The 390,071-nt window shown below is 45.6% G+C and carries 348 protein-coding genes, 7 pseudogenes and 2 riboswitches (1 of these 357 cut by a window edge); of the genes and pseudogenes, 181 read left to right on the top strand and 174 right to left on the bottom strand.

Going from position 1 to position 390,071, the window contains the following annotated elements; all coding sequences use genetic code 11:
• Positions 1-511: 511 nt before the first annotated feature.
• The gene (locus R7D93_RS04045) at positions 512-1,036 is read right to left on the bottom strand and encodes a DUF3087 domain-containing protein (RefSeq protein ID WP_213867998.1); all 525 of its coding nucleotides are present in this window, start codon (positions 1,034-1,036) and stop codon (positions 512-514) included.
• 158 nt (positions 1,037-1,194) lie between these two features.
• Here R7D93_RS04045 and trmY point away from each other — a divergent pair, with 158 nt between their 5' ends.
• A complete protein-coding gene (gene trmY, locus R7D93_RS04040; protein WP_017634347.1) occupies positions 1,195-1,794 on the top strand; it encodes a tRNA (pseudouridine(54)-N(1))-methyltransferase TrmY in 600 nt (199 codons plus the stop codon).
• Between the two features lie 78 nt (positions 1,795-1,872).
• Here trmY and R7D93_RS04035 read toward each other — a convergent pair whose 3' ends face one another.
• Complete coding sequence (locus tag R7D93_RS04035; RefSeq protein ID WP_206970523.1) at positions 1,873-3,216, bottom strand: TldD/PmbA family protein; 1,344 nt, start codon at positions 3,214-3,216, stop codon at positions 1,873-1,875.
• Positions 3,216-4,601: a TldD/PmbA family protein gene (locus tag R7D93_RS04030; protein ID WP_086047572.1), complete on the bottom strand. Its 1,386-nt coding sequence runs from the start codon at positions 4,599-4,601 to the stop codon at positions 3,216-3,218. Before R7D93_RS04030 ends, R7D93_RS04035 begins: the two co-directional genes overlap by 1 nt.
• Positions 4,602-4,912: 311 nt before the next feature.
• Positions 4,913-5,020, top strand: a riboswitch (TPP riboswitch).
• A 97-nt stretch (positions 5,021-5,117) separates the two neighbouring features.
• Between R7D93_RS04030 and thiD the strand changes: the two genes are divergently transcribed.
• From thiD to R7D93_RS03990, 8 genes and pseudogenes are all read left to right on the top strand, one after another.
• A complete protein-coding gene (gene thiD, locus R7D93_RS04025) occupies positions 5,118-5,975 on the top strand; it encodes a bifunctional hydroxymethylpyrimidine kinase/phosphomethylpyrimidine kinase (RefSeq protein ID WP_005383329.1) in 858 nt (285 codons plus the stop codon).
• Positions 5,965-6,720, top strand: coding sequence for an ABC transporter ATP-binding protein (locus R7D93_RS04020; protein WP_225495830.1), 756 nt, complete (start codon positions 5,965-5,967; stop codon positions 6,718-6,720). Before thiD ends, R7D93_RS04020 begins: the two co-directional genes overlap by 11 nt.
• A gap of 58 nt (positions 6,721-6,778) precedes the next feature.
• Positions 6,779-7,513, top strand: a pseudogene (locus tag R7D93_RS04015) (ABC transporter permease); the annotation flags it as partial.
• A 47-nt stretch (positions 7,514-7,560) separates the two neighbouring features.
• Entirely contained in the window at positions 7,561-8,511 is a 951-nt protein-coding gene (locus R7D93_RS04010; RefSeq protein ID WP_213867995.1) for an ABC transporter substrate-binding protein, read from the top strand.
• 54 nt (positions 8,512-8,565) lie between these two features.
• Entirely contained in the window at positions 8,566-9,234 is a 669-nt protein-coding gene (gene tenA, locus R7D93_RS04005; protein WP_213867994.1) for a thiaminase II, read from the top strand.
• A gap of 12 nt (positions 9,235-9,246) precedes the next feature.
• Positions 9,247-10,038, top strand: coding sequence for a hydroxyethylthiazole kinase (gene thiM, locus R7D93_RS04000; RefSeq protein ID WP_225495828.1), 792 nt, complete (start codon positions 9,247-9,249; stop codon positions 10,036-10,038).
• A 64-nt stretch (positions 10,039-10,102) separates the two neighbouring features.
• Positions 10,103-10,717, top strand: coding sequence for a thiamine phosphate synthase (thiE, locus tag R7D93_RS03995; RefSeq protein WP_213867366.1), 615 nt, complete (start codon positions 10,103-10,105; stop codon positions 10,715-10,717).
• A 188-nt stretch (positions 10,718-10,905) separates the two neighbouring features.
• The gene (locus tag R7D93_RS03990; RefSeq protein WP_213867367.1) at positions 10,906-11,631 is read left to right on the top strand and encodes a phosphatase PAP2 family protein; all 726 of its coding nucleotides are present in this window, start codon (positions 10,906-10,908) and stop codon (positions 11,629-11,631) included.
• A gap of 70 nt (positions 11,632-11,701) precedes the next feature.
• Here the strand turns inward: R7D93_RS03990 and R7D93_RS03985 are convergent, their stop codons facing one another.
• Both R7D93_RS03985 and R7D93_RS03980 read right to left on the bottom strand, forming a co-directional pair.
• Positions 11,702-14,149: a trimethylamine-N-oxide reductase 2 gene (locus tag R7D93_RS03985; protein WP_213867368.1), complete on the bottom strand. Its 2,448-nt coding sequence runs from the start codon at positions 14,147-14,149 to the stop codon at positions 11,702-11,704.
• Positions 14,150-14,171: 22 nt separating this feature from the next.
• Complete coding sequence (locus R7D93_RS03980; RefSeq protein WP_005374302.1) at positions 14,172-15,266, bottom strand: NapC/NirT family cytochrome c; 1,095 nt, start codon at positions 15,264-15,266, stop codon at positions 14,172-14,174.
• A gap of 270 nt (positions 15,267-15,536) precedes the next feature.
• Here R7D93_RS03980 and R7D93_RS03975 point away from each other — a divergent pair, with 270 nt between their 5' ends.
• From R7D93_RS03975 to R7D93_RS03955, 5 genes are all read left to right on the top strand, one after another.
• Positions 15,537-16,052, top strand: coding sequence for a GNAT family N-acetyltransferase (locus R7D93_RS03975; RefSeq protein ID WP_025768771.1), 516 nt, complete (start codon positions 15,537-15,539; stop codon positions 16,050-16,052).
• Between the two features lie 9 nt (positions 16,053-16,061).
• Positions 16,062-16,793 (top strand): glucose 1-dehydrogenase, encoded by a 732-nt coding sequence (locus R7D93_RS03970; RefSeq protein ID WP_213867369.1) that lies wholly within the window; start codon positions 16,062-16,064, stop codon positions 16,791-16,793.
• A gap of 1 nt (position 16,794) precedes the next feature.
• The gene (locus tag R7D93_RS03965; RefSeq protein WP_025768770.1) at positions 16,795-17,265 is read left to right on the top strand and encodes a GNAT family N-acetyltransferase; all 471 of its coding nucleotides are present in this window, start codon (positions 16,795-16,797) and stop codon (positions 17,263-17,265) included.
• A gap of 118 nt (positions 17,266-17,383) precedes the next feature.
• Complete coding sequence (locus tag R7D93_RS03960) at positions 17,384-17,851, top strand: HAD family hydrolase (RefSeq protein ID WP_005374312.1); 468 nt, start codon at positions 17,384-17,386, stop codon at positions 17,849-17,851.
• A gap of 33 nt (positions 17,852-17,884) precedes the next feature.
• Positions 17,885-18,412: a GNAT family N-acetyltransferase gene (locus R7D93_RS03955; RefSeq protein ID WP_064369517.1), complete on the top strand. Its 528-nt coding sequence runs from the start codon at positions 17,885-17,887 to the stop codon at positions 18,410-18,412.
• 37 nt (positions 18,413-18,449) lie between these two features.
• Here the strand turns inward: R7D93_RS03955 and R7D93_RS03950 are convergent, their stop codons facing one another.
• The 3 genes from R7D93_RS03950 to R7D93_RS03940 all read right to left on the bottom strand — a co-directional run bounded on the left by R7D93_RS03950 (position 18,450) and on the right by R7D93_RS03940 (position 20,447).
• The gene (locus R7D93_RS03950; protein WP_225495826.1) at positions 18,450-19,040 is read right to left on the bottom strand and encodes a type II secretion system protein; all 591 of its coding nucleotides are present in this window, start codon (positions 19,038-19,040) and stop codon (positions 18,450-18,452) included.
• Positions 19,041-19,193: 153 nt separating this feature from the next.
• The gene (locus R7D93_RS03945; RefSeq protein WP_005374318.1) at positions 19,194-19,481 is read right to left on the bottom strand and encodes a hypothetical protein; all 288 of its coding nucleotides are present in this window, start codon (positions 19,479-19,481) and stop codon (positions 19,194-19,196) included.
• 66 nt (positions 19,482-19,547) lie between these two features.
• Positions 19,548-20,447 carry a DMT family transporter gene (locus R7D93_RS03940; RefSeq protein ID WP_054865878.1) on the bottom strand — a complete coding sequence of 300 codons (900 nt, stop codon included), beginning with the start codon at positions 20,445-20,447 and terminating at the stop codon, positions 19,548-19,550.
• Between the two features lie 92 nt (positions 20,448-20,539).
• Between R7D93_RS03940 and R7D93_RS03935 the strand changes: the two genes are divergently transcribed.
• Positions 20,540-21,976 (top strand): PLP-dependent aminotransferase family protein, encoded by a 1,437-nt coding sequence (locus R7D93_RS03935; protein ID WP_005383306.1) that lies wholly within the window; start codon positions 20,540-20,542, stop codon positions 21,974-21,976.
• A gap of 95 nt (positions 21,977-22,071) precedes the next feature.
• Here R7D93_RS03935 and R7D93_RS03930 read toward each other — a convergent pair whose 3' ends face one another.
• The 3 genes from R7D93_RS03930 to R7D93_RS03920 all read right to left on the bottom strand — a co-directional run bounded on the left by R7D93_RS03930 (position 22,072) and on the right by R7D93_RS03920 (position 25,878).
• Entirely contained in the window at positions 22,072-23,208 is a 1,137-nt protein-coding gene (locus tag R7D93_RS03930) for a glycerate kinase (protein ID WP_213867370.1), read from the bottom strand.
• Positions 23,209-23,224: 16 nt separating this feature from the next.
• Positions 23,225-24,577, bottom strand: a complete 1,353-nt coding sequence (locus R7D93_RS03925) for a GntP family permease (protein ID WP_213867371.1) — start codon at positions 24,575-24,577, stop codon at positions 23,225-23,227.
• A 158-nt stretch (positions 24,578-24,735) separates the two neighbouring features.
• Positions 24,736-25,878 carry a sugar diacid recognition domain-containing protein gene (locus R7D93_RS03920; RefSeq protein ID WP_080259109.1) on the bottom strand — a complete coding sequence of 381 codons (1,143 nt, stop codon included), beginning with the start codon at positions 25,876-25,878 and terminating at the stop codon, positions 24,736-24,738.
• Between the two features lie 234 nt (positions 25,879-26,112).
• Here R7D93_RS03920 and R7D93_RS03915 point away from each other — a divergent pair, with 234 nt between their 5' ends.
• A complete protein-coding gene (locus tag R7D93_RS03915) occupies positions 26,113-26,286 on the top strand; it encodes a hypothetical protein (protein ID WP_005374332.1) in 174 nt (57 codons plus the stop codon).
• A gap of 70 nt (positions 26,287-26,356) precedes the next feature.
• Here R7D93_RS03915 and R7D93_RS03910 read toward each other — a convergent pair whose 3' ends face one another.
• On the bottom strand, positions 26,357-26,719 hold the full coding sequence (locus R7D93_RS03910) for a hypothetical protein (RefSeq protein ID WP_017634365.1): 363 nt from the start codon (positions 26,717-26,719) through the stop codon (positions 26,357-26,359).
• A 276-nt stretch (positions 26,720-26,995) separates the two neighbouring features.
• Here R7D93_RS03910 and R7D93_RS03905 point away from each other — a divergent pair, with 276 nt between their 5' ends.
• The 5 genes from R7D93_RS03905 to R7D93_RS03885 all read left to right on the top strand — a co-directional run bounded on the left by R7D93_RS03905 (position 26,996) and on the right by R7D93_RS03885 (position 31,028).
• A complete protein-coding gene (locus tag R7D93_RS03905; protein ID WP_213867372.1) occupies positions 26,996-28,843 on the top strand; it encodes a M3 family metallopeptidase in 1,848 nt (615 codons plus the stop codon).
• Between the two features lie 69 nt (positions 28,844-28,912).
• On the top strand, positions 28,913-29,449 hold the full coding sequence (locus R7D93_RS03900) for a DUF924 family protein (RefSeq protein WP_017821016.1): 537 nt from the start codon (positions 28,913-28,915) through the stop codon (positions 29,447-29,449).
• A 24-nt stretch (positions 29,450-29,473) separates the two neighbouring features.
• Positions 29,474-29,803, top strand: a complete 330-nt coding sequence (locus R7D93_RS03895; protein WP_017634368.1) for a DUF4144 domain-containing protein — start codon at positions 29,474-29,476, stop codon at positions 29,801-29,803.
• A 139-nt stretch (positions 29,804-29,942) separates the two neighbouring features.
• Positions 29,943-30,428, top strand: a complete 486-nt coding sequence (locus R7D93_RS03890) for a VOC family protein (RefSeq protein WP_005374344.1) — start codon at positions 29,943-29,945, stop codon at positions 30,426-30,428.
• A gap of 174 nt (positions 30,429-30,602) precedes the next feature.
• Positions 30,603-31,028, top strand: coding sequence for a VOC family protein (locus R7D93_RS03885; RefSeq protein ID WP_017634369.1), 426 nt, complete (start codon positions 30,603-30,605; stop codon positions 31,026-31,028).
• Positions 31,029-31,104: 76 nt separating this feature from the next.
• Here R7D93_RS03885 and R7D93_RS03880 read toward each other — a convergent pair whose 3' ends face one another.
• Positions 31,105-32,241 carry an MBL fold metallo-hydrolase gene (locus R7D93_RS03880; protein ID WP_213867380.1) on the bottom strand — a complete coding sequence of 379 codons (1,137 nt, stop codon included), beginning with the start codon at positions 32,239-32,241 and terminating at the stop codon, positions 31,105-31,107.
• A 181-nt stretch (positions 32,242-32,422) separates the two neighbouring features.
• Here R7D93_RS03880 and R7D93_RS03875 point away from each other — a divergent pair, with 181 nt between their 5' ends.
• Positions 32,423-32,668, top strand: a complete 246-nt coding sequence (locus R7D93_RS03875; RefSeq protein ID WP_005374351.1) for a Rho-binding antiterminator — start codon at positions 32,423-32,425, stop codon at positions 32,666-32,668.
• Between the two features lie 96 nt (positions 32,669-32,764).
• Here R7D93_RS03875 and R7D93_RS03870 read toward each other — a convergent pair whose 3' ends face one another.
• The 3 genes from R7D93_RS03870 to ompW form a co-directional block, all read right to left on the bottom strand.
• Positions 32,765-34,255 (bottom strand): MDR family MFS transporter, encoded by a 1,491-nt coding sequence (locus tag R7D93_RS03870; protein WP_005383288.1) that lies wholly within the window; start codon positions 34,253-34,255, stop codon positions 32,765-32,767.
• A complete protein-coding gene (locus R7D93_RS03865) occupies positions 34,252-35,277 on the bottom strand; it encodes an HlyD family secretion protein (RefSeq protein ID WP_054702114.1) in 1,026 nt (341 codons plus the stop codon). Before R7D93_RS03865 ends, R7D93_RS03870 begins: the two co-directional genes overlap by 4 nt.
• A 214-nt stretch (positions 35,278-35,491) precedes the next feature.
• Entirely contained in the window at positions 35,492-36,136 is a 645-nt protein-coding gene (ompW, locus tag R7D93_RS03860) for an outer membrane protein OmpW (RefSeq protein ID WP_064354457.1), read from the bottom strand.
• Positions 36,137-36,631: 495 nt separating this feature from the next.
• Between ompW and R7D93_RS03855 the strand changes: the two genes are divergently transcribed.
• Genes R7D93_RS03855 through R7D93_RS03845 form a run of 3 tightly spaced genes read left to right on the top strand, consistent with a single transcriptional unit; the run spans position 36,632 to position 38,262 of the window.
• Positions 36,632-37,282: a Qnr family pentapeptide repeat protein gene (locus R7D93_RS03855; RefSeq protein WP_005460782.1), complete on the top strand. Its 651-nt coding sequence runs from the start codon at positions 36,632-36,634 to the stop codon at positions 37,280-37,282.
• Between the two features lie 9 nt (positions 37,283-37,291).
• Positions 37,292-37,603: a cupin domain-containing protein gene (locus tag R7D93_RS03850; protein ID WP_025522087.1), complete on the top strand. Its 312-nt coding sequence runs from the start codon at positions 37,292-37,294 to the stop codon at positions 37,601-37,603.
• Positions 37,604-37,641: 38 nt separating this feature from the next.
• The gene (locus R7D93_RS03845; protein ID WP_033907205.1) at positions 37,642-38,262 is read left to right on the top strand and encodes an HAD-IB family hydrolase; all 621 of its coding nucleotides are present in this window, start codon (positions 37,642-37,644) and stop codon (positions 38,260-38,262) included.
• Between the two features lie 116 nt (positions 38,263-38,378).
• On the opposite strand, the gene R7D93_RS03840 is transcribed toward R7D93_RS03845, so the two are convergent.
• Together R7D93_RS03840 and R7D93_RS03835 are read right to left on the bottom strand one after the other, a co-directional pair.
• On the bottom strand, positions 38,379-39,557 hold the full coding sequence (locus R7D93_RS03840) for a lytic polysaccharide monooxygenase (protein WP_225495824.1): 1,179 nt from the start codon (positions 39,555-39,557) through the stop codon (positions 38,379-38,381).
• A gap of 214 nt (positions 39,558-39,771) precedes the next feature.
• Positions 39,772-40,212 carry an Lrp/AsnC family transcriptional regulator gene (locus R7D93_RS03835; RefSeq protein ID WP_031780811.1) on the bottom strand — a complete coding sequence of 147 codons (441 nt, stop codon included), beginning with the start codon at positions 40,210-40,212 and terminating at the stop codon, positions 39,772-39,774.
• Positions 40,213-40,326: 114 nt separating this feature from the next.
• On the opposite strand from R7D93_RS03835, the gene R7D93_RS03830 reads away from it, so the two are divergent.
• Both R7D93_RS03830 and R7D93_RS03825 read left to right on the top strand, forming a co-directional pair.
• The gene (locus R7D93_RS03830) at positions 40,327-40,911 is read left to right on the top strand and encodes a LysE family translocator (RefSeq protein ID WP_064369529.1); all 585 of its coding nucleotides are present in this window, start codon (positions 40,327-40,329) and stop codon (positions 40,909-40,911) included.
• A 178-nt stretch (positions 40,912-41,089) separates the two neighbouring features.
• On the top strand, positions 41,090-41,863 hold the full coding sequence (locus R7D93_RS03825; protein WP_045603380.1) for a siderophore-interacting protein: 774 nt from the start codon (positions 41,090-41,092) through the stop codon (positions 41,861-41,863).
• Positions 41,864-41,962: 99 nt separating this feature from the next.
• Here the strand turns inward: R7D93_RS03825 and R7D93_RS03820 are convergent, their stop codons facing one another.
• Both R7D93_RS03820 and R7D93_RS03815 read right to left on the bottom strand, forming a co-directional pair.
• Entirely contained in the window at positions 41,963-42,835 is an 873-nt protein-coding gene (locus R7D93_RS03820) for a LysR family transcriptional regulator (RefSeq protein WP_017633836.1), read from the bottom strand.
• A gap of 80 nt (positions 42,836-42,915) precedes the next feature.
• Positions 42,916-43,722, bottom strand: coding sequence for an arylamine N-acetyltransferase family protein (locus R7D93_RS03815; protein ID WP_213870800.1), 807 nt, complete (start codon positions 43,720-43,722; stop codon positions 42,916-42,918).
• A gap of 293 nt (positions 43,723-44,015) precedes the next feature.
• Here R7D93_RS03815 and R7D93_RS03810 point away from each other — a divergent pair, with 293 nt between their 5' ends.
• The 5 genes from R7D93_RS03810 (at position 44,016) to R7D93_RS03790 (ending at position 48,483) form a co-directional block, all read left to right on the top strand.
• Positions 44,016-45,164 carry an S-(hydroxymethyl)glutathione dehydrogenase/class III alcohol dehydrogenase gene (locus R7D93_RS03810; RefSeq protein WP_017821027.1) on the top strand — a complete coding sequence of 383 codons (1,149 nt, stop codon included), beginning with the start codon at positions 44,016-44,018 and terminating at the stop codon, positions 45,162-45,164.
• Positions 45,165-45,226: 62 nt separating this feature from the next.
• Positions 45,227-46,066 carry an S-formylglutathione hydrolase gene (fghA, locus tag R7D93_RS03805; RefSeq protein WP_225495806.1) on the top strand — a complete coding sequence of 280 codons (840 nt, stop codon included), beginning with the start codon at positions 45,227-45,229 and terminating at the stop codon, positions 46,064-46,066.
• A gap of 444 nt (positions 46,067-46,510) precedes the next feature.
• Positions 46,511-46,966, top strand: a complete 456-nt coding sequence (locus tag R7D93_RS03800; RefSeq protein ID WP_005374384.1) for a hypothetical protein — start codon at positions 46,511-46,513, stop codon at positions 46,964-46,966.
• 5 nt (positions 46,967-46,971) lie between these two features.
• Positions 46,972-48,069 carry a GGDEF domain-containing protein gene (locus R7D93_RS03795; protein WP_005383270.1) on the top strand — a complete coding sequence of 366 codons (1,098 nt, stop codon included), beginning with the start codon at positions 46,972-46,974 and terminating at the stop codon, positions 48,067-48,069.
• A gap of 24 nt (positions 48,070-48,093) precedes the next feature.
• The gene (locus R7D93_RS03790; protein WP_225495804.1) at positions 48,094-48,483 is read left to right on the top strand and encodes a hypothetical protein; all 390 of its coding nucleotides are present in this window, start codon (positions 48,094-48,096) and stop codon (positions 48,481-48,483) included.
• 93 nt (positions 48,484-48,576) lie between these two features.
• On the opposite strand, the gene R7D93_RS03785 is transcribed toward R7D93_RS03790, so the two are convergent.
• On the bottom strand, positions 48,577-49,380 hold the full coding sequence (locus tag R7D93_RS03785) for an HAD family hydrolase (protein ID WP_213867980.1): 804 nt from the start codon (positions 49,378-49,380) through the stop codon (positions 48,577-48,579).
• A 94-nt stretch (positions 49,381-49,474) separates the two neighbouring features.
• On the bottom strand, positions 49,475-50,362 hold the full coding sequence (locus R7D93_RS03780) for a LysR family transcriptional regulator (protein WP_213867979.1): 888 nt from the start codon (positions 50,360-50,362) through the stop codon (positions 49,475-49,477).
• A 126-nt stretch (positions 50,363-50,488) separates the two neighbouring features.
• Between R7D93_RS03780 and R7D93_RS03775 the strand changes: the two genes are divergently transcribed.
• From R7D93_RS03775 to R7D93_RS03765, 3 genes are all read left to right on the top strand, one after another.
• A complete protein-coding gene (locus R7D93_RS03775) occupies positions 50,489-51,355 on the top strand; it encodes an MBL fold metallo-hydrolase (RefSeq protein WP_213867978.1) in 867 nt (288 codons plus the stop codon).
• Positions 51,349-51,969: a DsbA family protein gene (locus R7D93_RS03770; protein ID WP_225495802.1), complete on the top strand. Its 621-nt coding sequence runs from the start codon at positions 51,349-51,351 to the stop codon at positions 51,967-51,969. Before R7D93_RS03775 ends, R7D93_RS03770 begins: the two co-directional genes overlap by 7 nt.
• A gap of 117 nt (positions 51,970-52,086) precedes the next feature.
• Positions 52,087-53,766, top strand: a complete 1,680-nt coding sequence (locus tag R7D93_RS03765; RefSeq protein ID WP_225495793.1) for an RluA family pseudouridine synthase — start codon at positions 52,087-52,089, stop codon at positions 53,764-53,766.
• A 97-nt stretch (positions 53,767-53,863) separates the two neighbouring features.
• Here the strand turns inward: R7D93_RS03765 and R7D93_RS03760 are convergent, their stop codons facing one another.
• A complete protein-coding gene (locus R7D93_RS03760; RefSeq protein WP_017633826.1) occupies positions 53,864-55,204 on the bottom strand; it encodes an MATE family efflux transporter in 1,341 nt (446 codons plus the stop codon).
• A gap of 507 nt (positions 55,205-55,711) precedes the next feature.
• Here R7D93_RS03760 and R7D93_RS03755 point away from each other — a divergent pair.
• A pseudogene (locus tag R7D93_RS03755) lies at positions 55,712-56,860 on the top strand (GGDEF domain-containing protein).
• 3 nt (positions 56,861-56,863) lie between these two features.
• Here R7D93_RS03755 and R7D93_RS03750 read toward each other — a convergent pair.
• Both R7D93_RS03750 and R7D93_RS03745 read right to left on the bottom strand, forming a co-directional pair.
• Positions 56,864-57,145: a hypothetical protein gene (locus R7D93_RS03750; protein WP_005374405.1), complete on the bottom strand. Its 282-nt coding sequence runs from the start codon at positions 57,143-57,145 to the stop codon at positions 56,864-56,866.
• Positions 57,146-57,277: 132 nt separating this feature from the next.
• A complete protein-coding gene (locus tag R7D93_RS03745) occupies positions 57,278-57,562 on the bottom strand; it encodes a pyrimidine/purine nucleoside phosphorylase (RefSeq protein WP_005383244.1) in 285 nt (94 codons plus the stop codon).
• A 328-nt stretch (positions 57,563-57,890) separates the two neighbouring features.
• Here R7D93_RS03745 and R7D93_RS03740 point away from each other — a divergent pair, with 328 nt between their 5' ends.
• The gene (locus tag R7D93_RS03740) at positions 57,891-58,394 is read left to right on the top strand and encodes a DUF2850 domain-containing protein (protein WP_005374408.1); all 504 of its coding nucleotides are present in this window, start codon (positions 57,891-57,893) and stop codon (positions 58,392-58,394) included.
• 369 nt (positions 58,395-58,763) lie between these two features.
• On the top strand, positions 58,764-61,310 hold the full coding sequence (locus tag R7D93_RS03735) for a glycosyl hydrolase family 18 protein (protein WP_213873647.1): 2,547 nt from the start codon (positions 58,764-58,766) through the stop codon (positions 61,308-61,310).
• 168 nt (positions 61,311-61,478) lie between these two features.
• Here the strand turns inward: R7D93_RS03735 and R7D93_RS03730 are convergent, their stop codons facing one another.
• Both R7D93_RS03730 and R7D93_RS03725 read right to left on the bottom strand, forming a co-directional pair.
• Positions 61,479-62,336, bottom strand: coding sequence for an alpha/beta hydrolase (locus tag R7D93_RS03730; protein ID WP_017633823.1), 858 nt, complete (start codon positions 62,334-62,336; stop codon positions 61,479-61,481).
• A 128-nt stretch (positions 62,337-62,464) separates the two neighbouring features.
• Complete coding sequence (locus tag R7D93_RS03725) at positions 62,465-63,055, bottom strand: TetR/AcrR family transcriptional regulator (protein WP_005374416.1); 591 nt, start codon at positions 63,053-63,055, stop codon at positions 62,465-62,467.
• 250 nt (positions 63,056-63,305) lie between these two features.
• Between R7D93_RS03725 and R7D93_RS03720 the strand changes: the two genes are divergently transcribed.
• Together R7D93_RS03720 and nhaD are read left to right on the top strand one after the other, a co-directional pair.
• A complete protein-coding gene (locus R7D93_RS03720; RefSeq protein ID WP_225495792.1) occupies positions 63,306-64,331 on the top strand; it encodes an acyltransferase in 1,026 nt (341 codons plus the stop codon).
• Positions 64,332-64,751: 420 nt separating this feature from the next.
• The gene (gene nhaD / locus R7D93_RS03715) at positions 64,752-66,182 is read left to right on the top strand and encodes a sodium:proton antiporter NhaD (protein WP_005383238.1); all 1,431 of its coding nucleotides are present in this window, start codon (positions 64,752-64,754) and stop codon (positions 66,180-66,182) included.
• A gap of 37 nt (positions 66,183-66,219) precedes the next feature.
• Here nhaD and R7D93_RS03710 read toward each other — a convergent pair whose 3' ends face one another.
• Positions 66,220-66,615 (bottom strand): GFA family protein, encoded by a 396-nt coding sequence (locus R7D93_RS03710; protein ID WP_033907219.1) that lies wholly within the window; start codon positions 66,613-66,615, stop codon positions 66,220-66,222.
• 201 nt (positions 66,616-66,816) lie between these two features.
• On the opposite strand from R7D93_RS03710, the gene R7D93_RS03705 reads away from it, so the two are divergent.
• A complete protein-coding gene (locus R7D93_RS03705; protein ID WP_005374427.1) occupies positions 66,817-67,425 on the top strand; it encodes a YitT family protein in 609 nt (202 codons plus the stop codon).
• Between the two features lie 72 nt (positions 67,426-67,497).
• Here the strand turns inward: R7D93_RS03705 and R7D93_RS03700 are convergent, their stop codons facing one another.
• From R7D93_RS03700 to R7D93_RS03690, 3 genes are all read right to left on the bottom strand, one after another.
• A complete protein-coding gene (locus R7D93_RS03700) occupies positions 67,498-68,316 on the bottom strand; it encodes a hypothetical protein (RefSeq protein ID WP_318129428.1) in 819 nt (272 codons plus the stop codon).
• Between the two features lie 100 nt (positions 68,317-68,416).
• A complete protein-coding gene (locus tag R7D93_RS03695; protein WP_025768736.1) occupies positions 68,417-68,899 on the bottom strand; it encodes a methylated-DNA--[protein]-cysteine S-methyltransferase in 483 nt (160 codons plus the stop codon).
• Complete coding sequence (locus tag R7D93_RS03690) at positions 68,896-70,263, bottom strand: AlkA N-terminal domain-containing protein (RefSeq protein ID WP_053303985.1); 1,368 nt, start codon at positions 70,261-70,263, stop codon at positions 68,896-68,898. Before R7D93_RS03690 ends, R7D93_RS03695 begins: the two co-directional genes overlap by 4 nt.
• Positions 70,264-70,457: 194 nt before the next feature.
• Between R7D93_RS03690 and R7D93_RS03685 the strand changes: the two genes are divergently transcribed.
• The 3 genes from R7D93_RS03685 to R7D93_RS03675 all read left to right on the top strand — a co-directional run bounded on the left by R7D93_RS03685 (position 70,458) and on the right by R7D93_RS03675 (position 72,135).
• Positions 70,458-70,661: a hypothetical protein gene (locus tag R7D93_RS03685; protein WP_017633816.1), complete on the top strand. Its 204-nt coding sequence runs from the start codon at positions 70,458-70,460 to the stop codon at positions 70,659-70,661.
• A 325-nt stretch (positions 70,662-70,986) separates the two neighbouring features.
• Positions 70,987-71,430 carry a DoxX family protein gene (locus R7D93_RS03680; RefSeq protein WP_005374434.1) on the top strand — a complete coding sequence of 148 codons (444 nt, stop codon included), beginning with the start codon at positions 70,987-70,989 and terminating at the stop codon, positions 71,428-71,430.
• A 9-nt stretch (positions 71,431-71,439) separates the two neighbouring features.
• A complete protein-coding gene (locus tag R7D93_RS03675; RefSeq protein ID WP_005383228.1) occupies positions 71,440-72,135 on the top strand; it encodes a pirin family protein in 696 nt (231 codons plus the stop codon).
• 81 nt (positions 72,136-72,216) lie between these two features.
• Here R7D93_RS03675 and R7D93_RS03670 read toward each other — a convergent pair whose 3' ends face one another.
• Positions 72,217-73,110: a LysR family transcriptional regulator gene (locus R7D93_RS03670; protein ID WP_005374436.1), complete on the bottom strand. Its 894-nt coding sequence runs from the start codon at positions 73,108-73,110 to the stop codon at positions 72,217-72,219.
• A 149-nt stretch (positions 73,111-73,259) separates the two neighbouring features.
• Between R7D93_RS03670 and R7D93_RS03665 the strand changes: the two genes are divergently transcribed.
• The gene (locus R7D93_RS03665; RefSeq protein ID WP_005374439.1) at positions 73,260-73,613 is read left to right on the top strand and encodes a DUF413 domain-containing protein; all 354 of its coding nucleotides are present in this window, start codon (positions 73,260-73,262) and stop codon (positions 73,611-73,613) included.
• 147 nt (positions 73,614-73,760) lie between these two features.
• On the opposite strand, the gene R7D93_RS03660 is transcribed toward R7D93_RS03665, so the two are convergent.
• Positions 73,761-74,012 carry a DUF3081 domain-containing protein gene (locus R7D93_RS03660; protein WP_005374440.1) on the bottom strand — a complete coding sequence of 84 codons (252 nt, stop codon included), beginning with the start codon at positions 74,010-74,012 and terminating at the stop codon, positions 73,761-73,763.
• A 374-nt stretch (positions 74,013-74,386) separates the two neighbouring features.
• On the opposite strand from R7D93_RS03660, the gene nagB reads away from it, so the two are divergent.
• A complete protein-coding gene (gene nagB / locus R7D93_RS03655) occupies positions 74,387-75,187 on the top strand; it encodes a glucosamine-6-phosphate deaminase (protein ID WP_005374441.1) in 801 nt (266 codons plus the stop codon).
• Between the two features lie 91 nt (positions 75,188-75,278).
• Here the strand turns inward: nagB and R7D93_RS03650 are convergent, their stop codons facing one another.
• The gene (locus R7D93_RS03650; RefSeq protein WP_025768733.1) at positions 75,279-76,145 is read right to left on the bottom strand and encodes a hypothetical protein; all 867 of its coding nucleotides are present in this window, start codon (positions 76,143-76,145) and stop codon (positions 75,279-75,281) included.
• 154 nt (positions 76,146-76,299) lie between these two features.
• Entirely contained in the window at positions 76,300-77,526 is a 1,227-nt protein-coding gene (gene gltS, locus R7D93_RS03645; RefSeq protein WP_025768732.1) for a sodium/glutamate symporter, read from the bottom strand.
• Positions 77,527-77,939: 413 nt separating this feature from the next.
• Between gltS (R7D93_RS03645) and R7D93_RS03640 the strand changes: the two genes are divergently transcribed.
• The 3 genes from R7D93_RS03640 to R7D93_RS03630 are packed head-to-tail and all read left to right on the top strand — an operon-like array spanning position 77,940 to position 79,995.
• A complete protein-coding gene (locus tag R7D93_RS03640; protein WP_005374444.1) occupies positions 77,940-78,311 on the top strand; it encodes a GntR family transcriptional regulator in 372 nt (123 codons plus the stop codon).
• Positions 78,308-79,165, top strand: a complete 858-nt coding sequence (locus tag R7D93_RS03635) for an ABC transporter ATP-binding protein (protein ID WP_005383221.1) — start codon at positions 78,308-78,310, stop codon at positions 79,163-79,165. Before R7D93_RS03640 ends, R7D93_RS03635 begins: the two co-directional genes overlap by 4 nt.
• Positions 79,165-79,995 (top strand): hypothetical protein, encoded by an 831-nt coding sequence (locus R7D93_RS03630; protein ID WP_085569476.1) that lies wholly within the window; start codon positions 79,165-79,167, stop codon positions 79,993-79,995. Before R7D93_RS03635 ends, R7D93_RS03630 begins: the two co-directional genes overlap by 1 nt.
• 100 nt (positions 79,996-80,095) lie before the next feature.
• Here the strand turns inward: R7D93_RS03630 and gltS (R7D93_RS03625) are convergent, their stop codons facing one another.
• Positions 80,096-81,331, bottom strand: a complete 1,236-nt coding sequence (gltS, locus tag R7D93_RS03625) for a sodium/glutamate symporter (RefSeq protein ID WP_005374448.1) — start codon at positions 81,329-81,331, stop codon at positions 80,096-80,098.
• An 862-nt stretch (positions 81,332-82,193) separates the two neighbouring features.
• Between gltS (R7D93_RS03625) and R7D93_RS03620 the strand changes: the two genes are divergently transcribed.
• From R7D93_RS03620 to R7D93_RS03605, 4 genes are all read left to right on the top strand, one after another.
• Positions 82,194-82,988 (top strand): DUF4344 domain-containing metallopeptidase, encoded by a 795-nt coding sequence (locus R7D93_RS03620; RefSeq protein WP_005383215.1) that lies wholly within the window; start codon positions 82,194-82,196, stop codon positions 82,986-82,988.
• A gap of 24 nt (positions 82,989-83,012) precedes the next feature.
• Entirely contained in the window at positions 83,013-83,399 is a 387-nt protein-coding gene (locus R7D93_RS03615) for a thiol-disulfide oxidoreductase DCC family protein (protein ID WP_104980301.1), read from the top strand.
• A gap of 175 nt (positions 83,400-83,574) precedes the next feature.
• Positions 83,575-85,236 (top strand): methyl-accepting chemotaxis protein, encoded by a 1,662-nt coding sequence (locus R7D93_RS03610; protein ID WP_025768726.1) that lies wholly within the window; start codon positions 83,575-83,577, stop codon positions 85,234-85,236.
• A gap of 121 nt (positions 85,237-85,357) precedes the next feature.
• The gene (locus tag R7D93_RS03605; RefSeq protein ID WP_206225789.1) at positions 85,358-85,852 is read left to right on the top strand and encodes a peptidylprolyl isomerase; all 495 of its coding nucleotides are present in this window, start codon (positions 85,358-85,360) and stop codon (positions 85,850-85,852) included.
• A gap of 397 nt (positions 85,853-86,249) precedes the next feature.
• Here the strand turns inward: R7D93_RS03605 and R7D93_RS03600 are convergent, their stop codons facing one another.
• The 8 genes from R7D93_RS03600 to R7D93_RS03565 all read right to left on the bottom strand — a co-directional run bounded on the left by R7D93_RS03600 (position 86,250) and on the right by R7D93_RS03565 (position 93,586).
• Complete coding sequence (locus R7D93_RS03600; RefSeq protein ID WP_213867971.1) at positions 86,250-86,885, bottom strand: DUF2268 domain-containing putative Zn-dependent protease; 636 nt, start codon at positions 86,883-86,885, stop codon at positions 86,250-86,252.
• A 68-nt stretch (positions 86,886-86,953) separates the two neighbouring features.
• On the bottom strand, positions 86,954-87,745 hold the full coding sequence (locus R7D93_RS03595; protein WP_213867970.1) for a LytR/AlgR family response regulator transcription factor: 792 nt from the start codon (positions 87,743-87,745) through the stop codon (positions 86,954-86,956).
• A gap of 15 nt (positions 87,746-87,760) precedes the next feature.
• On the bottom strand, positions 87,761-88,783 hold the full coding sequence (locus R7D93_RS03590; RefSeq protein ID WP_213867969.1) for a sensor histidine kinase: 1,023 nt from the start codon (positions 88,781-88,783) through the stop codon (positions 87,761-87,763).
• A complete protein-coding gene (locus R7D93_RS03585; RefSeq protein WP_213867968.1) occupies positions 88,784-90,130 on the bottom strand; it encodes a hypothetical protein in 1,347 nt (448 codons plus the stop codon). It abuts the gene before it with no gap.
• 45 nt (positions 90,131-90,175) lie between these two features.
• Positions 90,176-90,961 (bottom strand): outer membrane lipoprotein-sorting protein, encoded by a 786-nt coding sequence (locus R7D93_RS03580; protein ID WP_213867967.1) that lies wholly within the window; start codon positions 90,959-90,961, stop codon positions 90,176-90,178.
• Complete coding sequence (locus tag R7D93_RS03575; protein ID WP_213867966.1) at positions 90,954-92,222, bottom strand: ABC transporter permease; 1,269 nt, start codon at positions 92,220-92,222, stop codon at positions 90,954-90,956. The genes R7D93_RS03580 and R7D93_RS03575 overlap by 8 nt, the downstream gene beginning before the upstream one ends.
• Positions 92,210-92,908, bottom strand: coding sequence for an ABC transporter ATP-binding protein (locus tag R7D93_RS03570; protein WP_213867965.1), 699 nt, complete (start codon positions 92,906-92,908; stop codon positions 92,210-92,212). Before R7D93_RS03570 ends, R7D93_RS03575 begins: the two co-directional genes overlap by 13 nt.
• A 12-nt stretch (positions 92,909-92,920) precedes the next feature.
• Positions 92,921-93,586 (bottom strand): hypothetical protein, encoded by a 666-nt coding sequence (locus tag R7D93_RS03565; protein ID WP_225495790.1) that lies wholly within the window; start codon positions 93,584-93,586, stop codon positions 92,921-92,923.
• Positions 93,587-93,979: 393 nt separating this feature from the next.
• Between R7D93_RS03565 and rodA the strand changes: the two genes are divergently transcribed.
• On the top strand, positions 93,980-95,062 hold the full coding sequence (rodA, locus tag R7D93_RS03560; RefSeq protein WP_318129424.1) for a rod shape-determining protein RodA: 1,083 nt from the start codon (positions 93,980-93,982) through the stop codon (positions 95,060-95,062).
• 72 nt (positions 95,063-95,134) lie between these two features.
• Here rodA and R7D93_RS03555 read toward each other — a convergent pair whose 3' ends face one another.
• The 3 genes from R7D93_RS03555 to R7D93_RS03545 all read right to left on the bottom strand — a co-directional run bounded on the left by R7D93_RS03555 (position 95,135) and on the right by R7D93_RS03545 (position 98,195).
• Positions 95,135-95,851, bottom strand: a complete 717-nt coding sequence (locus tag R7D93_RS03555; RefSeq protein WP_005374482.1) for a YebC/PmpR family DNA-binding transcriptional regulator — start codon at positions 95,849-95,851, stop codon at positions 95,135-95,137.
• A 135-nt stretch (positions 95,852-95,986) separates the two neighbouring features.
• Positions 95,987-96,196: a DUF3283 family protein gene (locus tag R7D93_RS03550; RefSeq protein WP_005374484.1), complete on the bottom strand. Its 210-nt coding sequence runs from the start codon at positions 96,194-96,196 to the stop codon at positions 95,987-95,989.
• Between the two features lie 100 nt (positions 96,197-96,296).
• Positions 96,297-98,195, bottom strand: a complete 1,899-nt coding sequence (locus R7D93_RS03545; protein WP_005383197.1) for an ATP-binding protein — start codon at positions 98,193-98,195, stop codon at positions 96,297-96,299.
• Positions 98,196-98,263: 68 nt separating this feature from the next.
• Between R7D93_RS03545 and R7D93_RS03540 the strand changes: the two genes are divergently transcribed.
• Positions 98,264-99,019, top strand: coding sequence for a substrate-binding periplasmic protein (locus tag R7D93_RS03540; RefSeq protein ID WP_213866644.1), 756 nt, complete (start codon positions 98,264-98,266; stop codon positions 99,017-99,019).
• Between the two features lie 68 nt (positions 99,020-99,087).
• Here R7D93_RS03540 and ribA read toward each other — a convergent pair whose 3' ends face one another.
• Positions 99,088-100,149, bottom strand: a complete 1,062-nt coding sequence (ribA, locus tag R7D93_RS03535) for a GTP cyclohydrolase II (protein WP_005374492.1) — start codon at positions 100,147-100,149, stop codon at positions 99,088-99,090.
• A 238-nt stretch (positions 100,150-100,387) separates the two neighbouring features.
• Positions 100,388-100,585: a PA3496 family putative envelope integrity protein gene (locus R7D93_RS03530; RefSeq protein WP_005374493.1), complete on the bottom strand. Its 198-nt coding sequence runs from the start codon at positions 100,583-100,585 to the stop codon at positions 100,388-100,390.
• 361 nt (positions 100,586-100,946) lie between these two features.
• Here R7D93_RS03530 and R7D93_RS03525 point away from each other — a divergent pair, with 361 nt between their 5' ends.
• From R7D93_RS03525 to R7D93_RS03515, 3 genes are read left to right on the top strand one after another with little or no spacing between them, the layout of a single operon-like run.
• Positions 100,947-101,795, top strand: a complete 849-nt coding sequence (locus R7D93_RS03525; RefSeq protein ID WP_225495788.1) for an ABC transporter ATP-binding protein — start codon at positions 100,947-100,949, stop codon at positions 101,793-101,795.
• 2 nt (positions 101,796-101,797) lie between these two features.
• Positions 101,798-102,730 (top strand): ATP-binding cassette domain-containing protein, encoded by a 933-nt coding sequence (locus R7D93_RS03520; RefSeq protein ID WP_225495786.1) that lies wholly within the window; start codon positions 101,798-101,800, stop codon positions 102,728-102,730.
• Positions 102,730-103,197, top strand: a complete 468-nt coding sequence (locus tag R7D93_RS03515; protein WP_065275567.1) for a transcriptional regulator — start codon at positions 102,730-102,732, stop codon at positions 103,195-103,197. Before R7D93_RS03520 ends, R7D93_RS03515 begins: the two co-directional genes overlap by 1 nt.
• Before the next feature lie 289 nt (positions 103,198-103,486).
• Here R7D93_RS03515 and R7D93_RS03510 read toward each other — a convergent pair whose 3' ends face one another.
• The gene (locus R7D93_RS03510; protein WP_005374502.1) at positions 103,487-105,457 is read right to left on the bottom strand and encodes a replication initiator protein RctB domain-containing protein; all 1,971 of its coding nucleotides are present in this window, start codon (positions 105,455-105,457) and stop codon (positions 103,487-103,489) included.
• A 1,239-nt stretch (positions 105,458-106,696) separates the two neighbouring features.
• Between R7D93_RS03510 and R7D93_RS03505 the strand changes: the two genes are divergently transcribed.
• From R7D93_RS03505 to R7D93_RS03490, 4 genes are all read left to right on the top strand, one after another.
• A complete protein-coding gene (locus R7D93_RS03505; RefSeq protein WP_005374503.1) occupies positions 106,697-107,914 on the top strand; it encodes an AAA family ATPase in 1,218 nt (405 codons plus the stop codon).
• A 7-nt stretch (positions 107,915-107,921) separates the two neighbouring features.
• The gene (locus tag R7D93_RS03500; protein ID WP_005374504.1) at positions 107,922-108,896 is read left to right on the top strand and encodes a ParB/RepB/Spo0J family partition protein; all 975 of its coding nucleotides are present in this window, start codon (positions 107,922-107,924) and stop codon (positions 108,894-108,896) included.
• 105 nt (positions 108,897-109,001) lie between these two features.
• The gene (locus R7D93_RS03495; protein ID WP_225495784.1) at positions 109,002-111,029 is read left to right on the top strand and encodes a tRNA(Met) cytidine acetyltransferase TmcA; all 2,028 of its coding nucleotides are present in this window, start codon (positions 109,002-109,004) and stop codon (positions 111,027-111,029) included.
• A gap of 251 nt (positions 111,030-111,280) precedes the next feature.
• Entirely contained in the window at positions 111,281-112,960 is a 1,680-nt protein-coding gene (locus R7D93_RS03490; RefSeq protein WP_225495782.1) for a DUF342 domain-containing protein, read from the top strand.
• A gap of 56 nt (positions 112,961-113,016) precedes the next feature.
• Here R7D93_RS03490 and catC read toward each other — a convergent pair whose 3' ends face one another.
• On the bottom strand, positions 113,017-113,676 hold the full coding sequence (catC, locus tag R7D93_RS03485; RefSeq protein ID WP_025516497.1) for a type C chloramphenicol O-acetyltransferase: 660 nt from the start codon (positions 113,674-113,676) through the stop codon (positions 113,017-113,019).
• 88 nt (positions 113,677-113,764) lie between these two features.
• Here catC and R7D93_RS03480 point away from each other — a divergent pair, with 88 nt between their 5' ends.
• Complete coding sequence (locus R7D93_RS03480) at positions 113,765-114,676, top strand: LysR family transcriptional regulator (protein WP_225495781.1); 912 nt, start codon at positions 113,765-113,767, stop codon at positions 114,674-114,676.
• 37 nt (positions 114,677-114,713) lie between these two features.
• Positions 114,714-115,379 (top strand): peptidase E, encoded by a 666-nt coding sequence (locus R7D93_RS03475; protein ID WP_025525474.1) that lies wholly within the window; start codon positions 114,714-114,716, stop codon positions 115,377-115,379.
• Between the two features lie 89 nt (positions 115,380-115,468).
• On the opposite strand, the gene R7D93_RS03470 is transcribed toward R7D93_RS03475, so the two are convergent.
• The 3 genes and pseudogenes from R7D93_RS03470 to murQ form a co-directional block, all read right to left on the bottom strand.
• Positions 115,469-116,524: a porin gene (locus R7D93_RS03470; RefSeq protein WP_086484611.1), complete on the bottom strand. Its 1,056-nt coding sequence runs from the start codon at positions 116,522-116,524 to the stop codon at positions 115,469-115,471.
• A 148-nt stretch (positions 116,525-116,672) separates the two neighbouring features.
• Positions 116,673-118,126, bottom strand: a pseudogene (gene murP / locus R7D93_RS03465) (PTS N-acetylmuramic acid transporter subunit IIBC).
• Positions 118,127-118,154: 28 nt separating this feature from the next.
• Entirely contained in the window at positions 118,155-119,057 is a 903-nt protein-coding gene (murQ, locus tag R7D93_RS03460; RefSeq protein ID WP_225495776.1) for an N-acetylmuramic acid 6-phosphate etherase, read from the bottom strand.
• Positions 119,058-119,300: 243 nt separating this feature from the next.
• Here murQ and R7D93_RS03455 point away from each other — a divergent pair, with 243 nt between their 5' ends.
• Complete coding sequence (locus tag R7D93_RS03455; protein ID WP_053308006.1) at positions 119,301-120,152, top strand: SIS domain-containing protein; 852 nt, start codon at positions 119,301-119,303, stop codon at positions 120,150-120,152.
• 19 nt (positions 120,153-120,171) lie between these two features.
• On the opposite strand, the gene mpaA is transcribed toward R7D93_RS03455, so the two are convergent.
• Complete coding sequence (gene mpaA / locus R7D93_RS03450) at positions 120,172-120,882, bottom strand: murein tripeptide amidase MpaA (protein WP_062730874.1); 711 nt, start codon at positions 120,880-120,882, stop codon at positions 120,172-120,174.
• Between the two features lie 141 nt (positions 120,883-121,023).
• Between mpaA and R7D93_RS03445 the strand changes: the two genes are divergently transcribed.
• Positions 121,024-122,649, top strand: a complete 1,626-nt coding sequence (locus R7D93_RS03445) for an ABC transporter substrate-binding protein (RefSeq protein ID WP_225495774.1) — start codon at positions 121,024-121,026, stop codon at positions 122,647-122,649.
• 63 nt (positions 122,650-122,712) lie between these two features.
• Here R7D93_RS03445 and R7D93_RS03440 read toward each other — a convergent pair whose 3' ends face one another.
• The 8 genes from R7D93_RS03440 to R7D93_RS03405 all read right to left on the bottom strand — a co-directional run bounded on the left by R7D93_RS03440 (position 122,713) and on the right by R7D93_RS03405 (position 134,023).
• Positions 122,713-123,297 (bottom strand): flavodoxin family protein, encoded by a 585-nt coding sequence (locus R7D93_RS03440; protein ID WP_213875741.1) that lies wholly within the window; start codon positions 123,295-123,297, stop codon positions 122,713-122,715.
• Between the two features lie 136 nt (positions 123,298-123,433).
• Entirely contained in the window at positions 123,434-124,027 is a 594-nt protein-coding gene (locus R7D93_RS03435; RefSeq protein WP_225495772.1) for a mechanosensitive ion channel family protein, read from the bottom strand.
• 493 nt (positions 124,028-124,520) lie between these two features.
• Positions 124,521-126,635, bottom strand: a complete 2,115-nt coding sequence (locus R7D93_RS03430; RefSeq protein ID WP_005374556.1) for a type I secretion system permease/ATPase — start codon at positions 126,633-126,635, stop codon at positions 124,521-124,523.
• A 15-nt stretch (positions 126,636-126,650) separates the two neighbouring features.
• Positions 126,651-128,564 carry an EAL domain-containing protein gene (locus tag R7D93_RS03425; protein WP_005383568.1) on the bottom strand — a complete coding sequence of 638 codons (1,914 nt, stop codon included), beginning with the start codon at positions 128,562-128,564 and terminating at the stop codon, positions 126,651-126,653.
• A 5-nt stretch (positions 128,565-128,569) separates the two neighbouring features.
• Positions 128,570-129,253, bottom strand: coding sequence for a transglutaminase-like cysteine peptidase (locus tag R7D93_RS03420; RefSeq protein ID WP_005374561.1), 684 nt, complete (start codon positions 129,251-129,253; stop codon positions 128,570-128,572).
• Between the two features lie 114 nt (positions 129,254-129,367).
• A complete protein-coding gene (locus R7D93_RS03415) occupies positions 129,368-130,759 on the bottom strand; it encodes an HlyD family type I secretion periplasmic adaptor subunit (protein ID WP_005374562.1) in 1,392 nt (463 codons plus the stop codon).
• Between the two features lie 173 nt (positions 130,760-130,932).
• Positions 130,933-132,156, bottom strand: a complete 1,224-nt coding sequence (locus tag R7D93_RS03410; RefSeq protein WP_064376340.1) for a sigma-54-dependent transcriptional regulator — start codon at positions 132,154-132,156, stop codon at positions 130,933-130,935.
• Positions 132,149-134,023, bottom strand: coding sequence for an ATP-binding protein (locus R7D93_RS03405; protein ID WP_225495770.1), 1,875 nt, complete (start codon positions 134,021-134,023; stop codon positions 132,149-132,151). Before R7D93_RS03405 ends, R7D93_RS03410 begins: the two co-directional genes overlap by 8 nt.
• Before the next feature lie 115 nt (positions 134,024-134,138).
• Between R7D93_RS03405 and pdxH the strand changes: the two genes are divergently transcribed.
• Positions 134,139-134,774 (top strand): pyridoxamine 5'-phosphate oxidase, encoded by a 636-nt coding sequence (gene pdxH, locus R7D93_RS03400; protein ID WP_005374570.1) that lies wholly within the window; start codon positions 134,139-134,141, stop codon positions 134,772-134,774.
• Positions 134,775-134,847: 73 nt separating this feature from the next.
• On the opposite strand, the gene R7D93_RS03395 is transcribed toward pdxH, so the two are convergent.
• Positions 134,848-135,567, bottom strand: a complete 720-nt coding sequence (locus R7D93_RS03395; protein ID WP_017820063.1) for a PAS domain-containing protein — start codon at positions 135,565-135,567, stop codon at positions 134,848-134,850.
• 972 nt (positions 135,568-136,539) lie between these two features.
• On the opposite strand from R7D93_RS03395, the gene R7D93_RS03390 reads away from it, so the two are divergent.
• From R7D93_RS03390 to putP, 4 genes are all read left to right on the top strand, one after another.
• Entirely contained in the window at positions 136,540-137,352 is an 813-nt protein-coding gene (locus tag R7D93_RS03390; protein ID WP_225495768.1) for an AraC family transcriptional regulator, read from the top strand.
• 414 nt (positions 137,353-137,766) lie between these two features.
• Positions 137,767-140,898, top strand: coding sequence for a bifunctional proline dehydrogenase/L-glutamate gamma-semialdehyde dehydrogenase PutA (gene putA / locus R7D93_RS03385; protein WP_158173300.1), 3,132 nt, complete (start codon positions 137,767-137,769; stop codon positions 140,896-140,898).
• A gap of 11 nt (positions 140,899-140,909) precedes the next feature.
• Positions 140,910-141,617: a delta-1-pyrroline-5-carboxylate dehydrogenase gene (locus R7D93_RS03380; protein WP_005392153.1), complete on the top strand. Its 708-nt coding sequence runs from the start codon at positions 140,910-140,912 to the stop codon at positions 141,615-141,617.
• A gap of 136 nt (positions 141,618-141,753) precedes the next feature.
• Positions 141,754-143,247, top strand: coding sequence for a sodium/proline symporter PutP (putP, locus tag R7D93_RS03375; protein WP_005374582.1), 1,494 nt, complete (start codon positions 141,754-141,756; stop codon positions 143,245-143,247).
• 124 nt (positions 143,248-143,371) lie between these two features.
• Here putP and R7D93_RS03370 read toward each other — a convergent pair whose 3' ends face one another.
• Positions 143,372-143,905 (bottom strand): GNAT family N-acetyltransferase, encoded by a 534-nt coding sequence (locus R7D93_RS03370; protein ID WP_225495766.1) that lies wholly within the window; start codon positions 143,903-143,905, stop codon positions 143,372-143,374.
• A gap of 148 nt (positions 143,906-144,053) precedes the next feature.
• Here R7D93_RS03370 and R7D93_RS03365 point away from each other — a divergent pair, with 148 nt between their 5' ends.
• On the top strand, positions 144,054-144,293 hold the full coding sequence (locus R7D93_RS03365; RefSeq protein WP_005374587.1) for an RNA recognition motif domain-containing protein: 240 nt from the start codon (positions 144,054-144,056) through the stop codon (positions 144,291-144,293).
• Positions 144,294-144,384: 91 nt separating this feature from the next.
• Here R7D93_RS03365 and R7D93_RS03360 read toward each other — a convergent pair whose 3' ends face one another.
• Complete coding sequence (locus R7D93_RS03360; protein ID WP_017820067.1) at positions 144,385-144,819, bottom strand: hypothetical protein; 435 nt, start codon at positions 144,817-144,819, stop codon at positions 144,385-144,387.
• A 5-nt stretch (positions 144,820-144,824) separates the two neighbouring features.
• Positions 144,825-145,100 (bottom strand): annotated as a pseudogene (locus tag R7D93_RS03355) (GNAT family N-acetyltransferase); the annotation flags it as partial.
• A 358-nt stretch (positions 145,101-145,458) separates the two neighbouring features.
• Between R7D93_RS03355 and R7D93_RS03350 the strand changes: the two are divergent.
• Both R7D93_RS03350 and R7D93_RS03345 read left to right on the top strand, forming a co-directional pair.
• On the top strand, positions 145,459-145,707 hold the full coding sequence (locus tag R7D93_RS03350; protein WP_081007959.1) for a hypothetical protein: 249 nt from the start codon (positions 145,459-145,461) through the stop codon (positions 145,705-145,707).
• A gap of 292 nt (positions 145,708-145,999) precedes the next feature.
• Positions 146,000-146,476, top strand: coding sequence for an Lrp/AsnC family transcriptional regulator (locus R7D93_RS03345; protein WP_005374595.1), 477 nt, complete (start codon positions 146,000-146,002; stop codon positions 146,474-146,476).
• 102 nt (positions 146,477-146,578) lie between these two features.
• Here R7D93_RS03345 and R7D93_RS03340 read toward each other — a convergent pair whose 3' ends face one another.
• Both R7D93_RS03340 and R7D93_RS03335 read right to left on the bottom strand, forming a co-directional pair.
• On the bottom strand, positions 146,579-147,286 hold the full coding sequence (locus R7D93_RS03340) for a DUF445 domain-containing protein (protein WP_222712161.1): 708 nt from the start codon (positions 147,284-147,286) through the stop codon (positions 146,579-146,581).
• Positions 147,287-147,877: 591 nt separating this feature from the next.
• Positions 147,878-149,728, bottom strand: coding sequence for an ABC transporter ATP-binding protein (locus R7D93_RS03335; RefSeq protein WP_005374597.1), 1,851 nt, complete (start codon positions 149,726-149,728; stop codon positions 147,878-147,880).
• A 404-nt stretch (positions 149,729-150,132) separates the two neighbouring features.
• Here R7D93_RS03335 and R7D93_RS03330 point away from each other — a divergent pair, with 404 nt between their 5' ends.
• Both R7D93_RS03330 and R7D93_RS03325 read left to right on the top strand, forming a co-directional pair.
• The gene (locus R7D93_RS03330; protein ID WP_158173298.1) at positions 150,133-151,134 is read left to right on the top strand and encodes an arginine deiminase-related protein; all 1,002 of its coding nucleotides are present in this window, start codon (positions 150,133-150,135) and stop codon (positions 151,132-151,134) included.
• A 264-nt stretch (positions 151,135-151,398) separates the two neighbouring features.
• Positions 151,399-152,637, top strand: coding sequence for a DEAD/DEAH box helicase (locus tag R7D93_RS03325; protein WP_225495764.1), 1,239 nt, complete (start codon positions 151,399-151,401; stop codon positions 152,635-152,637).
• A 66-nt stretch (positions 152,638-152,703) separates the two neighbouring features.
• Here R7D93_RS03325 and R7D93_RS03320 read toward each other — a convergent pair whose 3' ends face one another.
• Positions 152,704-153,396 (bottom strand): MOSC domain-containing protein, encoded by a 693-nt coding sequence (locus R7D93_RS03320; RefSeq protein WP_017634527.1) that lies wholly within the window; start codon positions 153,394-153,396, stop codon positions 152,704-152,706.
• Between the two features lie 111 nt (positions 153,397-153,507).
• Between R7D93_RS03320 and R7D93_RS03315 the strand changes: the two genes are divergently transcribed.
• Both R7D93_RS03315 and R7D93_RS03310 read left to right on the top strand, forming a co-directional pair.
• Entirely contained in the window at positions 153,508-154,323 is an 816-nt protein-coding gene (locus tag R7D93_RS03315) for an AraC family transcriptional regulator (RefSeq protein ID WP_225495840.1), read from the top strand.
• A gap of 88 nt (positions 154,324-154,411) precedes the next feature.
• Positions 154,412-155,404, top strand: a complete 993-nt coding sequence (locus tag R7D93_RS03310) for a zinc-dependent alcohol dehydrogenase family protein (protein ID WP_213867950.1) — start codon at positions 154,412-154,414, stop codon at positions 155,402-155,404.
• A gap of 73 nt (positions 155,405-155,477) precedes the next feature.
• Here R7D93_RS03310 and R7D93_RS03305 read toward each other — a convergent pair whose 3' ends face one another.
• From R7D93_RS03305 to R7D93_RS03295, 3 genes are all read right to left on the bottom strand, one after another.
• On the bottom strand, positions 155,478-156,173 hold the full coding sequence (locus tag R7D93_RS03305) for a VC0807 family protein (protein WP_005383527.1): 696 nt from the start codon (positions 156,171-156,173) through the stop codon (positions 155,478-155,480).
• Positions 156,174-156,339: 166 nt separating this feature from the next.
• Complete coding sequence (locus R7D93_RS03300; protein WP_255209459.1) at positions 156,340-156,870, bottom strand: sigma-70 family RNA polymerase sigma factor; 531 nt, start codon at positions 156,868-156,870, stop codon at positions 156,340-156,342.
• A 120-nt stretch (positions 156,871-156,990) separates the two neighbouring features.
• Positions 156,991-157,677 carry a DJ-1/PfpI family protein gene (locus tag R7D93_RS03295; RefSeq protein WP_005383525.1) on the bottom strand — a complete coding sequence of 229 codons (687 nt, stop codon included), beginning with the start codon at positions 157,675-157,677 and terminating at the stop codon, positions 156,991-156,993.
• A gap of 126 nt (positions 157,678-157,803) precedes the next feature.
• Between R7D93_RS03295 and R7D93_RS03290 the strand changes: the two genes are divergently transcribed.
• Both R7D93_RS03290 and R7D93_RS03285 read left to right on the top strand, forming a co-directional pair.
• Positions 157,804-158,760, top strand: coding sequence for a LysR family transcriptional regulator (locus R7D93_RS03290; protein ID WP_017820076.1), 957 nt, complete (start codon positions 157,804-157,806; stop codon positions 158,758-158,760).
• A gap of 127 nt (positions 158,761-158,887) precedes the next feature.
• Positions 158,888-159,427 (top strand): CAP domain-containing protein, encoded by a 540-nt coding sequence (locus R7D93_RS03285; protein WP_005398264.1) that lies wholly within the window; start codon positions 158,888-158,890, stop codon positions 159,425-159,427.
• Positions 159,428-159,506: 79 nt separating this feature from the next.
• Here the strand turns inward: R7D93_RS03285 and R7D93_RS03280 are convergent, their stop codons facing one another.
• The 4 genes from R7D93_RS03280 to R7D93_RS03265 form a co-directional block, all read right to left on the bottom strand.
• Positions 159,507-159,926, bottom strand: a complete 420-nt coding sequence (locus R7D93_RS03280; RefSeq protein WP_186585576.1) for a VOC family protein — start codon at positions 159,924-159,926, stop codon at positions 159,507-159,509.
• Between the two features lie 920 nt (positions 159,927-160,846).
• Positions 160,847-162,415: an alkyl hydroperoxide reductase subunit F gene (gene ahpF / locus R7D93_RS03275; protein ID WP_213867948.1), complete on the bottom strand. Its 1,569-nt coding sequence runs from the start codon at positions 162,413-162,415 to the stop codon at positions 160,847-160,849.
• Between the two features lie 333 nt (positions 162,416-162,748).
• Entirely contained in the window at positions 162,749-163,306 is a 558-nt protein-coding gene (gene ahpC, locus R7D93_RS03270) for an alkyl hydroperoxide reductase subunit C (protein ID WP_005374632.1), read from the bottom strand.
• Positions 163,307-163,611: 305 nt separating this feature from the next.
• On the bottom strand, positions 163,612-164,070 hold the full coding sequence (locus tag R7D93_RS03265; protein ID WP_213867947.1) for a MarR family winged helix-turn-helix transcriptional regulator: 459 nt from the start codon (positions 164,068-164,070) through the stop codon (positions 163,612-163,614).
• 137 nt (positions 164,071-164,207) lie between these two features.
• Here R7D93_RS03265 and R7D93_RS03260 point away from each other — a divergent pair, with 137 nt between their 5' ends.
• Positions 164,208-164,630: an organic hydroperoxide resistance protein gene (locus R7D93_RS03260; protein ID WP_005374640.1), complete on the top strand. Its 423-nt coding sequence runs from the start codon at positions 164,208-164,210 to the stop codon at positions 164,628-164,630.
• 56 nt (positions 164,631-164,686) lie between these two features.
• Here R7D93_RS03260 and R7D93_RS03255 read toward each other — a convergent pair whose 3' ends face one another.
• Positions 164,687-165,586, bottom strand: coding sequence for a GyrI-like domain-containing protein (locus R7D93_RS03255; protein WP_213867946.1), 900 nt, complete (start codon positions 165,584-165,586; stop codon positions 164,687-164,689).
• Positions 165,587-165,770: 184 nt separating this feature from the next.
• On the opposite strand from R7D93_RS03255, the pseudogene R7D93_RS03250 reads away from it, so the two are divergent.
• A pseudogene (locus R7D93_RS03250) lies at positions 165,771-165,926 on the top strand (AraC family transcriptional regulator); the annotation flags it as partial.
• A gap of 153 nt (positions 165,927-166,079) precedes the next feature.
• Here R7D93_RS03250 and R7D93_RS03245 read toward each other — a convergent pair.
• From R7D93_RS03245 to R7D93_RS03225, 5 genes are all read right to left on the bottom strand, one after another.
• Positions 166,080-166,346, bottom strand: a complete 267-nt coding sequence (locus tag R7D93_RS03245; RefSeq protein WP_004746427.1) for a DUF2999 family protein — start codon at positions 166,344-166,346, stop codon at positions 166,080-166,082.
• Positions 166,347-166,449: 103 nt separating this feature from the next.
• Positions 166,450-167,559: a lipocalin-like domain-containing protein gene (locus R7D93_RS03240; RefSeq protein WP_225495762.1), complete on the bottom strand. Its 1,110-nt coding sequence runs from the start codon at positions 167,557-167,559 to the stop codon at positions 166,450-166,452.
• Entirely contained in the window at positions 167,559-170,084 is a 2,526-nt protein-coding gene (locus R7D93_RS03235) for an ABC transporter permease (protein ID WP_225495760.1), read from the bottom strand. The genes R7D93_RS03240 and R7D93_RS03235 overlap by 1 nt, the downstream gene beginning before the upstream one ends.
• A complete protein-coding gene (locus R7D93_RS03230) occupies positions 170,071-170,781 on the bottom strand; it encodes an ABC transporter ATP-binding protein (RefSeq protein ID WP_225495751.1) in 711 nt (236 codons plus the stop codon). Before R7D93_RS03230 ends, R7D93_RS03235 begins: the two co-directional genes overlap by 14 nt.
• A 487-nt stretch (positions 170,782-171,268) precedes the next feature.
• Positions 171,269-171,514 carry a DUF3297 family protein gene (locus R7D93_RS03225; RefSeq protein WP_005448935.1) on the bottom strand — a complete coding sequence of 82 codons (246 nt, stop codon included), beginning with the start codon at positions 171,512-171,514 and terminating at the stop codon, positions 171,269-171,271.
• Positions 171,515-171,781: 267 nt separating this feature from the next.
• Here R7D93_RS03225 and R7D93_RS03220 point away from each other — a divergent pair, with 267 nt between their 5' ends.
• The 5 genes from R7D93_RS03220 to R7D93_RS03200 are packed head-to-tail and all read left to right on the top strand — an operon-like array spanning position 171,782 to position 176,653.
• On the top strand, positions 171,782-172,954 hold the full coding sequence (locus tag R7D93_RS03220; protein ID WP_225495749.1) for a glycosyltransferase: 1,173 nt from the start codon (positions 171,782-171,784) through the stop codon (positions 172,952-172,954).
• A gap of 8 nt (positions 172,955-172,962) precedes the next feature.
• The gene (locus R7D93_RS03215) at positions 172,963-173,913 is read left to right on the top strand and encodes a glycosyltransferase family 2 protein (RefSeq protein ID WP_130545676.1); all 951 of its coding nucleotides are present in this window, start codon (positions 172,963-172,965) and stop codon (positions 173,911-173,913) included.
• On the top strand, positions 173,900-174,277 hold the full coding sequence (locus R7D93_RS03210; RefSeq protein ID WP_025520528.1) for a GtrA family protein: 378 nt from the start codon (positions 173,900-173,902) through the stop codon (positions 174,275-174,277). The genes R7D93_RS03215 and R7D93_RS03210 overlap by 14 nt, the downstream gene beginning before the upstream one ends.
• Positions 174,278-174,290: 13 nt before the next feature.
• Positions 174,291-175,007, top strand: a complete 717-nt coding sequence (locus tag R7D93_RS03205) for a class I SAM-dependent methyltransferase (RefSeq protein WP_225495747.1) — start codon at positions 174,291-174,293, stop codon at positions 175,005-175,007.
• Positions 175,004-176,653, top strand: coding sequence for a glycosyltransferase family 39 protein (locus tag R7D93_RS03200; RefSeq protein WP_225495745.1), 1,650 nt, complete (start codon positions 175,004-175,006; stop codon positions 176,651-176,653). Before R7D93_RS03205 ends, R7D93_RS03200 begins: the two co-directional genes overlap by 4 nt.
• A gap of 29 nt (positions 176,654-176,682) precedes the next feature.
• On the opposite strand, the gene R7D93_RS03195 is transcribed toward R7D93_RS03200, so the two are convergent.
• Positions 176,683-178,674, bottom strand: coding sequence for a U32 family peptidase (locus R7D93_RS03195; protein WP_225495743.1), 1,992 nt, complete (start codon positions 178,672-178,674; stop codon positions 176,683-176,685).
• Between the two features lie 227 nt (positions 178,675-178,901).
• On the opposite strand from R7D93_RS03195, the gene R7D93_RS03190 reads away from it, so the two are divergent.
• On the top strand, positions 178,902-179,348 hold the full coding sequence (locus tag R7D93_RS03190; protein WP_005383492.1) for a DUF302 domain-containing protein: 447 nt from the start codon (positions 178,902-178,904) through the stop codon (positions 179,346-179,348).
• Positions 179,349-179,443: 95 nt separating this feature from the next.
• Here R7D93_RS03190 and ptsG read toward each other — a convergent pair whose 3' ends face one another.
• Positions 179,444-180,886, bottom strand: coding sequence for a glucose-specific PTS transporter subunit IIBC (ptsG, locus tag R7D93_RS03185; protein ID WP_225495738.1), 1,443 nt, complete (start codon positions 180,884-180,886; stop codon positions 179,444-179,446).
• Between the two features lie 266 nt (positions 180,887-181,152).
• Here ptsG and R7D93_RS03180 point away from each other — a divergent pair, with 266 nt between their 5' ends.
• From R7D93_RS03180 to R7D93_RS03170, 3 genes are read left to right on the top strand one after another with little or no spacing between them, the layout of a single operon-like run.
• Positions 181,153-181,860, top strand: a complete 708-nt coding sequence (locus R7D93_RS03180; protein ID WP_005383484.1) for a response regulator — start codon at positions 181,153-181,155, stop codon at positions 181,858-181,860.
• Positions 181,850-183,280, top strand: a complete 1,431-nt coding sequence (locus R7D93_RS03175) for an ATP-binding protein (RefSeq protein ID WP_140090334.1) — start codon at positions 181,850-181,852, stop codon at positions 183,278-183,280. The genes R7D93_RS03180 and R7D93_RS03175 overlap by 11 nt, the downstream gene beginning before the upstream one ends.
• Positions 183,281-183,282: 2 nt before the next feature.
• Entirely contained in the window at positions 183,283-184,527 is a 1,245-nt protein-coding gene (locus tag R7D93_RS03170; RefSeq protein WP_025553455.1) for an ABC transporter substrate-binding protein, read from the top strand.
• Between the two features lie 73 nt (positions 184,528-184,600).
• Here R7D93_RS03170 and R7D93_RS03165 read toward each other — a convergent pair whose 3' ends face one another.
• The 5 genes from R7D93_RS03165 to R7D93_RS03145 are packed head-to-tail and all read right to left on the bottom strand — an operon-like array spanning position 184,601 to position 191,849.
• Positions 184,601-185,803 carry a type III PLP-dependent enzyme gene (locus tag R7D93_RS03165; protein ID WP_225495736.1) on the bottom strand — a complete coding sequence of 401 codons (1,203 nt, stop codon included), beginning with the start codon at positions 185,801-185,803 and terminating at the stop codon, positions 184,601-184,603.
• Entirely contained in the window at positions 185,796-187,625 is a 1,830-nt protein-coding gene (locus R7D93_RS03160) for an IucA/IucC family protein (protein WP_225495734.1), read from the bottom strand. The genes R7D93_RS03165 and R7D93_RS03160 overlap by 8 nt, the downstream gene beginning before the upstream one ends.
• On the bottom strand, positions 187,597-188,802 hold the full coding sequence (locus R7D93_RS03155) for an MFS transporter (protein ID WP_225495732.1): 1,206 nt from the start codon (positions 188,800-188,802) through the stop codon (positions 187,597-187,599). The genes R7D93_RS03160 and R7D93_RS03155 overlap by 29 nt, the downstream gene beginning before the upstream one ends.
• A 6-nt stretch (positions 188,803-188,808) precedes the next feature.
• Positions 188,809-190,641, bottom strand: coding sequence for an IucA/IucC family protein (locus tag R7D93_RS03150; protein ID WP_225495730.1), 1,833 nt, complete (start codon positions 190,639-190,641; stop codon positions 188,809-188,811).
• On the bottom strand, positions 190,638-191,849 hold the full coding sequence (locus R7D93_RS03145; protein ID WP_025768679.1) for an ATP-grasp domain-containing protein: 1,212 nt from the start codon (positions 191,847-191,849) through the stop codon (positions 190,638-190,640). The genes R7D93_RS03150 and R7D93_RS03145 overlap by 4 nt, the downstream gene beginning before the upstream one ends.
• Positions 191,850-192,099: 250 nt before the next feature.
• Here R7D93_RS03145 and R7D93_RS03140 point away from each other — a divergent pair, with 250 nt between their 5' ends.
• From R7D93_RS03140 to fecE, 6 genes are all read left to right on the top strand, one after another.
• Complete coding sequence (locus tag R7D93_RS03140; protein ID WP_025768678.1) at positions 192,100-194,136, top strand: TonB-dependent receptor; 2,037 nt, start codon at positions 192,100-192,102, stop codon at positions 194,134-194,136.
• A 120-nt stretch (positions 194,137-194,256) separates the two neighbouring features.
• On the top strand, positions 194,257-196,395 hold the full coding sequence (gene pvuA / locus R7D93_RS03135) for a TonB-dependent siderophore vibrioferrin receptor PvuA (protein ID WP_062730893.1): 2,139 nt from the start codon (positions 194,257-194,259) through the stop codon (positions 196,393-196,395).
• 100 nt (positions 196,396-196,495) lie between these two features.
• Positions 196,496-197,419, top strand: coding sequence for a Fe(3+) dicitrate ABC transporter substrate-binding protein FecB (locus R7D93_RS03130; protein ID WP_085569431.1), 924 nt, complete (start codon positions 196,496-196,498; stop codon positions 197,417-197,419).
• Between the two features lie 74 nt (positions 197,420-197,493).
• Positions 197,494-198,453 carry a FecCD family ABC transporter permease gene (locus R7D93_RS03125; RefSeq protein ID WP_374044662.1) on the top strand — a complete coding sequence of 320 codons (960 nt, stop codon included), beginning with the start codon at positions 197,494-197,496 and terminating at the stop codon, positions 198,451-198,453.
• Complete coding sequence (locus R7D93_RS03120; RefSeq protein ID WP_005383459.1) at positions 198,450-199,421, top strand: FecCD family ABC transporter permease; 972 nt, start codon at positions 198,450-198,452, stop codon at positions 199,419-199,421. Before R7D93_RS03125 ends, R7D93_RS03120 begins: the two co-directional genes overlap by 4 nt.
• Before the next feature lie 2 nt (positions 199,422-199,423).
• Positions 199,424-200,188, top strand: coding sequence for a Fe(3+) dicitrate ABC transporter ATP-binding protein FecE (gene fecE, locus R7D93_RS03115; RefSeq protein WP_054700603.1), 765 nt, complete (start codon positions 199,424-199,426; stop codon positions 200,186-200,188).
• 117 nt (positions 200,189-200,305) lie between these two features.
• On the opposite strand, the gene R7D93_RS03110 is transcribed toward fecE, so the two are convergent.
• Positions 200,306-202,192, bottom strand: a complete 1,887-nt coding sequence (locus R7D93_RS03110) for a methyl-accepting chemotaxis protein (protein ID WP_225495726.1) — start codon at positions 202,190-202,192, stop codon at positions 200,306-200,308.
• 364 nt (positions 202,193-202,556) lie between these two features.
• Between R7D93_RS03110 and R7D93_RS03105 the strand changes: the two genes are divergently transcribed.
• Positions 202,557-205,307 carry a M16 family metallopeptidase gene (locus R7D93_RS03105; RefSeq protein ID WP_213966412.1) on the top strand — a complete coding sequence of 917 codons (2,751 nt, stop codon included), beginning with the start codon at positions 202,557-202,559 and terminating at the stop codon, positions 205,305-205,307.
• A gap of 87 nt (positions 205,308-205,394) precedes the next feature.
• Here the strand turns inward: R7D93_RS03105 and R7D93_RS03100 are convergent, their stop codons facing one another.
• Together R7D93_RS03100 and R7D93_RS03095 are read right to left on the bottom strand one after the other, a co-directional pair.
• A complete protein-coding gene (locus R7D93_RS03100; protein WP_080659230.1) occupies positions 205,395-205,847 on the bottom strand; it encodes a bactofilin family protein in 453 nt (150 codons plus the stop codon).
• Positions 205,751-206,704 (bottom strand): M23 family metallopeptidase, encoded by a 954-nt coding sequence (locus R7D93_RS03095; protein ID WP_053307982.1) that lies wholly within the window; start codon positions 206,702-206,704, stop codon positions 205,751-205,753. The genes R7D93_RS03100 and R7D93_RS03095 overlap by 97 nt, the downstream gene beginning before the upstream one ends.
• A gap of 427 nt (positions 206,705-207,131) precedes the next feature.
• On the opposite strand from R7D93_RS03095, the gene R7D93_RS03090 reads away from it, so the two are divergent.
• A complete protein-coding gene (locus tag R7D93_RS03090) occupies positions 207,132-208,886 on the top strand; it encodes a hypothetical protein (RefSeq protein WP_196297851.1) in 1,755 nt (584 codons plus the stop codon).
• 80 nt (positions 208,887-208,966) lie between these two features.
• Here R7D93_RS03090 and R7D93_RS03085 read toward each other — a convergent pair whose 3' ends face one another.
• The 12 genes from R7D93_RS03085 to R7D93_RS03030 form a co-directional block, all read right to left on the bottom strand.
• Positions 208,967-209,611, bottom strand: coding sequence for an START domain-containing protein (locus tag R7D93_RS03085; protein WP_137282971.1), 645 nt, complete (start codon positions 209,609-209,611; stop codon positions 208,967-208,969).
• Positions 209,612-209,688: 77 nt separating this feature from the next.
• Complete coding sequence (locus tag R7D93_RS03080) at positions 209,689-210,873, bottom strand: multidrug effflux MFS transporter (RefSeq protein ID WP_225495724.1); 1,185 nt, start codon at positions 210,871-210,873, stop codon at positions 209,689-209,691.
• Positions 210,870-211,514, bottom strand: a complete 645-nt coding sequence (locus R7D93_RS03075) for a recombinase family protein (protein WP_053350170.1) — start codon at positions 211,512-211,514, stop codon at positions 210,870-210,872. The genes R7D93_RS03080 and R7D93_RS03075 overlap by 4 nt, the downstream gene beginning before the upstream one ends.
• A 145-nt stretch (positions 211,515-211,659) precedes the next feature.
• Complete coding sequence (locus tag R7D93_RS03070; RefSeq protein ID WP_005374731.1) at positions 211,660-212,667, bottom strand: LacI family DNA-binding transcriptional regulator; 1,008 nt, start codon at positions 212,665-212,667, stop codon at positions 211,660-211,662.
• A 217-nt stretch (positions 212,668-212,884) separates the two neighbouring features.
• Complete coding sequence (locus tag R7D93_RS03065; protein ID WP_005374733.1) at positions 212,885-214,618, bottom strand: sodium:solute symporter family transporter; 1,734 nt, start codon at positions 214,616-214,618, stop codon at positions 212,885-212,887.
• Entirely contained in the window at positions 214,611-215,606 is a 996-nt protein-coding gene (locus tag R7D93_RS03060) for an ester cyclase (RefSeq protein WP_225495722.1), read from the bottom strand. Before R7D93_RS03060 ends, R7D93_RS03065 begins: the two co-directional genes overlap by 8 nt.
• 49 nt (positions 215,607-215,655) lie before the next feature.
• Positions 215,656-216,630: an ester cyclase gene (locus R7D93_RS03055; protein ID WP_017820104.1), complete on the bottom strand. Its 975-nt coding sequence runs from the start codon at positions 216,628-216,630 to the stop codon at positions 215,656-215,658.
• A gap of 524 nt (positions 216,631-217,154) precedes the next feature.
• The gene (locus R7D93_RS03050) at positions 217,155-218,435 is read right to left on the bottom strand and encodes a TRAP transporter large permease (protein ID WP_213986925.1); all 1,281 of its coding nucleotides are present in this window, start codon (positions 218,433-218,435) and stop codon (positions 217,155-217,157) included.
• Positions 218,432-218,995, bottom strand: a complete 564-nt coding sequence (locus R7D93_RS03045; protein ID WP_167415826.1) for a TRAP transporter small permease — start codon at positions 218,993-218,995, stop codon at positions 218,432-218,434. The genes R7D93_RS03050 and R7D93_RS03045 overlap by 4 nt, the downstream gene beginning before the upstream one ends.
• A gap of 58 nt (positions 218,996-219,053) precedes the next feature.
• Complete coding sequence (locus tag R7D93_RS03040) at positions 219,054-220,049, bottom strand: TRAP transporter substrate-binding protein (RefSeq protein ID WP_167415827.1); 996 nt, start codon at positions 220,047-220,049, stop codon at positions 219,054-219,056.
• Positions 220,050-220,316: 267 nt separating this feature from the next.
• A complete protein-coding gene (locus R7D93_RS03035; protein ID WP_025768661.1) occupies positions 220,317-221,273 on the bottom strand; it encodes a LacI family DNA-binding transcriptional regulator in 957 nt (318 codons plus the stop codon).
• A 150-nt stretch (positions 221,274-221,423) separates the two neighbouring features.
• A complete protein-coding gene (locus R7D93_RS03030; RefSeq protein WP_213867923.1) occupies positions 221,424-222,173 on the bottom strand; it encodes an HpcH/HpaI aldolase family protein in 750 nt (249 codons plus the stop codon).
• Positions 222,174-222,462: 289 nt separating this feature from the next.
• Between R7D93_RS03030 and hisD the strand changes: the two genes are divergently transcribed.
• The 4 genes from hisD (at position 222,463) to R7D93_RS03010 (ending at position 226,294) form a co-directional block, all read left to right on the top strand.
• On the top strand, positions 222,463-223,755 hold the full coding sequence (hisD, locus tag R7D93_RS03025; RefSeq protein ID WP_213867922.1) for a histidinol dehydrogenase: 1,293 nt from the start codon (positions 222,463-222,465) through the stop codon (positions 223,753-223,755).
• A 1-nt stretch (position 223,756) separates the two neighbouring features.
• A complete protein-coding gene (locus R7D93_RS03020; protein WP_017634483.1) occupies positions 223,757-224,491 on the top strand; it encodes an SDR family NAD(P)-dependent oxidoreductase in 735 nt (244 codons plus the stop codon).
• 83 nt (positions 224,492-224,574) lie between these two features.
• Positions 224,575-225,579 (top strand): cupin domain-containing protein, encoded by a 1,005-nt coding sequence (locus R7D93_RS03015; protein WP_213867921.1) that lies wholly within the window; start codon positions 224,575-224,577, stop codon positions 225,577-225,579.
• Between the two features lies 1 nt (position 225,580).
• Positions 225,581-226,294, top strand: coding sequence for an alpha/beta fold hydrolase (locus tag R7D93_RS03010; protein WP_047102419.1), 714 nt, complete (start codon positions 225,581-225,583; stop codon positions 226,292-226,294).
• Positions 226,295-226,363: 69 nt separating this feature from the next.
• Here R7D93_RS03010 and R7D93_RS03005 read toward each other — a convergent pair whose 3' ends face one another.
• The 3 genes from R7D93_RS03005 to R7D93_RS02995 form a co-directional block, all read right to left on the bottom strand.
• The gene (locus tag R7D93_RS03005; protein ID WP_017634480.1) at positions 226,364-227,449 is read right to left on the bottom strand and encodes a porin; all 1,086 of its coding nucleotides are present in this window, start codon (positions 227,447-227,449) and stop codon (positions 226,364-226,366) included.
• A 177-nt stretch (positions 227,450-227,626) separates the two neighbouring features.
• Complete coding sequence (locus R7D93_RS03000; RefSeq protein WP_005374772.1) at positions 227,627-228,643, bottom strand: nuclear transport factor 2 family protein; 1,017 nt, start codon at positions 228,641-228,643, stop codon at positions 227,627-227,629.
• 100 nt (positions 228,644-228,743) lie between these two features.
• Positions 228,744-230,039 (bottom strand): MFS transporter, encoded by a 1,296-nt coding sequence (locus R7D93_RS02995; protein ID WP_039840592.1) that lies wholly within the window; start codon positions 230,037-230,039, stop codon positions 228,744-228,746.
• Between the two features lie 338 nt (positions 230,040-230,377).
• Between R7D93_RS02995 and R7D93_RS02990 the strand changes: the two genes are divergently transcribed.
• Positions 230,378-231,919, top strand: coding sequence for a sodium:solute symporter (locus R7D93_RS02990; protein ID WP_213867920.1), 1,542 nt, complete (start codon positions 230,378-230,380; stop codon positions 231,917-231,919).
• An 11-nt stretch (positions 231,920-231,930) separates the two neighbouring features.
• On the top strand, positions 231,931-233,301 hold the full coding sequence (locus R7D93_RS02985) for an L-serine ammonia-lyase (RefSeq protein ID WP_213867919.1): 1,371 nt from the start codon (positions 231,931-231,933) through the stop codon (positions 233,299-233,301).
• Between the two features lie 78 nt (positions 233,302-233,379).
• Here R7D93_RS02985 and glgX read toward each other — a convergent pair whose 3' ends face one another.
• Positions 233,380-235,371 (bottom strand): glycogen debranching protein GlgX, encoded by a 1,992-nt coding sequence (glgX, locus tag R7D93_RS02980; RefSeq protein ID WP_225495718.1) that lies wholly within the window; start codon positions 235,369-235,371, stop codon positions 233,380-233,382.
• A gap of 446 nt (positions 235,372-235,817) precedes the next feature.
• Between glgX and R7D93_RS02975 the strand changes: the two genes are divergently transcribed.
• The 5 genes from R7D93_RS02975 to R7D93_RS02955 all read left to right on the top strand — a co-directional run bounded on the left by R7D93_RS02975 (position 235,818) and on the right by R7D93_RS02955 (position 242,505).
• Entirely contained in the window at positions 235,818-237,089 is a 1,272-nt protein-coding gene (locus R7D93_RS02975) for a maltoporin (RefSeq protein ID WP_005374784.1), read from the top strand.
• Between the two features lie 100 nt (positions 237,090-237,189).
• Positions 237,190-237,999: a MalM family protein gene (locus R7D93_RS02970; RefSeq protein ID WP_005374786.1), complete on the top strand. Its 810-nt coding sequence runs from the start codon at positions 237,190-237,192 to the stop codon at positions 237,997-237,999.
• A 317-nt stretch (positions 238,000-238,316) separates the two neighbouring features.
• A complete protein-coding gene (locus tag R7D93_RS02965) occupies positions 238,317-238,823 on the top strand; it encodes a hypothetical protein (protein WP_005374788.1) in 507 nt (168 codons plus the stop codon).
• A gap of 120 nt (positions 238,824-238,943) precedes the next feature.
• The gene (locus tag R7D93_RS02960) at positions 238,944-240,557 is read left to right on the top strand and encodes an alpha-amylase family glycosyl hydrolase (protein ID WP_213867917.1); all 1,614 of its coding nucleotides are present in this window, start codon (positions 238,944-238,946) and stop codon (positions 240,555-240,557) included.
• Positions 240,558-240,888: 331 nt separating this feature from the next.
• Entirely contained in the window at positions 240,889-242,505 is a 1,617-nt protein-coding gene (locus R7D93_RS02955) for an endonuclease (RefSeq protein ID WP_213867916.1), read from the top strand.
• Between the two features lie 99 nt (positions 242,506-242,604).
• Here the strand turns inward: R7D93_RS02955 and pulA are convergent, their stop codons facing one another.
• Positions 242,605-246,594, bottom strand: a complete 3,990-nt coding sequence (pulA, locus tag R7D93_RS02950; RefSeq protein ID WP_225495715.1) for a pullulanase-type alpha-1,6-glucosidase — start codon at positions 246,592-246,594, stop codon at positions 242,605-242,607.
• A 546-nt stretch (positions 246,595-247,140) separates the two neighbouring features.
• On the opposite strand from pulA, the gene R7D93_RS02945 reads away from it, so the two are divergent.
• From R7D93_RS02945 to pdxY, 6 genes are all read left to right on the top strand, one after another.
• Positions 247,141-248,337: a tetratricopeptide repeat protein gene (locus R7D93_RS02945; RefSeq protein WP_025768647.1), complete on the top strand. Its 1,197-nt coding sequence runs from the start codon at positions 247,141-247,143 to the stop codon at positions 248,335-248,337.
• A gap of 537 nt (positions 248,338-248,874) precedes the next feature.
• Complete coding sequence (locus R7D93_RS02940) at positions 248,875-249,321, top strand: helix-turn-helix transcriptional regulator (protein ID WP_025768646.1); 447 nt, start codon at positions 248,875-248,877, stop codon at positions 249,319-249,321.
• Between the two features lie 410 nt (positions 249,322-249,731).
• Complete coding sequence (gene speF, locus R7D93_RS02935; protein ID WP_042522198.1) at positions 249,732-251,912, top strand: ornithine decarboxylase SpeF; 2,181 nt, start codon at positions 249,732-249,734, stop codon at positions 251,910-251,912.
• Between the two features lie 61 nt (positions 251,913-251,973).
• A complete protein-coding gene (potE, locus tag R7D93_RS02930; protein WP_042522196.1) occupies positions 251,974-253,284 on the top strand; it encodes a putrescine-ornithine antiporter in 1,311 nt (436 codons plus the stop codon).
• Between the two features lie 147 nt (positions 253,285-253,431).
• Positions 253,432-253,620 (top strand): AbrB/MazE/SpoVT family DNA-binding domain-containing protein, encoded by a 189-nt coding sequence (locus R7D93_RS02925; RefSeq protein WP_042522194.1) that lies wholly within the window; start codon positions 253,432-253,434, stop codon positions 253,618-253,620.
• A gap of 101 nt (positions 253,621-253,721) precedes the next feature.
• Entirely contained in the window at positions 253,722-254,591 is an 870-nt protein-coding gene (gene pdxY, locus R7D93_RS02920; RefSeq protein ID WP_213866689.1) for a pyridoxal kinase PdxY, read from the top strand.
• Positions 254,592-254,656: 65 nt separating this feature from the next.
• Here the strand turns inward: pdxY and sstT are convergent, their stop codons facing one another.
• The 7 genes from sstT to malT all read right to left on the bottom strand — a co-directional run bounded on the left by sstT (position 254,657) and on the right by malT (position 263,379).
• Complete coding sequence (gene sstT, locus R7D93_RS02915) at positions 254,657-255,874, bottom strand: serine/threonine transporter SstT (RefSeq protein WP_005374821.1); 1,218 nt, start codon at positions 255,872-255,874, stop codon at positions 254,657-254,659.
• 356 nt (positions 255,875-256,230) lie between these two features.
• Complete coding sequence (gene rsgA / locus R7D93_RS02910; protein ID WP_213867910.1) at positions 256,231-257,307, bottom strand: ribosome small subunit-dependent GTPase A; 1,077 nt, start codon at positions 257,305-257,307, stop codon at positions 256,231-256,233.
• A gap of 275 nt (positions 257,308-257,582) precedes the next feature.
• Positions 257,583-257,891, bottom strand: coding sequence for a PTS transporter subunit EIIB (locus R7D93_RS02905; RefSeq protein ID WP_005384641.1), 309 nt, complete (start codon positions 257,889-257,891; stop codon positions 257,583-257,585).
• Positions 257,881-258,495 carry an SCO family protein gene (locus R7D93_RS02900; protein ID WP_017820122.1) on the bottom strand — a complete coding sequence of 205 codons (615 nt, stop codon included), beginning with the start codon at positions 258,493-258,495 and terminating at the stop codon, positions 257,881-257,883. The genes R7D93_RS02905 and R7D93_RS02900 overlap by 11 nt, the downstream gene beginning before the upstream one ends.
• A gap of 9 nt (positions 258,496-258,504) precedes the next feature.
• Positions 258,505-258,930: a hypothetical protein gene (locus tag R7D93_RS02895; protein WP_017820123.1), complete on the bottom strand. Its 426-nt coding sequence runs from the start codon at positions 258,928-258,930 to the stop codon at positions 258,505-258,507.
• A gap of 244 nt (positions 258,931-259,174) precedes the next feature.
• Positions 259,175-260,092, bottom strand: a complete 918-nt coding sequence (locus tag R7D93_RS02890; protein ID WP_025998607.1) for a DUF368 domain-containing protein — start codon at positions 260,090-260,092, stop codon at positions 259,175-259,177.
• 578 nt (positions 260,093-260,670) lie between these two features.
• Positions 260,671-263,379 carry an HTH-type transcriptional regulator MalT gene (malT, locus tag R7D93_RS02885; RefSeq protein WP_213866691.1) on the bottom strand — a complete coding sequence of 903 codons (2,709 nt, stop codon included), beginning with the start codon at positions 263,377-263,379 and terminating at the stop codon, positions 260,671-260,673.
• A gap of 734 nt (positions 263,380-264,113) precedes the next feature.
• Here malT and R7D93_RS02880 point away from each other — a divergent pair.
• The 5 genes from R7D93_RS02880 to R7D93_RS02860 all read left to right on the top strand — a co-directional run bounded on the left by R7D93_RS02880 (position 264,114) and on the right by R7D93_RS02860 (position 274,411).
• Positions 264,114-266,567, top strand: coding sequence for a glycogen/starch/alpha-glucan phosphorylase (locus R7D93_RS02880; protein WP_005374836.1), 2,454 nt, complete (start codon positions 264,114-264,116; stop codon positions 266,565-266,567).
• 117 nt (positions 266,568-266,684) lie between these two features.
• Positions 266,685-268,865, top strand: a complete 2,181-nt coding sequence (gene malQ / locus R7D93_RS02875; RefSeq protein ID WP_005374838.1) for a 4-alpha-glucanotransferase — start codon at positions 266,685-266,687, stop codon at positions 268,863-268,865.
• Positions 268,866-269,148: 283 nt separating this feature from the next.
• Complete coding sequence (gene glgB, locus R7D93_RS02870; RefSeq protein WP_395237164.1) at positions 269,149-271,341, top strand: 1,4-alpha-glucan branching protein GlgB; 2,193 nt, start codon at positions 269,149-269,151, stop codon at positions 271,339-271,341.
• Between the two features lie 151 nt (positions 271,342-271,492).
• A complete protein-coding gene (gene mtgA / locus R7D93_RS02865) occupies positions 271,493-272,170 on the top strand; it encodes a monofunctional biosynthetic peptidoglycan transglycosylase (protein ID WP_225495697.1) in 678 nt (225 codons plus the stop codon).
• Positions 272,171-272,350: 180 nt separating this feature from the next.
• A complete protein-coding gene (locus R7D93_RS02860; protein WP_225495695.1) occupies positions 272,351-274,411 on the top strand; it encodes an alpha-amylase in 2,061 nt (686 codons plus the stop codon).
• Between the two features lie 69 nt (positions 274,412-274,480).
• On the opposite strand, the gene R7D93_RS02855 is transcribed toward R7D93_RS02860, so the two are convergent.
• Positions 274,481-275,197: a DsbA family protein gene (locus R7D93_RS02855; protein ID WP_005384623.1), complete on the bottom strand. Its 717-nt coding sequence runs from the start codon at positions 275,195-275,197 to the stop codon at positions 274,481-274,483.
• A gap of 96 nt (positions 275,198-275,293) precedes the next feature.
• Entirely contained in the window at positions 275,294-275,581 is a 288-nt protein-coding gene (locus R7D93_RS02850; protein WP_049872671.1) for a hypothetical protein, read from the bottom strand.
• Between the two features lie 448 nt (positions 275,582-276,029).
• Here R7D93_RS02850 and R7D93_RS02845 point away from each other — a divergent pair, with 448 nt between their 5' ends.
• From R7D93_RS02845 to R7D93_RS02830, 4 genes are all read left to right on the top strand, one after another.
• On the top strand, positions 276,030-276,767 hold the full coding sequence (locus tag R7D93_RS02845; RefSeq protein ID WP_005374846.1) for a nucleoside recognition domain-containing protein: 738 nt from the start codon (positions 276,030-276,032) through the stop codon (positions 276,765-276,767).
• Positions 276,767-277,234, top strand: coding sequence for a YjiG family protein (locus R7D93_RS02840; protein ID WP_053303905.1), 468 nt, complete (start codon positions 276,767-276,769; stop codon positions 277,232-277,234). Before R7D93_RS02845 ends, R7D93_RS02840 begins: the two co-directional genes overlap by 1 nt.
• A 9-nt stretch (positions 277,235-277,243) precedes the next feature.
• Complete coding sequence (locus R7D93_RS02835) at positions 277,244-278,368, top strand: M20 family metallopeptidase (RefSeq protein ID WP_225495686.1); 1,125 nt, start codon at positions 277,244-277,246, stop codon at positions 278,366-278,368.
• Between the two features lie 211 nt (positions 278,369-278,579).
• Complete coding sequence (locus R7D93_RS02830) at positions 278,580-278,954, top strand: YkvA family protein (protein WP_213912045.1); 375 nt, start codon at positions 278,580-278,582, stop codon at positions 278,952-278,954.
• Positions 278,955-279,058: 104 nt separating this feature from the next.
• Here the strand turns inward: R7D93_RS02830 and R7D93_RS02825 are convergent, their stop codons facing one another.
• The 3 genes from R7D93_RS02825 to R7D93_RS02815 all read right to left on the bottom strand — a co-directional run bounded on the left by R7D93_RS02825 (position 279,059) and on the right by R7D93_RS02815 (position 283,189).
• The gene (locus R7D93_RS02825; RefSeq protein WP_017820133.1) at positions 279,059-280,363 is read right to left on the bottom strand and encodes a dicarboxylate/amino acid:cation symporter; all 1,305 of its coding nucleotides are present in this window, start codon (positions 280,361-280,363) and stop codon (positions 279,059-279,061) included.
• A gap of 389 nt (positions 280,364-280,752) precedes the next feature.
• Positions 280,753-282,018, bottom strand: a complete 1,266-nt coding sequence (locus R7D93_RS02820) for a DUF1835 domain-containing protein (protein WP_225495684.1) — start codon at positions 282,016-282,018, stop codon at positions 280,753-280,755.
• 280 nt (positions 282,019-282,298) lie between these two features.
• Entirely contained in the window at positions 282,299-283,189 is an 891-nt protein-coding gene (locus tag R7D93_RS02815) for a LysR family transcriptional regulator (protein WP_225495682.1), read from the bottom strand.
• Positions 283,190-283,298: 109 nt separating this feature from the next.
• Between R7D93_RS02815 and R7D93_RS02810 the strand changes: the two genes are divergently transcribed.
• Positions 283,299-283,607 carry a monooxygenase gene (locus tag R7D93_RS02810; protein ID WP_005384613.1) on the top strand — a complete coding sequence of 103 codons (309 nt, stop codon included), beginning with the start codon at positions 283,299-283,301 and terminating at the stop codon, positions 283,605-283,607.
• A gap of 7 nt (positions 283,608-283,614) precedes the next feature.
• Complete coding sequence (locus R7D93_RS02805) at positions 283,615-283,986, top strand: hypothetical protein (protein WP_017634450.1); 372 nt, start codon at positions 283,615-283,617, stop codon at positions 283,984-283,986.
• Positions 283,987-284,051: 65 nt separating this feature from the next.
• Here R7D93_RS02805 and R7D93_RS02800 read toward each other — a convergent pair whose 3' ends face one another.
• From R7D93_RS02800 to R7D93_RS02790, 3 genes are all read right to left on the bottom strand, one after another.
• Positions 284,052-286,220 (bottom strand): polysaccharide biosynthesis tyrosine autokinase, encoded by a 2,169-nt coding sequence (locus tag R7D93_RS02800; RefSeq protein WP_005384609.1) that lies wholly within the window; start codon positions 286,218-286,220, stop codon positions 284,052-284,054.
• Between the two features lie 51 nt (positions 286,221-286,271).
• Positions 286,272-286,712 (bottom strand): phosphotyrosine protein phosphatase, encoded by a 441-nt coding sequence (locus R7D93_RS02795; RefSeq protein WP_031780905.1) that lies wholly within the window; start codon positions 286,710-286,712, stop codon positions 286,272-286,274.
• Between the two features lie 129 nt (positions 286,713-286,841).
• Positions 286,842-287,960, bottom strand: coding sequence for a polysaccharide export protein (locus R7D93_RS02790; protein WP_005384599.1), 1,119 nt, complete (start codon positions 287,958-287,960; stop codon positions 286,842-286,844).
• A gap of 458 nt (positions 287,961-288,418) precedes the next feature.
• Between R7D93_RS02790 and R7D93_RS02785 the strand changes: the two genes are divergently transcribed.
• Positions 288,419-289,312, top strand: coding sequence for a hypothetical protein (locus R7D93_RS02785; RefSeq protein WP_031780904.1), 894 nt, complete (start codon positions 288,419-288,421; stop codon positions 289,310-289,312).
• A 69-nt stretch (positions 289,313-289,381) separates the two neighbouring features.
• Here R7D93_RS02785 and nfsA read toward each other — a convergent pair whose 3' ends face one another.
• Positions 289,382-290,104 (bottom strand): oxygen-insensitive NADPH nitroreductase, encoded by a 723-nt coding sequence (gene nfsA, locus R7D93_RS02780; RefSeq protein WP_005384597.1) that lies wholly within the window; start codon positions 290,102-290,104, stop codon positions 289,382-289,384.
• Positions 290,105-290,298: 194 nt separating this feature from the next.
• Between nfsA and R7D93_RS02775 the strand changes: the two genes are divergently transcribed.
• Together R7D93_RS02775 and R7D93_RS02770 are read left to right on the top strand one after the other, a co-directional pair.
• The gene (locus tag R7D93_RS02775; protein ID WP_005374889.1) at positions 290,299-290,940 is read left to right on the top strand and encodes a MarC family protein; all 642 of its coding nucleotides are present in this window, start codon (positions 290,299-290,301) and stop codon (positions 290,938-290,940) included.
• A 190-nt stretch (positions 290,941-291,130) separates the two neighbouring features.
• Entirely contained in the window at positions 291,131-292,003 is an 873-nt protein-coding gene (locus tag R7D93_RS02770; protein WP_225495680.1) for a patatin family protein, read from the top strand.
• A 53-nt stretch (positions 292,004-292,056) separates the two neighbouring features.
• Here R7D93_RS02770 and gbpA read toward each other — a convergent pair whose 3' ends face one another.
• From gbpA to R7D93_RS02755, 3 genes are all read right to left on the bottom strand, one after another.
• Entirely contained in the window at positions 292,057-293,520 is a 1,464-nt protein-coding gene (gene gbpA, locus R7D93_RS02765) for an N-acetylglucosamine-binding protein GbpA (protein WP_213893244.1), read from the bottom strand.
• 98 nt (positions 293,521-293,618) lie between these two features.
• Positions 293,619-293,719: riboswitch (cyclic di-GMP riboswitch) on the bottom strand.
• A gap of 272 nt (positions 293,720-293,991) precedes the next feature.
• Complete coding sequence (locus R7D93_RS02760) at positions 293,992-294,492, bottom strand: fasciclin domain-containing protein (RefSeq protein ID WP_005384595.1); 501 nt, start codon at positions 294,490-294,492, stop codon at positions 293,992-293,994.
• 78 nt (positions 294,493-294,570) lie between these two features.
• Positions 294,571-296,052 carry a cryptochrome/deoxyribodipyrimidine photo-lyase family protein gene (locus tag R7D93_RS02755; RefSeq protein ID WP_213893245.1) on the bottom strand — a complete coding sequence of 494 codons (1,482 nt, stop codon included), beginning with the start codon at positions 296,050-296,052 and terminating at the stop codon, positions 294,571-294,573.
• A 108-nt stretch (positions 296,053-296,160) separates the two neighbouring features.
• Here R7D93_RS02755 and R7D93_RS02750 point away from each other — a divergent pair, with 108 nt between their 5' ends.
• Positions 296,161-296,466: a DUF6482 family protein gene (locus R7D93_RS02750; RefSeq protein ID WP_017634442.1), complete on the top strand. Its 306-nt coding sequence runs from the start codon at positions 296,161-296,163 to the stop codon at positions 296,464-296,466.
• A gap of 68 nt (positions 296,467-296,534) precedes the next feature.
• Here R7D93_RS02750 and R7D93_RS02745 read toward each other — a convergent pair whose 3' ends face one another.
• A complete protein-coding gene (locus tag R7D93_RS02745) occupies positions 296,535-297,515 on the bottom strand; it encodes a rhodanese-related sulfurtransferase (protein WP_213893246.1) in 981 nt (326 codons plus the stop codon).
• Positions 297,516-297,970: 455 nt separating this feature from the next.
• On the bottom strand, positions 297,971-299,266 hold the full coding sequence (locus R7D93_RS02740) for an alpha/beta fold hydrolase (protein ID WP_225495678.1): 1,296 nt from the start codon (positions 299,264-299,266) through the stop codon (positions 297,971-297,973).
• Positions 299,267-299,476: 210 nt separating this feature from the next.
• On the opposite strand from R7D93_RS02740, the gene R7D93_RS02735 reads away from it, so the two are divergent.
• Positions 299,477-300,634, top strand: coding sequence for a D-alanyl-D-alanine carboxypeptidase family protein (locus R7D93_RS02735; RefSeq protein WP_213893248.1), 1,158 nt, complete (start codon positions 299,477-299,479; stop codon positions 300,632-300,634).
• An 84-nt stretch (positions 300,635-300,718) separates the two neighbouring features.
• On the opposite strand, the gene R7D93_RS02730 is transcribed toward R7D93_RS02735, so the two are convergent.
• Together R7D93_RS02730 and R7D93_RS02725 are read right to left on the bottom strand one after the other, a co-directional pair.
• Positions 300,719-303,376 (bottom strand): alpha-amylase family glycosyl hydrolase, encoded by a 2,658-nt coding sequence (locus R7D93_RS02730; RefSeq protein ID WP_213893249.1) that lies wholly within the window; start codon positions 303,374-303,376, stop codon positions 300,719-300,721.
• 129 nt (positions 303,377-303,505) lie between these two features.
• Entirely contained in the window at positions 303,506-304,969 is a 1,464-nt protein-coding gene (locus R7D93_RS02725; protein WP_213893250.1) for a helix-turn-helix transcriptional regulator, read from the bottom strand.
• Positions 304,970-305,136: 167 nt separating this feature from the next.
• Between R7D93_RS02725 and R7D93_RS02720 the strand changes: the two genes are divergently transcribed.
• Both R7D93_RS02720 and R7D93_RS02715 read left to right on the top strand, forming a co-directional pair.
• Positions 305,137-305,790 carry an oxygen-insensitive NAD(P)H-dependent nitroreductase NfsB gene (locus tag R7D93_RS02720; RefSeq protein ID WP_053808262.1) on the top strand — a complete coding sequence of 218 codons (654 nt, stop codon included), beginning with the start codon at positions 305,137-305,139 and terminating at the stop codon, positions 305,788-305,790.
• A 69-nt stretch (positions 305,791-305,859) separates the two neighbouring features.
• Positions 305,860-306,150, top strand: a complete 291-nt coding sequence (locus R7D93_RS02715) for a putative quinol monooxygenase (RefSeq protein WP_213893251.1) — start codon at positions 305,860-305,862, stop codon at positions 306,148-306,150.
• On the opposite strand, the pseudogene R7D93_RS02710 reads toward R7D93_RS02715, so the two are convergent.
• Positions 306,147-307,070, bottom strand: a pseudogene (locus R7D93_RS02710) (LysR substrate-binding domain-containing protein). The gene R7D93_RS02715 and the pseudogene R7D93_RS02710 overlap by 4 nt on opposite strands.
• Positions 307,071-307,202: 132 nt before the next feature.
• Here R7D93_RS02710 and R7D93_RS02705 point away from each other — a divergent pair.
• Positions 307,203-307,421 carry a VF530 family DNA-binding protein gene (locus R7D93_RS02705; RefSeq protein WP_025613103.1) on the top strand — a complete coding sequence of 73 codons (219 nt, stop codon included), beginning with the start codon at positions 307,203-307,205 and terminating at the stop codon, positions 307,419-307,421.
• Positions 307,422-308,364: 943 nt separating this feature from the next.
• Here the strand turns inward: R7D93_RS02705 and R7D93_RS02700 are convergent.
• Entirely contained in the window at positions 308,365-308,817 is a 453-nt protein-coding gene (locus R7D93_RS02700) for an acyl-CoA thioesterase (protein WP_005374933.1), read from the bottom strand.
• Positions 308,818-309,027: 210 nt separating this feature from the next.
• Between R7D93_RS02700 and R7D93_RS02695 the strand changes: the two genes are divergently transcribed.
• Both R7D93_RS02695 and R7D93_RS02690 read left to right on the top strand, forming a co-directional pair.
• Positions 309,028-309,792, top strand: coding sequence for a ferredoxin--NADP reductase (locus tag R7D93_RS02695; RefSeq protein ID WP_005374935.1), 765 nt, complete (start codon positions 309,028-309,030; stop codon positions 309,790-309,792).
• Positions 309,793-309,972: 180 nt separating this feature from the next.
• A complete protein-coding gene (locus R7D93_RS02690) occupies positions 309,973-310,419 on the top strand; it encodes an RDD family protein (protein WP_025768614.1) in 447 nt (148 codons plus the stop codon).
• A 59-nt stretch (positions 310,420-310,478) separates the two neighbouring features.
• On the opposite strand, the gene R7D93_RS02685 is transcribed toward R7D93_RS02690, so the two are convergent.
• The 10 genes from R7D93_RS02685 to R7D93_RS02640 all read right to left on the bottom strand — a co-directional run bounded on the left by R7D93_RS02685 (position 310,479) and on the right by R7D93_RS02640 (position 321,678).
• On the bottom strand, positions 310,479-311,150 hold the full coding sequence (locus R7D93_RS02685) for a DUF2057 domain-containing protein (protein ID WP_213867900.1): 672 nt from the start codon (positions 311,148-311,150) through the stop codon (positions 310,479-310,481).
• Between the two features lie 216 nt (positions 311,151-311,366).
• A complete protein-coding gene (locus R7D93_RS02680) occupies positions 311,367-312,515 on the bottom strand; it encodes an AI-2E family transporter (RefSeq protein ID WP_005386936.1) in 1,149 nt (382 codons plus the stop codon).
• The gene (locus R7D93_RS02675; RefSeq protein ID WP_225495675.1) at positions 312,508-313,194 is read right to left on the bottom strand and encodes a potassium channel family protein; all 687 of its coding nucleotides are present in this window, start codon (positions 313,192-313,194) and stop codon (positions 312,508-312,510) included. Before R7D93_RS02675 ends, R7D93_RS02680 begins: the two co-directional genes overlap by 8 nt.
• A 16-nt stretch (positions 313,195-313,210) precedes the next feature.
• Complete coding sequence (locus R7D93_RS02670) at positions 313,211-314,101, bottom strand: HlyD family secretion protein (protein WP_151515290.1); 891 nt, start codon at positions 314,099-314,101, stop codon at positions 313,211-313,213.
• A 12-nt stretch (positions 314,102-314,113) separates the two neighbouring features.
• Positions 314,114-314,317 (bottom strand): DUF1656 domain-containing protein, encoded by a 204-nt coding sequence (locus tag R7D93_RS02665; protein ID WP_005374946.1) that lies wholly within the window; start codon positions 314,315-314,317, stop codon positions 314,114-314,116.
• Positions 314,317-315,960 (bottom strand): TolC family protein, encoded by a 1,644-nt coding sequence (locus R7D93_RS02660; protein ID WP_033906682.1) that lies wholly within the window; start codon positions 315,958-315,960, stop codon positions 314,317-314,319. The genes R7D93_RS02665 and R7D93_RS02660 overlap by 1 nt, the downstream gene beginning before the upstream one ends.
• 10 nt (positions 315,961-315,970) lie before the next feature.
• Positions 315,971-318,145 carry an FUSC family protein gene (locus R7D93_RS02655; RefSeq protein WP_151515291.1) on the bottom strand — a complete coding sequence of 725 codons (2,175 nt, stop codon included), beginning with the start codon at positions 318,143-318,145 and terminating at the stop codon, positions 315,971-315,973.
• 388 nt (positions 318,146-318,533) lie between these two features.
• A complete protein-coding gene (locus tag R7D93_RS02650; RefSeq protein ID WP_137283012.1) occupies positions 318,534-319,403 on the bottom strand; it encodes a DMT family transporter in 870 nt (289 codons plus the stop codon).
• 141 nt (positions 319,404-319,544) lie between these two features.
• Complete coding sequence (yidZ, locus tag R7D93_RS02645) at positions 319,545-320,513, bottom strand: HTH-type transcriptional regulator YidZ (protein ID WP_005386921.1); 969 nt, start codon at positions 320,511-320,513, stop codon at positions 319,545-319,547.
• Positions 320,488-321,678, bottom strand: a complete 1,191-nt coding sequence (locus R7D93_RS02640; RefSeq protein WP_005386919.1) for an MFS transporter — start codon at positions 321,676-321,678, stop codon at positions 320,488-320,490. Before R7D93_RS02640 ends, yidZ begins: the two co-directional genes overlap by 26 nt.
• A gap of 132 nt (positions 321,679-321,810) precedes the next feature.
• On the opposite strand from R7D93_RS02640, the gene R7D93_RS02635 reads away from it, so the two are divergent.
• From R7D93_RS02635 to R7D93_RS02625, 3 genes are all read left to right on the top strand, one after another.
• Positions 321,811-322,281, top strand: coding sequence for a GNAT family N-acetyltransferase (locus tag R7D93_RS02635; RefSeq protein ID WP_005386917.1), 471 nt, complete (start codon positions 321,811-321,813; stop codon positions 322,279-322,281).
• 118 nt (positions 322,282-322,399) lie between these two features.
• Positions 322,400-323,482 (top strand): type I restriction endonuclease, encoded by a 1,083-nt coding sequence (locus tag R7D93_RS02630; RefSeq protein ID WP_053303885.1) that lies wholly within the window; start codon positions 322,400-322,402, stop codon positions 323,480-323,482.
• Positions 323,483-323,666: 184 nt separating this feature from the next.
• A complete protein-coding gene (locus tag R7D93_RS02625; RefSeq protein ID WP_005386911.1) occupies positions 323,667-324,125 on the top strand; it encodes a GNAT family N-acetyltransferase in 459 nt (152 codons plus the stop codon).
• Positions 324,126-324,159: 34 nt separating this feature from the next.
• Here R7D93_RS02625 and R7D93_RS02620 read toward each other — a convergent pair whose 3' ends face one another.
• On the bottom strand, positions 324,160-324,672 hold the full coding sequence (locus tag R7D93_RS02620) for a DUF2799 domain-containing protein (RefSeq protein ID WP_017634421.1): 513 nt from the start codon (positions 324,670-324,672) through the stop codon (positions 324,160-324,162).
• A 259-nt stretch (positions 324,673-324,931) separates the two neighbouring features.
• On the opposite strand from R7D93_RS02620, the gene R7D93_RS02615 reads away from it, so the two are divergent.
• The 4 genes from R7D93_RS02615 (at position 324,932) to R7D93_RS02600 (ending at position 328,915) form a co-directional block, all read left to right on the top strand.
• Entirely contained in the window at positions 324,932-325,642 is a 711-nt protein-coding gene (locus R7D93_RS02615; protein WP_031781081.1) for a response regulator, read from the top strand.
• Positions 325,642-327,084, top strand: a complete 1,443-nt coding sequence (gene creC / locus R7D93_RS02610; RefSeq protein WP_213874404.1) for a two-component system sensor histidine kinase CreC — start codon at positions 325,642-325,644, stop codon at positions 327,082-327,084. The genes R7D93_RS02615 and creC overlap by 1 nt, the downstream gene beginning before the upstream one ends.
• Before the next feature lie 75 nt (positions 327,085-327,159).
• Positions 327,160-328,500: a cell envelope integrity protein CreD gene (creD, locus tag R7D93_RS02605; RefSeq protein ID WP_005386904.1), complete on the top strand. Its 1,341-nt coding sequence runs from the start codon at positions 327,160-327,162 to the stop codon at positions 328,498-328,500.
• The gene (locus tag R7D93_RS02600; protein WP_031781079.1) at positions 328,487-328,915 is read left to right on the top strand and encodes a DUF2809 domain-containing protein; all 429 of its coding nucleotides are present in this window, start codon (positions 328,487-328,489) and stop codon (positions 328,913-328,915) included. The genes creD and R7D93_RS02600 overlap by 14 nt, the downstream gene beginning before the upstream one ends.
• Before the next feature lie 238 nt (positions 328,916-329,153).
• Here R7D93_RS02600 and R7D93_RS02595 read toward each other — a convergent pair whose 3' ends face one another.
• Positions 329,154-329,828, bottom strand: coding sequence for a fructose-6-phosphate aldolase (locus tag R7D93_RS02595; RefSeq protein WP_206953154.1), 675 nt, complete (start codon positions 329,826-329,828; stop codon positions 329,154-329,156).
• Between the two features lie 256 nt (positions 329,829-330,084).
• Between R7D93_RS02595 and R7D93_RS02590 the strand changes: the two genes are divergently transcribed.
• Together R7D93_RS02590 and R7D93_RS02585 are read left to right on the top strand one after the other, a co-directional pair.
• Entirely contained in the window at positions 330,085-331,026 is a 942-nt protein-coding gene (locus R7D93_RS02590) for a glycyl-radical enzyme activating protein (RefSeq protein WP_213867893.1), read from the top strand.
• A 2-nt stretch (positions 331,027-331,028) separates the two neighbouring features.
• Positions 331,029-333,452, top strand: coding sequence for a formate C-acetyltransferase/glycerol dehydratase family glycyl radical enzyme (locus R7D93_RS02585; protein ID WP_213867892.1), 2,424 nt, complete (start codon positions 331,029-331,031; stop codon positions 333,450-333,452).
• Between the two features lie 84 nt (positions 333,453-333,536).
• On the opposite strand, the gene R7D93_RS02580 is transcribed toward R7D93_RS02585, so the two are convergent.
• Positions 333,537-334,082: a TetR/AcrR family transcriptional regulator gene (locus R7D93_RS02580; protein WP_042521682.1), complete on the bottom strand. Its 546-nt coding sequence runs from the start codon at positions 334,080-334,082 to the stop codon at positions 333,537-333,539.
• 99 nt (positions 334,083-334,181) lie between these two features.
• Between R7D93_RS02580 and R7D93_RS02575 the strand changes: the two genes are divergently transcribed.
• From R7D93_RS02575 to R7D93_RS02560, 4 genes are all read left to right on the top strand, one after another.
• Positions 334,182-334,655, top strand: a complete 474-nt coding sequence (locus R7D93_RS02575) for an HPP family protein (protein ID WP_064354938.1) — start codon at positions 334,182-334,184, stop codon at positions 334,653-334,655.
• Between the two features lie 138 nt (positions 334,656-334,793).
• A complete protein-coding gene (locus R7D93_RS02570; protein WP_005374999.1) occupies positions 334,794-335,009 on the top strand; it encodes a TIGR02450 family Trp-rich protein in 216 nt (71 codons plus the stop codon).
• Between the two features lie 112 nt (positions 335,010-335,121).
• Positions 335,122-335,499, top strand: a complete 378-nt coding sequence (locus R7D93_RS02565; RefSeq protein ID WP_005386881.1) for a PH domain-containing protein — start codon at positions 335,122-335,124, stop codon at positions 335,497-335,499.
• 10 nt (positions 335,500-335,509) lie between these two features.
• Positions 335,510-335,728, top strand: coding sequence for a DUF6500 family protein (locus R7D93_RS02560; RefSeq protein ID WP_065275490.1), 219 nt, complete (start codon positions 335,510-335,512; stop codon positions 335,726-335,728).
• Here R7D93_RS02560 and R7D93_RS02555 read toward each other — a convergent pair.
• From R7D93_RS02555 to fliD, 9 genes are all read right to left on the bottom strand, one after another.
• Entirely contained in the window at positions 335,725-336,012 is a 288-nt protein-coding gene (locus R7D93_RS02555) for a hypothetical protein (protein WP_005375002.1), read from the bottom strand. The two genes, R7D93_RS02560 and R7D93_RS02555, sit on opposite strands and share 4 nt — an antisense overlap.
• 77 nt (positions 336,013-336,089) lie before the next feature.
• Positions 336,090-337,085, bottom strand: coding sequence for a flagellar motor protein MotB (locus R7D93_RS02550; RefSeq protein WP_005375003.1), 996 nt, complete (start codon positions 337,083-337,085; stop codon positions 336,090-336,092).
• Complete coding sequence (gene motA, locus R7D93_RS02545) at positions 337,085-337,942, bottom strand: flagellar motor stator protein MotA (protein ID WP_005375006.1); 858 nt, start codon at positions 337,940-337,942, stop codon at positions 337,085-337,087. The genes R7D93_RS02550 and motA overlap by 1 nt, the downstream gene beginning before the upstream one ends.
• Positions 337,943-337,952: 10 nt before the next feature.
• Complete coding sequence (locus R7D93_RS02540; RefSeq protein WP_005375008.1) at positions 337,953-338,681, bottom strand: FliA/WhiG family RNA polymerase sigma factor; 729 nt, start codon at positions 338,679-338,681, stop codon at positions 337,953-337,955.
• Between the two features lie 12 nt (positions 338,682-338,693).
• A complete protein-coding gene (fliL, locus tag R7D93_RS02535) occupies positions 338,694-339,194 on the bottom strand; it encodes a flagellar basal body-associated protein FliL (protein WP_005375011.1) in 501 nt (166 codons plus the stop codon).
• 22 nt (positions 339,195-339,216) lie between these two features.
• Positions 339,217-340,290, bottom strand: a complete 1,074-nt coding sequence (locus tag R7D93_RS02530; protein WP_005375012.1) for a flagellar hook-length control protein FliK — start codon at positions 340,288-340,290, stop codon at positions 339,217-339,219.
• Positions 340,287-340,607: a hypothetical protein gene (locus tag R7D93_RS02525; RefSeq protein WP_005375013.1), complete on the bottom strand. Its 321-nt coding sequence runs from the start codon at positions 340,605-340,607 to the stop codon at positions 340,287-340,289. The genes R7D93_RS02530 and R7D93_RS02525 overlap by 4 nt, the downstream gene beginning before the upstream one ends.
• On the bottom strand, positions 340,591-340,977 hold the full coding sequence (fliS, locus tag R7D93_RS02520; RefSeq protein WP_137283019.1) for a flagellar export chaperone FliS: 387 nt from the start codon (positions 340,975-340,977) through the stop codon (positions 340,591-340,593). Before fliS ends, R7D93_RS02525 begins: the two co-directional genes overlap by 17 nt.
• A 32-nt stretch (positions 340,978-341,009) precedes the next feature.
• Positions 341,010-342,356, bottom strand: coding sequence for a flagellar filament capping protein FliD (gene fliD / locus R7D93_RS02515; RefSeq protein ID WP_031781075.1), 1,347 nt, complete (start codon positions 342,354-342,356; stop codon positions 341,010-341,012).
• A 416-nt stretch (positions 342,357-342,772) separates the two neighbouring features.
• Here fliD and R7D93_RS02510 point away from each other — a divergent pair, with 416 nt between their 5' ends.
• Positions 342,773-343,060, top strand: coding sequence for a hypothetical protein (locus R7D93_RS02510; RefSeq protein ID WP_005375016.1), 288 nt, complete (start codon positions 342,773-342,775; stop codon positions 343,058-343,060).
• Positions 343,061-343,130: 70 nt separating this feature from the next.
• On the opposite strand, the gene lafA is transcribed toward R7D93_RS02510, so the two are convergent.
• From lafA to R7D93_RS02465, 9 genes are all read right to left on the bottom strand, one after another.
• Positions 343,131-343,982 carry a lateral flagellin LafA gene (lafA, locus tag R7D93_RS02505; RefSeq protein WP_005375019.1) on the bottom strand — a complete coding sequence of 284 codons (852 nt, stop codon included), beginning with the start codon at positions 343,980-343,982 and terminating at the stop codon, positions 343,131-343,133.
• Positions 343,983-344,282: 300 nt separating this feature from the next.
• Complete coding sequence (locus tag R7D93_RS02500) at positions 344,283-345,053, bottom strand: EAL domain-containing protein (protein WP_005375023.1); 771 nt, start codon at positions 345,051-345,053, stop codon at positions 344,283-344,285.
• A 19-nt stretch (positions 345,054-345,072) separates the two neighbouring features.
• The gene (gene flhA / locus R7D93_RS02495; RefSeq protein WP_005375024.1) at positions 345,073-347,163 is read right to left on the bottom strand and encodes a flagellar biosynthesis protein FlhA; all 2,091 of its coding nucleotides are present in this window, start codon (positions 347,161-347,163) and stop codon (positions 345,073-345,075) included.
• Between the two features lie 31 nt (positions 347,164-347,194).
• Complete coding sequence (flhB, locus tag R7D93_RS02490) at positions 347,195-348,322, bottom strand: flagellar biosynthesis protein FlhB (protein ID WP_005375025.1); 1,128 nt, start codon at positions 348,320-348,322, stop codon at positions 347,195-347,197.
• Positions 348,319-349,095, bottom strand: coding sequence for a flagellar biosynthetic protein FliR (gene fliR, locus R7D93_RS02485; protein ID WP_005375027.1), 777 nt, complete (start codon positions 349,093-349,095; stop codon positions 348,319-348,321). The genes flhB and fliR overlap by 4 nt, the downstream gene beginning before the upstream one ends.
• Positions 349,095-349,364: a flagellar biosynthesis protein FliQ gene (gene fliQ / locus R7D93_RS02480; RefSeq protein ID WP_005375036.1), complete on the bottom strand. Its 270-nt coding sequence runs from the start codon at positions 349,362-349,364 to the stop codon at positions 349,095-349,097. Before fliQ ends, fliR begins: the two co-directional genes overlap by 1 nt.
• A gap of 12 nt (positions 349,365-349,376) precedes the next feature.
• Entirely contained in the window at positions 349,377-350,135 is a 759-nt protein-coding gene (gene fliP, locus R7D93_RS02475) for a flagellar type III secretion system pore protein FliP (RefSeq protein WP_005375037.1), read from the bottom strand.
• Positions 350,136-350,153: 18 nt separating this feature from the next.
• Complete coding sequence (fliN, locus tag R7D93_RS02470) at positions 350,154-350,525, bottom strand: flagellar motor switch protein FliN (RefSeq protein ID WP_005375038.1); 372 nt, start codon at positions 350,523-350,525, stop codon at positions 350,154-350,156.
• Complete coding sequence (locus R7D93_RS02465) at positions 350,522-351,340, bottom strand: FliM/FliN family flagellar motor switch protein (protein WP_005375039.1); 819 nt, start codon at positions 351,338-351,340, stop codon at positions 350,522-350,524. The genes fliN and R7D93_RS02465 overlap by 4 nt, the downstream gene beginning before the upstream one ends.
• A gap of 379 nt (positions 351,341-351,719) precedes the next feature.
• Between R7D93_RS02465 and R7D93_RS02460 the strand changes: the two genes are divergently transcribed.
• Genes R7D93_RS02460 through fliJ form a run of 8 tightly spaced genes read left to right on the top strand, consistent with a single transcriptional unit; the run spans position 351,720 to position 359,743 of the window.
• Positions 351,720-352,739 (top strand): OmpA family protein, encoded by a 1,020-nt coding sequence (locus R7D93_RS02460; RefSeq protein ID WP_213867889.1) that lies wholly within the window; start codon positions 351,720-351,722, stop codon positions 352,737-352,739.
• Positions 352,739-354,070, top strand: a complete 1,332-nt coding sequence (locus tag R7D93_RS02455) for a sigma-54 interaction domain-containing protein (protein ID WP_031778880.1) — start codon at positions 352,739-352,741, stop codon at positions 354,068-354,070. Before R7D93_RS02460 ends, R7D93_RS02455 begins: the two co-directional genes overlap by 1 nt.
• Before the next feature lie 15 nt (positions 354,071-354,085).
• The gene (gene fliE, locus R7D93_RS02450; protein ID WP_005375045.1) at positions 354,086-354,442 is read left to right on the top strand and encodes a flagellar hook-basal body complex protein FliE; all 357 of its coding nucleotides are present in this window, start codon (positions 354,086-354,088) and stop codon (positions 354,440-354,442) included.
• Positions 354,443-354,445: 3 nt separating this feature from the next.
• Positions 354,446-356,197: a flagellar basal-body MS-ring/collar protein FliF gene (fliF, locus tag R7D93_RS02445; RefSeq protein WP_005384024.1), complete on the top strand. Its 1,752-nt coding sequence runs from the start codon at positions 354,446-354,448 to the stop codon at positions 356,195-356,197.
• Positions 356,166-357,179 carry a flagellar motor switch protein FliG gene (locus R7D93_RS02440; RefSeq protein WP_005375048.1) on the top strand — a complete coding sequence of 338 codons (1,014 nt, stop codon included), beginning with the start codon at positions 356,166-356,168 and terminating at the stop codon, positions 357,177-357,179. Before fliF ends, R7D93_RS02440 begins: the two co-directional genes overlap by 32 nt.
• Positions 357,180-357,183: 4 nt before the next feature.
• Positions 357,184-357,939 carry a flagellar assembly protein FliH gene (gene fliH, locus R7D93_RS02435; protein ID WP_005375050.1) on the top strand — a complete coding sequence of 252 codons (756 nt, stop codon included), beginning with the start codon at positions 357,184-357,186 and terminating at the stop codon, positions 357,937-357,939.
• Entirely contained in the window at positions 357,932-359,278 is a 1,347-nt protein-coding gene (gene fliI / locus R7D93_RS02430) for a flagellar protein export ATPase FliI (protein WP_005375057.1), read from the top strand. Before fliH ends, fliI begins: the two co-directional genes overlap by 8 nt.
• 24 nt (positions 359,279-359,302) lie before the next feature.
• Positions 359,303-359,743 (top strand): flagellar export protein FliJ, encoded by a 441-nt coding sequence (fliJ, locus tag R7D93_RS02425; RefSeq protein WP_033906698.1) that lies wholly within the window; start codon positions 359,303-359,305, stop codon positions 359,741-359,743.
• A gap of 16 nt (positions 359,744-359,759) precedes the next feature.
• Here fliJ and R7D93_RS02420 read toward each other — a convergent pair whose 3' ends face one another.
• Together R7D93_RS02420 and R7D93_RS02415 are read right to left on the bottom strand one after the other, a co-directional pair.
• Positions 359,760-360,818, bottom strand: coding sequence for a S1 family peptidase (locus tag R7D93_RS02420; protein ID WP_213867888.1), 1,059 nt, complete (start codon positions 360,816-360,818; stop codon positions 359,760-359,762).
• A gap of 73 nt (positions 360,819-360,891) precedes the next feature.
• Entirely contained in the window at positions 360,892-361,785 is an 894-nt protein-coding gene (locus R7D93_RS02415) for a LysR substrate-binding domain-containing protein (RefSeq protein ID WP_053307935.1), read from the bottom strand.
• 128 nt (positions 361,786-361,913) lie between these two features.
• Between R7D93_RS02415 and R7D93_RS02410 the strand changes: the two genes are divergently transcribed.
• The 6 genes from R7D93_RS02410 to R7D93_RS02385 all read left to right on the top strand — a co-directional run bounded on the left by R7D93_RS02410 (position 361,914) and on the right by R7D93_RS02385 (position 367,199).
• A complete protein-coding gene (locus R7D93_RS02410; protein WP_053307934.1) occupies positions 361,914-362,837 on the top strand; it encodes a DMT family transporter in 924 nt (307 codons plus the stop codon).
• Between the two features lie 99 nt (positions 362,838-362,936).
• A complete protein-coding gene (locus R7D93_RS02405; protein WP_005375065.1) occupies positions 362,937-363,383 on the top strand; it encodes an SRPBCC family protein in 447 nt (148 codons plus the stop codon).
• A gap of 83 nt (positions 363,384-363,466) precedes the next feature.
• Entirely contained in the window at positions 363,467-364,219 is a 753-nt protein-coding gene (locus R7D93_RS02400; protein WP_225495836.1) for a phosphatase, read from the top strand.
• Positions 364,220-364,375: 156 nt separating this feature from the next.
• Positions 364,376-364,765 (top strand): cytochrome b562, encoded by a 390-nt coding sequence (locus R7D93_RS02395; protein ID WP_021035869.1) that lies wholly within the window; start codon positions 364,376-364,378, stop codon positions 364,763-364,765.
• 219 nt (positions 364,766-364,984) lie between these two features.
• A complete protein-coding gene (locus R7D93_RS02390; protein ID WP_080276971.1) occupies positions 364,985-365,344 on the top strand; it encodes a hypothetical protein in 360 nt (119 codons plus the stop codon).
• 415 nt (positions 365,345-365,759) lie between these two features.
• Positions 365,760-367,199, top strand: coding sequence for a PepSY-associated TM helix domain-containing protein (locus tag R7D93_RS02385; RefSeq protein ID WP_225495671.1), 1,440 nt, complete (start codon positions 365,760-365,762; stop codon positions 367,197-367,199).
• A gap of 51 nt (positions 367,200-367,250) precedes the next feature.
• On the opposite strand, the gene R7D93_RS02380 is transcribed toward R7D93_RS02385, so the two are convergent.
• The 3 genes from R7D93_RS02380 to R7D93_RS02370 form a co-directional block, all read right to left on the bottom strand.
• Positions 367,251-367,634 (bottom strand): VOC family protein, encoded by a 384-nt coding sequence (locus R7D93_RS02380; RefSeq protein ID WP_005384006.1) that lies wholly within the window; start codon positions 367,632-367,634, stop codon positions 367,251-367,253.
• A gap of 11 nt (positions 367,635-367,645) precedes the next feature.
• Positions 367,646-368,575: a LysR family transcriptional regulator gene (locus tag R7D93_RS02375; RefSeq protein WP_005384005.1), complete on the bottom strand. Its 930-nt coding sequence runs from the start codon at positions 368,573-368,575 to the stop codon at positions 367,646-367,648.
• A gap of 77 nt (positions 368,576-368,652) precedes the next feature.
• Positions 368,653-369,126 carry a hypothetical protein gene (locus R7D93_RS02370; protein ID WP_005384003.1) on the bottom strand — a complete coding sequence of 158 codons (474 nt, stop codon included), beginning with the start codon at positions 369,124-369,126 and terminating at the stop codon, positions 368,653-368,655.
• A gap of 288 nt (positions 369,127-369,414) precedes the next feature.
• Between R7D93_RS02370 and R7D93_RS02365 the strand changes: the two genes are divergently transcribed.
• The 4 genes from R7D93_RS02365 to R7D93_RS02350 all read left to right on the top strand — a co-directional run bounded on the left by R7D93_RS02365 (position 369,415) and on the right by R7D93_RS02350 (position 373,171).
• Positions 369,415-370,098, top strand: coding sequence for a spondin domain-containing protein (locus R7D93_RS02365; protein WP_005384002.1), 684 nt, complete (start codon positions 369,415-369,417; stop codon positions 370,096-370,098).
• Positions 370,099-370,107: 9 nt separating this feature from the next.
• Positions 370,108-370,803, top strand: coding sequence for a spondin domain-containing protein (locus R7D93_RS02360; protein WP_005383999.1), 696 nt, complete (start codon positions 370,108-370,110; stop codon positions 370,801-370,803).
• 146 nt (positions 370,804-370,949) lie between these two features.
• Positions 370,950-371,681 (top strand): response regulator transcription factor, encoded by a 732-nt coding sequence (locus tag R7D93_RS02355; RefSeq protein ID WP_225495669.1) that lies wholly within the window; start codon positions 370,950-370,952, stop codon positions 371,679-371,681.
• A gap of 116 nt (positions 371,682-371,797) precedes the next feature.
• A complete protein-coding gene (locus R7D93_RS02350) occupies positions 371,798-373,171 on the top strand; it encodes a sensor histidine kinase (protein ID WP_005383993.1) in 1,374 nt (457 codons plus the stop codon).
• 27 nt (positions 373,172-373,198) lie between these two features.
• Here R7D93_RS02350 and R7D93_RS02345 read toward each other — a convergent pair whose 3' ends face one another.
• Positions 373,199-373,714, bottom strand: a complete 516-nt coding sequence (locus R7D93_RS02345; protein WP_225495667.1) for a superoxide dismutase family protein — start codon at positions 373,712-373,714, stop codon at positions 373,199-373,201.
• 541 nt (positions 373,715-374,255) lie between these two features.
• Between R7D93_RS02345 and R7D93_RS02340 the strand changes: the two genes are divergently transcribed.
• The 11 genes and pseudogenes from R7D93_RS02340 to R7D93_RS02290 all read left to right on the top strand — a co-directional run bounded on the left by R7D93_RS02340 (position 374,256) and on the right by R7D93_RS02290 (position 387,970).
• Entirely contained in the window at positions 374,256-375,665 is a 1,410-nt protein-coding gene (locus R7D93_RS02340) for an aminotransferase class V-fold PLP-dependent enzyme (RefSeq protein WP_005375092.1), read from the top strand.
• A gap of 62 nt (positions 375,666-375,727) precedes the next feature.
• A complete protein-coding gene (locus R7D93_RS02335) occupies positions 375,728-376,660 on the top strand; it encodes a transporter substrate-binding domain-containing protein (RefSeq protein WP_005375093.1) in 933 nt (310 codons plus the stop codon).
• On the top strand, positions 376,657-378,987 hold the full coding sequence (locus R7D93_RS02330; RefSeq protein ID WP_136976842.1) for a putative bifunctional diguanylate cyclase/phosphodiesterase: 2,331 nt from the start codon (positions 376,657-376,659) through the stop codon (positions 378,985-378,987). The genes R7D93_RS02335 and R7D93_RS02330 overlap by 4 nt, the downstream gene beginning before the upstream one ends.
• 212 nt (positions 378,988-379,199) lie before the next feature.
• A complete protein-coding gene (locus R7D93_RS02325) occupies positions 379,200-380,393 on the top strand; it encodes a glycine C-acetyltransferase (RefSeq protein WP_213867880.1) in 1,194 nt (397 codons plus the stop codon).
• Between the two features lie 44 nt (positions 380,394-380,437).
• Complete coding sequence (gene tdh, locus R7D93_RS02320) at positions 380,438-381,469, top strand: L-threonine 3-dehydrogenase (RefSeq protein ID WP_005432271.1); 1,032 nt, start codon at positions 380,438-380,440, stop codon at positions 381,467-381,469.
• Positions 381,470-381,858: 389 nt separating this feature from the next.
• Positions 381,859-382,404 (top strand): spore coat U domain-containing protein, encoded by a 546-nt coding sequence (locus tag R7D93_RS02315; RefSeq protein ID WP_005375099.1) that lies wholly within the window; start codon positions 381,859-381,861, stop codon positions 382,402-382,404.
• A gap of 39 nt (positions 382,405-382,443) precedes the next feature.
• Positions 382,444-382,941, top strand: coding sequence for a spore coat U domain-containing protein (locus R7D93_RS02310; protein ID WP_263856369.1), 498 nt, complete (start codon positions 382,444-382,446; stop codon positions 382,939-382,941).
• 20 nt (positions 382,942-382,961) lie between these two features.
• Entirely contained in the window at positions 382,962-383,717 is a 756-nt protein-coding gene (locus tag R7D93_RS02305) for a molecular chaperone (protein ID WP_025768578.1), read from the top strand.
• 17 nt (positions 383,718-383,734) lie between these two features.
• Positions 383,735-386,144, top strand: a pseudogene (locus tag R7D93_RS02300) (fimbria/pilus outer membrane usher protein).
• Complete coding sequence (locus tag R7D93_RS02295) at positions 386,141-387,109, top strand: spore coat U domain-containing protein (protein ID WP_005383975.1); 969 nt, start codon at positions 386,141-386,143, stop codon at positions 387,107-387,109. Before R7D93_RS02300 ends, R7D93_RS02295 begins: the two are co-directional and overlap by 4 nt.
• Positions 387,110-387,250: 141 nt before the next feature.
• Positions 387,251-387,970 carry a carbonic anhydrase gene (locus R7D93_RS02290; RefSeq protein WP_005375106.1) on the top strand — a complete coding sequence of 240 codons (720 nt, stop codon included), beginning with the start codon at positions 387,251-387,253 and terminating at the stop codon, positions 387,968-387,970.
• A 72-nt stretch (positions 387,971-388,042) separates the two neighbouring features.
• Here the strand turns inward: R7D93_RS02290 and R7D93_RS02285 are convergent, their stop codons facing one another.
• A complete protein-coding gene (locus R7D93_RS02285) occupies positions 388,043-389,146 on the bottom strand; it encodes a mechanosensitive ion channel family protein (protein WP_005375107.1) in 1,104 nt (367 codons plus the stop codon).
• Between the two features lie 300 nt (positions 389,147-389,446).
• On the opposite strand from R7D93_RS02285, the gene R7D93_RS02280 reads away from it, so the two are divergent.
• Entirely contained in the window at positions 389,447-389,794 is a 348-nt protein-coding gene (locus R7D93_RS02280; protein WP_005375109.1) for a helix-turn-helix domain-containing protein, read from the top strand.
• 90 nt (positions 389,795-389,884) lie between these two features.
• On the opposite strand, the gene lldD is transcribed toward R7D93_RS02280, so the two are convergent.
• Positions 389,885-390,071 carry the final stretch of an FMN-dependent L-lactate dehydrogenase LldD gene (gene lldD, locus R7D93_RS02275; RefSeq protein WP_005383962.1) on the bottom strand. Its footprint extends 953 nt past the window's final position, so only the last 187 of its 1,140 coding nucleotides appear in the window; its start codon lies off the right edge, out of view; the stop codon is at positions 389,885-389,887.

Below are 390,071 nucleotides of genomic sequence, written 5' to 3'. Positions count from 1 at the left end.
GCCGCCAGCGTTCAATCTGAGCCATGATCAAACTCTTCAATTTAAGATTTTGTTCGGCTCAATGAATACTGAACATTACATAAGTAATGTTTGAATTGACTGTGCTGAGTCTTTCGACTCAATGGTCACTTCGTTTCATTGAAACCTAATTTGAAGCCGAAGCTTCTAATTGGATTATCATCAACGAGTGCCCACACAGATTGATAGGTCTATATTGTTAAAGAGCTTGCTTCGTAAGCTTTGCTATCGAAGCGGAGGCGTATTCTAAGGAATTAATTTTCAGTGTCAAACACTTTTTTAAATTAATTTTTAGAAGTTTTCTTTCGCCTTCTTGCCAACCGCTTTTGCGTTTCCGCTTTGCCCTGACAACGGAGGCGCATTATAGGGAGATGATTTTTCTTGACAACCCCTTTTCAGAAAAAAAATCAAAAAAAAAGCGTCGAATGATTAAATCTCACTCAAACGCTTATTTTTAGCACTCAGTTGTTAACTTCAAGTAGCAAATAGGCAATCAATATGTGTCAATCCAAGACTCTTCAAAGCTTGTAATATCAAGATCCAATGACTTCGCTGCTTCTATTTGCTCAATTGCCTCTAATTCTTTATTTACACTGCTCATCGTCAATGTGTTGTTGTCTAACTCAAACACCTGACTTTGAGTCGTATAGTAGAACTTAAGTATCGTCAGCGCTTTTACATCGTGCTCAGCAGAAGCGGCTTTAATGCTTTTCAGTTTGCGAAAGATCTTGTTGTGCAGCTGCTTGAGTTTCCAAACGTACAGCACTTCTTCCATGTATGGTCGAGTTTTAATTTGATTCAATAAAGAGAGGGAAGTGGCAACTGCGAGAACGACACCAATCAAATTCCAATGGAAATTGCCCGTTGATTGTTCTGGTACGACTTCAGTGTTGCCAAACAAAACAATCAACAAGGTACTAAAGGCAAGAGAGGAGATGGCGAGCAACGCAACAAAACCGCCAATCACAAGGCTTACTTTCTTTTTATAAATGTCTTTATTTATCTGTTTGATTTCCATATACCGCTCCTAACAGGTCACCTCTATTTTAACCAGCGCACTCCGCACGACAATCGAAGCTTTGTAAGTAAGTTCACATTTGCTATTAAACTCGCATCCCTTCCCTGCTTGGGTATATACTTCCGCGCATTCACTCTTCCTATATAGAGGCTAAATTCATGCGCTCTTTTGTTTTACGAGCTCGCGCGGCGCCAACCACCAGCAAAGCACTGTTAGAAGGTGTTGGTAATGAAGCGCATACAGAGATTCTTGCTCATACCATGATGAACACTATGTTCGTTGCTCAATCACACCGTGAAGATGTGGTTGTTCACTTGGTTTTAGAAAGCACAAAAGACTTCTCACGCACCATTACTATTCGCTCCAACGACATCACCAACATTGGCGGCTTCCATGAGTCAACCTTGATTGCAGCAGTGGCTCGCGCTTTGGATGCTTCGGTTGGTATGGGTAAAGAGCAACTTCGTGAAGTCGAACCTGGTATTACCGTTCGTACAGTGAGCTTTGAACGCCTAGTACAAGAGCTGGCAGAAGATCACCAACTATATATGTTGGATAAGAAAGGCGAATTTGTTCGTGATGCAGAAATTGGTGAAAATCCATGTTTCTTGCTAACTGACCATATACCGATGCCGAAAAAGTCTTTTAACAGCTTAAAGCGCCTTGGCACAGAGAAGATCAGCTTAGGTCCTAAGATGCTTTTCGCTTCTCAGTGTGTGGTATTGATCCACAATGAGTTGGACATACGCGAATTCTAGTTATTCGCGCACACGTTGCTAGGTAATGAAAGAGGACTCCATTGAGTCCTCTTTTTTGTTTCTATAGGGATGCTAAGTTTACTTACCACCAATGCTCAAACGAGCAAAACGAACGTCTGGCGAGAAGAAAGTTCGGCTATCGTTAATTAACTGAGTATCACCCACTGCCTCAACTTCTTGCAGCATCTTGTAGAAGTTACCCGCTACCGTGATCCCACGAACTGGTTGAACGCGCTCTCCATCACGGCACAAGAAACCACTCGCACCAAATGAGAAATCACCACTCACTGCATCCGCACCAGAATGGACACCTTGAAGTTCGACTAACTCTAGGTACTCACCCGCTTTTACTTCTGACGCACTGCTGTTACCTGTCGCAATCACTTTGTGATTCGCTGATACGTCTAAGCTCGATTTTGCACCGCGAGCGGCACTTGCTGTCGAGACTGCGCCCAAGTAACTTGCGGTCTGGCTGTTGTGTAGTAAGGTTTTCAACTCACCATTAGCAATCATCACATTATCTTGAGTAGCAAAGCCTTCACTATCAAAACTCGCAATTGCCATACCATTTGGCATGTAAGCCGTATCAGTAAAGGTAATCAAATCACTCGCAACACGTTGACCAAGCTTGTCACCCAGTGGCGTAATGCCTTTCATCGCGCTTACGCCAGAGAAAGCACTGCCGAAAGCACCGAATAAACTTGCTAGCGCATTGATGTGGAAAATAGCAGGGTAGTTACCTGTCGCAACCGGAGCGCCTTCCAGAAGATCACGAGCAAGGTTGTAGCCACCTTCGATACAGTAAGCTGGATTCAACTCATCAAAACGGCGACCCAGTGACATTCTACCCGCCATTGACTGTTTGCCGTCTTTTTCAAACAAGGTATACGCGTAACAAGTGAACGAGCGCTCGAAGTGTTGACACAATGTGCCTTGAGTATTGGCAATGATCAGTTGTGTTTCGCCATCGCTGTAACCATTGTAAGGTGCGCTAGAAGCGTGAGGCAGAGCGACTACACCTTGCTCAAGAGCGAGAGACAGTTCAATCTTTTCATCAACCGAAGTCGTATCTTCTTGTGAAATCTCAGCAACATCAGTCGCGATTTCGCTGTTCACGCAACTAATAGTCTGATGTTCATCTTGCTTGGAAAAGCGAGCGCTTTGCAGTGCGTTGGTCAGCATCAAATCCAAGCTTGGTTGCTCTAACGACTCAGAATAACTTGTTGCAACGCGCGCATCTTTCACAACACGAACACCCAGAACTTGGCTTGAGCTTACTTTGTACTCATCCAGCTTTCCTTGGTTCGCTTTCAAAGAAAAGCTGCTGTTACGATTTACAATGACGTCCGCTTCTGCACCTTGGCGTTTTGCTTCTGATAGGACGTAATCAACCGCATTAAGAAGTTGTTGTTCTTGGCTCATTAGTTACCGCCTCCTACCAGAATGTTATCGACTTTCAGCGTTGGCTGACCGACTGTTGTTGGTACTGAACCACTTACGGAACCACACATGCCCGGCGCAAGCGCCATGTCTTTGCCGACCATGCTGATTTCTTTCAACACTTTTGGACCCGTGCTGATCAGCGTTGCTGTTTTCAGAGGTTTGGTTATTTTGCCATTTTCAATAAGGTAAGCTTCACGAACGGCAAAGTTGAACTCACCCGTGCCCGGTTGAACCGAGCCGCCGCCCATCTTCTTCGCATAGATACCACGTTCGATACCTGCCAGCATGTCATCAAGTGAATGCTCGCCCTCTTCGATAAAGGTGTTACGCATGCGCGAGGTTGGTGCGAACTTGTAGTTTTGACGACGACCAGAACCCGTAGGCTCATAACCTGTCTTCATGCCACCCATTTTATCGACCATGAAGCTGGTTAGCTTACCGTCTTTGATCAGTTGAGTGCGCTGAGTCTTCATACCTTCATCATCAATGTGAATCGAGCCCCATTCGTTGGTCATGGTGCCATCATCGACTGCATTCACTGCGGTGTGAGCAACCATTTCGCCCATCTTGTCGTGGAAGACTGATGCTTTCTTCGCAACTGAAGTGGTTTCTAGCAGGTGACCACATGCTTCATGGAAGATAACGCCGCCAAAGCCGTTACCAATCACCACCGGCATTTCACCCGATGGACAAGCATCCGCGCCAAGTTTTACTAACGCTTGCTGCGCGATAGTTTGACCTAGCTCTTTGGCATCAAGCTGTTCACTGAATTCCCAACCAGCAAGAGCGCCAGGACCTTCCATACCAGAAGACTGCTCATTACCTTTTTGCGCGACAGTGTTACCAGCGACACGAATGTAGTGGCGAGTATCGTCAACGTGTAGGCCTTCTGAGTTGAAGATAGACACTTGCTGTTCGCGCTGAAGCACGCTGCCAATAAACTGGCTGATATGCTCACTCTCAGCACGTGCGGCTTGGTCAACTTTCAATAGAAACGCGATTTTTGAATCTAGGTTAGCATCCTTACTTAGTGGCATGCGGCAACCATGTTGGATTGGGTAGCGGTTCAAATTCAAAGAACCCGCTGACGCGATTTGCTCACGCTTGTCTTTTGCAGCAAGCAGCGAGGTTACGCGCTTTAGTTCGGCTTCATCTGTGCTGTTGGTGTAACCGTAAAGCACCTTATGACCAAAAAAAAGACGAATACCGATACCAAAATCGATACCCGAGTTAACCTTATCCACTTCACCAGATGCGATCTGGACAGTGTTGGTTTGGTGATGTTCAACGAATAGTTCAGCGAAATCAGCCCCCAAAAAGAGCGCATGATCGATCACTGACTTCGCTGTTACAGAATTAAGCATGAAGTCTCCTTGCTCGATGATCGTCTTAGCCATCCTAATTAACTGTGAAAAAGTTCAACAAAGTTAAATTGGCAACACGTTAAATTTTAACAGTTTTTTAACCTTGTTTTGTGCTAATCCTTGCTTAACGAGACCACGATTATTTATTAAATATTCCAGGTTCTGCTCATTCACCAGAGCGTTGCACTAGTAAATTCCACCCAGCAAACCATTTAGGTGCTTACTTTATCACTCACCTCGCATAATTGAATACTCATTATAATTACGCTCAAAAAACGTATCCCTTCCGCAATGGTCCTGCTATCATCCGAACGAAATAGTCGGGGGGCCACACGACAAGTGTTGGCTGAGATCGAAATTCGAGACCCGTTGAACCTGATTCAGTTAGCACTGACGTAGGGAACTATGCACACTTTGCCTTTCGTCGCCCCTCTTAGGTAAGCGATAGCGATCGAAAAATCGATCTATCTGCAACGGTCAAAGTCAGTTCCTATACGTCTTGTAGTAGGAGCGACCATGACGCAGCAATCACAACCTCATTCACATCACACGCCAGCCTTGCCTACCCCTATCGTATTGACCATCGCGGGCTCAGACAGTGGTGGCGGTGCAGGTATTCAAGCCGACATCAAAGCGATGTCCGCAACCGGCAGTTTTGCTTGCTCGGTAATCACGGCGATTACTTCGCAAAATACCCAAGGCGTTTCTGCGATTTTCCCCATTCCTCTCGACCATGTAGAGAGCCAACTTGATGCAGTATTTACCGACCTCAACATCGTTGCAGTCAAAGTGGGCATGCTGGCAGATTCCAACATCATCAAAGTCGTTGCAGACAAAATTAAACAATACCAGCCAAAACACCTCGTGATTGACCCTGTGATGGTGGCCACTAGCGGCGATCTATTATTGGAACAGTCGGCAATCAGCACTTTAAAAGAAGAATTGATTCCGCTCGCAGACATCATTACCCCTAACCTACCCGAAGGCGCAGCATTGACGGGTAAGCCAATGCCTCAATCAGAATCTGAAATGAACGATATGATTACCGACCTTCGTGCGCTTGGCGCCAAAGCTATTCTGCTCAAAGGCGGTCACCTTGAAGAAAATGAAAACAGCAACGATCTGCTTATCATGCAAGACAGTGCCGAGTTAATTAGCGCCAAGCGATTTCCAACCAAAAACACCCATGGCACAGGCTGTACACTTTCTTCCGCCATTGCGTCTTATCTTGGCCAAGGTAACAACCTACACAAAGCGGTGCACCTGGGTAAGCAGTACATCAGCCAAGCTATCGCGCACGCTGATGAATTGGATGTAGGTAAAGGCCATGGCCCTGTGAACCACTTTTTTGCGGGTCATACTTATGTTCGCTAACGCGATTGGCATTCAGCTTTCCGATGCTAGTCTGCGATACAAAGACAGCCAAACACCAACGCTAGCAGGGTTGAGTATGACTATTCCTGCTAATCAATGGACAGTGTTACTTGGTCGCAGTGGCTGCGGAAAAACGACGATATTGCGTTACTTAGCTGGCCTACTGGATGACCAAGTTGACTGGCATGGCGAACTCATCACAACGGATGGCGCTGCACTGCATGACCGTATCGCTTACATGGCTCAGCAGGATTTATTGCTACCGTGGTTGAATGTGTTAGACAACGTCTGCCTCAGTTCTCGATTTTCTCAAGAGCAAGCACCAGAGCAAAATAGACAACGTGCACTGGCTTTACTAAACCAAGTAAAACTCGCCGATTACGCGGATGCTAAGCCAACTCAGCTCTCTGGCGGCATGAGACAACGTGTTGCCCTTGCTCGTACTCTGATGCAAGACAAGCCTCTGGTTCTGATGGATGAGCCCTTCTCTGCGCTGGACGCGGTTACTCGCCATAAGTTGCAAACCTTGTCTGCCGAATTATTGAAAGATAAGACGGTTGTTCTGATTACCCACGACCCACAAGAAGCGGTGCGATTAGCTCACCAACTCTATGTACTGCAAGGTACGCCTGCGCAAGCTCAGCACTTGGTTGTTCCGGGTTCTACGCCTCCACGAGTTCTCGATGGAGAATGCGCGGCGCTACAACAAGCGATTTTGGATCAATTGGAGAAAGACTATGAGTGATATGGCTCAGTACAACTCCGTTTCGGCACGCATTAGTAAAAAAGAACGCGTGACCCATCCGGCTCTGCGCTTGGTCATCAGCACAGCGGTGATCTTGGGATTATGGCAATTGGTTGTTGTGGTATTCGACATGCCAAGCTTCATCTTACCTTCACCAATTGAAGTGCTGGATAGATTGGTCACTCGTTACGATGTCCTGCTCAAACATACTTGGGTTACCGCGCAAGAGATTTTACTTGGCTTGGCGCTTGGATTATCGATGGGTTTGCTGTTCGCATTGCAAATGCTGATGTTCGAACCGCTGAAGCGTTGGTTACTGCCAATTCTGATTGCTAGCCAAGCGATCCCTGTGTTCGCCATCGCGCCAGTGCTCATGCTTTGGCTGGGTTACGGCATTGCATCGAAAGTAGTCATGGCGGCGATCATCATCTTTTTCCCCGTCACGACATGTTGCTACGACGGCTTACGCAATACACCAACAGGTTACCTCGACCTTGCCAAGACCATGGGCGCGTCTAAATGGCAGCTACTTCGTCATATTCAATTGCCAGCCGCACTACCAACTTTAGCCTCAGGTATTCGTGTTGCCGTCGTTATTGCGCCAATTGGAGCAGTGGTCGGTGAGTGGGTAGGTTCAAGTGAAGGCTTGGGTTATCTGATGCTCCAAGCTAACGCTCGCATGATCATTGATGAGATGTTTGCGGCGCTGTTTATCCTCGCCGTGCTGTCTATCGCACTCTACTTCATCACCGATAAATTATTGAAAAAAGCCATCCCTTGGGAAAGCAAATAATTGCAAAAAATAACCAAAGGAAATTGGGAAAGAAAAGGAAGAACCCCGTGAATAAAAACAAACTTATGAGCGCTGCTGCTCTACTCGCTTCAGTGGTATCAACCAACGTCCTTGCCGCTGAAAAAGAGATGACACTGATGTTGGATTGGTTCGTCAATCCAAACCATGGTCCTATCGTGATTGCCAAAGAGCGCGGTTACTTCAAAGAACAAGGTTTGAAGGTCAACATTCAAGAGCCTGCTGATCCAAGCACGCCACCTAAGTTGGTCGCGGCGGGTAAAGTCGACATGGCGATTTCTTACCAACCCAGCCTGACCATCGATGTCGCGGCTGGTTTGCCACTAATCCGCTCTGCGACTTTGATTGCTACGCCACTCAACACGCTGATGGTGTTAGACAACGGTAAGAATGAAAGCCTTGGCGACTTGAAAGGCAAAAAGATCGGTATTGCGATCGCAGGCAACGAAGAAGCAACAATCGGCACCATGCTAGCTCAAGAGAACGTGAAGTTTTCTGACGTACAAATCATCAACGTAGGTTGGGCGCTGTCTTCGTCTCTTGCGTCTGGCAAGGTGGATGCGATTTGGGGCGGTCTACGTAACTTCGAAACCAACCAACTGGCACTAGAAGGTTATAAAGCTAAGGCCTTCTTCCCTGAAGAACACGGCGTGCCAGCGTATGACGAGTTAGTCTTCGTAGCCAATGCAAAAACCTATGACAAAGAAACCATCAAGGCATTCAACAAAGCACTAGAGCAAGCGACCACTTACATCGTCAACCATCCAAAAGAATCTTGGAAAGAGTTTGTGGCTTATTCACCAGACACACTCAACAACGAGCTTAACCAACGCGCTTGGAACGACACGCTAACTCGTTTCGCTCTTCGTCCATCTGCAGTGGATCTGAAACGCTACGATGATTATGCGCAATTCATGTATTCACAAAAAATCATCGAAACACTGCCAAAAGCGAAAGATTACATACCGAGCTTTGACTAATTCTACTGACCTTAGGATCTAAGCCTAGGGTCTTTTGATAACGAGATACCCATAATGAAATACCAAGATTTGATCGACGCTTGCCGCCAAGATTGGCAAGAATACACTGAGCATGCTTTCGTGCAGCAATTGGCGAAAGGCACTCTGGCTCAGCCTTGTTTTCTGCATTACCTAAAGCAGGATTTTCTTTTCCTAAAACAGTACGCACGAGCTTACGCATTAGCGATCTACAAAGCACGTACTTTGGATGACATGCGCCGAGCCCTACCAAGCGTACATGCATTGCTCGATTCTGAAATCACCCATCACGTGACTTACTGTGAGCAATGGGGACTGACGGAATCCGACCTAGAAAACGAGCCAGAAGATTTCGGCACTGTGGCTTACACCCGCTACGTGTTGGATGCAGGCATGACGGGCGATCTTGTTGATCTATACGCGGCACTGGCACCATGTTCTATCGGTTATGCCGTAATCGGTAAGATGCTGATTGAAGATGAAAAGACAGTAATCGAAGGCAACCCATACGCAAGTTGGATTAACCTCTACGGTGGTGAAGAGTTCCAATCTGGTGTCGCAAAAGGTGCAGAACACTTTAACCAGTTATTGGCGGAAATCGACATCAACAGCCAACGCGGTCAAAACCTGATTCAGGTATTCAAAACTGCAACGCGTATGGAAGTGGCATTCTGGCAACAAGGTCTGAACGCTCAGCAAGATTAATTGGAGAGTCTCATGTTAATTGAACAAATCACCCAAGCATTAACCGCAGTGCGCCAGCAAAAGCCGTTAGTCGTCAACATCACTAACTACGTGGTGATGAATAACACAGCAAACGCACTATTAGCGATCGGCGCTTCTCCAATCATGGCGCACTCCAAACAAGAGATGGCAGAGATGATGTCGTTCGCTGGCGCACTGGTTATCAACATCGGTACCCTAGACAGCGTTTGGACACCGCGCATGAGCTATGCCGTAGAGCAAGCCAATTCCAATGGTAAAAACGTTGTACTCGACCCTGTCGGTTGCGGAGCAAGCTCACTACGTACCGAGACATCACGTGAGATCGCACGCCTTGCAAACAAGCTGATCATTCGTGGTAACGCCTCAGAAATCATTGCACTCGCTGGCGAGCAAGCACAAAGCAAAGGCGTCGATGCGTTAGACAGCAGCGACGCAGCACTTGGCGCAGCGAACTTCTTAGTCTTAGAGTACGGCGCGAGCGTAGTGATTTCTGGCGAGACTGATTACATCGTCACGAAAGGGCAAACCGTGCAGCTAAACAACGGTCACGAGATGATGCCTTACGTAACCGGAATGGGCTGTACACTAACGGCACTGACGGGTGCTTTTGCTGCAGTTGGTGATAACACCGGACTTGCTGCGGCAGCGGTGCTTGGCGTTGTGGGTGAAATTGCGGCTGAGCAAGCGCGAGGGCCAGGTAGCTTGCAAATGCATCTTTTGGATGAGCTTTACCAACTGGATGAAAAAACACTGGCAAAACGCCTAAAACTGCAAGTGAGCTAAGCTTTTCTCTCTTTTAACACTAGCCTCTCAATCCTCTTTCAATGAGAGGCTTAAAGGAAACCCAATGAACGCCTATCGTTTATATTTGGTCACCGATGACCAACAAGATTTAGCCACACTAAAGCGTGTTGTGAGAAAAGCCGTGGAAGGTGGCGTGACTATGGTACAAGTTCGCGAAAAACACGGCGATGTGCGTGCGTTTATCGAACGTGCTCAAGCCGTCAAAGACATCCTTAAAGATACCGATGTGCCTTTAGTCATCAATGACCGCGTAGATGTCGCACTGGCTGTCGATGCTGATGGGGTTCACCTCGGGCAATCAGACATGCCAGCAAATATCGCTCGTGAGTTGATTGGAGCAAACAAAATTCTCGGCTTATCCATCGAGAATGAACAGCAACTCGCAGAAGCCGACTCTCTTCCGATTGATTACATCGGTTTGAGCGCAATCTTCGCGACGCCAACCAAAACCAACACCAAAAAACATTGGGGTATTGATGGTTTGAAAATGGCGTTAGAGACGACTTCACTGCCGATTGTTGCCATTGGCGGCATTAACGAAAGTAACATTCCGCAGCTTAGCGCCACTGGTGTTCACGGCTTGGCTTTGGTTTCAGCAATTTGCCACGCGGAAGATCCCAAAGCGGCATCGGAATATCTGTTAGGGCTGATGAGCTAACCTTGCTCACTCCAGAACAAAGCGCTTATGGATGAGCGCGTTCACTTCTCAAAACTTTCAACAGTCCCTCCTTTCACAACGAAGACTTGCGATGTCACTTTCACGCTCGAATTGACAGAGCGTTGATAAGTTTTTCACATCGATTGTCGTAAGATAGCCGCCTATTTTCGACTGCTGTATGACTTTTCATGAAAACTAAAAAATACGGTTTGATGATGCTCGCCTTGTTCATTCTTGGCATCATCCCACTTTCGCTGTTTGCCTCGTATCACGATCTTACTTCTCACGTTTCTGACGGCACTGGCATTCTCTTTACTCTGCTAACCGATTCTGCGGGCAGTAAAGGCTTTTTGATCACTCTAACGCTGTTGGTGTTATCGCTTTATCGCTTCAAGCCGAGCCAATCTGACTGGATGCAAAAACTGTCCATGCTGGGATTGTTACTGGTGATTGGTTTTGCTAGCAAAACAGGCTTAAAGTTGATGACAGAAAGCCCGCGTCCCTACGCCGAACTGCTTGCTGCAGAGCAATTGATTGAGCACCCAGAAGCGTTTTATCAGTTGGATACAAAGCAGCAAGCCAACGTAATTAACCAGATTTCTGAACACGTCAGTGATTGGCGAACGCGCCATTGGCAAGGCGAGAAAGACTATTCTTTCCCATCCGGCCATACGATTTTCGTTTCGATTTGTTTGGCTTTCTTTGGCGGGTTGTTCTTACAGAACAAGTGCTATATCTCTGCACTGTCATTATGGATGTGGGGAATGAGCGTCGCATATAGCCGCTTATGGCTGGGGATGCATCGCCCTGAAGATTTAATAGGCTCAGTCTTGTTTGTCGCGATTGTATTTACTTTACTCCCGACATTTCAGATTAAGAAACAGATGCCATTTGTTTCTCTCGCTTCGCGCTAATGTGAACGATTACTAGATAAAAAAGAAGCCAGCGATTCGCTGGCTTCTTGCTTTAAAACGCTACTTTTTTCTAACCATTTCTTGGTGGTTCAAACGCTGTTAGTTCTAATTCTGGGCCAGTGTATTTTTCAATACGAACCAGTGCCGAGTTCGCCGCACAGCCGTTTGCAAGTCGAGAGGTCGGAATATCCAACGTTAACACGTTACAACCGCCGTTCTTACAAATGCCGGTTTTCGGGTCCAGATCCGGCCAGCCGCCTTCATGAATACACACTGAACCTTGCTTGATTCGGTCAGTCACTTCTGCACCAACCAATACTTGGCCACGGTTGTTAAACGCACGAACTAAATCGCCCGTTTTAATACCACGCGCTTTCGCATCTTCAGGGTGAATCCAAATAGGTTCACGGTTTGCAATTGCGTACTCTTCGCGAATCTTCGCGTAGTTAAACTGGCTGTGTAGACGATGCGCTGCGTGCGCGGTCATTAGCTGCAACTCGCCATCTTTCGCAGTACCCGTGTACTCGGTTGGTGCCATCCACGTTGGATGTGGAGGACAGTCTTCCAACTGATAACCTTCAATGGTTTTCGAGAAGATTTCGATCTTACCACTTGGTGTACCGAGTGGATTCATGATCGGGTCTTCACGGAAATCTGCGTAACGAACAAACTGTGCGTTCTTCTCGTTCCACTTCATCTCGATCAGTTGGTTATCTTCCCAGAACTTGCTGAAGTTCGGCATTGCTACGCGAGAGCCACGGCCACCTTGTTGCGCCGCCTTGTAGAAGCCGTACAGCCATTCCATTTCGGTTTTGCCTTCGGTGTATACGTCACGGCCACCCGGAGCTAGCATCTCTGCCATGTCCGCGAATACATCGAAGTCATTACGCGCTTCACCTTGCGGCTCAACCACTTGCTTCATTGGCACCAAGTGTTGGTTACTGTAGTCACCCGTCATCGTTAAGTCGTTACGCTCGAACGATGTGGTGATTGGCAGAACAATGTCCGCGTGCTTCGCAGCCGCCGTCCAGTAAGGCTCTGAAATCACGATCAGCTCAGGCTTTTGCCACGCTTTGATCAGACGGTTGGTGTCTTGGTGGTGAGTAAAGTTCGCACCACCTGCCCACCAAATCATCTTGATGTCCGGGAACGTCAGTTCATGACCGTTATGATGGTAGGATTGACCTGGGTTTTCCAACGCCTCGACGATACGCGCCACAGGGAAGCTTTGCACCGCGCCAGACACCGCCCAGTCGTTCCCCGCAGAAGAGCCGCCACCCAGCGATGCCGAAATCGCAGGAAGTACGCCAGCATCACGAGCAGGGTTACCACCGTTTGAGTAGTGGTAAGAGAAACCAAAACCACCGCCCGGTAAACCGATCTGACCCAACATCGTTGCCAGTGTAACCAGCATCCAGTGACGCTGCTCACCGTATTGTTGGCGCTGCATGCCCCAACCCGCCATCAGCATGGTGCGGTTTTTACTGAAGATGTCAGCCAATAGCTCAAGTTGCTTCGCAGGTACGCCACAGATTTGTGATGCCCATTCTGCTGATTTTTCTACGCCGTCTTCTTCGCCCATCAGGTACGCTTCAAACTTGTCGTAACCTGCGGTGTATTTATCGAGGAAGGCTTTTTCGTGCTTACCTTGTTTCACTAAGGTGTGTGCGATACCCATCATCATTGCCACGTCGGTCATTGGGTGAGGAGCAATCCACTCCGCATTCTCGCCAAAGAACTCGATGGTTTCAGAACGAATAGGGTCAATCGCAATGACCGTCTTGCCTGATTTTTTCAATTGATGGAAGAACTCAAGACCCGCGCAGTCTGTTGAGCTCCACGCGATTTTTAGAGTGTTAATTGGGTTTAAGCCCCAAAGCACAACCACATCGCTGTGCTCTAGTACCACTGGGTACGTGGTTTGTTGCTCGTACACTTCGATAGAGCCCACAACGTGCGGCATGATGACCTGCGCAGCACCCGTTGAGTAGTCACCCAAGTGGCCTGAATAGCCGCCCGCCATGCTCATGTAACGTTGCAGCAAGGTTTGTGCTTTGTGCAGCACGCCACTTGAACGCCAGCCGTAAGAGCCTGCAAACACAGAAGCCGGGCCATATTCTTTACGAATTCGCATGTGCTGTTTGTGGATTAGCTTGTAAGCTTCATCCCAAGACACCCGTACAAACTCATCGCTGCCGCGAACGCCTTCGGGAGCTAATGGGTTTGCCAAGTAACCTTTGCGAACCATTGGGTACTTAACACGCGCTTTAGTATGCACTTGGTCAGGACCGGTGCTTTGTAGGCTGTTTGGTACCGTTTGTGGCAATGCGTTCGTGGTTGAAACCAGCTTACCGTCTTGCACTTCACACAACATTGGGCCCATGCGGCCCGCCGTTAGAATGCCTTTGCCGCGAGCATTAGAAGACGCAACAGACATAGGTGCAAATGAAGTGAATGCCATTGCACCAGCCGCCATGCCAGTGCCTTTTAGAAATCCGCGACGGGTCATATTAGTCATAATCTTATCCTTCTATTTATCGTTAGTGACCAACCACATCTTTTGCGTGGTGCTGGAAGAACTTGGTTAGAATTTCTAGGTTCTCGGCTGAAATATCAGTTCGATCACCCATACTTTTCGCTACCGGTCCCCATGCATTCACTGTGAAGTGATTTGAAGGAATTTTCGCGTGACAAGTTGCACAGTAAACGTTGTCCAACTCTTCTGCGTATGACCATACGGGTTCAAGCGTGTCTACAACTGGAGAATCAATAGCGCCAGTTAGAGAAACCGCGCGCCATTCGTTGCCGTAAACATCTGCCTCAAATTCACCAGTTTCAAGCGCTTGTTGGCCTTGCTCTGTTAGCGTTGCAACGATGGCACGTTGACCTTCTCCCATGTAAAGCACTTGCTCTGCGCCTTTCATTTGGAATGCGTTCAACTTAACAGTGCGGTTGTCGCCTTCAGAGCTGATTACTTCCAACTTCGTCGTTGGGTTAATTTTACCCATCTCACCCATTGCGATTTCAGTCACAGGGTAAACAACCTTGGCATTAGGTGATGTTTTTGTGGTGAAGCTCATCAACGTTTCAAATGCCTTGCTGTCTAGCTCTGCTTCTGGTGCAAAGTGCGCCACACCTTTATGACAATCGATACACGTTTGATCGTTTGCTTTCGCGTAAGCGTGCATCTTCGCCGCATCACGTGATTGCTCAAACTCTTCCATTGCATCGAAATCATGACACGAACGACACGTCGCTGAATCATTTTCACGGAACTGAGCCCATACCGTTTCAGCCATATCTTTACGATGTGCTTCATATTTCTCTGGCGTGTCGATCTTACCTGTCACAAATTCATGGTAGATGTCTTTCGACGCGCGAATTTTGGTGATCAGGTAATCCATTGGTTCTTGAGGAATATGACAGTCAGAACATTCCGCGCGAATGCCTTTCGCATTACTGAAGTGCACTGAGCCTTGGTACTCTTTGTAAGGGGTTTCCATAGAGTGGCACGAGAGACAAAATTCAGTATCTGAGGTATAATGCATTACTGCCGCACTCCCCCCCAAAGTTAACCAGCCCACACCAATGCCGGCAGCAACCAGCAGTGCAACATATCGTTTTTTTATTGACATAATTAGCAACACTTCCAAATAAAATGTAATTATAGGTCGCAAATTACTACTTTATGGGTAGTCCTCTCTTGATCCACATCATTTCCGTGTTGCTCTGTATGCCTCAAGTATGAAATTTTGTTATTTACATCTCAAAGATGAATATATGGCAATAATCCATTACCTAGCCAACCATTCACCACATAAATCACTTTTATGAATGCAACTATTTGATTAAACAGATAAGAGAATGAGAGACTGAATCTCCACATTGATGCAGTAAGGACACGCATGTCAGTTTATATCGAGACGCACAGAAGCCAATTAAGACCCATCAAAGCCAGTGACTGGGAACTCTTTCAACGATTACTCTCCGAACAAGAGGTTATTGCGCTCTGTTTCGATCGTCCCAGCGAAACAGAAATAAGAGAAAAATTTGCTTCGCGATTATTACCATGGACCCCAAATAGCCAGCATTGGCTTTGCCTTGTAATACTCGATAAGCAATCTGAACAACCCATCGGCATCACTGGCTTTGCTATTGAAAACGGTAAGGCAGAGGTAGGTTACTTACTTTTGCCGGAATTTCATGGCCAACAGTTTGGAACAGAAACTCTTCAAGCGCTTCTATACTGGGCAACCTCGACACATAACATCAACCACTTTTCCGCGACGGTCACTGAAGGCAATATTGCGTCAGAGCGTGTCCTGATAAAATGTGGTTTCGAACTCATTGAGGTCATTCCAGACGCATACCAAATTGGTGGCAAACCCTACGCCGATAAAATCTACTCACTACAAAAATAAGGACGTATTTTGAATAAAGTAGTCATCATTACCGGCGCAAGCCGAGGCATTGGAGCCGCAGCGGCGAAAAAGCTGGCCGAGCAAGGCTATCGCGTTTGCGTTAATTACCGCACTCAGCAAGAGGCCGCCGACCAAGTTGTGGCAGAAATACAAGCAAACGGTGGCAAAGCGATTGCCATCACCGCAGACGTAGCCGATGAGAAGCAAGTGCTCTCCTTGTTTGATGAAACAGAACGTGAATTTGGTGCAGTGACGCACTTGGTCAACAACGTTGGCATCCTATTTACTCAATCGCCTTTGTCAGAAATCAGCTTGGAACGCTTTCAGAAAGTAATGAACACCAATGTGAATAGCTGTTTTCTCTGCTGTCGAGAAGCGGCGAAGCGATTCAGTGCAGGCGGTGCAATTGTGAATGTCTCCTCTGGAGCGTCGCGCTCAGGCGCGCCATTTGAGTATGTCGATTACGCCACATCAAAAGGCGCGATGGATACCTTAACTAAAGGGCTCTCGCTAGAGTTGGCAGAGCGCAATATTCGCGTCAATGGCGTTCGACCTGGTTTCATTTACACTGATATGCATGCCGACGGCGGAGAACCAAACCGAGTAGATAGACTCAGCCCTCAAATTCCTCTTAAACGCGGTGGCACGGTAGAAGAAGTGGCAAATGCGATCGCTTGGCTATTAAGTGACGAAGCTTCTTATATCACAGGATCATTTATCGATATTGCAGGGGGCAGATAGAATGCAAGTCCATATCCGACAAGCGATTCCCGATGATTTAGACGAAATTTTTCAGCTTAATTTTCAAATTAATTCACTGCATTTTGCGAATGCGCCAGAAGCCTTTGTTGCGCCATCAGAAGCTGATCGAGAATTTCTTGCACAAGCACTAGAGAACAAAGAGCGACTCTTTTTGATTGCCGAACGCGAACAGCAAATTCTCGGCTTCTTAACCGCGATGATCACCCAAAACGACACCGTCAGTTTTCTGATCAAAGACCCAATTTGTCGCGTGGGAACAATTGTTGTCGATGAAGCGCAAAAGCAGCAAGGAATCGGCCGCCAACTGCTCCTAGCCTGTGAGCAATGGGCGCGCGACGCCAATGCCACACAAATTCGATTGGAAGTGATGGAATTCAATCAGCCAGCACAGCGCTTTTACGATAATCAAGGTTTTAAAACTAACTCACGCATTATGCTGAAACATTTGTAACGATAACGACAATTAAGCGCTTTTCACGACTAAACCCACCTAAATCGTATTTATCGATGCAATTTACCCCCTAATTTTAGAAAAAGACGATATGATGTGCGGATAAGGAGATTCGAACATGATTTATCTTTTCGATTGGGGGAACACCTTGATGGTAGATTTCCCTCACGCACAAGGAAAAATGTGCGATTGGGAACACGTAGAAGCTGTTCCTCAAGCCAGAGAAACACTGGCAATACTTTCCCAAAATCATCCCATCTACATTGCGACCAGTGCATCTGATTCCAACATGGAAGAGGTTCAGCGTGCATTTGTTCGCGTCGACTTAGACCAATACTTAAATGGCTATTTTTGTTTTGCCAACCTCGGCATCGCTAAAAACCAACCTGAGTTTTATCTCGCCATCGCAAAACAGTTAGGGGTTAACGTGAGTGGAATAACCATGGTTGGCGATTTACCTCACAAAGATATTTACCCTGCGATGAAAGCGGGCGTAAACACAATTTGGTTTAACCCAACGGGCGCTGATGCACCAGCCGAAGCCATTCCTAACCAAATTCGTTGTTTATCTGAGCTTATCCCCTAACCGTTACTAACCTGCACTAATCAAGGAAGATGAATGCAAATCAGATCCATCAAGGTGAGCGATATCGCGCGCTTCACCGCGCTGTGGAATCGAGTGTACTCCGAAGGGGAATTTTTGATTTCTCCTGCACCCGATAACGCAACGCTTCGCAGAATCCTGCAACGTGTGGAAAACGAGTCCATCCCTCAGTTTGTCGCGTTTGACCGCCAAAAACTTATCGGTAGTGTTGAAATCTACCCAGCTGAGATGTGCGGTTACGAAAGAGAGCAACGCCTTCGCGTCGGTATTCTTGGTATTCACATCGACAAAAACTACCGAGGCAAAGGATTGGGGCGGAAACTATTGGCAGTCGCGATCGCACGTGGTTGGGAATTTGGTTACGACCAAATCGCACTCTACGTATACACAACCAACACACCAGCGATTGCTTTGTATGAACGGTTTGGATTTGAACATCAGGGAGAACTTGGGGAAGTGACCTTGCCAAATGGTAAAGTCTTGATGAGTCAAAAAATGATATTGTATAAAGCGCAAAGCCGTTCGAAAAGCCCAGATTTGTAGAGTCACGATAACCGTTGTTCGCAACACTTATTCGGGGTTAACACCCTTGCGTCACATGCCCTCGAACAATTGAATCGTTAGAGGCTTGATTCACGTAGTAGAAATAGCATGCTTCTTCTGCCAGTGTGTAACCTTGCGGCCAAATGTACACCACGCGATCAACACCCGATTTATCTAAGAACTGATAATCAGGAATAGCGACAAAATGAGCACTGTTTGGGTGCTGCTGACCGATGATGCAAAAATCACTGCCTTTGCACGGCACGTCAATTTTCGAATAACCTCTGGCTGGTAGATCGATTTCTAACAAAGCTCGAATACTATCGGCACTCGCTTCTGGCATGCCTTTGCGTGTTTTGACATGTCGGTCAATGTAGTGAACGTGCTCTTGGCCGTAAGCGTTATCAATCACTGATTGAGCATGGAAGAATTTGAGAGCCGTACCCAAAGAAGACTGAGAACTGTGCAGCATCGCAGCGTATGCTTGGCGATGAATATCGAGTAGTACTGGTAAAGCAGCTAATGCGATGAAAGCCAAAGTGGTAAGCACTATGGTGATTTCCATCAGCGTAAATCCCTTTGATTTCACGTTTCTTATCTCAACTATCCCAAGACAATAGCCCCACATCCATGTGAGACCGAGCCAATATATCGCCAATTTCTTACGATTAAAGGCTTAAGGGGTAAGAAGAGACAAACACCACTCAAACTTGAGAACAGCAGCCAAAGAGCAGTGTAACAAAACGACGCTATGTGTCAGATATTAGACGGTTTTTACTCTCTAGTTACTGAGTAAAGGCACATTATTTCGCACCAGACCACGACGAACATTCGTGCACATTTTGCCAAAACGACGAATCTCATCGAACTGCGGAACAATGCCGCGCTCCATGGCTGACTCCCAATAAGTGACTTCTGAATCGACCATTTCCAACAATTTCTTCGGACAGCCAATGCACTGCCCTTCTGGTCCACATACAAACGTTTCTGGTTCATAAATTGGTAGTTCCGCTTTTACTTGCTCGATGATGCTACGCATGGCGGTCATTCGATCTGGCTTTACCTTCATCATTCTGCTCCACGGATTAAGATGAAGCAGATTGTACCCACTGATACGCAAATGTCCCTACCCAATTTAGGTATATTCTGTTTGAATCGATTTCTTTATCGTCAGATCCGGCTTTTTAACCACCAAATACACCGCCGTAGCTGCCAGTACGAAACCAGAAATCCCCATCCAATCAAATGACTCTCCAAACGCGAGCCAAGCCTGAATCGCCGTCGTTGGCGGCACCAGGTAGAATACAGAAGCTACGCTCGATGCAGCACCGTTCTTAACCATGTACAGCAGCAGTAGAATAGCTACACAAGAGAGCACGACGACCAACCACAACACAGTCAAAATAAACTCCAGTTCCCACTGCACTTGCATGGTTTCAAACTGCATCGCAACGGGCAGAAACATGACGAGCGCGGCCAAATATTGCACCGTCGCACCACCCACCATATCCACTTGTTGGCAATGTTTTTTCTGATAAAGCGTCCCTAGCGTGATACCAACCAAAGCCAACAAACACAAACCAATGGCCAACACTTTATGCTGCTCGGATTGCCACTCCATTTTGCCCATCAACACCATAGCGATACCGACAAAACCAAGAGCCAAACCCAACCATTGCGAGGGTTTAAATTCCTCACGAACAAACGCCACCAGCAAAGCCGCGGTTAAAATCGGTTGAATACCCACCAGCAACGAACTCAACCCAGCAGGCATACCCAAGGCGATAGCGAGATAAGTACCGCCCAGATAGAAACCGTGGATCAACGCACCAACTACACAGCTGTGCCAAAAATCTTTTCCTGTCGGCAACCTTCTACGCAATACCGCCACAAGAACCAAAAACAGTAAGACATTGAATGCCATACGGATAGAAAGTAGTGTCGCTGGCTCGGCATATTGCAAACCAAAACGCGCACCAACGAATCCAGAAGCCCAAAGGATGACAAATACAAAAGGGATGGCTCGGATTAACATGATCGCCTCACTCACGCTTGTTTTATGTTTTGAGATACTGCTAATGTAATTAGGTACAGTGTTTTCAAAAAGTGACAGATGGAAGTGTTTTTATGGGTACAGATTTATTGGGAAGCGGTGAAGGGAATAAGTACCTCGTGGTGGAAAAACACCTCAAACAAGCCATCAATGGTGGCGTTTATCAGGCGGATGATCGACTGCCCTCCATTCGCTCGTTGAGCCAAGAATTAAACGTCAGTAAAAATACCGTGATTCGTGCGTATCAAGAGCTGGAAGCACAAAACTTGGTTTACTCGGTTCCCAAATCGGGTTATCGAGTTAAAGTCGCCTTGCCGACCTCTCGCTCAATTCCGGATCCGACTCGCGTGGATTTGCTCTCGATCTGCAAAGAAATCCTTACTTATCCTGAATACCAAGAGCGTTTGCCTACCGGTTCTGCCCACCCAAACATTGACTCCCCCGCGATCAAAAGCTTGTACGCCGAGATCGGCCGCCACAGCCGCCAGCAAACGCATGTACCGAGCCATTACCAATTACCACCCGGTGATCACCTCTTAATCAAACAACTAGCGAAAATCACACAAGATTTGGGCACGCCAGCCAAGTTGGATGAGATCATGGTGACGCACGGCGCGCAACAAGCCATTAGCCTAGCGCTGCGCGCAACGACACAAAAAGGCGATATCGTCGCGGTGGAGTCCCCTTGCTATTTTGGCAACTTATTGATGCTAGAATCACTCGGCCTCAAAGTGGTGGAAATTCCGAGTTGCCCACGCGACGGTATGTGCCCCGAAGCCTTAGCAAAAGCAATGGCGACATGGGACATAAAAGCGATCATCGTAACGCCAAACTTCACCAATCCAACTGGTGCCATGATGCCGCTAGAAAAGCGTCAACAATTACTATTGGCGTCCGGCAATATTCCTATTATCGAAGACGATGTGTTTGGCGGGTTAAGTTATGATAAGCCATTGCCAAGCTTGAGATTGCTCGATGACAAGCAACGCGTAATTTACGTGAATTCGTTATCCAAAACGCTCGATTCGCGTTTGAGAATTGGTTGGATGTTGGCGGGGCGATATCGAGACCAAATTGAACAATATCTACTGTGTGAGAACATGGGCAGTTTGAACCTGATGCAATCCGCCGTGGCAACGTTTCTAACGTCAGGCAAGTATCGAACGCATACTGCGCGAATGGGTCGGGTTTATCAAAACAACATGCGACGATTTATCCAGATGCTTCATCAATACTTGGATGAATACGAACCTCTAAAAAATCGATACCAGATCAACGCCGTACAAGGCTCGTTCTTACTTTGGTTGCGACTGCCCGAAGACACGGACAGCTATGCGTTGTATCAAGCATGCAATAAGCACAGAATCAGCCTACTTCCCGGCACCGTATTTGGCACTCAAGGGCAATATCGGCATTGCGTACGCCTCAGCGTGGCAAACTTTGGTCATGAAACCGATTGGAGTCAAGCGATGCAAACACTGGCAAAATTGATAGCAAAGCATGCCTGTTAACTCGCTCTTGCTAAATGAACTTATGCCTACACACGCAAACACGTAACAACAAAAAACTCCACGCAAAGGTGGAGTTTTTCATATCGTCATCGCCCTCAGTGCGACTTAATTTGCCACATTCTCGCGACGTTTTCGGCTAAATTGGCAACGTTGACGTCGGCCTCTTTCATGGCCTCAGATAAGCTCATCGCCCTTGGTACACAAGCAAACACCGCATCAATGCCGTATTCATAGACCGCCTGATAGTTGTCGCCCACACAACCTGCTAATGCAATGACTGGTAAATTAAACTGCTTGGCCACCTGAGCAACCCCCATCGGCGTTTTGCCATGTGCTGTTTGATGATCGATTCGACCCTCGCCTGTGAATACAATATCCGCATCCGCAACATGCTCAGCAAGCTTGACCGTTTCGAGCACAATCTCAATTCCCGGTTGCAAACGTGCTGGCATGTACCCGAGCAAGGCCGCGCCCATACCACCAGCAGCACCCGCCCCTTCACGAGTCAGTACATGCTTACCCGTCGCTTGTTCCGTCAACTCGCCAAACTTGCGCAATGCGTTATCGAGCAGAGTGACGTCTGATACGGTAGCTCCCTTCTGTGGGCCAAAGATAGCCGACGCGCCTTTGTCGCCACAGAGTGGGTTGTCAACATCGCATGCTACCAACACTTCACAAGTTGCTAAACGTGGGTCAAGACCAGAAATATCGATGGAGGCAAGCGCCGCTAACCCGCCTCCATTTGGGGTAATTGCATGACCAGATTCATCAAGAAACGTTACCCCTAACGCGGTCAACATGCCCACGCCACCATCATTAGTAGCGCTGCCGCCCAAACCAATGATTAAGCGTTGAATACCGCGGTCTAGCGCGTGTTTGATCAGCTGTCCGGTACCAATGCTACTGGTCAATTTTGGGTCGCGAGCGTCACTCGGCACAAGGTGTAGCCCACTGGCCTCCGCCATTTCAATAACCGCAGTTTCGCCGTCGCCGAGGATGCCATAAAACGCTTTAACATCATTCCCTAATGGCGCAGTCACTGTTGTGAAGACTTGTTCACCTTGAGTTGCATCTATCAAAGATTGAACCGTGCCTTCGCCACCGTCTGCGACCGGAACCGTAACAAACTCGGCATCATGCCATACGCGAGCAAGACCCGTTTTGATCGCCTCGCTCACTTGTTTGGCGGTTAAGCTTTCTTTAAATGAATCAGGTGCAATTACCACTTTCATACGTATTTCCAGAGACTTATAAGAGAACGAGGCTCAAAATGTACACCAATGCCATTGTCGTGACACCTTGAACGAGCGTAGCCATGGTTTGCGCGCGGTACGCTAAGCCCACCGACATGCGGCTAAACTGCGAAACTACCCAGAAGAAACTGTCGTTTGCATGAGAAACCGTCATCGCACCAGCACCTATCGCCATCACCGTTAATACGCGGCCCATTTCTGAATCGAGCCCCAATTGCGTAAGCATAGGCGCAACCAAAGCCGATGTGGTCACCAATGCAACCGTTGATGAACCTTGCGCCGACTTTAGCGCAGCCGCAACGATAAATGGCATGAAAATACCCACGCCCAGCGCCGATAGCGTCGTACCTAAGTATTCACCTAGCGGCGTTGCTTTTAATACCGCGCCAAAAGCACCACCCGCACCGGTAATCAAAAGAATAGGCGCAGCAGCCGTAATACCTTGGCTGATTCGCTCGCCAAATTCTTCAATCTTGTTGTCTGACTTGAGTAGGCGAACAGAAAGGAACAGGCCAATCACCAATGCCGTTAGTGGCTGTCCTAAGAAAGTCAGAACATCAAACACAAAACCTTCGCCCAGCGGTAGGCTTGGGAATTTCGCGATAGAGCCAAAACAGATCAATAAGATTGGAACAAAAATAGGAGCGAATGCTTGGCTCGCCGTTGGCAATTTGCCGTAAGACGCTTTGAGTGCTTGCCAATCATGCTGAATTTCATCTGCGGCTTCAATGCCATCTGGTTCAACATGTTGGAATCGGTTCGCCCACAACATACCCGCTAACGCCGCAACCGCTGCAACAAACACACCCACACCAATCACTAAACCAAGGTTAGATTCCAGGCCTAAGTTACCCGCAGCGGCAATCGGGCCAGGAGTTGGCGGCACAAACGTGTGCGTCGCGTATAGGCCAGTAGCCAACGCCACACTCATTGCAACGCTTGAGGTTTTTAAACGCTTCGCGAGTGATTCTTTTAGCGAGTTCAGAATGACAAAGCCTGAATCACAAAATACCGGAACAGAAACGATGTAACCGATGATGCTCATAGTCAATGTTGGGAAACGCTCACCCAACACTTTAATAACCGTATCGGCCATGGTGACCGCCGCACCACTTTTCTCCAAAATAACACCGATGATCGTACCTAAAACGATAACCAAACCAATGTAACCAAGGATGCCGCCAAAGCCAGAAGCAATGGTTTTGGCAATGCTATCTGCCGGTAAGCCGTAAGCAAATGCCGCAAGGAACGCCGCGATGATCAGCGCTAAAAAGGGATGTAATTTGAATTTGGTGGTCGTGAGCACAATAAATGCGATCACCCCAAGCAGGATTAATATAAGGTTCATGATAACTCCATTTATTCTTATTTTGCTGAGCGAGTCCGTGTTGGCTCACTCAACATGTAGGGACGCATGAATTATTAATCGTTTGCTTTCGAATTCCTTTAGGCGGAGTGACAAATGATGTGGTCAAAAAATGACGAGTATTGTGCAAATGCACAATGTCACGCCATTTTTGAGAGCCGAGTCGCAATATAAAGCTCCGCTAACCCCACAAAATTGGTGGTTGGTAGCCCCGTTATCTCGGTGATTTTTTCTAACCGATAACGCAGAGTGTTCCGGTGAATAAACAGCATTTTAGAGCATTCCGTCACATTGCCATTGCATTCAAACAACGCATCTAGGGTTTTCAATAATTGCCCGGATTTGTCTTTCTCTTTCAACCGTTTCACGCCATCAATAATTTGTTCACCTTGCCAAATATCCGCCAACGGCGCTAACAGCACAGGCAAACGAAGTTCGTCGAACAGGTACTTACGTTTCTCTGGGTAGAACTGCTTGCCAATGGCTAATACCTGCTTCGCACTTTGGTATGACAACGCGACATCTTTAGGCTCATTAAACAGCTGCCCTAGCGCAATGTGAAACGTATGCGAATCGTGATCGCTTAAACGCGACATCAACTTATCAATGCGCTCACTTTCAACTTGGCTATCCCACTGCTTGGCGGAATGACACGGTTTCAACACCACAATTTCATTCACCGAGACAATCGCAACTAGGTTGTTACGCTCTGGGTATTCAAGCAGCTCAACAATATTGCGCACACTCTTCATGCTTTTCGAGGCGGACGGCGTCGAGACTTCAATCACCGTTGCCACCCGTGGTTGAGTAACATCGATAGAAAGACGCATCGCCCAATCTTTCAGCTCTTCATCGGTCAATTTCCCATTGATCCAAGCCAGAATAAACTCTTCGCGATGACGTCTGTCCCACTGAAATTTTTCCACCAGCGCGGCTTGCTCGATTGTCAGTTCAGCGGTCATTTTAACCAGTTTTGCAAAATCTCGGATTTTCTCCGGCTCGCCTGTGACGCCAACAATACCGACCACGTCGCCATGTAATTTCAACAACATATTGATACCGGGTTTTACACCCTGCAACGTCAAACATTGCTGCTCATTAAGCTCTAGCGAATCGCCATGATTCAGCGCCAGTACCGCGCCATCATGCACTTGCCCAACACGTTTAGGGTCGCCACTGCCAATGATGATGCCTGCCGAGTTCATCACATTCACATTGTGACCAATGATGGACATGGTTCGATCAACAATTTGTTGTGCTAAAGCGTGGTCGAGAATCACCATTTCGAGTTTCCAAATTGACCGTTTAATCACTCAATAAATCACAAATGGCAAACTATCGCGATGCTGCGGTTCTAAATAACGGAAGCAGCTCAAAGCATTATCCAATTACCCATATTTAAAAAGTGGATTAAACCTTCATTTTTAGCAGCGGGTTATATACTTAGAACAAAGGTTACCAATGCATTCTTCACTGTGCATTGATGCCACTCGTCTACCTACAGAGGAGAGATCAACATGGAGTTACGGAATAAATCGGGGGAAGTTGCAAATATTGCTGATAACCTCACTTTGAAGGAAATCACAGAAATGGGCTACACCGTAGATTTATGCGATGAAGCATTTGCTCCTGGAGAGCATTGGAAAGCGGAAGGTAAAACGCAAGGTATGGGCGAGTATCCAGAGGAGTAAACGTCCTGACGAGCCAGCGCACAAAAGCGTTCCACAAACAGAAAAACCGAGCGACTTAACGCTCGGTTTTTTACTTTTGAACTTCTTGAATAAACAAGCTCATCTCTTCAAGATAATTGCCGTTTGAGCATCCCCAGTCGGTGACCTCAATCAACTCAGTAACTAACTGTCCAGACTCATCATCTTGCACTCTCTGCACAAACGCTTCAAAACGTTCCAGTTGCGCCTGACTCTTAACGCCATGCACGGCATATTCTACAAGCAAGCCGTTGTACGTCTGCCAGCGCTGATCGCCCGCAACATCATTGCTTAAAATCACAGAACACTTTTGTTGAATGCTTTCAACCGCATCATTTCTTGGTGGCGCGACTGTGGAACATCCAACTAAAATCGTACCTACCGCCAATAACGTAACTTTTGTCTTATTTATCATATCGTTTCCAACTGTATCGCCACGGTATGGAAATCTTATTACACCTGATAAGGATCATCGATAGCGCACCGCAGATTAATTACTTAATAAACTGTAAACTCCATACCAGTCTTAACACTGCAAGCTCATAACTCCTATTAACTCACCCAAATGTAAACAAATAGTAAAATCACCTTTACGCTATGCAAAATCGACAAATGAGATTAGCGTTCCTTTCTCGCGACCAAGCGTGCAATAATCAACTGTCTACATAACGAAACCATTTGAAGGATCAAAATGACCGCAACGGATTACCTCAACGACCTCAATCAACGTTACCTTGCGATTCACCGCACCAAAGAAGATTTCTTTTGGGAAACTTACATGGGGATCAGCGATGACCATGATGGCTCGACGCAAGCACAAACGGCATGGACAAGCTTTTTAAGCAACGCCGAGCAAATTACTGCCATCAAACAACAGCTTGAAGCCGCGGACTCAATTACCGACCCACAAGAGAAACAACAAACCATTACGGGTCTATCTGGTTGGCTGGCGATGTTTGAATCTCACGCTATCGAGGGCGAAAAAGCACAAGCGTTGAAAAATCAGCTCATTGCCTTTGAAGCTGAGCTCTTCGAGAAAAAACAGAACCACGTACAAACATTTACCGATGAGAACGGCGAGCAAGTAGAAGGTTCACTACCCGTATTAAGCTCAACCATTCGCACCAGCAATCATGAAGAAGTTCGCCAATCGGCTCATCAAGCGTTGCTGAACCTTGAACAATGGCTACTGCAAAACGGCTTTATAGAGCTGATCAAACTGCGCAACCAGTTCGCTCGCTCACTCGGTTATGCGACTTTCTTTGATTACTCCGTGCAAAAAACGGAAAAGATGAGCTCTGAACAGCTATTCGAGATTTTGGAAGATTTCGAACAACGCACGCGAGATGCGCACCTCAACAGCTTAGAAAACTTGGCGAAAGAGAAAGGCGCAAGCGCACTCACCGGCTTCAACTTTGTTTACTCGTTCGCGGGTGACGTCATGCGTGACCTTGACCCATACGTGCCGTTCTCAAAATCTCTGAGACGCTGGGTAGAATCATTTGGTCGCCTAAATATTGATTACTCTGGCGCGACGCTAACGCTGGATTTACTAGATCGCAAAGGTAAGTACCCGAATGGGTTCTGCCACGGCCCTATCCCTTCTTTCTATAATCAAGGCGAATGGGTCGCAGCGCAGGTGAACTTCACCAGTAATGCCAAACCAGACCAAGTGGGCAGCGGCTACGATGGCATTAACACGCTGTTCCACGAAGGCGGCCACGCAGCACACTTTGCGAACGTAAAAATGAACGCGCCTTGTTTCTCGCAGGAGTTTGCGCCAACGTCAATGGCTTATGCAGAAACTCAGTCGATGTTCTGTGATAGCCTGTTAACCGATGCCGATTGGCTAAAACAATACGCACTGGATGATGAAGGGAATTCGGTTCCTGATGAGATCATTCAAGCGATGATCAACAGCCGTCAGCCATTCAAAGCTTATGAAGAACGTAGCATCTTGGTTGTGCCATATTTTGAGCGCGCGTTGTATCAACTGAGCGATGACGAGTTAACGCCAGAGCGCATCACTAAGCTGGCTCGCGATTGTGAAAAACAGATCCTTGGTTTGGAATGCAGCCCTCGCCCACTGATGGCGATTCCACATTTGCTATCCGACGAAGCGGCTTGCGCGTATCAAGGTTACCTACTCGCGCACATGGCGGTGTACCAGACCCGTGCATACTTCCTTGAGAAGTTTGGTTACCTGACGGATAACCCAGAAATTGGCCCACTGCTGGCAAAACACTACTGGCACGCAGGCAATCACTTGTCGCACAACGAAACCATTGTCAGCCTGACTGGCGAAGGCTTCAATGCCAAATACCTTGCAGACGTGTGTAACCTGTCGCCAGAACAGGCATGGGAAGTGCAGCAGAAGAAAATCGACTCACTTGCGACGCGAGAGCGAGTACCAGTCGCTTCACTGAACGCCGCGATTAAAGTCGTCGACGGCAGTAAAGAGCTGGCAAGCAACGCCATCTCTGACGAACAAATGTGTGACGATTTTGAACGTTACATCGTAGAGACTTACGGTCGATAACACGCAGAAAGCCAGGAGCTCGCCTTCTGGCTTTTTATTCTTTAACTAATGTAATAAGAAGGAAGATCCATGTACCAAGAAGTCATCAAATTTTGGTTCGAGGAGCTATCGCCCCAAAATTGGTTTGAAAACAACCCAGAACTGGACAAGTGTATTGCATCGCGATTTGCCTCGGTATTAGAACAAGCCGCTCGTTGTGAACTGTTTAATTGGCGTAACAGCGCACAAGGACGATTGGCCGAAATCATCGTCCTCGACCAGTTTTCACGTAATGTGTATCGCAACACCCCAAAAGCGTTTGCACAAGACCCACTCGCATTAGCATTGGCTCAAGAGGCAATTCGGTTAGGTTACGACAAAGAATTAGCGCCTGAGCAGCTAAGCTTTTTGTACATGCCGTTTATGCACAGCGAATCTCGCCTCATTCATGTCCAAGCTGAAAAATTGTTTCGCGCATCAGGGCTTGAAAATAACTACGATTTTGAGCTAAAACACAAAGCCATCATCGACCAGTTTGGGCGCTATCCTCATCGCAATGCGATACTGGGAAGAAAGAGCACTCCCGAAGAGTTAGCGTTTTTGCAACAACCTGGGTCAAGTTTCTAAATAACAATGAATAATGAGTTAACCATGAGAGACCACGCAGTATGCTGGCCATGCTTGCTAAAACTAGACGGCGACGATGAGCTGATCTATACGCATTCCCAGTCCGACTTAGACTCTGAATGCGAAGCCCTCATTTTTGGGCAAGATGATTACGTTATCGACTCAAATGGCAACACGTTTGAATTGAAAAACAATGGTTCGAACACCACTCTTTTACATCTAAAAGAACGAACGCTGTCCGTAGAAGAGGTTACGTCATTAATCCAATCGCATGAATTCAGCCTCGCGCAACGGTGCATTATCAAGATTCATTTCACCTCGGTGAGGCAAGCTGTTGAGGCCTTAGCTCACTAACTCAATCCCAACATGTACAGCATTAAATAAAATTATCATTTTTATAATTTATGATAATTTCATGTAATCAACATCACGCCATATACTCTCCCACATCGAAACAAGACAACGTTCAAACACACATGTTGGGAGTAAACAAATGAAAATGAATCATGTCGGTATTATGGTCGGAGATATGGACAAAGCGGTTGAGTTTTACACGCAAGCGCTAGGTCTAAAAGTCGTTATGGGCAACACGAAAGTGATTGAAGAACGCGAAACGGCAATTGGCAGAATGTGTATTGCGGTCTTTGGGGAAGGCTTTAAAGGCTTCAACATTGCGCACCTTGTGACAAGTGATGGCATCGGCCTTGAGTTATTCGAAATGAAAGAACGTCAAGAGCGCCATGAAGTGGATTTTTCTCGCATCGGTATCTTCCATTTCTGTTTGCAGACAGACGATTTTGAAGGTGCTATCAAACGCACCGAAGCACTAGGTGGCAAAGTTCGCATGGACATCATGCGTTACCACCCAGAAGACGATAATAAGCCTGCGAAAATGGTTTACCTAGAAGACCCATTCGGCAACCTATTCGAGCTTTACTCACACACTTACGAAGAAACTTACGCTTCTGATTACGAGTAATAGCCCCATCCATATTCCAAAAGGCTAGCAATACGCTAGCCTTTTTTGTTTGCTTTGAGTTGCAGTGTTTCTGCACTCGCTCTAGCAAAAAAACATCTTGAATTTGATCATTTCTCTCACCACTTTTAAGGTCACTTTATACTTACCTCAACACAATGCAAAAAGGAGTGAAGCATGCCCACCAAAAATCCAATCGCCATCAAAGCGCTTGATCATGTTGTATTAAGGACCTGTAACCTCGATGCTATGTTGCATTTCTATCGAGACATTTTGGGCTGCCCTGTCGAACGCGAAGTAACGGAACTTGGTTTAACTCAACTTAGGGCAGGTAACGCATTGATTGATGTAGTGACGGTAGACAGCGAATTGGGCCAACTCGGCGGTAAGCCACCAGTTCAAAATGGTCGTAATATTGACCATTTTTGCCTGCAATTGGCGCCTTTTTCCGAGGATGAATTACTGGAATATCTGCGTGCGCGCGGCATTGAAACCGAAGAGTTTGCGAAGCGGTATGGCGCACAAGGGTTCGGTAGATCACTCTATATACATGATCCGGAAGGAAATGTCGTCGAGTTAAAACCTCAAGTGATTGATGAGTAAGCGAGTAAAAACCTTGTTATATTTTTAAAATAACAAGGTTAACTTCTCAAATAATTATTGAAGTAAGAACATATTATTAAGTCAAAATTCTAGCTGGCTCACCTATTTCTTTTTCTCGCCACCACTGTTTATTTATATGTTCTTGATGAACGTAAAAACTCTCCCCCGGCATTGGCGTCAGCAGCGTTATATGTTCTTTTTGACAATGGGCAAGCAAATCTAAAATCGGTTCGTCCCAACGGTGAGTAAATAGCTCGTATGTAGCCCAATGTACGGGCAACAGTTTTTTCGCATTTAAATCGTGAAACGCTTGCACGGTATGGTGAGCCTGCATGTGTCCCCAGTTTTCGACCGGATAACCTTGGCCTTTCACATCGGCAGCCACTTCCAAACAGGCAATGTCGATTGGTCCACATCGCAGTGCGATCTCGGAAAAATGCGAATCGTAAGCTGAATCGCCACTAAAATAGAGCGTCTCTTCTTTGCCTTTGATGACCCAAGAAGCCCACAGGGTCGCGTTTTTATCGAAATAAGTACGACCCGAATTATGGTTAGCAGGCGTACAAATCAGTTCAATTCCGGCATAGTGCACGCTATCCCACCAATCGAATTCCACGATGTTGTCTGCGCAAACGCCCCACTTTATCAGATGCTTGCCAACCCCTAAGGGCACATAAAACGTCACGGGTTTATCGGCGTAGAAACGTATGGTCGATGCTTCTAAATGGTCGTAATGATCGTGCGAAATCACGATAATTTCAGGAATCGGCAAACAATCTCTGGCGTAAGTATTAGGAATATTGCGTTCAAACCACGCTTTTGCGACGAACGGAGAAGCGTAATCAAATACCGGATCAGTCAGAATTCGAATGCCATCGACCTCCACCAGCATGGTGGAATGGCCCAGCCAAGTAACGCGCATCGATTCACTTCGCTGTGCAAACTGCGTAGGTTGAATTGGGAAATGTGGCAGATGTTCGTTAGGACTCAACGGCGTTCTACCACCAAAATAACTCCAACACACCTGCCAGAATGATTGCGGACTAGGGACATTTGGCATCTCGTTTTTAACGCGGCCGTTTTCAAATTGAGGCGAGTGGTGAACACGGTGCGCCAACTGCGCATGGTAGGTTTGAGGCGGAATCAGTGAACTTGGCTTTTGTGTCTTTTGTTCACTCGTTAGGTATGTGCGCTTAAGTATCGTCTCAGACATATCGTAGTTTTGTCTCGCTTGCGAACGCTCAACAGTAGGTTTATTAAAACGTGCGTGTATGTCTATTTCGTGACCAAAATGAGGTGTAAGATGAAGATTCAGTTTCAATCAAACGTTTTCTATATTAAGGAAGCGGTTCTCAAACCTTCTGAATACTGCGTCGGTTTGAAAGGAGAAAGCTATGGTGACTTGCAGCCAATACGATTTTATTGAAATCGCCTGTATGTTTAAGCTCCCTATCGAGATCACACTAAAAAATGGTGAAACTCATCAGGGCAACGCGTTCGACACAGGCTACGACATGCAGCGACAAGAGTGCTTGTTTTTAGATATGGATGGTGAGCACACCGCCTTCCCGACTGAACAATTAGTCGCAATGCGCGCGCTCAAAACCAATCCGCATTTTGACGAAGTGACGTTTGAGTAAACGTCCTTCTTTCACTGGCACTGTCCAATAAAAAACGCCTCTCAAGCTGACACAACTTGAGAGGCGTTCTCTTACACTATTCACCGGAACTTCATGTTATTCTCGCGACCGGATGAAAACCAGCATCGGCATCATGATCACGAACATCACTCCCACAAGCTGGAAGGTGTGCACAAACGCGACCATTTGCGATTGCTGCTGCAACATCTGTTGGTATTGGTCTAACGCAACCGGATCGGTAATAGAAAGCCCCTGATTGGCCGCCCAGTCATGCAAGTTAGGATTATAAGGATTAATACCCTCTCCCAGCGCATGCCATTGCTGCTGACTATCACGATATTGGAACGTGGTGGCGATAGAAATACCAAACGAGCTACCAATGGTACGGAACAGATTGTAAATACTCGCCGCCGCAACAGATTGCTCTTTCGGAATCGTTAAATACGCCAAGGTGGATAGCGTCGAGAAGGTTAAACCAAGCCCCATCCCCTGAATCATACTCGGCATCACAATCCAAAATGTATCGATCTGCAGTGAGTATTGCGTCATCAAATAACTACCAATCCCGATGCAGCTTAAGCCAAAGACTATTTTGATTCTGGGATCGAATTGCGGATTGAGCTTAATCACTAAAATCAACATCGCCGCCGACGCCAACCCTCGCGGTGCCATTAATAAGCCAGTGGTTGAGACCGGATAATCCAGCAAGCTTTCCAACAGCATTGGTTGTTGAGTCGTCAGACCAAACATCGCCATCGACACCACGGCAATCATCAATGACGAGACCATAAGGTTTCGGTCTTTCAGTAGCCACAATGGCGCTATTGGACTTTTGGTTTTCCAACTGCGATAGATCCACATCACCAATCCCATGACTGCGAGCAATATCGCCGTCTGAATCATACGTGAGTCGAGCCAGTCGTCTTCATTCCCTTTATCCAACACAAACTGCAACGCGCCCACACCTAACGCCATGTAACCGATGATCCACCAGTCAAAGTTAGGTTTGGATTTGTTGTCGATATGGATATAGCGATAAATCAAAGAGGTACAGATCAAACCGAATGGCAAGTTGATGTAAAAAATCCAGCGCCAGTTAATGTTGTCGGTGATCACACCACCTACAACTGGGCCCAAAATAGGACCAAGCAAAATGCCGATGGAGAAAATCGCCATCGCTTTGCCTTTTTGCTCATACGGATAGATCTGCACTAACGTCGACTGCGCCAATGGAATCACCGACGCGCCGAAAGCGCCTTGGATAATGCGAAATAGCACCATCTCTTCAAGAGACTGTGCTTGCCCACAAAGCGCACTGGCAATCACAAAACCGATCACAGCAACCAACATGACTTTGCGTTCACCAAAGCGCGACACCCAGAAACTGGTCATCGGAATGAAGATCGCTTCCGCCATGCTGTAACCCGTCAGCACCCAAGTAATTTGGTCTGCCGTTGCGCCCAACGCGCCCATCATGTGCGATAGCGACACGTTCGCAACGGTCATATCGATTAACACCATGATGGCAGAAAGCATCACGGCGACGGTGGCAATCCCCCGTTTGTCTGCCGTAATTTGATGGCTCATTGCACGCTACTTTGCAAATCAATGGTGACTTCTGAGCTCGCACCCACGCGAAGTTGCGGCGCATCGGCCGGTACTTCTAATGCCAAACGTACAGGGAAACGCTGTTTGATTTTAACCCAGTTACCCGTTGCGTTTTCTGGTGGCATCAAGGAGAACGATGTACCACTCGCAGGCGACAGTTGCTCTACCGTTGCTTTCCACACCACGTCTGGGTACATATCAATCACCACATCCGCATGCATGCCAGGTTTAATATGAGTAAGATCGGTTTCTTTAAAATTCGCGCGTACCCAATAGCTGTCTTTTAAAATCACAGGGAACAGCGTTTGACCCACGCTAACGACCGAGCCTACGTGCGTATTGATTTCACCGGCAATGCCATCCACTGGTGACGTAATGTCGGTGTAACTCAAGTTCAGCTCCGCTTGCGCTAACTGTGCCGCCGCTTGTTGAACAACCGCAGCCTCTGCGCCTTCTTCACCACGGTTCGCAATGGCTTTTTCTACCGTCGCGCGCGCTTGCTCTAGGCTCGCTTGAGCATTGGCTAGTTTGTTTTTCGCCGTATCTAAATCTTGGTCTGACGCCAGTTTGCGTTTCACTAGAGAATCCGTACGTTTGTACTCTACTTGCGCTTCTGTCAGGTTAGAGCGCGCCGCATCTAAGCCCGCAACTGCTTCAGTTACCTGCTTATCGGCAACGTCATGTTGCTGGACCGCCAATTGGTATGCCGCTTTTGCTTGCTTCACTGCCAACAAATATGGGCGTGAATCTATCTTCAGCAGTAGGTCACCTTTGTTAACGGATTGGAAATCTTTAACATCCACAGAAACCACTTGGCCTTTTACCTGAGGCGCTACCGACAGAATTTTTGCCCTAACGTAGGCATCTTCCGTGCTTGGGTGACTGTCTGAATACTGCCAAGACCAATACATCGCACCAAATGCGATAACACAGAGAGTAAAGAAAAGAGTTTTTACCAGCTTAGATCTGGAGGAGGAATGCTTTGCGATGTCGTCGCTCATTTATATTGTCCACTTGTTCAATTATGTGATCAGTGTAGGACTTTTCGATCTTCCGACAATAAAATGATCTGCAAGGTAAAGATCCAATTTTGCATGTTGCTAAGTGGAGTAAATGATGTGCAATCAAAACGAGGATAAAAAAGAGGGGCAGTCCCCGTAACCGCCCCCAAAGTCATGCCAATAATAGTAATGTGCGTGTAACTACTGGTTTTTCTTAGAACTTGTAACCGCCGCTGATCATAAATACCCAAGGGTTAATTTTGACGTCGGTTTTTTGCTTCTCTCCACCTGCTTTGTAAGTTGCTTCTGTTTCAATGTTTGCGTACCACGCAGCAGCGTTGAGGAACCATTGATCGTTGATCATGTAGTCCACACCAATATTCGCTGCTAGACCGAATGAGTCATCCAACTTAAGATCTGAAAGACCAGCGCCTTTACCCGTGCTATTGAAGCCCTCATCAAAGAACATGGTGTAGTTGAGACCTGCACCCACGTATGGACGGAACTTACTTTGTGGCTCGCCAAAGTAGTACTGCACCATAAGCGTTGGTGGAAGGTGTTTGGTGTCCGCGATATCACCAAGACCTAACAAGTCTGTTGAAATATCGTGGCTGAATGGTGTTGCTGCTAGAAGCTCTAAACTGATGTTGTCTGTAAACATGTAGCCAAACGTCAAACCAAGCTGCGTATTTGAATCCACTTTCAATTCTTCTTGAGAACCAAGAATCTTATCGCTGCTGTCGTTTGGAACGACAGACGCCGCACCAACACGAAGAACGAAGTCACCTTGTTTATGAGCGAAAACACTTGGTGACACGAGTGCAGCAACCACTGCTAGACTGCAGATTGTTTTTTTCATTTTTATTTCCTTTCGTAGGGCTTCGTTATGTCGTACCCAAAGGGGTGCCTGCTAACTGATCTGAGATTTCAAGTAAACTCAGCGCCTTGAAGCACACGGGTATCTATATCTTTTTGAGCTGTGCGCAATCTAGCACATAGAAACCCTACTATTTTGATGGAAATCAATTTGTGAAAAATATAGGTTTTTTGTATGGAGAAACGCCATACCGATCAACAAATTATGCAAATCGGATACAATTCTGTAATGCAAACTGTGCGTGTGAGTTGCCATGCATACCCATAAATGCGAATCCTCTCGTTAAGGCTCGTAGCCAGCAAAAACTTTCTTCTTCCTCTACGTCTTCTATTTTCAAAAAACAACCCACTTAAAACGCTCGTTTGACCCCTTAAAATCGCGATTTGAGGGGTTTGTAAAACACTGAAATACAAGAAGTTATTTTTCTGGAAAATCAGTCACTTGGAGTGCTAGTCTGCTCGCAGCTAAGGAGAAGACATGTTAAAAACCGATCTCATTTTTGAACGAGAAAACTTTTCTCATCACGATTTTCAGAATGCCACCTTTAAAAACTGCCACTTTTATATGTGCAGTTTCGACCATGCCGATCTGCGCGATGCTAAGTTCATCGACTGTCGCTTTATCGAATCCAAAGCGCTAGAAGGGTGTAGTTTTCGCTTCGCGAACTTAAAAGATGCCAGCTTCACGAACTGTATGTTGGCGATGAGCCTGTTTAACGGCGCAAATTGTATGGGCTTGGAGCTGCGTAAGTGCGATCTCAAAGGGGCAAACTTCCAAGGTGCGAACTTTGCTAATCGCGTCAGTAACACCATGTTTTTCTGTTCTGCTTTTATTACTGGCTGCAACCTCACCTACTGTAACTTCGAGCGAGTGTTACTAGAAAAATGTGACCTCTTTGAAAACCGTTGGAACGGTGCGAACCTCGCAGGGGCAACTCTCAAAGGCTCGGATTTATCTCGCTGCGAATTCTCGCCAGAACAATGGGGAACCTTTAACGTTGAGCAGTGTGATCTGACTCATGTCGAACTGGACGGGCTGGATGTTCGCCGCGTTTCTCTGTTTGGTGTTAAAATTTGTGATTGGCAACAAGAGCAATTGCTTGCGCCTTTTGGACTGATCATTCTCTAAGGAAAGGCCATGAATCTTTTTAAAGACTTACCGAATAACCTCGACGAGGAAGTGTTCGAAGACCTGCTGACCCACAAAAACCTGCGTATAGAACGCATTGTCTCAACGGGGCAAACCTCGCCCAAAAGTGGCTGGTACGATCAAGAAGAACATGAATGGGTCTTGGTTCTTAAAGGAGCAGGTGAGCTGACTTTTGAATCAGGTGTCGTGCAACGACTTGAGGCAGGCGATCACGTTACGATTCCAGCTCATACCAAACACAAAGTGAGCTGGACTGACCCAACGCAAGAAACCATCTGGTTGGCGGTGTTTTATCAATAAACACAAAATGATCTTAAACCCAAAAATAGGCGCTGAGTTTGCTCGATACTACTAAGCCGTCACTGGCACTGTTTGATTTTGATGGCACCATCACCCGAGAGGATATGTTTAGCCTTTTCCTCCACTATTCTGCTTATGGCCTGCGCAAACGAGTAGGAAAGGTCGCTATCATGCCATTTTATGCGCTGTACAAACTCGGAGTGTTACCCGCTCGTGTTATGCGCCCTCTCAGCAGTTTTATTGCATTTTCAGGGAAAGAAACGCAGAAAATTGAAGCGATTGGCACTCAGTTTGCCCATGAAGTGATCCCGCTGTACTTACGGCCAGAAGCGATGGAAAGGCTTGCTTGGCATCAACACCGAGGCGATACCATCGTAGTGGTGTCGGCATCACTCAATGCGTATCTCAAGCCTTGGTGTGAGGCGAACGGTTACCACTTGCTGTGCAGTGAACTGATCTCAGAACAGCCAAAACTGAGTGGCTTTTACCAGCAAGGTGATTGCAGTTTAGAAAGAAAAGTCTCACGCGTGAAAGCGGCGTTTTCGCTCGACGAGTTTGCGTCTGTTTATGCCTACGGAGATACGCATGAAGACATTCCGATGCTCAAACTGGCAGACTACGCGATGCTCAACTGGAGCGAGTGGAGAGCAAGCGAATAACGATATGTGCTCTGATTTTCAAGACAGCCACTCAACCAAAGTGGTCGTTTTAGACTGAAAAAACAAACCCTTCTCACATGAGAAGGGTTTTATTGTTCAGGGCCCGAATAAATGGCTTAACGCCATACACCCCACTGACCCGTTGTGCCTGGTTCCTCACCAGACGTCCACCACTGGGCAGTCCATTCTTTACCGTTGTGCGTCACCACATCACCTTGGTTGTAAACGGCCGTCTTGTCCCACAAGTTGGTTGGTTCAACTGGTGGCGTGACATCCGCTTTGATCAGTGACAACGCATAACTGAAGTCTGCGCTTGGCGCTAATACTTGGTTCGCATTCACGTTCTTATTATCGAACATGTAGTGGTTCATCTCTTGATGCCAAATGCCCACATACCAATCGCCCGTTTGCTGCGCGTTAAATTGATCCGCAATTTCTGCCGCCCAAGTCGCCGTATTGTTTGCACTGATTGGTAGTGAAATATCGACAATTTCATTGCCTGTCGCATTAAACGTACGAAAACGGATGGTATCACCCGCTTCTACTGGCCCAAAACCTTGCTGAACAAAGTAGCCTAGAGATGTCAGATTGTTGCCCGGTTCGGTTGGATCAACAGGGTCAGTCGGTGGCGTCGTGCCCGTTCCGTTTAACGTAATGTCACTACAGTTGTAGAAACCTTCACCGGCAACATCAATACGCTGCCAACGAGTATAAAGCACCGCATCGCCCGAACGATCAGCAGGGAAAGTCACCTGAATACGGTAGCGTTTTTCCGCATCAACATACACATCACCTGCGGTGTCGATCAGCTCTAAATCACTCCAAGTAAGAGGTTTTGAATCATCATAAGTTGGCTTGGTGAGATAGAATTCCCAGTACGATGGGTTGTGCGGCGCTTTGCCGTAAAACACCAATTCAATCTGGTTATTTGCATCTGGCGTAACATTGGTGCGCTGCCAGTTTGGAGAAGGAATGTTCAAGCCTTTCTTAGCTGTATCGCCAGCAGAACATAGCTCACCGTCGCGAACCACGGCTTTCACATGCTCCATATCTCGGTAATTTGGTACGTTTGCTGCAATTTCGCTACGCTGCACAAACGGATACGCGCCAGATTCATCAAAAGCCGCTTTACACGCTTGGTTAGGGATCTCGTTGGTCCAAAAGCCACCGTCTAAATAACACGTATTTTGACGAGCACTTGGAAACTCTACCCAGCCATGGGCGTTGACGTTAAATGAGCTCAATGCGGCAACAGCGCTTAAGCTCAAAAGAGGAAGTGTTACATGTGATTTCATCGTTCATCCTTAATTTTGCTGACTCGCCGCTCTGAAACACAAGCGGTTTAAGCAAAACTAGCAGGATGGGATTATTTAGAAGGTGAGAATAAATATGGAAATTGTAAGAGTGCCATCTGCTTTCCAGCATTTGTTGTGAACCATTCTCATACTCGACTGACTCTTTCGAGTCACTTCAAATTCATGTGCCACAAAAACTGTCACCCTCGTTTGGCTATCGCTCGTCTTTTGGTGTGTCCATCACCACCATGGTTGTGATCGACTTGACGTGTTCGCACTCACCCAACACATCAGCATGGAACGCTTTATAAGCGGCGAGATTTTGCGTCTCTACGCGTATGAGATATTCGTTAGATCCCGTAATGTTGTGACATTCCACCACCTCGTTTACAAAACGCACATGCTCTTCGAAACCCAGCTGTGCCTGCTTAGAGTGCGAGGCCAAACCAATCGACACATAAGCGACAAAACCCACGCCAAGTTGCTGATTATCCAGTACTGCTCGGTAGCCTTTGATCACGCCTTTACGCTCTAAATCTTGCACTCGGCGTAAGGTTGCAGACGGAGATAAACCAACGCGTTCCGACAGCTCCACATTGGAGATTCTTCCGTCTCGTTTGAGCACTTGCAATATTCTTTCGTCAAATCTATCCATCATGATGTTTCATTGCTTATTTAGTTTCTAATCATCAAATAAAAGCACAATATTGACCTCAGTTCTACTTATAGTTGTTCTCAACTTATCGAGAACTGATTCAAGGAACAATCTATGGAATATCATCAACTGGGCGCTTTGGCGTTGTTCGCTTTTGTCTCCACTTTTACGCCGGGTCCCAATAACATTATGTTGATGACCTCAGGGGCAAATGTCGGCTTTAAACGCACTATCCCACACATGTTGGGCATTACCTTCGGCTTTGGTGCCATGCTAATTTTGGTGGGTATTGGCTTGATGAGCCTGTTCCACGCATATCCAATTACACACTCCATTTTGAAAGTGTTGAGCTTGAGTTATTTGCTGTACTTGACGTACAAAATCGCCACCAGCGACAAAACCGAAGCAAAACACGATTTTCGCCCAATGTCTTTTTTAGGGGCAGTGGCATTCCAATGGGTGAACCCAAAAGGTTGGTCGATGGCGTTGACGGCCATTACGGTATACAGCAGTGGCGGTTCTTGGCTCGAACTGACTTTTATCGCCGGTATCTTCTGTTTAGCCAACTTGCCATCGGTGACATTTTGGACGGCGGCAGGTATGCAATTGCAGCGTTGGTTGACCACCGATAAACGCGTTAAGGGGTTCAACTACAGCATGGCTGCGCTGTTGCTTTTGTCTACGATTCCAATGATATAAGTCCATTTATGGTTAAAAATGACTCACTTTACGTGGTTAGAGAAAGGATAGAGGTAATATTTTTCTTGAGGCTTTGGCGTTAATTCACAGTGTAAATTTGTTTAAAGACGCTACCCTCTTGTTAGGGAACTTGATAATCTTTAAATGAGAAAGAGAATAATTATCGAGTAAAGTAACAATGAAAAAGAAGCCTCAACCTAAAACGCTTGTTGTCACAGACACAGAAACCATCACTCCAAACATGCAGCGCATTACCTTGCAAGGTGAGGCGCTGAGCCACTTTCCTCGTGACTGCGAAGGCAGTTACATCAAATTACTGTTTAACGATATGGGTGGCTCGGATCTGAGCATCCTGTCAGAAGACGACCGACCAATCATGCGCACTTACACAATTCGACGCTTTCATCCAGAAACCAGTTCAATCGAAGTGGATTTCGTCCGACACGTAACGCAAGATCTGCAATGCGGATTTGCAGCGCGTTGGGCAATGGCCGCGCAAAAAGGCGACACGATCAGCATTGTTGGGCCAGGTAGCATCTCCAACTTAAATACTGAGGCGGATTGGTTCTTCATGGCTGCCGATATGACGGCACTTCCAGCACTTTCTGCGAAAATTCGTACGCTGCCAGAAGAGGCCAAAGGCTATGCAGTGATCAGCGTGATGTCTCCAGCCGACATTCAACCCCTAAACACGCCAGCCGGTATGGAGTTGATTTGGCTAACTGAACAGCAAACCTTGGCTGATAGCGTTCGCGAACTCGAGTGGTTAGATGGTAACGCTTCGGTATGGTGTGCGTGTGAGTTCGATTCAATGCGTACGCTGCGCCAATATTTCCGCAACGAAAAAGAAGTCGATCGCGAGAATATCTACATCAGCAGCTATTGGAAGCAAGGCGTGTCTGAAGATGGGCACAAAGTGATTAAACGTGAAGACGCGGAATCCAACCAATAGTGATTCATGTCTTTTCGATTCCAGCTCTCATCCTAATAAAAACGCCCGGCATCACCGGGCGTTTTAGCAACTTCAGTTGTATTAAAGTTCATGAAAACTCTAATCCGCTAGTTCCTGCGCTAAAAAGTCGATCAACAACCTCACTTTGGGCGATAAATTTCGGCTTTGTGGATACAGTGCCCAAATGCCTTCACGGTCGTCTCGGTAATCGGTCAGCACCTCGACTAGCTCACCGTTATCTAGGGCTTCTTGAACGTAATAGTCCGGCAACTGCACTAAACCCAAACCACGTTTTGCGGCGCCCATTAGCGCAAAACCACTATTGCATTTAATTCTCCCCGATACGCGCAAAGACTTATCGCGTTTATTTTCCTTAAAATGCCAATAATCGACCGAACCGACTAGGCACTGATGTCGAGCCAGTTCGGATAATGTGTGAGGCTCGCCAAATCGCTCCAAATACATAGGGCTAGCACACACGTAATTTTGACGCGACGAAAGACGCTTTGCGATCATGCTGGAATCTTGCAGGCGGCCAAGACGAATCGCCACGTCTACCCCTTGCTCTATCAAATCCAGTTTTTGATTGGTCAGAACTAAATCGAGATCCACACGCGGGTACTTCTCCAAAAACTGATGCAAGAGCGGTGCGAGGTTCATTTCCCCATAGGTCACAGGCGCTGTCACACGCAGCAAACCTCGCGGTTCGGTTTGCATTTGCGTTACAGCAAGCTCAGCCAGTTCTAGCCCTTCGACCAAGTGTTTGCACTGCTGATAATAAAGCTGTCCAGCTTCAGACAGAGAAACTTTTCGCGTCGTGCGATGCAGTAACTTAACCGCAAGGCGCTCTTCAAGTGCCGATACGCGGCGACTGATTTGTGCCACTGACGTTTTCAGTTTAGCCGCGGCAGCTGTAAAGCTGTTAGTTTCCGCTACGGCAACAAACTCGCTGACTCCTTCCCAATTCGCCATGCTGTATTCCTGTCGACCTCTTCTAGACAAATAGTGATTACATTGTTCTCGTCGCGCTACGCTTTGAAAACGGGAAAACTTTACGCGTCAGGTAACGGACGAAGTTCGTCGTATTGCGCATCAAGCTCAATGCCAAAATATTCTTTCAACGCATCCAGGTAGGTTTGACCTGGCTCTAGCTCTATTTCTGTTAGCGCTTCATGATTGGCGCATCTGAGTGTGTAGTTAAGCAGCGTCACCAACCCACTTTCTGTCGCTCTAGCAGCGACTCTTGCGCTAGTAAAACGCGAATTAGGCGAAGTCGAGGTAAAGAAGTTGCTACATGCAATGTCACCAGCAAACACAAACTCTAGGTCAAAGCTGTATAGATTGTTCCACGTGTCCGTTCCATCGGTTGAAAGCACTTGGAGGAAATAACCAAACTGAGCATCTTTGACAAAACGGAAGGTTTGTAAATCCGTCTGAATCACTTGGTCAAGGATAAATGGCAATGGCGCTCGAGGGGTATTGGAGCCAAAACCCACATCGACAATCCATGTTTGTTCCTCTAACGTCACTAACGTGATTTGATGACTACGACCTGTTGGTGTACCAGACACATGTACACGCCCTAGCAAACTTCGCGCTTCAAACCCAAGAGTGTTGAGCACATCAAGCATTAAACCATTTAATTCAAAGCAGTAACCACCGCGAGAGTGGTACACGGTTTTTTGAATAATATCTTCAATCTCAACAGAGACGCCTCGCTGCAATGCGATGTCAAAATTCTCAAACGGCAGGCAACGATGCTGCGCCACGTGAATTCTGTGCAATGACTCCAAATCGGCGGGCAATTCACTAGGCAAGCCTAGCTTGGTTAAATAGGCACTCAGATCCGTCTTATTCATAATCACTCTTACTTAGCTGATGGTTTGACAGTTTTCTACTTTAGCCCCTCTATCTAACTTCAGGTCAATCACCTTTTCCATTTCCCTTCCGCTTTAAGGAGGCATCGCACTCTTTTTACACGCTCACCTTATCATTATTACGCATATGTAAAAATCATTTTCAAAATGGACGGATTATCATTTTTACTGAAACACCTAAAATGAGCACCAACAAAACGACGAAGCGCGGTAAGCAAACCTTAACTACGCTTATTACGTCACTCCATATACTGAAAATATAAAGGAAACATCCAATGTCGCTTGAAATCAAACCTGGTCAAACTCACATAAAATCAAAAGCAATGGTCGCTTGGGCTGCAGGTGAGCCGCTTAAAATGGAAGAAGTTGATGTACAACTTCCAAAAGCCGGCGAAGTGCTAGTACGCATCGTAGCAACTGGGGTTTGTCACACTGACGCATTCACACTATCAGGTGACGATCCAGAAGGTATCTTCCCTTCAATCCTTGGTCACGAAGGTGGCGGTATCGTTGAAATGGTTGGCGAAGGCGTAACAAGCGTTGAAGTTGGCGACCACGTTATCCCACTTTACACTGCTGAATGTGGTGAGTGTAAGTTCTGTAAATCTGGCAAAACGAACCTATGTCAGGCCGTTCGTGAAACTCAAGGTAAAGGCCTAATGCCAGATGGCACAAGCCGATTCTCTATCAACGGCGAAACTATCTTCCACTACATGGGTTGTTCTACTTTCTCTGAGTACACGGTTCTTCCAGAAATCTCACTAGCGAAAGTAAACAAAGAAGCACCACTTGAAGAAGTTTGTCTTCTAGGTTGTGGCGTAACCACTGGTATGGGTGCGGTATTAAACACAGCTAAAGTTGAAAAAGGCGACACAGTGGCAATCTTTGGTCTAGGGGGTATCGGTCTTTCTGCAATCATCGGTGCTCGCATGGCTGGTGCCAGCCGCATCATCGGTGTAGACATCAACGAAAGCAAATTCGACCTAGCGAAACAACTTGGTGCAACTGATTGCATCAACCCACAAAAATTCGACAAGCCAATTCAAGAAGTGATTGTTGAAATGACAGACGGTGGTGTTGACTACTCATTCGAATGTATCGGTAACGTAAACGTGATGCGCCAAGCACTTGAGTGCTGTCACAAAGGTTGGGGTGAGTCAGTCATCATTGGTGTTGCTGGTGCAGGTCAAGAGATCTCAACTCGTCCATTCCAACTGGTAACTGGTCGTGTATGGCGTGGCAGCGCTTTCGGTGGCGTTAAAGGTCGCTCTGAGCTTCCAGAAATCGTAAACCGTTACATGGCTGGTGAATTCGGCTTACAGGAGTTCATTACCCACACAATGGGATTAGCAGACGTCAACAAAGCGTTTGATCTGATGCATGAAGGTAAGAGCATCCGAACAGTTATCCATATGGATCAATAATGCTGCCTCAGGCTCTCCTTTTGGGGAGCCTGAATTCCTTCTGCTAATTAGAGAGTTTATTCATGACCATTGAAAATGTAAGCCAAGCCAAAGTGTTTGGCGGTTGGCACAAGCAATATACACACGAATCCAATGCCCTAAACTGCACCATGCGCTTCGCGATATTCTTGCCACCTAACGCAACGAAATCAAATCCCGTACCCGCGCTATACTGGCTCTCTGGTTTAACGTGTACCGATGAGAACTTTATGCAGAAAGCGGGCGCATTTCGTATGGCGGCCGAGCTTGGCATTGCGATCATTGCACCAGACACAAGTCCGAGAGGCGAAGGTATCGCTGACGACGAAAGCTATGACCTAGGAAAAGGAGCTGGCTTTTACCTTAATGCGACGCAAGCACCTTGGTCACTGCATTACTGTATGTACGACTATGTGACTGAGGAGTTGCCTGCGATCATCGAAAGTAACTTCCCAGTCTCTGACGTGAAGTCAATTTCCGGTCACAGTATGGGCGGCCACGGAGCGCTCACCATTGGTCTGAAAAATTCAGACCAGTACCGTTCTATTTCAGCGTTCAGTCCAATCAGTAACCCAATGCAATGCCCTTGGGGACAAAAAGCCTTTACTGCTTACTTAGGCAAGGAGCTTGAAAGCTGGAAGCAATACGATGCAAGTGAACTTCTAAAACAACAACAATCACCATTACCAATTTTGGTTGATCAAGGTGATGCTGATGGCTTCTTAAATGAGCAGCTTAGACCGGAAGCGCTGATTGCTGCGGCAAAAATACACGATTCAAACCTAACCTTGAGAATGCAACCAGGCTATGACCATAGCTATTACTTCATCTCAAGCTTTATTGAAGAGCACCTCAACTTCCATGCAAAATATTTGTTTGCATAGTTAATTTAAGTAAGCTCATGAAATAAAAAATAAAGTCACCAAAACTAGGTGACTTTATTTTCTTTACGTACTAACAAATACATATCTGAATATCGATGATTTAAATATGTAAAATAATGTAACTTAAGAGCAAATTCGACATCCATTTCTCGCCTTATTAAATTCTCATTTCCGACACAGTATCTTTATTAAAAATGACACAAAGTTGCACTAAAAACCAATTAAATACCGCGAAATCATTACGAAACTCTACCATCATCCCAATACTCTGAGCTTTTAATTAAGAAGCAACTTAATAACCTTGACGTGACGTAAACCGACAGTTATTTTTGAAACATAACGTATTATAAAATCTCATCCGGTTGGCTCTATAATTATAAATAAATTACCGCTAGCACCTTTGTCCTAGCTAAGAAAAAAGAATAAAACTCAAAAGGGCATATGATGAAAAAGATAGTCGCGCTAGGTCTGTTTTTTGTTGCGCCATTCTTGTCTGCAAATACGATCGTATTTAGTAGTAGCCAGCAGCCTAGTGTCATACTGGAACTGGAAGAGATCCAAGCTTTACCTACCACTAGCTACACGATGACATTGCCTTGGCTTCCTGCTTCGTCAGAGTTTTTAGGCGTTAAACTCAGCACGCTTCTTACACACGTCTACGGAAAGGTACCAGAGCAGGTTGATATCAGCAGCTTAAACGACTATCACTCGACATTGTCCCGACAAGATATTCTTCGATATCAACCAATACTGGCTTATCAACAAGATCAGAATTACATAAAAGTCAGGAATAAAGGCCCTTTCTGGGTGATATATCCACTCAATCTCTATCCAGAGCTAAACTACAATAAATATCATGCGCAAATGGTATGGCAAGTAAATGAAATAAAAGAAAAATAATAAGAATGAAGTTATCAGAACCCTATTCTAAGAAACAAAGAATATTGCAATATTCTACCACCAGCAAAATGCTGCTGGTGGTGTTTGCCGTTTCTTTGCTCCTCGCGAATGTCGTGCTTTTACAGCAAACACGTTCACTCTCACAAAATTTTAATAACGAACAAAAACAAGCGACTTGGTTTTTATTCCAACTCTCCAAAGAACTATCAGAACTTGTCGGCGAGGCCAGACGGTTAGATGAAAACGTATTGAATATTGATGGTGCAGAGCTTCAATACGAGTTAGCGTGGAGTCGCTTTGACTTATTGACCAGTAGCACGAAAGCCAATAAGTTCTTTTCTCGGAACAACATGCACCTTTACTTCATTAACCTTTTTGAAGAGTTCAAAGAGCTAGAAAAACAACTAGTAGAAGCTAGAACAGGTGATAGCCAAGCTGCTGCTGCATTTTATCGTTCAACTCAAACACTATATTTAGGCTTAATAGACTTCGTTAATCAAAACTTCCGTCTAAGCAGTAAAGCTTATGAAGCACAAAAAGGTCAAACCCAGCGCTTAATGCAAGCACAATATATGTTGTTTGCGACGTTCGTTTTGTCGATTATCTCTCTAACTTATTTCTTTTATCGTGAATCCCATTTCCATAGAAAATTGGCGCTAAGCGACCCTTTGACGAACCTAGGGAACCGCAATGCACTATTCATAACCCTAAACAAATTTACTCAAGAAAAAAGGCCCTTTTCTCTCTGGATTCTAGATTTAAATGGTTTTAAAGAAGTCAACGACACACACGGACACCAAGTTGGCGACACTGTACTGCGGGAAATCGCTAGGCGGCTTAATTCTATGGCACTCAATGATTTTACTGTTTATCGCATGGGAGGAGATGAGTTCGCGGTTATCCTTGAAGGTGAACATCTCAATGAAGAGAACGTACGTGAGCAGATAAATACCGTCTTTGATGCACAAATATTAAACTCCGATAAAGTCTCAACACTTTCAACAAGCATGGGCTTAGCGCAATACCCTAAAGACAGTGACAATGTTGACTTTCTTATCAGCATAGCGGATAAGCGCATGTACAAAATGAAATTTCAACGTTAAACGGTATATATGATGAGAAAGTTCATGCAAGTACTGCTTCTACTGGCAGTCATTGCGGCAGGTGTGTTGGCTTGGGTATTTATTCCATCGCACGAAACCATCGGGCAAAAAACGCTTGAGCAGGCACTCAACGATGACTACAGCCTCGTTGGACATCGAATCTACTCAACCGATCCGGATGCTGGCAACCGATTCGGCTACTTCGTATTGGCAACGGGCCAGAGCATTGAAGAGCAAGAGCCGTTTTTGGTCACTTCGGATCAGTTTATTCGCATGGAGCAAACGGGTGATAATACCTTGTCTGTGACCATCAATGGCCGTATTTACCATTATCATAACGCCTTGTGGGTGCCAAAATCAGACGGGAAATTGCAACACTTTTTAGTCAGCGCAACCGCCAAGTACGTACGCTAAAACGGGAACCTTACTCCCCCCAAAAAAACAAAGCCCCGCAGTGTATGCGGGGCTTTTTACGTGAAGAAGAAAATAACATCGAAAAAATGAGCGTTACTTCGCTAATACTTTCTCTTTAATCACTTTGAGTACCCCAGCCTCTTGGTTGCTTGGCGCAGAATAACGAGCAATTTTCTTAATCTCTTCGTGCGCGTTGGCAACCGCGTACGAATGCTCACTGACTTGCAGCATTTCGAGGTCATTGAGGTAGTCACCAAACGTCATAGTTTCTGCCGGAGTAAAATTCATCGTCTCTTGAAGATGCTGAATGGCCGCACCTTTAGAGGCCTCGGCATTCATCACATCCAGCCAGATTTTTGCACTCACCACGACTTTATGCGTTGCGCCAAACTTCGTATTCATGGTCGGGAACAGGAGCTCTTCCGAACCGCCAAAGTGACAAATTGCCACCTTAATGAACTCGTCTTCGACCTCAAGCAAATCCGGCACATATTCACAGCGGTGGTAGTACTTTTGAAATTCTTCCAGCGATTGCTGATCATGCGTTTCGATGTACGCCGAGCGCTTGCCACACAATACGATGTTCGCTCCGTCAATCTCACGAGCCGCTTTCACAATCTCCAACACTTCCGCTTTAGGAATGGTACAACTGTAGAGCTCTTTGTCTTGGTACATCACTAAGGTGCCGTTTTCAGCCACATACAACAGTCTGTCTTTGATTGGCGCAAACGTGTCTCGCAGACTGTAATACTGACGACCAGACGCAGCGGAGAACAAAATACCTTGCTCTTCCAGTTGCAAAAACAGATCGAAAAACTCCGGATCCAAACGACCGTATTGGTCAAGCAATGTGCCATCCATATCGGAAGCAATAAATTTGATGCGAACTTGTGACATTAACTAAAACTCTAAATGACGCTGCGAAAATATATCCATGTAAGGTACAGGATCTTGTATGAATCTCAAGTCGGGATGACGACGCCTTTCGCGATTACCAATGATGCTGTTTAAAGTAATCTTCACTGTGATCGATGAAGGCTCTCACCGCAGGAGACAAGTGTTTACGCGATGAATACAGCGCGTAAATGTTGAGATCATTTGGCTTCCAATCCGGCAACACCGACTCAAGCTGACCCGATTGCAGATAGATATTACTCAAATAGGTTGGCAGCATCGAAATACCCATGCCTTGTAAAGCGCCATGCAATAACGCCGTGGCCTCATTGCTGGTTAGGCGACACTCAATTCCCACCGATTCGAACTGATCGCCCTGAGACAAATGCCACACATGACGCTCAAAGTTTTTGTAACCCAAACAGTCGTGTGAAGATAAATCTCGCGGATGCGCGATCGCGTGGTGAGTTTGCAAGTATTGTGGCGATGCCACCAACACCGATTCACACACCGCAATCGGCTTACCAATCAAAGAAGGATCGGGATCTGACGCAATTCGGATTGCCAGATCGATGCGTTGCTCGGTTAGATCACTCACTGAATCTTGCAGATCTATGTCGATATGTACTTTGGGGTGCTTTTGCATAAAACTGTTTACTGCTGGGATCAACTGTGAGAATCCAAATGAAGTGCTAGACGCAAGACGGATTTTTCCGGACAGCTCACCATCAGCGGCAATGTTCGACGTTAATGTATCGGCCTGTTTTAACCAGCGCTCAATCTGAGGCAAGCTGCGCTCCCCTGCGGTGGTGAGCGACACCTTGCGCGTAGTGCGGTGCAACAAACGAGTTTGCAACCAGTTCTCCATCGCCTCTACGTAACGAGTCACCATTGGCCGAGACATGTCTAACCGCTCTGCGGTCGCGGTAAAACTGCCAGAATACACCACATCTACAAATACTCTTGCTGCCGTTACTCTATCCATACATTTGCTCGAAATAAGAAATAGTGATGCACATTATTGTGTATTTTTCCGAGCGTATCAATTTCCTAATATAGCTCCCGTTCCCAAGCCATCGTCGCTTGGCCCCAAATTCTTTAGGAGCTTATTATGAAAAAATTCACTTTGATTACTGCATCCATTTTAATGGCAAGCCCTGTTCTAGCGGCAAACCACTCTCCCCTTACTTTTGAGGTTTACAACGCCGACGGTAACAGCTTCCACGTTAACTCAACCTTGGTATACGGTGAGACTGACGCCATGGTTATCGACACTGGATTCACCAAAGCTGACGCGATGCGCATTGCCGCTAAAGTGCTGGACTCAGGCAAAACACTTAAAACCATTTTTATCAGCCAAGCGGACCCAGATTACTACTTTGGCGCAGAGGCCTTACACCAACAGTTCCCTGATGCGCAGATCATCACAACGCCTGCGGTTCAAAAAATTATTAAAGAGAAGTTGGCTGGAAAGCTGGCGTACTGGGGACCAAAGCTTGGTGCAAACGCACCGGTAAAACCAGTGATCCCTGTCGCGTACGATAAAGCATCATTAGAGCTAGAAGGTCATAAGATTGAAATCCGTGGTAACCATGGCACATCAGCACACCGCCCTTACCTATGGATTCCAGATAACAAAGCGATTCTAGGTAACGTAGCCGTGTACTCAAACGTACATTTGTGGATGGCAGATGCCGCAGACCAAACCGCCATCAATGCTTGGGAGCAGCAACTTAGCGAGATGCTTGCGCTTAAACCTCAAGTGGTCATTCCTGGTCACATGAAAGCAGGCACAAAGCTGAACGCAGACACCATTCGCTACTCGCAACAATACTTGCAGGATTTTCAGCAAGCGAAAAAACACAGCAATAACAGCGCTCAACTCATTGACACCATGTCAGCGAAATACCCAGAAGCTCAATTGCCAATCGCGCTAGAAATCGGTGCGAAAGTGCATACTGGTGAAATGTCATGGTAACCGTGCATTACTTCTTCGATCCCATGTGTGGTTGGTGCTACGGTGCCTCACCACTCATCGAAGCCTTGATGGACACCTCTCAATTTAAGGTGGAGCTTCATCCCGGCGGCATGATTGAGAAACGCGCGATTGAATCTGAATTTCGTCAGCACATCATCAACAGTGACGCTCGTATCACAACCGAAACCGGAGCAACGTTTGGTGAAGCATATCTGCAACGCGTGAAAAGCGAAGATGCGTTTGTTCTTGATTCTTATCTACCAACACAAGCGATCTTGAGTGCGGAGAAAATGGGGCTGAATCCATGGCACATGCTAAAGGCCATCCAATCTGCGCATTATCAGCTCGGGTTAAAAGTGAATGAAGCATCGACGCTCAAAGCCATTGCAGAATCGCTAGGTTTAGCAAGTGATGCGTGGGAGCAAAACATGACGTTAAGCGAAGCCGAGCTAAACGAGAGAATTCACTCTAGCCGACAGTTGATGCGCCAGTTACACGTTGGTGGTTATCCAACCATGATTGCAGAAGTAAATGGCGAGTACTTGACCTTGCCGCACTCGACCTACTACGACAAACCGGCACAGTGGAAGCTTGCATTACAAAAACTGCAATAAGCTCTTCCCCACTCGCTCTTGTTCTTAATCCAAGAGCGAGTGCCAACACCGACATGGCAATCCTGACTCAAACAGGTACAATCCTCGCTCGATTTTTTACTCTCGCGGATACCCACCATGCACTCGCCTGAACATTATTTTACTCGTTTTACTGCTGATATTTCTGGCTATGAATCGCCAACGCAGTTTACGTTTCCGTTCTACTACACGCCGCATCCTCTTTGCGTTATGGCCGCAAAGCAATTGCAACAGCACTTATTAGCGCAAACCGACTTCGAACACGATTTTGGTTTGGTTAATGAAGAAACGGGGCGAGGCAAAATGTTTGGCGTATTGCTGGTAGAAAGCCCTCAAGGCGAGCTCGGCTTTTTAAGTGCGTTTTCTGGCAAAATTGCTGACCAAAACTTGATTCCAGGATTTGTCCCTCCTGTGTACGACATGCTGACCGATGAAGGCTTCTTCCGCGCAGAAACGGATGCCATCAACGCCGCCAATACGGAGTACAAAACCTGTGCCGCGAATCCGGAATTGGCGGATCTTAAAGCGCAAATCCAAGCCGACCGCGCCGCTTATCAGCAAGAGGAGCAAACACAGCGCCAAGTGATGATTGACGGCCGCGCCGCACGCAAACGACAGCGTCAACAGGGCGAGCAAACACTCAATGCCGATGACCTCAAAATCTTATTGGATGAGTTGGGTAAGCAAAGTGTCGCCGAGAAAAACGTTCTCAAATACTTAAAGCAAGCGTGGGATGAAAAGCTTGCAATCAAAGAAGCGCGCTTGGCTGAGTTAGAGCAGCAACTTGCTCATCTGAAAGAACAGCGCAAAACGCTCTCCAACGCTTTACAGCACAAACTGCATAAACAGTACCGCTTTCTAAACAGCCATGGCGAAGCACGCGACTTGGTGGACATTTTTGCGGACACCACAAACCCAATACCACCAGCAGGTGCAGGGGAATGTGCTGCGCCAAAACTGCTCCAATACGCGTTTAAATACGGATTCAAACCGCTGGCGCTGGCAGAATTTTGGTGGGGTGTGTCGCCAAAGTCTGAAGTTCGCCAACACAAAAAATTCTACCCATCGTGCAACAGCAAATGTCAGCCGATTTTGGGCCATATGATGCAAGGGCTGGATGTCGAACCTAACCCATTGGCGGAGAATTGGGCAGAAGACAAAGAACTAGAGATAATCTACCAAGACGACGCTATGGTCGTCGTCAACAAGCCCTCGGGCTTACTTTCAGTGCCTGGTAAAACTATCAAGGACTCTGCTTATACGCGCCTACAAGCGATGTACCCTGATGTGGAAGGGCCGTTTGTGATTCATCGCCTCGACATGGCGACCTCTGGCATTTTGGTGTTTGCCTTAACCAAGCGCGCGAACAAAAGTCTGCAAAAACAGTTTATGGCTCGCGGCGTAAAAAAACGTTATATGGCAATGCTCGAAGGCGTATTAAACGAGCCTGAAGGGGAAATCTCACTGCCAATGCGTGGTGACCCTGACGACCGCCCACGTCAACTGGTGTGTTTTGAACACGGGAAACATGCAGAAACCTACTGGCAACTGATTGAAGTCAAAGATGGGCGCAGCAAGGTATACATGTATCCGAAAACCGGGCGTACTCACCAACTACGTGTACACAGTGCTCATCACATGGGGTTAAACATGCCGATGGTTGGTGATGGTTTATACGGCGAAAAAGCCAACCGCTTACACCTGCATGCTGAGATGCTAGAGCTGGATCATCCATACAGCAAAGAGCGCATGGTGTTCAAAGCTGAGTGCGAATTCTAACGTCTTCCCGATTTTAAATAACAAAAAGGCACTGACTAACAGTGCCTTTTTTGGTTTCTAACAACAGAATAGGCGTGATGCGCAATACCGAAAACCGTTAGCTCACCTTAAACTTGGTCCACACCTGAGAGCGCCAACGTCTTGCCATGATGATACCACGTACCCATTCATCGAGTGCGATTGCCATCCAAGCCCCTAAAACGCCATAACCCAAGTGGATGCCAAAGATGTAAGAGAAAAGCACGCCTAGTCCCCACATACTCAAAATCCCCATTTGCACTGGGAACTTGATGTCACCCGCGCCTTTGAGCCCCGCGATAAAAATCAGGTTAAACACACGTCCAGCTTCGAGCAAAATTGAGCCCATGACTAACGAACTTGCCAATGCGAGTATTTCCGGTTGATCGGTAAATACGCGTAGAATCTCTTCTCTAAACAGGTAAATCAGTGTGGTTGCCGCCGTTGATGCCACAAATCCCACTAAGAAGTAGATTTGTACGCGTTTTAAAATGCTACTCACCCAACCTTTACCGATGTAGTAACCAGTCTGAATTTGCGCAGCCTGACCAATTGCCAGCGCGAAAGCAAACGAGAAACGGGCAATGTTTTGCGCATAAGTGAAAGCCGCCAACGATGCCGTCCCCATTTGCACCACAAAGTATACAATGCAGATTTGCGCCACGTTGTAAGACAGCACCTCACCCGCGTTCATGCCGCCGATTTTTAAGATCTTTTTGTAAATCTCTGCGGGCACTTGTTTCATGGTCGACATCGGTAGTTCAATGCTGCTGCGAGCGAGAATAAACCATAACATTAACGTACCGATGACTTGGCTGACGACGGTTGCTATTGCTACACCTTGCACACCATACACAGGTAAACCGAATGGCTGGTAAAGCGCAATATAGTTACCAATGATGTTGAACACACCCGAGATCAAATTCACCACCATTGGGGAACGTGAATAACCATGACTACGCAGAATAGTTGTAAAAACAACGCCAATCGTAACGTTAAACGTCATCGCACCGCTTATCAGCAAATATTCATGAGCGTACTGCTCAACTTGCGCTTCCAAGCCGTAATACGGGAGTAGGTATATCGCACCAAGCACGGCAATCACACTCAATAGCACACCGACGAGCACAGACAGCGCAATACTCGCAACACCAACGCTCACTGACTCTTGCTCGCGTCCAGCGCCATTGTATTGGGCAATCAAAATCCCCGTACCGCTACTGACAAACGTCGAAACGATGATTAAAAAGAAGGTAATCTGCGTGATCACACCAACAGCGGATACGGCTTTGTCTGAGTAGCCACTCAGCATGAACACGTCACTGGTTCCTAAAGCCGTCCGTAGCAAAATTTCGACAAGAATTGGCCAAGCTAATGCCACGATGGACATTCGTTGGTTGATGTTTTGGCTTTTAGGCATGCTTGTAACCTTTCCTACAACTAAAAACTGCCTCACAATTTTTGTGAAGCAGTTTAAAAATAGTGACTCGAACGAAGCTCGATATGAGGTTGTGATTTAGCGCGGATTCTAGTCGCATATTGGTCATAACGACAACAATATTTCGCCCTGTTTCGGAAAAATATTTCTAATGCATTTTCGAAACGACATATGCCTTGACGATACGTAGAACAGAGATTGGTGAACAATACTCTCAATCAACGAGCACCGAACAGAATCAGGATAATCAATAGAAATGTGTCTAACTAGATACATTACTTTGAGTTATCATTCCAACCATATAGAGCCATGAAGAACCGTCATGAAAACCTGCATGCGCCACCATTCCTCTTTGAACACTCGCACCAAATCACACTGATGGCTTTGCACTAAAAATGACTGATATCACATTTGGAAACTTTGTTGTTCTATTTATCGCGAAAATACCGCCTAGAATAAGCGTACACGTTAATTAAGCAAGGATACGTAATGTCGACATTGGCTGGGGCGCGCTTAGAAGAAATGGCGGACATCCGCTCAACAAGAAAAAAGAAAATTGTCTTTTTATGCTCCAGTATCGCCGCTGCCTGTTTAACTTATGGTTCCATTGCTCAATCACTTGAGAATAACTGGGGTTTAAGCTTTTTCCATGCTTTGTGTGCCTTGGCATGCTTAGCAATCAGTTATGTAATAAAAGTCCAGCGGCACCATCAATACGCCGACTTATGGCTAAGTGCTGTCTTAATGTTCGAAGGGTTATTGTTACTTCTGTATAACGACGCTCCGTCAGGCAAGATGCTATGGCTATATCCTATTGTCGCCACTCTGGTATTAATTAATGAGTTTAAGGTCGGTCTGTTGTTCAGTGGCACCTACATTTTACTGATCTTTTTTGGGGTCGCTTTTTTAGATCGACTGCCAACAGCCACAGAAATCATAGAGCGGAGATTGATGCTGACCCTGATAGCGACCGCGTTTGTGTGTCACACGTTCTCGTATTACTACACGAAAGTCCTCAATTACATTCAAACACTGTATCGTGAGGGGATTGAGGAGTTAGCATATTTTGACCAGCTCACTGGGCTTGCCAATCGCTGGAGCTTTGAAACTTGGGCGCGCGCAAAGCTCGATGAAATCAAGCACTCATCTGATGACAGCATCACCGCATTGGTCTTTCTCGATATCGATAACTTCAAGCACATCAACGACACCTACGGGCACGATATTGGTGACCAAGTACTTCAAGCCTTCGCCACTCGATTAAAAAATAACATTCGCAACAAAGACAGAAAAACAGATAAACACGACTACTCCATCGCTCGATTTGCGGGCGACGAGTTTGTAATCATGCTTTACGATGTAAAAAGTAAAGATGACCTCGACAGCATCCTAAAACGGATCGTAAATCTGTTTCCGACAGGTTAGCGAAGCTACGATATGATTAACGAGTTAACGATGAGTGTAGGTGCTGCTATCTATAAGCAAGATGCAAAGGATTTGTCTGAATTGACTCGATGTGCAGATAAAGCAATGTACGCAGCTAAACATACTGGTAAAAACCAGTACGCCTTTTATGAGCACTGCAATACTGAAGAACAGTCAACATCTGATGCACCAGCGGTACCAGAAGCTTGCTAATGACTAAGCGAACACATGCATCACCCAAAGCCCCACAACGAGGAATACGATTAACCACACTACTTGCAACGTTCTGTTCGGCTTGTCTTGCTGACGAGTGGGGTGATCTTTAAACGCACGGCCCTTCATTTTGCCCATTAAGCTCTTTCCTAGAGCACGTCGATAAAATTCACGTCTCTTATGAGCGGCATTGGCAACTTCGGTAAAGCGCTGTCTTTGCTCATTGGTGAGATCTTTGTCCTCGTAACGAGGAGGGAGATCAGAATGCTTGCGTTGTACTGCCATCACTTCCTCCCTGGTCGATGGGTACATTTTTATTAAGTATATACCCAAATAACCAAAAAGATGCGTTATAAGTGAAGCACATAGACGAAAAAACCACCCGAAGGTGGTTTTATGACGAGCAACAAATGAACGCTAGAAGTACTCACATAAATACGCAGTCGCTTCTTTCACTTGAAGCTCAAATGAAGAATTACCTTCCACTTCAAAAAACTCACCACTTTGATAAGTCGTCCAATCGCTCTCGCCAACACGCTTGACCACAAGCGCACCTTTTACAACCGTCATACGCTCTGGTGCTTGAGTACCAAACGTGTACTCACCAGGAAGCATCACACCAACGCTAACATCCTGATCTTTCTGGTTAAAGCCCAGTGATTTTACACTACCAGCAAAATAGCTATTTTCCTTAATATTCATTATTGGTTTCCTTATCAAAAGTCCGCTCTTTTTTACCTTGTTTCTTTCCGTTACTCAAGCTTTGAAAGCCATTAAACTCAACGTAATAACGCACATCCTTTGCTACTGAGCGAGAACCTCTTTTCACGAGGATTAATCAGGCGACCTAAACCGATCAAGAAAAACTGCGAAGTAATGAATGTGAGCAAACAACAAAACCATCAATAAGATGTGTATCTGAATGTAAAAGTGGACATTAGATCATAGTTTCGTCGTCTCAATGGCGGGATTGTTTGTTTTTAAAAAGGAAGGTTTCCACCATGTTAAAAAAGTGGAGAAAATTAGATCTATGACGGACTCGACTCGCCGAAGGCGAAAAGCACGACAAGAACCAAAACTTTCATTTTTGGCTCGCCACCAATCCAAAATCCTCAAGAGTACATTTGTCTGCTTCGGGATGGGTCTGTTGACGTTTTTTGGCTATCAAATCCACCTTTCCTATCAAGACCACATTGATCCGGAAAAGGTGTACGGCGAATGGATTGAGATTGGCGCGCCACCCTACCAAACAGAACGTCTCGTTTTCACTGAAGATGGGGTATACCGAAACCATCGACTCATTACGACGGAATTTGAATTCGATGGCAAGGTCATCACGTTGAATACCGGATTAGGAAAGACAGCGTATCAGATCTCAGGCTCTCATCTTTCACCTCAAATACGCCGTATTGAACCTCTTATTCCAGATCAGCGATTCATTCGTAAAGGATTTGAGCATACCGTTCAGGGCTCAGAAACCGGCGCAGCCTCTAAACGTCGTGCCGCGTTGAGTGAACACTTCAGCCGTGACTAGTACGTCTTCACGGCTATTTTTCCTTTCAATTCTCTTTCTATATCAATGAAACAAAACCTTAATAAACAACAAAATAAGGCCTTCATCGCATTTAACTAACTCGTTACTGAGTAAACAATAATTTTAGTTTCTGCTGAGATTTTATAAATTATTGACTCAGTCTGACACTTTCTGTGTAACAGAGTGCGAGTTTTAGTTAAGTTCTCTCAAGTGCCTCGAAAACCGTCTTAATTTTTTTTGACGAAAAAAAACTCTCTGAAATGCTGAGTGTGATGCTTTTGCACGTGGAGTAAATCCAATCATCTTATCTGGTGCAAGAGCAGCCTATGTTCTAGGTAGAACATGAATCCAAGGATTGAGAGAGAAGTTATGATTCGATTTAACCTATGTGCAGCTGGAGTTGCTTTAGCGCTATCAGGTGCTGCAGTTGCTGCTCCAACCGCACCAAGTATCGATATGTACGGTTCCAACAACCTTCAGTTTTCTAAAATTGAACTCGCGATGGAAACCACGTCAGGCTACTACGACATGGTGAAATACCATGAGCAAGCGAAGATCACTGTTAAATTTAACCAGTGGAGTGGCACACCTGGTGACACTTACAACGTCTATTTTGATGGTGTAAAAGTAGCAAGCGGCCCTATCACTGGTAGCCAAACAACAGCTTCGTTTGAATACGGCCAAGGTGGCTTATACCAAATGGAAATCGAAGCATGTGATGCGACAGGTTGTGCGAAAAGCGCACCAGCTGAAATCACAATTGCAGATACCGATGGTTCTCACCTGAAGCCACTAACGATGAATGTTGATCCAAACAACAAAACCTACAATACCGATCCAAGCGTCGTGATGGGTACGTATTTTGTTGAATGGGGCATCTATGGCCGTGACTACACCGTCGATAATATGCCGGTCGACAACTTGACTCACATCCTTTACGGTTTTATCCCAATTTGTGGCCCAAATGAGTCTGTGAAGTCTGTTGGCGGCAACAGTTTCAACGCGCTACAAACTGCTTGTACAGGTGTGCCTGATTATGAAGTCGTTATCCATGACCCTTGGGCTGCTTATCAGAAGAGCTTCCCACAAGCTGGTCATGAATACAGCACGCCTATCAAGGGTAACTACGCAATGCTAATGGCATTGAAACAACGTAACCCTGATCTAAAAATCATCCCATCGATCGGTGGTTGGACACTGTCTGACCCATTCTTCGATTTCGTGGACAAGAAAAACCGAGACACATTCGTCGCATCAGTTAAGAAGTTCCTGAAAACTTGGAAATTCTACGACGGTGTTGATATCGACTGGGAATTCCCTGGCGGCGGCGGTGCAGCAGCCAATAAGGGCGACCCTGTAAACGATGGCCCAGCATACATCGCACTGATGCGTGAACTGCGCGTAATGCTTGATGAATTAGAAGCTGAGACAGGCCGTACTTACGAGCTAACGTCCGCTATCGGTGTCGGTTACGACAAGATTGAAGACGTAGACTACGCAGATGCAGTTCAGTACATGGATTACATCTTCGCAATGACTTACGACTTCTACGGCGGTTGGAATAACGTTCCTGGTCACCAGACTGCGCTTTACTGTGGTTCATTCATGCGTCCTGGTCAGTGTGACGGTAGTGGCGTTGATGAGAACGGCGAACCGTACAAAGGTCCTGCTTACACAGCAGATAACGGCATCCAACTTCTTCTTGCTCAAGGCGTTCCTGCGAACAAGCTAGTACTTGGTACAGCAATGTACGGTCGTGGCTGGGAAGGCGTAACTCCAGATACGCTAACCGATCCAAACGACCCAATGACAGGTACTGCTACAGGTAAACTGAAGGGCAGCACAGCACAAGGTGTTTGGGAAGATGGCGTAATTGACTACAAAGGCATTAAGTCATTCATGTTAGGTGCAAACAACACTGGCATTAACGGCTTCGAGTACGGCTACGATGCACAAGCAGAAGCACCATGGGTATGGAACCGTACTACGGGCGAGTTGATCACATTTGATGACCACCGTTCAGTGCTAGCAAAAGGTAGCTACGCGAAGTCTCTTGGTCTTGCTGGTCTATTCTCTTGGGAAATTGACGCGGATAACGGTGACATTCTAAACGCGATGCACGAAGGTATGGCTGGTGGTGTAGTTCCTCAACCAAACCGTAAGCCAACCGCAGCCGCTGGCGCAGATCAATCGGTAACAGGTCCTGCAAATGTGGTTCTAGATGGCAGCCTGTCAAACGACTCTGACGGCACCATCGCAAGCTACGCTTGGGAACAAGTATCTGGCACAGCAGTGGCACTAACAGGTGCAAACTCAGCGAAAGCAAGCTTTGATGCAGCAGAAGTTACTGTTGAAGAGCAATTAACTTTCAAGCTGACGGTGTCTGATAACGAAGGTGCAACGGCATCTGACCTCGTTGTAGTAACAGTGAAACCAGCAGGTGTTGTTGACCCAGTGAACAGCGCACCAATAGCGCAAGTTGTTGCTCCAGCAACAGCAAACGCTGGTGACGTTGTGGTTGTAGATGCATCTGCGTCTAGCGATGCAGACAACGATACCCTGACATTCAACTGGACTCTACCTCAAGGTCTGAATGCAACGGTTGAAGGCTCCAAAGTCACGTTCACTGCTGCGGAATACCCGCAAGACACAAGCTTAAGCTTCACTGTAAGTGTGAGCGACGGTAAAGCGTCTTCATCGGCAAGCGCGACAGTGGTTGTTGCACAGCACACAACCGATCCGAACCCTGGTACTTGTGACAACGCATGGGATGCGAGCGCAGTGTACACAGGTGGTAACCAAGTGACTCACGCAGGTAAAACGTGGGAAGCGAAATGGTGGACTCAGGGTGACGATCCTAGCCAATCTGGCGAATGGGGCGTTTGGAAAGAAGTTGGCGTAGCTAACTGTAACTAATTTCAGCCTTGCAGACTTTCTGCTAAATAAACAAAGGACAGCTTCGGCTGTCCTTTTTGGATTTAACCTCTTAACGAGGAGAGCAACACCAGAGACGAAAAAATCTGAGGTGTTACTTTCAAATCGAATTAGCGCAAAACGGAGCGAGTCAATCAGTAAAAGTAAGGGTTACCAAGCACTATCGAGCAAACGGTCAAAACTACTGAAGACTTGCTCACACTTCATCACTCGACCATGCCCCTGACCTTGTGTTGTCACTAACTCAACGTTTTTAATCTCTTCAGCCGCTTTTGCCGAGACACTGTATTTGGTGAACTTGTCTTGCTCATCATGAATAATAATGGTGTGAGACGGACGCTCAGACAACCGCTTCATCGGATCAATGGACTGTAACGGATAACCAAATTGGTCTTCAACTTCTGAAACCACAGCATTAAAAAGCTTCATCGAGTAACCGGAACGTGCAATGCTACCGAATAAGTTCTCTACGTAATTTAATACCGGAGCAATAAGCAGCAAAGGCTTGTTTTCTAACTTACTGTGCCTACACTCAAGAGCAGAAGCGGTGCCCATGCTGTGCCCAACTAGACCAACAATATCCTCGACAGTATCCAACACATCTTCTAATCCTCTGACAAACCCCGGAATGTGCCCATACTGCCCCTCACTCTCACCATGTGCCGGATGATCGTACGCCAAAGCAGTAAACCCTTTCGACGCAATATGTTCCATCAGTGGATAAAACTGACTTGCCGTTCCAGACCAACCATGAGTTAGCACCCAAATAGGTCCAGAGCCCAAAGTATAGGTTTTGATGATGCCTGCATGCCCTTTAATTTCACCTTTGATAAGCCCTTGAGGTTCAATATTTTTAGGTTGCGTACGAGCAGGTGTCAGGAGAAGCTTGCGCGCGGTCTTCTTTGCATGTGACGGGGCCAGTGTATGGTGTAACCGAGTACTAATGTTCACCAAACTGCGCTTAATACTGAAACGTTGCGATGTATTAAAGTAAATTTTTTCACTCATAATCATGTCCTTAACTATCAGCTTTGCACAAAATAGAACGGTCGTGCTTTTTATACTGATAAGAAAGAGCGAACTCAGCCGCTCTTTGTGATTTTATGTCTACGAATCTGGGAAGCGAATAACCGATATTAGCCTTTCCAGCGAGAAAATAAGTTGTCGATCCCTTGCCAAAACAGACGCAAGCTTTCTTGCTCACCTTTAATTGAGTAAAAAACATGCGCACTCAAATAGAGACCGTACAAATCAAACGTTGCTTGGCGTGTATCTAAGTCTGCTGCAAATTCTTGCTTCTCTTTGCCTTTCGCTATTTGGATCTCCAAATAACTCAGCCAAGTGTCTATGGATTTACGCAGTCCGGCCTGAAGCGGGCAATCTTTATCTGCCGTATCATTCCAAGCGTCAAGAAACATACAACTGCCTTGGAATGCGTGATTCCAAGTCATCCAAGAGTCGAGCAACCCTCGAATTTTACGCTCGATATTGCCATCCCCGAGTTCTCGAGCAGGCTCAATAACCCGATCAGCGAACACTTTATTGGCGTGATCAAGCACCGATAGCTGTAAATTCAACTTCGAATTAAAGTGGGCAAACAGACCACTTTTCGACATACCGCATTGCTTGGCTAACTCTCCAATCGTAAGACTTTCTAATCCGTCTTCGCTGGCGATCTCAAAAGCCCGCTGCAGAATAAACTCTTTTGTCACTTTTCCTTTTTGCATAGTCTTATTTTTAGCACGATCGTTCTTTTTTGCAATCTCGAGTTAACTGGTCTAACCATTATTCAGTGCTATTTTCGACTCACGAATCAGGTATTGATTGCGTTAATAGGTTAATAATTAAGAAGTTTGAAGTAAGTCTTAATTTTCAAAACAGCTTCAATGTAAGCGCAAGTCTGTTGACTTTTTCACGTATTACTTCAGTAACAACCTGCTATTTTCACCTAAGTTTTTTATTTAGGTAAACAATGTAATGGCAAAGAAACAAAAAATAGCCAGCTTAGAGTTTGCACGTATCATTGCGATGCTTGCGATTGTGGGTTTGCATTGCCAGATGGCACTGACGTACTGGCAGTGGAATGGGATACCATGGGTTGGCTATATGCTCAACCAACTGGCTCGTTTTGCTGTTCCGCTGTTCTTTCTCATCTCGGGTTATCTAATCCAGCCGAAGTTGAGTCACTCACCTATCGATACTCTTAAGAACTACGCCAAACCGTTAATGAAGGTTTGGCTCATTTGGAGCATGATCAGTTTACTGATGCCATTCCAATGGCAGACGATCGCTGAGGCAGGGTATCTCGCCGAAAGGCAAGGTTATTGGGGGTACTTAATGTCAACCCCGATCAATTCACTCATCGAAGGCGGACTCGTTCATCTATGGTTTATTCCGGCTCTGGTCATTGCCGTAGCGTTAATTGCCTTTCTCGTGCATATCAATATGGCGCAAATGATACTGCCAACTGCAGTATTGCTATACATATACGGGGTCTTTGCTGGCAGTTACGCGACCATTACCGACCTGCCAGCGCCTTTCTTTACTCGTAATGGGCCTTTTTTCAGCACGTTGCTAGTTGTTCTGGGTTATTTCGCACGAGAAGCGCAGTGGCGGTGGTCGCGAAACAATACGGTTCGATGCATTATTCTTGGCATGGCACTGCATTTTGGTGAAGCTTACTGGCTGATGCAACATGACATCGCTTTCAACTCGCACGACTTCCTATTCGGTACCGTTATCTGGGCTGTAGGTGTCTTTATGTGGCTTTTGGCTCACCCTCATTTTGGCGACATGCCTTGGGTCTTCAAACTATCTCCTAGCGTGTTAGGGATATATGTTAGCCATCTGCTTATCATAATTGTCATGATGAATGTCGCTGGATTTATCGGGCTGCAACACCTCGCGAAAGATGTGTTTATTTATCCTGCAACGATTGTTGCAACCATACTGCTTGTGAAAGCAATTGACACTTCACCGTTGAAAAAATGGCTCCTACGCTAAATGCATTCAGCTCTAGATATAGCTAGCTTTAACTCAAAAGGGTTAGAGCTAGCCAGTTAAAAATGAGATTTCTCTCTCACTGACCAATTTTTGACTTTCTAATCCTTCAGAATTTGCTTTCACTCACAAAAAACATTGTTCATTTCCTTTAAATTGGCTCGACTATTACAACATTGCTCATTAAACGGAGGCTGTATGTGGGCAGGTCAAGGACTCGTTCCTTTTTTAGAGATTAGTCACTGGTTAACTTACGGTTTATATGCCGCTGCGGTTTTATTCGGCGCAGCAAGCATTGCGTCACTCAGAAAATAGTGGCGCACACTATCATTTCCTAACTCCTACTGTTAATTCGAGCTCTCTCACAACTAACTCATTCATTTGTGGCTAATATTTCTCCAACCAGACAAAGGAGAAATGTCTATGCCAATCTATCCAATTGTGGCTTTCTGCTGTTTGTTGTTCTCTAGCGCCACCTTTGCTGCATCAACCAATGAACTGAACCTTGTTAATTCTGGTGTCGGTTACGCGGCTCTGATTATCTTTTCGATCGCTTACATACTGGTTATGCTGGAAGAGTATCTGAAAATGAGAAAATCCAAGCCAGTGCTGCTCGCTGCAGGATTAATTTGGATTCTGATTGGCTACACCTTTGCTCAACACAACCAGCCTGAAATCGCCAAATCCGCACTAGAACACAACTTGTTGGAATATGCCGAGTTGCTGCTGTTTTTGCTCGTGGCGATGACCTACATCAACGCAATGGAAGAACGCAAACTCTTCGACGCCTTACAAGCGTGGATGGTCGGTAAAGGTTTTGGATTCAAAAAGTTGTTCTGGCTGACGGGGTTTCTCGCTTTTGTCATTTCACCGATTGCCGATAACTTAACTACGGCCCTATTGATGTGCGCTGTAGTGATGAAAGTCTCTGGTGATAATCCTAAGTTCGTCAATCTTGCTTGCATCAACATTGTTATCGCAGCCAACGCTGGCGGTGCATTCAGCCCATTTGGGGATATTACAACCCTGATGGTGTGGCAAGCCGGTCATGTCAGCTTTGCTGAGTTCATTCCGTTGTTTGTACCGTCATTGGTGAACTACTTGGTTCCCGCGTTTTTGATGTCACTGTTTGTTCCAAACACAAAACCGAATACGATTCACCAACACGTTGAGCTAAAACGCGGGGCAAGGCGTATTGTCGCGTTGTTCATTTTGACGATTGCCACCGCAGTCTCTTTCCATGCTATGCTGCACTTCCCACCCGTTATGGGCATGATGATGGGCTTGGCGTACTTACAGTTTTTCGGATATTTTTTGCGTCAAACTCTTAAACACTCACTCGCAAAAAAAGCAGCTATGGCAATTGCCAATGGCGATGATCAGGCATTGAAGCGCTTAGGCTCAGTGGTTCCGTTTGATGTGTTTCATCGTGTGTCTCGAGCCGAATGGGACACCTTGTTGTTCTTCTACGGTGTTGTAATGTGTGTTGGCGGTTTAAGTTTACTTGGCTACCTCGAACTGGTTTCAAACGTCATGTACACGCAATGGAACCCAGTCTGGGCAAACGTAATGGTTGGTGTCCTATCTGCAATCGTCGATAACATTCCGGTTATGTTTGCTGTACTGACCATGGAACCAAGCATGTCGATGGGCAACTGGCTACTGGTCACATTAACCGCAGGTGTCGGTGGCAGTTTGCTTTCCATTGGCTCCGCGGCAGGCGTCGCTTTAATGGGAGCCGCGCGTGGACAATACACCTTCTTTGGCCACCTAAAGTGGGCTCCCGTCATCGCCTTGGGTTATGCCGCCAGTATTGCGGTACACTTGTGGATGAATAGCGGCTTATTTACTTAAAAACACCGATAATCAGGCACTTAAATCGCAATATAACCTAGCGGTCAGATGGATGGTTAACGCCATCCATCACTTCAATCGCTCCCAACTCATATGGGTTGACGCCCTCTAAGCAGCCGACATTATAGCCATACTCACTCGGGTCAGAACGACGCTGATGGTGCGTATAAATACCGCACTCGCCACAGAAAAAGTGCTTCGCAGTGTGTGTATTAAATTGATACTGCTTCAAGACTTCTTCGCCTTGCACAATACGAATACCGTTCAAAGGTACAGACGCGACAATCGCGCCACGACGTCGACACATAGAACAGTCACACCGTCTCGGCTTCTCAATACCATTGGGTAACGCCAGTTCCAGCTCAACTTTTCCACAGTGACAACTCAGTCGATGTAATGTGCTGATTTGGGTGTTGCCAACTTTCTTAATCATAACTTTTCCTTGTTGTTTTTCTATCTGTGTACATTATGTTAAACAGGTTAATATCATCATAATCTCGTCCAAAAACTCGACATCCATCACTTTTCGCGACATTTTATTGGCCGATTTGTTAGTTGCTATTTTGGCGACTGTCTATCGCGTCCGTGAGACGTGTTGTCTCCGGCGCGTTTTTTAAACCAAGGAAATTAATTTATGGACAAAGATCATAGCCTAAGAGAGAACCTCTTGGCTCTGACGCTCGGCAGTGCGTTGGTGTCACTTGGGGTGATATTTTTTAGCAAAGTAGGATTGCTCACTGGTGGTACGGCTGGTTTGGCGATCTTCCTAACCAAAGTGAGTGACTTCAGTTTTGGTCAGATATTTTTCGCTCTTAACCTCCCTTTTTATATTTTATCTGTGATGCGCATGGGTTGGCGCTTCACTATCAATACCTTTATTGCGGTTTCGATTGTCTCTTTTGCGGTCGATCATCTGCATCATGTGATTGAGATTTCACGAATCGAACCTTTCTATGCGGCACTTTTGGGTGGTGGGCTGATTGGAATCGGTATGTTGGTAATTTTCCGTCACAAAATGAGTTTGGGTGGCTTTAACATTCTTGCGTTGTACCTTCAGGAACGTTTTGGAGTTCGAGCGGGTAAAGTTCAAATGGCGTTAGATTGTGCCATCGTGGTGATGTCACTGTTCATTGTAGATGTGCACCTTATCGCTCTATCTGTTCTAGGTGCCATCGCAACAAACTTGATTTTGGCGATGAACCATAAACCAGGACGATACCAAGCAAAAGCGCAAGCAGCATAATCATCGCTGCATAGTCAACAACCCTAAAGCCCCCAGCCAGTCGCTCGGGGCTTTTTTCATTCAACGCTAAGATCACGTCAACGAGCTCGTTTTGCAGTGCTGCTGCATCTCTTCATCCAATTTAGCTTTATATTTCTGGCTAAGATGGAAGTGTACTTGCATCAACAAGTCATGTGCGTGGAACAGCTCAAACGCGTCGCTACCATTTTGCTGACAAATAGCCTCACAGCGCTCAGCATGCACTTTGGCTTCTTGCGGTTTATCCGCTTTAAGCAAGCTCATCGCTAAGCGATACTCTGCGCGCTCTTCTTGCATCCAACCCCCTGCCACTTTCCAATAGTCTAGCGCGAGTGTTGCTGCTTCTAACATCTTCGATTTTTCCATGCACGTGCGCTCAGTCAGCGCTTCGTACTGACATGCTAAGTTGTTTGCAGTGATCGCGATAGCGCGCGCTAATGGCCCTTCTGCATCGTTCGGCGTCATTCCTAACGCTGCCTTCACCAACCATTGACTCGCCAGTTCAAGCTGAACAAGTGCAGAAAGTTCATTCGAAATCAAAGCGTAAACTCGGCGTTGCTCTTGCTCTTCCAATGATTCCATATTGTCAGTGCCATCTACGAAATAGCGCGCAACGGCAATACTGCGTTGAAATGCCAAACTCTCGGCAACCTTGCGTTCATCAAAGTGCTCTAAACAAGTAAGAAACTGTTCTGGGCACTGGAGATGCCCAATAGCGGTATGCAGCATCAATGCGAATATTCGCTCGATTTGGGTAACATCTTCCACCTCGCTCAGAGCCGTTTCTAACTGAGCATAAATTTGTTCGGGATTTTCCTCGTGATGCTGCCAACACTCACTCATGAAGGCATCAAAATCCGTTTTGAAAGGCATGTCCTTATTGTCCTTTTTCTGTTCGTATAACGAATATGAAACTCTACACTATCGTTCCCCCTGTGTAGCACGCTTAATCCCAATATGAGAATCGCCTCACTTAAAGCGGTGTACCTTGCTCCAACGCGAGCAAACGTTGCTTGCGCTCCACTCCACCTGCATACCCAGTCAGTTTTCCGCTTTTGCCAATAACGCGATGACAAGGCACCACGATAGAAATCGGATTCTTCCCATTTGCTAACCCAACAGCACGCACAGCTTTAGGGTTACCTATCGCATTCGCGAGATCTTGATAGCTCCACGTTTCCCCATATGGAATGGTCGTTAGTGCCTGCCAAACTTGATTTTGAAAATCAGTGCCTGTCGCTGCAAGGGGCAAGTCGAATTCGTTGCGCAGACCAGCAAAGTATTCATCCAGTTGGGTGACAGCTTGGCGCAAGACCGGATGCTGCTCGTCTCGCACCCCCAGCTCAATCGGCTTAGTGGTGCATGTTTCAAACCAAATGCCAAGTAAGCCCTCAGCGTTCGATTGGATAGTCACCGTTCCTAGTGGACTCGGCATTTCGGTATAAAATGTTTTCATGATTGATTCCATAAGTGAAACGTCGCGTAGCTTCCCCAAGGGGCCGCAGTGTGCGTATTCAGTGATGGGTAACGCTGCATCGCCTTTTTCACCACTAAGTCTTTATCTAGAAAGCAATCGGGTTGAGATTGCCCTCGCAGTTGAGCATAACTGACGGTCCAAGGTCCAATGCCTTTCAAAGCTAGCCAGTGCTGGGGGTCAGCTTCTGAGTTGTCCTGCATAAACTGGGCGAAGCGCACTAGCGTCTCTTTACGGCTTTGCGGCATGCGCAAAAAGCTCACGTCGGCGTTCGCAATATCACTGGGAGTCGGGAAAAAACGTTTTTCTGACTCTCCACTAAGTGTGGCCACCAATAAGTTAAGTTGACCAATCGCAGCTTTAACCGACACCTGCTGGCCTAAAATCGCTCTAACCCCTGCTTCCCATGCATTCCATACACCAGGAATACGAATACCTTTACTCGACACGAGCCCAGGCGCGACATACTCCAAATGCTGCTCAACAGTACAAATATCAGCGTCAAGATCGAACATACGACGAATGTCAGACACCAAGTTTTGCAGCTTCGTTACGTCTTCAATTTCAAACGCCAGTTCTAAGTATCCTTCACCTTTTGTCGCTTTAAACCAGGCTTTGCTGTTATCCAAAAAAACGTTGCGCTGATAACTCTCATCACTCACTAGCTCAACCCCCTCAACCGCTCGCAAACGATAGAAGTCCAACATGTGCGACCAATTCAACTCACCTCGATAAGGTAAGGCAATTCGATTGCAACCCGCACCATCAAACTCTTTACGGCGTACTTGAGAAGGCGTTAGTTTGAGAAACTTTTGAAAAGCATCGTTAAAGCGGCGCGTACTGTTAAAACCGGACGCAAACCCCACGTCGGTGACCGACATAGAGCTGGAGTGAAGCAACTGTTTGGCGAACATTAGTTGCTGATATTGCGCATACTGCTTGGGTGACATACCTAGATACTGCTCAAACAACATACGTAAGTAACGGTCAGAAATCCCAACACGCTCAGCCAACTCAGACACCGAATGCTGATGCAACTCCCCTCTATCAATTAACGAAATCGCTCGTTGAAAGGTCGTCTCGACACCTTTCCATGCCCAAGATCCAGGCGCGCTATCAGGTCGACAGCGTAAACACGGACGGTACCCTGCTTGAAGGGCTTGCGTCTTATCAGCGAAATACTCAACATTTTCTTCTTTAGGCAAATTTGCCGGGCAAATCGGACGACAAAAGATTCCCGTTGTTTTTACCGCCACATAAAATCGCCCATCAAAACGACTGTCTCGCGCGACTCGCGCCTTGTGACACTGCTCGAAGGTCAGTGAGGTATGGGGGTGAATAAACATAGTGCTTTCCTTGCTCATGCCTTTTGTCATTTATTGTTCATAGGCATCGTTCAATATAGTGTTATTGTAGCTTGCTTAAGCGCCCACAATTAGCCATTTTCGGAACTCAATATTGAGATTTATTGGCATTAGCGCTTTTGTACACTAAAGTTAGATCCAGAACATCACAACAACGTCGGCTAAAGGGAATTGGCATGGACTTACATACTTGCGTAATTGTATTAAGAAACCAAAAGGTTATTACCAGTAAATCCGTAGATCATTCTATTGGAATTATCGAACGAGACTCAGATAACGAGATCTCAGAAATTCAGATTAATGCGACGGATGGACGTAATATTCGAACTTATCACTACAACAATGTAGAGGAGTCATTAGAGAGCTTAATGAACCTCTGACGGTTTTCTTTAACACACCTTTCTCCCTTGTTAAAAGCGAAAGCAATAGAGCACAGTACATGTGCTCTTTTTTTGTTTAACAGAAAAAATGTTTATCGAAAATAATGACAGACCTTGATTTAAAACAGACAATAATCTGCAAATAAACACTCGAATATAAAAATCAAGGCATTGATTTAAATAAATAAAAACCAACTATTCAATTTTTTAGAACGAGTTTATCAAAATCCTCCCGTTATTTTTATGTTCGCCTCTACCTAAACTGTTCTCAACAGCACGGGAGCACACGCTTCCCACTCATTGAAAAGAGTCAGAGGACAGAATCATGAAAGCACTATTACAGAAAATTACCACGTCAAACGCAGGTTACAGCGCACTATCACTTCGCGTTCCAATCGGCATTATCTTTATGGCGCACGGCGCACAAAAACTATTTGGCTGGTTTGGTGGCTACGGGCTAGAAGGCACAGGTCAGTGGATGGCATCTATCGGTTTAGGTCCTGGCGTGCTCATGGCGTTACTTGCGGGCAGCGCAGAGTTCTTTGGCGGCTTGTTCATTTTACTTGGTCTGCTAACTCGACCAGCAGCGGTTGCTTTGGCGTTCACGATGGTGGTAGCGATATTCTCTGTCCACTTTGAAAATGGCCTATTCATGGCAAACAACGGTTACGAGTTTGGCTTAGCATTACTGGCAGCAAGCGTTTCTCTGGCGTTCTCTGGCGCAGGTAAAGCAGCGTTAGATAACTTTTTAAACAAAAAGCTCTCTTAAGGAGGCCTTATGATTACGGTAAGACATGCTGCAGACCGAGGTCGAGCAAACTTTGGCTGGCTTGATAGCAAACATACGTTTTCTTTTGGTAGCTACTACGATCCTCAACATATGGGCTTTTCTGAGCTGAGAGTCATTAATGACGATGTAGTCAAGCCTGGCGCGGGTTTTGATACACATGGCCACCGTGATATGGAGATCATCAGCTATGTGTTGGAAGGTGTTATCGCACACAAAGACAGTGAAGGTAACGTCAAAACACTACCTGCAGGTGAATTCCAACTCATGTCGGCAGGGAAAGGGATTTACCACAGTGAGTACAATGCATCGAACCAAGATACGCTGCGGTTTCTACAGATTTGGATTCAACCGAACACATTTGGAACCAAACCAGGTTATCAGCAAAAAGATTTTGGTCGCAATCCTGGGTTAACGACTATCGCAACTCCAACTGGAGAAAACGGCACGCTACTTATTAAGCAAGATGCGACTTTGCATCAGTTAATTCTTGAGCCAAGTAGCGAACTAAACTTTGAGATTGAGTCGGGCCGAAATCTATTCATCCATCAAGTGACTGGGAGCCTTAGTGTCGACAATACCACTTTGACGGCTGGCGACGGCGCGAAGATTGAACACCAGAGTAAGGTTGTTTTGCGCAATACATCAAACGAAAGCACAACAGCCCTGTTGTTTGACTTACCATAACTATCGATTCATCGAGATAAAAACAAAGCCGCCTTGATTTCTCAAGGCGGCTTTTTCGTTTTTCTGACTTTTCATTCAACGCTATTCGTCGGAAGTGCCAGAACCAATTTGCTGAAAACTGTAAGCGGTCAGTGGATCGATCTCTTTGACAATTTCTTCCACTTGCTTAATTGCGTCTACAGACGAGCTAGCTTTACGATAGCTCAAATAGATAGGGCGACACCAATCTTCTACTCCAGACACCTTGTGAAGCTGCCCATTAGCGATAAATGGCTCCACGAGAGAGATTGGTAAGTACGCGGCTCCACCCTTCTCTAAAATAAAGTCCAATGCGATACGCGCTGTTGAAGTGCGTAAATATGGAGCCGGAATCTTAGGGTGACGTTCAGAATGCTCCGAGGAGAAACGCGTCCCCCAGTCAACGTACACATATTTGTTTTCGAAAACGGTATCTAAAGAATCTTTCTCAGTTGATACCAGAACGAGAACAACATCTGCCACTTTTTTACAGTTAAGCTCATCAGCTTTGATCTGATCGAACGCAAATGCCATATCTAACGTGCGCTCTAGCAAGCTACGACTGAGCATCTCACGTCCCATCACTTCTGCCATGAAGCCATAACCACCAAACGAATCTGTGACGACACTTAAACAATTCTGTAAATAAGCGTCCCAAATGTTTGGCGTGCCACCTAACGTTAGTTGCAGCGCTTTGCCATCTTCAAGCGATAATTCTAGCTTCGCTTGTTGCAATGTAGTGACCATTACCTCGGCATAGCTGATTAAGCGCTCACCTGCAGAGGTCAACTTTATGTTATTTCGATCACGAATAAACAATTGCGTATCGAAGTAACTTTCCAATTGTTTGATACGTGCGCTCACAGCGGCTTGGGTAATATAAAGGTTCTCAGCAGCACGTCCGAAGTGACGAACTCTTGCCAGCTCTAAAAATGTTCGAAAGACTTTTACATCCATAAACCATCTCCTGGTTAATATAAAACCAGATTAACAACTAATTAAAATCATGACGACAAAAAAGTTTTGTTTTTCTTTTGTTAGATTTAAGCCTAATTTTCGCCGTAAGTTCACTACATTCATCAATAACGGTTACAGAGGCTGTTGACATGTCTGACACTGAATTCCGTCATGGCAAAAAACGTTTTTACGATAACGTAAAATTCCCACGCGGCTTTGCAAAGTCTGGCGATTTTACTCTTTCAGAAGAGGAAATCCTAACAATTTATGGGGATACAATGCTTGGCTTAGAGTCAGGCGAATTAACACCTGAAAACAGCGAAGAGAAACACTTCATCAAGGTGTTAGAAAACCCGGGCAAAGCAAAAACAAAACTTGAGCGTACGTGGCTAAAGTACACCCAACTTGCTCGTGGTCGCAAGCGCTTCCATACGCTAAATGGTCGTAACAAGCCTGACGCCACAGAAGAATACATTGAAGAGAGTTTGGTTGAAGACGATTAATAACCAATAACCTAGTTCTCGCCTTTTTCTAGTAGTAGGCGAAAGCTCGTTTGACTTTACTGAGCGAGCAAGACAAGTTCATTTCTTCTCCTAAAGCCCAAGGGGGCGTTCTCCCAAGGGCTTTTTTAATATTTGGGTGATGACCGTTTACTTGGCGAGCGTCGCAATCTTTTTCAGAAAGCTCTCTTTCAAATGCTCTTGGTCATATTCCAAGTGATAGGTGTTGTGGAAGCCAATTTTTAGCTCAACACCATTCCCTCTCAAGAAAACGTTGTACCCATCGTAGTCAGAAAACGCTTCTACACCTTCATACATTTTACCAAATTCGGTTGGCGTACCGTTGTTCATCACACATTCGTAAGCCTGTAGTACTTTGCTCGGATCTAACTCATTTTTCATACCGAATTCCTCACTGGTTTACACATTTCAATTATGGTTAAAGAATGAGCGCCATGCCATATCTAACCCATAATATTTGAAGTTCGTGTGCGATTTCGCACTCTGTAGGTTGTTAAAAAACAAGGTTAAGTACGAAGGCAGAACTTAATTTAGATCATAAATTTTATCTATTGATTCGTCAGTTTCATAATGCAATTTCTTTGTAAAAAATCGTCTTATAAAAGCATTTAGATATAAAAATCGTCGACAAAACCAACATTGGTTAAAGAAAAAGCAAAATTTTGACCTAAAACAATAGCAGTTCGCCATTACTTATTTTATAATGCGAATTAATGTTTCAGTACATCGTCAATTCCAATAACTAGGGGCACAAAATGAGACTTATCCCGTTAACTCGAGCAGCACAAGTAGGTAAGTGGGCAGCTGCGCATATCGCTAAGCGTATCAACGACTTTAAACCTACTGCTGAGCGTCCATTCGTTCTGGGTCTACCAACTGGTGGCACTCCTCTAGCAACCTACAAAGCCCTAATCGAGCTTTACCAAGCCGGCGAAGTCAGCTTCAAAAACGTCGTGACTTTTAACATGGATGAGTACATTGGCATCCCTGCGGATCACCCAGAATCTTACCGCTCGTTCATGTACAACAACTTCTTTAATCACATTGATATTCAAGAAGAAAATATCAACCTACTGAACGGTAACACAGACGATCACGACGCAGAATGTAAGCGTTACGAAGACAAAATTAAGTCTTACGGCAAGATCAACCTGTTCATGGGCGGCGTGGGTAACGACGGTCACATCGCGTTCAACGAGCCAGCGTCATCTCTTTCTTCTCGTACTCGCATCAAGACCCTCACTGAAGACACTCGCATTGCGAACTCTCGCTTCTTTGACGGCGATATCAACCAAGTGCCTAAATACGCGCTGACTATCGGTGTTGGTACGCTTCTAGACTCAGAAGAAGTGATGATCTTGGTCACTGGTCATAACAAAGCTCAGGCACTTGAAGCAGCCGTGGAAGGTTGTGTAAACCATCTATGGACAGTTTCTGCACTTCAGCTTCACCCTAAAGCGGTGATCGTATGCGACGAACCAGCTCAACAAGAACTGAAAGTGAAGACAGTGAAGTACTTCTCTGAGCTAGAAGCAGAAAACATCAAAGGCTTTTAACCCATAGGATGGCAGCCTAGAAACACACTAAAAATACAAAACCCGTGTTGAACACGGGTTTTTTCTTATCTGAACAGCGGGGCTTAAGTCGTTAATAAGCTTTAATACCAAATTGACGAAGACGCTTAGGAAGCACTTCATCCAACTTGTCTAGTTCACTCGGTTCGACTTCGATAAGGTTGAAATGATGCTGCTTATAAACAGTACGAATGGTCTCACGGTCGGCCTGAGCCATCTCCCCATCGTCACTTCCCCAAAATTGCAAATAGACTTTACCGCCTGGTAAGTAAAAATCGCTAGTGACATCTTGGTCAATCGGCAGCTGACGCTCATAAGCGTGCACTACACCAGCCAAGTACAGCCAGTTGTCAATGAGCAACTCACCCTTAGAGCGTACGTAATGCCCATCTAATGTTCGGTGCTTGGCTTCAAATTTTTGGCGAAAGCTTGAGTACGATTTATCCGTAGAATGTGACTCCGCGTCTTGCCCTAAAAACTCAATGACAGACTGCTTAAGACGCTTGTTACGCAGCACCACATCGTGCCATACGACAAAGGTATTTTGTGTTTCTTTATCGGTTCTTTGCTGCCCACCAGCGCGCACACCAGCTTCTGTGACACTCCATCCCTCTTCGGATTTGGTCAACCAACCCAGTTCACTCAAAAGCTGGTTCATGCGCTTCGCATTCAATTTCAGCTTTTCACCCAGTTGTGTCGCGCTCAATGTTTTCCCTGAGCTGGGAGTCAGCTCAATATGTAAGTTGGTCGGCCAGACGATGAACTGGCCAAATTTAGGGTGATCCACATACTCACCGCCAAACTTTGCCCCTTCTTCGGTCAAAATCCACTTTTCATCTTGGCGAACGATGTAGCCTGCACGTTTGAGATCGGCAAACAGCAGCTTAGCTTCTACCTTGCGCATTTTCGCTAATGCCGACGTCGATATTTTTTCAGACATGTGGGTACCTCATGCTGCTGCAAAATTGAACACTATGTCGTCATAGTAACGCATTGATTTCACGGCTTGAAGTCAGGCAAACAAGATTTCGTGTTACAAATAGCAAAGCCAGCGTATAGGTGCTGGCTTTGTTATTTCGGTAAAAAAGCGAATGTTATTTAATAAAAGCGATGCATCCTTGCAAAATCACTAAATTCACAATGTCGATGAAGAATGCACCGACAATTGGAACCACCATAAATGCTTGTGGTGATGGACCATATCGACTCACGATGGAGCCCATATTCATGACTGCAGTCGGTGTAGCACCTAACCCAAAACCGCAGTGTCCGCTAGCGATCACCGCCGCATCGTAGTTGCCTCCCATCATGCGGAATGTTACGTAGTAAGTGAACATCGCCAACACTGCCGACTGAATAGCAAGAATAATAAGGAATGGGATCGCAAGATCGAAAATATTCCACAATTTCAAACTCATCAAGGCCATGGCAAGAAATAGAGATAGTGCAACCGTGCCAAGAATATCAACGGTTTCTAAATCAACCTTGCGCGCCTTCGTCACTTCCATGATGTTAGTGATAACAACACCAATAAACAGCGCATAAACAAAATCGGGAATCATTAACCACTTGATGTCAAAACTGCTTACCCAACTCTCGAGATACTTCGCGCCTGTCACGCAAAGTAGAATGATGGACAAGCTTTCAACGACTCTTTTCGCTGTGACACGATCTTCCTCATGTTCGTTGTACGTCACCAGTTCAGGGAAACTCTGATGACTTTGATTGGTGCGTCCGTATTCCGATTCCAAGTTGTGTTTGTTTAGTAGCTTTTGTGCAACAGGGCTGCCAATAATCCCTCCCATCACCAAGCCAAATGTAGCAGAAGCCATTGCCACCTCTAGAACATTATGCAAACCATACATTTCTTGAAAAGTTTGCGACCACGCAGCTCCAGTTCCATGTCCGCCAGAAAGCGTAATGGATCCGGCGATCAACCCCATGAGTGGATCTAACCCCAACGCTGTTGCTAAGGACACGCCGACCGCATTTTGGATAAGAATGTAGACCGATGCCACAACTAGGAAGATGAAAACCTTCGCACCGCCTTTAATCAGTTGGGTGTAATTTGCCGCTAAGCCAACGGTTGCAAAAAACATCAGCATAAAGACGTTTTGCAGTGGTAAATCAAAGGAAACATCCACACCGTTTAAGTGCATCGTCGTGATGACGCAAGCGACCACTAGACCACCAACAATTGGCTCTGGAATATTAAATTTTTTTAAGGTTGGTAACTTGGTATTGATGAACTGCCCTAAAAACAACACGCAAATTGCGACGAGGAACGACTCCTGTGGGCCGATAGATATTACCTGATTCATGAGACCTCTTTACTCTACTCTTTCTCATTCATTGAGCACGCGCTCAACGTGAGATAGGTGCCTAAGCCAGTCAGATTGCCTCTCGAAACTTTTGTTTTCTAGGCCTCTTTGACCATCAATTCTCATCAAGTAAGAAATAGGCAGACCTAAAATTATGCTAATTATCATTCAGTGAGAATATTCATTTAGAACAGGTGATAAGTGTATTGATGGGAAGAGAAAAACAACACTTCTCAACTTATGAGAAGCAATTAATTTCCATATAAAACAAAACCTCAAAACAACGACCACATAGGTGGATATTTAGAGCGAATGAGACAGGCGGATACACTAGGTTTTAAATTATTACTTTCTCTCTAACGCACTAGGTGTTATACATATATATAACACCATCTCAACCAAGAGATTCACTCATGACTAATTGGCATGATCGCCAACCGATATTTCGACAGTTGGCAGACCAGATCACGCAGCAAATACTGCAAGGTGTCTGGCAAGAAGGCGATGCTCTGCCCTCCGTCCGTAGCATCTCTGCAGATATGAAAATTAACCACCTCACCGTTATGAAAGGCTATCAATTGCTTGTTGATGACGGGCTAGTGGAGAAAAAACGCGGTCAAGGTATGTTTGTCGCTTCAGGAGCAAAGCTCAAATTACTCGCAGACGAGAAGGCACGTTTTCTTCAGCAACAAATTCCGCAGATAGCCGACACAATACAGCGTCTGGATATGTCACTCGACGAATTCATTCAACAACTAAAACCACACTTGAAAGGTGACCAATGAGCGCATTAGTCAGTGTAAACAACGTATCCAAGCAATATCAGCAACAAGGAGAAGCACTGCATGAAGTGAGTTTCGACCTACATGCAGGACAAGTACTTGGCTTACTCGGCCATAATGGCGCAGGTAAATCAACGCTTATTAATGCCCTACTCGGTGCACATGAATATCAGGGCACTATTCGTATCAACGGATTTGAACCCATTATGCAACGCGACAAGATAATGCAGAGCTTATCCTACATCTCGGATGTCAACGTTCTGCCAGATTGGATGACCGTTGCTCAACTGCTTAACTATACCGAGGGCGTGCATCCAGGGTTCAATCGCGCCCAAGCAGATACGCTACTTCGTCAAACGGACATCAAACCTCGTGCGCGTATCAAATCTTTATCCAAAGGGATGAAGGTGCAATTACACCTCGCGATTGTGATCGCGACCAACACCCAAATCCTCATATTGGATGAACCGACACTCGGGTTAGATCTCGTGTATCGCGAGACGTTTTATCGTCACTTATTGGAATGGTTTCACGACGGCGAGCGCGTGTTGATCATCGCCAGTCATGAAGTATCAGAGATTGAGCACTTGCTGACAGATGTTCTGATTCTTAAGCATGGTCGCCCCGTTCTGCAAACCTCGATGGACAGTATCAGTGAAGACTATTTCATTCTTGAAGCCAACGACGAGCACCGCACACAAATTGAAGCGATGAACCCACTCTCGTCACAAAAAGGCCTCGGTTCAACGAAATGGTTACTCAAAGCCCAGTATGCCCAACAAGCAGAAACAATGGGCTCCATCCATGGGGTGAAGTTAGCGGATTTATTTTTAGCATTGCAGAAGGAGGCAGCGTAATGCGTTCAGTTGTCGCGATGTTGCAAAAAGAGTGGTTAGAAAACCCTCTTGTTTTACGTATTCCACTGTTTGTGTTGGCGTGTGGAGTTATTCTCTTTGTGAGTTTAATGAGTAACGACACTCTACAACACAATATGTTTTTCCAAATGAGCTTTGGTGGCGATGTCAGTGACATTCACAAAGAGCTTGGTGATGATGTCAATACGTTGATAACCGGAGGAGCAGGGCTGCTGTCTATCTTGTTAGCCGTTCAGTACTTCCCAAGAACGCTACGCAAAGAACGGGCGGAAGGCAGCATTATGTTTTGGCGCAGTATGCCTGTCAGTGACATAAAAACCCATTTAGTGAAGCTAGGATTTGGCTTATTGGTGATTCCGCTCGTCTGCTCGGTGCTCGTACTCGCTGCAAATTTAATGTTGTGGTTGCTGAACATCTCTACTGATCACCAATTGGCTTTATTGTACCGCCAAGCCTCGTTAGGTTACGTGCTGCTGCATTGGGGAGAGTTTTTAATCAGAATGTTTTTCGCCGGTATTCTGCTGTTACCGCTGGCATTAACTGCGATGGCTATTTCACAAAAAGTGAACTCACCACTGGTCATTTTGTTTATCGCCATTTATGCGCTGCGTTGGATGCCTATCGCACTTTTTGGTTTCTACGGGCTAGATCAGTTTTTCTCCGAAGTGCTTTACCTTCCGCTGCACGCCATTATTACACCAAACCCATTCAATGCCATTCCTCAAGCGGGTTGGTTAAACGTTGGCATTTACGCCTTCATTGGTATTCTTGGTTGGACAGCTAGCCTCAAGTTCAGCCGAACTATCCAATAATGCTTCGTTCAATAAACGACCAAACCAAGTCATAAAAAAACGGTCACAACCAGTGTTGTGACCGTTTTTATTTCGCCTCTAGGAGCTCATCCACTTAACTTTAACCAAGGAATGAAATGTAGCCTTGCAAGATAATTAAGTTGACGATGTCGATAAAGAAAGCGCCCACAATTGGCACCACCATAAATGCTTGTGGCGACGGGCCAAATCGGTTAACGATTGAACCCATGTTCATTACGGCTGTTGGGGTTGCACCCAAGCCAAAACCGCAGTGCCCCCCTGCAATAACCGCAGCATCGTAGTTGCTTCCCATCACTTTGAACGTAACATAGTACGTAAAGATAGCTAAGACGACAGACTGCACAGCTAAAATAACCAAGAATGGAATCGCTAGATCAAAGATATTCCATAACTTCAAGCTCATCAGAGCCATCGCTAGGAACAGAGATAGCGATACCGTACCTAACATATCGACCGTTTCGGCATCTAACTTACGAATCTTGGTCACTTCCAAGAAATTCGTAATGATCACACCAATGAACAGCGCATATACAAAGTCTGGAATCATCAACCATGAGATTTCATACGTGCTAACCCATTGCTCAACATACTTCGCCCCAGTAACACAGATCAGTAGGAAGAAGAGTTTCTCAACCACTTTTTTCGCCGTTACTTTATCTTCTTCATATTCGTTGTAGGTCACCAACTCAGGGAATTTTTCGTGAGTTTTGGCATCTCGACCACCACGACCATACTCCGATTCAATGCTGTTTTTTTCTACGAGGCGCTGCGCTACAGGGCTACCAATGATACCGCCGATGATCAAACCAAAAGTCGCTGATGCCATTGCAATTTCTAAGACGTTATCCAATCCATACACGTCTTGAAAGGTTTGTGACCACGCAGCACCTGTACCATGACCACCTGACAGAGTAATCGAGCCAGCAATTAACCCCATCAAAGGATCTAAACCGAGCGCCGCCGCGAGTGAAACGCCAACGCCGTTTTGTATGATGATGTAAAACGATGCGACAGCTAAGAAGATAAAAACCTTCGCACCTCCTTTCATCAACTGAGTGTAATTTGCGGCCAAACCAACCGTCGCAAAAAACATTAACATAAACGTATTTTGTAATGGCAAGTCGAACTCTAAGTCGATGCCGTTGAAATGAAGAGCAGTAATCATGCAGGCCACAATAAGACCACCTACAATCGGCTCAGGTATGTTGAATTTCTTTAAAATCGGTAGCTTAGCATTAATAAAATGCCCCAGGAAAAGCACACTGATTGCGACCAAGAAGGACTCCAGTGCACCTACAGATATTAAATGATTCATATCGCCTCTTATTATTGTTCTCTTCATTCTCCGTAATGAATGAGTGTTAGTTTAACCTTCGTTCAATAGCAAATTTTCTCGCTTTATTGTTTCGAAAATACTCAAAAAGTTGGTGTAGATGCGCCTTAGGCTAGTTTAAGGGGCGCTCCTTAAGCGATGTGTCAGTTTTTACGCTGTTAGCAAGCCCTTAAATGTGAAAGGAGCTGATACAGCTCCTTCAAATGGCCCCTCGCAATACCTGTGCGTTATCGCTTGGGGTGTCGTGTTGTGAGTAAATTCTGGGTGACACTTTCTGAACCACTTCGGGCTCCCTTACTTAAACAGAATGTGTCAATTACTATCAAACAAAGTTCCTTCCCGTTGTAACCGCTAAACGCCGAGAGCGCGTTCAAAACAATTGGGTTTGCCTGTTCCTGTCGTAGCTTTTCAACTCTGGCTCATGGTGTATAAACGAGCCGAATCCAAGGAAACTCTCAGGCTGCAACAAACGTTTTCGTTACAACGGAGCAGGATTATAACATATCGCTGATAATTTTCTTCAATTCAGTGACATTCACCAACCCCATGGTTAAACCTTGCAATGATTAACTGCCTATTATCATTTTTACAGATAAAGATCGAAGCACAGTTACTCAGTAAGCTTCTTAGAATACGATGCATAGCTAATAACTTCACCGCCGTTCTTATCCAAGAGGTCTTGATAAACGCCCTAGACAACCAAGCAGCCGAAATATGCGATGTTATCATGATTGCTTTTCGAGACCGACGTCCCGACTTTGGCTAATGAGTACAACCCCAACTATGCATCAGGCAAAAACATGTATAATTTTTTATACAAGTTATTCAATAACAAGAGTCCCACATGAACATTCATTCGCTTTGCGCTGCGCTATTACTCAGCGTCGTCTCATCAGCTACAGCAGCTGAAAACATTCGTATTCAATATTCTCCCGTAGAGACAACTCATGAAAAAATCGCCCAACAATCGATTCAAAGCAGCGATGTAAATACCATCTTTGCTGAGCTATCTCAGGCCTACTTTCCATTTGATAAAGCTCTCACGCTGGTTTACGGCGGAGAAGATGGTCCAATGTATGACCCTGATACACACACAATATACGTTCCTTACACTTTTTATTTGGAGTCGCTCAATTACTTCTCCAATAATCAGTATGAAGAACGCTTCGGAAAATCCCCAAAAACAGGGGCGCTAGATACGTTATTGCACACTTTACTTCATGAAGCTGGACATGCTTACATCGAAGATCAAAGCATCCCTGTTCTCGGAAAAGAAGAAGATGCGGTCGATAATTTTGCCACTATTTTAATGATTGACTTCCTAGAAGATGGCGCAGATATGGCCATTAGCGCCGCCGACATGTTCGCATTCGAATCCGACGACAGACCGGACTACTACGATTTTGGCGAGTACATTGACGAACACAGCTTTGATTTGCAGCGTTACTTTTCAACGTTATGTCTGGTGTACGGTAGTGATCCTGAGCAATACAAAGCCTTACTCGATGAAGTAGAAAAAGACTACCTGCGTGATCGCAAAGAGTTCTGCCAATTCAATTACGGCAACATTCGCGACAATTGGCTGCATTATTTGCAAAACAATGAACCAAAAGAAAATTCGCCACGTAAAAGCGATTAGAAAATCTCAAACAAGAAAACCGCAATGACAAAACTCACCATATTTTATGACGGAACCTGCCCGCTTTGTGCCAAAGAGATGAAGGCGCTAAAACAACGCGATGCCAAGCAGCAAATCAAAACCGTCGATATCTATAGTGATGCATTCGCAGATTATCCTCAGATCGATCCTGAACAAGCCGACACCATTTTGCACGCCCTCAACGAAAAGGGGGAGCTTCTGCTTGGGTTGGACGTGACTCATCGTGCGTGGCAATTAGTTGGTCGCGGTTGGCTCTACGCTCCACTGCGTTGGCGCCTCGTTAAACCTGTTGCTGACTGGCTTTACCTGAAATTCGCAAAGAATAGGTATCGCGTCTCATATTGGTTAACGGGGACTTCTCGTTGCAATAGTGGGTCGTGTTCACGTTAATTGTGATCCCGCTTAAAAATGCTACGACCTTCGTCTAGATTTACAAATTTCCAGTACTTCTGATTGAGTAACTCGGTTAATCTCTAAGCATTACAACAATAAGTATTAACACTTTTATCAGGCAAGCTTATTCAGCTTGTCACTTGTAACGCTGCGCCGAGAGAAGGACGTCTCTATGAATCTGACGATCAGAAAACGACTATATATCCTTTCAATAATTCCAATTCTAACTATGGCAATAGGCATGATGTGGTTCACCTACGTACAAACCACGGCCTACAACGAGCACGAGATTGAGCAAACTCGAAGTCGAATGATGGAGATGAAAAAAGCCGAACTCAAAAGTTACGTACAAATGGCGCGTTCCGCTGTCGAGCCGCTACTCGCACAAAATGCCCCACTGGAAGAGGCTCTGCCTATCTTGAAACAACTAGAGTTTGGTCAATCCGGCTACATCTTTGGTTATGATTCAAAAGGCGTTCGCGTCGTGGTGGGTAAAAACACCAAAGGCATCGGGGAAAACTTCTATAACTTGCAGGACAAGAAAGGCAATTACCTGATTCAGGATTTGCTAAAAAATGCCAAAACTGGTGAGTTCACGACTTATTACTTCCCGAAACTCGGTCAGAGTGAAGCACTACCGAAACTGAGCTACTCAGTCTTTATTCCTGAATGGGACTTGATGTTGGGAACGGGTTTCTACACGGACGATATCGACGCCATTGTGGCAGACATGGAAAAAGCCGCACACGAAGATCTCAACACCACACTAACTGCGATAGCCCTGTTTTGTGCCTCGATTACAGCGATAGTTGCAGTCTTTGCCGTGTTTGTTAACCGCAGCATCATGAAGCCTATTGAGCAGTTTGATGCTTCAATTCACTCTTTCGCGCAAGGCGATGCAGATTTAACCGCGCGCATGGAAGAATCGAGCGTGCCGGAGTTCACCCAACTTAGCCGTAACTTCAATATCTTCGTTGAAAGCCTGCAAGGCATCATTAAGAGCGTTAGCCACGTAGGACAAGAAGTGGTTTCAGAGACCAACGAGATGTCACAGCGTGCATCGCAAGTGGATGAATTAGCTTCTGGTCAACGTGAAGAGACCGAACAAGTCGCTGCGGCAATGACCGAGATGACAGCAACGGCGCACGAGATTTCAAACAACGCTAACCAAGCAGCGCAATCAGCCAGAGACGCCGATGAAAACTCACAACAAGCAAAACACATTGTTGATTCAGCAGCGAACTCTGTCGAAGCACTCGCGCTAGAGGTGTCGGAAGCCAGCACGGTGATTTCTCGTTTAGAGAGCGACGTAAAAAACATTTCTTCTTCTCTGGAAGTGATTCAGGATATAGCCGAGCAAACTAACCTATTGGCACTGAACGCAGCCATTGAAGCAGCCCGTGCAGGCGAACAAGGTCGCGGCTTCGCAGTCGTTGCCGATGAGGTTCGTAAACTGGCGAGTCGCACTCAAGACAGCACAGGCGAAATTCACCAAATGATTGAGCAATTGAAGTCTGGCTCGGATGCGGCAGTGAAAGCCATGGGCTCAAGCCAAGCGCGTGGTGAAGCAACGGTTGAGGAAGCACGAGCTGCCTCTGCCGCACTGCAAGAAATCCAAGCCGCAATTGCTAACATCATGGACATGAACACCCTGATCGCAACAGCAACCGAAGAGCAAAGCCAAGTTGGCCAAGAGATTTCACAACGCATCGAAGTCATCTCTCAACAAAGCAGCCAATCGGCACACCTTGCGAATCAAAACCGCGCAGGTAGTGGCAACCTAAACCACAAAGCTAACGAGCTGTACGACTTGGTCGGTCGCTTTACGGTTTAACGCTTTCCTCACCCATTCTCCATGCAAACAGCGACGCCAAAACGTCGCTGTTTTTATTTCTGCTACCCTCATACGACTTAGCTATAATGCCGCCAACTTAGCACCCATAAGGGCAAACCAGATGATTATTATGACCACCAATTTCGGTGATATCGAGATTGAACTGAACCTAGAACGAGCGCCAGTTAGCTCAAAGAACTTCAAAAAATACTGTGAAGATGGCTTCTACAACGGCACCATTTTCCACCGCGTTATCGATGGCTTTATGATTCAAGGTGGCGGTCACACCGAAGACATGGCAGAAAAGCCAACACGCGCACCGATCGCGAACGAAGCAAACCGTGGTCTAAAGAACCTTGTTGGTACTATCGCAATGGCGCGTACCGATGCACCGCACTCTGCAACAGCACAATTCTTCATTAACTTAGAAGACAATGATTTCCTAGACCACTCCGCAACCACCAACCTAGGCTGGGGCTACGCCGTGTTTGGTAAAGTGACTGCGGGTATGGATGTCGTAAACCGCATCGCGAAAGTGAAAACTACCTCTAAGTTTGGCCACGATGATGTGCCATGCGATCCAATCATTATCGAGAAAGTGACAGTCAACGAATAAGCCCATTCGCCTCTGCGGAGAAATCGTCGTTATAAAACGAAGAAAGCGCCTAACGTCTTATGATCTAGGCGCTTTTTGTTTTTATGACTCAGCCGATTATACCCAAGTGACTTCAAGATGCAGGATTCAGAGCGTTGTCATTGATTCGAGGTCAAGGAAAACAACGCAGCGTAATAGCCAGCTCTTTCCAAGTTGTTTGACACAGAAGTCGAGTCAATGACACGCTCCCAAAGGGCCCTCTTTACAAATAGTAAGGGTCTTGGATTGTATACTTTGTTGTCGATTCTCGAATTGGGCCCACCAAACCTTTAAATCGCCGCCGCGTCTACAAACCAAGTCATTCTCGCTGAACCTAGCATCTCGAGGTTACTTGGGTATAGTTTGGCTTGTGCCGAAGTTATTGATAGAAAAGCTCAGCTTTGGCTCCAACCAAATCCAGTTCAGAGCCTTGAAAATCAGCCAGATATTCAGCAACAAGGTTGTACCCAACCCAATACCCCATGTATTTCGGCCAGCGGCTTTCATCGCTGCCAAGAAAGTAAGCGTCGAAGTTGTAATCTAAGCTGGTCAACTTGCCTTTCATCTCAGCGTAGAAAGGGCGCCAATCTTGATCTTTGATTTGCTCAAACAAGCTCGGAGTGACGCCGCCATTCACCTTACGTTCGAAGTGACAAGCTAACCCTTCCATAATTAGTACATCACCAAGTGCAACGCCACTTTCTCCCGCTCGCATACGGAACAGGTGATGCAACTCATGCGCTAACACCGCAGCTATTTCTTTCTCAATAACGTTTTTAATATCAGTACGTTGAGTATCAAGCAGAACCTCTACACGATAGGCACTTAAGCAATAGCCACCAATCCCCGTCTGCGGTACGTCATTGCGATCAAACGGGCTAACGGTTAGGTCGACGTTACTTAAATCAAAGTAACTAGAAAGTTGTGAGCTCAGATCATCAAGTTTCTGATGCAAATACTCAGAGATTGGAGACAGTTCTCCCGTCGCATTTAACAGGGTTACGCGATAACTCATTTATCTTCCTTGATAATGTGGGTTAAGAGCAGCGAGTTTACAGTGTAAAGAGTGAGCAGTTCTAGCGATTACATTCCTTTGAATAAACTTTGAGATGCACGGCTCACAGGGAGCTTGTTTTCTCCAACGTGAACAAACATTCTGCCAGCAAAGTCTTTGTTTACTTTGCTAATTTTGCACACTTGCACCACGCTTGAACGGTGCACTTGCCAGAACTGTTCTGGGTTAAGCTGCCCTATCAACTCTTTCAACGATGTGCGAATCAAATACTCCTGTACTTTGCCTTGTCCTTGTTGGGCATACACAGAAACGTATTTTTCTTCCGCTTTGAAATACAACACATCAGACGTAGCAATCAGATGAATATCTTCCCCTTGCGTCGCTTTAATCCACTGAAGATATTGCGGCGTTTGTGGCGCGGATAATTGCTGCAACTGTTCTAACAGGCTGCTCATCTGCACATTACTGCTTTCTTGCTCTCGCTTAGCAAGGCGTGCTTTCACTCTTTCACACGTCGTCAGGAGGCGCTCATCCGAGATAGGCTTAAGCAAATAATCGGCGGCATTTTGTTCAAAGGCTTTGATGGCGTAATCATCGTACGCGGTAACAAACACAATCAAAGGTGGATTGGCGAGTTGATTGAGTTTTTGCGCTAGTGTCATGCCATCCAGAACTGGCATACGAATATCAAGAAACGCAATGTCAGGTTGGTTTTTCTCAATGGCTTGCAACGCTTGTTCACCATCTGCGACTTTGGCTATCACCTCTAGCTCTGGCCACACTTCAGCTAGGCTTTTATCAAGATGACGCCTCAATAGCGGTTCATCATCAGCAATAATGGCAGTAAACCCTGTATTCATTCCTTTCTTCCTTGCTTACGATTCCATTGGCCAGGTCAAGCGAACACAAACGCCACCCTGAGCAGACTCACTGATAGAAACCTCTCCTTGCCCTGCGAACAAAGCTTCAACTCGCTGCTTGAGATTACTTAAACCGACGCCAGAGCCCATGTGCCCACTCACGTGATTCAAGCCAACACCCGTGTCTCTGACTTCAATCTTCAAGTTCTGTTGTTCGCGCTTAATGAGTAAGCTGACTTCGCCACCTTCTCGCTTCGGTTCAATACCATGGATGATGGCGTTTTCGATTAAAGGTTGGAGCATCATTGGCGGTAACTCGGTTCTGCCTAGTCCCTCTTCCACCTCAATCTTGTAGCTGAGTCGGTCACCTAAACGGGTTTGCTGGATGCCTAAGTAAGCCTCAAGTAACGCCGTTTCATTGTCTATGGTGGTGTGTTCTTCGCGTGAGCTTTTAAGCGTTGCACGCAGTAGCGCGGTTAACTGTTCTAGCATCAGCTTGGCTTTATCGACATCTTGCGACATGAGCGCACTGATATTTGCCAAAGTATTGAATAAGAAATGCGGTTCAATCTGGCTTTGCATCTGCTTAAGCTGACTCAGCAATAGCGCACGATCTTGCTCTGCTTTCTCGCGCTTGATGGCTTCCAACTCTCGCTGAGCGATCGCATGTTGCTCGCGTGAATAGAAATAGAAAAAGCACATGGCGCTGAATAACAATCCCATGAGACCAACCGACAGCATACTTGAGATACCGAAGTATTCCCCAAGCCAAAGCTGGGCGTTCACCACGCCAAACAATAGGCAAGCCGTCAAAGAGATAGCCACTTCCGCCAAACGAGGAATGGTAGGAAACAGGCGATCGACAAGCCATGAGAAGAAAATAGCCGAATAGCCAAATCCAAAGCTAACCGCCACATGAATGTAGAATGGACCGCCCCAAACCGAGAGAGTCATTGCTGCGATAAAGAAACAAAATGCCGTGGTCACTAATAAGCTACGCGGCCATCCACTTTTCACCACTGATTTTGCTGAACACATTTAGAATTTCCCTTTGATGTTAAATACAATCATATGCTTATCATTGATTTGTGCGTAAGCAGATTGGTCGTCTCCGGTTAAAAAGCGTGCGGCAACTTCCACTTCTACACTTTGATCGCCAGTATCAATCCATTGGTAGTTAAGCCACTGCGTGACAATCACACCGCCATCTTGTGGCGACAGCATCACATCCAACGTAGGGGTTACATCACTTAACCAGCCCATATCCGCTTTACCGCTCCATGCAGCCCACGCTTCCAAATCCCAACTCCAGTGCAGCATTAGGTTATGCTGAACGATATTGGCATGCTGAAACCCTTGGGCGTAGCTTGTCGCAAGTAGAGCGCTGCTAGCCAACAGAGAGTTGTTAGGATCAGGGATCCGAGAGAGAAATTCTCCACGCTCTATTGCTTGTTGCCATTCGTTTTTCGACCATGCTCGGCTGTCGTACCAATATTCAGCAATCACGTTGTGTCCGGCTTGGTTTGCCCAGTTCAATCCAATCAAGGCTTGGAATGCGCTGCCCTGCTTCTCAACCGAAACAGGTTGGTAAAGATCGTCTTGCTGAAACTGATAGCCGACACTTTGCTTTTGCCACAGCATGGAACCGTGCATGGCGATGGATTCATCCCACACGGCGATGGCACTGGCGCCAAGTAAGCCTCGGCGCACATCATCGTAATAACCAATAAGTTGATACTCGGTATCACCCACCAGCGCATAACGACGAATACCAACACCTTGCTGCTCTGCGGCTTGATCCAGTGCACTTTGGTCTTGTTGCCCCCAGCTTGAGTCCGTCGCAATCACCGTCCACTCGCCTTCCATATCGTAGTGTGAAAGTGAAAACACACCCGCCCCCTCTTCTGCGACTAAGCCAACCGGGTTTTGTCGATAAGGCTTAAACAGATCTAAGGGTCGGTAGCCATAACCCACGCCCCAATCAACGCGCAGCTTACCTAAGCTCACATCAAGTGTGGTGTCACCGACTTGCCACTCCCCTAGCCAAGCCAGCTCTCGAATCAGCAATTGGTTATCAGCTTCACTCCACCAATCTCTCTTTCCTTGTTGATTGAGGTACAAACCTTGGCTGTACAGAGCAAACAAGCCACTGAAGTTGTGATAATTCACCTGTACATCCAACAGTGCATTAAGTGAATCACGAGAACTGCCCTGCGCTTGCATAAATGCGCTATCACGCTGCTTGGCAGTTTCGTAGCTGACAGCCCAATCCCACTCAAAACTCAGCTCATCATTGGCAAAAACTGGGGCTGCTGTGCCCACACACAACGACGCAGCAATCAACAAACTGGTGCTTTTGTTAAGGTTAGGCTGGTGCGGTTTCATGTGACTTCCTTGCTCGTTTTTATGGTTCTATTTACGAAGCTCAGACTAAAGCTGAGTCGTGTTGGCTTTTGGCAAATAACTTGGGTTGTAGAACTTGTTATCCAGCTGCCAAGGCACGATTTCTTGATACTCGATAACGGTCTTTTTGCTCGGCTGAATGCTATCAAGCAAGGTCATCTCACTGACGTAGTCTTCACCGTTGTCAGTTGCACGTCCGTATTGCGCTTGCTTGGCGAGTTTGCCAGAGCGCAAGTAGAGATCGGCTTTGATTGGAAATGCATCTTGCTCAGACAACCATAAGTCGATCTTCTGATAACTCGCCCCTTTGGTTTTCGCGGTTAAAGCAAGGTGATAAGCCGCGACACTTTCCCCGTTTACCGAAACGGTTTCTGTCGCTTTCCATTCACCTTGATAATCTTGGCTCCACGTCAGGGTTGAGATGTCGCCGATAGACGCTTCACCAAGCAGCTTCTGCATTGGCGTAATGCGAATCGGACGGCGGCTCTTTGGCATTTGCAGCCAGTAGTTGTCGCCCATCATCAGCATCTTTTGCCCAGCTTCGACTGCTGATTTGAACACCACCAGCGATTCACGATTTGGACGCGTGTACACGTGGTAAAGGCGAGTTTTATCTAATTCTTGGTCTTGATATAAGCGCACCAGTGACACCACTTTGGAGGAGTCATCTTGCAAGCGGTAGCTGTCGGCTTTTTCAATCAATTGAGCGACTTGCTGTGTATCTAGTGCTGTTTCATTCGCACTGACATTCATGCTTGCAACGCCAGTTACCATCAGCAGTGCAATTGGTAATAGTGATTTGAAATTAAACATAAATCAGTGCCTCCGTAATTGGCTTATTCACCCCTTTGCGCGCCGAGAAAAACGCTGCAATCAAACAAATCATCATTACTGCAAATCCTGCTATAGCCACCAGCTCCCAAGAGAAGTAAATCGTCAATGGATAACCTTCTGTACGTCCTGGTGGTGGCGGCATTTGCACATCCACGACCATCAGTAAGACGGTAACTAACCCTGTAAACAAAGCACCAATTAAGCTGCCAATCACCGCAAGTAACCCTGCTTCGCGCAAGAACCCAGCAATGATTTCGCGAGGGTAGCTCCCAAGCGCCGACAAGGTGCCGATTTCACGTGTACGCTCGGTGACCGACATGGTCATGGTGTTGAACAGGGCGACAAAGACTACCAACGCCATTACTGCGCCCATGATGCCGAAGATGCGGTCGTACAAATCTTTCACTTTGAGATAGAAGAACGCACGTTCTTGCCAAGGCGTGATCTCAATATCTTGCTCGCCAAAGTTCTGCTTTTGCTTACTCAAAACCGAAGCCACTTGTTGCTCGACTTGGCTCGTTAAACTGGTATCGAACAGGAAGACCGATAACGCACTGACTTTGTCTGAACCGAGCAGCGATTGCGCGCTGTTGATGTGTACGTAAAGCTGGCGTTTATCAAGCTCAGGCACGCCTGTTGAGTAGATGCCACGCACTTTGAAGTCATACGCGTTCAATGCGCCGTCGGTTGTGGTCGCCAGCAAGGTAATCCAATCACCAACATGCACGCTTAGGTTGTTCGCTAAATCAACGCCAAGCATCACTTCTGGCTCTGTAGGGTCATAACGCGATGCATGAATGTTGGACAGCGTCTGCCCTTCGCGCACGTCCAAAAACGGTCCTTTCATATCGAATTCGCGTTCGTTCACGCCAATGCCGATAAAGATCGAGGACTTGTTGCCGTTGGAAATCAAACCGCTGAACTCAACTCGTGGCTGCACGCCTCGCACTTCATTCAAGCCAATCAATTGCTTGGTAATGTCGTCTGCATGAGTTAAACCGTTACTCAGTGGCATCTCTTCTTCTTTGGCGAAATAACCCGGCGTGGTTAACGTCAGATGCCCCGTGTCACGCGCTGTCGATTCTTTCAAACTGTCATAGGTGTACAGACCAAAACCGCCCGCACTGGTTAACGCAAACACGGCAATAGCGATGATCAGCATCGACAACAAACTGCGGCGGCGATTACGTTGCAGGTTCAACCAAGCAAGGCGAACCGAAACAGGAATTAGCTTGCCCATGAAACCTCCTCCACACTTGCGTGCGTTTGGGTAATTTTGCCATCCACCAATTCAATGGTGCGCTCACAACGGGATGCCATGCGAGGGTCGTGAGTGGCGACGATAAAAGTGGTGCCTAGCTCGTGTCCGAGCCCTTTCATAATGTCGATGACCTTGTTGGCAGTTTGGCTATCAAGGCTTGCGGTTGGCTCATCGGCAATCACCAACGCCGGTTTGTGTACTAACGCACGAGCAATTGCCACACGCTGCTGCTGACCGCCCGACAAGTTATCGGGCATGTGATGAATAAACTCACCCAACCCAACGTGTTCTAGCATTTGTGTGGCGAGCTCGGTTTGTTCTGCTTTTGAAAAGCCGTTGAGATGCAGCGGATAAGCCACGTTCTCTAGCGCCGTCATCACGGGGACAAGATTGAATTTTTGGAACACAAAACCAAGCTTTTCTCGGCGCATTTTCGCCGCATGCATTTGTCCGGTTGGGTATGGGCTGCCTGCAAATGTCACCTGACCTTGGTATTGAGTATCCAGCATGCCAAGCACGTTAAGTAAGGTGCTTTTGCCTGAGCCCGACGGTCCACACAATGCCACCATTTCGCCGGCAAATACTTCACCAGACACGTCTCGCAATGCACGCACGGTTTGGCTGCCAAGGGCGTAATCGCGGCTAAGTTGATTAAAAACGATCATGACGCCTCCCTACTATTTCGCTAGCAGCGCTTTCGCGGTTTGCGTTTCTAAATTGCTGCCACCCAACTTCTCCATTTGCGCTAACCATGTTTTGGCTTGTTGAACATCTTCAGCGCGTAGTGCTGCTTCAATGGCGTAGCGATAAATCCACGAAGTAGCCGCGAAAGGTTGTTGGCTAAAACTCGGCTCATCGAGCAATGAAAGGTACAGCTCGTAGCCACGCTCAAAGTGATTGAACATGTCTGGCAGAGAGGTAAACGTAGTGGCTGCCATGGCGGTGGCTAATTGGTATTCCGGCAAGCCTTGTAAGCGCTGTTGCTCTTGCAGTGGTACTGGCTGATTCGCCATTAGATCCAAACCTTTTTGGATTGTGGCAAGACCGCGCTCGGTGAACTTCATCTTGTTCCAAGGCATAAACGCCTCACGACCTTGCAACGTCTCAGCACTGCCCAAGTAAACCAAGGTCACCGGCGTTGCGCCCTGCTCTTCGAGTTGTTTGGATAGTTCGCCATAAACAGTATCAACTAAGCCAGAGTCACCCTGCGCCGCTTGGTTGAATTGACTGAGTGTGCGCTCGCTTGGGTTAGCCAGAGCCAGATTGCTGCTAAGTGCAAATGCGGCGATAAACGTACTTGCCAGTTTAAGAGCTTTGATTGAGCGAGATTGAGAAACCATCATGTACTGTCCTTAGTTGAACGTGATTTGATGGTTTCAGATTAAGGGAGAAGGTCGCACGCTGCTTTTGCATGCGACCAATGGCAGTTATGCAGAGTGAATGGTATTGAGAGAGGATGAATGACATTCACTTAAACAGAAAATACAATTCCGCTCATTCGTAACTCTACATTTTTACGGCAGTCACAATAAAAACACTGGCTTAAAATCTGAGGCTAGTGTATTTATCCATCCCACAGCTACCCATAACAGACAGTGTCGCACTCTCCTTTCTTACACACCTTTGCATGGTGTCTGTTGTTTCGAAATCGAGATTCTTAGCATCGGAATAGTTTGAACTCTTCGAGTTTTAGTTGTTTTCGCACTCAAAATAGGTGCGTTATTAGGTCGTTGAAAATGAATAAGCGTTATTTCCTAAGAGTTGATTTGCCACTGCTCATGGCGATCATTCCGATCATGCTGTTAAGTTCGCTCACACTCTGGAGTGCCAGTAGCTTTAATGAGGCGATGCTCTTCAAACATTTGGCGCGCTGCGGACTGACATTAGTTTGCATCTTGGTCATGTCCTCGATTCCAGCGTCCAGCTATCAGCGCTCAGCTCCATATCTCTACATTATTGCGGTTGCTCTGCTACTTGCTGTCGCTTTATTTGGTGATAGCACCAATGGCTCTCAACGTTGGCTCGATATCGGCTTCTTCCGCTTTCAACCGTCTGAGCTAATCAAACTTTCCATTCCAATCATGATCGCCTGGATGCTGCATATTGAAGGAGGTCGACCAGACAGTCGGAAAATTGCGTTTTGCTTACTTATTACAATGATTCCTGCCGGGTTAATCGCGCTACAACCGGATTTAGACGGTGCAGTTTTTACCATCATTTATGCATTGTTCGTTTTGTTTTTGGCTGGCATGAGCTGGAAAATAATCTGCGGGTTTATTGCGAGCATTTTAACGTTAGCACCTATTTTATGGTTCTTCGTTATGGAAACCTATCAAAAGAGCCGTGTAACACAGTTCTTGCACCCTGAGTCCGATCCACTGGGTTCGGGCTACCAAATCATCCAATCTTTGATTGCGATTGGCTCAGGCGGTATGAAAGGCAAAGGTTGGATGAATGCAACGCAGGGAACACTTGGCTTTATTCCAGAAAGTCATACGGACTTTATTTTTTCGACCTATGCGGAAGAATGGGGCTTTGTTGGCAGTTTAGTCTTACTCGCATTGTACTTGTTTATTACTGCACGCGTTATGTTGCTTGCATGTCAGTCTGACCACTTTTTTAGTCGGCTGGTAAGTGGCGCATTAGCGATGAGCTTTTTTCTGTATGCTTTTATCAATACGGGCATGGTGAGTGGCTTGTTGCCAGTAATGGGTAGCCCACTTCCCTTCTTTAGCTATGGCGGCACGGCGATGCTAACTCAAGGTATCTGTTTTGGTGTAATCATGTCGCTGTGTTATTCCAAATATCGTAACGCATAGCGTTGCTTGAGAAAAAGCGATCAAAAAAGGCTTCCCTAAGGAAGCCTTTTTACAACGATATGAGCGAATTAATTACAGCTCTGCGTTGTGGTAAACCTGCTGAACATCATCACAGTCATCTAGAAGATCTAGGAATTTCTGGAATTTCTCAGCATCTTCACCCGATACAGGCGTATGAGTTTGCGGAACGAATGTGATTTCTTCAACATCGATCGTTAGATCTGGGAATGCACCGTTAAGCGCAGTTTTTGTTTTGAAGAATTCTGTGTGAGGTGCGAATACAGTGATAACACCGTCTTCTAGCTCAACGTCAGTAACGTCTACGTCTTCCATCATTAGCGTTTCTAGGATGATTTCATCATCGTCGCCTTTGAACTGGAATACCGCTTGGTGATCGAACATGTGAGAAACCGAGCCCTCAACACCAATTTTCGCACCGACTTTCACAAAGCATTGGCGTACATCTTGGAAAGTACGGTTGCCGTTGTCTGTTAGACAGTCAACGATAACGCTAGTACCGCCAGGGCCGAAGCCTTCGTAACGTGCTGGAGTGTAGTCTTCACCACCGCCACCGTTCGCTTTGTCGATCGCTTTATCGATAACGTGCGCAGGAACTTGGTCTTTTTTCGCTTTTGCGATCAGGTGTTTCAAAGACAAGTTCATGTCTGGATCACCACCACCGTTTTTCGCGCACATGTAAATTTCTTTACCGTATTTGGAATAAACTTTAATTTTCGCGCCTGCAGTTTTCGCCATAGAGGCTTTGCGCACTTCAAAACTTCTTCCCATCGGGATGTCTCTCTAAATTCAAATTTAATGCGAAGGATTTTAGCAAAAAGCGAAACCTTTTCAATTTCGCTTAGCAAAGGAATAGGGAGGTTACCTCATTCGTCGCATTGGATTGAACCATTGCCACGGTTCGCGTTAAGCGACACCCATTACTCGTTTGTACTTTTCGACCGATTGCTGGAAAAACGCCTTTTCATCAGCATCGTTAATCTTGGACAACTGTTCTTCTATTGCTTCAGGACCAGATTTGGCCTCTCTGAGCTTCCAAACCAAAAACGACGCCTGCTTATCCAGTTCGATTTTGTTTTTTTCGTCAGGCGGCAATAGGGATAGATTAAACGACATTCACAGCCTCAAGGTACTTTAAATACTAGCCGGGCACTATATCACACAGAGTTACAATTACAGAATAGAAACGCACTTAACTTGATCGATTTCAAGTTAACTATTTAGGCACAGCGCTGATTTTCAGTGCTTTTGGTAAATGCTGTTCGAATATTTGTTGTAATCGAGTCTTGGTAACGGGTTTAGCCACGAACTCGTTCATCCCAACATCGAAGCAATGTTGCTGATCCTCTTTAATGACATTGGCACTTAGCGCAATAATTGGAACGTGTTTCCCCCACTCTCCCATTTTTCGAATTCGCTCCGTAGCAATAAACCCATCCATCACAGGCATTTGGCAGTCCATAAAAATCAAATCGAAAGGCTGCTGATCACACAGCTGCAATGCTTCTTCGCCATGGTTGGCGACACTCACTCGCACACCCAGTTTTTCTAACATGATGCGAACTACCTTCTGATTGACGATGGTATCTTCAACAACCAATACCCAAGGTTTATCATTATCTTGAGGGCTGATTTCGTTGTCTTCCGCTTTCCGGAAATCTAATACATTAAGTTGGTCGGTATAGGTCGATTGCGCATTTATTACAGCAACAGGAATCGAAAATTCAAAACAGCTTCCCAGCCCAAGCTCACTTGTTAGTTGTATTTCCCCTCCCATCAAGTTAACCAACTGTGCAGCTATCGCCAAACCAAGCCCTGTCCCACCATACTTTCTGGTGGTACTACCATCAGCTTGTTGGAAGCGTTCGAAGATTGCTTGTTGGTGCTCTTTCGCAATACCAATACCAGAATCCACAACCCGAAACCGGATATGAGCGGTCTCTCCATCAAGTCGAGATAACGCTACAAGAAGCTTCACATGGCCGCGCTCGGTAAATTTAATCGCGTTGCTCAACAAATTGTTCAGAACTTGTTTCAATCGTGTGGCATCACCTTGCACTTCCATTGGCAAGTGAGGATCAATATCGCTGAGCAGCTGTAAGTTTTTCTGCTTGGCTTTGACACTATGTAAACTGATGACATCGTCAAGTAGCTCGCGAAGATCATAGCTCGTGTATTCCAGCTCTACTTTGCCAGCTTCAACTTTAGAGAAGTCCAAAATGTCGTCGATGATCGTCATTAGTGAGTGAGAAGAACTGTCAATGATCTCTACAAACTCTTTTTGCTGGGGATCGAGGTCGGTGTCATTGAGCAACGACGACACACCAATAATGCCATTCATCGGTGTGCGGATCTCATGACTCATAGTGGCGAGAAACTCACTTTTTTTACGATTAGCGACTTCTGCCCTATCGCGTTCAGCCTCTAACTCAGTCTGGTGCTCTTTCACTTTCTCAACACTTCGGTTGTATTTCTCTGCCAAAACACTCACTTCATCAAAGCACCATCGTTTAGGGAGAGTCACTTTACTCGGCACTGTACCGCCACGAAAATCGCTCACCGCACCAGACAGCAATTGTAACGGATTGACCAACAAGCGAAACGCCACCCAAAGAACACCAATGATGAGGACAAGAATTTTGATCGCTTCTGTCGTAAGTAGAAAAAAGAACTGCTGCCAAAGATCTTCATATATCGCGCTAAGATCCGATTGAACCGTTAATATCGCGAGATCATACGTTTTATCGCCGACCCGATACTGCATCGGCCAGCTTCTCTCGACAACATCCTCAGAAAGCGCCGAACCTAATTCAATGATAACTTCGTCTTCACTAGCAATACGTAAGTAGTCCACCGAGGGCATACGCATTGCACCTTGAGCTTGTGTCAGCAACAGCTCCCTATCCTCTACCCACAAACTCGCAGAAAAGCTCGATAAATAGCTAGACTCAACCTGCTTTAATTCAACATCTAAATGGGCTAAATCTTCGTGAAAAACTCGATATAAGCTCACTGTAGAAATGATGACCGTAAAGATTAAACTCAACGTTAATACCGCCAACATAAGTTGGTTGCCGATACTAAAACGACGTTGAGATCGCTCTTTTTCATCCATATGAAACCGCTCCGATAAACTTGCGCTACTCTAAATATAGCTACGCACAAATAATAATCGAGGATACGATGAAAAGACTTCTACTTAGATTGGCTTTTAGCTTAATTGTTGTAAGTTCTCATGTGACCGCAAATCAAGTGAACTATTACGTCATTGCTGAACAAGCTCGACCATTTCAAATTGAACAACAGGGACAAATGCACTCCGGAATTGTGACCGATATCGTCAGCGCTATCTTCGCGGAGTCGGATTACCAAGTGAATTATCATACTTATCCATTTAAACGTATGATTTCCATATTGGAAGAAGGCGCTGAGCCAAACTGGTTAACTTATGGCAGCCCGAACTGGGGCAAGGTGCAATCGGAAAATTTATCTGAGGAGCCCATTTACACTGTAAAACATGTACTGGTGTCGAGTAGCAAGAAGCCTTTAGAATTCAAAAATATGGATACGATGCATGGTCGTTCTATTGTATTACTGCTGGGGTTTGATTATCCAAATTTAACGCCGTTCTTTGAAAATGGCAGTGTCAATGAAATGCGCGTGAAAGACTACAACGCCGCATACCGAGTGATAAGCCGAACCCCTGGAGATACAGCTTTTGTCGAGATGGAATCCCGAGTCCTTTACAACTTAAAGCGACTCAATTTGCCGTTAGAGAATTTTCAGATACAGCCTTTCAGCTCGGTTATTCCTGACTACTCAATCTACCTGGCTTTTTCACCTCAAATGCAACCAGAAACTCAAAATTACATCAATACACGACTCGTTGAATTAAAAGCCTCAGGGGAAATTGATGAAATCATTCAAAAGTATCAATGAATCAACTCATTAACAAAAACGCCAACGATGATACGTTGGCGTTTTTGTTTCTGGGAAATCTGTAGCACTTACTTAATGTGGTTAACAAACTTAGGATCAAACATGTGCCCCAATTTACTCGCCTTGGTTTGCAGGTAATGTTGATTACTTGGGTTATTCCCTTCTTGTAATGGCACTCGTTCAATGACGTTAATATCAACCGCTTTTAAGGCGGCGAGCTTGCGTGGGTTATTCGTCATTAGACGCACAGCGTCAATCCCCAAATGCTCTAGCATTCCTTTACAGAACGCGTAATCACGCATATCAGCGGCAAAACCTAAACGCTCATTTGCTTCCACGGTATCTGCGCCATCATCTTGTAAGTGATAGGCACGAATTTTATTAATCAAGCCGATTCCACGCCCTTCTTGACGTAAATAAAGCAGCACGCCACATCCCTCTTTGACGATGTTTTGTAGCGCTCTATTAAGCTGAAAACCACAGTCACAACGCGTGCTAAATAGAGCATCTCCGGTAAGACACTCCGAATGCAACCGAATAAGTGGAGCTGCACTTTTTGTTGGCTCACCATAGACCAGAGCAAGATGCTCTTTATTTGTCGCGGCTTCAATAAAGCCGTACATCATAAATGTGCCCCACTGGGTGGGCAATTTGGCTTTATCGATAAACTTCACGAGATTGTAAGGCTCAACATGTCTCAGCTCTGCCCGCACATTCATCAGAATCTCTCCTAGATGATTTTCTCCTTTACCATCTCCCCCGTCTCCCCAAAAGGCATCTTTATGAGAATGCTCTGTTAGGCAAGCGTTACCCGTTCTCATTAATTGCTGCGCTAATGGTGGATTTTGTAGAAACTTTTCCCTAACGATGAAAGCCATAACAGCCAACTTTATATCGTCCCAATCGCTTCTGACAAAGTGTTCGTATTTGCGGCTTAAAGCAAACGCTTCGTCAGGGGTGCTTGCGTGCTGAATTTTACTTTGCAACTGAGCATCGAGAAACTTTTGGGCTTGGTAATAATGTTCGCTGGTGGGCCAAGTTTGGGAGGAGATATTGACTGGGGCATGGCAAAAATTTGAGAGAAAACCGTGGGGCTCATCGGGCTCATAAAAAAGGATTTGATCAACCATACTTGCGCTCCTTGCTTTGTGGTTGCGATAATCAACAAAAAGCATATCGCTACTGATATATCTAGTAACACAAGGTCAGATTGTCAAACTTCTTCGGGACGGGACGTGAGTGTGAAACTCGTGCTTTTGAGGCGCAAGACAGATAAATGGAGAGTTTGAATAAGAGAGTAATAGAGTGAAAAAATAAAAAGGGCAGTCCGTCGACTACCCTATGGGTTGCTAAACCAACCTGAGGCGATCAGTGTATCAAGCCAAGCTCCCTTGCTTCTTCAATGGTCAACCCACTTTCACGGATCTCACGTAACGCTTCAATGCGTCTTCTGGCTTCTGCTGATTTCACTGTTTTCTCTGGCTTCACAACGGTTTCCTCATCAGGTAATTCCCATTTGTGAGCGATGTTGGTCATCTCGTCATGGTCGATAGAATTAATGGACATATTTCCTCCGAACACACCATGTTTTCGATGCGTAATCTATAGCAAAACCGGAACAAGGTGGTAAGAAAAACTGTAGGGAAATGTGACCCCTCCCGCCCTTTCGTTAACTCCTTAATAGATTCATCATTTAAGTTTTGCCAAGGGACAAATTTACGATTAAATTTGAGTAATTCCCCCTACGAAAAGTGTGCTGATCTAGCTCTCAATTCTGCTCTTCTTTAGTTTTATCAACGACGCATTACACCACTTCCTGTTTCACCTAACTTTCGAGTCACTTCACTGATTCATAGTTTGATACTTTCTAAAAACCGCCACACCTGATAATGATAATAATTATCTTTTAGATTGGTAAGGTGTTTATATGGATGGTATTAACTTAAGTCATGCATACCACAATGACCCGGTCATCCAGATCCGAGATTTGTGCGTCGATTACATCACTGATAATGGTGATTTTAATGCGGTAAAGTCCGTCAGCTTTGATATCGGCAAAGGCGAAGTATTTGGTCTTGCCGGTGAATCTGGATGTGGTAAAAGCACAATCGCATTCTCAATAAATCGTCTTCATAAGCCGCCAGCGTTCATTTCTGGCGGTAAAATATGGTTTGATGGCAAGGATATCCTTAGTATCTCAGACTCTGAACTGACCGCTCTAAGGTGGAGTGAAATCGCCATGGTGTTCCAGAGCGCGATGAACTCACTCAACCCTGTCTTAACGATACAAGAGCAATTTGCAGATGTGTTACGACATCATCAAGGCCTCACTAACGCTCAAGCAAAAGATAGAGCAGAAAAGTTGTTGGACTTGGTCAATATTCCTCGAGAACGCTTAGCAGAATATCCTCATCAATTTTCAGGAGGAATGCGTCAGCGCTTGGTGATAGCCATTGCTTTGTCTCTAAATCCAAAACTGATCATTATGGATGAACCCACAACAGCATTAGATGTAGTGGTACAGAGAGAAATTTTACAGCAAATTTATCAGCTTAGAGATGAGTTCGGTTTTTCATTCCTCTTTATCACTCATGACCTGGCACTCATGAGCCAACTATGTGATCGAATTGCAATCATGCGTCACGGAGAAATCGTCGAAGTCAATCGAGCATACGATATACGCAATCATCCTCAACACCCCTACACGCAAAAGCTATGGGCTTCTTTCCCAAACATCCATGACGTCCACAAACAACCAGAGTTACAAGGAGCGTAACCATGAGCCAGCCTATCATCCAAATGAAAAATGTGATTAAAGAATTCAAAGTGGGCGGTGGTTTAGCGACAGAGGAAACCTTTCGTGCGCTTCAAGGAGTGACTTTTGATCTGTACGCAGGAAAAACCTTGGCTTTGGTTGGAGAGTCAGGCTGCGGTAAGAGTACTTGCGCTCGCTTAATAACCAAAGTCTATCCTGCAACGGAAGGCGAGATCCTTTTCAATGGCACTGACATAAATGAGATCACGTCACGATCGGCTCTACAAGAATATCGCAGTAAAGTACAAATGGTGTTTCAAGATCCGTTTGGCTCTCTCAATCCAACTCATACCATTCGCCATCACCTAACACGTCCTTTAAAAATTCATAAACAAGTCAAAAACGAGCGCGACATCCCAGCCCGCTTGGAAGAGCTTCTAAAGCTGGTGGAACTACCAGAAGAGACACTGAATAAGTTCCCTCACGAACTCAGTGGTGGGCAACGTCAGCGGGTAAACTTAGCAAGGGCTTTAGCGGTAGGTTCGCAAATCATTCTTGCGGATGAGCCTACGTCTATGCTGGATGTTTCTATTCGCTTGGGAGTGTTGAATTTAATGCAACGAATGAAGCAAGAACTGGGAATTGGTTTTTTATACATCACTCATGATCTGGCGACTGCGCACTACATCGCGGAAGAAACCGCAGTAATGTACAAAGGGCAAATCGTTGAATGGGGCGACACTCATTCAATACTTAAGAATCCGCAGCATCCTTATACTAAGCTGTTGATTTCTGCCGTTCCTGATCCTGACTTACCTTTTGGTAACTTAGTGAAAAATGAGCCAAACTATTCGATAGATGCCGATGAAATTCGTCAACGTAGCAGCATAATTGTCGACGAATTTGATCAAATAGGGCCAAATCACTATGTAAAACAATGGACTGAGGCAGCGTAATGGATTTGAGTACTTGGCAAGATCAAATCGCCATGTGGTACGAACAGCGGAAACATGATCAAGTAGAAAAATTGGAAACGATCTTATATCAGGTGCCTGATGACGTGTTTGGACCCGAATTGAGTGATCTTCAAAGTAAAGCGATTGCTTGCTGGTTGGATGGATGTTTACGCGTGTTTCAACATGCAAGGTACCAAGACCCTCAGAAAGCATATCAAACCTTGCTTTATACGAGTGCAAAGCTTGAACAAGCAGCATGCCAAGTCTCGACTGATATTCTGATCAAAGATTGGTGTTTGAGACGACTTCAGCATCTCACCGTTGTGGCGTTAGAGTTTTGTAATCAGCAGTGTGATCAAAACAAGTGGCAGGAACAAGCCCATAGCTTAATCGAATCACATGTTGCGTTGATGCGTTCATTACACTGGAATGAATCAAAGAAGCATGATCAAGGTTTACCTCATTAGTCCGGAAAAATGATCAAGGCTTAATTAGCGGAATTTTAGGCAAAAAAAAGCGAGTTTCCTGAGGAGAAACTCGCGAAGTCTATTCAGAATGAATGTAACAATATGAGCCAATCTATTAATCATCAGAAAGGACAAAAGGTTGTCTATTCGGGATAAATAGTAGTATTAGGCTTGGCTTCTAATGTCAGTGGTTTGTAAGAGTTAAGTCTGTTTTTTATCATCGAAAGACATTGTTACATTTCAAACCGATACATCACACCTATAGCTTGATACACATCAAGCGACACTTTTAAATCGCCATTTCATCCAAGGCACGAAATACCATTTCATCCATGTGACCATCGAAGATTTGACGACAAACTTTCCGACGCACCGCTAACCCCGCAATCAAGCGCTCGATGGTAAGATGCTTAACATCGTTCTGGGTGTTAAACAGCTCGACGGTTTTACTTAATGTCTCATAAGGAATCGGCTCATCCCCTACCCTTAGCCAATCGAGCTTCTCTATGTAATCTGAGCACTCTTCTTTGATTGAGGCATACGAGTGCCCTGTCATCGCAGACAAAGCCGTTATACTGCGTTCTAGAGCCTCTGGTGAGGTATATTTAGATAGAGTAATGGTGATCTCATCAGCATTGATCTCTACCAAATGTTTTCTTTGCTTCACGCGTCGCCCTAAATTTCCTCTTGGAGACGGTGCTTTGCGTTGAATGGGCTCAAATTCGCCGTCTATGATGCCTGAGAGCTCCTCAAGCTGCTGTCGGGTTACCATCTCATTACGAAGCGGGTTTGGCAGCGTAGGCGCCATGTTGCGCTTGCCTGCGTTGGTTGTACGAGCACGTGAGTAACGCAGCACCTCTTCGACGTCACATTTGATGTCGATCTGGTAATCCATCACTTTATCATTCTCGATCATGGTTTCGATCGTTAAGTGATAGCCCCATAAGTTCACCACAAAAAGATCGTCTGTCCCTTTGCCGTCTGACAAGCGTTTCAGCTCACGGATCAGATCCATTGAGAACCGACGCCATTCAATGTTACGTGCAAGCTTCTGATTTAACTCGCTCAACAGCATGCAATCTGTGTGTCGGCGCACCATACGGCTACGGAAAAACGAATACAGCTGGAACACCAACGTATGCTGTTTCAGGATTTCTGGTGGGAACAAGAAAAAATAATCGCGTGTTAGTAGTTCTTCGTAGAACGACGGTTCCCACACCAAGATGTATAAGTTGGGTTTAATACGAATTTCGCCATCACTGCCCTCAACGGGCGCTTCTTCTGAAGCCGTGATGGTACGGGCTAAGAAGCGGAAGCGGTCACTCTTAAAGCCTTCGGGCATATTTTCACTGAGCCATCGGCCAGTGAGTTCATGGAGCTGAAAATCAGTGAATTCAATGCGATCAATGCTATCGCGAATGGAATCACGAGCTGGGCCACTGTCTTTTTTGCCTCTGAGCGACAAAATATCAGTGATGTATAGCGGCGTTTTGTTTGGTACGTGAGCCGCATCAAGCTGATACTGATCTTTGTGATGATCATGATACTGAACCGTTAACGTGAAGAGAGCGAACAGGGTCATGAGATCATCCACAGTCATGATATTTTTGGATGATCGCGTCTCAATAACGGCTTTTGTGCCAGAGATCGACACCATGGATTTCTGATAACTTTTTCGAGTTCTTGGTGGCGCAAGTGCTTGGTCAATGATCCCAGCCCAATTTGTTGGAGATACAACAAATTGATCGGCTTCATCTTTCATCGTGGGAGGTGTGTTTAACCCGTGCTCATTCAACAAACGTTTGTTTACTTGAGTCTGAGCCAATGCTTTCGAACGTTTTTGTTTTTCGTTCTGGCGAACTTTGTCGGTAACAAGACTTGTTGCTCCCAACACAGATATAAGCTGATTGGGATTCACAAATTTATGTAGCATCGTTTTACCAGCAAGTCCCTCTTCAAAACGCACTGGAGTTTGAGTAAATAAACCAATATTTACTGCCGCGCGCAAACGTTGTTGCAGGGCTGCACGTGTGAGTTGCCCATCTGTTGCTTCCACAATCTCTGTGGTTGAAACCAAACCATCCTTGCTGCTGAAGCCTCGTAATGAGATCAGATTAAGCAACTCTAAGATGCTTTTGGTCACCCCTTTGAAATGTTGGTACTGCTCTACCCAATCCGCAGAGGATTCATGTACCTCAAAAAGATGGCCATCTTTGTGGCTTCTCGGTGCTTTAATCAGAATTTTTTCATCAGCCGTCATTTTAGATCCAGATCACACTAGCCGTAGTTGTGCTATGGTTCCGAAGAATAAAGAAAAACAGATCATAAATAAAGAAAAAAGATTGTTTTTTAAATAACTGATCTTTTTTGATTAATCTGATCTTAATTGATTATATGATCTAATGATCTGGCTTGAAATTTTTCGCTAAGCTTTTGTTCTATAAGACTATTATTTCCATGTATTTCGGAACTATGATCATAAGAAGTCTGAAAGTATGATCAACAATAACCTGAAAGCATGATCATATTTATTCGCAAGCATGATCATTAAGGTTATGAAAAGATGATCAAAAGAGTCTTGAAACGATGATCATGATGTTTTTACAGGTTATCCACAGATGCAGTATTTAATAATGATCTTCACGATGATTATATTGTGCATTGGTGATGTTATTTATACTCGGATCGATGATCAAGAGCCAATATATCTATCGTTCTGGCGTCCATATTGATGAGATATCACTCATCTGATTAAAATACATTCAAGTCGCTCATATTTAGAAGTAAATTCTAGTCTCTGCTTATTTACAGGAAGCATGATCATGAGAGCGTGATTTATCATAGCAACTTGAGCAATTTCATTGTTCCGGCTTCTATACCGTCAATTTCTGCTCAATCCCCCATTCTGTCTGCACTCAACCGTAAATCAGAGAAGAAAACTCATGCTTCCGAGAGATTCTAAGGCTTGATCATATTTCCGATTAATGGATCTTATTTTATTTGCGTGTTTACACCGTACTCTGCTCTATTTTTCCATGATCATGCTTTCGGATTTGCTTATTAACACGGAAGCATGATCATAAGCATACCTTGATCATACTTCCATAGATGTTTCGCTGGAACTGCCCTATTTTGCTCGGAGACATGATCAAGGTGTTCAGATCTTTATTGTTCCGATATTACTTACTATTTATCGTTTAAATTAGGTTGGTCTAACATAACCCGTAATTTAGCTTAATATTATAATCGTTCCGGTAGAAAATTGATTTACATTGTAAATGAGTGACGCTGTAACACTTTTTATTTTTAAGTTTAGGTGTCCACTTATGAGAAGATTATTTGATTAAAAATAGTTATCTTTTTGACCATAAATCATAAAAGCGTCGATTTGGGTGTTTTTTTATGTGATGGTAATTCAAAATGTTCGTGCACCTTTTTGTTGTTTTTGGTCTTTACTGCTGTACAATTGCAATTATAAATCCTTCCAACGGAATTTGGCATGAAAAGAGAAAAAACGATTGAAAACCTTCTTGAGTTAGCGGAGCTGACTCAGCAGGTTCAAGCTGACCGTATTGAAATTGTTTTAGAAGAGCGAAGCGATAACTACTTCCCACCAATGTCGAAAGCGATGATGGAAACCCGTTCTGGTCTAACTCGCCGTAAGCTCGACGACGCGATTGGTAAAATGGAAGCCGCTGGGCATCAATTTACTAAAAACAACGCGAATCATTATTCAATTACGTTAGAAGAAGCACACATGCTCATGGATGCGGCTGAAGTGCCTAAATTTCATGAGCGTAAAAAGAATTCAGGTAACAAACCTTGGATTATTAATGTGCAGAACCAAAAGGGCGGTACAGGTAAATCAATGACCGCGGTTCATTTAGCGGCATGTTTAGCGCTAAATTTGGATAAACGATACCGTATTTGTTTAATCGACTTAGACCCACAAGGCTCGCTACGTTTATTCCTCAACCCGCAAATCAGCATGGCAGAGCACGATAATATCTATTCTGCGGTAGACATTATGTTGGGTAACGTGCCTGATGGTGTGGAAATTGACAGTGAATTTTTACGTAAAAACGTATTGCTGCCAACGCAATATCCGAACTTAAAGTCGATTTCAGCGTTTCCAGAAGACGCGATGTTTAATGCGGAAGCATGGCAAACGCTATCTGAAGACCCATCACTCGATATCGTCCGTCTGCTGAAAGAGCAACTGATTGATAAAATTGCTGATGACTTCGATATCATTATGATTGATACCGGTCCACACGTTGACCCATTAGTATGGAATGCGATGTATGCATCAAATGCCTTGCTAATTCCTTGTGCGGCTAAGCGTCTGGACTGGGCTTCAACAGTAAACTTCTTCCAGCATTTGCCTACGGTATATGAAATGTTCCCGGAGGACTGGAATGGTCTTGAGTTTGTTCGCTTGATGCCAACCATGTTTGAGGACGACAATAAGAAGCAAGTTTCTGTTTTAACTGAAATGAACTATCTTCTAGGTGACCAAGTTATGATGGCTACTATTCCTCGTAGCCGTGCGTTTGAAACCTGTGCCGATACCTACAGCACAGTATTTGATCTGACAGTAAGCGATTTTGAAGGCGGTAAGAAGACACTAGCTACCGCGCAGGACGCTGTTCATAAAAGCGCACTGGAATTAGAGCGTGTCCTGCACTCTAATTGGCCGTCATTGAATCAGGGGTAATAAGTAAATGGCTTTGAAAACGTCTGAATTAAACGCGAAATTATTTGGCAAAACGAATAAGCGTCGTGTTGTGACTCCGCAAGAGGCGCAAACTGCGGCAAAAGAGAAAGCTCAAACGATTGAACTAGCAGTTGCAGGTGAAAATATTGTTCAGTTTGAACTTGTGCGTATTCCTGCAAATAAAGTTGCGACAGAAACAACAGTATTTGTTGATAACGCTCGTGAGCAATCGTTCTTAAATGAACATGCTTTATCTGATGTTTTAGTCACACTCAAAGAGCGTGGCCAACAATATCCAGCTGTAGGTCGTAGAACTGAAGATGGCAAGATCGAAGTTTTAGATGGTAGCCGTCGTCGCATGTCTTGTATCCTCGCTGAACAAGATTTTTTGGTTTATGTTGCTGACAACATCAATACTGACCATGCTAAGTTTTTGTCTGATGTGGCAAATGCTCACAAGCCGCTCTCTTTATATGAAAAAGGGAAAGAGATGCAGGCTAAGCTTGATAGTGGTGAAGCTGAAGATCAGAAAGCATTGGCAAAAATGTTCCAGTGCAGTGAAGCGTTGGTAAGTGGCGCTTTAAAAGCCGCAGCATTACCGTTAGAACTGCTTCAAGCGTATCCGAATGTTGGCGATCTCGGTCGTCCAACTATCGTGAAACTGCACAAACAGTTTTCAACGCTGACGCCAGAGCAGCAGCAAGAGCTGTTAGATAAATGTCGCTCTAGCGAAGGGTTTTTATGGCAGCGAAGCACAGCTCAAGGCGTTGCTCGTCTGACAAAAGAAGTCACGGAAAGCATCGAAAATTGGATTACTGAACTTGCACCAGCAAAACCTGGCAAGAAGACGGAAAAAGTCGACTTAGTAAAAGGTCGAGCAAGCTATAGCCGAAAAGGTAGCAGCCTGGCGTTGAACTTGAAGAAAGTTGATGACAGCTTAATGGAAGAGATTCTTGCGTTTGTACAAACCAAACTGCAATAACAAATGATGATTGAATCAACCGCCTCCGGGCGGTTTTTTTATATCTGAGAAGCGTCAAATTAAAGATGTGATACCATTGCGTCAGTTCAACGTTGGATAGACAAAATGCAGACACAATCTGATTTCCTTTCATCACTTCAACATCAAGCTCACCAATCTTTCCAAAGGATTGGTGTTGTCATTCAAGGCGAGGCTTCTTGGCAAAATGCGTTGATGTCAGAGTTCCATAAAACGCAGCGCCATCAACGTTGGTTTTCTGTTGGTGATTTTGGTTTGAAAAACGTATCCAGTGTTTCGTCTAAACAAGGGCACATGTTGCTAGGCAGAGAGTGTGACGTTCTATTGTTTGATGCTCGAAATGGCTTTGACGCCAATAGTTTTACCGCCGCGCTTGGCTCATTGGTTGGCGGCGGTTTTCTTATTGTCATTACTGAGCTGCGACAAAATGCGAATTTTGCTCAGCAATGGATGCACAAACAATGGGAGAAGCTCGTTGTTATTGAGCAAGACAAACCATTGCCAACGGCTCCAGACATCAAGCAAGCAGAAAAAGAAAGCCACTACACGGAACAAGAACATGCCATTTCTCTAATTGAAAAGGTGGTGACAGGACATCGAAAGCGACCATTAATTTTGACCGCTGATCGTGGACGTGGAAAAACAAGTGCCCTCGGAATTGCGTGTGCGAACTTATTACAGCAGAAGCCGCTTAGAATCTTAATTACGGCACCATCTATAAAAGCCGTTGAGCCTGTTTACCAACATGCTTTACGTTTACTCCCTAGCGCACAGCGTATTAAGAAGGACAGATTAGAATCAGGGCAGGGAGCCATTCAATTTATTGCTCCAGATGAACTATTATTGAGTCGACCTGAATGTGATTTGTTACTTGTCGATGAAGCGGCTGCAATTCCAGTTCCTATGCTCAAGAGCATTACCGAACATTATCATCGACTCATTTTTTCTACGACTATTCACGGTTATGAAGGTTGTGGCCGGGGCTTTACGATTAAATTTGTTGATTGGCTTCAGAAACAGCGTTCGGGAATGAAAACGTGGCACATGACACAGCCCATCCGCTGGAGCATGAATGATGCGCTCGAATCATGGCTCTATGACGCGTTTTTGTTGGATGCGGAGTTAACGCACCATCAACTTAACCAGGTCGACTCAATTTCCCTTTCTAAAGCCGATAAGGACGATTTGATATCGCAGCCTAGTTTGCTGCGCGAGTGCTTCGCTCTTTTGGTTAATGCTCATTATCAGACCTCGCCGAATGATTTGATTCACCTTTTGCAAGACGACAACAGTCAGCTCTATTTTGCTAAGCAAGATAATGCGGTTGTGGGGGTAATATTAGCGGTCGAAGAGGGTGGGCTTGACGCTGAATTGGTTGAAGAAATTCAGCTTGGTAAGCGTCGTCCTAAAGGACACTTAGCCCCAGTTACGATTGCAAACCACCTAGGATTTCCGAATGTCGCGAATCTATCGACGCTGCGAGTCATGAGAATTGCTGTTCATCCGGAATTGCAAGGAAGAGGCATCGGTCAAAAAATGCTGCAGCAACTTGATCAAATGGCGGCTAAACACATTGCTTACTTATCCACGAGTTTCGGTGCGACGGAAGAGTTGGTCCATTTCTGGCTACAATCGAACTTCCGTGCAATTCGTTTAGGGTCAATGCGCGATGCTGCTAGCGGTTGTTATTCAGTCTTGATGGTCAAACCTTGTGATTCCCAACAGACGGCTTGGGTCGATGAATCTCAGGCGCTATTTGAAGAAGTGTTGTCTAACAACGTGGCTGACGTCTATCCAAAATTAGAAGCCTCTATTTTTCGAGCTCTATTACCGCAACCTTTGGGAATGAGTCCACTTCATCCCGCTAAGTTATTACTAATTGAATGCTATGCTGATGGTGGTAACAGTTATGAGTCCGTGTCTGCTTGGCTTCAGCAGTGGTTACTTAACTTAGGTTTGAACTCCGCTTCCGACTTGATGATCAGTAAGCTTTTTCTTAACCGTAGTTGGACTGAATGTGCTCAGCAATTTGGTTTACCTGGAAGAAGGCAAGTTGAGCAGCAGTTAAGGGACGAAGTAAGACACATTTGGAACGATTTACACTGTAAACACTAAAGGGAAATTTACACTGTAAATGAAATTATTAGGAGCTGATTTTACACTGTAAATCCAGCTCCTTTTTATTTCGGCGTGTATTTTGATTGAGCTTTAGGTTAAATCGAAATGCTCTCTTAATATCTGTTTAACCGTTATTGATGGATTACTTTCTTTAGTGACGTGAGCCCTATAATAAGAAATGCGAGGTTTGTTCAGAAAACGGATTTGGGTAGACTGAAAGTGTTGATGGGAAGCAAAGTGGTAAGGGTATGTGGAAGCTGTGTCTTGAGTTATCTGAAGATAAGACCAAGGTGATAGCCCGTCTTCCGGGAGAAGTGGACCTCGGTGGTGAGCTAAATCAAAATGAATTAAACGAGCAGCTCGTCGCAATGAACGCTGAAAAGATGTTTGTTGTTGAGGGGGAAGTCGTGAGATTCATTAACTGCGCCAAAGAACGTAAAGCCGAGGCCTACGAAGGCATCGTCATTGCGGAAAAACGCAACGCGCAAGTTGAGGTTGAATTATCGAATAATGACATGCTCGCCAGTATGAACGTTGTCGGCGCGTACGGAGGCCGAGGTTTACGTGGCCCCGAGATTGTTCAAGCCCTTGCTCAAGCGCGAGTTTCGAAAGGCATCAACAAACTGGCTTTGAAGAAAGTGTTGGTTGTCAGCACTCAGCTCAAACCCGGCGAAACTTTTTCTCAACCTGTAGCGGTTGGTAAGCAACCTATCAAAGGCAAAGACGCTCTTTTTACTCCTCTTGTTAAAGACATCACCAAACGCATCCTCAAACCCAAAGACGGCCAATCTGCTAGCGACAAAATTGATTTACGTAACCTCGGTGAAACTATCGCGGTTGACGTAGGCGATGAGGTGATGCGCCGCACGCCTGCGACCAAAGGTACGCCTGGTTTTACTGTTCAAGGGCGAGTGATTCCTCCACAAGCCGGAAAAGACAGCCCAATGAAGCCAGGCAAGGGCACCGAGATAAGCAAGCAAGACCCAAACCTATTGATTGCATCGGTATCCGGTACGCCTCTGATTAAAGACAAAACCATCGAAGTTGATAACGCACTCTGCCTCAATAGCGTTGGCGTGAATACAGGCCACGTGAAATTCAAAGGGAATGTGATTATCGGTGGCAACATTGAATCTGGCATGATTGTTAAAGCGACGGGTTCTATTACTGTAGGCGGCTTCATTGAATCGGCTGACGTACAAGCGCAAGACGACATCCAAGTTGGTAAAGGGATCATTGGCCACACCGTGAGTGATGGCCAGCCAAAGAGTTGTCACGTCAAAGCCAAAGGTTCGATTCGTGCCAGCTACGCCCAATATTGTGATTTGCAAGCCGGCGAAGATATTGAGTTGGCGGTGCACAGCATGAATAACGATATTGTTTGTGGGCGCAATCTGACGGTGCTAGACGCGAACGGTAGGAACGGCACGCTCAGCGGCGGAGATGCAAAAGTCGGTAGCAAAGTGGTGTGCTTACAATTGGGCGTAGAAGGCGACACCGCCACTAAGGTAGAAGCGTTCGCACGCTATTCTGCATTTAAGGAACGATTAGCAGAGCTTAAAGAACAATACAAACGCGCTCAAGAAGGCACGATGGATGTGATTCGTAAAGAGCTCGAATTTAAGAAACGTCCTAAAGCCGCACGTACCGACGAAGAACAAGCTCAGATTGACGTGATGAAAACACAAAACAACGAGCAGCTTGAAGCGATAAAGCAAAAGCTAGAACAAACGGAACATGACTTTGAAGTCGCGTTAGAAGAAAATATTGTCGAAGCCAAAGAGCGTGTCTTCACTCGCGTGACGGTGCAGTTTGGCGACGAACAAGTAACGACAAAGCGCACTCATGGCGGTTGTTCGTTCCGTTTCAATCAATACGAAATTAAAGTCTCGGCGAACTTGGAAGAAGAGGACGTCGCTGCGGTTTAAGCTTTCTTACTCACTGAGCCCACACGTCGCAACAAGATGTGTGGGCTTTTGTTTATCTACAAATCGACAATGTGCTCTTGATAGTAGTCCGCAAGCGCACCGACTTGGCTGCTACACATTACTTTCATTGCTTGTTTAATGTGTTCTATTGGCCAGTTCCACCATTGGATATTGAGTAGAGTTTCAATCTCTTTATCGCTGAATCGTTGACGTACGACTTGGTTGTTTCCAACCACCACCGAATAAGGTTGCACGTCTTTCGTCACTACGGTGCGTGCTCCGATGACGGCTCCATCGCCGATGTTTACTCCGGGCATGATCATCGCCTCGCTGCCAATCCAAACATCGTTCCCCACCACCGTGTCTCCGGCACGCTCGAAACCGTCTTGCACGCCTTCTCCAAATTCTTCAGGAGAGAAGGGGAAGGTCGAAATCCAGTCAATGCGATGACCTTGGTTTCCTGCCATCATGAAGGTGGCTCCAGAAGCGATGGAACAAAACTTGCCAATGATTAATTTGTCGATGCTATCGGGTTCTCTACTTTGCCATTCTTGAAGTGTGACGGGGTCACCCAACAAGTAGCGTACTGCTTGCTCTTCGAAGCTTTTTTGATGATAGAAGCCCGAGTAATAGCTGTAATCGCCAACGATGATATTGGGATTAGTGATGTGATCTTTAATGACTTGACCTTTTAACCACGTGTCGAAAACACTCATAACTCATCCTTTCAAATTTAGGTTGTATAGAGTTTAGAGGCTTTCTATTATTTCCAATAGTTTGATTTTAGAGATTCAGAATTACTGTATGGAAATAAAATGGCTCAGCTACGTACCACTTTACGTCGCTTTGTGCGAGGAGCGAAGTATTGCTGGCGCAGCAAAGCGACTGAAATGTTCGAATGCGCATGTAAGTCGGCAACTTAAACAGCTTGAAGACATATTGTCGGTGCAGCTTATTCAGCGAACTACGCGCCAGTTTAATTTGACCTACGATGGTTTGCGGTTTTATCAGCAGGTAAAGCAACTGCTCGAAGGCGCTGAGCAGATCAATGAGCAAGTCATTGCAAACGAGATCGTATCGGGAAAATTGAGAATAGCGACGTCTGCTTCTTTCGGAGCTGCGTTACTCAGCCAAACATTGATCGAGTTTCGATTGCAACATCCACAAGTGAGTGTCGAAGTGATCTTCACAGAGACGCCTCTCGACTTGATTGAGGCTGGGTTTGATATCGCATTCTACTTTACCGATACTCCTCCAGAGGGATACGTCGGCCATCAGCTACGCACTTTACACTGTAAACCGATCGCTCATCGCTCGTATTTAGCTGATAAACCAAATGTAAGTACGCCAGAGGATCTTGGTGACTTAAAGCACATCCTTTATAAAAGTCGCGACTTGGTGTTAGACAAGTGGACGTTTACGCATAAGCAAACTCAACAGCAGTGCAGCATTGAGTTAGAAAGTACGCTGAGTTTTAATCTTGTCCAGTCCATGTTGGATGCTACTTTGGCTGGCTGTGGTGTAGCCATGTTAGATGAATTTGCACTGGCTAAACTCGAATCTGCACAAAAAGAACAACTCGTGATCTTACTACCAGAATGGCAGACGGATGCGATTTTGCCGCTTTATCTGCTTTACCCAAAACGTGAGCACTTACCAAGAAGAACGCGGGCGTTCATTGATCACTTTAGGAACATATATTCTGTCGGCGAATAGCGACAACAAACTTAGCAACAATTGAGGAAACAAAGGAATGCGAAAACACTGTATTGCGATTGGTGGTGGTGGCTGGATGATGGGAGAGAATCCGAGCCCGCTCGATCAATACATTTTGTCTTTGTCTGGTAAGGAGAATCCAAACATTTGTTTTCTACCGACAGCCACGGGAGACGCCGATGAAGTGATTGAACGTTTTTACAATGCGAAGCTTAGTGAAAACGTAACCCATTTTCCGTTGTTTAAGTTTGATGCTGGTTGGAAAGAAACGCTATTTGAACAAGACATCATTTACGTCGGTGGCGGTAATACGCGTTCGATGTTGGCCATTTGGCGCGAATGGGGAATCGATAGAATACTCAAGCAGTGTTATGAACAAGGCATCATCATTTGTGGCATGAGCGCTGGTGCAATTTGTTGGTTTGAGTTTGCGGTGACAGACAGTGATCCCGAAGCATACCAAGTTATGCGTTGTCTTGGATTAATTGACGGTTTGGCTGCGGCGCATTTTTCCCATGTCGGTGAGAAGTTTGAGGTTTTCCAAGCCTTTGCTCGTTCTCTACCGAGCATCACTTGTTATGGTATTCACGATTATGCGGCATTGCACTTTGTCGATGGAAAATTGTTAGCTACTGTCACCAGTTTTCCTGATGCAGGCGTGTTGGTCAAAACAGGTAACGAAGAAAACATATTACGAGGGTGAGCTTCTTCAAATCAGCATTAAAGGCAATAACTACTGACCGGACACAGAAGAAGCTCATGGATTCAGCTAACTTACATTAAGTATCGTGCTTACAGCTCGTAACGCAGACCTAAGTGGTAGTAGCTTTCGTCTGCGTGCGCACCGCCAAACGAGACTTCTTGTCCATTGCTGTAGCCACGCGAACCGTTACGATCAACGTAGTTTGTGTAGATAGAAGAACGAGGCGTCAGTTTGTATTGCACTTCTAGCGTTGTATCTTTCAGCTCTAGCTCGTCACCATCACTGTTTTCTAAAGAACGATAACCAGCACGCAGTGCCCATTTGTCATTTACACTGTAAACCGCCGTCAGTTCCATCACTTTGTCGGTACTAGTTTGTGAGTAATAGCCCTCAAGTTCATCTTCCGAGTACAACGCACCCAACATCAAATCACCTAGGTAGTAACGCGTACCTGCGCCCCAGAATGTGTAATCGGTGTCGTTGCTTTCACGTTCATCACCTTTATTTTTCTGCATCGCCACCACTGGCGCCAAGGTACCCAAATTCCCCATGTCTAGCGTATAACGCAGTGCAGCGTTGTAACCGTAGTCGAGCTCAGAAGTGTTGTTTCCTAAAATGTACGCGACAGAAAAGTCGAAATTACCTAGGCTGTTTTGATATTGCAGCGTGCCATCTTGACGGAAAACTTGCGTCGCGGTTTTGTCGACTTTATTCGCTTGGCGCGCCATAGAAACATCGGAAGAGGCGAACACATCACCAATGTCGGTAAACATAATCAATCCAGATGCCACGCGACCACCAGTAATGCGACCATAATCTTTCGCATCAATACCCGCCCATACATAACGTGCGGTCAGAGACGGTTTGTCGTTTACTTGGTTTGCGTATTCAGCGGCACCCACTTGGTATTGCGCTTGGCCGATGATCGACGCGTACTCGTTGATGGTTTGTGAACCGTTTAAACCAATACGGCCATCAAACTCGCCATTTGCATCGCCGTGCTCATCATTTTTACTGGTGACATTGAAACCAAGACGAGAGTAAATATTTAAAACTGACCCATCTTCCGCTTGATACAGCTGCGCTGCCATTGCGTTTGATGCCATCAATGTAGGGAGAAGTAGAGTCAAAATGTGCTTTTTCATGATTAACGACCTTTCATTTCTATTGTTTTAGGTACGACAAAGCCCCTTCCGAGTAACGGAATAAGAAAAATTGTCGTGAAGTAGAGAGAGGGTGCGCCCTTGTTTGCCAAGGGCGCGAGCTAGTCCATTCCTATAGGGGAAGAATGATTTAGCTTAAATCGACGTCTTTGCAGCCAAAGAAGTAAGTCGCGAGGAAGCCGACGATGTAAGAGATAAGCAGGCCGGCAACAAACACCATCATGCCCGGGAAGATGCCATTTTCAGATGTCATGAGAGGAATCGCCACGATACCGGACGGGCCAAACACCGTATTAAGACCAACTGGCAAGCCAAGGTAAGAAACTAAACCGATAAAGAAGCCGCCCGCAGCACCACCAATACAAGCGGTAACGAATGGTTTTACGCGTGGTAATGTCACGCCGTAAATCAATGGTTCGCCAATGCCTAGAAGGCCCGGAATAATAGCGCCTTTAACTTGAGTGCGCAGTAGAGCGTCTTTTTTGGCTTTGAAATACAGCGCCATTGACGCGCCAACCTGACCGCCACCAGCCATCGCCAGGATAGGGAATAGCGAGTTAAAGCCCTGTGCTTCCATCAATGCAAAGTACACTGGAACAAAACCTTGGTGGATGCCAAATACCACAGAAATTAAGAACAAACCTGCCAAGATTGCAGCGCCTAATGGGTTATCGTTCAAGTTGAGGAACAACCAAGACATCCCTTTAAACAGCTCGCCGCCGATCGGCATGATGATCAAGAAGGTTACCGCACCCATGATCAACAGAGTGATAACGGACGTTAAGATCATGTCCAGATCATCAGGCATGTATTGACGAACCTTACGCTCGACTTGCGCACCGATGATCGCCGCCAAAAGTACGCCGATAATGTTGCCGCGCGGATCAATCGCAAAGCCGAAAAACTCGTTCATGCCAGAGTAAATGCCGGATGTAGCCTCTGGGTTGTAACCCAGTACAAACAAAGAGGCGAGAATGGCACCATTAACACCAGAGCCGCCAAACGCTTGCTGCGCGTTGTAACCAATCAGAATACTTAGGAAAGCAAACAGACCCTTACCAAAGACTTTCATGTAGGCGATCAAATCCAACATAAACTGGCTTGGTGTCTGGTCGAGAACAAACATCTGTTCCAATAACGTCGCAAAACCTAGCAACAAACCAGCGGCAATAAAGCCAGGGATCAACGGCGTAAAGATGGTGGCAAACTTGCTTAAAAAACGCTGAACTGCACTGGTTTGTTTGCTCTTCATCTGTTTTTCTGCTCGGCCGCGACGGCAGAAAGATCTTGTTGCGGCATATCTGGTTCTTCACTATCACCAGAAGTTAAGCTGTCGATCAATTGATTCATCATCTCAGCCGCTTGTTGAGCTTTTCCGGGACCGAGAATGATCTGAAATTGCTCATCGCTTTCCACCACACCCATTACGCCGGGAATTTGCTTGATAACAGACTGGTCAGCCAAGCCATTGTTGGCGAGCGATAAACGCAAACGCGTCATACAGTTACCACATTTGCTTACATTGCTGCTGCCACCCACTGCGGACAGCAACTGCGATACTGTGTTTGAAGTTATTTTTGCCATAGGGTCTATCCTTCAGAACTCGGATTATTTAGTTATTATTTAGTGCTGCGCGAATAAAACCGTTGTGCGCGGCGAGGCGTGATTTGGCTTGTTCGGCATCCAAATCGGCCAAAATCATTAAGATGGCAGTTTTGCAGTGGCGATCGCAGGCATTTAATGCTCGCTCTGCTTCTTCTTTTGATGCGCCAGTTGCTTCTACAACAATGTTGGTTTGGCGTTGGATGAGCTTGGCGTTGGTGGCCTCTACATCCACCATTAAGTTGCCAAATACCTTAGCGCTACGAATCATTGCACCTGTCGTGAGCATGTTTAACACCAGTTTTTGTGCGGTGCCGGCTTTCATGCGAGAAGAGCCAGTAACGACCTCTGCGCCAACAATCGGCAGAATCGCGATGTCGGCCGCTTTTGCCATTGCACATTCCGGATTACAGGCGATAGATGCGGTCGTAGCTCCAATGGATTTAGCGTACTCCAAACCACCTAGTACATAAGGTGTACGGCCACTCGCTGCAATGCCTACAACCACGTCATGGCTGGTGAGGTGAAGCGCTTTTAAGTCGTCTTGACCCATTTGCGCGTCGTCTTCGGCGTTTTCTACCGCTTTCAAAATCGCTTGGTGTCCACCAGCAATTAATCCAACCACCATGTCTGGATGCGTGCCGTAGGTAGGAGGACACTCGCTCGCATCAAGAATTCCTAAGCGGCCTGATGTGCCAGCTCCCATGTAAACCAAACGGCCACCATTGGCAAACGCTTGAGTAATTGCATCAACCGTCTTTGCAATTTGTGGTAGCACTGCTTTGACCGCGAGCGCGACTTTTTGATCCTCTTCATTAATGACTTGCAGCATCTCGATGGTCGAAAGCGTATCAATCTCTGCACTGGCTGGATTACGGCTTTCTGTCACCAATCGGCTTAAATCAATTTTCATGTTTTACACTCCTCGTAATGTTCAATCTGAGGGCGATTCTATGGAATAAAATATTCTGTTTTGGTGATAAAAATCACACTTGAGGTTATTCTTTGTGCAGGAGAAATTTGGAATAATGAGAGAAAATATATGTCCATTACATCCGGTATAAACTGGCTTGGTTAGAACAATCATGGAGTTAAATCAAACTCCAATTATTTTTGTTTTGGAATAATTTATTTAAATTTTTTTGAGGTTTTTGTTGTGTCAGTTGTCAATAAGATAGTCGCGAGGCGTACTCAGCTTTCGCAAAGTGGTCGTTTGGTCGGCGATTGGATTGTTGAAAACGCAGAAAAGGCAGCGCTGCTCACTAGCCAAGAACTTGCGGCACAAGTAAAAGTGAGTCAATCGAGCATTGTGAAATTTACTCAGCGTATTGGCTTTAAAGGTTACAGCGAGTTTAAGTTAGCTCTGAATGAAGAGATTGGCCGTAAGCATGCGATGCAGTCGACACCGCTGCACAGTGATATTTTGGCTGACGACCCCATTGCGGTAATTTCACAGAAACTGGTGAAAGCGAAAACCGACGCTATGTTTCAAACTACCAATACGCTGTCTTACGAAGCGTGTCACCAAGCGGTGAAATGGTTGAGTGAAGCGCGTCGAGTGCAAGTGGTCGGGATTGGGGGCTCTGCACTGACCGCGAAGGATTTAAGCTTTAAACTGCTTAAACTTGGTATTACGGCGCTTTCTGAACAAGACAGCCACGTGCAGATTGCTGTTGCCCGCACGCTCTCTCCAGAAGATGTTCAGATCGCAATCTCGTTTTCGGGTGAGCGCAAAGAAATTCTCGTCGCGGCAGAAGCGGCAAAAGAGCAGGGCGCGAAGGTGATTGCGTTATCTGCGCCTGGAAGAAGTCGCTTGCGCGGTATTGCCGATATTACGTTTGATACGATTGCCAATGAAACGGAACATCGCAGCTCATCCATTGCTTCGCGTACCGCGCAAAACGTGATCACCGATTTGCTGTTTATCATCTTGGTTCAACAAAGAGACGACAGTGCCCGTCAGTTGATCAGCGATATCAGTACCGACATCAAACAGATCCTCACATGATCGCTTAACCAACAGCGGACTAGAGATCCGGATCGTGCCTCAGCAAAGCAATAAAAGCAGAGAGATGTTTTTCAATGGTGAGATCGGCAGAAATCGCGGGTAATTCCAACGTGATGCAAGGTAAATCACGTTCACTACACCAAGTGCCGAATGAGCCGGGTGTTTCGTAGTCGACATCGTCAACGATTGGCAGTTGGAACTGCTCGCCGAGCCATTTGGCAAGGTCGGAATGTTTGGGATCATCCACAAAAGCAAGCGGTTCATGAAACGACACCACAAACTTTGGCTTGCGCAGTTCAATCAAGTTAATTAATGCGCTAACTTCAGGCTCTAGTTGGTTTTTAGTGCCAGTTTTCACCTGTACGTCTCGAACGGGTGTGTGAGAGCTCCATCGATACACTGTGCCATGCTCAGTCCAATTTGGGGTTGGAAACGCGCGATTGAGATCCACTTGGTTTGCGTTTGCGCGTGTGCCTAGCTGGTTGCCGTCAGGATTCATTGACAGAATCACATCATGTCGTAAGTTATCAGCAGGCAAGCTTCTTAGCGCGCAGGACAAACCTGCAATCGAGGCCGTCTCGTCCCCGTGAGTGCCTGCCAAAATCAAACCTCGCGAAGCACTTTCGACTTGAGCCGGAAAATACAGTAATGGCGCACCAAGCACGGATTGACCGTATGATGTTGGCCGAATTAAAAATGCCGCTCTTTCCGTTCTTGGAATTAGACTCACCGTAATCTCCTGATTGATGAAGTAGTATCAATATCTAAGCTAATTACACCTAGCTAAACTGAACCGTTTAAACTCGTCAACGGTTGAAATGTTAATTGTGGCACTTGCTTCACAAGACGCGTTAGGAGAACGAAAAAAGATATGGATTTTAAAAAACATTCAACGGCGTTGCTGATTTCCTCTTTATTCACCCCTTTTCTTGCTACATCAGTTGCTGCGGAGACCTTACCTAAAGGTATTCAACTTGCCGCAGAACAGCATTTAGTACGTGCGAATGACGCAGAGGCGGCGACGCTTGACCCAGCGAAAGCCGAAGGTCTGCCAGAAATGCATGTGATTCGTGACTTATTTGAAGGGTTTGTGATTCAAGATCGTGACGGAAACATCATTCCCGGTGTGGCAGAATCATGGGAAACCAAGGACAACCAAACCTTTACTTTTCACTTGCGCAAAGACGCGAAATGGTCGAATGGCGAGCCTGTGACGGCGGATGATTTTGTCTATTCACTGCGTCGAGCGGTGGACCCGAAGACCGCTTCTCCAAATGTTTGGTATCTCAAACTCACCAAGATCAAAAACATCGCCGATGTAGCAGAGGGCAAAAAGCCTTTGGACGATCTCGGTATCAAGGCAGTGGATAAATACACCCTACGTTTTGAGTTGGACAGTCAAGTGCCGTACTTTGTTGCTATGACTGGGCACACGTCCATGATGCCAGTGCATCAAGCGACAGTGGAAAACCGCGACAAGCCGTGGAGCGATCCAGACCAATTTGTTAGCAACGGTGCATTCACATTGGATAAGTGGGTCGTGAATGAACGCATTGAATTGGTTAAGAGTCCAAGTTACTGGGACAGCGCAGATACGCATCTAAACAGAGTGACTTACATTCCGTTTGAAAACCAAAACGCGTCGATCAATCGTTATGCGGCAGGAGAGCTGGATATCACGTCAGATGTGCCGACTCATATGGCGCAGAAGCTTAAACAAGATTACAAGCAGGCTTACACGGTGGTGCCATTGTTGTGCACGTATTACTACGCGTTCAATACCACTCGTCCGCCATTTGATGATGTGCGAGTGCGTCAAGCGGTGTCGTACTCCATCATGCGCGATGTGATTACGAATGGTGTCACGCAAGTGGGCAACCTTCCTGCTTATACTTTTGCGCATCAGTACACCGCAGGGTTTGATGCGACGCCGCCTGAATACAGTAAGTGGAGTCAGCAACAACGTGACGAGAAAGCGCGTCAGTTGTTAAAAGAAGCGGGTTACAGCCAAGACAAGCCGCTCGATTTTAAATTGCTGTACAACACCAGTGAGGCAAACAAATCGATCGCGGTTGCGATAGCGTCGATGCTACAAAAAAATCTCGGTGCAAACGTGGAGTTAGAAAACCAAGAGTGGAAGTCGTACTTAGTGGCGCGTAAACAAGGCAATTTCGATGTGATGCGCGCTTCCTGGTGTGGTGATTACAATGAAGCGTCTACTTTCCTGAGCTTACTTCGCTCAGGTTCTTCGGGTAACTTTGCACGTTACAGCAATGCTGTGTACGATAACGCGATGAACAGTGCATTGGCAGCAACCGATGAGAAAGCGCGCCAAGGATTTTACGACCAAGCTGAACAGTTGCTGGCGACAGATATGCCCATCGCGCCAATCTATTATTACATGCAAGCACGTTTGGTTCGCCCTACGGTTGGCGGTTTTGCCAAAAACAACGTAGAAGGGCGCATCTACTCGAAAGATCTCTACATCAAGAAGTAGCGCTCAAAACAAGCGATAAATATGAAGCCCCGAAGATGTATCTTACGGGGCTTCTTTTTATTGTTAGCGAGTGGAGAGCTTATTCACGAGCATAGCGACTCGTTTGCCAAGATACTCCGCCGTTGCAACATCAGAAGCATGCAACTGACCACCTTCACCACCTTGTGCAACAATACCACCTTGTACACCATAACGATTCAGGTTTTGCTCCCCAGAATTGCTGATCTTATCCAACCCGACCCACATCATGCCGTGTTGGTTAGCGAGCGTTTGTAGATATTGTAATGTGCAAGATTGGTCGCCATTCATTGCCCCACCACTGGTAAAGCCAGCCGCGATTTTGCTCGCCCATTTTTGGTAATACCAAGATTCACTGCTTGCATCTGCAAATGCTTTAAACTGCGCTGCTACACCTCCCATATAGGTCGGTGAGCCAAAGATAATCGCATCACACTCAGCAAGTTCATCCATTAGTTTAGGGTTCACAAAACGTCCCTCAATAATCTCACTGCCTTCAATTCGGTGAGAGAGGATTTCACAGTCATCTTGCTGCTTAATGCCTTGTTGTTCAACGCCTGCGGCAATCGCGCGAGCAAGCTGACCAGTAACGTCGGTTTTAGAGAAATAAATAATCGCAATTTTGGACACAATGGTTCCTTTTTTCATTGTTGATTTTTAATCGTGCGACTAAGGCTAAAACCTCAAGCTAAGTTGAGGTCAACACTAAAACTTAAAAAGAAGTGCATTAAAAAAGCCGATGTAGATACATCGGCTTTTTAGTGGGTTATTTCTTTCTTCGAGTATAAATCCGAGATTTTGTTTTATTTGGCTCTGGCTTATTTTTCGCCAGCTTTAGTACCGCTTTTTGCAAAATCTGGTTGTTTGGGTAAGTGATCAAGTTTCCGTTGTCGTGCTTAATTAACACGTGAAACATGCTGATTTCTTGAATCTCGCCACTGATGTCTTCGTCTTTGTCTACGACTTTAATACGATCGCCCACTCGGTATGGGAAGACAAAAAAGATCAAAAAGCTGGCGGTGATATTGCTCAGAATTGACCACTGCGCGATAAACGCCACACCCAATACGGCGAAAATGGACGACAGGAACAAAGACACATCGCCATAGCCAATACCTGTGATAATGGCAAAAATAGAGGCGGTCAAAAATAGCAGCGCGACATTGAAACAGCGCTGAATAAAACTCAAACGAGCCTTTTTTACACCTTTCGTTGTTGCCAAATTTAGGATGGCTCTATTTACAATCCTCTTTAGGATGCGATACGCGATCAGGACAAAAATGCCCATCAATAGTTTGTAACCGAGGGAGCCCGTAGTGAAATACTGGCTCACTTGCTCTAATTGGATCCAATCATTCATTTCTTCATCTCGACGATATCTAGAAAGCGGCTTTTATAGCTGATTTTTTGCTGTAAGTAATCACAATTTTTCTTTACACCATTTGTCTCTGTGTTGAGGTACTACAGAGTACTATATTGGTTAATCAAAGACTTAGTGAGCATTGCGAACTCTTTGGCTTTATTACTTATATTCAACCAAAGCTGACGTGATTTTGAAAAGAGCAATCTTTGAGCTGTATCCCATATCCGACATTCTATGACGCTAGTTCCTTATAAACGAGCTGAATATGACTTTTGTCCTGATAACCTAAGGTGTATTAATTGAAATAGCTTTTAGGGCGTTGAAAAATGGAAGAAGATGAAAAGGCGATTATGATTTTATTCGTGATTGTTGGCCTTGTACTCGTTTGGGTCGCGCTTGAAGAACTTAAATATCTCGGGCTCCCAATAAAATAAGCCCCGTTAAACACAAGTTAAACGGGGCCCTTGTCTTTTATCAATGTGAATTCAGGCTAGCTAACCGCACGCACTTTGCCTTGTTTCAAATCGTTCAGCACTTGCGCTTTAGGGCCATCTGCAATGATGCTGCCTTTTTCCATCACAATTACGCGATCAACGATGTCGAGCATAGACGTTTTATGCGTAATCAGAATCAGCGTTTCACTAGGTTTCAACTGTGCTAATTGATGTTTAATGTGCATCTCTGAGCGATTATCCATCGCACTGGTTGGTTCATCCATTAGTAGAACAGGAGGACGACCCAAAAATGCACGAGCGATCGTGACTGCTTGACGTTGACCACCCGAAAGCATTGCTCCACCTTCACCAACTTGGCGTTCTAAGCCCGCTGGGTCAGATTGCGTAAACGCAGTAACACCGGCACGATTCGCTGCGTCTAGTACGTCACGGTCATCGGTTAATGGGCGACCTAGCGTAATGTTGTCGCGGATAGAACCAAAGAACAGATTCGAATCTTGCGGCACACAACCAATATTACGGCGAATGTCGACATGATGCAGCTGTGCGATGTCGGTATCATCAATGCGAACATGACCTTCCGTCGGCTGATACAAGCCCATGATGAGACGCTCTAACGTGGTTTTACCCGAACCGATACGGCCTATGATCGCTACTTTTTCGCCTGGGTTAATGGTCAAGCTCAAATCTCGAATCGACGCCACCGGTGAATCTGGGTAGTGGAAGGTCACGCGTTCAAGTTCAATTTTGCCTTGTACTATTGGACGGTGAATGTAACGTTTACCTTCTTCTTGTTCATCCGGCATTTCCATGACTTGATTGATAATTGTCATAGAAGACTTCGCTTGGTTGTAGCGCGTAGAGAGTAAGGATAACTGAACCAAAGGACCAATCGCGCGGCCGCTAAGCATGGTTGCGGCAATCAAACCACCCATGGTTAAGTCGCCCTCTGCAATCAAGTAAACGCCTAGGATGATCATCCCTACGTTACTACTTTGCTGCACAAAACCTGCCGCGTTTTGAATGCTATCCGTAATTCGGCGGCTTTTTATATTCCAGTTCGCCATGTGCGCAACTGCCTCTTCCCAGCGGTATTGGAATTGGCTTTGCGCACTGAGCATTTTTACGGTTTCTAACCCAGCCAAGCTCTCTATCAAATTGGCATATTTTTGCGATGCTAGGCGTGAACCCTCCTCAATGGAGCGACGCAGCGGTCCTTGTATCAGTAGCGAATGAATAATCAAAATGACCACGCCCACCATCGGTACATACACAAGATCGCCAGCCATTAGCCATATAATCACTAAGAATAAAATGGCAAAAGGCAAATCAATGAGAGCACTGACGGTCGCTGAAGTAAAAAACTCTCGAATAGATTCGAATTCTTGTAAATGGCGAGCGAAGGCACCGACCGAAGGCGGCTTCGATTCCATTCTAATCCCCATCACTTTGCTGAACAGTTTGGATGAAATCAGAATGTCAGACTTCTTGCCCGCCACATCAATGAAGTAATTTCTCAGCGACTTGAGAATGAAGTCGAACAGGAACACGACAAAGATGCCACTTGCTAGTACCCATAGGGTTTCAAACGCAAGATTCGGAACCACTTTGTCGTACACCAAGCGAGTGAATAGCGGAGCGGCAACCGCAAAGAGGTTGATGAGAAGTGATGCGATTAAAACATCACGGTAGATGCGTTTTGACTGCCACAAGGTGGACCAGAACCAGTGGCCTTCGTTGGTTTTGAGCACTTCGGGAGAGCGCTCATCGAAACGGAATTGCTTTTTAACTAAAAAGTACCGACCAGTGTATTGCTCAAGTAGGTCTTCTAATGGAATAGAGATCGGCACCATTCCACTTTCTAGGGTGGTGACTTCGGCCTCGCGTTTCTCCATATTGATGCTGTTGAGAACGCAAGAGTCACCGCCTTTAAGAACTAAGATTGCCGGCAGAATTAGGCTGGAGATGCTCTCCAGCTCTGCGCGGTTTTCCTTGGCAACCAATCCGGCCCTTTCCGCTGCTCTTGGTAGCAAAAATGGGGTCAGTTTACCGTCAGATAGCGGTAGTCCGTTGACTAGCGCTTCTGGCGAGTTAGCTAACCCATAGTAACGGCTAACGTAGATGAGCGAATTCAGTAAAGGGTCTTTCATCGTTGATAAACCTTTTTATTCCTTGTCGACGATGAATCCTTGGAATACCTCAACAAAATGTTCAGTGAGGAAATCCAACTGGATTTGAGTTTCTATACGCGATGCGATAGTCGTAATACCAAGGTTGTGGGCAGTACGAGAGATCGACGTTAGCGTGAATTTCTGTTTTTCGTCGTGCAAGTTGTGTGTGAATAGGTAATCGAGCTTCACATAGTTCGGGCGGAACTCTTGGATGTATTCCAAAGATTGGAAGTTACGTCCGTAGTTATCCACGCCGAACTCAGCACCTGATTGGCGAATGGCATTACATAACAGTGCTGTGTGGTGAGGCTGATCGATAAAGCATTCCTCTGGAATTTCAAAGTGTAGCTTAGAGGCCACTTTGGCGTGTTTTTCCAGCATGCTAGTTGTCCAGCGAATAAACGATGGTTGAGACAAGCTGCTTTGCGCGATGTTAATCGCGACTGGGTCATTAAGTTCACCACTTTCTAGCATCTTAATCATTGATTCAATGACATACTGGTCAAAGATGTTGGTGGCGTCTAACTGTTCTAGTGCGAATAGGTATTGATTCGCACGATACGTTTCACCATCTTTTTCGATGCTTGAAAATACTTCGTTGTGGAATACTTTACCCCATGTGTTTTTCGCAGCTTGGAAACGGAATTTAACCCAATCACTATGAATGGCTTCTTCAACCAACGCTTTCCATTGCTGTTTACCCATCAAACTAGAAGGTGTATCACTGCCAATGAAGCCGTATGGCTTGTCTGGTTGCGCTTTGGCTTTCGATAGTGCGTTGTCCACCATCGAGAGGATTTCAGAGCGCGTTTTCTGATCTTTGCTGTGTGCAACCCCTAGTGACGCTTTAGGTTTTGCTAAGCCTGTTGGGTCAGTATTTAGGCCGTTCACACAATTGACGATGCTGTCCGATAAAATGCGTAACTCGCTCTCATCCATATGAGGGAAAAGCAAGCCGAACTCATCACTAGACAAGCGAGCAATAGTGGCACCCGGTACATCAATTGTGTTTTTCAAACGTTGAGACAGTTCTTTAACGTGGGCATCTGCGCGTTGGTAATCTTTGGTCTCGTAAATGTCCCCAATGTATTCAGCATGGAGTAGCGCGATACCCCCTTGCGTTTGCTCTGCAAGCCATTGGTCGATTTGGTTGATGTAGAATGAGCGGTTACCCAATTTAGATATAGGATCGAGGTAAGCCTGAGCACGCAGACGTTGCGCCTCTTTGGCTTGCTCTTTGAATGATAGCTCGATTTGAGCAGACATCATGTTAATGCCATCTACCACCGCGATAAGATCTTTGGTTCTTGGACGAGCAAGCGGTTCACCAAATTGGTTATTCGCGATTTCATGCATTTTATTCACGATGGCCGTTAATGGTTTTAGCGAGCGACGTAGGATGTATGAAATTGCCACTAAACCAGCCAGAAAAATGACACTGAATACAGACAGCAAGCCAATAAAACCTTGCCAGAGCTGCTCGTAAGCTGCGCCTGGGTGGCTAATGATTTCTACTTCGGCGAGCTGCATCCAACCACTGGTCACAACACGCTTATCGTGAATCGCTTTAAATAGATTCATGTCGATAAACCATTGTGGCACCGTACTTGGTTTAACTGGGTAAGTACGCACGATCTGGTAGTCAGAATCTAATGCTGTAAGACGAACAACTGAGTAGGTGCTGCCGTCAAATAGAGCATTAATCACGGACTCAACCGCGACTTTATCTTTGTCCTTTAGGTAAGGAGCCAATGCCAAACCTACGGTGTTAATAGTGTTGTTGACCTCTGAACGTTGCTGTTGCTCCAAGCTGTCTCGAGTCGTGTTGAATTGGATTACGAATACTGATGCCAACAAGAGTATAAAGACCGTAACCATCCCCACCACAAGCTTCTTATATAGGGTCATGTTTCTCACTCGTCATAGTTAATTTTAGGTTTATTTAACTGCAACTTACGTTCGCGCGAGCGTAAGTCATTCCAAAGGCTCAACCGTGATGCTTTCCCTGCCAGCTCTCCAGTGCTAGCAGATGACTTCATCAACCACAGGTTTGTACCATTAAAACTGTATATCGGTAGCAAGTCGCTACGCTTAGAGGCTCGGACAATGTCAGGATTGATATTATCGAGAATGAGCGGCTCAGAACTTGGGGTAGGGTAGTAAGCTAATACCATGTGAAACTGATTCAGTTCGATGGCTTTTACGTATATTAACCGCATCTTTGAATCTGGTATTCCTAGCTCGAGTAAAGAGAAGTACTTAGCAATAGTGAAATCTTCACAGTCTCCTGCGTTACTCCCTAAAAATTCGAGTGGCGTAGCCCAATAATCTGTCTTTCCCCACAGTTTTATGTCGTCAACGAAATACAGCTGATTAAAAAAGTCGTTAACGCCAGCGAGCTGTTCATGAGTCTCTAATTGTTTAAATAAGTCGAGGTTCTTTCGCCATGTATTTACGCGCAATCCCGCACGTTCGCCGTACACCGCTGTGACCGTATTGACCCATCGTTGTTCTTTACTGTTCAGCGCACCAAGTTGGAACGACAAACAACTTAAGCTGATTAATAATGTAACTTTACGCTGCAAATTGGATCGCATATTCGACTCGTATCACAAGTATACTCTTCTAGAGAGTTCGTCAGTGAGAAATAAGTGCTTTTTATTTAATCACTTATCGCTCAATACTCCCTATCGCGAGTACCTTAATGTGGTTTACTCCTTCAAGGCGTTCGTTTTGGCACTTAAAATCGGTTTAAGTAGATATTCCAAAACGGTTCGCTTCCCTGTGATGATATCGACCGATGCTGTCATTCCTGGAATGATTGGTAAATCTGCATCTTGACCAAAGTTTGTTTTTTCGGTGCGTACACGAACAATGTAGAAGCTGTTGCCTTCTTCATCTTGAGTGGTATCCGCGCTGATATGTTCCAACTCTCCCTCTAAACCGCCGTACTTTGTGAAGTCGTAAGCTGTAAATTTCACGATAGCATGAAGATCTGGGCGTAAAAATGCGATGTCTTTTGGCGCAATTTTCGCCTCTACCAATAGTGTGTCTTCTGTTGGTACGATCTCGACGATATCCATACCAGGTTGGATAACACCACCGACAGTATTGATGTTCAGTGTTTTGATTTTGCCTGTTACTGGCGAATTCACAACCGTTCGGTTTACTCTATCTTCCAAGCCCACCGCTGATTCAACCAAAGCAGATAACTGGTCTTGGGCGCTATTGAGTTTCTCTTGCTGTTCAGAGCGGAATTTGAGTGCAACATCAATACGGTTGAGCATGGATTCTCGAATCGCTGATTGCAATACGGGAATCTTGAGCTCACTGGACGTCATTTCACGACGGGTATCGTTGACTTGGCGCTGTAATTTGAGCAGTTCAATACGAGGAACAACGCCCTCGTCTGCCAAAGGTTTGGTGATATCGAGTTCTTTTTTCGCGTATTGGTAGCTTTGACGCAAGTTCCTTACTCGCGCTTGGATCTCTACCAAGTCCTGCTGCTTTTGCTGCACTTGTTGGTCAATAACAGAAAGTTGGTTGCGCAAATTATCTAGATCTTCGCGATATTCTGCTTTTTGACGCTGTGTGAGTTGAGGTCGAGTCTCTTCCAAGGTTGGTGGGAAGGTCAGTTTACCGTAATCAAGTAGTACACTTTGACGCCAGTTTTCCGTTTCAAAATCACGATTAACGGCAACACTGTTAATAGAAGCGGATAGTTGCAGCACAGATGCGGTAAGGTTGGCAACTTGTTGCTCACGTTCACGAAAATCTGAGCGAAAGCGGGTGTCATCGATAAGCAGTAACTGTTGGCCTTTTTCAACCAACTGACCTTCTTTGACCAAGATTTCTTTGACTAAGCCACCTTCTAAGTTTTGGACTACTTGTATCTGTGAGGAGGGAATCACTTTGCCTTGACCAACCGTGACTTTGTCGATTTCAGCCCAAGATGCCCAACCTATTGCTGCAATGAAAAATAGCACCATAACCCAGAGCATAAAACGCGCGCTGTTGGGGGTATTGAGGAGCAATGCTGCAGTTTTGTCATCAACAAAATCCAACTCTTCATCGTTGAGTTTGTTGTAGTTATCTCGGCTCATCACAGTCCCTGCTTATATAATTACGGATTATCTTTTTGATCTTATTATTATTAACCGATCATGTCAGCATGCTCGGCTAATAAAATATGAGAAGAGGGTTATTCTCTCTTCAAATGAGCTTTCTTACACTTTCTAAATCAAACAAAAGCATAATTAGCGCCGGAGTATAGCTATTACGCCTTGAACTTGGCTTTATCCAACTGATGTTTTTTTAGTTTGTCGTACAAGGTTTTGCGTGATACCTGTAATTCTAGTTGAACCTCTTTGAGTCTGCCGCGATGTCTTTGCAATGCATCGAATAACAAGCAATATTCAAAGTATTCTGTGCGCTGAGTCATACTCTGAATTTCAAGACTTTTCTCACTGTTCCAATCTTCCATTCTAAAAGTATCTGGCTTGAGGGCACGAAGTTCAGCAAATTGGCGTAGCTGCTTAACGTTTTCTGGCCACTCGAGACTGGTGAGGTGTTTGACCTCTTCTAGGCTGATATGTGGCGGCTGTAACTGATATCGACTCGCTGTGTGGCGCACAAAGTGCTTGTATAAAGGCCCTATATCTTCCTTTCTTTCATCGAGCGTCGGTAAGTGAATTAGAGTCGCCAGGGATTTTAGAGGTGGCTCGGCTTGGGTGGTCGCGCCAAAAACACGTTCAAGTTTCGGGTGCTTGAACAAGTATTCCCATTGTTCAAATGATACATGCTCTGCGCTATGTAAGTACAAACTGCAGTGGCGTTTTCCTTCACTTAAGCGGTGTATGGCTTTGTCGAGAGCTTCTAATGAAAACTCATAAAGGTCTTCACCAGAAGCGGCGATTAACTCACTATCCGGTGTTGCATGTATGTCGTGGGCGAATTGTGCAGCGAGTCGCCGACCCGTACCATCTTGACCTACAAAAATGAGCGGCTGGCTTGTAGGCGCACTGATCAAGGCGCGACGAATACTAACCATGGCCTTACTGTGACCAATCATTTTCGGACCAACATGAGTTTGCATGTCGAGCTCTTTCTTAAGCCAGATGTTTTCTTGCAACAAGTTCAGTTTATCGCTGGCATTGTTGAGCGATTTCATGAGCTGTTCCGTTGAAAACGGTTTTTCTAGAAAGTCGTACGCGCCGCTTTTCATCGCATCTACCGCGGTTTTCACATCTCCATGTCCAGTAAGTACGATGAATTGAAAGTGATCGTTTTTGCTTCGCAAAGTTCGCATAAACTCCAAGCCATCCATCACGGGCATATGGATATCGGTAATGATAATCGCAGGTGTATTTGAGTCGATTACGCGTAAGGCTTCTACTGCGTTTGGTAAGCAGGTGACGTCTATCCCTTCAATCAGCAGGGCTTGAGACACGGCATCACGAATGTGTGGTTCGTCATCAACAAAGAAAACTGGGTTATTCATGGTCGTTTTCCACTTCTGGGGTACGTTTATTCTGATTGACTATTGGTAGCGTCACGATAAAGGTCATCCCTCCTGCTTGTTGTTCTGTGTTCTGATGTTTATAGGCACAGAGGGAGCCGTGATAGCTCTCTATAATCCGCTTGGAGATTGTTAAACCTAATCCAAGACCCTCCGGCTTAGTCGTAAAAAATGGGTCGAACACTTTTGCTAGGGCTTCGTCTGACATCCCTGGTCCGTTATCGGAAACAAGAATGTCGCAACTGTCATCATGACACTGAACAGCAATGGATATTTGCGGATCGATACAGTGGTTTTCCATCGCTTGTGCCGCGTTGTGGAAGAGATTGATCAGCACTTGTTCTAATTCAACGCTGTGAATGGCCAGCTTCACATCATAGTCGATGGCCGGAACTTTTAGTGTTACTCCTTGCTTAATAAGCTTGTTGCTCAAAATGCTGGTGGCAGTATGTACCGCGTCGTGCAGTACTGAGATTTCATTGTGTGAATCGTGCGTGGCTTTCCGAGTAAAGACTTTTAAGCGGGCAATGACTTCCGAAATGGTGTCATTAAGTGTCAGCATTTTGCCCAAATTGTCGGCGACCATTGGGTATTTTTCCATTGCCAACAAACGCTGCGAGTTTTCGGTATAGGTTCTTAGTGCGGAAAGTGGCTGATTTATCTCATGATTAATACTGGCTGATAGCTCGCCCAACAGTGCCAATTTCGCGGCTTGCGTCAGCTCTTGTTGTGTTTGTTTAAGCTCTTGTTGGCTTTGTTCATATTGGCGGATGGTCTGTTGTAGCTTTTGGTTGGCTTCACTCAGAACTAGTGTCCGTTGCACTACTTTTTCTTCTAGGCTCACATTGAGATGGGCAAGGCGTGCTTTGTTAACTAGGGTTTGGAACCACGCTAACGCAATTAGAGCAATGAGCGCATATAAGATCAGGAAGACGATATCGGCCTGTAAAACGGCGGCAAGAACGCTGTTGTGGTTAATTAAGGCAACGACGCGAAACCCTTTATCCAATAAGTGTGTTGCGTATGCGAGGTAATTCGGTGATAGAAGCAATTGATTGTCATCAAACTCCGTGACACCACTGTGTGCCGTTAACTCACCAAAATATTCGGGTAAGGTATCGCCATATTGACGCGTTTCGGTAAGTTCATTTATTGCACTCGATGACAGTGGGAAAAGTGCACGATAGCGCCAGTCTGGTAAATTGCTCATAAACACGACATTGTGTTTATCTGTAATGAGTACGTCAGTCGTGGTTTGCGAAAGGCGCTGTTCTAATTGCTCCAAATTCACTTTTACTGTGATCACGCCAACGACTTCCTCATTTACCCACAGCGGAGATGAGAAGAAGTACCCACGTTTATTCGAGCGCACGCCTAATCCAACGTATTGAGCGGGCTCACCGCGTCGCGCATTTTTAAAATAGGGGCGATAGCTAAAGCTAGAGCCAACAAACGTATCTTCTTGCTGAAAGTTACTTGAGGCTATGACTAACCCGGTACGGTCATGAACGTAAATCGTATCGGCCAAACTTTGCTTCAACCAATCTGATAACAGTAGGTTGAGCTCTTGAGAGGGCGTTCCGCGCTCGACTGCTTTGAGTAGTCTTGGGTCGTGACTTAATAGGTTTGGTATCTGTTCAAACTTTGCCAGTTCGTAGTCCACTTCTTGTGATACTTGCGCGGCTTGTATCTCTAGCTTTTGTTGCCATTGATCATGTTGGTATTGAGTTGCGTAATGATGAGTAAGCGCAAGCCCTGAAATGCCGACGGCACACAGTAGCAGTAAAAAATGACGTAGGGCTTTGGGGTTGAGTAAGTTCACGATCGGCTCACTGGTTTTTTGTGTCATGGTATCAAATGACGCACTGTGATGCTGTGAGCGGCAACGATAACAAGCACAATGATGTCCTTGTATTTCCTCAGTATCGGGAGCACAATCGACAAAAACGAGTGAAGGAGTAAAGATGGAACTTGCTGATATTCGTCGTGAGTACACCAAAGGTGGGCTGCGTCGTAAAGATTTGAAAGCTGATCCTATTGATCAATTTAATCTGTGGCTAGAGCAAGCAGTTGAAGCGGGTTTAACGGACCCGACTGCGATGACAGTTGCAACGGTTGATGAAAATGGCATGCCGTTTCAACGCATTGTTCTATTGAAAAACGTCGACAAAGATGGTTTTGTGTTTTACACCAACCTAGGCAGTCGCAAGGCCCAGCAGCTAGAGCATAACAGCAATATTAGTTTGCACTTCCCTTGGCATCCGTTAGAGCGCCAAGTTCATATTACTGGTGTGGCTGAAAAGCTTACCGCCGTAGAGAATATGAAATACTTTACTTCTCGTCCTAAAGAGAGCCAGTTGGCCGCAATCGCGAGCAAACAAAGTAGCCGTATTTCTGCCAGAGGTGTGTTGGAAGGTAAGTTTTTAGAGCTAAAACAGAAGTTTGCTAAGGGTGAAATACCAGTACCAACCTTTTGGGGTGGCTTTCGCGTAAAACCAAAGAGCATCGAATTTTGGCAAGGTGGCGAACATCGCCTTCACGATCGTTTTCTTTTCTCCCAGCATGATGGAAGTTGGGACATTGATCGTTTAGCGCCATAGGCTTATGGTCCCTCATGAATAAACAAACACCGCCGAATTGGGGCGGTGTTTTTGTAGGTGGAAGCGATGTGAATTATCGCTCTCCATTCAACACAACCGATAATTGATGCTTAAGCAGGGTTTTGGGTACAACAGAGCCGTAGCCTGCTTCCATTGCTTTATCTATTAGCTCGTTCTTGCTGTTCGCTGCAAACTTATTACGTAAGCGTGCGACGTGACCTTCAACGGTTTTTGTTGATATGCCCATGACCTGAGAGATAAATTGAGGCTTTTTGCCATAGAGCAAGAGGAAAAGCGTTTCTTGCTCGCGGCATGTGAGCTTCTCTGGTTTTGGTTGTAAGTCAGAAAAACGAAAGATGGATTGTTGATTTGGGTTGGTACTGATTGCACGACAAACCCAATACCCGACTTCAATCACGGCGGTGTCGGTGAGTTCCCTTCCGTAGAAAATGGTGCCTACGATGTCGCCTTTGTCATCTCGCCACGGTGTTTTAGTAAATATATGTGCTCGCCAGCGGCCATCTGGATAAGGGTGGATATCCAGAATTTTTAGTGACTCGCCAGTTTCGAGAACGTGTTTATCTTGGCGTTGAAATTCTTGCGCGCATTCAGTGGTTGGGCTGGCCATATCAAAATCAGTTTTACCCAAGCACTCCTCGGGCGACGTGTGCCCTAACAGTTCTGCGTATTCCTGGTTTACGTATAGGAATACCGAATCTTTATCTTTGCATCCCCAACAACCTGGTAGCTGTTTAAGGAGGGATTGTTCTATGGTATCGACTGAAATATTCACAAAAGGACTCACTACATACTGCTTTTACCAATACAGAGACGTCCGTGTTACATGGCTCGTATTGATGTTGCCAAGTAGGCAGTTACGTTGCTAGAACACGTTCGTTGATTGGCGCTCAATCCAATTAAATTCATGGTGTTCGATGTTTTCGTCAGGTAGTCATAGACAACGACGAAATGGAACGAAGAGTTTAATTGGGAAAATGGTCTGTTTCATTACAGATATGTGCGCTCACGGATGTCCGCCTAATGTTCGGCTTACAACTCGTATCGTCCTTGATCATGCTTCCTACAACTCAGTTGTAATGTGTTTGACTTTCATATCACTTGTGAGCGAAAGAGCAGCACCTAAGCATATGAGAGGGACAGTGAGACAAAAGCTATGATATCAGCTTATGCCATTGTTTTCATTGTTGAGAAGCGAAAAAAAAGCCAGCCTGAAGACGGGCTGGCAACACAAGATATAATCTTGTCGACGTGTAGAAGAGGTTCTAAATTACCTAGCGAGGGTCTGCTAAGTAAGTTAGAGGTATCAATGAGATACCGAGAGCTTTAGATCGTATGCATCTTAAAGCTCGATAACTAATGTATTGAATCAGAGGCATATTAGTAAGGGGGGAAATCCCTCTATGTTGAGCTTAAGAGTGGGTTTCGATCCGTTTCAGGGGCGACTTATCTAATATGGAGCACGGTGTTTTACAAAATAACAGATTGTTCGGTAATAAGGATCTTTACATTGATTGATTATGTATACGTAAGGTGTTGCCTATATATCCGTTTTTGTTAATAAAATTGGTTGCTCACTGACCGTAAATTAACCTCGCATGATCATCGTTCCGGAACTATGATCATGTAAATGAACTTGATCATGCTGGTTTGATCTTGTCGATTGAGTTGGGTAAAAGTTGCAACCCAACAAAGAAGGTATATGATGCGAAGACGTAAGCTGACCGTGTAAAGACGACTGTTTAAAATGAGTGATTCAGATAACCAAAAAATCCTTTCATATCAAGATATTATGCTGCCAAAGCCGGCGGAGCTGATCACACTTCCGTCTTATATGGATTGCCACGATCATTCTTATACGCAGATCGTGATTGGTTTAAAAGGGCAAGCCGAATTTGAAGTGCGCGGGCGAGGTAATCTTGTCGGCCCTGGTCAAGGTTGTGTGGTTACCGCATGCTCTGATCATGCTTTCGGTGGCGTCATCAATCAATCGGATATTTTGGTGCTGAATATGCCCAAACCGACAAATGATGATCCTGAAATGCTTCAAAAAATCAATAACCTGGAGAGAGACCATGTCTACTTCCAGTTAGATAGTCAAATTCAGAAGCTGATACAGATGTTGGTTCAGGAAATGCGAAACCATCCGGATGACCTGCTGTTAAGTCGTGCGTGTAACGACACTGTGATTGCGTTAATGCAGCGCCATATCTCGGCATTTGAGACCAGTCGAAAAGAGTCGCGCTTTGATTTGGAGGCGATTGATCGTTACATTGAGCAGCACCTGAGTCATAAGATTAGTGTGGCTCAATTGGCCGGGCGAGTGTTTCTTGGGGAAAGTCAGTTCCATTGCTTGTTTAAAGAGCAGATGGGGATTACACCTCATCAATATGTTCTCGGAAAGCGAATCGACATGGCTCGCGAATTAATCGAGCAAGGTCACCTTTCTTTAGGGCAAATTGCCGAGTTTACTGGCTTCTCAAGCCAGAGTACTTTTACTCATACTTTTACTCGCTTACAGGGAATATCACCTTCCCGTTATAAAAAACAAGTTGGATAACAACGCGTTTTTTAGGTCAAATAATCATCAATTAGAATAAAGCCATGCACTATGCATGGTTTTTTTATGTTTTATTCACGTGATCTATCTCTCGTTTTTTTAAATTCTCTGTTCTTTGCAGTGGTTGATATGCCACTTGATCCTACATTTTCTCTTAGAACGAGCTCTTCACAAAAATCTTATTGATATTCTTGATATTCTTGATATTTTGTTGTGAATGCAATGAAAAAATTAAAATTTACAACACAAAATATTACCTATTTGAATGTGACTATGTGGATGTTTTGTTATAAAAGCGAGTTTTTGGCAAAAATGTCGTAGTTTTTGACAAGTATTCTTATCGGCCTCAAAATACACTGCCAGCCATTGATAATCCTCGAAGCGGTTTTCGAGGAGTGAGATTGAGGAACACACATGTTTACAGCTACGAACGTGTTGACACCGGAATTTATCGGGCAGCCGCTTGATAAGTTGTGGTCACTGATCTCGCCATTATATATGGTGGACGAGTCTCAATGGCTAGAGCAACTATTGCCACTAGCGACGCCGACAGAGGATGAAAAATCGGCGATCACTACCCAAACGACCCACCTTATCGAAGCCATTCGTGCCGATAAGAAGTCAATCCAGATGATTGATGCTTTATTGCTGGAATACAGCTTAGATACTCAAGAAGGTATCTTGCTGATGTGTCTTGCAGAAGCATTAATGCGCATCCCAGATGCCGCGACAGCAGATTCTTTGATTAAAGATAAGTTGAGTGTCGCAGACTGGAAATCTCACCTGAAAAACTCTGACTCTGTGTTTGTTAACGCATCAACATGGGGCCTTATGCTAACAGGTAAAGTGGTTGGTCTTGGTGAGCAAGGCACCCAGAGCCCAGGTCAGGCTGTAAACCGTCTGGTAAATAAATTCTCTGAGCCCGTGATTCGTAAAGCCATGTATCAGGCAATGAAGATAATGGGTCACCAGTTTGTTCGTGGTCGTACGATCGAAGAAGCGCAGAAGAACGGTCGCCCAATGCGCGACAAAGGTTTCACCTACTCGTTTGATATGTTGGGTGAGGCGGCGTTAACTACAGCGGACGCGAACAAGTACTTCAAAGATTACCTAATGGCGATCGAAGCGGTGGGTCGCGAGACTTACGGTAACGACACCAGTCCAGCGCCTTCGATTTCCATCAAGCTTTCTGCATTACACCCGCGCTACGAAGTCGCAAATGAAGAGCGTGTAATGACAGAGTTGTATGACTCACTAATGCAACTACTAAAACGTGCTATTGAAGTCGACGTTGCAATCACAATCGATGCAGAAGAGGCGGATCGCCTTGAGCTTTCCCTGAAGCTATTTGAGAAAGTATACCGTAGTGATCTTGTGAAGGGTTGGGGCAAGTTTGGTTTGGTTATTCAAGCCTACTCAAAACGTGCGCTACCAGTCTTGGTGTGGCTAAATGCACTCGCAAAAGAACAAGGTGACGTTATTCCTCTGCGTTTGGTTAAAGGCGCGTACTGGGACAGCGAAATCAAGTGGTCTCAACAAGCGGGTTATGCAAATTACCCAGTATACACTCGCAAAGAAGCGACGGACGTTGCATACCTAGCTTGTGCTCGTTTCCTACTTAGCGAAGGTGTTCGCGGTAATATCTACCCACAATTTGCAAGCCACAATGCTCACACAGTTACGGCAATTGCTGTCATGGCGGAGCACAAAGAATACGAGTTCCAGCGCCTGCATGGTATGGGTGATTCACTGTATAACCATGTTATGAAAATGTACGGTCAGCCAGTACGTATTTATGCTCCTGTCGGTAGCCATGCTGATCTTCTTCCGTACTTGGTTCGTCGTCTGCTTGAAAATGGTGCGAACAGCTCGTTTGTACACCGTCTAGTTGATGCGCGTTGTCCGATTTATGAGTTGACCCATCACCCTGTGGATGTGTTGACGGGGTTTGACACGCTACACAACGACAAAATTCCATTGCCTGCCGACATTTTCCCTGAGCGTAAGAACTCATATGGCGTCAACATCGACATCGACAGTGAAGCGAAGCCATTTGAAGCTCAGGTCGAAAGCTTCATGGACAACCAGTGGGTTGCAGGCCCGATGATCAATGGTGAACGCTTTGCCGAAAGCATGATCAAGGAAAATGCGGCTGAGATCATCACCGCACCATACGATCGCCGAATTGAAGTCGGCAAAGTGGCATTTGCAACTCTTGATCACGTTTCCGCTGCAATTGATGCGGCGCAAACTGCTTTCTCTGATTGGAAAACCGTTCCTGTTGAGCAAAAAGCGGCTTGTTTAGAAAAGCTTGCTGACTTAATGGAAGAAAACCTGGCTGAGCTGGTGGCGATTTGTCACAAAGAAGCGGGTAAAACGATTCACGATAGCATTGATGAAGTTCGTGAAGCGGTGGATTTCTGTCGTTATTACGCGAAACAAGCGCAAAACCTACAGCCATTTGAGCTAGAAGGCTTTGATGGTGTGAAACGCATTTCTAGCCGTGAAGGTCTTGGTGTGTTTGTGTGTATCAGCCCTTGGAACTTCCCGTTGGCTATCTTCCTTGGTCAGGTGACGGCAGCACTGATTGCGGGTAACACAGTGGTTGCAAAACCTGCTGAGCAAACAAGCTTAATTGCCGCTCGCGCTATTGAACTAATGCTGGATGCTGGTTTCCCTGCAGGTGTGATTCAGTTACTTACTGGTCGCGGCGCTGAGATTGGTCATGCACTGACTTCTCATGATGCTATTGCTGGTGTGGCATTCACTGGCTCAACGGCAACGGCGCAACGCATTAACGTTACGCTTGCGGAGCGCAGCGCGAAACCGGTTCCGTTTATTGCGGAAACAGGTGGCCAAAACGCAATGATTGTGGACAGTACTGCATTGCCAGAGCAGGTGGTGCGTGATGTGATTCGTTCGGCGTTTGCATCTGCTGGTCAGCGTTGTTCTGCCCTTCGTGTTCTATTTGTACAAGAAGATGTAGCAGACCGTATGATCAACCTGATTCAGGGTGCGATGAATGAACTGCATGTTGGTTTACCTTACCTACACAAAACAGATGTTGGTCCGGTTATCGACAGCAATGCAAAACAAAAACTCCTCGCTCACCTTGAGCAAATGAGCAAAACACAGACTAAAGTCGCTCAGCTACAGCTGGATGAATCGTGCCAGCATGGTGACTTTGTCTCACCAAGTGCGTTTGAAATCTCGGGCATCGATGTGCTGAAAGAAGAACAATTTGGTCCAATCTTGCACATTGTTCGCTTTAAAGCGTCTGAATTACCGAACGTGGTTGCGCAGATCAACAAAACGGGTTTTGGCTTGACGATGGGTATCCATAGCCGTAACGAAACCACGTACCGTTGGATTGAGAAGCATGCTCGAGTAGGTAACTGCTACATCAACCGAGACCAAGTTGGTGCTGTGGTTGGTGTACAGCCGTTTGGTGGTCAAGGCTTGTCAGGTACTGGCCCGAAAGCTGGTGGTCCACACTACCTATTCCGATTTACTCAACATCTTCTTGCTCAAGCAGAAAACGCATAAGGAGTCGCATTATGGTTCATCAGATCACCTATTTTAAAGATGCATTCTCTGCGTGGGAGCAGTGGAATCTGACTGATTTTGATTACAAATGCGAGCATGTTCTGGCATTTAAATCTGCACTAGAAGGGCAGCAGTCTACCGTTGCCAAAGTGGTTTCTTACCACTTGCAACAAGCATCAGCTCTTCTTGCAGAAACTCACCAGTTAGTTGGCCCTACAGGGGAAACTAACGAACTGTATGCCGCAGGACGCGGTGTGGCTTTGGTGATTTGTGAAAACAACATCGAGCCTGCTGATAATGCGTTATACAGTGCTTTTGCGATGATCACCTGTGCCTTAATTGCAGGCAACAGTGTGGTCGTTTGCAGTGACAATGCAGAGCTAAACCAATTGGTTAAGCAAGCTGTAGCGTTGGCAAACTTCCCATCTAACTTAGTCCAGGTTGTTGCGTACGATGCGTCTGCCCCGTTGCTTGAGAGCGATGTACGTAGTGTGGGTTATGTTGGGCGTTCACAGATTGAGCATGCGCTCAATCTTCAACTAGCTAAGCGTGACGGTGCAATCGTCGGCTTAGTTTCTGAAACGGATTTAGAGTCACCGAAATTGGCTCATGATCCTCATCTCTCGTTGCGCTTCATTACTGAGCGCACTCGAACGATAAATATTACCGCGGTGGGTGGTAACGCAACTCTACTCGAGTTGGGGAACGAAACTCACTAACCTGACTTGTAATGCCAATCTGGAGTAACTGGACTGAGAGCCGGTCCAGATTGGTTTTTTATACTCTGATGTATTGCTGAGACGGTAAAATATCAGGGCAGGCAAGGAAGGAAATAATTATAACGAGGACTATCTAATGATAGAAAATAGCTTTGCTATCACGTCCACTTTTGTGGCGTATTTACTGATTATGGTTGCTATTGGCGTTTACGCGTATAAGAGGACTTCCAATTCATCTGACTACTTCCTAGGTGGCCGTAGCCTAGGTCCGTGGCCTGCTGCATTATCTGCAGGTGCTTCAGACATGAGTGGTTGGTTGCTGCTAGGCTTGCCTGGCTATGCGTACGCTGCGGGTATCGAGGCCTTCTGGTTAGCCGGCGGTCTACTTCTTGGTACATGGGCAAACTGGCTCATCAGTGCAAAACGCCTCCGTACCTACAGTATCCAAACTGACGCGCTAACGTTGCCAGAGTTCCTGTCACGTCGCTTCAACGATAAGTCGAAACTGATTCAGACAATCTCTGCGTTTTTCATTCTTCTATTTTTCCTTTTCTACACCAGCTCAGGTTTGGTCGCAGGGGGCAAACTGTTTGAGACGGTATTCGGTCTAGATTACACCTACGCTGTTATCATCGGTACGGTGTGTGTCGTTTCTTACACACTATTCGGTGGTTTCCTAGCGGTATCTTGGACTGACTTAGTGCAAGGTCTGCTAATGGCGGCTGCGCTAATGATTGTTCCTATAGCGGTAATGGACGGTGGTTTAGGTCAGCTAAGTTCTGATCTACATGACATCAACCCAGAACTTGCAACGCTATGGAATGACGCGAAAGGCGAACCATTGTCTGCGATTGCCATTATCTCTCTAGCGGCGTGGGGCCTTGGTTACTTTGGTCAGCCACACATCCTAGCGCGTTTTAAAGCGTCTCGTTCAAACAAAGATCTAACAACTGCACGTCGTATCGCAGTGATTTGGACGGCACTATCTATGGTTGGTGCAATGCTTGTTGGTCTTGTTGGTCTGGTTTGGGTTACGGGTCATCCGGGTACTCAACTAGAAGACGGCGAGAAGATCTTCATGCTATTGGTTAACGCAGTATTCCACCCTGTCGTTGCGGGTATGTTGTTAGCAGCAATCCTAGCGGCGGTAATGAGTACCGCTGACTCACAGCTCCTTGTTTCATCTTCAGCGCTTGCAGAAGATTTCTACAAGCAAGTATTCAAGCCAGAAGCGTCTTCTGAAGAAATCGTAATGATTGGTCGTATCGGTGTTATCGTTATTTCGCTTGTTGCGCTATTCCTAGCGATGACGCCTGATAGCTCAGTACTTGGTCTTGTATCTTACGCTTGGGCTGGTTTTGGTGCGGCATTTGGTCCTGCGGTTGTACTTAGCCTTTACTGGAGCGGTATGAACCGTAACGGCGCGTTAGCAGGTATTCTTGTTGGTGGTATCACTATCGTGGTTTGGAAGCAGCTAACTGGCGGTTGGTTTGATGTGTACGAAATCGTACCGGGCATCATCTTCTCTACGCTTGCTATCATTGTGGTAAGTAAAGCAACGGGCGGTGCTGCGCAAGACGTGTTAGACCAACACCAGTCGTTCGAGAAAAAACTGGTTGAACTAGACTAGTAACTTCCCGTATATGAACACAAAGCCCGCTATTTTAGCGGGCTTTGTTTTATCTGAAACTTAATTAGCGTTAATGGTGGTAGCTTGAGATCAAAGCTTAGCATTGCTCGGTTAGATTGGAGTGTTAGTCGCGATGAATTTTGGCGTAAATAACGGTGTTACTCAGCTCTCCCGATGTAGTCAGACGTTCGTTTCTGAGCTCTCCTTCGAACTCATAACCACAGCGCTCGGCTACAGCTCGGCTCTTTTGGTTGGTGCTATCAGCATGAATTGCGATTCTCTTGGCACCCAAGTCATCAAACGCATAGCGCTCAACTTCGAGCACAGCCTCAGCAACATAACCATTGCCAACGGCAGCATCATCTAACCAATAACCTATCTCAAAGGATGGTACGTCGGGATCTCGAATCATCAAACCGACCGCACCCAGTAAGCGATCACTTTCCTTTTCAATCATGTAGTAACGCAGCTCTTCTTCGAAGTTTTCAAAGTTTGCGATGGCTTTCTCTGTCCCTTCTATCATCGCTTCTAATGTCAGCACATGAGGCACCCACGGCAGATAGACTTCGAGAGTCTTTTGGCTGCGAACGACAGCTTGATGCGCCTCTTCGGCTCGTTCTAAACAAGCAGGGATGAGTTTGAGACGTTTCGTTTCCATGCCGACTCTCCTATGGGTGAAAAATGAACGGAAAATCATTTAAACAGATGTACTTAGAATGATCTAGTCAACGCCGTCATATTATTCACTTGGTTTGCCAGAGAGAAACTGAGAGAATCGAACCGTTATCAAACCAACTAGGTTCATTATGAAACTTTTAGTAAGAAACTTGGCTCGTCACATGACCGAGCAAGATATCCGCAAATTATTCTCAGCGTACGGCAAAGTAGAACTGTGTTCGCTAGTGCTTGATCAAGACACGGGTTTGTCGAAAGGCTTCGGTTTTGTCATCATGCCGGACGAAGCAGAAGCCATTTCTGCTCTTGAAGCACTGAATTTGACGAACGTAGAAAAAAGCAAAATTCGCGTGAAAGTCGCACAAGACTAATACAGAGAAAAGCCAGCGTTATTGCTGGCTTTTTTGTCTTTCTATTTAGAGACCAAATTGGCAACATTCTAGAATGTCTTCTCTTTTCGTTTTAGCGAGATTGATCATCAATTCTCTCTTCAAGTTGTTTCATTAAATCCTTTAACTGTAGAGAATCGAAATTGTCTGAATTCGGCACTTGGTAAGCGTCGTTGACTGTGTAGAGCATCAAACTTTTGCTAGAGAAGAACTCTTTCTGTATTTGGACTTTGACAATGTCATCAAGAGGTAGACGGAAGTAAACCGTTGAGCCCTGGCGGTACTTCAAGGTGTTGGTGCTTGCATCGATATCTAGCGTTTTAGGATTGAACGCGCGGCGCGTGAAGTACGTTGAGAGCAGTTTCAATCCTATTATTGTGAGTGCTACGAGTCCAAACTCGACGATCTTGTCTGCTAGGTAGGAAAAATAGAACAGCGACAACAATACAGTTCCTAGCAAGAAAGGGTTGTTCTTGGGCAGATTTTGTGAAGTTTCATGGATGATCATCCGACATATCCCTCTTCTATACGCGGTAAACTCACCGCACCAAGTAACTCCTCAGTGTTTCGCAAGGTAATAGCGTACGCCACGCCTTGATGCTGCTGATACATCGGATCGTGCCTATCTATCCATGCTTGCGCCATCGGTCGCTCATAAGGATGAGGGATGTTTGCTGTCATGTCGGCAATTCGCTTATCTCCAGCGAGTAAAGCCACTTGTTGGCAGTCATCGATATTGAATGGCCGGAGGACGAGTCTTTCGGTAGTGAGAATCGGTTGTATCGTCATGCATTTCTTCCTTGATGAGACGGCTATAGCTGCTAGCAACTGGTTTGCGGGGTAAATCAAGATAACAAGGCGTCTCGAAAGCTCGATCTAGCCAGCTGTAAAGTTGTCATGCGCCTTACTAAATAATAAGCCCGAACAATTGCTTATGTGTAATGTGTCGTATCATTACACACATAAGCACGTTTGCTCATATTGATGGTACAAAAGTTGAGGTCTGACCAATGTCTCAGTTTTTTGATACTTTCGTTCAATTTTTTGAAGATAGGGCACAAAAAATTAAAGGAGCTTTTTAATTGTGGAATTATTTTGAACAAAATATGTCAATTGTCAGTAGGACGAAAAAGTAGGGAGAAGAGAAATGCCGGATATATATTGCGCAGCTTGTAGAAAATCAACGCAACATAAAGTGATTATGAAGCGTTGCGAGCCTCAGTCTGTTGACTCGTTAACAGGCAAAATGGTGAGTTTTACACAGCTGATGGCGAAATTTGTATCAGGTGAACATTATTACGAGATGGAGCCTCAATACTACTGCCGTTGTTGTAATCATCGTGCAATTGGAGAGGTTGTTCCACATCCTGCACGGCATACATCGGCCGCACTCTAACTCTGAGTGATAGCCATGATTAATGGCTAAATAGGGCGGCGTTGCCCGAACGACATATCTATACAGGCGTGTCATGCGCTTTCAAATTTGCGACTCCGCGGGAGCCGCTAGGTTGCTTTTTCTCTTCATATCACGGTTACTAAGTGAGCGGCAATAATCATAGCTCTTTCCCTCCTTCGTTGTTTTCTGGTTATTCTCTGCTGAATTTCACATGCTGTGCATTTGATGGTTTGCAATTGTTTGAGCAACGATTAATGTGATGCTTTCTAAGTGGTTACAAGGAAGTGGGTTAATGAGTTATCAATTGGACCGGATTGATTTACATATTTTGAGAGTGCTTCATTCGAGAGGCAGAATTCCAGTTGTAGAACTAGCAAAGCTGATTAACTTAACGACTTCTCCATGTTCTGACCGTGTAAAGCGGCTAGAAAAAGAAGGGTATATCAATGGTTACCATGCAGAGTTGAATGCGGAAAAGTTGGGGCTGGATGTGCAAGTATTCATCCATATTCGTTTAGACCAAACCAGTTTTTCTATTTTTGAAAAGTTTGCGAAAGCGGTGGAATTGATGCCTGAAATTGAAGAGTGCTACTCGCTCTCTGGAGATTTCGATACCATGATAAAAGTTCGTGTTAAGAGCATGAAAGCGTATCAGGAGTTTATGTCGAGTAAGTTAGGCACGCTTCCGGGCGTGATTCAAACTCGTAGTGAAGTGGTCATAGAAGAACATAAAACGGGATTTGGCGTGAACCCTGAGCTCCTTGGTTAGGCGAGGCATGTGTTGATCCTCCTTATTTAGCGTGGCTTGGTATATTACTTTTTCACGATTAAAAAAGGAGCCGAAGCTCCTTTTTAATAAATCGGTGAGCGATTATGCCCCGATAAAGGTGCTGATAACGCCAATTAAACCACCAAAAACACCGCCCCAAACGACTAGCCAGCCAAGGTGTTGTTTAATCATCTTTTGCACCATTTCTTTAACTAATGCCGGTGTTAATTCGCTTAAACGTTGATCGATGATACCTTCGATGTTCTGCTTTATCTCATCCATCATTGCAGGAGATTCGAATTGCTCTTTCAGTGCTTCTTTGATGTTATCGCTCTTGCTCAACTCAATGATGGATTCTTGCATCTTTTCGACGAAAGGTTGGCGCATGGGTTGTAGCGCTTCCGAGCCGCCAAACATCGCTAGCATGCCACCAAACTGAGAGCCTTCAATTACTTCCACTAGGGAATCAAATGCTGGATTTAAATTTACTTTCTCAATTACTGGTTGAAGATCGATGTTCACACCGCCCGCCATTTCTTTATTTAAGAATCGGTCAATGTTCGCTTCAGTAAAAAACTGTTCCATCATCAGGTTTTTGATAGCCAGTTTAAACTCTTCAAATCGCGCGGGGATCACGCCAGAACCGTATAATCCAGGCACTTTCTCAAACAGCATATGGATGGCAAGCCAGTTGGTGATGGCGCCTGAGAACGCAAACAGCCCTGCATACCAAAGATAGTCGTTTTGTAATTGATGACCTCCAGCCATCAAAGCGATAGCAAGGACATTCGTTAGCAAACTTTTGTTCATAGTGACCAGTTATATGTGAATATCGGAATAAATAAGTGGGCCTGATTCTATACCTAAGTCACATTAAGATGCTAGATTTTGCCGTGATGAGTAGTCTTGTAGCGAAGGGAAAAAAATGAATGCTCGGAAAAACAAAACCCGACAATCATTGTCGGGCCACTGCTTTTTCTTAGAAAAACTAAGATTCTATTTTTAATTTTAGATGCGGTAGATCTTACAACAAAGTTGGCATTTCCATCTTTCTGAGTAGCCAAATAGCTTGTCAGCCCAACTTGGTTTGAGTTGTACGATCTGCATTGAACCACATTTACACATAAGCTAATTACCTTATTGTTAATATAATAACTAAGCCATCTATTGAGTATAGCTGTTTCTCAAAAAGTGAAATGACAAATGAAGACGGCTCAATACTCTGTATTGTGTTCATTGCAATGGATACGCAACGAGGCGGTATATTAGCAGAAAAAGTGTGAGCTTTATCATGGAGAGTGTTTCATATATGAGAAACCACAATGGCTATATGAGCGTCTAGCCATGGATTAAAATAAAAAACGGCGCTTAAAGCGCCGTTTTTATTGAGCTTATCACTCGTTAAGAAGCATGTTGATTGTCTAGTTCTTCAGCGATAAATCCGCCAGTTTGATGCGCCCAAAGCTGGGCGTAAATGCCGTTATTCGCAATGAGTTCTTGATGAGAACCTTGTTCAACGATGCTGCCTTTATCTAGCACGATGAGGCGATCCATTTGTGCGATGGTCGATAATCGGTGAGCGATAGCAATAACCGTTTTCCCTTGCATTAATTCATTCAAGCTTTCCTGAATCGCTGCTTCGACTTCTGAATCCAGAGCCGATGTGGCTTCATCCAGTACCAGCAATGGTGCGTCTTTGAGTAGCACACGAGATATTGCGATACGCTGACGTTGGCCGCCAGACAGTTTTACACCACGTTCACCAACTTGCGCATCGTATCCGACATTACCAAATGGGTCGGTCAGAGTTTCGATAAACTCATGGGCATGCGCTTGCTTAGTGGCTTTCAGCAAATCTTCTTCTGTCGCATCTGGATTGCCATACAAAATATTGTCTCGAATTGAACGGTGTAACAGAGAAGTATCTTGGGTCACCATACCGATCTTTGAGCGTAAAGAGTCTTGTGTGACTTCTGAGATGTTCTGTCCATCGATCTTAATGCTGCCGTCTTCGACATCGTGGAAGCGAAGTAACAAGTTCACCAAAGTCGATTTTCCGGCGCCGGAGCGCCCGACCAAGCCTACTTTCTCTCCTGGTTTGATGTTGAGGTCGAGATGGCTAATCACGCCTTTGTTCTCACCGTAATGGAAGCTGACGTTATCAAAGTGAATGCCTCCTTCAGTGACAACCAAGTCTTTTGCGCCTGGTTTATCTTTAATATCAATAGGCTTAGAGAGCGTTTTCATTCCATCGACAACGGTTCCCATGTTTTCAAAGAGGGCGCCAACTTCCCACATTATCCACATAGACATACCGTTTACGCGCAATGCAAGACTAACAGCAATCGCAATCGCGCCAACGCTAATGGCACTATCCAACCACAAGTAAATCGATAAAGCAGCAACGGAAAATACCAAAATATAGTTTGAGATCTCTACAGCGACGTCGAAGCCGGTCACTAGGCGCATTTGACGATAGACCGTATTTAAAAATCCTTTCATGCCTTGCTCGGCATATTGGGTTTCGCGCTGGCTATGAGAAAACAGTTTGACGGTTTGAATATTGGTATAACTGTCGACGATACGCCCTGTCATTGTCGAACGTGCATCGGCCTGCGCTGAAGCGACGTCTTTGAGCTTAGGGACAAAATAGATTTGGATAGCGATGTAAGCGAGTAGCCAGACGATCATTGGGATCATCAAACGCCAGTCTGCCGTCGCTAACATAATGATCATGCTGGTAAAGTAAACCGTAACGTAAACAAACACATCCATAGCTTTCATTACGGTTTCGCGCACAGCTAATGAGGTTTGCATGACTTTCGTTGCGACTCGACCTGCAAAATCATCTTGATAGAAGTTCAAGCTTTGATTGAGCAAATACCGGTGTGCAAGCCAGCGGATAGACATTGGGTAGTTGCCCAATAACGTTTGATGAACGAGCAACGAGTACAAGATCACCAATATAGGCATGACAACCAGCAATAAGGCTCCGTAGAAAATCAAATCCGATTTATTGTCTTGTAAGAACGTTTCTGGATTGCTGGTAGACAACCAATCAACCAGTTGTCCCATGGCGCCAAACAACATTACCTCAACAACAGCCACAATTGTGGCCATCAAAGACATGATGATCAAAGGCTTTTCATAACCACGAGTGTAATAACGCAGAAAAGCGAACATCCCTGAAGGAGGCTGATCCGGTGTAGATTTGGGGAACGGCTCTGTAAAGCCTTCAAATCGTTTAAACATAACTCATCCTAAAGTTAAAACAGTGCCATTTGGGGTGGCTAAATCCATCGATTCACGCTGCTTTGGACGAAACCGCGTGTATGAGAGTTTCTTGCCTGCTCCTCGATAAAGCAGACCGATTGACGAGAGGGGCGAAAAAATAGTCTAACCGATTGTGTCTTAAATGTAACTAGTTGGTTATGAGTGTGATTGTCTATGGTTCTGATTCTTATGATGAATTCTTATCATGTTCATCACGGTGCCATAAAATCTTAAACCTGCAAAGTGACAATAAAATTTAGGGAAAAATAAACTTAATGCAGCAAAAAACACTTTTGTGCAATTAAATTAATTGTCAAAACAGCAAAACTGAAGTTAACAATAAATTTACAATCTCCTCATTCTAGTGATAAGGAATATATTGGATGCTATTACACGAATCAGTGACCCAATTTGCTAATGGGAAAGAAGAAAGCACGCAAAGTGCTCAGCGCCAAACCGCAAACTGCGTAGTGATGGTGCCACCGAAAGAGTTTCGTTTTAATGAAGAAACCGCACAAGATAATGAGTTCCAACATAAAGTGTCACTCAGCCAAGAAGAAGTCTCACGTCGAGTAATGGCCGAGTTCGCGAGTATGGTTGCAACGCTGCGTCAAGAGGGCGTTCAAGTTGTTGAGTTTGATTATCCAACTTCAGATGTTGCGACGCCAGACGCGGTATTTCCAAACAATTGGTTTAGCACTACGCCAGATGGCACGTTGTACACCTTTCCAATGGCCTGTGAAAACCGTCAAAAAGAAGTACGTCCCGATGCGCTTGTGGCAGCACTAGCGCAAGCAGGGCGAGAAGTTCATCGACGCAGCAGTCTAACTGAATATCTTGACGAGCAAGCGTATTTAGAAAGCACGGGTGTGATGGTGTTTGACCACCTAAATAAAACGGTCTACGCCGCACTCTCACAACGTTGTGATCGTCTGGTTTTAGAAGATTACGCCGATCGTATTGGCTATGAACGAGTGATTTCTTTCCAAACTCGTTTGCCGTCTGGTGCGCCGATTTATCACACCAATGTGATGATGGCGGTTGGCGAACAGTTTTGCGTGATTTGTGACGAAGTGATCCCAGAATTTGAGCGTCGTTTTGTAATGAAGTCACTCGCCAAAGACAAGCAAGTCATCTCAATTTCGCTTGAGCAGATGAACCAGTTCTGCGGTAACATTCTGCAACTGGAAACGATCAACGGCGATAAGGTGATTGCGATGTCGCAATCGGCGTACGATGCATTCTCACCAGCACAAAGAAAGCAATTGGCAACGCACGGTAAATTGCTGCCATTCGACGTTTCTACCATAGAATCTATTGGTGGTGGTTCGGTTCGTTGCATGTTGGGTGAAGTGTTCTTACCGAATCGTAAAGCTGTGCTTTAATAAACTGCACACTTCTTTTCAGCCGCAGTGAAAGGCTGACGAAGCGTTCTCTTCAAGGGTTTTTAGCCGTTAGCTCTGTGGCAGTACAGACTAACGGCTTTTTTGCGCTTTTTTGTTTTCTGAAGATTTGCATCGGCGCCGCTTGGTTTAAGCGCCTAAAATAGGATGGTTCACCTAACAGATTGTGGTAAAGTCCGCGCCTGCGTTTTACCGCATCTTCAATGTTTTTATTGCCTCTTCAACCAAAAGTACAAGGTTTCGCTAATGCCATTTTCTACTCTCTCATTGAGTTCTGAGCTGATTCACGCACTGCCAAAAGACTTCAAGAAACCGACCGATATTCAAGCGTTGGCCATTCCTGAGCTGTTGGCTGGTCAAGATCTATTGGCTTTGGCAAATACAGGCAGCGGCAAAACCCTTGCTTATGGTTTGCCTTTGTTGGAAAAGCTGGGTGTCAATCCAGAGCAAAAAGCGCTGATTCTTGTGCCAACTCGTGAGCTGGCAATGCAAGTGAGTGAAGCAATTAACCAAGTTGGTCAAGTTCTTGAACTCAACGCAGTGTGTTTGTGTGGCGGCGTTGATAAAGAGCAACAACAGCAGGCGCTAGCGACAAATCCTCATATCCTTGTCGCGACGACAGGTCGTTTGGTTGATCTGGCAAACAACGGTTTAGACTTAAGCAATATCCATTACCTAGTGTTGGATGAAGCGGATCGTCTGTTGGATATGGGCTTTTGGCCTGACGTACAAAATATTGCGGGGCTTATTTCAAACGAGCGTCAAACCGCGATGTTCTCGGCAACGTTTTCAGATGAGTTGAAGGGTAAAGCGAAGCTGCTTATGCCGGCACCAAAGCAAGTTGCAGCGCATCAAGAAAACAGCACCAACCAAGATATTGCTGAAACGCTGTACCTCGTTAACAAAGGCAGTAAAACCAAGGCATTGATTGAACTGATTCAAAAAAACGCGTGGACTCAGGCATTAGTCTTTATTGGTGCGAAAGAGAACGCCGATGGCTTAGCGAAGAAGCTGAATAAAGCGGGCATCTCAACCAATGCGCTGCATGGCAATAAGAGTCAAGATGAGCGAGAAGAAGCACTGGCGCAGTTTAAATCTGGGCAAATTCAGGTGTTGATTGCCACCGATCTACTAGCGCGCGGCATTCACATTGAGCAATTGCCTGTAGTGATCAACTTTGAACTGCCAATGCATGCAGAAACCTATGTTCACCGAGTAGGACGCACCGCTCGCGCAGGCGAACAAGGTGTGGCGGTGTCATTGGTTTGTCATGGTGAAATGGACGCACTAAACGCGATTCGTCACCTGACTCAACGTGCATTGCTAGTGCAAGATCTGGTTGGTTTTCCAGTAACGGATAAGCCATCAACTGGCGAGAGCAAACGCGCGCCACGCGATAAAAAAGCCAACCGCCGAACTCATGCTAAGAAGAGCATTAAGCAGTTCCAAGGTAAGGCGAAACGCCCAGCCCCGAGTGCGAAGTAAACCAAAAAAACACGCTCTGGCGGCATAGTTGGTTCAGAGCGTGGCTTAAAATTTTACTTTGGGGTGTTAACTCACAGTTGGGCCAACCAAGCGCATTTCCCAATCTTCAACTTCGCCAGTTTCTAGGCGGCGCTCGACCAGCTTGCCCCAAGACTCGACTAACGGCAGCTCAGACAGCTTAGTGAGTTCTTTTCTATCTAAACAGCCAGTGAAAACCGCACCCATGATGCGAGCCAATGGCCATTCTGGATAAGGTCTTTCACACAGAATAATATCGTCACCTGCACCGATATCGCCTTCTTCCAGCACTCGGAAATACCAGCCTGTTCGAAGCGTATCTTGCAGTCTTCTCGCCATGTCGTGTTGGTCAAAGCGTACGTTAAGTTTCCAACAAGGCATACGACCTTGCGACACTTCCAGTAGTGTTGAGCCGATGCGAATTTTATCTTTCAAGCAAATCGTGGATTCGGTGACGCCTTCGGAGCTGATGTTTTCGCCAAAGCCGCCGGCGGATTGGAAAATTGGTCTTTCGCCTAATTCTTGTTGCCAGATTGGGTAGTGTTCGCTTGGGTAAATATGAAGCGCTTTTTGAATGCCACCATGAAAGCGCGGATCACCTTGCTCATCACTGATAAAACCGAGCTCTGTTGCATGCTGGCGCTCAGGCAGCACTTGTTTGTTGATTGCGCTTTGCGCACCATGAGCATAAGGGACGGTTTTCCCTGCTAGCACAGCTTTTACGACGCCGATTTTCTTCATGTAACCTCCTTATTATTTGAATGAGAGATAAAGTGTTTACCTTCATTCGCGATGCGGAGCATGATAGCCTAGTAAACTTGTGTCGGTGTAGGGATGAAAAGACAACTAACAATGCTAGCTCGCCAAATTGATTCGAAGTCAGGCGTCGTCACCTCCAATGAGATGATGGCCGCGAATCCCCATTCTCCTGTTTTAGTGAAAACCATCGACATGCCAAAAGGTTACATTGATGCGCTGCATCAACACACTTGGCATCAAATCATCTTTCCTATCAAAGGGTTATTGCAAACACAAACGGAGCATTATCAGCACTTGGTTCCGCACACCTCTGCGTTATTTGTTCCTGCGGGTGTTCAACACGAGTCGATTGCTCTAAGCAATACGATATTTGTTGGCATTTACCTCAACCCTGAGTTTGGTGCGACGTACGAGCCACAAGTGAGAACCATTGCTTTAACGTCGTTTTTAAATGAGCTTTTACAAGAGATCCGCAGACTGTGTGAAGGTGAGACAAGCCACGAAGAAGTGTTGCATTTACTGGCGGTGCTGCATGATCAAATTTTGAAACGCAACGTGCAGACATTTCAGTTATTGCTGCCACAAGACAGACGACTAAAACTGATTTTCGAGCGACTGACTGACGAGCCAGCGTTGAGCTGTTCGCTAAAAGAGTGGGGGGAGAAAATTGGGGCGTCTGAGCGTACTTTATCACGGCTGTTCGCCAAGGAATTCAACACTTCATTTCTACTTTGGCGGCAACAAATTCGGCTAATTTACTCGCTTTCTTTGTTAGATGAATCGTTGCCAATCCAAGCCATTGCAGACCTAGTGGGTTATCAAAATGACTCATCCTACATCAAAGCATTTAAAGCCTATTTTGATATGACGCCACAACAGTTTAGAGTGAACGGCGCATCGCGCAGGTAGAAATACAGAGCTTCGACTTCACTTAATGCTTTTGAGTAGAAGTCGCGAAACTTCCTTTTTGAATTTCAATTACATGGTATGAATAACAATGGCACCAACGATAAATACTCGAGTGAATCAATTCTGTTTTGGTCAACCCAAAACGTCGCTGTCGTTGGAAAAAGAGCCCCTCAAACCGCTTGCTCAGGGCAAGGTTCGGGTGCGACTGGAAGCCACCAATATTAACCCAAGTGACTTGCTTTCCATTCATGGTGTTGGGCAATACCGCCGCGTTCACGTACCACCTCGCGTGCCGGGATTTGAAGCGGTTGGGCGTGTGGTGGAAGTCAGTGCAGTTGGTCAAACTGACCTTCAAGTTGGGCAAAAGGTGTTGGTGGCGATGAGTGGTACTTGGCAATACTACATAGATGCCTCGCCTGAGAATCTTTTTCCGCTACCTGAGAGTTTGGAGAACGGCTATGCCTGTCAGTTGTACATCAACGCGTTAACCGCGTGGGTGATCACCACTAAAGTGGCGAAGTTGAACAAAGGCGATGTGGTGATCATCAATGCAGCAGGGTCAGCGATCGGTAAGATATTTGCCCAGCTCGCCCATTCACTGGGTTTTGCACTGATTGCTGTGACCTCAAAGCGAGACGAGTATCCGTACGATACCATTCCAGTGTTGGACGCGAAGAAAGACTTACAAGCGCAGCTGCAAACGCGCCAACTGCCACAACCAACGGTCGCTCTGGACGCGATAGGTGGTGAGGCTGGCACGGATCTTATTCGTACCTTGAAAGAAAACGGCCAATACATCAACTACGGAACATTGTCGTTAACGCCTTATACGCCTGAGTTTTTTGAATCGATGAAGGCCAACAACATCGACTTTAGTACATTCTTTTTGCGGTATTGGGAAGAATCGGTAGGTAAAGGTGGGAGAAAGACGGTGTTTGCTGAAATGTTAGAACACTTTATTTGCAGCGACATAAAGTTAAACGTTGCATATGATCTGCCGTTAGAGGACTTTCAAACAGCGATTGAAATGGTTGAGCGACGCTCGTCAGCAGTGTCAGGAAAAATCATTTTGACGCTGTGAATTACAGTGAGCCTGTTGAGAAAAGGGAGGATAAAATCCTCCCTTTTTTATGGGTTTACTTGTAATGATTGGGCTATTTTAGATGGAAGATTTGCTCTGTTTCGAGCGATGTCATCGCACGTACTTGACGCCAAATGTAATAAAAAATACCGAACATCATCAACATACTTGGGATGGCAATCATTGGGTAACTGTACAGCGTCATTTTCCCTAACTCTTCGTTAAAGGCAGCAGTACCAGAAGGGCTAGTCACAATCCAAGTCGCAAGGAAGTAGTTCATTGCAGATGAGAACGCAAAAGTACTTGCAAACAGGTAGTTAGAAGACATAAGGCAACGTTCGAACGCATCGGTTTTACCATTTTCTTTTAAACGTTGGTTAATCAACGCGAGATTCAACACTGTGTCATTCAGTACTAACTTCTGCATCAGTGGGTAGCGGGTAAACGTTGAACCCAAAACCGCTAAACCGATCAGGCCAGGAATCAGGGCTTCTTTTAGTGCTAACCAGCGTGTATCAAGCTCTAACAAGCCGATGCCACCAGTTAGTAGAACACTGATAAAGCCCAGAGCAGAAATAAAGTTAAATTTCTTGTTACGGACAAGGTCCATACCGCCATAAATGATAGGAAATAGCAAAGCGACAACCAGCGCCATTGCTGTCCCTAGATGCTCATCGCCACTAAACTTCATCAAAATGAAGGAAGGGATAAATACGTTGAAAAGGATTTCAAATAAGGGATTCGGCTTTTTCGCCGTCGTGTTACTCATAATGTTTTACTGACTCTACTCTATGTCGGCTGTTATTGTACTTTGACAAGAAGTGTTCATCTAGTCGCGCTTGATGTAAAGCGTTAAAGCGTCGAGTTGTGTAACGACTTATGAAATAGACCGGAGCATAGCCAGTTAGTTTACATGGTTGACTACTTTTTGTGTCTTAATGACTCTCCTTCTGCGCGATGATCTGATTACGCGCTCTGAATAATCGAGTCGCCACTGTGTTGTGGTTGAGCCTCAAGGCTTGGGCAATTTCATCATGATTCAACCCAGCCACTAAGCTCAAGAGCAACGGCTCTCGGTATTTGGGTTCGAGAATCATCATTTGTTTTTGAAGCCAATCTTGGGCCATGTCGTAGTCACTGCCAGGGTAGGTTTTTGTCTGTATTGCACACTCATCAATGTCGACAAAATCGTACTGTTTTCTATCAAAGCGCCGAGCATTCTCACGACGCAAAATAGTAATGAGCCAAGACTTCGCGGCGTTGGGGTCATTTAATTTATCAAAGAATCGCCACGCTTTCAGAAAGGTTTCTTGCGCTAAATCTTGAGCAAGGTGGTGATCTTTGCATAACCAATACGCGAGACGGTAGATCTCTTGGTATCGATCTTTCGTCAGTGCTTCGTAACGTTTATGTTTTTCCATAGCATTAAGATAAAAAGTTTGGAGAGCACGTTGTGTCTGCCAGATGAACGACAACCCTTTTTATCGCTTTTACAGTGATAAAAAGGGTTGTTCGATTAGGAAGATAAATTCGAAGAGTTAACCTTCGAAATATCGAAGGGTGGCTCTGATTACTTTCTTACACGCTTAAAATGGTTGGTTGGAAAAACGTGAGTACTGGATGGCATCTGCGACTTCCTGAGCTTTAGACTCTGAAGTCATAAGGTGAAGTAGCTTAAGAGCAGCTTGATAGCTAACTAGGCTACCGTTCGAAGTGATAACGCCATCATCAATGACAAAATTCTGGTCGACTTGTACTTTGACTGCTGGGTAATCTCTTTGAAAGCCGTTTTCACCTCCGGCCCAAGTTGTTGCTTTTTTGCCGTTTAAAAGGCCAGCTTCGGCTAACAAATACGCGCCAGAGCAATTACTTGCCATCCAATCTGCCGCCTTTGAGGTAGTTTTAATAAAGTGAATGAGATCTTTATTTTCGATTAGTGCATCCATGTCATAGCTGGATGTTAAAACCAATACGTCGAGTTCCGGCAGATCACCAATCCAAGCATCCACACCAATTTTTAATCCTTCTTCAGTGGTGATGGTTTTCTGATCTGAGACGGAAATGGTGAGCACGTCATAATCACTAAACCAAGTGAGACGACTTGCGACGCCAAAAACCTCTAAAGGAGCAGTAACATCAGAGGTCAGTACGCCATCGTAAACCAGAATACCAATTCGTTTATCTGCGGCATGTGCTGTTTGAAGCATCCCAAAGAATAGGACTAGTGTCGCTATCAATAGTTGTAGTGCATTCTTCAATCCGTTTTTACCCATGGTTTTTTCCTCGTTAACAGAGCATCAAGTTATTGAGGTTCATTATATTTAGGCTAATTAGTGATTGAAGAGCCACTTTGTCTTTACTAAAGTGAATAAAATTCATGAATAGAGTTCATTGGTTATATGGATAAGATACGGTCCCTACGATTTTTTATTGCCACTTTAGATGGCGGTAGTTTTGCTGCGGCTGCCAAAGTGTATGGCACTGACCCTTCGACCGTGAGTAAAGCCATACATCGTCTTGAAAGCGATTTGGGTATACAGCTTTTTCAACGTTCTACGCGACAGAGCCGCCTGACAGAAGCTGGTCGTAGGTACGCAAATACTGCTAGGTTTGTACTGGAGGAGCTGGCGGCATGTGAGGATTCATTAAAAAGTCACAATGATGCGCTTTCAGGGCAGCTTAAGATTAATGTGCCAGTCTCGTACGGTCGCCTCTATATTCGTCCTTTATTAAAAGAGTTTTGTCGCCGCTACCCTAACATCACTATCGATATTCATTACGATGACGCCTACGTTGATATTATTGAGCAAGGTATTGATGTGTCGATTCGCTCTGGTGTCGTTCACGATAGTCAATTGATTGTGCGTCAGCTCAGCCCTATCGATTTTATCATTTGTGCCAGTCAGGATTACTTAGCGCGCCACGGTGTTCCGAGTGGCCCGGATGTATTCAATGACCATTCTTGGGTTCGTTTTCGTTTTAAACAAACGGGGAAACTGTTGCCGATTCGGATGCCAGAACCAGACGGTGCGAGTGAATATGACCCCGAAAGAAACTACATTGTAAATGACGGTGAATCCATGGCAGAGCTTTGCGCAGAAGGCTTAGGATTAACTCAGATCCCTCATTTTATCGCGAGAGACTGGCTTAAAGCGGGGCGTTTAGTGCCGATATTTCCGAGCATGCGCCAAGCAGGAAATGGCGTGTATCTTCTCTATGCCAACCGGGAATATGTGCCTGCACGAGTTAGGGTGTTCATCGATTTTATCACTCAAGCAATACAGGATATGGATGAAACGCCATTCCATACTTGGGCTGAAACGTTGCCGATTTATCGACCGAACCAAGGCGATTGAAAACTTCATGTGAGTCTTTGGTTAAAACCCCCTAAGCTATATGGCGCTTTTATTGGTTTTTGTTAGTTTATTGGGCGTTATTATCGAAAAGCGCAGTTTGCTCTTCGTCACTCATAAAGGAAAGACAATGCCAACTAAGATCTTAGTGCCTGCTTTGGCCCTACTTCTCAGCGCATGTGGCGGCGATGGGGAGTCGTCAGCCCCAGCAGAAAGCGGCTCACAAAACACAGGTTCCACATCGTCACAAGGCACATTTGCCGAGCAGATGCTTGCAGCGGTCAACAGCGCTCGCTCTACTACACAACAGTGTGGCGCAACCACCATGCCACCTGTTGGGGCCCTGACTTGGAGCTACGATTTGGAAAGCGCCGCTTATCGACATTCAAGCGATATGGCGAACAGCGATTTCATGAGCCACACAGGCTCTGATGGCAGCAAAATGTCAGATCGAGTTAACGCAACGGGTTATGCTTGGAGCGCCATTGGTGAGAATGTCGCCGTAGGGCAAAGCACCATTAACGCCGTCGTGAATGCTTGGTTATCGAGTGAAGGTCACTGCCTTAATATCATGAGTGCGGATTTTGATCAGATGGGCGCGTCGCTTGTCGAAAATCACTCTGCACGTTACGGGTATTACTGGACTCAGGTTTTTGCCAAACAGCGCTAATGCGATAAAGAAGCCCGATAGATAAAAAATAAAACGCCAGCAGTCACTATCTGCTGGCGTTTTATTATTTACATCTCTTTTAGCTTGTCAGGTTACGAAGTTTTGGGTCATCCACCAGGTATTCAACAAATTCAATCTCAAAACCTGCAGGGTCAATAAAATACACATTTTTGCGGTATGGTTCATCAGCGCCAGGTTGGGCAATCGGATAACCTGCATCGGTTAGTCTTTTGATGATTGCATCGACGTTGTTGGTCACATAAGCAAAATGCGCTAGCCCAACTTGGTGCCCGCTCAACTCGCGGTTTTCTCCTTCGCCGTGGTCACTCATGGCTATGTATTGATACTCGTCGCCAAAATGTAGCCAGTTTCTTGGTTTGCCACTCCATTCGCCTTTACCTTCATCACGCACGTACCAATGTGGAAATGCAGTTTGGTAAAACTTCAGCATTTCAGGGATATCTTTCACGACTAAGTTAATATGTTCTAGTTGGATCATGATGTGCTCCTTTTTGTCATTTTCTAGCCAACGATGAATATGCTAAAACCTCAAGTTAAGTTTAGGTAAAGGGCTTTTTTAAAATTTTTTAGGGTTGATATCTTTGGAACTGGATACATTGAGAGATTCGGTGGGTTTGGTGCTTTGAATCTGAGAGCTGGGTTAGGGGCTTGCAACCTTGTTTCACCCTTTGTTTATTCGTGCTAATCATTTTCGAGCGAGTTTACGGTGAGTAGATTCCGAGTCTCACCTAGGTTCGCGGGAATGACGGAAAGAGAGCTAAACGAGCAGCGTCATTCTGAAGGAGCCTAAGCGAGTATTCAGAATCTACTTTCAGTGTGTTGTTATGTTGCGTTGTGAATTGAATTATCCGCGAGCACAGAACCAGTTCCTCCCTTTTGAGCTCTGCGTGTTGAGAGCTTCGGAGTTTGATACAAGGGGAGGTTAGGTGGGGTTGCTGGTTTGAGGTTGAATGTTGGGTAAGGTGCTTGCAACCTTGTTTCAACTTTTGTTTGTTCGTGCTACTCATTTTCGATCGAGTTTACGGTGAGTAGATTCCGAGTCTCACCTAGGTTCGCGGGAATGACGGGGAGAGAACGCTAAACGAACAGCGTCATTCTGCAAGAGCCTAAGCGAGTATTCAGAATCTATTCGCAGCGCGTTGTGATGCTGGTGGAGTGAACTGAATTATCCGTGATTGTAGAGCCATTCCCTCCAGTTTGAACTCGGAGCGCTGAGAGATTTGCTTACACCTCTCCCCAAACCAAAAAAGCCAGCAGTTAGTACCTGCTGGCAAAGTCTTTGGGCTTCTAGGTTTTTTGATTTTATTTCTTGTTACTCATCGCTGTCACGGTGCCCCGATTGGTTTTCCGGGGAAGAAAACACAGCACCGTGCGCTTTGTGTCCAAGAAATTTGGAGATTAGCCTTGCTTACGGATTAGGTAGTCAAATGCGCCTAAGCTTGCTTTTGCACCTTCACCCATCGCAATGATGATCTGCTTGTAAGGAACGGTTGTTGCGTCACCCGCTGCGAACACACCTTCTAAGCTAGTATCGCCACGGCTACCGACTTCAATCTCGCCGCGCTCAGATAGGGCTACTTCTGAATCTTTTAGCCATTCTGTGTTTGGTACTAGACCGATTTGAACAAAGATACCTGACAATTCAATCTCTTTGATTTCATCTGTGTTGCGGTCTTTGTACTTCAAGCTTGTTACGCGAGTACCGTCACCCACTACTTCTGTTGTTTGCGCCATCGTGATGATGTCTACGTTTGGTAGTGAGTTCGCTTTGTCGATAAGCACTTGGTCTGCGCGAAGTACGTCTGCGAATTCAAGAACCGTTACGTGTTCTACGATACCAGCAAGGTCGATAGCTGCTTCGATGCCTGAGTTACCACCGCCGATAACCGCAGTTTTCTTGCCTTTGAACAGTGGACCGTCACAATGTGGGCAGTACGCAACACCTTTGTTGCGGTACTCTTGCTCTCCCGGAACGTTCATTTCACGCCAGCGTGCACCTGGGCTTAAGATGACACTCTTACTCTTCAGCGTTGCGCCGCTTTCAAGTTGGATGTGAATCAAACCATCTTCTGTGTGTGCTGCACCCATTAGCTTCTCAGCTTGTTGCTCAGTCACGACGTCTACATCGTATTCTTTTAGGTGTTCTGCTAGGTCAGTTGCCAGTTTTGGACCTTCAGTACGTTTTACCGAAATGAAGTTCTCAATTGCCATGGTGTCCATAACCTGACCACCAAAGCGTTTAGCAACAACACCAGTGCGAATACCTTTACGAGCAGCATAAAGAGCAGCTGCGCTACCACCAGGGCCACCGCCGACAACAAGTACATCGTATGGGTCTTTTTCGCTCAGTGCTTTCGCGGCTTTCTCGCTCGCGCCGTCATCCACTTTGTTTAGGATTTCAGTCAGAGACATACGGCCTTGACCGAATAGCTCACCGTTCACGAATACGCTTGGTACGGCCATGATGTCGCGTTGTTTCACTTCATCTTGGAACAAACCACCGTCGATCATGGTTGTTTTTACTTTCGGGTTGATCGCAGCCATCATATTGAACGCTTGAACCACGTCCGGACAGTTTTGGCACGACAGTGAAATGAAGATTTCTACGTCTAGATCTTTGTCTAGTGCTGCGATTTGCTCAATCACTTCTGGTTCTAGTTTGATTGGGTGACCGCCAGAGTGAAGCAGTGCCAATACTAGAGAGGTAAATTCGTGACCCATTGGCAAGCCTGCAAAGCGTAGTGCTGTGCCTTTTGCTGGGTTAGTTACCACCATCACTGGTTTACGTGCGCTTGCGTTGTCGTCACGTTCAACAGTGATTAGGTCGCTCATCTCTGCGATTTGGTTCGCTAGAGACAAAATGTCATTCGATGCTTTGCTTTCATCTAGACTAACCACTAAACGAACTTCTTCTTTTACATTAGCCAGATATTGTTTGAGTTGTTGTTGGATCGCTTGGTCTAACATAGTTGTTACTACCTTAATTAAATAGTTACCAATCAAAACAAGTATTTGTTCATTCTTGCTAGCTAAAATCGTTGATAACTGCGTTATAGATTTTGTAGTTAGAGTAACTAGCTATCGAAAATCTATGCCTGGTTCTAAACGATTTTTCTACGCAATTACTGCACACCTACTTATTCAGATAGGTAATAAAAAGTGGTTACTGTAGATAAAACCTGAGGGGGAGAGAGCAAATTAGGCAGAAGGTCGTCAAGGTATCTAACCTGAAGTGCTCTCTAATTCAGTTCTAATCAGAAAAAGGAAATCGGAACTGATTAGAACTTAAATTTCAGTGGCTTAGATTTTGCCAACTAGGTCTAGTGATGGAGCTAGTGTCTCTTCACCTTCTTTCCATTTAGCTGGGCAAACTTCGCCTGGGTGCGCTGCTACGTATTGAGCTGCTTTCACTTTGCGTAGTAGGTCTTCTGCGTCACGACCGATACCTTCAGCAGTGATTTCCATTGCTTGGATAGTACCTTCTGGGTCGATTAGGAACGTTGCACGGTCTGCAAGACCTTGACCTTCACGCATCACACCGAAGTTGTTTGTGATGTTGCCTGTTTGGTCGCCAAGCATGTAGTACTGAATCTTACCGATTGTGTCTGAGCTGTCGTGCCATGCTTTGTGAGTGAAGTGTGTGTCAGTTGATACTGAGTAAACTTCTACGCCACGTTTTTGTAGCTCTTCGTAGTGGTCTGCTAGGTCGCCCAGTTCTGTTGGACATACAAACGTAAAGTCTGCTGGGTAGAAGAAGAATACTGCCCATTTACCTAGGACGTCTTGTTCTGTTACTTCAACGAATTCGCCGTTTTTGTACGCTGTAGCTGCAAATGGTTTGATTTGAGTATTAATCATAATTTACTTTCCTTTGAATGTTTTAAGCTGAGCTGTTGTTGCTTTCGGAAAGTATATTCTCATCGGAGTGTGTTTAAGGAAAATCGCTTGTAACTATCCTATTGATAGCCATTTCCTATTTCACTTGATAGGGAAATCCGATGTAAGTGAGTTTGCTTTGATAGGTTTTATTGAAGATGAAGGCAGATTAGCAATAGAGAATACCGATGATGACCTTAAGTGGATCGTCTGGCTAAGATCGAAAGAGCCTGCATTTTGGCAGGCTCTTTCTAATAGGAAGTGGGGAAGCGGATGCTTCTATTTTGTTAGCTCAGATTGTCGAGCACTTTGCCGCACAACTTCTTCAGCATGATCATTTCATCTAGCTCTAAGGTGATTTTACACATCATGGCGTTTGGCACTGACTTAGCTTGCTCTTTAAGGGCACGACCTTGCTCGGTTAGATTGAGTACGCGAACGCGCTCATCGGTTTCACTGCGACCACGCTCTACATAGCCTTTTGCTTCTAAGCGTTTAAGCAGCGGTGTGAGTGTGCCTGAGTCCAAATGCAGTTGTGATCCCAGCTCTTTCACGCTGGCACCGTCTTTCTCCCACAGCACCATCATCACTAAGTACTGCGAATAAGTCAGATCAAGCTCGTCCAGCAACGGGCGGTAAGCTCGGATCACTGCATTTGCTGCGCTGTAGAGCGGGAAGCAAGCTTGGTTTTCGAGTAAGAGTTTATCGTCGTCGGTCATGGTGTTGTCGGTGTAACACTGGCTCATTGGCGTTGCCTACCTGCTCACAGGGAAAGAGAGTTATAAAATAAATTGTGCACAATATAGTTGCAAACTATCTTTACTTCGATATAAGATTGCAAGCAATTAAATTGTGCGCAACTTAAATTAAGAAGGACACTCGCATGACTACTCTATACAAAACTCAAGCTACCGCTTTGGCTGGTCGTAATGGTCAAGTAAAAACAGATGACGGTCTTCTCGATCTAGAGCTTTCATATCCGAAGGAAATGGGCGGCACAGGCGCAGCAACTAACCCAGAACAGCTGTTCGCAGCGGGCTATTCAGCGTGTTTTTCTAACGCGATTTTGCACGTAGCGCGTGAAGGTAAAGTAAACCTGAAAAGCGCACCCGTGACAGCGGAAGTGGGCATCGGTCCGAACGATAACGGCGGTTTTGCACTAACAGTGAGCCTAGCGGTAGAGCTAGACATGCCACAAGAACAAGCGCTAGAGCTAACGCGCATTGCACACCAAGTTTGCCCATACTCAAACGCAGTTCGTGGCAACATTGATGTGGCAGTAACGGTAAACGGCGAAGCAATTTAAGCGGCTCTTACCACGGCACAAAGACAAGAAAGCCTGCAAGTGCGCAGGCTTTTGGTTTATTTGATGGCAGTGCAGAAGCTAACGTCTGCATGGTGCGTTTGTGGGTCGAAGCTGTGGTAAAGCTCAAAGCAAGGGCGGTCGTCGTTCTCAATACCGGATTCAATTACCTTGCTCATGACATCATCCCATGCTTTTGAGTATTGACTCGGGTCAGTAATGTGCTGGCGCATCACAGCATATTGACCGCCGGGAAAGTCTTGCAGCTCAATACCTTTCGGAACTTCCGTGTCTTCTGGCACCATCAAGCAGATATCAGTGCGACACTTCTCGTCTGGCGTGATTTCTGGGTTGTCATGGTAGATGAAGATGCAGGTATTGCCTGCCAAACCTTTCATTCCTGCCCATTGATACAAGCGACCTGATGGCTCCTCATAGCCTTGGCCGTAAGGGCCGTTTACACGAATGTAAGCCAGTTTTGCTTTTTCAAAGTTTTGCGTTTCCATTGTCATGCTCCATTTGGTGAGTTCAGAGCCAGTATATGAATCGCTTGGTGTTACTTCGTTTCCATTCTTGCGCAACGTGTGTCCAATCTTGCTGTTTCGTGCTAATTCAGAAAACTGCTGGTAGTTTTCGCAGTCACGAAAGGCTGTAGGTGTGACGCCATAATGTTGTTTGAAGGCTTTGGCTAAGCTCTGTGAGCTAGAAAATCCGTACTCTAGGGCAATGTTCAATACCGATTGCTTGGATTTGAATAAGTCATCGGCAGCGGCTTCTAAACGCAAACGTCGAATGAAATCGGCTAATGTCTCGCCTTGCACGGCTTTGAAGGTGCGATGAAAGTGATAAGGGGAAAGGTTCGCCAGCGCGGCCACTTCTGGTAGGTTGAGCGGTTCATTAAAGTGTTGTTCTAAATAACGAATCACAGGAACCAGTCGTTGGTGGTAGTCGACGCGCATCGGGGGATTTCCTTGTTCTGTTCAGCTTGTATTCTCTGTTCAAAGCCTACCGCAATCCAACAAGCTTGCAAGGGAGCAGGGTGAGAAATGCGTGGCGAGATGAGCGTCAATCAGTCACACTCAACGAGCAGATGTTTAAGCAAAAACGTTGCGCTTATTATCTTTACTAACCGCTAGGACAATCATGATAGCTTGGAAACAGTCTCTGCCAGAGTACGAATGGCTCATTCATCAAATTTGGTACTTGGAAGTGCCAGAGGGTGAAGTCATTGACCCCAAGCCGCACCTTATTCCAAACCCGCGCGCTCATTTACTCTTTACGCCACCAGAGCATGGCTTTGACGACAAGCTCTACTATGGCATAACCGCAGAACAATTCGCGTCTTTAAATCGCTGATTATTAGCCGACAAAAAAGTAGCCAATAAAAAAGGCCGTTAACCCAAATGCTCGGGTTAACGGCCTTTTCTATATTCAGCGCTAAATGGCTAAGACTTAGTTGCCTTGGTTTTGGCTTTGAAGCTTCTCTTTTGCTTCTTCAACCTTTGAGAAATCCAATCCCAACTCGTCTACGGCTTCTTTAATTAGCGCAGGGTTTTGCATCACTTGCGCCATCAGCATTTGTAGCTTGTCTTGTGGCAAACCTAGTTGGCTGATTGTTGCCATTGCCGCTAGAGGGTTTTGCGTCAGAGTCTGAAAAATCTCGTTGATTTGTTCGTCGCTGATATTGTTCTCTTTCAGCAAGGCGATAATTGGGTTCATCATATTTCCTTTCAATCATTCATTGGATGACACTGAGGTGCAGTGTATCACTCGGTTACCTGTGTTTGTACTAGCTGAATAATTGGGGTAATCACTCAACTTTTCAATACCCCGTTAGTTCCATATAACCAGTCCCAGAATGAGAGCCCTCAATACGTACTGGGCCTTCCCAATAAGGCACAGAAAGGGGCATTTTCGCGTTCGGGTTGAGTGCAGAAACGGTTAGCTCGATTTGCTGGCTAGGAATCGACACTTGCCACTGGGTTGGATACTTTCGACCTTGGATTTCTGTTTGATTGGTCGCCTCTAACTGAATGTCTTTCTGTGGGATAGCAATGCCAGAACCATCTTGTTGCATCAGTCTTGCGCTGGAGTAACTGGCTGCTCCGGTTTTGGAATCCCGCAATTGGAACACCACCAAGCTGGTGTCGTCATTCAACCTTAGGGCAAACCAGTCCCAGCCTTGTTGTGAGTCGAGTAAGAATTGCGAGCTCCACTCTCGGTCTATCCAGCCTTTGCCCGACACTTGATGGGTTTTGCCGTCGATGGTGACTTCACCGGAGACATCAATAAACGGTTGGCTGTAGTAATACGAAGCCACCTGACCATCGGCGCTTTTGGTGCTGTAACCTTGCTCGCCTTGCTTTTGATAAGGCGCAGTGCTGGTAAGCGTCAGCGAATAGCCAAACTGTTCGGAGTTTGCATTCAATGTGGCAGTGAAGAGATCGGTGGTTGAAGAAGTCCACTGCCAATCATCGAGGTAAACCCGAAATGGTGAAGAATCAACGCCTGCGAGAGAGGCTTGATCGCGCGACCATTTTTCATCGGCGTAGTGTTTGTCTGCGGTCGTGACTGCGCTGTGCGCCATGTAGATTTGTTGAGCTTGCCACTCGGTTTTCTTCACGTCATCTTCGTCCTTTGGCGGCGCAGCAGCAAAGCGAAATTGTGTCCACTGGACGCCAAGTGGGTTGCCGTTTGCATCGATTAAGTTAGCGGTTAAGTACCACCATTCATGACGAAAATCCGGGTGTGCTTGATGATCGGTAGGAAAGGTGAGTTCAACCCCTTTTTCTACGGGTGTGAATAGGTTGCTCTCGCTTTGTGTATCTCCACTGCCCAGCAACGTGCCCATATTTTTTTGTTGGGCATCTTCACAACCGAATAGGAATAAGCTGCTTATGAGTAGAGTAAGTTTGCTTGCCAATCGAACCATCACAACACCTCGCTTTGCAAACTGGATACGACAGGCTTGCTGACCAATCGCCACAGCGGAATCAAGGTCGCAATCACTGCCACCAAGATGGTGATCGCCGCAATGCTGAGGGCGTCACTCCAATTCCACAGATAATTTAAGCTCCAACCAAAAGCGCGCAAGGTGACGATGTCTGTCAGTACATAACCCACCATGGCACCGAGGGGCAGGGCGATAACCAGAGTAAAACTGACCAAAGCGACGATCTGTCCGACCACCATGGTCATTAATTTACGACGACTAACGCCAAGTGCATACAGCCTTGCAATGGCGGCTTTACGCGCGTCGAGCAACATGAAACAAGCACTGAACAAGCCAATCACCGCGACCATCAACGTCACGCCGTTGAGCGCACGCGTAATGGCGAAGGTCTGCGAGAATATATCCAACGCGATGGATTTGATTTGCGCCTGATCGTAGAGCTGACTTGGATGCAGATTCAGTTGCTCGCGCAGTTGCTCGTAGACGATTTGTGTGTCACCCGAGACTTTAATACCAAGGCTTGTTGGCAGGTCGGTAAAGCCACTCTCTTGCCATAACTTTGGTGCTAATAAGACTTCACCGTTGGGTGAGCCGTAATCATGGAATACCGCACCCACAAGTAGGTTCTTATTTGGAACGGCATCAAGCGTGAGCTCGCTACCCAGTGATAAACCCAGTTTGACCGCGGTTGGCTCACTAATAGCGACTAACTCACCTTGGTAAAAGCGCGGCCAGAAGTTCTCCAAATGCGATTTGAACACCATGGTTTGCTCTAAGGTGTCTTTGTCTTTAGTGCCAAGCAAAATCGGTAAACCTTGCAGGTTATCATCGACGTAGTATTGCTTGTAGACGGTCTCAACCTTATCGAACTGCCCTAACGCGCGCTCCACATCTGCGATTTCCCCTTGAGCAGGGCTAACGTAAATGTCGGCGTGTAGCCTTTGTTCTAACCACTGTTTTAGGGTGGATTCAAAGCTGCCAACTAGCGTATTCATGCCCATATTGGCTGTAACGGCGAGTAGCAGTGCCATCATGGCGAGAGAAAGCGGAGAAATCAGCTCGCGCAGCTCTGCAAACAGATACTGCATCAAACCAGAACTGGTGCGCTTTTCACACCAATTGGCTAATACGCTGAGTGTTTTGGGTAGATACAAAGGAATCGACACCACAAGCATGCCAAGCCACGCCATGGTAAATCGGTGGTGCTCACTCAGCCATAACCCTGCAAGTGCGAAAGCCGTTAACGCAATACCTATCACGAACAATTGGTTTTCGTTAGAGGCTTCCGGCGCTTGATAAAATCCACCATGAGAGGAGAGCGGCTGGCGCACTCGCTGTTTAAAGTGCTGCCAACACGCCAACAGGGTGGCGGCTAACGTGAGCAGCAGGGCTTGCGCCCACCATTGCCACTGCCAAGTGCCGGGCAGCAGTGTCGCGCCATAAAGTTGTTCTAATGTCAGCGCCACGGTCGGGTGCAACCAATGGCTAAGCTGCATGCCCAATACAAAACCGAGGGAAGCGCCGATGGTAACGAGAATAGTGAGTTCAACTAACAGTGCAGAGAACACAATGCTCGGCGCGACACCCGCCTGTTGGATTTGTACTAACAGACGATTGCGTTTCAGCAAGCTGTATTTTACGCCGTTGTAGGCAATGAACAACCCGACTAAAAAGGCAAGTAAGCTCATTGCGGTGAGATTGAGGTGAAAGCTGTCGGTCAGCGAGCCAAGGTCTGTACTTTGATTATTGGAAATCCATTGTCCTTGCTCACCAATGATGCTTTGCCATTTTGCTTGCGTGCCTTTATTCCCTTTATCTCCCGAATGGAAAACCGCAATGTAACTGAGCTGTCCTTGTTTATTGAGCAGTTGCTGGGCAAAGCCAATGTCCATCAACATCCGGTTACCTAACTGCCATTCGTCTAGTAGCACCACCACTTGGGTTGGAATGTCGTCCAGCGTTAGGGTTTCTACCTTTCCTAAGTTTTGATGTTGAGATTGGCTCATCATCACGATCGGCTTGCCGGCTAAAAGCTCAGGCAAAGGTAAAGCACTGTCGAACAAAGACACGTTCTGTTGGTTTTCTGCTGACTTTCCGTTTGCAGAATACCGAGAACGCGAAGAGATGGCGGCAATCAACTCGCTACCTTGCACTGACCAGCGACGCCCTTGTTCGTCTCTCACTCGCCCTTCGATTACAGGTAGCGCTGCACTGAGTCCGTTTTGTCTAAGGGTGAAGTAGAGCGATTCAGGCAGGTAGTTTTGCCCTGCTGGTGGAATAATTAAGTTCTGAGCTTGTGCGCTGAGCTGCTCGGTAGACTCAGCATAACTGCGCTTGGCATTGAGGTTGATGGCTTGCACCGCAACAAACAAGGTCACGGCCAGCACGATACCGATCAGAATTGCGGCGGCTTGCAGTGGCGCCTGCCGATAGTGCGCTGCAAACAGATTCAGGGCGAGTCGAGTATGAGTGAATCTGTTGTTTGATGGCTTAGTTTGCTTCATGGTGAAGCTCATGTTTGTTTACTTGATGGCTGTTCTGTAGCTGACTGTTATCCAATCGCAGCCGTGCTTTCATAAATTCAGCGCATTCATGGCTGTGGGTCACCAAGAGCACGGCGGTATTGCCTTGGGTGGTGATTTCACTCAGCAGTTTCATCACTTCTAACCCTGCTTTTTGGTCAAGGTTACCTGTGGGTTCATCAGCAAGTAGCAGTTTAGGTTTGTGTGCTAAGGCGCGCGCAATAGCGACTCGTTGTTGTTGACCTCCGGAAAGGGCAGAAACATGTCTGTCGAGAAGTTGGCTGATGCCTAGAGTCTCGACCAAATAATCGCACCAGTCGTTCCATTTCTGCTGATTCAAATACAGAGGGAAGGCGATGTTTTGCTGCACGTTGAGCGGCGTTAACAAGTTGAATTGCTGGAAGATAACACCGAGTTTTTGGTGTCGAAATTGGCTCCATTGTGGGTCTTTCCAAGCCGCTGTGTTATCACCATCTAACCACAACTCACCATCGGAAAGCGGCTCAAAGCCAGCGATGACATTGAGTAAGGTACTTTTGCCGCTACCACTTGCACCCGTCAACGCAACGCTCGCTCCTGTGTTCAACGTAAAGTCTACGCTTTCTAACACGCGATGTGTCTCTTTGCCATCGACAAAGCTTTTGCTGGCGTGTTTGAGTATGACAAGTGGGCTTTCCATTTCCTCTCCCTGTATCCAAAAGGTGTCGTTTCTTTTGGCAATGCTTATTGCTGTTCGTTCTTTAGAAACTTTAGACAACAATCAGATAAAAACAGCGATTTACATCGAGTTTAGGGTCTGTTGACCTTTCGAGCTGATTTTTGCAGCGAATTGTTGGGTATTTGTGCAAGGCAGAAGCTTTGATGTGTAGTTAGCCTACATGAAAAAGCTGATAACGCAGTAGAAATGACCAACAAACGCTGCCCAAAGGGTTCGGCTAAAATCGTTCTATGCTTTGTTAAGGAGTATTTACTTAGAATGCTAGGCTACACACTCCTTGCCTCGCCTAAAACGATTTTATCTCGAACAAAACTTAATCTCGAAAGATAAACAGACCCTACTTTGTACTGAAAAGAAGAGGGAAGAGATTAAATGAGGAAGGGATATGACAGACATTAAAAAAGCCCGAGTCAGACTCGAGCTTTCAAATACATTTAGCGTAGTCAGCTTACACGTAGTACGCTTCAACTTCGCCTTTAAGCTTGATTAGCATTGGGTTACCGAAACGGTCTTTTGCTTTAGGAGAAGCAATTTTCACCCAACCTTCGCTGATGCAGTATTCTTCTACGTCTGTGCGCTCTTTGCCGTTGAAACGGATACCGATTTGGTGATCGAAACATTCTTTGATGAAGAATGGGCTACGTGGGTTACCCGCTAGGCGATCTGGTAGAGCTGGTTTAGCTGTATCTGTCATTTTGTTTGACCTTGAAGTCATTAAAAAAAGTGCGTCATTGTAGTCAGTGCAAGGCGAGTGTTCAAGGATTGTGACTGGTTTTTAATGGACTGAACTGCAATAAAGCCCTAATTTTTATCTATCTCCTTTTGCTCTTTCGGTGAGTCCTTTTAAAATTAATTCAATCATTGTCTTTTTATCATTTTGATTCTCTTACTAGTAAACAGTTTCTCAGGTTCTCGTTGTTTATACTATGGTTATTAGGTGCGATAAGTATTAGGAAAACAAATGGAACTTGTGATCTTAGCTATCGCTAGATTTCGAAGTGATCAAAAAGAAGCAATGAGTAAAAACTTCGTCAATTTAGCGCAGTGCTTAACTGAGAATGGACATCATGTTGTCACTGTTACTCCAACTGAGTTTCGTTCTCATATTAAGGTTGAACAACATACCTTTCGTAATGAGAGTCGATATGAATCTCTGTTTGAGGGGCTGATGAATCTTATTTACTTATGTAGAGAGCTCAACAGGCTGCTCGAGCAAACCAACAGTGCGAAGGTTAACCTACATATTGCTACGCCTATAGAACTATTGGTGGTTTTTTTCTTTTTAAAATCTCGATATCAAAAGCAGACGACTTTATCCATTTGGCAGTCATATTTGACCTTAGACGAGGTCCGTAATAACAAGCATTATTTTTTTCGGAATTGGTTTAAGTATTTACATTTATTGCTATTTAATTCGTTTATCAGTGCGCCTTTATACAAGCGTTTGTTAGACAATTTTTGTCAAGCGATTGTGCACAGTAACTACCAGAAATTTCAGTTATCTTCTCTGTCTCATTTGCCAGTCTATTTCATTCAAAATGGGGTTTTTTCTGAGCACTTTTCGCGACCCATTCCTGCAAAGAAGACACAAAGAATGTCTTTACTTTATATCGGGCATTCTAAGCCATCAAAAGGCGTTGACGCTTTAATTGAATTGGCTGCAATACTAAAGAAGCGAGAATGTATCGATTTTGATCTAACGCTCTGTCTCAGTGGCTTCGGCGACCAAGCAAATATAGAGAAACTTGTTTCTAAACATGAGCTACATCACCAAATAGAATTTAAAGAGAGCATTGATATTTCAGTTGAGATGGCGAGTGCAGATTTGTTGGTTTTACCACTAAGGACATGTGTCGGAACGAGCCTGACACCTAACCTAATCGTAGAGGCGGTATCTTGCGGATTACCGATTGCGATTCCTGATTTCGAGCAATTATCGGATGTCATTCAATTCGGTTCTAATGCCATTGAAATTGATCTGGATGATTTAGAAGCGAGTGCAAGTGCGATAGAGAACGGTTTTAAGTTAGGTCAACTTGACCTGATGTCTAGAAATCAAATAGAGCAGTTTAAAGTTCGTTATACGTTAGAAAGTTTTGTGTCTGGCTATGCGCGAACACTCGGCCTTGGGTAGGAGGGAGTATGGATAAAATTAGCTTTATCGCTCCGTGTTTTAATGAAGAGTCTGTCATCGAGGAGTATTACTCGCGTTTGTGCGAAATTGCTAAGCAATACGATCAGTATTTGTTTGAGTTTGTTGTAGTTAATGATGCTAGTGTTGATAAAAGCGCAGTAATTTTAGACAAGCTGGCTATGGCGGATGAACGATTAGTGATTGTGCATCTTGCTGCGAATGTTGGGCAGCAAACCGCTTTGTTTGCTGGAATCGAAGCTGCAACTGGAGATATTAATATTACCATTGATATTGATCTTCAAGATCCCCCAGAAGTTATTACACAGTTCTTGGAAGAGATCGATAAAGGCTTTGATATCGTCCATGCCCAACGCTTGTCGAGAAGAAATGAAACCGCTTTTAAGCTAATTAGTGCAAAATTGTTTTACCGCTTTTTATCCCTCACTTCTCCCGCTAATTTAATTGAAGATTGCGGTGATTTTCGAGCATTTACTAAGCCAGTTAGAGAGGCCATTTCATGTTACCGAGAGAAGCACAAATACTTGAGGGGTATTTTTGCCATTATCGGATTTAATCAAACCATTATTCAATATGAACGTGATGGTAGACATGCAGGAGAAACGAAGTATTCACTTACTAAGATGTTTGCTTTAGCGTCAGACGCGGTACTTAATTTTTCCCGCTTTCCTATTCAACTGATGTTTGTTATCTCAACATTGATGTGGTCACTTGGCTTGTTATATCTCACCAAAGCACTAGTAAGTAAGTTCGTTTTTGGCACAACTGTCGATGGTTGGACATCAATCATCTTTTTCCAAGTCTTTTTCTCAGGGATTTTATTGTTCTTTATTGCCTTAATCGGCTCTTACGTCGGGCGAATTTTCGAGCAAGGTCAAGACCGACCCGATTACATTATTCGTTACACAAGGAATATAAAGAGTAGCGATGAAGATAGTTAAGTTTGGTTCAGTGGGTATCATGAATACTCTGGTCAGTTACCTCGTTTTTTGTGTGCTTATTTATTTTGATGTCTATTATTTGACATCTTCTGTTTTGTCTTTTTTAGTGGGTTCTGCCTTTAGTTACATCATGAACTCAAGATATACGTTTTCTGTTTGTGCAAATGTAAGAAGCTTTTTTAAATTCATCACCATAACGGCAGGATCATTGTTCTTGAGTGTTTTACTGCTTTATATCTTTAAAAGTATTGTAGGCATTCATGTTCTCATTTCGCAGATTTTGGTCGTGTTGATTCGTTTCCCAATTGTATATCTATTAATGAAACGCATCGTCTTTAATCAAGCTCATTTGTTTCAGCGCTGAAAAGAGGTGACTTATGAAAACGAATCGGCAAGAAAAACAAGATTTCTACAGTGATTCTGAAACGGTGAAAAAGTATGAAGATCTACGTTTTTCAAATGTTGGTGGACAATTTGTACATCAGTCTGAAGTGTCTTTGTTTTCACAGTTTCTTAATATCTGCTCCTTGCAAGAGTCAATTCTAGATATACCCTGTGGCACGGGAAGAATGCTTCCAACTATTAAGGCGTCTGGCTTTAAAAAAGTTTATGCGGCAGATTACTCTGATGAGATGCTCGCAGTTTGTTACGAGAACCCTTTGTTCCAAAAAACACATTTTTCTAAACAAGACATCTATTCAACGACATATCCAGAGCAGCAGTTTTCAGTAGTATTATCTAGTCGTTTTCTGTTTCATTGCGATGATCAAGATCGGTTGTTTTCGGAGTTTGAACGGGTAATTGCACCAGAAGGATATCTTATTTTTGATAGCCTAAGGTGGTCTCCGCGAACTTGGACCCGACTTTTTTCTGAACAGCTAGGAGGAGATGTTTACACCAATAGCACATCTAGTATTTACAAGCTGGCAGATGCACACGGTTTCGAGGTTATAGACTCTCAAGTGTTCCTGCTCTTTCCTAGCTTTGTCTATAACTTTATTCCAGGCATTTTAATGCGCCCGTTGATATGGCTTGAGTCAATTTGGCCGAGTTTACTCAAAACGAAACAAGTTTGGATACTTAAGAAGCGATGAGTGAAGCAAGAGTTAGATGGCTACTTGGGATTAACTTAAGTCTGTTATTCGGTTTTTATGTTTACATCATATTCAATCTCGCGCTCGTTAATGATGATTACATGGCGCTTTATACCACATGGTTAATGAGCGTTGGGAAACGGCCGAATCTTGACTTCAATGTTGATAGCTATACTTTGCTTTTTGATTGGATGACGCCAGTTTACTTTTTCTTTGGCGAACGATTCGAGCTTATTTACGTTTTTCGTTCGTTTTTTGTTTTGTTTTTGTTGGCGATAGGTTGGCAAGTCTATGTGCTTCTTCGCCAAATATTTACAGTCAATATTGCACTCACTACATTGTTATTGCTCTTTGCCTCTTCTGCGATGGTGATGCGTGGCATTGACCTTCGTCCTGACCTCGTTATTCTTTTTCTTTGGTTACAAATAATCATTGTGTTGTATGTGTGCCCAGGAAGTGATGCTCATAAATTGTTTTGGGTGGGGTTATTATTCGGGCTTGCGATACTCTTCAAATTTAAGGCGATTTTGATAGGCGTAGTGATTGGGCTCTTCGGGCTTATTCGGCTAATTCAAAAGCGCTCTGTACGTGACTTTGTCTTGGATGTCAGTGCGCTTTTGTTAGGCATTATCTCTTGCGTGGCTTTGTTTGTTGCGACCGTTGGAATCTCTTCACTTGAACTGTTTTTGTACACGACGTTTGATTTATTTCTGTATTCGACATCGCATGTTAGTGACGCAAACTCTCTGAAGGTTGATGTACTGATACAGTACTTTTTACATGATATTGTTTATTGGCTGTTTGCTCTCATAGGAGTGGGAATATGTGTCGGTAAGTGGAAAGTACTGTCGTTTAAGCAAGCTCAGTTTTTGATAGCTTTGGTTATACTAGCTGTGTTGTCGGTTTTGGCTAACCCCCACTATCATGCATATAACTTGGTCACACTTTACCCTTTGCTTGCGGTATTTGTTGCGTTCTCAATCCAGTACGTTGTTTCATCTACTCGGGAGTGGTCGAAAGGAACGGTTACCACTTGTATCGTACTATTCTTGATTGTGATTGCTCGTATCATCCACTATCCGGTACAACATAATAATCAGCACCAAATCGCCCTACACACATTCATAGAAAGGCACACGCAAGTTGACGATGCGGTCTTTGCCTATGAAGGAATAGGTCTTTTTCGTCCATCGACTTATCATTGGCGAACATCTGCCATCAAGATAGACAACTACTATCGGGGTCAGTATGACGTTTGGCAGGAAATTCGTGCAGTAAAGCCGATACTCATCGTCGAAAGTTATCGAATTCCTGATTGGTTATTAGAGGAGGACCGTGATGCTCTTCGGCAACACTATGTATCTATTGCTCCGTTTATTCTGGCTCTTGGGTTAAAAACACAATCTAGTGTTCGAGGCGATTTACTGCGCTCGGGTTGGTACGTGCTTGAGAGTGATCGCTTGAACCGTTGCTTTATTGATGGTGTTGGTGTGTCTGTCGGAGAGAAGATATGGCTCAACTCCGGAGCGTATACACTGATGTCCCAAGATGGTACTTGTACACTTCATTGGTATTTTTCTCATCTTGGCATTGAGGCGCTCAGGCAAAGCAATCCTGAGAGTTCCCCCTATTTGTTTGGCCCTTAGCAAAAGTTGTAGAACCTAGTTTTGTTCCCCTATAACCCCTTTAAATACTGCGCGTTGGCTGTTGGTTGAATCATGGCATTCAGCGTTTGGACGGTTTGTTCGCTGTGTTCTTCAAGTAGAGCTAAGAACGCGTCAATCAACTCAGGTTTGCTTGCTGAGACTTTCGTTTCGGTCTGGATATCACGCAGATCGATCAACACATCGGTAAATAATTGAGGCAGATCGTGCAGCACTTGCAGGTTTAAGACGTTGTGTTCGCTGTAGATCGAATTGTGGCTGCCTTTCTGTTTTTGCACCACGTAAGGATTGTCTTTTAAGTTGATGATAGACGTGCGTTTATCACAGCGTTTCAAACAACCTTTGTTGACCTTAATCTTGCGGCATCCTTCGGTTTGTTGGAACAAACATTGGCGGCTCGTGAGTAGGGTATTTGGATGATAAATGCTGTAGAAGCAGCGCATGTTTTGCGGGCGCTTTATATGGCGCATCTGCTTCATATTCAGCTCGTTAGAAATAAACGCGCCACTTGCAGCGAACTCGTCTTGAAGGCATTTAAACGCGTATGAGTTCACCGTGTTCATTTGTGGGCCTGCCACCCAGCCTAAGCTGAGCTCTTTTGCGATCATGCTGACGCCTGAGTTGTTGGTGATCGACAACTCAGGTTGGATGGTTTCCAAAAATACGCGCGCGGCTTGGTAGTTTTCGCCAATCAAAATGGCAGGTAACCAAGGTTTGAGCATTGGGTTGGCTTGGAACAATTCAATCATCGCGCTCAGTTCACCAGACAACCCCATTGGCAATTGATAGTAAACATCAACGTCGTGGTATTCGCACAGCATGGCTTCTTGTGCTGACGAGATCAGAACCGATAATTTTGGCGCACCTTGGCGAGGCTCTGGTTGAGGTAACGCTGGCAGAGCTGGCACATCAATCGACCCTTTCAAGCTGCTGCCGGATACTTGTGTCGAAGTGACATCGAACGACTTAGTTTGCTCTGCCACTTTCTCAATGATCGCGGTTTTGTCGTCGTAGAGTTTCTTTTTCACCGCTTGCACATCATCAGCAGACTGGCATTGATAAACCTTCGAAAAATGTTTTACAGCGTGGTCGCGCGGGTTGTCGATGTACATCGCCTTGCCGAAATCACCTTGCAAAAATGCGTTGGAGAAATCACGGTTGAACACCGTGTATAACTCTGTGGTGTCTTCAGAGAGTTCCAACCCCTCGCACAAGCGATCAATCTGTTTACGCCAGTTATCGACCACGGTGTACACGTAGTGGGATTTCTTAATGCGGCCTTCCACTTTCAACGAATACACACCCGCATCAGCAAGCGCTTCTAAATCGCTAAATGCGGAGTTGTCTTTCATATTAAGTGGGTAGTTGTTGCCTGTTTTGGTCGTTTCGTACTGTTCGCGACAAGGTTGGCTACAGCGTCCACGGTTACCTGATGCGCCATTGCGAGCTGAACTGATGTAGCAAATTCCGGAGAATCCGATGCAGTATGAGCCGTGGACAAACACTTCCATCATTACGTTGTGCTCGCGACCAAATTGCGCCAGATGTTTTATCTCACTGATGTTAAGTTCGCGAGATAAGTTTACTCGGCTTGCGGTGAGCTGGTTGAGAAAGAGGATCTGACCTTCGTTATGCGTGTTCAGTTGCGTTGAAGCGTGCACATCCAAATCGGGAAAGTGATGTTTGAGAATGTAGGCCAGACCGAGATCTTGTACGATCACGCCATCGATTTTGGTGGTGTTCAGTTGGCTGAGTAAGCGAACAATCGCTGGAATTTCACTTTCTAAAATCAGCACATTCAACGTTAGGAAAATCTTACAGCTGTGCTGATGGGCCAACGTTAACACGCCATTTAAGTTATCTAAGGTGAGGTTGGTCGCTCGGTTACGAGCATTGAAGCGGTCGAGCCCACAGTAAATTGCATCGGCGCCAGCGGCAATGGCGGCTTTGATGGAATCTAAATCACCACCGGGTGCTAATAACTCAAATTGATCGCGTGTCACTACTTTTCTCTTTCTTACTAAAATAGGCTGCAAATGTTACGTATTTCACGCTTTTGATGCTCAGCTAGTTAACGCTTTATTAATCTGAATCAATTAATCCGTGTTACACGGTCGACTCTTGAGTGGGTAGAGTGCAATTCGCGAGAGCGGAATTTGACTTCTATAGTTTTCCTACACTTGGTTTTTCTATATTTAGTTTTCGACTCAGAGAGAGGAAGGGACGACAAATGAAAAAAGTAATCATCGGGTTGGTAGTGGCGTTGACGTCATTGAGTGCGTTGGCTGGTGAGGGCGTGGTAACCGTTGCGAGCACGCATTCAGCAAAAGATACGGCGGATAAATTTGTCGCTATCGCGCAAGAAAAAGGGTTGAACGTCTTTGCGCGCATTAACCACCAAGAGAATGCCACGAAAGTCGATATGACGTTGCGACCAACTGAAGTTATCGTGTTTGGAAACCCTAAAGTGGGCACACCACTGATGATCTGTGCGCAGGAAGTGGCGCTCGATTTACCCCAAAAAGTGTTGGTGTATGAAGATGCTGAAGGCAAAACGTGGTTAGCTTACAACGATCCGATGTATTTAAAACAGCGCCATCATATTGAAGGCTGCGACGAGGTATTGAACAAAATCAGCGGCGTGCTGGGCAATTTAACCAACGCGGCGGCGAAGTAGGGCTGGTTATTGGCTTCGCTTTTTTTACTCCGAAAACGAAAAAGCCAACCTCACAAGGAGGTTGGCAAATCTTACCTATATTGGGGGAGGTAAGATCAGGAGGTGGCGAGTACGCTGTGCACTTCTGACTTAATTGAGTCAGACTGCGTACCGAAAATCGCTTGTAAACTGTCGCCAATCACTAATACATCTCGCGCGCCAAGTGCTTTTAGCTTAGCAACATCAACGTTGGCAATGTTTTTCACCGAGACACGCAGACGAGTGATACACGCATCGACTGACTTGATATTGGCTTTGCCGCCCAATGCAGCTACTACATCCACCGCGATTTCATCAGGTTGTCCGGCGATCTTCACTTCTGCAATGTCGGTTTCACGACCCGGCGTTTTTAGATCCAACTTCACAATTAAGAAGCGGAACAAGCCGTAGTAGAGCGTCGCCCAGATGGGACCGATGATGATGAACATCCACGCGTTGGTCGACATTGGGTAGTAAAGGAAGAACTGGATCGCGCCGTGCGCAAAGTCCGTACTGTGTTTGATTTCCAAAAACGCGGTGATCGCAAACGCAATACCGGTGAGGAAAATATGGATCACGTACAGCACTGGCGCGACGAATAAGAAGGTAAATTCGATTGGCTCTGTGATACCAGTCAACCAAGAGGTCAACGCCGCAGACATCATCAAACCGCCGACGATTTTCTTACGCTCAGGAGACGCGCAGTGGTAAATCGCCAGTGCCGCTGCTGGTAGTGCCCACATGGAGTACATAAAGCCACCAGACAGATAACCTGCGGTTTTATCGCCCGCGAAGAAGCGAGTGAGCTCACCAGTAAACTCTTTGCCGGTTTCTGGGTCTACATAGCTGCCAACTTCGAAGAAGAACGGCGCATTCCAGATGTGGTGCAAACCAACAGGGAGTAATGAACGTTCGCCCGCGCCGTAAACCGCCCACGCAAGTACAGGGTTTTGGTACGCTGCCCAATGAGAGAATGCATCAAGAAGTTGTCCGGCAGGTGGCCATGCAAACGCGAGAATCGCACCAACGACGATCGCCGATAAACCGGTGACAATGGGCACAAATCGCTTACCCGCGAAGAAGCCCAAATACTCCGGCAGTTTGATATTGTAGAAGCGGTTGTACATGATTGCCGCGACCGCACCGATAAAGATGCCGCCAAACACCCCGGTTTGCAGCGTCTCAACGCCCATGATGGTAGCATCAGTTTCTAAGCCGCGCAGACCTGTCACAATACCGAGCGATGCGTTCATAATAATTAGGCCAACTAAGCCTGCGAGCGCAGCGGCACCGTCATTGCCTTTTGACAACCCGAGCGCCACACCGACCGCAAACATCAACTGCATGTTGCCGAACATGCCTTCACCGGCGGCGAGCATCACTTTGTTGACCGCGTCTGGAATAAACGCAAACCCCGCGTTACCAATACCCAGCATCAAGCCAGCCACCGGTAACACCGCCACAGGCAGCATCAACGACCGCCCTATTTTTTGTAGTTGTCCAAATATACTTGCAAACATGGTTTCCTCCTGACGAATATGCCAGTGTTGTAGGACCTGATCCCTTCAGGTCATGTTGTTTCACGTAAGGTCAGGATGATCATAGCGAGCAAGGCGGCGCCTAAGGTTACAAAAGGCAATCAGTTTGTAAGTGGCCGCTTACAAATCTCTTACACCGAGAAGTAAAATTGCAATCGGCTCGATTGTGAATGTGCGTTTAAGAATGCATCATATTGGCCAGCGCCAAACTCAGGGGCAGGCACAGGGACGGACACAGGGAAAGTAGGATGGAAAACAAGCAGATACTGGTCGTCGATGACAACCTCGACCTTCGCGAAGCATTGTCAGATTACCTTGGTCGCGCAGGGTTTGAAGTGCTTTGCGCAGAAAACGGCGGCGTGATGTGGCAACTGCTCAACGATCACCATCCTGATTTGATCATCCTCGATATTATGATGCCCGGTGAAGACGGTTTTACCCTGTGCCAGAAACTGCGCAAAAACTCCGATATCCCGATCATCATGCTGACCGCCGTCACTGAAGAAGCCGACCGAGTCGCAGGGCTAGAAATGGGCGCCGATGACTACATCACCAAATCATTCAGTCCGCGTGAACTGCTCGCGCGCATCAAAACCATTCTGAGACGCAGCCAATCGACCGCCAATAGCAAACTGACGCGTAAAGTGCGTTTTGACGATTGGTTATTAGATACCGTAACCCGGCAACTGACCCACGTTGCTAGCCGTGAGGTTAAGCAACTGAGTGGCGCGGATTTGTCGCTGCTCGGTTTATTCGTCAACCACGCGCAATCCATATTGTCTCGCGATGACATTGCGCGCGAGATCTGGGGACGCGATGCAGACCCGTTTGAACGCGGCATTGACGTGCAGATCAGCCGCTTGCGTCATCACCTTGAAGATAAAGACCGTTCGCTGATCCTAACGGTGCGCAACAAAGGCTACATGCTGACCACGGACGTGCATTATGAGAATTAAACGCTGGACGGGATCACTGGTCGTTCGCACCAGTGTGTTCTTGTTGCTGGTGATCATTCTGGCGCAGGTATTATCCGGGATTATCTGGTATCAACACGCCAGCGAACGCGATAAAGAAGGCCTGACCACGACAGTCAAAAGCTTAGCATTGAGCGCTTCTTCCACCATCGCTTTCTTTCAAACCCTCCCTTCGGAATATCGCCACTTGGTGCTCAATCAACTACGCAACATGGGTGGTACGCGCTTTTTCGTCTCACTCAACAATCACCAGATTGACGTCGACCCACTGCCGGAGAGCGAGCGCAAAACGTTGGTCATCAACCAAGTTCGCGAGGTATTAGAAAGCGAGCTGAGCGGCATTCCTAATATCGAGGTGGAGTTCACCCAGCGCGACAAACTCAAAGTGTTCAACAACGAGCTACCTATCGATGAACTGCCGCTATTGTGGGCGCATTATTCGCTTTCGTTTGGTGACCTCAATCCACCGATTCTGGTGATGCAGGTCGAAGTCGCGCAGAACGAATGGTTTTATCTCGCGGCGGTGCTACCCGCGCCTTACATCAACCTAGAGACTAACTATTTTGAGCTGCGCCAATGGCTGACGCTATTGCTGTCCGCGCTAATGCTGTTGCTGTGTACCTGGTTTATCGTTCGCAAAGAAATTCAACCAATTCGAGAGCTGGCAAAAGCCGCAACCCTGATGTCGAGCCGATTAGACGTGCCCGAAGTCTCTGAGCGCGGCAGTAACGAACTGAAAGCGGCGGTACGTGCGTTTAACAAAATGAACCGACGCATCGACAGCCACATTAAAGACCGCGAGATGCTGTTCAGCGCCATCTCCCACGATCTGAAAACGCCGATAGCCTGCCTAAAACTGCGGGCGGAAATGCTAGATGACGACGCCGACCGAGAACGCTTTATCCGTCTGAGTAACGACCTAGATTTGATGGTCAAAGGCGCATTGCAATGCATTAAAGAGACCGATATCCACGAGGAAATCGAGCCGATCAATTTCACCCAACTGATTCAGCACATTTCCGCCAATATCGCCGATGCGCCGGACACAATTCGCATCCACGGTGAAATCCGCACCCACTTTGCTGGTAAACCGTTAGCGATTAAGCGCTGCATTCAGAATCTGGTCGATAACGCGCTCAAATACGGCCATCAAGCGGACATTACGCTGAGTGAAAGCCCAGAGTCGATCCAGATTGAAATTGAAGATCACGGTGATGGTGTTGACGATTTATTACTTGAAAAGCTCTGCCAGCCATACTTCCGCGCTAGCAACGATAAAGAAGGCAGTGGGCTGGGGTTAACCATTTCACAGAGCATTGCAAAGGCTCACGGCGGCAGTTTGTCGCTGAGCCATTCTCAGTTTGGCGGCCTCTGCGCCACACTGACTTTCCCGAGAGACTGACTATGAACAAACTGGCATTCTTGTTCCCACTGTTGCTCGCCCCTTGCGTCGCTCACGCTGAGTCGCCACAAGGGGTAGAGTTTTTACATTGGTGGACTTCTGACGGCGAACAGCAAGCGCTGCAAACACTCAAAGCTCAGCTAAAACAGCATGATATCGAGCTGCTGCAAAGCCCGGTGTTAGGCGGTGGTGGCGACAGCGCGATGACGGTACTGCAAGCTCGCGCGCTGGCGGGCAATCCACCGAGCTTCGCGCAAATCGAAGGGCCAAGTATTAAAGCGTGGGATGCCATCGGTATTTTGCACAACGTCAACGCGGTTGCCGATGAGCAGCGCTGGGACGAGGTGCTCTACCCACTGTCTATCGAAATCAATAAAACACAAAACGGCTATATCGCCCTGCCACTTACGCTGCACCGTTTGAACTGGCTGTGGGTCAACCACAAGCTGCTTAAACAACTGAATCTATCCGCGCCGAAAAACTGGCAAGAGATGTTCGCCGCCATGGAGCTTGCTAAGCAAAATGGCATTGTACCGATCGCGGTTGGTGAGCAGCCGTGGCAAGTCGCCCAACTTTTCGAGAACTTAGTGATCTCCACTGGCGGCGTTGAGTTCTACACCAATGCAATGGTTAAACTTGAGCGAGACAGCATCGACAGCGATACACTCCGTCAAGCGTTGACGCAATTTCGCCGCCTGAGTTTGTTGATAGACAACCAATTACCCGACAGTAAGTGGGATACGGCGACCCAAGCGCTAGCCGACGGTCAAGCGCTGTTTCAAATCGGCGGAGATTGGATTTTGGGTGAGCTGCTCGCCAATCAAGTCTCAGTCCCGCAAGAGGTCGGCTGTTACCCAACGCCGGACAGCGATGGTGTATTCCTCTACAACATGGACAGCTTGGTGTTTATGTCGAGCAAGTCGTTTTCTGCCGAGGCTGCTCAGCAAACCGCAAGCGCGCTGGCAGACGTCGAGTTTCAAGCTAAGTTCAATAAGGTAAAAGGCTCGATTCCGGTACGCACCGATATCGACATCAGCGATTTTAATCCGTGTCAGGTCCAGTCATATCAAGACTTTCACTACGGCGTTAAACACAACCTCGCTGTGCCGAGTATGATTGATTCGATGGCGGTCAATCCGGTTGCTCAGCAAGCGATAAACTCGGAAATCTTCCGTTTTTACCGCAATCCCAAGATGGAACCCGACGAGCTGATAAAACGCATTATTGCTATTTCGCAAAGCGGTTAATGGCAATGAATTTGTGCCGAGTGGAATAAAAAAGCCCCAATGATTGGGGCTTGAGTAAAGCGAAGTATGCCGTTTAGAAATAGTGGAAGATCGGCGGTTCATGCATCAAGAAGTTTTGATGGGAGATGTTCCACGCATAGGCGCCCGCTAAGGTCAACACAACATAATCACCAATATCGACGTGGGCGACGTGTTGATTGCGTGCCAGCACATCTTTGGGCGTACAAAGCTGGCCGACAAAAGTTGCTTGTGCATGCTGAATTGGGTGAGAAATCTCATGGTGTTGCTCGCTTTTCAGGATGACGAATGGATGATCATGGCTCTGCGCTGCTGGCGTGCGGAAATGGTGGGTTCCTCCGCGCGCGATGACAAAGTTTTCGCCAAGATTTTGCTTAATATCCAGTACTTCCATCACGTAATAACCACATGCCGCCGTGATGAAACGTCCGCATTCAAAACGCAGTGTCCAATCTTGCACTTGCTCTTTAGCGATGAGGAATTCCAACTTGTCGCAAAACTCCATCCACGGAAAGTGTTGCTCAGGGTTTTGGTAGTTGATGCCCATGCCGCCGCCCAAGTTGATCATCAGCTCACCGAGTTCAAACTCTTGTTGCCACGTTTTCACGACTTGGAAATAGCGCTGCATTAACGCTAAGTGACGTTCAACATCAAGCTGATGCGACATCAAGTGAAAATGGAAACCTTTGAGTGACACTTGCGGGAAATCGCGCAGCAACATTAAAGCATTACTCAGTTCGGGCTCGTCCAAACCAAAAGGAGTCGGCTTGCCGCCCATTGCCAACTTGCTGAGCGTGATGTCGCCAATATCGATGTTCATACGCAAAAAGATCGAAGCAGGGCGGTTGAGGCGCTCGGTTAGTGCACCAATGCGTTGCAGCTCGGTGAGGCTTTCGACATGAATTGCATCAACATCCAGCTCAATCGCTTGTTGCAATTCACTTGGCATTTTTCCTGGGCCACCGAAGATCAATGGCTTATCGAGTTGTTGCTGGTGGAGGTGTGTCAACTCCCCGCCAGATGCCGCTTCAAAACCATCGACATACGGCGCGAGCGTTTTGAGAATCGGGCCCGATGGATTGGCTTTGGCTGCGTAAAATAGCTCGACATTTTTCGGCAAAACGTGACGCAGTTGTTTGATGTGTTCTTCTAAGGCGTTTAGGTCATACACGTACGCGCACAAGGGTTGATTTTGCTGCTGTGCGAGCGTGTGAACTTGCTGGCTAACGTGTGTCGGTAGGGAGAGTGAATTAGACATGTTGCGCTCCTTTTTCGTGTTGCTGCCAAGGCGCGGCGACTTGGGTATAGCCCGACTCCTTATCGGCTTTTTGCATCAAACGCGTGGTGAAATTATTTTTGCTTGGGAAGTGACCGCCATTCAGCAACGCTTCTAGTTCCGGCTGTTTTCCATTCACTGATTGCCAACGCACAATGGCACTTTGCACCGCATTCCACAGCGTTTGCTCTAGTGGCTCATCACCTTCTGCGATGAAGAAAATCGCTTCGCTGATGTTGTTGATAAAGGTGCAGTATCCGATGCGATTCCAGCCTTGTTCGCGACTGTAGTAAACCGATTGTCGCGCGCGTTCAGACAAATCAGTTAATGTTTCTGCTGGCCAGAACTCTGGCAGTAATTTAGTGCCTTCCAAATCACGAATCCAAACACAACACGGCATCTCTTGCTCAAAGCCAATCAAGGTGTTTTGCAAATGCGGCTCAAACGCCACCCCGTGTTTGAAGTAGTAATTAAACACGCCCGGAATTAGGCAATGCAAATAGCGTTCAAACCACAGTGTCGCGATGTCGGAATAGCCATTTTGCGTAGTACGCGCTTTGTTTTTAAGGCGTTGAGCAATGCAACTGTTGCCGTTTTTGTCGTAAGCAAACAGAGCGCCAGCGAGGGTTGGTTTTAAGATGTCGACTTCGCTCAGCGAGAAATTTTCGCGGTATAAAATCCCAAACGATTCGCGCGCTTTGGTGTTGTCGTCCCAATTACGCTCAGCGACACTTTCTAGAGTCAACGTAGTGGCGTAAGGCTCTGTCATCACTTTAAATACAGGGTTGTGCAGCTGTTCGTTTTCTCGAATCGGTTTGAGAATCGACGTGAGCTGCACGGCGCTGTCGAGTTCGTACCACGCGTTTTTACGCACGCAATTGGTTAATCGTACGTTGATGGAGAATTTCGCAAACCAATCCATGTCTGGGTGGTAGAGGGTACGAACTGAAGAGGTCGGCTGCATCTTTTCACCACCTAAACCCAGTGGTGTGATCTTACCTTGTTCAATGGCACGCTTCACGCTTGGGTTGCTCAAAATGGTGTAGCTTTCCCAAGGATGACAAGGGTAGAGGGTCTTCCCGTTGCTGGTGGCGTGTTGTGGCGCGAGCTGTTGTAGCATGCGCTGAGCAGGGTTAGCTTCTCCGTCGGAACTCAGCACATCAAGCAAGGACGTATCCACTTCAAACCAGTACAGCGGGACTTGCGCGCCGACTTCTGGAGAAAACGCCAAGAGATCATCCATGGTGACGCCCGAACGACTTTTCGGGGTCGGATGGAAAGTATGCCCCCAAATCAGAGACTGTTCCGAAGCGATAAACTCGTTGTGATGCGATTTGGGCGCGACGTTGAGAAACTGCTCGGTAACCAGCACGCTATTTTCCAGTTGTTCGATCAGCTCATGGTTAAATGGGATCGCCAACACCTGCTTGAGATAGTTAAGCAAAAGCGTAAGAGTTTGCGTGGCATCCAATTTCGCCCAACCAGAGCCCGGCATTTTCGCCCAAGGCAGTTCTGCCAATTTGATTTTGCCCAGTTTGCTCGCGTAGTGAATCGGCAAAACCAGCACGCCATTTTGTTGAGAAAGATGAACGGCTACCCGCTGCTTGGCGGAATAGTTGCGTTTTAACGTTTGGGGTAGCGATGTCGATTGGTAGTGCCATTCCACTTGTTGATTCGGTAGCGCAAATTCACGTAAGTAACAATTAAGAACACCCATTATCGTGTTGAGTTGGGCCTTCTCGCGATTGAGCTGCACATCATGCGCGCACAACTCGCTAGTCTGAGAGGATTGAGTTTGTAACATGTTGATTTCCAAATTTTGAATGGAGAACCAGCGCGATCAAGGTGATCACGCTGACTATCGCAGAAAGTAGGAAAGGAACCTCAAGTAGCCCCAAGCTAGAAATGAAAGAAGCGCAAAATCCCGCCGCCACGCCACCCCATTTGGACATGGCATCAAAGCGAGAAAATACTTTGCCACTGAGTTTGCGATCCAGATTGCTCGCAAGATGCTGATGCAATCCGTGATAGCAACACACCATCGCGATGCCGAAGATAATTCTCGCAGCAATGAGTGCGGTTTCGGACGCAATCAAATGCAAGGCAGAGCTCACGGCAAGCAATGCAAACCCGAGCCACAACGTGCGCAGCGGTTGATGGCGATTCAACCCATCTGACAACACGTGGATTTTGCCTGCCAGCAACAGATAGACGCCATGCGGCAGTGCGTACAAAAAACCGATCCATGCGTGGTTAGTGATGCCATATTGCTGCACAAACGGCGAGAAATAAGGAAAGGTCACTACCATAGAAAACGCAAACCCGAATTGAGCAAAGAAGATCCAACGAATGGCATGCATTGCGTTTTTCCGTGCAACCGGTTTTTCTTGCCGAGATTCTGAGTTTGGCTTTTCGAGGTTTTGGTCGGCAGGTGTATCCATTGGCAGTGTTAGCGTGATGCCCATCGCAATTAAAGGCAAAACGCATAACCACAGGTACGCGTTGAGCGGGTTGGTCTCTGACAAGCTCCAGCCGAGCCCAATGGGCGCAACGATCAGCGCCAAGCGAGCAGATAGTTGGGTTTTATTAAGTGACTTGCCGAGTGTTTTGGCTTCTTTAATTTGACTAGATAAGTAGCTGTTTGAGGCGGCCATGGTGCCGCCAAAGGTTCCTTGAACAATAAGACCAAACACAAACATGGCGAGGTTGTCTGCCAAGCCGCACAGCGCAAACCCTGCTGCAAGGCCAAGTTGCGCACGCAAGAGTGAGCGGCGGCGACCATAGCGATCGGCAAAGTTGCCCCAAAATCGCGCCGCCAACGCAGTACAAAACGTAGGTAGGATAAACAATACCCCTGCCCAGTCCGCATCAATGCTTGCGCCTAACGTTGGCAACACGACGGGTAGAAATAGCGGCATACCTAACGCGGCAAACGCAGCGATAAAGTGGCACAACAACACACTGTAGATGAGTTTGGTCATAATCGTTTAACGTACGCTTTTTTTGATGGCTTCTAAGTAGGCGCGCTGCGCTTCTTCGCTAGAAAGCAGTAAGAAGTTCGGGGCCGACAAACCATAGAACTTATTGATGTCACTCGCGCCGGAGGCTTCTTTCGAGAGCAAACTGCCAGAGCTCAACAAGTACTTGGCGTACAAATCAGGTGCCTCTTGCAGTAACTCGCGAGCCAGTTTTGTCTCTAACCCTTCGCCTTCCAATCGGTTGAGTTGCTCTGCAATGCTTTTGGCCACGATGGCGTAAAGCGATGCTGAAGAGGCAATGCCCTTCGCTGCCATGGCTTCTACAATCGCTGCGATATCCAATTGTAATGTGATGGTGGTAAACATCTGACCGAGCGCCAATTCATTGTCGACTTTGATGCGTTGATCGAGCAGTTCATCGCAATCCACTGGAAGTAGTTTTGCGCCGTGTTTTTGGGCAGCATGCTCTGTTGCAAAGTGGAAGCGCTCTGGCCAAATTCGCGCCGCGTCGTTGTCTTTCATCGCGAGCGTCATTTTGCCCTGTTGATCAAATGCAATGATGGCGTTTTGCTGGTTGGACTCCAATGCGATGCCATAACGAAGCCACAAGGTGAGGTGCACTTGGCATAATAGATCGACGTAATCTTGGAACCACGCCAGCGAATCTTGTTGATAGTAATGTTCTGCCAAATGTTCTAAGAACAAGCGGTCGTCAGGCATTGGGCTTGCCAGTGCGGCAACCGGAACTAACGCTTTGTCTTCGCAATGAGTAAGTGGGTACTCACGTACGATGTACGCGAAGGTTTTATCCTCGCCGATGTGTCCACCGTGTTTTTCGTTGCAATGGAACAAGCGACTGTTTAAATCGGCGTCCGTTTGTTCAAGGTGGCTGAGTAGGCGTTCAAACCAGTGGCCGTCATACAGTGTTGAAGGCTTGATTAAGCGAATATTTTTCGTGCCTAGCGATCGCATGATCAGCGGAACCTTGATGTGAATGTGCGGTGCCTCGTTGACGACCACCGTACGAACGGAAAGCGTCGGCGTCACGTCTAGATACGTTAAAGGCGCTTCTATCACACCTTCGGGTAAGGCTTCTAAAGATCGCAGGGTGAGCGGATGTGCAGGGAACAGAACGTGGCTCAGTGCAAAATCAGCAGGAAGCCCCACTTGCTCCATTGTTGGCCAGCAATCAGGTTGTCCGCTGGTTAATGTTACCAGTGATTTTTCAATCGCAATCCAATGCAGAGCAAAGCTTTGTGCGAACTCGGGCGCGTACTTAGCAAGGTCTTCATCGCTCAGACCAAACTTCGCCCGCGCAGTTGGATAGTACGGGTGGTCAAGGTAAGAAGCGATCTGGTCGGCTAGCAGCAGTTTTTGATGCCAAGAACCAAGCTTGGATATTGGTTGAGAAATGTGGTCGGCGTGGTGACGAAACGCTTGGTCACACAGTGCTTTGTGTTTCTCTGCGCATTCCAGCTCTTGAAGATACCCCGCCAATAATTCGTGAGAGCTCTCATGCGCCAGTGTCGTTAGTAGCGCAATCCACTCTTGATAATGCTGCTGATGCTCGACTTGACCATTTTTCTCCACCCACCAACCTAGTGGCGCTTCGCCATTGGCTTGGCCGTAACACCAATGCTGCATGTAATACGTTGGCACAACAGGTAAATAGAGCGTGAAATCCGGATTATCAAAGGTTAGCCAGACTTGCTCGAGTTGAGGAACAATAACCCCTTTTGGGGCGGCGCTACTGAACTTGGCGTTCGACAAAATGCCAAACATGTCTTCGCGCAGGCAAGTATCGATCAATCGTTGGGTCAGGTATAAAGCGTTGTGATTCATGCTGCCACCTCGCGAGTCGGAGCTAGATTGAAATTGCTAAGCGCGTTCTGCAGCGCTTGGTCGAGGTTTCGCCCCGATGGCGAGACAATCGAAATTCGGGCGAGATAATCCTTGTTGGAATAACTCTGTTGGAAGAGTTCTCCCGCGGTTTTTAGTACCTGTTGCTGGGTGATGACATCGCCATCGTGTTGGATGAAGGAGGTCGAATCTCCATCAATCACACCACTGTGCTCCGCAACCACGTAGTGCACGTGTGCTGAGCCATGAATTTGGTAATCGCCATCCAATCTTCGGCCCAAATGCAGACCCAAAATTGTGCTAAACCAACCGAAGTGAGCGAGATTGTTGAGTAAGAATTCGCGACCGTCCCCAATGCTGCGGTAGTTAATTTCCACCAGAACTGGGCCGTTTTCCGTGATGATAAATTCGCTGTGGCAAACTCCAAAGCCAACGCCGAACGCTTTCAGTTGAGCCAAGCAAGCTTCTCGGTGAGCAATGCCGTTTGGTCCGTTCCAGTCTGCGGCTGTTTCGATAAAGTAAGGCGGTTCAGAGAGCGACACATCAAAACCGCCCACGGCGATAAGGCGCTCACCATCTCCTAAAGTTTCGAGCGTAACCAACGGCCCTTGAAGGAATTGCTCCACCAGAATGGCGGCGTTTGGGTGCTTTTGCCAAAACGCCTCGCAGTAAGCATCGAGCTCGCTTTGGGAGTCACAGCGCTGTACATCTAAACTTGCCACGCCTTCTTTGGGTTTTGCTACGACAGGGAAGGCCATGCCTAATGCCACATTCGAATGGCGATGCAGCAAACAGCTTTGTGTGTTGGGTAAGGATTTTTCATTTAACACTTGTCGAGTTAAGTGTTTGTTTTTGGCCTTTAACGTGACAGACCAATCTTTGGATGGGAGGCCAAAAAATTGCGCGCAGATGGCGGTGGAAGTTTGTAAGTGATCACTATTGCTAAAAATAGCGTCTGGCTTTAATTCATGCTCCGTGATGGTTTCGATGAGTTCTAATGGGTTGAAGACATCACATTCTAGAATGGTATCCGGATTAAAGTGACTATCACGACTCGCCAGCTCTAAATGGCTGAGCTTATGGTCGGTGATAAGAACGACGTGAAGGTCCATCGCTTTAGCTGCAGGCACGAAGCCGTGAGTGACTGCATCGTTAACGACATGACTTACGATAATCATCGTAGATTTCATGAGCTTTCCTAATTTTCTAACATTTTCTTCTAACGTTGATAAAGTCGCTCACGGTCGTCTTCCAATGTGCCTCTCGCGAGACGGAGGGCAGAAGTTTTAGTGTTTATTGTTATTATGTTTGGTTTTTTTTGTTGTTAGTTGTGTTTTTAGGGTAAATAAATATAGAGCATAAAATTAATATTGCAAATAGAAATAATATTTGTTCTTATTTCCATCCGTTGGCTTTATAACAACTAAACGGAATTATGGAATGAATAAATTATTGACCCTGACCCCCTTGGCGGTCGCGATTGGTTCTTCACTAGTAGCACCAAGCGCAGTGGCTTCAGAAGAGACGAACTCAACCTCATCAGCAACTGAAACGATTCAAGTCTTCGGGCATCAGTACGAAGGTTATGCTGAACACATGCCTCAATCAGGCACCAAAACCGATGTGGAATGGCTTGATGTGCCACAAGCGGTATCCGTAGTAACGAAAACAGAAATGCAAGACCGAGGCGCGGTGCGCTTAGTGGATGCGCTAGATGGGGTAGCCGGGGTCAATAACACCTTGGGCGAAGGCAGCCGCGATCAGTTCATGATCCGTGGTTTTGATTCACTCAACGATATGTACCGTGATGGCTTGCGAGATGACGGTACGTTGCAGTCTTACCGCAGCTTAGCGAACGTTGAACGCGTTGAAATTGTGAAAGGCCCTGCGGGTGCTTTGTATGGCCGTGGTTCGGCTGGGGGCATCATCAACTTGGTGACGAAACGCGCTAACGGTGAGAATTTTACTCACGTAAACGGTAGTGTAGGCAGCAACAACCAATATGTTGGTCAGGTCGACAGCTCAATGGCGTTTACAGATAAGGTCAACGGGCGTATTAACTTGGAATACCGTCAAGCCGACTCGTACGTTGATCATGTTGATTCAAACGATTTCTTCATTGCACCGACCATTCGTGTGTTACCAGCGGAAGGTCACACCATTGATATTGACGTGGAATACGCCCATCAAGAACTAGTGCCGTATCGTGGTGTGCCATCAAAAAATGGCAAGCCAGTTGATTTGCCAGTAAGCACTTACTTTGGCGGCACAAACGACTATCAGGAGTCAGACAGTCTCCGTATTGCGGTGGATTACGAATGGCGTCTGAATGATCAATGGGTATGGAACAACCGAGCGGCGTTCAACCATATCGAACTTGAGCAAAAAGGCACGCGTCAGGGCAAAGTGACGGGTAATGAAGTGTCTCAAACCGTCAACAACTTTGGTTACGATCCACGTACTACGACCACTTTACAATCTGAGTTGGTTTGGGAAACCAGGGACAATCAATTGATGGTGGGTGCAGATTTCAACCAGATCGATATCGACCTAACGTTGGCAAGTGACAAAACGCTTCCTCCGCAAAATATCTACGACCCAGTCGTTGGTCCAACGCCTGATCCGGGCTTTAAGCCATTTCGTGACAATACCACCACCACGACAGGTTTGTATGTGCAAGACGTCTATACGTGGGGTGACCTTTCTTTGATCGGTAACGTGCGTTACGACTCGATGGAACTCGAACAACAAAAAGCGGGCTCAGATAAGGAAAAATTGGATGATGACAAAGTCAGCTACCGTGCTGGTTTGGTATACCGCATCAATTCCGACACATCCGTATACGCCAGTTTAGCGCGCTCTTGGCAGTTACCGTACGCTGGTATCTACATCAATCCAAAATTGGCGGAATTCTTCCACACCGACTTAAAAGAGGTGGGGGCGAAAGCGTACCTTTTGGATAACGCATTAATGTTGAATGCGGCACTGTTCCAGATTGATCAAGAGCAACCACAAACTAACGTGGACGGCGATGTGATCGATAAAATTGAAGTGCGTCACCAAGGTATTGAATTAGAGGCTCGCGGTCAAATCACCAAACAGTGGGACATCTCTGTGGGTTACAGCTACTTGGACGCGGAAGACAAAGCCACAGGCAAAAAGCCGAACGATGTATCAGACCACTTGTTCTCTCTTTGGAGCACTTACCAATTGGATGACAACTGGCGTTTAGGCGGTGGTGTGAAGTACGTGGGCGACCGTTACGCAGGTAACGACGAAGCTGTCGCACTTGGCGATTACACAACGGTGGATTTGATGGCGGCGTACACCACTGGTCGTCACAAAATCCAAGCGAACGCTTACAACATTTTGGATGAGAAATACATTCTTGGCGCAACAAACGGCACGTCTGGCTTAAACCAGATTGGCTATGGCGCACCAGCCGAGTTCATGCTCAGCTACGGATATCAGTTCTAGGCTTTTTGTGCGTAGTTAGCGCCTGTTAGCCGATTTTTGCCTCATATTGAGGATGTTTAGCCCCGAGAGCCTACGGGATGTATTCTGCCCGAGGCTCAATTTCTCGCAAAGGAGATCTTAATGTCTTACCAGAATTTGGATGGTAAAGTGCGTGTACGTGCTGGTTTGTCTACCACTTACAGTGTGCTTGCGATTGCAATCGCTTCTGCCACATCCATGAGCGCGGTTGCCGCTCCTGCTAAAAAAGAACAAACTACCGCGATGGAAACCGTCGTTGTCACTGGTAGCGTGATTGGTAAATCTGAAATTGAAGACGTCAAAGAGTACCCAGGTGCTCGTACCGTCATTACCCGCGATCAAATCGAGAAAACCGCCGCAGGCTCGATTGATAACGCGCTACAGCGCGTGCCGGGTATTAAAGTTCAGGATGAAAGCGGAACGGGCGTATTGCCTAACATTTCCGTACGTGGTTTGAAAGCAAGCCGTAGTGGTCATGCTCAGTTCTTGATGGATGGTGTACCGCTAACACTTGCGCCATATGGTCACACTGGTCAGTCTATCTTCCCAGCAACACTGTCGATGCTTGATCGTATTGACATTGTACGCGGTGGTGCTGCAGTACAGTACGGCCCAAACAACGTCGGTGGTGTGATCAACTTAGTGACCAAACCGATTCCACACACGTGGCAAACTGAAATCAGTAACCGCCTTACCGTGTTTGATGGCGGTGATGCGCCGCTGAATGATTTTTACCTACGCACGGGCGGCTGGTTAAGCGACACATTTGCACTACAGTTGGAAGGTAACTTCCTAAAAGGTGAAAGCTTCCGTGAACATTCCGATACGGACGTGAAGAACTTCCAAGCCAAAGCACAGTGGCTACTGAGTGACACTCAAGAGATTCAAGCATTCCTGCAACGTTACGATGCTGAAACGCAAATGCCGGGCGCACTTTCGCCACAAGATTACGAGCAAGATCGTCACCAATCGAAACGTCCTTACGATGATTATGAAGGTAAGTCGACGCGCTGGAGTGTTAAGTACATCCACGATTTGCCATTTGCCGACAGTGCTGAGCTAGAAGTGCTAACGTTTGGCCATAAGTCAGAGCGTCTTTTCAAGTGGGGCTTTAACAGCGCGGGTGGCCATTGGGCGGATCCGGCTCTGCCAGCGACGGACGTTCGTACCTCTCCACGTGAATTTACCGTGTATGGTATAGAGCCAAAAATGGCGATGTACTTTGGCGAAGGTAAATCCGTTACTCAAAACTGGATCGTGGGTACCCGTTATGTTAACGAAGACATCGACTACAAACTCACTCAGACTCCAATCGCCGGTGGTGCAACCAGCGTTCCGCGTGATTGGCATTTAGATACGGACGCGTTTGCTGGATACGTTAGCAACGAAATTGGTTTGTTCAATGATACATTGAAGGTAACGCCTGGGTTGCGTGTTGAGTCGGTTCGAATGACGTTTACCGATCGTGGTAAAAAACAAACAGCAGACAACACCGTGACGGAATGGTTGCCAGGTTTGACGGTGGCATACAACTTAACTGATCAGTGGGTGACGTATGCGAACGCGCAAAAATCACTTCGTGCGCCACAAATTGCCTACATCCGAGGCTTGGGTGAAGAAGGTAGCGAACTGGCTTGGAACTACGAAGTCGGCGCGCGTTACACCCAAGATGCGACCAGCTTTAACGCTGCACTTTATCGCATCGACTTTGAAGATCAATTGCAATGGCAAAGCTCAACGCAGACTTTCGATAACATCGGAAAAACACTTCACCAAGGCATAGAGCTTTCTGCTCGTTATGTGCCTGAAGTTCTACCTGCACTGAGTTTAGGCGCAAGCTACAACTATCTAGACGCTACGCTTGAAGAAGAAGGCGCGAATAAAGGTAATCAACTGCCTTACACCTCTAAGCATCAGCTTGGTTGGGATGCAACTTACGCATTTTACGGCATGGACACCACGCTATCGGGCTTCTACTTCAGTGATTCGTATACCGATAACGCCAACACCAGTGCCGAAGATGCAACAGGCGCAACGGGTAAAGTACCATCTTACATGGTGTGGAACTTCAACTTGGGGACGGATTTATACAAAGACGACAAAGGCAAGTTACGCATGAATGTTGCGGTGAACAACTTGTTTGACGAGGAGTATTACTTCCGCGGGATTGATACCAGCCCAGTTGGTCGGTACCCAGCTCCGGGACGCTCTTATACACTGGATCTGAACTATCAGTTTTAAGCGTTTCGTTCACCGAGTTTGAAAAGAAAAGTCGCCAATTTACCTTGGCGACTTTGCCGATCTTAGGTACTGGAAAACTCTTAGCACTGGAAAAAGCAAGATGAAAAATAAAAAACAATTTACGATCAAACACTTTTCAACCGTTTTGCTGATGCTACTGAGCTCAGCTTTGATGTCATTTAGCGCATTTTCTCAGGTGCGCAGCGTGCAAGATGAGCAAGGCACTTTTGAGCTAGAAGCGATACCTCAACGTATTGTGGTTTTAGAATTTTCGTTTGTCGATGCATTAGCGGCAGTCGATGTCTCACCGGTAGGCGTCGCCGATGACAACGATGCCACACGAGTCATTTCTGCTGTTCGTGCCAAGGTTGAGCCTTGGCAATCGGTCGGCATGCGCTCGCAACCGAGTTTAGAGGCGATTGCGGTGCTCAAGCCGGATTTGATCATTGCTGATGCAGAACGTCATCGCGCGATTTATCAAGATTTGCAGCGAATTGCGCCAACTTTGCTGTTAAAAAGCCGTGGTGAGACATATCAAGAAAATCTCGAATCCGCACACAAAATCGGCGTGGCAATTGGCAAACAAGCGAAAATGACACAACGCATTGAGCAGCACAAACAGACAATGGCGGAGTTCAAACAGCATTTTGCAACACAAGAAACCATTCAGTTTGGTGTGGTTTCTGACAAAGGGATGTGGCTGCATAGCCCGGTTTCTTACGCTGGTGGCGTTTTGAGTACGCTGGGCATTCAAAGCCCGCTGGCTCCATCTGAGCAAAAAGCGTATATCCCAACCAGTTTCGAACTTTTACTAAAAACCAACCCTGATTGGTTGTTAGTTGGACTTTACTCTCAACCAAATATTGTGGATGAGTGGCGCAAAAATCCATTGTTTAAGTTGCTAACTGCTGCAAAAAAACAGCAACTTGTTGAGGTTTCTCCTGAACTGTGGTCGTTAAATCGCGGCATGTTGGCTGCGGAAGAAATTGCCCGCAATCTTGAAGCGTTATTGGAGCGCTCATGAGTGCGGCGATAAGCTCGGAAAGCGCGTCTTCGGTTAGCAAATCGCATTGGAAAGCGAGCTTGTTTGTCTGTGCTATGGCGTTGTGTACGCTCTCAGGCTATGCAGCCTCAATGATTGGCTGGTCCAACTTTTCTTTGAGCATTAATGATCTGACAAGCTATTGGTTTGCGTTTGATGAGGGCAATATGCTGCATCAAATCCTCGCGACGCTGCGTGCGCCTCGTGCCTATGCTGGGTTATTAATTGGCGCTTCGCTTGCGGTATCCGGAGTGCTGATGCAAGGATTGACTCGTAACCCTTTGGCGTCGCCATCCATTCTCGGCATTAATGCTGGCGCGGCTTGTTTTATGGCCTTGGCGTCTATCGGCGTACCATTCTTTAGTCAATTGAACCCAATCATCAACGCAGTACTCGGCGCGCTACTAAGTGGTGGTGCGGTCATGTTGTTGGGCGGTTTTTTCTCCGCGCGTTCTCACCCATTGCGTTTAGTGCTAGCGGGCATTGCCATCAGTGCACTGCTGATAGGGTTAACTCGTGCGTCGGTAATTTTGGCGGATGACATGGCTTACAGCGTGTTGCATTGGTTAACGGGTTCACTCTCCGCGGTAGATTCTGAGCAGTGGCAACAACTGTGGCCTTTTGCGACTTTAGGTTTGGTGCTCGCCATGGGCTTAGCGCGAAACTTAAATTTACTCGCGTTGGGGGACGAAGTTGCTGTCGGGTTGGGTGGTAACATTCGTCTTACGCGATTTATCAGTGGTTTAGCGGTTGTGCTGTTGGCAGGAACTAGCGTAGCGATTGCTGGACCAATTGGCTTTGTCGGGTTGTTAGTGCCGCACTTGGTACGCCCGATTGTTGGTCACAACTATCACATTCTCATTCCGGTTTCCGCCTTGTGTGGCGCGGCATTGGTGACGTGGTCAGATGCTTTATCACGCGCGATTGCCTTTCCGGCTGAAACGCCAGTGGGCGTGATTACCGCGCTGTTGGGCACACCTTGCTTTATCGCGATTACAATGAGGAAATCATCATGATGAATCAAACCAAACTGTTTGCATTAGTTGGATTGTTGCTGATTGCGTCTTCTCTCACGCTGTTTGTTGGTGCGGCGAACATGTCGGCTCAACAGGTTTTTGCATTGCTGTTTTCTTTCTCTGACTCGGACTTTGTGATTCACCAATATCGATTACCGAGAATGTTGCTCGCCATTGGCGTGGGCGCAGGGTTGGGGCTGTCAGGCGTTTTAGTTCAAGGCGTCATCCGTAATCCACTTGCCTCACCAGATTTAATGGGGATAAGCGCCGGAGCAGGACTGGCGGCTACCGCTTGTTTGGTGCTGTATCCGAATGCGCCAGTGGCAATGTTGCCGATGGTCGCCATGGCGGGAGGCTTGCTTGCTGCTGGCTTTATTGCTGTGCTGGCTTACTGGTCGAAACCAACACCAGCACGTTTGGCGCTGATTGGTGTTGCTGTCAGCGCATTTTTAGCCAGCGGTATCGATTTTCTTCTGATTGTGCACCCTATCGAAATCAACACGGCGATGGTATGGCTAACCGGCAGTTTGTGGGGACGAAATTGGCAACAAGTGCCGTTTATTTGGAGTGCTCTATTGCTGCTACTACCATTGGCGTTTTGGCTGGCTTGGCGGCTAGATGTTATGGGACTGGGAGAAGAAAGCGCCACTACACTTGGCACGAAACCAAGACAGATCCAAATTCTTGCGTTGATTGCTGCCGTGCTATTGGCGAGTATCAGTGTGTCTGTGGCAGGCACGATCAGCTTTGTTGGCCTGCTTGCGCCGCATCTTGCGCGTTTGCTGTTTGGCCACAACCACAAGTTGTTGATTCCAGCCGCTGCAACCCTTGGCGCTTTGTTGGTGATTTGCGCCGATGGTTTAGCGAGAGGCTTACAGCCACCAATTGAGCTACCAGCGGGAGTGCTGACATCTGTTATTGGCGCACCATATTTCATTTTTCTTTTGTATCGTTATAGAGGTTGGTAAGCATGTTACGAACGCAGAACTTATCCGTCGCGTACGGCAAACAGACCATCATTCCAGATCTCTCTTTGTCGATTCCTCAAGGTAAAATTACCGCACTAGTTGGTCCAAATGGTTGCGGTAAATCGACACTATTAAAAACCTTGGTACGCATCAATAAACCCGCTTCTGGCCAAGTGTTGTATGACGACAAACCACTAAGCAGCTACGGTGATAAACGCTTGGCGCGTTCGTTGTCTTTGCTGCCGCAGATTCTTGTCAGTCCTGAAGGTATTACAGTCAGAAAACTGGTCGAATATGGCCGCTCGCCTTACCTCTCTCATTGGGGCCGGTTAAGTCAACAAGACAAAGCCTTGGTCGAGCAAGCAATGCAAGATACTGGCGTGATTGAGTTTGCTGATAAGCCGGTTGAATCGTTGTCTGGTGGTCAAAGACAAAGGGCGTGGATTGCGATGGTGATGGCGCAAGATACCGACGTAGTGATGCTTGATGAGCCAACCACTTACTTGGATCTCTCTCACCAAGTTGAGCTGATGAAACTCATGAGGCAGATGAACGACAAAGGCAAAACAGTGGTGGTAGTGCTGCACGATCTAAACCAAGCGTGCCGTTACTGCGATCATTTGGTGGTGTTGGAAAAAGGTCAGTTAGTCACGCAGGGAACACCGCAAGAGGTAATGACAGAAGGCATGTTGTCATCGGTGTTTGATTTACAAGCGAGAGTATTTAATGACCCAATCTCAGGCACGCCGATGTGTGTGGCGGTGTAGGTTTACGTCTTTGGAAAGCTATCTGCAATAAAAACGTCGATCCATAAAAACAAACCCCGCTAGTAACAAAGTTGCTAGCGGGGTTTGTTGTTTTTAAGAGCGTCCTTAATGTGGCGTTTAAGCCAGTTTAAACGTCGCCACTTTCGAGTTGAGATCCTCAGCTTGCGATTTCAGCTCAGCAGATTGATTCATCGATTCTTCGGCACCAACTACCAAGTGATCGGTCACATCTTTAATGGACGTGACGTTTTGCGTGATTTCATTGGTTACGTGCGTTTGCTCTTCGGCGGCGGTCGCGATTTGCGTTGCCATATCGCTGATCAGCGCAACGGCCGCGTTGATTTCATCCAGAGCCAGTGCTGCGCGATCAGCATCTTCCACCGAACCTTGCGCGAGCTGAGAGCTTGTATCCATGATAGTCACAGCGCGTTGTGTGGTTTGCTGCAAGGTCTCGATCGTCGAGCGAATTTCTTCGGTTGAGGTGTGTGTGCGTTGTGATAGCACGCGAACCTCGTCTGCAACAACGGCAAAACCGCGACCTTGTTCACCTGCACGCGCCGCTTCAATCGCCGCATTCAGAGCCAGTAAGTTGGTTTGCTCTGCGATGTCTCGAATCGTTGATAGCACGGTTGAGATGTCTTGCGCGTGCTGGTTGAGCTCACCGATGACAACGCTCGCTTGGTTGACTTCAGAAGACAAATTATTGATGGACGATTTGGAGTTGATCACCAACTCATGACCGTTTTGTGTGCTTGCTGAAGAGTCTTGAGCGGCTTTAGCCGTCTGCTCTGCATGTGCTGCAATCTCTTGCGTTGCCGATGCCATTTCAGTCACAGCGGTCGCCACCATAGTGATTTCTTGTTGCTGATGGTTCAGATCGGAAACCGATTGATTCGCGCGATTCGTGCTCAGCTCCGATTGTTGGCTCAGTTCTTCCGCTTGGTGACGAATGTGACCAATAAGTTGCTGCAAACTTTCAACGAACTGGTTGAAGTTTTCAGCCAGCTCACCAACTTCGTCACGGTTTTCTACTTTGATGCGTTGAGTTAGGTCGCCGCTGCCGTTTGCGATTTGTGCGAGCGCATTCGAAACGTTGTAGAGCGGACGGAACAAGATGCTACATAGCAGATTAAACAAAGCTACACAGATAACGACGACGATGGTGGTTGCGATGATCTGATCCCAAACAGCATCGTAGAGTGGGGCAACCAACGAGTTTTGATCTAACACCGTCACTGTTGTGAGCTGGGTACCCTCTATGTGGCGCGCGTAAATCACATATTCGGTGCCGTTAATAGAGACGCGACGCTCTGTACCTGAACGTGCGGCAGACGTAATGTCGTTGTTGTTGAGGCCTAGCTTGCTAACCGGTTGATTCAGCAGTTTACCGTTGTTATGAGTGAAAATATTGCCCTGTTCATTGGCAATAAACATATAACCTGCACCCGGTAGGATCACTTGGTTCAGACTGTTCAGGATATCACCGATCTCTACGTCAGCACCCAGAACGACGGTTTGACCATGCAATTGCAGGGCTTTACCGAGCGACACCACATTCGCACCAGTTGCAGCAGCAACGGTCGGGTTATCCATAAAGACTTTCGATGGATTGGCAATGGCGTTGGTGTACCAGCCCCACTTGCGAGGATCGTTATTACCTGGTGGCAAAACCACCCCATTAGCGTTGTCTTGTGACCCGTCCGGGTAAGCGAGGAAAACGTTATCGAACGCGCCAGAGTCTCGGACTTGTTTCAAATGCGTAACCAGAGAACGTTTCTCTGAATCAGAAGAGAGTGAAGTTAGTGCGCGCTCTTTAGAGAGTAGCCAGTCCTTTACGTATTGATTGTAAGATGCGCTAGTGCTTTCTAGTCGCTGTGCGACTTCGACATCGAGCCTATTTAATGAATCTCGAAAAGACAGCCCCTCTACCAGCACTCCCCCTAGAATGATGGCGGCACTGGCAGAGATTGCCAGTTTGTTTTTTAATGATAGATTTTTGAACATAAAGCGAATAATAGATCTTTGAATAATAGTTGTTGTGTTTTTATTCTCATCAGTGCTCTCTGCGCTGTTGAATATGCAGCAGAAAGTTAGATTCGAATCTGTTCAATAATTATATTTTATTGCTCAAAATAAATACTGACTCCATGTCGCGAATTTGAGTTTTACATCAAATAAGCAAAAGGATTTGGAACGATATTATTTATGTATTTGTAAAGTAAGGATTTGTCGATTTTTGTAAATGAGAATTGATTTCAATAAAAGGTGATCTTTATCACATTTGCACGTCTGATAATCCATTAAAAATGTGAAGGTTATAGCACCGGATATATATTGATTAGCTTAATCATTGTTATGGGCAATCGTTATGCGCAGTATATTGTTAGTCCCCGCGTTATTAGTGTCAGGGTGTGCTCTGATACAACAGTCGACGCCGATTCAACCTGACGCCAACTGGCACGTGGACCAGTTATCGAACGGTATGAAATACCATCTTTATCCAACAGAAGACCAAGAAGTCTCGGTCCGTTTGGTGATGAATATCGGCTCATTCCAAGAAACATCTTCTCAAAAGGGTTACGCTCACTTTGTTGAGCATATGGCGTTTAATGGTAGTGAGCATTTTACCGGTAACGACGTTGTTAAACTTTTCGAGCAATCTGGTGGTAGCTTTGGCGCTGATATCAACGCTTTTACCAGTTATCAGCAAACGTCTTACCAACTTGACCTTGCGAATAATACGAAGCTAGAAGATGCCCTGAAGTGGATGAGAGATATCGGTAACGGACTTGAGTTTGCTCCTGAGCAAGTAGAGAAAGAAAAAGGGGTGATTCTCGGGGAATGGCGACGTGCTAATCCGGATGATAAGTCCTTTTCTATGCATGCTTACCAAGCCTCGATTGAAGGCACTATGTATGGTGAGCATGACCCAATAGGTACTCGCGAAGCGATTCAAAATGCTTCCTCGAGTAAGTTAAAGGCGTTTTACGACAAATGGTACCAGCCACAAAATGCCGAGTTGATTGTGACTGGTAATATCGACGTAGATTCACTGTCCAAGATTATCAAAAGCAAGTTCTCGAACTGGGAAAGTACCTCGGATACGCTAATAGAGAAGCGCCGTGATATTCGAGTGAACAACGAAAACAGAATCTTGCCAAGTAACACGATGGAATCACCAAGTCTTCATTTAGTGATTGAGCGTGGTCTAAGTGGCGGCACGACGATTGAGCAACAACATGAAGTGTGGCGTGATGAAGTAGCAACACAACTCATTCAACAGCGTTTGATCCGTGTACTCAGTGATGCCGCTGAACCTTTTCAATACGCTTATGCAGAGCCCTATTACTCTAACTATCAGCGTATGACGTCGGCAGGGATTTCGTTTGCACCAGATCGCCGCGAACAAATGCACCAGACTTTCATTCGTACCTTGGCGTCGTTGAGAGATTATGGTGCGACTCAATCCGAGTTAGATAGCGTTATGTCAAATTGGCAAGGTGAACTTGCAAATATTGATTCAGATTGGAGTCAGCGCAAGCCAAACAGTTACGCAGAAGCACGTGTTTTTCAAATTGGACAAGACAGTGTCAGCCAATCAAAAGAGAATTATGCCCAGAGTTTGGCAGAATTCATCAACAACGAGAATTTAGAGAGCATTAACACACAATTGACGGCTTTGTTATCTCAGCAGCCAAGCTTTTTTATTGGTTTGGGGAAAAGCGAAACGTCAGAACAGTTCAATGGTGTATTTGCCGCTCTAAACAGTGCCTATCTTCAAACTGGCGAAAAACCGTTAGAGATGTATGACAAAGTGGATGGATTCTTAAAGCCTACCCAGGAAGGCAGCATCACGAGCATGCGTCAGGAAGCGGGTGGTTTTCAAGTCTATACGCTATCAAACGGTGTCGAAGTGTGGTTCCAAAAAGATACTAAAGCGGGTGGTCGAGCGTATATTTACTATGCGAGCCAAGGTGGTAAAGCCGCTGTTGATCCGACGTTGTATGCCGCTTATGAAATCGCAGCAACAACGGCAATACGCAGTGGGTTAGGGGCATTTTCTGGTTCAGAGCTAGATAGCTACTTACGCAAAAACAACATTGCGCTTGGCGCGATGCTTGATGCGACCAGTCACGGAGCACAAATTACGGCGCCAAATACGCACCTAACTGATGCTTTGAATGGACTATACAACCTAGCGACGGAGATTAAAGTCGACGAGCGCCAGATGGCAGCAGCGAAGCAAGAGTTTAAACAGCAGAGCGGCGCTTTTTTTGAATCACCGATGGGAAAACTGATTCAAAAAGCAAACGGCAATTCTTATTTGCCGGGTAGTCGTCATCGTATAGTGTCCAGTGATGATGTTGAACAAGTGACTTCTGAGCAGATACTAGCGGTGCATGAGCAACTTTTCAAAACCAATGATGGTTTTAAGATGGTTATTGTTGCAAACGTAGAGCCGGAAGAAATTACACCACTTTTGCGTAAGTATGTGGCCTCTATCGAAATGAAACCGAGTCGTTCGATTGATTATCACGTTGCGTTTAACCCGGAAGTGCCGGAGCGAACTGTGGTTGCGGATGGGCATGAACCTTCATCGTTGTATGTAATGCGTTTGACTAATACGAGCGATTACCAACGTACGGCAAGAGACACGGTTATCGAAGATATTTTGCAACGTATTAGTAATGCACGTGTTTTGGATATTGTGCGAGAAGAGTCTAGCCTTGATTACAGCCCGAGCATTTACACCATGACACAAGATCGCGAACCCATCTCTGATTGGCTCTTGGAGTCTCAAGTCGAGCCCGAAGACGTGGCACTTTTAGAGAGTAAACTGGGCAAAGTGTTTGATGGTTTAGCGTCAAATATTACCCAAAAAGAAGTGGATACGGCCGCGAAACAACTGGCAGTCGCGATGCAAGGGTTGGATGACAACCCAGCACAGAGATCATGGGCATATACTCGTTATTTGGTGCATGATTACGGCGTCGATGTGTTGCTTGACGTTGAGAAAGTGGCTAAGAGTGTGACGTTAGATGAAGTGAAAGCACATGCAAAATCAGCTTTTGGTCCACAAGCAAAACGCTCGGTGATGGTTTTAAATCCGGCCGAATAATCACGTAGTTTCTGACGAAAATCGTGGCAATAGTAATAAAAAAGACGGCGTGAAAGCCGTCTTTTTAAGCACTTTAATCAGAGCGTTTTATGCTGATTTACGCGCAAGTCGCTTTTCATTGTTGGTGTTGTTTTCTTTTGTGTTCGCACTGTCTTGAGCCTTACCCTTTAACGTTACCACTTCCTTTTCAGGTAATTCGGCTGCTTCACCAAAGAATTTGCCACCAGGTTCAATGCTGAGGTTATTGCTCCAGATCCTACCGCTTACGCGTCCCTTGGCAAGTACTTGAATGTGTTCTGCGTGACAGTTTCCGTCCATCATGCCATTAATGATCAGCTGTTTAGCGTAGATTTCACCGTTTACTCGCCCGCTTTCTGCGACAACGAGAGTGCCTTCCACGTTAATTTGACCATCGACGATGCCATCAATCTGGACATCGTTTTCTACTTTGAGTTCTCCGCTAAGAGAACAGCCTTTGGCGATGAGAGTTGAAGCTGCTGAGCTACTCGTTGTTCCACTGTTTTGATTAAAGATTCCCATCGTATTCTTCGCTCCTTAGTAAAAATGTCTTCGAAATCATTAAGGCTCCAATCGACAAATGGTTTCGGATTCAGTGCTCGCCCAACAAATCGCACCTCGTAATGCAGGTGAGGGCCAGAAGAGAGCCCACTGTTGCCGGAAATTGCAATCAGCTGCCCTTTTTTGACGAACTGACCACTTTTTACTTTGAACGCTTTCAAGTGCGAATAAGAACTCGAAAAACCGAAAGAATGTTGTAGCCTGAGGAAGTTACCAGAGCCTTTATTACTGCGGCGGGTGACTTCCACTACCCCATCGGCAGGGGCATAAATTTTGGTACCGATATTTACGGCAAAATCGAGCCCACGATGCATTTTGGCAACTTTTGTCACCGGATGGATACGCTTACCGAATCCGGAAGATAGCCGTACCTTGCCGACTGGAGAGCCACTTGGTATTTGGTTTAATAACACCATGCGAACGTTTGAGGTTATCGCCGCTGCATCGAGCCTAGCATCCAAGTTATTTGTCGAGGTATGTTCTCCAACCCCAAGCACTTTCTCTAATTCACCCAAACGTTCCGAAACAAGTTGTACCCGTTCTTCCCGTTCTGAAAGGTCATTTTCTAGCTCTGATTTAAGTGTTTTCAGTGTGCTGAGCTCTTCACCCATGGTGCGTGAATGTTCTGTCAATTCAGCTTGTTTTAACGCTGCATTATCAACGCGAGTGTACAAGTGATGAATTAAGATTACGGTCGCGGCCAGAGCAACAACAAAAAAAACGAAAAACGTTTTTATGTTGCGTTGCATCCTTTTACTGAAGTACCAATGTCTTGAGCCATTGATAGTTGATATAGAGATCGTCAACTGGTCTTTCATCGTCTTCTATTGCTCGTATTTGGTATACGTCTCGTCACTGAGTTAGTAGGAATGTAAGGAAAACGAGTAGGGACTGCCAGAGGCAAATTGGAAAGAAGTGTCAGGTCGTGAGGCGTTTTCAGATATTAGATAAAAGACTCAATAAAGATTTAATATTCTGCTGATTTTGGTCGTAATTACTCCAAATCGCTTCATTTAACTGAATATTATGATTTTTAAGGCGGTTATCCGAGAAATTGGATTGTGAATATTGCCAATAGCATCCGCACGCAATTCAACTTACTTCACGGTTTGCCTGATAAATGTTGGATAATTTATCAAACCGCCATTCATTACATCGATAACTTGTTTATGATAGCGGTTGATATAAAGCACTATTCATTGGCTTTAAACCTAAGCGTTACATTTCGGTTAGGAACACATAACTATGACAACGGAGTTGGTCGTGAAAAAACTACTATTGGCTACAGCAGTGGTCGCAGCTGCAGGGGGCGCTGGCTACCTGTACCAAAACAATACTACCGCAAGTGATGCAGGCTCACTGTTAACGCAAGTTCCTGCAGATTCACTTATGGTGACGTATCAGACAGAACCTTTTAACCATTATAAATACATGAACGCATTCGGTACGGCGAACCAAGGCTCGATTGCAGAACTTTTTGCCGATGAACCACTGTCTCCACAACAGCAGTTTGCAGTTAACTTATTCGATGGATACCTAGAGAGTGCTGCGTCGCCAGAAACATTAAAAGCTTATTTGGGCACCGGGGAAAACATTAATCCTGTGTTGTACACAATTGGTATGGTACCGGTGTACAAAGTGGATATTGAAGACCCTGCCGCGTTATGGAAAACACTGGATCATGAAGAGCAGATGAGCGGCGCTAAGCATGAGTTGGTTAAGCTTGGTGAAGTCGAGTATCGTCGTTACGAGATGACTGATTCAATTGACCCGCAGGACGGTATTGGCTTGGTTGTAGCCGTGGTTGATAACGTGCTTACGTTAACGGTTGATGTTCCGCAACTGGGCGTTCAAAACCCGATTAAAATGGCATTAGGGCTTGAAGCACCAAGTCAAAATATTGCTGAGAGTGGACGTCTTGAGGCGTTGCAAGCCAAATACGGTGAAAACAACAACTCTTTTGGTTACTTTGATCATCGCGAAGTGATTAAAGGTTTGACGACGAAAGATGGCAATATGTTTGCTCGTCAAATTAGCACGTTGGATGCAATAGATCCTGAACCAACTATTGAGGAAATGCGTTCACCAGCCTGCCATACTGAGCTTACTCAAGTTGCAGAAAACTGGCCTCAGTCCGTCGCGTTTGCAGAATACAAGATGAAAGGCGATCAGGCGTTCATTAAAGGTTCTTTTGTTGTTGAGTCCAACAATAAAGTGATTCTAGATGCGCTCAAGTCGATTCGTGGTGTATTGGCAGAGTCTAAAAGTGATAAGAGTTTCTTTAGTATGGCGCTTGGTTTAGACATTAATACGCTAGCGCCATCGATTGGTCAGATTTGGGCTGACTTGACCCAGCCTCAATATCAATGCTCTTTATTGACACAAATGCAGCAAGAGATGGGCGGCCAGAATCCAGCAGCTGCTGTAAGCATGGGGTCAGGCATGGTTAACGGCCTCAAAGGCTTAAGCCTACAAATGTTTGATATCAAAGTAGATACTAATGCTCAGCATGGTGAAGTATTTAGCCAGCTAGATGGTATGTTGTCTCTTTCTGCCAATGATCCAATGATGCTTATTCAAACTGCGCAAATGTTCGTTCCTGAACTTGCTCAATTGCAAATTCAACCGGATAACCAACCTGTTAATGTCAGTGACCTATTAGAAATGCATACTGGCATGAAGGTGGACGTGTTTGCTCGTCTAAACGAAAACCATTTCACCCTTTACAGTGGTGATAGTGCTGCGGAAGCAAGCAAAGAAGTGATGGCGCAATCACTTTCTCCAAATGGCTTGTTCAGCTTTGATTTTGATTCAGAGCGTATTTTGGAAGTGTTAGAGAGTGCGTCGTCAATCACTGGGGAGCCGGTTCCGGATGATGTTGTCAAAAGCTTACAAGGCGAGCTTGTTGGTGGTATGACGATGGACGTGACAGACCAAGGTATTGGTTTTGAGTTTGATTACCGTGGTGCAACTAAACCTGTAACGGTTGCACAACAGTAACACATTGAGTAGAAAAAGGCGGCATATGCCGCCTTTTGTTATTATGTACCGCATTAAAAAGCGAGTGGGAAGAGCGACGCTTACTCATCTATTTGAGGATGAGAGTATTGCTGATATTCAGGTAACTCTTTTCTTAAGTTACTAAATGTCGCCCATGCACTTTCTTTTGAAAGTTTGTTGATCAGCCAGTTTGGCAATAGACCTCCGGGATCAGCAAACGCCTTGTATTCCACGAGTGTTGTATCGTTTGTGAGTTTTTGTAACTCCCAAGTCGCATCAACCGAGCGAATTCGAACATAACCATTTTGTTCAGCAAGATATGAGTCAGGTGCGCTTTTGATTTCTATCGTGAATCCCAGCTCATCGACCCAGTACTTTGAGTAGGTGACCATATCCCGATTTTTGGCAGGCCATGGCGCTTTAAACTGGGTGTAAACGATGTTCTCGGTGGCCGATATTTGATTTAAAACCCGGCTATGACTGGCATTGTCAATCCAGTTCGGGATATTGTCACTGTCTTCCAGTAGCGTTAAAAATGCACCATAGCTGGTGGGTGTGAACATCCGGGCACGGATCTCAACTAAACCGTCACTATGTTCTCGGGAGTAAATTGTGATTCCATTCTTGTCACTCTCGAACTGCCAGTTCTCGTTGGCGCTCGCATCAGTACCAGCGGATATCAATGTGGCGAGTGTTAAGGCGCCAATTCTTAAATGCAACATCATGTTAGTATCCGCCAACTTTTCCTAAATTTAAGTTTATACGATTTGTCGTAACTATAAGGACAATCGTATGTTTTTTGTTATCGTTCTGAAGGTTGCTCTGCACTGAAGCCACGTTGAATGTTGGTGAAGGTAAGCGATGCAAATATTACGATAACGATCGCTAGATGCCATGCTTGACTCAATCCAAGCTGCACCAGAGTTAAGCTGACCAATGAGGAGACGACCATTTGTCCACCACCAGACATTGCCGCTGCGGCACCTGCTTGCTTTTTATAAGGTTGCATTACCATCGCTTGTGCACAAGGTAGGGCAATACCATTACCCAAGATCATTAATAGCTGTCCTAGCATCAGAAATAGAGGCTCAACAGGGCAGAAAAATAACCATATTGCGGCAGCGAGGTGAAGAAATGGGGTGCAAAGCAGCATTTTTTTATTGCCAATAATTGGCCTTACTCGGTTACAAATCGTGGTACCACATAACATACCCAAAGCGGGAATGAGCGCCCACATCGCGTATTGAGCGGAGGTCATGCCAATTTGATCTTGCATGATAAATGGCATCACAGAGACTGTCGTAATCATTAAGCTGAAGTTTAACCAACTGATACTGGCGAAACTCATAAAGTAACGAGACGTAAGTAAGCTCTTGTATTGGAGCAACATGTTTCGGGGTGACGGAATGACAGAACGTTTTGCGATGGTTTCTGTGAACTTAAAGGCGATGATTACCCAGGCCAGCGAGACATAGCCCAACAGAGAAATAAACACCATACTCCAACCGAAGTGGAAGTTGATAAAGCCGCCAATCACAGGTGCAATAAGTGGCGTGATTGAAGCCGCCATGGCGATGTAAGACATTGCCACTGGGAGTTCATCCCCGCTAAACCTATCTCGAGTCGACGCCCTCGCGAGTACCGCGCAGCATCCTGTACCTAACCCTTGTAAAAAGCGCCCCATCACCATCCCTGTAAATGTGTCACTGAAGAAAATAATCATCAGCAGACCAGACATCGCGATGAGTAAACCGGTAAGTAATACTCTTTTTCGTCCTAAAGCATCTGACACTGGCCCGTAGATAAATTGAGAGGGGCCAAAGCCGAGCAAATAAATACTCACAAGTAGTTGAGCTTGGTCGAGGGAGATGGAAAAGTCTTTTGCTATCCATGGCAAAGAGGGCATGACTAGCCCCATGCTCAACTGGCCAACGCTAATAATAAGACAGGCGAGTAGTATAGTATGAAAGTTGATTGGGCGACTCATGACTGGTCTCCATTCAAACAACCTTTTTGGCGTCGTGATCTTAAGCCGCCTTCGTCATCCACTTCATTTAGCTTTGCTTTGACCCGCTTCACAGTCGATAGACTGACTTCGCATTTCTCTGCTACGTTTTGCAATGTGTAGCCTTCTAGCAGTAACGTTGCGATCTGTTGGTGTTTGGTTTTGTTTGCGGGGCGGCCGCGAAACTTCTGTTTCCATAATTCTGGCTGCTCTTTAATGGCCTGTCGCCCTTGCTCTGCGGCAAACAGGCGATGTTCAGTCTGCACTTTCCCATATCCAGATAACACTGTGAGTAGTGTTTGAGTTTGAACAGAACCTGGCTCAAAAGTTAGTGATTCACATACGGTTTTCAATGTTACCCCTTTATCGAGTAGCATTTTTATCGTGTTCAATGCTTGACTAAAGTCGCGACCAAATGCGGTCAGCCACCAGAGCACAATCGTATCCCCAGCTCTGACGGAATCGAGCAGTCGTAAGAATGCCTCTCTCTCGGTTGGAGGCATGCAACCACGAACCTTATCCTCAAAATGCTGAGCTTCGGGCGCAAAAGCTTTTAGAGTATTAAGGTGCTCTTGGTAAGCTCGATTTTTTGGCGAATAGCGAGTGTAAAGATACGTAGTCATAAGGATTATGAGCCTTTTTTGTTTGGTTCATATAGTGTAATGGCTCACAAATATACATGGGTTCATTAATACTGACAACACTAAATGAGCCGTTTGGGAGTCAGAGGCACATAAAAAAGCCAACCGAATGGCTGGCTATAGCTATTTAAGCTTTTGTTGTCTGTCGCTCGATTAACTTCACTGGCACCATCATTTTTACTAGGCTGCCGTTTTTCGTATTAATTTGATCAACAATGATCTTCACGCATTCGCGAGCGAGGCGACGGAAATCCTGGCGGAATGTGGTTAATTGATAGCTTAACCATTCTGTCTGAGGAATATTATCAAAGCCAATGACTTGTAAGTCCTGAGGAATGCTCAACCCGCATTCTATACGAGCGATATCCATGACCGCCATCGCAAGGTTATCGGTTGCACAGAACACCGCTTCAGGCCGATTTTTGTCTGCCAGTATGGCACGGACTTTATCAAGTGAGCTCGCGTAGTCATAACTGGCTTCAATGATGCGTGGCGTCTTGCCGGTTAGGTCTTCAAATTCAGAGCAGAAGCCGCTTTGGCGTTCGTCATTCGTAAAGGTTGGCACTTCTCCCGTCAAATAAACCGCGTTCTTCACGCCACTTTTATGCAGAAGTTGCGCGGCTTGTTGGCCTGCTTCGTAGTTGTCACTGATAACGTAGCTACTCCTAGTACCTTCAACAACTCGTGCGTATTGAACAATTGGGATATTAAACTCTTCACATTCTTCATAAAGGGACTTATTGAAGGTTGCGGAAGCGGCAATGACGCCATCGACGCGATACTGGAAGATATTTGGGATTGAGTGACCCTCTTCTTCATCCACTTGCCATGGAATCAATACGGCAGAATAACCTTTTTTCTGTAACTCACTGGAAATTAATTGCAGTGTTTTCATATGGATAGGGTAATCCGCATCAGGAAACACCAAACCTATCAATTTCGATTCGTTTGTGGTCAGGCTACGTGCAAAGGCGTTAGGGCGGTAGTTAAGGGCTTTAGCCGCTTCAAAGACTTTTTGCTTGGTCTTTTCGGATACTGAGCTACCCGGAACAAACACGCGCGATACAGTAGATTGAGAGACGCCTGCCATCTTTGCCACATCTTTTGATGTGACTACGTGTTTAATTGATTTCATGAATAAAACTTAGTTGCCAGTAATTGAGGTCATAAGACTAGCATAAATAGGTACGTATTCATAAATGTTCTGACAGGGTATCCTAAGTAGAATAATGGCTTTGGAGTGTTAAAAAGCAAAATGTGGGTTAACCCATTTGGTTTGCTTTGAGCTAGCACTAGAGCTAGAGCGTAGATACTGTCCGTTTGTTGGACGTACAGTATCTACGTAAAGAACATTAATTTGCTTGTTTGACTGCAACTTTACGTTTTGGGGAGAGGAGTGAATACCCCATGTATCCGATGCAAGCGGTTGCGACAAGAATAGAGCAGCCACGCATAAAGTTAATCAGCATAGGAGCGTTGTCGGTAAACGCGTTGATCCCCCAAAGCATCACGATCGAGAATACAAACATCACTAGTAAGCCATAACATGGAGCATCGATTTTGCCGGGAACGACATACCAACCATCTTCCTTGATTGGTTTATTTAGACGAGCATATTCCGCTTGCTGGCCTTTCACTGTGTAAAGATGCATTTCATCTTGTTTACCCGTCAGGAGAAGGCTAGCAATGTAAGCAACAACGGCATTCACAAGGACGCCAATCACGCAATACCAAGGCCACGCAATATCGGTCGCAACGGCTACATACCAAATCACCAAGAAGCTAGCAGCAACGCCAATCAACAAGCCTTTTTCAGTAATGTGTTTTGAGTAGAACCCAAGGACAAACATACAGAAGCTTGCACCGACAAAGTAAGAGCCTGCCTTACTCAGCACTTCCAGTACCGAGCCTGTGCTGGTGGCAAACATGATCGCTGGAATGATGACCAAAATCGCCCACGCCACCGTGAAGAAACGCGATACCTTCAAGTAATGCTCTTCCGACTCGTTTTGCTTGTAGAAGCGTTTGTAAAAGTCAGCCACAGAAACGGTCGCCATTGAGTTGAACGCAGAGTCGAGACTCGACATACTTGCCGCCAGAATCGCAGCGGCAATGATGCCCATCAAGCCTGGCATTCCATATTCACTCGCATAATGAAGAATGATGGTATTGCCGTTTTCAAACTCTTTACCGTCGTAATAAGCGTTGAACAGGACGCCAAGCAAGATAAAGACAAAGTAAATAAAGAAGGCCACGTAGCCCATCATCAACATTGCCTTTTTCGCATCGCCCATGTTTTTAGCGGCCATACAACGTTGTACCATCATCTGGTTACCGCCATACACGGTGGTGTGGAACATCGTCATTGCGATAACGCCAGCCCATACCGTCGTTACTTGGCTTAGGTCAAAACTTGTCTGTAGGGCATCGGTCATTCCTTTCGCTTTGAGTTCTGCCATGACCTCCGTCATTGGAGCAGGCATGCCATTCCAAACGGCTTCAATGATGATGAATGCGCCAATAAATAAGATTACTGCTTGAATCACATCGGTCCAAATGACAGCCGCGATACCGCCCATTACGGTGTAGATAAGGGCAATTGCAGTGACGATCATGATGCAGTACATCACGTCGATACCAGTAATGAACTCTAAAATCATTGCTGTCGCGTAGAGTACGGCTGCCGAGCTCAATGCTTGTTTGATAAGGAAGATAAACGACAAAGTCAGTCGTGAAGCCTTACCGAAGCGTCGTTCTTGATACTCGTAGATGGAGGTTAAACCGTTGTTGTAGAAAAACGGCATAAACACAGCCACGATGAAGAAGATCACCAGCGGATAATTTAGGTGAATCGCGATAACCGACAGGCCTTCTTTGTAAGACCAAGCTGGCCCGCCAAGGAACGACATGGCACTCACGTAAGTACAAACGACAGAAATACCGATCGCCCACCAAGGGATGCTCTTATCACCCAAAGCGAATTGGCTAGCTGAAGTTACTCGCTTACCAATCACCGCACCCAATACTAGCGTTAGGGCTATGTATCCACCAAGGATGCTCCAGTTAAGTGCGCCAAACTCATGCATAATTAGGTCCTTCTAACTGTTCTTTCATTTGTGCAAACACGTCATAGCCAAGTTGCAGCAGGATATGAACGATGTCGATCGCCACCCAGTTTTCTTTCAGTAAATCTCCTTCGCGTCGCCAAATGTCCATAACGCGAAGTTCGATGTGTTTTCCGGTTGGGGCAAGACCGAGCCAGCCACTGTGACCAGTGTGAGTACCATGCATATGTGGCCAACCACCTGTGGATACGTAGTCATTTTTGGCCAAAAAATTGACCTCAATATCGACACTTCGATCTGGGAACGCAAACACAAATGGCGCTTGGTGGTGGTTACGGAAACCTTTGACACCGCGCGTCGTGCCAATACCTGCTGGGCCGTACCACATGAAGTCATTGTGCCAGTAGTTTTCAAGATCCATCGAGAAAAGATCTTTGCCATCAAAACGACCCAAGCAAGACAGCATATCTTCAACCAGCTGGGCGCTCTTTTCACTTTCTTCCAAAGACACAATAGGTTGTTGAATACCGTTAGAAGTTGCAGGAGAAGGAACCAAGCCATCGTGACCTAAGCTTTTACGAAGAGGGTTGCAGCCTGCTTGATTCATCGCGTCGATGAAGTCTGGGATCATGTAAGATTCGGTGATTTGGTCGTTCTCCACACACACCATTTCGGTGTAACGCAAGTAGAGTGTTTTCCCTGTTGCTGGGATGCCAAACAGTGGTTGTTCAAATGTACCGATAAAGTAGCCGGTAGAGTTGTACCAAGTGCGGCCTTCGTATTCGCCGTGCATCACAATTATTGGTCGGCGCTCGGCGTCAGGCAAAGCATTAACAAGTGGTGAGAGGAAAGATTTGTGGGTTGCATCTGGGCCATTAAGATTGTTCACAGGGTGCGCCACGCACCATTTTACGTCAGGGTTCAAAGCTTGCAAAGCGGCTTGTTTTTGCTCGATGTCTGCGGCTTTGAAGTAGTTCTGGTAGAACTGTTCGATGATGTTGAGTGACATGTTGCTTCCTTACTGTCTGTGATTTTAATAAATAGTGTTTAGTCAGCCGTTAGCCTTGCTGTAGCAGGATTTGCTTCCAGATTGCGGTCTCGTCAAACAAAGTGAATTCGCGACGAAGACCCCAAGGGCCAAACTCAGCGTGGCTGATCCCCATGATGTAAACCTCTTTTCCTGAAGGCTTACCAAACATCCCGTATCCCTCATGCTTACCGTGCAAAGACCATCGAATTGCAGCGCGTGGTGACATCATGTCGTCATCTCGGCCAATACGATGGTGAACGGTAAATTGAGCATTTGGGAAAGACGCACGAAGTGCCATCCAAAAATGATCGACTTCCGAGTGTGATAGGGCAGTTTGACCGCCAGTGTATTCGCCGATGCAAGCGCGGTCGTACTCTTTCGGTACTATAGAGAACTCGGCATTCATAAGGCTTCTGAGAATTGCTTCATAGCGCTGACCATATTCGTTGTCGTTGCCTACGCCCAAATAAGGTCCAGGAATGTCGACTTCAGGTGTGAACGGAAATGGGCTTGATTCCACGCCACCTTCAAATTCGATTTGTTGGCGTGCAAACTCTTCTGACGTCATACCCAGTTGCTTCGCGATATCGGCTTGATCGCGAACCAACCATTCGTCATTGATTTGGTTATTGATAGCGTGGCAATCTGCGATAATACGGAAACGAAGTTTGCGGTTCGAGGCTTGCCCGTAGAAGCCGTTGCCACTGTGTGTTGCAGTAGAGATGATTCGATGAGAAGAAAGCATGCCTTGTTCCGGGGTGCCTGACCAAATGACGTCTTCGCCATATAGCGTGCGATCGGGAAACTCGGCCAGTGTCGCCATTGTTGCACTGATCACCCCTTCGTTTCCTTGAACGATAGAGAGTGGAGTACGCACAACAATGTCGGGAGAGTAGTAGTGTTCTAAGGTGTTTAAACCTCGGTCTTCCCAAATCTCTTTTGTGATACCAAGAATGTAGTCGGGAAAATCACGCCACTTTTCATCGAAGCCAACCATGGCCATAAATCACCTCCGTAATTGAATAATTATGTTTGAATTATGTCTTGATTACGTATTCAAAATATATCATGTTGCCATTTTGTCAATGGATTGTTTTTCGATTGTTTAAATAGCGTGCTGATGATCAGGTTTTTAACAATTGAGCAGAAAACAAACTAAAAAAGTACAGGTGAGATGGAAGCTATCTCTTATCGAGACGTGTTAATAAGAAAGGAGGTCAAAGTTTTTTGTATGAATTTCCTAATATCTTATTGTTTTTTAATAGCTTAATTTATTTTGATCTGTTTGAATGGAAACAAATGATTAAGCCAAAACTGATAATCATGCAGATCAAGGCACCCAAATAGACTTTATCGCTAATATTCAGCTATTTTGGTGTCAATTATCCTTATATCTTTCAAATTTTCCTTTTGCATACGAATGCTTAAAGGCTTTTTTATTAAATCGGAAGTAGATAACGAATAAGCCACTAGAAAGGTGTTTATCTAGTGGCTATAACAGTCATAAGCGCTCTATGAGTGCAACGATCAGGATAAAAGCGCAGGCAACGATAGCGAGATGGCAGGGATAAAGGTAATCAACATCAAGGCCACTATCATTGCTCCAATCCAGCCCATAATGGCTTTAGAGAGCGACTCTATCGGTACTTTGCCTACCTGACTTGCCATAAACAGGTTGGCACCCAGAGGAGGCGTAACAAAGCCAATGGCCAAGTTCACGATCATCACGATCCCAAAATGAACGGGGTCCATGCCGAGTGCTGACGTAATGGGTAACAGAATTGGCGTGAGAATAACAATGGCCGCCAGCGTTTCCATAAAGGTACCAACAAGCAACAACAGAACATTGATGCAAAGCAGTATCAGAAGTTTGTTTTCGGTAATCGATAGAATGAACTGAGCAATCTCGGTCGGTAGACGTTCTAGGGTCAATATACGACCAAACGTCACGGACGCACCCACAATGACGAGCACAGCGCCAACTAACAGTGACGACTCTAGAATGATTTTCACCACTTGCGCTGGTTTGAGCTCTTTATAAACAAACATGCCAAAGAACAAGCCATAGAGCACACCAATGGCGGCTGATTCGGTAGGCGTGAAAATGCCAGAATAGATACCGCCGAGAATGATCACGGGGAGTAGCATTGCCCAGCTGGCTTCTTTTAGCGCAGCAAGACGCTCTGCCCAGGTCGCTTTGCGCTCGTTACCTGTGTAGCTCCGCATTTTTGAGACAATTAGACAATAGCCGATCAATACCATACCGACGACCAAGCCAGGAATGATGCCCGCCATGAACATCTTAGTTACCGAGACTTCAGCTGTGATCGCGTAGACGATCATCACCACAGAGGGTGGAATAATGACCCCAATTCCGCCGGAAGAGGCTATCAAGGCACCGGCAAAGCTGCGGTCGTATCCTTTCTTCACCATAGATGGAATCATCGTCAGGCCGATAGCGGCAACAGTGGCAGACCCCGTACCAGAGATGGAAGCGAAGAACATGCACGCCACAATGGCGACGATGCCAAGCCCACCAGTAAAGTGGCCAAAGAAGACCTCCGCCACGTGTAATAATCGTTTTGAGATCCCTCCTTGGCTCATAAGGTTACCTGCCAAGGTAAATAGAACGACGGCGAGGAGAGGGAAAGAGTCGAGCCCTGTTACCATTCCTTGGACTAAAAACTCGATGTTAAGAAACGGCAGACTGAGTATCGCGACCATACTGGCTGCCGCCAGAGCAATACCGACCGGAACGCCAATGAGCAGAAGCAGACCAAAGCTGCCAAACAAAAGTGCAGATGTCATGCGTTAAACTCCAATAGTCGGTTAGAAGTACGATACTTTGCTTTGATATGGCGATAGCGTTGGCGAGAAAAGCGAACTCGTTCATTGCTGGTGGAGCACGCGTTCACACGTTGATAAATGCTTGTCACTAGGCGCGCGCAGCTTAATAGTGCGCAAACTAAAACAGAGGCATACAAACACGCAATAGGAATTTCCATTGCGGGTGCAATCTGACCGAGTTGCAGGCTGCGATTGATCACCTTAAATCCAAACCAGGCGACAGTGGCACTAAAGGCAAGGTAGATAAGATCAGAAACAATCAAACTGAATTGCGTCCAATTGCCCGGAAGTTTATCGATGAACACACGAATGCGGATGTGTCGATCATCTCGGATACAATAGCTGATGCTCAGGTACATCGCCCATACGAATAAATAACGTACCAGCTCTTCAGCCCACGCGATCGTTGCATCGAACAGGCGTAGTGCGATTTGCAAGCACAGTAAAGTTGTCATCGTCGAGATCGCGATAACGATAAGGGTAGGTTCTAGGTATTTGTCTAGTAAGCGAAACCACTTCATGTTCACCTCCAAAACGAGAAAGCACGACCTGTTGCCAGATCGTGCAAAAGAGTGGGAGTTATAGGCGTTCTATCTCGGCAATCACGTTGTCAAACAAGTCTTTACCCGTTTTACTGCGCAAGTCCTGGTACACGGCCGCATTCATTTTCTCTTTCATGATGCTGCGTACCTCGTCTGGGACGATGTTAACCGTCATGCCTTTTGCTTCGAGCTCTTTGATTACTTCTTGGTTTTGCTGCGCGGCGAGCTCACGCTGTTTTGCGATGGTTTCTTTGCTTACTTCACTGATCAGCGCCTGTTGCTCTGCAGGCAGTGAATCCCAAAACGATTTGTTCATGAACAGCACGTAGTTAGTGTAAATGTGGTTAGTCAAAGAGAGGTATTTCTGCGCTTCATAAAAGCGTTCGGCATAAATTGAATAGATGCCGCTTTCTTGAGCGTTAATCAGACCTTGTTGGAGCGAGGTAAAAATTTCTCCCCAAGACAGAGGTGTTGGCGCAGTACCAATAGATTTCCACGCGCTTATTTGAGTGGGGTTAGATGCCGAGCGAATCTTTAGCCCTTTCAGGTCCTCAATACTATCAATTGGCTGTTTGTTGTTGGTCACGCTACGAAAGCCGACCTCCATAAAGCCAAGTCCATGAAAGCCTTTTGATTCCATAGCATTCAACAATGGTTGTCCGATCTTCTCACTGTCGAGCGCTTTGTGTGCTTGCTCTTCGCTATCAAAAAGGTAGAACACGTCGAGCACGTTAAACTCTGGGACGTAGGGAGAGAGTAAAACTGACGCACCAAACGTCATTTGTAAGTTGCCTTGCTGTACGAGTTCAGTCGTCTCACGCACATCGCCTAGTTGTCTTGCCGGATAGATTTCAACTTCTATCTCACCGTTTGAGCGAGCTTCCACTTCTTGTTCGAAATAGAGCATTGCTTTGTGTACGGGAGAGGTTTCTTGACTGTCATGAGCAAGACGAATAACACTGGTTGCAAACGTATTCATACTGCTAAATGCAAGCCCCAGTGCGGTAAGTGAAGTAAGGATTGCTTTCTTCATCGTTCTTCCTTGTTTCTAGTATGACCTGCCATTGGCATTCGTCGGCAAGTCACACAACTTTTTATGTTTTTATAAATTAGTTGAGCAATTCATATCCATTTTGCATACGAATCCAAAATAAAACATTAAAGTAACAAGTCAATAACAAGATTGATGAATTGATGAGGAATTAAATAACGATTGGTGAAAATTTAATCGTGATCACAGAAAATGCCTTACTCGAAAGCAAGGCATTTTGTTTATGAAGAATGAATAAAAATGGATTTATTAAATGGTGCTACTACGTTCGATCAAGGTGCCTTGCTCGAAAAGGTATTCGCCAGTTGCATCCAGGTTGCCGTTGATTCGATTCATCAAGTCTTCAACCGCTCGTTTAACAATTTTGTCGACTGGTTGAGCAATGGTGGTCAAATCATAGCTCGGCCATGCAGACATCGGAATGTTATCTACACCCATCACAGAGAAGTCTTGGGGGATCTTTGCTCCGGCTTGTCGCAAGCCATCCATAACGCCCATTGCCAAAATGTCGTTTGCACAGAAAATCGCATCGGGTTTGCTAGTGTGCGACAAGATCGCTTTCGCCGCTTCTAAGCCTGCTTCAAAGCTGTACTTGGCTTGGATAAAGGTTGGTGACGGGGAGCCGAGTTCTTGCAATTTTGAAGAGAAACCCAGCCAACGCTCTTCACTGGTCATGGAGCCAGCATCGCCACTGATGTAAGCACACTGTTTTGCGCCTTTCTGCGTTAAATACTCGGCTGCTTGTTGGCCCGCCAAGCGGTTATCAATACCAGAGCTGTTGGCATTAATGCCTTCGGCGTAGCGGTTGATCAAGCTTAAGTGAACGCCAAACTTTTCGCATTGGGCAAACGCGCGTGAGGTTAAACGGCTGGTGGCGATAACGAGTCCGTCCACTTGGTATTCAATGGCGCGTGAAATGGCGAGATCGAGGTCGTCCTTGTCGATAGGGCAAAGCACAACTTGTCCGCCTCGCTTTTGAATTTCGACAGCCAAAGCACGAGATTGCATGTCGTACATTGGGTTTGATTCGCTATCTAACGCAATCGCCACTAAGCCTGAACGATTCGAAATCAGACCTCGGGCGATGGCATTCGGTGTGTATCCGAGCTTAGCTGCGGCATCCATCACCATTTTGCGTTTCTTCTCGCTAATACTCGCAGTCGGGCTGAATGCTCTAGATACCGTCGATTGAGAGACGCCGAGCATCTTCGCGACGTCGATCGAAGTTACTTTCGCTTTAATGGTGATACTCCTTATTTAAGGCCATTGAACCTGCTCATACGTGCTGAGTGTATGGGCTAGGGGATTTCTGTGTCTAGAGCATTACATTGATAAGGCGTAAATATCAGAGAAAACTCAAGAATTCATCACATTTCTCTCTTGTTTGAAGCCATCAATGATCATTTTGTGTTCAGACCCAACACAAAAGAAGCTAACGCCGAGTTCACGCCATTCCCGAGCTTGTTGAGCCGTCGCGACAAACATGCCAACAGGTTTATTGGCGGCTCTGGCCGCTTCGATTACTCGCATACTTGCTTGTGCGACTTTCTCATCATGAACGCTATCAGCACCATAAGCGACAGTGAGATCAACTTGGCCAATGAAGAGCGCATCAATACCTTCAACATTGGCAATCGCTTCAACATTTTCGACCCCTTGAGGGTCTTCAATTTGTGCAATGGCAATCGTATTCGCACGGCTGTCTTTTAAGTGTTCAACCATGGGCTTAGTGGCGTATTGCGCTGCTCGACTGGAACCAGCATACCCTCGGCCACCTTCGCCGTAATGGCAGATTTTCGCCAGTTGCGTCGCTTGCTCAGCAGTACAAACATGGGGAATTTGTACACCCGCCGCGCCACAGTCAAGCGCGTTCAAAATGGTTGAAGGGGCGCTGTCTTGTACTCGTACCACGCACGCGAGGTCATTCGCTCTGGCCGCCATGATGCACAGATCAAGCGAGGAACGATCGAAAGGTGCGTGCTCTGCATCCAGTACCACAAAAGGCAACTCTGCCAGTGCCAATACTTCGATAATGTGAGGGTGAGGGGTTTTAACAAATGTACCTAATATCGTTTCTTGATTCAGACGTTGTTTAAAATTGCTCATGATTCTCTCCTTTGCAAAGGTATGCAAAAACTAACATGTAGAAATGTAAATGATGAGTAAAAATGATGTGATCTGAAACTCATTTTTGATTAAAAATTAAACTTAATTAAGGTCCTTATTACTTGCTTTTATTTGTTTAAACTAATAAATACAAAGGCTTAAGGAATGTTTTTGTGGTTTGTTGACTTAACTTGTCAAATGTTAATTAAGTGTTTAATCTGATTTTGCATTCGTATCCAAAAGCATAAAAATAACCGTTCGTCAGCCTCAATGTTCAAGGAGAAAACCAATGGCACGCATTTTAAAAAACGGAATCACTGAAGAAGCATCAGCATCAAACGACGCAAAAGTGCGTCAGATTGTTGAAAGCATTCTTGCTGATATTGAATCGAAAGGTGATAGCGCTGTACGTGAGTTGTCTGAAAAGTTTGATAACTGGTCGCCGGAGCAATTCCGCCTGTCAGAAGAGCAGATCCAAGCCTGTGTGGATGCGCTTGATGAATCGACTCGTCATGATATCGAGTTCGCTCAGCAACAAGTTCGAAACTTTGCTCAAATTCAACGTGACTCAATGAAAGACGTCGAAGTAGAAACCATGCCTGGTGTGGTACTGGGGCATAAAAATATTCCAGTCAACAGCGTGGGTTGTTACATCCCTGGCGGTAAATACCCATTGGTTGCATCCGCTCACATGAGTGTACTGACGGCGAAAGTCGCGGGCGTAAAACGTGTTATTGCTTGTGCACCACCGTTTAATGGCCAGCCGAATGTGGCGATTGTCGCTGCGATGGCAATGGCGGGTGCGGATGAAATCTATTGCTTCGGTGGTGTTCAGGCGGTAGGTGCAATGGCTCTTGGCACGGAGACTATTGCGCCAGTCGATATGATTGTAGGGCCGGGTAACGCATTTGTAGCAGAGGCAAAACGTCAGTTGTTTGGTCGCGTTGGTATCGATTTGTTTGCAGGGCCAACGGAAACCTTGGTCATTGCTGATGAGAAAGGCTGTGACCCGGAATTGGCTGCGGCCGACTTGCTTGGTCAGGCTGAGCATGGTTACAACTCTCCCGCTGTATTGTTGACCAATAGCGAAACATTTGCGCAACAGACCATCAAAGAGATTGAACGTCAGCTAACCATTCTCCCAACGGCTGAAGTTGCGGGTAAAGCGTGGGCAGATTACGGACAAGTGATTGTGTGTGATAGCTACGAAGAAATGGTGGAAGTGGCAGACGATATTGCGTCTGAACACGTTCAAGTTATGACCGAAGATCCTAAATACTTCCTAGATAACATGACCAACTACGGTGCCTTGTTCCTAGGTCGTGAAACCAACGTTTCTTACGGCGATAAATGTATTGGTACCAACCATACACTGCCAACGAAGAAAGCGGCGCGATACACCGGTGGTCTTTGGGTAGGTAAATTTATCAAGACCTGTACTTACCAGCGTGTAACGGAAGCTGCGTCGCTAAAAGTCGGTGAGTACTGCTCTCGCTTGTGTGCACTCGAAGGTTTCGCAGGTCACAAAGAGCAAGCGGATATTCGTGTACGCCGTTACAAAGGCAAAGTGGAAGAGGCGTAATATGTCGAAACTTGCCTTAGTCACAGGCGGCAGTGGCGGACTGGGTGCCGCCATTTGTCGCAAGCTAGCTGAATCGGGATATCGCGTAATTCTGACTTACAACAGTAATCAGAAAGCGGCCGAGGATGTGCTTTCCTCGCTGCCACGTAACGAGCATCTAGCATTCAAATTGAACGTGGCAGATTCTAGTGCGATTGAACAGCTTAAATATCAAGTCAGTGAAATAAGCGACAAGCTGGATCTGTTGGTCAACTGTGCGGGGATGACGAAATTCGTCGCGCACTCTGATTTGCAAAGTTTAGATGACCAGCTGTTTGACCAAATTTTCCAAGTGAACGTCCGTGCGCCTTTTGCCATGGTTCGAGCGTTTGAGCCTTGGCTTAAGCAAGCCAATGGTTGTGTGGTTAACATTACTTCTATCGCGGCACAGACTGCGATGGGGAGCAACATTGCTTACTGTGCAAGTAAATCTGCCGCGGAGAACATGACCCGTTCTTTAGCTCGCGCTCTGTCTCCCGAGGTTCGAGTTCTGGCTGTTGCTCCAGGGCTTGTCGACACTGAGTTTGTCAAAGGCTTGGATGACGCATGGCGTAATCAACAAGAACAATCCACACCGCTTAAGCGTTTAGCCAATGACGAAGAAGTCGCTCAAGCCGTGTACGCCGCAGCAGAAGTTTTGACCTTCTCGACAGGCAATACCATCGCGGTTGATGGTGGGCGACCTTTAGGTCTGTAACACACTTTCGGTCTGTAACTAACTTTAGGCTTGTAACTAACAATTCAAAGGCTAGGTCCAAACAAGGACAACAAGGATTTACAATGACTCTACAATCTAAAATGAATAATAACCTGGTCCGCTACATGGAACTGATTCCGGGTACGAGTGCGTTTATTGATGCGCGCACGCCAGGCAGTGATCTCAAAGATAACTTTTGTATTATCGGTGCAGGGGTGGCAGAGAGCAGTCGTCAGCATGTTCATATTCGCGATACGGCGGGCTTTAATATTGGTGCTGCAGGCCAACCGCCGGGCATCAAAAATTCGTTACATTCTCATCGCACCGCTGAGCTTTTCTTGGTGTTCAAAGGTCAGTTCCGTTTTTATTGGGGGAACGATGGAGAGCATGAGGCGGTGTTGTCTCACGGTGACGTCATCTCGATTCCAACCAATCTCTTCCGTGGATTTGAAGTGGTTGGCCGCGATTACGGCTTTATGTTCTCGGTACTTGGCGGCGACGATTCAGGTGGCGGCGTTATTTGGCATCCAAACGTTATTAAAGACAGTCAAGGTTATGGTTTATACCTCAAAGCCGATGGCACACTCGTGGACACCATTAATGGCGACCCGGTGCCACAAGAATCAGAATTGATGCCGCTGCTTACCGAAGAAGAGCTCGCGACCTTCGATACCTACACCGCAGAAGAGATGATGCCATTTGTCGCTCTGCAAAAAGATTATCGTGAAATCAAAGGCGAATTCAGCGGAAGCAACGTGAAACAATACGCCTTAACGGGTCACCCTTTGGCGAGTTATGACTTCCAAGTAAAGAGTGAAGATGAAGTGAGCATCATGGCTTATGAGCTTTCTGAAGGTGGCTCGATTCCTCAACACTGCCGAGAAGAAAAACAAGTACTTATCAACTTTGATGGCGATACAGAGGTGGTCCTCACGCATCAAGGCGAACAAGCTAATGTTGTTTTAACACGCGGTGATGTGCTGAATGTTCCAGAAGGTGCGTCTTATTCACTGACGAACTTGCGTGGTAATAGTTTGACGTATTGCATTCTTGGGTCTGATCAACCAAAGCCGCTGGCAGGAGAATAAAATGACACAACCCACCTCGTTAGTTTGGCTACCCGGACTACTTTGTGATGGCACATTGTTTGAGGAAGTCAACCGAGCGTTGCCAAGTTGGGTTGAGCCTTCATGCCCGACGCTGGCTTCATTGCCGTCAATGGAACAGCTGGCGCAGAGAGTGTTGCAAGACGCACCGCAGGAGTTTGTCTTGGGTGGCTTATCAATGGGTGGGATTCTTGCCTTTGAGGTGTACCGCCAAGCGCCAGATAGAGTCAGAGGTTTGGTGCTAATGGACACCAACGCGGCGGATGAAAAGCCAGAGGTGACACAAAAGCGCGACGCACTGGTTAGTCGAGCGTTAAGTGGTGAATTTGAAAGCATTACGCCTGATACTCTAATGCCAGTGCTGATTCATCCAACCCGTTTGCAAGACAAAGCGTTAACTGAGCGTATAGAAGGCATGGCGATCAATGTAGGTTTGGAGGCATTTGAAGCACATGCTAAAGCGTTAGCAACTCGCCCGGATGCTCGACCTTTATTGGCGGACATTCAAGCTCCTACGTTGGTGATAACAGGTAAAGAAGATAAGCTTTGTCCGCTAGACAATCATCTGCTCATGGAGAGATGCATCCCAAACGTCACGCTTCATGTTATCCCTGAGTGTGGGCATCTATCTACGCTTGAGCAGCCTTTAATTATTAGTGAAGTGATGACTACTTGGCTTCAAGATAACTTTGCTTAGTGTTGATAAGAACTTCATCACTCACCACCTTAAGGTTACTTGGGTATAGGTGGTGAGCGATGAGTATTATCAGAAGTAGTAGCGAATACCTGCCGCGAATTGATCATCACGGTTTTCGAATTTGCTGCCATCGTACTGATCTTTACCTAGGTCGAACTGGTATTCAGTCCAAACTAGGAATTTGTTCTTCTGGAAGTGGTATTCAAGACCAGGAATCAGCAAGTTACGCTCGTAGCCTTGTGTCTCGTCACCGCGATCTTCCATGTAGTTGTAGTTCAACGTTGGGCGTAGGCCGTTATCGAAGTGGTAGTAAGTGTAGATTTCGCCACCTAGGGTATCGAACATTACGTCCGTACCGCCTTGGCTCACTGCTTCCCAGTTTTCGCCAACGTGGAAAGTCGCACCCGCGTAGAAGCCACCGTTGCTGTAGTTTGCGCCCAATAGCATGATGCGCATGTTGTCGCCGTTTTCTACGCCAACCACGCTTGCGTCTAGATCCGCAACTTCATTTTGATGGTAAGCCGCACCCAGTGTTACGCCATCAACGGGTTTGTAAGTGATAGACGCACCCATGCCGTTTTTCAGTGAGGCTGTCGCATTGCTTGCTAGAGCAACATCTTCACGCGTGGTTTGGTAAGTAAAGCCGTAGCTCACTTTTTCATTGATTGAATTACGGTACGTAATTGAGTTTTCTGCACGACCCGCGCCGGATGCGATACCCCAGTCAGCTAGGTTGTAAACACCTGAGCCACGAGTACCGAATACACGACCTAAATCGGTGTACCATGCTACGTCGTAGAAGGTAGACCACTGCTTAGTACCCGCAGCAATCTTGCCGTATTTTTCGTGATCAACACCTGCGTATAGCAAGCGGTCGTAAATGTTGTCACCGTTCGCGCCAGAGTTGTAGCCCCATTCCGCGTGACCGAAACCAGTCCAGCCGTTATCTAGGCCCATTTGGCCTTTCAAACCGAAACGTGAGCTGCCGCTGTTCCATTCACCGTTGTCATCACCGCCACGGTCTTGGTAGCGAAGATCGAAACGGCCATCGATGGTTAGGCTGTCGCCAGCGTCATTAACAAAAGTGTGTGCAGCAAAGGCTGAGCTAGAAGTAAGCGCTGCTAGAATCACTGCAGAAAGGGTCGACTTTTTCATCATCAATCTCATTATTCAGGGCGCAGAAAGCCACCGTGCGTTCATGCCCGTTTTGAATAAGGGTTCTATCTTGAGGTTGTGCCCCATCCTTGAGGCACGAGTTGGGAGCATGTCGCCTGAACCGAGAGGGTATTCAGGCAACATAAAGGCGGGTTGACAATCCGCCCCTAGGACTTCTTATAGAGAAGGGTTTAGGATCTGTTGAGTACGCTCGAACACGTCTAGACCTTGCTGTTTTAGCCAGTAAGGAAGGTCGATCAGTACCCAGTTCTCAGATAGCTTGTCGCCGTCACGGTAGTAAACGTCAACCACTTGCATGTCTGCACGTACTTCACCACCTGTCATACCCAGGAAACCACCGATTGGCGTGTTAGATAGGTTTGGCCAGCCAAAGAAACAAGAGAAGTTACCTTCTGCGAAACGACATACGTGGCCGTTAAACTTCTTGTCTTTCAGATTGTTACGGAACGGCAATTGGTGTTGCTGTTGGTAACGAGGGATTGTGTAAGACGCACCGATACCACATGGACCGTACCAGATCATGTCTTTAGACCAGCTCTTCTCAAGAACTTCTGGTGGGCAACCCATAGCGCCGCTGTCGTTTAGTGCAGATAGGTCATCAACCATCTTGTTCACTAGTGCTAGTGTTGCTACGCCTTCTTCTGGTGCTGCGTCTTCGAACAGTAGACCGTCGTGGTTACGAGGACCAGGGTATACGAAGTGCTTACCTGTTGATGGTGGTAGTGGGTAACAACCCGCTTGGTCCATCGCGCCTAGAAGATCTAGGAATAGGCCAGTCTTAGTGATCTTGCCGTTTTCAACACAGTTAAATTCTGCGTAGCGGATGTTCATGATCTTGCCAGTTGGGCGCATGCCTAGGTATTCAGCGTCGAATAGACCCATGAAGTGACCCATGCTCATTACCCAGATTTCACCTGATGTTACTTCGTTCTCACCACCGATGAAGATGTCTTGACGACGCTGCATGCGAGTCATTGATTTCATCAAAGGAGCCCAGAAAACGTCAGCTGCTGCTTGAGCGCCTTGTTGCTCACGGAATGGGTAAACACCACGCCATAGGTAATCTTCTGAAGTGTGTGCTTTTAGTACTTCTGCCACGTTCTCGTGAGTTGCGTTTTCCATTGCGCTGAAGTATTCACGTACAACGCGTTTCGCTTCTTGATATTTAGACATAATAAACTCTCTTATTTGCTGTCGAGTCGGCTTTGGGAACAGGACTCGAAATTAAGTTTTTTCATCCGGCTGGGAGCCAGCCGGAGTTTTTGAAATTCAGTTACGCTTTTGCTGCTTCGGCTTTTTTGCTCTTATCGAACACGCCACCTTTTAGTGTCTCTGGCAGTGACAGCCATAGAAGACCAGCAAGGATCCATACGATTGGTGAACCCCACATCGCGGTTTGTAGATCGGTACGTTCTTGGATGAAGATAAGTACCATTGGTGCCCACATACCGAGGATACGACCGCCGTGGAATAGCGCTGCGCCGTAACTACGTAGGTGTGCTGGGAACAGTTCTGAGAAGTAACCACCCCATACCGCTGAAGAAGACAGGCCGAAGTTGTAAATCAGGCCAAGTAGAGCCAGCATGTTTAGGCCGCCAATCACCATGTCGCCAGGTGCAACAAAGAAGATTGAAACCATGATGCCCGCTAGGATGAAGCCAAACGCGTTCACCTTACGACCGAATTTGTCAGCTACCCAACCCCAGAACCACGCACCAAACAGTGAACCAAATGCTGAGATAGAGAAGATGAGACCGATGGTTGCACCGTCGAACATACGTACATCACGTAGGTATGTGGTTACGAAGCCACCAAAGAATTGGAAACCGTAGAAGTTAAGGCCAGCCAGTAATAGACACGTTAGTGTGATCTTACGGTAAGGCTTGCTTAGCATTTCGCCCCAAGAGCCTTTTTTCGCTGGTGCATTTGATTCTTCTACTTTTGCTTGCTCTTCTTCACCGTAAGCGATCACTTTGCTGTCGCTAGGTAGTACAAAGATCATGACCACAGCGGCTGCCAATGGTGGGATACCACCTACAAGCATTAGGCTTTCCCATGGTGCATCAATGCTTGCAATAAATGCTGCATACGCACCCATTACCATCAGTGCTACAGAGAACATAGAAGACGCGAATGCCGTCAACTTACCACGTACCGTTGGCGTAAATAGGCCGATCATCAGGCTCACTGCTACGGTGAAGTAACCACCCAGTGACAAACCGATGATGAAACGCATTGCTGCCCATGTTGTGTAGTCGGTGAACATCATATTGATGATCGTTGCGCCACCGTTTAGGGCTGTGATGGTAATAAGAGTGGATTTCTTACCAAATTTTGTTGCGAACCAAGCACAGCTCAATGCACCGATAAGTGCACCAACCGACTGCCATGTATAGAACTGGGCAGTGTCTGACAGGCTAATACCATCATACGCTTCAACGATGTATGGGCGTACGTAGTCAATAATTACAAAGTTATAACAATAGAAAAAGTAACCAACCAGTATCGCTAGATAGGCAGCTACCCTTTGAATCATAGGAACTTCGCTCATGTGTCTTTTGGCATTCATGACCGATAAACCTCTATTTCACTTAGGATTTGTTGCTATTCAAACTTAATGAACACGATCTTATTTGGATCATCTTCGATTTCGTGTCGGTGTGAATCATAGTTTTTTTAAGGTTATTAGATCCGTGATCAAAATCAATTTTAAAATGAATGCGTACCCATTATTTGGTTTTTAGTGATAAGGATCTCACTAATTGGTGTTTTTGGCGATATTGAATACATTTTCGCCTATATTAGTGATAATAATCACACTTACAGTGGGTTTATCGTTTGAAAGTGCCTTTTTAAAGTAATATCTGGGCATAATAATTAGCTACCCAGAATTAGGAAAACCTCAAAATGGTTACGTACTCAAGTTTTGTGGTGATTGCTTTATATGTATCAATTACCATACTAATCAGCTATTTAGTGAATAAGCGCTACAGCAATGGTGGCGACTTTTCCACGGGTGGAAAGCAATTTGGCTGGTTTACGGCGGGTGTTTCGATACTTGCGACTTACATTAGTGCGATGACGTTTGTAGGGATGCCTGGTTGGGTTTATAGCTCTGGCATGGAAGCGATGAGTATTCACCTTAACTATCCCATCGTTATCTTTTTCACTGTTATCTTCTTTGTACCTGTCTTTTATAAGCTGGGTCTGACTTCGATTTATGAATACCTTGAGCACCGCTTTGGGGTGTATGCAAGAACCATCAACTCGATAGTGTTTATTGTGGTGCAATGCATTTCTGCGGGTGTGATTCTGTATGCCGTGGCGCTGATCTTAGTGCAAGTTCTGCCCATCAGTATTTCTGAAGCCATCATCTACATTAGTATTTTCACCGCTTGCTATACCTATGCGGGCGGGATTTCTACGGTGATCTGGACCGATATGTTGCAATCTGCAGTATTGGTAGCAGGCAGCATTGCCATCTTTGCTATGTTAGTGACAGAGATTAATGCGGCAGATTACCTTTCTCGTGATCACCTGAATATCATCAACTTAGACTTTGATTTAGGCGTGGATACCACACTCTGGGCAGGCGTGGTTGCAGTGAGCTTTTTGCATCTGAGTGTGTATGGCACCAACCAACTGATCATCCAACGCACGCTAGCGACGAAGTGTGAAAAGACGGCGCAGAAGTCGATGCTGTTGTGTGGTTACGGTGCGTTTTTTGTGTACTTATTCTTTGCGGTACTAGGTGTCCTTCTGAGTGTTTTCTATCAAGATCAATCGTTTGAAAACAGCAACGAAGTGATTTTGGATTTCGTCTTCAACCACACTAACCCAATTGTGGTTGGTTTGATCATTTCCGCATTGGCAGCGGCCGCAATGTCGACGTTGGATTCGACCTACAACTCAATGGCGACCGTCGCGACGTTCGATATCTACAAGCGTTTCGTTCGCAAGAGTGCCGATGATGGGCACTACGAAAAAGTCGCAAGAAAGATGAGTTTGCTTGCGGCGGCCATGGTGGTAGTGCCAGCTCTTCTCGCGGTATCGAATGAATCGGTACTCAAAACCATCGCTAGTCTGACTTCTATCTTTGTTGGTATCCGTTTGGGTTCATTCGTGCTTGGTTTATTCTGGGCGAAAGCCAACGAAAAAGGCGTGATCGTTGGTAGCATCATGAGTGTGATTGCGGTGTTTACTGCGATGTATCTCGACGTGGCTTGGCCGTGGTTCGCGCCAATTGGTACGTTCATCTTCCTTTTGTTTGGTGTGTTAGTGAGTCGTCGTTGGGGCGCTGTGACTGCCGAGCAACAAGTCTTTATCAATAATCAAAAACATCTTTTTGCAAAGCCAACCGCAAGCCATTACGGGCTGTTGGTGTTCGCTGTGGCGACCATCGCCGCTTGTATGGTTCTCCCAGATTGGCTTTATGCTGCATTGTCGTAATAGGTAAGTTTATGCTGTCCATCTTTGATATTTACAAGATTGGTGTGGGCCCTTCTAGCTCTCACACCAATGGTCCAATGATCGCGGGTTACCACTTCACTCGTTTGATTGAATCGAACTTGGCAAAAGTGGTTCGTATTCAAGTCGATTTATACGGCTCACTCTCGTTAACGGGGATTGGTCACCATACTGACCGTGCAACGATTTTGGGTCTGTTAGGTAACAAACCAGATACCATCAAAATCGCTTCTGCGAACAAAGCGATGCGCAAGGCGATTGAAGAGGGCATGATGTCTGTCGATGGCCGTCATGAAATCGAATTCAACTACAAAACGGACATGTTGTTCCATGAAGAGAACCTTCCTCTGCATGAGAATGGCATGACGATTACTGCGCTAGATGCGCACGGCAATCAGGTTGGGTCTGAAACTTACTACTCTATCGGTGGTGGTTTCATCGCAACGGCGGATGAATTGCAAAATGGCATTGCGACTGCGGCCGTAGAAGTTGAGTTCCCATTCTCCAGTGCAGACGAAATGTTGGCACAGGCAGAGAAGAACGGCATGAGCCTCGGCGGTATGATTCTGAAAAACGAACAAGCGTTTCAGGATATGGAAGCGATCAATCAACGCGCAGAACAGATCTGGCGTGTGATGACGCGTTGCATGGAGCGCGGTTTCGAAACAGAAGGTATCTTGGATGGTGGCTTGAACGTGACTCGCCGTGCGCCAAACTTGTTGAAGAAGCTTGAAGCAAATGCAGCAATCGAAAACGATCCAATGGAAATCATGGATTGGATTAACCTGTTTGCTTTTGCTGTGAGTGAAGAAAACGCGGCTGGTGGACAAGTCGTAACGTCGCCAACCAATGGTGCGGCGGGTGTGATTCCGGCGGTATTGATGTACTACCATCGCTTCATCAAAGAGCTCGATACCAAACAGCTTAAAGATTTCCTTGCTGTATCCGGTGCGATTGGCATTTTGTACAAAACCAATGCGTCTATCTCGGGTGCTGAAGTGGGGTGTCAGGGCGAAGTCGGTGTTTCTTCTTCTATGGCGGCAGCTGGCTTGACCGCGCTACGTGGTGGCAGCAATGAGCAAATTTGTATTGCGGCCGAGATTGCCATGGAGCACTCACTAGGCATGACTTGTGACCCAATCGGTGGCTTAGTGCAGGTACCGTGTATTGAGCGTAATGCAATGGGCGCAATGAAAGCGATCAATGCTTCTCGCATGGCATTAAAGCGTAATAGTAAATGTCTGATCTCATTGGATAAGGTGATTGAAACCATGTATCAGACGGGCAAAGACATGAACAAGAAATACCGCGAGACGTCACTGGGTGGGTTAGCTTTGATTCACCTAGCGCCGCCTTGCGAATAATGAGTTAAGCAAGTCTAACCAATAAAAAAGCCGATGCACTGAGAAGCATCGGCTTTCCTTTTTTGGAGCGTTTATAACTTAGCTACGCGTTTGCTCACCTTTTGGTGTGCTTTGGATTGGTTGATAGTGCAAAATCACCATCGAGGTGGGTGACAGCAAGACTTCGCCTTCAGCATGTCCTGGGTTGAGGTTACGTACGTTTGTATCACAGATCGTCACCCATTCTTGCTTTCGCTCATTGGGGAGCTTAAAGCGCGCTGTGGCGTTAGTTTGGTTGATGAGGTAAACCAGCTCTTGCCCTTCTTTACCGATACCAAGGTGAAGTGCGACAGAGCTTAAACGGTTCCAATCATCGTGCTCCATTAAGCGACCGTCTGTACGGCGCCAGAAAATACGGTTGTTATTGCGGTTTTCGCCACTGAAAGCTCGGATAAATGGCACCATGTATTGATTTCGGTTGGCGACCATTTGTGACATCCATGCTTTGAAATGTTGCTTACGTTCTGTCTCTTCCCAGTTCAGCCAACTGGTTTCGTTGTCTTGGCAATAGGCATTATTGTTACCGCCTTGGGTGTGAGACAACACGTCAGCAGTGAGAATGTGTGGGATACCGAAGGCAAACAGCAAGCTAGCAATAAGGTTGCGTTTTTGCTTCTCACGCGTGGCGATGATCATCAGATTTTCTGTCTCGCCCTCAACACCGTAGTTTTCTGAACGATTGTCACCGTGACCGTCGCGATTTTCTTCGCCATTGGCTTCGTTATGTTTGTGCTTGTAAGACACTAAATCTTGCAGTGTGAAGCCATCGTGATACGTGATGTAATTTACGGTGAGTTTGTATGGCCAGTTCGCTGCACTATAAATGTCACGAGAGCCCATTAATCGAGTGGCAAACTCTTTTAAATAGCCTTGATCACCGCGCCAAAAACTGCGGGAAATATCACGCAGTTTGTCATTACATTCGTTCCAACCAAATGGAAAGTTACCCACTTGGTAGCCATTTGGACCAATATCCCAAGGCTCGGCAATCAATTTGGTTTCACGCAAAATTGGGTCTTGCGCAACGGCTTTAAAGAAAGCTGCTTCTGGGTTGTAATCATCGCCCTGTCGACCTAACGTTGCAGCCAAGTCAAAACGGAAGCCATCGACTTTAAATTCGCTAACCCAGTAGCGCAATGTATCCATCACAAGGTTTAACGCTGGTTGGTAGGTGAGATCGACTGTATTTCCGCAGCCAGTGTAATTGGCGAAGTGGTTGCCATGTTTGATGTAAAAACAGGAATCGAGGGCCTTCAGGTTGAAGATTGTAGGCCCTTCACCACCTTCAGCAGTGTGGTTGTAAACCACGTCGAGAATCACTTCGATACCGTTTTTATGCAATTCGCGAATTGTTGTTTTTAATTCCGTAACGGCGTCTTGTTCTGCGTAGCGCGGATCGGGCACCATAAAGAGATAAGGGTTGTATCCCCAATAATTGACCTTTTCCATCTCTAGTAGGTGAGGCTCATGCATGCATGCTGCGACAGGTAGCAATTGCAGCGTGTTGATGTTTTGCTGTTTGTAAAAGGCCAGCATTTCAGGTGATGCAAGACCTAAATAGCGCCCCTTCAGCTTGTCCTCAACCTCTGGGTGGCGTTGGGTAAGCCCTTTGACGTGCGTCTCAAACAACACCATCTCTTCTCTAGGTATACGCGGGTGATCCGTGTTTTGCCAGTCAAAATCATCTTCGATAACGACGCACTTCGGCATATCGAAACTTTTGGCTGGAGAGTAGGGAGGATGATAGTGGAGGGTTTTATCTATTGATTTTGCGTACGGATCAGAAATTAACAGTGGCTCGTCCTTGTGGGAGACAAGGTAACCGTATTTTTGCCCCGGCTTAATATCTGGAATAAAAGTATGACGTATGCCAGCGTATTCATTCGGTAAACCGCGAAGCTCGTAGCTGCCATCGTCTGCAAACAATGCCAGTTGAATGTCTTTTACGCCCGGAGCATGAATAGAGAAGTTACAGCCTTCTTTATTCAATGTTGCGCCCAGGGGGTAGGGGCGAGAGAGAAGTCGTGTCATCTGAGATACTTTATTTAATATTTATTGCTACCTTTAGGAAACTATAAGTTAAAAACTTTGTCTTACTAAGGTCAACCACCCTAAATATAAAAATATTCGTGTAATTTAATTACTTTATGTGACGGCTTAGAGTCAAAAATATGAAATGGCTATCACTTTGTAGCGGCTCAAAACCGAACAAACTTACTAATTCCTCCCTAGATTGGTGATCTGACTCGAAAAAACACCATTCGGTAAATTTTCTACTCCCTTCTCATCCCCCTTAAATTAGTTTAGGGCGGAGGAAGTCATCCTTGTACGCCTCGGGTAATCTCACAACTGTTGAAACAAACGGGGATTCGTTCCCATCTTACCTCTCTTTCTTTAGGTGTGTTTTTACTGCCTATATTCACCTAAAAGAGTGAGCAGGGAAGACAGAATTATAAATACCCTTAATGGAGTTAAGAATGAAAAAAGTAAGTGCAATTGCTGCTGCTGTAGCTGCAACTTTAGCTGCTGGTTCTGCATTCGCAGTGGATTTCCACGGTTACATGCGTGCTGGCGTTGGCGTGAACGCTGACGGTGGTCAACAATTAACATTCGAAAAGAACAAGATCGGTCGTCTAGGTAATGAAAGCGATATCTACGGCGAGATTCAACTAGGTAAAGAAGTTTACAACAACAACGGCAAAACGTTCTACGTAGACTCTATGGTTGCAATGACTTCTAACGGTTCAAACGACTGGGAAAGCACTTCTGCTAACTGTGGTTTGGATAACGGCGAAGTGAAATGTGTAGACGATGCACAATTCGCACTACGTCAGTTCAACGTTCAAGCTAAAGGCCTACTAAACTTTGCTCCTGAAGCAACGCTTTGGGCAGGTAAACGCTACTACCAACGTCACGACATTCATATCTCTGACTTCTACTACTGGAACATCTCTGGCGCGGGCGCTGGTGTTGAAGGTATCGAAGCTGGTCCTGGTAAAGTTTCTTTCGCTTGGGTTCGTAACGACCGCGGCGATATCGCAGACCCAGGCAACGATGGTGGCGCAACAAACGTAAACACTCTAGACGTACGTTACGCAGGTCTTCCTCTATGGGACAACGGCTCTCTAGAAATGGGCTTGAACTACGCAATTCTTAACGAAACTGACGCTGCGCCAAACGGCACTAAAGATGCGAAAAACGGCGTAATGTTCACAGCAGAATTGACTCAAGGTCTAGACGCTGGTTTCAACAAAACAGTGCTTCAGTACGGTACTGAAGGTTACTCTAAAACAATGGCATTCTACGGCGACGGTAGCTGGTACGGCGCAGAAGCTGACAACGGTGCATCTGGTTACCGCCTAATCAACTGGGGTGTAATCGGCATGGGCGACAGCTGGGAAATGGGTCACCAGTTAGTGTACGGTGTTGGTGAAGACATGTGGGCTGGCCAAGACAAGTGGGAAACAATGTCTGTTGTTGTTCGTCCAATGTACAAATGGGATGACAACCACAAAACTATTTTCGAAGCTGGTTATGCTATCGACGATAACGACGGCGAAGAAAACAAATACGGTAAGCTAACTGTTGCTCAAGCATGGTCTGCTGGCTCTAGCTTCTGGGCTCGTCCTGAAATCCGTGTTTACGCTTCTTACCTAACGGCTGACAAAGAAGACAACTCAAACACATTTGACAACGGTCGTTCAGACGATACGTTCCAATTCGGTGTACAAGCTGAAGCTTGGTGGTAATCATCTAACCACTAAGTCCTAAATTGTCCTAGAATGATACAGCCAGAACTTATCTGGCTGTATTTATTTAAAAAACAATAAAGAGTCGAGGTAGACAGTAATGAAAAAATGGCTTGCTCCCGTACTGCTGGGCATGTTGGCTACTGGTTGTGCGTCTGTAGAACAAGTAGAGATGAGTCCAAAAGGTCAGCAACAAGTGATCACGCAATCGGGTGATATTCAATGGGTACCGCTTAACGTGCCTGTGGTTACTGAGTTCGCTTTGACTGATAAAAGCCAAATGTTGTTGGATGGTAACAGTGCTGGCGCTATTGCAGCGTTTGCTCTTCCAGGTAACCGTGGCAGTCTCGATATCAAATTAGAGACATTCGTAAGTAAAGAACTTCAATTTTATGCTCCTAATGTCGCAGTGATGAACTCGGCAGGAGAAACCATTTACCAAGCAGATTTTTCAAAGTTTAAGTATGAACCAGCAAAACTGTTGGACAACGATAAATTCGTACTTGATCTCAATGTGATTCCAGACATGACAGGTAACGATCTGCATGTGTTGGTTTACACGACTTCCGCCGATCTAAAAGGAAGTACACAAGTTTTACACCCTGCAAAAGCCTTCGCCATGGCGCGCCACACTCAGCCGCCAGATATTGCAGACCCTCTAGCGAAACATAGCCCACTTGGTCAGTTCCGCTTTTCGGTATCCGCGAATGATATTGTGAATACTAAGATTGTTGCGAAAAACGACAACATTCCCCAAGGTACGGACCTTACTAGCTACTACTACAGCTCAATTGAAGCGGCAGTCGCAGCGAATGATATTCCGAAAGCGCTCACTTTGCTTGATGAAGCAAAAGAACTGGGTATCGAAGGTGCGCAACAAGTGTTTGTGAAAGCCGTAAATAGAAAATAATCAGATAAAAAAAGGTCAGCGAAATGCTGACCTTTTTCATAGAAAATAAACTAATAAAAATACCCCTACATAGAGTTACCTTATTCACATAATTATTTTTATTACTTTGTTTTTTATATAGGTTGGATCAATAATTAATGGCAGTTCCTAATTTATTTTTTGTACTTAGGAAATAAACAAACTTCTCGAAGTGATTTAAATTCGCAATCTGACGATATTTATTTGGCGTTTGATATTTCCATTTTAATAACGATTAATATTTCTTTTAACCGTTGAGTTTATTTTGCTTTGGATATACTAAAAAGGAATTACGTGAAATGAACATGATGAAGACCTCTCTTGCTGCTGCCCTACTTGTTGCCTTAGTAGGTTGTCAATCAACGGCAGAACCAGAAGCGGCCGCAGAGCCTGTTGTTAATATGTCTCAAGACGAAGTGGTTGCTTTCATGAAAGCGTGTGACAACCCAGATAGCACAGCGAAAGGACCTATTTCTAAACCACTATTTGTGGTGGGTACTTTTGCGGATTCCGATTGGAAACACGTGCCTCAGCGTCAATACACCTACAAAGGGAATAATTTCTACCAAGCCGTGGTTCAAGAAAAAGTAGGCTCCTACAAAATGCAGTACGCGACCGAGTTGTGGTTCCCACAATTTACCGCAAAAGGTAATAGAATGAACGTTGGTGAATTAACGCCATTAACATTTGGTGGTTACGGTACGGATACTTCGGTTGATATTAAAGAAGATGGTAAATATGTATGGAGTCTTCAGTTTGAAGGAAAAGGTAAACCCGTTCATGTCATGGTAAATAAGTGCCAATAATATTCCATTCAGTTATTTAAAATCTATTTTTATTTATTAACCCCTGCATGAAAAACATGTCGGGGTTAATTTTATTACTCAAATTTCCGTAGTTTATTTGAGTAAGTTAGGGAGAATAAAATGCGTAATATCCTACGTAACCATCGCCTGTCTCGATCGTTGCTTGCGTTAAGTGTGATTGGTGCTTTATCTGCGTGTAATTCTTCTGGTGGTGGCGACACTAATAGCAGCACTCCGCTACCGGATACCAGTTATGCTTGCCAAGCCAATGTCATGGCGCAAAGTAACCAACTTCGTACTTATCAAATCATGGTAGAGAGTTTTGTGGATGGTGATGCGAGCATTGGTCACGGTACAGGTTATGGCACCAGCCATCATAACGGCGATTTGCAAGGAGTGATTGATTCACTCGATTACATCCAAGATTTAGGGATGAACGCGATTTGGTTGACGCCAGTTTTTGAATCGGAAGCGATAGCGGGCCAAGAACACTGGGCCGATCGTCTGGATGCCACGGGCTACTTTGCAACGGATTACTTCACCATTGATCCACGTTTTGGTGATTTAGAAACGGCGAGAACCTTGGTCGAGGAAGCACACAAACGCGGCTTATACGTGTTTTTTGATGGTGTATTTGGTCATCACAAAGATGGTTTGATCAAACCATCTCCCTCCGGTTTGTTGCCATCGGGATCGAGCAATCCCGTTGATTACCCGGCCAGTCTCGATTTCTACAAAGAAGTGGCAACGTATTGGATCAAAGAACTGAAGATTGACGGCTGGCGTTTAGATCAAGCCTATCAAGTTCCGACAGACGCTTGGACACAACTTCGTAAAGCCGTCGATGAAGCCTCACAAAGTGTGACGTACACCAATAGCAAAGGCGAACAAGTGAATCCGTTGGGCTATATGGTGGCAGAGATTTGGAAAGGGGAGTCTGAGATCGCGAATGAGGCGTATGGATCGAACAGCGATCCAGCACTGTGCTCTGCATTTGATTTTCCTATGCGCTATCGCATCGTTGAAACTTTGGCCGTGAATGAGAGTGGCGTGGGTGGTCGCGGTGTGGATTGGCTAGACAACGGTTACAGCACACACAACCAATATCCAACACATGCGCAGCCGAATTTGATGATCGGCAACCATGATTTAGTGCGCTTTGGTGACTTGTTACAGCGTGGAAACTTGGCGGATGTGAATGATGCAGAATATTGGTTACGCCATAAAGCCGCGTTTGCTTTCCAAGCGGCGTACACCGGGCCAATCACGTTGTACTACGGTGATGAAATCGGGGATCAAGTGGATGGTTTTGCCGCAAAAGAAGACAACAGCACCTGTGCCATTCAAGGTTTGTGCGATGATCACGTTGCGCGCAGCAGTGCGAAAATTGAAGGCGTGACGGCGACGCTTGATGCAAACCAAGCCGATCTCAAAGCTTATGTGACATCGTTGATGACAATGCGCGATGCGCATCCTGCACTTTATCAGGGGTCACGCACGAATTTAGTTGCGAGTAACGGCAGTTATGTGGACTTGAAACAATCTGGTTCGGACAAAGTCTTGTTTGCGCTAAATACCTTAGAGAGCGCTAGAAGCGTCACTCTTACTCAGGAGAGTGTTGGTACTGGTGAGTTGGTGGATTTGCTCACGAATGAAAAAATTACTCCGAGTAATGGTCAATATCAGATTCTGATGTCGCCACTACAAGGACGATTCTTTGCGGTAAAACCTTAAGGAATTATCCTGAATTGATGCTCACCAGTTGAGCTGACCACAAGCTTTCTTATAAACAAGCCAAGTGTTGTTGCTGACCCCCATAGGCGCACACTTGGCTTTTTTCTGTCTGTTTTACTTTTCCCTTAATGGTTTTACGACGATGTAGCCAACAAGTTGCTTCGCTTTTTGTATTGGCGTTTGTTTTCAGCAGATGGATATTTGTGAGATAAGCTGCACATTAAAAAGTAAATTAACACTTGTGCAACGTAAAAATGTGACTGAAGGATTACTTATGCCCCGCTAATATGTTTATCGTGTTTGGGATTTATATAACTAATGGAAAAGTATAATGAAATCCATAACGAACTCCCTCTGTCTCCTTGTTGCTGCTAGCTCTCCGTTTGCATATAGCCAAATTATCAACGGTGACTTTGAACAGTGGAATGGCAATGTACCTACGCAGTGGTCAGAGATTGACGCGGGCATTACAGTGTCGCCAAGCAGCGAGCAAATCAAATCGGGTGGTCTGGCTGCCCAGGTCGTCGTGAATACAGGTACCCAAAGCAACACCGACTTTTTGCAAACCATTAATGTGGAGCAAGGGAAAACCTATCCGTTTTCTGTCTCGGTTTATCATACCGAAGGAAATGTAAAAGCACGTCTGGTGGTTGATGGTTATCACAATTACTCGAACCCACAACAGATAAACCAGTGGCAAGAGCTCGTGCACAATTACACAGCGAGCTCGAACAAGACCATCAACGTCGGTTTGCGTTTTTACGATGAAGCCAGTTTTGATGGCTCAGAAGTTGTCTACGTCGATAATTTTCAACCGACCGAGACAAGTACACAACCTCCTGTAGAAAATTGTAGTGATCATGAGGTGGTTCTTACACTCACGACGGACAACTATGGCTCAGAAACTAGCTGGACGTTAAAAAACAACCAAGCCGAAGTACTGTTTTCTGGTCAGGGATATGAGTCAGCAACCACCATTGAAAAGAGCATGTGCTTAGCTGACGGTAACTACCAATTCACGATTCAAGACGAGTATGGTGACGGCATTTGTTGTGGCAGTGGCGCGGGGTCGTACACGCTGACTGAGGGAGATAAGACTCTTGCTTCTGGCGCTGAATTCTCGAAAAGTGAAACCACCGATTTTAACTTAGGTGACACAACGACGACCCCACCAGAGGTGGATGGTTACTATCAAGTGGCATCTGGTAAGACGGGATACGCTCTAAAAACAGCGTTGTTTAACATTATCAATAATCACTCCAGCCGAGGCTATTCTGCGGTCTGGACCTTGGTAAAAGATGCCGATATTGATCGTTATTACGAAAATGATGGCTCTATTCTCGATATGTATTCTGAAAAGCCATCTGGTAGCGATACAGTAAGCTTTACCAAAGTCACAGACCAATGTGGCCAATACAAAACGGAAGGGGATTGCTACAACCGTGAGCACTCTTTCCCGAAAAGCTGGTTTGGCGGTAAGGTTGAGCCGATGAACTCAGACGGTCATCACTTGTTTGCAACCGATGGTTATGTAAACGCGAAGCGCAGTAATTGGCCATTTGGTGAAGTGGGCACCGCGACCTACGTGTCTAGTAATGGCTCTAAACTTGGACAAGCAAGCACTAGTCTGGGCTACTCCGGTACGGTGTTTGAGCCGATTGATGAGTTTAAGGGCGACTTCGCCCGTGCTTATTTCTACATGGCAACCCGCTATGAAAATGTTGTAGGTAACTGGGAAGGCAATTCAAGCAATGCGGATGCTGTCCTTGATGGTTCAAGTTCAACGGTTTTTGAACCTTGGATGTTAAACATGCTGAAACGTTGGCACAAAAATGATCCCGTTAGTGAAAAAGAACGAAACCGCAATCAACAAGTGTTTGATTTTCAGGGTAATCGTAATCCATTCATTGATCATCCTGAGTTTGTTGAACAGATTTGGGGAAACTAACACCTTTTTGATTTTGGTATCCACCATTTAGTGACGCCAACAAAACAAAGGGGAAGCGTGATGCTTCCCCTTTTTCATTACGGATGTTTTTAAATGAAACTAGTTTTTCGTTACCGTCACGATTGGCGCCGACTTGTCAGCCGCGTTGAAGTGGAAGTTGTAATTTCCTGCTTCTGCAATCGCAATTTTCAGGTTTGCACTACCGCCACCGACTTCCATCGTTAGCGCTTTACCAAGCTCAACACTGCCTTCGCCACCGAAGTTGGTGTCTGCTGCCCAGTCTGCGCTCGCAACTTTCATCTCGTAGTTGCCCGCCGCTAGGTCAATGTCTAGCGAGTAAACGTCATTTGCAACATAGCTGAACTTCGCAGTGGAGTCTTGCGCTGGAGTATCCCATGTGGTGATAGTGCCACGTAGGTAAAGTGCTGTTTCACCGAATGTTGGTGCATCTGCTGACTTGGTCACTGACACGACCGGTTTTTCTACGCTTTCATCTTGAACATGCAGCGCGTTCAGAGTGAAGTTGTACTTACCTGTTTCAGCAACAGACAGCTTACAGTTACCTTCTGAACCTAAGTCTAGTGAACCAGAAGCTATATTCGCAGCATCACAACCGATGTTTGGATTTGCCCAACCAGAGTCCGCGAATTTGAACTCGTGCTCACCTGCTTCAAGAACGCCAGTTACAGAGTACATACCGTTGCCAATAAAGGTCATCGCCCAATCACTGCTATCAGACCACTCGTTCATCGTGCCTTTCACGTAAACAACCGTTTCGCCGTAAGGAGGAATACTCGATACGTCTTTGTTATCCGTGTTTACTGGTAGGCCAGCACCTTGCGCGCCGTTTTGTGGCTGCACGAATACCGCTGTTGTCAGTGCTGGTACTGTGAAGGTTTCATTGGTGAAGCTTGCACCTTTCACGATGTCATCCGCAGAGTTTTGTTGAACTTCATGTAACTCGAAACCAGTTGCGCCAGCAACCTTGAAAGATTTCTCAGTTGATGTTGAGTTCACAACGGCCACGACAGCATCGTAGTTCGAATCTAAATCGGCACCTGCTGATGTACCATCGTCGATAGACATCACAATCAAGCCTTCCACTTGGTCTTTCCCTACGTTGCGGAAGTCCACACGGTTCATCACTTCTTGCGCGGTATCTAGGCGGAACAGTTCGCTTGTGCTACGGATTTTTAGTAGCTCTAGGAATTGTTGCTTAGTCAGCTCGATGTCGGTTGAATCTGGTTTCGCCGTGCTGTCACCAACGATGGTTTTGATCAGCTCCCAGTTTGCACCGTCTTTGTCTTCACGTGGTAGACCAACGTTCCAGTTATTGTCGCTTCCGTCGAAGAATACACGGTTGAACCAGTCACCAGAATCGTACGAGTCGCGCTGCATGGATTTAGAGCGCAATAGCTCAGAACCCATGTGGATGAATGGAATGCCTTGACCAAGCATCACCGTTGATAGGGACACAGACTGCATACGTGCACGCTCGGCAGATGAAGTGCCTGTCGCAATCTTGTAGGCGTTGTTATCCCACAATGTTTGGTTGTCGTGCTTAGACACGTAAGAGATGTTCTCTGATGGCACTTTTGTGTAGCCTGCAGGCGCACCATTGTAATCAACGTTCTTACCCAGTTTGGTTTCGCCTTTGTAATCAAGAAGGATGTAATCAGCCAAGTTACCAGCCATACCTAGACGAACCAGATCTTGGTTGTGTAAACGACCATTCACCGACTCTGCGTCAGTTTTGGTTTCTTCGTTAGGATAAGCGGCGTTACCAAAGCCTTGGTTAAAGCGAAGTGGGTGCTTACCTTCAGAATCTACACCGCCATCAAATGGGCTTCCGCCACGAACTGCGTCACGCAGACGATCAGAGAAAGTACCGATTTCTGTCCCCGCCATGTTGACTTGTGTCGCCTGATCGAAGCGAGCGTTTTGCGCGACTTCACCAAAGTCCCAACCTTCGCCGTAGAACAAGGTATTCGGGTCAATTTCACGGACTTTTTCAAGTGCGTAAACCATCACATCTTTCGGCTGGTGGCCCATAAGGTCAAAACGGAAACCATCGACTTTATAGTCATCCGCCCATACCATCAATGAGTCAACCATTAGTTTACCCATCATCAAGTTCTCGGTTGCGGTGTTATCACAACAGGTTGAGTTTTCGACGCCGCCAGTGTTGACGTTTAGGCGGTGGTAGTACCCAGGGACAATCTTATCCAGTACTGATTTTTCGTTCACACCAGATGCATTTGTGTGGTTGTACACGACGTCCATGACCAGTTTCAGATCCATTTTATGCGTCGCTTGAACCATTTCGCGGAACTCAAGAATACGCTTAGACCCGTTAGGATCGGTCGCATAACTGCCTTCTGGCACGGTGTAGTGGTAAGGGTCGTAACCCCAGTTGAAGCTGTCTAGCATGCGAAGATCGTTCATCAACGCTTGTGCTTTGCCCGTTGTTGGGTCGTAGCTATTTAATACCTCTTCAATCACTTTGCCGTCATCTTCGGTCTCACAAATGGAGGCTTCTGGCTTGATGCCACAAAGCTTACCCACGGTGTCGGTGATATCGACTCGCTGGTCAGCGTCTTCATCCACTGTTGCAATATCAAATGCAGGTAGGATATGTAGCGTTGTTAGGCCTGCATCTTTTAAAGCTTGTAAGTGAGATACAGACTCACGCTCAGGTTCTGTAAGCGCCAGATATTTGCCATCAAGACTTGGTGTGCCTTTGCTGTCGTTAAAGCTGAAATCACGAATGTGTGACTCGTAAAGGACGTGGTCTTCGTCTTTTTTAACTGTTGGGCGTGCGTAGTTTTTCCAATCTTGAGGCATTAAGCTTGGATCATCTAAATCAACCACTTGCGAGTATCGTGAGTTCTTAGACAAGCTCATTGAATATGGGTCTGTTACCAAACGCGTTTCAACGACGCCAGTTGTTGGGTGGTATACCTTAACTTGGTAGCGATAGTATTTGTTGACAACGTTGCTTTGTGCCTCAGAAACCCAGATACCTGTTGCTGGGTCTTCCGTCATGGCAACGGTCGCTTCTTCTGCTAAGTTTTCATCGTAGATTATCAGATCAACATCTTGGGCAGTTGGTGCCCATAGTTTGAAGGTTGCGGCACCGCCTTCCACAATCGCACCGAGTTCTTGACCGATCGCGTTACCTGTCTTGGAATCGGCAAACACCGCATCCAAAACGCCCGGTTTTTGCACTTCAGTTGCAGAAATGACGTCACCATTTGCGTTGTAAGCCACCATAACGATTTGTGACTTCAGGATCGTACGCAAGGTCGCGTCATCGACATCGATACCCGCAGCTTGAAGGCTAGCAAGGTGACGGAAGCGTGATTTCAGACCATCAGACAACTCACCAGCCTTTGTCAGCTCAACCGCTGTACCGCCAGAGATTTGCTTATCTTCATCCATTTTGATGTCATTGCTAAGGCTGTAGAACAGCTTCATGGAATCCGCATTGGCCGCCGCTTCCCACGCGATGGTGTTGGCATCTAGCCAATGCGCTTTTTGACCATCAATATCAACAGGGCGTTCTTCGATTGGCTCGTAGTAAAGCTCACTGCTGCCGTGGAAGCCAAACAACCCTTTAGATTCGCCGATTTTCGTCAGCTCCACTTTTGAGTTTGCACTGCCGAATGCTTTCTCATCACCTTTGTGCAGAATGAAGTTCATGCATTCGTGTGGGTCAGAGGCATCTGGGTTCACTTTCAGTACGTAGTAAGCACCGTAGGTGTCGTTGATGCCATCGAATGGGTGTGGCGCAGACCAATCCGTTCCTGTTCCCGGAATGCCCATTGCGTCTAAATCTGTGCTGGTACAGCCCTCACCGTTCCATAGGTGCAAGCCCCAACCTTCGTAGTCGCTTGCTGTTGAAGCTGATGCTACATCACGTTTGTAATAAATGACGACTTCGTTCTCTCCCGCAGGGTACAAGCCTGAGCCAGGGTTCGTCGTATCTTCGTTCGTGCTATCACTACCACAACCGCTGATTACCGCGACGGAAATCAAAGGCAGTACGGTTTTGGCAATTGTTGATAATTTAAATGTCTTATTGTCCACGTTTACAAATCCATTGTTATTGAATTGATATTGAGCTGCGCGCTGCCTTCGCTGACTCAATCATCAAGAAGGTTTTGCACACGCTAGAAAGGCAGATGCCAAAAAAGGAAATGTTCAATTAGATGCTAATACACTGAATCATCAGCAAAATGTGAGAGCAGGCTGTTAAGTTTTTTACAGATGCAAATTTTCTGTCACAGTCGATTTTGTTCACAAATTAAATAATAAAACAGGCGCATAGTGAGAGATTCTGCACATCATTAAAATGTAAATTTTTATGGGATGAGTAAGGGGGGATGATAGGGGATGAGAATGCCTCAGCCCCAAAACCGTGATTAAGTTCTATAAAAATGAGGGCTATATTTTTCTTTTAAAAATAAGTTGCAGTGATGTTGAATAAAATACCGCCATTAAGTCTTCGCAAGCTTCAGATTTTCGCTAAGTGGTCGTTATATAATGAAGGTAGTCGGCGTTATGTCGGCGCGTAATCATAAGATTTCCCTGAAAGGGAGTTGAATTGGGCCCTGAAACCAAAAGAGGCTATTTATGAGTAGTATGGGCATTGCCATTGCGGCAACTGGCCTTTCACTCGTCCTGATATTTGTGTGGATGATCTCGTTGTCGATGCGGAAACAGAGACTCGAGGCAGAGAGGAAAGCTCGCGAAGCCGCTTATCGAAAGGCGATGCATAAAGCGCGAGAGCAAGAGCGTAAAGAGCGAGAGTTCAAAGCAGAAACCGGGCATATCCCCACCATTTTATTTCTAGCGAAAGAAGCCGAAAAGGACAACATTCGCCAAGCGCTGTATTGGTATGATAAAGCCGCTAAACTAGACAATGTGACGGGGATGTACGGCATTGTTCGCTTAAGTGAACGCATGCGCGAAGATGTGATTTTAAAAGAGCAGGCAAACTTCTGGCGTACCGCAATTGCGGGAATGGAAGGGGATACCGAAGCGAAATTTTCGACGGGCAAGGCCTTGGTCTTTGGTCGAGGAACTGAAAAAAATATCCCAAAAGGTAACCAACTGATTGAAACTGCCGCCGAAGAAGGCTGCATTGATGCCATGATTTATATGGGGGAATGGCAGCTTTCACCAGACAATAGTGCAGGACGCAGTGCAGATGCGCTTTACTGGTTTATGAAAGCGGCGGAAAAAGACAGTGCGGATGGCAAGATCCAAGTCGGCTTATGTTACCTAAATGGCATTGGTACAGAAAAAAGCATGGTTAAAGGTTGCTACTGGCTGGAACGGGCCGCGGAAAGTGGCAGTGCTAAAGCGATGTATCATGCTGGCGAAGCGTGGAAGGATAAAGGTAAAACGGGTAATGCAATTGCTTACGTTTGGCTGTTTCTTGCTGCCAATATGGGCTACCAACCTGCACGTACGTTGCGTGATGAAGTGGCAACCAATATTGGTGTTGATGTTGTCGTTGGATTGCAGTCCATAGCGAAGCCGTTGCAAAGAAAGCTGGCATCAGGAATGGTGAGAAAGCACTCTATTATTCGAGCCCTTAACAAAGTGTACAAACGCGAAGCGTATTTTCCTGCGGAAGAGGAGCTCAATGCGGTGTTGAATGATGAGAATAAAGACGCCTCCGAAGCTTGGGAGGAGGCATCAACACTAGATTTTCAGCCTAACATGACAACGGTAACAGCAGAAGACCAGGCAAGCACATCGCCCAACGAAAAAAAGCTCTCTAAAGAGGCGCTCGATTTCACTCAAAACTTCCTTCAACCATAACCTATCTTATCCAGAAGCCTCAAGAGTGAGGCTTTTCTTTTGCTCTTTTGCCAGTATCTCTATCAGTCACGACAACAGAATGTAAACTTACTTAAGCAGTCATTTTACTGATGTGCATACTATTTATGCGATTTTTCAACATATTTTTAGTACTTAACTAAGATGGGATCTGTTTACCTTAAAAAAGAGGTTTTTCCCTCTTTATTTACTTCCGCTATTGGGCTTAGATCAAGCCTTTTCAATTGATAGTAATAATGATTGAAGAGCAATACTTGATGCCCCGATTTATAGGTGAATAGTACTCATTACTTTATCTAATAATGTAAATTAAAAAATGTATTATAAATCTTAAATTGTTCTTTTATATTTAGGTGTCGATTATTGATTTTATGATTAATTAGGCGCAAGATAACGTAAAAATAAAATAGCATAGTTAATATGCAGAATTACACTAGGAAGTAACTTTTTCATTACATGTTTCATAATAAATAGAGATAATTTTTTATCTCTGTTTTTATTTATATTAGAGATTTGTGTATGTTGAGAATCATTAGTGCAGATAAATTTATCTCTTCAAGGTTTATCTTAGAGTACAGTAAGGCTGAGTTCGCTTCTTTATTAGGTGTTTCCGTCGCTAAAATAAGTAATATTGAAAGTGGAAAATCTTCAATCCCCCCGGTGTATGATTACGCCATTAATTACTTGTTGAGTGAACATCCATTTAAAGATAGTGCTGTTGAGGCTTTATGTTCTCACGAAACGTTAAACTTTGCTCGTCGTATTGACGTCAATACCAAAGTAAAACGCTTGTCCTGTAAGCGTTGCGATAGCCGTAGACTGCACGTTATGGCTGGCATGAGTGGCTTGTATTTTGTCGAGTGCATGGATTGTAAACACACTATGTACTCGTCAGGCATGTCTGTAAAACGTTATCAGCAATGGTCGAATGATGGAGTCAAACTAGATAGTCATTTATTTAATTGAATTGTGTTTCCTTTGCACCTAAAGTAAAAAGCCATCAATACATGTGTTGATGGCTTTTTTATTATGTGTTTAAATTTAGTTAAAATTAAAATATTTATCATTCCTAATAATATAGTCCTAATAATTATATAGTGATGGAAATCTCAAAAAATTATTTTCTTGATATTTTATTTCTAACAACAATGGCTGTGGTCACACAATTTTTAATTATTTTTCCTTTTAAGCCTGGTTTCAATATCATTGGGCTATCAATTGGAAAGTGATGAAGATCGCGAAATTTTAATTCGAGAAAATAAGACTTTTAAATATGAAAATTTAATCACGAAATTTGTTTTTTGAATTTTAAATATCTTTTTCGTTTGTAATATCTGTACCTGTCAATTTTAAAGAACAAAAAAGAGATATTCCAAATGAAACGTTTAATTATAGGTGTTAGTAATTACATGCCAGAAGACTTCAGTTTATTAGCTGAATCTTTAGATGAACAATTTAATCGTCATTTACAACCTTTAGAGCAAGTTGAATTAACCGACGTTGGTGCGGCTATTATTACTTCAGCAGACATTAAAGCAGGTCTGCATAAAATGATTTCTGAAACGGGTTACGGTATTCCAGTTTTCTTAGTAACGGATGCAAACCCAGTTTCGGCTGAAGATTACGTTTGGCTAACTGGCGTTATCGATTTAGAAAGACAATCTATTGAGTACTACTGTCGTCAAATCAACGAAGCAGTAACCAAGTACGAATGTCGTCTGCTTCCTCCTTTCTTCAAGCAATTAACGCACTATGTTGAGATGGGTAACTCAGCGTTTGACTGTCCGGGACACCAAGGTGGTCAGTTCTTCAAAAAACACCCAGCGGGTAAACAATTCTACGATTTCTTCGGCGAAAACCTGTTCCGTAGTGACTTGTGTAATGCGGACGTGGATTTAGGTGACTTACTGATCCACGAAGGTTCTGCACATCAAGCGCAGGCGCACGCTGCAAAAGTATTTAACGCGGACAAAACTTACTTCGTACTTAACGGCACTTCTGCTTCAAACAAAGTAGTCTGTAACGCGCTGGTAACTGAAGGTGATTTGGTACTGTTCGACCGTAACAACCACAAATCGAACCACCACGGTGCGTTAATCCAAGCGGGTGGTATGCCAGTTTACTTAGAAACGGCGCGTAACCCTTGGGGCTTTATCGGTGGTATGGATGAACACTGTTTCGATGAAGAATACATTCGTGCTCAAATCGCGAAAGTGGACCCAGAACGTGCACGCGATGAACGTCCTTTCCGTCTTGCTATTATCCAACTTGGTACTTATGACGGTACTATCTACAACGCTCGCTACGTAATGGATAAGATAGGTCACCTTTGTGACTACATCCTGTTTGACTCTGCATGGGTTGGTTATGAGCAGTTCATCCCTATGATGAAAGACTGTTCACCACTGCTGCTGGATTTGAAACCAGAAGACGCAGGTGTGATCGTGACTCAGTCTGTTCACAAACAACAAGCTGGCTTCTCTCAAACATCTCAAATCCACAAAAAAGACCGCCATATCAAAGGTCAAGCTCGTTACTGTAACCACAAACGCTTTAACAACGCGTTTATGATGCACGCATCGACTTCACCATTCTACGCACTGTTCTCTGCGCTTGATGTGAACGCGAAGATCCACGACGGCGAAGCAGGTCTGCGTTTATGGCGCGATGCGGTTAAGACAGGTATCGAAGCGCGTAAAGAAATCCTTAAGAGTTGTGAATTGATTCGTCCGTTCATTCCAGATGAAGTCGAAGGCCAACCTTGGGGCAGCTACGACACTGACGTGATCGCAACGAACAAGAAATTCTTCATGTTTGAGCCAAACGCAAGCTGGCACAAATTCGAGGGGTACGGTGAAGGTCAATACTTCGTTGACCCATGTAAATTGCTACTAACCACAGCAGGTATTGCTGAAGATGGCAGCTACGCAGATTTCGGTATTCCTGCAACGCTTTTAGCGAACTTCCTTCGTGAAAATGGCATCATCCCTGAAAAGTGCGACTTGAACTCTATCTTGTTCCTACTCACTCCTGCGGAAGATATGGGTAAGATCCGTCACCTTGTGGCTCAAATTAACCGATTCGAAAAATTCATCCGTGATGATGCCCCTTTAAGTATCGTACTTCCAAGCGTCTACGAAGCGAATAAAGAACGCTACCGTGGCTACACCATCCGTCAGCTATGTCAGGAAATGCATGACATGTACAAAGAGCTGAACGTGAAACAGTTACAAAAAGCGATGTTCCGCAGCGAGTACTTCCCACAAATGGTTCACAAACCTGACGTAGCAACACGCAAATACTTCCGTGGTGAATGCAATTACCTACCACTTAAAGAGGCCGTGGGCCGCATAGCCGCTGAAGGTGCACTTCCTTACCCTCCAGGCATTATCTGTGTGATCACTGGTGAAGTCTGGACTCAACAGGTGGTGGATTACTTCCTATCTCTAGAAGAAGGCATTAACCGCTTCCCAGGCTTCGCGCCAGAAATTCAAGGTGTGTACCTTGAAGATGTTAACGGTCGCACTACCGCACATTGTTATGTCCTAAAAGATTAATCTACCCGTTCGCACCACGCTCCGGCGTCGGTGCGAACCGCTTATTCGTGGAGAATAATTTATGAGTACTGAAACTAAAAAAATGTCGGTGGTGCAGTTAACCATTCTGACATTCATCAACATGGCTGGCTCCGGTATCATCATGCTGCCAAGTAAACTGGCGCAAGTGGGCACCATTTCTGTGTTGTCTTGGCTGATCACGGCGGCGGGCTCTTTGGCGTTGGCTTACGTGTTCGCAAAATGTGGTCGCTTTAGTAAACGTGACGGTGGTATGAACGGTTACGCGTCTTATGCATTCGGTAAATCGGGTGCATTTATGGCGGGCTGGACTTACGGTTTGTCGCTCCTTATTGCGAATATTGCGATCGCGATTACTTGTGTGGGTTACGGCTCCGCATTCTTTGAAGTGACCCTATCTCCGGTCGAAACCTGTTTGTACACCATCGCCATTCTTTGGATTTGTACTTTCGCTAACTTCGGTGGTGCGAAAATCACAGGTCAAATTGGTACATTCACCGTGTGGGGCGTAATCCTACCAGTGTGTTCATTGGGTATTGTTGGTTGGTTCTGGTTTAACCCAACCATGTACATTGAAGCTTGGAACCCACACAGCTTGCCATTTGGTGAAGCGGTGAGTGCTTCTATTGCGATGACTCTATGGGCATTCCTTGGTCTTGAATCAGCTTGTGCGAACTCTGAAGCAGTAGAAAATCCAGAGAAGAACGTACCAATCGCAGTGCTAGGCGGTACGCTAATTGCGGCTGTGGTTTACATTGTATCGACAAACATCTGTTCTGGTATCGTTGCAAACTCTGAGCTTGCCGCTTCTACCGCACCATTCTCAACCGTATGGTCTGTGATGCTTGGCTCAGCAGCAGGTAAAGTGGTTGCGGGTATGGCGGTATTGGCTTGTGCGGGCTCTCTATTGGGTTGGCAATTCACTATCGCGTCAGTGTTCAAATCGTCTTCTGATGCGGGCTTCTTCCCTAAATTGTTCTCTCAAGTGGACAAACGCGGCACACCGATCAAAGGTATGATCGCGATTACTATCATCCAATCAGTATTGTCTCTAATGACGATTTCTCCAACGCTGAACGAGCAGTTCGAAGCACTGGTTAACCTAGCGGTAGTAACAAACGTGATTCCTTACATCTTATGTATGGGCGCAATCTTTATTATGCAGCAAGTGGCGCACGTGCCAGAGCGCGAGATGAAAACCACCAACGTTATCGCTCTGATTGGCTCTCTGTACAGCTTCTATGCGCTTTACGGCTCCGGCTACGAAGCGATGATGTGGGGGTCTATCGTAACCTTCCTAGGCTGGAGTGCTTACGGTCTGATTGCTGCGAAGCATGAGCCTTTAGCAAATTAAAAAATAATACAGAAAGAGCCTTCCCAAACGCGGTGTGGAAGGCTCTTTGTTTTTAGGCATTTACGCCAAACCCAAGTCAGCTCAACGTATTTGAGGCTAGACATCCAATGACGTGAAAACTCATTTTCGACATTTGGAGGACGAAAGATGATAAGTCAACCTGTTAAAATCGGTGACGACACCGCCGTAGTCATTCCAAGCGTAATCCTGGCTCAGCTCAGGATAAGGGAAGGAGATACCCTAGAAATCGCACTGAATAAAGACAAAATGGAAATTAAGAAGATGGTGTTGAAAACCAACGCTCCAACTTACTCTGAAGATATCGAGGAGAATTGAGTTAGAGAATCTTGGTTTGTCGGATACACTACTGGTTTCGCAAAACTGGCGCTTGCCGCTGTCTTTGAACTATCGATAACTACAATAAGAGGTAAGGTACTATGCAAGGTATCCTCTCTATACAATCTCATGTTTCTTTTGGTCATGCTGGTAACAGCAGTGCTGTTTTCCCAATGCAACGCATGGGCTTCGAAGTATGGCCGATTCATACCGTTCAATTTTCTAACCACACGCAGTATCAAGAAGGCTGGACTGGGCGAGCGTTTGCGGCTGAAGACATCAGCGAGTTAGTTCGTGGACTTGGTAACATCGGCGCGCTGGAAAAGTGCCAAGCGGTATTGACGGGCTACCAAGGTAGCGCAGAGCAGTGCCTTGCTGTTGAAGATGCCGTGACGAAAGTGAAGCAAGCGAACCCGAACGCACTTTACGTTTGCGACCCTGTGATGGGCGCGCCAGACAAAGGCTGCATTGTGGCTCCGGGCATTGCTGAAAATCTTCTAACGCGTTTGATGCCAATGGCGGACGTGATCGTTCCGAACCAATTCGAGCTAAGTCAATTTGCTGAGATGGAAATCCACTCACTAGACGATGCGATCACCGCATGCCAACGTGCGCTAGAGAAAGGTCCAAAAGTGGTGCTAGTTAAGCACCTTTACTGCCTAGAAAATGGCAGCTTTAACATGCTATTGGCTACGCAAGAAGGTATTTACCTTGCGAAGCGTCCTCAATTTGAGTTTGCTAAACAACCTGTTGGCGTGGGCGATCTTATTTCAGCTATTTTTACCGCGGGACTCTTAAAAGGCTGGTCTCCTAAACAAGCTTTCCAACATTGTCATGACGCGTGCTACGGGGTGTTAAGTGCAACGTATCATGCAGGCGAATGGGAGCTGCAAACTATCGCGGCGCAGCAAGAGTTTGTTGAACCAAGCAAACACTTCCCGATTGAAGAAGTGGCTCTGGTCACCGCATAATTGAGCGCAATTAAACAAAAAAGGGGAGCCATCATCGGCTCCCCTTTCTATTTGTTCTGTCAGTCTTACTGAGCTTTTTGCTGCTCTGATTTACAAACTGCTGCCGTAAAGACAACGTCTGTTGAGCTGTTTAGCGCAGTTTCTGCAGAGTCTTGAATCACACCGATAATGAAGCCAACCGCTACAACCTGCATTGCTACGTCGTTTGAGATACCAAACAGGCCACACGCAAGTGGGATAAGTAGTAGAGAGCCGCCTGCAACACCTGATGCGCCGCATGCAGAAACCGCAGCTACAATACTTAGAAGTAGCGCAGTCAGTAGATCAACTTCGATACCCATAGTGTGCACAGCTGCAAGCGTTAGCGTTGTGATAGTGATTGCAGCACCAGCCATGTTGATGGTCGCACCTAGAGGGATAGATACTGAGTACGTATCCTCGTCCAGTTTTAGCTTCTCACATAGTGCCATGTTTACTGGAATATTCGCCGCACTTGAACGAGTGAAGAACGCAGTTACACCACTTTCACGTAGACAACGGAATACAAGTGGGTAAGGGTTTTGTTTGGTTTTAACGAACACGATCGCTGGGTTTACAACGAGTGCGATGATCATCATTGCGCCAAGAAGAACCGCCAGAAGGTGTGCGTAGCTTGCTAGTGCGCTAAAGCCCGTTGTCGCAAACGTTGAAGCAACCAAGCCAAAGATACCAAATGGTGCAAGACGAATGATAAAGCGCACAATGTGAGACACGCTGTGGCTTAGATCTTCAAATACGGCCTTCGTTGTTGCCGATGCGTGGTGTAGTGCAAGACCCAGACCCACACCCCAAGCTAGAATGCCGATGTAGTTTGCTTCTACTAGTGCATTTACTGGGTTGTCGACCAGTTTAAACAACAGTGTGCGTAGAATTTCAGCAATACCTTGAGGAGGCGTTGCACCTTCAGCGCCGGTGACAAGCGTTAAATTGGTCGGGAAAAGGAAGCTTAGAACCACTGCTGATAGCGCCGCGAAGAATGTACCCATCAGGTACAGTACAACGATTGGGCGCATGTAAGTGTGTTGGTTTTTCTTTTGGTTTGCAATTGAAGCGGCAACCAAAATAAACACAAGAATTGGCGCGATCGCTTTAAGCGCACCGACAAAAAGGCTACCAATTAATCCCGCGCTTTCGGCATGGCTTGGAGAAATTGTCGCGAGCAAAATACCAAAGACGATACCGACAAGGATCTGGACGACGAGGTTACCACGAGCATATCGGGCAACGAGGCTGTTGTGTTGCATACATCATTCCTGCAATTTTATGCCAGAGTGGCAGGGCAATAGTCCATCATTACACGGCGATAATGCCCTTATATTGCAAGGGGTGAGCATTGCTTCTGGTCACTAAGACACATGATTATCAATTATCCTGTTTTTATAAATTCAGCCATTTTCTTGCTGAATATCACATATCTTAGCTTGGTAATATTTTGTGTCTAGTTTTAGTTTGTTTTTGGATTAAATGTTTGCTCAATGTTATTTAAATAAGATTTTTATGTTGAAAATTATCATTAGTTATGAGTAATGGTTTTTAATAAAGTTGTTAAAAAGGAGACTTTCGTCTCCTTTGATTTTATTGACAACTCAAACGCAACAAATTAATAACTTTGTTGGCGCCTGCGCTTATCATTCATGGCATTGCGAGCAAGTTTTCCGAATTGTCGACTTTGTGCTCGTTGCTCTGCCAAAGTCGCACCGTTAAAGGCTTGTTCTTGCAATAGTTTTTGATAGTTATTGAAACGACGAACTTCCAGTTTGCCATTTTCAATCGCAGTTTGAATTGCGCAACCCGGCTCAGTTTGATGCTGGCAATCACCAAAGCGACAACGCTGAGCGAGAGCCTCAATGTCAGAAAACGCCTCACTGACCCCCGATTCACAATCTGCTAGTTGAAGCTCGCGCATTCCCGGAGTATCAATCAAGATGCCGCCATCAGGTAATAGATGGATAGAGCGCGATGTAGTTGTATGTCGACCTTTGCTATCGTCTTCACGAATATGCCCAGTTGCCTGTTCTTGTTGCCCGAGTAATGCATTAACAAGAGTTGATTTGCCAACGCCTGAAGAACCGATAAAAGCGAGGGTTTGTCCTTCTTTGCACCAGGTCATGAGTTTAGAAGCACTCTCTATTTCTAAGCCGTTGACTGTCTCTATAGCTAATAGAGGATCGAGCTTCTGTACTTGGCTTTTTAGTTCATCAGTATTGTCACACAAATCGGCTTTGGAAAGCACGATGACGGGTTCGACTTCGGCTTCATGAGCCAAGGCAAGATAACGTTCAATACGACTTAAATTGAAGTCGTCGTTAAGGGAACAGACGATAAACACTGTATCCACATTGGCTGCGATGAGTTGCTCTGCCACTTTGCTGCCAGCTGCTTTGCGGCTAAAGAGGCTCAAGCGATCCAGTAAGCGAACAAATTGCTGATCTTCATTTAAGATTACCCAGTCTCCGACGGTCATGTTGGGTAAAGAATAGTGGGCATTAAGACGAACTTGCCCAGTTTCTGTTGCCAATAAATAACCACTTCGGTGATGCGCAATTACACGAGCAAAGATAGTGTTGTCGTAATCGTCTAATGTCAGTTGTTGCTGAAAAAATGGTTTCCAACCCAATTGTTTTAGAGGGTTTGAAGTTGAAACTAATGTGTCACAAAAAGTATGTGTTTGATTCATTATTGAATTATCCCAGACGCAACAAAGCGCCTTAATACAAATCGCATTAGGGTCTAATTCGGATAGAGTTGACCCCGGTGAAGACCGGGCAGAGAAGGGGAGTTGTGGCTATGCCACAGAGTTGGTGCTGTTAGGGTTACCCTTGCGATGCCCAGTTAGTGTTATTCAATACAATCATCTTGTGTCCTCTTCGTTGGTTAATAAATAAGTGAGTTAATTAAGCCAAAAGAGTATAGCCGCCGTTTTTTAAAGAGGGTAGCTATACTGCAAAAATATTAACTTTGTTTTGTGATGCGCTCTTCCATAATCTGCGAATACGTGTTGGCTTTTAAGCCGTATATGATTTGGACATGACGATCATCCAATATCACGACGCCATGCGCGCCATGATTTTTGAGTGCGTTCTTATCGATGACGGACGTCGCTCTGAGGGTAAGGCGCAGCCGAGTCGCACATGCACCAGTTTCTAGCAGGTTCTCTATGCCCCCAATGGCGTCAATGATCGTATCGACGTCTTGTTCGACATTGGGGTTGGTATGAGTTAGGAAATTGAAAAATTGCTTCAGCACTGACTTAACCGTCATTTGAAGAGCCTTCGGTCGTTAGTTTTGAAATGGCTTCAACAATCGGTGCCGGTGAGAGTGTATGCGGTACTTTAGTGATTAACGTGCCATCCGGCTTCAAGAAGTAAAAGTAAGAGCTATGATCCAGCGTGTACTTTAGTTCCGAGCCTTCCAATTCTGTCTTACGGAAAATGACACCATAGTTGTGTGCCAAAGGTGTCGTTACATCAAGTGGTGCCGATAGGCCTTCAATCATTGGATGGAAGTAATGGGCATATTTTGCTGATGCATCGGCCTCATCACGCTCTGGGTCTAAAGAAATGAACATCGGGCGTAGTTGTGCTTTTTGCGCGTCGTCAATTTGATTCAGTGCCCCTGCCAGCATTGCAAGAGAAGTTGGGCAAACGTCTGGGCAGCGAGTAAAGCCAAAATAGACAACTCGGATGCGAGGGTCATTCACATCGAAGATATTGACGGCTTGGTTATTTTCCCCAAACAATACCGTTTGTTGAGAGGTGGAACTGTCCACTAGCTCTGGCTTCGTGTTCTGATTATCTAAATAGCTCTTTACGCCAAACCCGAGTGCGAAAGCAGCTACGAGAAATAGGGACCAATTGCGGCTCATAACGATTCCTTATCTTTGCATTTTTATAGCAGGGTAAACGGTATTCTCTCCATCACTGAGTTCACCAACCCAAGTCATCGCATCCTCCGTGCAAACCGGGAGAATGATGTCACCTTGATATTGGCCAGGAGCGATTTGCTTCAGCAAAAACTTAGGCTCACCCATCTCCATTTCTCTTCCTGAAAGACTTAGGATGAGTTGCTTAGCATCGCTTGTATGCCACTCAACATTTAGAGTGGTAGGAACCAAGGGTTGAGCAGTTTCTGAGTTTAGTGTCATCGTAACATTTTCTTGGACGCAAGAGGTTGTAGAGAGAAAGCAGTATTCATCTATTGACTTGCTTTGAGTGGAAGAAGAAAAGCTTTTTATTAGAGTCGGGGCATAAAATCCCGCAACTAATGCGGCTGAAACAGCGGCGATTTGTAACACTTTCATGAAGGTTCAGCATTTATCACTTAACATTACGAGCATCGTAGCACAGATGCGCCGCTCGCCAACTCGTGACCTCGGTAAATTGTGCGTTATACCTCGGTGACCAGCTTCCTAGTAACGCGACGGACTTTATTGCATCAAATACAGCAGAGTTTTCAATTGAGATGTTTTTGCCCTTAGCCAATAGATAAAAACGGAGCCAATTGGCTCCGTTTTTATTTGGTTCAGTATGTGTTTGATACCAAATTTATTTATCTGAATCTGCGAATTTCTCTAGACCCAAAACCAGAGCAATGGCTGCAAGCATCATTACGACAGCAAGTACTAACTGAGAAGGTTGTGATGTCACGTGTTCAAATTCAAATGGTGATAGGTTGTGCTGTAGCAATGGCACTTGTTCGCCCTTCGAATTGGTGCGCCAAGTGATGGTTTCTTTCCATGGCCAAATCTTTGGCAACGTACCAATCATTAATCCAGTCAAAAACATCAGGGTGAAATCACGGAACTTGCGTAGTAACCACGACAATAAGTGAGAGAAGGACAGTAAACCGAGCACGCAGCCAGACAAAAATAGCGCTAATGTATCGACTTGAAAACCTTTCACTGCGGCTAATACAGGAGCATACATGCCAATCAGCAGCAAAATAAAACTGCCAGAGATACCCGGCAAGATCATTGCACAAATCGCGATAGCTCCAGCGAATAAGGTGTTAATGGCCGTTGGTTCCATGTGTAAAGGTTTGAGCACAGTAATACTATAAGCAAACCCGACACCAACGAGCAGAATGACAAAGCGGACAAGATCGCGTTGCTCAACCTGACGAATAATGTGATACACAGAGACCAAAATTAGACCAAAGAAAAATGACCAAAGTGGGATCGGGTGTGTGTCAAGAAGCCAAGTAATCAACTTTGCTAGCGTTGCAATACTGGTGAAAATGCCGGCAAACAGAGCGATAAGGAAGAATCCGTTGATGTGATTAAACACGGCTTTAACCCCTTCTTTTCGCCAGATAGAGAAAAGTGAGGGGTTAATGCGTCGAATGCTTTCAAGCAGCGTATCGTAAATACCAGTGATAAACGCGATGGTGCCGCCAGATACACCAGGTACAACATCTGCTGCACCCATGGCGATTCCCTTGAAGAAAGTAATTAAGTAGTTCATTGCTCTAATGCTAAGTCGTTTCGATGGCAGAGAGTATACAAACATTGCGATGAAAAAAGTATGAAATAGTGCTGTAACTACTTGGTTTTATATCCAATCTATTGCCTATCTTTATTACCCGCCAAGAGACAATGTCGCCGTAACGAGCTTTTAATGCTTGGTTTACATTTTTGAGATGATTAACTCTACTATCAATTATCAGTCTTGGTTGCATTATGCAATTGCAATTTGCATTACAAAGTTGCATTTTGATAATTTGCGCGTGAATAAATCCAGCTTATATGAGATCTTGTGCCCAAAAATAAGTCTTTGCATTTTGGCATGATTAATGCATAATACTGCTCGACCCTTCTTAAGCCGAGGGTCACCTAGCCAACTGACGTTGTTAGTGAATACAATTTGTTCACACTAAATATAAGCCAATCGCGATTATTGCGGTTGGCTATTTTTTTATATGAACAACGTTACTTACGTGCTTTGCAAATTGCACTTCTCTTACTGTCAGTCATAAAAAAGGGCTGACGTGTTACGCCAACCCTTGTGTTTTACTTTACGTTTTAACCCGTTTATCTAGCAGTTCAGTATCCCATTAACTGTAGCAAATTTTCAGCTGTCACAATGGCTTCTTTACGATTAGCAATATTAAGCTTTTGGTACAGGTTGCGAATGTGGGTTTTAATTGTCGTACCTGCCACATCCAGCTCTTGTGCGATTTGCTCGTTACTAAAGCCTGAATAAATCAGTCCCAGAACCTGCCATTCGCGTTGTGTTAATGGGCTGGTACGTACTAGCTCTGGCACATTAGGGTGATTCACCAACTTTTCAATAAAGTCTTCATCAAAGTGAATCGACCGGCTACGTTGATTCGATGAAATGTCCTTCATTAACTGTTGAGCACGGTGACGCTCAAGATCGCCCAGTTCATGGCGGAGGCTCAACTTCTCCAGCAGACCGCCAATGGTTGCACCATCAATCAGGAAGTTTCCGACCATGCCAGTTTGGTTCGTCATTACTAATGCTTCTTTTAACAGTGCCTTGGCTTGCTCCTCATCTTTTTGGCGAGCAGAAAGGACCGCTTCAACCACTAAGTTGCGATTAGTATCTGTGATTAGGTTAGTGCGACGAGCTTCACCTTGGAGAAAATCTAACGCAGCACGAGCGTCGGTATATTGGCCTAAGTTAATGTGGGCGCGAGCAATGTTACGCCATTGCAATTGAGAAAAGTGGTTGCATGCCGATTCAGGACGAACCGCAGTGTTGAGCCATTCTTGCATTGCATCGGTATTCCCGCGCGCTTGCCAAAATAGAATCAACGATAGTGAAGCGTTTGCAGTCCAATCTACGTGGTAAGTCGACTGTTTCATCAAGTGTTGGATGTGCTCAATGAATTTACCGGCTTTGTCTAATTCACCGCGTCCAATCGCAATACGCGCCAACATCGAATAGCTATGTAAGTGCTTGCTTGGTGAATGGTTTTCGAGAATTTGCAGACCTTTGTACGCGCATTCTTCCGCTTCATCAAGTCGGTTCCAGCACCAAAGTACTTGCGCGCGAATACGCAGCAAAAATTCATGAAGAGGAACATGCTGAAGCTGCTGATCTTCAATCAGACGAAATGCGGAATCTTGTAGTTCAAAGGCAGCTTGCACGTAACCTTGTGCAATTAAAATCTCGCTTTGCTGCAATATTGCCCATAACGCTTGGTGATATACCTGATACTGACGAGCTAGCTTTTCAGTTTGTTGCATCATCGGCAAAGCACGGTCTAGTTTACCTAGCACGTGGTTAACTTCACCAACAACCGAAGTCGCCACAATTCGGCTACGGTAAATAGTGTTATCAAGTTGGCTAAGCGCTAGCTCCGCTAATTCGAGAGCTTTTTCTGGTTGGTTACTGTTGATAGCCACTTGAGCAAGCAACGCGTTTGCTTGACCTTGATAATGAATATCTAACGCAATGTTACGCTTTTTGTGTTCCTCTTCCGCTTCTTCAAGCAGGTGGCCCACTTGGTTATAACGATGCTGACTTTGAGCCAACCATGCTCGGAGCATCGTAAGTTTTGGGTGGCTGAACAACAGATCATCGTCCAATTTGTTAATTGAGCTTTCCAGTGTGCAGAGTTCGCCTTGGTTAAACATCTTCCAGCCGAATTCGTTTAGGATCTCTACCACTAAGTCCTTATCATTCGATTTTTGTGCATGATGAATCGCTTGGTGTGGTGCTTTTTGTTGTAACCAAGCGATAGCAGCATTGCGGTGGAGATCTTTTTCTTGCTGAGGAATACGAGCTTGGCGCTCATGAGATAAAAACTCGCCAAATAAGTTATGGAACCGGAACCAGTTCTGTTCCCCTTCGAGCGGGTAAATGAATAAGCCGTAACGGTTAAGCGATTCAATCATTCCCAGTGCATCTTCGCGTTGGGTAAGGGCAAACACTAACTCATCATTGAAGTGGTCAAGCACGGATACTTGCATTAAAAAGTGACGAGTTTCGTGATCGAGTAAGTCAAACACTTCTTCGACCAAGTAATCCCACAAGTGCGCGTGATTGAACTGCGATACCGACTCTACAGTTTGTGCCAATGTGCGGTTTTGATGTTGGGCTTGTAATGCGATCAACTGCATCGCCGATGGCCAACCTTCAACATAGGTTCTTAGGCTGTTCGCCATGTCTTCATCGATACCATCGGCGATACGCTGGTTAAAGAAGCGAGTGGTTTCTTCGGTATCAAACGCCAACATCTCGTTGCCGATTTCGATCATTAAATCACGAACACGTAAGTTTGCAGTGCCCAGAGGCGGCGCTGCACGACTGGTTACCACAACGGTGAGGTTGTCTGGCATGTGCTTTAAAAAGAAACGCATGGATTCATGGATTTCATCATTCGTGATTAAATGGTAGTCATCAAGCACCACGTAGCACTCTTGATGAAAGTCAGCCATTTCAGCGAACACTTCGCTAAATAGGGAGCGTAAAGACGAGATCTGACGTTTTTCCGCCAGTTTTTGTGCGTTAGCGCAACTGAAGTTGGTGGCTTTGTTTAATGCTTGAAGCAGATAGTTTACAAAGCGAAAGCCGTCGTTATCGCTGTCATCAATGCTGTACCAACCGACGTTTGGCTTATCGGATAGCCACTGCGCTGCCATTGTCGTTTTTCCGTAACCTGCTGGGGATCGGAATAAAACCAATTTGTAGTAAGGCGCTTGCTGTAGTAAGTCCAACACTCGTGGGCGCACGATGGCATTGTGCAGGCGTCCTGGTCGAGTAAGCTTAGATGGAATCCACATTAGTAGTTATGTCCTTATTTATGTATACCCAAATGACTGCAACGTGATCATTCTAGTAAAGCCCCCTTGAAAGCCGTCTTACTGAATGATGTCATCAGCATCAAAAACACTGTTTGAATGCCGGATAATGTCGCTACTGTTGGGGCTTGCGTCCGTCTGAAAAACCATTCCATACGGTCACTTAGATATAAAAGCTAGCGAAAACTAGAAATAACTCACATCGCCTAATTCTAGTTTGTATAAAAAGCGTACAATCCTGTGAGCTGAGTGGGATGTTACGACATCAGAAATGTTCGTTACTTTGATCCACTTCCTAATTCTCAAGGGTTGATGGATTTACCATCAACTACGCCCTTTATTTGTGATTGTCGTCACTTAAATATCGTTTGTTTCGTTAGCGTTAAGATCGCGTTGCACATAGATTACGAAAAGTTCTTCTACGCTGACCGAGTTAATGTGACCGATATTACAATTTTCACATCATCAGATGAGTGGACTATAAAAAGCGTCATGAACGGGTTTTAACCTTTCTCACATTCCATTGTGATCAAAATCACTAAGAACTGGTGCAAAGTTCACTTTGTTGAGATTTGGATCACTAACCTAGCAATGGTACCCCCTCTACGCCCTCAGCCCTCCTCCTTCAAAGGATGAGAATTAGGAGGATGTTTATTCACAGAGGTAAATGCACGATGTATGGCAGATGAATTACCAAAAGACGTGAGAATTTCGTAATGAAACCTACTCAACAAAAACAATTTGACAAGAAGTCGTTCCAAGAAAGCGTAAAGAAACACCTATCTGTAACTTACGCTCATACGATTGAAAACGCAGACAGCCGCGCATGGTACCTAGCAATGGGGCATGCTCTGGCTGAATTTACTACTCTAGATTTGCTTGCGACAGAAGAAGATCCACGCATTAAAAGTGCGAAGAGCGTTAACTACCTTTCGCTAGAATTCCTTATCGGTCGTTTGACTGGTAACAACCTAATCAGCATGGGTCTGTATGAACAAGTAACAGAAGCAATGGCTGAACTGGGTTACAACCTAACTGATTTGCTAGAAGAAGAGCGCGACCCATCATTGGGTAATGGTGGCCTTGGTCGTCTGGCTGCGTGTTTCATGGATTCATGTGCGGCACAAGAATTCCCAACTGTCGGCTATGGTTTACATTACGAATACGGTCTATTTAAACAGTCATTCAAAGATGGTCGCCAGCAAGAAGCACCTGACGCTTGGCGCGGTGTAGAAGGCTACCCTTGGGAAATTGCGCGTCCAGAACTTGCGCAAGAGATCGGTTTCTACGGTCACGTTGAAGTGATTAACGAGAACGGTAAAGAAGTTCGCAAATGGGTACCAGGCATGACAGTAAGAGCAATGCCTTGGGATCTTCCAATTGTGGGTTACGAATCAGACACGGTTTACCCGCTACGTCTTTGGGAATGTCAGGCGATTGCACCATTCTCACTAGCAAGCTTTAACAATGGTGATTACTTCGAAGCTCAGCACGCACTGATCGACGCAGGTAACATCACTAAAGTGCTTTACCCGAACGACAACCACGAGAAAGGTAAAACACTGCGTCTAATGCAGCAGTACTTCCACTCAGCAGCGTCTGTACGTGACATCCTACGTCGCCACGAAGCTGCGGGCTACTCGCTAGCGGATCTACCTAAGCAAGAGACTATCCAGCTTAACGATACACACCCAACGATTGCGATTCCTGAACTAATGCGCATCCTGATGGATGAAAAAGGTTTAGCTTGGGAAGCGGCTTGGGAAATCAGCTCTAAGACATTTGCGTACACCAACCACACGCTACTTCCAGAAGCACTAGAGACATGGCCAGAGTCGCTAATCCAGCACCTGCTACCACGTCACATGGAGATCATTTACGAGATTAACCACCGCTTCCTACAAGACGTACGTGCAATGTGGCCGGGTGATGTCGCGAAGCAACAGAAGCTTTCTATCATCGAAGAAGGTTTCCACCGCATGGTTCGTATGGCAAACCTATGTGTAATCGGCTCTTACGCAGTAAACGGTGTAGCAGCACTTCACTCTGAATTGGTTAAGAAAGACCTATTCCCAGAGTTCCACGAAATGTACCCGACACGTCTACACAACGTAACGAACGGTATTACGCCACGTCGCTGGTTGAAGTTTTGTAACCCAGGTCTGTCTCAGCTTATCACTGAGAAAGTCGGCCCAGAATGGCCAGCGAAACTAGAGCAACTTGAAGGTATTGCGAAGTACGCTACTGACGCGACATTCCAAAAAGAATTCATGGCAGTGAAGAAAGAGAACAAAGAACGCCTAGCAACTTGGGTGAAAGAGAACATGGGTATCGAGCTCGATACTAATGCAATCTTCGATGTTCAAATCAAGCGTCTGCACGAGTACAAACGTCAGCATCTAGACTTGCTACACGTACTGTCTCTGTACCACCGTATTCTTAATGAACCGGGTTTTGAGTGTACGCCACGCGTTGTGTTCTTCGCAGCAAAAGCAGCACCGGGTTACCACCTAGCGAAAGAAATCATCTTCGCAATCAACAAGATTGCAGACAAGGTGAACAACGATCCTCGCATCGGTAACAAGCTGAAAGTGGTGTTCATCCCTGACTACCGCGTGAGCATGGCTGAAATCATTATCCCTGCGGCTGACGTTTCTCAACAAATCTCGCTAGCGGGTAAAGAAGCATCAGGTACAGGTAATATGAAGATGGCGCTAAACGGTGCGCTAACTATCGGTACAATGGATGGTGCAAACGTTGAGATTCGTGAGGAAGTAGGCGATGAGAACATCTATATCTTCGGTCTAGATGTTGAAGGTGTGAAAGCGCTGAAAGCTCAAGGTTACAACCCATTTGATTACTATAATGCGGATCACTTACTCAAAGCGTCAATGGACTTGCTATTGGGTGAAGAGTTCACACCAGGTCAACCAGGCTTACTGCGTGCAACGTATGACAGCCTACTAGACGGCGGTGACCCGTACTTATGTCTTGCGGACTTTGCATCTTACGTGAAAGCGCACGAAGACATGAGCGAACAATATAAAGATCAAGCTGGCTGGGCGAAGAAGGCCATTCTTAATACCGCCCTTGTTGGCAAGTTCACGTCAGACCGCTCAATCCGCGACTACGTGAACAATATCTGGAAACTTGAAGCGGTGAAACGCTAATAGAACCTAGTTAAGACCAAGGTAGCCAAGCGCTACCTTTGGTCATTTTCCAAAAGAAGTTATTGATAACAATAAAACCCTACATGGAAGGTGTTGGTATTACCTTCGGAGAAAGCGATGAAAGAACAAACAGCATTAAAGAAAGTCGCGGAAATGGCGAGATTGGCTGATAGCTATGTCAGTGCTTGGGGAGATGAGGCGAAAGTGTCTGAGGAGACGCTACGCCGCTTGCTCGCTTCGCTTGGCTACGATACTAGCAGTGATGAAAAACTACTGGCTTCTGCTGAAAAGAAACATAAAAAAGACGTACTAGCCCCTGTTCTTGTTTTACGCGACGGCGAACCAGTCGAAGTGGAACTAAACCTAGGTACGAGTGCTCGTGAGAGTGAATTCAGCTGGCGTTTAGAAACAGAACAAGGAGAGGTACTTGAAGGCTATCTTCAGTCCCAAATTGTTCGTGATGAGCGTGCTGAGGGTGGCCCTCTAGTGTTTGCATTGCCAAAGAACTTGGCTTGGGGTTATCACAAACTGATCATCAGTCGTAAGCGTCGTAAAACACCTTACGAGATGTCATTGATCATTACGCCGAAAGCGTGTTTCAAACAAGACGATCTAAACCAACACAAAAAGCTATGGGGTCCTAGTATCCAGCTTTACACACTGCGTACTCAGCATAACTGGGGCATCGGTGATTTTGGCGACCTAAAACAACTGGTGAGTGATATTGCCTCTCGTGGCGGTGACTTCATTGGCTTGAACCCGATTCACTCGCTGTTCCCTGCGAATCCAGAAGGGGCAAGCCCATACAGCCCGTCTTCTCGTCGCTGGCTGAACATCATGTACATCGACGTAAGCTCTGTACCTGAGTTCGCGCTAAGTGCAGAAGCACAACAGCGAGTGGGTAGCGCAGAGTTCCAACAACGTCTACAAAAAGCGCGAGACTCTCATTGGGTGAATTACACCGAAGTTTCACAACTAAAAATGAGCGTTCTTCCGCTGCTATTCAGTGAGTTTAAAGCTCGCCATTTAGACAAGAACACCGATCGCGCTCGTGCCTTCTTGGACTTTGTTGAAAAAGGCGGAGACAGCTTGCTACACCAAGCTGCATTCGATGCACTTCATGCTGATTTACATGCAGAAGATGCAAACATGTGGGGTTGGCCTGTATTCCCTGAGAAATACCGCACATTCGACGCAGCTGGTACTCAGAAGTACATTAAGGACAACCAAGATCGTGTTCACTTGTACATGTACCTGCAATGGATCGCAGACGATCAAATCAAAGAAGCACAAGCGCTAGCCGAAGAAAAAGGCATGGCTGTGGGTTTGTACCGCGACCTTGCGGTTGGTGTTGCAGATTCAGGCAGCGAAACATGGGCAGACGAAGGCGCGCTAGTATTGGATGCAAGCATCGGTGCGCCGCCGGATGTACTTGGTCCACTAGGCCAAAACTGGGGTCTGCCTCCGCTTAACCCTCAGGTTTTAGAAGCGACTGGCTACGACGCTTATATCAAATTGCTACGTGCTAACATGAAGCATTGTGGTGCATTGCGTATCGACCACGTACTTGGCCTGCTTCGCCTTTGGTGGATTCCAAAAGGCGAGAAAGCGACAGAAGGCGCATACCTGTACTACCCAGTTGAAGACATGCTAGCAATCCTAGCGTTGGAATCTCACCGTCATCAGTGTTCTGTAATCGGTGAAGACTTGGGTACTGTACCTGATGAAATCGTTGATATCCTTCGTGATGCGGGTGTGCATTCGTACAAAGTCTTCTTCTTCGAAACATCAAAAGACGACGGTGGTTTTATTTCTCCGAAGCATTACGCAGAGCAGTCTATGGCGGCATTGTGTACGCACGATATGCCAACACTACGCGGTTTCTGGCACTGTGATGACTTGAAGATGGGGCGTGAGATTGGTTTGTACCCTGATGAACAGCAGTTGGAAGGCCTATTCGCTGACCGCTTGAAGTGCAAACAAGGTATTCTAGACAGCGTTCGCTGGCATGGCTATCTGCCAGAAGGCATTGGTCATGATGCTCAGTACGTGCCAATGGATTCATACCTAAGCGAAGCGCTGCAACTGCACGTAGCTGCGGGTGACTCTGCACTGCTTAGCGTTCAGCTTGAAGACTGGCTAGAAATGGATCAACCTGTCAATATTCCTGGCACGGTGGATGAGTATCCAAACTGGCGTCGTAAATTGTCGATGAACCTAGATGAAATCTTCAGCCGTGAAGATGTGAATCGTATTTCTAAACGCCTTACTGAAGTTCGCGCACAGGCGAGTAAGTAAGATGCCTAGAGTGACGTAGATGGACGAGCTGATCACCAATTTTGTTAGCTCAGAGGTACGAAAGTTCCGTCTAGGTCACTCATTCCTAAAACACAATCCGTTAGGATGAAGTACCGTTATTATGCCCGCGACAATAGCGGGCATTTTTGTATTTTGACGCCGTTTACGCAACGAACGTGAGAAGCGGAGTCTTTTTGTGAGTTCACAACGTTGGCTGTGGAGAAACCGATGTTTGATTCAGATCTCTGGTCTTGAAAAGGATGTTGGCTCTAGGGAGAAAGATTTGAAAACCACCAAAACCAAGAAAATAAAGAAACAACACGAACGCGCATACGAACTGCTTGCTGAGGCGGCTTACTCAGATCCATTTGCGGCGCTGGGTCCATTCATTGACGACGAAGCTTCGCTGAGAGTTTGGATGCCGGGCGCAAACAAGGTTGAACTGCTTGTTAATGGTGAACCTCGCGTGGCGCTTGAGCGTGATGGCGACAGCGGTTTCGTCTTAAAAGAGCAACGCGATTTACACCTGACCCACTACCGTTTAGCGGTCGATTGGAATGGTGTTGAACAAATTATTGATGACCCGTACCAGTACCACAATATCTACCAAGAGTACGAGCATCTGCATACGCCAAAAGACATGTATCACTACATGGGCGCACACTTTGTCACGCTAGAACGTGGCGGTGAAAACATCTCTGGTGTGCGTTTCCTTGTTTATGCACCACATGCATCTGCTGTTAGCCTTGTGGGTTGCTTCAACCAATGGGATGGCCGTCGTCATCCAATGCAACGCCTAGACTACGGTATCTGGGGCCTATTTATTCCTGGCTTAGAAGAAGGCGTTCAGTACAAATTTGAGCTAAAAGGGCCAAATGGGGAAGGGCTGCCACACAAACAAGACCCTTGGGGTTTCTACTCTGAGCAATACCCATCGTTCGCATCCATCACCTACGATCACAAGCGTTACCAATGGCAAGATGCGAAATGGCAAAACCGCGCAGTGACACAAAAGCGTGATGAAGCGTTATCGTTTTATGAGCTGCATGCTGGATCATGGAAGCGCGACGAGAACGGTGATTTCCTCAACTACCGCGAACTCGCGGAGCAGTTGGTGCCATACCTTGTGGATATGGGCTACACCCACGTTGAGCTGATGCCTGTGTCTGAGCATCCATTCTATGGTTCATGGGGCTATCAACCCGTTGGCTTATTTGCGCCAACTAGCCGTTACGGCTCACCTGATGATTTCAAATTCTTCGTGGATGCGTGTCACCAAGCTGGTATCGGTGTGGTGCTGGATTGGGTTCCGGCGCATTTCCCATCGGATGACCACGGTTTAGCAAACTTTGACGGCACACCGCTGTTCCACGACCCGGACCCACGTCGCGGTTGGCACCAAGATTGGAACTCATACATCTATGATTTAGGCCGTGAACATGTGCGTCGCTTCCTTGTATCGAATGCGCTGTACTGGTTTGAACAATTCCATATTGATGGCATTCGTGTGGACGCAGTCGCATCGATGCTTTACCTCGACTACTCACGTAGCCACGACCAGTGGGTACCAAACGTTGATGGTGGCAACGAAAACTACGACGCAATCGCAACCTTAAAATGGATGAACGAAGAAGTGTACAAGCACTTCCCGAATGCGATGACGATTGCGGAAGAGTCAACGGCGTTTCCGAGTGTGTCTGCGCCAACCTTTATGGGTGGTTTAGGCTTTGGCTTCAAGTGGAATATGGGGTGGATGCACGACAGTCTTTCATACATCAAAGAAGATCCTGTTCACCGCAAATACCACCACAATACCATCACATTCCCGCTAGTTTATGCGCACAGCGAGAACTACGTCTTGTCTCTCTCTCACGATGAGGTGGTGTACGGCAAAGGCTCTATTCACAACAAGATGCCGGGCGATGAATGGCAGCAAACCGCAAACCTACGAGCATACTACGGTTATATGTATGGTCAACCGGGCAAAAAGCTGAACTTTATGGGCGCGGAAATTGGCCAAACGGCGGAGTGGGACCACGATGATCAGTTGCAATGGTTCTTACTGGAATATGAGCGTCATCAAGGTGTCCAAAAGCTGATGCGAGATTTGAACCACTTGTACCGAAATGAAGCGGCGATGCACGATCAAGATTGTGTTCCTGCTGGTTTTGAGTGGCGTCTACAAGACGAAGCGGATGCAAGCATCCTAGCGCACGAGCGTATCAGTAAAGAGGGTGAGCGTATTCTCATCATCACCAACTTTACGCCCGTACCACACGAGCGTTTCCGTTTAGGTGTTCCAAATGCAGGTCAATACGAACTGCTGCTGAACACGGACGACAGCAAATACGGCGGCAGCGATTTTAAAGTGCTGACCATTGTGAAAACGGAAAAAGTTGAAAGTGAATCACTGCCTCAATCACTTGAGCTTCGTTTGCCTCCACTTTCAACCGTGTTCTACAAGCTGCACAAATAATTTAGTCTAATCAAATTCTAAGCCCGTTTTACATTGTAAATCGGGCTTTTTTTGACCTATTTTTTACCTCTAAAACTTGTTGTTCTTGATTGAATCAGGCAAGCTCACGGGTTTGTTTATCATCAATCGCTAATGCATTGGGGAACCACACATGTTGAAAAGGCTTAAGTCATTTCTATTTAAAATGGTGTTGATATTGCTGCTCGCCCCAGTCGTTTTGGTTGGTTTGGTTAAATATGTCGATCCACCAATATGGGGGTGGAAGTTAAGCCGTATTGTTGCGACACCAAAGAACTATCCAGACAATAGTCAACACGAATGGGTATCTTTGTCGCGCATTTCAAAAAATATGCAGTTAGCGGTGATTGCGACCGAAGATCAAAAATTCCCTCATCATTATGGTGTCGATTTCGAATCGCTATTCGACGTGATTTCCGAGGCTGGTGATAATGGTCCGTCGAGAGGCGCGAGCACTATTACCCAACAGGCTGCGAAAAATGTGTTTTTATTTCCTTCTCACTCCTACGTTCGCAAGGCTTACGAGCTTTACTTTGCCTTACTGATGGAGCTGATGTGGAGTAAAGAGCGCATTCTAGAAGTGTATCTAAATGTGGTTGAATTTGGCCCCGGTATTTACGGAGCCGAAGCAGCGGCGCAGAACTACTTTGGTGTCAGTGCAAAGCAACTCTCGAAGTGGCAAGCAGCGCGTTTAGCCGTGGTGTTGCCAAACCCATATCGAATCAAAGTCTACCCACAAAGTGAGTACACTGCTCGCCGCACAAGATGGGCGATGAATCAAATGAGCAATCTTGGCAGCGTGCAACTTTAACTCCCTCAATCTATTGCACTTAAATAGAACTACGCCCCTATATCAATAAAATGTGAAGCGTCACAAGCTTTAGGGCGTAGCCTTTCAGAATGATGTGCTCAGTTTTTCATCCATTTACTATTAGTGTGAATAAAACTACAACACGAATACTGCGTGTATGCGCAACCAATGGACTGAACGATGAAACTCAACCTGATTACCACTACTTTATTGCTTGCATCGGCAAGTGCCATCGCCGAGCCAAACATCACCATATCTACCACGACCAACAGCCGTGACTTTCCTTTAAATGCAGAGCAGCCTTTGGTTGTGCTCTTAACCAAAGATGGCTATACGCTCAAAATTACGGGTGTTGAAGGCGACTGTGTCGCGCCTGATGGTCAGAAGGTCAAATTCAACAAACCTATCGCGCTGAACTGCGGAAAACCAACAGAACTGCCGTTAAAAATCCGCTTCACTGGCGATTACTCTTTTGCTTTTGATGCGGAAGCGAAAACATTGCGCTTCAAGCGAGAGCCTAAGAAAGCCGCAAAGACAGAATTCAAACGCCCAATCCCACAAGTGCAATGTGAGGTTTACCAAGGCGGCGAAGTCACGATTGCGTTAGGTGACAGTTTCCCCGATGGTACCAACTTGCGTGATGCTTACTCTGGGCAAATGGTCGAAGTAAAAGATCAGCAAGTATCACTGACGCCAAGCAAAGATTCCGGCGGTTTGGTGCTGTTAGAGCCAGTAAAGAGAACCAAAGAGGCAGTACCGTTTGATTACCGTAATGCCAACATTTACTTCGTGATGGTCGACCGTTTCAAGAATGCTGATACGAGCAATGACAACAGCTATGGGCGCAAGAAAGACGGTAAAGAAGAGATTGGTACCTTCCACGGTGGTGACCTAAAAGGCGTGATCGAAAAGCTAGATTACATCAAGAGCCTAGGTACAGATGCAATTTGGTTGTCGCCAATCGTTGAGCAAGTGCATGGTTTTGTGGGCGGCGGCGATAGCGGCTCATTCCCATTTTACGCTTACCACGGTTACTGGACGCGTGATTTCACTAAGATTGATGAGAACTTCGGTAACGAAGATGATCTGAAAAAGCTGGTGGAAGAGGCACACAAACGTGGCCTTAAAGTATTGATGGACGCAGTAATCAACCACACCGGTTACTCAACGTTAGCCGATTTGCAATTTGATGGTATTGAGGTGTTAAAACCAAACGCTGACCTACCTAAGAAGTGGGGGGATTGGCAACCAAAAGCGGGCGAAAACTGGCATAGCTACCACCAGAATATTGATTACCAGAGTCCAAACTGGGCGAAATGGTGGGGCGGTGACTGGGTAAGAACAGGTCTACCGGGATACCCAGCTCCGGGCAGCAGTGATATCACCATGTCATTGGCGGGTTTGCCTGACTTTATCACTGAATCAGACAAAGCCGTGAAGCCAGCTCAATGGCTATTGGATAACCCTGGCACTCGCGTTGAGGCGCGTGATAATTACACCGTCTCGGACTACCTAATTGAGTGGCAAACTGATTGGGTGAAACGCTTTGGTATTGATGGTTACCGTGTCGACACGGTGAAGCACGTTGAAGGCGATGTGTGGAAACGCTTGAAAGAAGAGGCATCAAGCAGCCTTGAGCAGTGGCGTAAAGAGAACGGTAAGTCAGGTCAGCCATTCTGGATGATGGGTGAAGTATGGGGACATACCGCTTATCGCAGCCCTTACTTTGACGATGGCTTTGATGCGTTGATTAACTTCGACATGCAGAAGAAATTAGATAAAGGCGCGGCGTGTTTCAGCCAAATGGCAGACACTTACCAAAGCTATGCGGACACTATCGCCAATGAGAAAGACTTTAACCCTGTGAGCTATATGTCTTCTCACGATACCGAGCTGTTCTTCTCTCGCTTCAAAGATTACGGTATGCAGCGTAACGCCGCGAATGCACTGCTTCTGAGTCCTGGTGCTGTTCAGGTTTATTATGGTGATGAAGTTGGTCGTAACATTGGTCCTTACGCGGACGATTTCCACCAAGGCACTCGTTCTGACATGGTATGGAAGCTATCTGATGAGAAGCAAGCGCTGCTCAAACACTGGCAAACTCTTGGTCAGTTCCGTAAAGCGCACCCAGCGATTGGTGCGGGTCAGCATCAAGTAATTGAACAAGAAGGCGCGTACGTGTTCTCTCGCTCGCTTGGCAATGACAAAGTCGTTGTGGCGTTTGTGGGTCGCGACAAGTAGTTAGAACTTCGTTTTAAGCCTAGATAGAAAAAGCCCTTCCTTGAGTTATCAGGGAAGGGCTTTGTTGTATTAGTTCGCCAGTTCTTGGTCGATGACTTTTTCTAGCTCGTCAAACGGCACATAGCCAGGAATGACTTGATCATTAATGATCAACGCAGGCGTGCCGCGTAAACCAAGTTGCGTGAAATACTGATAGTTTTTATCAAGCAGCGCTTTGGTCTCTTTGTCGTCGACAAGCTGTGCTTCTGTCCCCGTTTTTTTCGCGATTTGATTTAAGGAACGTGCGTCATGTGCGCCCGGTTTTTTCACCAATAACTCATGCACTTGTTCGTACTTATCTCGCTGGTTTTGCCAAACATTTAATGCGTAACTTGCCGAGTTGTAGCCGTTTTTCTCGTATTGTTCTTTAAAAGAGACATTGAGGTTAAGCACTTTTACCTGCGGATATTCCTTACCAACTTTGACCAGCTCTCCTTCTAAACGTTTACAAAATGGGCAGCTGTAGTCTGTTACGTTAATAATGGTTAACTCAGGGTTTTCAGCACCAAAAGAGGAATGTTTGCCATCACTTAGATATTGACGAACCTCCTTCAAGGTGTCGCCAAATGACTGTTGATACGCAATGTACTCTTGAAGGTTTTGGTGCAATGAATCAAGAATTTGAGGGTTATCTTTTAGTATCTGATTAACTTCCTCTAGCTTTTGTTCTGCGGTCTTTTCTGATGCGAAAGATACGGCAGATACGATAGCCATCGTTAACGCCAAAAGTGTACGAGTGAATGTCATAATATTTCCTAAAACTTTTAAATTTCGTTGTTTGTTATGTGAAGTGAATAAAATATGTACAAAAGTCAGGCAGAAAGGTCTCTCGCCTTGCTGGCTTTATTCTCTAAACACGCAAAGCTTTAGGTGAACCCGATACTTTTCCGGTATCGGTTCTGTGTATTCCAGATAGCGAATTGCTGTGGTTGTCATCGGCAGCGCCACAATCAAAGCAAACAGAAAAAATGGAATAAGAATATGATCAAACTGATGTTGGTACGCTTGAACCAACTTTTCTGAAAGGTCGCAAGATGGTGATAAATTCACGCTTTCATCTTGCTGACTCTGTATTTGGTGAGCCTTTGGGCAGCTTTTCGAGAAACCAGAATTTTGGCTTAAGCATATCATCACCACCCAAAGCACGAGGGCGAGTGTCCATTTGGCTATTTTATATTGTGAGCGTAACAATGGGTCGTATAGTCCTGTTAATTCTGGTTTATGCCGTTTACATATGGCCGGACCATCCTAACCTAAATTTCGTGGCTGAATGTTACTTTCGAGTTAATCGATATTGCCTCAATGCCAAAGTATGAAGTACGTCATGAATGTTGTAGAAAGCAATATTCGTCAGAATCATTTTTTGAGTTGATGAAGAAGTCCCGAGGTATCGATATAGATTAAAATACCTAATTGTTAGAACAAACTTTTATTATCTTTCAATTGTGATTGAAATCATAAAACAAAACTTCATAACTGAGTCGCGATAATGTTCGGCAGGCGGATTGATTTTGATCATCTCTCTAGCACATTATTCAGGTGAACATATGTGTTAAGTTCCACATGTGTAGGTAATGTTATGAAAATTCCTGTTCAAACTGAGCGTAAAGTTACACTGGGGTGCTACGTTGCTCTGGCGTTTGCGGTTGTGTTCTTTTCTGGCCTGATGCAATCTAGCGAATGGTACGGTGTATTCGATTTTACAACGCTCAATGGCTCTTTCGGCAAGGTGGCGTATGGTGTCACCGAAACGGCTGACGGTGTGCAAGTTGCAACAACGTCGCTTCGCGGTACTGGTGGTAGCGGTGCTCGCGACGGTTTCATTTTCGCACTTACTTTGATTCCAACTGTTATGTTCGCCTTAGGTATGATCAACGTACTTGAGCACTACGGTGCACTTGAAGCAGCTCGTAAGCTTCTTACTCCTCTTCTACGTCCTCTAATGGGCATCCCTGGTAACTCTGGTCTGGCTTTAATTGCTTCTCTACAAAGTACCGATGCAGGTGCGGCAATGACGCGTCAGCTAAAAGATGAAGGTCACCTAACTAAGCGTGAAACGGACGTATTTACCATGTTCCAGTTCACAGCAGGTGCAACCATCGTGAACTTCTTCTCATCGGGTGCTGTGCTGTTCACACTGACGATGGCTGACGGCTCTCTAGCAGTAACGTCTTCTATTGGTTTAGCAGTTGTGGTGATGTTCGCATTTAAGATCATCGGCGCGAACCTGTTCCGTATCTACCTGAACATGACGGAAGGTAAAGAAGACAAGCAAGACCAAAACAAATCAGAGAACTTAAAAGAGGAGACGGCATAATGGGTGACGTTAAAGCGAAAAAACCAATGGTGACGGATATCTTCGTCGAAGGTGCTAAGAAAGGTTGGGTGATTGCGACTACCTCTACGGTGCCTAACGTATTGATGGCGTTCGTAATCATCAAAGCGCTGCAAATCACTGGCGCGTTGGATCTGATGGGCACTGTGTTTTCTCCAATCATGGCGGTGTTTGGTCTTCCGGGTGAAGCTGCAGCGGTATTGATCGGTGCTTGGATGTCGATGGGTGGCGCAGTGGGTGTGGTTATCACGCTGTTTGACCAAGGTATCCTTAACGGCACGCACATTGCGATTCTAGCGCCTGCCATCTACCTTATGGGCTCTCAAGTTCAGTACATGGGTCGTATCATGGGCCCAATCGGTACTGAAGGTCGTTACATCCCAATTATGATTGCAATCTCAGTATTGAACGCGTTTGGCGCAATGCTGGTGATGAATCTGTTTGTCTAGGAGTGAGTCATGCAATTCTCTCTAAATGAATATCTAGAAGAGCTACGTCCGCTGATTAATGTGGATTGTGGCACTTACACGACTGATGGTATCGAGTTTATCGCTTCTCAATTTGAAGAGAAGTACCAAGCGATGTCAGGTTGGAGCGTAAAACGCATCGACTGTGGCAGAGCGGGCATCGGTCTTGAAGTTCGAAACAAGCCGGAAGCTGAGCAAATCGACGTAATGCTGATTGGTCACATGGATACCGTGTTCCCTGTGGGTACTGCTGAGCTTCGTCCAATGTCTCAAGATGCAGAGAAAGCCTACGGTCCGGGCGTCTCGGACATGAAATCTGGCTTGCTGAATATTGTGTACGCGATGCGTAACCTCGACCAAGCGGTGTTGGATAAACTGTCGATTTGTATCTGCATGAACCCAGACGAAGAAACTGGATCGTTAGATTCGGTCGACTGGATTCAATCTGTTGCAAAAAACGCGAAAAACGTATTGGTGGCAGAAGCAGCACGCGCAGACGGAGGTTTAGTCAAAGCGCGCAAAGGCATGGCGCGTTACAAAATCACGTTTAATGGCATTGCAGCCCACGCTGGCAACGAGCCAGAAAATGGCCGCAGTGCAATTACCGAGATGGCGAACTGGATTCTCGCAATCAATGCCATGACGAACTTCGAATCTGGCACCACATTAAACGTGGGTATTGTGTCTGGCGGTAACGGCGCAAACATCGTCCCTGAGCACGCTGAAGCGATCGTGGATGTGCGTTTCTGGAGTAATGAAGAATACGATGATGTCGATAGCAAGCTAAACGGCATGCTGGAAACACCATTCGTTGATGGCGTTAGCATCGAGTTGGTTCGTGAAGCTTACAAACCCTCTATGGTGCCAAGCACGCAAACTGAAAGCTTGATGGCATTAGTTGAAGAAGCAGCAAGTGAACTGTCTATTGACATCAACTGGAAAGAAGTGGGTGGCGGCTCTGATGCAAACAATACGGCAATTCTTGGCGTTCCAACTTTGGATGGTCTAGGACCTATCGGTGCGGGCTTCCACAGCGATCAAGAGTACTTGTTGCTTGAGTCTATTGAACCACGTATCAAAATGTTGATACGTGTACTGGAGAAGATTGTTCAATAAGGCATTCTGCTTTTAAAGCTTGGTTCCCAAAGCTTTTGGCTTCAACCTTTTGGTTTGCAAGACTTTTTGTTTCCAAGGCAATAATCCCCGGACTTCGGTTTGGGGATTTTTCTATCTGTGTTTCACTTTACTATCATTTCTTGTTATTAATCTTGCGTTCAGGTTCGATTTATTAATATGTTGGACATAGTCATAAATTTCGGAGGCAACGATGACCACAACAATGTCTGTAAAATCGGCGCCGAAAGACGCCAAAGATCAAACGATGCAAGCGCCAGATGAGAAAACATTCTGGCGAAAAATGAAAGGGTCGGTTAAGAAAGCGGGTGAAGAAATTGCCGTAATGGGCATAAAATCATGGCTCGCGATGACAGATTCTAACACCTCTGTTCGCCATAAGGCGATTTTAGGTGGAGCATTGGCTTACTTCGTATTACCAACCGATATGGTGCCAGACTTACTAGCTGGCGTCGGTTTTACCGATGATATGGCAGCACTGACGCTAGCGGCGAACTCGGTCGGCAATGCCATCACCGACGAGCATGAAGAACGAGCGAGAGAAAAGCTGAGTTCGATGGTGGATTAGAAAGAGCATTTCTAGACGCGGAGAAAACAAAAGCCCCGATATTTCCATCGGGGCTTTCTTTTAGACAGGACTATATAATTTCAGGATGGTAATCGTAGAACGATTTAGGCGTCAGCGCGTTTAAGATGCACTTCTTCTTCGGCTACGCCTGCCATTGGGTCGTTGAAGCGAGCTTCATCCAATGCACCTTCTGATTTCGCAACGATGACGGTTACAGCACTGTCACCAGTGATATTTACCGCGGTACGAATCATATCAAGAAGACGGTCAACACCCATGATGAGCGCGATACCTTCAAGCGGCAGACCAACTTGGTTCAATACCATAGCAAGCATGACAAGACCCACACCAGGAACACCTGCGGTACCGATAGACGCCAGAGTTGCCGTCATGATAACCATTAGGTAATCGCCCATAGTTAAATCAATATTGAAAGCTTGAGCAATAAACGCAGTTGCTACGCCCTGCATGATCGCCGTACCGTCCATGTTCACGGTTGCACCAAGTGGTACTGTGAACGATGATACACGGTTCTCAACACCCATGCGGTGCTTTGCTGTTTCCATTGTCACTGGAATCGTCGCGTTCGATGATGCTGTAGAAAAAGCAAACATGATCGCGTCTTCCATCTTGCGTAGGAACGTAATTGGGTTTAGACCAGTGAAACCTTTTAACATCAAGCTGTAAGTGACTAGACCGTGTAGGACAAGCGTACCAGCCAGTACTAAGAAGTACTCTGCCAGATTGACGATCGCGCCCAGACCAAGACCAGTGAATAGCTTCGCCATTAAGAAGAACACCCCATAAGGCGCCAAGTTCATCAAAATCGCGACCAGCTTCATGATCACTTCATTCAGATCAGAGAAGAATGCTGCGATGCGTTCGCCTGGTTTACCCGCTGCACTGATCGCGATACCGAATAGCACGGCGAACACGATAACTTGCAGAGTTTTACCTTCTGCCATTGCGCTGATTGGGTTGGTCGGGAACATATCGATGATCACCTGACCTAAAGATGGCGCTTCGGCTGATTTGAATGAACTTGCTGCCGTTAGATCTGCCCCTGCCCCTGGCTGGAATAGAGTACCCATAGTTAGAGCAAGCGTAATCGCGATAGCCGTTGTCGTAACGTAGAAAGCGAGGGTTTTACCGCCCATGCGACCCAGTGTAGAGAGGTCTTTGAGAGAGCTAGTACCACAAACTAACGAAACAAATACTAGCGGTACAACAAGCATTTTTAAGCTGGCAACGAAGATCTGTCCACCAACTTCGAATAATCCATTAACAATGTATGCGTCGACAAATCCGTTGTCGGCAAAAAGTGTGCGAATTGCAAATCCTGTCAAGATACCCGCAACCATACCTAAAATTACGCGGCTGGTAAGCGACATCGGTTTCTTGGTATTCATGAGAACACTCCTTATAGTTATGCACCTTGAGTTCACTTCAAAGCGGCGAGCAGATTAGCAGCGGAGTGAGAAAATACGAAAGAATAATCCTCTAAATGGTTAATAGATGTGAACTTTATCACTAATAAAAATGGAATTTTAACCAAATATTAACGAATTGGCTGGATAAAAAGTTTGTATTTTAACACTTTTATCGAATATACAACCGATAACAAAGAGGATTTACAATAAATTCTAATAAGAGATAGAGTGCATACTCTCTTTGAGTGGATGCATTTCTGCATAACTATTTAAGTTGTATTCAGACTAGCGGTCGCTTCTTTAGGGATAATTTAGTATTGAGTGTTCATCAGAGCCAACGAACCCTTTATGCTTTCATATTTGTCAACTCAATGATGGTTGGCAAGTGTAGTTAGTTGGAGGTGATCCCAGCTCCAATAACTTTGACTGGTATTTTTAATCCCTCCAACCCAATAGCATTGTTTCGCTCGTATTAAGCCTTCCAAACACTGCTTGCCAGCCTCAGTGATACGGACGCTTTGTTCCCACCAGTGCCTTTCACGTGACTCAATCGTGATCAAAGGTGTTTGACACTGTGCTAGAGGGAGGAGTAACGCGTAAAACATCACGTCTCCTAGGTAAGGAAGAGGTTCTAGTTGTTGATATTGCTCAAACCAATCTTTGATGGGAATTGAACGATTTTGCGAGCTCAAGACCTTTAGTGCGAGGTGTTGTGTCAAGCTCAATCCAGTTTGTGAATTAGGTAACTCTTGCAAATGGCGTTTAAGCACGTTGAATATATTGGGCAAGCAATCCAGGTTATGCTGCTGAATCAAATTAACTATAGAAATAGGTGTCGGTGATGTAATAGCGTGCCAACACCGTTTAGCCTGACTGAATAATTTTGCTGTCACAGGTTTACGGTATCGCCAACAAGAACGAATAGCTTCTTCAGGCAACTGCCCAAAGCCGATGAATCGTTCAGTGCCCGGGAACTGGTTCAACTCAATGATCTCTATAACTTTATTCTCTACATCCTCTAACTGTGTTAGAGCACGAATTAGCATCAATTGATCATAACTGTCATGTTCGACCCAAAAGACGATTCGTTCAAATACATCACTTTGCAACAGATCGAGGTTTGATTGTTCCAATGTGACTATATCTTGAACCGAGTCTTCACGCTTCATCACGGGCAGCAGAGTCTCTACGACATATTGGGCACGAATGGCAAGGAAGTTCTGCGGTGTTGCTGGTATGGGGCCAATACAAAGCGGATCGATCAGGGCTAAAAATGTCCCTTCAAATCCACTGGTTTTAAGCTGTTGTTGTATATCGTGACCGCAACGAACGTGTAGCGTTTTTACTTTCGCATCTAGGGGCGGTTTTTGTTGTTTGATGGCTAGTTTGTGCGCTTCTAGCTCTTCGACATGAGCTTTTAGTTTACTCCAACTGGATAAGCCAAGTTCTCTTGCGAGTGCATATTGAACGTCAGCCAATTGAATTGTATTGGGAGCCAAAGATTCTGGCTTGGAGTGAAATCGCTTAACTAACTCCAACGTAGCGTCATCGTATAGGCGGATAGCTTTGAGCCTTTTTTTAGCAATGGATTTTTGCTGATTGATATTGATCGAGAAGCTATTTGTAGAGTTCATATTTCACCTTTCTTATTTCTTCCACACTCGCCTAAATAGAAGCTAAAAAGAAGGTAAAAACAGATTGTGCCTGCTAAACCAAGCAGGTGAGGATATTGCCGTGAACCGAGTTCTTTCCGCGAGTGTTGGGTGCTTTAGGCATGAGCAGAGTGATAGTAGGTGGTCGCTATCCTTCGTGCAACCTTTTGTGAGAGTGTAGCGTCACAAAATGGCCGTTTCTCTATGTTTAGGGAGAATCAATAGGCGATAACACTAGCGATTCAACTCAATAACACTGTTGCTAGACTCGAGTTTCTACACTTTTGAGTAAAATACGATAAAGCGCTTGAGTCGCAGGACCACTTTTGGCTCCTTTGGGCAAAGTGAGGTGCAGCGCAACTTGATATTGATGGGAGTGTTCGAGCTCCAATACGTTAATTTTATCGCTCTTTCGGGCTGAGACTAAGTGCGCTGGTAGCCGACAAAACCCAACGCCTTGCTCTACGGCGTGAAAAGCGTGGTCGAAGTTATCGACGGTAATACGCTGACGTGCGCGTAACCAACCCACATCTCTTTTCGTTTTGTCTGAATCACCTAAGTCACGGATGACAATTTGGCTGGTGGTTGCAAAATCGTCGATGGAAACATGCGGCTTTTTAGCGAGTGGATGGTGTGCTGCGATTACAGGCAGCATGGTTGTTACGCCAAATGCTTCGGCAGGGTAGTTGGTTATCGGTAAGTTGATGATTGCGATGTCAGCGAGCTCATTTACGACCATTTCGGTTGTTTTGCTCAGTGACGTTTCAACCACTTGAACGGAGGTCGTGTTGTTGTTCTCCAAAAATTGACTGAGTGGTGCATAGAGCCAACAAGGGTCACAAAGATGATCTACTGCGACCGTGATTTGAGATTCCACCCCACTTTTTAACTGCTTGCTGATGACTTCTAGTTCCCGCGCTTGTTCAAGCATGGATTGTGCACGACGCAGTATGGTTTTACCGTGCTCTGTCAAACCCGCTTTGCGCCCTCGTACTTCGATAAGTTGAATACCAAGTTGGTCTTCTAACTTCCTCACCGAGTAGATCAATGTGGTATGGCTCTTGTTGAGCAGTAAAGCTGCGGATTGAATACTGCCTTCTTGAGCAATCGCTTGTAGCGTTTGCCATTGTTCTAAGGTCGTTTTTAGTCTCATGAGTCAATTTTTTAGACAGTTAATGGCAAAATTATGAACTTTTTTGTCAGTTTTATAAAGGTAATAATCTTGTCATCGAAAACGAGTCAATAAGAAGAGGAGACTCAAGATGGCGAAATTATTACAAGTTGATTTTGAATTTCATGGTCCGTTTGGTGAAGAGATGTCGAATGCTTTGGTCGACTTAGCTAAGTCGATTAACCAAGAGTCGGGCATGATTTGGAAAATCTGGACGGAAAGCGAAAAAGACAAACTCGGTGGTGGTATCTATCTTTTTGAAGATGAAGCCACGGCGCAAGCGTATCTCGAAATGCATGCCGCACGCTTACGAAAAATGGGCGTAGTCGAAGTACGAGGTCAAATTTTCGATATCAATGTGCCGTTAACGACGCTCAATCAAGGGCCTATTAGAGGATAAGGAGATGATGACCAACCGCACTTTTCTAACCGTTCATGGTGTCGTATATACGGTATTCGCTTTTGCGTTGTTTTTTGTACCAACCATAATGTGGCCGATGTATGGAGTACAAATTAACGACCAGTACGCGCTGTTTTTATCGCAGCATACTTCGATCTTTTTAGGTGGAATCGCTGCGGTGAGTTTGATGTTACGTAATGTGGAATCAGGGCATACTGCGAAACAGCTGTTTAAAGCATTATTGATTACTAATGGCTTAGGGGCAGTGATTACTACCTATGCCGGCATTATCGGAGTATTTGTCGGTTTTGGTTGGAGTGACCCAATATTCTTTGTCTTGCTTAGTTTGATTACGTACAAGCAATTAAGAGTGCAATAGAAAAAGCCCTGCTGTTTCTAGCAGGGCTTTGTCATATTTGGTTTAATTAGCGATCTAAATTCAACTTATGATTCGCTTTTGTACGCGTAGTTATAGTAGCCGTATCCATAGCCGTATGAGTTAGATGCCTTTTTCTCAACTGCATTGAGAATCACACCTTTAACTTCAACGCCTGATTGCTCGAAGCGACCTTGCGCGACTTCAATCTCCTTCAAAGTCGTTTGATCAAAACGAGCGACCATCAGAGTTGTTCCTGCAAGCGCGCCAACAATGCTTGGGTCGGTAACTGCGAGTACAGGCGGTGTATCGATGATGACTAGATCGTATTGTGCAGACATCTCGTCAACAAAGCTCTTGAAGCGAGGGTGCATAAGAAGTTCTGACGGATTTGGTGGTACTTGGCCGCGAGTCACAACATCTAAATTATCAATGGATGTAGATTTAATGATGTTGCTAAGGGATGTCTTACCGCTCAAGTAATCAGAAAGACCGTTGTCCCAACGTAGACCGAAGCATTGCTGCAAATAACCTTTACGCATATCCGCATCAATAAGCAGCACTTTCTGACCGGTTTTCGCAGCGACGGCCGCAAAGTTGGTCGATACAAATGTTTTGCCGATAGATGGTGCAGGACCTGAAATCATAAGAACGTTATTCTTCGCTTCCATCATTGCAAAGTGCAAGCTAGTGCGAAGACTACGTAGAGCCTCAATGGAAAGATCGGCTGGGTTAGCTTCCGCTAGAAGGACTAGCTCATTGTTGCTGCCTTTGTTGCGCTTAAGCTTGTTTGCAAATTCCAGTTGTTGAATAGATTTTGGAACGCTTGCGTAAACTGGCATGCCAATCTGTTCAATTTGATCTGGTGTTTCCACACCACGGTGGAATGCTGCACGAATTAATACGAAAGCAACGCCTGCCATACCGCCAAGCAGTGTTGCTAGCACAACGATAAGCGCTTTTTTCGGCTTAATTGGCTTAGAGAAAGATTGAGCGTTATCTAAGATTCGAACGTTGCCAACTGTTCCGGCTTTAATAATGTTGAGCTCTTGAACCTTGTTCAAAAGTTGGATGTAGATTTGTTGGTTTACTTCTACATCGCGTGTCATACGTAGAACTTCACGCTGTGTTTTCGGTAACTTTTGAACTTGTTTATTAAGACGTTCTTTCTCTTTTAATAGTGTTTCACGTTTATCAAGTAGCGACTTATAAGCTGGGTGATCCTGTGTGAAGCGTTGGCTGATCTCACTTTCTTTGAATGTAAGCTCATTTAGCTGTGCTTCTAACTCAACCATTACTTTCAGCGTTGACTGAGCTTCAAGGCCTAAGTCGATAGATTCATTTTCTTGACGGAACCGATTTAAAACGTCTTCAGAAGCGGTCAGTTTTGTTTTGATGTCTGGGAGGTGACCTTTCAAGAACTCGAGGCTTTGCTCTGCCTCTGCAGAATTTCTTTGAACGTTTTGTAAGAAGTAGTTTTGGCTAATGTCGTTCAAGATATCTTGAATCTTAGCGCGGTCTTCACCAGAGAAGCTTAAAGATATAATCCCGGTTTGCTTACCACGTTCGCTAATCGATAAGTTTTCTTGAAGTTTATTAATTGCATCTAATTTACTGATTTTGCTGACCGTGAATGAGTCACCAGTTTGAGCCACAAGTTCAGTCGCCAAAAACTGGTATCCATTCTTCTCAAGCAGTTCACCAACTTTACCTTCTAGAATGACGTTATTGTCATCTTCTAAGAGCCTGAACGTCTGTTTTTCAGAATCAATAACTTCAAGAGTTAAAGGAACGCCAACTGCGTAAGAAGGAGCATTAAATCGTGAAACGCTCAGACTGATTTGCTCACCTTGTAGTCGACCTAGGCCTTTACCAATAATTGGCATGTAGTTTGGAGAAACGACAGTCGTTAAGTTGAACTTATCAACAGTACCGCCCAAGATCATACGAGATTTGATGATCTCTATTTCTGTTGTCGCTGATGATTCTGCTGAAAACAGCTCTCCCATATCACCAACCATCGCTGAAATACCACCTGAACTCTTACTTTCGATTTGGATAAGTGCGTCAGCTTTATAGATAGGTGTTGATAGAATGGCAACGCCGACGCCTATAATCGAAAATAGGACTACGGTACATAGAATGAGCCATTTGGCATCGAGAATGATCCCAAATAACTTTCCCAAATCGATCTCATCGTCGGCTTGACGTGATTGCTTAATAGTTTGTGTTGTCATTACTTTAACTTCTTAAATACCTTGCCATTGGCGTTTATTTAGCCTTGCGGCTTATAGTTTTTGAGACCACGCTTTTGCTGCTTTTTCTATAAGCGTATATGCATGTTCGAAAGCTTCTCTACTTTGTCTGTATGGATCAGGGATGTTTTGTTCATTTATCCACTGTCCAAACAGCATCGTTTTACCTCGTGCCTCAGGAGCGATTTTGGTTAAGGCTTCTAAATGACCTTTTTCCATAACCAATATCAGATCGTATTGAGCGCAAAGCTCAGGTGTTAATTGTCGTGCTTCGTGTCCATCTAAGCTTACGCTATGTTCGTTCGCGATAGTGGTTGCCATCTCGTCAGCAGCTTTTCCCGTTAGATGGCTCTTATCTACTGCGATTCCTGCTGATGCGACATGTTTGTTTGGTAGTAAAGACTGCAAAAGCCGCTCTCCTGTTGGAGAGCGGCAAATATTACCGACACAGACGACAAGAATATTAGAAAACAAATGCTTACCCTACTTTAAGTTGTATGCTTATGATCTCAACTGAATTGCTGGCTTCTTTATATTGCGCAATTGAGCTGAGTAGCTATCGATTACGTGCCGCAAGAGATAATTTTCTTGCGGCACGTTGTTTTACGGCCAAGTGCGTACTCGTAGTACACCTTCGGTTAGTTCATTAAAGCCGGAAATGGTTGGAACGAGCTGAGCAATCACACGATTCCAACGACTAACAGGTGCAGCCGTCACATAGACTATGTCGTAAGGGTTGAGATCAAACTCAGTACCAATCACCAAAGCAGAAGCGTCAGAAACATCTAGCTGATAAATGTCCGCCATTTTAGCTTCTTCTTTTGAACGTCTGATGACAAACACACCGGTAGCATCTGCGGAGATTTCACTGATACCACCAACGCTGCTAAGAGCCTCAGTAAGGCTCATGCCGCTACGATCAATTTTGAGTAATTTCGGATCGTTAACCTCGCCCATAACAAATACTTTTTGCGCATCGTTTCGAGGAATATGAACAATATCGCCAGGCTTTAGAAGGCGGTTTTGAGTTAAATCGCCTTGTTGCATCAGAGCATACAAAGAGACGTTTTCAACAACGCCATTGCGTGTCAGTGTCGCATTACGCCAATCAGCCTCGGCAGCCAGTCCGCCAGCTCTATTCACAGCATCTAGAAGTGTAAGGGGGATGTTTGTAATTGGTTGTTGTCCTGGCTTGTTAACTTCGCCAGTTACATAAGTCTTTTTAGAGCGAAATGCCGCAACGCTTACATCGACCTGTGGGCTCTCAATGTATTTTGCAAGGCGGCTTGCAATGTCTGCACGAATCTGACGTACGTTTTTGCCTTCAACATGTACGACACCTATGTAAGGGTAGAAGATCGTGCCATCCGAATGCACCCAGTTACCCGCTTCGGCTGAGCTTCGGTATGAGCCCGCTGGGATCGTTAGCTCTGGGTGATCCCAAATAGTGATATTTAGGATATCGCCAGGTCCTACTTCGTATTCATATTTTGCGATTTCAATATCTAACTCTGGGTTTGGTTTTGAAAAAGGGTCCACTGAATTTAAAGACGTTACGCGCTCCAAAGTTAAGGGATAAACGGTAACCTGAGAATCTATATCACTCGATTCAGTGCTCATGACTGTTTTGTCACTGACCGAAAGGTGGCTACCAGGCAAAGTACACCCTGTAAGAAGGATAGGAAGTACTGATATCCCCAAAAATTTATTAAATGTGTTCATTGGTTTATAACTACCGAAAGAAAGTTTGCCGACTGAAATTGATTCATTCTAATTGAACTGCATTTCATCAATATTGATGATTTACTGCAGTTTTAAGCCTTTAGAAAGCGAGTCCATTCAGAATTATTTGTGTAATAAACACTCCAAATGGCTGCTAGCGACTTAGAGCTCTTAGTTTCATTAATGAAGGTGTGAAAATCCGACCCACAAAAAATAGTCAACTATTATCCATCTGGTTGCAATAAAGGCAACAAGTTACTTGAAAAAATACTGACGAATACATGACAAAATTGTGTCTATTTAACGTTATTGAGATGAATGCATGATTTTGCACAAGCAAACAGGCAAGAATGTGAAAAAACTCATGCCAAAGTTGTATGCATCCTATTTACACTATATGCAACTGCCGTTATGCTTCCTGTTGCGGTCGGATATAACAACAAATATTGGAGCTAATTTTGAAAATCAAACTTTTAACGGCAAGTGTGGCAGCAGTCCTACTAGCAGGTTGTGGTAGTGACAGCGACCCTGAGGTAAAAAGATACTCAGTTCAGGCTTATGACCCAGCTGTTATCGGCATGAAAGTTCAAGCAGTATGTGGTGGTGAGACATACGACGCGATTGAAAATACAACAAACTATGAAGGTATGGTTGGTAAAGCGCGTTTTGAAAATATCAACGTTGTAAATGCGCCAGGTGATTGTGCTTTCGTATTAACGCACACAGAAGATAGTAAAGACGCGTCAAATGGCAAACCTATTACATCTGACTACAAAATCCCTCAAGGCCTAGCCCAGGCGGATTCATTGGTAACAGGCTCTCCATTTACGACTTTGGTTGCTAACTCTTTAAAAGATGGTGAAGTATACTCTTCTGATATCGCTGAAAAAGTATTCGAGAATTTGGGTATCGATATCAATGCAAGTGGTAAAACAGTTGACGAAATCCTTCGTGATACAGAATCTGTAGTAGCAGGACTTGGCAGTGAGGGTGGTAACAGCGCACTTGCTACTCAGCTAGTTGCAACAGCAAACGTTGTATCAGACATCATCAAAGCGAACCCAACAGCTTCGCCTGAAGCTGTAGCTGTTGCTGCAAAAGCAATAACAGAAGATGTAATCGCGGCGAACCCAAATTATCCTGAGAATGATTCAGGTGACGTTATCTACGTAACGATTCCAGCTGAAGATACTCAGAAAGTTGTTGCTGATGTACAAGAGGCTATCGATAACGACATTCCATTAGAAGATATCGAACCTGACGTACCACAAATTCCAGATGCGGAAGTCGGTGAGCCAATTGAACCTGAAGATCCACCGGGTCCAGGCACTGGCGCGACAGGCGGTAACTAAGCAAGTTTTTGCTGATAAATTCTAAAGGCCTCTTCAGAGGCCTTTTTTGATCCTATCGTATTGTAGTCATCACCTTTTAGTGAGCCCTTTTCTGTTTAAGTAAGGCAGGATGTGCGGACGTGATTCGCCAGCCAGTTTACTGGTGACTTCTTGCGACCAAGTACTCTGTTTTTGATTGCTCGAACGGTTTGCATAGTAGTTTTGCATAGTTTGGTCATACGTCTGAATATCATCCAAGTTTAGGTCTTGATACTGATTTTCATGCACTACGACATGCTTAGGTAGGCGAGGTTTTACTTCAGGGGCTTGATCTGGATGACCAAGACACATACCAAATAAAATGGCGGTATTTTTAGGTAAACCTAATAATTCGTCTACTTTTTGGGCATTGTTTCGTAAACCACCAATATACACACCTCCTAGTCCCATCGACTCCGCCGCTAGCAAGCAATTTTGTGCCATGATGCCCGAGTCTACAGCGCCTATTAGCGTTAACTCGGTAAAGTCAGCTTGAACATCTGGGTTGATACTGGCGTGGCGCTGGTAATCAATACAAAACACCAAGAACTCAGCCGCGCTTTCAACGTACCCTTGATTTCCTGCATATTGAGCTAATAGCGTACGTTTTTCTTTGTCGGTCACGCGGATAATTGAAACGACTTGCAACATGCTTGATGAGGACGCCGCAAGGCCGGCTTGAAGAATGGCATCTAATTGTTCGCTCTCAATCGGTTGTGAGGTGAATTTTCGAATTGAGCGGTGATTGAGAATTGTTTGAATCGTGCTGTTCATGGTGACTTAACATCCCCTGTTACGTTAAAGGCTGAAGACTCACCTTAGCGACATTTGATGAGTCGGTAAACTATCTCAAAAGAAAAACAATGCTTGACGCATAAGTGTGAAGACGAATCGAGAATACACCACTCGTTCTGTTTGAGAGCGTATATACTGTTTTTAGAATCAATAATTTAAATGCAGTGGAAAATATGAAAGAACTCATTGTTCATACAGTTACGGTGTTTATGGGCTTCTTTGCCATCATGAACCCTATCGCCAATATTCCCATCTTTTTGAGTTTAACTGCTGATGAAGATAAAGAAACCATCCGTTCCATTGCGCTCCGCTCAGTCTTTATTGCATTTATTATCATCGCGATATTTTCGATTGCCGGTAAGTTAATTTTTGATTTGTTTGGTATCACGCTTTATGCATTGCGAATAACAGGCGGTATTTTGGTGTTTTTGATAGGTTTTAACATGCTTCAAGGTGATTCGACGCATCAGAAAACCAAAGAGAAGGCGTATTCACCAGCTCAGCAACGGGCTGCATTGAGTATTGCAGTGTCTCCACTGGCGATGCCAATATTAGCTGGGCCTGGAACGATTGCTACCGCGATGAACTTTGCGACAGCGGGTGGTTTCGATCAAACCATTATTACTATCGTTTCTTTCGCTGTCCTTTGTGTGATCACCTATGTACTGTTTTTGTTTGGAGACAAATTGGTCAAAGCGGTTGGGCCAAGTGCTCTAAATGTTGTGACGAAAATGATGGGCTTAATTCTAGCGGTTATTGGTACTCAAATGTTCATTGATGGCGCGGGCGAAGCCTATAAAACGGTTTTCTCCTAGATTTCTCTTAGGCATTGCCACCTTGGTTCAACCCGCAATTACATTTCTAACGGGTACGGATTTTTTGAACTTTAGTTTTCATTTTCTAAGAGAGAAATAAATAGACTTCACCTATTTCAATAATAAGAATATTCAATTGTTGTGATTGCACGAATTTCATTACTCTTTTGGCAAGGAGAATGGGGGAAATATGGCAACAAAAGCAATTGTAGTAGAAGGTGGCGCGATGCGAGGCGTCTTCGCAAGCGGAGTGTTAGATGCGTTTTTAGAGCAGAGTTATAAACCGTTTGATTTTGCAATCGGTGTATCTGCTGGTGCATCAAATTTGATTGGGTATTTGACCGACTACCCGCATCGCAGTATTAACATCATTACTAAGCTGGCCACAAGCAAACGCTTTTTTGACCCGACTCGCTTCGTTAAAGGTGGGGACCTCATCGATGTGAAGTGGTTGTTTGAAGAATCTAATCGCTTGTATCCCGTCGATGAAAATAAACTGTTTAATGGCGTTCCTTTTCTCGCAGCGACAACAAATGTAGATACAGGGCAGGCAGATTACTATCGCGTGACACGTGATAATTTTCACCATGCGATTGAAGCGACAACAGCATTACCGATTGCCTACAAGCATACCCCTTGTTTTTCTGGCGGTTGTTATACCGATGGTGGGGTCGCTGATTCTATCCCAGTGCGTGAGGCTTATCGTCGAGGGGCTCGCGACATAACTGTAGTACTCTCTCACCCGCTGAATTATGCCAAAAAGCCAGTTAAGACCACATGGCTGATGAAGAAACTGTTTGCGGAGCACCCCAAAATGGCGGATGCGATGTTAAGACGTGCAGATAACTATAATCAATCATTAGAGTTTATTCGTAACCCTCCACCAGGAACACATGTTAGGGTGATTGCCCCACCAGATAATTTTCATGTTCAGCGCTTATCAATGCGACAATCCGTTTTACTAGAAGGGTATAAAATGGGGCTGATTGAGGGGCGAGCGCATCTCACTAGTTTATCTGGTGTTCATGGTTTAGACCGGGAAAGCTGTCATTTTTGCGTTTGATTATAAAAGAGCCTCATAGTGAGGCTCTTTTTACTTAACGTTCAAAGGGTGATTTAGTTGACTTTATCCCAAGCCATCTCCCAGTGTGAACCTATTCCAGGCTCGTAATGGTTTGCGCTTTCTTTCCACTGCATACAGTAACCAGAGTATGGGAAAGGTTTACATTGATAAATGCCCCCGTCGCTGGCAAGCACTTTTGTGCCCGCAGTGTAGCTAGATAGTCCTTCAGGGAAGACAAAATCGTACTCACCAGATGGTGGTGGAGTAACTGACTCTTCTTTTAAGTGAAAGTCGAGTGTTTGCTGATCCACCAAGTTGCCATCTTTGTCCTTAATACGTGTCACGAGCATATGGTGACCCGGCTCTGATTTACTTAAAGCGAGCGATATCGCCTCTACAGAGCCGTCTTTCATTTCGTTTGCCCAACTTGCAAGTGGTTCGCGATGGTGATTGTAAACGGTGAGTTCTGCATTTAAATCGCCTTCAGAAGTTAGTGTCAGATCCAACGTTGTCGGTGTTGACTCAATGATATACTCGTCTGCTAAGCCATCTACTGTGAGTGAGTATTCTGGAACAGGAGTTTCAATGTTATAGCCGATCTCTACTCGCTCAAGGCCGCTATTTGCTTGCAGATACACCGGATTAGTACCATAAACAGGAGTGAATTTATCCTCTGCATACTGCCCGGCTTGCAGTTTTGCTTGTTCTTGGTTTAGCTTAGTCGCGAGTGCGTAAGACCAGTTTTTCGCTTGGCCCATTGCAGCATCGGTAATTTCTAGTTCAGTTCTATACGCCACGTTTTCACCTGCTTGATCAAATACGCGTGTATAAACCGAATCCCCAATATTTAAATCCATTGTAGGAATAATTTGACCGCCTTGCTTCCAATCTGGAATAACGGGACTGCCACCATCAAATTTCACATCGATCACGTTATAAAATGAGGCTGCAGTGTCGCCAACATCCCATACTGCCAGGATGACATGGTATCCCTCGCGAGTAGGCACATTACATTGATGGCTTACCTGTTTCGGGGGTTGAACCATATTGCCGTCGACGACACAGAAAGGAGTTAGATCAAAAGAGTCTCGTGATAGTGAAGCGTTTGGGTTCCAATCAGGCTTGGTGATGTAATATTTCCAGTCGCGCGTCACGTGGTTAGCGGTAAATGTCCATTCAAAAGTTTGTGTACCTGCTTGAATAGGGCGTTTTACCCAACGGTCGGCAGTTTGCTCATCAAGGGCAGCTGCTAAAGCGGTTTCGGCACTCGCTATTTTACCATCGCGAGGCCCTGTTTCGGGAAAGCCATCAGGGCCTTCAACGCTTTGCGGTTCATATTGAATCGCACCGCAGTTATTATTTTTTTCGTTAGTATCTGGCGTTGGATACTTACATAGTGCCGAGCGACTTGCAGCGACACCACCATTGGTTTCTGATACATAACCGTGAGCCGCAGCACCTGAGCTAATGCTTGCAAGTGCTAACGCGAGTACGGATTTGGTTGGAAATGATTTCATCACATGTCCTCTGTTATGGCTGACAAACTAATGTCACACCCCGGCGCATGCTGAGCATAAAGCAACGCTACAGAAATTGGACTTCTGTAACACTGCGTCATGGTAACCCCGCTATCATGAGCATTCTTTTAGATTTTTAAATGCTGACAGACCGGAAGCTTTGCGTCCCACCCTTTCGAATGGTTTGCCGAAATGTGATTGAGCAGCCAAAATTTAGCTTAAGAATTTACATGTGGAAAAGTAAACGTCACTGACATGGAATCCTGTTCTCAAATTGAAAGATAACGATATCTTAATCTCGTCAATATTATGCAGTATCGTCTTGCAAGGTATTGATTTTAATTTTGTTTTTATCTTTTTTATAACCATGACGAATGAGTGGAGGTTTGTTGGGGATAAGTGAAGAGGAATCGTGCTAAAGGTGAAAGAAGTTCTGTCTAAAGGGCGGAGTGTACCGCCCTCTGAATGGTGTTATTTCGGCATGATGACAGTGTCAATCACGTGAATGACACCGTTTTTAGCTTTCACATCGGTTGCAATGACATTTGCATCGTTAACCATGACTTTATCGCCCATGGTTTTAATCATCACATCTTGCCCCTGAACCGTAGTCGCTTTGTCTAGCTTAACAACATCGGCAGCCATCACTTTCCCTGGGACGACGTGATAAGTCAAAACAGATACTAACTTGTCTTTATTTTCCGGCATTAAGAGCATGTCGACTGTGCCGTCTGGCAGTTTTGCAAAAGCGTCATCCGTTGGTGCAAAAACAGTAAATGGGCCTTCCCCTTTGAGAGTGTCAACCAAGCCCGCTGCTTTCACCGCAGCAACAAGCGTATTGAAAGAGCCGTTTTCAGCGGCAACGTCGACAATATCGGCTTTCATCATGCCATGCTCATGAGCCTTGACGGGAAGCATAAAAGATAATGTCGCCATCAGTGTAGCCGCGATAACTAAGATACGTTTGAACATAGTGTGTTCCTTACTAGTTGAGGGTACAACGGGTTCCCTGGAGTGTTTGCATTTGTACGCATTGTCATTGAAAGATGATCATCGCGTCCTACTTTCTTTTGAGGGTCTAACATGTCGCGCAAGAATTCGTCTGCCTTCTTGTTTCACATCGGCTCGTTTCCGCCACGTCCATAAGCGCTCTCTTGCTGCCTTAGCTGCGTTGTCTGGTGCGATAATAGGTGCAAGGTAACGGCTATCTGGCTGCAATTGATACATGACAGCTTCCATTTGGGTCATTGTCCAGGGCTCGAATAAAAGAGGGGGAGGAACCATTTGTAACTCAGGTACCCACTTGTAGATGAACGTACCGTTAGGATCATGTTCTTGGGCTTGCTTGATCGGATTATAAATACGGATTGTGTTAGTCCCGGTTACTCCTGCTTGCATTTGGAATTGTGGGTAATGAATTCCGGGCTCAAAGTCGAGAAACAGTTGCGCTAAATGCGTTACACCTACTCGCCAATTCATGTTCATGTGGTGAGTAAGAAAGCTAACCAGCATGGCACGCATGCGAAAGTTAATGTAACCAGTGTGGTGCAAACAGCGCATGCAGGCATCAATCAAAGGTACGCCAGTATGCCCGGATTTCCATGCTGCTAACTTTTCTTCATCGAAAGTACTACTTTGTCTAATCAATGGTTCGTAAGCCCGATTAACGCAGTAAAACTCCATGTCGTATTCCGATTCGAATTTTTGGATGAAGTGACAGTGCCAATGAAGCCGTGAAGACAATGCAATTAAGCTGCGACGAAACCCAGCGACTTGCCAGTGTTTCAAAAGGTATTGATAAACTTCACGCAAGGATATGTTACCCCAAGCGAGATATGGAGAAAGTCGAGTACAGGCTGTGCGTGAGGCTGTGGGACTAGAAATGCTTCGATAGTAATCACGACCTCGACGATGAAAAAAATCCTCTAGTGTTTTCCAAGCGAGCCGGCTTCCTCCCGTTTGCATTCCTTTGCATTTTGATAGCCAGGATGATGGTGGCGAAAACGAACAGCCGAGAGCTTCTGCATCCAATGAATGCAATAAGTCGGTTTGGAGCTCAATAGGGCTTATTGAGGCTCTCATGACAGAGTCCCAATGTTTGTCCCAACCTTGCCGGTTTTTTGCACCTCTGATAACAGCACCGTGTTCGAACTCAAACCAGTCGATGTTCTGCTTATATAGCCAAGCGGCAACTTGTTTGTCGCGCTCAAAGGTGCAGTTGAGTCCTATTTCTTGGTGAGAAAAAACAGCGTTGATTTGATATTGCGTTTGAATTGATTGAAAACATGCTAAGGCATCGTCAAACAGCACCGTGATTCGATGCCCATATGCTTTGAGCGTCTCATCCATGTCTTGCAGTGATTGCCAAACAAATCGCCAGTGGCGCTCAGAATAGTGTGGGTTGTTCAATAGCAATGGTTCAACAATATACAAAAGCACAGTTGGGTGCTTTGTTGATAATGCTTGAGTTAGTGGTTGATGGTCAGTCAGCCTTAAATCTCGCTTTAACCACACGACATTGATTGTTTGCATCGGAATCCTCTTTGTTTCCGATGTTGTACGCAAGTAAACCGAAGAAATCTCATCCAATGATCGGTTTTATTCCACAAAACGTAGAGGTAACTTTTAGGGAGGTGACACATGGCAATAGCATTGAGTAAGTTACAAAAATACTTCTATGTAGACAAATTGGTCATTCATTCGCTTGATCTCGCATTGTACCAGGCATCTGTCGTGATTGATGGAGAAGCGCAATTTATCACTGATGACAACGGTATCTTTTTGAGGGCTCATTCCCTGATCGAGATGCAAAAGAAGTGCAGGAATATCAAAGCAAATAAGCAGGTTCTAGTGCATCAAAGTGCTTATGATGAAATGGTGGGGCTACCCGAAGGCAAAAGAGACAATCAACTAGAGGTATTGGTGAGGGATACAAAATTGTATTGAAAGAGTATTGGTGCGCAGTAAAAGCGAGCCACCTTACGGCAGCTCGCTAAATATAAGGAGAGTTGGGCTTAGTCTTGTTTACGCTGCGCTTCTTTTTGCGCGTACTTAGCGGCACGTCGGGCTTCTCTTTGCTTGGCACTTTCACCACCAACATGCTGCTCGCCTCGCTGCTCTGCAAGAACAATTTGTTTTTCACGCTCGCGGAATCGAGCAATTTGTTCTTCTGAGTGTGTGCCGTGACATTTTGGACAGCTCACGCCTTGCTCGAACAATTCTGACTGTTTGTCTTCTTCAGTGATCGGTAGACGACAAGCGTTACATAAATCGTAATCTGCTTTTTCTAGCTGGTGGTTCACGGCAACACGACCGTCAAATACGTAACAATCGCCTTCCCACATGCTCTCTTCTTGAGGAACTTCTTCAAGATATTTAAGAATGCCTCCTTCTAGGTGGTAGACCTCATCAAAGCCCTGTTCTTTCATGTAAGCCGTTGATTTTTCGCAGCGGATACCACCGGTACAGAACATCGCAACTTTCTTGTGTTTTGCCGGGTCCATGTTTTCTTTTACATAGTCTGGGAATTCACGAAAGGTTTCAGTATTTGGGTTTACAGCGCCTTTGAATGTCCCGATCTCGATTTCGTAATCATTACGTGTATCGACAACAAACACTTCAGGATCAGCAATAAGATCGTTCCACTCTTGAGGTTTCACGTAAGTACCCACTACGTGGCGAGGGTCTATACCTTCAACACCTAATGTTACGATCTCTTTTTTCAGTTTCACTTTGGTGCGATTGAATGGCTGGGTCTCAGAATACGACTCTTTGTATACGGTGCCAGTCAAACGAGGTTCGTTGTTTAGCCACTCCAGTAGCGTATCAATACCTGCACGCTCAGATGCAACAGTACCGTTGATACCTTCACTTGCCAGTAGTAATGTCCCGCGAATATGGTGTTTTTCCATCAACGCAAGTAATGGCTCGCGTAGCTCTTGATAGTTATTCAGCTCAACAAACTTGTACAGCGCACAAACTACATACTGACTCATGAGGTTTCCTTTAAAAATACAGGTGGTCAACGACCTTAAAATTTTAGCGGCACGAAGTATACCTGACTAAACTAGTCGGAAATACGGACAAATTATACGGATATTATGAGTAGGCGGGGCCTGGCGGTCTTTGATAGGGGGTGCATGTCCGCAGGTGAAGCCGCTATGTGTTCAAATTATAAGCATTAATTATAGTGGGTTAGGTAGGTTGGAGCCGATACTTTTGGTTTAAATTTATGCTGTTTTGGGCCCTTCAAAAAAGTTAGGCGCAAGAAGCACCAAGTAATCACCGGAGTCATTGACAAGGAAAGGACATGTCGCAGTTTTATACATGAGGTGGTGAGGGATAAAGGTTTAGGGACAAAGAGTGAATGACTGATCGCCATTGTTCATAAACCGCTATAAACGCCTTTTCATCAAATACTAAAAAGGCGTATTTCTAACGTCTGTCCTGCTTATTTCAACGCAGCTGCGGTCTGTTTACCCATGGCAATGAGCCTGTCGAGAATGCGTTCACCGTCGGCACGCAAACCGTTGTGCTCGTACTCGTTGGTGATCCACGCTTTTGAATTTGGGATTAACGCGAGCGTCTCTCGGCTGATATCCATTTCAACAAACATATCATCGGCGTAAACGGCGCAACTGACAGGCACTTTATTTTGAGCCAGTTGAGTTTGATCGTACAGCGCAGCCCAATCGTCTTTCGCGGCCAATATTTCTGCGGCGTCTTTTAGTGGTTTGAGGTTGACGTATTGGTCGAACATCCACGGGAAGACCATTTCCCCCGTAAAGTAAAATGGCTGGCCAGGTTCATAATTAAACTCTGGTCGGGTTTGGCGAACACGGTGCGCACTCCAATTCGACGCAAAGCCTTGGCAGTAAATCGATTCATGCAAAATGGCGTAGATCGGGTTGGTTTGGAAGTTTTGCTGCGCCAACATATCGTTTAAGAACTCATAGCGAAGTTGTGGTTTGCCGTCCACTTCAATCAACGCGCTTTCTAGCCAATAGTAAGTTGGTAAGAAAGTATCACTCACACCAAAGTTGATGCCGATTTGTTGAAATTGTTCCACCGTGAAGCGTTGACCATTTGGTAGGTACTCTTCATTTTCTAGCAAGTGATTCGCAATGTTTTGGCAAAGTTGCTGTGCATTGGGAAATTGTTGGAAGAACGCTTGGTTTTTCTCCATAGTGCGTTTGAAAGTGGCTTCATACACATCGTCGGCATGACGCGAGACTGATGGCACGCCACCTGTGATGTAGCTTTGTAGCAAGCTGTCTGGGAACAAAGACAAATAGGTGAGGGAGCAAAACCCACCAAAGCTTTGACCTAAGATCGCCCATTTTTCGACGCCAAATTGCTTACGAATGTACTCCGCGTCGCGCACGATGTTATCCGCTCGGAAGTGGCTCAAGTAGTCTGCTTGTTGCTCTGGCGTGAGGTGAGTAAGCGTCTGGTGATTAATCACTGAACTATTGCCCGTACCGCGCTGGTCGAGAAGCAAAACTCGGTACTCTTGCAGCGCGCGTTTTACCCAGCCGCTATTGCCGTTTTGACGCGGAGAGGGAAAGCCAGGCCCGCCCTGAAAGTAAACCAACCAAGGTTTGGTCGATTCTTCATCGCCAACTAGGCAAACCGCACGGGCGAAGACTTCAATGGTGCCTTTGCTCGCGTCTTGGTAATCCAGAGGAACGGTAAAACTGTGGGGAGTGTAAAGCAATCCTGCGTCGATAAATGATTGAGCGTTCATTGTTATCTTTATTTCCTTATTGAGGGGTAGCGCTACTTTACTGCGAATGGCATGAAGAACCAATGCTATTTCCCAATCGCCTCTTCAGTTCTATACCTTGGTCAAATCAATGTAAGTTCAAGAAAATGAAACGATTAGCGACTGGTGCAACTGGTTGAGTGAGCTATGCTCAATAGAGTTGCGACAAAGTAAGAGCATGGAGGAAGTCGGATGAAAGTGTCACTGGCTCGATGGACAATTGTGACTTGTTTAATAAGCGTACCTACTTTTGCCGTTGTTACGCCCAACCCACCTCAGTTACAGGCAAAAGGCTACGTATTAATGGACTTTCAATCCGGTGCCATTATTGCCGAGTATAACGGGCGAGCAGGCCTTGCTCCGGCGAGTTTAACCAAGTTGATGACCGCTTATGTAGTTGGACAAGAAATCAAAGCGGGGCGTTTGAAATGGGATGATGTTGTCACCGTGAGCGAAAACGCGTGGTCGGCCAAGTTTCCCGGTTCTTCTAAAATGTTCATCAAACCGAAAGATGAAATTAGTGTTGCGAACTTAATGCGCGGCGTGATCATCCAATCAGGAAATGACGCGTGCGTTGCACTGGCTGAGCATGTTGCAGGCAGTGAACGCGGCTTTGTTGCCTTGATGAATGGTTGGGCGGAGAAATTAGGACTGCAAGACACCTATTTTGTGAACTCCCATGGTCTTGATAGTGATGGCATCCAAACCTCACCAACCGATATGGCAAAACTCATGCAGTCGATCATCAGCGATGTTCCTGATGTGTACGCGCTATACAGTGAGAAAGTCTTCAAGTGGAACGACATTACGCAGTACAACCGCAATAAGTTGTTATGGGATAATTCCATTGATGTCGACGGGGGCAAAACCGGCTACACCAGCAATGCCGGATACAGCTTGGTGAGCTCGGCCAAAGAAGGAAGAATGCGCCTTATCTCGGTGGTGATGGGTACGCCAAGTAAACAGGCTAGGATCAGCCAATCGAAGAATCTACTCAGCTATGGTTTTCGCTTTTATGACACCAAGCAAGTTGCTAAACAGGGGGAAGTTGAGTCTAAAGTTCGCGTTTGGAAGGGAAATGCTAATCAAGTTGAAGCGCTCTTTGCTAAAGATGCCTATCTCACTCTACCTCGTTCAATGACGGCTGGGCTTGATAAGAGTGTGGTGTTAAATGAACCGTTGATTGCGCCGATCGCGCAAGGAGATGAGATTGGTAAGGTCGTTTGGAAAAGCGATGACAGTACCGTGGCGAGTTATCCCTTGGTCAGCAGCCAAGCGGTAGAAGAGGGCTCGTGGTTCGGTCAGCTTTGGGACAGTCTGGTGCTGTGGGTGAAATCGTTCTTTAACTAGAATAAAAACGAGCAGAAGTGTCTTTCTGCATTCTTTTGTTGATGGCCGCCCAGCTAAACGCTGGGCGGTGTCTTTTTTAACGGTTTATTCCGACAAGGTGATGATTGGTAAATCGTCCCAAATCTTACTTTCATCCGATGCGCCACCGGAGAAGTTCCAAGGGCCTTTGTCTTGTTCTAGCGGACGGTAAGTTGCCGAAAGGCCGTCTAAGTCCCAAGTCGTGACATAGAAGCGGATACCATCGAGCGAATCTGGGCGGCCTAGTGCATCGCTAGCAAAGTCCATCGAAATGGTGTTGTTGGCTTTGTCTACCGTGACCATTGGTGCTGGCGTTACGGCTTCTCCCCATGTCGTCGCATTTGCTCCTTTGGTGTTGTAAATCGAGCTTTGCCAGCCAAAAACAACCGCATTGCGACTCCAGGTTCCGCTTGGCATAGAAGCGTTGATCTTCGGTAGCTCAGACAAGTTGGTTGCGGCTTCTTCAGGTAAATCAATGAAGATGGTGAAACCTACGTGGTCGAAGCCGTTTGGTGGTAACCAAGTGTCGGTGATTTTGTCCATAGTGAAGGTCAAACGTACGTTACTGCCAACGGTAAACACTTCTGCTTTATTGATTGCGAGTTGGCTGTTGTCTTTGTCGAACGTTGGATCAGTTGGTAGCGAGTAGTTACCATTAGGGCCGCCCATGCCGTCTTGTGCATCGCCTGCATCATCAATGGTGTCATCCGGTGTGTTTGACCAGCTTAGGTTGGAGACAAAATTCACGTCCTCGATGCCTGCTTTTTTCTCGGTGGAGTAAATCGCGAAGCGGTGTTGCTGTTCGCCAATTGCAAAGTGACGAGTCGACAGCGTGACGCTAAACTGACCATCAGCGCCTACAGTAATGGTTTGTGCTGTTTCCAAGTTACCATCGACGACAAGGTTCAACTTCTCGTTGGCGTTCGCACTACCCGCGATAACAATATCACCAGTGATGGTTTTTCCTTCCCAATCTTGCGCTAGTTGGATGTTGAGGTCTGGCGTATCTACAGATTGATTGCTGCTTGTTTTTGAGTAAATCACTGCAGACTTGGCTGGTAGCTCTAGGGTTACATGACCGTTTTCATCGGCGACTAACTGCTCTGGAGCGTCTGCCCAGTTCGACATGATTTGCTGTTTGAAGACGGTACCGCCCGCTTGCTCTACATCGAGTTGGTTCATCAACATCGGCGAGTTGGATGTGTTCATGACCACCAAGACTTCGTCGGTATCCAACGTTCGGGTAAAGGCGAACACGCCCGCGCCCGCTTTGTCGCTGCCAATCACCTTCATTTCGCCACGTGTCATGACTTTGTTTTCAGTGCGTAGCTTGGCAAGTTCTTGAATAAACAAGTACATCTCACTGTTTTGGTCGAACGAGTCTACGTAGTTGCCATCTTCACGGTACCCTCCGGCGAACATAGCATCGCGCGCCGCTGACATCGCCTGTTCTGTACCTTGGTAAATCACAGGAATACCCGGTACGCTCATCATGGTGATCAATGCTTGTTTCATGTCATTCACGCTACCTTGCGACAGAAAGCGCGGCATGTCGTGGTTATCAATGAAGTTCGGCATGATGTATGGATTCGGGAACATCTCCATCATTTTCTCAAGACGGAAACGTAAATAGTCGGTCGGTTGCCCTGCTGCAAATACGCGCGTCATGGTCGCTTGCAATGGGAAGTTCAGTACCGAGGTTAGCTGTTTCGGTGAGCCATTTTCACCGATGTAAGTCAGCATCTTCTCTTCGCCTTCGGTGTGGTATGGCGTCGATGTTTCGAATACTTCACCAAAAGTGAGGAAGTTGTCACGACCGGTATCAACCGCTTGCGTCATCACACCATCGTCGGCGTGTAGGAAGTCATTCCAGAAATCATGTTCAACAAACTTCACCGTATCGATACGGAATCCGTCGACGCCGACTTCGCGAATCCATTTTCGGTAGCTCTCTTTTAGATAAGCGCGTACTTCAGGATCGGACGTATTAAGGTCATCCAAATCAGAGAGTTGCCAGGTTTTTTCTTGTACCAGATCGTTGTGGTCGGTGATGGTTGGCGTCCAGTGGTAACTACCTGTGCCGTCTGTTTTACACTCGTTCATGTTGAGCGGGTATGGCAGTTCTTGCCCGGCGGGTAGCGCATTTTTTATCAAACGGAAGCCTTGGCAAGGTAGGCTTGGATCATAACTGTAAGGATCATCGTAGGTGAAGAAGTTGCCTACATGGTTGGTCACGATGTCCTGAATTAAGAACATGTTACGCGCATGCACTTCGCGTGCTAACGCTTGGTAGCTTTCCATGTCACCAAAGTGTTCATCCACTTTTTGGAAATCGCGCGCCCAGTACCCGTGGTAGCCGCCGTAGTTTTGCTCTGCATCCCACCATTGGTTAGCAACTGGCGGAGTAATCCAGATCGATGTGGCACCGAGATCTTCGATGTAGCTTAACTTATCGCTCACACCAACGAGGTCGCCGCCGCTGAATTTTTTATCCGACGTCGGATCGAATTCGTTTTGCCCTTGATCATTGAGAGCGCTGTCGCCGTCGTTAAAACGGTCGATCATCAGGAAGTAAATGATTTGATCTTGCCAATCAGGAGATGCCACGTGGCTGCCTGTATCGACTGGTGTGGTTTCGTCGCTTCCACAGCCAGAAAGAGCAAGAGCGATCGCTAAAGGAAGTATTTTTATTTTATTCATTGGGTTAGGTAGAGTTTCAAACACAGTTTTTGCCTCCGTTATGCAGCAATGCAGAAACGATAAAGCAAAGGTTTGAAATTGAGAGTGTCATTTCACGCCAAAAAAGACGTGAAATGATGTCACGAAGAGACGATTTTGATCTGACCGACAGTTTTAATTGAGCGGTTGCACAATAGGATATTGTATCGGGTAATGCTCTTTCGCGAGCTCGTTGCCGGATTCATCATAAAGGCGGAAACGGCACTGCTTTGCAGTTTGAGTGAGCGATAATTGTAGCACCCAACAAGCATAATGTAGCGAGTGTTTGGTTAAGCGCATTGCGTGAGGTGTGGGGTCATCATCGACGTAACCGTCAATCCTCACAACGTTTTCAAGTCGGCATGCCAGTTCGACAAAGAGCGTGTATTGCGCCCCGATATTAATCAGCTGCCGAGTCGGGACAATATATTCCGTTGCGCCAATTAAAAGCCCCTTAGAAACCACATAATCACGCTGGTGGTTATTCTCAATGTAACGCTCCCCATCGACTTCATAACACAGGCGAAAGGTCAGGGGATGCGCCACCGGAAGTTCAGTCGTTGCCCAGAGTTCGGTGCCATGACTTAAAAAACGCTCGAAGAAGGCGGGGTAGCGCCGCCATGCGCCATCACGGTCACGGCATTCTACCGAGACCACTTTTTCAAACGCAATATTGTCCACTTCCATCCAGATTTTGCCGACAGGTTGGTCGATGTGGTTATCGTCGAAGGTATTGGCTTTGGCATAGTACAAGCGGATCGGTTGTTGATTTAGTTGAGTTCGGTTATCCAAACATTGTTGGCGATACTGCATGGGGGAAAACGGATACCAACGACGAAAAGTGCGGTGAAAGTTCGATGGTTCTTCGTAACCAAGTTGATAGGCGATTTGCTGCGTTGTGAGTTGGGTGTCGGCAAGCAAAGTGAGTGCTTGCTTTCTTTTCGCGAAATCAACGCATTGAGAGTAGCTCATTTGCTTTTCTTGCAGTCGACGTTGCAAGGTGCGTTTGGAGACGCCCAGTTGCCTTGCCGCTTGCTCTAATTTGAGCGCGTAATTACTGTTTTTGATGAACAAGGCGTTCAAAACACTCAGCAATTCGGGTTGCTCAATTGGCTGGTGAGAAAGCAGAAAATAAACATGTTTCACCAGTTCAAACACGCTTGAACTCGTTTTAGAATCTCGCGTTTCCTCTAGAAAAATATCGGCCGCGAGTGGATTGTTGGCGTGAACTTGTACCTGTATTGATTCGCTTAGCTCAAGCATTTCCAACTGCATTTTGAGCAAGCCAAACACCGACTCCGCCCAATTTGGCATATCGGCCGTTCTACATTCGACTTGCAGATGGATTTGGGCATCATCATGTTGCAATGTGACGTACAAGCGGCGGTCGAATAATGAGACACTTTTACTCCACCAAAGCAGCCCTTCTTGGAGGTTAGGCGCTTCTTTCAACATCATGCATTGCAAGGCCACCAACTTCTCAATGTGCCAATATTCGCCGGCAATTCGAAGGTGATTGTGACCGAGCTTTTTGCACAGAAAGGATGTAATAACGTTATCTTGAGGCAGCATGAGTTGAGTTTGGTTGCGAGCAAACATGCATTATTGCCGAAAAGATGGAGAAGTTCAGTGAGAACGCTCAAAGCCTTTCTTATCGTTTTATTTTCAAATTTATTTTGAAAATGTTTTTAATCGAAATCGGTTTTTCCCTTTATCTCATGAGGTTATGCTGTTACACAGCTTAAATTCATTAATTGGAGAACCTCATGGATATCGTACAAGCTGCAAAATCTCGTTACTCAACGAAAGTGTTTGACCCAACGCGCAAGCTATCTCAAGAAAAAATCGACGCAGTTAAAGAGCTGATTCGTTTTAGTCCATCGAGTGTGAACTCCCAGCCTTGGCATTTCATTCTGGCAAGCACAGAAGAAGGCAAACAGCGCATCGCTAAAGCGGCGCAAGAGAATTACGCATTTAACGCGGCGAAGATTCTCAACGCTTCTCACGTATTGGTGTTTTGTGCGAAAACAGGCATTGATAACGACTACATTGAAGCGCTAATGGCGCAAGAAGAAAAAGATGGCCGATTCCCAACTGAAGAAGCGAAAGCGGCTGTACGCGGTGGTCGTAGCTACTTTGTGAACATGCACCGTTTTGATCTGAAAGATGCAAACCATTGGATGGAGAAACAAGTTTACCTCAACGTGGGTACGTTGCTGTTGGGTGCTTCGACGTTAGAAATCGATGCAGTACCAATTGAAGGGTTTGATCCAAAAGTGCTGGATGAAGAATTTGGCTTGCGTGAAAAAGGTTATACCAGTGTTGTGATCGTGCCGCTTGGCTACCACGCGGAAGATGACTTCAACGCGAAAACGCCAAAGTCTCGCTGGGACGCAGAAACCGTATTCACCGAGATCTAATTCGAGCTTACTTGCAGGTGACGTAGAACCTTGTAATCAATATATAAATCGCAAAAGAGTGATAAAACGATGATCCACTTAGTCGCAGAAGTGAAAGCCTATCCAGATAGTAAGGATCAGGTGGTGAATTTGCTTGCTGGTTTACTAGAGCCAACTCGCAAAGAAGAAGGCTGTTGCCAATACGAGTTGTATCTCGACGAAAAAGTTGATGGCCTATTTATGTTCCAAGAAATCTGGGCATCGCAAGAGGCCTTGGATAAGCATTTGCAAAGCCCGCATATGGCGACGTTTCTTGAAATATTGGAAGAGAATGATTGGGTTGAATATACCCAGATTCGTCCTCTTCGATTTATCGCCTAATGACAGAAGGTTGCCAGCACGTTGGCGCGTTGCTGGCAGCATTTTTGTTGGATAAAGTCGCGGAAAGTCCGAATCGTTGGCGTCAATAATCGACGATCGGCACATACCATGTAGAGCGGCACTGGGCCGCAATCCCACTCTGGTAACACTCGTACCAATCTTCCCTCGATTAAGTCTCGGCTAATGTCCATCAATGATTTATTCGCAATGCCTTTGCCTTTGATCGCTAACCGGTGTGGCAAGTCACTATCGTTGCTCAACAAGTTACCGCTGACCACGATTTGTTATTTCTCGCTGCCACGCGTGAGCGTCCATTTGTTGTAGACCGAATCCGCGACCATGTAGCACAAGCAGTTGTGTTGCGTTAAATCGGCAGGAGAGGCGAGTTCTGGATGTGTAGCTACGTACTCTGGCGATGCACATAATATCCGTTCGTTTGACCCACATAATGCCAATACGACCAGATTGGAGTCGGCCGGCTCGCCGTAGCGAATCGCAATATCGACAGGCTTTGTGTACATATCCGTCAAGCTATCGGACAGCTCTAGTTTAATGGAAACATTTGGGTAGAGATCGATGAACTCATCCACCCAATCGAGCAACATATTGCGACCAAAATCGGAGGGTGCAGTAATGTGCAGCTGACCAGACAACTCCCCGCGCGCACTTGAGATCTGATCCAACCCCTCTTGCAATGTTGCCAACGCTTGCGTGGTTTTGTCTAAAAACAGTTCGCCCTCTGAGGTTAAACGCAGGCTTCGGGTGGAACGCACAAACAACGGGAAACCGATTTGCCCTTCAAGACGCTTAATCGATGCGCTAATGGCGGCTGGTGTCATGTCCATGCTGTTAGCGGCTTTTGAAAAGCTGCCTTGGCGCGCTGTTTCGACAAAAATATTGAGGTCGTTGAGGGCTTTCATCGTGAAAAGGGCTTTTATGAAGTTTGGGCTACTATAGGGGAGAGTCGTAGGCCAATTCAAGGTTAAAACATTAGGTTGCACGGCGAGTTTGAGTTAGATTAGCGCGCAACTTCACTTTACCGGATCAATAGCATGAGCCAACATCAGCCGAATAACCCACTTCACGGGTTGAGTTTAGAGAAAATCGTCACCCGACTAGTTGAACACTTTGGTTGGAATGGCATGTATGAGCGCGTTCGTGTGAACTGTTTTAAGAAAGATCCGTCGATCAAATCTTCTCTGAAGTTTTTGCGTAAAACGCAATGGGCAAGAGACAAAGTCGAAGCGCTGTATATTGAGACATTCTGCTAACCGCTCTATGGTCTGCAGCAAGCGGCAAGTAGATTCTTAGTCTCGCTTTGGCTCGCTAGAATGACGCCACTTTTCTTATCGCGTAGGCTAGAAGAGTCGCTCTGCTGTTATGTTTAAAGCGTGATTCAGAATCTACCCTCAGATTGTATTGAGTTTATTCATAGCTCTATGGCCTGCAGAAGCGGTAAGTAGATTCTTAGTCTCGCTATGGCTCGCTAGAATGACGAAGTTTTTCTTATCGCGTAGGCTGGAAGAGTCGCTCTACTGATACGTCTAAAGCGAGATTCCGGATGGTCACATAGGCTTGTCTGGAATCGCTTTTTTAGATGGTTTTGTAGAGGTCAGAGTCAAACTCGAACCGTCATTCTGAACCGCGAGGAACGAGCGTGAATCAGAATCTACCTTCAGATTGTATTGAGTTTATTTATGGCTTTATGGTCTGCAGCAAGCGGTAAGTAGATTCTTAGTCTCGCTAGAATGACGCAGCTTTTCTTATCGCGTAGGCTGGAAGAGTCGCTCTGCTGATACGTCTAAAGCGAGATTCCGAGTGACTCACTTAGGTTCTTCTGGAATCGCTTTTTTAGATGGTTTTGTAGAGCTCAGAGCCAAACTCGAACCGTCATTCTGAACCGCGAGGAACGAGCGTGATTCAGAATCTACTCTCAGATTGTATTGAGTTTATTCATGGCTTTATGGTCTGCAGCAAGCGGTAAGTAGATTCTTAGTCTCGCTATGGCTCGCTAGAATGACGTAGCTTTCTTATCGCGTAGGCTGGAAGAGTCGCGCTGCTGTTACGTTTAGCGAGGTTTCGAATGATTCACTTAGGCTCACTAGAATGACTCTAGTTTTCTTATTGCGTAAGTTGGAATGGTATCTCAGCATCATTCCCGATAGCGATGAAGGAGCGCTGTCGGGAACCTCGCCTTTAATCTCTCGTTTCTTGCTACTCCAAATGATGCGTACTACCCACGGTTCCTTCCAAGTCTAAAATCGACTGGCGAACGTGATCTGGAATCGCAGCTTTAACGTTGTTCTTAAAATCAAACATCACACCAGTGGCGGTCGCGATGGTCGCAATTTTCCCCCACTTCTTACTCAGCACTTGGTACTCCATTGTGATGCGATCTTCTTGCATGTCGATTACGCGAGAACCGACTAATAGCGTGTCTGGGTAAGTAACAGGCAATTTGTAGCGGCATTGAGTCTCGCTCAGTACTGGCCCAATTTGCGAGGTCTGCAGGTCGACCAGCAGGTTAATTTTGTTGAAGTAATCTAAACGTGCGGTCTCGAAGTAGCGAAAATAGACCACGTTATTAACGTGTTGCAGAGCATCCATTTCACCCCATGCGACTTTTATCTCTGTGATAACGGGAAAGTCCTTTAACAGTGTGTCCATTTTTATAGCTCCTTTTTCATCTGCTTTGCCACAAATTGCGACGCGACTTATCACTTTGAGCATTTATTCTAGATGTAATCATTTAATATGTAATAAAATTGTTTTTAAAATGTGAAATGAAATAGTGGTTTGATTATGTAAACTAGAAACTTTACATAATCGAGTTGAAGGCGTAAGTTTAACTAAGAGTAACCAGATAGGAGGTGTCTCATGATTGAACTCAAAGGTTTCAACCTCGCAAGAGTTGAGAAACGCATTGATTGGACAGGTGAGCTGTTCAGTTTGAGAATATCTGGCGCGCCTCTTTCCTTTAAAGCTGGCCAATTCACCAAGCTTGCTTTGCTTGATGATGAAGGTAAGCCGATCAGCCGTGCTTACTCTGTGGTTAATGCACCAAGCGAGCAATTCGATTGGTTGGAATTTCTAATAGTAGCCGACCCTCAAGGACAACTTTCTCCACGGCTCCAAAAGCTTAAATCTGGTGATAGCATTTATGTCGGTGCCACCGCACATGGCGATTTAATCCATGACTCTATTCCTAAACAGGCTCATGACCTGTGGCTGCTATCTACAGGTACGGGGATTGGACCGTTTTTATCGCTGCTGGATGATATAAACTTACCGCCTCACAATGAGCGCATTGTGCTGGTTCATGCCGTTCGTTTCGAAAAAGATCTGGTTTATAAATACCTAATTGAACAGCTTCAGCAACGATATGAAGGCAGATTAAAGTATATACCGATAGTCAGCAGGGAAGTGGTTGACGGTAAATTACAAGGCCGAATTCCTGAACTCATCGAATCGGGTTTACTGTCCAACGCCGCTGATGCGCCATTCTCAGCTCAGCGTAGCTTTGTCATGATGTGTGGGAATCCGCAAATGATCAAAGATACCGTGCCCGTTTTACAAGAGCTAGGCTTGGAAAAGTATCGCCATCAAACTGGGGGAAATATCATTTACGAACGTTACTGGTAGCGTTTTGTTAAATTGATACGGTTATGCTCAAGATGTAATGATTACTTTTGAGATACGACCGCGATTTAGTATGTTCTTAGTTGAATATTATGTTGGCAATACCTAAACTGCGCTCACCATTGCGCGTCTGTACACTCAGTCATTCTCGCTTAACCAATTACATTGAGGTGACTGAAGTCCATGTATGCTTTTATCGCGAGCAAGCAACAGAGAATCATTGCTGGTTTTATCGACCTGCTCTTTACGATGGTGGTCGTGTTAATAATTGCATTGAGTATTAACTCTTTTCTTAACGACTTTCAGCTCTCTTTAGCAGATAACCTCACGCTTGTTCGTGAAACTCAGGCGTTTTACTTGCTTTCTTTACCAACGGTTTTAATGATCAACTGGAATGCATTGAGTCATGGGCAAACCATTGGTATGCGCATGATTGGTATTAAAGTTGTAATGAAAAATGATAGTAAGGCAACGAAAGTTACAGCAGGGTTAAGGCTTGTTATTAGCTACTTACTGGAGATGCTCATTCCGGGGATCCCGTTGGTAAATTTGGCATTGTTGTTCTTTCATCCGGAGCGACGTTTGTTGCATGACTTGATCGCCAATACTAAAGTTGTCCAAGTTTCCTAATTTTTGATCAAAAAAGCCACGTGAAGTGGCTTTTTTAATATCGATAAAGTTAACCAGATTTACTGTTGATTAACATATTTCTTAAAGCGAGCTTTGGTTTCTGCGTCTGCTTTTTGGTACCAGAAGTGCAGCATCTCTTCAGCTGTCGAATCCGCTTTAACCGCAGTAGCTCTCACTTGCTTCATATCCGCAGGAACCTTTGCAGGAAGCGTGACTGGCTGCATGGTCGCTGCGCCAGCAAAAGCCACGGCTGCTGCACCGCCAGCTTGGTTATAATCTTCGATTTCACGTACGTAATCACGACCGATTTGCATACCCGGTTTGAGCAACTTGTCCTGGTCAACCGCGATTGCGTTGCCAGAATCATCAACCAGTTTCCAATCTAAGTCTTTGATCTTCTCTTCCGCATCACGTAGGTTGCGGTATTCTGGCATTTGTAGAGTGAGTTCGGTATTGGTCGCGTCAAATCGTGTAACGATAACATCGCTTTCAACACTTAAACGGTCATTACCTTGGTTGAAGTAAGGGGCGAAACGAAATACGACTTGGTTAAGGCCATCAGGTAACGTCAGTGTTCTCTCAGAGGCGAAAAAACCACCCGAAAGTTCTGCTTTTTCACCGTTAGCCGCTAATACTGAAACGTTGTCAGGAACACTCACGGTTACATCTGCGAATGCCATGCCACTCATTGCGAGAGCAAGCGCACAAGTTAAAGGCTTGATCAATTTCATTGTTTTTATCCTAAGCAAATTAGTGGTCATCGAGAGTGCATCGTTCATTGCCCGATTGCAACTCCCAAGTGTAATAAGTATGAAAATTTAACAAGAACGTCATTTTTATCGCATTTATTACGACGAAACTGTGATCCAAATAGAATCAAACCGCTGAAATTCAGCGGTTTGATATCATAACTTATAGATTAAATTTCTTTCTAACTTATTGATTTATTAAATGCCAGCACCATGTCCAGGTTCTGATTGGTCATCAGAAGCGTCTTGTTGTTCTGCCATTTCTTCTTGCTGTTGTGCTTTCTCAATGCTCAACCACCAAACAAATAACTCATACCAAATTGCTAGGATAACGGCACCTAAGAACAGACCAACGATGCCGTAGAAAAGCATACCACCGATGGCACCGAGCAGAATCACAGGCATTGGCACGTCGACGCCACGTCCCATTAACATTGGTTTGAACAGGTTTTCAGAAAGAGCCGCAACTACGACCCAAACAGTAAACATGGTTGCTGTTGAGGTGTCTTGGGTCATGTACATGAAGCCAATCACAGGTAGCACTGCGAGCAACGCCGGGAGCTGAGCGATACATAAAATCATTAGAAGCAGTGTGAGTAAACCTGCTGCCGGAACGCCAAATACGAAGAAACCAGCACCGATCAACAGTGCTTGAATCGCCGCTACACCGACTACGCCAAGCAGTACGCTTTTAATTGTCGCAGCGATAAGCGTGGTCCAGCTTTTTGCGTTTTCACCAGCGGTTCGAATCGCGATGGTTCTTAAGCCTGATGCTGCAGATTCAGAGTACGTCATGAAACCTGCTGCAATCGCAAGTGACAAGATTGAAAGCAGTAAACTTCCCAATACGCCCCCCAGTGTACCCAGTAAAGATGTGAGTCCTGCCTTTATTTGTGGCATAAAGGTTTGAATAGCTTGTTCAAGATTAGTAGCGAATAGGGTCCACACTTCGTAGAGCTTATCACCCACGATAGGCCAATCCGCTACGGAAGGTTTTGGCCCTGGTATTTTCACTTGTCCATTTTGTAGTACTTCAAGCGCGTGCGTTGCACCATCCACAATGGAGCCTGATACCATAACAAGTGGCGTGACAAGGAGGGCAATACCAAGTAAAGCAATGGTTGTGGCTGCCAAGCCTCTACGACCACCATATACACGCTGCAATTTTTGGGTAAGCGGCATTAAAGCGACGGCTATAATAGCGCCCCAAATAACCGGAAGGATGAAGGGTTTGATGATGTCGTACGTAAACATCAGCAAGACAAAGATCAAGCCAATGCGTATTGCCGATTCCACCATATTACTGATGAAAAGCTTACTGTCGATTTTTACCGATTGTTTATCCATTTTTGTTTACCTGATGATCAATGTTAGAACTGACGAGACTTGAAACAACAATCGCCATATAAAAAACACCTGTGATGGCCTCTAAATACACCACGACTTGAGCCAGTGGTGTTAGAGGACTAATGTCGCCATAACCGAGCGTGGTTAAGGTAACGAAACTGAAATACGCTGCATTGGAGAAGTTCTGCCCCCAAGAAATCGCTTCCATACCGGTAAAGGCTTCAGGCGAAAACTCAAGCAGAACGAGGTAGGCAATCGCCCACATCAGACCAAGCAGCAAGAAAAGCGCTACCGAGCCAATGACTTTGTTGCTGTTGACATGGCCGGTGAAAAGAATCTGTCTTGCGATGGATTTAAAAGTGCCGAAAAAGAACGCAAAGGTGAGGGCAAGCATCACCACATTCATCTCTCTGATGTCGAAAACTGTCTTGATCACAATCACAAGAACCCAAACACCAAACAGGCTGTAGAGGAAACGAGACCAGGTTTTGTCAAAGCGAAGGCTCGCAAAACAGACGATAAACGTCAGAACCGTGAAAGCCTGAAGTATGTGTTCAATCGTCCCTTCACCTACTACTTGTGCTATCGCACTCCCTAGCAACAAAATCACTAGCGCTAAGGTTAGATAGAAGAAGTTGTTTTCTTCATTAATGTTTTTGAGGTTTTTACCAATGACCATGGCTCTTCTCACTTAGTTATTGTTCACTGTCTGCGGATGACTCTTTCATCACCATGATGGACGCAGAAAGCCCGAATCGAAGATCAACATCTTCAGGAAGTTCTTGTAGGGAGATTCGCACCGGAATACGTTGTGCTAAGCGAATCCACTGAAAAACAGGGTTTACGTTTGGAAGAAGGTTGTAGCCGACCGTGCCGTCTTTGGGCGCAATACCCCAACCAATCGAGTCAACCGTCGCGTCAATTGGCGTGTCTGGGTGAGACATCAAAGTGACACGCGCTTGGCTGCCAGGTTCGATTTGCGCAAGTTGGTTTTCACGGAAGAAACCAAATACCCAAAAGCTGTTTTTGTCGATCAGTGCGAGCAGTGGTTGGTTTGCGACCGCTTGCGTACCGTTTCTAATATCGAGGTTAGATACAAAACCATCGACGGTCGCATAAACTTTGGTAAAGCTGAGGTTAAGGCGCGCTGACTTTAATTGCTCTTCTGCAGATTTGATTTGCAGTAGCGATTCTTCGTAAGCGATTTCACGACGAATCAGATCCTTGTGAGAAACCGCGCCGCGGTCTTTCGCGCGAATATCTTTAAGGCGGTCGTATTCGATTTTTTTACCGCGAGAGCTAACAATGGCGCGTTCTAGTGCCACATCGGCTTGAGACAAAGCAACTTCGTAAGTCGCAGGGTCGATTTCAAACAGTAAATCGCCTGTTTTCACTTCTTGGTTATCTTGCACCGCGACATTTACAATTGGGCCTGATACGCGAGGAGCCACTTTGATGACGTTAGCACGCACTTGCCCATCTCGTGTCCATGGGTTATTAAAGTATTCCTCAAACTTTTGATAGCCGAGCCAAGCTGCGCCACCAAGAATGACAAGATTGAGTGCGATTACGAATAGTTTTTTCATCTTGTTTGGCACCTAAAATTGAATATAAAAGCTGTCGATGGCCACCACATAACCGACCATGATGGCAATAAACGTCAGAGACGGAAAAGCGATGAAGCGAGACAAACGTGTCTTGTTCAATATCATCACCGTTATCCACGTGGCCGTGACGGCGAGAAAGAGCACGAGTAGCGTAGGAGAAAAGTAAACGTCTCCCCAAGAGAGTTCATGAGGCATTACCGATCCTCCGTTTTGTTTTCATCACTGGTCTCAGCCGGAGTTTCGAGTCGCAAAGGCGGCAATACGCGGTTTTCTTCATTTAAATAACTTCCCCAGTCAGTGCGCTCTGTCATCTGCGTGGCAATCGATTCACTGATGAAAGGTTTGCCTGTTTGGGTTTGCCAGCCTCCACCGAGGGCTTTATAGAGTGCCACAACTTGGTTCGCCACGTTCCCTTTGATCGTTGCGTAGCTGTCTTCTGCGCGGGTCATTTTTTCTACCGAGTTAAGCAGACGTTCGAATGAAATTTGTCCGTTTTCGTACTGTGTCATGGATATGTTGAACGCACGAATGGAAGAGTTGACCGATTGCAAGCGTAAATCTTTTTGCTGCAAATACAGGTCATACGCTTCGATTGCATTGGTGACTTCATTAACGGCTTGCAGTACCTTTTTGTTGTAGTTCGTCAGCGTTTCTTGGAAGCGAGCATCTTCGAAACGAATGTTATTTTTCACGCGTCCGTATTGGAAAATGTTCCAACTGAACGTTGGGCCAACCACCATGGTGAGCGAATCGCTAAAACTGAAACTGCTGCCATCGGGAACCGTACTGTCGATACCGATGGAACCGAACAACGAAAAGCTTGGGTACAGAGCGGTTTCTGCCACGCCAATCTGCGCACTTTGCGCGCGAGCTTGCATCTCAGAGACTTGCAAATCCGGACGTCGCATCACTAAGTTAGCATCCACTTGCGTATCCAAAAGCGGTGGACGTGGCACAATGGAACGCTCGTCGGTGCCCGATAGCGCCGATTTTCTGCCCGTCGATTTGAACTGGGCTTCGTACTCAGCGATTTGCTTGTGCATCCCATCCGACTGTAGCAGTCGATCTACTTCTTCTGGTAACAGACCCAGTAGCAAAGCCAACACAGTACGTGATTGCTTCATTGCCACTTCGAGGCTCGGTAACGCTGCTTTGGTGGTGTAGAGTTGGTTTTTAGCTTGTTGAACGTCCAATTCTGTAACGTTGCCAGAGTCGAACTGCACCTGAGTAATACGTACGACACGCTCTTGAATCTCGATATTGCGGCGAGACAGCAAAATACGTTCTTGGAATGTGCGATAGTTGATGTAATTGCGCGCCACTTCGGCGGTTATGGTGACCATGATGTCGTGATACGATGCGATGGATGCGTAGTAACCCGCTTCTGCCGACTCAATACCGCGAGCATACTTGCCCCAAACATCCATTTCCCAAGCAGCATCAAACGACAAAGTGGCGTTATTCACGCCCTGATCATTTACGTAGGCACGCGCTAGGTTTCCTGACACGGTTTGAACTTGTGGGTATTGCAAGCCAGTCGAAATACCAAGCAATGAACGTGCTTGGACAATTCGTAGCCCTGCGGCTTCTAAATCGAGGTTTTGTTTGCTCGCCAACTCAACCAGCTGATTAAGAGTTGAGTCATTAAATTGCTGCCACCATTGTTGTAGCTGTTGCTCTGATTGCTGCGTATCTTTGGCTGCTTTTTGCACCGACCAGTCACTTGGCAGTGGCGCCTGCTTTGGATGAACATAATCTGGTCCTACCGTGGTACACGCACTGAGTCCGAGCAAAGAAAGTATGGCGAGGCTTGGTTTGGTTAGTTTTGGAAGCATCATATCCCCACCTTTAAAAACGCTTCTGTTGTAAGTTCACCCAATCGATATCCTCGTAGGTTTGCTTGCAATGCTTGATTGCTTCGAACACGTTCCGTTTTAAATTCAGCAAGATATAAAAACCGGCTATCTCTGAATAAGCGTAGTCAGATAAATCCAACTCACTAAAAAAATCTTCCAGTTTATCTTCGAATGTTTGGTAATCCTGACTGTATTGGTCGAATACGGAGTCGAGTTCTTGTGTTGCTTGATGGCTGGCTAAAGCGCCTGCCATCAAAGGAATGATGGAATCGCGGTGTTGTTGACGAAGCTGAGTAATCAGCGGATTGGCCATCAACTTTTTCTCGGCGGCCATTAAGATGTTGATGTGATTACTGAGTACATCACACGCTTTGCTAAACGCGCCAATCGCTTCTGGCGTGGTTTTATCAAAGTGTTTGTGGTTGATTTTCGAACCCCAGACTTTGAGCTTTTTCGATGAGACATTGAGCGTCACCAAGTGCAAGGCCCGTTTGAGCGGCGTAATAACCGAGCTGGACTGCTGTTGATAGGTAGTGAACAGCTCTCGGGTATGTCGGAAGTAGCGTTCTTTTATGGTCAAAAAGAGGTGTTCTGGTCGTGAGCTAAACGGGAAGTAGTGCGCGAAAATAATCATGAACACCACCATGTAGAACAACAGCATGATCGTCATGAGGATCCCGAAGTGATAAAACATGTTGTTGTCTAAACCAAGAACAAACAAGCCAATCATATAGAAAATCGTCACTGGCCCGTTAAACAGATAAAAGCCGATAAAGGTGTAGATAAAGATGAACAGGCCAAGTTCTAACCCGAGATCCAATTGCGGAAGAATGAAGACGTAAGAAGGCACCGCGAACAAGAAGCCGAAAGTGAACAGCACAAGCAACAAAATTGGGTGCACAGGCACGAACGACAGCAAAGACATAAACATGGTCGAGAAGACCACGAATGAATAGCCGCCTGGTGGATTGAAATAAATCCAAATCAGTCCAGCAACCCAATAAGTGACAAAGGTTTTGACCGCGGTTTTAAAGTTTTCTGCGTCCCACCATAGAAACTTGCCTTTCGGTTTCGGCAGTGGCACGTCAAAGGAGACATTGTTCGTCACAGAGTCAATACAGCTAATGCTCTCCGCTAAACGCGACAAGTTTTGATGCATCAGTTCCAATAGGTGACCAAGCGTAAGCGCAGAGCCTTTCTCTAGGTGAGCTGCGTCTTCAAGCAACGCTTGGTTGTATTTGACTTTGAATTCCTGAGCACGATAAGCGGGTTCTTTTTTTTCCCAGACTTGTTGGCAGGTATCAAATAGCGCGTCAATTTCCGCCACGGCTTGATCAAAGTTGCTGATGCTTTCACGGTCTTGCTGGTGGCTAAAGTGGCTGTGCGCCGCGACGGTCAATTGTTGCGTTACCTGCTTGTTCAAATGAACTGCCAAGCGCCACTCTTTCATGTAGGCCGACACGTCGCTGCATTCCACACTGACCGTGGCAAAGCGCTGTTCGAGTGCATTTTGAGCGGCAAACATCTGTTCGATGAGAGTGTCCACGCTAGGTTGTGGCTCTTCCGCTTCTGGATTTTCTTCTCCGTCTTCTTGAGGAGAGATTTGCCCTGCCGATTTTTGCTCGAAATTTTGCAAGATAGCGGAGAACAACGCGCGTTGTGCTTGGTTGAGTTGTTCGATGAGCTGCCTTAGGTTTTGTTCTGTTTTGGTCGGGAATAAGAAAGTCCCCACGAGTGTGTAAACCACCACCCCAAACACCGTCATATAGGCGCGGTCAACGCCATAAAGGAACGCACCTTCTGCGTCACCGCCATTGGACATCATCAACGTCATCACACCGGTCAGCATGAGTAGCGTAGGATCTTTTTGATAGGCATTACGGAAGTAAAAAATGAATGAGACCACAACCGACACGCTCAGCATGTACAACAAGCGGTCTTGAGCAAACAATCCCACCAGTAACAAGCCAACGACGGCGCCAACCAACGTACCAAACACGCGTAAGGTACCTTTGGCGAGTGATTCACGACGACTGCCTGTGGATGCAATCAGCATCACTGTGGTTGCGGCCGTCGATGCTTGCGGCCAACCCATGGCAAACGGGATCAGATAAGCCAGAGTCAGGCTAAGCGATACTTTAATAGCGAATTTTATTTTGTCGTTCATAGTGTCAAAGTTTGCTCAGGCTTATCGTTATAAATTGATGAATTTCTTATATGAATAATCAGAATCTTGTTCTGAATAAATTCGGGGGGCGGAATATAGCGGGTGAAAAAGTGTGCTTTGTAAACCCTTTGTCAAAACAAAAAGTGCGTATTTGGCTTGATCTCGTGCTAGCCCTTGGCGTTATTGGCGAAACGCCTAAAACGAGCAAATTCGCGATCTGTGACGATTCTCATTTTTGAAACAAAATCGTTGTATTGTGTGAGCCAATTCTCACCTTATATTCTTCGCCTGGTACCAAAGCAGACCACTTGTACCATCTGCAATGAGCTTTACTGCTTTAAAAAGCATAGATGATGAATGGGTACTTGAGAGGGAAAGTTATTACTTTTTATCGGCTTGCCGATTGTTCGTTTGTTTTTTTGGATCGAGATAAAAAAACCAAAGCGATCCCACCAAGAATGATGCCGCTGGTTAAAAGAATATGCAGTGAAAGAGGCTCGTGGAGTACGATGCTGCCGAGTAGCAAAGCAATGGCTGGCACGGAAAGTTGGCTGACGGCGGCTTGAAGCAAAGAGAGCTTACGTACGACTTGGTACCAAAGCGTATAACCAAGGCCAGAGGCAATGGCACCAGATGCGATAGCGAGCAACACTCCGCTCAAAGAAAGGTGGATTGAGGACAGCATCAATGGTGATAGGAGTATGCCAATTATAGATGCAGCGATGAATCCCCACGTGATGCCACTACTTGGAGAAGGCGCTTGTTTGCCGAGCGCAGTAAACGCAGCCCAGCAAACGCCAGAAATCAACATGAGAAGTGCAGAACTGATATCGGGGCGAGTGGCAGATGGCAACATTAACCAAACAAAGCCAACAATCGAAAGGCCGATACCGATGATTTCGAGAAACTGAAAGCGCTCACCTTGCCACCAATAGATTGCCAGTAACGTCAGTTGCACGGCACCAAACAAAAGCAAAGCACCGGTTCCTGTCGCCAGTTGTAAGTACGCGAAAGAGAAAAGGGCAGCGTAACCAAATAACGCCACGCCAGCAAAAAAGCGAAAGCGAGAAGTTGGCCGATCGGTTTTCCACTGGCCTCTCACGACAAGCATTGCGATTAAGGTAATCGCGCCAGATATCAATCGAACGAGCGTGAAGCTTCCTGCATCAATTAACCCTTCTGCCAAGGCAATTCGACACAATAATGAATTGGCAGCGAACGCCAGCATTGCAATGGCAGTGAGTAAAAAGGTCGACATCCTTGATCCTTAGCGTGTAAATGAACAGCTAGTGTAGATCCAAAAGAACATTTTTATTAGTTGATAAAGTGATTAGTTATAGCTATCAGAGCAAGAAAGTCATTAAAAATAACCAGAGAAAACCTGACCTTAGCCTGAGTCTTACTGTGGTTGGGAAGGTTGTTTGTACAATGACTTAATGGTGTTTTTCAACCATAGCAATTTGGGATTGTACGCATTGCGTTTATGCCAAATCATGGTAAATGGAATCAGTAACTTGTCTTGTTGAGCTTGGTCTAATGGAATTGGCAAGCACACCAAATCGAGATGCAGCTTTTCTGTGTAACTTTTGCAATAGTGCGGCGCGGTGGTGATCATGTCATGCGTCGGCTGCGCTGCCATAAAAAGAGATTGCTCAAAGTTGGACATCGTCAGCCCGATAGAGCGCTGTAGCCCTAGTTCCGTTAATACTTCATCCAACGCCCAAGTTTCACTTTTTTCCCAAACAATATTGATGTGTTGGTAGCTCAGAAAGGTCTCGAGATTCCACTCTTGCTGTAATGCCGGATGATCTTTATGTAAATACACCATCGGCAGGTCATAAAATAGAATCTCAAAATCCAAGAAATAAGGCAGAAGATCCAACGACTCTTTCGATCTAGGGTGGCTTTCTCGGCCGGTAAAACCGATATCCGCCTCGCCTCGAATGATGGCGTCGAGTGAGTCGTAATCCCAGTTACTGGTTTTTACTTTCGCTTCAGGGTATCGCTGGTGGATAGCGACGATGAGTCTGTCCAGCATTGTGAGCACTAATGGCGACTCAATCGTGATATCAAAACGCACTCCTTTAGGCGTAATATCGCTGCGTTTTTCTGCAATCTGGCAGCCAATTTGCAGCCATTCTTCAAGATCTTGCTCCATGCTTTGCGCCAAGGGCGTTGGCGCAAGACCTTTAGGTGTTTTGACAAACAAAGGATCATCGAACCAATGACGAAGTTTGTTGAGCGACTTACTTACGGTAGAGGGCGTAACGTTCAGCTTTTTCGAGGCTTTCGAGACGCTTTGCTCTTGCAACAATAATTGCAGAGTGAACAGTAAGTTTAAATCAAGTCGCGCTAGGGATTTCTTCATAATGGGTATCGTGAACAGGCTTTGGAATCAATAGTATTAGAGCAAGGCTGATTACGCTACCTAGCACTAAGATAAACACCAACATATTCAGTGCAGTAACGCCGATGAAACCCATAAACCAAATATAGAACGCGGAACTACAAACTTGAGCAATGCCCAGTAACGAGCTTGCCACGCCAGCTTGTTGAGAGAATGGGCTGAGCGCTTGGCTCATGGCCACGCCAAAGCCACAAGCGAAGCCTGCGCAAATCAGCCCAAGTCCGAAAACATAGTAAAAAGGTTGTCCATCATGGAAATGGGCTGCACTGAGCACGATGGCTGAACAAACGAGCAATCCTTGAGAGCTCATCATTAAGGTTCGCTGCTTGAAAATCCCCAATGCCAATGGCGCCGAGAACGAAATCAACATACTGATCGTCGCAGTCCCCGCCATGATGGAAGAATAGCCACCGCGATCAAAACCAAGCATACTCATCACAACAATTGGTGAAGCGTTAACAAAGGTCAGGATGGTGGTCACTCCAAGTGCAGTAATGATCAGCCTACTGATAAAAAATCGCTCGAAGAAAGTCTCTTGATGGCTCTCTGGCGTTGTCTGTTCTTCACATTGTTGGCTGGGTAGTGATTCCTTGAGAACAAAAATGGCCAATACACTGACGAGAATGCCCATTCCTGCCATCGTGGTAAACAAACTCGGCCAAGGAAATTTCAGCATAATCAAGTGACCAATCACGGGTGCGATCACTGGAATGATACAGGTGATGCCATTGAGCATCGACAATACTTTCGCACGGCGTTCATCGTCTAACGTGTCGCGTAAAATCGCGAACGCGACGACATAGCAAGATCCAGCACCGATGCCTTGGCAAAAGCGAGCAATCAAGAAAGCGTTTGGTTGTTCAGCCATTCCGCCGAGAAAAGACGCGAGCACGAAGATCATCGCGCCGACGACGGCAACAGGCTTTCGTCCCACAGAGTCTGCAATTTTCCCCGCGAATAACATGGTGGTAGCCATGCCAGCTAAATAGATCGAAAACGCAATATGCAACTGAGATTCACTGGCATTGAGATCTGACGCAATTTGAGGCAAACCAACAAGATACAAATCAATGGCAGTAGGGTAGAGTAAAACGAGTGCAAAACTACAAAGTAAAAAACGGGACATGGAAACCTCTCTATCGAATGGCGAGGATAATAGAGTGCTAAACGTTTGCCTGCGAGTGGGAAATACGACACTAGGTATTTCTATTTACGACATACCCTGTATGAATTGAGCATAAAAACAACAAGGAAGATTATGATTACTATTGAAAAGTATTCGCCTGAGCGACATGAACAAACTTGCGAACTTAGCGTGCTAGAAGAGCAATCGCAGTTTACGGTCGCGGATGTGGGTGAAATGCTTACGCGTCTTGAACCTACAGAACTTCCGCATCTGATTTTGACAGACGATGATGTGGTTGGCTTTTTTCTATTTGATGCAGCTTACAGTGAGAAATACGATTTTTGCCCGAAAAACAGCTTAGGCGTACGTGCTTTGCTGGTGGATCACCGTCATCAAGGCAAAGGCATCGCCAAGCAAGCCATTCAACAGTTTGCCGATTTCGCCAAACGCCATTATCCCGAGTTTGATGCGCTTTATCTCACCGTGAATTGCCGCAACATACCTGCTTATCAGTGCTATTTAAAATCAGGGTTTGAAGATACCAATGAGCTTTACCACGGCGGCCCCGTTGGACCGCAGCACATTATGAGACAACCGCTTTAAGTTCGCTGTTGGGTGAGTGTTTGCATATGGCATTCAAACTTTTAACTACACAACATTTTAAGATACCAGTGTCATATATACTTTAAGTGTTTAAATGAACAATATGATGGAGTGTATTATGGATTTTATAGAACGAGTTCAAGCTCTTTCCAAAAAAATTCCCCAAGTATCAGCGAGTTTAGCTACAGAAGAAGCAACAAAAAACGCATTAGTAATGCCATTTTTGCACTCTGTATTAGGTTATGATGTCTTTAATCCAAATGAGGTTATCCCTGAGTTTACTGCTGACATTGCTACTAAGAAGGGAGAAAAAGTAGATTACGCGCTCATTAAAGATGGGGTTGTACAAATTCTTATCGAGTGTAAAAAATTTGGTGAGCCATTGGCCACTAAACATGCTAATCAATTGTTTCGGTATTTTTCAGTAACCAATGCACGTATTGCGATTTTAACTAATGGATCTGAATATCAGTTTTTTACGGACTTAGACGCTCCAAATAAAATGGATGAAAAGCCGTTTTTGACTTTGGATCTTGCCAATCTTGATGAGCACGTAATTCCCGAAGTGAAAAAGCTTACAAAGTCTTCTTTTGATGTTGAGTCTGTAGTTGATGCTGCCGGTGAACTCAAGTACCTCAATCAAATTAAAAAAGCACTTCATGAACAGTTTCAGAACCCTGAAGAGGAGTTTGTAAAATTCTTTACTTCAAAAGTGTACGATGGCGTCCAAACCGCAAAAGTCAAAGCACAGTTCATGGATATTACAACGAAGGCCCTAAAACAATTCTTGAACGACAGCATTAATGCTCGATTGAAATCTGCAATTGGTGGAGATGATAAAGCACCGATCAAGGTAGACGATAGCGTTAACACCTTTGAAGAATCCGTCGAACCTGCTCAAGATAAACCCAAAGTTCAAACGACAGATGAAGAGATCGAGGGTTTTAATGTAGTTAAGGCGATATTGCGACAACAAGTTGATGTACAGCGAGTGTGCGCCCGTGATACGCAAAGTTATTTTGGTATCCTGCTTGATGACAACAATCGGAAGCCATTATGTCGCCTTTGGTTCAATACCAAACAAAAGTACATTGGCCTCTTTGATGAAGCTAAAACAGAAACCCGCCATCCAATCGACTCAATTGACGATATTTTCAAATTTAGTGAGCAGTTACAAAGTACGCCAGAACTTTACGAATAGGCTTACATAGAAATGCAAATGAAGCTCCAACACATGATGTTTTGATATCTGTACTGGGGCTTTTCTATTATTCAATCGCCTTAGTTTTGTACAAACCTAGGTATCTTTGAGTTTTGGGATGGACATTTAATTTTAAAACATATACTTAAGGTGACTTAGATAGTTAAAAGCCAAGGATGGAAAGATGAGAATTGAAATCGACAATTTAGAACGGCCGCAAGTGATTGCGCTGTTGGAAGGACATTTACAGGACATGTACGCCACGTCACCACCAGAAAGCGTGCATGCGTTAGATTTAGATAAGCTCAAAGCGCCAGAAGTGACATTTTGGACCGGATGGAAAGGTGAGCAACTGCTTGGGTGTGCGGCGATTAAAGAGTTGGATGACCAACACGCGGAGCTGAAATCCATGCGCACCACGCCTACGGCAAGAAACCAAGGTGTGGCATCTCAATTATTGATTCATGTGATTGAGCAAGCGAAGCAAAAAGGTTTGCAGCGCTTGAGTTTAGAAACGGGCTCGATGGAGTTTTTTAAACCAGCGCGCCTGTTGTATGAAAAGCATGGCTTTGTGTACTGCGAGCCGTTCGGGGATTACGAACTCGATCCGAACAGTCAATTCATGACCCTAGAACTGAGCTAGGGCCATGAATTTTTAGAAGCTAAATCCAATCGATTTAGAAATTCAGATTCAAGTTGATGGTTGGCGACAAGAGGCTTGAACGCTCGTCAGCCAATCGCTTTCTCTTCTCTTTCAGTCTCTTGGCATTATCTTTGTCTGGATTGCCATCAAGCTGATTATCGATGACCGAGATTTCAGTATCGATTTGTTGGATGCGTTGCTGGCGTTGATATTCTTGATGACCTAACTGGTAGTTCTCAATAAACTCTTTGCTGCTGCATACACCGTAATATTCTTTGCCTTCGATACCGACAGTGTACCCATTGTCTGGTGAGCAATATTGGATAGTGCCTTTATCAAAGCCTTCTTTCCATTTCGCTCGGTCGGGTATCACACCCGCTTCACCACAGTCTTCGGTATAGCTATTGATAATGCTTGGATCGTTGCCGTCTCGGCCATCTTGATAACCTACGTTGTACCAGTTTGCCGTTTTGCACTCATCCGGAGACATGCTAGCGCAACCTGAGAGCAAAGTCAGTAAAGCCAGGGGGATTAGCGCTCTTTTCATCAGTGACTGTCCTTTAAATAAAATCGAATTGATAACTTGAGTTTAAAATGAACACTGTTCATATCAATGGTTGAAATCATTGTATCCACAATTGTGGTGACTCATTAATCTAAGTGATAAATTTATTATGCTGAATAGAAGTGTGTTTGATTAGTATTATCCACGAACTGCGCCTTTGCTGCATCAATCCACTAGCCTTGGCCCCAAATTAAGTGATAATACCAACATAAAGATAAACACCGTCAATGAGGCTAAGACATTGAGCGAACAACCCACCGTCCTTATTATCGAGGATGAATCTGCTATCGCAGAGAACCTGATTCATGTATTAGAGATGGATGGCTACCACGCAGAGTGGTTTGCAACGGCAGGAGAGGGCTTGGCCTTTTTGCAGCATAACTCTGCAGCGTTACTTGTCTTAGACGTAGGCTTACCGGATGGCAATGGTTTTGAATTATGCAAAACCATCCGTGAGTTTTCTGATATTCCCATTATCTTTCTCACTGCAAGAAGCGATGAAATTGACCGCGTAGTGGGCTTGGAGATTGGCGCAGATGATTACGTGACTAAGCCATTTAGCCCGCGTGAAATGTTGGCTCGTATTAAACTTCGAATCAAAGCCAAAATGCCGATGATGGAGCACAAACCAGAGCCTGTGGCTGTTCCAGAACAACCTCATTTGAACCATGATTTAGTTGCGCAGAACTTCGACTACGGTGTTGGCGGGCAAATGCTTGGGCTGACCGCGGTGGAGTTCAAGATCCTCGATAAACTGATTTCTGTCTCTTCCAATGTATTGAGTCGAGAGCAACTTATGGTCGCTGCTGACATGGCGCCGGAAGCTGCGTACGAGCGCAATATTGATACCCACATCAAAGCCATTCGCCATAAGTTGAAGCCGTTTGAGATGTCTGAACGCATCTGTACCAAACGTGGCTTTGGTTACTTTTACTGCATTAAAGGTGAATGATGAATCGCTGGCCGAAGATCCCACTTGGACTCAGACTGTTTTTTCTCTACTTCATCTTAGTCGGGATGACGGCTTACATGGTGAGCAAAACGGTTGTCCAAGAACTTAAGCCAACCGTGCGCCAAACCACCGAAGAGACGCTGGTGGATATGGCGAACTTGCTTGCGGTATTGGCGGAAGAAGACGTCGCGAATGACAAGTTGTCTGAGAATCGCTTCTCCAAACTATTAACGGCTTATGGACAGCGAGAGCCTCAAGCGCGCATTTGGGAAATCGGCAAAAAAGCGATTAACCATCGAATTTACATCACCGATAAACAAGGGATTGTTATTGCGGATTCTTGGCAGCAAGACGTAGGCAAAGACTACTCGCAATGGAACGATGTTTATCTCACGTTGCGTGGTCAATACGGCGCGCGCAGTACCATCGAAGACCCGAAAGATCCGCTCTCAACCGTTATGCACGTGGCTGCGCCCATTTATCATAAAGGCGAAATTATTGGCAGCGTGACGGTGGCAAAATCCAATCGCTCAGTACAACCCTTCATCGATCTTTCTAAACGCAATGTGCTGTTTTGGATGGTGTGGATGAGTGGTTTAGTGCTATTGGCAGGGGCATTGTTTGCTTGGCGAATTCACTCAGCACTGAACAAGCTAGAAGACTACGCGACCAAAATGGGTGAAGGTGAAAAGGTCTCTAAGCCGACATTTCGTATCTTTTATGAGTACGGCACGCTAAGTGATGCATTAGAGAAAATGCGCAATCAGCTCGATGGTAAGCAGTATGTGGAAGAGTACGTACAGACGCTGACTCATGAACTGAAAAGTCCGTTATCAGCGATCAAAGGCGCGAGTGAAATATTGCAAATGCCGTTGCCTGAAGAAAAGGTCGCGCGCTTTGCTGGCAACATTGAGCGAGAGAGCGATCGCATGCAGTCATTGATTGATAAGTTGCTAGAACTTGCTCGTCTTGAAAAGCGCCCTGAGCTAGAGCAAGTCGAAGCTATCTCGCTAGAACAAATGGTCAATGAAGTGGTTGAGTCGGCGGATGCGCGTTTGAGTGCTAAGTCGGTCACTGCCAAAATCCAAATTGATGACCATCTCTCCGTACTTGGTGATGCCTTCTTACTGAAACAAGCCGTTTTTAACCTGATGGACAATGCGCTGGATTTTGTTCATTCAGAGGGATGCATTGAATGGAAAACTGAGGTCACGAAAGAAAAGGTGTGCCTGTCGATTTTCAATTCAGGTCCTCACATTCCCGACTATGCAATGCCTCGTTTAACCGAGCGCTTCTACTCCCTCGCTCGGGAAAATGGTGTTAAGAGCACTGGGCTCGGGCTTAATTTTGTTGAGCAAGTGATCAAGCTGCACAAAGGTCAGTTGCAAGTCGAAAACGTCGATGCTGGCGTGAAAGTGACCCTGATTTTACCAACTCCATAGAAACTCCACATTAGCTCCATTCGTTCTCCAAATTGCTGATTTAGATTACTCCCATCAGCAAATGGAGAATGAAACATGAAAAAGATCCTCAATAACCAACTCGGCACGAAGTTCGCCTTCGTGCTGTTTTTGTTTGTCTTACTGCAAATCCCGCTTTCAATGGTCACAGGGCTGATCTCAGAACGCTCATATCGCCAAGATGAAGTCAGAAACGACATCGCACGCAGCAGCAGCGGCGAACAGCGCATCATTGGTCCATTCATCATGGTTAATTACACCGAAACCAGTTACCGAGATGACAAAGTACAGATTAAAGAGCGTCGTAAATTTCTTTTACCTAGCACTTTTGATATGAGCGCGAATCTGGACAGTTTTGAAAAGTACCGAGGCATTTACCGCGCGCGTTTATACAAAGCACAAGTGGCACTGAAAGGCACTTTTGATGCAGACGAACTCGCGGCGTTGCAGGGGCTTGATATTGACAACATGAGCCTAGTCGTTGGCATTGAAGACAGCCGTGGATTGATTCGTTTGGATGACATGACCATGGCGAGCTCTGATATCGAAGTCGCACCGGGAACGGGGTTAAATCAGTTACCACAAGGCTTCCACAGTGATCTGACACTTGCAGACCTAAACCCAGCAAAACCTTTGGTATTCGATCTTAACTTCTTGCTACAAGGGATGGGACAGCTTCAAGTCACACCAATTGGCAGTCAAACAACAGTGGAGCTCTCTTCAACATGGGCGCATCCAAGCTTTATCGGTGATTACTTACCGGTGTCATCAGAAGTATCTGAAGATGGATTTAACGCGCAATGGGCGAGCAACAACTTCTCAACCAATATCGCGCAGCTGTTCCAAAGCTGTTTGTCATCGAATCACGCTTGTCACGAGCTTGAACAGCGACAAATGGGCGTAGATTTGATTGACCCCGTTGATCACTATTTGAAGTCTCACCGAGCTGTGAACTATTCACTGTTGGTTATCACATTAGTATTTGCGAGTTTCTTCTTACTGGAGTTGTTCCAAGCGCGTCCGGTGCACCCTGTGCAATACGGTTTTATTGGTCTGGCTTTAGCGCTTTTCTATCTGTTGCTGATTTCGATGAGTGAACACCTCGGCTTCAACTGGGCATATGTGGTGTCAGCAGTCGCATCGGCGGGGCTTTTAAGTGTGTACGTGAGCGGTATGTTGAGCAACACCAAGCACGGCGCGATATTCGGAGCGTGTTTACTTACTCTCTACGGATTACTGTTTGGCTTGCTACAAGCAGAAAGCTACGCATTGGTCATGGGTACATTACTGTGTTTCGCGATTTTGAGTTTCACTATGGTTATTACACGCAACATCGACTGGTACGCACGAAATAAGAAAGCAGAAGAAAGTGCAAAGGCGAATCATGAAGATGTTTAAACGAGTCACTCTTACTGGTCAGCCAAGCAATATGGTGGAAGAAACGTGCGCTATCCACCTGCGATTTTCGGTAAAAAATGGACTGAAAAGCTTGGTGTGTTTTATCGCATTGGTCGTTATTGCGCTCTATGTTCGAGACAGCTTTATTCGTCCGACAGTTGGTGATGTTCTCGTTGTGGTTTGGCTCTACTACTTTCTTGCAAGCTTGTTCTCCATGCCCGTTAACTGGCTGGTTTCACTGGTGGTGTTGATTGCGTTTGCTGTTGAGTTAGGGCAACTGTTACAGGTTGCAGTTTGGCTTGGTATCGAATCTTCATCGCCTCTGGCTGTAATTTTGGGCGCCACATTTGATTGGAAAGATCTGCTGGCTTACTGCATCGGAGGTCTACTGTGTTGGTGGATGGAAAAGAAATGAAAAACGAGATGAAAGCCATTGCGCTACCAAACCGACTCCGCCATTCCAAACGAGGTATTCGTAAAAGGATCAAAATCAGTTTACTCAAGCGCGTGTACCTTTGGTCACTGACCAACAGAGAACTGCTGTAAACCTCACCTCTTTATATGAATTCAAAAGGGAATCTCAAACTCACCGGCGCACAGGGTGAGTTAAGATTCCCTTACTATTGACTAAGATATTGAGTTCTTACTTTTAATTAGCTTTCAAATGAAAGTTTCTCGCCGAACGTCTCTTTCCAGTCTTTATCGAACTGCTCAACCGCCGGTTTTACTGCTGGGTGAGCGAACATTTGTGCCGCCACATCGGTTGGCAATGTAATGGCTTCGATGCCCAGTTTCATCACTTCCATCGCTTGTTGAGTGTTCTTGAAGCTGGCTGCCAAAATCTTCGCTGGTAGTTGGTTTTGATCGAGCAACAATTGAAGATCCGCGACCACTTCAACACCATTGCCGTTCATCGCATCAATGCGGTTTACGTAAGGCGCTAGGTAGTCAGCACCGCACAGTGCTGCTAGGAAACCTTGTTGAGCTGAATAGATAGCAGTAGCAAGAACCTGAATTCCCTCTTTTTTCATTAGCTTAATTGCTGCCAAGCCGGTTTCTGTTGCTGGCACTTTTACCACCATATCGTAAGGCAATTCATTCAGTTGGCGTGCTTCTGCCACCATGCCTTCGACGGTTGAACTCACGACTTGAGCGTGAAAGCGAGGTGTACCGCCCAGTGCTTCTTGCATGTCTGCTAGGGTTTCATTCAGTCCCTGTTTTGATTTCGCCAAAATGCTTGGGTTTGTCGTCACGCCTTTTAGCGGTAGGCACTGGTTAAAGCGTTTTACTTCTGCCACATCAGCAGTATCTAAATAAAGTTCAATCATGGTTTCTACCTTAAACAAAATCTTCGTTTTGATGATGGGATCACTATAGATCTGACAATCGAACGAGATCTTGATTTTGATCAATTGAAATTTCATTTGAAACTATAATAATTTCATTAAATGAAAGTTAAGTGAAACTTGTAAAGGCTCAAATGAAGCTTTCAGTTAGAAAACAGAAAAGCTGTTCATAAGACTCAACGAGCAAAAGAAGCGAATTAGGTACACAGCGGTAGCACAGACCAAGAGGCAAGCAGAGATGTATTTCAATATCCAACGATTCTCTACCCATGATGGCGATGGCATTCGTTCCATTCTTTTTCTTAAAGGATGCAGCTTGTCTTGCCCTTGGTGTCAAAATCCAGAAAGCCGCAGCGAAAAGCATTCACTGTTGTTTGATCAGCGAAGCTGCATGGAAGATTGCCAGCTGTGCGTTTCTGCTTATCAAGCCACAACTCAATCTACAGCGGGTAGTGAAACGGTGGGTGATGGTATTCAACGTATCGACAACCGGATCATCATCAATCGCAAAGCCATCAAAGAAGACCAACTGATCGCGCTGCGAGACGTCTGTCCTACGCAAGCACTGACTGTCTGCGGTGAAGAGGCGAAATCAGACATGCTGTTCGACACCTTAATGAAAGACAAACCTTTCTACGACCAAAGCCAAGGTGGTGTGACCTTCTCCGGTGGTGAGCCACTCATGCAAGCGGATTTGGTAGCAGAACTCGCACAGCGTCTGCATGACAACCAAGTCTCTACCGCTATTGAATCGTGCATGCATGTGCCGTGGAAGAACGTCGAAAAAGCCGCGCCGCATATTGATTGCTGGTTGGCGGATTTAAAACACACTGATGAAGAAAAGTTTCTTAGCTGGGCGAAAGGTTCACTAAAACGCATCAAAGACAATTTCCGAAAACTGGCACCTATCGCGAAACGCATTGTGATTCGCGTTCCCGTGGTGCCGGGGTTCAATGACACCATCGAAGAGTTGAAAGACATCATCGATTTTGCGGCTTCACTAGAAAGCTGCCAAGAACTTCACTTGCTGCCGTACCACACGCTCGGCATCAATAAATACCGTTTGCTCGATATGCCTTACGAGTGTTCTGACAAGCCATTAAACAAACCAGAACTGCTAGAAAGCGCCATGCAATACGCAAGCGAAAACACCCAACTTAACGTGATTGTAAGAGGTTAACTATGGACCTGAATTACCTTCCTGAGCGTATCAAAGCGCACAAATCGGCACTGGTAAATATCGTAACGCCACCTGTCTGTACCGAGCGTGCAGAGGCATACACTCGTGCTTATCAAGCGAACGAAGACAAACCTGTGATTGTCCAACGTGCGCTAGCACTGCAAGAGCACTTACGCACTCGTACGATTTGGATTAAACACGATGAGCTAATCGTCGGTAACCAAGCGAGCAAAGTACGCGCTGCGCCTATTTTCCCAGAATACACTGTACGTTGGATTGAAGCGGAAATTGATGAGCTAGCTGACCGCCCTGGTGCAGGCTTTGCGGTCACTGAAGAAGATAAGCAAAGCATCCACAGCATCACGCCGTACTGGCGCGGTAAAACCGTTCAAGACCGTTGTTATGGCTTGTTCACTGATGAGCAGCAAGAAATCTTAGCCAGCACCATCATTAAAGCTGAAGGCAACATGACTTCGGGTGATGCGCACCTTGCGGTGGATAACGAAAAAATCTTGAAGCTAGGCATGAACGGCTTGCTAGAGGATGTTCGTCAGCACCGTGCTAACAATGATGTTTCGACCTTTGAAGGCTTGAAGAAAGAGCAGTTCTATAAATCAGTCGAAATCGTACTGCTTGCGATTCAAGATCACATGGTGAGCTACGCTGAATTGGCGGCAAAAATGGCGTTAGAAGAGACGCGCCCGCTGCGCAAAGCTGAGTTAGAAAGCATTGCGGCAAACTGTCGTCATGTCGCGAGTGATGCGCCGGAAAACTTCTGGCAAGCACTGCAATTGAGCTACTTCGTTCAATTGATGCTACAAATCGAATCGAACGGTCACTCGGTTTCTTTCGGTCGTATGGACCAATTCCTCAACGAATTTTATGTTCGCGATATCGAAAACGGCACGATTGAGAAAGACTTCGCACTAGAGCTTTTACAAAGCTGCTGGTTGAAGTTGCTTGAAGTAAACAAGATTCGCTCTGGTGCACACTCAAAAGCATCGGCAGGTTCTCCGCTGTATCAAAACGTGTGTATCGGCGGTCAGAAGTTGAATGAAAAGGGTGAGCCTGAAGATGCAGTGAATCCCCTTTCTTGGGCGATTCTGGAATCTTGTGGTCAGTTACGTTCGACGCAACCTAACTTGAGTGTGCGTTACCATGAAGGTTTAAACCAAGAGTTCTTAATGGGCTGTATTGAAGTGATTAAATGCGGCTTCGGTATGCCAGCGTTCAACAACGATGAGATTGTCATCCCTGAATTCATCAAGCTTGGTGTAGAGAAAGAAGATGCTTACAACTACGCCTCTATCGGCTGTATCGAGACGGCGGTTCCGGGCAAATGGGGTTACCGTTGTACGGGCATGAGCTTCATTAACTTCGCTCGTATCCTGCTCGCTTCATTGAACGAAGGTGTGGATGCAACAACGGGTAAAGCCTTCTTGCCGCACGATAAGTCATTAGCGAAAGGTAACTTTGAGAACTTTGAGCAAGTGACGGCTTCTTGGGCAGAGCAAATCCGCTACTACACCCGTAAATCGATTGAGATTGATACGGTAGTCGACAGCGTGCTTGAACAGCAGGCACAAGACATCTTCTGTTCAACGCTGGTGGATGACTGTTTGGCTCGCGGTAAAACCGTGAAAGAAGGCGGCGCGAAATACGATTGGGTATCTGGCTTGCAAGTCGGTATCGCAAACTTGGGTAACAGCCTAGCTGCCATCAAGCACCTTGTTTTCGATGACGCGCAAATCACCCAACCAGAGTTGGCAAAAGCATTGGCAGAAGATTTCGACGGCATGGAGAACGAACAGCTTCGCCAACGTCTTATCAACTTTGCACCAAAATACGGTAACGATGATGACGCAGTAGACCAACTACTGGCAGACGCTTACCAAGTGTACATTGATGAGCTAGAACAGTTCGTTAATACGCGTCATGGGCGTGGTCCAATTGGCGGCGGTTACTACGCAGGTACATCAAGTATCTCGGCAAACGTCCCATTCGGTGCTTCAACCATGGCAACGCCAGATGGTCGTAAAGCGAAAACGCCATTGGCAGAAGGTGCAAGCCCGTCATCTGGCTCAGACCGTTTAGGTCCAACGGCAGTGTACAACTCGGTTGGTAAGATTCAAGCGAATAAGATCCTTGGTGGCGTGCTGCTTAACCAGAAGTTAAGCCCGGCAGCAGTTGAGTCTGAAGGGGATAAGCTCAAGCTTTCTATGTTGATTCGTACCTTCTTCAACCACCACAAAGGTTGGCACGTGCAGTACAACATCGTTTCTCGTGAGACCTTGCTGGCTGCGAAGAAGAACCCAGAGCAATATCGTGATCTTGTTGTACGAGTTGCAGGCTACTCAGCGTTTTTCACCGCGCTATCACCAGATGCGCAAGACGACATCATCGCACGTACTGAGCACGAGCTGTAAGTACACTGATTAACTAAAACAAAAGGCACCGATTGGTGCCTTTGGTTTGAATACTTAATCCGCAAATGACTATACCTGAACGCATTAAAGCTTGTGCAAAATGGTCACGCATTTCTTCGTGACGTTGTCGTACTCTTTCGTCATGTAAGCGGTAGTGATCGCGCCCTCTTTCATGATGCAAATGGCATCGAGTAATGAAGCGTTTTCTGATTTGAGATAGCGTTGAATTAGCTCTCTGACTTGCTGTTTATGGTAGCGGCAATACGTTGCGATCTCGCCACTGTCGTCACTGAATTCCGCGGACGTATTGATGAAAAAGCAACCGCGAAACTCGCCCAACTTTTCTTCAGAGCCATGAAACCAGCCGTTGAGTGCTGTAAATAACTGATCGATCACCTCCGCGCACGTTTGTGCTGAAGAAAGCTTTTCCTCCAACCATTCCATAAATACTTGGTGGCGTTGTTCTAATGCGGCGATGATAAGCGCTTCTTTGCTCTCAAAATGGTTATATAGCGTGCGTTTAGCCACGCCGGAAACATTGAGGACTTCATTGATGCCAATAGAGTTGATGCCTTGTTTATAAAACAGTGACAAAGCTGTGTCGATCAATAACTGTTTCTTTTTGTTCATAACTACGTCCTCAAAAAGTTCCATAAATACATATTGACAAAGGTAGACAGATTTGTCTATTTTATTTTGTAGACAATTCGGTCTACTTTTGAGGTGTTTATGAATAATTTAATTTTATCGTTGGTTGCCGGGCTTGGCGCTACGTTGGCTATTGGCGTATTGTCCTACGCCGAGGTATCTCTTACTGAGGTAGTACTTCTCATGGCGCCATTTGGTGCTACGGCGGTGTTGGTGTTTGGGGTGCCTAGCAGCCCTCTCGCTCAACCAAAAAACGTTATCATTGGTCACTTCATTACGGCATCTATCGGTATTGCGTTTAGCCAGTATGTTGACGTCACGCCGGTCACGCTCGCGATTGCGACGGGGCTAGGTGTTTCTGCGATGCTGATTACGAAGACCACTCATCCACCTGCGGGTGCAAATCCAATTTTGATCATGGCGTCTGGGCAGGGATGGAGTTTTCTCTTCACGCCTGTCCTGATTGGCGCGGTAGTGATTGTTCTGGTCGGTAAAGGGTTACAGTTGCTACAAAATCAGTACCTAAACCCTCGACTGAATGGTCAGAAGACCTAGTCGGATTGTAGTTAGAGCCGCGAAAGGGAGTGATCTCTTTTGCGGTTTTATCTTTTGTCGGTTTGCAAAAACAAAATCTGATTCTCTCTTGGTATTCAGTCGTATACATCAACATGGTAGTTAAATTGGTACAATGCGATGAACAGAATCCACCCTAAGAAACTATTGCACAGTAAATGGACGGCAATTTCACCTAAAAACAAAGAGAAGCATTTTGTCGTGACAGAAATGGAACTAGATGAAGATGGTAACGTTGTGAGATGTGTCATCGAGGCAGTCATGAGTAAACGCGACCGAGAGATGAACTGGCAAGACCTAAAAGACTCTGAGCAATGGATGCAAGGGTGGAAGTGAGTGACGCTTCGTTGTTGGGCGAATCAAGCAGAAACGTGCGTTGCGAGTAGGCAAAAGTGGTGCTATCTGATACGTTGATAATTCGTTCTAACGCCCACTCAAAGGATTAATTATGATTGATTTCGACAATTCCTCTGTATTTAAGCTTAAGCCGATTGACGTTTCTAATGCCAGAGAAGACTTCCTTAAGTTCTTGATTGATGGTGAGACTATTTTCGCTGCTTTTAAAACAGTTCGTGACCAAGTGGTGTTTACGAACAAGCGAGTGATAGCGGCAAATGTGCAAGGGATTACCGGCTCAAAAGTGGATTACACTTCTTTGCCTTACAGTAAGATCAATGCATTTTCTATCGAGACCTCTGGTACTTTTGATTTGGATTGTGAAATCGAGTTCTTCATGAGTGAGGTGGGAAGAGTGCGTTTTGAAATTAAAGGCTCGTTTGATTTGATTTCTTTCAACCGTATGGTTAGTGAGTATGTACTAGGTTAAGGGATTAGAAATGAGAGCTTCGCTGAGAGACAAAATTATAGAGATCTGTGACAAAAAGATCGCGAGTAAAGGTGAATTGGTTGGTCTCTCATTTTATGCGTTTTTCGCTAATAAAAATGACGACCCAGAGCTGTTGATGGAAGCGGCCACGTGGTGGATTCAGACTCATCAGCTCGACCACTTCGAAAAAGCAGTAAAAATAAAATCAATGGTCGAGTCGGGGAGCTAAATTAAAAAAAAGAAGTAAAGAAAGCAGACAAATGCTAATAACGTTGCGGACAAAACAGGGTAGATAATGTAAGAGTCCTGCTTGTTGGTTCGTTGAAAACATAGCGAAACAAGTAAGACGTTATAAACAACAAGTAACAAGCTGATCATGGTTCCGCTGTTTAGTGTCATACTTGATAGCTGAGTTAAGAAAAACGCCAATAAAAGGTAATCGAAGACAATGAGCCATAAAAAGGCTTTCTTTAGTAAGTCGCTTTTTCTTTTTTCGGATGATGTTATGTGCATATAGAACTCAACTAAAAAGTCACAGTAACAGAGGCTTTGGTTAGAGAGGTCACCATCAGAGTGGTGACCTTTTAAGATTATAATTCTTGAATTTTTACTTCGCTGGTGGCGGTATCGCCGGAGTAATTGATGACTTCTTGACGAATGACTGGTTGGTTGAATTCAGCCTTATCTTTCGCTTTTTGCAGTTCGCTTTCTTGGTGGTTGCCAAAAAGGGTCTCAAGCACTTTAGCGGCAGGAGTCGTTAAAACAAACAGCTCAATACGACGGTTTTCGCTAGAATCTGGCTCATCAGGATTAAGCAGCGCTCTATCTGACATACCCGTTACCTGCATTACTCTATCATCCGGCATACCGCCTTCAACTAACGTATTTCTTGCTACGTCTGCTCGAGAGGCTGATAACGCCCAGTTAGATTGACGACCAAAACGCTTTTTAAATGGAATTGCATCTGTGTGTCCGCTGATGATCAGAGGGTTGTTAACACGATGAAATACAGGTGCTAGTGCGAGCAGTAAATCTTCAAAAAAAGGAGTAAGTTCTGCACCACCACGGCTGAACATATGCTGTTTGTAATCATCTTGAAGGACGATACGCAAACCTTGTGGTGTCACCGTGACGTTTACATTTCCCTGCGCATTAATTTGGGCAGTCATTTGCTCAATTACTTTCGCTAGTGCGGCAAGTTGCTCTTGAGTATCGAAGTTACCAGGAATCAAAGAATCAATTTCTGGTCCATCCCCATCACCTTTAAAGTAAGAGCTTACTACATGGTTGGAGTTGTGTTTACTTGGCACAGAAGAGTCCTGTGCCAAGTCGATAGGAGAAATACTTTGTGACGTATCAAATGGGTTGCCGTAACTCTTGTCGAATACGCTTGAACTATGCAAGTGGGCAACAATCGCTTTACGCTCTTCTTTGTCTACCACCTGCATAACCCAAAGTACAAGAAACAGCGCCATTAGGGCGATCATGAAGTCAGCAAACGCGACTTTCCACGCGCCGCCATGAGACGACTCATCATGGCTGTATACTTTGGCACGTTTGAACACTACATGCTCTTGTTTTTGCATTATCCCTCCTGTTCAGCTAACCACTTCTCCATTTGGTTGAATGTTGGTTTGATGTCTAGCTGAATATGTTTACGACCAGCGTCAATGGCGAGCAATGTCGGCTTTTTCGCTACGTAGGCAACCAAGGTTGCACGAACGCACTCAAAAGCAGTCATATTACGTTTTACTCGCTGAGCCATGGCGTTACTTAGTGGATCTAAGCCACAGTAACAACCGAAAATACCAATGAATGTACCAACGAGAGCTGCCGCAACGTGATACCCAATCATAGCGATTGAGCCATCAATAGCTTGCATGGTGATAATGATGCCACCAACTGCTGCAAGAATACCGAAGCCAGGTAGTGCTTCTGCTGTACGCTGTAGTGAGCGTGAAGGTAAAAGCATTTCGTTCTGTATTGCTTCGATTTCTTGCTCTAGCAGTCCCTCTAATTCATGAGGCGACATCTGTCCCATTGCCATTAAACGTAAATTGTCAGTAATGAAAGAAATTAGGCGATGATCTTCTGCGATCGTCGGGTAAGCGAGGAACATAGAGCTTTGCTCCGGAGCCTCAATATGAGAATCCAGAAACTTGTATCCGCGGTTTCTCGCTGTCTCTAGCAAGTTGTTGAGTAGTGCCATTAATTCCATGTAGTACTCATGCTCTTCTGTTGGGCCTTTAATGGTCGCTGGCACTTGGCGACGCATTTCTTTCAGTACATGAGGCGGATTACCGATGATCAAAGAACCAGCAGCGGCGCCAATAATGATAAGGAATTCGGCTGGCTGCCAGATAGCACCTAAGCTACCACCGGCCCACATATATCCACCGAAGACGCACACCAGGATAGTGAGCACTCCAAAAAACTTTTGCATCTTGTGACTCCTAAGAGGACATTAATTGGTTGAGTTGTTTCAGCGCTTGTTTGTGAAGCTGACATATACGAGGTGGTGTCAGATCCAATACCAGAGCTATTTCGTGTAAGTTGAGTTCATGTTGATAGAACAGAGTCAGGAGCAGTTGATCGCGCTTAGGTAATTTACCCAAAGCACTGTCTAAACTACGACGAATATGTTCATGTTCCATGCCATCGTATTGCCCGCCAATGTAGCTATCACCGCTGCTCTCCATCAGTTGGTCAAGGCTTTGCATCTCGCCTGCGAGAGCGGCATTTTGGCGGTTGTAATAATCTTGCTCATTCGTCCCTAAAGCCTGGATGATTTCGGCATCCGTTGGCATTCGACCTAACGTTCGAGTGAGATCTCGAGTCACGTCGTTGAGCTCGTGGGCTTGTTGACGAGTCTTACGTGAACGCCAATCTAGTCGGCGTAATTCGTCTAAAATAGCTCCCCGAACTCGACAAACGGCGAAAGCAGGAAAGTGAGGATCGTCAACATCGCCATATCGGCGTCCAGCCTCGACTAGAGCGATAAGGCCTATCTGCTGCATATCTTCAATACTACAGTGAGAAGTGGCATGAACGCGCAGCTGGTTAACTACGCGTTTTACCATGACCTGATGACGTTGTAGCAATGCGTTTTCATCAATTGGTCGTGACGGTGTTGTCACTTCCTCTTCTGTGGTGTAAGTGTCTTGTACATTCATGTCTAACATGGTTGTGCTCCGTTATTGCACAACATATTTAGTCAACAAAACATCGTCGATTTCTCGGACGATGTCTGTTTTAGCAAAAGCGAGTAGAAGCGTTTGCTTCACTTCGTCTTGCAGAATATCGATGGCACCCGCTTGCTGTAACTGATCAAACGTTTTGTCGCTAAACAGTTTTAATAGAGAGTTTTGTACCATAGGCATGTATTCATCGATCTCTTTGATACGCTCTGGACGGCGTGTCTCAATTGCCAGTTCTAGCATCACAAAGTGAGTCTGTTTCTTGCCTTTAACGGTCAAAACGACTTTGTCCAAAGGATGGAAGCTAGGACCTTTACTTGTCGGTTGTTCTGTGACCAAAAAAGACAGTGGAGAGTCTTCGATCAGTGAACCAGAGTCAGGTGACTCTTGAGCGTGTTTGTTTAAGTACCAGATTCCGCCCATAATTGTGACGGCCGAAACGAGGGCACTGGTGATGATCATGGCGATAAACAGGGCGATCATTTGTTGTTTGGTCATAACCTTTTTCCTCGAAGATTCACTAAGCTTGAGTGCTTAGCCAGTGTTCTGAATAGTTAGTTGTTGTCGTGGTTTGGAATGCACCAGATTCTCGTGCGGCGAAAATATTGGCGTCTTCTTCGTTTGCATGTGGGTCATTTCGACCTTGGTTTTGATCAGAGCCAACATTGACATCGACATGAACGAAGTTTTGCTCTTGTAACTCAGTACGCAATCGTTCCGAAACTTGCATTAAAGCTTCTCGTGTTGCTGCGGCATTGGCGTTGATGTGGACACTCAATCGGTCACCTTCAACACGTACAAGTAAATCCAATTTCCCTAAGTCTGGTGGGTCTAGGCGGATTTTTGCTTCTTGTACATTTTGTTGAGCTTGGAGCGTCACGCGATCATGTAATACTTGCATCATTTGCTCCCCCCACTTTCCGGCAGTGGTATCAACACGCACCGCTGCCCACTCAGAGCCTTGAGCTTGAACATGACTCGTCGCAACCGGTGAATGTGCAGGTTGTGTTGTAGGAGCTTGTGCTTGAAGTAGAGAGGCGGTTGGTTGCCCTTGAACAGGTTGATTCAAAAGAGTTTGAAACTCAGCACCGGAGATAGGCAAACGCGAACTCGATGAAGTCGGCAGACTTTGCTTCACATCTTGTTTTGATGATGTGTTTAACATAGCGTTAGACGAATCTTGAGTAACAGACTTAACTTCGCTCGCAGTCATTAAAGATGACGCTTTTCCTAGTTTCTCAGCCTGCTTCTCTGCCATGGTAATCATACCCTGGGTTAAAGCTTGAGCTTGCGCTGCAAGATCAGTCGACTCTGTTAACCCTAGTGTACTGGTCAAGTTGGCATCCGGATCTGAAGCTGAGCGGTCATCAGTATCAAAACCATGACTTTGTACTTTGTTTGCGCTGTTCAAAGTAGAGGCCGTAAGGTGAAAACTCGGTACCGCTGACGCAGAGTTAAAGTCTTGCTCACCATTCTGCTTGTTCCCTGATTTAAAACCATGAGAAAAGCCGTGTACCGAGTTCGCTTGCTTGATGTGACCCTCATTGTTAGCTGGCGAATTACCCGAGTGCTGAGTTGAAGAAGGTATGATCATTGAGTTAGCTCCATGGTCATTGCTAATTGATAGGCCATAGCGCGTTCTTGATGGTCATTGACCATGTTCATCTCTTTTTTCAACTCGTTGGTCGACTTCTCTAATACTGCGAAGGCATTAGCGTGCACTGTTTTCGCTCGCTGGATTTCAGGTGCAAGCTTAGGATCTTTCAAAAAAGGCTTGTGACTGATCAAAAGCTCTCGCAACTGCAAGTCGTACCGCTTGAGCGCATGCCAATCGGCCGTTTTTGCGGCGAACTGGATGAGCTGAGATAAATGACGGAATCGCTCTGGCGATACTTTATGCTTGTTGTCCAAAATTCATCCAACCTTCACGAATGTTACCCATTACACGCTCAACGTTAACCAAGCGATTTGCATCGTTTTGCACGCTAGCGTAATAAAGTTCGACTTGGCAGAAGTCATACAGCTGGCTTAGGTTTTCCGCAATTTCACCGCCGTTTTCATCATCTAGAGCACTTGTTAGTCCAATCAAGATGTTCATGCATTTGTTGATTCCATTCCCTTTCTCGGCCAAACGATTTGCGGCTAGGTGGCCGCGAATACGTTCAACTTCATCGAGTAGGCCATCGATTAACATGATGACCAATTGGTGTGGATTTGCTGCTGCCGCTTGAGCGTCGAGATCGACTTGTTGGTACGAATCGTAACCAGAATCCATAAGCATGAATATTTCTCCTAAATTTGGAACCAAATGTCTTATTTTTGAGCATTAAACATGGACATGGTTTGGTTCATTTGGGTCATAATTGAATTCATTTGAGTGAATTGTTTGAGGTAGCGGTTGTACGACATTTCGTACTTACGCTCTAAATTGGTTTGTTTATCTTTGATTCGGTCTAAGCTTGACTGTATTGCGTCTTTACGCGTGCTGAAGGTTCCTGATGAGAACTTCAAGAAAGGCTCTACCATCGCGTCAAGAGAATCTAGCAAAGCGTCATCCCCATTAAACAACGCCTCTAAGCCTGCGCTGTTTGTTTGTTGAGCTTCTTTGAACTTTTCTTGATCAACTTTCATTTTACCGTTGCGGTCTAGGCTCACGCCGATTTCGCTTAGGCGCATACCATTGTGTTCACCTCGGATTAACCCCGTTAACTGACTCTCAATAGAACGCAATGTCGAGTCGCTAGCGAGCACGCCGCGTTTCTGATCTTCACCGCCAATTTGGGTGTACTGATCGATAGTCGAAACAAGGGCATTGTAGGTTTCCACAAACTTATCTAGTTGTTCTTTAGTGCCTTCGCTATCAGCTCCAATTTTTAAACCGATTGGCGAATCTCCCGCGGCTTGCGGTTTAGATACGGTAATGTCAACACCGTCGATGACACCTTCAAAAGTATTACTTGCGTTGGTTAGTTTCAGGCCTGAGTCTTTTGCACCTAGCCACATAACCGCATCTTGCGGAGCGTTAATTTGCTTGAGGTTGGTGAAGGCGTCTTCAAACCACGCTTGGCCAGTACCCGTTGCAGATACGTTGATCTTATTTTCGACACCAGTCTCAGTGCTCGATAGCATAAAGTGTGTTTGACCATTTGAGCGAACTAGAGTGGCGTTAACGCCAGGGTTATCCGTGTGATTGTTAATCGCACTTGCTAAATCACTGATCGTTGCAGTGCCGTCACCATTAACATCAACGGAGGACAAGTCTAGAGTCATTGTTTCACCGTTGATGGTGAATTCTAAAGATCCAGTTGTTGGTACTTCTGTCGTCGCCTCAAGGTCTGCAGGCATTCCTGTAGATACTTGATGTGCTGTTGCCACTTTTTCTACAAAAATCTGATAGTTACCCGTTAGCGCTTTAGCATCCGCGTTTGCAGTAAAGTTACCTTCTTGAGAGAGTGTCGCACTGTTTTTGATGATGCTGTTTGTGCTGTTATTCATCTCTTTCATTGCAGTACGAAAATCACGTAGTGCGCTTTCAACTTTATTAAAAGCTGACAGTTGTGACTGGTACACATTAGCTTGCGCTTGGTAACGGTTTTTGAATGGGTTTGTGTCCAATTGTGCGAATTGGGTTGCCATTTTTACTGGGTCTAAAGAACTCATGAGGTGTGCTCCTCTCATCTCTTATTGGCTTGAATACTTTGAATGCTACGCCTTAGTTTAATTATCAGTGGCAAGATGCGTGCCGTATATTAAATTCAATTAAAACAAAGGTTTAAAGCTATCTTGTTTTCTTGGGAGGAAGTGGTGTTTCCACCTTGTTTGTTCCGCCTTCCTCCATGGAAAAAGTAATTTCCTTATAAGAAAAGGCGACCTAAACAAAGAAAATATTTAATTGTATTGACGGTTCTAATTAGGAGAGATGTTTTAATTAGACGTTATATTCAGCCTTTACTTCAGCTTGATTCAGATAATTCTTACAGAGTGCATTAATTGCGTTCTGATATTATTTTTGATAGTGCGATGTGCAAGTGTTCTCACTAAAAATTAAATTTTTTACGTTTCAAAGAATGTCAGTTATGAATGAATTTGCGTTACGATTGATGAAATGTGCTCGTGCATATGAAGAGTTCATTAACAAAAAACTATTAAGTAAACAGAGCATCAATTCTGATGAGATAGCTAGTATCTTAAAGGAGGCTAAGTTCAATTTTCCTGAACTTAGAGATAGTAAAATAGGAAGTAAATTAGAGACGATAGAATTAGAACTGTTTAATAAGGTTTTATTCAATATTATGTTGAAGTTCGGATTCAGAGTGCCTGAATCTCACAAAGATAATACGAGCTCTATTTATATTCGTAGATAAAAATAAAGCCTTCCATAGGAAGGCTTTATAATTAAGACGATTTAAATTAAGCGCACTATTAACTAAGTAATTAGCGTAGTAGTGACATTGCCATGCTTGGAAGCTGGTTAGTTTGAGACAGAACAGTTGTACCTGCTTGCATCAACATTTGGTTCTTAGTCATGTTTGAAGACTCTACTGCAAAGTCTGTATCCATGATACGACCTTTAGATGCTGTAACGTTTTCTACCATGTTACCAAGGTTAGCCATAGTGTGCTCAAGACGGTTGATGTTCGCACCGAAGTCTGCACGAGAGCTACCAATTTTTTCTACTAGACCGTCAGCGCCGCTGATTTTGTCTAGTGCTGCTTTTGCTTTAGTCGCGTCATCGATACCATCTGTAATTGCTGCATCAGCAAGGATAGTAGTGATTTCACCGATACCTGCGCTTGCGCTTACAGTCAATGTTTCAGCAGAAGATGCACCGATTTGGAATGTTACGTCACCTGCACCGAAGCCGCCGCCTTTAAGAAGGTTTTGACCACCGAACTTAGTGTTGTCTACGATGTTGTTTAGTTCTGCAGTAAGCTGTGTGAACTCTTTGTTAAGAGACGCACGGTCTGTTGCACTGTTTGAACCGTTCAACGATTGTGTAGCAAGGTCGTTCATACGGTAAACGATGTTTGTCATTTCATCCATCGCACCTTCAGCAGTTTGCATCATAGAGATGCCGTCTTGTGCGTTACGCATTGCTACTGACATGCCGCGTGTTTGCGCTTCTAGACGGTTAGCAATTTGAAGACCAGCAGCGTCATCAGCAGCTGAGTTCACACGGTAGCCTGTGCTTAGACGTTCCATTGCTGTGTTTAGAAGTCCGCTTGTTGTGTTCATTGTGTTTTGAGTTACAAGCGAAGCGTAGTTAGTGTGCATTGATAAAGCCATCTTAGTCTCCTTAGTTAGTCACTATATCTTTCAGGCCTCGGGATATTCCCTTGTCACTAACTAGAGGCGGTCGGTCGGCTTTAATGATTAATTTGAAAATTAAAAAATTTCTAAAAAAGATAAAAATTGATGATTTTTAGTGATTTGTATTCCATGAAAACCGGGAAAATCATCATATAAGCCTAAATTTTTTAGTTAAGTTAAAGAAACTATTGCCCAATGATCTTGTGGTTATCCGTTATAAATAAAAAACAGCACGAATAAATCGTGCTGTTTTAAATATAAATGGTTGAGTTTCAACTATTCCTCATCAAAAGATTGAAAGGAGAGAGAGGTTGGGATATCGCTGAAATAACCAAAATAATAACTGGCACCCAATAAACGATACCGGTTAAGTTCCGTTTGACTCGCTACACGTCCGGCAACCCAAGTATATTTATGCTTTCTTAAGAACTTAGCAATAGGTAGGAAAGCGTGTCTTTCTTCTTTATCTTCTAGTGTGACTGACAATTTGATCATATCGGGACTAAAGTCTGCGACGCGCTCGAAGTTCACTTGCGATGTTGCGACTTCAAACCAAAGTGAATATGCATTCTCTTTTAACTTTTTGGTGAGTGTGGCGACTTTATCACGATCACATAACGTTTCATCAGCTTGAAGAGAAGGAATCACATGTTGAAAAGCAGAAGAGTGGAATTGAATCGTCTGTTCGAGGAAATAAACCCCAGGCTCCCACAGTAATGCATCCACGCGAATCGGCACGACAACATTACTAATCAAGTCGTGATGAAAGGCTTCTAACTGAAATTGTGTTTGTCTTAGTGCAAGGTAAAGACTGAACAAATCCAGGCAGTACTGCATTTGTTCAGAGAGTTTGAATTGATAGACACTTTGTTCTCCACGCATACCAAATCTCAACGTCAGGTGTTGGAATTCTACTTCTCCTGATTGAGCTTCCCTAATTGCTTGGCATGCGTGTTGGACATCATTGTGTTTTAAAGCATCAAAGACTAATTGATCGTCATCCGTGACGATATGTTGTACTGCGAGACCAACCAAATGTTCGTACATCGCATGTGTTGAAATAAGATTAACCAAGGTTTCCTACCACATTGATTTGTTTGTTTTCTGGGATTTCGTTGTAAGACAATACTGCCAGCCCTTGTGTAAATGTACGAGCGTAACGCGCTAGAAGAGGGCGCAGCTGTGGCATAACGAGAAGGATCGGAGGTAGCCCCTGTTGCTTAAGCTGTTGTCTGATCAATGGCAAGTTTTGTTGGAACTGACCAAGAATGTTTGGCTCAATTGGGAAGCTATCTAGTGTTACCGTACCAGAAGATTGTGCTTGTTGCAGTGAAGTTAGTAGCATTTGTTCTAACTCATCAGACAGTGCGTAGACATTTAACTCGTTCTTTTGTCCTGCAATTAAGTTAACAAGCGTACGCTTTAGTGCACAGCGCACATCAGATGCAAGTAGGATCGGGTCCTTTGTATTTTCCGCGGATTCCAACATTGTGTTGGCAATCGTGCGAATATCTTTTAGTGGCACTTGGTCCAATAAAAGCTGACGATATACTTTCAGCTGCTGCGCTGGATTAAGTGCTGCTGCTAATGCTTCTGCTAGTTTCGGGGCTTGTTGTGTCAAACGCTGGGTTATTGCTTCCACATCGTCGTGCGTAAACAATTCTGCAAGGTTTGTCTTCATGATTTTACTAATATGAGTGGCAATAACAGTGCCATCATCGACAACTTGGTAACCCATATTAAGTGCTTTTGCTTTATCTTGATGCTCAATCCACACAGCTGGCAACTGATAAGCAGGATCGCTACCCAAAATGCCATCTACCTCACCGTAAGTTTCGCCAACCGCTATCGCCATTAAACGCTCTGGTTCAATAAAACCTTGCTCAATGACTTCGCCATTTAGAGAAATTGTGTATTGGTTTGGCTTGAGGCTCAGATTGTCACGAATACGAACTTCAGGTAATAAAAAGCCAACTTGTTCAGAAAGGTTTCGACGCACACCGCGGATACGTTGTGATAAAGGAGCCCCTTGTTCTTTGTTGACTAGATGGACGAGTCGGTAACCAAGCGCAAGTGATAATGTTTGGACGTGAGGAATATCATCCCATGTCAGCGGTGTATCATCGTCTTGCATTGCTTGTGAAAGTGCTTCGACCTCTTCAATCTGGGAGTCTTGCACTGGCTTCTTGGTTTGACGCCACCCTGCGAACGCTAATGCGCCAGCAAACGCAAAAAAGGCTAGGTGTGGCATACCCGGTACCATACCGATTACCGCCATAATACCTGCGACAGTAAATAGCGTTGCAGGAGTTGCCAGTAATTGCTTTTGCATGGTTTCCGACATGCCATTATCGCTATCATTAATTCGCGTAACGATAATCGCGGCAGCCGTTGCCAATAGTAGTGAAGGAATTTGAGCAACTAGACCATCACCGATTGTGAGTAGGGCATAAGTTTTAAAGGCGTCAGACGCAGCGAGTCCATGCTCGAAGACACCAATACTGATACCACCAATGATATTGATAAACAGAATCAACAAACCTGCGATGGCATCGCCACGCACAAACTTTGATGCACCATCCATCGAACCATGAAAATCGGCTTCGTTGGCGACTTCTTTACGGCGTAAGCGAGCCGTTTCCTGATCGATAAGGCCAGCGTTTAAGTCGGCATCAATTGCCATTTGTTTGCCTGGTAAAGCATCCAACGTAAAGCGGGCTGAAACCTCAGAAATACGTTCACCACCTTTGGTGATTACGACGAAGTTGATGATCATCAAGATGACGAACACCACCATACCAACGACGTAGTTACCGCCAATGACGACTTCACCGAATGCTTGAATGACCTTACCCGCTGCGTCACCACCATTATGTCCTTCTAGGAGTACAATTCGCGTAGAAGCCACGTTCAATGTGAGACGTAATAATGTTGCGACCAGCAAAATAGTTGGAAAAACAGAGAAATCTAATGGTCGCTTTGCGGTTGTGCTGACCAGCAATACTAGGATTGCTAAGACGATATTAAAGGTAAACAGCGCATCCAGTAGCAGAGGAGGCAAAGGAAGAATCACCATTGCTAATATCATTAGCAAGACGATTGGAATGCCAACGTAGCCTTTGGTTGATGTTTGAAGTTGTTTTAACCGGTTAAGCATACTTTCGTGTCCTTGGATAAACGCGGGTTAATCAGTGCTGCAAATGTTTTGGAATCGAAAAATGAGGTAAAGGAATTGGCTCTTTTCCCTCACCTTTACGAAAGGCTTTCAATTGCAAAACGTAAGTAAGAATATGTGCCACTGCGATGTACAGTTGGCTTGGGATTGCTTGTTCAATCGCCGTCGTGTGATAAATCGAACGGGTAAGTGGCGGGGAGTTAATGATTTCCACTTTGTTTTCTCGGGCGATACGTTGAATGTGCATAGCAGTTTCGTCTACGCCTTTTGCGACGACAAAGGGCGCGTCAGAAAGCGAAGGCTCGTATTTCAGTGCGACTGCGTAGTGCGTTGGGTTTGTGATGATCACGTCAGCCGTCGGCACCATTTTATCGATCTTACGGCGCGCAAACTGTTGCTGTATTTGACGAATACGTTGCTTTACTTCCGGACGACCTTCATTATTTTTAAATTCCTCTTTCAATTCTTGTTTCGTCATGCGGAGTTCTTTTAGGTGTTCCCAACGCTGATAAGGAATGTCGATAACCCCAAATAACAACAATGCAAAGCCCATTAAGAGTAAGCCTTCAAACAGAATTGACATTACTAGAGAAAAACCTTGGCTGAGCGGGAGATTTTGCATGCCAAGTAATGGCTGTAAGTGGTTGTCTAAGTAGCCATATAAGATGCCGAAGATGACGGCTACTTTGAACGTCGACTTTAAGAGCTCAACCACCGAACGTGTCGAAAAAATGCGCTTTATCCCGCTCAAAGGATTAATTTTGCTCAGCTTTGGCATCACGTTCGCTGGACGGAACATCCAGCCGCCTAGCACAAGGCTACTACCACAGGTCACGATAATAATGACGGTAAACAATGGTAATAGCATGTCGATGATGACCGCTAAACTTTGTCCCAATTGCTCGACAAGTTGTTTAGGATTTTCTAGGTCGGCTCGCGTCAACATCATGTTGTAGCGAAAGATCCCCGACATGCTTTCCCAAATACTATTAAGCTGAGAGTAAAAGTAGAGCGCCACCGCTAGAAATATAACCGCAGTAGTAAACTCTTTCGCGCGAGGAATTTGTCCTTCCTGGCGGGCTTTCTTTACCTTCTGCGGTGAGGCTTTTTCAGTTTTGTCTTGAGAAGATTGATCGCTCATGCTCCCCCCAACATAAAGTTACTCAAGTGTCTAATGGTGTCGTGAACGAGCGCCGTGTAGCGACCAGGAACACCAGAAACTGAGATTAATACGCTGAATAGACCCAGCAGCATCGTCATAGGAAAACCTAACGCATAGACATTAAGTGATGGTGCGGCTCGGTTCATTACACCAAAACTGATGTTGGCTAGAAGCATGGAAACAATAGCGGGCAAAGCCAAAGCGAGTGAAGAGGCAAACATCCAACCGAAAATATTGACAACACCTTGCAGAGAAAGCGATGTGATACCAGATCCGACTGGCCAAACAACAAAGCTTTGAATCACGATATCTATGACGAGTAAGTGTCCTTCTAGCGCGAGAAACAATAAGGTTGAGAAAATCAGAAATATGCGTCCCAAAATGGCGACAGAAAGCCCGTTAATAGGATCATTCATCATCGCCATACCTAAGCCCATTTGCAGAGAAATCACCTGGCCAAGCATGGTGAAAACGTTAAAGAGCATGTGCAAAATTAACCCAAACATTACTCCCCAAATAGCTTGCTCAAAAGCAAGGAACAGGGAAGTCATAGAGAATAACTCGACTTGTGGCATGGGTGGCATTAACGGTCCAGTAATGACAACGATCGAGAGGGCCAGTAAAGTACGAACCCAAACAGGAATAATCGCATCACCAAAGAAAGGCATTGAAATAAATACGGCTCCCACACGAAAAAACGGCCACCAGAGTTGACCGAGTATCGCCGAGAGCTCTGCAAATGTGATGGCCATTAGCCAATCATCCCTGGTATGTTGTGGAACAAGAAATCAAACAGTTCCATGATCTTACGTAGCATCCAGTGACCTGCAAAAATCACCATTAATAAGGTAACGAGCAAACGTGGCAAAAAGCTGAGTGTTTGCTCGTTGATTTGTGTGGCAGCCTGAAATACGGCGATACACAAACCGACAATTAAGCCTGGAACAACCAATACGGCAACCATCAAAATGATCAGCCATACTGCATCGGAAAATAACGTTACGGTTAGTTCTGGGGTCATAGCTGCTCCTAGTTAACCGAAGCTGGCAGATAAGGTGCCAACTGTCATTGCCCAACCATCCACGAGTACAAATACCACCAACTTAAAGGGAAGTGAGACAATCAAAGGTGATAGCATCATCATACCCATTGCCATCAGGACACTGGCGACAACCAAGTCGATGACCAAAAACGGGATGAAAAGCATAAAACCAATTTGGAAGGCGGTTTTCAGTTCACTAATGACAAATGCAGGCAAGACAACGGCAAATGAAATATCCTCAACGTTTTGGTCGAGAGGCTCATTGGCAATACGTAACATTTGTTCAAGAGAGCTTTGGTGCGTCTGTGCCAACATGAACTCTCTCACTGGTTTCTCTGCAACAGAAAAAGCCTGTATTAGCGTGATTTCGCCGTTGTCGTATGGCTGAAACGCATTTTCATAAATATCGCTCCAGACAGGGCGCATAATCAGCAACGTCAATGCGAGAGCGATCCCGACCAACACTCTGTTAGGTGGGCTTTGTTGAAGACCAAGAGCTTGGCGCAAAATCGCAAGGACAACGACAATTCGAGTAAAGCTCGTCGCCATCAAAATAAATGCTGGAAGAAAACTGAGCGCCGTCATCAACAACAGAATTTGCAGTTTAACGCTGTATTCTTGTTGTGTGTCGCCATCAGAAACGGACAAGATAGTTAAGCCGTTGTCAGCCGCCATTGTTGGGAAAGCAAACAAAAGTGACACCAATACCAAAAGAGGTAACCAACGGTGCCAAGCGCTCAGATTTTTCATTGTGATGCCTACCTAAGATTATTGACCAACGCCACTCAATGCAGAGTCATGTACATCGATCAGACGAAGTCCATACTTATCATTGACAACGACAACTTCAGCGTGGCCCATAAGAGAACCGTTTACTTTCACGTCTAAAGGCTCGCCATTGAGCTTTTCCAACTCGATAACCGTGCCTTCACCCGCTTTCATTAAGTCCCCAAGTGGGATCTCCTTACTCGCAACTTCCAGCGTGACTGTGACAGGAATGCTTTTGAAAAAGCTAAGGTCACGTTCCGCAGTGGCTGGTTCTTGTTGGAGCGTATCTTCGGCTTCAAAGTCTTCTAATTGAAAATCATCAAAGTTCAGTTCTTCTGCGTCGAATGCATTAGTTTCTAGCGCTTCGCTCATCGCTGCGGTTCCTTATCAGGGTTAAAGATCAAAACAAGTTGGCCGTCTTGCTCAGCAATACGACCTGTAAATAGAGATTGGTTGCCAATGCTTACTGGAACCGTGTTAAGAAGCTCAATAGGTAAAATATCGTTGGGTTGTAAGCCAACCACATCACTTAAAGGCATCTTCTTTTTACTTAGAACAACGTTCAGTCGAACGGGGGTCGTCTCTAAAGAACGACAGAAAGGTTGAAACAAATCGGTATCAGGCTGCAGTTCAAGCTGCTCGATTAGCGTTTGAATAAGATGACCATCTAGCTTGAGATGAATTGAGCCTTGATGATCGTCAAACGCAATGTTTAATTGAACGTTAATGCCAATACCTCTAGGGGTCTCATACTCACCCGTGTCCCACATTTCACCAGGAGCAAGCCAACCGATGATGATTCGACTGATGCGCTCTTGTAAACGTAAGTCACTGGCCGTCAGAGTAGCGGCTGAACGCTCTGCACTTGCACCATAAAATCTATCAGCCAACTTTATTAGCGTGTGGGGGTTACCATGGATGAATACCATGCCGCCTTCCTGATGTTGATAGGTCGACGTTTGCTCTTTGTCCATCTCAACCGATGTAAAGCGGTGCAAGTCTACTGAGGTTAAGCTAGCTTCCACTTTTCCTGTGCTGAGCCAATTTTGTAATTCAGTCGTAAGGTTTGAGCAAGATTCTGAAATTAAATTATCGAGCTTCTCACGAATGATATGAATAGGTTTGCCTAATAATTCTACATCAAGTAGTTGACTATCAGAAATAGGCTCGCTAACTCTATTTTCCATTTATATTTTACCGTGCGTTAACAATCGAAAGTGTTTTAACTTAATCGCGTGTAGTCTACACAGAAATTTTAATGATCTTTTAGCTCCAAACTCTAAGATTGTGACTTTAGTTCACATGTTGCTTTGTTCATATAGTCATAATCTTTTAATGAAATTTAAAAAGAGTTAGTTTTCTTTATAAATCGCTTAATAAATAAAATAACAATGTTGAGCGTTTTAGTTGTTATAGATTTTTTAAATTGCCTTTATGGCGTAACAACAACTTCAAATAAATAAATTATAAGATACTGTTTTTTATGCTTAAAGCTTCCATTGGAGGCTAAGCGTGCTCTCTTGAGCGTTTTGTAACCAATTTTAATATTCAGAATAGGTAATTAAAATGATTAGCTATGCCAGTTCTCTCGGCTTGGTGGCATATTTAATTAAACGGTTTAAGTCATGGGAATGTAAGATATACATGAATCATGTCCGTTTGATAATTTGTAACACAATTATTGTTATCAGTTTTATTTTTTCAAAAGTGTCATATTCAGAAGAAGTCTTAACAATCCCTATGGACCTCTCTAAATGGACATATGAGGGAAATAAATTCAAATGCAACTTGTTGCAATCAAATAATGACCATGGGAAGTTTTATTTCCTAGCGGAACCTAATAATAAATTCTATTTTATTTCCGATATAGAATATGAAAACAATAAATGGAAAACGATTGCTTTAACAACTCAAAATGCTCCTTGGAGTAATGAGCTTTATAGAAAAGAATTTGGCTCCCTTGAATTTACTAAGCCGTCTCAGCGTTTCATCTTTAATAAAGGTGCTGAAGAATTCATGGATTCAATTGCTTCGGGTAGTTGGGTGACGCTGTCACTTAAAGGAAGTAATGCTTCCTCTGTTTCAGAGATTGTGATTCCTACTCTTCAAATTCAAAACGCATTGAAATCATTTAATGCGTGTCGCGCGCGATTGCCTAAATTGTCTTTTTCAGAGGCAAGGGATATGGCGCTCTCATTTGAGTTTGGTCAGAAGACGTTAAGTCGTGGACAGAAAGCAACACTAGAAGCGCTGTATAGCTATGTATCTGTGGATGATCGAGTGACCAAAATCCTCATCGACGGTCACACCGATAACGTTGGTTCAAGTTTAACGAACCTTTCTGTGTCACGTACTCGAGCAGAGCAAGTCACCAACGCTTTGATTGAGCTTGGGGTCGACGAGTCGATGATCGAAACACGAGCTCATGGTTCGCGTTACCCAATTGCCAGCAATAACTCGGTTAATGGCCAAGCAAAAAACCGACGTGTCACCCTGCGTTTAGTGAGAGACAACGAGTATACGGCTACGAAACACTACCCAGATCTACAATCACAAAATCAACAAACGAAAGTTAAGGTTCAATGATGACGAAAACGAAAATTTTGTTGGTTGAGCCAAATGAAGCTCTTGCTCAACCAGTATTGGATGTGTTGCAAAATGCAGGTTACACCGCGAAACACACTCGTACTGGTCGAGGCGCTTTGCTTGAAGAGCGAGCAGAAATCACTTTAGTGAGCTCTACGCTGCCGGATATGTGTGTTCGTGAGTTTGTCGCGTGTCACCAAAAGCAGCGAAATTCGGGTGTTGTTATTGCGATTGTCGACCAAGAACAAGGCATCTTGGCTGCTGAGACGATGAAAGCGGGCGCTACTGATTATCTATTACGCCCATTTGAATCTAATCAGTTGGTTAATCTGCTTAAACGTGTTGAAGCGTTAGGTAAGCCAATGGCCAACATTGTTGCGGAGTCTTGGAGAAGCAAACAAGTTCTGCAATTGGCGCATCGTGCAGCATGTACTAACGCGAGTGTGCTTATTACAGGTGAATCGGGAACGGGTAAAGAAGTGCTGGCGCGATATGTGCATGAGCACTCTCCGCGTATCAATGGTCCATTTGTGGCGGTTAACTGTGCCGCCATTCCAGAGTCAATGTTAGAGGCTGTGCTATTCGGTCATGTAAAAGGCGCGTTCACCGGAGCGACAAATTCTCAAAGCGGTAAGTTTGAAGAAGCAAATGGCGGGACGATTCTGCTTGACGAGATTGGTGAAATGTCACCTGCGGTTCAAGCGAAATTGTTACGCGTCCTTCAAGAGCGTGAAGTAGAACGTGTTGGTAGTCATAAAGCCGTTCAGCTCGATATTCGTGTTATTGCGGCAACCAACAAAGACTTACGTGAGGAAGTTCAAAAAGGCACGTTCCGTGAAGATCTTTATTATCGATTAGATGTGCTGCCTCTGCACTGGCCGCCTTTGCGTGAAAGAAAAGAGGACATTCTACCGATTAGCCAATTCTTTATTGAAAAGTATCAAGATAGCAGTCGCTGTCACCTATCCCAAGATGCGATTAGTGCGCTGAGTCAGTATCACTGGCCGGGCAATATTCGTGAGTTGGAAAATGTCATTCAACGCGCTTTGGTCATGCGTCATGGTGATTACATTACAGCCCATGACCTGATGCTGCCTATTGAGCTTGTCGCGTCAGTTCCTACAGCAGAGCCAACTTCAAGTTTTGGTCATGTAGAAGCGAAGAAGCAAGCTGAATATCAGTTTATTTTGGAAAAGTTACGTCAGTTTGGTGGAAACCGAACGAAAACCGCAAACGCGCTTGGAGTCTCTACTCGAGCGCTACGCTACAAGCTCGCAGCAATGCGAGAACATGGTATTGATTTACAGTCGGCACTAGGCTCGGCTGCCTAATAGGAGAAAAAATAGATGGCAAGTCAACCTACTCATGCGGTCTCGGCAGAGCAACTTATGTTGTCAAAAATGCAGGCGATGCAGGCACAAGTGCAGCCGCCAGAGTTTATCGTGAGTGCAAATCCTTTAGATCAACAATCACTAAACGCACCTTTATCGTTCTCACAAGCGATGACAAATGTGTTGGATACAGTGAATCAACATCAATCAGTGGCTAGTCAAAAAATGACGGCCGTAGAAACAGGAAAAAGTGATGACCTAGTTGGTGCAATGGTCGCGAGCCAAAAAGCCAGCTTGTCCTTTAATGCTTTGATGCAAGTGCGCAACAAAGTCGTGACCTCATTTGAAGATATTATGAAGATGCCGGTGTAATTCATGTCAGAACTAACCCCCCAAGTCGCCGGAAACACAGCTATGGCTACCGGCACAGCACAGACATTTTCTACTGCCAACGGCATGGACGATGTGACAACGAAGCTGAAGCAAATCTGGTCTAGCAGTCAGAGAAACTTAGTGCTATCTGCGGTGTTAGCTGCGATTGTTGCAGCGATTATTGTGGTTGCACTATGGAGTTCCTCGCAGAGCTTTCGTCCGCTCTATAGCCAGCAAGAGCGTTTTGATATCGGCGAAATTGTGTCGGTATTAGAAAGCGAAGGCGTAAGCTACCGCATGCAAGAGCAAAATGGACAAGTTCTTGTACCAGAAGGTGAGGTTGCGAAGGTACGCATGTTGCTTGCATCAAAAGGTGTTAAAGCTAAGCTGCCGACAGGTTTGGATTCGCTCAAGGAAGATAGCTCTCTTGGTACGAGCCAATTTATGGAAACGGCGCGTTATCGTCATGGTTTAGAAGGTGAGTTAGTACGTACTATCATGTCTTTGAACTCAGTAGCGAACGCGCGTGTTCATTTAGCCATACCTCGTCAAACTCTATTCGTCCGCCAAAACAGTGAGAATCCATCAGCATCTGTCATGCTTGAGCTCAAACCTGGTGAAGACTTAAAGCCTGAACAAGTTGAAGCGATCATTAACCTAGTGGTCGGCAGTGTCACGGCAATGAAGCCAGAATTTGTTTCTGTCATTGACCAGTATGGCCGTCTTCTTAGTGCGGATGTCGCTTCTGCGGAAGCCGGTAAAGTAAACGCGAAATATCTTGAATACCAGAAGAGTGTTGAAAAACAGATCATCCAACGCGCAGCAGATATGCTTACGCCGATTGTGGGGCCGAGTAACTTCCGAGTACAAGTCGCTGCCGATCTGGATTTTAGCCAAGTTGAAGAAACACAAGAAATTTTGGATAACGCGCCGGTTGTGCGTAATGAGCACACCATTCATAACAACTCGGTTGATCAAATTGCGTTGGGTGTTCCTGGTTCTCTAAGTAACCAACCGCCAGTGACAGGATCTGGTGAAGTGGAAACGAACGACAGCCAAAACACGAATGCGCGATCTGAAGTGAATCGTCAATATGCTGTAGGGAGCAGTGTTCGTCGTACTCAATACCAACAAGGCCAAATAGAAAAGCTTAGTGTATCGGTTCTGTTGAACTCCAAAGCTTCGCCAGATGGTGTGGCGTGGAGTGAAGCCGATAAAGAGCAAATCTCAAACATGATCATGGATGCTGTTGGTATCTCTGCCACACGTGGTGACAGCTTAAGTTTAATGAGTTTCAACTTCACCCCAATTGAAATTGATGCTCCTCCTGCACTGCCGTGGTGGCAAGACCCTACAGTACAGCAGCCAATACGCTACGTTATTGGTGGCTTGTTAGGCTTGGCGATGATCTTCTTCGTACTGCGTCCATTAATCATGCACCTAACTGGCGTTGATAAACCTGTGCCTGAGCTAAATTTTGCTGAGCCTCAGGAAGAACCTGACTACGAAAACTTGCAAACGCGTGAAGAACGCGAGCATGAAGAAGTACTTGATCGCCGCCTATCTGAAAAAGGCATCTCAGCCTCTTCAGGTTTAGATGTAAACAGCGACATGCTACCGCCAGCAGGCTCGCCATTAGAAATTCAATTGAAACACCTACAGCTTATTGCTAATGAAGAGCCAGAGCGCGTAGCCGAAATACTGAAACAATGGGTAAACATCAATGAACACAGTTCTATCAAAGCAGACGCTTAGTTATGTTGAACAAACCGCGCTCGTGCTATTAGGCATGGGCGAGGATGCCGCAGCGAAGGTTTTGCAACACTTTAGCCGTGATGAAACCCAGCGTGTGACTCGTGCAATGGCGAAGTTAAATGGCATTAAGAGCGATTCTGCTCGTGGTGTTATTCAAACTTTCTTTGAAGATTTCCGTGAGCACAGCGGTATTCGAGGAGCCTCTAAGGAATACCTATCTAATACATTGCGCAAAGCGTTGGGTAACGATTTGGCAAAAGGGTTATTAAATACCTTATATGGCGATGAAATTCGCAACAATATGCAGCGCTTACAGTGGGTGGAAGCAGAAACTCTCGCTCGTTTCATTGTGAACGAGCACCCACAAATGCAAGCAATTTTTCTAGCGTATTTGCCAGCGGACAGCTCTTCAGCGGTATTGAAGCACTTGCCACAAGATTACCATGACGAAATATTGTTCCGTATTGCTCAATTGCAAGATATCGATCATCAAGTTGCCGTTGATTTGCATGAACTCGTTGAGCGTTGCATCGAAAAAGTATCCGCAAGTCAAAGCACGCCGTTATCAGGTGTTAAGCAAGCAGCAGATATCATTAACCGCTTTGAAGGTGACCGTGGTTCATTGATGGAAATGCTGAAGTTGCATGATGAAGATGTTGTTAATGCAATTGAAGAAAACATGTTCGACTTTATGGTTCTTGGCCGACAACGCGAAGAAACTATGGACATGTTGGTGCAGCAGATTCCGCTAGAGTTGTGGGCAGTCGCGCTAAAAGGTTCCGATATTACCTTACAACAAGCTATTAAGCGTTCAATGCCGCAACGTATGGTGAAAGCGCTAGAAGATGACATGGACGCACGCGGCGCTGTTGCGTTAAGTCGAGTTCAAAAAGCACGTCAAGACATCATGCAAATGGTACGTGAGCTGGATGAATCTGGTGAAGTTCAGCTGCTTCTCTATGAAGAGCCAACGGTGGAGTAAGGTCATGCTAGAGACAAAATCAAGTACTATGCGATTGCCTCCGAGCGGGTATCGTTTACACCGTTTTCCTCCTTTAGCGCAACCTAAGACTATCGAAGACGAATTCGGGCTAGATAACCAAGGCTGGCAAGAACCTCAAATAGATATCCAACAGCAACTTGAAGAAGGTTTTCAACAAGGTTTGCAACAAGGACATGAGGAAGGCTTACGCCAAGGTATCGAACAGGGCAAGCAACAAGGTCTGTTGGAAGGCCAAAAAGAAGGTTTCCAAAAAGGCTTTGTTTCCGGTGAGCAGTCTGGAAAGCAAGGCTTTTTGGAGGCGGCGAAGCCTGTCAATGAACTTTTTCACGCCCTTTCTCGTTGGCAAGATGAAAAAGAACAGCAACAACGCCATATGATTTGTGAACTGGTACAAAAGGTTGCTCAGCAAGTGATTCGTGCCGAGCTCACTCTAATGCCTCAGCAGATCCTAGCTTTGGTGGACGAGACATTGTCTGCCATGCCTGGTAAAGCGGAAACAGTAACTGTGCATTTAAATCCGCAAGATTTAGAGCGCATTACTCACATCAATGCTGATTTGCCGCAATCTTGGAAACTGGTCCCTAATACGGAGCTTCCTATTGGTGGCTGTCAGTTAGTGACTGATGACGCAGAAGCGGATGCGAGCTGCGACTCTCGCTTGGAAGCCTGTATGGACAATGTAAAGCAACACCTTTTGGATGAAGTCAGTATTCCACAGGTAGAGTCTGAACATGAGTAATACCCTAAGCCATGAACTATTAAGTGAGCGTTTGAGCGAAGCCTTGGCTTCGCTCGATTCAATCCCTGTTGCTCGCGTAACAGGGCGATTGATAAAAGTAAACGGCTTAATGTTACAAGCCGTAGGGTGTCGGTTTAAGCTTGAGCAGCGTTGTCTCGTAGAAACCGCGGAAGGCGATATGATCGAAGCGCAAGTTGTGGGCTTTGAACACACTATTGCTTACCTCATGCCTATCCGCCGTTTAGGCGGTCTGTTTGCAGGTGCAAAAGTCATCCCTCTTGATGGTGACAGTACCGTGCAGCTAAGCTCTCAGTGGTTAGGACGCGTACTGAATGGTTTAGGTGAGCCGTTAGATGACGGGGCACCGCTTAAGGGGGGAGATCGAGTTTCACTTGAACCAAAACCGATTAACCCACTGAAGCGACGCCCAGTTGATACACCACTCAACGTAGGCGTGCGAGCGATTAATGGACTATTGACGGTAGGCAAAGGCCAACGTATTGGTTTGATGGCTGGCAGTGGCGTCGGTAAAAGTGTGTTAATGGGGATGATCACCAAAAACACGGAGGCCGATGTAATTGTGGTCGGGCTTATCGGTGAGCGAGGCAGAGAAGTGCGTGAGTTCATCGAGAGAAACTTAACCCCAGAAGCGCGCAAGAAAGCGATCATTATCGCGGCTCCTGCTGATGAATCCCCGCTAATGAGGTTAAGAGCGACACTACTTTGTCATCGCGTTTCAGAGTATTTCCGAGACCAAGGCAAAGACGTTCTACTTCTGATGGACTCTCTAACCCGATACGCCATGGCACAGCGCGAAATCGCTCTTTCGCTCGGAGAGCCTCCAGCTTCTCGTGGTTATCCGCCCTCAGTCTTCAGCGTGTTACCTCAACTCCTAGAGCGAGCGGGTAACAGTGAAAATCAACATGGTAGCTTAACGGCAATTTACACCGTATTGGCAGAAGGAGACGACCAACAAGATCCTGTCGTGGATTCCGCGCGCGCCATCTTAGATGGGCATGTCGTTTTATCGCGTCAACTGGCTGAGCAAGGGCATTATCCTGCTATAGATATCAACGCGTCTATTAGCCGTTGTATGAATACTTGTACGCAGGACGCACACAGCACGATTGCGAATAACTTCCGTCAAATGTACTCCAACTACCTTCAGGTTAAAGAGTTACTGCCATTAGGGGGTTATCAACCAGGACAAGATCCTGAGTTAGATCAATCTGTTGCTATGTATCCAAACTTGCGTGCATATCTACAACAAGCTGCCAATGAGTCTGTAGATTACCCAACCAGTTTGACCGAGCTCGCGCAGCTTTTTCAAAGTGCTTAATCAAATGGGAGTGACAAGGCTGAAATGAAATCCAAGTTAAAAGCCGTAGGCAAGTTACAGCAAATGGAAGAAAAACAGCGTGATCGTGTGGGTCAACAACTTGATGCCATGCGTCAGCGTCACTCCTATCTTTCAATGCAATTGGAACAGTTATCGGCGTTGAAAGGCCACGCTGGACAATCAACCCGAACCGGCCCGACGCTGACGAGCGCGGCTTTGATGAACTTTAATCGTGTTGACCAAATGCTACAAAGAATGCTTCGTCACCACGAGCAAGAGCAAGCCGTTATGCAAGCGGAATGTGCATCTGTACAGAAAACACTAGAACACAAGCACGCACGCGTTCAAGGGTTAGAAAAAGTGCTTGAGCGTTGGCGTACTAAGCAGAACTATGAAAAAGCGAAAAAAGAGCAAAAGATGATTGAAGACATCATTAACTCTCGCGTTAAGCGCAAGATATTATGATGTCTTGTTGACGCAACTAGGAGCGCGAATCATTTCTGCGGTGTCTTAGCCAACCAAACCAGCCTCCAAGCATGATCAACCCTGATCCGAGAGCACCGCCGCCGCCGCTGCCGTTATCGTCAAAGCCCGACGTGTTAGTATCTTCTGGTTCAAAGCCGGAATCGCCTTCACTATGATAATCTTCTGTACTTGCTAAGAGGGCGTTATAACGAGTTTTCACTCCCGAACTGGTTTGGGCTTCAATCCACGTTGTATAATTTAGAACCTCAGTAAACACACTCGGAATCGCAGCAGATTCACAAACAGAAGAACCATAGCTAACAATACCGATTTGCTGATACATGCCATTATTGTCTTGATAAGTGAGAGGACCGCCTGAGTCACCGCGGCAGATACCAGTGTAGCTTCGCTCAGGAAATCCATTCGCACATAAACTTTCCTGAGCATTAAACCCTGTTACCAGCGAAGCGCATTGGGTGTCGGTAAGGGGTTTTACTTCTGCCCAGCGTAAATAGTTTGGCCCGTTTTCATCACTAGTCGAGGTCTGACCTAAACCGAATATCTGATAAACCGTCTTGCTGCTGTAGTCTCCAAAGTCTTGCGGTAAAGTGATGGATTGAACGTTATCGGTAATAGGGCGAGTCAATTCAAGGACAGCGATGTCATTAATCCATAAATCGCTAGGCACATAATCAGGATGAATCGTGATAGAGCGAACATCTTTGAATTCTTCAACAAACACGTCATTCATCGTAGGGTTTTTGACTAGCACTCGTAGATCGTTGATTGTCCACCCGTCAGTGAAAACGCTTGGTTCTACGCAGTGAGCCGCAGTTAAAATGAAACGGTCGTTTACAATGGTTCCCCCACAAATATTGGCAAACTGATTAGCGCCAGTTTTATGTAGAATAAGACGTGCAAAAAAAGGAAGTTGGTTTTGGGTCGCCTGCTGCCCTCCAATAATTGCCGTGGAGATCCCTTGTTCTGAAAGGCGGTTATCATTTTCTGCTTCTGCGGTCGCACTCAAAGATACTGCAAAACAGAGTGCGCTTAGCCATATTTGATACTGCTTCATAAACCATCCTTGGATGAAAAGTGCTCCTCTAACTTTATACTAGTTTTTCAGTGAATGTGCTTAACAAAAGTTTCTAATAGTTGAATGATTGTTGTAGCCAAGATCGCAACAGATGAAACGATTCAAGCTTTAGCTTGTGTGGCGGGCATACAAAGTAAAGCTGTTGATGAGGATTAATGACGGGTTCACCCAGCTCGATTAGCTGACCATATTTGATGTCATCCTTCACAAACAAGCGATGAGTGACCAATAACCCCAAACGACGAGTTGTGGCCTGGACGGCTTGTATCGACATGTTAAAAGTGATTGGTTTTTTATTTTTAGGTCGCTGGATACCCGTCGCGTCCTGCCACACGTTCCAGTCATTTTTTCTTCGCTCGTTAGTAACTTCAATGATGGGATATTGCTTTAAGAGTTGAGTGATGTTTGAGTCCTTTGTCTTCGCTATCAATTCAGGACTGCACACCAAAACCAGTTCATCTTCACTGAGCTTTTCGCAGTAGTAATCCTGCCATTCTTCGGGATTTCCATGCACCAAGGCCGCGTCGATACCTTCTTGTTCTAAATTGAATCTGCCAGACAGGTTTGATAAACGAACGTCTAATTGAGGAGCAAACCCTTGTAAATCTGACATTCGAGGAATCCACCAGTGAAGAGCCAATGAATTCACCATATTGAGCGTAACACGCTGCAAGTTCTGATCTTGGATGAGTGCTTCCGTTGCATCGACAATTTGCTCTAAAGCGGGTGCCACCTTCCTGTAATACTTTTTACCGTCCGCGTTGAGTTGAACTTGTCTGCCTATGCGATCAAATAGAGGCTTGTTGACTTGACTCTCCAGCGATTTAATTGCCTGACTTACGGCTGAGTGGCTCACACTTAATATCTGTGCTGCTTCTGTCATGCTGCCAGACTCAGCTACTGCAACAAATGCGTAGATGGACTTTAAGGGGACTAGTTTCCGCATAATTTAAAAACCGTAGCTGGTGATAGATAAGTTAAACTGTAAGTTTTTCTTACATCAATGGTTAATATTACTCGCTATTTACGATAAGTGATGTCTTTTAAAATGCTCCATATATTAAGGAGTATTGAATGAATGCTGTAAATAAATCTATCCTTTTCATGTTGATGTCTACGTTAAGCTTATCTGTTACTGGACTGTTAGCAAAGCAGTTGTCAGGCGAACTTTCCGTCACACTATTTAGCTTCTTACGTTTTTTGGTGCCTGCGCTTATCTTGCTTATCTTACTTCGTGTGAAAAACCTTACCTTTCCTAAAGCGGGTACGCTAAAGCCTATTTTATTGCGTGCTCTTTGTATCGGTTTGTCACAACTTTGCTTTATCGCGTCATTACAAACGTTAACGCTCGTTGAAGGGGTTGTGTTGTTTGCTACTGGCCCATTATTTATTCCCTTGGTTGAAAAGCTGTTCATGAGGGGGCGCATTCGTGTTTCAACATTGGCGGCTTTAGCAATGGCGTTCACTGGTGTGGTTATGTTGGCGGGCGGTGGAAGTGAGATTACTTGGCGAGCGGATTTATTGCTCGGCTTGGCTGGTGGACTCTTCAATTCTGGTTCTCAGCTTACGTTATATAAAGTGAGTAAAACAAATATGTCGCCGCTAGAAATCAACTTTTGGGCGTTTGGTTTTGCTGCCGTATTTCTGTTGCCGCTAACTTTGTTTAATGACTTCGACGCGTTACTTAATATGAGTGTTATGGCGCCTGAGATTTCTTCAAATACGCTGTGGATCGGTATGATGTCTCTGATGATCATTAACACCCAAGTTTTTCGCTCCAAAGCATATAAACTGGCAAGCAGTGGCTCTCAACTTGCGCCACTCATTTTTACTAACTTATTGTTCACTGCGGTTTGGCAGAGCCTGTTTTTTGAAGACCGAATGAGTCAAAGTCAAATTGTTGGGATGAGTTTAATAGTGCTCGCAATCATACTGAACACATGTTGGGTTCGCTTTACGGCGCATCGCAGTGGCGGTTTACAAGCGAGAACTTCTTAGTCTGTCGGAAAATGAAGGGGGCAGGTAGATAAATTGGTCGTGTGGTTTGATTTTTCCTGAGTATGGGCTAGCGTCAAGAAAGGTTCAGGGAGAGAAATCATGCTTACGCTAAATTATTACGTCGAAATTTCGGCGACACCGCAACGAGTGTGGGAAGTGCTAACCGATGTTGAGTTGTATAAACGTTGGGCACAAGCATTTTCACCGCAGTCTCAATTTGAAGGAGCTTGGGAAGAAGGAGGTGGCATCACTTTTTTTGATCCAGATATGGGCGGGACAAGGGCGATCATAGATACGGTGCTACCGCTTCAAAAACTTGAATTTCATCATGTTGCCATTTTTAATCCGGATAATCGTCAACAACTCGATGCTGACCTAGCATCTAGGTGGATCGGATCGCGAGAGATCTACCAGATCGATACCAACAACGATCGTTTACTACTCAATGTTACCATTCATACTCACAATGACTTTGTTTCCATGTTTAATCACGGATGGGAAAAAGCCTTACCCTTGATAAAAGCCATTAGTGAAGAGCAAGCTTAGGGTTCTTGCTTATCTTGGGCTGACGATGCGTTGCCTGAAGGTATACAATAGCACGCAAGATAGCGCACCTTAGAGAGTGGATGATGGAATTTAAAGTTGATACCCATACACATACGTACGCCAGTGGTCACGCGTACAGTACCTTGATTGAAAATGCAAAGTTGGCAAAAGAGAACGGGCTGGATATGTTCTGCACGACCGATCACGCAGAATCAATGCCGGGTGCGCCTCATTACTGGTTCTTCTCTAACCAGAAAATTCTGCCTCGCTTTCTTGAAGGCGTTGCGATTATTCGCGGCGTTGAATCTAACATTATGAATACCGAAGGCGACATTGATATTCCGCTGAGTATAGACCGCAACTTAGATTGGGTGATCGCGAGTTTTCATGAACCCGTTTTTCGTCCTGCAAACAAGCAAACTCACACGGAAGCACTTGTTAATGTCATTCAGAGTGGTCGTATTGATGCGCTCGGTCATCTTGGTAATCCAAATTTCGACTTTGATTTTCAGACCGTTTTAGCGTGCGCGAAAGAGCACAATGTCGCGATTGAAATTAATAACACCACGCTGAAAGGCAACAGCCGAGTAGGCAGCGTAGACCGTTGCCACGAGATTGCACAAATCGGGAAAGATCTCGGTGTTTTCTTCACCACGGGCAGTGACGCGCATTTCTGTCACGATGTTGGTAATCTGGATTTGGTTGGAGAGTTAATGGACAAAGTGGGTATTGATAGCAAGAAAGTGATTACTCACACCGCTCAGCAGTTTTTGTCTTTCTTAGCTTTGAGAGGCCGTAAACCAATTGCAGAATATGACAGCATTCTCAACGCATAAACTTGATTACATTTAAGGTATGCACCCGACGCCAGATTGCTTTACACTGCGACCCGGAAATACTCAACTAAGCTAGTTTTTCGCCTCTTATGGCGTAGGTTATTTGGGTGAATAAAGCCGACACAGAATTCGGCACTATAAATGGAGAAGTGAAAAATGTTACGTCCTTTAGTCCTAGGGTGTGCGATTGCGTTTGGCTCAACATACGCAATGGCAGAAGCGGTTGATTTAAAACAAAACATGAAACAGATGAAGATGGAATTCAAACAGGCGGCGGAAGCGTCTGATGTTGAAACCATGAAATCTGCGATTGATAGCTTGCAAGCGATTGTTGAACAATCTAAGCGTGGTAATTACCCACCAGAGAAGTTTGATACTTACTTAGAAGGCTTTAACAAGCTGACGGTAACGCTAGATAAGATTGAAGCGGATCTTGATGCGGGCAAGCTACAAGAAGCAAAAGCTCAACTGCGTGAAATCGATAGTCTTCGTGAAGAGTACCACGACAAGCGCAATCCAAGCATTTGGAGCAAGTTGTTCGGCTAATTATCTACTGAGCGGAGCATTTGCTCGTGGCAGTGGGTTACGCGTTATCTCTAAGTAATGAATGAACACATTATCAGCCTGCCATTTCGGCGGGCTTTTTTGCGCCTGTCAATCGATGCATTCAAGAAAACCTGTGAGGTAGCAACCACTTATTGATACTGTTTTTTGAGCTATCACTCAAAATTGGTTACGCTGTGTGAAATTTGTTAAGTCACCGTTATGCGTAGATTAATTCCTTTTTACCGCTCGATGTTATTTGCTAGTGCTCTCAGTTGGGTGCTAGTGACACTGATGCCTGTTATCAATGCTCATGGTAACAGCATGGGCGTGTGGGCGACGCTATGTACGCTTAACGGATTTGAGTTGGTCCAAATAGAAGAGGGCGACAATTCGGTCAGCCACAAAGGCAAGCCTTGTCCGTTTAGCCACTTCTCGACTTTTCATCACGATACACTTCCAACGACACCGATACTTTCAAGACAGAGCTTGGTGACTTCTGACAGCTACGCTTATTTGGCTCTAAGTGTGCGATTTGAAACACCAGTTCCTAGAGCGCCGCCAGTTTCCCTTTTCTCATAACAAAAACAATTACACGATACCCAAGTAACCTCGAGATGCTTGGTTTAGCGAGAATGACTTGGTTTGTAGACGCGGCGGCGATTTAAAGGTCTAGTGGGTCTAAATCAAGATATCGACAACAAAGTATACAAGCCAAGACAACTCGCCCTTCGGGAGCGTGTCATTGCTCCGATTGCTGCTTCAAACAACTTGGAAAGAGTTGTCTATTACACAGCGTTGTTTTCTTTGCACTCGAATCAATGACAACGCTCTGAATCCAGCATCTTGAAGTCACTTGGGTATATAGCCAACAACACTGCCACTTCGAGCAGTGGTACTCCCAAATCTAAGTCAATTAGCGCCGCATACGAATGTGTATGTGCAGGATGCGTTTGACTGAATTTGGGTGTTCAACAATGAAAAAAGGAAAATACACATGTTGAGAAACTCGGCAAAGCCTCAACTCAAGGAAGCCTCACGCTTAAAATCCATCTACTTTATGACGTGGCGATGGCACTTTTACGCAGGTTTGTTCGTCATTCCATTTATGCTCATGCTTTCCCTCACGGGGTTGGTGATGTTGTTTGATGACGAAATCGAATTGGCTCGATACGAAGCGACATTACAAGTTTCACCACAAGAGCAAATGGTTCCCGTCTCTGTACAATTAGAAACCGTAAAGCAGGCCTACCCCGATTTTAATGTCACTCAATTTGTACCTGCTAAAACGGCCGATATTGCCAACCGCTTCTCGATTCAAAACCAAGAAGGCAGCTCACTGATTGTTGCAGTAAATCCTTATACAGGAGACGTACAAGGCACCATTAATCGTGGTGATAGCATCTATGAACTGATGAACAGCATTCACGGTACGTTGCTCATCGGAGACTTAGGCGACCGTTTAATTGAAATCGCCGCCAGTTTAGGCATTTTACTGTTGGTGTCTGGTTTGTACCTGTGGTTACCAAGAGACAACGCAAGCCGTGCTGGCTTTTTGAAAATTCGTTTTGGCAGTGGAACTCGTATTTTGATGCGAGATCTGCATGCGAATTTAGGCGGTGTGCTATCAATTGTTCTGTTGTTCTTTTTGATTTCAGGTCTGTCTTGGGCTGGGATATGGGGCGCGAAAATGGTGCAAGCTTGGAATACCTTCCCAACCTATTACACATGGGGTGAGAAACCAGAGTCGACACTGACACACAAAGACCTGAATCATGGTGCATCAGAAGAGATGCCATGGAACTTAGAGCTTGCTGCTGTGCCTGAATCGAAAGACAAACCCGCTCATGATCATGCCAATATGAAGGAAGATATGGCATACGCAGGCAACCATGATGCGCTCTCTATTGATGATATCATCCTCAAGGCTGAAATGATGGGCTTCACTGGCTATAAGCTGTTTTTGCCACGCTCTGAGACGGGCGTTTACACCGTTGCAGCTAACTCCATGGGTGGCGATATCTCCGACCCAAGACAAGATCGCACCAGCCACTTTGACCAATATTCCGGTCGCTTGTTGGTGGACGTCACGTGGCAAGATTACAGTTTGTTTGCCAAGTTCATGGCGGCAGGTGTGTCATTGCATCAAGGCGATGTCAGTGTGTTTAACAAAGTGCTCAACGTGGTGTTCTGTTTGGCGTTCATCTTAATCTCAATCACAGGTGTGGTGATGTGGTGGATTCGTAGACCAAGTCGCAGTGCTGCATTGGGTGCGCCACCTAAGTTTCAGCAAGACGGCATTTGGAAGCTTGGCTTAGTAACGTTGGTAGTATTGTGTCTGGCGTTCCCGATGGGCGGTTTGGCGATTGTTACGGTTCTCACTCTGGATTGGCTGTTGTTCAACCGCGTTGAGAAGCTGAAAACGGCGTTGAATTAGTAACAGACAAAGAATGAAATAGTAAAAGAGCCAGCGACGTGCTGGCTCTTTTTATTTCTGGTAAATCTCCAGCGGCAAGCCATCTGGGTCTTGGAAGAAGGTAAAGGCTTTGCCTGTGAATTCGTCAATACGAATTGGCTCAACTTCAACGTCATTCGATTCTAGGTAGGTTTTCACCTGTTCAACATCATCAACCAAAAAAGCGAGATGCCTTAGCCCTTGTGCTTCAGGAAAGCTCGGTCTATTGGGTGCCCCCGGAAAGCTAAACAGTTCAACTTGGCTGCCGTCAGGTAAAGCGAGGTCAAGCTTGTATGAGTCTCTGGCTTCGCGATAGTTCTCAGCAATGACTTTCAATCCCAACACTTCAGTGTAAAAGCGTTTTGACCTTGGGTAATCGCTGCAAATGATCGCGACGTGATGAATGGCATTAAACATGGTTAGCCTCTTCAAGCATGGTTAGTATCGTCGGAGACTAAATGCTCCTTAACGAAGTCGATAAACACGCGCAGACGAGCAGGCATGTATTTAGTTTGTGCATACTGCATCGCGATAGCGCCGTGGTAGTTACTCTTGATCATCCAATCCGGCAGAACCTCCACCACTTCACCTTGCTCTAACGCGTCTTTGATCACGAAGTCATGGAAGATTCCAATTCCCAAGCCAGACTTAACCCCATTCAAGCGCATTTGAGAATGGTTGACGGCGTAGCGTCCACTTACTGCAATCGAATGAAAGGCTTCCTCTTTAAAGAACGACCAGATGTTGTCTTTGTCGTTCTCGGCAAGGTAAATACAGTCGTGCTGCTCAAGTTCAGTGGGATGCTCAGGCATACCATGTTTGGCTAGGTAATCTGGAGAGGCGCACAAAACAAGGTTGGTCTTGCTGATCTCTTTGAGTACCAGATTCTCATCGGGTTTGTCGGTGAGCTTAAAGGCGACATCAATACCTTGGCGGAACAGATCGATCTCACCATCTGCTGCACGCAGCTTAAGCTGAATATTTGGATAACGTTCTAGGAATGGCAACACAAACGGTTGAAGCACCGAATTAAGAAATGCTTCAGGGGCTGCTACTGTGAGTGCGCCTGTTGGCTCAGCATGATCTTCCGCAGATAGCTCAACGGCTTGCTGCGCTGCATTCACCATTGCGATGCTTTGGTCGTAAACCTTTTGCCCAGCTTGAGTGATGATCAACTTACGAGTCGTGCGCTCAAACAGTTTGACCGAGAGGGCTTGTTCCAACCGTGTGATCAACTTACTTAAAGCCGATGGCGTTACGCCGAGTTGTTTAGCAGCAGCGGTAAAACTGCCTTCGTTTACCACCAAGATAAACGAAGCAAGATCAGGAAGTAGGGCAATGAGTTTTGGATTAACCATAATTGTTCAGTTCTGCGCAGCGGAATAACGATATTGTCTGGTACGGTTTCACGAGGTTCAAGTGTCACCGTCTCGCTTTAACGATATTTTGCCAAAAATGCATTGAGTGCAGGCAAGCCAGATTCACCAGTATGGTATTGCTGCCAACAGTGATAAATGGCCGTTTCGTGGTCTGCAATCAATTCGATAGCTTCTTGCTCAGCGGTTGAATACTGCTGTGAATCTTTCACTTCTTCATGCCACTCTCGATACTTAACCTCATAAGGTTCCACCCACTTCAAAAGAGTCGCCATTAACTCTTGCCATGGTAAACCAATCCACTTGGTTGCATCTGCCAAGCCTTTATCCAGCATCTCTTGGTGTCGACTTTCGATATCCATGCCATTTGTCAGAAGTACAGGTCTGAGCTTTTCTGCAGTGAGTTCTTCCACTTCAATCAAGATTTGCCACAGCGTTTGTTGTTCACTTTGGGCGTAATGGCTCAAGTAGTGGTTGAAAAAAGCGATGCCGTAGATTTCGCCATAGTAGGCAGACAGAACGTTATGAATCATGGTGAGAATCGTGATTTAAACAGGGAATACCGCATTGTAGGAGGGGAAAGCGCGAAGTGTAAACACCTGATTAAGATTAAAAAAGTGCTGCTGACAGAATTCGAACAGAACTTGTGAGAATTTTATGAGAATTCGATGAAGTTGCTGATAGATTTGCTCGTCATTCTTAGAGGCAAGAACGCAAAACGTTCGAAACGTAATGCTTAACCTACTCAAGTCACGAACAAAGAAGTAAAGCCGTACACATGGGCTTGGGTAGTTCAACCCTCATTAAAGGATGGAATCACAATGAAAAAACGTACCCAACTCGGACTCGTCATGACTTCAGTCGCTATGGCACTAGGCTCTGCATCAGTGAATGCGGCGGAATTGGAAATCACCGTGACAAACGCAACCAAAGGCATCTACTTTACGCCTCTTATTGTTGCCGCACATGGTTCTGATCTTCAAATGTTCAGAACGGGTCAAGCAGCAACGCCAGAACTAGAAGCAATGGCAGAAGGCGGTGATATCTCTGGGCTTGCTAGTGTGATTGGTAACGCTGGTGGTGCGGTGGTAGAGAACCCTGCTGGTGGTATTTTGAATCCGGGTGTTGCAACCACCTTCACCTTAGACAGTGGCGACCACGGATATCTTTCTCTGAGCGCGATGTTGCTGCCAACCAATGACGGTTTTGTCGGTCTAGATAGTTGGAAGATTCCAACGGAAGCAGGTACATACCGAGCAACGCTAAGAAGTTACGATGCTGGTACAGAAGCGAACGATGAACTTGCGTCTAGCATGCCAAACCCACCTTTCATTACCTTTGGTACTGGCGGCACAGGCGTTGAAGCAACGGTAACTAACGACAAAGTTCACGTGCATCCGGGTAACCTTGGTGATAGTGACCCGACTGGCGGTATCAGTGACCTAGACAGCAGCAGCCATCGTTGGTTAAACCCAGTCGCAACCATCACAATCGTTGTGAAGTAAGGGGGATGTATGAAATACAGAATCTTACTAGTAGCAGCTTCAGTCGGCTTGCTCGCCGGTTGTCCAAGCGATGATGATAACGATGTAGTGAAATCGTACCGCTACACCGTCAACGTGGCGAACTTGACTGCGAATCAACCTATGTCTCCGCTCGCGGTACTCACTCACAATGGTGACTACCAACTGTTTGAAATTGGACAAGCGGCATCTGTTGAACTTGAGCACCTTGCCGAAGGCGGGAGTAACGCTGAGCTGATTGAGTTGATGAACAGCAATGACAGTGTTTACCAAGGCATTTCGGGTAATGGATTGGTGTTGCCGGGGGCATCGGACGAAGTCACCATCACGGTTGACCCTAGTCGTTACGGTTACTTGTCTGTGGCGTCTATGTTTGTGAATACCAATGATGCCTTTGTTGGCGAAACGGGGCTATCGCTCAAATCGCTCGCAGTGGGTGAAAGCTACGAAATGAGCATGAACGTTTGGGATTCCGGCACAGAACTGAACGATGAACTTGCTGCAACCATTCCGGGCCCAGCAGGTGGCGGCGAGGGTTTCAATGCCGCTCGTAATGATAGCAATGACGTTGTTGCATTCCATGCGGGGGTAGTTAGCCAAGATGATGGATTAGCAAACTCAGCACTTTCCGCGAACCATCGTTTCTTGAACCCAGGTGCGAAAGTCACCATCACTCGAGTCGAGTAACACAGGCTCCGATGACGTCTCCTTTCCAAAGCGCTTGTAGCCGAGCGCTTTATCCCTCATGGCGTCATCGGAACCTTTTTTGAAAGAATTTCTAATTTGTTCCGGTCATGTGCAAAGTGAGGATACTCGAAGGCAAGGAAAGGACCATGGAACAACAGGCAATCAATTTAGTCGCGAACATCTTGTTGGTGGAAGATGACGACGATTTGGCAGAACTGGTTCAGATGCATCTCAAGTTTCAAGGACACAAAGTGTCGCGAGCCACAAATGTCGCCGATGCTAAAGCGCAATACCAGCAACAACCCTTTGATTTATTGATCCTTGACCGAGGTTTACCAGATGGTGATGGTCTAGACATTTGCCATTATTTGCGTCAGCAACAAGATTGGAGCCCAGTGCTTATGCTGACAGCCAGAGACGGTGAAATGGATAAGGTTGACGGTTTAGAAGCAGGCGTTGATGACTACATCACTAAGCCATTTAGCGTATTAGAATTTCAAGCACGAGTGCGAAATGTGCTACGCAGAGTCAGCCAAACCGTAGAAGCCAAAGTAGCAAATGAAGTCCTCGACGATGCGATGGATTTTGGTCCGCTGAGAATCATTCCGGAGTTGCACCAAGTATCCCTCAATGACAAAGATGTCACTCTTACCGCGACAGAGTTTACTTTGCTGCAGTTTCTCGCGACTCGTCCGGGCAGAGTCTACAGTAAAGATGAATTGCTCGATCACGTTTGGAACACCAGTCATTCTGGTTATCACCATACGGTGTGTAGCACCATAAACCGTTTACGCAGCAAGTTGTCTTTGTCTGACTCTGATCATCACTTCATTCAAACCGTGTGGGGTGTTGGATATAAGTTTCAACCAAGACACTAATGCAAGAAAGTAAGTCAAAACATCAAGCCAAGACAGTAAGTCGGCAGTTGTTTTCACCGTCATTTTTCAATCACCACGGGTGTTGTAAAAACACCGCTGTTTAAGGAGGCGATAGGATGAGCTTCAAATCTCGCTTGGTAGTATTTACTAGCTTGTGGTTCTGCCTCGCGGCGGTGGTGATTGCACTAACTTACAATTGGCAAAAAGAAACCATTGAGTTACGCACTAAGCAAAGCCTGCATAAAGAGCTAGCTAGCCATATGCGTGATGATAATCCGCTGATGATCGGGACGGATTACAACCCCAAAGCGCTTAAGTCGATCTTTCATACGCTCATGCTGATCGGCCCTGATTTTGAAATCTACTTCCTCGATAGCCAAGGCAATATCACCACCCATGCAGCACCGGAAGGGGCGGAGATCATGGGGAAGGTGGATCTCAATCCCATTAAGCAATTCTTAAATGACCAGCCTTTTCCTATTTTGGGTGAAGACCCACGTAATCGTGGTGAACACAAAGTCTTTTCTGTCGCGGCGATAGAGGAATTAGGCTCTACGGTCGGTTATCTCTACGTGGTGATTGGCAGTACCCGACATGACGCCATTGCCAATGCTCAAGTCGATACTCCTTACATCGCGCTGGCAGGATTGGTCTTAGTGTCCATTTTAGGCTTTGCTCTTGGAGCTTATGTGCTGGTCAAACGTAGCCTATTGAACCCGATTGAGCGTGTGACCAAGCAACTTCAACAGCAAGCTGAACATGATTTCCGCCTGCAACCTGATTTTACTCACCAAGTGCCAGAGCTTGTGCCGATTGCGCACTCTTATCAGATGATGGCGAAGCACATTCAGCAGCAGTTTTTACAGTTGGAGTATCAATCGTCTCATCGTCGTCAAAGCTTGTTGCAGCTTAGTCATGATTTAAAAACGCCGTTATCGAGCGTGCTGGGCTATTTGGAAACGTGGCGTTTGCAACATCCGGAATCTGATCCTTTGATTGACGTCGCTTTCCGAAATTGTGAGAAGCTCTCAACTCAATTGCATTCTTTGTTAGACGCTGCGCGCAAAGAAGCTCCAATGCCAAACTACGAGTACCGCCCCGTGGATTTGGGAGCGTTGATGGCAGAATGTGCTGAAACGATGCAGAGCCAGTTTTCTCGTAAAGAAGTGGTGTTGAAAGTGGATATCGATAGTGAAATCCAAACCGTGGGTGATAAAGGACTCTTAGAGCGGTTGGTATTGAACCTGCTTGAAAATGCATTGCGCCACAGCCCAATCGGCTCGGAAGTGCATTGCCAAGCGCATTTGAGTGAGGATAAGTCGCGTATCCACTTTACCTTCGTCAATCACATCGAGGAAGAAGCGGAGGGCGGTTCTTTGGGGATCGGGACGAAGATTGTCCAATCGATCTTAATGCTTCACCACAGCTATCTTGAGACCAATGCAACATCCTCTCAGTATCAACAGAAGTTCACACTTCTCGCAATCTAAAGAGAAGTGTGAGACATAAGTTAATGTTTATTCAATAACACCACATACGACGCGATCGCCACCACCACCTAGCTTATTTGGGTGATCGGAGTGATTGTCACCACCTGCATGGATCATTAACGCTCGACCTTTTAAATCCGATAATTTTAGGCGAGGCGCGACAACGGGCTGATTGGCATTGCCGTCCATGTCCACATAGAGTGGAGGCAAGTCGCCTAAATGATTGTCATCGGTCCAAGGATAGCCATGCTTCCCTGTGTTGTTAGGATCATAATGGCCACCTGCTGCGCCGCCTAATACGGTTTTGTCATCCTTTTCTATGCTATCGCAAGATGGATTAGTGTGAACATGGAAACCGTGCACACCTGCTGACAAACCTGATAATTGAGGCGTAAAAACAACGCCATAATCACTTTGTGAAATCTCAATGGTACCCGCACTCTCATTGGTGTTGAGAGCAGTCATTTCTACCGTTTTTGCTAGCGCGTTAGGGGCGGCGACAAGAGCGGATGCAACTGAAATGCATAGCAATCCTTTTAACATGGGACCTCCTTCTTTTAGGGTGTACGCTCAAGCACATATTAGTGAAAACCTGTTTTACTTATGTATGTTGAGCGGTGAGTTTATGTCATAGAGTGATGTGTATCACTTTATGGTCTTAAACTGATATCTCGATCCGAAATCAGCTTTCTTTTATTTAGTCTTAACATGTTGAGATCGTTAAGATATAAAAAGAATAGACGCCAATCTTAAAATAGCCTGAATATTTTTAAATTAACGCAAAGTTAAATTTTTAATGACTTTATAACAAAGCTCATAATTGTTTTATAAAGAATTTGGTGGAATTGTCCGCAATAAAGAATAATCAAATTAACGAATATATTAATGTGAACATTGTTGTTTATAGATTTGTGGTCAAACTGTTGCTTATATCATCAAATAAGATAAAAAATTGGAACTAAAGTCACTTAATGGCAGAGGAAAAAATTAAACTCTGGTTGTAATGGGTAATAATGTTTTAGTAACAGATAGTTACGCACTTAAAATTAATAATATGGCTAATTTCCGACAAGGATTGAAAAAGATGAAAGACAAGGAATCTATTCAGACTAATAGCAGCCGCCGTAATTTTCTGAAAGGCGCAACAGGAGCTGTTGTTGCTGGTGTGAGTGCTTCCGCTTTCTCAGGCGTAGCTCAAGCACGAGAACAGAAAATTGATTGGAGCAGCCGCGGGCTAGGTAGAAAACACGATAAGCGCTTCTGGCGTAAAGTGCGAAGACAGTTCGTTTTGGACAAACGAACCACTTACATGAACATTGGTACAACAGGTTCAATGCCAAAACATGTTCTTGAAGATTACGAGCATAACAACAAGCTGGTGGCTAAATATCCTTGGGATATGAAAGGCAAATTTGGCTCTTGGCCTTATGTTTCAGAGATGGTTAAAGACGTCGCACCAGGTTTTGGTGCTAACCCAGAAGAGATCATTCTCAGCCGCAACACTACTGATGGCTTATGCTCGATCATTAATGGCTTACACTTTGAACCAGGTGATGTGATTCTAACGACACACCATGAACATATTGCTGCAACATCACCTATGAACGTAGCGAAACATCGTTTTGGTGTGGATGTGGTAGAAATTCAACTACCAGTATTTACTGGTACCGAAAACGTTTCTGAGCAAGATTACATTCAAGCGTTCCGAGACGCGCTTGATGCGAATCAAAACGTTCGCCTAATTGTTTTCTCTCATATCACATACAAAACAGGAACCGCGCTACCAGCAAAAGCCATTTGTGCTTTAGCAAAAGAGTATGGTGTACCTACTCTTGTTGATGGCGCGCATACGGTCGGTATGTTTGACCTTGATTTCCACGATATGGATTGTGATTTCTATGCAGGATCTGGTCATAAGTGGCAGTGTGGTCCGGGCGCGACGGGTATTCTGTATGTTCGTGATAACGGTAACCGGTTGAATGAGTATTGGAGTGACCGAGAGAACCCGTTATGGTTGATCAACTCCTCACTTTCTCATGCTGATTACCTGGGTAAACAGCTGCAAATGCAATACATTGGTAACGATAACTATCCTGCGAAACAAGCACTAGTTGATAGTTGCAAAATGTGGGATGAGATTGGTCGAGACCGTATCGAAGAGCGAGTTGTAAGCCTTGGTAGTTTATGTAAAACCTTGCTTCAAGAGTACTTACCACAAGCCAAAATGTATTCACCAAACGTGGAAGGCTTAACCAGTGGCTTAACGACGGTTAACCCGTTCTCCGATGTAACTAATGAAGAGATACTGACGGAATTCCGAGATCGTTTACGTGAAGAGTATGGTTACATCATCCGTACGACTAGCTTTAAGCTGCATAAGGATGATGACTTTGATACTTACGCGCTGCGTATCTCTACGCATTTGTTCCATGACGAACAAGATGTGGAAGGGCTCGTAGTGGCGATGACGAATTTGTATTACTCGTCGTTCTAACATCGTTGTTTATCACTCAAGCGCCCATTATTGGGCGCTTTGTGAAAGGTAAGGATATTATTATGTCAGTCATAACATTCAAAAGAACTTTAGCGACGGTGGCGCTCATGGTTACCTCTGTTGCGTCGTCTGCCGCTTGGTCAGACGATTTACAACAAATCCGTGAACGCGGTGTACTGCGTCACATTGGTGTCCCGTACGCTAACTTTGTCTCCTATATTGAACAAGGTGAAGTGGAAACTTTGACTGGCTTGGATGTAGAGATAATAAAAGGTTTTGCCAAGTCGTTAGGTGTTCAGTACCAGTATGTTCCAGCACAGTGGAGCGACGTGGTTGGTAAGTTGACAGGGCAAAATGTGCAATATCACAACAAGCAGGCTGTTGTCGGAGAAAGTGTTCCAATTGAAGGCGATTTGATCGCAAATGGCGTTACTATTCTTGATTGGCGCTCTGAGGTTGTCGATTTTTCACAAGATTATTTTCCTTCAGGTGTATGGTTGGTTTCCAGATCCGACTCTAGTCTGAGCCCGATTAAACCAAGTGGGTCGGTCGATGAAGATGTTAAAAACGTCAAGCAGCTGATCGATGGTCGCGAAGTGTTAGCTTTAGAACATTCTTGCTTGGATCCTAACCTTTATGACTTATATGACACAGGTGCAAAAGTTATATTACCTGATGGGGCGCGTCTCCTTAATGAGATGGTTCCAGCGATAATGAAAAATGATGCGGAAAGCACATTATTAGATGTTGCGGATACGCTAATTGCCCTCGAAAAATGGCCGGGTGAAATAAAAGTCATTGGCCCTATATCTGAAAATCAAAAAATGGCTGTTGCATTCCGTAAAAATTCCCCTGAATTACGCAAAGCATTTGATCGTTATTTAGACTCGATAAAAAAAGACGGTTCATACGAAAAACTAGTAAAAAAATACTATCCATCTATTTACTACTTTTATAACGATTACTTTATAGAAGATAAAAAGAAAGTCCGATGAATAAGGCCGTTAAAAAATTTTCCAGTAAAAGATTTATTACAATAAGCGCAATATTAGTTTCAATTTACTTAGCTATGCTTATTACTGTGACTAGCGTAGGTCAAAATAAATTAAAAGAATCTCAATACAGAGAACTAGATTTAAAAGTAAAAAGTTATGCAAGCACACTCGATAATTTATTTACCATAGCGAGTGAAGATGTTGATAATTTAGCTACAGATAAAACAATACAAACATTCTTTGGTAATTTAGCTTCTGGCATGTCAATGGAGTATGGGTTAGGTGCAAGTTTAATTAATTTAAAGCGTCGCTTCGATGAGAAGATAGACAGTAAGCTAATTAATAGCAGCCAAATCTATAAGAAGCTCACGCTGGTAGGCAGTGATGGAGTCACCATTGTCACCACTGGATCTGAAAACCTTGCCGAGCACAAAATGGACATACAAACCTTAATGACTCAACACGGGCATCCCGAAGAGGTTTGTGCGACGCGATACAATGATGACGTTCGCATTCAAGTCATTAAGCAAGTTAAGTTCTCCGGAAAGCCTGTTGCCTTTTTAATTGCCGATCTTAATAAGAATATTGTTATTGACCAACTTACTAACCAAGAACACGAAGATAGTTATAGCCGAATGGTGCTAAAAATAAAAGACGTGGAAATGGTTGTATGGGATACCATAAATAAAACACCTTCTCACAATAAGGATGAGAATTATTTCGTTTCTGAGGCTGTAGACGGAAAAATTTACTTTGAAGTGCCTGTGGATAAACATCACTTCAAATTGATGGCGTGGTTCGAGCCTTTGAGTGAACGAGATATATTTACATCACGGCTCTTTATTATTGGTTTGAGTATTCTCGCCGTTATGATCGTCATTGCTTTATGTTATGCATTCATCACGAACAATAATAGGATTGAATTGAAAATTAAGCTTGAGGAAGAAAAAAAGCGTAAAGATATTCTTTCTAAACAGAATAAAAAATTAACGAACGAAATTGAACGTCGAAAAGCGTCTGAAAAAGAACTCGCCTTCCAAGCTAAATATGACACGTTAACCAATTTACCTAATCGTAGTTATGGTTCCGAGCGATTGGCTTTGGAGTTAATTAGGGCATCGCGTAGTGGGTCTAAAGTTTTGGTGATGTTCATCGACTTAGACCACTTTAAGCAGATTAACGATTCAATGGGACACTTTGTTGGGGATGAAATCCTTAAACTCAGTGCTCAGCGACTGTATCAAGTCGCGAGAAAAACAGACTTATTGGCGAGAATTGGTGGGGATGAGTTTTTACTCGTCATCCCTGATTTGCCTGATAATGATACTGCAAAGCGAGTTGCTTCAAGTGTACTTTCGGCGTTTAACGATCCGTTTGTTTGGAACAACCATGAATTCTTCTTGAGTAGCAGCGTCGGAATGTCTGTGTTCCCGGATGACGGAGACAACGCTGAGCAGCTTCTTGCATGTGCAGATATGGCAATGTATCGGGCGAAACAAGATGGGCGTGATGGCTTTTGTTTTTATAACCATAATATGAACCAAGATTTGCAACGCTATTTGGATCTGGAAAATCGTCTGAGAAGTGCGATCTCCAATCAGTTGTTAGAGCTGTATTATCAGCCAATTATTGAGCTGAGTAGTGGTAAAATCGTAGGGGCAGAAGCGCTAATGCGTTGGAATGATGACAAGTACGGATTCGTAAACCCTGAAGAGTTTATCTCTATTGCAGAGAAAAATGGTTTAATTCATCAAATTGGTGAGTTTGCTATTCAACAAGCGTGTCGACAAGCGGCACAATGGCAGAGTCTGACTCCGTTGTTTGTTTCTGTAAACTTTTCTAGTGTTCAATTTAGGTACTGCGAGCGCTTACTTACGTTTATTAAACACAGCCTTGAGGAGTCTGGTCTTCCGTCAGATAAGTTCGATATTGAAGTGACAGAAAGTCTCCTCTTCAATCACGATTCTGAGCTATTAGACATGCTTAATAACTTACGAGCGTTAGGCACCAAACTTACTATTGATGATTTTGGTACTGGTTATTCTGCGCTGAGTTACTTGCAGAAGTTTCCGTTCGACCGCTTAAAAATTGATCGTAGCTTTATGCAAAATATGTTCGAGAACGACTCAGACCGCGAGCTTGTCAACGTAATCATAGCAATGGCGAAAGCGCTGGATCTTAAGATCGTCGCAGAAGGCATCGAAGAACAGCGTCATGTGGATTACCTGAAAAACCTAAACTGTGAGTTCGGACAAGGTTTCCACTATAGCCGACCATTACCTGCTAAGGACTTTGAAGCACTTTTGGCTAAGCCTACCTGGCTATAATTCCTTTTATAACAACCTCATAGAAAAGCATTAATTGAATTTGTGCCTAGGATTCATTAATGCTTTTCCACCTTAAGGTATAATCCTTCCTCCTTCCTTGAATTACACTACAATTAATTGATGAGTGATAGCCCGTGACGCCCGTCACATAAAGGCTAAGCCTAATTCTAAACGAGTAAATACTCGCCAAAATAACTAGGAAGGAATTTCAAATGTCTTCTGCATTCTACCAACAGATTCAGCAGCAAATCGAAGAAGTAAAGGCGGAAGGCCTTTACAAATCAGAGCGTGTCATTACGTCTCAACAGCAAGCGGCTGTTAAAATCTCTACTGGTGAAGAAGTACTAAACTTCTGTGCGAACAACTACCTTGGTCTTGCTAACCACCCGGCACTTATCGAAGCGGGTAAAGCAGGCATGGACGAGCACGGCTTTGGTATGGCTTCAGTACGTTTTATCTGTGGTACGCAAGACATCCACAAAGAGCTTGAGCAGAAGCTTTCTAAGTTCCTAGGTAAAGAAGATACGATTCTTTACACATCATGTTTCGACGCAAACGCGGGCCTATTTGAAACTATTCTAGGCAAAGAAGACGCTATCATCTCTGACGCTTTAAACCACGCGTCAATCATCGATGGTGTTCGTCTATGTAAAGCAATGCGTTTCCGCTACTCAAACAACAACATGGAAGAGCTAGAGCAACAACTGATCGCTGCGAAAGAAGCAGGTGCTCGCCACATTCTTATCGTAACGGACGGTGTGTTCTCAATGGACGGCGTAGTAGCAAACCTTCCGGCTATCTGTGACCTAGCAGAGAAGTACGGCGCGTTGACGATGGTTGATGACTCTCATGCTGTTGGCTTCATGGGCGAAACAGGTGCAGGTACGCACGAGCACCACAACGTAGTTGACCGTATCGACATCATCACTGGTACGCTAGGCAAAGCAATGGGCGGCGCTTCAGGCGGTTACACATCTGGTAAAGCGGAAGTGATTGACTGGCTACGTCAGCGTTCTCGTCCATACCTATTCTCTAACTCTGTTGCACCAGCAATCGTAAGCGCTTCTATCCGCGTTCTAGATCTACTAGAAGAGAGCGGTGACCTACGTGATCGTCTATGGGAAAACGCAGCACACTTCCGTACTCGTATGGAAGATGCTGGTTTCACAATGGGTGGTGCTGACCACGCAATCATTCCTATCATGCTTGGTGACGCAAAAGTAGCAGCAGAATTTGCAGAGCGTGCGCTGGAGAAAGGCATCTACGTAATCGGCTTCTCATTCCCTGTAGTACCAAAAGGTCAAGCACGTATCCGTACTCAAATGTCTGCGGCGCACTCTCGCGAGCAACTAGACCGTGCAATCGACGCGTTCATCCAAGTTGGTAAGGACATGGGTCTTATTTAAGATTCTAGGCCTTAGACAATAGGGCCTTTAATTAAGGTTACATTATGAAAATTAAAGCATTATCAAAGCTAAAGCCTGAACAAGGCATCTGGATGACTGAGGTTGATAAACCAGAAGTTGGCCATAACGACATTCTGATCAAAATTAAAAAAACCGCTATCTGTGGTACAGACGTACACATCTACAACTGGGACGAATGGTCACAAAAAACCATTCCAGTGCCTATGGTTGTTGGTCACGAATACGTGGGTGAAGTAGTCGCGATTGGTCAGGAAGTTCGTGGCTTTGAAATCGGTGACCGCGTATCTGGCGAAGGTCACATCACGTGTGGTCACTGTCGTAACTGTCGTGGCGGCCGTACTCACCTATGTCGCAACACGATTGGTGTGGGCGTTAACCGTGAAGGTGCATTCGCTGAATACCTAGTGATCCCAGCGTTCAACGCGTTCAAGATCCCTGAAGGCATCTCTGACGATCTAGCGTCTATCTTTGACCCGTTTGGTAACGCAGTACACACAGCACTTTCTTTCGACCTAGTAGGCGAAGACGTGCTTATCACAGGTGCTGGCCCAATCGGTATCATGGCAGCGGCAGTAGCAAAGCACGTTGGTGCTCGCCACGTAGTGATCACAGACGTGAACGAATACCGTCTAGAACTTGCTCGTAAGATGGGTGTAACACGCGCAGTAAACGTGGCTGAAGAGAAGCTAGAAGACGTAATGGCTGAGCTAGGCATGACAGAAGGCTTCGACGTTGGTCTAGAAATGTCTGGTAACCCAGCAGCATTCAACTCAATGCTAACCACAATGAACCACGGTGGTCGCATTGCACTACTAGGTATTCCACCGTCAGACATGGGTATCGACTGGAACCAAGTTATCTTCAAAGGCTTGGTGATCAAAGGTATCTACGGTCGCGAAATGTTCGAAACTTGGTACAAGATGGCTTCACTGATCCAATCTGGTCTGGATCTATCGCCAATCATCACGCACCACTACAAGATTGATGACTTCCAAGAAGGCTTCGATGTAATGCGCAGCGGTATGTCAGGCAAAGTTATTCTTGATTGGGAATAACTTATTCAAGTAAGAAATGCGCTCCTTTTTGGGGCGCATTTTTGTTTCATGAAGATTCTTGTTTCGGGAAGAAATGGTCGCCAATCTTTTCTAAACTTCTCGTGTCGTTCTGCTACTTTTTTTAGATTTTTTCCACTCAACTTCACCCTACCTTCTAACTCATTGTCGATTTTATATTTGGAACAAGATAATAACCATTTGTTTTTAGTGGTTATTTTTTAGCATTACATGCTTAAAAATCGTCATTTTTAAGTTTAATGTTTTTATTTGCTGTTCGTCTTTATCCTTATCCTGCTTCTTTTTATTGTTTTACATTTTATATGCATTTGGTTTGTCATAATTGAGCTATAACTAATAAAAAGGTTACCGATATACAGTGGAATGTAAAAATGGAGCTTTATATGAAAAGATTTTATCTGATGATGCCTCTGCTCTTAACCTCATTTAGTTGGCAAGCGAGTGGAGCGTCAGTGAGCGGTACGATTGATGTTTCAATTAACCTTGTACAAGGTTGTGTGATTAATGGAAATAATGCGGTAGATGCAGCTTCTGGCGTTGGCTTTGGCTCACTTGCCTTTGGAGACGTGCCTGCAATCTTTAGTGAACAAGATGGTGTGGTAAATGGTGGTAGTGCGACGGGTATTGAAGTGCTTTGTAGTAACGGTGTGACACCGACGTTTACATTGGGCACCGGATTGTATGATGCAAGTGCGACCGTTGGTACCTATGCGATGTCAAATGGCGCGCAATTTATTGATTATACGTTGTTTACCGACTCAGACCGAAGCACACAAATTATACAAGGCGGGACGGTAGCTCTGTCTGAATTTACTAGTGCAACATCGCAAACTATTGAGCTTTTTGCGAAAGCTTACGGTACGAGCAGCATTGCCGGTACATACTCCGATACCATCAGTGTGACGCTAAGCTGGTAAAACGTGACGCTGGTTGTTAGGAGCTTTTCACTTGTCGCGATGAGTTTGTGTTCTTTAACTGTGCTGGCTGATGCGACACAAACTTTTCAGGTGTCTGCCATCGTAGATACAGGTTGTTTGATTAACGGCTCAGTACAAGAAGAAAGCCCAACCCAAGCCGGGCAAATAGGTACGTTAGATTTTGGTGAGCATTCTTCAGTTTACGCGACGGAAGTACAAGGCAGCATCACTTACAGTTCATCACTCACATTAAGTTGTACTCCGGGTATTACGATGAATGTTTCCGTAAATGGCGGGATGAATGAATCGGATGGTGTACGTAAGCTAAAGCACAGTGAAGAAGCGACAACGGTAGATTACTTTTTGTTTCAGGATCTAAATTATACGCAGGTGCTTGATATTGACACGCAATATTCCGTCGATACCGACCAAGACCCAGATAATATTCAGTTTCCTATCTGGGCAAAGGCGACAATAAATGGGAATGAAGTGGCTGGAATTTATATGGATACGCTTACGCTGACATTAGAGTGGTAAGTGAACTTTGGAGGGGTGAAATGGAATTCATACTCAAAAAACTATTATTAATAACCTTCCTTTTTGTTTTTTTCTCAAATGCCAACGCTAACTCATTATTAATTTGGCCGATTTACCCCAAAATATCAGAGGAGAGTAATGCAACATCACTTTGGATGGTAAATAAAGGCAGTGTTGATTCTTATTTACAGGTGAGAATTTTTAAGTGGGAACAAAACGAAGGAGAAGATAGTTATTCAAGTCAAAGCCAGTTAATTGCAACTCCTCCGTTTGTCAAAATTGAACCAGGTGAAAAGCAGTTAATCCGCATCATCAACCAAGATGAGGCCTCTGCGGGTAAGGAGTATGCATACCGAGTGATCATAGATGAATTACCGCCAACTCAAAACCCTCAAACAGAATTGACGGAAAATGAACTCGCTGTCAAAGTCCGAATGCGTTACTCGATACCTTTGTTTATTTACGGGAAAGGGCTGACTGATACTCAAAAACCAAACCGTGACAGTGAATTATGGGGTGATTTACAGGCACAGTTTATTAAGAAAAATAATCAGCGTTTTGTTCACATTAAAAATTCAGGAAAACACCATGTTCGCTTAGTGAATTTACAGTTGAATCTACCAAATAAAGATCCTGTCGTTATTTCCGATGGACTAGCTGGCTATATTCTTCCTGAACAGTATAAGGTTTGGTCTATTCCCCATAGTAATGTCAGACCCTTGAGTTTGAGCGCGAATATTGGAGGTAAACGTTACCAAATACCATTGAAGCAATAATGAATAGATTTAATACAATGAATGCTTTCTTTTGGTTGGTATTACTTAGCGTAACGTGGAGCAGTATTGGTCTTTGTGCAAATTCAGCAAACCACTTCTCTGAGCTACCGAGTCCTGAAAATTTCTCATTAGAAAAGTTTGAGAATATTAGCCTCAATCTGGAGTTGGTGATCAATCAAAGAGCAACAGGGCTTGTTGCGAAAGTTGAGCGAGTTGGCGATCAGTTCTTTTTGCTCCGGGAGGACCTCATTTCAGTTGGGGTTACCGCCACGTCGTTGCCTGGAACTGAAGAGAGACTTGAGGTTACGTCTATCCCAGGAGTTAACGTGCGTTACTTGCAATCGTCATTGCAACTTACAATTGACGTACCGCCTAATTGGTTACCGATGCAGAGCTTATCAGCGCAGGATATGGGGCGATTTTCCCCGGCTCAGTTTGGGCGTGGTGGCCTGCTTAACTACAACGTATTTGGTGTGTACGAGAACGAAAGCCGACAAAAGGAGGTTTCTATAAATCATGAAGTCAGAGCCTTTTCTGAGTTTGGCGTTTTTTCTACTACCGGGATATTTAAATCTAACTTTCATCGCGATGTTCAGTCCCAGCAAAGCAGCCAGTACACTCGTTTTGATACGAGTTACGAGTACGTCAATCAAGAGAAGCGAATTCGTATGGAGGTAGGGGACTATATTGTTCGCCCTTTATCTTGGAGCCAACCAGTAAGACTGGCGGGTATTCAGTTGTCACATGATTTCTCTATGCGTCCGGATGTCGTGACGACGCCGTTACCTGCATTTTACGGTGAGGTCACTGCGCCCACTACGTTAGATTTGTTTATCAATGGCTTTAAAACTGACTCAATGAATGTTGGGCCCGGTCCTTTCATTATTAACGATATTCCAATGCTCTCTGGTGCTGGGGAAGCAACGGTAATTGCAACGGATGCTCAGGGTAAGCAAACGGTCATGACCAGCCCATTTTTTCTCTCTTCCGATCTACTCAAGACCGGATTTACATCTTACAGTGCGAGTATTGGTGCGATCAGAGAAAACTTCGGTAATGCATCTAACGACTATGGAGACGGTGGCGTGGTTACCGCTCTGCGTCATGGCATGACTGATTGGTTAACATTAGAAGCTCAAGCTGAAGCAAAAGATGACCTGATCGTTGCGGGGTTGGGCTTTGTCACCAATGCTTTCAACTTGGGTACGGTGGATGCCTCGTTTCGTGTGAGTAATTTTCAGGATCAATCTACCTCATATGCGCTAGGTTATAGTTATCAGTCTCGGTTGTTTAGCTTCGCTGCTCGAACTCAAGTAGAACAAGCCGACTTTTATACCTTATCTCATTTACCAAATTACGAAATGCTCGATGAAGGCAAGGACGCTTCACTCGCGTCGCGCCATCTATCACAAATCAATATGGGAGTGCGTTTGGGAGATTGGGGCTCACTTTCTGGTGGGTACTTTGATATTCAACAATCCGACTCAGATTCACGTACCCTAAATCTTACTTATAGCTACGCTCTGCCTTTTAATATCAATATGTCCCTTTCTTACAACCATAGTATTGGTGGTCAGAGTGTTACGCTGGCGCAATTCTCTCTACCTTTCAGTTCTTTGGGGGGAAGTTCGGGGTTAACGCTGAAAAGAGAGGATGATGGCGATGTTAGAGGGCGAGTGGGTTACAGCCGCCTTGCGCCAATACGAGGTGGGTGGGGCGTCAATTTAGCGCATGATATTAACGAACACCCAGAAAACCGTAAACAGGCCGATTTGACCTACCGTGCGTCATGGGCGCAGTTCAGAGCGGGGTTAAATGGCACCAGTGGCGACTATGATTATTTTGCGGAAATGGCAGGTTCGGTCTCTACGTTGGATGGAGAAATATTCCCGGCGAATGAAGTGTATGACAGCTTCGCTGTGGTGAGCACCAGTGGTTTTGAAGGTATTCCGGTTAAATATGAAAATCAAATTGTCGGAGTGACAGACGATGAAGGTTACTTACTTGTTCCTTGGGCTACGGCGTATTACACCGCCAAATATGAAATCGATCCACTTAATTTACCTGCCAATGCTGCGTTTTCTGCAACAGAGCAGTTTGCTTCGATACATTCGGGCTACGGCTACCTGTTAGAGTTCCCAATAGAGCTACAAATTGCACTGAGCATGACGGTGGTAGACGAAAATCATTTGTTCCTTCCGATTGGTACATATGGCCGCTCAGAAACGGGCTTAACAAGCCAAATTGGTTGGGATGGTTTTACGTACTTTGAAGGCGTTGACCCAGGCCGCTATATTCAGTTTTATCCTCAAGGACAGTCGCCATGTAAAGTGTTTATTGAGGGGTTGTATCAGCGTGACAGTCAAAAAAATACAAACATTGCCTGAGCAGGTTTGTATCAAAGCCGAAGAAGAGACCGCACTATGATTTTGCGCCGCTGGCTTGCTAGCCTACTTCTCTTTTTCTCGTGCTCGACAATGGCTTGTCAGCTCACGGCGGCAACACCTTTAATCTTGTTTGGCAATGTTTCTTCGTTTACTGTTTCAAGCTCTCAGCAGCAAAGCTCAGCTCAGCCTCATGCGGGGATTACGTGTGACTTTTCTACACTTGTGTCTTTGTTAAGTGGCGACTACGTATCAGCAACGTTTAACAGTATAAATAATGGTTTGCTATTAAATGAGGATGATCCGAGTTCGGAGCTCAGCTATCAGATTTTTGGCGATCCAGGTCTTTCACAAGAGTATGTATTCGGCCAAACTTACAATTTTTTTGAAATCGGGTTACTCGATTTACTCGGGTTGTTTGGCACTCAAGCTGAGTTTCCGCTTTATGCTCGGACGGGAGTGGGCAGTAATCTTTCCGCTGGGACTTATAAAGACCAAATCACCGTATCCTGGATTTGGGATTACTGTAAGGGTATCGGGGTTCTAGGGGTATGCATTGGCCGCGCCAATGGCAGCGCTCAAAGCGTGATTACGGTTGAGTTGGAAGTGACCCCTGATTGTATGATCACGGCGCCAGATATTGATTTTGGTTCGTCCCCATTAGTGGCCGGTTTTGAGCCAGTCAGTCAGGTTATATCGTTAACTTGTACCAAGAATAGTTCCTTCTCCATTGGCTTGAATGACGGCCTAAATGCGTCCGGCGGTCAGCGGCGAATGATTTCTAGTGGTCACTATTTGGAGTATGAAATCTATAAGTCATCATCGATGGATCGCTGGGGAGGAACCAGTTCTGAACGTCGTGAACACAGTGACGTCGATACTGGCGGCTCTATTCCTGATGGTATCACTCCACAGAATTATAATTATCGCGCGCAGATACTAACCAGCCAAACGACCCCTCCTGCAGGTACTTACACCGACTCAATAATCGTTGACGTTCAATTTTGAGCATCATGTCAATTACATCATTAGAGGCTTCTATTCCAAAAATCTTTTGTAATCATAGTTTTCACTCTGTCACTGCTTAATTTTGTGAGATTAGTATGGCTTTATTCTCACGGAATTTAACTTTCAGAAATAAGGAAAATGATGAAGAAGTCACTAACAACATTAGGTTTGGCACTGGTATTTACAGGAACAGCTTATGCAGCAAGCTGGGGCTACGAGGGAAACCATGGACCTGCTCATTGGGGTGAGTTTGCATCTGAGTGCGCAAAAGGTCAAAACCAGAGCCCAATCAACATTGAATCGGCGACCGAAGCGAAGCTAGAAAAATTGAATTTCGACTACGAAGGTAAGGCAATTTCACTGCTGAATAACGGTCACACTTTACAGACTGGTTTAGAAGGTAAAAACACACTCACCATTGATGGTAAAGAGTTTACGTTGAAACAGTTCCACTTCCATACGCCATCTGAAAACCATGTGGACGGTAAAGAATACCCTCTAGAAGCACACTTTGTGCATGCCGACAAAGTAGGTCATCTAGCTGTTGTCGCGGTGTTCTTTAAACTGGGTGACGCGAACCCAGATCTAGCTAAGATGCTAGCTAACATTCCAACTAAAGATCAAGATGTTACCATCAAGGTTCCATTTGATGCTGATGCCCTTATCCCAAGTGATAAAGACTACTACCGCTTTAACGGCTCACTAACGACACCGCCATGCTCTGAAGGTGTACGTTGGTTGGTGATGAAAGAAGCACAAACTATTTCTCCTGAGCAGATAAAATCTTTTTCGGAAGTAATGGGGAAAAACAATCGCCCAATCCAACCGCTGAATGCACGTATGGTGTTAACGCAACAATAACCACTTCATGCGAAGAAAAATAAAAAGCCCGCTTAAACACAGCGGGCTTGATTATTTGGGTATTGGTGAGAACTAGAAGCCGTGATCTTCTTGCTCTTCCGCTTTTACCATTTGTATAGGATCAAGCTTAAGCGTCTGAGTAGGGAACGCGATATCTGCATCGTGTTCTTTAATGATGTTGATTACCTTAAGCAGTATGTCCTGCTTAACCTCATGGTATCTCACCCAATTCACGGTTTTAGTAAAGGTATAGATAAAGAAGTGCAATGATGATGGACCGAATGTATCGAAGTTGACGATAAGTGTTTGGCGTGCATCAATGTCTTTGTGATTTTTCAGCATTTCTTTTACCGCGGTGATAATTTGCGGCATTTTTTCAGCATCGTCGTAACGAAGTCCAATTTTTTCGTAGATACGTCGGTTCAGCATGCGAGATGGGTTTTCTACGACAATGCTGCTAAACACTGAGTTTGGCACATACAGTGGACGCTTATCGAAAGTTCGGATAATGGTCATACGCCAGCCAATGCGTTCTACCGTCCCCTCTATTTGTCGGTCTGGAGAACGGATCCAATCGCCAACTTTAAATGGACGATCGAAGTAGATCATAAGACCTCCAAAAAAGTTAGACAGCAAATCCTTCGCCGCTAAACCGACGATCAAACCACCAACACCACCGAAGGTAAGTAGGCCCGATAGTGACAGACCAAATGCCTGCATTACGGTTAGAATTCCGACGGTAATAAAGAACAGGCGCGCGACCTTAGCTATCGCTTGTACTGTTGTTTCATCTCGGTTCTTTTGTTCGAGAACATGCTCTTCAACATTGGTAATGAGCCGCATAACGGTCCATACGAAGATGCTGATGATTAAAATCAGTTTCAGCGTACTTAACCAGTTTATTTTATCGTTGAGCTCGCTCTCTAATATGATGCCGATAGAGACGGTTGCAGGCCAACACCAAATGAGTGTACTGACTGGCGCTTTTAGCGCATCAAGCAACATGTCATCCCAGTGGAAGGGCGTTTTCTCTACGAGCGCAGCGAGGCGAGAGCGAATCAGCCGCCAAGCTATCCAAGCTATAAAGCTAGCGAGCGTAATGAAAAGGACGCTTCCACTCCAATTTTGATGAGACGTTTCAATGTAGCTTTGTAATTCGGTAAACCACTGTGGCATATGTAACTTATTTCTAGTGAACCATGGAAGGAAAGGTAGCAGATATTACTCCTTCACCCCAGTGATTTCCTTTAAATCATTTACTTATGTCTAAACCGCCGAGATGGACTTTTCCTTCCAATGACAAGAGAGTTACCTTTACGTTTTGCTGAGCGACCGCCTCATGCATGTTCAGAGGTACGCTACCAATGATTGAGGGTTGATATTTGGACGATCAATTATAACTTCTCTGACTTATCGCTAACATTTATCTTAAGTAAGTGTGAGAGTGTATTGACTCTTGAATTAGCGGAGGCAGATATGGAATTTACAGAGCTGGATCGAAACGCGCTCTACGACATCTGGATGTCACAAAAAGCCAAAATGCACATCACTCAAATGGAAATGGCGAAGCGCCTTGGTTTGAGTCTACACGAGTTTTCTGGCTTGTTACGTGGTAATTCTCCACTGACGCTAGGTTTTGTAAAACAGCTATGCGAGCAGCTACATGTACGTCCTGGTCAGGTGATTCCGTCTTTGACGGAGCGTGACCTATCTGCATCTGGTACCGTTTATTTACAAAATCGTGTGACGGTGGATGGCGATATCAGTAACGTGTTTATCGACGGAAACCAAGTCGTGATCGAGTACGTTCACCAAGTTAGCTAGCTTGCTCGTCAAATTATCGGGTTGAAGAGCAATAAAAAACGAGCCACTGTTGGCTCGTTTTTTCGTTTCTGTTTTGCTCGATTGCAAAGATTATGGGATTTTCACTAGCGAATCGCGTGAAAGATCCGCGATAGACTTAGCGCCAGTCAGCGTCATTGCTACACGCATTTCTTTATCGTACAGATCCAGTAGATTTTCAACGCCTGCTCCGCCTTGTGCTGCCAATGCGTACACAAATGAACGGCCAAGAAGCGTACAGTCTGCACCAAGTGCGAGC

The sequence above is a fragment of the Vibrio sp. YT-15 genome (genome assembly GCF_033337445.1).
GTDB lineage: Bacteria > Pseudomonadota > Gammaproteobacteria > Enterobacterales > Vibrionaceae > Vibrio > Vibrio alginolyticus.
The sequence above is the reverse complement of the archived record's forward strand: the minus strand, read 5'-3'. Positions and strand labels throughout refer to the sequence as shown.

What these genes read in the sequence shown, in the direction of transcription:
- fliL (WP_005375011.1), bottom strand. Translation starts at nt 339,194, where the DNA reads ATGACCAAACAACAAATGATCGCCCTGTTTATCGCCATGATCATCACC.
- R7D93_RS02805 (WP_017634450.1), top strand. Translation starts at nt 283,615, where the DNA reads ATGACCAACCGCACTTTTCTAACCGTTCATGGTGTCGTATATACGGTA.
- fghA (WP_225495806.1), top strand. Translation starts at nt 45,227, where the DNA reads ATGACCATTGAAAATGTAAGCCAAGCCAAAGTGTTTGGCGGTTGGCAC.
- R7D93_RS03435 (WP_225495772.1), bottom strand. Translation starts at nt 124,027, where the DNA reads ATGAATGATTGGATCCAATTAGAGCAAGTGAGCCAGTATTTCACTACG.
- R7D93_RS03415 (WP_005374562.1), bottom strand. Translation starts at nt 130,759, where the DNA reads ATGAGCCGAGATAACTACAACAAACTCAACGATGAAGAGTTGGATTTT.
- R7D93_RS02895 (WP_017820123.1), bottom strand. Translation starts at nt 258,930, where the DNA reads ATGAAAGTGTTACAAATCGCCGCTGTTTCAGCCGCATTAGTTGCGGGA.
- R7D93_RS03510 (WP_005374502.1), bottom strand. Translation starts at nt 105,457, where the DNA reads ATGACGGCTGATGAAAAAATTCTGATTAAAGCACCGAGAAGCCACAAA.
- R7D93_RS02855 (WP_005384623.1), bottom strand. Translation starts at nt 275,197, where the DNA reads ATGACATTCACTCGTACACTTTTGGCGTTAACGATGGCTATCGTATCT.
- R7D93_RS02905 (WP_005384641.1), bottom strand. Translation starts at nt 257,891, where the DNA reads ATGACGGTTAAGTCAGTGCTGAAGCAATTTTTCAATTTCCTAACTCAT.
- ptsG (WP_225495738.1), bottom strand. Translation starts at nt 180,886, where the DNA reads ATGTTTGCAAGTATATTTGGACAACTACAAAAAATAGGGCGGTCGTTG.
- fliJ (WP_033906698.1), top strand. Translation starts at nt 359,303, where the DNA reads ATGAAATCCAAGTTAAAAGCCGTAGGCAAGTTACAGCAAATGGAAGAA.
- R7D93_RS02760 (WP_005384595.1), bottom strand. Translation starts at nt 294,492, where the DNA reads ATGTTCAAACGTATCTTAGTTATCGCGGCTACACTGATGGCGACATTA.
- R7D93_RS03830 (WP_064369529.1), top strand. Translation starts at nt 40,327, where the DNA reads ATGGAATATCATCAACTGGGCGCTTTGGCGTTGTTCGCTTTTGTCTCC.
- R7D93_RS02650 (WP_137283012.1), bottom strand. Translation starts at nt 319,403, where the DNA reads ATGTCGACCTTTTTACTCACTGCCATTGCAATGCTGGCGTTCGCTGCC.
- R7D93_RS03565 (WP_225495790.1), bottom strand. Translation starts at nt 93,586, where the DNA reads ATGATGGTTTCTCAATCTCGCTCAATCAAAGCTCTTAAACTGGCAAGT.
- tenA (WP_213867994.1), top strand. Translation starts at nt 8,566, where the DNA reads ATGAAATACCAAGATTTGATCGACGCTTGCCGCCAAGATTGGCAAGAA.
- R7D93_RS02800 (WP_005384609.1), bottom strand. Translation starts at nt 286,220, where the DNA reads ATGACAACACAAACTATTAAGCAATCACGTCAAGCCGACGATGAGATC.
- R7D93_RS02400 (WP_225495836.1), top strand. Translation starts at nt 363,467, where the DNA reads ATGGAATTTAAAGTTGATACCCATACACATACGTACGCCAGTGGTCAC.
- fliS (WP_137283019.1), bottom strand. Translation starts at nt 340,977, where the DNA reads ATGCTTATGGATTCTGGTTACGATTCGTACCAACAAGTCGATCTCGAC.
- R7D93_RS02995 (WP_039840592.1), bottom strand. Translation starts at nt 230,039, where the DNA reads ATGAATGCCAAAAGACACATGAGCGAAGTTCCTATGATTCAAAGGGTA.
- R7D93_RS03740 (WP_005374408.1), top strand. Translation starts at nt 57,891, where the DNA reads ATGACGGACTCGACTCGCCGAAGGCGAAAAGCACGACAAGAACCAAAA.
- R7D93_RS03140 (WP_025768678.1), top strand. Translation starts at nt 192,100, where the DNA reads ATGAATAAATTATTGACCCTGACCCCCTTGGCGGTCGCGATTGGTTCT.
- R7D93_RS02685 (WP_213867900.1), bottom strand. Translation starts at nt 311,150, where the DNA reads ATGAAATTGATCAAGCCTTTAACTTGTGCGCTTGCTCTCGCAATGAGT.
- R7D93_RS03730 (WP_017633823.1), bottom strand. Translation starts at nt 62,336, where the DNA reads ATGAGTGAAAAAATTTACTTTAATACATCGCAACGTTTCAGTATTAAG.
- R7D93_RS03810 (WP_017821027.1), top strand. Translation starts at nt 44,016, where the DNA reads ATGTCGCTTGAAATCAAACCTGGTCAAACTCACATAAAATCAAAAGCA.
- R7D93_RS03055 (WP_017820104.1), bottom strand. Translation starts at nt 216,630, where the DNA reads ATGGCCATGGTTGGCTTCGATGAAAAGTGGCGTGATTTTCCCGACTAC.
- R7D93_RS03665 (WP_005374439.1), top strand. Translation starts at nt 73,260, where the DNA reads ATGTCTGACACTGAATTCCGTCATGGCAAAAAACGTTTTTACGATAAC.
- R7D93_RS03525 (WP_225495788.1), top strand. Translation starts at nt 100,947, where the DNA reads ATGGATGGTATTAACTTAAGTCATGCATACCACAATGACCCGGTCATC.
- R7D93_RS02540 (WP_005375008.1), bottom strand. Translation starts at nt 338,681, where the DNA reads ATGTTAGACATGAATGTACAAGACACTTACACCACAGAAGAGGAAGTG.
- R7D93_RS02620 (WP_017634421.1), bottom strand. Translation starts at nt 324,672, where the DNA reads ATGAAAAGAGCGCTAATCCCCCTGGCTTTACTGACTTTGCTCTCAGGT.
- R7D93_RS03985 (WP_213867368.1), bottom strand. Translation starts at nt 14,149, where the DNA reads ATGACTAATATGACCCGTCGCGGATTTCTAAAAGGCACTGGCATGGCG.
- ribA (WP_005374492.1), bottom strand. Translation starts at nt 100,149, where the DNA reads ATGGTTGATCAAATCCTTTTTTATGAGCCCGATGAGCCCCACGGTTTT.
- R7D93_RS03105 (WP_213966412.1), top strand. Translation starts at nt 202,557, where the DNA reads ATGCGCAGTATATTGTTAGTCCCCGCGTTATTAGTGTCAGGGTGTGCT.
- R7D93_RS03520 (WP_225495786.1), top strand. Translation starts at nt 101,798, where the DNA reads ATGAGCCAGCCTATCATCCAAATGAAAAATGTGATTAAAGAATTCAAA.
- creC (WP_213874404.1), top strand. Translation starts at nt 325,642, where the DNA reads ATGAATCGCTGGCCGAAGATCCCACTTGGACTCAGACTGTTTTTTCTC.
- R7D93_RS03330 (WP_158173298.1), top strand. Translation starts at nt 150,133, where the DNA reads ATGCTATTACACGAATCAGTGACCCAATTTGCTAATGGGAAAGAAGAA.
- R7D93_RS03090 (WP_196297851.1), top strand. Translation starts at nt 207,132, where the DNA reads ATGACAACGGAGTTGGTCGTGAAAAAACTACTATTGGCTACAGCAGTG.
- R7D93_RS02550 (WP_005375003.1), bottom strand. Translation starts at nt 337,085, where the DNA reads ATGCAAAAACAAGAGCATGTAGTGTTCAAACGTGCCAAAGTATACAGC.
- R7D93_RS03795 (WP_005383270.1), top strand. Translation starts at nt 46,972, where the DNA reads ATGAAGTTATCAGAACCCTATTCTAAGAAACAAAGAATATTGCAATAT.
- fliE (WP_005375045.1), top strand. Translation starts at nt 354,086, where the DNA reads ATGGCAAGTCAACCTACTCATGCGGTCTCGGCAGAGCAACTTATGTTG.
- R7D93_RS03835 (WP_031780811.1), bottom strand. Translation starts at nt 40,212, where the DNA reads ATGGATAGATTTGACGAAAGAATATTGCAAGTGCTCAAACGAGACGGA.
- R7D93_RS03425 (WP_005383568.1), bottom strand. Translation starts at nt 128,564, where the DNA reads ATGACCCTATATAAGAAGCTTGTGGTGGGGATGGTTACGGTCTTTATA.
- R7D93_RS02360 (WP_005383999.1), top strand. Translation starts at nt 370,108, where the DNA reads ATGAAATACAGAATCTTACTAGTAGCAGCTTCAGTCGGCTTGCTCGCC.
- nagB (WP_005374441.1), top strand. Translation starts at nt 74,387, where the DNA reads ATGAGACTTATCCCGTTAACTCGAGCAGCACAAGTAGGTAAGTGGGCA.
- R7D93_RS03615 (WP_104980301.1), top strand. Translation starts at nt 83,013, where the DNA reads ATGACAAAACTCACCATATTTTATGACGGAACCTGCCCGCTTTGTGCC.
- R7D93_RS02690 (WP_025768614.1), top strand. Translation starts at nt 309,973, where the DNA reads ATGTATGCTTTTATCGCGAGCAAGCAACAGAGAATCATTGCTGGTTTT.
- R7D93_RS03120 (WP_005383459.1), top strand. Translation starts at nt 198,450, where the DNA reads ATGATGAATCAAACCAAACTGTTTGCATTAGTTGGATTGTTGCTGATT.
- R7D93_RS02530 (WP_005375012.1), bottom strand. Translation starts at nt 340,290, where the DNA reads ATGATCATACCTTCTTCAACTCAGCACTCGGGTAATTCGCCAGCTAAC.
- R7D93_RS03240 (WP_225495762.1), bottom strand. Translation starts at nt 167,559, where the DNA reads ATGGTTCGATTGGCAAGCAAACTTACTCTACTCATAAGCAGCTTATTC.
- trmY (WP_017634347.1), top strand. Translation starts at nt 1,195, where the DNA reads ATGCGCTCTTTTGTTTTACGAGCTCGCGCGGCGCCAACCACCAGCAAA.
- R7D93_RS03760 (WP_017633826.1), bottom strand. Translation starts at nt 55,204, where the DNA reads ATGCCTAAAAGCCAAAACATCAACCAACGAATGTCCATCGTGGCATTA.
- R7D93_RS02770 (WP_225495680.1), top strand. Translation starts at nt 291,131, where the DNA reads ATGGCAACAAAAGCAATTGTAGTAGAAGGTGGCGCGATGCGAGGCGTC.
- R7D93_RS03610 (WP_025768726.1), top strand. Translation starts at nt 83,575, where the DNA reads ATGAATCTGACGATCAGAAAACGACTATATATCCTTTCAATAATTCCA.
- fliH (WP_005375050.1), top strand. Translation starts at nt 357,184, where the DNA reads ATGCTAGAGACAAAATCAAGTACTATGCGATTGCCTCCGAGCGGGTAT.
- R7D93_RS02405 (WP_005375065.1), top strand. Translation starts at nt 362,937, where the DNA reads ATGCTTACGCTAAATTATTACGTCGAAATTTCGGCGACACCGCAACGA.
- R7D93_RS03790 (WP_225495804.1), top strand. Translation starts at nt 48,094, where the DNA reads ATGCAAGTACTGCTTCTACTGGCAGTCATTGCGGCAGGTGTGTTGGCT.
- R7D93_RS03915 (WP_005374332.1), top strand. Translation starts at nt 26,113, where the DNA reads ATGGAGTTACGGAATAAATCGGGGGAAGTTGCAAATATTGCTGATAAC.
- R7D93_RS03680 (WP_005374434.1), top strand. Translation starts at nt 70,987, where the DNA reads ATGAAAGCACTATTACAGAAAATTACCACGTCAAACGCAGGTTACAGC.
- R7D93_RS02735 (WP_213893248.1), top strand. Translation starts at nt 299,477, where the DNA reads ATGAAAGTGTCACTGGCTCGATGGACAATTGTGACTTGTTTAATAAGC.
- speF (WP_042522198.1), top strand. Translation starts at nt 249,732, where the DNA reads ATGAAACGTTTAATTATAGGTGTTAGTAATTACATGCCAGAAGACTTC.
- R7D93_RS02455 (WP_031778880.1), top strand. Translation starts at nt 352,739, where the DNA reads ATGACGAAAACGAAAATTTTGTTGGTTGAGCCAAATGAAGCTCTTGCT.
- R7D93_RS03390 (WP_225495768.1), top strand. Translation starts at nt 136,540, where the DNA reads ATGAGTGATTCAGATAACCAAAAAATCCTTTCATATCAAGATATTATG.
- R7D93_RS03340 (WP_222712161.1), bottom strand. Translation starts at nt 147,286, where the DNA reads ATGAACAAAAGTTTGCTAACGAATGTCCTTGCTATCGCTTTGATGGCT.
- R7D93_RS02565 (WP_005386881.1), top strand. Translation starts at nt 335,122, where the DNA reads ATGATTGATTTCGACAATTCCTCTGTATTTAAGCTTAAGCCGATTGAC.
- R7D93_RS02850 (WP_049872671.1), bottom strand. Translation starts at nt 275,581, where the DNA reads ATGATATGCTTAAGCCAAAATTCTGGTTTCTCGAAAAGCTGCCCAAAG.
- R7D93_RS03060 (WP_225495722.1), bottom strand. Translation starts at nt 215,606, where the DNA reads ATGTCACTCAACATCATCGAACAGTTCTACCAGAACTACTTCAAAGCC.
- R7D93_RS03280 (WP_186585576.1), bottom strand. Translation starts at nt 159,926, where the DNA reads ATGATCCAACTAGAACATATTAACTTAGTCGTGAAAGATATCCCTGAA.
- R7D93_RS02840 (WP_053303905.1), top strand. Translation starts at nt 276,767, where the DNA reads ATGGGTGACGTTAAAGCGAAAAAACCAATGGTGACGGATATCTTCGTC.
- R7D93_RS02370 (WP_005384003.1), bottom strand. Translation starts at nt 369,126, where the DNA reads ATGATTCATAACGTTCTGTCTGCCTACTATGGCGAAATCTACGGCATC.
- R7D93_RS02815 (WP_225495682.1), bottom strand. Translation starts at nt 283,189, where the DNA reads ATGAGACTAAAAACGACCTTAGAACAATGGCAAACGCTACAAGCGATT.
- fliI (WP_005375057.1), top strand. Translation starts at nt 357,932, where the DNA reads ATGAGTAATACCCTAAGCCATGAACTATTAAGTGAGCGTTTGAGCGAA.
- R7D93_RS02440 (WP_005375048.1), top strand. Translation starts at nt 356,166, where the DNA reads ATGAACACAGTTCTATCAAAGCAGACGCTTAGTTATGTTGAACAAACC.
- fliF (WP_005384024.1), top strand. Translation starts at nt 354,446, where the DNA reads ATGTCAGAACTAACCCCCCAAGTCGCCGGAAACACAGCTATGGCTACC.
- R7D93_RS02390 (WP_080276971.1), top strand. Translation starts at nt 364,985, where the DNA reads ATGCGTAGATTAATTCCTTTTTACCGCTCGATGTTATTTGCTAGTGCT.
- R7D93_RS03410 (WP_064376340.1), bottom strand. Translation starts at nt 132,156, where the DNA reads ATGAATAACCCAGTTTTCTTTGTTGATGACGAACCACACATTCGTGAT.
- R7D93_RS03980 (WP_005374302.1), bottom strand. Translation starts at nt 15,266, where the DNA reads ATGTCAATAAAAAAACGATATGTTGCACTGCTGGTTGCTGCCGGCATT.
- R7D93_RS02340 (WP_005375092.1), top strand. Translation starts at nt 374,256, where the DNA reads ATGAAAGACAAGGAATCTATTCAGACTAATAGCAGCCGCCGTAATTTT.
- R7D93_RS03705 (WP_005374427.1), top strand. Translation starts at nt 66,817, where the DNA reads ATGGACAAAGATCATAGCCTAAGAGAGAACCTCTTGGCTCTGACGCTC.
- malT (WP_213866691.1), bottom strand. Translation starts at nt 263,379, where the DNA reads ATGTGGATTCCATCTAAGCTTACTCGACCAGGACGCCTGCACAATGCC.
- R7D93_RS03895 (WP_017634368.1), top strand. Translation starts at nt 29,474, where the DNA reads ATGAGAGACCACGCAGTATGCTGGCCATGCTTGCTAAAACTAGACGGC.
- R7D93_RS02365 (WP_005384002.1), top strand. Translation starts at nt 369,415, where the DNA reads ATGAAAAAACGTACCCAACTCGGACTCGTCATGACTTCAGTCGCTATG.
- creD (WP_005386904.1), top strand. Translation starts at nt 327,160, where the DNA reads ATGAAAAAGATCCTCAATAACCAACTCGGCACGAAGTTCGCCTTCGTG.
- R7D93_RS03080 (WP_225495724.1), bottom strand. Translation starts at nt 210,873, where the DNA reads ATGAGTCGCCCAATCAACTTTCATACTATACTACTCGCCTGTCTTATT.
- R7D93_RS02955 (WP_213867916.1), top strand. Translation starts at nt 240,889, where the DNA reads ATGAAATCCATAACGAACTCCCTCTGTCTCCTTGTTGCTGCTAGCTCT.
- R7D93_RS03255 (WP_213867946.1), bottom strand. Translation starts at nt 165,586, where the DNA reads ATGCGCGTCGACTACCACCAACGACTGGTTCCTGTGATTCGTTATTTA.
- R7D93_RS03925 (WP_213867371.1), bottom strand. Translation starts at nt 24,577, where the DNA reads ATGAACCTTATATTAATCCTGCTTGGGGTGATCGCATTTATTGTGCTC.
- R7D93_RS03865 (WP_054702114.1), bottom strand. Translation starts at nt 35,277, where the DNA reads ATGAGCGACGACATCGCAAAGCATTCCTCCTCCAGATCTAAGCTGGTA.
- flhA (WP_005375024.1), bottom strand. Translation starts at nt 347,163, where the DNA reads ATGCTTAACCGGTTAAAACAACTTCAAACATCAACCAAAGGCTACGTT.
- R7D93_RS03200 (WP_225495745.1), top strand. Translation starts at nt 175,004, where the DNA reads ATGAGTGAAGCAAGAGTTAGATGGCTACTTGGGATTAACTTAAGTCTG.
- R7D93_RS02575 (WP_064354938.1), top strand. Translation starts at nt 334,182, where the DNA reads ATGAATAATTTAATTTTATCGTTGGTTGCCGGGCTTGGCGCTACGTTG.
- pdxY (WP_213866689.1), top strand. Translation starts at nt 253,722, where the DNA reads ATGCAAGGTATCCTCTCTATACAATCTCATGTTTCTTTTGGTCATGCT.
- R7D93_RS02355 (WP_225495669.1), top strand. Translation starts at nt 370,950, where the DNA reads ATGGAACAACAGGCAATCAATTTAGTCGCGAACATCTTGTTGGTGGAA.
- R7D93_RS03635 (WP_005383221.1), top strand. Translation starts at nt 78,308, where the DNA reads ATGAGCGCATTAGTCAGTGTAAACAACGTATCCAAGCAATATCAGCAA.
- R7D93_RS04045 (WP_213867998.1), bottom strand. Translation starts at nt 1,036, where the DNA reads ATGGAAATCAAACAGATAAATAAAGACATTTATAAAAAGAAAGTAAGC.
- R7D93_RS03930 (WP_213867370.1), bottom strand. Translation starts at nt 23,208, where the DNA reads ATGAAAGTGGTAATTGCACCTGATTCATTTAAAGAAAGCTTAACCGCC.
- sstT (WP_005374821.1), bottom strand. Translation starts at nt 255,874, where the DNA reads ATGCAACACAACAGCCTCGTTGCCCGATATGCTCGTGGTAACCTCGTC.
- R7D93_RS03345 (WP_005374595.1), top strand. Translation starts at nt 146,000, where the DNA reads ATGAGTTATCAATTGGACCGGATTGATTTACATATTTTGAGAGTGCTT.
- R7D93_RS02825 (WP_017820133.1), bottom strand. Translation starts at nt 280,363, where the DNA reads ATGAATACCAAGAAACCGATGTCGCTTACCAGCCGCGTAATTTTAGGT.
- R7D93_RS03290 (WP_017820076.1), top strand. Translation starts at nt 157,804, where the DNA reads ATGGATAAGATACGGTCCCTACGATTTTTTATTGCCACTTTAGATGGC.
- R7D93_RS02420 (WP_213867888.1), bottom strand. Translation starts at nt 360,818, where the DNA reads ATGAAGCAGTATCAAATATGGCTAAGCGCACTCTGTTTTGCAGTATCT.
- R7D93_RS02655 (WP_151515291.1), bottom strand. Translation starts at nt 318,145, where the DNA reads ATGAACGACAAAATAAAATTCGCTATTAAAGTATCGCTTAGCCTGACT.
- R7D93_RS03770 (WP_225495802.1), top strand. Translation starts at nt 51,349, where the DNA reads ATGGTAACCGTGCATTACTTCTTCGATCCCATGTGTGGTTGGTGCTAC.
- R7D93_RS03875 (WP_005374351.1), top strand. Translation starts at nt 32,423, where the DNA reads ATGGTGACTTGCAGCCAATACGATTTTATTGAAATCGCCTGTATGTTT.
- R7D93_RS02350 (WP_005383993.1), top strand. Translation starts at nt 371,798, where the DNA reads ATGAGCTTCAAATCTCGCTTGGTAGTATTTACTAGCTTGTGGTTCTGC.
- R7D93_RS03065 (WP_005374733.1), bottom strand. Translation starts at nt 214,618, where the DNA reads ATGCATGAGTTTGGCGCACTTAACTGGAGCATCCTTGGTGGATACATA.
- R7D93_RS03505 (WP_005374503.1), top strand. Translation starts at nt 106,697, where the DNA reads ATGAAAAGAGAAAAAACGATTGAAAACCTTCTTGAGTTAGCGGAGCTG.
- R7D93_RS03405 (WP_225495770.1), bottom strand. Translation starts at nt 134,023, where the DNA reads ATGACACAAAAAACCAGTGAGCCGATCGTGAACTTACTCAACCCCAAA.
- R7D93_RS02415 (WP_053307935.1), bottom strand. Translation starts at nt 361,785, where the DNA reads ATGCGGAAACTAGTCCCCTTAAAGTCCATCTACGCATTTGTTGCAGTA.
- R7D93_RS03695 (WP_025768736.1), bottom strand. Translation starts at nt 68,899, where the DNA reads ATGAAAACATTTTATACCGAAATGCCGAGTCCACTAGGAACGGTGACT.
- R7D93_RS03785 (WP_213867980.1), bottom strand. Translation starts at nt 49,380, where the DNA reads ATGTCACAAGTTCGCATCAAATTTATTGCTTCCGATATGGATGGCACA.
- motA (WP_005375006.1), bottom strand. Translation starts at nt 337,942, where the DNA reads ATGCAAAAGTTTTTTGGAGTGCTCACTATCCTGGTGTGCGTCTTCGGT.
- R7D93_RS03295 (WP_005383525.1), bottom strand. Translation starts at nt 157,677, where the DNA reads ATGGGTAAAAACGGATTGAAGAATGCACTACAACTATTGATAGCGACA.
- R7D93_RS02880 (WP_005374836.1), top strand. Translation starts at nt 264,114, where the DNA reads ATGAAACCTACTCAACAAAAACAATTTGACAAGAAGTCGTTCCAAGAA.
- R7D93_RS02315 (WP_005375099.1), top strand. Translation starts at nt 381,859, where the DNA reads ATGGAGCTTTATATGAAAAGATTTTATCTGATGATGCCTCTGCTCTTA.
- R7D93_RS02290 (WP_005375106.1), top strand. Translation starts at nt 387,251, where the DNA reads ATGAAGAAGTCACTAACAACATTAGGTTTGGCACTGGTATTTACAGGA.
- R7D93_RS03605 (WP_206225789.1), top strand. Translation starts at nt 85,358, where the DNA reads ATGATTATTATGACCACCAATTTCGGTGATATCGAGATTGAACTGAAC.
- R7D93_RS03430 (WP_005374556.1), bottom strand. Translation starts at nt 126,635, where the DNA reads ATGAAAGACCCTTTACTGAATTCGCTCATCTACGTTAGCCGTTACTAT.
- R7D93_RS03885 (WP_017634369.1), top strand. Translation starts at nt 30,603, where the DNA reads ATGCCCACCAAAAATCCAATCGCCATCAAAGCGCTTGATCATGTTGTA.
- hisD (WP_213867922.1), top strand. Translation starts at nt 222,463, where the DNA reads ATGGCACGCATTTTAAAAAACGGAATCACTGAAGAAGCATCAGCATCA.
- R7D93_RS03815 (WP_213870800.1), bottom strand. Translation starts at nt 43,722, where the DNA reads ATGAATAAGACGGATCTGAGTGCCTATTTAACCAAGCTAGGCTTGCCT.
- gltS (WP_025768732.1), bottom strand. Translation starts at nt 77,526, where the DNA reads ATGAATCAGGTAATATCTATCGGCCCACAGGAGTCGTTCCTCGTCGCA.
- R7D93_RS03165 (WP_225495736.1), bottom strand. Translation starts at nt 185,803, where the DNA reads ATGTCTAATTCACTCTCCCTACCGACACACGTTAGCCAGCAAGTTCAC.
- murQ (WP_225495776.1), bottom strand. Translation starts at nt 119,057, where the DNA reads ATGAAAATTGATTTAAGCCGATTGGTGACAGAAAGCCGTAATCCAGCC.
- R7D93_RS03590 (WP_213867969.1), bottom strand. Translation starts at nt 88,783, where the DNA reads ATGTGTTCAGCAAAATCAGTGGTGAAAAGTGGATGGCCGCGTAGCTTA.
- R7D93_RS03050 (WP_213986925.1), bottom strand. Translation starts at nt 218,435, where the DNA reads ATGACATCTGCACTTTTGTTTGGCAGCTTTGGTCTGCTTCTGCTCATT.
- R7D93_RS02750 (WP_017634442.1), top strand. Translation starts at nt 296,161, where the DNA reads ATGGCAATAGCATTGAGTAAGTTACAAAAATACTTCTATGTAGACAAA.
- R7D93_RS03720 (WP_225495792.1), top strand. Translation starts at nt 63,306, where the DNA reads ATGGCAAAGAAACAAAAAATAGCCAGCTTAGAGTTTGCACGTATCATT.
- R7D93_RS02960 (WP_213867917.1), top strand. Translation starts at nt 238,944, where the DNA reads ATGCGTAATATCCTACGTAACCATCGCCTGTCTCGATCGTTGCTTGCG.
- fecE (WP_054700603.1), top strand. Translation starts at nt 199,424, where the DNA reads ATGTTACGAACGCAGAACTTATCCGTCGCGTACGGCAAACAGACCATC.
- R7D93_RS04020 (WP_225495830.1), top strand. Translation starts at nt 5,965, where the DNA reads ATGTTCGCTAACGCGATTGGCATTCAGCTTTCCGATGCTAGTCTGCGA.
- R7D93_RS03940 (WP_054865878.1), bottom strand. Translation starts at nt 20,447, where the DNA reads ATGTTAATCCGAGCCATCCCTTTTGTATTTGTCATCCTTTGGGCTTCT.
- R7D93_RS02720 (WP_053808262.1), top strand. Translation starts at nt 305,137, where the DNA reads ATGGATATCGTACAAGCTGCAAAATCTCGTTACTCAACGAAAGTGTTT.
- R7D93_RS02590 (WP_213867893.1), top strand. Translation starts at nt 330,085, where the DNA reads ATGTATTTCAATATCCAACGATTCTCTACCCATGATGGCGATGGCATT.
- R7D93_RS03325 (WP_225495764.1), top strand. Translation starts at nt 151,399, where the DNA reads ATGCCATTTTCTACTCTCTCATTGAGTTCTGAGCTGATTCACGCACTG.
- R7D93_RS02970 (WP_005374786.1), top strand. Translation starts at nt 237,190, where the DNA reads ATGAAAAAATGGCTTGCTCCCGTACTGCTGGGCATGTTGGCTACTGGT.
- R7D93_RS02295 (WP_005383975.1), top strand. Translation starts at nt 386,141, where the DNA reads ATGATTTTGCGCCGCTGGCTTGCTAGCCTACTTCTCTTTTTCTCGTGC.
- putP (WP_005374582.1), top strand. Translation starts at nt 141,754, where the DNA reads ATGATAGAAAATAGCTTTGCTATCACGTCCACTTTTGTGGCGTATTTA.
- R7D93_RS03190 (WP_005383492.1), top strand. Translation starts at nt 178,902, where the DNA reads ATGAAAAAAGTAATCATCGGGTTGGTAGTGGCGTTGACGTCATTGAGT.
- R7D93_RS04030 (WP_086047572.1), bottom strand. Translation starts at nt 4,601, where the DNA reads ATGCTTAATTCTGTAACAGCGAAGTCAGTGATCGATCATGCGCTCTTT.
- R7D93_RS02675 (WP_225495675.1), bottom strand. Translation starts at nt 313,194, where the DNA reads ATGGTCATTGGTAAAAACCTCAAAAACATTAATGAAGAAAACAACTTC.
- R7D93_RS02755 (WP_213893245.1), bottom strand. Translation starts at nt 296,052, where the DNA reads ATGCAAACAATCAATGTCGTGTGGTTAAAGCGAGATTTAAGGCTGACT.
- R7D93_RS03235 (WP_225495760.1), bottom strand. Translation starts at nt 170,084, where the DNA reads ATGAAGCAAACTAAGCCATCAAACAACAGATTCACTCATACTCGACTC.
- rodA (WP_318129424.1), top strand. Translation starts at nt 93,980, where the DNA reads ATGAATAAGCGTTATTTCCTAAGAGTTGATTTGCCACTGCTCATGGCG.
- R7D93_RS02335 (WP_005375093.1), top strand. Translation starts at nt 375,728, where the DNA reads ATGTCAGTCATAACATTCAAAAGAACTTTAGCGACGGTGGCGCTCATG.
- R7D93_RS03130 (WP_085569431.1), top strand. Translation starts at nt 196,496, where the DNA reads ATGAAAAATAAAAAACAATTTACGATCAAACACTTTTCAACCGTTTTG.
- R7D93_RS02680 (WP_005386936.1), bottom strand. Translation starts at nt 312,515, where the DNA reads ATGGATAAACAATCGGTAAAAATCGACAGTAAGCTTTTCATCAGTAAT.
- R7D93_RS02660 (WP_033906682.1), bottom strand. Translation starts at nt 315,960, where the DNA reads ATGATGCTTCCAAAACTAACCAAACCAAGCCTCGCCATACTTTCTTTG.
- R7D93_RS03010 (WP_047102419.1), top strand. Translation starts at nt 225,581, where the DNA reads ATGACACAACCCACCTCGTTAGTTTGGCTACCCGGACTACTTTGTGAT.
- R7D93_RS02410 (WP_053307934.1), top strand. Translation starts at nt 361,914, where the DNA reads ATGAATGCTGTAAATAAATCTATCCTTTTCATGTTGATGTCTACGTTA.
- fliQ (WP_005375036.1), bottom strand. Translation starts at nt 349,364, where the DNA reads ATGACCCCAGAACTAACCGTAACGTTATTTTCCGATGCAGTATGGCTG.
- R7D93_RS02925 (WP_042522194.1), top strand. Translation starts at nt 253,432, where the DNA reads ATGATAAGTCAACCTGTTAAAATCGGTGACGACACCGCCGTAGTCATT.
- R7D93_RS03210 (WP_025520528.1), top strand. Translation starts at nt 173,900, where the DNA reads ATGAAGATAGTTAAGTTTGGTTCAGTGGGTATCATGAATACTCTGGTC.
- R7D93_RS03765 (WP_225495793.1), top strand. Translation starts at nt 52,087, where the DNA reads ATGCACTCGCCTGAACATTATTTTACTCGTTTTACTGCTGATATTTCT.
- pvuA (WP_062730893.1), top strand. Translation starts at nt 194,257, where the DNA reads ATGTCTTACCAGAATTTGGATGGTAAAGTGCGTGTACGTGCTGGTTTG.
- R7D93_RS03780 (WP_213867979.1), bottom strand. Translation starts at nt 50,362, where the DNA reads ATGGATAGAGTAACGGCAGCAAGAGTATTTGTAGATGTGGTGTATTCT.
- R7D93_RS03000 (WP_005374772.1), bottom strand. Translation starts at nt 228,643, where the DNA reads ATGTCTAAATATCAAGAAGCGAAACGCGTTGTACGTGAATACTTCAGC.
- R7D93_RS03550 (WP_005374484.1), bottom strand. Translation starts at nt 96,196, where the DNA reads ATGTCGTTTAATCTATCCCTATTGCCGCCTGACGAAAAAAACAAAATC.
- R7D93_RS02945 (WP_025768647.1), top strand. Translation starts at nt 247,141, where the DNA reads ATGAGTAGTATGGGCATTGCCATTGCGGCAACTGGCCTTTCACTCGTC.
- R7D93_RS03670 (WP_005374436.1), bottom strand. Translation starts at nt 73,110, where the DNA reads ATGGATGTAAAAGTCTTTCGAACATTTTTAGAGCTGGCAAGAGTTCGT.
- R7D93_RS02820 (WP_225495684.1), bottom strand. Translation starts at nt 282,018, where the DNA reads ATGAACTCTACAAATAGCTTCTCGATCAATATCAATCAGCAAAAATCC.
- R7D93_RS02845 (WP_005374846.1), top strand. Translation starts at nt 276,030, where the DNA reads ATGAAAATTCCTGTTCAAACTGAGCGTAAAGTTACACTGGGGTGCTAC.
- R7D93_RS03960 (WP_005374312.1), top strand. Translation starts at nt 17,384, where the DNA reads ATGATTTATCTTTTCGATTGGGGGAACACCTTGATGGTAGATTTCCCT.
- R7D93_RS02835 (WP_225495686.1), top strand. Translation starts at nt 277,244, where the DNA reads ATGCAATTCTCTCTAAATGAATATCTAGAAGAGCTACGTCCGCTGATT.
- R7D93_RS03825 (WP_045603380.1), top strand. Translation starts at nt 41,090, where the DNA reads ATGAAAAAGAAGCCTCAACCTAAAACGCTTGTTGTCACAGACACAGAA.
- R7D93_RS03890 (WP_005374344.1), top strand. Translation starts at nt 29,943, where the DNA reads ATGAAAATGAATCATGTCGGTATTATGGTCGGAGATATGGACAAAGCG.
- lafA (WP_005375019.1), bottom strand. Translation starts at nt 343,982, where the DNA reads ATGGCTTTATCAATGCACACTAACTACGCTTCGCTTGTAACTCAAAAC.
- R7D93_RS02670 (WP_151515290.1), bottom strand. Translation starts at nt 314,101, where the DNA reads ATGAAAAAACTATTCGTAATCGCACTCAATCTTGTCATTCTTGGTGGC.
- flhB (WP_005375025.1), bottom strand. Translation starts at nt 348,322, where the DNA reads ATGAGCGATCAATCTTCTCAAGACAAAACTGAAAAAGCCTCACCGCAG.
- R7D93_RS02585 (WP_213867892.1), top strand. Translation starts at nt 331,029, where the DNA reads ATGGACCTGAATTACCTTCCTGAGCGTATCAAAGCGCACAAATCGGCA.
- nhaD (WP_005383238.1), top strand. Translation starts at nt 64,752, where the DNA reads ATGCCAATCTATCCAATTGTGGCTTTCTGCTGTTTGTTGTTCTCTAGC.
- R7D93_RS03745 (WP_005383244.1), bottom strand. Translation starts at nt 57,562, where the DNA reads ATGAATATTAAGGAAAATAGCTATTTTGCTGGTAGTGTAAAATCACTG.
- R7D93_RS02625 (WP_005386911.1), top strand. Translation starts at nt 323,667, where the DNA reads ATGAGAATTGAAATCGACAATTTAGAACGGCCGCAAGTGATTGCGCTG.
- ompW (WP_064354457.1), bottom strand. Translation starts at nt 36,136, where the DNA reads ATGAAAAAAACAATCTGCAGTCTAGCAGTGGTTGCTGCACTCGTGTCA.
- R7D93_RS02380 (WP_005384006.1), bottom strand. Translation starts at nt 367,634, where the DNA reads ATGTTTAATGCCATTCATCACGTCGCGATCATTTGCAGCGATTACCCA.
- R7D93_RS02725 (WP_213893250.1), bottom strand. Translation starts at nt 304,969, where the DNA reads ATGTTTGCTCGCAACCAAACTCAACTCATGCTGCCTCAAGATAACGTT.
- R7D93_RS03840 (WP_225495824.1), bottom strand. Translation starts at nt 39,557, where the DNA reads ATGAAATCACATGTAACACTTCCTCTTTTGAGCTTAAGCGCTGTTGCC.
- R7D93_RS03965 (WP_025768770.1), top strand. Translation starts at nt 16,795, where the DNA reads ATGCAAGTCCATATCCGACAAGCGATTCCCGATGATTTAGACGAAATT.
- R7D93_RS03470 (WP_086484611.1), bottom strand. Translation starts at nt 116,524, where the DNA reads ATGAAAAAGCACATTTTGACTCTACTTCTCCCTACATTGATGGCATCA.
- R7D93_RS03595 (WP_213867970.1), bottom strand. Translation starts at nt 87,745, where the DNA reads ATGAATACAGGGTTTACTGCCATTATTGCTGATGATGAACCGCTATTG.
- ahpC (WP_005374632.1), bottom strand. Translation starts at nt 163,306, where the DNA reads ATGATTAATACTCAAATCAAACCATTTGCAGCTACAGCGTACAAAAAC.
- R7D93_RS03575 (WP_213867966.1), bottom strand. Translation starts at nt 92,222, where the DNA reads ATGGGCAAGCTAATTCCTGTTTCGGTTCGCCTTGCTTGGTTGAACCTG.
- R7D93_RS03935 (WP_005383306.1), top strand. Translation starts at nt 20,540, where the DNA reads ATGGGTACAGATTTATTGGGAAGCGGTGAAGGGAATAAGTACCTCGTG.
- R7D93_RS02790 (WP_005384599.1), bottom strand. Translation starts at nt 287,960, where the DNA reads ATGAACACATTTAATAAATTTTTGGGGATATCAGTACTTCCTATCCTT.
- fliP (WP_005375037.1), bottom strand. Translation starts at nt 350,135, where the DNA reads ATGAAAAATCTGAGCGCTTGGCACCGTTGGTTACCTCTTTTGGTATTG.
- thiD (WP_005383329.1), top strand. Translation starts at nt 5,118, where the DNA reads ATGACGCAGCAATCACAACCTCATTCACATCACACGCCAGCCTTGCCT.
- R7D93_RS02570 (WP_005374999.1), top strand. Translation starts at nt 334,794, where the DNA reads ATGAACAGAATCCACCCTAAGAAACTATTGCACAGTAAATGGACGGCA.
- R7D93_RS03640 (WP_005374444.1), top strand. Translation starts at nt 77,940, where the DNA reads ATGACTAATTGGCATGATCGCCAACCGATATTTCGACAGTTGGCAGAC.
- R7D93_RS02345 (WP_225495667.1), bottom strand. Translation starts at nt 373,714, where the DNA reads ATGTTAAAAGGATTGCTATGCATTTCAGTTGCATCCGCTCTTGTCGCC.
- R7D93_RS02500 (WP_005375023.1), bottom strand. Translation starts at nt 345,053, where the DNA reads ATGTACGAACATTTGGTTGGTCTCGCAGTACAACATATCGTCACGGAT.
- R7D93_RS03570 (WP_213867965.1), bottom strand. Translation starts at nt 92,908, where the DNA reads ATGATCGTTTTTAATCAACTTAGCCGCGATTACGCCCTTGGCAGCCAA.
- catC (WP_025516497.1), bottom strand. Translation starts at nt 113,676, where the DNA reads ATGAGTGTTTTCGACACGTGGTTAAAAGGTCAAGTCATTAAAGATCAC.
- R7D93_RS03620 (WP_005383215.1), top strand. Translation starts at nt 82,194, where the DNA reads ATGAACATTCATTCGCTTTGCGCTGCGCTATTACTCAGCGTCGTCTCA.
- R7D93_RS03220 (WP_225495749.1), top strand. Translation starts at nt 171,782, where the DNA reads ATGGAACTTGTGATCTTAGCTATCGCTAGATTTCGAAGTGATCAAAAA.
- R7D93_RS03310 (WP_213867950.1), top strand. Translation starts at nt 154,412, where the DNA reads ATGGCACCAACGATAAATACTCGAGTGAATCAATTCTGTTTTGGTCAA.
- R7D93_RS03030 (WP_213867923.1), bottom strand. Translation starts at nt 222,173, where the DNA reads ATGAGCAATTTTAAACAACGTCTGAATCAAGAAACGATATTAGGTACA.
- R7D93_RS03020 (WP_017634483.1), top strand. Translation starts at nt 223,757, where the DNA reads ATGTCGAAACTTGCCTTAGTCACAGGCGGCAGTGGCGGACTGGGTGCC.
- rsgA (WP_213867910.1), bottom strand. Translation starts at nt 257,307, where the DNA reads ATGAATCAAACACATACTTTTTGTGACACATTAGTTTCAACTTCAAAC.
- R7D93_RS03580 (WP_213867967.1), bottom strand. Translation starts at nt 90,961, where the DNA reads ATGTTTAATTTCAAATCACTATTACCAATTGCACTGCTGATGGTAACT.
- R7D93_RS02985 (WP_213867919.1), top strand. Translation starts at nt 231,931, where the DNA reads ATGCTGTCCATCTTTGATATTTACAAGATTGGTGTGGGCCCTTCTAGC.
- R7D93_RS03945 (WP_005374318.1), bottom strand. Translation starts at nt 19,481, where the DNA reads ATGAAGGTAAAGCCAGATCGAATGACCGCCATGCGTAGCATCATCGAG.
- R7D93_RS03750 (WP_005374405.1), bottom strand. Translation starts at nt 57,145, where the DNA reads ATGGCAGTACAACGCAAGCATTCTGATCTCCCTCCTCGTTACGAGGAC.
- R7D93_RS03820 (WP_017633836.1), bottom strand. Translation starts at nt 42,835, where the DNA reads ATGGCGAATTGGGAAGGAGTCAGCGAGTTTGTTGCCGTAGCGGAAACT.
- R7D93_RS03660 (WP_005374440.1), bottom strand. Translation starts at nt 74,012, where the DNA reads ATGAAAAATGAGTTAGATCCGAGCAAAGTACTACAGGCTTACGAATGT.
- R7D93_RS02595 (WP_206953154.1), bottom strand. Translation starts at nt 329,828, where the DNA reads ATGATTGAACTTTATTTAGATACTGCTGATGTGGCAGAAGTAAAACGC.
- R7D93_RS02965 (WP_005374788.1), top strand. Translation starts at nt 238,317, where the DNA reads ATGAACATGATGAAGACCTCTCTTGCTGCTGCCCTACTTGTTGCCTTA.
- tdh (WP_005432271.1), top strand. Translation starts at nt 380,438, where the DNA reads ATGAAAATTAAAGCATTATCAAAGCTAAAGCCTGAACAAGGCATCTGG.
- R7D93_RS03110 (WP_225495726.1), bottom strand. Translation starts at nt 202,192, where the DNA reads ATGTTCAAAAATCTATCATTAAAAAACAAACTGGCAATCTCTGCCAGT.
- R7D93_RS03490 (WP_225495782.1), top strand. Translation starts at nt 111,281, where the DNA reads ATGTGGAAGCTGTGTCTTGAGTTATCTGAAGATAAGACCAAGGTGATA.
- fliR (WP_005375027.1), bottom strand. Translation starts at nt 349,095, where the DNA reads ATGGCCATCACATTTGCAGAGCTCTCGGCGATACTCGGTCAACTCTGG.
- R7D93_RS03245 (WP_004746427.1), bottom strand. Translation starts at nt 166,346, where the DNA reads ATGAACCCAATTATCGCCTTGCTGAAAGAGAACAATATCAGCGACGAA.
- thiM (WP_225495828.1), top strand. Translation starts at nt 9,247, where the DNA reads ATGTTAATTGAACAAATCACCCAAGCATTAACCGCAGTGCGCCAGCAA.
- R7D93_RS03800 (WP_005374384.1), top strand. Translation starts at nt 46,511, where the DNA reads ATGAAAAAGATAGTCGCGCTAGGTCTGTTTTTTGTTGCGCCATTCTTG.
- R7D93_RS02555 (WP_005375002.1), bottom strand. Translation starts at nt 336,012, where the DNA reads ATGCACATAACATCATCCGAAAAAAGAAAAAGCGACTTACTAAAGAAA.
- R7D93_RS03870 (WP_005383288.1), bottom strand. Translation starts at nt 34,255, where the DNA reads ATGAGCCATCAAATTACGGCAGACAAACGGGGGATTGCCACCGTCGCC.
- R7D93_RS02705 (WP_025613103.1), top strand. Translation starts at nt 307,203, where the DNA reads ATGAGCCAACATCAGCCGAATAACCCACTTCACGGGTTGAGTTTAGAG.
- R7D93_RS02330 (WP_136976842.1), top strand. Translation starts at nt 376,657, where the DNA reads ATGAATAAGGCCGTTAAAAAATTTTCCAGTAAAAGATTTATTACAATA.
- R7D93_RS03710 (WP_033907219.1), bottom strand. Translation starts at nt 66,615, where the DNA reads ATGATTAAGAAAGTTGGCAACACCCAAATCAGCACATTACATCGACTG.
- gbpA (WP_213893244.1), bottom strand. Translation starts at nt 293,520, where the DNA reads ATGAAATCATTTCCAACCAAATCCGTACTCGCGTTAGCACTTGCAAGC.
- R7D93_RS02630 (WP_053303885.1), top strand. Translation starts at nt 322,400, where the DNA reads ATGGATTTTATAGAACGAGTTCAAGCTCTTTCCAAAAAAATTCCCCAA.
- R7D93_RS03475 (WP_025525474.1), top strand. Translation starts at nt 114,714, where the DNA reads ATGCGAAAACACTGTATTGCGATTGGTGGTGGTGGCTGGATGATGGGA.
- R7D93_RS02665 (WP_005374946.1), bottom strand. Translation starts at nt 314,317, where the DNA reads ATGCCTCATGAACTCTCTTGGGGAGACGTTTACTTTTCTCCTACGCTA.
- R7D93_RS03540 (WP_213866644.1), top strand. Translation starts at nt 98,264, where the DNA reads ATGAAAAGACTTCTACTTAGATTGGCTTTTAGCTTAATTGTTGTAAGT.
- R7D93_RS02580 (WP_042521682.1), bottom strand. Translation starts at nt 334,082, where the DNA reads ATGAACAAAAAGAAACAGTTATTGATCGACACAGCTTTGTCACTGTTT.
- R7D93_RS04035 (WP_206970523.1), bottom strand. Translation starts at nt 3,216, where the DNA reads ATGAGCCAAGAACAACAACTTCTTAATGCGGTTGATTACGTCCTATCA.
- R7D93_RS03910 (WP_017634365.1), bottom strand. Translation starts at nt 26,719, where the DNA reads ATGATAAATAAGACAAAAGTTACGTTATTGGCGGTAGGTACGATTTTA.
- R7D93_RS03230 (WP_225495751.1), bottom strand. Translation starts at nt 170,781, where the DNA reads ATGGAAAGCCCACTTGTCATACTCAAACACGCCAGCAAAAGCTTTGTC.
- R7D93_RS03070 (WP_005374731.1), bottom strand. Translation starts at nt 212,667, where the DNA reads ATGAAATCAATTAAACACGTAGTCACATCAAAAGATGTGGCAAAGATG.
- R7D93_RS03170 (WP_025553455.1), top strand. Translation starts at nt 183,283, where the DNA reads ATGAACAAACTGGCATTCTTGTTCCCACTGTTGCTCGCCCCTTGCGTC.
- R7D93_RS02640 (WP_005386919.1), bottom strand. Translation starts at nt 321,678, where the DNA reads ATGTCCCGTTTTTTACTTTGTAGTTTTGCACTCGTTTTACTCTACCCT.
- R7D93_RS03075 (WP_053350170.1), bottom strand. Translation starts at nt 211,514, where the DNA reads ATGACTACGTATCTTTACACTCGCTATTCGCCAAAAAATCGAGCTTAC.
- fliD (WP_031781075.1), bottom strand. Translation starts at nt 342,356, where the DNA reads ATGAGTTCTTTAGACCCAGTAAAAATGGCAACCCAATTCGCACAATTG.
- R7D93_RS03205 (WP_225495747.1), top strand. Translation starts at nt 174,291, where the DNA reads ATGAAAACGAATCGGCAAGAAAAACAAGATTTCTACAGTGATTCTGAA.
- R7D93_RS02695 (WP_005374935.1), top strand. Translation starts at nt 309,028, where the DNA reads ATGATTGAACTCAAAGGTTTCAACCTCGCAAGAGTTGAGAAACGCATT.
- R7D93_RS02635 (WP_005386917.1), top strand. Translation starts at nt 321,811, where the DNA reads ATGATTACTATTGAAAAGTATTCGCCTGAGCGACATGAACAAACTTGC.
- R7D93_RS03045 (WP_167415826.1), bottom strand. Translation starts at nt 218,995, where the DNA reads ATGAAGTGGTTTCGCTTACTAGACAAATACCTAGAACCTACCCTTATC.
- R7D93_RS02715 (WP_213893251.1), top strand. Translation starts at nt 305,860, where the DNA reads ATGATCCACTTAGTCGCAGAAGTGAAAGCCTATCCAGATAGTAAGGAT.
- R7D93_RS03905 (WP_213867372.1), top strand. Translation starts at nt 26,996, where the DNA reads ATGACCGCAACGGATTACCTCAACGACCTCAATCAACGTTACCTTGCG.
- R7D93_RS02460 (WP_213867889.1), top strand. Translation starts at nt 351,720, where the DNA reads ATGATTAGCTATGCCAGTTCTCTCGGCTTGGTGGCATATTTAATTAAA.
- R7D93_RS02830 (WP_213912045.1), top strand. Translation starts at nt 278,580, where the DNA reads ATGACCACAACAATGTCTGTAAAATCGGCGCCGAAAGACGCCAAAGAT.
- R7D93_RS02325 (WP_213867880.1), top strand. Translation starts at nt 379,200, where the DNA reads ATGTCTTCTGCATTCTACCAACAGATTCAGCAGCAAATCGAAGAAGTA.
- R7D93_RS03160 (WP_225495734.1), bottom strand. Translation starts at nt 187,625, where the DNA reads ATGTTACAAACTCAATCCTCTCAGACTAGCGAGTTGTGCGCGCATGAT.
- R7D93_RS03225 (WP_005448935.1), bottom strand. Translation starts at nt 171,514, where the DNA reads ATGACAGATACAGCTAAACCAGCTCTACCAGATCGCCTAGCGGGTAAC.
- R7D93_RS02385 (WP_225495671.1), top strand. Translation starts at nt 365,760, where the DNA reads ATGTTGAGAAACTCGGCAAAGCCTCAACTCAAGGAAGCCTCACGCTTA.
- R7D93_RS03650 (WP_025768733.1), bottom strand. Translation starts at nt 76,145, where the DNA reads ATGTCTGAAAAAATATCGACGTCGGCATTAGCGAAAATGCGCAAGGTA.
- R7D93_RS03545 (WP_005383197.1), bottom strand. Translation starts at nt 98,195, where the DNA reads ATGGATGAAAAAGAGCGATCTCAACGTCGTTTTAGTATCGGCAACCAA.
- R7D93_RS03690 (WP_053303985.1), bottom strand. Translation starts at nt 70,263, where the DNA reads ATGTTTATTCACCCCCATACCTCACTGACCTTCGAGCAGTGTCACAAG.
- R7D93_RS02560 (WP_065275490.1), top strand. Translation starts at nt 335,510, where the DNA reads ATGAGAGCTTCGCTGAGAGACAAAATTATAGAGATCTGTGACAAAAAG.
- potE (WP_042522196.1), top strand. Translation starts at nt 251,974, where the DNA reads ATGAGTACTGAAACTAAAAAAATGTCGGTGGTGCAGTTAACCATTCTG.
- R7D93_RS03035 (WP_025768661.1), bottom strand. Translation starts at nt 221,273, where the DNA reads ATGCTCGGCGTCTCTCAATCGACGGTATCTAGAGCATTCAGCCCGACT.
- R7D93_RS02740 (WP_225495678.1), bottom strand. Translation starts at nt 299,266, where the DNA reads ATGAACGCTCAATCATTTATCGACGCAGGATTGCTTTACACTCCCCAC.
- R7D93_RS03950 (WP_225495826.1), bottom strand. Translation starts at nt 19,040, where the DNA reads ATGTGGGGCTATTGTCTTGGGATAGTTGAGATAAGAAACGTGAAATCA.
- R7D93_RS03900 (WP_017821016.1), top strand. Translation starts at nt 28,913, where the DNA reads ATGTACCAAGAAGTCATCAAATTTTGGTTCGAGGAGCTATCGCCCCAA.
- R7D93_RS02280 (WP_005375109.1), top strand. Translation starts at nt 389,447, where the DNA reads ATGGAATTTACAGAGCTGGATCGAAACGCGCTCTACGACATCTGGATG.
- R7D93_RS03215 (WP_130545676.1), top strand. Translation starts at nt 172,963, where the DNA reads ATGGATAAAATTAGCTTTATCGCTCCGTGTTTTAATGAAGAGTCTGTC.
- R7D93_RS03350 (WP_081007959.1), top strand. Translation starts at nt 145,459, where the DNA reads ATGCCGGATATATATTGCGCAGCTTGTAGAAAATCAACGCAACATAAA.
- R7D93_RS03515 (WP_065275567.1), top strand. Translation starts at nt 102,730, where the DNA reads ATGGATTTGAGTACTTGGCAAGATCAAATCGCCATGTGGTACGAACAG.
- R7D93_RS02310 (WP_263856369.1), top strand. Translation starts at nt 382,444, where the DNA reads ATGAGTTTGTGTTCTTTAACTGTGCTGGCTGATGCGACACAAACTTTT.
- R7D93_RS02990 (WP_213867920.1), top strand. Translation starts at nt 230,378, where the DNA reads ATGGTTACGTACTCAAGTTTTGTGGTGATTGCTTTATATGTATCAATT.
- fliN (WP_005375038.1), bottom strand. Translation starts at nt 350,525, where the DNA reads ATGAGCGAAGCGCTAGAAACTAATGCATTCGACGCAGAAGAACTGAAC.
- R7D93_RS03370 (WP_225495766.1), bottom strand. Translation starts at nt 143,905, where the DNA reads ATGGAAACGAAACGTCTCAAACTCATCCCTGCTTGTTTAGAACGAGCC.
- R7D93_RS02975 (WP_005374784.1), top strand. Translation starts at nt 235,818, where the DNA reads ATGAAAAAAGTAAGTGCAATTGCTGCTGCTGTAGCTGCAACTTTAGCT.
- R7D93_RS03975 (WP_025768771.1), top strand. Translation starts at nt 15,537, where the DNA reads ATGTCAGTTTATATCGAGACGCACAGAAGCCAATTAAGACCCATCAAA.
- R7D93_RS03150 (WP_225495730.1), bottom strand. Translation starts at nt 190,641, where the DNA reads ATGAATCACAACGCTTTATACCTGACCCAACGATTGATCGATACTTGC.
- R7D93_RS02810 (WP_005384613.1), top strand. Translation starts at nt 283,299, where the DNA reads ATGGCGAAATTATTACAAGTTGATTTTGAATTTCATGGTCCGTTTGGT.
- R7D93_RS02940 (WP_025768646.1), top strand. Translation starts at nt 248,875, where the DNA reads ATGTTGAGAATCATTAGTGCAGATAAATTTATCTCTTCAAGGTTTATC.
- R7D93_RS03320 (WP_017634527.1), bottom strand. Translation starts at nt 153,396, where the DNA reads ATGAAGAAAATCGGCGTCGTAAAAGCTGTGCTAGCAGGGAAAACCGTC.
- R7D93_RS03420 (WP_005374561.1), bottom strand. Translation starts at nt 129,253, where the DNA reads ATGCGATCCAATTTGCAGCGTAAAGTTACATTATTAATCAGCTTAAGT.
- R7D93_RS02465 (WP_005375039.1), bottom strand. Translation starts at nt 351,340, where the DNA reads ATGGAAAATAGAGTTAGCGAGCCTATTTCTGATAGTCAACTACTTGAT.
- nfsA (WP_005384597.1), bottom strand. Translation starts at nt 290,104, where the DNA reads ATGAACAGCACGATTCAAACAATTCTCAATCACCGCTCAATTCGAAAA.
- R7D93_RS03725 (WP_005374416.1), bottom strand. Translation starts at nt 63,055, where the DNA reads ATGCAAAAAGGAAAAGTGACAAAAGAGTTTATTCTGCAGCGGGCTTTT.
- putA (WP_158173300.1), top strand. Translation starts at nt 137,767, where the DNA reads ATGTTTACAGCTACGAACGTGTTGACACCGGAATTTATCGGGCAGCCG.
- R7D93_RS03335 (WP_005374597.1), bottom strand. Translation starts at nt 149,728, where the DNA reads ATGTTTAAACGATTTGAAGGCTTTACAGAGCCGTTCCCCAAATCTACA.
- R7D93_RS02860 (WP_225495695.1), top strand. Translation starts at nt 272,351, where the DNA reads ATGAAACTCAACCTGATTACCACTACTTTATTGCTTGCATCGGCAAGT.
- R7D93_RS02775 (WP_005374889.1), top strand. Translation starts at nt 290,299, where the DNA reads ATGAAAGAACTCATTGTTCATACAGTTACGGTGTTTATGGGCTTCTTT.
- R7D93_RS03180 (WP_005383484.1), top strand. Translation starts at nt 181,153, where the DNA reads ATGGAAAACAAGCAGATACTGGTCGTCGATGACAACCTCGACCTTCGC.
- R7D93_RS03555 (WP_005374482.1), bottom strand. Translation starts at nt 95,851, where the DNA reads ATGGGAAGAAGTTTTGAAGTGCGCAAAGCCTCTATGGCGAAAACTGCA.
- R7D93_RS03775 (WP_213867978.1), top strand. Translation starts at nt 50,489, where the DNA reads ATGAAAAAATTCACTTTGATTACTGCATCCATTTTAATGGCAAGCCCT.
- R7D93_RS03880 (WP_213867380.1), bottom strand. Translation starts at nt 32,241, where the DNA reads ATGTCTGAGACGATACTTAAGCGCACATACCTAACGAGTGAACAAAAG.
- R7D93_RS03285 (WP_005398264.1), top strand. Translation starts at nt 158,888, where the DNA reads ATGCCAACTAAGATCTTAGTGCCTGCTTTGGCCCTACTTCTCAGCGCA.
- R7D93_RS03495 (WP_225495784.1), top strand. Translation starts at nt 109,002, where the DNA reads ATGCAGACACAATCTGATTTCCTTTCATCACTTCAACATCAAGCTCAC.
- R7D93_RS03955 (WP_064369517.1), top strand. Translation starts at nt 17,885, where the DNA reads ATGCAAATCAGATCCATCAAGGTGAGCGATATCGCGCGCTTCACCGCG.
- R7D93_RS02305 (WP_025768578.1), top strand. Translation starts at nt 382,962, where the DNA reads ATGGAATTCATACTCAAAAAACTATTATTAATAACCTTCCTTTTTGTT.
- R7D93_RS03305 (WP_005383527.1), bottom strand. Translation starts at nt 156,173, where the DNA reads ATGAGTAACACGACGGCGAAAAAGCCGAATCCCTTATTTGAAATCCTT.
- R7D93_RS03100 (WP_080659230.1), bottom strand. Translation starts at nt 205,847, where the DNA reads ATGGGAATCTTTAATCAAAACAGTGGAACAACGAGTAGCTCAGCAGCT.
- R7D93_RS03260 (WP_005374640.1), top strand. Translation starts at nt 164,208, where the DNA reads ATGACTACTCTATACAAAACTCAAGCTACCGCTTTGGCTGGTCGTAAT.
- R7D93_RS02745 (WP_213893246.1), bottom strand. Translation starts at nt 297,515, where the DNA reads ATGAGTCAGTATGTAGTTTGTGCGCTGTACAAGTTTGTTGAGCTGAAT.
- R7D93_RS03005 (WP_017634480.1), bottom strand. Translation starts at nt 227,449, where the DNA reads ATGAAAAAGTCGACCCTTTCTGCAGTGATTCTAGCAGCGCTTACTTCT.
- R7D93_RS03315 (WP_225495840.1), top strand. Translation starts at nt 153,508, where the DNA reads ATGCTAGCTCGCCAAATTGATTCGAAGTCAGGCGTCGTCACCTCCAAT.
- R7D93_RS03015 (WP_213867921.1), top strand. Translation starts at nt 224,575, where the DNA reads ATGACTCTACAATCTAAAATGAATAATAACCTGGTCCGCTACATGGAA.
- R7D93_RS03700 (WP_318129428.1), bottom strand. Translation starts at nt 68,316, where the DNA reads ATGCCTTTCAAAACGGATTTTGATGCCTTCATGAGTGAGTGTTGGCAG.
- R7D93_RS03085 (WP_137282971.1), bottom strand. Translation starts at nt 209,611, where the DNA reads ATGATGTTGCATTTAAGAATTGGCGCCTTAACACTCGCCACATTGATA.
- gltS (WP_005374448.1), bottom strand. Translation starts at nt 81,331, where the DNA reads ATGAATCATTTAATATCTGTAGGTGCACTGGAGTCCTTCTTGGTCGCA.
- R7D93_RS03990 (WP_213867367.1), top strand. Translation starts at nt 10,906, where the DNA reads ATGAAAACTAAAAAATACGGTTTGATGATGCTCGCCTTGTTCATTCTT.
- R7D93_RS03630 (WP_085569476.1), top strand. Translation starts at nt 79,165, where the DNA reads ATGCGTTCAGTTGTCGCGATGTTGCAAAAAGAGTGGTTAGAAAACCCT.
- R7D93_RS02600 (WP_031781079.1), top strand. Translation starts at nt 328,487, where the DNA reads ATGAAGATGTTTAAACGAGTCACTCTTACTGGTCAGCCAAGCAATATG.
- R7D93_RS03685 (WP_017633816.1), top strand. Translation starts at nt 70,458, where the DNA reads ATGGACTTACATACTTGCGTAATTGTATTAAGAAACCAAAAGGTTATT.
- R7D93_RS03040 (WP_167415827.1), bottom strand. Translation starts at nt 220,049, where the DNA reads ATGAAGAAAGCAATCCTTACTTCACTTACCGCACTGGGGCTTGCATTT.
- glgX (WP_225495718.1), bottom strand. Translation starts at nt 235,371, where the DNA reads ATGACACGACTTCTCTCTCGCCCCTACCCCCTGGGCGCAACATTGAAT.
- R7D93_RS02510 (WP_005375016.1), top strand. Translation starts at nt 342,773, where the DNA reads ATGAATGAATTTGCGTTACGATTGATGAAATGTGCTCGTGCATATGAA.
- R7D93_RS03125 (WP_374044662.1), top strand. Translation starts at nt 197,494, where the DNA reads ATGGCGTTGTGTACGCTCTCAGGCTATGCAGCCTCAATGATTGGCTGG.
- R7D93_RS03480 (WP_225495781.1), top strand. Translation starts at nt 113,765, where the DNA reads ATGGAAATAAAATGGCTCAGCTACGTACCACTTTACGTCGCTTTGTGC.
- R7D93_RS02285 (WP_005375107.1), bottom strand. Translation starts at nt 389,146, where the DNA reads ATGCCACAGTGGTTTACCGAATTACAAAGCTACATTGAAACGTCTCAT.
- R7D93_RS03380 (WP_005392153.1), top strand. Translation starts at nt 140,910, where the DNA reads ATGGTTCATCAGATCACCTATTTTAAAGATGCATTCTCTGCGTGGGAG.
- R7D93_RS02375 (WP_005384005.1), bottom strand. Translation starts at nt 368,575, where the DNA reads ATGGTTAATCCAAAACTCATTGCCCTACTTCCTGATCTTGCTTCGTTT.
- R7D93_RS03155 (WP_225495732.1), bottom strand. Translation starts at nt 188,802, where the DNA reads ATGACCAAACTCATCTACAGTGTGTTGTTGTGCCACTTTATCGCTGCG.
- R7D93_RS03365 (WP_005374587.1), top strand. Translation starts at nt 144,054, where the DNA reads ATGAAACTTTTAGTAAGAAACTTGGCTCGTCACATGACCGAGCAAGAT.
- R7D93_RS03850 (WP_025522087.1), top strand. Translation starts at nt 37,292, where the DNA reads ATGAATCTTTTTAAAGACTTACCGAATAACCTCGACGAGGAAGTGTTC.
- R7D93_RS02900 (WP_017820122.1), bottom strand. Translation starts at nt 258,495, where the DNA reads ATGAGCCGCAATTGGTCCCTATTTCTCGTAGCTGCTTTCGCACTCGGG.
- R7D93_RS03500 (WP_005374504.1), top strand. Translation starts at nt 107,922, where the DNA reads ATGGCTTTGAAAACGTCTGAATTAAACGCGAAATTATTTGGCAAAACG.
- R7D93_RS02700 (WP_005374933.1), bottom strand. Translation starts at nt 308,817, where the DNA reads ATGGACACACTGTTAAAGGACTTTCCCGTTATCACAGAGATAAAAGTC.
- R7D93_RS03145 (WP_025768679.1), bottom strand. Translation starts at nt 191,849, where the DNA reads ATGAAATCTACGATGATTATCGTAAGTCATGTCGTTAACGATGCAGTC.
- R7D93_RS03360 (WP_017820067.1), bottom strand. Translation starts at nt 144,819, where the DNA reads ATGATCATCCATGAAACTTCACAAAATCTGCCCAAGAACAACCCTTTC.
- malQ (WP_005374838.1), top strand. Translation starts at nt 266,685, where the DNA reads ATGAAAGAACAAACAGCATTAAAGAAAGTCGCGGAAATGGCGAGATTG.
- R7D93_RS03735 (WP_213873647.1), top strand. Translation starts at nt 58,764, where the DNA reads ATGATTCGATTTAACCTATGTGCAGCTGGAGTTGCTTTAGCGCTATCA.
- ahpF (WP_213867948.1), bottom strand. Translation starts at nt 162,415, where the DNA reads ATGTTAGACCAAGCGATCCAACAACAACTCAAACAATATCTGGCTAAT.
- R7D93_RS03585 (WP_213867968.1), bottom strand. Translation starts at nt 90,130, where the DNA reads ATGAAACCGCACCAGCCTAACCTTAACAAAAGCACCAGTTTGTTGATT.
- R7D93_RS03445 (WP_225495774.1), top strand. Translation starts at nt 121,024, where the DNA reads ATGGATTTTAAAAAACATTCAACGGCGTTGCTGATTTCCTCTTTATTC.
- mtgA (WP_225495697.1), top strand. Translation starts at nt 271,493, where the DNA reads ATGTTGAAAAGGCTTAAGTCATTTCTATTTAAAATGGTGTTGATATTG.
- R7D93_RS03265 (WP_213867947.1), bottom strand. Translation starts at nt 164,070, where the DNA reads ATGAGCCAGTGTTACACCGACAACACCATGACCGACGACGATAAACTC.
- thiE (WP_213867366.1), top strand. Translation starts at nt 10,103, where the DNA reads ATGAACGCCTATCGTTTATATTTGGTCACCGATGACCAACAAGATTTA.
- R7D93_RS03920 (WP_080259109.1), bottom strand. Translation starts at nt 25,878, where the DNA reads ATGGTGATTCTCGACCACGCTTTAGCACAACAAATTGTTGATCGAACC.
- R7D93_RS03095 (WP_053307982.1), bottom strand. Translation starts at nt 206,704, where the DNA reads ATGAAAGACCAGTTGACGATCTCTATATCAACTATCAATGGCTCAAGA.
- R7D93_RS03855 (WP_005460782.1), top strand. Translation starts at nt 36,632, where the DNA reads ATGTTAAAAACCGATCTCATTTTTGAACGAGAAAACTTTTCTCATCAC.
- R7D93_RS03175 (WP_140090334.1), top strand. Translation starts at nt 181,850, where the DNA reads ATGAGAATTAAACGCTGGACGGGATCACTGGTCGTTCGCACCAGTGTG.
- R7D93_RS03600 (WP_213867971.1), bottom strand. Translation starts at nt 86,885, where the DNA reads ATGAGTTATCGCGTAACCCTGTTAAATGCGACGGGAGAACTGTCTCCA.
- R7D93_RS03675 (WP_005383228.1), top strand. Translation starts at nt 71,440, where the DNA reads ATGATTACGGTAAGACATGCTGCAGACCGAGGTCGAGCAAACTTTGGC.
- R7D93_RS02395 (WP_021035869.1), top strand. Translation starts at nt 364,376, where the DNA reads ATGTTACGTCCTTTAGTCCTAGGGTGTGCGATTGCGTTTGGCTCAACA.
- R7D93_RS02890 (WP_025998607.1), bottom strand. Translation starts at nt 260,092, where the DNA reads ATGAACTACTTAATTACTTTCTTCAAGGGAATCGCCATGGGTGCAGCA.
- R7D93_RS03530 (WP_005374493.1), bottom strand. Translation starts at nt 100,585, where the DNA reads ATGTCCATTAATTCTATCGACCATGACGAGATGACCAACATCGCTCAC.
- yidZ (WP_005386921.1), bottom strand. Translation starts at nt 320,513, where the DNA reads ATGAAGAAATCCCTAGCGCGACTTGATTTAAACTTACTGTTCACTCTG.
- pdxH (WP_005374570.1), top strand. Translation starts at nt 134,139, where the DNA reads ATGGAACTTGCTGATATTCGTCGTGAGTACACCAAAGGTGGGCTGCGT.